Source organism: Telluria sp. ZB2R32 (assembly GCF_059685715.1).
Map to the genome: position 1 here is coordinate 1 of NZ_JCASIG010000005.1, position 461,373 is coordinate 461,373.

391 protein-coding genes, 4 tRNA genes and 2 pseudogenes (1 of these 397 only partly in view) are annotated in these 461,373 nt (G+C 66.4%); 213 read left to right on the forward strand and 184 right to left on the reverse strand.

Features of this window, described 5'->3' with window-relative positions; all coding sequences use genetic code 11:
* Positions 1–609 precede the first annotated feature (609 nt).
* Together AC56LG_RS15205 and AC56LG_RS15210 are read left to right on the forward strand one after the other, a co-directional pair.
* Positions 610–1,866: an MFS transporter gene (locus AC56LG_RS15205; RefSeq protein WP_497166907.1), complete on the forward strand. Its 1,257-nt coding sequence runs from the start codon at positions 610–612 to the stop codon at positions 1,864–1,866.
* A 98-nt stretch (positions 1,867–1,964) separates the two neighbouring features.
* Positions 1,965–2,270: a MafI2 family immunity protein gene (locus AC56LG_RS15210; RefSeq protein ID WP_497166908.1), complete on the forward strand. Its 306-nt coding sequence runs from the start codon at positions 1,965–1,967 to the stop codon at positions 2,268–2,270.
* 415 nt (positions 2,271–2,685) lie between these two features.
* On the opposite strand, the gene ilvD is transcribed toward AC56LG_RS15210, so the two are convergent.
* From ilvD to AC56LG_RS15240, 6 genes are all read right to left on the reverse strand, one after another.
* The gene (gene ilvD, locus AC56LG_RS15215; protein ID WP_497166909.1) at positions 2,686–4,551 is read right to left on the reverse strand and encodes a dihydroxy-acid dehydratase; all 1,866 of its coding nucleotides are present in this window, start codon (positions 4,549–4,551) and stop codon (positions 2,686–2,688) included.
* Between the two features lie 304 nt (positions 4,552–4,855).
* Positions 4,856–5,776 (reverse strand): diguanylate cyclase, encoded by a 921-nt coding sequence (locus AC56LG_RS15220; protein ID WP_497166910.1) that lies wholly within the window; start codon positions 5,774–5,776, stop codon positions 4,856–4,858.
* Positions 5,773–9,843 carry a PAS domain-containing protein gene (locus AC56LG_RS15225; protein ID WP_497166911.1) on the reverse strand — a complete coding sequence of 1,357 codons (4,071 nt, stop codon included), beginning with the start codon at positions 9,841–9,843 and terminating at the stop codon, positions 5,773–5,775. Before AC56LG_RS15225 ends, AC56LG_RS15220 begins: the two co-directional genes overlap by 4 nt.
* Positions 9,844–9,975: 132 nt before the next feature.
* Complete coding sequence (locus tag AC56LG_RS15230; RefSeq protein ID WP_497166912.1) at positions 9,976–11,193, reverse strand: acyl-CoA dehydrogenase family protein; 1,218 nt, start codon at positions 11,191–11,193, stop codon at positions 9,976–9,978.
* 33 nt (positions 11,194–11,226) lie between these two features.
* The gene (locus AC56LG_RS15235) at positions 11,227–12,276 is read right to left on the reverse strand and encodes a phosphotransferase (protein WP_497167373.1); all 1,050 of its coding nucleotides are present in this window, start codon (positions 12,274–12,276) and stop codon (positions 11,227–11,229) included.
* Between the two features lie 104 nt (positions 12,277–12,380).
* Positions 12,381–13,085 carry a histidine phosphatase family protein gene (locus AC56LG_RS15240; protein WP_497166913.1) on the reverse strand — a complete coding sequence of 235 codons (705 nt, stop codon included), beginning with the start codon at positions 13,083–13,085 and terminating at the stop codon, positions 12,381–12,383.
* A gap of 290 nt (positions 13,086–13,375) precedes the next feature.
* Here AC56LG_RS15240 and AC56LG_RS15245 point away from each other — a divergent pair, with 290 nt between their 5' ends.
* The 20 genes from AC56LG_RS15245 (at position 13,376) to AC56LG_RS15340 (ending at position 34,071) form a co-directional block, all read left to right on the forward strand.
* Positions 13,376–15,079, forward strand: coding sequence for a GspE/PulE family protein (locus AC56LG_RS15245; RefSeq protein ID WP_497166914.1), 1,704 nt, complete (start codon positions 13,376–13,378; stop codon positions 15,077–15,079).
* Positions 15,079–16,329: a type II secretion system F family protein gene (locus AC56LG_RS15250; RefSeq protein ID WP_497166915.1), complete on the forward strand. Its 1,251-nt coding sequence runs from the start codon at positions 15,079–15,081 to the stop codon at positions 16,327–16,329. The genes AC56LG_RS15245 and AC56LG_RS15250 overlap by 1 nt, the downstream gene beginning before the upstream one ends.
* A complete protein-coding gene (locus AC56LG_RS15255; protein ID WP_497166916.1) occupies positions 16,329–16,934 on the forward strand; it encodes a hypothetical protein in 606 nt (201 codons plus the stop codon). Before AC56LG_RS15250 ends, AC56LG_RS15255 begins: the two co-directional genes overlap by 1 nt.
* A complete protein-coding gene (locus AC56LG_RS15260; protein ID WP_497166917.1) occupies positions 16,934–17,473 on the forward strand; it encodes a type II secretion system protein in 540 nt (179 codons plus the stop codon). The genes AC56LG_RS15255 and AC56LG_RS15260 overlap by 1 nt, the downstream gene beginning before the upstream one ends.
* A 27-nt stretch (positions 17,474–17,500) precedes the next feature.
* A complete protein-coding gene (locus AC56LG_RS15265) occupies positions 17,501–18,076 on the forward strand; it encodes a prepilin-type N-terminal cleavage/methylation domain-containing protein (RefSeq protein WP_497166918.1) in 576 nt (191 codons plus the stop codon).
* A complete protein-coding gene (locus AC56LG_RS15270) occupies positions 18,066–18,653 on the forward strand; it encodes a type II secretion system protein (protein ID WP_497166919.1) in 588 nt (195 codons plus the stop codon). Before AC56LG_RS15265 ends, AC56LG_RS15270 begins: the two co-directional genes overlap by 11 nt.
* Positions 18,650–19,540 (forward strand): prepilin-type N-terminal cleavage/methylation domain-containing protein, encoded by an 891-nt coding sequence (locus AC56LG_RS15275; RefSeq protein WP_497166920.1) that lies wholly within the window; start codon positions 18,650–18,652, stop codon positions 19,538–19,540. Before AC56LG_RS15270 ends, AC56LG_RS15275 begins: the two co-directional genes overlap by 4 nt.
* The gene (locus tag AC56LG_RS15280) at positions 19,537–20,013 is read left to right on the forward strand and encodes an agglutinin biogenesis protein MshP (protein ID WP_497166921.1); all 477 of its coding nucleotides are present in this window, start codon (positions 19,537–19,539) and stop codon (positions 20,011–20,013) included. Before AC56LG_RS15275 ends, AC56LG_RS15280 begins: the two co-directional genes overlap by 4 nt.
* A gap of 29 nt (positions 20,014–20,042) precedes the next feature.
* Positions 20,043–23,102, forward strand: a complete 3,060-nt coding sequence (locus AC56LG_RS15285) for a hypothetical protein (RefSeq protein ID WP_497166922.1) — start codon at positions 20,043–20,045, stop codon at positions 23,100–23,102.
* Positions 23,103–23,240: 138 nt separating this feature from the next.
* A complete protein-coding gene (gene pilM / locus AC56LG_RS15290; protein ID WP_497166923.1) occupies positions 23,241–24,182 on the forward strand; it encodes a type IV pilus biogenesis protein PilM in 942 nt (313 codons plus the stop codon).
* Positions 24,179–24,826: a PilN domain-containing protein gene (locus tag AC56LG_RS15295; protein ID WP_497166924.1), complete on the forward strand. Its 648-nt coding sequence runs from the start codon at positions 24,179–24,181 to the stop codon at positions 24,824–24,826. The genes pilM and AC56LG_RS15295 overlap by 4 nt, the downstream gene beginning before the upstream one ends.
* On the forward strand, positions 24,823–25,515 hold the full coding sequence (locus AC56LG_RS15300) for a type II secretion system protein M (RefSeq protein ID WP_497166925.1): 693 nt from the start codon (positions 24,823–24,825) through the stop codon (positions 25,513–25,515). The genes AC56LG_RS15295 and AC56LG_RS15300 overlap by 4 nt, the downstream gene beginning before the upstream one ends.
* Positions 25,500–25,892: a hypothetical protein gene (locus AC56LG_RS15305; protein WP_497166926.1), complete on the forward strand. Its 393-nt coding sequence runs from the start codon at positions 25,500–25,502 to the stop codon at positions 25,890–25,892. The genes AC56LG_RS15300 and AC56LG_RS15305 overlap by 16 nt, the downstream gene beginning before the upstream one ends.
* Before the next feature lie 14 nt (positions 25,893–25,906).
* Positions 25,907–27,694 (forward strand): pilus (MSHA type) biogenesis protein MshL, encoded by a 1,788-nt coding sequence (mshL, locus tag AC56LG_RS15310; RefSeq protein WP_497166927.1) that lies wholly within the window; start codon positions 25,907–25,909, stop codon positions 27,692–27,694.
* A complete protein-coding gene (locus AC56LG_RS15315; RefSeq protein ID WP_497166928.1) occupies positions 27,694–28,584 on the forward strand; it encodes an ExeA family protein in 891 nt (296 codons plus the stop codon). Before mshL ends, AC56LG_RS15315 begins: the two co-directional genes overlap by 1 nt.
* Positions 28,581–29,930, forward strand: a complete 1,350-nt coding sequence (locus AC56LG_RS15320) for a tetratricopeptide repeat protein (RefSeq protein WP_497166929.1) — start codon at positions 28,581–28,583, stop codon at positions 29,928–29,930. The genes AC56LG_RS15315 and AC56LG_RS15320 overlap by 4 nt, the downstream gene beginning before the upstream one ends.
* Before the next feature lie 350 nt (positions 29,931–30,280).
* Positions 30,281–30,481, forward strand: coding sequence for a hypothetical protein (locus tag AC56LG_RS15325; protein WP_497166930.1), 201 nt, complete (start codon positions 30,281–30,283; stop codon positions 30,479–30,481).
* 85 nt (positions 30,482–30,566) lie between these two features.
* A complete protein-coding gene (locus AC56LG_RS15330) occupies positions 30,567–30,890 on the forward strand; it encodes a hypothetical protein (protein WP_497166931.1) in 324 nt (107 codons plus the stop codon).
* Between the two features lie 9 nt (positions 30,891–30,899).
* Positions 30,900–33,542 (forward strand): caspase family protein, encoded by a 2,643-nt coding sequence (locus AC56LG_RS15335; RefSeq protein ID WP_497166932.1) that lies wholly within the window; start codon positions 30,900–30,902, stop codon positions 33,540–33,542.
* A gap of 130 nt (positions 33,543–33,672) precedes the next feature.
* A complete protein-coding gene (locus tag AC56LG_RS15340) occupies positions 33,673–34,071 on the forward strand; it encodes an H-NS histone family protein (RefSeq protein ID WP_497166933.1) in 399 nt (132 codons plus the stop codon).
* A gap of 63 nt (positions 34,072–34,134) precedes the next feature.
* On the opposite strand, the gene AC56LG_RS15345 is transcribed toward AC56LG_RS15340, so the two are convergent.
* Both AC56LG_RS15345 and AC56LG_RS15350 read right to left on the reverse strand, forming a co-directional pair.
* Positions 34,135–35,292 carry a pyridoxal phosphate-dependent aminotransferase gene (locus AC56LG_RS15345; protein ID WP_497166934.1) on the reverse strand — a complete coding sequence of 386 codons (1,158 nt, stop codon included), beginning with the start codon at positions 35,290–35,292 and terminating at the stop codon, positions 34,135–34,137.
* 25 nt (positions 35,293–35,317) lie between these two features.
* Complete coding sequence (locus tag AC56LG_RS15350) at positions 35,318–35,773, reverse strand: putative toxin-antitoxin system toxin component, PIN family (protein ID WP_497166935.1); 456 nt, start codon at positions 35,771–35,773, stop codon at positions 35,318–35,320.
* A 29-nt stretch (positions 35,774–35,802) separates the two neighbouring features.
* Between AC56LG_RS15350 and yaaA the strand changes: the two genes are divergently transcribed.
* Positions 35,803–36,570 carry a peroxide stress protein YaaA gene (gene yaaA, locus AC56LG_RS15355; RefSeq protein WP_497166936.1) on the forward strand — a complete coding sequence of 256 codons (768 nt, stop codon included), beginning with the start codon at positions 35,803–35,805 and terminating at the stop codon, positions 36,568–36,570.
* 113 nt (positions 36,571–36,683) lie between these two features.
* On the opposite strand, the gene AC56LG_RS15360 is transcribed toward yaaA, so the two are convergent.
* Positions 36,684–37,520 (reverse strand): outer membrane protein assembly factor BamD, encoded by an 837-nt coding sequence (locus AC56LG_RS15360; RefSeq protein WP_497166937.1) that lies wholly within the window; start codon positions 37,518–37,520, stop codon positions 36,684–36,686.
* Between the two features lie 64 nt (positions 37,521–37,584).
* Here AC56LG_RS15360 and AC56LG_RS15365 point away from each other — a divergent pair, with 64 nt between their 5' ends.
* Both AC56LG_RS15365 and pgeF read left to right on the forward strand, forming a co-directional pair.
* Positions 37,585–38,619, forward strand: coding sequence for an RluA family pseudouridine synthase (locus AC56LG_RS15365; protein ID WP_497166938.1), 1,035 nt, complete (start codon positions 37,585–37,587; stop codon positions 38,617–38,619).
* On the forward strand, positions 38,619–39,395 hold the full coding sequence (gene pgeF / locus AC56LG_RS15370; protein ID WP_497166939.1) for a peptidoglycan editing factor PgeF: 777 nt from the start codon (positions 38,619–38,621) through the stop codon (positions 39,393–39,395). Before AC56LG_RS15365 ends, pgeF begins: the two co-directional genes overlap by 1 nt.
* A gap of 15 nt (positions 39,396–39,410) precedes the next feature.
* Here the strand turns inward: pgeF and AC56LG_RS15375 are convergent, their stop codons facing one another.
* A complete protein-coding gene (locus AC56LG_RS15375) occupies positions 39,411–39,686 on the reverse strand; it encodes a hypothetical protein (RefSeq protein ID WP_497166940.1) in 276 nt (91 codons plus the stop codon).
* A 55-nt stretch (positions 39,687–39,741) separates the two neighbouring features.
* On the opposite strand from AC56LG_RS15375, the gene phaC reads away from it, so the two are divergent.
* The 5 genes from phaC to AC56LG_RS15400 all read left to right on the forward strand — a co-directional run bounded on the left by phaC (position 39,742) and on the right by AC56LG_RS15400 (position 45,344).
* Positions 39,742–41,499 (forward strand): class I poly(R)-hydroxyalkanoic acid synthase, encoded by a 1,758-nt coding sequence (gene phaC / locus AC56LG_RS15380; RefSeq protein WP_497166941.1) that lies wholly within the window; start codon positions 39,742–39,744, stop codon positions 41,497–41,499.
* An 82-nt stretch (positions 41,500–41,581) separates the two neighbouring features.
* Positions 41,582–41,737 (forward strand): hypothetical protein, encoded by a 156-nt coding sequence (locus tag AC56LG_RS15385; protein WP_497166942.1) that lies wholly within the window; start codon positions 41,582–41,584, stop codon positions 41,735–41,737.
* Position 41,738: 1 nt separating this feature from the next.
* Complete coding sequence (gene phaR / locus AC56LG_RS15390; protein ID WP_192050422.1) at positions 41,739–42,299, forward strand: polyhydroxyalkanoate synthesis repressor PhaR; 561 nt, start codon at positions 41,739–41,741, stop codon at positions 42,297–42,299.
* Positions 42,300–42,680: 381 nt separating this feature from the next.
* Positions 42,681–44,096 carry a 30S ribosomal protein S12 methylthiotransferase RimO gene (rimO, locus tag AC56LG_RS15395; protein WP_497166943.1) on the forward strand — a complete coding sequence of 472 codons (1,416 nt, stop codon included), beginning with the start codon at positions 42,681–42,683 and terminating at the stop codon, positions 44,094–44,096.
* Between the two features lie 84 nt (positions 44,097–44,180).
* Positions 44,181–45,344 carry a cystathionine beta-lyase gene (locus AC56LG_RS15400; RefSeq protein WP_497166944.1) on the forward strand — a complete coding sequence of 388 codons (1,164 nt, stop codon included), beginning with the start codon at positions 44,181–44,183 and terminating at the stop codon, positions 45,342–45,344.
* 152 nt (positions 45,345–45,496) lie between these two features.
* Here the strand turns inward: AC56LG_RS15400 and AC56LG_RS15405 are convergent, their stop codons facing one another.
* The 3 genes from AC56LG_RS15405 to trxC form a co-directional block, all read right to left on the reverse strand.
* A complete protein-coding gene (locus AC56LG_RS15405; RefSeq protein ID WP_497166945.1) occupies positions 45,497–46,456 on the reverse strand; it encodes a chemotaxis protein in 960 nt (319 codons plus the stop codon).
* Between the two features lie 88 nt (positions 46,457–46,544).
* On the reverse strand, positions 46,545–46,907 hold the full coding sequence (locus AC56LG_RS15410; RefSeq protein WP_497166946.1) for a DUF4870 family protein: 363 nt from the start codon (positions 46,905–46,907) through the stop codon (positions 46,545–46,547).
* Positions 46,908–46,996: 89 nt separating this feature from the next.
* A complete protein-coding gene (trxC, locus tag AC56LG_RS15415; RefSeq protein ID WP_497166947.1) occupies positions 46,997–47,431 on the reverse strand; it encodes a thioredoxin TrxC in 435 nt (144 codons plus the stop codon).
* Positions 47,432–47,580: 149 nt separating this feature from the next.
* On the opposite strand from trxC, the gene AC56LG_RS15420 reads away from it, so the two are divergent.
* Genes AC56LG_RS15420 through AC56LG_RS15430 form a run of 3 tightly spaced genes read left to right on the forward strand, consistent with a single transcriptional unit; the run spans position 47,581 to position 49,494 of the window.
* Positions 47,581–48,333, forward strand: coding sequence for a DUF72 domain-containing protein (locus AC56LG_RS15420; protein WP_497166948.1), 753 nt, complete (start codon positions 47,581–47,583; stop codon positions 48,331–48,333).
* A 10-nt stretch (positions 48,334–48,343) separates the two neighbouring features.
* Positions 48,344–49,084 carry a Mut7-C RNAse domain-containing protein gene (locus tag AC56LG_RS15425; protein WP_497166949.1) on the forward strand — a complete coding sequence of 247 codons (741 nt, stop codon included), beginning with the start codon at positions 48,344–48,346 and terminating at the stop codon, positions 49,082–49,084.
* A complete protein-coding gene (locus AC56LG_RS15430) occupies positions 49,081–49,494 on the forward strand; it encodes a hypothetical protein (RefSeq protein WP_497166950.1) in 414 nt (137 codons plus the stop codon). Before AC56LG_RS15425 ends, AC56LG_RS15430 begins: the two co-directional genes overlap by 4 nt.
* Before the next feature lie 111 nt (positions 49,495–49,605).
* On the opposite strand, the gene AC56LG_RS15435 is transcribed toward AC56LG_RS15430, so the two are convergent.
* From AC56LG_RS15435 to AC56LG_RS15490, 12 genes are all read right to left on the reverse strand, one after another.
* Positions 49,606–50,616: a PEP-CTERM sorting domain-containing protein gene (locus AC56LG_RS15435; protein WP_497166951.1), complete on the reverse strand. Its 1,011-nt coding sequence runs from the start codon at positions 50,614–50,616 to the stop codon at positions 49,606–49,608.
* A 216-nt stretch (positions 50,617–50,832) separates the two neighbouring features.
* Entirely contained in the window at positions 50,833–51,153 is a 321-nt protein-coding gene (locus AC56LG_RS15440) for a hypothetical protein (protein WP_497166952.1), read from the reverse strand.
* A gap of 25 nt (positions 51,154–51,178) precedes the next feature.
* Complete coding sequence (locus AC56LG_RS15445; protein WP_497166953.1) at positions 51,179–52,090, reverse strand: EamA family transporter; 912 nt, start codon at positions 52,088–52,090, stop codon at positions 51,179–51,181.
* A 1-nt stretch (position 52,091) separates the two neighbouring features.
* Complete coding sequence (locus AC56LG_RS15450) at positions 52,092–52,820, reverse strand: ABC transporter ATP-binding protein (protein ID WP_497166954.1); 729 nt, start codon at positions 52,818–52,820, stop codon at positions 52,092–52,094.
* Positions 52,821–52,829: 9 nt separating this feature from the next.
* Positions 52,830–54,782: a branched-chain amino acid ABC transporter ATP-binding protein/permease gene (locus AC56LG_RS15455; RefSeq protein ID WP_497166955.1), complete on the reverse strand. Its 1,953-nt coding sequence runs from the start codon at positions 54,780–54,782 to the stop codon at positions 52,830–52,832.
* A gap of 3 nt (positions 54,783–54,785) precedes the next feature.
* Positions 54,786–55,676: a branched-chain amino acid ABC transporter permease gene (locus AC56LG_RS15460; protein ID WP_497166956.1), complete on the reverse strand. Its 891-nt coding sequence runs from the start codon at positions 55,674–55,676 to the stop codon at positions 54,786–54,788.
* A 116-nt stretch (positions 55,677–55,792) separates the two neighbouring features.
* A complete protein-coding gene (locus tag AC56LG_RS15465) occupies positions 55,793–56,950 on the reverse strand; it encodes an ABC transporter substrate-binding protein (protein ID WP_497166957.1) in 1,158 nt (385 codons plus the stop codon).
* 263 nt (positions 56,951–57,213) lie between these two features.
* Positions 57,214–57,633 carry a hypothetical protein gene (locus tag AC56LG_RS15470; RefSeq protein ID WP_497166958.1) on the reverse strand — a complete coding sequence of 140 codons (420 nt, stop codon included), beginning with the start codon at positions 57,631–57,633 and terminating at the stop codon, positions 57,214–57,216.
* Between the two features lie 100 nt (positions 57,634–57,733).
* Positions 57,734–59,032, reverse strand: coding sequence for an SGNH/GDSL hydrolase family protein (locus AC56LG_RS15475; RefSeq protein WP_497166959.1), 1,299 nt, complete (start codon positions 59,030–59,032; stop codon positions 57,734–57,736).
* Between the two features lie 335 nt (positions 59,033–59,367).
* The gene (serB, locus tag AC56LG_RS15480; RefSeq protein ID WP_497166960.1) at positions 59,368–60,216 is read right to left on the reverse strand and encodes a phosphoserine phosphatase SerB; all 849 of its coding nucleotides are present in this window, start codon (positions 60,214–60,216) and stop codon (positions 59,368–59,370) included.
* Positions 60,217–60,223: 7 nt separating this feature from the next.
* Positions 60,224–63,682 carry a transcription-repair coupling factor gene (gene mfd / locus AC56LG_RS15485; RefSeq protein ID WP_497166961.1) on the reverse strand — a complete coding sequence of 1,153 codons (3,459 nt, stop codon included), beginning with the start codon at positions 63,680–63,682 and terminating at the stop codon, positions 60,224–60,226.
* Between the two features lie 85 nt (positions 63,683–63,767).
* On the reverse strand, positions 63,768–64,634 hold the full coding sequence (locus AC56LG_RS15490) for a DMT family transporter (protein ID WP_497166962.1): 867 nt from the start codon (positions 64,632–64,634) through the stop codon (positions 63,768–63,770).
* Positions 64,635–64,934: 300 nt separating this feature from the next.
* Here AC56LG_RS15490 and AC56LG_RS15495 point away from each other — a divergent pair, with 300 nt between their 5' ends.
* Positions 64,935–65,402 (forward strand): Lrp/AsnC family transcriptional regulator, encoded by a 468-nt coding sequence (locus tag AC56LG_RS15495; protein WP_497166963.1) that lies wholly within the window; start codon positions 64,935–64,937, stop codon positions 65,400–65,402.
* Between the two features lie 98 nt (positions 65,403–65,500).
* Here the strand turns inward: AC56LG_RS15495 and AC56LG_RS15500 are convergent, their stop codons facing one another.
* Positions 65,501–66,232 carry a DNA-binding protein gene (locus AC56LG_RS15500; protein ID WP_497166964.1) on the reverse strand — a complete coding sequence of 244 codons (732 nt, stop codon included), beginning with the start codon at positions 66,230–66,232 and terminating at the stop codon, positions 65,501–65,503.
* Positions 66,233–66,422: 190 nt separating this feature from the next.
* Complete coding sequence (locus tag AC56LG_RS15505; protein WP_497166965.1) at positions 66,423–67,832, reverse strand: PQQ-dependent sugar dehydrogenase; 1,410 nt, start codon at positions 67,830–67,832, stop codon at positions 66,423–66,425.
* Positions 67,833–68,028: 196 nt separating this feature from the next.
* Here AC56LG_RS15505 and AC56LG_RS15510 point away from each other — a divergent pair, with 196 nt between their 5' ends.
* Complete coding sequence (locus AC56LG_RS15510; RefSeq protein ID WP_497166966.1) at positions 68,029–68,415, forward strand: hypothetical protein; 387 nt, start codon at positions 68,029–68,031, stop codon at positions 68,413–68,415.
* 23 nt (positions 68,416–68,438) lie between these two features.
* Here the strand turns inward: AC56LG_RS15510 and AC56LG_RS15515 are convergent, their stop codons facing one another.
* From AC56LG_RS15515 to AC56LG_RS15540, 6 genes are all read right to left on the reverse strand, one after another.
* Positions 68,439–69,488, reverse strand: coding sequence for an HDOD domain-containing protein (locus AC56LG_RS15515; RefSeq protein ID WP_497166967.1), 1,050 nt, complete (start codon positions 69,486–69,488; stop codon positions 68,439–68,441).
* Between the two features lie 137 nt (positions 69,489–69,625).
* Positions 69,626–69,925: a hypothetical protein gene (locus AC56LG_RS15520; protein WP_497166968.1), complete on the reverse strand. Its 300-nt coding sequence runs from the start codon at positions 69,923–69,925 to the stop codon at positions 69,626–69,628.
* A gap of 136 nt (positions 69,926–70,061) precedes the next feature.
* On the reverse strand, positions 70,062–70,319 hold the full coding sequence (locus tag AC56LG_RS15525; protein WP_497166969.1) for a hypothetical protein: 258 nt from the start codon (positions 70,317–70,319) through the stop codon (positions 70,062–70,064).
* Positions 70,320–70,484: 165 nt separating this feature from the next.
* Positions 70,485–72,296 carry a putative bifunctional diguanylate cyclase/phosphodiesterase gene (locus AC56LG_RS15530; protein ID WP_497166970.1) on the reverse strand — a complete coding sequence of 604 codons (1,812 nt, stop codon included), beginning with the start codon at positions 72,294–72,296 and terminating at the stop codon, positions 70,485–70,487.
* Positions 72,259–73,629: a sensor domain-containing diguanylate cyclase gene (locus AC56LG_RS15535; protein WP_497166971.1), complete on the reverse strand. Its 1,371-nt coding sequence runs from the start codon at positions 73,627–73,629 to the stop codon at positions 72,259–72,261. Before AC56LG_RS15535 ends, AC56LG_RS15530 begins: the two co-directional genes overlap by 38 nt.
* Positions 73,626–74,012, reverse strand: coding sequence for a PAS domain-containing protein (locus AC56LG_RS15540; RefSeq protein WP_497166972.1), 387 nt, complete (start codon positions 74,010–74,012; stop codon positions 73,626–73,628). Before AC56LG_RS15540 ends, AC56LG_RS15535 begins: the two co-directional genes overlap by 4 nt.
* A gap of 175 nt (positions 74,013–74,187) precedes the next feature.
* Here AC56LG_RS15540 and AC56LG_RS15545 point away from each other — a divergent pair, with 175 nt between their 5' ends.
* Positions 74,188–75,411 carry an AMP-binding enzyme gene (locus tag AC56LG_RS15545; RefSeq protein ID WP_497166973.1) on the forward strand — a complete coding sequence of 408 codons (1,224 nt, stop codon included), beginning with the start codon at positions 74,188–74,190 and terminating at the stop codon, positions 75,409–75,411.
* A gap of 303 nt (positions 75,412–75,714) precedes the next feature.
* The gene (locus AC56LG_RS15550; protein ID WP_497166974.1) at positions 75,715–76,902 is read left to right on the forward strand and encodes a GGDEF domain-containing protein; all 1,188 of its coding nucleotides are present in this window, start codon (positions 75,715–75,717) and stop codon (positions 76,900–76,902) included.
* Positions 76,903–76,918: 16 nt separating this feature from the next.
* Here AC56LG_RS15550 and AC56LG_RS15555 read toward each other — a convergent pair whose 3' ends face one another.
* Together AC56LG_RS15555 and AC56LG_RS15560 are read right to left on the reverse strand one after the other, a co-directional pair.
* Entirely contained in the window at positions 76,919–77,158 is a 240-nt protein-coding gene (locus AC56LG_RS15555; protein WP_497166975.1) for a hypothetical protein, read from the reverse strand.
* Between the two features lie 35 nt (positions 77,159–77,193).
* Positions 77,194–79,554, reverse strand: a complete 2,361-nt coding sequence (locus AC56LG_RS15560) for a penicillin-binding protein 1A (RefSeq protein WP_497166976.1) — start codon at positions 79,552–79,554, stop codon at positions 77,194–77,196.
* Positions 79,555–79,738: 184 nt separating this feature from the next.
* Between AC56LG_RS15560 and AC56LG_RS15565 the strand changes: the two genes are divergently transcribed.
* Complete coding sequence (locus AC56LG_RS15565) at positions 79,739–82,009, forward strand: OPT family oligopeptide transporter (RefSeq protein WP_497166977.1); 2,271 nt, start codon at positions 79,739–79,741, stop codon at positions 82,007–82,009.
* Positions 82,010–82,850: 841 nt separating this feature from the next.
* Here AC56LG_RS15565 and AC56LG_RS15570 read toward each other — a convergent pair.
* Positions 82,851–84,356 (reverse strand): peptide MFS transporter, encoded by a 1,506-nt coding sequence (locus tag AC56LG_RS15570; RefSeq protein ID WP_497166978.1) that lies wholly within the window; start codon positions 84,354–84,356, stop codon positions 82,851–82,853.
* A 303-nt stretch (positions 84,357–84,659) separates the two neighbouring features.
* Here AC56LG_RS15570 and ppnN point away from each other — a divergent pair, with 303 nt between their 5' ends.
* A complete protein-coding gene (gene ppnN, locus AC56LG_RS15575) occupies positions 84,660–86,030 on the forward strand; it encodes a nucleotide 5'-monophosphate nucleosidase PpnN (protein WP_497166979.1) in 1,371 nt (456 codons plus the stop codon).
* Between the two features lie 137 nt (positions 86,031–86,167).
* Here ppnN and lysS read toward each other — a convergent pair whose 3' ends face one another.
* The 3 genes from lysS to prfB form a co-directional block, all read right to left on the reverse strand.
* Positions 86,168–87,718: a lysine--tRNA ligase gene (lysS, locus tag AC56LG_RS15580; protein WP_497166980.1), complete on the reverse strand. Its 1,551-nt coding sequence runs from the start codon at positions 87,716–87,718 to the stop codon at positions 86,168–86,170.
* Between the two features lie 26 nt (positions 87,719–87,744).
* A complete protein-coding gene (locus tag AC56LG_RS15585) occupies positions 87,745–88,407 on the reverse strand; it encodes an HAD family hydrolase (protein ID WP_497166981.1) in 663 nt (220 codons plus the stop codon).
* A gap of 8 nt (positions 88,408–88,415) precedes the next feature.
* Positions 88,416–89,526 (reverse strand): peptide chain release factor 2 gene (gene prfB, locus AC56LG_RS15590; RefSeq protein ID WP_497166982.1). Its coding sequence is split into 2 segments (ribosomal slippage): positions 88,416–89,444 and positions 89,446–89,526, totalling 1,110 coding nucleotides; the frame shifts between segments, so codons are not numbered across the junction.
* 151 nt (positions 89,527–89,677) lie between these two features.
* On the opposite strand from prfB, the gene AC56LG_RS15595 reads away from it, so the two are divergent.
* Both AC56LG_RS15595 and AC56LG_RS15600 read left to right on the forward strand, forming a co-directional pair.
* Positions 89,678–91,690, forward strand: a complete 2,013-nt coding sequence (locus AC56LG_RS15595) for a bifunctional 2',3'-cyclic-nucleotide 2'-phosphodiesterase/3'-nucleotidase (RefSeq protein ID WP_497166983.1) — start codon at positions 89,678–89,680, stop codon at positions 91,688–91,690.
* Positions 91,687–92,094, forward strand: a complete 408-nt coding sequence (locus tag AC56LG_RS15600; RefSeq protein ID WP_497166984.1) for a tetratricopeptide repeat protein — start codon at positions 91,687–91,689, stop codon at positions 92,092–92,094. The genes AC56LG_RS15595 and AC56LG_RS15600 overlap by 4 nt, the downstream gene beginning before the upstream one ends.
* A 33-nt stretch (positions 92,095–92,127) precedes the next feature.
* Here AC56LG_RS15600 and AC56LG_RS15605 read toward each other — a convergent pair whose 3' ends face one another.
* A complete protein-coding gene (locus AC56LG_RS15605) occupies positions 92,128–92,877 on the reverse strand; it encodes a GAF domain-containing protein (RefSeq protein WP_497166985.1) in 750 nt (249 codons plus the stop codon).
* Between the two features lie 204 nt (positions 92,878–93,081).
* Between AC56LG_RS15605 and AC56LG_RS15610 the strand changes: the two genes are divergently transcribed.
* On the forward strand, positions 93,082–94,704 hold the full coding sequence (locus AC56LG_RS15610; RefSeq protein WP_497166986.1) for a methyl-accepting chemotaxis protein: 1,623 nt from the start codon (positions 93,082–93,084) through the stop codon (positions 94,702–94,704).
* Positions 94,705–94,946: 242 nt separating this feature from the next.
* Here the strand turns inward: AC56LG_RS15610 and AC56LG_RS15615 are convergent, their stop codons facing one another.
* From AC56LG_RS15615 to AC56LG_RS15630, 4 genes are all read right to left on the reverse strand, one after another.
* Entirely contained in the window at positions 94,947–96,551 is a 1,605-nt protein-coding gene (locus AC56LG_RS15615) for a methyl-accepting chemotaxis protein (RefSeq protein WP_497166987.1), read from the reverse strand.
* Between the two features lie 176 nt (positions 96,552–96,727).
* On the reverse strand, positions 96,728–97,048 hold the full coding sequence (locus tag AC56LG_RS15620) for a DUF2288 domain-containing protein (RefSeq protein WP_497166988.1): 321 nt from the start codon (positions 97,046–97,048) through the stop codon (positions 96,728–96,730).
* 9 nt (positions 97,049–97,057) lie between these two features.
* Positions 97,058–97,741 (reverse strand): RES family NAD+ phosphorylase, encoded by a 684-nt coding sequence (locus AC56LG_RS15625; RefSeq protein WP_497166989.1) that lies wholly within the window; start codon positions 97,739–97,741, stop codon positions 97,058–97,060.
* Between the two features lie 2 nt (positions 97,742–97,743).
* On the reverse strand, positions 97,744–98,181 hold the full coding sequence (locus AC56LG_RS15630) for an antitoxin Xre/MbcA/ParS toxin-binding domain-containing protein (protein ID WP_192050335.1): 438 nt from the start codon (positions 98,179–98,181) through the stop codon (positions 97,744–97,746).
* 122 nt (positions 98,182–98,303) lie between these two features.
* Here AC56LG_RS15630 and AC56LG_RS15635 point away from each other — a divergent pair, with 122 nt between their 5' ends.
* Positions 98,304–98,762, forward strand: a complete 459-nt coding sequence (locus tag AC56LG_RS15635; RefSeq protein WP_497166990.1) for a YybH family protein — start codon at positions 98,304–98,306, stop codon at positions 98,760–98,762.
* A gap of 51 nt (positions 98,763–98,813) precedes the next feature.
* On the opposite strand, the gene AC56LG_RS15640 is transcribed toward AC56LG_RS15635, so the two are convergent.
* The 4 genes from AC56LG_RS15640 to AC56LG_RS15655 form a co-directional block, all read right to left on the reverse strand.
* A complete protein-coding gene (locus AC56LG_RS15640) occupies positions 98,814–99,821 on the reverse strand; it encodes a Bug family tripartite tricarboxylate transporter substrate binding protein (protein ID WP_497166991.1) in 1,008 nt (335 codons plus the stop codon).
* A gap of 33 nt (positions 99,822–99,854) precedes the next feature.
* On the reverse strand, positions 99,855–100,586 hold the full coding sequence (locus AC56LG_RS15645; RefSeq protein WP_497166992.1) for an SDR family NAD(P)-dependent oxidoreductase: 732 nt from the start codon (positions 100,584–100,586) through the stop codon (positions 99,855–99,857).
* 276 nt (positions 100,587–100,862) lie between these two features.
* On the reverse strand, positions 100,863–102,557 hold the full coding sequence (recJ, locus tag AC56LG_RS15650) for a single-stranded-DNA-specific exonuclease RecJ (protein WP_497167374.1): 1,695 nt from the start codon (positions 102,555–102,557) through the stop codon (positions 100,863–100,865).
* 13 nt (positions 102,558–102,570) lie between these two features.
* A complete protein-coding gene (locus AC56LG_RS15655; protein WP_497166993.1) occupies positions 102,571–103,608 on the reverse strand; it encodes a hypothetical protein in 1,038 nt (345 codons plus the stop codon).
* A gap of 312 nt (positions 103,609–103,920) precedes the next feature.
* Here AC56LG_RS15655 and AC56LG_RS15660 point away from each other — a divergent pair, with 312 nt between their 5' ends.
* From AC56LG_RS15660 to AC56LG_RS15700, 9 genes are all read left to right on the forward strand, one after another.
* A complete protein-coding gene (locus tag AC56LG_RS15660; RefSeq protein ID WP_497166994.1) occupies positions 103,921–105,186 on the forward strand; it encodes a lipoprotein-releasing ABC transporter permease subunit in 1,266 nt (421 codons plus the stop codon).
* 28 nt (positions 105,187–105,214) lie between these two features.
* A complete protein-coding gene (locus AC56LG_RS15665) occupies positions 105,215–106,483 on the forward strand; it encodes a lipoprotein-releasing ABC transporter permease subunit (protein WP_497166995.1) in 1,269 nt (422 codons plus the stop codon).
* Positions 106,476–107,174: a lipoprotein-releasing ABC transporter ATP-binding protein LolD gene (lolD, locus tag AC56LG_RS15670; RefSeq protein ID WP_497166996.1), complete on the forward strand. Its 699-nt coding sequence runs from the start codon at positions 106,476–106,478 to the stop codon at positions 107,172–107,174. The genes AC56LG_RS15665 and lolD overlap by 8 nt, the downstream gene beginning before the upstream one ends.
* Positions 107,175–107,177: 3 nt before the next feature.
* Entirely contained in the window at positions 107,178–107,978 is an 801-nt protein-coding gene (locus tag AC56LG_RS15675; RefSeq protein WP_497166997.1) for a TatD family hydrolase, read from the forward strand.
* Between the two features lie 174 nt (positions 107,979–108,152).
* Positions 108,153–110,936, forward strand: a complete 2,784-nt coding sequence (locus AC56LG_RS15680; protein WP_497166998.1) for a type VI secretion system Vgr family protein — start codon at positions 108,153–108,155, stop codon at positions 110,934–110,936.
* 19 nt (positions 110,937–110,955) lie between these two features.
* On the forward strand, positions 110,956–112,692 hold the full coding sequence (locus AC56LG_RS15685; protein WP_497166999.1) for an esterase/lipase family protein: 1,737 nt from the start codon (positions 110,956–110,958) through the stop codon (positions 112,690–112,692).
* Complete coding sequence (locus tag AC56LG_RS15690) at positions 112,689–114,419, forward strand: T6SS immunity protein Tli4 family protein (RefSeq protein WP_497167000.1); 1,731 nt, start codon at positions 112,689–112,691, stop codon at positions 114,417–114,419. Before AC56LG_RS15685 ends, AC56LG_RS15690 begins: the two co-directional genes overlap by 4 nt.
* A complete protein-coding gene (locus tag AC56LG_RS15695) occupies positions 114,416–115,570 on the forward strand; it encodes a T6SS immunity protein Tli4 family protein (RefSeq protein ID WP_497167001.1) in 1,155 nt (384 codons plus the stop codon). Before AC56LG_RS15690 ends, AC56LG_RS15695 begins: the two co-directional genes overlap by 4 nt.
* Before the next feature lie 24 nt (positions 115,571–115,594).
* A complete protein-coding gene (locus tag AC56LG_RS15700; protein WP_497167002.1) occupies positions 115,595–117,940 on the forward strand; it encodes a DNA internalization-related competence protein ComEC/Rec2 in 2,346 nt (781 codons plus the stop codon).
* Here AC56LG_RS15700 and AC56LG_RS15705 read toward each other — a convergent pair.
* The gene (locus AC56LG_RS15705) at positions 117,937–119,382 is read right to left on the reverse strand and encodes a sensor histidine kinase (RefSeq protein WP_497167003.1); all 1,446 of its coding nucleotides are present in this window, start codon (positions 119,380–119,382) and stop codon (positions 117,937–117,939) included. The two genes, AC56LG_RS15700 and AC56LG_RS15705, sit on opposite strands and share 4 nt — an antisense overlap.
* 1 nt (position 119,383) lies before the next feature.
* On the reverse strand, positions 119,384–120,073 hold the full coding sequence (locus AC56LG_RS15710; protein WP_497167004.1) for a response regulator: 690 nt from the start codon (positions 120,071–120,073) through the stop codon (positions 119,384–119,386).
* 173 nt (positions 120,074–120,246) lie between these two features.
* Between AC56LG_RS15710 and AC56LG_RS15715 the strand changes: the two genes are divergently transcribed.
* From AC56LG_RS15715 to dcd, 4 genes are all read left to right on the forward strand, one after another.
* A complete protein-coding gene (locus tag AC56LG_RS15715; RefSeq protein ID WP_497167005.1) occupies positions 120,247–120,714 on the forward strand; it encodes a Spy/CpxP family protein refolding chaperone in 468 nt (155 codons plus the stop codon).
* A gap of 13 nt (positions 120,715–120,727) precedes the next feature.
* Complete coding sequence (locus AC56LG_RS15720; RefSeq protein ID WP_497167006.1) at positions 120,728–121,576, forward strand: dioxygenase family protein; 849 nt, start codon at positions 120,728–120,730, stop codon at positions 121,574–121,576.
* A gap of 65 nt (positions 121,577–121,641) precedes the next feature.
* Positions 121,642–122,478: an alpha/beta hydrolase gene (locus AC56LG_RS15725; RefSeq protein WP_497167007.1), complete on the forward strand. Its 837-nt coding sequence runs from the start codon at positions 121,642–121,644 to the stop codon at positions 122,476–122,478.
* A gap of 60 nt (positions 122,479–122,538) precedes the next feature.
* A complete protein-coding gene (gene dcd, locus AC56LG_RS15730) occupies positions 122,539–123,105 on the forward strand; it encodes a dCTP deaminase (protein ID WP_497167008.1) in 567 nt (188 codons plus the stop codon).
* Positions 123,106–123,355: 250 nt separating this feature from the next.
* On the opposite strand, the gene AC56LG_RS15735 is transcribed toward dcd, so the two are convergent.
* The 14 genes from AC56LG_RS15735 to wrbA all read right to left on the reverse strand — a co-directional run bounded on the left by AC56LG_RS15735 (position 123,356) and on the right by wrbA (position 140,340).
* Positions 123,356–125,611: an Orn/Lys/Arg family decarboxylase gene (locus AC56LG_RS15735; protein ID WP_497167009.1), complete on the reverse strand. Its 2,256-nt coding sequence runs from the start codon at positions 125,609–125,611 to the stop codon at positions 123,356–123,358.
* A 180-nt stretch (positions 125,612–125,791) separates the two neighbouring features.
* Positions 125,792–126,427, reverse strand: coding sequence for a DUF4337 domain-containing protein (locus AC56LG_RS15740; protein ID WP_497167010.1), 636 nt, complete (start codon positions 126,425–126,427; stop codon positions 125,792–125,794).
* Complete coding sequence (locus AC56LG_RS15745) at positions 126,424–126,918, reverse strand: dihydrofolate reductase (RefSeq protein WP_497167011.1); 495 nt, start codon at positions 126,916–126,918, stop codon at positions 126,424–126,426. Before AC56LG_RS15745 ends, AC56LG_RS15740 begins: the two co-directional genes overlap by 4 nt.
* 133 nt (positions 126,919–127,051) lie before the next feature.
* Positions 127,052–127,666 carry an MOSC domain-containing protein gene (locus AC56LG_RS15750; protein WP_497167012.1) on the reverse strand — a complete coding sequence of 205 codons (615 nt, stop codon included), beginning with the start codon at positions 127,664–127,666 and terminating at the stop codon, positions 127,052–127,054.
* A 58-nt stretch (positions 127,667–127,724) separates the two neighbouring features.
* The gene (gene thyA / locus AC56LG_RS15755) at positions 127,725–128,519 is read right to left on the reverse strand and encodes a thymidylate synthase (RefSeq protein WP_497167013.1); all 795 of its coding nucleotides are present in this window, start codon (positions 128,517–128,519) and stop codon (positions 127,725–127,727) included.
* Positions 128,520–128,554: 35 nt separating this feature from the next.
* A complete protein-coding gene (locus tag AC56LG_RS15760) occupies positions 128,555–129,637 on the reverse strand; it encodes a threonine aldolase family protein (RefSeq protein ID WP_497167014.1) in 1,083 nt (360 codons plus the stop codon).
* A gap of 195 nt (positions 129,638–129,832) precedes the next feature.
* Complete coding sequence (locus AC56LG_RS15765) at positions 129,833–131,851, reverse strand: methyl-accepting chemotaxis protein (protein ID WP_497167015.1); 2,019 nt, start codon at positions 131,849–131,851, stop codon at positions 129,833–129,835.
* A 107-nt stretch (positions 131,852–131,958) separates the two neighbouring features.
* Positions 131,959–133,821 (reverse strand): ABC transporter transmembrane domain-containing protein, encoded by a 1,863-nt coding sequence (locus AC56LG_RS15770; protein WP_497167016.1) that lies wholly within the window; start codon positions 133,819–133,821, stop codon positions 131,959–131,961.
* Between the two features lie 37 nt (positions 133,822–133,858).
* Positions 133,859–134,935 carry a lipocalin-like domain-containing protein gene (locus AC56LG_RS15775; protein WP_497167017.1) on the reverse strand — a complete coding sequence of 359 codons (1,077 nt, stop codon included), beginning with the start codon at positions 134,933–134,935 and terminating at the stop codon, positions 133,859–133,861.
* Complete coding sequence (locus AC56LG_RS15780; protein WP_497167018.1) at positions 134,935–137,484, reverse strand: FtsX-like permease family protein; 2,550 nt, start codon at positions 137,482–137,484, stop codon at positions 134,935–134,937. Before AC56LG_RS15780 ends, AC56LG_RS15775 begins: the two co-directional genes overlap by 1 nt.
* A complete protein-coding gene (locus tag AC56LG_RS15785) occupies positions 137,472–137,906 on the reverse strand; it encodes a DUF4124 domain-containing protein (RefSeq protein WP_497167019.1) in 435 nt (144 codons plus the stop codon). Before AC56LG_RS15785 ends, AC56LG_RS15780 begins: the two co-directional genes overlap by 13 nt.
* A gap of 13 nt (positions 137,907–137,919) precedes the next feature.
* Positions 137,920–139,329 carry an FAD-binding oxidoreductase gene (locus AC56LG_RS15790; RefSeq protein WP_497167020.1) on the reverse strand — a complete coding sequence of 470 codons (1,410 nt, stop codon included), beginning with the start codon at positions 139,327–139,329 and terminating at the stop codon, positions 137,920–137,922.
* Positions 139,322–139,720, reverse strand: coding sequence for a DUF2069 domain-containing protein (locus AC56LG_RS15795; RefSeq protein WP_497167021.1), 399 nt, complete (start codon positions 139,718–139,720; stop codon positions 139,322–139,324). The genes AC56LG_RS15790 and AC56LG_RS15795 overlap by 8 nt, the downstream gene beginning before the upstream one ends.
* On the reverse strand, positions 139,720–140,340 hold the full coding sequence (gene wrbA, locus AC56LG_RS15800; protein WP_497167022.1) for an NAD(P)H:quinone oxidoreductase: 621 nt from the start codon (positions 140,338–140,340) through the stop codon (positions 139,720–139,722). The genes AC56LG_RS15795 and wrbA overlap by 1 nt, the downstream gene beginning before the upstream one ends.
* 64 nt (positions 140,341–140,404) lie before the next feature.
* Between wrbA and AC56LG_RS15805 the strand changes: the two genes are divergently transcribed.
* Positions 140,405–141,775 (forward strand): YihY family inner membrane protein, encoded by a 1,371-nt coding sequence (locus AC56LG_RS15805; protein WP_497167023.1) that lies wholly within the window; start codon positions 140,405–140,407, stop codon positions 141,773–141,775.
* A gap of 307 nt (positions 141,776–142,082) precedes the next feature.
* Here AC56LG_RS15805 and AC56LG_RS15810 read toward each other — a convergent pair whose 3' ends face one another.
* Genes AC56LG_RS15810 through AC56LG_RS15820 form a run of 3 tightly spaced genes read right to left on the reverse strand, consistent with a single transcriptional unit; the run spans position 142,083 to position 144,507 of the window.
* Positions 142,083–142,373: an Mpo1-like protein gene (locus tag AC56LG_RS15810; RefSeq protein WP_192050268.1), complete on the reverse strand. Its 291-nt coding sequence runs from the start codon at positions 142,371–142,373 to the stop codon at positions 142,083–142,085.
* The gene (locus AC56LG_RS15815; RefSeq protein WP_497167024.1) at positions 142,370–143,194 is read right to left on the reverse strand and encodes an alpha/beta fold hydrolase; all 825 of its coding nucleotides are present in this window, start codon (positions 143,192–143,194) and stop codon (positions 142,370–142,372) included. Before AC56LG_RS15815 ends, AC56LG_RS15810 begins: the two co-directional genes overlap by 4 nt.
* 2 nt (positions 143,195–143,196) lie before the next feature.
* Positions 143,197–144,507, reverse strand: a complete 1,311-nt coding sequence (locus tag AC56LG_RS15820) for an O-acetylhomoserine aminocarboxypropyltransferase (RefSeq protein WP_497167025.1) — start codon at positions 144,505–144,507, stop codon at positions 143,197–143,199.
* Between the two features lie 192 nt (positions 144,508–144,699).
* On the opposite strand from AC56LG_RS15820, the gene AC56LG_RS15825 reads away from it, so the two are divergent.
* Positions 144,700–145,152 (forward strand): CBS domain-containing protein, encoded by a 453-nt coding sequence (locus tag AC56LG_RS15825; RefSeq protein ID WP_497167026.1) that lies wholly within the window; start codon positions 144,700–144,702, stop codon positions 145,150–145,152.
* Between the two features lie 97 nt (positions 145,153–145,249).
* Here the strand turns inward: AC56LG_RS15825 and AC56LG_RS15830 are convergent, their stop codons facing one another.
* Positions 145,250–147,514, reverse strand: a complete 2,265-nt coding sequence (locus AC56LG_RS15830; protein ID WP_497167027.1) for an EAL domain-containing response regulator — start codon at positions 147,512–147,514, stop codon at positions 145,250–145,252.
* Between the two features lie 209 nt (positions 147,515–147,723).
* Here AC56LG_RS15830 and aroC point away from each other — a divergent pair, with 209 nt between their 5' ends.
* Both aroC and AC56LG_RS15840 read left to right on the forward strand, forming a co-directional pair.
* Positions 147,724–148,815 carry a chorismate synthase gene (aroC, locus tag AC56LG_RS15835; protein WP_497167028.1) on the forward strand — a complete coding sequence of 364 codons (1,092 nt, stop codon included), beginning with the start codon at positions 147,724–147,726 and terminating at the stop codon, positions 148,813–148,815.
* A 180-nt stretch (positions 148,816–148,995) separates the two neighbouring features.
* Complete coding sequence (locus tag AC56LG_RS15840; RefSeq protein WP_497167029.1) at positions 148,996–149,271, forward strand: hypothetical protein; 276 nt, start codon at positions 148,996–148,998, stop codon at positions 149,269–149,271.
* 9 nt (positions 149,272–149,280) lie between these two features.
* On the opposite strand, the gene AC56LG_RS15845 is transcribed toward AC56LG_RS15840, so the two are convergent.
* From AC56LG_RS15845 to AC56LG_RS15855, 3 genes are all read right to left on the reverse strand, one after another.
* Positions 149,281–150,351, reverse strand: coding sequence for a GGDEF domain-containing protein (locus AC56LG_RS15845; RefSeq protein WP_497167030.1), 1,071 nt, complete (start codon positions 150,349–150,351; stop codon positions 149,281–149,283).
* A 995-nt stretch (positions 150,352–151,346) separates the two neighbouring features.
* Complete coding sequence (locus AC56LG_RS15850) at positions 151,347–152,852, reverse strand: HDOD domain-containing protein (protein ID WP_497167031.1); 1,506 nt, start codon at positions 152,850–152,852, stop codon at positions 151,347–151,349.
* Positions 152,849–154,606 carry a putative bifunctional diguanylate cyclase/phosphodiesterase gene (locus AC56LG_RS15855; RefSeq protein ID WP_497167032.1) on the reverse strand — a complete coding sequence of 586 codons (1,758 nt, stop codon included), beginning with the start codon at positions 154,604–154,606 and terminating at the stop codon, positions 152,849–152,851. Before AC56LG_RS15855 ends, AC56LG_RS15850 begins: the two co-directional genes overlap by 4 nt.
* A gap of 341 nt (positions 154,607–154,947) precedes the next feature.
* Here AC56LG_RS15855 and AC56LG_RS15860 point away from each other — a divergent pair, with 341 nt between their 5' ends.
* From AC56LG_RS15860 to AC56LG_RS15875, 4 genes are all read left to right on the forward strand, one after another.
* Complete coding sequence (locus AC56LG_RS15860; protein ID WP_497167033.1) at positions 154,948–156,645, forward strand: isovaleryl-CoA dehydrogenase; 1,698 nt, start codon at positions 154,948–154,950, stop codon at positions 156,643–156,645.
* Between the two features lie 96 nt (positions 156,646–156,741).
* A complete protein-coding gene (gene upp, locus AC56LG_RS15865; protein WP_497167375.1) occupies positions 156,742–157,392 on the forward strand; it encodes a uracil phosphoribosyltransferase in 651 nt (216 codons plus the stop codon).
* Positions 157,393–157,397: 5 nt separating this feature from the next.
* A complete protein-coding gene (locus tag AC56LG_RS15870; RefSeq protein WP_497167034.1) occupies positions 157,398–157,778 on the forward strand; it encodes an Hpt domain-containing protein in 381 nt (126 codons plus the stop codon).
* Positions 157,779–158,102: 324 nt separating this feature from the next.
* Positions 158,103–158,306 carry a cold-shock protein gene (locus tag AC56LG_RS15875; protein ID WP_182988379.1) on the forward strand — a complete coding sequence of 68 codons (204 nt, stop codon included), beginning with the start codon at positions 158,103–158,105 and terminating at the stop codon, positions 158,304–158,306.
* Between the two features lie 100 nt (positions 158,307–158,406).
* On the opposite strand, the gene AC56LG_RS15880 is transcribed toward AC56LG_RS15875, so the two are convergent.
* Entirely contained in the window at positions 158,407–159,333 is a 927-nt protein-coding gene (locus tag AC56LG_RS15880; RefSeq protein WP_497167035.1) for a LysR family transcriptional regulator, read from the reverse strand.
* 182 nt (positions 159,334–159,515) lie between these two features.
* Here AC56LG_RS15880 and aceB point away from each other — a divergent pair, with 182 nt between their 5' ends.
* Entirely contained in the window at positions 159,516–161,105 is a 1,590-nt protein-coding gene (gene aceB, locus AC56LG_RS15885) for a malate synthase A (protein WP_497167036.1), read from the forward strand.
* A 253-nt stretch (positions 161,106–161,358) separates the two neighbouring features.
* Here aceB and gloB read toward each other — a convergent pair whose 3' ends face one another.
* Positions 161,359–162,183, reverse strand: a complete 825-nt coding sequence (gloB, locus tag AC56LG_RS15890) for a hydroxyacylglutathione hydrolase (RefSeq protein ID WP_497167037.1) — start codon at positions 162,181–162,183, stop codon at positions 161,359–161,361.
* Positions 162,184–162,194: 11 nt separating this feature from the next.
* On the opposite strand from gloB, the gene AC56LG_RS15895 reads away from it, so the two are divergent.
* The 7 genes from AC56LG_RS15895 (at position 162,195) to AC56LG_RS15925 (ending at position 166,491) form a co-directional block, all read left to right on the forward strand.
* Positions 162,195–162,968: a class I SAM-dependent methyltransferase gene (locus AC56LG_RS15895; protein ID WP_497167038.1), complete on the forward strand. Its 774-nt coding sequence runs from the start codon at positions 162,195–162,197 to the stop codon at positions 162,966–162,968.
* A gap of 36 nt (positions 162,969–163,004) precedes the next feature.
* Positions 163,005–163,445 (forward strand): ribonuclease HI, encoded by a 441-nt coding sequence (rnhA, locus tag AC56LG_RS15900; RefSeq protein WP_192050515.1) that lies wholly within the window; start codon positions 163,005–163,007, stop codon positions 163,443–163,445.
* A gap of 60 nt (positions 163,446–163,505) precedes the next feature.
* Positions 163,506–164,213, forward strand: a complete 708-nt coding sequence (gene dnaQ, locus AC56LG_RS15905) for a DNA polymerase III subunit epsilon (RefSeq protein WP_497167039.1) — start codon at positions 163,506–163,508, stop codon at positions 164,211–164,213.
* Positions 164,214–164,252: 39 nt separating this feature from the next.
* Positions 164,253–164,327 (forward strand) — tRNA-Val (locus tag AC56LG_RS15910).
* 113 nt (positions 164,328–164,440) lie between these two features.
* Positions 164,441–164,842, forward strand: a complete 402-nt coding sequence (locus AC56LG_RS15915) for a hypothetical protein (protein ID WP_497167040.1) — start codon at positions 164,441–164,443, stop codon at positions 164,840–164,842.
* Between the two features lie 40 nt (positions 164,843–164,882).
* Positions 164,883–165,386: an MBL fold metallo-hydrolase gene (locus AC56LG_RS15920; protein ID WP_497167376.1), complete on the forward strand. Its 504-nt coding sequence runs from the start codon at positions 164,883–164,885 to the stop codon at positions 165,384–165,386.
* A gap of 145 nt (positions 165,387–165,531) precedes the next feature.
* Positions 165,532–166,491 (forward strand): LysR family transcriptional regulator, encoded by a 960-nt coding sequence (locus AC56LG_RS15925; protein WP_497167041.1) that lies wholly within the window; start codon positions 165,532–165,534, stop codon positions 166,489–166,491.
* Here the strand turns inward: AC56LG_RS15925 and AC56LG_RS15930 are convergent.
* Positions 166,449–167,315 carry a hypothetical protein gene (locus AC56LG_RS15930; RefSeq protein WP_497167042.1) on the reverse strand — a complete coding sequence of 289 codons (867 nt, stop codon included), beginning with the start codon at positions 167,313–167,315 and terminating at the stop codon, positions 166,449–166,451. The genes AC56LG_RS15925 and AC56LG_RS15930 overlap by 43 nt on opposite strands.
* A 249-nt stretch (positions 167,316–167,564) precedes the next feature.
* Between AC56LG_RS15930 and AC56LG_RS15935 the strand changes: the two genes are divergently transcribed.
* Complete coding sequence (locus AC56LG_RS15935) at positions 167,565–168,836, forward strand: SGNH/GDSL hydrolase family protein (RefSeq protein ID WP_497167043.1); 1,272 nt, start codon at positions 167,565–167,567, stop codon at positions 168,834–168,836.
* Between the two features lie 5 nt (positions 168,837–168,841).
* Here AC56LG_RS15935 and AC56LG_RS15940 read toward each other — a convergent pair whose 3' ends face one another.
* From AC56LG_RS15940 to AC56LG_RS15960, 5 genes are read right to left on the reverse strand one after another with little or no spacing between them, the layout of a single operon-like run.
* A complete protein-coding gene (locus AC56LG_RS15940) occupies positions 168,842–169,840 on the reverse strand; it encodes an alpha/beta fold hydrolase (RefSeq protein ID WP_497167044.1) in 999 nt (332 codons plus the stop codon).
* 7 nt (positions 169,841–169,847) lie between these two features.
* Positions 169,848–171,464, reverse strand: a complete 1,617-nt coding sequence (locus AC56LG_RS15945; RefSeq protein ID WP_497167045.1) for a family 43 glycosylhydrolase — start codon at positions 171,462–171,464, stop codon at positions 169,848–169,850.
* 19 nt (positions 171,465–171,483) lie between these two features.
* Positions 171,484–173,538: a GDSL-type esterase/lipase family protein gene (locus AC56LG_RS15950; protein WP_497167046.1), complete on the reverse strand. Its 2,055-nt coding sequence runs from the start codon at positions 173,536–173,538 to the stop codon at positions 171,484–171,486.
* Entirely contained in the window at positions 173,535–175,178 is a 1,644-nt protein-coding gene (locus AC56LG_RS15955) for a glycoside hydrolase family 43 protein (protein ID WP_497167047.1), read from the reverse strand. The genes AC56LG_RS15950 and AC56LG_RS15955 overlap by 4 nt, the downstream gene beginning before the upstream one ends.
* The gene (locus AC56LG_RS15960; protein WP_497167048.1) at positions 175,175–177,535 is read right to left on the reverse strand and encodes a pectinesterase family protein; all 2,361 of its coding nucleotides are present in this window, start codon (positions 177,533–177,535) and stop codon (positions 175,175–175,177) included. The genes AC56LG_RS15955 and AC56LG_RS15960 overlap by 4 nt, the downstream gene beginning before the upstream one ends.
* 213 nt (positions 177,536–177,748) lie before the next feature.
* On the opposite strand from AC56LG_RS15960, the gene AC56LG_RS15965 reads away from it, so the two are divergent.
* From AC56LG_RS15965 to AC56LG_RS16005, 9 genes are all read left to right on the forward strand, one after another.
* Positions 177,749–178,981 (forward strand): XylR family transcriptional regulator, encoded by a 1,233-nt coding sequence (locus AC56LG_RS15965; protein WP_497167049.1) that lies wholly within the window; start codon positions 177,749–177,751, stop codon positions 178,979–178,981.
* A gap of 2 nt (positions 178,982–178,983) precedes the next feature.
* Positions 178,984–180,057, forward strand: a complete 1,074-nt coding sequence (locus AC56LG_RS15970; RefSeq protein ID WP_497167050.1) for an aldose epimerase family protein — start codon at positions 178,984–178,986, stop codon at positions 180,055–180,057.
* Between the two features lie 126 nt (positions 180,058–180,183).
* On the forward strand, positions 180,184–181,317 hold the full coding sequence (locus tag AC56LG_RS15975; protein ID WP_497167051.1) for a fumarylacetoacetate hydrolase family protein: 1,134 nt from the start codon (positions 180,184–180,186) through the stop codon (positions 181,315–181,317).
* Entirely contained in the window at positions 181,314–182,099 is a 786-nt protein-coding gene (gene xylB, locus AC56LG_RS15980; RefSeq protein WP_497167052.1) for a D-xylose 1-dehydrogenase, read from the forward strand. The genes AC56LG_RS15975 and xylB overlap by 4 nt, the downstream gene beginning before the upstream one ends.
* A complete protein-coding gene (locus AC56LG_RS15985; RefSeq protein WP_497167053.1) occupies positions 182,096–182,977 on the forward strand; it encodes an SMP-30/gluconolactonase/LRE family protein in 882 nt (293 codons plus the stop codon). The genes xylB and AC56LG_RS15985 overlap by 4 nt, the downstream gene beginning before the upstream one ends.
* Entirely contained in the window at positions 182,974–184,758 is a 1,785-nt protein-coding gene (locus tag AC56LG_RS15990) for an IlvD/Edd family dehydratase (protein ID WP_497167054.1), read from the forward strand. Before AC56LG_RS15985 ends, AC56LG_RS15990 begins: the two co-directional genes overlap by 4 nt.
* A gap of 71 nt (positions 184,759–184,829) precedes the next feature.
* Entirely contained in the window at positions 184,830–185,834 is a 1,005-nt protein-coding gene (gene xylF / locus AC56LG_RS15995; RefSeq protein ID WP_497167055.1) for a D-xylose ABC transporter substrate-binding protein, read from the forward strand.
* A gap of 5 nt (positions 185,835–185,839) precedes the next feature.
* The gene (gene xylG, locus AC56LG_RS16000) at positions 185,840–187,390 is read left to right on the forward strand and encodes a D-xylose ABC transporter ATP-binding protein (protein ID WP_497167056.1); all 1,551 of its coding nucleotides are present in this window, start codon (positions 185,840–185,842) and stop codon (positions 187,388–187,390) included.
* Positions 187,387–188,592, forward strand: coding sequence for a sugar ABC transporter permease (locus tag AC56LG_RS16005; protein ID WP_497167057.1), 1,206 nt, complete (start codon positions 187,387–187,389; stop codon positions 188,590–188,592). The genes xylG and AC56LG_RS16005 overlap by 4 nt, the downstream gene beginning before the upstream one ends.
* A 274-nt stretch (positions 188,593–188,866) precedes the next feature.
* On the opposite strand, the gene proX is transcribed toward AC56LG_RS16005, so the two are convergent.
* The 5 genes from proX to AC56LG_RS16030 all read right to left on the reverse strand — a co-directional run bounded on the left by proX (position 188,867) and on the right by AC56LG_RS16030 (position 195,019).
* Positions 188,867–189,925 (reverse strand): glycine betaine/L-proline ABC transporter substrate-binding protein ProX, encoded by a 1,059-nt coding sequence (gene proX / locus AC56LG_RS16010; RefSeq protein WP_497167058.1) that lies wholly within the window; start codon positions 189,923–189,925, stop codon positions 188,867–188,869.
* A gap of 17 nt (positions 189,926–189,942) precedes the next feature.
* Positions 189,943–191,025 (reverse strand): glycine betaine/L-proline ABC transporter permease ProW, encoded by a 1,083-nt coding sequence (gene proW / locus AC56LG_RS16015; RefSeq protein WP_497167059.1) that lies wholly within the window; start codon positions 191,023–191,025, stop codon positions 189,943–189,945.
* The gene (proV, locus tag AC56LG_RS16020) at positions 191,022–192,251 is read right to left on the reverse strand and encodes a glycine betaine/L-proline ABC transporter ATP-binding protein ProV (RefSeq protein WP_497167060.1); all 1,230 of its coding nucleotides are present in this window, start codon (positions 192,249–192,251) and stop codon (positions 191,022–191,024) included. Before proV ends, proW begins: the two co-directional genes overlap by 4 nt.
* A 423-nt stretch (positions 192,252–192,674) precedes the next feature.
* Positions 192,675–193,397 carry a MarC family protein gene (locus tag AC56LG_RS16025; RefSeq protein WP_497167377.1) on the reverse strand — a complete coding sequence of 241 codons (723 nt, stop codon included), beginning with the start codon at positions 193,395–193,397 and terminating at the stop codon, positions 192,675–192,677.
* A 221-nt stretch (positions 193,398–193,618) separates the two neighbouring features.
* Positions 193,619–195,019 carry an aminotransferase-like domain-containing protein gene (locus AC56LG_RS16030; protein ID WP_497167061.1) on the reverse strand — a complete coding sequence of 467 codons (1,401 nt, stop codon included), beginning with the start codon at positions 195,017–195,019 and terminating at the stop codon, positions 193,619–193,621.
* A gap of 152 nt (positions 195,020–195,171) precedes the next feature.
* On the opposite strand from AC56LG_RS16030, the gene AC56LG_RS16035 reads away from it, so the two are divergent.
* Entirely contained in the window at positions 195,172–195,411 is a 240-nt protein-coding gene (locus AC56LG_RS16035) for a hypothetical protein (protein ID WP_497167062.1), read from the forward strand.
* An 83-nt stretch (positions 195,412–195,494) separates the two neighbouring features.
* Here AC56LG_RS16035 and AC56LG_RS16040 read toward each other — a convergent pair whose 3' ends face one another.
* The 9 genes and pseudogenes from AC56LG_RS16040 to AC56LG_RS16080 all read right to left on the reverse strand — a co-directional run bounded on the left by AC56LG_RS16040 (position 195,495) and on the right by AC56LG_RS16080 (position 206,010).
* Positions 195,495–196,091: an NF038129 family PEP-CTERM protein gene (locus AC56LG_RS16040; RefSeq protein WP_497167063.1), complete on the reverse strand. Its 597-nt coding sequence runs from the start codon at positions 196,089–196,091 to the stop codon at positions 195,495–195,497.
* Positions 196,092–196,105: 14 nt separating this feature from the next.
* The gene (locus tag AC56LG_RS16045) at positions 196,106–197,980 is read right to left on the reverse strand and encodes a pectate lyase family protein (protein WP_497167064.1); all 1,875 of its coding nucleotides are present in this window, start codon (positions 197,978–197,980) and stop codon (positions 196,106–196,108) included.
* A 131-nt stretch (positions 197,981–198,111) separates the two neighbouring features.
* Positions 198,112–199,389, reverse strand: coding sequence for a glycerate kinase type-2 family protein (locus AC56LG_RS16050; RefSeq protein ID WP_497167065.1), 1,278 nt, complete (start codon positions 199,387–199,389; stop codon positions 198,112–198,114).
* On the reverse strand, positions 199,386–200,282 hold the full coding sequence (gene glxR / locus AC56LG_RS16055; RefSeq protein WP_497167066.1) for a 2-hydroxy-3-oxopropionate reductase: 897 nt from the start codon (positions 200,280–200,282) through the stop codon (positions 199,386–199,388). Before glxR ends, AC56LG_RS16050 begins: the two co-directional genes overlap by 4 nt.
* A 37-nt stretch (positions 200,283–200,319) precedes the next feature.
* Entirely contained in the window at positions 200,320–201,102 is a 783-nt protein-coding gene (locus tag AC56LG_RS16060) for an aldolase/citrate lyase family protein (protein WP_497167067.1), read from the reverse strand.
* A gap of 307 nt (positions 201,103–201,409) precedes the next feature.
* Positions 201,410–201,679, reverse strand: coding sequence for a fibronectin type III-like domain-contianing protein (locus tag AC56LG_RS16065; protein WP_497167068.1), 270 nt, complete (start codon positions 201,677–201,679; stop codon positions 201,410–201,412).
* Positions 201,639–202,160 (reverse strand): annotated as a pseudogene (locus AC56LG_RS16070) (glycoside hydrolase family 3 N-terminal domain-containing protein); the annotation flags it as partial. The pseudogene AC56LG_RS16070 and the gene AC56LG_RS16065, both read right to left, overlap by 41 nt.
* A 183-nt stretch (positions 202,161–202,343) precedes the next feature.
* Positions 202,344–204,191, reverse strand: a complete 1,848-nt coding sequence (locus AC56LG_RS16075) for a glycoside hydrolase family 28 protein (RefSeq protein WP_497167069.1) — start codon at positions 204,189–204,191, stop codon at positions 202,344–202,346.
* 31 nt (positions 204,192–204,222) lie between these two features.
* The gene (locus AC56LG_RS16080; protein WP_497167070.1) at positions 204,223–206,010 is read right to left on the reverse strand and encodes a glycoside hydrolase family 28 protein; all 1,788 of its coding nucleotides are present in this window, start codon (positions 206,008–206,010) and stop codon (positions 204,223–204,225) included.
* A 251-nt stretch (positions 206,011–206,261) separates the two neighbouring features.
* On the opposite strand from AC56LG_RS16080, the gene pelA reads away from it, so the two are divergent.
* Positions 206,262–207,449, forward strand: coding sequence for a pectate lyase (gene pelA, locus AC56LG_RS16085; protein ID WP_497167071.1), 1,188 nt, complete (start codon positions 206,262–206,264; stop codon positions 207,447–207,449).
* Positions 207,450–207,521: 72 nt separating this feature from the next.
* On the opposite strand, the gene AC56LG_RS16090 is transcribed toward pelA, so the two are convergent.
* Positions 207,522–209,951, reverse strand: a complete 2,430-nt coding sequence (locus AC56LG_RS16090; protein ID WP_497167072.1) for a glycoside hydrolase family 95 protein — start codon at positions 209,949–209,951, stop codon at positions 207,522–207,524.
* Positions 209,952–210,461: 510 nt separating this feature from the next.
* On the opposite strand from AC56LG_RS16090, the gene AC56LG_RS16095 reads away from it, so the two are divergent.
* Positions 210,462–214,196 carry a TonB-dependent receptor plug domain-containing protein gene (locus tag AC56LG_RS16095; protein ID WP_497167073.1) on the forward strand — a complete coding sequence of 1,245 codons (3,735 nt, stop codon included), beginning with the start codon at positions 210,462–210,464 and terminating at the stop codon, positions 214,194–214,196.
* Between the two features lie 6 nt (positions 214,197–214,202).
* On the opposite strand, the gene AC56LG_RS16100 is transcribed toward AC56LG_RS16095, so the two are convergent.
* Entirely contained in the window at positions 214,203–214,817 is a 615-nt protein-coding gene (locus AC56LG_RS16100; protein WP_497167074.1) for a flavin reductase family protein, read from the reverse strand.
* Positions 214,818–214,977: 160 nt separating this feature from the next.
* On the opposite strand from AC56LG_RS16100, the gene AC56LG_RS16105 reads away from it, so the two are divergent.
* The 4 genes from AC56LG_RS16105 to AC56LG_RS16120 all read left to right on the forward strand — a co-directional run bounded on the left by AC56LG_RS16105 (position 214,978) and on the right by AC56LG_RS16120 (position 219,883).
* Positions 214,978–215,955 carry an SDR family NAD(P)-dependent oxidoreductase gene (locus AC56LG_RS16105; protein ID WP_497167075.1) on the forward strand — a complete coding sequence of 326 codons (978 nt, stop codon included), beginning with the start codon at positions 214,978–214,980 and terminating at the stop codon, positions 215,953–215,955.
* An 84-nt stretch (positions 215,956–216,039) separates the two neighbouring features.
* Positions 216,040–217,152 carry an MBL fold metallo-hydrolase gene (locus tag AC56LG_RS16110; RefSeq protein WP_497167076.1) on the forward strand — a complete coding sequence of 371 codons (1,113 nt, stop codon included), beginning with the start codon at positions 216,040–216,042 and terminating at the stop codon, positions 217,150–217,152.
* 39 nt (positions 217,153–217,191) lie between these two features.
* A complete protein-coding gene (gene lhpI, locus AC56LG_RS16115; protein WP_497167077.1) occupies positions 217,192–218,130 on the forward strand; it encodes a bifunctional Delta(1)-pyrroline-2-carboxylate/Delta(1)-piperideine-2-carboxylate reductase in 939 nt (312 codons plus the stop codon).
* A gap of 358 nt (positions 218,131–218,488) precedes the next feature.
* Positions 218,489–219,883: an MFS transporter gene (locus AC56LG_RS16120; RefSeq protein WP_497167078.1), complete on the forward strand. Its 1,395-nt coding sequence runs from the start codon at positions 218,489–218,491 to the stop codon at positions 219,881–219,883.
* 33 nt (positions 219,884–219,916) lie between these two features.
* On the opposite strand, the gene AC56LG_RS16125 is transcribed toward AC56LG_RS16120, so the two are convergent.
* Positions 219,917–222,037 carry a putative bifunctional diguanylate cyclase/phosphodiesterase gene (locus AC56LG_RS16125; protein WP_497167079.1) on the reverse strand — a complete coding sequence of 707 codons (2,121 nt, stop codon included), beginning with the start codon at positions 222,035–222,037 and terminating at the stop codon, positions 219,917–219,919.
* Positions 222,038–222,322: 285 nt separating this feature from the next.
* On the opposite strand from AC56LG_RS16125, the gene AC56LG_RS16130 reads away from it, so the two are divergent.
* The 3 genes from AC56LG_RS16130 to AC56LG_RS16140 all read left to right on the forward strand — a co-directional run bounded on the left by AC56LG_RS16130 (position 222,323) and on the right by AC56LG_RS16140 (position 226,064).
* Positions 222,323–223,060, forward strand: coding sequence for an SDR family NAD(P)-dependent oxidoreductase (locus AC56LG_RS16130; protein ID WP_497167080.1), 738 nt, complete (start codon positions 222,323–222,325; stop codon positions 223,058–223,060).
* Between the two features lie 113 nt (positions 223,061–223,173).
* Positions 223,174–225,849 (forward strand): bifunctional diguanylate cyclase/phosphodiesterase, encoded by a 2,676-nt coding sequence (locus tag AC56LG_RS16135; RefSeq protein ID WP_497167081.1) that lies wholly within the window; start codon positions 223,174–223,176, stop codon positions 225,847–225,849.
* A gap of 50 nt (positions 225,850–225,899) precedes the next feature.
* Positions 225,900–226,064 carry a hypothetical protein gene (locus tag AC56LG_RS16140; RefSeq protein ID WP_497167082.1) on the forward strand — a complete coding sequence of 55 codons (165 nt, stop codon included), beginning with the start codon at positions 225,900–225,902 and terminating at the stop codon, positions 226,062–226,064.
* Here AC56LG_RS16140 and AC56LG_RS16145 read toward each other — a convergent pair.
* Positions 226,061–227,569 (reverse strand): CYTH and CHAD domain-containing protein, encoded by a 1,509-nt coding sequence (locus AC56LG_RS16145; RefSeq protein WP_497167083.1) that lies wholly within the window; start codon positions 227,567–227,569, stop codon positions 226,061–226,063. The two genes, AC56LG_RS16140 and AC56LG_RS16145, sit on opposite strands and share 4 nt — an antisense overlap.
* A 154-nt stretch (positions 227,570–227,723) precedes the next feature.
* On the opposite strand from AC56LG_RS16145, the gene AC56LG_RS16150 reads away from it, so the two are divergent.
* Positions 227,724–229,190, forward strand: a complete 1,467-nt coding sequence (locus AC56LG_RS16150) for a Ppx/GppA phosphatase family protein (RefSeq protein ID WP_497167084.1) — start codon at positions 227,724–227,726, stop codon at positions 229,188–229,190.
* Positions 229,191–229,202: 12 nt separating this feature from the next.
* Here AC56LG_RS16150 and AC56LG_RS16155 read toward each other — a convergent pair whose 3' ends face one another.
* Together AC56LG_RS16155 and ppk1 are read right to left on the reverse strand one after the other, a co-directional pair.
* Positions 229,203–229,673: a SixA phosphatase family protein gene (locus AC56LG_RS16155; RefSeq protein WP_497167085.1), complete on the reverse strand. Its 471-nt coding sequence runs from the start codon at positions 229,671–229,673 to the stop codon at positions 229,203–229,205.
* Positions 229,674–229,675: 2 nt separating this feature from the next.
* Positions 229,676–231,805, reverse strand: a complete 2,130-nt coding sequence (gene ppk1, locus AC56LG_RS16160; RefSeq protein ID WP_497167378.1) for a polyphosphate kinase 1 — start codon at positions 231,803–231,805, stop codon at positions 229,676–229,678.
* 172 nt (positions 231,806–231,977) lie between these two features.
* Between ppk1 and AC56LG_RS16165 the strand changes: the two genes are divergently transcribed.
* The gene (locus AC56LG_RS16165; RefSeq protein ID WP_497167086.1) at positions 231,978–233,153 is read left to right on the forward strand and encodes a DUF3616 domain-containing protein; all 1,176 of its coding nucleotides are present in this window, start codon (positions 231,978–231,980) and stop codon (positions 233,151–233,153) included.
* 12 nt (positions 233,154–233,165) lie between these two features.
* Here AC56LG_RS16165 and AC56LG_RS16170 read toward each other — a convergent pair whose 3' ends face one another.
* Together AC56LG_RS16170 and AC56LG_RS16175 are read right to left on the reverse strand one after the other, a co-directional pair.
* On the reverse strand, positions 233,166–234,326 hold the full coding sequence (locus tag AC56LG_RS16170; RefSeq protein ID WP_497167087.1) for a glycerophosphodiester phosphodiesterase family protein: 1,161 nt from the start codon (positions 234,324–234,326) through the stop codon (positions 233,166–233,168).
* Positions 234,326–236,731 carry a TonB-dependent receptor gene (locus AC56LG_RS16175; RefSeq protein ID WP_497167088.1) on the reverse strand — a complete coding sequence of 802 codons (2,406 nt, stop codon included), beginning with the start codon at positions 236,729–236,731 and terminating at the stop codon, positions 234,326–234,328. Before AC56LG_RS16175 ends, AC56LG_RS16170 begins: the two co-directional genes overlap by 1 nt.
* A 240-nt stretch (positions 236,732–236,971) precedes the next feature.
* Here AC56LG_RS16175 and AC56LG_RS16180 point away from each other — a divergent pair, with 240 nt between their 5' ends.
* Both AC56LG_RS16180 and AC56LG_RS16185 read left to right on the forward strand, forming a co-directional pair.
* Entirely contained in the window at positions 236,972–237,184 is a 213-nt protein-coding gene (locus tag AC56LG_RS16180) for a hypothetical protein (protein WP_497167089.1), read from the forward strand.
* Between the two features lie 73 nt (positions 237,185–237,257).
* Positions 237,258–238,922 (forward strand): alkaline phosphatase family protein, encoded by a 1,665-nt coding sequence (locus tag AC56LG_RS16185; RefSeq protein ID WP_497167090.1) that lies wholly within the window; start codon positions 237,258–237,260, stop codon positions 238,920–238,922.
* A gap of 9 nt (positions 238,923–238,931) precedes the next feature.
* Here AC56LG_RS16185 and AC56LG_RS16190 read toward each other — a convergent pair whose 3' ends face one another.
* The 7 genes from AC56LG_RS16190 to AC56LG_RS16220 all read right to left on the reverse strand — a co-directional run bounded on the left by AC56LG_RS16190 (position 238,932) and on the right by AC56LG_RS16220 (position 245,937).
* Positions 238,932–239,633 (reverse strand): ABC transporter ATP-binding protein, encoded by a 702-nt coding sequence (locus tag AC56LG_RS16190; RefSeq protein WP_497167091.1) that lies wholly within the window; start codon positions 239,631–239,633, stop codon positions 238,932–238,934.
* A gap of 23 nt (positions 239,634–239,656) precedes the next feature.
* On the reverse strand, positions 239,657–240,406 hold the full coding sequence (locus tag AC56LG_RS16195) for an ABC transporter ATP-binding protein (protein WP_497167092.1): 750 nt from the start codon (positions 240,404–240,406) through the stop codon (positions 239,657–239,659).
* Positions 240,403–241,425: a branched-chain amino acid ABC transporter permease gene (locus AC56LG_RS16200; protein WP_497167093.1), complete on the reverse strand. Its 1,023-nt coding sequence runs from the start codon at positions 241,423–241,425 to the stop codon at positions 240,403–240,405. Before AC56LG_RS16200 ends, AC56LG_RS16195 begins: the two co-directional genes overlap by 4 nt.
* A 2-nt stretch (positions 241,426–241,427) precedes the next feature.
* Positions 241,428–242,300: a branched-chain amino acid ABC transporter permease gene (locus AC56LG_RS16205; protein WP_497167094.1), complete on the reverse strand. Its 873-nt coding sequence runs from the start codon at positions 242,298–242,300 to the stop codon at positions 241,428–241,430.
* Positions 242,301–242,365: 65 nt separating this feature from the next.
* Positions 242,366–243,487 (reverse strand): ABC transporter substrate-binding protein, encoded by a 1,122-nt coding sequence (locus tag AC56LG_RS16210; RefSeq protein ID WP_497167379.1) that lies wholly within the window; start codon positions 243,485–243,487, stop codon positions 242,366–242,368.
* Between the two features lie 70 nt (positions 243,488–243,557).
* Complete coding sequence (locus AC56LG_RS16215; RefSeq protein ID WP_497167095.1) at positions 243,558–244,367, reverse strand: alpha/beta fold hydrolase; 810 nt, start codon at positions 244,365–244,367, stop codon at positions 243,558–243,560.
* Complete coding sequence (locus tag AC56LG_RS16220) at positions 244,357–245,937, reverse strand: benzoate-CoA ligase family protein (protein ID WP_497167096.1); 1,581 nt, start codon at positions 245,935–245,937, stop codon at positions 244,357–244,359. The genes AC56LG_RS16215 and AC56LG_RS16220 overlap by 11 nt, the downstream gene beginning before the upstream one ends.
* 345 nt (positions 245,938–246,282) lie before the next feature.
* Here AC56LG_RS16220 and AC56LG_RS16225 point away from each other — a divergent pair, with 345 nt between their 5' ends.
* The 4 genes from AC56LG_RS16225 to boxA all read left to right on the forward strand — a co-directional run bounded on the left by AC56LG_RS16225 (position 246,283) and on the right by boxA (position 251,854).
* Positions 246,283–247,200 (forward strand): helix-turn-helix transcriptional regulator, encoded by a 918-nt coding sequence (locus tag AC56LG_RS16225; protein ID WP_497167097.1) that lies wholly within the window; start codon positions 246,283–246,285, stop codon positions 247,198–247,200.
* A 263-nt stretch (positions 247,201–247,463) separates the two neighbouring features.
* Complete coding sequence (gene boxC, locus AC56LG_RS16230) at positions 247,464–249,131, forward strand: 2,3-epoxybenzoyl-CoA dihydrolase (RefSeq protein WP_497167098.1); 1,668 nt, start codon at positions 247,464–247,466, stop codon at positions 249,129–249,131.
* Between the two features lie 21 nt (positions 249,132–249,152).
* On the forward strand, positions 249,153–250,580 hold the full coding sequence (gene boxB, locus AC56LG_RS16235) for a benzoyl-CoA 2,3-epoxidase subunit BoxB (protein WP_497167099.1): 1,428 nt from the start codon (positions 249,153–249,155) through the stop codon (positions 250,578–250,580).
* Between the two features lie 14 nt (positions 250,581–250,594).
* Positions 250,595–251,854 (forward strand): benzoyl-CoA 2,3-epoxidase subunit BoxA, encoded by a 1,260-nt coding sequence (gene boxA, locus AC56LG_RS16240; protein WP_497167100.1) that lies wholly within the window; start codon positions 250,595–250,597, stop codon positions 251,852–251,854.
* Between the two features lie 45 nt (positions 251,855–251,899).
* Here the strand turns inward: boxA and AC56LG_RS16245 are convergent, their stop codons facing one another.
* From AC56LG_RS16245 to AC56LG_RS16260, 4 genes are all read right to left on the reverse strand, one after another.
* Complete coding sequence (locus tag AC56LG_RS16245) at positions 251,900–252,256, reverse strand: translation initiation factor Sui1 (protein ID WP_497167101.1); 357 nt, start codon at positions 252,254–252,256, stop codon at positions 251,900–251,902.
* A gap of 221 nt (positions 252,257–252,477) precedes the next feature.
* Positions 252,478–252,951: a hypothetical protein gene (locus AC56LG_RS16250; RefSeq protein ID WP_497167102.1), complete on the reverse strand. Its 474-nt coding sequence runs from the start codon at positions 252,949–252,951 to the stop codon at positions 252,478–252,480.
* Between the two features lie 104 nt (positions 252,952–253,055).
* Entirely contained in the window at positions 253,056–253,922 is an 867-nt protein-coding gene (gene pbpG / locus AC56LG_RS16255; protein WP_497167103.1) for a D-alanyl-D-alanine endopeptidase, read from the reverse strand.
* Positions 253,923–254,083: 161 nt separating this feature from the next.
* Positions 254,084–256,072: a BCCT family transporter gene (locus AC56LG_RS16260; RefSeq protein ID WP_497167104.1), complete on the reverse strand. Its 1,989-nt coding sequence runs from the start codon at positions 256,070–256,072 to the stop codon at positions 254,084–254,086.
* A gap of 277 nt (positions 256,073–256,349) precedes the next feature.
* Between AC56LG_RS16260 and AC56LG_RS16265 the strand changes: the two genes are divergently transcribed.
* Together AC56LG_RS16265 and AC56LG_RS16270 are read left to right on the forward strand one after the other, a co-directional pair.
* Positions 256,350–257,012 (forward strand): response regulator, encoded by a 663-nt coding sequence (locus AC56LG_RS16265; protein ID WP_497167105.1) that lies wholly within the window; start codon positions 256,350–256,352, stop codon positions 257,010–257,012.
* Entirely contained in the window at positions 257,009–258,343 is a 1,335-nt protein-coding gene (locus AC56LG_RS16270; protein WP_497167106.1) for an ATP-binding protein, read from the forward strand. The genes AC56LG_RS16265 and AC56LG_RS16270 overlap by 4 nt, the downstream gene beginning before the upstream one ends.
* A 4-nt stretch (positions 258,344–258,347) precedes the next feature.
* Here AC56LG_RS16270 and chrA read toward each other — a convergent pair whose 3' ends face one another.
* From chrA to AC56LG_RS16300, 6 genes are all read right to left on the reverse strand, one after another.
* Positions 258,348–259,571, reverse strand: a complete 1,224-nt coding sequence (gene chrA, locus AC56LG_RS16275) for a chromate efflux transporter (RefSeq protein ID WP_497167107.1) — start codon at positions 259,569–259,571, stop codon at positions 258,348–258,350.
* Positions 259,568–260,284 (reverse strand): arsenical resistance protein ArsH, encoded by a 717-nt coding sequence (gene arsH / locus AC56LG_RS16280; RefSeq protein WP_497167108.1) that lies wholly within the window; start codon positions 260,282–260,284, stop codon positions 259,568–259,570. The genes chrA and arsH overlap by 4 nt, the downstream gene beginning before the upstream one ends.
* Entirely contained in the window at positions 260,281–260,703 is a 423-nt protein-coding gene (gene arsC, locus AC56LG_RS16285) for an arsenate reductase (glutaredoxin) (protein WP_497167109.1), read from the reverse strand. The genes arsH and arsC overlap by 4 nt, the downstream gene beginning before the upstream one ends.
* A 3-nt stretch (positions 260,704–260,706) precedes the next feature.
* Positions 260,707–261,999, reverse strand: a complete 1,293-nt coding sequence (locus AC56LG_RS16290; RefSeq protein ID WP_497167110.1) for an arsenic transporter — start codon at positions 261,997–261,999, stop codon at positions 260,707–260,709.
* A 55-nt stretch (positions 262,000–262,054) separates the two neighbouring features.
* Complete coding sequence (locus tag AC56LG_RS16295) at positions 262,055–262,381, reverse strand: ArsR/SmtB family transcription factor (protein WP_497167111.1); 327 nt, start codon at positions 262,379–262,381, stop codon at positions 262,055–262,057.
* Between the two features lie 124 nt (positions 262,382–262,505).
* Entirely contained in the window at positions 262,506–263,747 is a 1,242-nt protein-coding gene (locus AC56LG_RS16300) for a DUF2254 domain-containing protein (protein ID WP_497167112.1), read from the reverse strand.
* 194 nt (positions 263,748–263,941) lie between these two features.
* Between AC56LG_RS16300 and AC56LG_RS16305 the strand changes: the two genes are divergently transcribed.
* The 4 genes from AC56LG_RS16305 (at position 263,942) to nhaA (ending at position 266,766) form a co-directional block, all read left to right on the forward strand.
* Positions 263,942–264,331: a DUF1622 domain-containing protein gene (locus tag AC56LG_RS16305; RefSeq protein ID WP_497167113.1), complete on the forward strand. Its 390-nt coding sequence runs from the start codon at positions 263,942–263,944 to the stop codon at positions 264,329–264,331.
* A gap of 4 nt (positions 264,332–264,335) precedes the next feature.
* On the forward strand, positions 264,336–264,854 hold the full coding sequence (locus AC56LG_RS16310; protein ID WP_497167114.1) for an HPP family protein: 519 nt from the start codon (positions 264,336–264,338) through the stop codon (positions 264,852–264,854).
* Positions 264,855–264,869: 15 nt separating this feature from the next.
* Positions 264,870–265,028, forward strand: a complete 159-nt coding sequence (locus tag AC56LG_RS16315) for a hypothetical protein (protein WP_497167115.1) — start codon at positions 264,870–264,872, stop codon at positions 265,026–265,028.
* Positions 265,029–265,551: 523 nt separating this feature from the next.
* Complete coding sequence (gene nhaA, locus AC56LG_RS16320; RefSeq protein WP_497167116.1) at positions 265,552–266,766, forward strand: Na+/H+ antiporter NhaA; 1,215 nt, start codon at positions 265,552–265,554, stop codon at positions 266,764–266,766.
* 15 nt (positions 266,767–266,781) lie between these two features.
* Here the strand turns inward: nhaA and AC56LG_RS16325 are convergent, their stop codons facing one another.
* Together AC56LG_RS16325 and AC56LG_RS16330 are read right to left on the reverse strand one after the other, a co-directional pair.
* Entirely contained in the window at positions 266,782–267,297 is a 516-nt protein-coding gene (locus AC56LG_RS16325; protein ID WP_497167117.1) for a DUF421 domain-containing protein, read from the reverse strand.
* Positions 267,298–267,308: 11 nt separating this feature from the next.
* A pseudogene (locus tag AC56LG_RS16330) lies at positions 267,309–268,683 on the reverse strand (DUF2254 domain-containing protein).
* A 317-nt stretch (positions 268,684–269,000) separates the two neighbouring features.
* Here AC56LG_RS16330 and AC56LG_RS16335 point away from each other — a divergent pair.
* From AC56LG_RS16335 to AC56LG_RS16375, 9 genes are all read left to right on the forward strand, one after another.
* Positions 269,001–269,333 carry a four-helix bundle copper-binding protein gene (locus AC56LG_RS16335; protein WP_497167118.1) on the forward strand — a complete coding sequence of 111 codons (333 nt, stop codon included), beginning with the start codon at positions 269,001–269,003 and terminating at the stop codon, positions 269,331–269,333.
* Positions 269,334–269,588: 255 nt separating this feature from the next.
* Positions 269,589–270,917, forward strand: a complete 1,329-nt coding sequence (locus tag AC56LG_RS16340; protein ID WP_497167119.1) for a TrkH family potassium uptake protein — start codon at positions 269,589–269,591, stop codon at positions 270,915–270,917.
* Positions 270,910–271,608 (forward strand): potassium channel family protein, encoded by a 699-nt coding sequence (locus AC56LG_RS16345; RefSeq protein WP_497167120.1) that lies wholly within the window; start codon positions 270,910–270,912, stop codon positions 271,606–271,608. The genes AC56LG_RS16340 and AC56LG_RS16345 overlap by 8 nt, the downstream gene beginning before the upstream one ends.
* Positions 271,609–271,915: 307 nt before the next feature.
* On the forward strand, positions 271,916–272,440 hold the full coding sequence (locus AC56LG_RS16350; protein ID WP_497167121.1) for a trehalose-6-phosphate synthase: 525 nt from the start codon (positions 271,916–271,918) through the stop codon (positions 272,438–272,440).
* Positions 272,441–272,473: 33 nt separating this feature from the next.
* Positions 272,474–273,538, forward strand: a complete 1,065-nt coding sequence (locus tag AC56LG_RS16355; protein WP_497167122.1) for a mechanosensitive ion channel family protein — start codon at positions 272,474–272,476, stop codon at positions 273,536–273,538.
* A gap of 5 nt (positions 273,539–273,543) precedes the next feature.
* Positions 273,544–275,115, forward strand: a complete 1,572-nt coding sequence (locus AC56LG_RS16360) for a BCCT family transporter (RefSeq protein ID WP_497167123.1) — start codon at positions 273,544–273,546, stop codon at positions 275,113–275,115.
* Positions 275,112–276,344 carry a hypothetical protein gene (locus AC56LG_RS16365; RefSeq protein ID WP_497167124.1) on the forward strand — a complete coding sequence of 411 codons (1,233 nt, stop codon included), beginning with the start codon at positions 275,112–275,114 and terminating at the stop codon, positions 276,342–276,344. The genes AC56LG_RS16360 and AC56LG_RS16365 overlap by 4 nt, the downstream gene beginning before the upstream one ends.
* A gap of 97 nt (positions 276,345–276,441) precedes the next feature.
* Complete coding sequence (locus tag AC56LG_RS16370; RefSeq protein ID WP_497167125.1) at positions 276,442–277,881, forward strand: DUF389 domain-containing protein; 1,440 nt, start codon at positions 276,442–276,444, stop codon at positions 277,879–277,881.
* 94 nt (positions 277,882–277,975) lie between these two features.
* Positions 277,976–279,331 carry a chloride channel protein gene (locus AC56LG_RS16375; RefSeq protein WP_497167126.1) on the forward strand — a complete coding sequence of 452 codons (1,356 nt, stop codon included), beginning with the start codon at positions 277,976–277,978 and terminating at the stop codon, positions 279,329–279,331.
* Positions 279,332–279,356: 25 nt separating this feature from the next.
* Here AC56LG_RS16375 and AC56LG_RS16380 read toward each other — a convergent pair whose 3' ends face one another.
* Together AC56LG_RS16380 and AC56LG_RS16385 are read right to left on the reverse strand one after the other, a co-directional pair.
* Positions 279,357–280,610: a lipopolysaccharide biosynthesis protein gene (locus tag AC56LG_RS16380; protein ID WP_497167127.1), complete on the reverse strand. Its 1,254-nt coding sequence runs from the start codon at positions 280,608–280,610 to the stop codon at positions 279,357–279,359.
* 152 nt (positions 280,611–280,762) lie between these two features.
* Positions 280,763–281,623 (reverse strand): oxygenase MpaB family protein, encoded by an 861-nt coding sequence (locus AC56LG_RS16385; protein ID WP_497167128.1) that lies wholly within the window; start codon positions 281,621–281,623, stop codon positions 280,763–280,765.
* A gap of 166 nt (positions 281,624–281,789) precedes the next feature.
* Between AC56LG_RS16385 and AC56LG_RS16390 the strand changes: the two genes are divergently transcribed.
* The 10 genes from AC56LG_RS16390 (at position 281,790) to AC56LG_RS16435 (ending at position 292,276) form a co-directional block, all read left to right on the forward strand.
* Positions 281,790–283,424, forward strand: coding sequence for an AMP-binding protein (locus AC56LG_RS16390; RefSeq protein ID WP_497167129.1), 1,635 nt, complete (start codon positions 281,790–281,792; stop codon positions 283,422–283,424).
* Positions 283,421–285,826 (forward strand): bifunctional salicylyl-CoA 5-hydroxylase/oxidoreductase, encoded by a 2,406-nt coding sequence (locus tag AC56LG_RS16395; RefSeq protein ID WP_497167130.1) that lies wholly within the window; start codon positions 283,421–283,423, stop codon positions 285,824–285,826. The genes AC56LG_RS16390 and AC56LG_RS16395 overlap by 4 nt, the downstream gene beginning before the upstream one ends.
* Position 285,827: 1 nt before the next feature.
* Entirely contained in the window at positions 285,828–286,355 is a 528-nt protein-coding gene (locus AC56LG_RS16400) for a MarR family winged helix-turn-helix transcriptional regulator (RefSeq protein WP_497167131.1), read from the forward strand.
* Positions 286,356–286,363: 8 nt separating this feature from the next.
* Positions 286,364–287,218 carry an enoyl-CoA hydratase family protein gene (locus AC56LG_RS16405; RefSeq protein ID WP_497167132.1) on the forward strand — a complete coding sequence of 285 codons (855 nt, stop codon included), beginning with the start codon at positions 286,364–286,366 and terminating at the stop codon, positions 287,216–287,218.
* Positions 287,219–287,222: 4 nt separating this feature from the next.
* Complete coding sequence (locus AC56LG_RS16410; RefSeq protein ID WP_497167133.1) at positions 287,223–288,407, forward strand: acyl-CoA dehydrogenase family protein; 1,185 nt, start codon at positions 287,223–287,225, stop codon at positions 288,405–288,407.
* Positions 288,400–288,822, forward strand: coding sequence for an acyl-CoA thioesterase (locus tag AC56LG_RS16415; protein ID WP_497167134.1), 423 nt, complete (start codon positions 288,400–288,402; stop codon positions 288,820–288,822). The genes AC56LG_RS16410 and AC56LG_RS16415 overlap by 8 nt, the downstream gene beginning before the upstream one ends.
* 13 nt (positions 288,823–288,835) lie before the next feature.
* On the forward strand, positions 288,836–289,240 hold the full coding sequence (locus AC56LG_RS16420) for a RidA family protein (protein ID WP_497167135.1): 405 nt from the start codon (positions 288,836–288,838) through the stop codon (positions 289,238–289,240).
* Between the two features lie 140 nt (positions 289,241–289,380).
* Positions 289,381–289,788 carry a hypothetical protein gene (locus tag AC56LG_RS16425; RefSeq protein WP_497167136.1) on the forward strand — a complete coding sequence of 136 codons (408 nt, stop codon included), beginning with the start codon at positions 289,381–289,383 and terminating at the stop codon, positions 289,786–289,788.
* Positions 289,785–291,593 carry a M48 family metalloprotease gene (locus AC56LG_RS16430; protein ID WP_497167137.1) on the forward strand — a complete coding sequence of 603 codons (1,809 nt, stop codon included), beginning with the start codon at positions 289,785–289,787 and terminating at the stop codon, positions 291,591–291,593. The genes AC56LG_RS16425 and AC56LG_RS16430 overlap by 4 nt, the downstream gene beginning before the upstream one ends.
* 32 nt (positions 291,594–291,625) lie before the next feature.
* Positions 291,626–292,276 (forward strand): pYEATS domain-containing protein, encoded by a 651-nt coding sequence (locus AC56LG_RS16435; protein WP_497167138.1) that lies wholly within the window; start codon positions 291,626–291,628, stop codon positions 292,274–292,276.
* A gap of 70 nt (positions 292,277–292,346) precedes the next feature.
* On the opposite strand, the gene AC56LG_RS16440 is transcribed toward AC56LG_RS16435, so the two are convergent.
* A complete protein-coding gene (locus AC56LG_RS16440) occupies positions 292,347–293,969 on the reverse strand; it encodes an MFS transporter (RefSeq protein ID WP_497167139.1) in 1,623 nt (540 codons plus the stop codon).
* 28 nt (positions 293,970–293,997) lie between these two features.
* The gene (locus AC56LG_RS16445; RefSeq protein WP_497167140.1) at positions 293,998–294,900 is read right to left on the reverse strand and encodes a LysR family transcriptional regulator; all 903 of its coding nucleotides are present in this window, start codon (positions 294,898–294,900) and stop codon (positions 293,998–294,000) included.
* 96 nt (positions 294,901–294,996) lie between these two features.
* On the opposite strand from AC56LG_RS16445, the gene AC56LG_RS16450 reads away from it, so the two are divergent.
* From AC56LG_RS16450 to AC56LG_RS16460, 3 genes are read left to right on the forward strand one after another with little or no spacing between them, the layout of a single operon-like run.
* Entirely contained in the window at positions 294,997–296,349 is a 1,353-nt protein-coding gene (locus tag AC56LG_RS16450; RefSeq protein ID WP_497167141.1) for an acyclic terpene utilization AtuA family protein, read from the forward strand.
* Positions 296,336–296,653: an AtuA-related protein gene (locus AC56LG_RS16455; RefSeq protein ID WP_497167142.1), complete on the forward strand. Its 318-nt coding sequence runs from the start codon at positions 296,336–296,338 to the stop codon at positions 296,651–296,653. Before AC56LG_RS16450 ends, AC56LG_RS16455 begins: the two co-directional genes overlap by 14 nt.
* A 27-nt stretch (positions 296,654–296,680) precedes the next feature.
* Positions 296,681–297,652 (forward strand): Bug family tripartite tricarboxylate transporter substrate binding protein, encoded by a 972-nt coding sequence (locus AC56LG_RS16460; protein ID WP_497167143.1) that lies wholly within the window; start codon positions 296,681–296,683, stop codon positions 297,650–297,652.
* A 213-nt stretch (positions 297,653–297,865) separates the two neighbouring features.
* On the opposite strand, the gene AC56LG_RS16465 is transcribed toward AC56LG_RS16460, so the two are convergent.
* From AC56LG_RS16465 to AC56LG_RS16475, 3 genes are all read right to left on the reverse strand, one after another.
* Entirely contained in the window at positions 297,866–298,438 is a 573-nt protein-coding gene (locus AC56LG_RS16465; RefSeq protein ID WP_497167144.1) for a gamma carbonic anhydrase family protein, read from the reverse strand.
* A gap of 221 nt (positions 298,439–298,659) precedes the next feature.
* Entirely contained in the window at positions 298,660–299,280 is a 621-nt protein-coding gene (locus AC56LG_RS16470) for a DVUA0089 family protein (protein ID WP_497167145.1), read from the reverse strand.
* Between the two features lie 75 nt (positions 299,281–299,355).
* On the reverse strand, positions 299,356–301,662 hold the full coding sequence (locus AC56LG_RS16475; RefSeq protein ID WP_497167146.1) for a pectate lyase family protein: 2,307 nt from the start codon (positions 301,660–301,662) through the stop codon (positions 299,356–299,358).
* 365 nt (positions 301,663–302,027) lie between these two features.
* On the opposite strand from AC56LG_RS16475, the gene AC56LG_RS16480 reads away from it, so the two are divergent.
* Positions 302,028–304,940 (forward strand): TonB-dependent receptor domain-containing protein, encoded by a 2,913-nt coding sequence (locus AC56LG_RS16480; RefSeq protein WP_497167147.1) that lies wholly within the window; start codon positions 302,028–302,030, stop codon positions 304,938–304,940.
* Between the two features lie 335 nt (positions 304,941–305,275).
* On the opposite strand, the gene AC56LG_RS16485 is transcribed toward AC56LG_RS16480, so the two are convergent.
* Entirely contained in the window at positions 305,276–305,704 is a 429-nt protein-coding gene (locus tag AC56LG_RS16485) for a hypothetical protein (protein WP_497167148.1), read from the reverse strand.
* A complete protein-coding gene (locus AC56LG_RS16490) occupies positions 305,701–306,279 on the reverse strand; it encodes a hypothetical protein (protein ID WP_497167149.1) in 579 nt (192 codons plus the stop codon). Before AC56LG_RS16490 ends, AC56LG_RS16485 begins: the two co-directional genes overlap by 4 nt.
* A gap of 247 nt (positions 306,280–306,526) precedes the next feature.
* Between AC56LG_RS16490 and AC56LG_RS16495 the strand changes: the two genes are divergently transcribed.
* The 3 genes from AC56LG_RS16495 (at position 306,527) to AC56LG_RS16505 (ending at position 308,370) form a co-directional block, all read left to right on the forward strand.
* On the forward strand, positions 306,527–307,060 hold the full coding sequence (locus tag AC56LG_RS16495; protein ID WP_497167150.1) for an SLATT domain-containing protein: 534 nt from the start codon (positions 306,527–306,529) through the stop codon (positions 307,058–307,060).
* 61 nt (positions 307,061–307,121) lie between these two features.
* Positions 307,122–307,541, forward strand: coding sequence for a WapI family immunity protein (locus tag AC56LG_RS16500; protein ID WP_497167151.1), 420 nt, complete (start codon positions 307,122–307,124; stop codon positions 307,539–307,541).
* Positions 307,542–307,908: 367 nt separating this feature from the next.
* Positions 307,909–308,370 carry a hypothetical protein gene (locus AC56LG_RS16505; protein WP_497167152.1) on the forward strand — a complete coding sequence of 154 codons (462 nt, stop codon included), beginning with the start codon at positions 307,909–307,911 and terminating at the stop codon, positions 308,368–308,370.
* 28 nt (positions 308,371–308,398) lie between these two features.
* On the opposite strand, the gene AC56LG_RS16510 is transcribed toward AC56LG_RS16505, so the two are convergent.
* Genes AC56LG_RS16510 through AC56LG_RS16520 form a run of 3 tightly spaced genes read right to left on the reverse strand, consistent with a single transcriptional unit; the run spans position 308,399 to position 310,280 of the window.
* Entirely contained in the window at positions 308,399–308,977 is a 579-nt protein-coding gene (locus AC56LG_RS16510) for a chromate transporter (protein WP_497167153.1), read from the reverse strand.
* Entirely contained in the window at positions 308,974–309,552 is a 579-nt protein-coding gene (locus AC56LG_RS16515; protein WP_497167154.1) for a chromate transporter, read from the reverse strand. Before AC56LG_RS16515 ends, AC56LG_RS16510 begins: the two co-directional genes overlap by 4 nt.
* On the reverse strand, positions 309,549–310,280 hold the full coding sequence (locus AC56LG_RS16520) for an ABC transporter substrate-binding protein (protein WP_497167155.1): 732 nt from the start codon (positions 310,278–310,280) through the stop codon (positions 309,549–309,551). The genes AC56LG_RS16515 and AC56LG_RS16520 overlap by 4 nt, the downstream gene beginning before the upstream one ends.
* Positions 310,281–310,482: 202 nt before the next feature.
* Between AC56LG_RS16520 and AC56LG_RS16525 the strand changes: the two genes are divergently transcribed.
* From AC56LG_RS16525 to AC56LG_RS16550, 6 genes are all read left to right on the forward strand, one after another.
* Positions 310,483–311,445 (forward strand): MBL fold metallo-hydrolase, encoded by a 963-nt coding sequence (locus AC56LG_RS16525; RefSeq protein ID WP_497167156.1) that lies wholly within the window; start codon positions 310,483–310,485, stop codon positions 311,443–311,445.
* 12 nt (positions 311,446–311,457) lie between these two features.
* Entirely contained in the window at positions 311,458–313,149 is a 1,692-nt protein-coding gene (locus tag AC56LG_RS16530) for an FAD-dependent oxidoreductase (protein ID WP_497167157.1), read from the forward strand.
* The gene (locus AC56LG_RS16535; protein WP_497167158.1) at positions 313,146–313,361 is read left to right on the forward strand and encodes a DUF2783 domain-containing protein; all 216 of its coding nucleotides are present in this window, start codon (positions 313,146–313,148) and stop codon (positions 313,359–313,361) included. Before AC56LG_RS16530 ends, AC56LG_RS16535 begins: the two co-directional genes overlap by 4 nt.
* Positions 313,362–313,815: 454 nt before the next feature.
* Positions 313,816–314,007, forward strand: coding sequence for a hypothetical protein (locus tag AC56LG_RS16540; protein WP_497167159.1), 192 nt, complete (start codon positions 313,816–313,818; stop codon positions 314,005–314,007).
* Positions 314,008–314,188: 181 nt separating this feature from the next.
* Positions 314,189–314,545 carry a CidA/LrgA family protein gene (locus AC56LG_RS16545; protein ID WP_497167160.1) on the forward strand — a complete coding sequence of 119 codons (357 nt, stop codon included), beginning with the start codon at positions 314,189–314,191 and terminating at the stop codon, positions 314,543–314,545.
* On the forward strand, positions 314,538–315,275 hold the full coding sequence (locus AC56LG_RS16550; RefSeq protein ID WP_497167161.1) for an LrgB family protein: 738 nt from the start codon (positions 314,538–314,540) through the stop codon (positions 315,273–315,275). The genes AC56LG_RS16545 and AC56LG_RS16550 overlap by 8 nt, the downstream gene beginning before the upstream one ends.
* A 20-nt stretch (positions 315,276–315,295) precedes the next feature.
* On the opposite strand, the gene AC56LG_RS16555 is transcribed toward AC56LG_RS16550, so the two are convergent.
* Together AC56LG_RS16555 and AC56LG_RS16560 are read right to left on the reverse strand one after the other, a co-directional pair.
* Complete coding sequence (locus AC56LG_RS16555) at positions 315,296–316,189, reverse strand: extracellular catalytic domain type 1 short-chain-length polyhydroxyalkanoate depolymerase (protein ID WP_497167162.1); 894 nt, start codon at positions 316,187–316,189, stop codon at positions 315,296–315,298.
* A 371-nt stretch (positions 316,190–316,560) separates the two neighbouring features.
* Complete coding sequence (locus AC56LG_RS16560; RefSeq protein WP_497167163.1) at positions 316,561–317,727, reverse strand: ABC transporter substrate-binding protein; 1,167 nt, start codon at positions 317,725–317,727, stop codon at positions 316,561–316,563.
* 230 nt (positions 317,728–317,957) lie between these two features.
* Between AC56LG_RS16560 and AC56LG_RS16565 the strand changes: the two genes are divergently transcribed.
* The 4 genes from AC56LG_RS16565 to AC56LG_RS16580 are packed head-to-tail and all read left to right on the forward strand — an operon-like array spanning position 317,958 to position 322,498.
* Complete coding sequence (locus AC56LG_RS16565) at positions 317,958–319,025, forward strand: branched-chain amino acid ABC transporter permease (protein WP_497167164.1); 1,068 nt, start codon at positions 317,958–317,960, stop codon at positions 319,023–319,025.
* Positions 319,022–320,806, forward strand: coding sequence for a branched-chain amino acid ABC transporter ATP-binding protein/permease (locus tag AC56LG_RS16570; protein WP_497167165.1), 1,785 nt, complete (start codon positions 319,022–319,024; stop codon positions 320,804–320,806). The genes AC56LG_RS16565 and AC56LG_RS16570 overlap by 4 nt, the downstream gene beginning before the upstream one ends.
* Positions 320,806–321,552, forward strand: a complete 747-nt coding sequence (locus AC56LG_RS16575) for an ABC transporter ATP-binding protein (RefSeq protein WP_497167166.1) — start codon at positions 320,806–320,808, stop codon at positions 321,550–321,552. Before AC56LG_RS16570 ends, AC56LG_RS16575 begins: the two co-directional genes overlap by 1 nt.
* A 7-nt stretch (positions 321,553–321,559) precedes the next feature.
* Positions 321,560–322,498: a 3-hydroxyacyl-CoA dehydrogenase NAD-binding domain-containing protein gene (locus AC56LG_RS16580; RefSeq protein WP_497167167.1), complete on the forward strand. Its 939-nt coding sequence runs from the start codon at positions 321,560–321,562 to the stop codon at positions 322,496–322,498.
* 432 nt (positions 322,499–322,930) lie between these two features.
* On the opposite strand, the gene AC56LG_RS16585 is transcribed toward AC56LG_RS16580, so the two are convergent.
* Positions 322,931–323,755, reverse strand: coding sequence for a universal stress protein (locus AC56LG_RS16585; protein ID WP_497167168.1), 825 nt, complete (start codon positions 323,753–323,755; stop codon positions 322,931–322,933).
* 241 nt (positions 323,756–323,996) lie between these two features.
* Here AC56LG_RS16585 and AC56LG_RS16590 point away from each other — a divergent pair, with 241 nt between their 5' ends.
* Positions 323,997–324,473: a (R)-mandelonitrile lyase gene (locus tag AC56LG_RS16590; RefSeq protein WP_497167169.1), complete on the forward strand. Its 477-nt coding sequence runs from the start codon at positions 323,997–323,999 to the stop codon at positions 324,471–324,473.
* Between the two features lies 1 nt (position 324,474).
* Here AC56LG_RS16590 and AC56LG_RS16595 read toward each other — a convergent pair whose 3' ends face one another.
* The gene (locus AC56LG_RS16595) at positions 324,475–325,371 is read right to left on the reverse strand and encodes a LysR family transcriptional regulator (protein WP_497167170.1); all 897 of its coding nucleotides are present in this window, start codon (positions 325,369–325,371) and stop codon (positions 324,475–324,477) included.
* 242 nt (positions 325,372–325,613) lie between these two features.
* On the opposite strand from AC56LG_RS16595, the gene AC56LG_RS16600 reads away from it, so the two are divergent.
* Together AC56LG_RS16600 and AC56LG_RS16605 are read left to right on the forward strand one after the other, a co-directional pair.
* Positions 325,614–326,573: a 2-hydroxyacid dehydrogenase gene (locus AC56LG_RS16600; RefSeq protein ID WP_497167171.1), complete on the forward strand. Its 960-nt coding sequence runs from the start codon at positions 325,614–325,616 to the stop codon at positions 326,571–326,573.
* 304 nt (positions 326,574–326,877) lie between these two features.
* On the forward strand, positions 326,878–327,513 hold the full coding sequence (locus tag AC56LG_RS16605; RefSeq protein WP_497167172.1) for a DVUA0089 family protein: 636 nt from the start codon (positions 326,878–326,880) through the stop codon (positions 327,511–327,513).
* An 86-nt stretch (positions 327,514–327,599) separates the two neighbouring features.
* Here AC56LG_RS16605 and AC56LG_RS16610 read toward each other — a convergent pair whose 3' ends face one another.
* The gene (locus AC56LG_RS16610; RefSeq protein WP_497167173.1) at positions 327,600–328,169 is read right to left on the reverse strand and encodes a DUF3617 family protein; all 570 of its coding nucleotides are present in this window, start codon (positions 328,167–328,169) and stop codon (positions 327,600–327,602) included.
* 49 nt (positions 328,170–328,218) lie between these two features.
* Positions 328,219–329,604, reverse strand: a complete 1,386-nt coding sequence (locus AC56LG_RS16615; RefSeq protein WP_497167174.1) for a nucleobase:cation symporter-2 family protein — start codon at positions 329,602–329,604, stop codon at positions 328,219–328,221.
* Positions 329,605–329,864: 260 nt separating this feature from the next.
* Between AC56LG_RS16615 and AC56LG_RS16620 the strand changes: the two genes are divergently transcribed.
* On the forward strand, positions 329,865–331,835 hold the full coding sequence (locus AC56LG_RS16620) for a hypothetical protein (RefSeq protein WP_497167175.1): 1,971 nt from the start codon (positions 329,865–329,867) through the stop codon (positions 331,833–331,835).
* Positions 331,836–331,856: 21 nt separating this feature from the next.
* Here AC56LG_RS16620 and AC56LG_RS16625 read toward each other — a convergent pair whose 3' ends face one another.
* Positions 331,857–334,301 carry a hybrid sensor histidine kinase/response regulator gene (locus tag AC56LG_RS16625; RefSeq protein WP_497167176.1) on the reverse strand — a complete coding sequence of 815 codons (2,445 nt, stop codon included), beginning with the start codon at positions 334,299–334,301 and terminating at the stop codon, positions 331,857–331,859.
* Positions 334,302–334,645: 344 nt separating this feature from the next.
* On the opposite strand from AC56LG_RS16625, the gene paoA reads away from it, so the two are divergent.
* The 4 genes from paoA to AC56LG_RS16645 all read left to right on the forward strand — a co-directional run bounded on the left by paoA (position 334,646) and on the right by AC56LG_RS16645 (position 340,174).
* On the forward strand, positions 334,646–335,329 hold the full coding sequence (paoA, locus tag AC56LG_RS16630) for an aldehyde dehydrogenase iron-sulfur subunit PaoA (RefSeq protein ID WP_497167177.1): 684 nt from the start codon (positions 334,646–334,648) through the stop codon (positions 335,327–335,329).
* The gene (locus AC56LG_RS16635; protein ID WP_497167178.1) at positions 335,326–336,288 is read left to right on the forward strand and encodes an FAD binding domain-containing protein; all 963 of its coding nucleotides are present in this window, start codon (positions 335,326–335,328) and stop codon (positions 336,286–336,288) included. Before paoA ends, AC56LG_RS16635 begins: the two co-directional genes overlap by 4 nt.
* On the forward strand, positions 336,285–338,486 hold the full coding sequence (paoC, locus tag AC56LG_RS16640) for an aldehyde oxidoreductase molybdenum-binding subunit PaoC (RefSeq protein WP_497167179.1): 2,202 nt from the start codon (positions 336,285–336,287) through the stop codon (positions 338,484–338,486). The genes AC56LG_RS16635 and paoC overlap by 4 nt, the downstream gene beginning before the upstream one ends.
* Positions 338,487–338,566: 80 nt before the next feature.
* The gene (locus tag AC56LG_RS16645; protein WP_497167180.1) at positions 338,567–340,174 is read left to right on the forward strand and encodes a TerC family protein; all 1,608 of its coding nucleotides are present in this window, start codon (positions 338,567–338,569) and stop codon (positions 340,172–340,174) included.
* 406 nt (positions 340,175–340,580) lie between these two features.
* Here the strand turns inward: AC56LG_RS16645 and AC56LG_RS16650 are convergent, their stop codons facing one another.
* Both AC56LG_RS16650 and AC56LG_RS16655 read right to left on the reverse strand, forming a co-directional pair.
* Positions 340,581–340,859, reverse strand: coding sequence for a hypothetical protein (locus AC56LG_RS16650; RefSeq protein ID WP_497167181.1), 279 nt, complete (start codon positions 340,857–340,859; stop codon positions 340,581–340,583).
* A gap of 119 nt (positions 340,860–340,978) precedes the next feature.
* A complete protein-coding gene (locus tag AC56LG_RS16655) occupies positions 340,979–342,499 on the reverse strand; it encodes an FAD-dependent monooxygenase (RefSeq protein ID WP_497167182.1) in 1,521 nt (506 codons plus the stop codon).
* Between the two features lie 193 nt (positions 342,500–342,692).
* On the opposite strand from AC56LG_RS16655, the gene AC56LG_RS16660 reads away from it, so the two are divergent.
* The 3 genes from AC56LG_RS16660 (at position 342,693) to cphA (AC56LG_RS16670) (ending at position 348,167) form a co-directional block, all read left to right on the forward strand.
* The gene (locus AC56LG_RS16660; protein ID WP_497167183.1) at positions 342,693–343,850 is read left to right on the forward strand and encodes a 6-phosphofructokinase; all 1,158 of its coding nucleotides are present in this window, start codon (positions 342,693–342,695) and stop codon (positions 343,848–343,850) included.
* 126 nt (positions 343,851–343,976) lie between these two features.
* On the forward strand, positions 343,977–345,434 hold the full coding sequence (locus AC56LG_RS16665) for an iron-containing redox enzyme family protein (protein WP_497167184.1): 1,458 nt from the start codon (positions 343,977–343,979) through the stop codon (positions 345,432–345,434).
* Between the two features lie 99 nt (positions 345,435–345,533).
* Positions 345,534–348,167: a cyanophycin synthetase gene (gene cphA / locus AC56LG_RS16670; RefSeq protein ID WP_497167185.1), complete on the forward strand. Its 2,634-nt coding sequence runs from the start codon at positions 345,534–345,536 to the stop codon at positions 348,165–348,167.
* A 429-nt stretch (positions 348,168–348,596) separates the two neighbouring features.
* On the opposite strand, the gene cphA (AC56LG_RS16675) is transcribed toward cphA (AC56LG_RS16670), so the two are convergent.
* From cphA (AC56LG_RS16675) to AC56LG_RS16690, 4 genes are all read right to left on the reverse strand, one after another.
* Positions 348,597–351,200 carry a cyanophycin synthetase gene (cphA, locus tag AC56LG_RS16675; protein ID WP_497167186.1) on the reverse strand — a complete coding sequence of 868 codons (2,604 nt, stop codon included), beginning with the start codon at positions 351,198–351,200 and terminating at the stop codon, positions 348,597–348,599.
* A complete protein-coding gene (locus AC56LG_RS16680; protein ID WP_497167187.1) occupies positions 351,197–352,078 on the reverse strand; it encodes a cyanophycinase in 882 nt (293 codons plus the stop codon). The genes cphA (AC56LG_RS16675) and AC56LG_RS16680 overlap by 4 nt, the downstream gene beginning before the upstream one ends.
* Before the next feature lies 1 nt (position 352,079).
* A complete protein-coding gene (locus tag AC56LG_RS16685; RefSeq protein ID WP_497167188.1) occupies positions 352,080–352,988 on the reverse strand; it encodes an isoaspartyl peptidase/L-asparaginase in 909 nt (302 codons plus the stop codon).
* A 433-nt stretch (positions 352,989–353,421) separates the two neighbouring features.
* Complete coding sequence (locus tag AC56LG_RS16690; protein ID WP_497167189.1) at positions 353,422–353,877, reverse strand: DUF2244 domain-containing protein; 456 nt, start codon at positions 353,875–353,877, stop codon at positions 353,422–353,424.
* Positions 353,878–354,073: 196 nt separating this feature from the next.
* On the opposite strand from AC56LG_RS16690, the gene AC56LG_RS16695 reads away from it, so the two are divergent.
* The 10 genes from AC56LG_RS16695 (at position 354,074) to AC56LG_RS16740 (ending at position 365,196) form a co-directional block, all read left to right on the forward strand.
* Entirely contained in the window at positions 354,074–355,339 is a 1,266-nt protein-coding gene (locus AC56LG_RS16695) for an Hsp70 family protein (protein WP_497167190.1), read from the forward strand.
* A gap of 9 nt (positions 355,340–355,348) precedes the next feature.
* The gene (locus AC56LG_RS16700) at positions 355,349–355,987 is read left to right on the forward strand and encodes a 3'-5' exonuclease (protein WP_497167191.1); all 639 of its coding nucleotides are present in this window, start codon (positions 355,349–355,351) and stop codon (positions 355,985–355,987) included.
* 30 nt (positions 355,988–356,017) lie between these two features.
* Complete coding sequence (locus tag AC56LG_RS16705; protein WP_497167192.1) at positions 356,018–356,383, forward strand: DUF2946 family protein; 366 nt, start codon at positions 356,018–356,020, stop codon at positions 356,381–356,383.
* Between the two features lie 74 nt (positions 356,384–356,457).
* Positions 356,458–357,858, forward strand: a complete 1,401-nt coding sequence (locus tag AC56LG_RS16710; RefSeq protein WP_497167193.1) for a putative porin — start codon at positions 356,458–356,460, stop codon at positions 357,856–357,858.
* A 10-nt stretch (positions 357,859–357,868) separates the two neighbouring features.
* Positions 357,869–358,798 (forward strand): metal ABC transporter substrate-binding protein, encoded by a 930-nt coding sequence (locus AC56LG_RS16715; RefSeq protein ID WP_497167194.1) that lies wholly within the window; start codon positions 357,869–357,871, stop codon positions 358,796–358,798.
* Positions 358,795–359,562, forward strand: a complete 768-nt coding sequence (locus AC56LG_RS16720) for a metal ABC transporter permease (protein ID WP_497167195.1) — start codon at positions 358,795–358,797, stop codon at positions 359,560–359,562. The genes AC56LG_RS16715 and AC56LG_RS16720 overlap by 4 nt, the downstream gene beginning before the upstream one ends.
* Positions 359,563–359,787: 225 nt before the next feature.
* Positions 359,788–361,179, forward strand: a complete 1,392-nt coding sequence (locus AC56LG_RS16725) for a tetratricopeptide repeat protein (RefSeq protein WP_497167196.1) — start codon at positions 359,788–359,790, stop codon at positions 361,177–361,179.
* 525 nt (positions 361,180–361,704) lie between these two features.
* Entirely contained in the window at positions 361,705–363,843 is a 2,139-nt protein-coding gene (locus tag AC56LG_RS16730) for a prolyl oligopeptidase family serine peptidase (RefSeq protein ID WP_497167197.1), read from the forward strand.
* A 94-nt stretch (positions 363,844–363,937) separates the two neighbouring features.
* Positions 363,938–364,489 (forward strand): sigma-70 family RNA polymerase sigma factor, encoded by a 552-nt coding sequence (locus tag AC56LG_RS16735; protein WP_497167198.1) that lies wholly within the window; start codon positions 363,938–363,940, stop codon positions 364,487–364,489.
* Complete coding sequence (locus tag AC56LG_RS16740) at positions 364,486–365,196, forward strand: anti-sigma factor (protein WP_497167199.1); 711 nt, start codon at positions 364,486–364,488, stop codon at positions 365,194–365,196. The genes AC56LG_RS16735 and AC56LG_RS16740 overlap by 4 nt, the downstream gene beginning before the upstream one ends.
* Positions 365,197–365,461: 265 nt before the next feature.
* Here AC56LG_RS16740 and AC56LG_RS16745 read toward each other — a convergent pair whose 3' ends face one another.
* Entirely contained in the window at positions 365,462–367,108 is a 1,647-nt protein-coding gene (locus tag AC56LG_RS16745; protein WP_497167200.1) for a DUF4394 domain-containing protein, read from the reverse strand.
* Positions 367,109–367,366: 258 nt separating this feature from the next.
* Positions 367,367–367,945: a helix-turn-helix domain-containing protein gene (locus AC56LG_RS16750; RefSeq protein WP_497167201.1), complete on the reverse strand. Its 579-nt coding sequence runs from the start codon at positions 367,943–367,945 to the stop codon at positions 367,367–367,369.
* A gap of 191 nt (positions 367,946–368,136) precedes the next feature.
* Here AC56LG_RS16750 and kbl point away from each other — a divergent pair, with 191 nt between their 5' ends.
* The 6 genes from kbl to moaD all read left to right on the forward strand — a co-directional run bounded on the left by kbl (position 368,137) and on the right by moaD (position 375,049).
* Positions 368,137–369,351, forward strand: coding sequence for a glycine C-acetyltransferase (gene kbl / locus AC56LG_RS16755; protein ID WP_497167202.1), 1,215 nt, complete (start codon positions 368,137–368,139; stop codon positions 369,349–369,351).
* Between the two features lie 29 nt (positions 369,352–369,380).
* Positions 369,381–370,337: an NAD-dependent epimerase/dehydratase family protein gene (locus AC56LG_RS16760; RefSeq protein ID WP_497167203.1), complete on the forward strand. Its 957-nt coding sequence runs from the start codon at positions 369,381–369,383 to the stop codon at positions 370,335–370,337.
* Positions 370,338–370,374: 37 nt separating this feature from the next.
* Positions 370,375–371,760, forward strand: coding sequence for an L-serine ammonia-lyase (locus AC56LG_RS16765; RefSeq protein WP_497167204.1), 1,386 nt, complete (start codon positions 370,375–370,377; stop codon positions 371,758–371,760).
* A 264-nt stretch (positions 371,761–372,024) separates the two neighbouring features.
* Positions 372,025–373,500 carry a threonine synthase gene (gene thrC / locus AC56LG_RS16770; protein WP_497167205.1) on the forward strand — a complete coding sequence of 492 codons (1,476 nt, stop codon included), beginning with the start codon at positions 372,025–372,027 and terminating at the stop codon, positions 373,498–373,500.
* A gap of 2 nt (positions 373,501–373,502) precedes the next feature.
* The gene (locus tag AC56LG_RS16775; protein ID WP_497167206.1) at positions 373,503–374,786 is read left to right on the forward strand and encodes a molybdopterin molybdotransferase MoeA; all 1,284 of its coding nucleotides are present in this window, start codon (positions 373,503–373,505) and stop codon (positions 374,784–374,786) included.
* Positions 374,787–374,791: 5 nt separating this feature from the next.
* Positions 374,792–375,049, forward strand: a complete 258-nt coding sequence (gene moaD / locus AC56LG_RS16780) for a molybdopterin converting factor subunit 1 (protein ID WP_497167207.1) — start codon at positions 374,792–374,794, stop codon at positions 375,047–375,049.
* 14 nt (positions 375,050–375,063) lie between these two features.
* On the opposite strand, the gene dctP is transcribed toward moaD, so the two are convergent.
* The 5 genes from dctP to AC56LG_RS16805 form a co-directional block, all read right to left on the reverse strand.
* Positions 375,064–376,104, reverse strand: a complete 1,041-nt coding sequence (dctP, locus tag AC56LG_RS16785; RefSeq protein WP_497167208.1) for a TRAP transporter substrate-binding protein DctP — start codon at positions 376,102–376,104, stop codon at positions 375,064–375,066.
* A gap of 227 nt (positions 376,105–376,331) precedes the next feature.
* Positions 376,332–376,556: a hypothetical protein gene (locus AC56LG_RS16790; protein WP_497167209.1), complete on the reverse strand. Its 225-nt coding sequence runs from the start codon at positions 376,554–376,556 to the stop codon at positions 376,332–376,334.
* A 10-nt stretch (positions 376,557–376,566) separates the two neighbouring features.
* The gene (locus AC56LG_RS16795) at positions 376,567–377,505 is read right to left on the reverse strand and encodes an alpha/beta fold hydrolase (protein WP_497167210.1); all 939 of its coding nucleotides are present in this window, start codon (positions 377,503–377,505) and stop codon (positions 376,567–376,569) included.
* A complete protein-coding gene (locus AC56LG_RS16800; protein WP_497167211.1) occupies positions 377,502–377,705 on the reverse strand; it encodes a helix-turn-helix transcriptional regulator in 204 nt (67 codons plus the stop codon). Before AC56LG_RS16800 ends, AC56LG_RS16795 begins: the two co-directional genes overlap by 4 nt.
* Entirely contained in the window at positions 377,702–378,088 is a 387-nt protein-coding gene (locus tag AC56LG_RS16805; protein ID WP_497167212.1) for a hypothetical protein, read from the reverse strand. Before AC56LG_RS16805 ends, AC56LG_RS16800 begins: the two co-directional genes overlap by 4 nt.
* A 184-nt stretch (positions 378,089–378,272) precedes the next feature.
* On the opposite strand from AC56LG_RS16805, the gene AC56LG_RS16810 reads away from it, so the two are divergent.
* Positions 378,273–379,493, forward strand: a complete 1,221-nt coding sequence (locus AC56LG_RS16810) for a TIGR03862 family flavoprotein (RefSeq protein ID WP_497167213.1) — start codon at positions 378,273–378,275, stop codon at positions 379,491–379,493.
* A 34-nt stretch (positions 379,494–379,527) separates the two neighbouring features.
* Here the strand turns inward: AC56LG_RS16810 and AC56LG_RS16815 are convergent, their stop codons facing one another.
* The 6 genes from AC56LG_RS16815 to hpnC form a co-directional block, all read right to left on the reverse strand.
* The gene (locus AC56LG_RS16815; protein WP_497167214.1) at positions 379,528–380,331 is read right to left on the reverse strand and encodes a head GIN domain-containing protein; all 804 of its coding nucleotides are present in this window, start codon (positions 380,329–380,331) and stop codon (positions 379,528–379,530) included.
* A 16-nt stretch (positions 380,332–380,347) separates the two neighbouring features.
* Complete coding sequence (locus AC56LG_RS16820) at positions 380,348–381,088, reverse strand: DUF1700 domain-containing protein (protein WP_497167215.1); 741 nt, start codon at positions 381,086–381,088, stop codon at positions 380,348–380,350.
* 15 nt (positions 381,089–381,103) lie between these two features.
* Positions 381,104–381,253 (reverse strand): hypothetical protein, encoded by a 150-nt coding sequence (locus AC56LG_RS16825; protein ID WP_497167216.1) that lies wholly within the window; start codon positions 381,251–381,253, stop codon positions 381,104–381,106.
* A 31-nt stretch (positions 381,254–381,284) separates the two neighbouring features.
* A complete protein-coding gene (hpnE, locus tag AC56LG_RS16830) occupies positions 381,285–382,724 on the reverse strand; it encodes a hydroxysqualene dehydroxylase HpnE (protein WP_497167217.1) in 1,440 nt (479 codons plus the stop codon).
* Entirely contained in the window at positions 382,711–383,544 is an 834-nt protein-coding gene (hpnD, locus tag AC56LG_RS16835; RefSeq protein WP_497167218.1) for a presqualene diphosphate synthase HpnD, read from the reverse strand. Before hpnD ends, hpnE begins: the two co-directional genes overlap by 14 nt.
* Positions 383,545–383,641: 97 nt before the next feature.
* A complete protein-coding gene (gene hpnC, locus AC56LG_RS16840; RefSeq protein WP_497167219.1) occupies positions 383,642–384,451 on the reverse strand; it encodes a squalene synthase HpnC in 810 nt (269 codons plus the stop codon).
* Between the two features lie 132 nt (positions 384,452–384,583).
* On the opposite strand from hpnC, the gene AC56LG_RS16845 reads away from it, so the two are divergent.
* From AC56LG_RS16845 to AC56LG_RS16895, 11 genes are all read left to right on the forward strand, one after another.
* Positions 384,584–385,756, forward strand: a complete 1,173-nt coding sequence (locus AC56LG_RS16845) for an efflux RND transporter periplasmic adaptor subunit (protein ID WP_497167220.1) — start codon at positions 384,584–384,586, stop codon at positions 385,754–385,756.
* A complete protein-coding gene (locus AC56LG_RS16850; RefSeq protein ID WP_497167221.1) occupies positions 385,753–388,839 on the forward strand; it encodes an efflux RND transporter permease subunit in 3,087 nt (1,028 codons plus the stop codon). The genes AC56LG_RS16845 and AC56LG_RS16850 overlap by 4 nt, the downstream gene beginning before the upstream one ends.
* 244 nt (positions 388,840–389,083) lie before the next feature.
* A tRNA-Leu gene (locus tag AC56LG_RS16855) sits at positions 389,084–389,170 on the forward strand.
* A 31-nt stretch (positions 389,171–389,201) separates the two neighbouring features.
* The gene (gene tig / locus AC56LG_RS16860) at positions 389,202–390,542 is read left to right on the forward strand and encodes a trigger factor (RefSeq protein ID WP_497167222.1); all 1,341 of its coding nucleotides are present in this window, start codon (positions 389,202–389,204) and stop codon (positions 390,540–390,542) included.
* A 77-nt stretch (positions 390,543–390,619) separates the two neighbouring features.
* Positions 390,620–391,237 carry an ATP-dependent Clp endopeptidase proteolytic subunit ClpP gene (gene clpP, locus AC56LG_RS16865; RefSeq protein WP_192054182.1) on the forward strand — a complete coding sequence of 206 codons (618 nt, stop codon included), beginning with the start codon at positions 390,620–390,622 and terminating at the stop codon, positions 391,235–391,237.
* Positions 391,238–391,436: 199 nt separating this feature from the next.
* The gene (gene clpX / locus AC56LG_RS16870; RefSeq protein ID WP_193685896.1) at positions 391,437–392,705 is read left to right on the forward strand and encodes an ATP-dependent Clp protease ATP-binding subunit ClpX; all 1,269 of its coding nucleotides are present in this window, start codon (positions 391,437–391,439) and stop codon (positions 392,703–392,705) included.
* 281 nt (positions 392,706–392,986) lie between these two features.
* On the forward strand, positions 392,987–395,395 hold the full coding sequence (gene lon / locus AC56LG_RS16875) for an endopeptidase La (RefSeq protein ID WP_497167223.1): 2,409 nt from the start codon (positions 392,987–392,989) through the stop codon (positions 395,393–395,395).
* Between the two features lie 352 nt (positions 395,396–395,747).
* Positions 395,748–396,020, forward strand: a complete 273-nt coding sequence (locus AC56LG_RS16880; protein WP_435756335.1) for an HU family DNA-binding protein — start codon at positions 395,748–395,750, stop codon at positions 396,018–396,020.
* A gap of 104 nt (positions 396,021–396,124) precedes the next feature.
* Positions 396,125–396,201: transfer RNA gene (locus AC56LG_RS16885), tRNA-Asp, on the forward strand.
* A gap of 14 nt (positions 396,202–396,215) precedes the next feature.
* A tRNA-Asp gene (locus AC56LG_RS16890) sits at positions 396,216–396,292 on the forward strand.
* A 117-nt stretch (positions 396,293–396,409) separates the two neighbouring features.
* Entirely contained in the window at positions 396,410–398,326 is a 1,917-nt protein-coding gene (locus AC56LG_RS16895; RefSeq protein WP_497167224.1) for a SurA N-terminal domain-containing protein, read from the forward strand.
* Positions 398,327–398,512: 186 nt separating this feature from the next.
* On the opposite strand, the gene mnmH is transcribed toward AC56LG_RS16895, so the two are convergent.
* Positions 398,513–399,568, reverse strand: coding sequence for a tRNA 2-selenouridine(34) synthase MnmH (mnmH, locus tag AC56LG_RS16900; RefSeq protein ID WP_497167225.1), 1,056 nt, complete (start codon positions 399,566–399,568; stop codon positions 398,513–398,515).
* Positions 399,565–400,203 carry an arylesterase gene (locus AC56LG_RS16905; protein WP_497167226.1) on the reverse strand — a complete coding sequence of 213 codons (639 nt, stop codon included), beginning with the start codon at positions 400,201–400,203 and terminating at the stop codon, positions 399,565–399,567. Before AC56LG_RS16905 ends, mnmH begins: the two co-directional genes overlap by 4 nt.
* Between AC56LG_RS16905 and AC56LG_RS16910 the strand changes: the two genes are divergently transcribed.
* Entirely contained in the window at positions 400,202–400,924 is a 723-nt protein-coding gene (locus AC56LG_RS16910; RefSeq protein ID WP_497167227.1) for an ABC transporter ATP-binding protein, read from the forward strand. The two genes, AC56LG_RS16905 and AC56LG_RS16910, sit on opposite strands and share 2 nt — an antisense overlap.
* Before the next feature lie 260 nt (positions 400,925–401,184).
* Here AC56LG_RS16910 and AC56LG_RS16915 read toward each other — a convergent pair whose 3' ends face one another.
* On the reverse strand, positions 401,185–402,699 hold the full coding sequence (locus tag AC56LG_RS16915; RefSeq protein WP_497167228.1) for an NAD(P)H-hydrate dehydratase: 1,515 nt from the start codon (positions 402,697–402,699) through the stop codon (positions 401,185–401,187).
* 97 nt (positions 402,700–402,796) lie between these two features.
* Between AC56LG_RS16915 and AC56LG_RS16920 the strand changes: the two genes are divergently transcribed.
* Positions 402,797–406,393, forward strand: a complete 3,597-nt coding sequence (locus AC56LG_RS16920) for a hydantoinase B/oxoprolinase family protein (RefSeq protein ID WP_497167229.1) — start codon at positions 402,797–402,799, stop codon at positions 406,391–406,393.
* Between the two features lie 438 nt (positions 406,394–406,831).
* On the opposite strand, the gene AC56LG_RS16925 is transcribed toward AC56LG_RS16920, so the two are convergent.
* A complete protein-coding gene (locus tag AC56LG_RS16925) occupies positions 406,832–408,472 on the reverse strand; it encodes a response regulator (protein ID WP_497167230.1) in 1,641 nt (546 codons plus the stop codon).
* 170 nt (positions 408,473–408,642) lie between these two features.
* On the opposite strand from AC56LG_RS16925, the gene purL reads away from it, so the two are divergent.
* Entirely contained in the window at positions 408,643–412,668 is a 4,026-nt protein-coding gene (gene purL, locus AC56LG_RS16930) for a phosphoribosylformylglycinamidine synthase (protein WP_497167231.1), read from the forward strand.
* A gap of 229 nt (positions 412,669–412,897) precedes the next feature.
* On the opposite strand, the gene AC56LG_RS16935 is transcribed toward purL, so the two are convergent.
* From AC56LG_RS16935 to AC56LG_RS16960, 6 genes are all read right to left on the reverse strand, one after another.
* Positions 412,898–413,677 (reverse strand): peptidylprolyl isomerase, encoded by a 780-nt coding sequence (locus AC56LG_RS16935; RefSeq protein ID WP_192054202.1) that lies wholly within the window; start codon positions 413,675–413,677, stop codon positions 412,898–412,900.
* Between the two features lie 82 nt (positions 413,678–413,759).
* A complete protein-coding gene (locus tag AC56LG_RS16940) occupies positions 413,760–414,548 on the reverse strand; it encodes a peptidylprolyl isomerase (RefSeq protein WP_497167232.1) in 789 nt (262 codons plus the stop codon).
* 110 nt (positions 414,549–414,658) lie between these two features.
* Positions 414,659–414,955: a BolA family protein gene (locus tag AC56LG_RS16945; RefSeq protein WP_497167233.1), complete on the reverse strand. Its 297-nt coding sequence runs from the start codon at positions 414,953–414,955 to the stop codon at positions 414,659–414,661.
* 8 nt (positions 414,956–414,963) lie between these two features.
* On the reverse strand, positions 414,964–415,602 hold the full coding sequence (locus AC56LG_RS16950; RefSeq protein ID WP_497167234.1) for a septation protein A: 639 nt from the start codon (positions 415,600–415,602) through the stop codon (positions 414,964–414,966).
* A gap of 11 nt (positions 415,603–415,613) precedes the next feature.
* Positions 415,614–416,009, reverse strand: coding sequence for a peptide-methionine (R)-S-oxide reductase MsrB (gene msrB, locus AC56LG_RS16955; RefSeq protein WP_497167235.1), 396 nt, complete (start codon positions 416,007–416,009; stop codon positions 415,614–415,616).
* Between the two features lie 32 nt (positions 416,010–416,041).
* A complete protein-coding gene (locus tag AC56LG_RS16960; protein WP_497167380.1) occupies positions 416,042–417,535 on the reverse strand; it encodes a protein adenylyltransferase SelO in 1,494 nt (497 codons plus the stop codon).
* Between the two features lie 179 nt (positions 417,536–417,714).
* Between AC56LG_RS16960 and AC56LG_RS16965 the strand changes: the two genes are divergently transcribed.
* The gene (locus AC56LG_RS16965; RefSeq protein WP_497167236.1) at positions 417,715–419,364 is read left to right on the forward strand and encodes a 3-(methylthio)propionyl-CoA ligase; all 1,650 of its coding nucleotides are present in this window, start codon (positions 417,715–417,717) and stop codon (positions 419,362–419,364) included.
* A gap of 106 nt (positions 419,365–419,470) precedes the next feature.
* On the opposite strand, the gene AC56LG_RS16970 is transcribed toward AC56LG_RS16965, so the two are convergent.
* On the reverse strand, positions 419,471–420,229 hold the full coding sequence (locus AC56LG_RS16970; RefSeq protein ID WP_497167237.1) for a hypothetical protein: 759 nt from the start codon (positions 420,227–420,229) through the stop codon (positions 419,471–419,473).
* A gap of 70 nt (positions 420,230–420,299) precedes the next feature.
* Positions 420,300–420,839, reverse strand: coding sequence for a Spy/CpxP family protein refolding chaperone (locus AC56LG_RS16975; protein WP_497167238.1), 540 nt, complete (start codon positions 420,837–420,839; stop codon positions 420,300–420,302).
* A gap of 234 nt (positions 420,840–421,073) precedes the next feature.
* Here AC56LG_RS16975 and AC56LG_RS16980 point away from each other — a divergent pair, with 234 nt between their 5' ends.
* The 4 genes from AC56LG_RS16980 to AC56LG_RS16995 all read left to right on the forward strand — a co-directional run bounded on the left by AC56LG_RS16980 (position 421,074) and on the right by AC56LG_RS16995 (position 426,863).
* Positions 421,074–423,173, forward strand: coding sequence for a 3-hydroxyacyl-CoA dehydrogenase NAD-binding domain-containing protein (locus AC56LG_RS16980; protein ID WP_497167239.1), 2,100 nt, complete (start codon positions 421,074–421,076; stop codon positions 423,171–423,173).
* Between the two features lie 188 nt (positions 423,174–423,361).
* Positions 423,362–424,963, forward strand: a complete 1,602-nt coding sequence (locus tag AC56LG_RS16985) for a sensor histidine kinase (RefSeq protein ID WP_497167240.1) — start codon at positions 423,362–423,364, stop codon at positions 424,961–424,963.
* A gap of 44 nt (positions 424,964–425,007) precedes the next feature.
* The gene (locus AC56LG_RS16990; protein WP_497167241.1) at positions 425,008–426,243 is read left to right on the forward strand and encodes an MFS transporter; all 1,236 of its coding nucleotides are present in this window, start codon (positions 425,008–425,010) and stop codon (positions 426,241–426,243) included.
* A complete protein-coding gene (locus AC56LG_RS16995; protein WP_497167242.1) occupies positions 426,240–426,863 on the forward strand; it encodes a helix-turn-helix transcriptional regulator in 624 nt (207 codons plus the stop codon). The genes AC56LG_RS16990 and AC56LG_RS16995 overlap by 4 nt, the downstream gene beginning before the upstream one ends.
* 80 nt (positions 426,864–426,943) lie before the next feature.
* Here the strand turns inward: AC56LG_RS16995 and AC56LG_RS17000 are convergent, their stop codons facing one another.
* Entirely contained in the window at positions 426,944–428,644 is a 1,701-nt protein-coding gene (locus tag AC56LG_RS17000; protein WP_497167243.1) for an MFS transporter, read from the reverse strand.
* Between the two features lie 293 nt (positions 428,645–428,937).
* Between AC56LG_RS17000 and AC56LG_RS17005 the strand changes: the two genes are divergently transcribed.
* The 4 genes from AC56LG_RS17005 to AC56LG_RS17020 are packed head-to-tail and all read left to right on the forward strand — an operon-like array spanning position 428,938 to position 432,193.
* The gene (locus AC56LG_RS17005; RefSeq protein ID WP_497167244.1) at positions 428,938–430,116 is read left to right on the forward strand and encodes an acetyl-CoA C-acyltransferase; all 1,179 of its coding nucleotides are present in this window, start codon (positions 428,938–428,940) and stop codon (positions 430,114–430,116) included.
* 55 nt (positions 430,117–430,171) lie between these two features.
* Positions 430,172–430,474 carry a Dabb family protein gene (locus AC56LG_RS17010; protein WP_497167245.1) on the forward strand — a complete coding sequence of 101 codons (303 nt, stop codon included), beginning with the start codon at positions 430,172–430,174 and terminating at the stop codon, positions 430,472–430,474.
* A 29-nt stretch (positions 430,475–430,503) separates the two neighbouring features.
* The gene (locus AC56LG_RS17015) at positions 430,504–431,286 is read left to right on the forward strand and encodes an SDR family oxidoreductase (RefSeq protein WP_497167246.1); all 783 of its coding nucleotides are present in this window, start codon (positions 430,504–430,506) and stop codon (positions 431,284–431,286) included.
* Between the two features lie 10 nt (positions 431,287–431,296).
* The gene (locus AC56LG_RS17020) at positions 431,297–432,193 is read left to right on the forward strand and encodes an SDR family oxidoreductase (RefSeq protein WP_497167247.1); all 897 of its coding nucleotides are present in this window, start codon (positions 431,297–431,299) and stop codon (positions 432,191–432,193) included.
* 58 nt (positions 432,194–432,251) lie between these two features.
* Here the strand turns inward: AC56LG_RS17020 and AC56LG_RS17025 are convergent, their stop codons facing one another.
* The 4 genes from AC56LG_RS17025 to ygfZ form a co-directional block, all read right to left on the reverse strand.
* Positions 432,252–432,392: a hypothetical protein gene (locus AC56LG_RS17025; protein WP_497167248.1), complete on the reverse strand. Its 141-nt coding sequence runs from the start codon at positions 432,390–432,392 to the stop codon at positions 432,252–432,254.
* A 485-nt stretch (positions 432,393–432,877) separates the two neighbouring features.
* Positions 432,878–433,621, reverse strand: a complete 744-nt coding sequence (locus tag AC56LG_RS17030) for an NRDE family protein (RefSeq protein WP_497167249.1) — start codon at positions 433,619–433,621, stop codon at positions 432,878–432,880.
* Positions 433,612–433,896, reverse strand: coding sequence for a DUF4936 family protein (locus AC56LG_RS17035; RefSeq protein WP_497167250.1), 285 nt, complete (start codon positions 433,894–433,896; stop codon positions 433,612–433,614). The genes AC56LG_RS17030 and AC56LG_RS17035 overlap by 10 nt, the downstream gene beginning before the upstream one ends.
* 1 nt (position 433,897) lies before the next feature.
* Positions 433,898–434,959 carry a CAF17-like 4Fe-4S cluster assembly/insertion protein YgfZ gene (gene ygfZ / locus AC56LG_RS17040; RefSeq protein WP_497167251.1) on the reverse strand — a complete coding sequence of 354 codons (1,062 nt, stop codon included), beginning with the start codon at positions 434,957–434,959 and terminating at the stop codon, positions 433,898–433,900.
* 151 nt (positions 434,960–435,110) lie between these two features.
* Here ygfZ and mltG point away from each other — a divergent pair, with 151 nt between their 5' ends.
* From mltG to lpxO, 11 genes are all read left to right on the forward strand, one after another.
* Positions 435,111–436,112 carry an endolytic transglycosylase MltG gene (mltG, locus tag AC56LG_RS17045; protein WP_497167252.1) on the forward strand — a complete coding sequence of 334 codons (1,002 nt, stop codon included), beginning with the start codon at positions 435,111–435,113 and terminating at the stop codon, positions 436,110–436,112.
* Complete coding sequence (gene tmk / locus AC56LG_RS17050; RefSeq protein ID WP_497167253.1) at positions 436,109–436,723, forward strand: dTMP kinase; 615 nt, start codon at positions 436,109–436,111, stop codon at positions 436,721–436,723. Before mltG ends, tmk begins: the two co-directional genes overlap by 4 nt.
* A 13-nt stretch (positions 436,724–436,736) precedes the next feature.
* Complete coding sequence (locus AC56LG_RS17055; protein WP_497167254.1) at positions 436,737–437,759, forward strand: DNA polymerase III subunit delta'; 1,023 nt, start codon at positions 436,737–436,739, stop codon at positions 437,757–437,759.
* Between the two features lie 16 nt (positions 437,760–437,775).
* On the forward strand, positions 437,776–438,153 hold the full coding sequence (locus AC56LG_RS17060; RefSeq protein WP_497167255.1) for a PilZ domain-containing protein: 378 nt from the start codon (positions 437,776–437,778) through the stop codon (positions 438,151–438,153).
* Positions 438,154–438,184: 31 nt separating this feature from the next.
* Positions 438,185–438,703, forward strand: coding sequence for a GNAT family N-acetyltransferase (locus AC56LG_RS17065; protein WP_497167256.1), 519 nt, complete (start codon positions 438,185–438,187; stop codon positions 438,701–438,703).
* Between the two features lie 210 nt (positions 438,704–438,913).
* Complete coding sequence (locus tag AC56LG_RS17070; protein ID WP_497167257.1) at positions 438,914–439,696, forward strand: TatD family hydrolase; 783 nt, start codon at positions 438,914–438,916, stop codon at positions 439,694–439,696.
* A gap of 1 nt (position 439,697) precedes the next feature.
* The gene (locus AC56LG_RS17075) at positions 439,698–440,375 is read left to right on the forward strand and encodes an ankyrin repeat domain-containing protein (protein WP_497167258.1); all 678 of its coding nucleotides are present in this window, start codon (positions 439,698–439,700) and stop codon (positions 440,373–440,375) included.
* Positions 440,376–440,572: 197 nt separating this feature from the next.
* Positions 440,573–441,511 carry a class I SAM-dependent methyltransferase gene (locus AC56LG_RS17080; protein ID WP_497167259.1) on the forward strand — a complete coding sequence of 313 codons (939 nt, stop codon included), beginning with the start codon at positions 440,573–440,575 and terminating at the stop codon, positions 441,509–441,511.
* A 259-nt stretch (positions 441,512–441,770) separates the two neighbouring features.
* On the forward strand, positions 441,771–441,971 hold the full coding sequence (locus AC56LG_RS17085; protein WP_497167260.1) for a hypothetical protein: 201 nt from the start codon (positions 441,771–441,773) through the stop codon (positions 441,969–441,971).
* Between the two features lie 123 nt (positions 441,972–442,094).
* On the forward strand, positions 442,095–442,319 hold the full coding sequence (locus AC56LG_RS17090; protein ID WP_192054263.1) for a DUF6139 family protein: 225 nt from the start codon (positions 442,095–442,097) through the stop codon (positions 442,317–442,319).
* 178 nt (positions 442,320–442,497) lie between these two features.
* A complete protein-coding gene (gene lpxO, locus AC56LG_RS17095; protein WP_497167261.1) occupies positions 442,498–443,397 on the forward strand; it encodes a lipid A hydroxylase LpxO in 900 nt (299 codons plus the stop codon).
* A gap of 38 nt (positions 443,398–443,435) precedes the next feature.
* Here the strand turns inward: lpxO and AC56LG_RS17100 are convergent, their stop codons facing one another.
* From AC56LG_RS17100 to AC56LG_RS17110, 3 genes are all read right to left on the reverse strand, one after another.
* Positions 443,436–443,873, reverse strand: a complete 438-nt coding sequence (locus AC56LG_RS17100) for a universal stress protein (protein WP_497167262.1) — start codon at positions 443,871–443,873, stop codon at positions 443,436–443,438.
* Between the two features lie 130 nt (positions 443,874–444,003).
* Complete coding sequence (locus AC56LG_RS17105) at positions 444,004–444,603, reverse strand: outer membrane beta-barrel protein (RefSeq protein WP_497167263.1); 600 nt, start codon at positions 444,601–444,603, stop codon at positions 444,004–444,006.
* Between the two features lie 162 nt (positions 444,604–444,765).
* Complete coding sequence (locus tag AC56LG_RS17110) at positions 444,766–445,863, reverse strand: branched-chain amino acid aminotransferase (protein ID WP_497167264.1); 1,098 nt, start codon at positions 445,861–445,863, stop codon at positions 444,766–444,768.
* Between the two features lie 139 nt (positions 445,864–446,002).
* On the opposite strand from AC56LG_RS17110, the gene AC56LG_RS17115 reads away from it, so the two are divergent.
* The 3 genes from AC56LG_RS17115 (at position 446,003) to AC56LG_RS17125 (ending at position 448,425) form a co-directional block, all read left to right on the forward strand.
* Positions 446,003–446,878: a MaoC/PaaZ C-terminal domain-containing protein gene (locus AC56LG_RS17115; RefSeq protein ID WP_497167265.1), complete on the forward strand. Its 876-nt coding sequence runs from the start codon at positions 446,003–446,005 to the stop codon at positions 446,876–446,878.
* Positions 446,879–446,968: 90 nt separating this feature from the next.
* Positions 446,969–447,445 (forward strand): acyl-CoA thioesterase, encoded by a 477-nt coding sequence (locus AC56LG_RS17120; RefSeq protein WP_497167266.1) that lies wholly within the window; start codon positions 446,969–446,971, stop codon positions 447,443–447,445.
* 173 nt (positions 447,446–447,618) lie between these two features.
* Positions 447,619–448,425 (forward strand): DODA-type extradiol aromatic ring-opening family dioxygenase, encoded by an 807-nt coding sequence (locus AC56LG_RS17125; RefSeq protein ID WP_497167267.1) that lies wholly within the window; start codon positions 447,619–447,621, stop codon positions 448,423–448,425.
* Position 448,426: 1 nt separating this feature from the next.
* Here the strand turns inward: AC56LG_RS17125 and AC56LG_RS17130 are convergent, their stop codons facing one another.
* Complete coding sequence (locus AC56LG_RS17130; RefSeq protein WP_497167381.1) at positions 448,427–449,158, reverse strand: siderophore-interacting protein; 732 nt, start codon at positions 449,156–449,158, stop codon at positions 448,427–448,429.
* Between the two features lie 36 nt (positions 449,159–449,194).
* On the opposite strand from AC56LG_RS17130, the gene AC56LG_RS17135 reads away from it, so the two are divergent.
* From AC56LG_RS17135 to AC56LG_RS17150, 4 genes are all read left to right on the forward strand, one after another.
* Positions 449,195–449,677, forward strand: a complete 483-nt coding sequence (locus AC56LG_RS17135) for a MarR family winged helix-turn-helix transcriptional regulator (RefSeq protein WP_497167268.1) — start codon at positions 449,195–449,197, stop codon at positions 449,675–449,677.
* A 60-nt stretch (positions 449,678–449,737) separates the two neighbouring features.
* The gene (locus tag AC56LG_RS17140; protein WP_497167269.1) at positions 449,738–450,136 is read left to right on the forward strand and encodes a DUF2946 domain-containing protein; all 399 of its coding nucleotides are present in this window, start codon (positions 449,738–449,740) and stop codon (positions 450,134–450,136) included.
* 104 nt (positions 450,137–450,240) lie between these two features.
* Entirely contained in the window at positions 450,241–452,367 is a 2,127-nt protein-coding gene (locus AC56LG_RS17145) for a TonB-dependent receptor (RefSeq protein ID WP_497167270.1), read from the forward strand.
* Between the two features lie 14 nt (positions 452,368–452,381).
* Positions 452,382–453,932: a PepSY domain-containing protein gene (locus AC56LG_RS17150; protein WP_497167271.1), complete on the forward strand. Its 1,551-nt coding sequence runs from the start codon at positions 452,382–452,384 to the stop codon at positions 453,930–453,932.
* Here the strand turns inward: AC56LG_RS17150 and AC56LG_RS17155 are convergent.
* From AC56LG_RS17155 to AC56LG_RS17170, 4 genes are all read right to left on the reverse strand, one after another.
* Complete coding sequence (locus AC56LG_RS17155; RefSeq protein WP_497167272.1) at positions 453,872–454,300, reverse strand: c-type cytochrome; 429 nt, start codon at positions 454,298–454,300, stop codon at positions 453,872–453,874. The genes AC56LG_RS17150 and AC56LG_RS17155 overlap by 61 nt on opposite strands.
* An 8-nt stretch (positions 454,301–454,308) precedes the next feature.
* The gene (locus AC56LG_RS17160) at positions 454,309–454,818 is read right to left on the reverse strand and encodes a hypothetical protein (RefSeq protein ID WP_497167273.1); all 510 of its coding nucleotides are present in this window, start codon (positions 454,816–454,818) and stop codon (positions 454,309–454,311) included.
* 48 nt (positions 454,819–454,866) lie between these two features.
* A complete protein-coding gene (gene leuA, locus AC56LG_RS17165; protein WP_497167274.1) occupies positions 454,867–456,555 on the reverse strand; it encodes a 2-isopropylmalate synthase in 1,689 nt (562 codons plus the stop codon).
* 496 nt (positions 456,556–457,051) lie between these two features.
* Positions 457,052–457,402 (reverse strand): hypothetical protein, encoded by a 351-nt coding sequence (locus AC56LG_RS17170; RefSeq protein ID WP_497167275.1) that lies wholly within the window; start codon positions 457,400–457,402, stop codon positions 457,052–457,054.
* Positions 457,403–457,760: 358 nt separating this feature from the next.
* Between AC56LG_RS17170 and AC56LG_RS17175 the strand changes: the two genes are divergently transcribed.
* Complete coding sequence (locus AC56LG_RS17175; protein WP_497167276.1) at positions 457,761–458,915, forward strand: branched-chain amino acid ABC transporter substrate-binding protein; 1,155 nt, start codon at positions 457,761–457,763, stop codon at positions 458,913–458,915.
* On the opposite strand, the gene AC56LG_RS17180 is transcribed toward AC56LG_RS17175, so the two are convergent.
* Positions 458,916–459,881: a serine hydrolase domain-containing protein gene (locus tag AC56LG_RS17180; RefSeq protein ID WP_497167277.1), complete on the reverse strand. Its 966-nt coding sequence runs from the start codon at positions 459,879–459,881 to the stop codon at positions 458,916–458,918. It abuts the gene before it with no gap.
* Between the two features lie 351 nt (positions 459,882–460,232).
* Here AC56LG_RS17180 and AC56LG_RS17185 point away from each other — a divergent pair, with 351 nt between their 5' ends.
* Positions 460,233–461,373: the 5' portion of a putative bifunctional diguanylate cyclase/phosphodiesterase gene (locus tag AC56LG_RS17185; protein ID WP_497167278.1), read on the forward strand. It continues 962 nt past the right edge of the window; only the first 1,141 of its 2,103 coding nucleotides appear in the window; it begins with the start codon at positions 460,233–460,235; the stop codon falls past the right edge of the window.

Here is a 461,373-nt window from a genome sequence, read left to right on the forward strand (position 1 = left end):
GCATTCCGGGAATGCTGGCGGCAATCAAGGCGTGCGCCCATTTTCCGACACTGCGAGGGCTGCTTGAAGCGTTTTCATTGCTAGCCTTGCCGAAAATGCCTAAACAGCGTTACAAGCCCTGGAATACTCGTTTATGTTCCAGAATTTGCCTTGGCCGTCCAATCTAGCTCTGAGCTTCTCGTTTTGAGTTTTTACACAGCCTGGGTCGTAAGCGGACGCGACAATACGTATGCTATCGCCCAAAGCGGTCGTTAGGGTATGTCAGCGCAGAACTTGGTGGGCGGGCAGCTGTCGGGCGCAGCTCTTTCGATTGTCCGCTTAGCGTCGATTACATCCTGAGTATAAAGGCGCGACTTTTCGTTCCTCACCCGCTATGCTGAGCTTAATGGACAAGATTGGCCACAAGCCAGTCGTGGACGATCGCACCGGGCACCTGTTGACTGCCGCGTTTGCATCACCAATTCGGCGCAGATGCCGCTTTCATGAGGCGGGACGTGAGTCTTTATGTCCGCACGGTACAAGAGCAAATTAGCGGAAGGCCGAATTTCAATATATTGCGGCATAGATCCCGTGTCGCAACACGGGGCGTCAACGTCAACCAGGAACTTCATGCCAGCTCTCGATAAGAAAACCGATCAATCTGTCACCGTGCCTTTTACCGGCTACCAGAAATTCGTGGCCGGCCTCCTTGCCTTTCTGCAGTTCGCGGTCATCCTTGACTTCATGGTGATGTCACCGCTCGGCGCCGTGATCATGCCGTCACTTGGCATTTCGCCGGCGCGCTTCGGTATCGTCGTGTCGGCATATGCGTTCAGTGCTGGCCTGTCCGGCTTGCTGGCAGCAGGCTTTGCCGACCGCTTCGACCGCAAGAAATTGCTGTTGTTCTTCTATACTGGTTTTATCTGCGGCACGCTATGGTGTGGCCTGGCGCGCTCATTCGAAGCAATGCTGGCAGCGCGCATCGTCACCGGCATCTTCGGCGGAGTGATCGGCTCTGTGCTGCTGGCCATTGCCACCGACCTGTTCGCGCCAAATTTGCGTGGCCGCGTGATGGGCATCATCCAGACCGCGTTCGCCGCCAGCCAGGTGATGGGCATCCCGGTGGCGCTGTACTTGTCAAACCACTTCAACTGGCATGCTCCGTTCTTCCTCATCGTCGGCATCGGCGCCATCGGCGGTGTGGTGCTGGCCTGGCGCCTGCAGCCGGTCGACGCGCACCTGAAACTGCAGGTCCGCTCGAACGCATTACAACACCTGATCGCCACCGTGACCGATCGGCGCCACCTGCCTGCGCTGGCAACTACGTGTTTGCTGGCGACCGGCGGCTTTATGTTGATGCCATTCAGTAGTGTTTTTACCGTCAACAACCTTGGCATTGGCCTCGAACATCTGCCGACGATTTATTTAATAACGGGATTGTGTACGATTTTTGTGGGGCCGTTGATCGGGAAGCTGGCCGATAGATTCGGCAAGATGCCGGTGTTCTATTTCGGCACCGTGGTCACAATCTTCATGGTACTGACATACACGCACCTTCCAGTGGTGTCGTTGCCGGTCATCATCGTCGTTAACGTCATCATGTTCCTCGGTATCTTCTCCCGCATGATTCCTTACCAGGCGCTGGCGGCCTCGGTCCCGGAGCAGCACATGCGAGGTTCGTTCAATGCAATCAGCTCGTCGCTGCAACAATTATCTGGCGGCCTCGCCGCAATCGTCGCCGGTCACCTCGTCAGCACCAGCGCAGATGGCAAGCTGCAAGGCTTTCCCCATGTCGGCTATGTGGTCGTCGGTACCACGATCGTGGCCGCGTTCCTGGTTACCCAAGTGAACAAGGAACTGCAGGGGCGACCAGCTGCGGCGGCTTGAGCTTTTTGCGCCAGTGGGCGTCGTCGTATAAGCCCGGTATCGGCCAACAGCGGACTTCCACGACCTGAGCAATCGCAGCACCTGGTAAGGAACATTCGATGACATCCACCGATATGCGGGTCCGCGTACTGCTCAGTTTGCAGCGCGCACTTCCTGGGCACATCGGGACCGGGGTACGCGCAATCGCGTGCCGGTGGACTAAGGATGAAATCCATGTTCGCACTGTCTTCCACGGCGAGATCAATGACGACGATGCCGAGGCGATGTCCGAGGCAGAAACGGAAGTAATCGCCGATTTCCCATCTCAGGTGGCAGTCTGTTTCAAGCTTGAACGCCGTGATTATCCGGCCTTGATCAAGCATGAAATTGACGAGGTAGCGGTGTTCCGACGAATGGAAAAGTGAATGCGACGAAGGTCCGCTTGGGTCGATAGCGGACGTGCGCTGGCTCAGTCCGGTCGCCAGCATGGCGTCGATGTTCGTCATTTGCTAGTGAATCAGCGCCGGCTTCCATTCATAATCCAGATCTCGGGCGCGCAGGTACGCGACTCGCGTTGACACGTCCCGCTGGTAGACCCCATCCCGGCAGTGAAAGGATCGATGGGCCATGCCCGCAAACGGCCAGGTAAGCTGCATGCCGACCAAGCGTACGCTTCGGGAACGCATCAGGCTTGGCTACACCGCCCGGGCGTCGCAGCCCGATCAGGCTGGTCAACAATGACGCATGATCGGCGCGGCTGCCGTCGTCGGGCGCGGCAAGGTGCCGGTGGTCTTGCGGCGTATGGCCGCTACAAGACCCGAATCCCCGGCGCCCGGCGCCTCATTTGCGCCGCAGTTGCGCCAGGTCGCGCACCGCGCCGCGGTCGGCCGAAGTGGTCAGTGCCGCATACGCCTGCAGCGCCTGCGACACGTAACGTTCGCGCCCCAGCGGCTGCCAGGCGTCGGGGCCGCGCGCTTCCATTGCGGCGCGGCGCGCGGCCAGGTCGGCGGGCGACACACGCAGGTCGATCGTGCGCGCCGGGATGTCGATGTCGATGACGTCGCCTTCTTCGACCAGGCCGATGGCGCCGCCTTCGGCCGCTTCCGGCGAGGCGTGGCCGATCACCAGGCCCGAGGAGCCGCCCGAGAAACGGCCGTCGGTGAACAGGGCGCAGGTCTTGCCGAGTCCCTTCGACTTGATGTACGAGGTCGGGTACAGCATTTCCTGCATGCCGGGGCCGCCTTTCGGGCCTTCGTAGCGGATGATGACGACGTCGCCGGCAGCTACCTGGTCGCCAAGGATCGCTTCCACCGCCGCGTCCTGGCTTTCGAACACGCGCGCCTTGCCGGAAAATTTCAGGATGCTTTCGTCGACGCCGGCCGTTTTGACGATGCAGCCCTTCTCGGCGATGTTCCCGTACAGGACCGCCAGCCCGCCATCCTGCGAATAGGCGTGGGCGCGGTCGCGGATGCAGCCGAGGCTGCGGTCGATGTCGTTCGTGGCGAAGCGTTCTGACTGCGAGAACGCGACCTGGGTCGGCACGCCGCCGGGCGCGGCGCGAAACAGCTGGTGTACCGAACGGTCGTCGCTGACGCGGATGTCGTACTTGGCGATGGCGTCGCCCAGCGTCGGGCTGTGTACCGTGGGGAGCGAAGTATCGAGCAGGCCGGCGCGCGCCAGTTCGCCCAAAATGGAGACGATGCCGCCGGCGCGGTGCACGTCTTCGATGTGGTATTTGTCGGTCATCGGCGCCACCTTGCACAGGCAGGGCACCTGGCGCGAGATGCGGTCGATGTCGGCCATCGTGAATGGAACCTCGGCTTCGTGGGCGGCGGCCAAGAGGTGCAGCACGGTGTTGGTCGAGCCGCCCATCGAGACGTCGAGCGCCATCGCGTTCTCGAAGGCCGCCTTGGTGGCGATCGAGCGCGGCAGCACGCTGTAATCGTCGCCTTCGTAGTGACGGCGGGCGATGTCGACGATCAGGCGGCCGGCGTTCAGGAACAGCTCCTTGCGGTCGCTGTGGGTGGCGACGATGGTGCCGTTGCCGGGCAGGGACAGGCCGAGCGCCTCGGTCAGGCAGTTCATCGAATTGGCCGTGAACATGCCCGAACAGGAGCCGCAGGTCGGGCAGGCCGAGCGCTCGATCTCGGCCACGTCGGCGTCGGACACCGTCGAATCGCCGGCCTTGATCATGGCGTCGACCAGGTCGAGCTTGATCACCTTGCGTTCGTTGTTGACGACTTTCACCACCTTGCCCGCTTCCATCGGGCCGCCGGAGACGAATACGGTCGGGATGTTCAGGCGCATCGCCGCCATCAGCATGCCGGGCGTGATCTTGTCGCAGTTCGAGATGCAGACCATGGCGTCGGCGCAGTGGGCGTTGACCATGTATTCGACCGAGTCGGCGATCAGGTCGCGCGAGGGCAGCGAATACAGCATGCCGCCGTGGCCCATGGCGATGCCGTCGTCGACCGCGATGGTGTTGAATTCCTTGGCGACGCCGCCGGAGGCCTCGATCTCGCGCGCGACGAGCTGGCCCAGGTCCTTCAGGTGCACGTGGCCGGGCACGAACTGGGTGAAGGAATTGACGACGGCGATGATCGGCTTGTCGAAGTCGCCGTCCTTCATGCCGGTGGCGCGCCAGAGCGCGCGCGCGCCGGCCATGTTGCGGCCCTGGGTGGTGGTGTGGGAGCGGTAAGTCGGCATGGCGGGTTCTGGCGCGGCGAGTGAGTCGAAGCGACAGCATGCTCGTCAGGCAACGATATGTCCAATATATGATTTGGTTTTCTGTGATATTTTTCACGAATCACAGGATGCAGACCCGTAAGGTGGGCGGCTCGACCTGTTCAGTGTGCAGGTTAAAAGCACTTGCGCCGCCCACGCGTTCAACCGGCCGGAGATTCGTCGCGAAGTTTCAGAGTGCGGTTGGACGCGTGGGCGGCATCCCGGCAGCGGGAAAACAAGCGCTAGGGTAGAGCCGCCCACCTCACGAGTCTGCGCTTTCCTTCTCTCATCCCGCCGCCATGCAATAGCGGTTACGCCCATCCGCCTTGGCCTGGTACAGCGCCGCATCGGCCGCGCGGATCAGGGCGGCGCCCGTGTCGAGGCGGTCCGGGACCAGTGCGGCGATGCCCATGCTGGCGGTGAGCAGCGCGCCGGTCGGCGAGACGGCATGGGCGATGCCGAGCGCGGCCAGTTCGTCGAGCACGCGCTGGGCCACGCAGGCGGCGCCGGCGGCGTCGGTCTCGGGCAGCAGGATCGCGAATTCCTCGCCGCCGTAGCGCGCCACCAGGTCCTGGGCGCGGTTGGCGGCGCGGCACATGGCGCGCGCCACCTCGGCGAGGGCGGCGTCGCCGTCCTGGTGGCCGTAGTGGTCGTTGTACATCTTGAAATGGTCGACGTCGGCCAGGATCAGCGACAGCGGCAGCCCGGCGCGCCCCGTGCGGCGCCATTCGTTGGCGATGCGCTCGCTGAAGGCGCGCCGGTTGGCCACGCCGGTCAGGCTGTCGGTGAGCGTCAGCGCGCGCAGCGCGTCGGCCTGGCGTTTCACCGTCAACTGGGTGCGCACGCGCGCCCGCACCACCGCGGCGTTCACCGGCTTGCTGATGAAGTCGGCGGCGCCGGCGTCGAGCGCGCGGGTTTCGTCTTCGGGCGAGGACAGGGCGGTAACGAAAATGACCGGGGTGTCGGCCGTTTCCGGCAGGGCGCGCAGGGCTTGCAGGACGGCGTAGCCATCCATGCCGGGCATGACGGCGTCGAGCAGGATCAGGTCGGGGCGCTGGCCCTGCGCGAGCGCGAGCGCTTTCGCGCCGTCGAGGGCGAACAGCAGTTCGTGCTCGTCCTGCAGCGCGCCGTGCAGGATCTGGATGTTTTCCATGGCGTCGTCGACGACCAGGATGCGCCCGTTCAGCGCCAGCTCGGTCCAGCTCATGCGTTTCCTTTTTGTTCGAGTAATGCGCCGACGATGGCTGCCGCCGCGTCGAAGCGCAGCGTGCCGACGGCCTCGGCCAGTTGCGCCGCGCGCTCCGGACCGGCCAGCGCGGCCAGGCCAGGCGCCAGTGTCGCATGGAGCGCCAATGCCTTCATATTGTTATTCTGGAGTAATTCGAAGAGTTGTGCCAACGCCTCCGCACCGATGGGCGCGGCCTCCACGGCCGCGGCAGGCGGATGGTAGCCGTCCACCCCCGCTTGCAGCGTCGCGAACGATGTCTCGATCATCGCCATCTGCGCCGCGGCGTGCGGGTCGTCGCCCGCGCGCAAGGCGGTTTCCAGCGCGAGGGTGTTCGCTGCCAGGCAGGCGGCGCCCAGGTTGGCGGCGACGCCGCGCAACCGGTGCGCCTCGGCCAGCGCGCCCGCGCGGTCGCCGCTCTCCAGTTGGCCGCGCAGCGTCGCCAGCGTGGCGCCGGCGCCGCCGACGAAACGCGCGAGGACGGCGTGCACGGCATCGAGGTCGCCACGGAAGCGCGGCAGCACGGCGGCCAGGTCGATGCCGGGCAGTTGCGCGTGCGAAGGCACCGGAGCGACGACGGCGGGTGCGGGCAGGGCGCGCCCGGTCAGCCGCGCCAGTGTCGCCACCAGCGCGTCGACGTCGACCGGCTTGGGCAGGTGCTCGTCCATGCCGGCATCGAATGCGCGGCGGCGGTCTTCCTGCTGCGTGTTGGCGCTCATCGCGACGATCGGCAAGTCCGCCAGGCCGAGCGCGCGGATGGCCCTGGCGGCCTCGTAGCCGTCCATCACCGGCATCTGCAAGTCCATCAGGACAGCGTCGAAGGCGGCATCGGGCGCGCCCAGCATGGCGAGCGCGGCGCGGCCGTCGGCGGCGACCGCCACGCGCGCGCCCGAATGCGCCAGCACGTGGGTCGCCACTTCCTGGTTGATGGCGTTGTCTTCGACCACCAGCACGTGCAGGCCGGCCAGGCTGGCGGCCAGAGCAGCGCGCGCCGGCGCGGGCAGGGCGGGTCCATCCGCTTCGCCGAAGTCGGCTTCGAAGGTGAAGGTCGATCCCGCACCCGGCCGGCTCTCGACCGCCAGCGTGCCGCCCATCAGCGCGACCAGGCGCCGTGCGATCGACAGGCCCAGGCCGATGCCGCCGGCCTTGCCGCCATCGGCGCCGTCGCCCTGCGCGAAGGGCTCGAACAGGCGCGCCTGGTCGGCGGCGGCGATGCCGATGCCGCTGTCGCGCACGGCAAAGCGCAGCCGCACCTCTCCCGACTCGGGCCACGACTGGCGCGCGGCGACGTCGACCGACAGCACGACCTCGCCCGCTTCCGTGAACTTGACGGCATTCCCCACCAGGTTCAGCAGCACCTGTTCGAGCCGGGTCGGGTCGCCGCGCAGGCTGCGCGGCACGCCGGGGGCGACGGCGAACACCGTCTCCAGGCCCTTGGCGCGCGCGCCGGGCGCGCTCAGCAGGGCGATGCTGCGCAAGCTCGCGTCGAGCTCGAACGGGCGCTGTTCCAGCACCAGCTGGCCTGCGTCGGCGCGCGCATAGTCGAGCAGGCCGCTGAGGATGCCCAGCAGCGAGGCCGAGGCGTTGCGGATGTGGGCCGCGTGGGCGCGCTCGCGCGCCGGCAGCGGCGCGTCTTCGAGCAGGCGCGCCAGGCCCATGATGGCGTTCATCGGCGTGCGGATTTCATGGCTCATGTTGCCGAGGAATTCGCTTTTCGCGCGGCTGGCCTGCTCGGCCTCGCGCAGGGCCTCGACCAGGCGGCTCTCGGTCAGCTTGAGTGCCGAGACGTCGGCATGCAGCCCGTAGAAGCCGCGCACCCGGCCGGCCTTGTCGAGGTCGGGCAGGTAGCTGCCCCAGACGTGCACCGGCGCGCCCGCGCGGTCGTGCAGCGCCGTCTCGAAGCTTTGCGGCCGCCCCGCCAGCACGGCGCGCCCATACGGTTCCAGCTGCGCCAGCGTCGCGGCCGGGATCAGGTCGGCGGCGCGGCGTCCGAGCACGCCGGCTTCGTCGGCGGCGCCGAGCCAGTCGAGCAGCGGCCGGTTGGCGAAGCGCAGGCGCTCGTCGGCATCCCAGTAGGCGACCAGCGCCGGCAGGTTGTCGGTGACGGTGCGGATGAAACGTTCGCGCCTGCGCAACTGGGCTTCGCTGGCACGCAGCGCGGCGTCGGCCGCCACCCGTTCGGTGATGTCGCGGATCGTCGTCTGCATCATGCCGCGCCCGCCGACGTCGACGCGGGTCAGGCGGATGTCGGCATGGAAGTTGGTGCCGTCGCGGCGCTGGTGCACCCACTCGAACTGGACGTCGCCCTCGTCGAGCGCGCGGCGCATCAGTTCGGTGGCCATCTCGTCCGAGCGGCGCCCGTTGGGCTGGAATTCCGGCGAGGCGTTGGCGGGACTGAGCATCAGCACGTCTTCGACGCTGGCGCAGCCGAACATGCGCGCCGCCGCCGGGTTGGCGCTGACAAAACTGGCGTTGTAGGCGAGCAGGGCCTGGGCGTCGCCGGACGCTTCGAACAGCGCGCGGAACATCTCTTCGTTGTCGCGGTTCTGCTGTTCGAGCAGCTTGCGCTCGGTGATGTCGATCACGACCGCGTTAATGCCGACCAGTTCGCCCTCCGCGCCGAACACCGGGTAGTAGCTCGACAGCCAGTGGCGCATCACGCCGGGATCGGCCGGCACCGCGCCTTCCATTTCGAGGTCGCGCAGCGCGCGCCGCGTTTCGCGCACGCGCCGGTAGGGTTCCTCGATGGCGACGCCGGCCTCGCCCAGCAGTTCGGGCAGGGTACGCCCGAGGTGGCCGAGCGCGGGCACCGCGTTGATCGCCGCCAGGTAGTCGTTGATCATCACGAAGCGCAGGTGCTGGTCGACGAAGCACAAGCCTACCGGCGCGGTGGCGTACACGGTTTCCAGGCGCACGTTCAAGCGTTCGAGTTCGGCGGTGCGGTCGGCCACGCGCGCCTCGAGATCGCTGCGGTAGCGCAGCAGTTCGGTATCGAGGTCGGCCAGCGTCGCCGCCACCAGCGCCGTCTCGCGGAGCGCGCCGGGCGCCGCGGGAAAGGCTTCGCCGCGGCCGAGCGCGGCGGCCGGCGCCACCAGGCCGCGTACCGAGCGGCCGATGGTGCCGCCGATGGTCCAGGCCAGCAGCAGGCCGAGGGCAAGCAGGCTGGCCGAGGCGGCCACGGTGCCGGGCAGCGCGCCGCCCAGCAGTTCGCGCGCGGCGTCGTCGGGATAGCTGACGGTGACCAGCCAACCGTGTTTGTCCGAGCGCGTCCAGGCAGCATGGCGCGGCTCGTCGCCGGGCGCGGCCGGCAGGTCGGCCAGGCCTTCCGGGCGCGAGGCGGCATCCGAGGCCAGCACGCCGTTCACCGGCGCGCCGACGTACAGCGCGGCGTCGACGCTGCGCGCGGCGATCACACCGCGCCGGTCGACGATTTCGGCAACCCAGCCCGGCCGCAACTGCTGTGCGTGCAGCAGGCCGGCAATGCGCGCCAGGCGCACCTGGCTCGAGAGTACATAGGCCACCTTGCCGCCGCGCCAGACCGGCACGTCGGCGGAAAACACGAAGGGCTGCCCGGGGGCGGGCCGGTACAGGCTGGAGATGCTGGCGTCGCCCCGTTGCAGGACGGCCTCGACCGACTGCGCGTTGGGCCGCTCCGGCAGCGCACTGCCGAAGGCACGGCGGGTGTCGAGCAGCGCATTGCCGTCGGTGCCATAGAGGACGAAGCCGAATGCGGCGAAATCGGGGCGCAGCAGGGCGCGCGTCTGGCGGTGGAATTCGTCCAGCGAGCCCGGGTCCAGCGTCGGCCAGGCGGCGGCCACGCGGGCGGCGGTTTCCAGGCTGTCGAGGTCGCGGTCGAGGGCGGCCGACAGCGCGCGCGTGACGGTGGCGGCGTCGCGCGCCACGTGCAGCGCTTCGCGGCGGCCGGCATCGACCAGGAACGCGATGTACGCGAGCAGCAGCGGCAGCACGCTGGCAAGGATCAGGGTGAGCAGCTTCGAGCGGATCGAAGGGAGGGCGTCGCGGCGGAATAAGGACAGAGACGGTGGCAAGAGCGGTCCAGGTCGGCGCGGCGCGGATGCGCCGCCAGCGCCCATGGTACGCGAGTGACCGGGCCGGGCCTAGACCCGGCTGTCCGGCGCCCCGCTATCTGTAGATTGAGAGCAACAAGTAATGCTGATTAATTAAGAATACTTGGCCAGCTCGACCTTGGCGATGGCGTTGCGGTGCACCTCGTCCGGGCCGTCGGCCAGGCGCAGGGTGCGGTTGCCGGCCCATTGCGAAGCCAGCGGGAAGTCGTCCGACACGCCGCCGGCGCCGTGGGCCTGGATCGCCCAGTCGAGTACCTGCTGCGCCACGTTCGGCGCCAGCACCTTGATCATCGCGATCTCGGCCGCCGCGACCTTGTTGCCGACGGTGTCCATCATCCATGCCGCCTTCAAGGTCAGCAGGCGCGCGGTGTCGATGCGGATGCGCGACTCCGCGATGCGCTCGCGCCAGACGCCTTGCTCGCTGATCTTCCTGCCGAAGGCGACGCGCGAGTCGAGGCGCTTGACCATCAGTTCCAGCGCCCGTTCGGCCACGCCGATCGCACGCATGCAGTGGTGGATGCGGCCCGGCCCCAGGCGGCCCTGGGCGATCTCGAAGCCGCGCCCTTCGCCCAGCAGCATGTTCGCCGCCGGCACACGCACGTTCTCGAACACGATCTCGCAGTGGCCGTGCGGCGCGTCGTCGTAGCCGAACACCGGCAGCGGGCGCTTCACCGTGATGCCCGGCGTGTCGGCCGGCACCAGGATCATCGATTGCTGCTGGTGGCGCGCGGCGGTCGGGTCGGTCTTGCCCATCACGATATAGATCTGGCAGCGCGGGTCGCCGGCGCCGGAGATCCACCATTTGTGGCCGTTGATGACGTACTCGTCGCCATCGCGTTCGATCCTTGTCGCGATATTCGTCGCATCCGACGAGGCCACGTCCGGCTCGGTCATGGCAAAGGCGGAGCGGATCTCGCCGCGCAGCAGCGGTTCGAGCCAGCGCTGTTTGTGCTCTTCGGCGGCGTAGCGTTCCAGCGTTTCCATGTTGCCGGTGTCCGGCGCCGAACAGTTGAACACTTCCGGCGCCCAGCCGACGCGGCCCATGATTTCGCACAGCGGCGCGTAGTCGAGGTTCGACAGGCCCTCCGGCGCCCGCGTCGACTTCGGCAGGAACAGGTTCCACAGGCCCTGTTCGCGCGCCAGCGGTTTCAGGCGCTCGATCAGTTCGGTCGGCACCCAGCGGTTGCCGAGCATGCCGTTGGCGTCGATTTCCTGTTTATAGGCTTTTTCGTTCGGGTAGATGTGCTCGTCCATGAAGGCGAGCAGGCGCGTGCGCAGTTCCTTGCAGCGGTCGGAGTAATCGAAATCCATGGTCTCTCTCTTTCTCTCTGTTTAGCTTTCACTTCAGCGTAAGCGGGTCGCGAATTGCCAGGCCATCTCGGCCATCGGGCGCGCGGCCTTGCCGTTTTCCAGCGCCTGCGCGCTCGAGGCGGTGCCGTCGACATAGCGTTTCATGATGCCTTGCATGATGCCGGCCAGCCGGAACATGTTATAGGCAAGATAGAAATTGAAATCCTCCATCCGCACCGTCTTGCCGGTGCGCTCGCAATAGCGCGCGACATAGGTGTCCAGGTCGGGAATGCCGAGCGCGGCCAGGTCGAGGCCGCCGATGCCGCGGAACTTGCCGGGCGGGATGTACCAGCTCATGCAGTGGTAACTGAAGTCGGCGAGCGGATGGCCCAGGGTCGACAGCTCCCAGTCGAGCACGGCGAGGATGCGCGGCTCGGTCGGATGGAAGATGATGTTATCGAGGCGGAAGTCGCCATGCACGATGGCCGTGTCTTCGCCGGGCGGAATGTTTTGCGGCAGCCATTCGATCAGGCGGTCCATCGCCTCGATCGGTTCGGTCGCGGAGGCCTGGTACTGCCTGGTCCAGCGCTCGATCTGGCGCGCGAAGTAATTGCCGGGCTTGCCGTAATCCTGCAGGCCGATGGCGGCGTAGTCGACCGTGTGCAGCTGGGCGATGACGCGGTTCAGTTCGTCGTAGATGGCGCCGCGCTCGCTCGGGGCCATGCCGGGCAGCGACTGTTCCCACAGCACGCGGCCCTCGACGAAATCCATCAGGAAAAAGGCGCGGCCGATGACGGCTTCGTCGGTGCACAGCGCGATCTGGCGCGGCACCGGAAAGCCGGCGCCGTGCAGGGCGTTCATCACGCGAAATTCGCGGTCGATGGCGTGCGCCGAAGGCAGCAGTTTCGCCGCCGGGCCCGGTTTGGTGCGCAGGACATATTGCTTGTCGCCTGCGCGCAGTTTGAAGGTCGGGTTCGATTGCCCGCCCTTGAATTGTTCGACCTCCAGGGGGCCGGCCGGGAAGTCCGGCACGTTCGCCCGCAGCCAGCGCGCCAGCGCCTCGACATCGAATTTCTGGCGCTCGGATACCGGCTTGGTTCCCATCATCTCTTCGTACACTGGCGTCTCCTCCTGTGTTTGTTGTCAAATCTGATTGCAGTCGATTCTAGCCGATGAAATGAACGGTCGTACTATTTATTTTGCTGGCGTTAGCTGGCCCGGCGGTACTGGTTGAACAGCTGTTCCATGGTCGTCGTACGGGCATCGGGCTGCAGCGGGGAGGGCGGCACGTGGTTCACGAAGCGCACCACCCAGTCGAGCGGATCGCTTCCCACGTCGAGCGCATTGATGCAGCCGGCCTCCTGCGCCAGGCCGCCGAGGAACAGGCGCTGGCCGGTGAGGGCCAGCGACAGGATCGCGCAGTTGACGCCGCCGTGCAGGACCAGCAAGGCCGTATCCCAGCCCGGGTCGGCGCGCAGGCGCTCGAGCGCCGGATGCACCCGGTCCATCATCTCGCCCACCGATTCGCCGCCAAGGAAGCGCTGTTCGGGCGCGACCAGGCCTTCGAAGACGCCGGTAAAGGCGCGCTTGAGTTCGTCCTGGGGAATGCTGGAGAGGCGGCCGCCGCGGATTTCGTGCAGTTCGGGCCAGGTTTCCGGCTCAATCTCCTGCCGTGTAACGGCCAGCACGCGCGCGGCGGTTTCCACGGTGCGCGGCAGGCCGGAGACGATCACGCGGTCGAAGGTAATGCCGGCGGCGGCAAAGGCGCTGCCGGCGGCATCGGCCTGGGCGCGGCCTGTTTCGTTGAGGGGGACCTGCTCGGGCAGGACGGGGCGGCCGGCGGCGTCGAAGTAGGTGACGCTGCCGTGGCGCATCAGGAAAATGCGGCGTCGGGCGCTGGGTTGGTCGTGCATGGTGGTCCTCTAACGTGGATCGGAGGGACGTAGGGTGGGCCGGGCCGCGCAGGACCCTGTGCCCACGCGTGAAGCCGGCACCGTGTTGGCGGGGTCTTTTATAAAACGAAGCCAACACATTGCGACATTTACGCGTGGGCACGGGGCGCCCACCCTACGGATCTTGCCTATATTACACGCCTTCAACTGCTGAGCGCGGTGTTTCCACCACAAAACTAATTCCATTGGTAAATATTCCCCCGTTCTGCCTTAAAATGATTTCCCATTTTGTAGGCAAGCGAAGGGGTGGTATGGCAAGGCCAGAAAAAGTCAGGCTCGGGGAAATCCTGGTGCAGCAAAAGCTGTTGTCCGAGGAACAGCTGAACCAGGCATTGAGCGACCAGAAACGGACCGGCCGCAAACTGGGGCGGGTCTTCGTCGAGAATGGCTTCGTCACCGAGGAGCAGATCTCGGGTGCGCTGGCGCGCCAGCTGAACATTCCCTACATCAACCTCAAGTTCTACAACATCAGCGATGCCCTGGTGCGCCTGTTGCCGGAAACGGCGGCGCGGCGCTTCCGCGCGCTGGTGCTGGAACAGCGGGCTGACACCTTGCTGGTGGGCGTGTCCGATCCGACCGACCTGTTCGCCTATGACGAGATCGCGCGCCTGCTGAAGAAAAACGTCGAGCTGGCCGTGGTCAACGAGACCGAGGTGCTGCACGCGATCGACCGCATCTACCGCCGCACCGGCGAGATCACCGATTTCGCCAAGGAAGTCGAGGCCGACATCGGCGACGCCTTCGTCGACTTCGGCGCCATGACCGCCAACCCGGGCCTGGAAGAAGCGCCGGTGGTGAAACTGCTGCAGTCGGTGTTCGACGATGCGGCCCAGGTGCGTGCCTCGGACATCCACATCGAGCCGCAGGAAGGGCGCCTGCAGATCCGCTTCCGCATCGACGGCGTGCTGCACCTGCAGACCGAAGCCGACATCAAGATCGCCACGCCTCTCGCCCTGCGCCTGAAGCTGATGGCCGACCTGGATATTTCGGAAAAGCGCCTGCCGCAGGATGGCCGCTTCGCCATGAAGGTGAAGAACCAGCGCATCGACGTGCGTATCTCGACCATGCCGACCCAGTTCGGCGAATCGGTCGTCATGCGACTCCTGAACCAGGCCGGCAACACGCTGCGCCTGGAATCGATCGGCATGCCGCGCAAGATGCTGGAACGCTTCCGCGCGATCGTCGGGCGCCCGAACGGCCTGGTGCTGGTGACCGGACCCACGGGTAGCGGCAAGACCACCACGCTCTACAGCGCGCTGGCCGAACTGAACTCGGTGGAAAAGAAGCTGATCACGGTGGAAGACCCGGTCGAATACCGCCTGCAGGGCATCAACCAGGTGCAGGTGAACGACAAGATCGAGCTGTCGTTCGCGCGCGTGCTGCGCTCGGCGCTGCGCCAGGACCCGGACATCGTGCTGGTCGGCGAGATGCGCGACCAGGAAACCGCGCAGATCGGCCTGCGCGCCGCGATGACGGGCCACCTGGTGCTCTCGACCCTGCACACCAACGATGCCGCCAGTACGCCCCTGCGCCTGATGGACATGGGCGTGCCGCGCTACATGGTGGGCGGCTCGCTGCAGGCGGTGCTGGCCCAGCGCCTGGTGCGCGTGATCTGCGAAAGCTGCACCACCCCGTACCGGCCGACGCCGCCGGAACAGACCTGGCTGCGCGCGGAACTCGGCAATTTCGTCGAGCAGGCCCAGTTCTTCCACGGCAAAGGCTGCTCGCACTGCAACGGCACCGGCTACCGCGGCCGCACCGGCGTCTACGAGCTGCTGGAAATGACGCGCGCCGTCACCGACGCCGCCAACCACCCCGACCCGGCGCACTTTTTGAAAGTCGCGCAGGGCGAGATGGGCGGCGAAACGCTGCGCCGCCACGGCGTGCAGCTGGCGGTGCAGGGCCGCACCACGATCGGCGAAGCCATGCGCATCAGTAACCAGGTGGACGACTGATGCCATTCTTCGCCTATAAAGGCCGCAACGCGCGCGGCGAACTGATGCAGGGCGTGCTGGAAGGGCCGGATGCAGGCGCCGTTGCCGACCAGCTGTTCGGCACGGGTGTAACACCGGTCGATATCGTCGCCACCCGCCGCGGGACTACCAGCACCGGCGCCGCCGGCAGCGCCGGCCTGGGCGAAACCTGGCGCCGCCTGAGAGAGAAAAAAATCACGTCGATGGACGTGCAGCTGTTTTCGCGCCAGATGCATACGCTGCTGAAATCCGGCGTGCCGATCATGCGCGGCCTGGCCGGCCTGCAGGAATCGAGCACCAGTCCCGCCTTTGCGCGTGTGATCAAGGACTTGCGCGAGTCGCTCGACGCCGGGCGCGAACTGTCCGCCGCCATGCGCCGTCATCCGCACTGCTTCTCGAATTTCTACCTGTCGATGGTGCGCGTGGGCGAAATGACGGGCCGCCTGGAAGAAGTCTTCCTGCGCCTGTTCGACCACCTCGAATTCGACCGCGACATGCGCGAGCGCGTCAAAACCGCGCTGCGCTACCCGACCTTCGTGATCGTCGCCATGGTGATCGCCATGGTGGTGGTCAACCTGTTCGTGATCCCGCAGTTCGCCAAGGTGTTCGAGAGTTTTCACGCCACGCTGCCGCTGATGACGCGCATCCTGATGGCGACCTCGCGCTTCACGGTCGATTACTGGACGCTGCTGGCAGGCGTCGCGGTGCTTGCCGTCGTCGGCTTTCGCTCCTGGCTCGGCACCGCGGCCGGGCGCTATAGCTGGGATCGGCGCAAGCTGCGCTTCCCGATCGCCGGCAAGATCCTGCTGAAGGGGACGATGGCGCGCTTTGCCCGCAGCTTCGCGCTGTCGATGAGGAGCGGCGTGCCGGTCGTGCAGGCCCTGACCGTGGTCGCGCAGACCGCCGACAACGCCTACCTGGCGGCGCGCATCGAGCAGATGCGCGACGGCGTCGAGCGCGGCGAAAGCATTTTGCGCACCTCGACCGCGGCCAACGTGTTCACCCCGATCGTGCTGCAGATGATCGCCGTCGGCGAGGAAACCGGATCGCTCGACGACCTGATGGACGAGATCGCGCTGATGTACGAGCGCGAAGTCGACTACGAACTGAAAACCCTGTCGGCCCAGATCGAGCCGATCCTGATCACCTTCCTCGGCGTGATGGTGCTGGTGATGGCGCTCGGTATCTTCCTGCCGATCTGGGACCTGGGCAAGGCGGCTCTGCATCGCTGATGACGCGCATATCGACACCATTATCGACCTTGGCAGCGCGTCGGCAGCGTGGGGCAACCCGCCTGGAACTGGCGCTGGGTGCGATTCTCGCCGCCGTGCTCGCCGGTTTGTTGTTGAATAGCATCATCAGCTACCGCGGTGAAAGCGAGCAAGTCGCGGCAAAACAACTCATCGGTTCGCTGCGCACAGCGCTGGCGGTACGCTCGGCCAAGGTCATTTCGACAAGGGGCGAGGCCGGTTTGTTGGAACTTTCTCATCAAAATCCGATGACATGGTTGCAACAACAGCCCAAAAACTACCTCGGAGAATATTATTCTCCCAACAAAGACGACCTTCCGAAGGGAAATTGGTACTTCGACCGCGCTGCAAAAACCATCGTTTATTTGACTGCCGCAGAGAAATCTTTTTCCGCAGAGACACAAAAAATGATGACCTTCAAGGTAAAATTGCTTCGCGTGCCCGGTCCGGCCGATGCAAGTGGACATTACAAGGGCACTACTGGCCTGGTCATTGAACAAATGAGCGACCAAGTCAACAACCAGGCAGTTGCCTTCAACAACAGTGCGGAATCCCTTCCGCGCCCTACATTTTCGGAGAAAAAGTAATGAACAAGAGCATCAAAGCGTCGCAAGGCGGTTTCACCCTGATCGAACTGATCGTGGTGATCGTCATCCTGGGCATCCTGGCCGCGACCGCGCTGCCGAAGTTCGCCAGCCTGAGCGGCGAAGCGCGCCTGGCCAGCCTGAACGCTGCCAAGGGTTCGCTGGCCGCGACCTCGGCCATGACGCGCGGTAAATTCCTGGTGACCCCGGGCGCGCCTTCGGCCACCATCAACGTCGAAGGCACCTCGGTGACGATGAACACCACCTCGGGCTACCCGGCCGTGACCAACCAGACCCAGTCGGAAGCCCTGGCCGCCGCCGCCGGCCTGGCCACCACCGACTACGTCGTGCTGACCTCGTCCAGCACCGACACCAAGCCAACCCTGGCCGCCAACCAGTTCGCCATCGTTCCAGCCAGCCTGAACAAGACGGAAAAGGCCGCCAAGTGCTACGTGCTCTACACCGGCGCCACCACCGCCAACAGTTCGCCGACGATCACGGTGGGCGCCAGCGCCACGCCGCCGGTCAGCGACTGCGAGTAATCGTTAGCGTCAGCGCCTGACAAGTCCGTGGCTGGCCCGCAATTCCGACCTTTGCGTCCCTCATTGCTTTCCACAGCCGGCCGCGGCTTTCACCGTGGGTTCACCATGGTGGAACTCATCGTCGTCATCATCCTCATCGGCATCCTCGGCACCGTCGCCGTCGGCCGCTTCATGGAACGCTCCACCTTCGACACCGCCGCCTGGACCGAACAGGTCCGGGCGACGCTGCGCCAGGCGCAGAAGGTGGCGATCGCCCAGAACCATCCGGTCTACGTCCACATCACCACGCAGCGCGTCGCCGTCTGCCTCGATGCCGATGCCGGCTGCGCGCGCCTCGATGCGCGCCTGCCGGCAGCGGCCGGCGTGAAGAGTGCATCCGCCGCCACCCGCAGCGCCTGCGGCGACGGCAACTGGATGTGCGAAGCCCGTCCGGAGGGCATCACCATGGGAAGCCCGGGCATCGCCACGCCGATCGGCGGCGTCGCCTTCGACGGCCTCGGCCGCGCCACGATGACCGGCAATTTCGACGGCAAGATCACGATCAAGGGCGGCGACATCGGCACCGTCATCACGGTCGATCCGGAGTCCGGCTATGTGGATTAAGCCGGTACGTGCACGCCAGGCGGGCCTCACCATCGTCGAACTGATCATGTTCATGGTGATCGTCGGGATCGCGCTGGCCGGCATCCTGCAGGTGATGCGCTTCACCACCGCCAACTCGGCCGATCCGCTGCGCCGCAAGCAGGCGCTGATGATTGCCGAAGCGCTGCTGGAAGAGGTGCGCCAGTCCGGGTTCACCTATTGCGATCCGGGTTCGCCGGACGCCGCCGAGGCCACGTCGACGGCCGCCTGCACGATCAAGGAAAACTGGGGTAATGAAGCGCCGTCGCCGCGCCCTTACGACAACGTCAACGATTACGTCGGCGCGGCCGGCGCCGCCACCGCCGCCTTCAACGGCGCCACGGGCGGACTGGCCGACGTGCTGGGCCGGCCGCTGAACCTGGCGGGCTACGGCGCCACCGTCGCCATCACGCCCGACCGCCTGGGCGACATCGTTGCCGGCGCCGGCGCCGACAGCGAGGCGCTGCGCATCCGCATCGTCGTCACTTATGGCGGCGGCGATCCGGTCGTGCTGGACGGCTACCGCGCGCGCTATGCGCCGCTGCAGGGCGTCCAATGATGACGCATCCGCATCGGCATCCAGCTCAGCGCGGCTTCACCCTGGTCGAGGCGATCGTCGCGATCGCCATCCTCGGCATCATCGGCGCCATCGTCGCCGTCTTCATCAAGGCGCCGGTCCAGGGTTATGCAGACAGCGTGGCGCGCGCCGAGGCAAGCGACGAAGCCGACCTGGCGCTGCGCCGCATGGCGCGCGAGATCCGCCTGGCGCTGCCGAACAGCGTGCGCGTGAACGGCGACGGCAGCGCCATCGAATTCCTGCTCACCAGGACGGGCGGGCGCTACCTGGCCGTCGAAGATGGCGCAACAAACGGCAAGCCGCTCGACTTCGTCGACGCGTCCAGACGCGATTTCACCGTCGTCGGCGGCCTGCAGGCGCCGGTCGCGGCCGGCGACTACGTCGTCGTCTACAACCTCGGTCCCGGCATGGCGCCGGCCGACGCCTACGGCTTTGGCAGCGCGGACCGCAACATCGCCCGCGTGACGGACGCCGCCGCCGCCGGCGCCGGCGAACTGAAACTCGCCGACAACCCGTTCGCGCGCGACGATGCGATGCCCTCGCCGGGCAGCCGCTTCCACGTGGTCGGCACCCCTGTCACCTTCCGCTGCGAAGCCAAGGGCGGCCGGCTGGTGCTGACGCGCTACGCCGGCTACGCCATCCGCGCCAGTATCGACGACGCCATGACCGGCACCCCGGGCACGGCCGTGCTGGCGCGCCGCCTGGCCAGTTGCGCCAACCTGTTCAACTATGGGGTCGGCGACGAGGTCGAGCTGCGCCGCAGCGCGCTGGTGCTGCTGGCGCTCGAATTGCAGTTGCCCGGCGCGGCCGGCGCCACCGATGGCCGGGTGCGTCTCGTCCACCAGGTTCACGTCGACAATACGCCATGAAACGAATCGCGCATTTTAACGCCACCATCGTCGCACGACGCCGCCGCAGCCGCGGCGTCGGCATCGTCACCGCCATCTTCCTGCTGGTGGTGCTGGCCGGCCTGGGCGTCGCGCTGGTGACCATTTTCACCAGCCAGAGCCAGGCCATCCTGCTCGACGAGCAGGGCGTGCGCGCGCACCAGGCGGCGCGCGCCGGCATCGAATGGGGGCTGTTCCAACGGCTACGGCCGGGCAACAGCGGCTGCCAGGACGGCAGCACCACCGCCGTGGCGCTGGGCGGCGACGTGTTCGACAAGTTCACGGTGAGCGTGCGCTGCCGCAAGATCGCCGGCCCGGCGGTGGAAGAGGGCGCGCCCTCGCTCGACCGCTGGGTGATCAGCGCCACCGCCTGCGCGCCCGCCCGGGACGGCGCCTGCCCGGACAGCTGGAACAATCCCGACTATGTACGGCGCGTGATCGAGGTGCAGATATGAGGTGGCTATATCTTGTGGCGTTGGCCGCGGTGGCATTCCTGGCCATGGCGGCGCCCGCCCGCGCCGACACGCCGCTCGCCTTGTGGAAGAGCTTCGACGGCAACATCAATTTCACCGGCACCCAGGCCTCGCTGCGCACGGGTTCGAATACCAGCGGCAGCCCGTGCGCGGTGCTGGCGCCCAGCACGGTGCGCAGCGCCAACCTGGTGCTGCCGGCCAATGCCGTCGTCGTGTCGGCGCAGCTGTACTGGGCCGGTTCCGGCACCCCGGACAGCACCGTCACGTTCCAGAATACCGAAATCACCGCCACCCGCCGGTTCACCTCGGCCACCATCGGCAACGGCTTCGATTACTTCGGCGCCGCCGCCGACGTCACCAGCCTCGTCAAGACCGGCGGCACCTATAATTTTTCGGGGCTGACGGTGGCCAGCGGCGCGCCCTGGTGCGGCTCGCAGGGCGTGGTCGGCGGCTTTTCGCTGCTGGTCGTCTACAAGCTGGCGACCGAGCCGCTGCGTGTGCTGAATATCTACGAGGGCTTCCAGGCCCTGCGCAACACCCAGACGGCCGTCACCGCGAACAATTTCCGGTGGAGCAGTTCATGGTTGCCGACCAACGACAAGGCGCGCGTCGGCCACATCGTCTGGGAGGGCGACCCGAGTTTGCAGAGCGGCGAGAGCGTGACGCTGGACGGCAACGTTCTGTCCAACGATAACAATCCGGCTGACAATCAGTTCAACTCGTTCAGCAACGTCAACAACGACAAGAACGCGTTCGGCATCGACTTCGATGTCTACGACACGACCGTCACCATGTCGGCGCTGAAGGATCCGGTCGTCACCAACGGCTACGGCAGCGGGGCCGACCTGGTGCTGCTGAACACAGCGGTCGTGCTGCTGCCGACCATGCAGGTCTCCGATCTCGCGATCAAGATCTCGCGCGCCGGCGCCCTCAAGATCAATACCGACGTCGAGTACACCGTCACCGTCACCAACAACGGGCCGGTCACCGAAACCGGTGCGATCACTGTCACCAACACGCTGCCTCCCGGCATGTACTACGTGTCGGGGGTCGTGACCGGCTGGTCGTGCACGGCGACCCAGGTCGCCGGCACCTGCATCTACCGCGGCACCCTGGCGCCGGGCGCCAGCGCGCCGGTGCTGACGGTCAAGGCGCGCGTCAGCACCCTGGGCGACAAGACCAACACCGTGGTCGTCAAGGGCACCACGACCGACGACAACCAGGCCAACAACTCGGCGTCGGACAGCGGCGTGGCCACCAATGCCGATGGCTCGACCGGCGCACCGCCGGCCACGCCGCCGTCGTACATCTTTACCGATAGTGTCTGCAAGGCCGACATCGCCATCGGCGCCGCCGGCCAGACCTGCAAGGCGTACACGGCCGCCACCACTGGCGGCAATGCAGCCCCGATCTGGCTGACCGCCACCAACAACAAGGGCGTGCCGACGGCGGCCAGCAGCAAGGACGAGACGACGGGATCGTTCCAGTTCATGCTCGAATGTAATAACCCGGCCAGCGGCACCGTCCGCGCGACCTATGCCGACGCCACGATTCCGGTCTGCGCGCCGCAGGGCACGCTGGCCACCTGGTCGGACACCGTCAAGATCAAGTTCCCGGCCAAGACGGTGTCGGTCAAACAGACGCTCGTGTACAACGACGTCGGCAAGATCAGGCTCAACCTCAAGGAGAGCGGCGCGACCGCCTCGACCGAGGTGTTCGTCAGCGCGCCGCTGCGCATCGATTTCAAGCGCATCGCGAATGGCGCGTATGCCAATCCCGGCAACATCACCAACGGCGGGGCGGGCTTTGCCCAAGCGGGCGCTCCGCTGACGGTCGAGGTCGGCGCGGTGTTGGCCGGCAGCGCAGGCTATGCGCCGAATTTCGGCAACGAGCGCCTGACCCCGCTCATCGTGCTGGGCCAGTCGGCTGCCGTGTCGACCCTGGCCAGCCAGGGCGAGGTCGTGGAAAACGACGAGCGCCGCAAGTGGTCCAAGGGCATCCTGACGACCGAGGCCTCGTGGAGCGAGGTCGGCGCCGTCAATTTCACGGTGCGCGCGGACGATCCCGAGATGACCGGCAAGGCCAGCAACCGCTACCTCGGTGTCGAGATCGGCAGCGGCACCGCGGCGGTGGGCCGCTTCTATCCGGCGTATTTCACGACCGACGCCACCGGCCCCTTCAACTGCCCGAAAATCCTGCCGGCGGCCATCGCCTGTCCGCGCGACATCGATGGCACCATCAACGGCGCGGTGTATTCGCAGCAGCCGTTCAACGTGACGGTCGATGCGTACAGCGCCCTCGGCGCGAAACTGCAGAATTTTCCCGGCGCCTGGTTCCAGCCGATCACCTTGTCGGCCGCGGGCAGCGCCGGCGGAGACGCGCTGGCGACGAAGCTGACGGCGTCCGGCGGCACTACCCGGACCACGATCGAGACGGCGGCGCAGATGCCCCGGCAGACCTCGTACAAGCTGGCCAGCGGCTACGACGACGAGGCTAATCCACGGGCCTCAGTCACCGCGCCGACGGTCATCTTCGTGCGCGCCGAGGCGGCCGAAACGACACTCGCCGGCAACGTCGTCATCACCTCGCGCCGGGTTGGCGAGGTCTCCGACGAAGGCGACATCCTGGTCCTGAACGGCCGCATGAAACTGGCGAACGCGCTCGGCAGCGACCTGTTGCGCACGCCGCTTGGCCTGCGCGCCGAATACTGGGGCGGGACGGCCGCCGGCTGGCTGCTCAATGCGCGCTATGAAGACAGCCGCGCGCTTGCCGACGTGGCCTTCAAGGAATGCAAGTTCGATTTCGTTGGCAGCGGCATCAGCGGTTGCAACGATGCCATTCTCGGCCTGGCCGCGACGCCGGGTACGCTTGCCTTCGCAAAAGGGCAGGGCATCCTGTGGCTCAAGGCGCCCGGCAAGCGCGCCGGCGGCGCGGCGCGGCGCGGCGGCTTCAAGGTGCGCTATCCGGGGACGGCGGCCAGCGGCGTGCTCTGGCTGCCGGGCACCACCGGACGGGTCAGCTTCGGCAGCCACCGCAGCCCGGTGATCTACGTGCGCGAGATGTATTTCTGATGCCGGCCGTGCATGGCGCTGCGTGTTGCAGCCGCCCCGCCGGTTGCCGAAATATGTCGGTGTTTCATACGTTCTTGAATATAATCAAGCTTTTACGGCCGGAAGATTTGGCCTCGCTTCACCTCGACAATGGTCCGCATGCGTTTTTTTAGAAAAGCAAAGAAAAGAGAAGGGTGGCTCGCCATCGCGCTGCAGCGCGACGGCCTTGCCGCCGTCAGCATGCAGACCGCGCCCGACATCCGTCCGCAAGTGCGCCAGGCGGTCTTTTATCCGGGCAAGGACCACGCCGCGCTGCTCGAAAAAGCCGGGCGCGAACTGCACGCCCACGCCTACCGTTCGATCACCGTGCTGACCAGCGGCGAATACCAGATCCTTTCGGTCGACGCGCCGAACGTCGCGCCCGACGAACTGAAGACGGCGGTGCGCTGGCGCCTGAAAGACATGCTCGACTTCCACGTCGACGACGCCACCATCGACGTGCTCGACCTGCCGGTCGACCCGAACGCGGCCGTGCGCGCCCAGCATTCGATGTTCGCGATCGCCGCGCGCAACAGCGTGATCGAAGCGCGCCAGAAACTGTTCACCTCGGCCAAGGTCGAGCTGGCCGTGATCGACATCCCCGAGATGGCACAACGTAATATCTCGGCCCTGGTCGAACCGGCCGGGCGCGGCGTCGCCATGCTTTCCTTCGGCAGCGAAGGCGGCTTGCTGACCGTGTCCTACCGGGGCGAGTTGTACCTGACGCGGCGCATCGACCTGCCGCTGGAACAGCTGCTCGACGAGGACATCGAGCGCCGCAACGCCAGCTTCGACCGCGTCACCCTCGAGCTGCAGCGCTCGCTCGACAATTTCGAGCGCCAGTATTCCTTCATCAGCGTGGCCAAGCTGGTGCTGGCGCCCTCGAACGTGCGCGGACTCGAGGATTACCTCGCCAGCAACCTCTACATGCCGGTCGATACGCTCGACCTGGCGGCGCTGTTCGACATCGAACGCGCGCCCGACCTCGCCGACACCCTGCAGCAGCAGCGCTTCATGGTGCCGCTCGGCGCCGCCCTGCGCCACGAGGAGACGGTGCTGTGAGCCAGCAGATCAACCTGTTCAACCCGGTCTTCCTGCAGCAAAAGAAGATTTTTTCGGCGCGCACGATGGCCATCGCGCTGCTGGTGCTGTTCGCCGGCGTCGCCGCGATCAAGCTGTATGGCGACGCGCGTTTGAAGAGCCTGCAGGCGCAGGCCGACGCCGGCGCCGCCCAGCTGACGCAAAAGCAGGCGCGCCTGGCGAGCGTCACGCTTGAGTTCGCGCCGCGCCAGCGGAGCGCCGCGGTCGACGCCGAACTGGCCGAGGCCGAGCGCCAGCTGGCCGCCCTGCGCGACGTCTCCGGCGTGCTCGCACGCGGCGAACTGGGCAACACGCAAGGCTATGCCGAATACTTCCGCGCGCTGGCGCGCCAGCATGCCGATGGCCTCTGGCTCACCGGCGTGAGCATCACCGGCGCCGGCCTCGACATCGCCGTGCGCGGCCGCGCGCTCGACCCGCAGCGCGTGCCCGGCTACCTGAACCGCCTGACCACAGAACCCATCATGCGCGGCAAGGCTTTCGGCAGCCTGCAGATCGGCCAGGGGACGGCTTCGAATGGCGCGCCGAACGCCGCAGCGGCCGCACCGGTCGCTGCGCCTTACGTTGAGTTCAGCTTGCAGACGACGCCGGAAGGAGCCAAGCCATGAAGGAGCAACTGACCCGGCTCGCCCTGCGCATCGACGCGCTGACCCTGCGCGAGCGCGTCATGCTGTTCGCCGCGGTCGCCGCCAGTGTCGTCTTCCTGATGCATTTCTTCGGCCTGGGGCCGATGTACGCCAGGCAGGAGCAGCTGCGCAACCAGATCGTCCAGCAGCAGAACAACCTCGAGGGCATCGACAACGAGATCCGCGACAAGGTACTGGCCGCCCAGGTCGACCCCGATGCGCCGGCGCGCGCACGCACGCTCGAAATACGCGGCCAGATCGACAGCATGGCAGCCAGCCTGCGCGCCATGCAGAACGGCCTGGTACCGCCCGAGCGCATGGCGCCGCTGGTCGATTCCATCCTGCGCGCCAACGGCCGCCTGCAGATGGTGTCGATGCGCACGCTCGCGGCCGAGCCGCTGATGGGGACGGCGGGTTCTGCCGCAGCCGCAGCCCCCCAACCGGCAAGCGTTTCAGCGCCGGCCGCCACGCCCTTGCTCTACCGGCACGGCGTCGAAGTCACCGTGCGCGGCAACTACCTCGACATGATCGGCTACATGGCCGCGCTCGAATCGATGCCGACCCAGCTGTTCTGGGGCCGCGCCCAACTGGAAACCGAAACCTGGCCCAGCTCGCGCCTGACGCTGACCCTGTACACCCTGAGCCTGGATGCGAAATGGATGAAGCTGTGAAGCGCGCATTTGCCGTGCTGTTATTGGCCTGTGCGGGCGGTGCCGGCGCCCAGGCGCTGCAGGACCCGACCCGTCCGCCGGCCGCGCTGCTGCCGGGACAGGGCGCCGCCGGTTCTGCCGGTACCGCCGCGCCGGCGGCCGCGAACCGTGCGCCGCAACTGCAGTCGGTACTGATCGGGCGCCAGCCGGGCGGGCGCCACGTCGCCGTCATCGATGGCGAAACGCTGCGCCTGGGCGACACCTACAAGGGCGCGCGCGTCGTGCGCATCGAACAGAACGAAGTGGAACTGCGGAGCGGCGACGCCCGCCAGGTCCTGAAACTACACGCGGCCGCAGCACCCCATGCCGGCGCCATCGAGCGGATACGAGATCAATGAAGGACAGGACACCCATGCGACACATCTCCCTGCCGGCGCTCGCCGTGGCCGGCACGCTGCTGGCCGGCTGCGCCGCCACGCCGCCGCACCAGACCTACGACACCATCAAACGTGACATGGCAAGCGCGGCCAGTGCCGCCGCACCCGGTGCGCGCGCCGCCGTGGGCGAAGATGCCGTCGCCAACGCCCTGCTGCCGCCGGCCGCCGCCCTGGCGCGCGAGCTGCCGAAAGCGCGTCCGGCGCTGGAAGAGCGCTTCAACGTCGCCTTCAACAATGTGCCGGCCCAGCAGTTCTTCCGTTCGATCGTCGCCGGCACCCGCTACAACATGCTGGTTCACCCCGAGGTGGCCGGCAACATCAGCGCCAACCTGAAGGACGTGACGCTGGCCGAAACGCTCGAAGCCGTGCGCGAGATGTACGGCTACGACTACAAGATCGACGGCACCCGCATCACGATCCGCCCGCTGACGATGCAGACCCGGATGTTCCATGTGAACTACCTGGTCGGCAGCCGGCGCGGTTCGTCGAACCTGCGCGTGACCTCGACCTCGGTGTCGAACGTGGCCAACAACAACGGGGGCAATAACCAGGGATTGCAGAACCAGCAGGGCAACCAGAACCAGAATCAGAACGGCAACAACCAGAACGGCTTCGGCGGGAATGCGACCCAGGTCGCCAGCACCGACGTCAACATGCTCTCCGAGAGCGACTTCTGGGGCGACCTGAAGTCGGCCATCGAAGCCATCGTCGGCTCGCGCGAAGGCGGGCGCAGCGTCGTCGTCAGCCCGCAGTCGGGCGTGCTGGTGATCCGCGCCATGCCGGAAGAATTGCGCAACGTCGACGCCTACCTGAAGGCGACCCAATTGTCGGTCGACCGCCAGGTGATCCTCGAAGCGAAGATCCTCGAAGTCGAACTCAACGAACAATTCCAGAGCGGCGTCAACTGGGCCAGCTTCTCCTCGATCGGCAACTCGCGCAGCAACCGCGCCGCCACCGGCATCATCGCGCCGGGCGCCGGCCTGGCGCCGCTGCCGTTCAACGGCGGCCAGCCGCCGGTCATCGGCAACGGCCAGGGCCTGGCCGCCAGCACCGGCTTTTCGCTGTCGAACGCGGCCAATGCCGCTGGCTCGCTGTTCGGCTTCGCCTTCCAGACCAACAGCTTCGCCGCGCTGATCTCGCTGCTCGAACAGCAGGGCACGGTGCACGTGCTCTCCAGTCCGCGCGTGGCGGCGGTCAACAACCAGAAAGCGGTGCTGAAGATCGGTACCGACGAATTCTTCGTCACCGGCGTGACCACCACCACCAACACCAGCACCACCGGCAACACGGTGACGCCGAGCGTGACCCTGCAGCCGTTCTTCTCGGGCGTCGTGCTCGACGTGACGCCGCAGATCGACGAAAAGGGCAACATCCTGCTGCACGTGCACCCGTCGGTGAGCCAGGTGACCACCATCACCAAGGGCATCGACCTCGGTTCCGCCGGTTCGCTGACGCTGCCGCTGGCGGCCTCCTCGACCTCGGAACTGGACAGTATTGTCCGCGGCCAGGACGGGCAGGTGGTGGCCGTGGGCGGCCTGATGCGCCAGGCGGCGACCGACGACACCAGCGGGTTGCCGGGCGCCGGCCGGGTGCCGGTGCTGGGCGCGCTGTTCCGCAACAAGAACAAGGTGGCGCAAAAGCGCGAGCTGGTGGTGCTGATCAAGCCGACCATCGTCGACAGCGCCAGCAACTGGAGCCAGGACCTGCTCGACACCACGCGGCGCATCGAGGCGCTCGATCCGCGCACCCTGGAGCGCAAGTAATGTACGCAGCGTATTTCGGCTTGCGCGAACTGCCGTTCGGGATCACCCCGGACACGAGCTTCTTTTTCGGCAGTCCGCGCTCGCAGGAAGCGCTCAACACCCTGCTGGTGGCCGCGAAGAGCGGCGAAGGCTTCATCAAGATCACCGGCGAGGTCGGCACCGGCAAGACGCTCCTGTGCCGCAAGTTCATGGCCACGCTGGGCGAGGATTTCGTCACCGCCTACATCCCGAATCCGTTCCTCGAGCCGCGCACGCTGATGCTGGCGCTGGCCGACGAACTGGAAGTGCCGTTCGAGCGCGACGTCGACCAGCACCGCATGCTCAAGTCGATCATGCAGCGCCTGCTCGATCTCGCGCGCCAGGGCAAGCGCGTGCTGCTGTGCCTCGACGAGGCGCAGGCGATTCCGGTCGACAGTCTGGAAGCGCTGCGATTGCTCACGAACCTGGAGACGGAAAAGCGCAAGCTGCTGCAGATCGTCATGTTCGGCCAGCCGGAGCTGAACCGCAAGCTCGAACTCGAATCGATCCGCCAACTGGCGCAGCGCATCACCTTCCATTACCACCTCGGGCCGCTGTCGCGCGACGACCTCGATTTTTACGTGGCGCACCGCCTGCGCGTGGCAGGCTACACTGGCGCGCGCCTGTTTTCGCCAAGCGCGGTTAACCGCCTGTACCGCGCCAGCGGCGGCATCCCGCGCCTGGTCAACATCATGGCGCACAAGGCGCTGATGCTGTGCTACGGCGAGGGCAAGCAGACGGTGGCGGCGTCCCACGTCGACGGCGCTGCGCGCGATACGGTGGCCGTGAAACGCTCGCTGTGGCCCTACGTTGCCGGCGCCGGCGCCCTGGCCGCGACCTTGGCCGGACTTGCCTGGACCTTTGCACGATGAGCCTGATTAACAAAATGCTGCAAGACCTCGACGCGCGCGGCACCACCCGTGCCGACGGGGTACCGCCGGAAATCAAGACCGTCGCGACCGGCACGCGCCGCCCGGCGCCCCTGCGCATCGCCGCCATCGCCGCCGTCGTGCTGGTACTGGCCGCCGGTGCGACCGCCTGGTTCGTGCTGCCGCTGAAAGGGTACACCTACCAGCCGGTGCAGCCGCAGCCGGCCGCACCGGCCCCGGCGCCCGCCGCGCCGCCGGCAACCGTGGCTGAAGTCCCGCCTGCGCCGGTTGTCGAGGCGCCGGTGCAGGCGCCCGTTGCCGACACGGCGCCGCCGGTCGCCGCCGACACCGTGGAAGCGCCGCCGCCGCCCGTCAAGAAAAATGTCGCCGAGCCGGCTCGCAACACCCCGGCCGAGCGCCCGCGCCAGGCGGCGCCAGTGGCCGCCGCGCCGCAAGCCGGCGGCTCGACCACCTCGTGGGCGGTCGCCAGCGAACGCGCGCGCGCCGAGCGGGCGCGCCTGAACGCACGCTGGCAAGCCGAGCGCGAGCGTCTTGCCGCCTTGCCCGAGGATCAGCGGCGCGCGGGCGAGCGCAAACTGCGCGAGGAGCAGGCGCGCGCCGCGGAGCGGGCGAAGATCGAAACGGCCTGGCTGGCATCGCTTGCGCGCCGCGAGGCCGGCGGCGGCGCCATCGACGTGCCCGCCGCGCCGGCCGCACCCAGGGCCACCGAGCCGGCGCTTGCCGCTACGCCGGCGGCACGTGCGCAGGGCCGGGTCGAAACCAGCAGCCAGGGCGCGGAGAATGCGTACCGGCGCGCGCTCGCCAGTCTGCAGGATGGCCGCGTCGGCGAAGCCATCGCCGGCCTGCAGCAGACCCTGCGCGCCAACCCGCGCCACGAGGCGGCGCGCCAGACCCTGGTCAGCCTGCTGATCGAAAACAACCGTGGCGACGAAGCCATGACCCAGCTCCAGCAAGCCCTGACGCTCGACCCGCGCCAGCCGGCGCTGGCCATGCTGCTGGCGCGCCTGCAGATCGAGCGCGGCAAGAGCGGCATCGAGACCCTGCAGCGCACCCTGCCTTACGCCACCGGCAACGGCGATTATCACGCCTTCCTCGGCGGCGCCCTGCAACGCCAGGGCCGCCTGCGCGAGGCCGCCGAACAGTACGAAACCGCCTTGCGCACGGCGCCCAACAATGCGGTCTGGTGGATGGGCCTGGGCATCGCCCTGCAGGGCGAGAAGCGCAACGGCGAAGCTGCCGATGCCTTCCGCCAGGCGAAGTCGCTGGGGACGCTGTCGCCGGATCTGCAAGCCTTTGTCGAGCGCCGCATCGCGCAACTGGGGCGCTAAGTACTCGCTTAAAAATGGATGTGTTTATAGCTGCCATAACCGGCGGGCAGGGAGGGCAGCGGCGCGGCCACGCACGCGCTCGTACGGCACCGCATTTCCGGGGGCCTTCCCTGCTCATCGGCCGACTCCATCGACTTTCCTCGGCGACGGATTCCGCAACAGCGCGGCCGCCGCTATCTCTGCTGGAAAACCGCAAAAGCGTTGCGCCAAATTGAATTTGTCAGGTGACGACGCGTCGACCACCACTTACGAACAGGTCCTGTGTAGAATCGGAACGCGGGGCGCGCAAGCCGTGCACCGTGCAGCAGGTCGTCACGAAGCTTGACTTATCAACTCGACAGGAGATTGCCATGAAAAACATTCTGGCAGGCGGCTCGCTTTTCTTCCTTTTGGCAAGTGGAGTTGCAAGTGCCGATTGCATGAGTAACTGTAAAGATACGTACAAAAAAGACATAACCTATTGCAACACAATAGGCGATCCAAACGCACGCGGTAACTGCATTACCAGGGCGAACGAAACGTACGAGTCCTGCCGCGGCGGCTGCAAATAAATCCAGTTGCGCTGGGCGGCTGCGCCGGAAAACTCGATGCCACCCATCCGCTCATCACCATCAACTTCTTCCGAAAGATGTGCCGATGACGCTTACGACGATGGGTCAGGTTTTCCTGGCGGGACTGGGAGGTGGCATACTACTTGAATTTCTTCATTGGTACGGACTACGCCGCGATGCCAGGTTGCCCGAGTACGCGGGAAAGCCCCAGTACTGGGTGCTGTCGTCAGTCATGGCGCTGGTTGGGGGAGTGCTGGCGGTCCTCTATTTTGGCAATCGCGCCAACGCCATCATTGCCGTACATGTCGGCATTTCCGCGCCCATCATTTTGCAAAAGCTCATGACCACCGTCGTGGAACCTACTGGTGGCAAGGGGCGGGCCGAATTCTGGTCGTTCCTGCACTGGTAGAGGGATATCATGCGGCATGCATCGCTTTGCGTCGGCATCGTCGAGTACGAGGCGAGTCATTACCGCGACAGCACGATGCGGCTTCGCTTCGCAGCGTCCGACGCGACAGCATTCCATCGCTACCTCGAACAAGGGCCTGCGCCCGAGGACAATGCCAGGCGCATCCTCCTTACCGATGCGCAGGCCACCAGCGCCGGTGTCGCGGCGGCGTTCGCCGAGTTGGCGCGCGGTGGCCGTGTCGATCTCTTGATTGTGTATCTGAGCGGGCACGGCGAGCAGGGCGACGGTGACGGGGGGTGGTTTTGCCTGGCCGACGCCAGGCCGGGCCACTGTTCACTGGGCGGCGCGCAACTCGATTCGCTGCTACTCGGTGTCGATGCCGTGCAGACGCTGGTCGTGATCGATTGTTGCTACGCGGAGGCGATATTTCGCCATTCCCGGTATTTCGTACAACTCGCCAACGCCAGTACCAGGTTGCTCATTGCTTCCGCGCGCTCCGATCAGCGTGCGTGGGAAGTGGCGGCATTGAACCGCTCGGTTTTTTCCGATGTGCTGTTAAAGGGATGCGCGAATCAGTTGCATCTGCAGGACACTGACGGCCTGATTGACGTCGAACGCAGCCTTTTTCCTTACGTTCGCGAGCAAGTCGTGCTGGTGGCAGCGGCGAACAAGGGTGGTTCGGTCCAGGAACCGGTGACCGGCGGCCTCGCCGCGATACCGTTGCGCGTGCACAGCGTCAGCGGCAGCGCATTCGGCCGACCCGTCTCGCTGGCGGACACCTTGCGTGCGCGGCTTCGCCAGATCTTGATCGGCGGCGTCTGCACGCTGCTGGTCTTGTTCATGCTGGTGCACGTCATCACTTACCATCTCGTTGCGGACAGTGCCGGGAATATCCAGGCGCGCACCGGGCTCGTGTCCACCGCCGGCTTGCTGCCCGCCGCATTGGTCAGCCAGGTCGATACCGGATATTCCATCACGCAGCTGGACGCGTCCCGGCAAGCATTCGTGTCCAGTCTCGCGCGCGGCGAAATACGCGGCATTGCAAGCCATGTGGACGACCTCGGACTATCGGCATGGGCAGCGACTCTCGTCCCCAATCTGAAGCAAAGCACCCGTGCCAGCTACGACATGCTCGTGCGCGGCGAGCCGGTCCAATTCGATGCAACATGGTCCGCCCCGCCACTCGACGAGGCGCAGTTTTTGCTGAGCAAAAGCCCGGCCTTGCCGGCCGAGAAGCTGCACCAACTTTATCCACGCGGTCATATCGATCCGCCTGGCTGTATGTCCAACACGGCTAACAGGGTCGATCTTTCGTCGTTGAACCCTTCCCCAAAAGCCGCCAGCGAGGAGATGATCTGGTCGGCAGTACGTGCCGGGCGCCGCCCCGATGAACAGCTGGCAGCCTTCGACGATGCGATCGCCAGCGCTGCTTACCGTAGCACGCGCCCTAAGAACAGTGCCGGCACCCCATATGAAGCGACCTACCTGGCGTTGGCAACCCAGATCCTGGCCTCGCAGGCGACGGCGGCCACGGTGGCACGGATGCAGCAGCGCGCCCTGTCGATGCTCGATACCCATTGCCGCCTGCACGCGGCGCTTGTGCTCGGCGTGATCGCGCCTGACGCGAACAAGGGGCCAGGCGAGCAGGGCGAGGCTGTTCTTGCGCATGCCATAGGCAGCTACGATCGCGAATCGCAGGGGAGTGCTGGGAATGATTATCAGGAACTGGCAGTGACCGGGCTGATGTTGCTCGCGCAGCACCGACCCCTCAATGAAGCGACGCTTGGCATGATCACGAAGCTGCTGATCGATGACCCGGGCGATATCGGCGGTGGCAGCTTCGCACAGGGGATATTGCTTTCGCTCGCCGAGCACCAGGCGCTGCCCGGCCCGATCCTGCAATTACTCGACGCGCGTGCCGCGCGTGCAACCAACGATCCAGGCAGCTTCGAACAACTGGGTATCGCCCGCGTCCAGAGCCGCAACGCGCGCTTCCTCCCGGCCGAGCGCAAACGCGCGCTCAAGCGCTTGCTGACACGCATGGCTGCGACCGAGAAGACCATGTCCGACTATCACGACGCACTGGGATTCGCAGGCTTGTCCGGGCCGGACCCTGCGACCAGCATGGCAATCATCAGCGCCCGGCTGTCACCGGCAACCCTGTTCGCCGTTCCGGCGACGACCTACCGCGGCGACACCCTCATTTCTTCTACGGGCGACGCCGCCGCGATCGCGTTGGGCCGCCTTGCCCAGGAACTGAAGCTCGACGCGCCGATGGAGGCACGTCTCACACGCCTGGCGGCGGCGCGAACCGACTTGCCGGACCGGCAAGCGCTCATCGCCGGCTTGGCCTTCCAGCGGTATGGGAACGGGGAATTGAGCGCCGATACGATCTATCGCCACGTGGCCGATGCAAGCGACAGCGCACGGGCGCGCGCGCTCGAAGTCGAGGTCGCGTGTACGGCATTGGTCCGACGCCGCGGGCCAACCCGGGATACGGTCGTCAGGCAGCTGTTGTCGCAATGGGAGCAGGAATCGGCACCCGAGCTGCGGCAGGCACTGGCCAGCACCATTGGTCGAGTTCGCTATCCGACAATCGGGCAGCTAAGCTTGTGTGGACAGTTGCCCGGGATTGTGTCCGGCGAAACGTAGCCGACCCGCCCTCCCTGTCCGTGTCGACCCCGTCGCAAAGCGTGAGCCGCCCACCGCAGGGATCCAGGATGCTTCGTGAAAAAGCGCGCTAAGGAAATAAGACAGTGCTGGGAGCATACCGTTAGCTCCCATGACTTCTCTGGTGAACGGCCTTCGTGTCGTCGAACATGATAGGGTCGGGCCTTCTCTTACAACAAATGCCAATGTAGAAATGCACGACCTAACCAAATACTCCATCGCACAACTTCGGGCGCTCGAAGTACAAGTCATCGAGGAGTTGAAAACCCAGCATTTCCTCAGCATCAGTAAAGCACGCGAACAAATCCTGCACATCGCCCGCAGCGCCGGAATGTCCGAAAAAGAACTGCGTGCCATCAAGGCTCCGAAGGCGCCCAAAGAAGGCGCCGTCGCGGACAAATACCGTCATCCGGACGAGTCCAGCCAGCAATGGACGGGTCGGGGACGTCAGCCGGCATGGGTCAAAGCATGGCTTGCATCCGGTAAGTCGCTCGAGGACATCAAAGCGTAAGCGGATTCGTGGCCGCCAACGACAGACCGGTTGGCGGAATGCACAACGGTATCGCCGGGCGCGCTAGACCGCCCGCAGCCGTTCCAGCGCCAGCTGCAAGGTCGCGTCTTCCTTGGCAAAACAGAAGCGCACGATCCCCGATTCCTTCGCGCTGGTATAAAACGCCGACACCGGAATCGCCGCCACTTTCAATTCGCTCGTGAGCCACTGCGCGAACTGCGCCTCCGGCATGCTCGAGACGGCGCGGTAATCGACGCATTGGAAATAGGTGCCGTCGGCCGGCAGCAGGCGCAGCCGCGTCTGTGCCAGGCCGGTGCGGAACAGGTCGCGCTTGCGCTGGTAAAAATCCGGCAAGCCCAAATACGGCTGCGGATCGGCCATGTAGGCGGCCAGGCCGTGCTGCATCGGCGTGTTCACCGTGAACACGTTGTACTGGTGGACCTTGCGAAATTCGGCCATCAGGGCCGCCGGCGCCGCGACGTAGCCGACCTTCCAGCCGGTCACGTGGTAGGTCTTGCCGAAGCTCGAGACGACGAAGGCGCGCTCGGCCAGTTGCGGGTGGCCGGCGACCGAGGCGTGGCGCCCGCCGTCGTAGACCATGTGTTCGTACACTTCGTCCGACAGGATCAGGATGCCGGTGCCGGCGACGAGCGCCGCCAGCTGATCGAGGTCGGCCTGGCGCAGGATGGAGCCGGTCGGGTTGTGCGGCGAGTTGATGACGATGAGGCGCGTGCGCGCCGTGACGGCGGCGGCGAGGCGCTGCCATGGCACCGCATAGCCGTTCTCCCCAACTTCCATCTCCAGCGGCACCGGCACGCCGCCGGCCAGCGCGATCGCCGGCGCATAGCTGTCGTAGGCCGGCTCGACGACGATGGCCTCGTCGCCCGGATGGATGCAGCACAGGATTGCGGTGGTGAGGGCCTGGGTGGCGCCGGCGGTGACCGTGATCTCGCTCGCGGCGTCATAGCTGTGGCCGTACAGTGCGCCGATCTTGGCGGCGATCGCTTCGCGCAGCGCCGGCACGCCGGTCATCAAGGGATACTGGTTGTGGCCGGCGCGCATGGCCTCGGTCACGGCGTCGAGCAGGCGCGGGTCGCAGCCGAAGTCGGGGAAGCCCTGGCCCAGGTTGACGGCGCCGTGCTGGCTGGCCAGCGCCGACATGGTGGAAAACACGGTGGTGCCGACCTTCGGCAGGCGCGATTGCAGGGCAGGGGCGGTCATGGGATTGGAAGCAGGTTGCGGTCGCTTATTCTAGCGCGGGCGCGCTGTGCAGTTTGACCCAGGCCTCGGGCAGCATGATCCGGAACATGCCGGCCTGCGTCGTCTTGCGGTTCAGCTTGAGCAGGGCCTTGTCCTTGGTGACCAGGATGGCGGCGCCGGCGTCGCGCGCGAGTTCGAGGAACTTCTGGTCGTCGCGGTCGCTGCAGACGGGGAGGCGCACCGGCTTGCTGTCGGGCGCGACCACGGTGACCAGCTGGTCGAAGCGGGCGGCGGCGGCGGCGCGCGAGTCGTCGTCGAGCGGCAGGTGCGGGTAGTGCAGCACGATGCGGTATTCGTCGCGGCAATCGGCGCGCGTCACGGCGGTCAGCGCGCCGCGTTCGAGCGCGTCCAGCAGCGGCGCCCAGCGCGGGTCGTGGAAGACGAACAGGTCGAGGCAGACATTGGTGTCGAGGACAATGGGTTGCGTGGAAGCGAGTATCATGTTGGAAATTTTTTTAGCTTTGAGTTTTTATGCTGATTGTATTATCGCCCGCCAAATCGCTCGACCTCGACACGCCCAGTCCCACCCAGGAACATACGCTCCCCGCATTCACCCAGCAGGCTGCCCGGCTCATCGGCGTCTTGCGCGACCTGTCGCCCGGCCAGGTCGGCGACCTGATGCACATCTCGGATCAGCTATCGACGCTGAACGTCGCGCGCTACGCCACCTGGACGCTTGAGCACGCCGACGGCTACCAGGCGATGATGGCCTTCAACGGCGACGTCTACGCCGGCCTCGATGCGCGCAGCCTGGACGCGGCCGCGCTGCAGTTCGCCCAGCGCCACCTGCGCATCCTGTCGGGGCTGTATGGCTTGCTGCGCCCGCTCGACCTGATCCATCCGTATCGCCTGGAAATGGGCACGAAGCTGGCGACGCCCGCCGGCAAGGACTTGTATGCGTTCTGGGGCGAAACGATTACCGCGGCCCTGAACGCGCAACTGGCCGCCACGCAATCGTCGGCGCTGGTCAACCTGGCGTCCGAAGAATACTTCAAGTCGGTCAAGCCGAAGCTGCTGGCGACGCCGGTGATCACGCCGGTGTTCGAGGACTGGAAGAACGGCAAGTACAAGATTATTTCGTTCTACGCCAAGCGCGCACGCGGGATGATGGCGCGGTTTGCGATCGAGCGGGGGATCACGGACGCGGAGGAATTAAAAGCGTTCGATGTCGATGGCTATGCATTCGTGCCGGGCGAGTCGACCGAGAAGAGCTGGCTGTTCCGGCGAAAGCTAGCCTAAATGTCGGGTGGGGCAATGAAGGCCACTGCCTTCATTGCCCCACCCTACGGTGCACGACCGCCAACGATTGTTTTCACGCGCATCAGGTGCGGCAACCGCACCCGCCACGTCTATTACATCGCATCCTTCGGCGCCGGCTTCGGTCCCGACTTCGCCCAGAACTGCCACCAGGCCGCATCGCCCTTGGCGTTCGGGTTGAGGAAACGGCTGTTCGGGTAGTTCAGGGTCAGCACGCGCTGGGCGTCGTCGCGCAGCGGCAGCATGCCGAGCTTGTCGTAGCTGCGCACCATGATGAACAGCGCTTCCTCGCGCGCCGGGGCGCCGCCGTATTCGGCGACGGCGCTCTGGGCGCGGTTGACGGCGGCAATGTAGGCGCCGCGGCGATAATAATAATTCGCCACGTGCACTTCGTACGACGCCATCGCGTTGATCAGGTAGTTCATGCGCGCGATCGCATCCGGCGCATATTTACTGTTCGGGAAGCGGTCGACCAGGGCCTTGAAGGCGGCGAAGGCTTCGCGCGTCGCTTTCGGATCGCGCTCGGTCGGATCCTGCGAATAGATCACGCTCAGGAAGCCGATCTGGTCGTTGAAGTTGATCAGGCCGCGCAGGTAGTACATGTAGTCGACTTGCGGGTGGTTCGGGTGCAGCTTGATGAAGCGCTCGACCGACGCCAGGGCTTCGGCCTGGTCCTGTGCCTTGTACTGCGCATAGGCGATTTCCATTTGCGCCTGGGTGGCGTAGGTGCCGAACGGATAATTCGCTTCGAGGCGCTGGAACAACTTGATCGCGGCCTCATAATGGGCGCCGGCCATCTCTTCGCGTGCCTCAGCGTATAATTTCTCCGCTGACCATTTTGCGGTCTCGTCGGTCTTTTCAGGCAAGAGCCCGCAGCCCGACAGACCTAGCAGGACACTAGTAGCAACTACCACCAACAGTTTTTTTTGCATAGCTTTTTGCAGAAAAGTTTTACCGAGATTCAACAGACGGCTGATTATAGCCGATGGAACTAACGTGATATTAACTCCTGCGCCGATTTCGGCCGATTTGCCCCCCGATCCGGATTTCGACGATGACATCGAGACGGAGTTCCTTCCTCCGAGCGGCATCGACCTCTCCCCGATCACCCTGCACCTCGACGAGTCCGCCTGCGGCCAGCGTCTCGACAAGGTGGTTGCCGGCCTCGTGCCCCAATTCTCGCGCAGCCGCCTGCAACTCTGGTTCGACGGCGGCCACGTGCTGGTCGACGGCAAGCCGGCCAAGGGCAAGGCCACGGCCTATGGCGACGAAACGATCGAAGTGCTGCCGCAGCCGGCGCCCGAAGACACTGCCTTTGCACCCGAAGAAATCGCGCTGAACATCGTCTTCGAGGACGAGCACATCCTCGTCATCAACAAGCCGGCCGGCCTGGTCGTGCATCCAGGCGCCGGCAACTGGTCGGGCACGCTGCTCAATGGCTTGCTGCACCATGCGCCGCAGCTGGGCTCGGTGCCGCGCGCCGGCATCGTGCACCGCCTCGACAAGGACACCAGCGGCCTGATGGTGGTCGGCAAGACGCTGGCGGCGCAGACCGACCTGGTGCGCCAGCTGCAGGCACGCACCGTCAAGCGCGAATACTTCGCGCTGGTCTGGGGCACGCCGCAACTGTCGGGCACGATCGACGCGCCGATGGGGCGCCACCCGAAAGACCGCGTCAAGATGGCGGTCTCGACCAGCCTGGGCGCCAAGCCGGCGATCACCCACTACACGCGCGTGGCCGAAGGCATGCTCGACCGCCGTCCGGTCAGCCTGGTGCAGTGTCGCCTGGAAACCGGGCGCACCCACCAGATCCGCGTGCACATGCTCTCGATCGGCTTCGGCCTGGTGGGCGATTCGGTCTACGGCAAGACGCACCTGAGCCCGGTGTTCCACCGCCAGGCGCTGCAGGCGCGCCGCCTCGGCCTGGTGCACCCGCACACGGGCGAGCAATGCGAATGGGTCGTGCCGCTGGCCGCCGACTTCGCCGAGCTGATCGCCAAGGCCGGTATTCCCGAGCCGGAAGCCGCGTAATGGAGGGGTTGGACCTGGTCATTCCCGACTGGCCGGATGCGCCTGCCAACATCGGCGCGCTGGCGACGACGCGCCGTGGCGGCGTCTCGACCGGACCCTACGGCGACGGGCTTGGCGGCGGCGGGCTGAACCTCGGCCTGCATGTGAACGATGACCCGGCTGCCGTTGCCGCCAACCGCGCGCGCCTGCAGGCACTGCTGCCTGGCCGTCCGGCCTGGATATCCCAGGTGCATGGCGCCGCCGTGGTCGACGCGGCCACGGTCGGGGTCGACCAGCCGGTGCGCGTCGGCGACGCCAGCATCGCTACTTCGTCCGGCGTAGTCTGCGCCATCCTCACCGCCGACTGCCTGCCGGTGCTGTTCGCCGACCGGGCGGGCAGGGTTGTGGGCGCGGCCCACGCCGGCTGGCGCGGGCTGGCCGGCGGCGTGCTGGGGCAGACGGTGGCCGCCATGCGCGCGGCGGGCGCCGGCGAGATCACGGCGTGGATGGGGCCGGCCATCGGCGCGCAAGCCTTCGAGGTCGGGCAGGACGTGTTCGACAGTTTCGCCGCCGCACTGCCGGGCGTCGACGTCGGCTTTGCCTTCGTGCCGCGTTCGGATAGTCCAGGCAAGTACCTGGCCGACATGTTCGCGCTGGCGCGCCTGATGCTGGCGCGGGATGGCGTCAACAGCGTCGCCGGCGGCGCGTATTGCACCCATACCGAAGCCGACCGTTTCTATTCCTACCGCCGCGACGGCGTGACGGGACGCCAGGTGAGTTTGATCTGGCTCAAGTAGCAGACTTCGGCTTCATCAAGACTTCCTGGCTTCCGCCTCGTCGCTGGCGGCCTGTGCATTTTCTGCAACAACTGTTCCATCCACGGCGTTCGCTTCTGCCGCCTGCCGCGCCACGGTCGCGGCGCGCAGCGCGCGGTGCGCCTGACGCCGCTTTCCTCCGGTGATGTAAAAAAGTATAGACAGGGGTATCATGCAGTACATAAGAAACGTCATCAGTCCCGCGATGAACGACGTTTCGGTCGCTGCCATCAGGATGACGACATAGCTCCAGCCGATTGCAACGATCCACATGCTGTCTCTCCACATCCAAAGCTTCATCTTAAAGCCAATCTGAACGGACGCCGACATGAATATGCCCGACCCTCAAGCTTTCGCCGCCAACTGGATGAACCAGCTGGCCAACCCGTCAGCCTGGCAGGACTGGACAACAATGCCCGCCATGGGCGGCCTCGGCACGGCCATGCCGTCCAATCCGCTGGCCGGCGTGTTCAAGGATTTCAACGTCACCATCGCGCCCGCGCGCATGGACGCGCTGCGCCAGGATTACCTGCAGAAGGCGGGGCAGTTGTGGCAGGACTTCATGTCCGGCAAGACGCCGGCCCTGCACGACAAGCGCTTTTCCGGTTCCGAGTGGACTGCAACGCCGTTCGCGGCGTTCACCGCCGCTTCCTACCTGCTCAACGGCGAATTCATGATGGCCCTGGCCGAGGCCGTCGAAGGCGGCGCGCGCGAGCGCCAGAAGATCCGTTTCGCGGTGCAGCAGATGGTCGACGCCATGTCGCCGGCCAATTTCCTGGCGACGAATCCGGAAGCGCAGGCCAAGCTCATCGAAACCAAGGGCGAAAGCCTGACCAAGGGCTTGCAGAACATGCTGGAAGACATGCGCAAAGGCCGCATTTCCCAGACTGACGAGTCGGCGTTTGAAGTCGGCAAGAACGTCGGCACCACGCCGGGCGAGGTGGTCTACGAAAACGACCTGTTCCAGCTGATCCAGTACAGCCCGACCACGCCGACGGTGCGCGCCGTGCCGCTGCTGATGATTCCGCCCTGCATCAACAAGTTCTATATCCTCGACCTGCAGCCGGAAAACTCGGTGGTGCGCTATACGGTCGAGCAGGGCAATACCGTGTTCATGGTGTCGTGGCGCAATCCTGACCAGTCGATGGACAAGCTGTCCTGGGACGATTACGTCGAGCGCGGCGCCATCGAGGCGCTGAAGGTGACGCGCGAGATCAGCGGCCAGGACAAGGTGCACGTGTTCGGCTTCTGCGTCGGCGGCACGATCGCCGCCACCGCGCTGGCGGTGCTGGCCGCGCGCGGGCAGCAGCCGGCGGCCAGCCTGTCGCTGCTGACGACGCTGCTCGATTTTTCCGATACCGGCGTGCTCGAAGTCTTCATCGACGAAACCCAGGTGGCGCAGCGCGAAGCCAAGCTGGGCAAGGGTGGCATCATGCCCGGTGGCGACCTGGCAACGACCTTTTCGGCGCTGCGCCCGAACGACCTGGTATGGAACTACGTCCAGCAAAATTACCTGAAGGGCAAGACGCCGCCGGCCTTCGATTTGCTGTACTGGAATGCCGACAGCACCAACCTGCCGGGACCGATGTTCTGCTGGTACCTGCGCAATACCTATCTCGAAGACAAGCTGAAAGTGCCGGGCGCACTGACGGTCTGCGGCGTCAAGGTCGACCTCGGCACTATCGATGCCCCGGTCTTCATCTACGGTTCGAAGGAAGACCACATCGTGCCGTGGCCGGCCGCGTTCGCATCGAACCGGCTGCTGAACCCGAAGAAGCCGCAGGCAAACCGTTTCGTGCTGGGCGCTTCGGGCCACATCGCCGGCGTCATCAATCCTGCCTCGAAGGGCAAGCGCAGCTATTGGGTGAACGACGGCATCAACGAAAAGAAAGGCCGCAAGGGCGCACCGACGCCCGAGGAATGGTTTGCCGGCGCGACTGAAAACAAGGGCAGCTGGTGGCCCGAATGGGCGCGCTTCCTGAAAGAACATGGCGGCGACGAGGTGCCGGCACCGACTCAGGCCGGCAATGCGCAGTACCAGCCGACCGAACCGGCGCCGGGCCGTTACGTGAAAGCGCGCGCCTAGCAATGGCGGAGGGACGGGTGCTATTGCGATGTCTTGCTTTATGCATCTTGCTTTGAAATAAATTCAGTAGCAAAAGCGATAATTGCTGCACCTGCGCATCGAACGTGGTATTTTTATTCGGTTTGTCCCGTCCGGCAACATCCGGACGGGACAGGAACTCGCCGCCGGCGATCCGGAGAATTTTTCTACAATCTTTGCAGCGTTCTGCCCACAAGGCGGGCGCATCAATGGAACTTGAGATGAGTAGTGCAAAAAACAGTACTGAACGCCTGATCAAGAAATACCCGAACCGTCGCCTTTACGACACCCAGACCAGTTCCTACATCACCCTGACGGACGTGAAGCAGCTGGTCCTCGACGCCGACGAGTTCACGGTGGTCGACGCCAAGACGAACGAAGACCTGACCCGGGCGATCCTGCTGCAGATCATCCTGGAAGAGGAAGCGAACGGCGCGCCGATGTTTTCGAGTGCGGTGCTGTCCCAGATCATCCGCTACTACGGCCATGCGATGCAGGGCATGATGGGCTCCTACCTGGAAAAGAATGTTCAGGCGTTTACCGACATCCAGAACAAGTTCACCAGCAACGCCGCCGGCGCCCTCGAAGGCAAGCCCTTCAGCCCGGAAATGTGGACCCAGTTCATGAACGTCCAGGGCCCGATGATGCAGGGCATGATGAACAACTACATCGACCAGAGCAAGAACCTGTTCATGCAGATGCAGGAGCAGATGCAGAACCAGAGCAAGGTGCTGTTCAGCGCGTTTCCGTTCCCGCCGACGACGCCGACGGACAAGAAGTAATTTTGAATTCGTTGCACAAAATGCCCGGCCGTGTGCCGGGCATTTGTTTTTTGGGCTGTGCAAGGGCTGGTTGAACGCGTGGGCGGGGGACCCGCCCACCTTACGGGTATGCTCTTCGCCCCCGAATCCTGTCGATACCAATGATCAGGGACGTAAGGTGGGCGGGTCTCCCGCCCACGCGGTGATCGGCGACACTCGCCTGACCACCGCAGATGCTGGCGGCCATGGAATTGCCAACCCAACAAATCCATGCGTTTTCAAGTTGCCAACGCCGTTGCACGCGCACCCACCCCCCCTCGCAAAACCACCCCCACGGTTCTCCTGAAACCGCGCTTCCTGTACAATCGCGGATTGCCCAGAATTTTTCCCAGCCTCCTGCCCATGCTCGAACTCCGCCGCAATCCCGTCCCCGCCACCAATCCTGAAGTCGCTGTAGCCGCGCCTGCGGCCGCACCCAAGGTCGGTTTCGTCTCGCTCGGCTGCCCCAAGGCGCTGGTCGACTCGGAACAGATCCTGACCCAGCTGCGCGCCGAGGGCTACCAGACCGCCAAGTCGTATGCCGGCGCGGACCTGGTGATCGTCAACACCTGCGGCTTCATCGACGCCGCGGTGCAGGAGTCGCTCGACGCCATCGGCGAAGCCCTGGCCGAAAACGGTAAAGTGATCGTCACCGGCTGCCTGGGCGCGAAGAAGGATGCGGCCGGACAGGACATCATCACCCAGGTGCACCCGAAGGTGCTGGCCGTGACCGGTCCGCATGCGATGGCCGAGGTGATGGAATCGGTGCACCTGCACCTGCCGAAACCGCACGACCCATTCGTCGACCTGATGCCCGACCACGGCGTCAAGCTCACGCCGAAGCACTACGCCTACCTGAAGATTTCCGAGGGCTGCAACCACCGCTGCAGCTTCTGCATCATCCCGTCGATGCGCGGCGACCTGGTCTCGCGCCCGATCCACGAAGTGCTGATCGAAGCCGAAAACCTGTTCAAGGCCGGCGTCAAGGAACTGCTGGTGATCTCGCAGGATACGAGTGCCTACGGCGTCGATGTGAAATTCCGCACCGGTTTCTGGAACGGCCGTCCGATCAAGACCCACATGACGCAACTGACCGAGGCGCTCGGCCAGCTGGCGCGCCAGTACGACGCCTGGGTGCGCCTGCACTACGTCTACCCGTACCCGCACGTCGACCAGGTCATCCCACTGATGGGCGACGGCCACGTGCTGCCTTACCTCGACATCCCGATGCAGCACGCGCATCCGGACGTGTTGAAGCGCATGAAGCGTCCGGCCAGCGGCGAAAAGAACCTGGACCGCATCCTGGCCTGGCGCAAGATGAACCCGGACCTCACGATCCGCTCGACCTTCATCGCCGGCTTCCCGGGTGAGACCGAGGAAGAGTTCGAATACCTGCTCGACTTCCTGCGCGAAGCGCAGATCGACCGCCTGGGCTGCTTCGCCTATTCGCCGGTCGAAGGCGCCACCGCCAACGAACTGGCCAACCCGGTGCCGCAAGAGGTGCGCGAAGAACGCCGCGCGCGCGTCATGCTGCTGCAGGAGGAAATCTCGATGAAGCGCCTGCAGGCCAAAGTCGGCAAGACCATCCGCGTGCTGGTCGACGAGGTTGGCGCGCGCGAAGCCATCGGCCGCTCGAGCGCCGATGCGCCGGAAATCGACGGCGTCGTCCACATCAAGCGTCCGCTGATGGGCGCCAAGTCGAAGCTGGCCGTGGGCCAGTTCGTCGACGTGGTCGTGACCAAGGCCGACGCCCACGACCTGTGGGCCACCTTGGCGTAATCCGCTTCTGTAGGGTGGGCACTTGTGCCCACGCGGTCTATGGCCGTCGATATTCTGCACGAAATTTTTATCCGAAAGGGCGCCATGACGAAGAAGTCCCTCCAGACACAGCTCATCCACACGGATTACGTCGCCCCGGAAGGCTTCGACGCCTTCCCACCCGCCATCCACCACGCCTCCACCGTCCTGTTCAAGAACGTCGCGGCGATGCGCTCGGGCGAGTGGAAAGAAAAGAACGCCTATACCTACGGCCTGCACGGCACGCCCACCACCTTCACGCTGGAAGCGCGCCTGGCCGAAATCGAAGGCGGCACGCACTGCCTGCTGGCGCCCTCGGGCCTGGCGGCGATCGCGATGGTCGACTTCGCGCTGCTCAAAAGCGGCGACGACGTCCTCCTGCCCGATAACGTCTACAACCCGAACCGCGAACTGGGCCGCTGGCTGTCGAACGACTTCGGCATCACCGCGCGCTATTACGATCCGCTGATCGGCGCCGGCATCGCGGACCTGATCCAGCCGAACACGAAGCTGATCTGGACCGAGGCGCCGGGTTCGGTGTCGATGGAAGTGCCGGATCTGCCCGCGATCTGCGCCGCCGCCAGGGCGCGCGGCGTGCTGGTCGCGCTGGACAACACATGGTCGGCCGGCCTGGCCCTGCGCGGCTTCGACCTCGGCGTCGACATCATCATGCAGGCGCTGACCAAGTACCAGTCCGGCGGTTCGGACGTGCTGATGGGCGCCGTCATCACGCGCGAGCGCGCCGTGCACGACAAGCTGGCGATGGCGCACATGCGCCTGGGGCAGGGCGTCAGCGCCGACGACGCCTATCTCGTGATGCGCGGCCTGCCGAGCATGAAGCTGCGCTTCGAGGCCCACGACGCCGCGGCGCGCACCGTCGCCGCCTGGCTCAAGGCGCGTCCGGAAATCACGCGCGTGCTGCACCCGGCCTTCGCCGATTGCCCCGGCCACGAAACCTGGAAGCGTGATTTTTCCGGTGCCGGCGGGCTGTTCTCGGTGATTTTCGACGAGCGCTATACGGAAGAGCAGGTCGATCGCTTCGTCGATTCGCTGAGCCTGTTCGGGCTCGGCTACAGCTGGGGCGGGGCGAACAGCCTGGTGATGCCGTACCGGATGAGCACCATCCGCCGCGACTGGCAGGGCAAGGGCTTGCTGGTGCGTTTCAATATCGGGCTGGAAGATACGGCCGATCTGATTGCAGATATCGAGCAGGGGTTGGGCAAGCTGTAAGAGCGGCGGGCATGCCCGCCCTACGTTACGCGAGGTTCACCGTAGGCCGGGCATGCCCGCCGTACGTGCCGGCCTGGATTCGGTGACGCCAACATACCGCCCAAAAAAAACGCCGCGACATCATCGCGGCGTTTTTGCATGCACGTCCACCCTTACTGCTTCAACACCCGCCGCAAGGTCGTCGACAAATCCTCCGCCGAAAACTTCGCCACATACGCATCCGCCCCGACATTCTTGACGTGCTCCTCGTTCGTCGTCCCCGACAGCGAGGAATGAATCACCACCGGCAAATTCGCAAAGCGCGGATGCTTCTTGACGTTGCGGGTCAGCGTAAAGCCATCCATCTCCGGCATTTCAAGGTCGGTCAGCACCAGCGCCACGCGGTCGTAGACGCTCTTGCCTTCGGTCTCGGCCGCGTTGGCGATCGTGTTCAGCTGGTCCCAGCATTCCTTGCCGCTCTTGGTCATGATGAAGGGCAGGCCCATCGCGTCCAGGCCTTGCTCGATCAGGGCGCGCGCGACCACCGAATCGTCGGCGGCGAGGATCACCGAACCCGGCTTGATCTGGATTTTCGCGCCGACCGTCTGTCGGCTGATCTCGGGCGCGGCGTCCGGATTCATGTTGCGCAGGATGGTTTCGACGTCGAGCACCTGGGCCAGGCGGCCGGGTGCGCCGTTCTCGCCCTCGAGGCGGGCGATGCTGGTCACCATGCCGCTGCCGGCGCTCTTCTCGGCCGACATCACCTGGCTCCAGTCCAGGCGCACGATCTCTTCGACGCTTTCGACGGCGAAGGCTTGCGTGGTGCGCGCGAACTCGGTCACCAGCATGATGTTCAGGCCGGTCTTGGGCTTGACGCCGGCGATCGCCGGCAAGTCCAGCACCTGGATGATCTGGCCGCGCAGGTTGACCACGCCCAGCACGTGCGGCGGCGAACCGGCCACCGCCGTAATCTGCGGCATCGCCACGATTTCGCGGATCTTGAAGACGTTGATGCCGAACAGTTCGCTGCGCTCGCCGTGCTCGTCGCCGCCGAGGCGGAACAGCAGCAGCTCGAATTTGTTGGTGCCCGCCAGGTTGCTGCGCTCGTCGACTTCCTGCTGTACCGATTTCATATCTTGTCCTGATTAGTTGTGGCGCCAGCGATGGTGCCGTCAGGAAAGTATTCTAGCCGCGAATATGCCGAAAAGCGTCAAACAATCGTCAGACTGGCATCGGTTTGTTGCTGTTCAGATCCAAAAAACCACGAATTAGACGATAGGCCTTCCACAGCCACGCAAGCGTCCAGATCAGCCAGGCTAGCGGGATGCCGATCAGGGTAATGAACAGGATGCCGCCGACGACCATCCAGATCGCGTAGAACCAGAACGAGCGGATCATCCAGCTGTGGTGGCTGTAGACCAGGGTGCCGCTCGTTTCCGGGCGCTTGATGTAGTTGACGATCAGCGGCAGGAAGGACAGCATGCCCAGCGAAAAGAAGAAGGTGGCGGCGTGGACCAGGTACAGGATGCGCGCCATCTGCTTGGCGTCTTCGGTACCGCTGTCCAGAACGAGTTGTTGCGACATGAATGGGCTCCTTGCGGGACGATCCCGCTTTCGCCCCGATTGTAGCAGCCATTCGTGGCGATTTCGCTAACGTTGCCTGATGTGTCTGCTCACAGCTTCGACTGCACCCAGGCGACGATGCTGCCCGCATCCATCGCCCCGGCCTGGCGCGCCACTTCGCGTCCGCCGCGGAACAGCGCCAGCGTCGGAATGCTGCGGATGCCAAACTGCGCCGACAACTCCTGCGCACGCTCGGTATCGACCTTCAGCAGCCGCACACGCGGCTCGAGCCGGGTCGCCGCCTGCAGGTAGGCCGGCGCCATCATCTTGCACGGGCCGCACCATTCGGCCCAGAAGTCGACCAGCACCGGGATGTCGTTGCGGCCGATGTGCTTGTTGAAGCGCGCCGGATCGACGTCGAGCGGCCGGCCATTGAAGAGCGGGGCGGCGCACTTGCCGCAGACGGGCTGGTCAGCAAGGCGGGCCTGGTTCAGGCGGTTGACGGCGTCGCAGGCGGGGCAGACGATGTGGAGCGAGTCGGTCATGGAAAATCCCTTCGAGGTAAACGGTATCGATATTGTAAGACGGGCGCACTATGCGCGTGGCGCGCGCTTCGCTCGCCCAAAAGCTCAACCATGCGCCCCGGCGCACAGCGCAGGCGTACAATCGGAGAACTTTACTTGCAATACAGTCAATGAAAAAACAGAGCAATGCCGCCGCCCCGCTGATCGGTTGCGCCGGCTGGAACATTCCCAAGGAAGCGGCCGCCGCCTTCCCGGAAGCGGGCAGCCACCTTGAGCGCTATGCCGCCGTGTTTCCGGTGGTGGAGATCAACTCGTCCTTTTACAAGCCGCACCGGCCGCAGACCTATGCGCGCTGGGCCGAGAGCGTGCCCGAAGGTTTCCGCTTTTCGGTGAAGGTGCCGCGTGCGATCACGCATGACGCGGCGATGCGCGACATCGACGATTTATTGAAGCGCTTCGCCGGCGAGGTCGGCGAACTGAAGGAAAAGCTGGGCTGCCTGCTGGTGCAGTATCCGCCCAAGCTCGGCTTTCACGACGAGACCGCGCGCGAATTCTTCATGAAGCTCGAAGACACCTTCGGCTGCATGGTCGCCTGCGAAGGGCGCCATCCGAGCTGGTTCAGCGACATCGCCACCGAGGTATTGCGTGAACGGAAAGTCACGCGCGTGATCGCCGACCCGGCCGCCGGCCAGCCGGGGCCGCACGTGCCGACGACAGACGACATCTACCTGCGCCTGCACGGCGCGCCGCGCATCTATTACTCGTCCTATACGCAGGACTACCTCGATGCGCTGGTGCGCGACCTGGGCGTACACAGCGCCGCCGGGCGCCAGGTCTGGTGCATCTTCGATAACACGGCGGCCGGCGAAGCGGTGCCGAATGCGCTCGAGGTGTTGCATGCCTGCGGCGGCGTGACCGTATAAGTCGTCCCCGATGGTCACGGCCACCTTCCGCTTTTACGACGAATTGAACAGCTTCCTGCCGCGCGAACGGCGCGAGCAGGCCTTCGCGACGGATTGCGCACGTGCCGCCACGACCAAGCACATGATCGAGGCGCTGGGCGTGCCGCATACCGAGGTCGGGCGCCTGCTGGTGAATGGCGAAGCGGGCAGTTTCGAGCGCTTGCTGGAAGAGGGCGACACGGTCGCGGCCCATCCGCAGCGCGCCGACACCCTGGGCCCGCGCTGTTTTGTCGCCGACGCCCATCTCGGCGCCCTGGCGCGGCTGCTGCGCATGGCCGGCTTCGATACGCTCTACGACAACGGTTACCGCAACGAAGAAATCGTCGAGATCGCCGGCCGCGAGGGCCGCACCGTCCTCACGCGCGACCGCGAACTGCTCAAGCGGCGCGAGGTCGACCACGGCTGCTACCTGCACACGATCGCGCCGCAGGCGCAGTTGCGCGAACTGTCGGCGCGGCTCGCGCTGGCGCCGCTGGCGCGCCCATTCACGCGCTGCCTGCATTGCAACCTGCCGCTGCGGCCGGTCGCCAAGGCCGAGGTGTTCGAGCGCCTGCCGGAATCCGTGCGTCTGATCCACGACGAGTTCACTACCTGCGACGCCTGCGCGCGCGTGTTCTGGAAAGGGTCGCACCACACGCGGATGCTGGCGATGCTGGACGGCGCGATTGGGCTAGAATCGTCGCTAACTCCTTCTGCGAGCGAGAACGCGTGAACGCTTCCTTGCCCCTGCTGTCGTTTCCCGTCCGTGCCGAGTGTCCGCCCGGCGCCTGCGTCTGCGGGCGCGAGCGCCTGATCCTCGATCCGGACGGCGACGTGCGCCCGCTGGCGATCGACAGCAAGCAGGAGCAGCGGCTCATCGAACGCATCGAACGGATCGACAGCTACGCCGACCTGCGCCACGTGCAGGAACTGATCCGCAAGAACATCGGCGCCGAGCTGCGCATCGAACCCGGACCGAAGGAAGTGCGCACGCTGCGCGGCATCATCATCGTGCTCGAGGAAAAGCCGGGCCTGTGCAAGAAGGTGCGCCAGTCGGTGCCGGCGGCAGTGCGCAAACGGCTGCAGGAAAAGCCGGAAATCGCATACGCGATTCTCGATGCCGGCAACCTGTTCGGCGTTTAGTAGGTGGGCACTCGTACCCACGCGGTGCGGCGTATGCTGGTCGAAAATGCATTTCGATTGATAATCCTGTAGCCCGCGCAGGCACAAGTGCCTTTCGCGGCCCGGCCCACCCTACAGATCCTGGGCCCGGCGGCGTAGCCGCAGCATCACTGCCAACGCAATCGCCGCCAGCCATGGGGTCGCCGGCTCGGGCACGTCGGCCGGCGGCGGCAGGTCCAGCGGTGGATTGGGCGGCGGCACTGGCTGGATCGGGTCCGGTTGCGGGACCAGATCGGGCGGCACGTCCACCCAGCCCGACAGCGGCGGCGGCGACGCAAACGTGATCACCGGCGTCTCCGGCGTCTCCGGCGTCTCGGTGAATTGCGGCGGCACGCCCGGCCAGCCGAACGAGGGCCGGGGCATGCCCGGCGGACGCTCGAAGGCGAGCGGCGGCCTGCTGCGATCCGGGGTGTGCGGGACGGGATTGTCGCTGTCCGGCCACACCGGCCGGAACGACTGCCCCGGCAGGTCGACTTCCGGCGCGGGCGCGTCGACGAAGGCAATCTCGCCTTCGGTGTCGATGCCATGGTCGTCGACCACTTCCTCGAGCGATTCCGGGGTCGGGCCATGCGGCTCGACCGGAAAGCGCGGCACGTCCGAGATGCGGTTGGCGCAGCGGGCGCGCATCTCGTTGCGGCCATCGGTGAGCAGGGTTTCGCCCGCTTTCAGCGTGGTCTTCTTTGCCGTCCAGTACACCGTGTCGCCCTTGCGGTAAGACACGTGGACGGCGCGCGGCTGCGTCACCGTGACCGCACGCGCGTGCTGCACGTCGAAGCCGGCATAGTGGGCCGCAACGACGCGGTCGCCGCGCACGGCATCCGCCAGTTCGGCGCCGTTCGCCGCGCCGCCGGGCACGATCGAATAGCGGTACACGCGCCGCGCCGATGGGCTGTCCGAACGCGTGGCCGCGGCATTATTCTGCAGCGCCTGCGCGAGTGCCGCCGGGGCTACCGGTGCGCGCTCCGGGACCACCGCGAACGCCAGCGCGCATGCCGCGAGGACGGCGAATGCGCCGCCCGCCAGCCGTCGGCGCAGACGTTTGCGTTGCTCGATGCGAAGGGCAGATGGGTAAGAACGGTCCATGTGCAATGGGGTGTAGGAACGGTCCTACAGGGTAAGGCACAGGAAACAGTTAATCCATCACCAATCGTTAAATTCGGCATTTCTTGTCGTTTCGTTACGCAAATTCGTGGGCAAAACGCGACGAAAATGCGTTAAATTGACGATGGGAAATGTAAAATGATGACAGGAAAGTTGACGCAAGGCACCAAGTTGTGGCTAGCCGCATGCGTATGCCGCTTACATTTTCATCAGGTATTTCAGCACGAAACCGGCGATCAGCAGCCCCGCCATTGCCAGCGACAGCGCGCCGTGCAAGGCATCCGAGCCGACCGACACCTCGCGCGTCATCTCGGCCTTGCTGATCCTGGCCACGCGCGTCAGCACGACCGGGCGCAGCAAGCCCTGGATGCCGAGCGTGATCAGGCCGAGGCCGATCAGCGTCTCGCCGACCAGGCCCTGTGTCAGTCCGCTCCAGACGCCCGCACTGCCGAGGATGACGCCAAACAGGAACCAGAAAAGCCGGGAGCCGGGGTAGCGCGAGAATTTGGAAGTGTCCATGAGATAAGCTGCGGTGAAAGACGCATTATAGCTGCGCAGCGGCAGCGCTTCGCGGTTTCAGGATGACCAGCGCCAGTGACGCCACCACCAGCACGATACCGGCCCACTGCCATGGCGTAACGGCCTCGTCCAGCCCCAGCATCCCGGCCGCGATGCCCACCGGCGGCACCGCGAGCGAAAACGGCGCGACCCGGTTGGCCGGATGGCGTTTCAACAGGCCGGTCCACATCGCATAGCCGAGGATGGTGGCGAACCAGCCGAGATAGGCCATCGATGTCCAGGCGGTGCCCGAGACCGCGCGCCAGTCCCAGCGGGTCGACGGCGGATCGAAGGCGAGCGAGAGCAGCACGAAGGGCAGGATCGGCACCATGCTGCTCCAGACCATGAAGGGCAACACGTCGAACTGCGGGGTGCCGCGCTGGGCGATGCGCACGACGATGTTCGAGGCGGCCCACATCGCGGCCGACGCCACGCTCAGCAGGAATCCCGTGAGCGTGACCGCCGAGCCGCGGCCGAGCGCATCGACGCACAGGCAGGCCAGGCCGAGGGCGGCGATGCCCATGGCGGCCTGCAGCCGGCCACCAACCGGTTCCTTCAGGAGGAACCACGCGAACAGCGCCGTGAAAAACACCTGCATCTGCAGCATCACCGGCGCCAGCGAGGCGGACATGCCCGCGCGCAGTGCCAGGAACAGCAGGCCGAACTGGCCGACGCCCTGGAACAGGCCGTACAGGATGACCCAGCGTGGCGCCAATTTCGGCGGGCGCACGAAGAGGACCAGCGGCAGCAGCGCGAACAGGTAGCGCCCGGCGCCGAGCTGGAAGGGCGTCACTTCGCGCAGGCCCAGCTTCATGGCCACGAAGTTGGTGCCCCAGACGACGACCACGCACAGCGCCGCCGCGTAGTCGCGCCCCTGCAAGGCACCCGATTCGCTCATCTCAGTGCGCGTGCCCGCCACCCAGGTAAGCCGCCACGACCTTCGGATCGTTCTTCAAACTATCGGCCGCGCCATGCACCGAGATCCGGCCATTTTCCAGCACGTAGCCGTAATCGGCCACGTTCAGGGCGGCAGCCGCGAACTGCTCGACCAGCAGCATGGTCACGCCTTCGCTTTTCAAACGGGTGATGATGCGGAACACCTCTTCGACCAGGATCGGCGCCAGGCCCATCGACGGTTCGTCGAGCAGCACCACGTCCGGGTTGAGCATCACCGCGCGTGCCATCGCCAGCATCTGCTGCTCGCCGCCGGAGAGCGTGCCCGCCAGCTGGTTGCGCCGTTCCTTCAGGCGCGGGAACAGGTCCATCGCCTTGTCGAGGTCGCGCTGGACGTCGCCTTTCGGCCGGGCGCGCGTAAAGCGCGGAAAGGCGCCGAGCAGCAAATTGTCGGTCACACTCATGGTGGCGAACACGCGCCGCCCTTCCGGCGAGTGGGCGAGACCGGCGCGCGCGATGCGGTGCGAGTCGAGGCCGGTGATGTCCTTGTCGCCGAGCGTGATGCTGCCGGCCTTCGGCTTGATCATGCCCGAGATGGCGCGCATGGTGGTGGTCTTGCCGGCGCCGTTGGAACCGATCAGGGTGACCAGCTTGCCTTGCGGGACCTCGAGCGAGATGCCGTGCAAGACCTGCACCTTGCCATAGGCCGCTTCCAGGTTCTGGATCTTTAACATGGTCTCTCCTTAATGTGCGGCTGCGGTCGATGTGGGCGCTTCGCTGGCGCCGCCCAGGTAGGCTTCGATCACTTTCGGGTCGGCCTGCACGGCGGCGGGCAGCCCCTCGGCGATCTTCTGGCCGAAGTCGAGCACGGTGACCGTGTCCGAGATCGACATCACAACGTCCATGTGGTGTTCGATCAGGATGATGGTGATGCCGTGGTCGCGGATCTTGCGGATGATCGCCATCAGTTCGCGGATGTCGGGCGCGGTCAGGCCGGCGGCCGGTTCGTCGAGCAGCAGCAGTTGCGGGTTCAGGCCGAGCGCGCGGCCGATTTCCAGCAGGCGCTGCTTGCCGTAGGGAAGGTTGCGCGCTTCCTCGTCGGCCAGGTCGGACAACCCCACGAATTCCAGGATCGCCGCCGCGCGCCTTCTTGCCGCCGCTTCCTCGCGGCGCTGGCGCGGCGACGCCACCATGGCGTCGAACACGGTCGAACGGAAGGTATGGTGCAGGCCGACCAGCACGTTTTCGGTGGCGGTCATCTCGCCGAACAGTTGTACGTTCTGGAAGGTGCGCGCAATGCCGCCCAGCGCGATCTGCGACGGCGTGCGTCCGCTGATCGGCTGGCCGGCGAAGACGACGCCGCCCGCGGTCGGCTTGTAGATGCCGGTCAGGACGTTCATCATCGTGCTCTTGCCCGAGCCGTTCGGCCCGATCAGGCCATGCACCGACCCGCGCGCCACGTGCAGGTCGACCTGGTTCAGGGCTTTCAGGCCGCCGAACTGCATCAGGATCTGCTCGGCGCGCAGCAGGTCGCCGCCTGCCGTGCCCTTGGCCACGCCTTCGAAGGCATCGGTGGCGGCGTCGCGGCCGACCGCGCGCACGTGTTCCTTGCGCCGGCCCAGCAGCTGGCGGAAGAAGCCGACGATCCCGTCCTGCAGGTAGTAGACGACGAACAGCGTCATCAGGCCGAAGATGGTCAGGCGCCAGTCGACCATGTTCTCGATCCGGTACGACCAGAACGCGAGACCGATGGTGGCCACCACCGGCACCAGCACCTTGCGCGGCGTCGAGCGGCCTTTCGCCAGCGCCAGCGCCGCGCCGATCACGCCCAGCACGGCGGCGGCCACCGCGATCCGGCGGAACAGCGCGATGTCGGACAGCAGGCTGGGCAGCATGACGACGATGATCGCGCCGAGGATGACGCCGGTGCGGGTCTTGCGCCCGCCCATGATCACCGCCAGCAGGAACAGGATGGTCAGTTCGAAGTTGTAGGTGTTCGGCGAAATGTACTGCTCCGAATACGCGTACAGGCTGCCCGCCAGGCCGGCGAAACCGGCGCTGATCACGAACGCGTACACTTTATAGCGGTACACCGACACGCCCATGCAGTCGGACGCGATCGGGCTGTCGCGCAGCGCCTCGAAGGCGCGCCCGATGTTCGATTTCAGCAGCCGGTGCACCACCACCAGCGACAGCACCATGAACACGGCGACCATGTAGTAGTACTCGGTCTCGGTCAGTTCCTTGCCCAGCAGGTGCGGCTTCGGTACCGTGATGCCCATCGGCCCTTCGGTGAGGAAGGTCATCTCGTTGATCAGGATTTGCACGATGGTGCCGAAGGCGAGCGTGACCATGGCCAGGTAGGGGCCGGTCACGCGCAGCGCCGGCAGCGCCAGCACCGCGCCGAACAGGGCGGCGATGCCGATACTGGCGGGTATCGCCAGGAACCAGGGCGCGCCCAGCTTCATCACCAGCACGCCGGTGACGTAGGAGCCGACGCCGAACAGGCCGGCGTGGCCGAGCGAGACCTGGCCGGTGTAGCCGACCACGATGTCGAGGCCAAACAGCAGGATCGCGTAGATCAGGATGGTTTCGGCCAGGTGGATGTAATACGGGTTGGTGAACACGTGCGGGAACGCGGCCAGCACGACCAGGCCCAGTACGCTGGCGATCAGGAGCGGTTTCGATTTGGTCATGGGTCAGACTTTCTTGATCGCGGCTTTGCCGAACAGGCCTGACGGCTTGATGGCGAGAACCAGCAGCAGCAGGATCAGGCCCGGCACTTCCTTGTAGCCGGTCGAGATGTAGTAACCGGTGGCGACTTCGGCGATACCCAGGATCAGGCCGCCGACGATCGCGCCCAGGCCGCTGGTCAGTCCGCCGATGATGGCCACCGCAAAGGCTTTCAGGCCGAGCGAGGCGCCCATGGTGGCGCTGGTAAGCGTCAGCGGCGCGATCAGGGCGCCGGCAAAGGCCGCCGTGGCCGAGGACAGCGCGTACGAGAAGGTGATCACGCGGCCCGTGTTAATGCCCATCAGGCCGGCCGCGTCGCGGTCGTTCGAGGTGGCCACCACCGCCTTGCCGTAGATCGACTTGCGGTTGAAGATCTCGACCGCCAGCATGATGGCGAGCGCGCCGATGATGACCGCTACCTGCATCGGCTGCACGTTGGCGCCCATGAACTGGAACGGGGTCGAGGACAGCGGCGAGGGGAAGGGCAGCACGTCCTTGCCCCAGATGTTCTCGGCCACGTTCTTGAAGATGATCGCCAGCGCGATGGTCGACATGATCCAGCCGAATTCGGACTTGATCCTGATGGCCGGGCGCACGCCGATCCATTCGACGAACATGCCCTGCAGCGCGCCGAACATGATCACCAGCGGGATCATGATCCAGTAGCTCATGTAGGGGCCGCCGTGGATGCCGCCGACGAACGACAGGCCGACCAGGGCGCCCAGCATGAGCGCTTCGCCCTGGCCGAAATTGAGGGTGCCGGAAGTGGCGAAGGTAAGTTGATAGCCGAACGCGACGACGGCATAGATCATGCCGAGCGCGATTCCGCTGAAGACGAGCTGCAGAAGGATATCCATAGTTTCACCTTGAGGACGTGCGCAGGTCCGGGATGATCCCGGCGCATCCGGTCAACAAGAAAATGGCCAGCCCGGATCAACCCGACTGGCCACGAACAGCGTGCTGTCGCGCTGCCTTACTTGGCGTGGACCACGCGGCCGCCGCGCACTTCGCCGAACACGGTGTTGTTGAAGTTGATCGCTTCGTGGTCGGTCTTGGTGTACGGCTTGTCGTAGGTGGTGACGACGCCTTCGACCTTGGTATTCAGGTTTTCCAGCGCGGCGACGATCTTCGGTCCTTCGGTGGAATTGGCCTGCTTCATGGCCGCGGCCAGCAGGTAGATCGAATCGTAGCCCTGGGCGGCGGAGACGGCCGACGGCATGCGTCCGCCCGGCGGGTTGTAGGCTTTTACGTAGGCGTCGATGAAGGCCTTGCGCTTGGGCGTGTTCGGCTCCTGGATAAAGGTTTGCGGCATGCGCGTGCCTTCGCCGTTCTTGCCGGCGTTGTCGACGAAGTTCGCCATCGACAGCGTCCAGCTGCCGATCATCGGCACTTTCCAGCCCAGCTTTTCCATGCCGTTGGCGATCTGCGCCAGCTCGGGGCCGATGCCGTAGGTGAGCACCGCTTCGGCGCCGGCCTGCTTGGCTTTCAAGAGCTGCGAGGTCATGTCGACGTCTTGCAGGTTGTATTTTTCGATGGCGACCGGCTTGATGCCTTTTTTCTCGAGCGCCTTTTCCAGGTCGGCGCGCCCGAGCTGGCCGTAGTTGGTCGAGTCGGCCAGGATCGCGACCTTCTTGAAGCCGCGGCGGGTGATGGCTTCCTCGACGATCATCTGCGACTGGATCTGGTCGCTGGCCGAATTGCGGAACACGAAGTTCACCGGCTGGGTGGCGAATTGCTGGGTGATGATCGAACCGGTGGCGACGTTGTTCATCACCGGGATCTGCGCCTGCTGGTAGAAGCGCTGCGAGGCCTGGGCGACGCCGGTGTTGATGTAGCCGACGGTGGCGACGACGCGTTCCTTGTTGATCAGCTCCTGGGCGATCTGCACGCCGCGTTCGTTCTTCGCTTCGTCGTCGCGCTCGATCAGCTGGATCTTGCGCCCGAGGACGCCGCCGGCGGCATTGATCTCGTTCACGGCCAGCTTGACGCCGTCACGCATCGACACGCCCATCGGCGCCGAGCCGCCGGTGAAGGGGCCGGACACGCCGATCTTGATCGGCTCCTGCGCCATGCCGGACATCGAAAAACCCAGTGCTACTCCTGCAACCAATGCCTTCAACTTGAAATTCATTGCCGTCTCCGTAGTATGTTTTTTGGTCGTGCCGGGACCAGAACCAGGTCATTCAGGTACCATCGACCAACTCATTGTAGGTTAGCAATTGACCAACAGCAAACGATTGCTATGACGCATTGCACAATGCTGCAAACATAAGACTACGTAAGAAACGAGTAAGAAAACCGGCGTATAAAGCCGCAAAAAAAGGCCGCACAGTCTGTGCGGCCTTCCTTTTTGGTTACAACTTTGCCGCAGCGCGGTGCTGCCGGCAACCGGCATTAACGACGACGGTAGCCGCCATGGTGCCTGCCGCCACCGCGGTGGCGATGGCCCCAGCTCTGGCCGAAACTGAAACCCAGGCCGATCGAGACCGGCGGATAATAGTAGGGCTCGTACACCGGGGCGCCGTAGACCGGGACGCCATACACGGGCGTACCGTAGGCGGGCGCGCCGTACACCGGACGGCCGGCGATGACGGGCGCCGGGTTGGTGACGACGGTCGAGCTGGTGACGACGCCGGCATCGCCCGCGCGCTCACCGGTACCGAGCGGCACCGGCGTGACGGAGACGACTTGCCAGCCGTTCGGATCGGCCTGCTGGACGGCGGCACGGGTGCCGTAGTTGGCCGGGCCCGGACCCGGGGTGGCACAGCCGGCCAGGGCGGCCAGCGAAGCAAAGGCAAGAATGAGTTTTTTCATGACGGTCCTCCTGATAACGCCATGATAGTGTCGGAGCGTCCATTTTGGCGCGGAATTACTGTTTGTTACACCTGCGTTCGTTTCGATACGAGGCATGACGCTAGCTCAGCCGCTCGGCGCTGAAGTTGGCGCCCGCGATGAAGGGCGCCAGCGGCATCGCATTCGCAATCGCCTGGTAGCCGGCGTCGCTCGGGTGCAGGTGGTCGCCGCTGTCGTAGGCGGGCAGGACGCGCCCCGGCCGCGCCGGGTCGCGCAGGGCCGCCTCGACGTCGAGCAGGGCATCAAATTCGCCGCTCGCGCGCATCCAGTCGTTGACGGCGCGGCGCACTCGTTCGCGCGCGGCCGTGTAATACACGAAGCCTTCGAAGGGCGGCAGGGTGGCGCCGATGATGGTGATGTCGCGCGCGCCGGCGCGCGAGATCAGCTGGCGGTAGCCGGCGATCAGGTCGCCCGCCGGGATCGGGTTCGAGCCGGAGCTGTAGCAGATGTCGTTGATGCCGATGAACGCCACCAGGAAGCGCGCGCCGCTGGTGGCGAGCACGTCGCGGTCAAAGCGTTCGAGCGCGGCATAGCCGGCCAGCAGCGCGTTGGGATAGTCGGTGAGCAGGGAATTGCCGCTGATCCCGCGGTTGACGATGCCGATGCGCCCCGCCGCGCCCAGCGACGATTGCAGGCGCCGCGCCAGGTAATCGGGCCAGCGCCGGTTGGCGTTCGTGGTGCTGCCCTGGCCGTCGGTGATCGAGTCGCCCAGGGCCACCAGGCAGGGCGCGGCGACGTTGACGTCGACCGCCGTCAGGAAGGGCCAGGACGAGAGCGTGCGCGACACCGGCATCGATACCGTGGAGGTGTAGTCGCCGCCAGTCGAGACGTAGCTGCTCTGCAGCGCCGCGTTGTGCAGCGTGGTGCCCTGCGCGCTGCCGGACAGGTACAGGCTGATGGCGAGGTCTGCCTGCGCCGGCACGACCAGGTCGAGCGCATCGGAAATGGCCGGCGCCCGCGCCGGAATCGTGACCGAACTCGCGCCGCCGAAGCGCAGCTCGCGCAGGGTGCCCTGGTTCACCGCCGCGCCGCTCGTGCGCAGGGCGATGCTGGCGCGGCCGATGCGCAAGGGCGCCGATCCCATTTCATTCGACACGCGGATACGCACCCGGTTGCCGCCGATGCTGGCGCGCACGACCAGGCGCAGGGTCTGGTTCGAATAGGTCACGATGCTGCCTGCCGGCGGCGGCCCGGCCGGCGCCGCGCCCCAGGTGCCGCACCAGCGCACGCCGCTGCCGCTCTGGGCGTGCGCCGGCAAGGCCGGCACGGCAAGCGAAGCCGCCAGCAGGGGGCCGCTTGCCAGGAAGGCGCGCCGGCGTGCGCCGGTGGCAGGGGACGCGGGGGGTGAAACCTTGTTCATGGTATTGCTCCGACAGGCAAGTTGGCGAAACCGGGAGCGCCATGCAGGTGGAATGGCGCAGGGACCAATCTAGCGCCGGGGAGGTCGGCGGTTCAAGGGATGCACGGCACAGGATTTGCGCTAGCGCAGAAATGGATGAGAATCAGACGAGAAGCGCCTTGGGGTTTAGCAATTGTTTGTTTGGTTCAATGCTTTGGAGCAGGCGTAATGCCGCTGTTGTAGGCGGGCATGCCCGCCCTACGTTACGCCGCGGTCCCATGAGCTTGCTACCGGCGGTGGTGCAGTGTAGGGCGGGCATGCCCGCCGAAACCGAAGCGCAGTGTTGGCGCCCGACCTTAAGCCAGCACCGCCAGCACCCCATCCAACCCACTGAAATTGAGGGCCACGTCCGCCTGCGCGCGCACCACCGGCTTGGCCCGAAACGCCACCGACAGCCCGCTCACCGACATCATCCTGAGGTCGTTGGCGCCATCGCCCATCACGATCGCGCGCGAGGTCGGCACGCCCAGTTCGGCGCACACGCGTTGCACGGTGCGCATCTTTTCCTCGGCGTCGACGATGCCGCCCACCACGCGCCCGGTCAGGCGGCCATCCTCGACCTCGAGCAGGTTGGCATGCGCGTAGTCCAGGCCCAGGCGCGTCTTGAGGCGGTCGGTGAAGAAGGTAAAACCACCCGACACCAGCAGCGTCCTGAGGCCGGCCGCCTGTATCGCGGCCAGCATGGTTTCGGCCCCCGACGACAGGCGCAAGCGCTCTTCGTATACGCGTTCGAGCGCCGCCGCTTCCAGCCCGGCCAGCAGGGCCACGCGCCGTGTCAGGCTGGCGGCGAAATCGAGTTCGCCGCGCATCGCCGCTTCCGTGATTTCCGAGACTTGCGCTTTCAGGCCCTGCATGTCGGCGATCTCGTCGATGCATTCGATCGTGATCAGGGTCGAGTCCATGTCCATCGCCACCAGCGCAAAGTCCGCAAGGGTGCGCCCGGCTTCGATGAAGGTCGCGTCGACCTGCGCCGCCAGCGCTGCCGCCTGCACGGCCGCGACCACGCTCGGGGTGCAGGTCACGTCTTCGCAGCGCAAGGCCGTCGCCGACAGTGCCGTCACCCGCATCGGGGCGCAGAGCGCGGCAACAGCATGTAAATCGTCCGCCGCCGCCTGCGGGCCTTGCAATACCAGGTTCTTCGCCATTGTTTTCTTATGCCAGCAGTTGTTTGATCGTTTGCTTCACCTGCAGCACGCGCGCCGCCAGATCGGGCATGGCGGCGGTGATGCGCAGCTTGTCCTGGCCGGCCAGCTTGATGTGGCGGTTCTTCTGGATCAGCGTGATGATGCGGACCGGGTCGATCGGCGGCTGTTCCATGAATTGAAGACTTGCCGCTTCGCTGTGCGCATCGATCTTGACGATACCGACGGTTTTCGCCGCGATGCGCAGGCGGTGCGTTTCGATCAGCGCCTTCACCTGCTCGGGGAGTTTACCGAAGCGGTCGATCAACTCTTCCTGCATGTCGTCGATCTTGCCCTGGCTTTCGCAGTTGGCCAGGCGCTTGTAGATCGACAGGCGCTCGTGCACGTCGCCGCAGAAGTCGGCCGGCAGCAGGGCCGGCACGTGCAGGTTGATCTCGGTGGTGGCCGACAGGGGGGCCGTCAAATCCGGCTCCTTGCCCGCTTTCAGCGAACGCACGGCTTCGTTGAGCATGTCCGAATACAGCTGGAAGCCGATTTCCAGCATCTCGCCCGACTGGTTCTCGCCCAGCACCTCGCCGGCGCCGCGGATTTCGAGGTCGTGCATGGCCAGATAAAAGCCGCTGCCCAGTTCTTCCATCGCCTGGATCGCATCGAGCCGGCGCTGCGCCTGCTTGGTCAGGTTCTGCACGTCGTTCACCAGTAAATACGCATAGGCCTGGTGGTGCGAGCGGCCGACCCGGCCGCGCAGCTGGTGCAGCTGGGCCAGGCCGAATTTATCCGCGCGGTGCATGATGATCGTGTTCGCGGTCGGCACGTCGATGCCGGTCTCGATGATGGTCGTGCACAGCAGGATGTTGAAGCGCTGCGCCACGAAATCGCGCATCACCTTTTCCAGGTCGCGCTCGTGCATCTGGCCGTGCGCCACCGCGATGCGCGCTTCCGGGAGCAGTTCGCGCAGCATCGAGTAGCGGTTCTCGATGGTCTCGACTTCGTTGTGCAGGAAGTAGATCTGGCCGCCGCGCTTCAGTTCGCGCAGGCAGGCCTCCCTGATGACGGAGCCGTCTTCGCTGCGCACGAACGTCTTGATCGCCAGGCGTTTTTGCGGCGCGGTGGCGATGATCGAAAAATCGCGCAAGCCTTCCAGCGCCATGCCCAGCGTGCGCGGGATCGGCGTCGCCGTCAGCGTCAGCACGTCGACTTCCGCGCGCAGGGCTTTCAGCGCTTCCTTCTGGCGCACGCCGAAACGGTGTTCCTCGTCGATGATCACCAGCCCCAGGCGCGTGAACTTCACGTCCGGCGACAAGAGTTTATGGGTGCCGATCACGATGTCGAGCGTGCCGTCGGCCATGCCCTTGATCGCGTTGTTGATTTCCTTGCCGGTCCGGAAGCGCGAGAGTTCGGCGATCTTCACCGGCCAGTCGGCGAAGCGGTCGGCGAAGGTCTGCGCATGCTGCTCGGCCAGCAGCGTGGTCGGCGCCAGGATCGCGACCTGCTTGCCGCCCATGACGGCGATGAAGGCCGCGCGCAAGGCGACCTCGGTCTTGCCGAAGCCGACGTCGCCGCAGACCAGCCGGTCCATCGGCCGGCCCGAGGTCATGTCCTTGATGACGTTGGAGATCGCCTCGGCCTGGTCCGGCGTCTCGTCGAAGCCGAAACTCTGGGCGAAGTTCTCGTAGTCGATGCTCGAGTATTCGAAGGAGTGGCCGGTGCGGGCGGCACGGCGCGCATAGAGATTAAGGAGTTCGGCCGCGGTGTCACGCACCTGTTCGGCCGCCTTGCGCTTGGCCTTGTCCCACTGGCCGGAACCGAGCGAATGCAGCGGCGCGTCTTCGGGCGAGGTGCCGGAGTAGCGCGAAATGACGTGCAACTGCGACACGGGGACGTAGAGTTTCGTGTCCTTGGCGTATTCGAGGTGCAGGAACTCGGTTTCGCCTTCGCCCAGGTCCATCGAGATCAGGCCCATGTAGCGGCCGATGCCGTGGTTGATGTGCACCACCGGGTCGCCGATCTTGAGCTCCGACAGGTCGCGCACCATCGATTCGACCTGGCTGGTCGCTTCCTGCTTCTTCTTGCCGGCGCGCCGGCCCGAACCGGCATACAGCTCGGTCTCGGTGACGAAGGCGATGCAGCCGCTCGATTCTTCCAGCAGTTCGAAGCCCGCCTGCAGCGGCGCCACGCCCAGCGCCAGTTTGGCATCGCTGGCACGCATGCCTTCGAAGCCCTCGACCGGGGTGACGTCGAAGTGGTATTCGTTGAAGTACTGCTGCAGGGTTTCGCGGCGGCCGTTCGATTCGGCGCAGATCATCACGCGGCAGCCTGTGCGCGCGATAAAGGCACGCAAATTCGCGAGCGGGTCTTCCAGGCGGCGATTCACCGCGATGTCGGGGATCGGCGCCGACAGCTCCGATGCCGGTGCGTTGGGCTCATTGCCTGTCGGGCGTGCGATGTTCCAGCGTCCGTGCGGCTTCGCAAGGGTGAAGAACTGTTCGTTTGATAAGAACAGTTCGCGCGGCTCGAGCAGCGGCCGTTCGCGGTCGCTCTTCAGGAAGCGGTAGCGCGATTCGGTGTCCGTCCAGAAGCGCGCGATCGCCGCGTCGATGTCGCCCACCAGGGCCAGCGGGCTGTCTTCCGGCAGGTAGTCGAACAGCGTTGCCGTCTCCTCGAAGAACAGCGGCAGGTAGTATTCGATGCCGGCCGAGGCGATGCCGCTGCCGATGTCCTTGTACACCGGCGAGCGCGACGGATCGCCTTCGAATCTTTCGCGCCAGCGGCTGCGGAAGGCCGTGCGCGCCGCTTCGTCCATCGGGAATTCGCGGCCCGGCAGCAGGCGCACTTCGCGCACCGGATACAGCGAGCGCTGGGTGTCGGCGTCAAACGTGCGGATGGTTTCGATCTCGTCGCCGAACAGGTCCAAGCGGTAGGGCAGGGCCGAACCCATCGGGAACAGGTCGATCAGGCCGCCGCGCACCGAGTATTCGCCGGGCGACATCACCTGCGACACGTGCGAGTAGCCGGCCAGGGTCAGCTGGGCTTTCAGTTTCGCTTCGTCGAGCTTTTCGTTCTGGCGGAAGAAGAAGGTGTAGGCGGCCAGGAAGGAGGGCGGGGCCAGGCGCACCAGGGCGGTGGTGGCCGGCACCACCAGCACGTCGCACTGGCCGTTGCAGATTTCGTGCAGCGTCGCCAGGCGTTCGGACACCAGGTCCTGGTGCGGCGAAAAGGCGTCGTAGGGCAGCGTTTCCCAGTCCGGCAGCAGGTGGCAGGACAGTTTGCCGTCGGCGAACCAGGCAATCTCGTCGAGCAGGCGCTGGCCGTCGCTGGCATTGGCGACGATGACGGTCAGGATCCGTTTTTCAGCTTTGAAGGCGAGGCCGGCGACGGCCAGCGCATAGGCATCGGACGAACCGGCCAGGGCGGGCAGGACGAAACGTTGTCCGGGTTTCGGGAGGTGCTTGTTAAGGTCGAAAGGCATGCAGACGTGCGCTTTGTGGATCTGGCCGATGGGTCCTCGATTATAGACGAAGCCACCACGCCATGCCCCGCACGCGACGCCGGTCCTATCGCCGCTTGCCGGCCGCCACCAGCACGCCGCCGAGAATGATGCCGAAGCCGGCCGCATGGTACAGGCGCGGCGCTTCGCCCAGCAGCGGCCAGGCGGCCAGCGTGGCGAACAGCGGGATCAGGTAGACCGAGAGACTGGCGCGCGCCGGACCGGCGATCGCCACCAGGCGGTCGAAGCAGAAATAGGCGCCCAGGCTCGGCACGACGGCGAGGAACGCCAGCGCCATGTACAGGCGCGGATCGCTGAAATTGGCGACGTTGCCGAGCGAGGCTTCGAGCACCGCGAACGGCGCCAGCACGAGCGCGCCGCCGCCGATCAGGGCAGCCAGCTTGACCGTGTTGGGCAGCTTGGGCAGCGGCAGGCGCTTGCCCAGCACCGTGTACAGCGCCCAGCCGCAAGCGGCTACCACTACCCACAGGTCGCCAGTGCCGAAGGCGAAACCGCCCAGCGTGGCGATATCGCCGCGGGTCAGCACCACCAGCACGCCGAGCATGGCGAGCAGCATGCCGCCGGCCTGGCGGCGCGCCAGCGGCGCCTTCCACACCAGGGTTTCGAGCAGCATCACCAGCGCCGGGCAGGCGGCAAAGATGATGGCGATGTTGGCCGCGCTGGTCTGGCGCGCGCCGATGTACTGCGGACCGACGGCCATGCCCATGCCCAGGCCCGCCAGCAGGATCAGGCGCGGGAAGTTGGCCATGATGACGTGGCGCAGCGCCCACAGGCGCGGGCCGGCGATCGGCAGCAGGATCGCAAAGGCCAGCGCCCAGCGGCCAAAGGCGAGGAACAGCGGCGGTAAGCCGGCGCTCTCGGCCCAGCGCGCGACCAGCAGGTTGGCGGCGAACAGGGCCGGGGTGACGAACATGAGCGGCAACTCCGCGTTGGCGGAACCAATAGCTAAATTTCCTGCTCCTGCACGCGAGACTGCTTCTGACACGAAAACTCCGAAATTCGAATGCTGCAATGCGGGTTCGGCGGCGGCCCCAATGTGCGGATCCGGCCGATCTCCCTATTGGAATGGCGAGCCGAAATTTTACTGCAGCGCACAAAAAATATTCTTTCGTATGCAGGGTGGATTGGCGGAATCTTCGGATGGTTCTTCTATGAATCGTATAAAATATAGAAGAAGTATCTATTTTAACTTGTATAGCCAGGAGGGCGGCGCATGAAAGAGGGTGTACTCGACGAGATCGACAGGAATATCCTGCGCACGCTCAGCCGCGACGGGCGTATCAGCAACCAGAAGCTGGCCGAGACGGTGAACTTGTCGCCCACGCCCTGCTGGCACCGCGTGCGCGCACTGGAAGAGGCTGGCCACATCAGTGGCTATGCCGCCGTGCTCGACCAGCGCGCGCTCGGCGTGCCGGATACGGTGATCATCGAAGTGACGGTCGACCGCCATGACGACGAAATCCTGCAGGCGTTCTCGGACGCGCTCGCCGACCTGCCGGAGGTGATGGAGGCGTATTTGCTCTCGGGCGAATACGATTACCTGATCAAGGTGGCGGTGGCGGGCACCGAGGGCTACGAGCGCTTCCTGCGCCAGAAGCTGTACAAACTGCCGGGCGTGAAGCACACGCGCTCGACGTTTACCTTGCGCTGCCTGAAACGGACGGTGTCGGTGATGCCGTAGGGCGGGCATGCCCGCCGATGTCAATGCGAACCGGTGGGCATGCCTTTCGTGGCCCGGCCCACCCTACAAGCGTGCAGCATCGATGCTTGCGACGCGCGCTACTTCGCCTTTTTGCGCAGCGCGTCGAGCTCCATGCGCAGCGCACCGCGGTCGCTCTTCGCCGCCGCCAGCTGCGCCTGCAAGTCCTTGACTTCCAACGCCAGGCTGTCGCGTGCGGTGGTGGCGCCGACCAGTTCCATCTCGGCGGCCAGGCGGGCGTCGGATTGCGCGTTCGAGGCCGTCGCGCTGCGCTCGAGCTGGCCGCGCAGCTCGAGCAGCTGGGCATCCTTGCCGTCGATCGCCAACTGGTCCTTGGCCTTGCCGACCAGGGCGTCCATCGCGACCTGGCGTGCGTTGCGCAGTTCAGCCATCAGGCGTTCGATCTCTTCGCCGCGTTCGTCGACGGCGGCCTGTGCGGCGTCGCGCGCGCTCGTTGCGCTGCCGATCTCGTCCTCCAGGCGCCCGGCCTCGGCCAGCGCCGCGTCGAGGTCGTCCTGCAACTGCGCCATGGCCGCGCGCGGACCGGCGCCGGCCTGTTCTGCATGCTGCTGCGCCCACGCCGCCAGGTCGGCGGCGAGCGCGGCCGGCAGCGTGGGCGGCGCCGGCGCGGGCAGGCGTTCGTGCTCGGCGCGCCAGGCACGCAGCTGGCGTGCCAGCGCGCCCGGCGAAGCGTCGGGAAACGCTGCGCGCAGCGCGTCGAAGGTGACCGGCGTCCCGGCATCCTGCAAACCGCCAGCGGCTGCGGCAACATCGTCAAAGGAAATTTCGCGGCTTGGTGAATCCGTGGTCATGGGGCAGAAAAGAATGCGTTGTGGGTAGCCTCCATGATACGCGAGCCTCCCTGCCGCATCGGGCATGTATGGCCAGACAGGCATCGCCACAGGTGGTTGCCTGTGGCGTTATTGCATCAAAGTAAGAGTCAGATGAACAACATGGCATGACCATGCGCTACCGGGGCGGCCGCGCCCCCTTCGTGCAGACTCAGCGCCGCCCGGGAACCAGCTTCAGCACCACGCCCGTATTGCCGAGCAGCGAACCGGTGTCGTTCGCCAGCACGTACAGTTCGCCGCGCGCATCCTGGCCGAAGCCGAGCAGGGCCAGGTCGAAGGGATTGCGGTTGACGGGAACGAGCTGTTCGACGCGGTTGTACCTGCCCAGCACGAACAGCTGGCCTTGCGGCGAGGGCTGGCCCTGGCTCGAGTAGTCGCCGAACACATAGCGCCCGCGCAGCTGGCGCAGCGTCTCGCCTTCGTAGACATGGCCGCCGATGACGGCGGAGCGGGTGACTGCCCCGCCGGCACTGTCGACCCGGTCGTACTGGGCGATCGGATCGACCAGCCCCGCCGGCAGGCCCGGGCTGTCGGCATACGCGAAGCCAAAAGCGTCGGGTCCGGCGGCGTCGAACAGGAAGCTGCCTTCCTTGATGCGCCAGCCGTAATTGCCGCCGGCCGTCACCAGGTTGATCTCCTCGACCGCATTCTGGCCGACGTCGCCCACGAGCACGCGGCCGTCGCGCGCGATCGACATCCGGAACGGGTTGCGAAAGCCATAGGCGAAGATTTCGTCGGCGCCTTCCTTGCCGATGAAGGGATTGTCGGGCGGGATGCCGTACCTGCCGTTCGCGGCATTGCGTCCGAGCGGGTCGATGCGCAGGATTTTGCCGAGCACGTTGCCCGGCGCCAGGCTCTGCGCATTGCCTTCGGGCGCCTGGCCCGGGCCCTGGTCGTCGGAACTATTGCCGTCGCCGAGCGAGATGTACAGCATGTGATCGGGGCCAAATACCAGCGCGCCGCCGTTGTGGATCGGCGCCGGCTTGTCGATGCGCAGCAGTTCGCGCGCGCTTGCGAGGTCGACCGGGCTGTGGCGCCGGCCGGGGCGTTTGACGCGCCACTCGGTGACGACGCTCTGGCAGTTCGGCGCCGCGCCCGGCGGCATGGTGCTGAAGTCGGGGTTGGCGCGCACCGGCTGCGACGTGAAGGTGTAGAACAGGCCGTTGTAGGCGAAGTTCGGGTGGAAGGCGAGTCCCACCAGGCCGCGTTCGTCGAAACGTCTTTCGCCGAGACCGAGCGGCGAGACCAGCAGGGCGCTCACGTCGAGAAACAGTTCGGGCGGACGCGGAGTGCCCGTACCGAGGTGGAGGCGCCAGACCTGGCCGGGCTGGTCCGCCACGTACAGGTGGCGCCGGTCGCCCGGCGGGGCCGAGGCGGCTACCGGCGACACGAGACCGGACGCGACCGTCTCGAGGGCAACGGTGGCGCGGCTTTGCGGGATCGGGGCGGGAATCGGGTCGGGCAGCGGAACGTTCTGTTGCGCGCCTGCGCTGGAATACGCGCCCGCCGCAATGGCGGCCAGCGCGGGGACGAGCATGCGGGTAATCGTGCGCATCTTCATGATGTGCTTTCTAGGCCGGACGGCCAACAAGGGGAAAGGGAAGCGACTTTTGGTTAGGCGCGTCTGCCTCGGCGAGGTTCTGCGCCTCTCTCGTCGGAATTGATCTGTATCAGAGACCCAGCACCTGCGTCGAACATGGAAATATGCGCGTTGAAATGTGCAACGCTACAATGGCAAAAAATTTCTGGGTGTGAATATGGAAAAGATCGACTTGGCCGGATTGACGCGCCTGGCGCAGGCATCGGCGGCGCTGGACGCGCCATGCGCTTGCACGCGCGTGCCCCTGGCGGCCTGGACCGCGCTGCCGCTGACCCTGGAGCGGCGCTGGCTGGAGGAAACCGGCACCTTGATCGACGATCCGTACGAAGATGCCACGTTCGCGGAATTCCATCCCGCCGGCACGCGTTACGACAGCGCCGACGCACCCATCGCTCCGCGCTTCTACCCCTACAACCGCTGCACCGTGGCGCGCTGCACCCTGTGCGGGCGCCATTACCTGCTGTATAACGAAGCGGGCGGCTACTTCACCGAATGGCGCATCCGCGCCTTGCAGCCCGCGCTGCTGGTGGACGCCCGGCCCTGACGTCTTCGCCCCCCCAAGCGCGTTCAGGTTTCCTGTGGCAGTAAAAGATCGAAACAGGGGCGCAGGCGCGGCGTGACGATGGCGTCCACGAGCGGGTCGCCTGCTGCCAGTGCGCCGGCGTCCACCAGCAGGCGCAGTTTGGCGAGGGCGTCGGCTGTTGCCAGCACGGCGCCGGGCGCGCGCGCATCCGGCAGGCCGGCGTCGGCGATGGCGCCCGCGACTGCCGGCGGGAAGGCCCACGCGAGCGCAATGGCGTGCGCCAGGCGCCGCGCCTGCTCGAGCAGGGCGGCGCGGAAAGCGTCCGAGCGCGGCAGCACGTTTTCGCGCAGTACATCTTCGCCATGGACCTGGTCGACCAGGCGGAAGGCGACCACCAGGCCGACGTTCTGGACCAGTCCGGCCAGATAGGCTTCGAAGGGATCGACGCCGGCATGGGGCGCAAGCGTTGACGCGGCGAGCGCGCAGCGTTCGGACTGCCTCCAGACGCGCGGGGCCACGTGTTTCGCGAAGCGTCCGCTTCCCATGCCGATGACAGGACGGAACGCCACCCGCGCCAGCAGCATGCGCAAGCCGTTCTGGCCCAGCAGCATGACGGCGCCCTCGATGTTCCTGATCGGCGTCGGCGGCCGGTACCAGGGGCTGTTTGCTTCGCGCACGACTTCGGCGACCAGCACCACGTCCTGTGCCACCATGCGCGACAGTTCGGCGGTCGACACGCTGTCGTCGCGCAGGCTGCGCAGCAGTGCGGGAATCACGGCCGGCACGCGCGGCACCAGCCCGGCCGCGCGCGCCGGGTCATCCGCCAGGCGCCCCAGTTCGTCCAGGATCAGGCGTTCGGTTGCTTCGGGCGCCGGGCTTGCCGCGCCGGCGGCGTCCGCCAGCCAGCCGTAAAACGCAGCATCGAGCGCGGCGTTGGCGCCGGGCGCCTCTGTGGCCGCAAGGGGCGGGGAGGGCGAAGAAGACCTTGGCGCGGTGGCCGGCGGCGCCGGCCGGGCGCGCGTGTCGGGCGTCGTGGCGGGCCGTATGTCAGGTCGTGTAGCACCGCCGAACCAGCGCGCGAACCAGTTTTTCATGATCGGGAAGCCTCGGCCTTGGAGAAAGTCCGATTCTACCCGACAGGCGCGACGGGGAAGAGAGACGCGGAGGACCGGCCGCGCGGCCGGCCCGGACAGCACGCCGGGCGTACCGTGCGGCGCAGGGGCGCAGCCGGTCAGCGCCCAGTGCCGGTGCCCGTGGTAGTGCCCGTCGTGCCGGTGCCGCTGGTACCGGTCGTGCCGGTCATGCCCGCGTTTCCAGCGGACGAACTGGTGGTCGGCGTGCTGCCGGTAACGCCGGTGGTCGGGCTGCCGCGTTCGGTCATGCCGGCTCCGCTCATCGACGAGCCGGTCGTGCCGGAGGCGCTGGTGCCTGACGTGCTATTCATGCCGTCGGTGCTGCCGGTCGACTGGCAGGCAGCCAGGCCCATGCCCATGGTAGCGGCGAAGATCACGCTCAAAGTGGTGCGTTTCATGTTTTCTACCCTCCGTGTATGTTCGAGAACTTCATCATGCGAGCGCTTCGGTGCGACTGCTATAGGAAGAGAACGGCAGCGCATGTAGGAAATGCCACACAGTCAATGTCGGAAGACGACCGCATGTCAATGTCGCTCAGCGCCGTTCGGGTGCGTTGGCCGGGGTGGCGCCGGTGGCGCTGGTCGAACCGCGCACGTCGGCATTCGCCGCATCCACGCCGCCGGTGGTGCCCGAGGTGCTGGTCGCGCCCGCGCTGCCGGTGCTGCCGCTGGTCATCGAACCGCTGTTGCTGCCCGAGACGCTGGAATCCATCGCATTGGTGGTGCCGGTGCTGCTGCAGCCGGCCAGGGCCAGCCCGGCGGCGAACAGCATGGCGGTGGTGAGGTGCTTCATGGTTGTTCTCCCGTAGTGAATGCAGGTTCCATGATGCGGCGAGAGGCAGGGGTGCGCCATAGGAAACGTACTGCGCTGCGTGTAGGACAGGCCGGACAGTCGTGTGTGGCGGGCATGCCCGCCCTACGGTGTACAGCCGCTAAAGACAGGAGCGACGGTCGTTGATTAACCCGACTGCTGCGTGCGCACCCAGTCGACCAGCGCATCCGACACCAGCGGCCGGCTGAACAGGTAGCCCTGGCCCTTGGCGCAGGACTGGGCGCGCACGGCGTCGAGCTGGGCGGCGGTTTCGATGCCTTCGGCGACCGTGTTCATGCCCAGGCTTTGCGCCACTTTCACGGTGGCCTCGATCAGCACCCGGTGGTGGTGGCTGGTGTCGGCCTTGCAGACGAAGCTGCGGTCGATCTTGACCGTGTCCACCGGCAGCAAATGCAGGCTCGACAGCGAGGAGTAGCCGGTGCCGAAGTCGTCCAGCGCCAGCTTGATGCCGAGCGCCTTCAGTTCGTGCAGGCGCACCTGGATCTGTTCGTCCTGGGCAGCCAGGCTTTCGGTCACTTCCAGCTGCAGGCCGGCCGCCGGCATGCCGGTGCGCGCCAGGATCTGCGCCACCTTGGCCGCCCAGTCGGGCTGGGCCAGCTGGGCGCGCGACAGGTTCACCGCCATCAGGCGCGGCGCCCCGTCTCCCAGTTCGGCGCGCCAGCGCATGAAGTCGCGGCAGGAACGCTCGAGCACGAAGTCGCCGATCTGGTCGATCAGGCCGCATTCCTCGGCGATGCCGATGAAGTCGAAGGGCGGCACCAGGCCGCGCGTCGGGTGCTGCCAGCGCACCAGCGCCTCGACGCCGGCCGCATGGTCGATGCCGCCATCGGGCTTCAGGCCGACCACCGGCTGGTAGACCACGAACAGCTGTTCTTCCAGCAGCGCCGTGCGCAGCTGGGCTTCGACGTCGGCGCGGCGCGCGGCGCGTTCGCGCATGGCCGGCTCGAACACGACGTGGCGCGCGCCGCCGGCGCGCTTGGCCTCGATCATGGCGATGCTGGCGTCGCGCATGGCTTCGTTGGCGTCGCCGCCCTGGCCGTCGTCCCAGAACACGCCGACGCTGGCGCGGCACGCCACCTCGTGGCCGTCGATATGGTGCGGCCGCGCCAGCGTGTCGAGCAGGCGCAGGGCCAGGCGCTCGGCTTCGTCGGGGTGATGCAAGCCGTCGAGCAGCACCGCGAATTCGTCGCCGCCGATGCGCGCCACCAGGCCGGCGCCGCCCGCGGCCGGGTCGACCCGGCTATTGGCCGGCAGGCCGCCGGCGCGCATGCGGTCGGCCAGCGCCGCCAGCAGGCTGTCGCCGACCGCCACCAGCAGGCGGTCGCCGGCGCTCTGGCCGATGGTGTCGTTGATGCGGCGGAAGCGGTCGCAGTTGAGCACCAGCAGTGCAAAGCGGGCTTCGCCGCTCTGGTGCGCCACGCGCAGGTCGAGCAGGCCTTGCAGCTGCTCGACCGCCGCGGCGCGGTTCGGCAGGCGGGTGAGGGTGTCGGTGCGCGCGGCGCTGCGCAAGCGCCGGCGCAGGTTTTCCTGCTCGCGCTGGATATCGAGCGTGGCGTCGGTGATTGCCGCCATCCAGCGTTCGGCGTCGAGCTTCATCAGGCTGATCGACAGCACCTGCGGCGAGCCCGGCGCGCTGCGGCCGGCGCCGAGCGGCACGCGCAGCGCATCGCAGACTACGCCGGAAGGCGCGGCGAACGCGTCCGCCTGCGCCTTGACCTGGGGCGCGACGTCTTCCAGCACGGCGAACAGGTTATCGAGCCCGCCGTCGCGCGCGAGCGGCATCAGGAGGTTCGACGCCATCGGATTGAGCATCTCGACGGCGCCGTCCAGGCTCGTTTGCACCAGGCCGATCGGGGCGCGGTAGAGGAACTGGACGAGCGCCTCGTAGGCGTCGATCTGTTCAACCTGCATTGCGGCTTCGCTGTGGAGGTTCTTCATGGGTACTCAGGTCCGGGGTCCATGGGGCGACGCGGTTGCGTCCCTGTGCCTTGGCAGCGTACAGCGCCTGGTCGGCGCGCTTAATCAGGGCATCGATGCCGAGTGCATCGCCCGCATCGAGCACCGCGACGCCGGCGCTGACCGTGTAGGCGATTTCCACACCGTCGACCGCCACCAGGCGCGTCGCCACCCCCATGCGCAGGCGTTCGGCAATGGCCAGCGCCTGCTCGATACCGGTCGAGGGCAGCAGCACGGCGAATTCCTCGCCGCCCAGGCGCGCCACCGTGTCCACGGCGCGGAAAGTGTCGCGCAGCGCGTTGGCGAGGTCGCACAGCACGCGGTCGCCGGCCGGATGACCGTGGCGGTCGTTGACCCCCTTGAAGTGGTCGGCGTCGAACACGATCAGGGCCAGCTGGCGCGGCGTGTGGGCGGCGCGCTCGATTTCGAGTTCGGCCGCTTCGAAGAAGGCGCGCCGGTTGGCCAGCGCCGTCAAGTGGTCGCAGAACGCCGCCTGGCGCCGCTTCTCGGTGGCGGCGCGCTTGTCGCTGATGTCGCGCAGGATCAGGCAGTAAGCCGGCGCGTCCGGGTCGTCGCCGAAGGCTTCGCGGTCCGGTAGCGGCGCGATCAGGGCGCTGCCCCAGAACTGGCTGCCGTCGGCGCGCAGGCGCAGGCCTTCGTCCATGCTCCAGCCGTTATGCTCGGCTTCGCGCAGGCGGTCGAGCAGGTGCTCGGCGGTCATCGCATCGGGCGGATAGAAAATGGAATAGGGCGAGCCGACGATGTGCTCGCCGAAACCGGTGACGCGCGCGATGCTCTCGTTCCAGTCGCACAAGCGCCCGTCGCGGTCGAGCGCGACCAGCGCATAGTCGCTGATGCGCGTGAGGATGGCGTTGAGCCAGGCATCGCTCTGGCGCAGCTGGCGTTCGCGCCGCACTTCGGCCGTCACGTCCTGGATCACGGCCATCACGCGCGCCCCGTCGAGTTTCAGGAGGGTGAGCGAGAGGATCTGCGGCGTGCCGCGGGTGCGGCCCTCGGCGCGCAGGTGGATGTGCAGGCCTTCGAAGACCATGCCGTTACTGCGCGGGTACTGCTCGCACTGGAGGCGCAGGTCGGGCGCCACGCTTTCCAGCGCGGTGAACAGGTTGGTCAGGCAGCCGTCCGCCGACAGCGGCATCAGGAGCTGGGCCGAGATCGGGTTGATCATCACGATTTCGCCGTCGATGCCCGCCTGCACCAGCCCGACCGGCGCCAGGTACAGGAACTGCATCAGAGCTTCGTGCTCGGCGCGCAGGCTTTCCACGCTGTCGTCGAACGGGTTTGCCAACGAGCTCACCGGCGCTGGACCAGCACGTAGCGGGTGGCGCCGGCGGCGCTTGCCAGCAGGCGCAGCTTGACCTTGACCGGACGCATGCGCAGGGTCAGCACGTAGTCGATCGTGTCGTCGAGTTCGCTGCCGTCGGCGAGCGCGTCTTCGAAACGCTGGGCCACCATGAAGTTGTTCAGGCAGGGCGCCACGTTGGTGAACAGCGGCTCGCCGATCACGCGCTGCGGCGACAGGCCGGCGGCCTGCGACTCGAAGGCGTTGTAGCGCTGCACCTTGGCGTCGGCATCGAAGCCGATCACGCCGTAGTCGAGCTTGTCCAGTTGTTCCTGGTTGCTGGCATCGAGGAGGTCGCCCAGGCCACGGGTGTCGAAAGTCATGGTGTCGTTGGTCATTCGGGGTTCTCCGCCTTGTCGGTCGTCATATAATTGGTTTACGGAAACAAATGTTGGCATGCGCCAGCGCAAGTGTCAATCGTGTAGATGACCGATGGTCACAAAGTCGCACATTGTTGACAGAATAAAGCGCCGGCCGCACCATCGCCAGCCTTTATTTAGCGAAATGGAAACCATGGATCAGCTCAAGCCTGTGCAATGGTGGCAACACGCCCCCGCCCTCGAACGCGTGGTGCGCGACCTGGTGGCCGCCGAACTGGCGACGGCGCGCCCCGGCCGCCACCTGCCGCCGGCGGCTTCCTGGTCGCCCGGCATCGATCTCGCCGCCGACCTCGGCGCCGATTCGCTCGACTTGATGGGCGCCGCCACCAGCCTGGCCGATCTCCTCGGCTTCGCCCGCGCCGGCATGGACGACGCGCTGCTGGCCCGGACCCGCCTCGCCGACTGGATCGCGGCGGCGCACGCCAGCCTGGACCTGGAGGCCGGCGCGCTGACCTTCCGCACCTCGGGCAGTTCGGGCGCGCCGAAACGCTGTATCCATGCCCTGGACTCCCTGTGGCGCGAAGTCGACGCGCTGGCCCAACTGACGCCAGGGCGGCGGCGCGTCTGGTCCGCCGTGCCGGCACATCATATCTACGGCTTCCTGTTCACGGTGCTGTTGCCGCAGGCAGGCGGCGTGCCGCTGACGGTGACCGACCTGCGCGGCGCCTCGCCGGCCGCGCTGGCCTCCTCCCTGGCGCCGGGCGACCTGGTAGTGGCGCATCCCGATTTCTGGGGCCAGGTGGCCGCGCTGGCGCCGGCTTTCCCGGTGGACGTGACCGGCGTCAGCTCGGGCGCGCCATGCCCGGACGCCACCGCGCTGGCGCTGGCGGCCGGCGGCCTGCGCCTGCTGCAGGTCTACGGCAGTTCGGAGACGGCCGGCGTCGGCTGGCGCGACGCGGCCGGGGAACCGTACCGGCTGCTGCCGTACTGGCGCCGCGCCGGCGCCGAAAATACGATCGAACGCATGGCCGCGAACGGCATCGAACGCCATGCGCTGCAGGACCGGCTCGACTGGCTCGACGAAAGGCGCTTCCTGCCCAACGGGCGCATCGACCAGGCGGTGCAGGTGGGCGGCACCAACGTCTATCCCGCTTATGTGGCCGAGGTGCTGGCCATGCACCCGGGCGTGCGCGATTGCGTGGTGCGCCCGATGCGGCCGGACGAGGGCACGCGCCTGAAAGCCTTCGTGGTCGCCGCCGAAGGTGCGGCGCCCGCAGCGCTGCGCGCCGAACTGGCCGGCTGGATCGCCGAGCGCCTGGGTCCGGCCGAACGGCCGGCGGCGTTTTCCTTTGGCCCGGCGCTGCCGCGCCAGCCGAACGGCAAGCCGGCGGACTGGATCATCGATGCCTGGGAGTAGGGTGGACTCCGTCCACGCGCGATACGTACCGGCTCCGCTTCCGTGCACGATGATCTTGCGGCCACGTTTCACCGCGTCCACCCGACAACGCATCCATACGAAAATAATAATTTCAGAATGACAATTTGAACAGCAGCTTGCGTTAAAATGGCAGCCGATCTGTCGGTACAGCCCAGGCGTTTTCCGATCATCCCTGCGCGGATGATCCCGGTTGTTCCGATACTGTTTCCGGTCGTGGACGGGTGTGATTCCTGCAACTGGCGCGGCCCGCCTGATCGAGTCCAACTGTTGAAGGTTGCCGTCTTGTCCCAACACCTCTCCACGCGTTGCCTGGCGATCCACCCCTACTGCGCTGAATTTGCGGACCGCGAATTCGAAAGCCGCTTCGTCCGCCACTTTCTGCCGGAACGCAATGCCCAGCTGCGGGCCAGCCTGCTGGTGTCGGCACTCTTTTACGTCCTGTTCGGCCTCACCGACATCGCCACGCTCGGTTCCACCGCCACCGCCTGGACCATGGTCGGCCTGCGCATCCTCGTGGCGCTCGCCGCCTTGTGCGCCTTTGCCGCCATTGCGCGCCATCCAACGTCGGTACCGGTGTCGATCCGCGCCACCTGTGTCGTGCTGGGAGTGGGACTCGCGGTTTTTCCCGTGCTGTGCTGGTACCAGCCCGCCGCCATGGCCTGGAACCTGATGTCGTTCGCGCTGATCCTGATGGCGGTGTATGTCATCTTCCCGAACCGCTTCGTGTATGCGGTCGCCATCGGCGTCGGCGCCAGCATCGTTTTCGGGGCGATGCTGCTGGTCCAGGGATCACTGCGCTTCGACGACGTGGTGGCCCTGGTCCTGATGCTCATCCTCGGCAACGCCCTCGGCACGATTGCGGCGCGCCGCTTCCACCTGGCCCAGCGCAGGCAATTCCGCGCCGCCGTGCTGCTGCAGGAGCTGGCCGAGCGCGATCCGCTGACCGGCTGCCACAACCGCCGCGTGTTGCAGGACGGCCTGTGCGAGGCCGAACTGGCGCGCACGCGCCGCTACGGCAGCGCCTTGTCCGTGATCCTGTGCGACATCGACCATTTCAAGCGCATCAACGACACCCATGGCCACGCCGCCGGCGACCAGGTGCTGGGCGCATTCGCCGGCCTGTTGCAATCGATGGTGCGCGAGGGCGTCGACAGCGTGATCCGCTACGGCGGCGAGGAATTCCTCATCGTCCTGCCGCAGACCGACCTGGCCGGCGCAGTGGCGCTGGCCGAACGGATCCGCGCAGCCTTTGCCAACGCAGCGACCTCGCTCGGCAGCGACACCACAGTCGCGGCGACGGCCAGCTTCGGCGTGGCCTGCGTGCCCGCGCGCGATCCCAATCCGCCGGGAAGCTTCGACGCGCTGATCATCGCCGCCGACGAGGAGATGTACGCCGTCAAGCGCGGCGGCCGGAATGGCGTGCGCGGGACCGTGCTGGTGGCGCCCGAGCTGCAGCGCGCATGCGCGTAGACCGGCAAGCGTGGCCTCAGGCGCGGTAGGTCGCGTTGACGAAGGCCAGCGCCAGCGGGATGGCGGCGATGGCGATCAGGATCGGCATCAGCGCCAGCAGGCGCGCGCCGCCGCCGAGGCCGGGCACGCGCGCCCGTTTGCGCTGGTACGACTTCCAGCCGCAGTAGATCGACAGCGGGCCGAGGATGAGAATGGATACTCCGGTCCAGGCGGTCAGGAATAGCAGCAGGGAACACAACAGGGACAAGGCGGCCATGGGCAGGATTCAGCTCATTGGACAGGCAGCAAGCCTCACTGCGCCGGCACGAACACCGGCGCACCGGCAGGCTGCGGCAGCGTCGCCGCCCCATCCGCACGCGGATGGACCTCGCCGCTGTCCTCGTCGTCGGTCAGATAAGGCTCCGGCGCAGCCAGCGCAGACGGTTCGACGTCGATCCCCCGGAACTGCGGCATCTCGGCGAATTCCGCATAGATCCAGTCGTCGTTCTCGCGCAGCACGCCTTCCGGCTCGGGACGTTCGACCACGGGCCGCTTGGCCAGCGCGACCTGCATGTAGTCGATCCAGATCGGCAGCGCCAGGGTGGAGCCGAATTCGCGGCCGCCGAGCGAGCGCGGTTCGTCGTAGCCCATCCACGCCACCGCCACCACGTTGCCGCCGTAGCCGGCGAACCAGCCGTCGAAGGCGTCGCTGGTGGTGCCGGTCTTGCCGGCGATGTCGGTACGCGCCAGGCGCTTGGTGGCGGCGGCGCCGGTGCCGTAGCGGGTGACGTCGCGCAGCATGCTGTCGGTGACCCAGGCGTTGCGCGGGTCGAGCACGCGCGCGGCTTCCTGGCGCGGCTCCGGCGCCTTGTTCTCGATGAGGACGGTGCCGTCGCCGTCTTCGACGCGTGCGATCAGGTAGGGCTTGACGCCGTAGCCGCCGTTGGCAAAAACGGCGTAGGCGCCGGCCATCTGCAGCGGCGTGACGGCGCCGGTGCCCAGCGCCAGGGTCAGGTTCTTCGGGTGGCGCGCCAGATCAAAACCGAACTTGCCGAGGAAGTCGTGGGTGTAGGGCACTTCGAGTGCGCGCAGCAGGCGCACGGTCGGCACGTTCTTCGAGTGCGCCAGCGAATAGCGCATCGTGATCGGACCGTCGAAGACGTTGTCGTCGTTCTGCGGCTTCCAGTCGGCGCCGGCGTTCTCGCCTGGCATGACCAGTTCCTGGTCGAGGATCAGTGTGCCCGGGTTGTAGCCTTTTTCGAGCGCGGCCGAATACACGAATGGCTTGATGGCGGAACCCGGCTGGCGCCAGGCTTGCGTCACGTGGTTGAACTTTTGCAGGTTGTAGTCGAAGCCGCCGACCAGGGCCTGATAGGCGCCGCTGTCGGCATCGAGCGCGACAAAGGCGGCCGCCACCAGCGGCACCTGGGTGATGCCCCAGCCGTCCTTGAGTTTACTGATGCGGACCACGGCGCCCGGTTCGATGCGCTGCGCGTCCTTCGCCTTGCCCGACAAGCCGGCCGCTGCGAATTTCAAACCGGCGCCGGTGATCGTGATGGTGTCGCCGTCGATGGTCTCGACCTTCACCGACTTGCTCGACGCGGCCAGCACCACTGCCGGCTCGAGGCCGTCGCTGGACGGACGCTTCTGCAGCGCCTCGACGATCGCTTCCTCGCGTTCCTCGTCCGTTGCCGGCAGCTCGATGCGCGCCTCGGGGCCGCGGTAGCCATGGCGGCTGTCGTAGGCCAGCACGTTGCGCCGCACCGAGTCGTAGGCCGCTTCCTGGGCTTTCGAATCGATGGTGGTATAGACCTTGATGCCGCGCGTATACGACTCCTCGGCGTACTGGGCGAACACCACCTGGCGCGCCAGCTCGGCCACGTACTGGGCGTGGGTGCCGAATTCCTGCGGCTTCGAATGCACGCGCAGCGGTTCGGCCACGGCTTTCGCATACTGCGCTTCGTCGATGTCGCCGAGGTCGCGCAGGCGCCGCAGCACCTGCTCCTGGCGCAGCTTGGCGCGCTTCGGGTTGACCGCCGGGTTGTGGCGCGCCGGGTTTTGCGGCAGGCCGGCCAGCATCGCGGTCTCCGCAATGGTGAGCTGGTCGAGCTTCTTGCCGAAATAGCTGCGCGCGGCGCTGGCGAAGCCGTAGGAACGCTGGCCGAGATAGATCTGGTTCATGTACAGCTCGAGGATCTGGTCCTTGGTCAGCGCATCCTCGATCTTGTAGGCCAATACGATTTCGTTGAGCTTGCGCGACAGGACCTTTTCGCGCGACAGGAAGAAGTTGCGCGCCACCTGCATGGTGATGGTCGAGGCGCCACCCGAACCGAAGCCGCCGGTGACGTTGGCTTTCAGCGCGCGCGCCGCGCCCATCCAGTCGATGCCCTTGTGTTCGTAGAAGCGCGCATCCTCGATCGCCAGCACCGCCTTTTTCATCATCGGCGGCACCTGCTCGATCGGCACGAAGTCGCGGTGCTCCTCGCCGAATTCGCCGATCAGGACCTTGTCGGCGGTGTAGATGCGCAGCGGGATCTTCGGCTTGTAGTCGGTGACGGCGCCGATCGAGGGCACGTTCGGCACGATCGACATCAGGAACCAGACGGCGACGGCGGCGATCGCGAAGACGATGGCGGCGAGGATGAAAAAGATAAAGCCGCGCTGTTTGTTCAAGCTGCGGCGGGGAAGCCGATGGCTTCGAGGCGACGTGGTCAAGACAGTATTCTCCTGCTGTGGACCGCGCAAAAGGCAGGCCCGGCGGGCGCATTATAATCCGCTTTCTTTCGGGCACCGCATATGCCATAGTCACGCCTTCAGGCCGGCTTAAGACCGGCCACGAACGAAATTCAGGAACACCATGCCCTACGATCCCGCTCCCGCGCCCGTCAAGCCCTACATCCCGGCCACGGCCAACCTTCCCGAATTCACCATCCGCGCCCTGGTCATGGGCGTCGTGCTGGGCATGATCTTCGGCGCCTCCTCGCTCTACCTGGTGCTGAAGGTCGGCCTGACGGTCAGCGCCTCGATCCCGGTGGCGGTGATCGCCATCACGTTGTTCGGCATGTTCAAGAAGATGGGCGGGCGCGAGTCGACCATCCTGGAAAACAGCATCACGCAAACGGCCGGCTCCGCCGGCGAGTCGCTTGCCTTTGGCCTGGGCGTGACCATGCCGGCGATTATGATCCTCGGCTTCGACCTCGAGATTTCGCGCGTGATGCTGGTCGGCGTGCTCGGCGGCCTGCTCGGCATCCTGATGATGATCCCGATGCGCCGCACCATGATCGTCGAAGGCCACCGCGAACTGAAATACCCGGAAGGCACGGCCTGCGCCGAAGTGCTGAAGGCCGCCGCCACCGAAACCTCGCGCGAAGCCGCCGGCGAAGTGCGACTGGAAGGGTCGGATGCCGCGCGTGACGCCAAGCGCCGCGCCGCGATCATCTTCGGGGGCTTCGGGCTGGGACTGTTGTACAAGGTGGCGAACGTTTCGCTCAAGGGCTGGAAGGACGTCGCCAACTTCGAATTCGGCGCGCCGCTGAAGGCGGGTTCGGCCGGCGCCGAGATCTCGCCGGAACTGGTCGGCGTCGGCTACATCATCGGCCCGCGCATCGCGTTCACGATGGCGGCCGGCGGCGTGCTCTCCTACCTGATGCTGATCCCGATGATCAAGTTCTTCGGCGAACTGCTGACCGTGCCGGTGTCGCCGGGCACGATGCTTATTAAAGACATGACGCCGGACGATATCCGCGACGCCTATGTGCTCTACATCGGCGCCGGCGCCGTGGCCGCGGGCGGCCTGATTTCGCTGGTGCGTTCGCTGCCGTCGATCTGGAACGGGCTGAAGGGCGGCCTGGCCGGCATGGGCAAGAACAAGGGCGCTGCACCCGCGTCGACCCTGCGCACCGACCAGGACATCCCGGTCAAATGGGTGGCGATCGGCTGCCTGGCGATCATCGCCGTCATCAGCTTCGCCACGCCGCTGCACATGAATTTCCTCGGCGCGCTGCTGATCCTGGTGTTCGGCTTCCTGTTCGCCACCGTGTCCTCGCGCCTGACCGGCGAAGTCGGCTCGTCCTCGAACCCGATCTCGGGCATGGCGGTGGCGACGCTGCTGTTCACATGTTTGATCTTTCTGGTCATGGGCTGGACCGGCGGGCGCTATTACGTGACCGCCTTGTCGGTCGGCGCCATCGTCTGCATCGCCGCCAGCAATGCCGGCACCACCTCGCAGGACTTGAAGACCGGCTTCCTGGTCGGCTCGACGCCGCGCCTGCAGCAGTACGCGATCCTGTGCGGGGCCTTTGCCTCGGCGCTGATCTTGGGGCCGATTTTGCTGAAGCTGAACGACGCCGGCACCGTGTACGTGCCGGCGGCCCAGGTCGCGCCCGGCATCACGGTCGATGCCTCGAAGCTGCTTGAGACGGCGCAGCTGCAGGGGCCGCAGGCCGAGACGGATAACAAGACCTATAAAGTCTGGCGCAAGGTCGGCACCGCCGGCGGGCCGGAAGGCAAGTACCTGGTCGGCGACGACGGCAAGCTCGCCTATCTGGTCGACCCGGGCATCAACGGCCACCACCACACGCGTCCGGACGGCACCGAAGTCAAGAAATACGATGCGCCGAAAGCGGTGCTGATGTCCTACATCATCAAGGGCATCCTCGACCAGCAACTGCCGTGGACGCTGGTGCTGTTCGGTGTGATGATCTCGGTGGTGCTGGAAATGGCCGGCATCCAGGCGCTGGCGTTCTCGGTCGGCGTCTACCTGCCGCTGGTGTCGACGCTGCCGATCGCCATCGGCGGCGCCGTGCGCTGGGCCGCCGACCGCCGCAACAACAAGCTGCCGCAGTATGCCGAACTGAATGCCGAGGAACGCGTCGCCGCCGGCGACCGCAGCTCGGGCACCTTGCTGGCCTCGGGCTACATCGCCGGCGGCGCGCTGGCGGGCATCATCATCGCCATTACGGCGGGGGTGATGACCAACTTCGACAGCATGATGGCGAAGTGGGCGGAAGGGTCGAATCCGTTCTTCGCGGGGCCGCAGTCGGACCTGCTGTCCTTGATACCGTATGCGGCGATCGTGCTGCTGCTGTATTGGGTGGCGCGCGAGAAGAGCCGTAAGGTGGGCGGCTGAACCGGTCTGTCCGCGTCTACGCGACGAACGCGCCGCCCACGCGTTCAAAGGAGGCGGATCGCCGCGGTTGATCATCCTGCGCCATGACGAGCCGGGTGCTGGACACGGTCACGCTGTTCTAGCGCGGCGGTCCGCCTGTGTTGAACGCGTGGGCGGCGCAGGTGCCGCGTAGATGCAAATGAACGGGTGTAGCCGCCCACCCTACGGGTCTCGCGGCACATGTAGGGTTGGCGGCTGAACCGGTCTGCCTGCGTCTACGCGACCAGCGCGCCGCCCACGCGTTCAAAGGAGGCGGACCGCCGCGCTTGATCATCCTGCGCCATGACGAGCCGGGTGCTGGACACAGTCGCGTTGTTCGACCGCGGCGGTCCGCCTCCTTTGAACGCGTGGGCGGCGCAGGTGCCGCGTAATTGCACATGAACGGGTACAGCCGCCCACCCTACGGGTATCGCGGCACATGTAGGGTGGGCGGCTGAACCCACCTGTCTGCGTCTGTGCGACGCGCGCGCCGCCCACGCGTTCAAAGGAGGCGGAGCGCCGCGGCTGATCATCCCGCGCCATGACTATCCGGATGCGGGACACGGTCACGCTGTTCGAGCGCGGCGGTCCGCCTGTGTTGAACGCGTGGACGGCGCAAAAGTCGCGTGAATGCGGATGAACGGGTGGAGCCGCCCACCCTACGGGTCGGTGGCATCGTAGGGCGGGCATGCCCGCGTTCGCACCGTCGAATACACGCACCGTGGGCCATGACCCGTCGCCGCATGCCGGCGGATACCGTTTGCGGCGACGAAAAAAAACGGCAGCCCGCAGGCTGCCGTTTTTATTGAAGCGAAGACGCCGATTACTTCACGCCGTGCATCAGCTTCTGGATCAGCGGTGCGACCAGGAACAGCAGCACGCCGCCGCCCACCAGCGACCAGAAGCCGAAGGTGTAGCCGTCCAGCGCCGAGGCGATCGACATGCCCGATTCGCCCGAGACGTGCGAGGCGAAGATGCCCGACAGGTTGTTGCCGATACCGGTCGACAGGAACCAGCCGCCCATGCCCAGGCCGACCAGGCGCACCGGCGCCAGCTTGGTGACCATCGACAGGCCGATCGGGGACAGGCACAGTTCGCCGACCGACTGGATGAAGTAGACGGTGAACAGGGTCCAGAACGGGATCTTGCCGTTGTCGTCGACCAGGGTCGAGAGCGCGTACATCAAGAGGCCGAATGCCAGGCCGTTGAAGATCAGGCCGAGGCCGAACTTGCGTGGGATCGATGGATTGGCGTTGCGGCGGCCCAGCATCACCCAGATGGCGGCGATGATCGGTGCAAAGGCGATGATGGCGACCGAGTTCACGCTCTGGAACCAGGCGACCGGGAAGATCCAGCCCGACAGGTCACGGTCGACGATCTGGTCGGCCAGGAAGGTGAACGAGCTGCCGGCCTGTTCGAAGAACATCCAGAACAGGATGTTGAAGGCGAAGATGATCATCATGGCGATGGTCTTGTCGCGCGCGACCTTGCCGTTGCGGATACCCTCGATCATCAGCATCAGTGCGAGACCGATGAACAGCACGGTCAGGATCACCTGCAGGGTGCCGGCGCCGAGCTTGAGCAGGAAGTACACGCCCGGAATGACGATGATGCTGCCGACGATGACGGCCAGCGGACGGCCGATGCCCTGCGCCTGCGGCTCGGGTGCGCCGATGCCGGCAAGCGTCTTGCGGCCGATGTAGAACCACACCAGGCTGACCAGCATGCCCAGGCCCGAGACCATGAACACGACCTTGTAGGCCGGGGTGGTGCCGTCGCCCATGTTCTGCGCCAGGATCTGGGTCAGGATCGGGGCGATGAAGGCGCCCGCGTTGATGCCCATGTAGAAGATGGTGAAGCCGGAATCGCGGCGGGTGTCGCCCAGGCTGTAGAGTTTGCCGACCATGGTCGAGATGTTCGGCTTGAACATGCCGTTACCGACGATGATGGTGGCCAGGCCGAGCTTGAACACGTCTTCGTTGGGGAAGCTGATCATGAACAGGCCGGCCGCCATGAAGATGGCGCCGATCAGGATCGAACGCTGGTAGCCGATGACGCGGTCGGCGATCAGGCCGCCGAAGACGGCGCCCGCATACACGAGCGCGAGGTAGGAACCATAGGTCAGGTTGGCGCTGGCCTGGCCGACGGCGGCACCGTCGTAGAACTGGGCGACGATGTAGAGCACGAGGGCCCAACGGATGCCGTAGAAAGCGAAGCGCTCCCAGAATTCGGTCATGAACAGCATCCACAGCGGCGCCGGGTGGCCCATGATCTGTTTGAACTCTGGAATGGCAACGTCCTTGCCGGGTGTAGCAGCTGCACCGCTCATGCGGGTCCTCCCCAAGATAGTGATTCGCGAATGTTTATTGTGTTGGAACGCCGGATGAGCCGGAATTCCAGTTGGGACGCATTTTAGAGGAAATTGCTTACCACAAGAAAAATTTTTGTCATTGTGGTAAACACGCGCGCAGGTGGTGCCTCAGTGGTCGATTATGTTGCCGGAGTGCACCACTCACGCACCACTTCGGCACACGTGCGCAGGCGTCCCGGGGCCAGTTGTCGTATATTGGTGAAACAGTCAGAATTGTTTCCGGAGGCCTTTGTTTCCGGCGTATTTGAAAGGAAGACCTGCATGAACCACGAAGTCGTCGATGTCCTGATTTCTCCCGAAGGTCGCCTTGAAGTCCTCTCGAAGGCCGAGGTGGCCAAGCTGCTCGATACCAGCCAGGGCGGCCTCTACAACATATTTCGCAAGTGCGCGCTCGCGGTCCTGAACTGCGGCAGTTCGATCGACGATGGCAAGGAGCTCCTCGAGCGCTACAGCAGCTTCGAGATCAGCGTCATCCAGCGTGAGCGCGGCATCAAGCTCGACATCCGCGGTGCTCCCTCGATCGCTTTCGTCGACGGCAAGATGATCAAGGGCATTCACGAGCACTTGTTTGCCGTGCTGCGCGACATCGTCTACGTCCACTTCGAGATCACCGAAAACCCGAAATTTAATCTCAGCAAGCCGGAAGGCATCACCGACGCGGTGTTTCACATCCTGCGCAATGCCAACGTGCTGCAGCCGCAGCGCAACCCGAACCTGGTCGTGTGCTGGGGCGGCCACTCGATCAACCGCGTCGAATACAACTACACGAAAGAGGTCGGCTACGCGCTCGGCCTGCGCGAACTCGACATCTGCACCGGCTGCGGTCCGGGCGCGATGAAGGGCCCGATGAAGGGCGCCGCGATCGGCCACTCGAAGCAGCGCCTGCACGGCGGACGCTACCTCGGCATCTCGGAGCCCGGCATCATCGCCGCCGAGTCGCCGAACCCGATCGTCAACGACCTGGTCATCATGCCGGACATCGAAAAGCGCCTGGAAGCCTTCGTGCGCACCGGCCACGGCATCGTCGTGTTCCCGGGCGGCGCCGGCACCGCCGAAGAGATCCTGTACATCCTCGGCATCCTGCTCCATCCCGACAACGCCGAGATGCCGTTCCCGCTGGTCTTCACCGGCCCGGCCACCGCGCGCGAATACTTCGAGCAGATCGACGGCTTCATCGCCCGGACGCTGGGAGCGCGCGCCCAGGCCCGCTACAAGATCATCATCGACGACCCGGACGCGGTCGCGCGCGAGATGGCCGCCGGGATCAAGGGGGTGCGCGAATTCCGCAAGGCGAGGAGCGACGCCTACTACTTCAACTGGCTCCTGAAAATCGACCATGAATTCCAGAAGCCGTTCAAGCCGACCCACGAGAACATGCGCAACCTGAAGCTGCACAAGAACCAGGAAACGCACCTGCTCGCCGCCAACCTGCGCCGCGCGTTCTCGGGCGTGGTGGCCGGCAACGTGAAGGAAGAGGGCATCCGCGAGATCGAGAAGCACGGCAAGTACGAGATCCATGGCGACAGCGAGATCATGGGGCCGATGGATGCGCTGCTGTCCTCGTTCGTCGAGCAGAGCCGGATGAAATTGCCGGGCAAGGCATACGTGCCTTGTTATACGATCGTGCAGTAAGGTTTTCGTAGGGTGGGCATTCATGCCCACGCGGTACGGCGTGTGAATTGTGTTTCGATATGCGAATGCCGTACCGCGTGCGCACCCTACAAAAAAACGGGACGCCTTGGCGTCCCGTTTTTCATTCGATCAAACGATCAGTCCTCTTTGCGCAGGTGCGGGAACAGCAGCACGTCGCGAATGTTCGGCGAGTCGGTCAGGATCATGATCAGGCGATCGATGCCGATGCCGCAGCCGCCGGCCGGCGGCATGCCGTATTCCAGCGCGCGGATGTAGTCGGCGTCGTAGTACATCGCTTCGTCGTCGCCGGCTTCCTTGGCTTCGACCTGCGACAGGAAGCGCGCGGCCTGGTCTTCCGGATCGTTCAGCTCCGAGAAGCCGTTGGCGATCTCGCGGCCGACCATGAACAATTCGAAGCGCTCGGTGATGCCGGCGCGGGTGTCCGAGGCGCGTGCCAGCGGCGAGACTTCGACCGGGTAGTCGATGATGTACGTCGGCTCCCACAGCTGCGCTTCGGCGGTCTCTTCGAACAGCGACAGTTGCAGCGCGCCCAGGCCGGCGGTGGCGAAGGGCTTGACGCCGAATTTCTTCAGTTCCGCCTTGATGAAATCGGCGTCGTCGAGCTGCTCGGCCGTGTAGCCGGGCGCGTACTTGTTGATGGCCTGGACAATGGTCAGGCGCTGGAACGGCTTCGACAGGTCCAGCTCGCGCCCGCCGTACGACAGCACGGCCGTGCCCTGGGCATCGACCGCGGCCTGGCGGATGATCGCTTCGGTGAAGTCCATCAGCCAGGTGTAGTCGGTGTAGGCCGCGTAGAACTCCATCATCGTGAACTCGGGGTTGTGACGGATCGACACGCCCTCGTTGCGGAAATTGCGGTTCACCTCGAACACGCGGTCGAAGCCGCCCACTACCAGGCGCTTCAGGTACAGCTCCGGCGCGATACGCAGGAACATCTGCATGTCGAGCGCATTGTGGTGGGTGATGAAGGGCTTGGCCGCGGCGCCGCCCGGGATCGGGTGCAGCATCGGGGTCTCGACTTCCATGAAGTCGTTCTTTTCCATGAAGCGGCGCATCGACGACAGCGCGGCGGTACGCGCCTTGAAGGTGCGGCGCGTCTCTTCGTTCATGATCAGGTCGACGTAGCGCTGGCGGTACCTGGTTTCCTGGTCGGCCAGGCCGTGGAACTTGTCCGGCAGCGGACGCAGCGCCTTGGTCACCAGGCGCAGCTTATTCACCTTGATCGTCAGTTCGTCGACCTTGGTCTTGAACAGCGTGCCTTCGACACCGAGGATGTCGCCGAGGTCGTAGGTGCGGAAAGCTTCCATCGCCGCTTCGCCGGTCGCGTCCAGGGTCACGTAGATCTGGATGCGGCCGTCGGCGCGCGGGCCGGAGGCGTCCTGCAGCGTGGCGAACGCCGCCTTCTTGCCGGCTTCGCGCTTGAGCATCATGCGGCCGGCCAGCACCACGGGAATCGCTTTTTCTTCCAGCTCTTCGCGGGAGGTGTGGCTGTACTTCTCGTGCAACGCAGCCGCCTTATCCTGGGGTTTGAAGTCGTTCGGAAAGGCGACGCCCTGTTCGCGGATCGCGGCCAGCTTGGCGCGGCGCTCGGTCATGATCTTGTTGTCGTCCGCGGTCGCGGCCGATTCCGCCGGCACTGGCGTGTTCTCTTGGTTTTCCGTAGTCATGGTGGGTTCAACTCTTGTGTGTTTATTCAGGCGAACAGCGTCTCGAGCGAGAGCGACGAGAAATCGTCGACGATCGCGATCACGTTGTCGAATTCGGAAAAGGCATCGGCGCGCAGGGTGGTGGTGATCACCACCACGCGCATGCCGGCGCGGCGCGCAGCTTCGACGCCCAGCGGCGCGTCTTCGAAGACGATGCAGTCGGCGGGTGCGGCGCCGCAGCGGCGCGCCGCTTCCAGGAACACGTCCGGATGCGGTTTGCCGCGCGCCACGTCGGCGGCGCCGACGACGGTCTCGAAATGGCGGCGCAGGTCGAGGCCGTCGAGCGTGAACTCGACGTTGGCCGGCGGCGCGGCCGTGCCGACCGCCAGCAGGATGCCTTGCGAGCGCGCATCGGCGATCAGGTCTTCGAAGCCGGCGACGCTTTTCAGGTGCGGCGCGTACAGCTCGCGGTAGACGGCTTCCTTCTCGTGGTTCAGGACAGCGATTTCATCGTCGGCCAGGTCCGCGCCCAGGTAGGAGCGGATGATTTCCTGGCCCTGGCGGCCGGCCGTCGTGCGGAAGAATTCGTCCGCATCGATGGCGCGTCCGCGGCGCTCGAAGAAGGCGATCCACGACTGGGTGTGGAAGGCCATGTTGTCGACGATGGTGCCGTCCATGTCGAAGATCAGCGCACGCTTATCGACTGTCATGCGTGCGCTCATGCGCCGACGCCCTGCTTGAGCGAGGCCGAGATGAAGTCGTCCAGGTCGCCGTCGAGCACGTTCTTGGTGTTGCCGGTCTCGAAGCCGGTGCGCAAATCCTTGATGCGCGACTGGTCGAGCACGTAGGAACGGATCTGGTGGCCCCAGCCGACGTCGGTCTTCGAGTCTTCCAGTTTCTGCTGCTCGGCCATGCGCTTGCGCATTTCGAGTTCGAACAGTTTGGCGCGCAGCATGTCGAAGGCTTCGGCCTTGTTGCGGTGCTGCGAACGGTCGTTCTGGCACTGCACGACGATGCCCGACGGCGCGTGCGTCAGGCGCACCGCGGAGTCGGTCTTGTTGATGTGCTGGCCGCCCGCGCCGGATGCGCGGTAGGTGTCGATGCGCACGTCGGCCGGGTTGATCTCGATCTCGAACGACTCGTCGACTTCCGGATACACGAACAGCGAAGTGAACGAGGTGTGGCGGCCGTTGGCCGAGTCGAACGGCGACTTGCGCACCAGGCGGTGCACGCCGGTTTCGGTGCGCAGGTGGCCATAGGCGTACTCACCCTCGACCTTGATGGTCGCGGTCTTGATGCCGGCGACTTCACCGTCGGACTGTTCCAGGATCTCGGCCTTGAAGCCCTTGCGTTCGCAATAGCGCAGGTACTGGCGCAGCAGCATCGAGGCCCAGTCCTGGGCTTCGGTACCGCCGGCGCCGGCCTGGATGTCGATGAAGCAGCTCGCGTGGTCCATCGGGTTGCTGAACATGCGACGGAATTCCATCTGCTCGATGACCGCCTTGACCGCTTCCAGGTCGGCGCCCACGGCTTCCATGGTATCGTCGTCGCCTTCTTCGCGGCCCATCTCGAACAGGTCGGCGGCGTCGGCGAGGTCGGCCTTGGCTTTTTCCAGCGTCAGCACGACGCCTTCCAGGGCCTTTTTCTCTTTACCGAGATCGAGCGCCCGCTTCTGGTCGTTCCAGACGGTCGGATCTTCGAGTTCTTCGTTGACCTGCTCTAGTTTCTCCGACTTCCGATCGAAGTCAAAGATACCTCCGAAGTTCGGCCTCGCGACCGGTCAGGTCGTTCAGCAGGGCGGAGATGGCGTTGATGCGTTCAGCTTCCATGATCTTGGCGTCTAAATGAGTTGAATCGAACCTTCGATTATACCCCAGTGGCTGCGCGTGCCGGTGACGCGGGCGCCACGATGGCCTGCCAACTTGCCCCGGCTTGCGTAGCTGCCGTATCATCGGCCCCGTTCCCAACCGACGAATTCCCATGCGCCTCTCCATTCCTTGTCAAATCGGCATTGCGCTTTTGCCTGCCACGTTCAGCCTTCCGACCCTCGCCGCGCCGGCCGCGCCCAAAGGCGCCAGCGCCACCCTCGCCGTGCTGGAAACCACCGACCTGCACTCGAACGTGGTCGGCTACGATTACTTCAAGCTGGCCGAGGAACCGTCGATCGGCCTCGACCGCACCGCGCGCCTGATCGCGCAGGCGCGTGAGGAGTTTGCCAACACGGTCCTGTTCGACAACGGCGACACCATCCAGGGCAATGCGCTGGCCGACTACCAGGCGCTCGTCAAGCCGCTGCGCTGCGACCAGACGCTGGGTATCTACAAGGTGATGAACGCGCTGAAGTACGACGGCGCCTCGATCGGCAACCATGAGTTCAACTATGGCCTCGGCTTCCTGTCGCAGGTGACGGGCAAGCGCTTCCAGGTTGTCGGCGTGGAGCAGCCCAAGCGCTGCGCCGGCCCGGCCTTTCCGCAGGTGCTGGCCAACGTCTACAGCGTGAAGACGAAGAAGCCGCTGTTCGAGCCCTACCGCATCATCGAGAAAAAGGTGCGTGCGCAGGATGCGAGCGGCCGCGCGATCTCGGCGATCGTCAAAGTCGGGATCATCGGCTTCACGCCGCCGACCATCATGTCCTGGGACAAGCGCTGGCTCGACGGCAAGGTCTATACCACCGGCGTGCGCGAGGCGGCGCTGCAATACATCCCCGAGATGCGCAGGAAGGGCGCCGACATCGTCGTCGCCATCGCCCACGGCGGCCTGGACGCCAATCCGTACACGCCGCAGATGGAAAACGCCGGCTGGTACCTGGCGCAGGTGCCGGGCGTGGACGCGATGCTGCTCGGGCATTCGCACCAGCTGTTCCCGAACGCCGCCAGCACGGCGCCGCAATTCAACCTGCCGGGCGTGGACAAGGCCAAGGGGCTGGTACACGGCGTGCCGACCGTGATGGCGAATTTGTGGGGCAAGCACCTGGGCGTGATCGCGCTGCAGTTGCGCGCCGACGGCAAGGGCTGGACGATCGAGAAGGACAAGACCGTGGTCGAAGCGCGCAGCGCCCAGAATGCCGACAAGAGTTTTGTTGCCGCCGATCCGGCGGTGCTGGCGCTGATCCGCGAGGAGCATGAGGCGACCATCGGCTACGTCAAGACGCCGGTCGGCAGCACCGACTTTCGCATGACGACGTATTTCGCCGACGTCGGCGACACCTCGGCGATCGCGGTGGTGAATGCGGCGCAGACGCAGTACGTGAAGAACTACGTGGCGGCCAACCTGCCGCAGTATGCGAAGCTGCCAGTGCTGTCGATGTCGGCGCCGTTCAAGAGCGGCCTGGCCGGCGCCTTCGATTTCACCGACGTCCCGGCCGGGAACCTGGCGCTGAACAATGCGGCCGACCTCTACCTGTATCCGAACGCGCTGTATGCGGTGAAGATCGACGGCGCTGGCCTGAAAGCCTGGCTCGAGACTTCGGCGCGCCGCTTCAACACCATCGACCCGAACAAGACCGATGCGCAGGAGCTGGTCAACCCGACTGTCCCAAGCTACAACTTCGACACGCCGACCTCGCCCGAGATCAGCTACGAGATCGACGTGACGCAGCCTGCCGGCGCGCGCATCCGCAAGCTCGCCTTGCGCGGCGTGCCGGTCGCGCCGGAACAGGAATTCATCGTCGCCACGAATAACTACCGCGCCAGCGGCGGCGGCAACTTCCCCGGCCTGGACGGCAGCAAGACCATCCTCGCCTCGCCCGACACCAGCCGCGACGTCTTGATCGCCTACATTCGCGACGTCGGGAAGCTGACCCGCGCCAGCCACGGCGCCGCGCGCAGCTGGCGCTTCACGCCGGTGAAGACGGCCGGACCGGTAGTATTCCATTCGGCGCCGGGCATGCTGGAACTGGCGCAGGCGGCCGGGCTGGACAACGTCAGCCAGCTGCGCGCCGACGATGGACTGGGCAAAGGGTTTGCGCTGTACAGGCTGGATCTGGCGAAATGAAGATGCTGGTGCTGGTGCTGGTGCTGGCACTGGCGGGTGTCGGCGCGGTGCAGGCCACGCCGGCACAGGTGCAGTCGACGGCCGCGGTGCAGGCGCAGGATACCTACAAGCTGGGGCTGATGTACCGAAACGGTACAGGCGTGGCGGTCGATGCCGGCCTGGCGGCGCACTGGATCGGCATCGCCGCGCGCGGCGGACTGCCCGAGGCGATGTTCACCCTGGCGAACATGCTGGCGGCAGGAGAGGGCATGCCGGCCGACGCCGGCGCCGCACGGCGCTGGCTGGAAGAAGCGGCCGCGCTGGGCTATCCGGCGGCCTTGCAGGAGCTGGCCATGCGCGAGCCCGATCCGCGCCAGGCGGAACTGCTGATGCGCCAGGCGGCGCACGCATTGCAGCACCCGTAGGGCGGGCATGCCCGCCCTACGTGCAGGGCAAACTCAGTCCTTGACCGACGCCTCGATCTCGCCCGCGGCAATCGCGGCCAGGTCGACCAGTGCCTGCAGCTCCGACGCGCGCAGCTTGCGCGGTTCGCGGTCGATCACGCACAGGGTGCCCATTGCCAGGCCGGCGCGGTCGCGCAGCGGGACGCCGGCGTAGAAGCGGATGTGCGGATCGGCCAGCACCAGCGGGTTGCCGGAGAAGCGCGCGTCGCTCATCGCATCTTCGATCACGAACGGACCGTCCTGCAGGATCGCGTGCGTACAGAAGGCCCACTCGCGTGGCGACTGCTGTGCCGGCAGGCCGACGCGTGCCTTGAACCACTGGCGGCGCGCGGTCAGGAGCGAAATCAGGGCGATCGGCGATCCGGTCACTTTCGAGGCCAGGCGCACGATGCGCTCGAAACGCTCTTCGGACAGGCTGTCGACCAGGTCGATCGCGGCCAGCGCGGCCAGGCGCTGTGCTTCGTCGTCTGGCACCGGGAAGGCCGGATCGGGATGCGGCAGGAAATCGGGGTCGGTCGGCGTCGGCGGCTGGCGCCGTTCATGCGGCACGTGCTGGCCCGCTACCTTGCTCATCAGGGCGCGGATATGGCTTTCGCGCGTGCGGCGGTGGCCGCCTGGCGTTTTCCACGAATCGATCGCGCCACTTTCCATCCAGAGCTGGACGGTACTGGTAGCTACGCCCAGCAGGCGGGCGGCGGCACTGGTTGTGAGGATCGGATCCTCTTCCATTGTATTACTGTTCATAAATATTCCTGCTGGTTTCGGTGAGTATACCCGATTTGATGAATTTCGCCGCGTGTAACGCTTATGTCCCGCCAAATGAGGAATAAAACGACAAAAAAAGCAAATTTGGTTGCAATTTAGAAATTGATCATGCACAATAATCATGATTTTCGTCATTATTTCTCGGTCGTGCCCTGGCCACCCCCAATCTTTCTGGAGAAGCATGTGAAGCTGTCCACACTCAGCCTCGCGACACGGCTGTATGCCGCGTTCGCGCTCGTCCTGCTCGTCACAATCACGCTCGCCGGCTTCGCGATCGTGCGCGTCAACAGTATCGAGGCCAGCCTCGAGAACGCAGAAAGCTTCCGCGCGACCCGCCTCGAGCCGCTCTACCAGGCGCGCGAGGCGCTCGACCAGACCGGCATCGCGGCGCGCAACGCCTTCATCTTCCAGGACCCGGCGGCAGCCGCGCGCGAACTCGACATCGTCGACGCCAGGAAGGCCGAGTACCTGGCCGCGCTGGCCAAACTCGATCCAGTACTGGCGGACGATCCAGCCTGGCGCAAGGTGCGCGCGGGGCTGACGGCGATGGCGCGCGAACTGGCGCGTCCGCGCGCGTTCGTGACGGCCGGCCAGCGCGAGGCCTTCGGCACCTTCCTGGTCGAGGAGTGCAGCCCGCTGCGGCGCCAGATCGTGGCCGACATCGACGTCCTCCTCGAGCAGCTGCAAGCCAATACCGTCGCCGCCGGCGCCGCTTCTGCAGCCGAAGCCTCGGGCGCGCGCTACTGGATCACGGCCCTGAGCGTGCTGTGCGCGCTGCTGTGCGCCGGCATCGGCCTGGCGATCACGCGCAGCCTGATCGGCCAGCTGGGCGGCGAACCGGCGTATGCCACCGCCGTCGCGCGCGAGATTGCGGCGGGCCAGCTGCAGCACCAGGTCGATACCGAACGCGCGCGGCCGGCGAGCCTGCTGTATGCGATGAGCGCCATGCGCGACAGCCTGTCCGGCATCGTCGCCCGCGTGCGCGGCGGCACCGACGCCATCGCCTCGGCCTCGGCCGAAATCGCCAGCGGCAACCTCGACCTCTCGACACGCACCGAAACGCAAGCCGCCGCGCTGGCGCAGATCGCCGGCTCGATGAAGCAGCTGATCGGCTCGGTGCAGCAGAACGCCGACTACGCGGCCCAGGCCAGCAAGCTCGCCGGCGACGCTTCGAACATCTCGCTCGAAGGCGACGCCGCGGTCGAGGGCGTGGTCGCGACCATGCGCTTGATCGAACAGTCCTCGCGCCGCATCGAGGACATCATTTCCGTCATCGACGGCATCGCCTTCCAGACCAACATCCTCGCGCTCAACGCGGCGGTGGAGGCGGCGCGTGCGGGCGAGCAGGGCCGCGGTTTCGCGGTGGTGGCCAGCGAAGTGCGCAACCTGGCGCAGCGCTCGGCCTCGGCCGCCAAGGAGATCAAGGCGCTGATCGAGGATTCGGTCGGCAAGGTCGGCGCCGGTACGGTGCTGGTCGGCCAGGCCGGCGACACCATGCGCAAGGTGGTGACAGGCGTGCAGCGCGTGACCGCCATCATGGGCCAGATCTCGGATGCGACGCGCGCCCAGAGCGCCGACATCGACCAGGTCGACCAGGCCATCGTGCGCCTCGACGAAATGACGCTGCAAAACGCGGCCCTGGTCGAGGAAGCCTCGGCCGCGGCGCAGTCGCTGAGCATGCAGGCCGACGAACTGGCCGGCGTCGTCAATACCTTCCAGCTGGCGCCGCAGGGCATCGCGCCGGCGCGCCGCGCCTGTCACGCACACCCGGCGCATGCGGCGCAGGGGCGCCTCGCCGCCGCCTGATCCCCGGTCGGAGCAGACAGGGCCCGGCATGAGCGATCCCTCTGGCAGGGCGCGCCGATCGGTGCATTCTCGGTTGCGAGGAGGGCGCTGGCGCTGAATGGGAGTTGCGGGGTGCAGCTATGCGTCGACAACGACGCGATGCCGATCGAGGACGCCTCGGTGCCCTGGCCGGAGGACCGGATCGCGGCCGCGCGCGGCGTTCAGCCGCTGCCCGATCCACGGGCCGGCGGCGACCGGGAAAGTCAAGCCGCCAGCGCCAGTGGCGCCGGCGCGCCCGCACGCGCCGGTGCTGCCGGCGCCGCAGCGGTATCGTCGAGCTTGAAGGTGCTGACCACTTGCGCCAGGCTTGCGGCCTGGTCCTGCATCGATTCGGCGGCCGCCGCCGCTTCCTCGACCAGGGCTGCGTTCTGCTGCGTGACCCGGTCCATGTCGACGATCGCGCTGTTCACCTGCTCGATGCCGGCGCTCTGTTCTTCGCTGGCGTTGGCGATGTCGGCGATGATGGTGGTCACGTGCTCGATGCTGCGCACGATCTCTCCCATGGTGGCGCCGGCGCGGTCGACCTGGCCGGTGCCGGCCGCGACCTTGTTCACCGAATCGTCGATGAGCAGCTTGATCTCTTTCGCCGCGCCCGCCGAACGCTGCGCCAGGTTGCGCACTTCGCCGGCCACGACCGCGAAGCCGCGGCCCTGTTCGCCGGCGCGGGCCGCTTCCACCGCGGCATTCAGCGCCAGGATATTGGTCTGGAAGGCGATGCCGTCGATGACGCTGATGATGTCGACGATCTTGCGCGAGGATGCGTTGATCGACCCCATGGTGGCGACCACTTCGGCCACCACGGCGCCGCCTTCGCCGGCGATGCTGGCCGCTTTTCGCGCCAGCAGGTTCGCTTCGCGGGCGTTGTCGGCGTTCTGGCGCACGGTCGAGGTCAGCTCTTCCATCGAAGAGGCGGTTTCCTCCAGCGAGCCGGCTTGCTGCTCGGTGCGGCTCGACAGGTCGGCGTTGCCGCTGGCGATTTCGTGGGAGGCGGTGGCGATCGCGCCGGTGCCGCTCCTGACGTGGCCGACGATGCCGGCCAGCGCCGCCGACATGCTGGCCAGGGCGCGCAGCAGGTCGCCGGTTTCGTCGCGCTGGGTGGCCGCGGCGCGGCTGGTCAGGTCGCCGCGCGCCACGCGCTGGGCGAAGCCGACGGCATGGCCGAGCGGGACCGTGATCGACCGCGTGATCAGCCAGGCGCAGGCGGCGCCCAGCAGCAGGGCGGCCAGGCCGAGGGCGATCAGGATGATGCGGGTGTGCTCGTAGGAGGCAAGGATGGTGGCGGCGACGCCGTCGGCGGCCTCGATCTGCATCGCGGCCAGTTTATCGGTTGCGGCCAGGAAGGCGGTGCTGACCGGCGTGAGCCGCTCGGTGTAGATCTTGTCGGCGCCTTCGACATCGCCGGCGCGCTTGGCCGTGAACAGGTCTGCGCGGGCGGCGAGATAAGGGTCGCGCAGGCCCTTGACGATGGCGAATTGCTTGCGCACGGCTTCATTGCGCAGCGAGGCTTCGATCAGGTTCTGCAGTTCGGTGGAGCGCGCCGAGGCCGCCTTCATCTGGGCCTCGGCCTGGTCAATGACGGCCGTGTCCTCGCTCACGTAGGCGGTGTGCAGCCTTGCGCTGTTGAGCTCGATGAGCTTGCCCCATTCGGCGACGTTGCGCTGGTTCTTGATGCTGGTATGCACCAGCCGGCTCGTCATGTCGCCGGCTTCCTGCATGCGCAGCAAGGCGGTTACGGTCACCGCCAGCAGCAAGGCGAGGACGATGGCAAATCCCGCGCCCAGGCGGACGCCGATCTTGAGGTTTTTCACGTTGGATTCCTGATGAATTGGCGGCGGCAGCCGCTGTCGATTCGTCGATGGCCGCCGGAGAGGCGGTCGCGGCGCAATGGCCGCATTCGATCTGTTCAGGACGAGTATAGCAGCGCAGCAGCAGGAAATGATGCTGTGCGGCAAATTTGCAACATCGCGCGATGGCGATGTTGCAATTAGTGCAGCTGCTTTTTCTCCGGCTGCACCAGGATGAACGGATGCACCACGGCCGCCCACAGGAAGGCCTCGGCCGCGCTCCAGGTTTGCGCCTGCAGGTCGGACACCTTGGCCACCTGGCCGTCGGCCATCCAGCGCGCGATGCTGTCCTTGTCGTCGTGCGAGATGCGCATGGCGACGTCGATCAGGTCGAGCGCTTCGCTGACGTAGATGACGTTGCCCTGGGCGAAGTGGCGCTCCAGCTCGCTCCAGCCGATGCGGCCGGTTTCGCGGTTGATCTTGTCGTGCAGTTCGGTGTCGTTCTCGGGTTTCGTTTTCATGATTCTGATTCAAATAATCTCGACCGCCGGCGTCGGCGAACCCGCCCATGTTAACCGATAGGCCTGGCCCTTGCGCACATTGCCGACCAGGGCGGGGCGGAAGCACGCCAGGTTGATGCCGCCGGGATGGCGCACGCTCGGGTAGATGATGCCCATCGAGCCGAGGTCGAGCAGGGTCGCGGCCAGGTCCTGCGAGGCGACGTAGCTGCGCGGATCGAGGTATTTGTTGAAGCCGCGCGCACCGCGGATGTCGTGGAAGGTGGCGTTGAAATCGGCCAGCATCGCCTGGTAGGTGAGGCTGTCGTCGAAGCGGCCGATTTCCTGGTACTCGACCGTCTTGTGGAAGCTGACCTCGGCCAAGGCAGTCTCGAGCGAGAATGCGCAGTACCAGGCGCCGCGCTCGCCGTCGTTGAAGCGGCTGCCTTCGGGCCGGGCATAGGTATAGGCCGCATTGATGATGCGGAAATTCGGTACGCCGAACACCAGCTCGTCCATGCCGATGCCGGGCAACAGGCCGGCCTCGTAGCGCAGGCGCTCGTTGGTGGCGTTGTCGAGGTCGAACAGGTCGCGCAGGGTGGCGTCGTTGTCCGACAGCGGCGCCAGCACCGAATCCTCGAGGTCGGCGAAGCGCGAGGGCAGCAGGCGGCAGGTGTCGAACTGGCGCAGGCCCGTCAGTTTGGGCAGCGCGGGCAAGATCAGAGGCCTCCGCGGCGCGCGTCGAGCAGCTTGCGCACCGTTTGCATGGCCAGCAGGCCGCCGCCCATCATCAGGGCCAGCGGCGTGCGTCCGCCGAAAATCAGGTTGCTGTTGGGGAGCATCACCCATTCGTCGGCGAGCTTGTCGCCGTACAGGATGTGCAGCGCCTTGTAGATGCCGAGCAGGTAGGAGATGCGGGTGATGCGGTCCACTTCGAGCACCCGGTCGGGGTTCTTCTTCCAGTCGTAGAAGCTCGACGCCGACAGGCCGCCGAGCAGCTCGCGCGCATCTTCGTCGCGCAACTGCCAGGCGCCGGCCAGCTTGAAGAAGCCGACCAGGGCCGACTTCGACAGGCGCTCGCGCTCGGCGCGCGAATTGAGGTCGACCAGCACCGCCGGCTCGAAGCGGCTCTTCGGGTAGGAGTAGGCAAGGTTCATGGGTTTCTCCGATTTTGGAGTATTTATACTCCGATTCCGTAACCGTTGCAACTGACAGTTGTCAAGCCGTGTGCGCCGTGACAGAATTGGCGCCGACTTGTCAAAAGGAAAAGGTTATTCCAATGCGATGGCGATCGGCGGGAATCCTGTTTGCGGTGGTGGCCTGCATTGCGCTCACGGCCATCGGCATCGCGCGCGGCGCACGCGTGGCGCCGGGCGACGCGCGCCAGCAAGTGTTCAAGGCGGAACGCGAGTTCGCCGCCACCATGGCGCGGCGCGACTTCGAGGCGTTTGCGAATCATCTGTCGCGCGAGGCGGTCTTCATGGGGCCCGGCGGCGCGCGGCGCGGCAAGGAGGCCGTGGCCGCAGCCTGGCGCACTTATTTCGACAGGCCGGAGGCGCCGTTCTCGTGGGCGCCGGACGAGGTCGAGGTGCTGGCGTCGGGGACGCTGGCCTACAGCAGCGGGCCGGTGCGGGATGCGGCGGGGAAGCAGATCGGCAGGTTCAATTCGGTGTGGCGGCTGGAAGGGCCGGGGACGTGGCGCGTGGTATTTGACCGGGGATGCGATTGCCCGCGGTAGGGTGGGCACTTGTGCCCACGCCGTATCACACGATGCGCATGCGCGAACCGATCAATCCGCCGTCGCGCCCGACGCCTTGACCGTCTGCCCCCATTTCGCCGTCTCGCTGCGAATGAACTCGGCAAACTGTTCCGGCTTCTCGCCATGCGGCTCGGCGCCCTGTTCGGCGAACTTCTTCTTCACTTCCGGATCGGCCAGCGCCTTTAAAATCGACGCGTTCAGCTTCGCCACCACCGGCGCCGGCGTGGCGGCGGGCGCCAGCAGGCCGAACCAGGAAGTGGCGCTGTAGCCGGGTACGCCCGATTCGGCGATCGTCGGCACGTCGGGCAGGGCGCGCGAGCGTTGCGGCGTGGTGACGGCGATCGGACGCAGCTTGCCGGCGCGGACGTGGCCGATCACCGACGGCATGTTGTCGAACATGATCGCGGTCTGGCCGCCGAGCAGGTCGTTCAGCGCCGGCGCGCTGCCTTTATACGGGATGTGCTGCATGTCGACGCCGGCCATCTGGTTGAACATCTCGGCCGACAGGTGGATCGAGGTACCGCTGCCCGAGGACGCGAAGTTGACCTTGCCCGGATTGGCCTTGGCGTAGGCGATCAGTTCCTTCACCGTCTTGTACGGCTGCGACGGGTGCGCGACCAGCAGGTTCGGCACCAGCGCCACGCGCGTGAGTGGCTGGAAGTCCTTGATCGGATCGAAGGGCATCTTCTTGTACAGGCTCTGGTTGATGGCGTGGGTGCCGACGGTGCCCATCAGCAGCGTGTAGCCATCCGGCGCGGCGCGCGCCACCATCTGCGCGCCGATGTTGCCGCCGGCGCCGGGACGGTTGTCGATGATGACCGGCTGGCCCAGGTCCTTGGACAGGTACTGGCCGACCACGCGCGCCAGGATGTCGGTGGTGCCGCCGGCCGAGAACGGCACGACGATGGTCAGCGCGCGCGCCGGGAACGCGGCTTGCGCCTGGGCGACGAAAGGCACGGAGGCGAGGATGCCGGCGGCGAGCGCGGCGACGGTGAGCGCGCGCCGCTTGGGGGCGATGACGACACGGGAACGGGTCATGAGGGTCTCCTTTTTAATTGTGATGGGGTGTTTCTAGACAGGGGCAACGCCGAGCGTGGTGCCGCCGCAGACGTACAGCACCTGGCCGGTGACGAAGCCATTTTCCGGCGCCAGGAAGAACAGCGCCGCGCGCGTCACGTCCTCGGGCGTGCCGAGGCGCTTGACGACGATGCTCTCCAAGATGCGCCGGGTTTGCGGCGCGCCTTCCGGATTGCTGTTCCTGAACAGCTCGGTGGCGATCGGGCCGGGCGCGACCGCGTTGACGGTGACGCCGTCGCCGCCGAGTTCCTGCGCCAGCGTGCGCGTCAGGCCGATCAGCCCGGCCTTGGTGGCCGAATACACGATGCGTTCGGGCTTGCCGAGCGCGGCGCGCGAGGCGATGTTGACGATGCGCCCGCGGCCTGAAGCGCGCAGGGCCGGCAGGCAAGCCTGCAGCAGCAGGATCGGCGCGCGCAGGTGCAGGCCGACGACGTCGTCGAGGTCGGCCATGGTGGCGGCGTCGATGCTGCCGGGGCGGGTGGCGCCGGCGTTGTTGACGATCGCGGTGACGGTATACTGCGCTGCGATCTGGCCGGCGGCGGACGCGATCTCGTCTTGCTTCGTCAGGTCGGCCTGCAGCGACACGAGCTTGTCGTGGCCCCAGTCCGGGGTTTTATAGTCGAGATTGACGACGCTGCGGCCCTGCGCCAGCAGCGCTTCGCAGATGGCCCGGCCAATGCCGGAACTGCCGCCCGTTACCAAGGTCACTTCCTGTGCTTCGCTCATGCCTGCCGCTCCTGGAACCTGTCGGGTCCACGCGACCCGGCGTGCGTGATATTAGCATGGCGGCGGGGGCGGATGAGCATGGGCGCGGAGTTCAAACCGCTGTGCTGATGCGGAGCTGTACAACCGCGTGGGCACAAGTGCCCACCCTACGTAACGCAACCGTTTCATGAACTTGCTATGCGCGGTGGTGCACCGTAGGGTGGGCTCTCGAGCCCACGCGGTCGTGCGTTCGCATGCCGCACCGTTCAAAACAACCGGATCGCTGGCAAACCGCCCTCACGCCGGCTCCGCGTGCTCCACCAACAACTGCACCTTGGTCACACCGTTGTATTCGTTCGCATCGAGCCGGAACGCCACCCGCGCGCGGTCGCCCAAGCCATCGGTGCGCCCGAACCAGATCGCATCGTAGCGCCGCCCGTTCCGTTCCAGCAGCAGCTTGAGGTGCTTCTCTTTCAGGATGCGCTGGCTCAGCACGCGGAATTCGTCGCAGAACACCGGCGGCGCGAAGCCTTGTCCCCACACCTGGCCATCCATCAGTTCGATGAACGAGGTACAGTAAAACTCGTCTTCGAGCGGCCCGTCGGTCTCGACCACGCGCTCGAGCTGGGCCTGGGTCAGCCAGGCGCGCCCGACTGCTTCGAAGGCCTGCTGGAAGGCCTCGAAGGATTCGGCCTTCATCGTCAAACCGGCCGCCATTGCGTGGCCGCCGAACTTGTCGATCAGGCCCGGCACTTTTTTCGAGACCAGGTCGAGCGCGTCGCGCATGTGAAAGCCCGGAATCGAGCGACCCGAACCCTTGATCAGGCCAGTGCCGCCGGGCGCGAAGGTGATCGTCGGGCGGAAGAATTTTTCCTTCAGGCGCGAGGCGACGATGCCGATCACGCCCTGGTGCCAGCTGTCGTCGAACACGGTGATGGTGCTGCTGTCGCTTGGTTCGAACGCGTCCAGGTGCAGCAGGGCCGCGTCCTGCATGTCGGCCTCGATCTCGCGCCGCTTCAGGTTGATCTCGTTGAGCTGCTGGGCGATGGCCCAGGCGCGGCCTTCGTCGTCCGTGGTGAGGCATTCGATCCCGAGCGCCATGTCCTGCAAACGCCCGGCCGCGTTCAGGCGCGGGCCGACGGCAAAGCCGAGGTCGAACGGAGACGCGCAGCGCGCCTCGCGTCCCGCCACCCGGAACAGCGCCGCCACGCCGGCGTGCATGCGGCCGGCGCGCATGCGCTTGAGGCCCTGCGCGACCAGTATGCGGTTGTTGGCGTCGAGTTTGACCACGTCGGCGACCGTGCCCAGCGCCACCAGGTCGAGCAGGTTGTCGAGCTTGGGCTGGTTCTGCGCATCGAACACGCCGCGCCGGCGCAGTTCCGCGCGCAGGGCCAGCAGCACGTAGAACACCACGCCGACGCCGGCCAGGTTCTTGCTGGGGAAGCCGCACTCGGGCTGGTTCGGGTTGACGATGACGCGCGCCGGCGGCAGATGATCGCCCGGCAGGTGGTGGTCGGTGACGACGACGTCGATGCCGCGCCGGTTCGCTTCCTCGACGCCGTCGACGCTGGCGATGCCGTTGTCGACGGTGACGATGATGTCGGGCGATTTCTCGTTCGCGGTGAGTGCGACGATCTCGGGTGTCAGGCCATAGCCGTGCACCACGCGGTCGGGCACGATGTAGTCGACCTGCGCCCCCATCGCGCGCAAGCCGCGCAGGGCGGTGGCGCAGGCGGTGGCGCCGTCGCAGTCGTAGTCGGCGACGATGGTCATCTTCTTGCCGGCGGCGATGGCATCGGCCAGGAATACGGCGGCGGCGTCGATGTGTTTCAGGCCGCCAGGCGGCACCAGGGCGTTCAGTTCGCACGACAGTTCGCGCGCATCGAACAGGCCGCGCGCGGCGTAGATACGGGCCAGCACAGGATGCACGCCACCCTGGCGCAGCATTTCGGACTGGCGGAACGGGCAGGGGCGGGTGGTAATGCGTGTAATCACAGCGGGGTGCTCAAAGTAGTCGGTCCAGGGTCGGGCGGCGCCAGAAAGTGCGTTGCGCCAGGGCGGTGGTGGCGAATTCGGCATGCGCGTCGCGGCGGCTCAGCACCAGCGCTACTGTCCGCACGCGGCCCTTCTTCAAGGCCTCCAAGATGGGTGCGAACAGCGCGGCTTCAAGCTGCTGCAGCTGGGCGACCCAGCCGCCCCAGTCGGCGCCGACCGCATACGGGGCGGCGCTGGCGCAATACAGGATGGTGTCGCCGCTGGCTTTGGCGATAAAGTCGGCCAGGTCGGTCACGCGGGTGTCGCTGAGGATGGCAATGGCGCCGTGCGCATCGAAGGTGGCAAGCTTCGGCGCTGCCGGTGCCTTGCGCCGCGTCGCGTCGGCCGCGCCCCAGATCCAGAAGGCGTTGACGGGCGCCTGGCGCCGCGCCTCGCGCGCCGCATTCACCGGGTGCGTATGCCACAGGATCTGCACTTCGTTCTGCAGGCGCCGGAAGGCGGCCGCGGGCTCGCCGATCGGCATCCAGTCGGTCAGGTCCATGCCCAGTGTGGCGTCGGGCGTGGCTGTGTCGAGGCCGTTCCACTCGTCCGCGCGCAGGAACCAGGTGTGCGCATCGCCATACAGCAGCGTGTGGCCGGCTTCCTCGACATACGGCAGCGCGGCCTCGAACAGGGCGCGGCTGTCGGCATCGGGCAGGCGCAGGCTGGCCGGGTCGCCCATCATCAGGTGGGTGCGCGCGATTTCGATATGCACCGGGTTGACGATGAACCAGGTGCCCGCCTCGGGTTGCAGGCCGCAGGCGCGCATGGCTTCTGCCGCAAAGGCGGGGCGGCCGGCGTCCAGCAGGCCGAGGGCGCGCGCCAGCCATTGCTCGTGCGGCAAGGCGCGGATCGAATCGTCGACCGGCACGCGCGCATGGCTGCGCGTGCGCGACAGCAGCGCGGCCAGGGCCGGCGCATGGCTTGGCGTACTGAGGGCGCGCACCAGGTCGGGTGCGAATTCGGGAATGGGAAGGGCGAAGGGCAGGACGAGCGTGATCTGGGACATCCCGTGATTGTAGGCGAAATGGGGCCGGCGCGAGCGGGCGGCGCCGGTTTGGGGGGCGGGAACCGTGCCCATGGCGCCACACCGGTCCGCTTGCCGGAAGAGCGGGCCGGGCAGGTAAAACAGGGGTGCCTCGAACGCGTGCCGCAGCATGCCGCCTCCATCGCGCGCGAGTCCTCGTGCGGACTCACCCGTTCGACCTGCATCCGCCGCGCGAAGTTCCAGCAAGCGCAGCCCGCCTTTCGTGGCGTGGCGCACTGTCATGGATGAGCTTTGTGTGGCAAACTGCGGGTCGGTTGTCAAATACTTAAACACATGAGCATCATCTACAAGCTGCCGTACGAAGCGCTGGTCGGGCTGCGCTATACGCGCGCCGGCAAGCGTAGCGGCCGCAACCGCTTCATTTCCTTCATCTCGATGATCTCGGTGGCCGGCATCGCGCTCGGCGTCGCGGCCCTGATCGTGGTGCTGTCGGTGATGAACGGTTTCCAGAAGGAAGTCACCGACCGCATGCTGTCGGTGCTGGCCCACATCGAAGTCTACGACGTGCGCGGCGCCATGCCGGACTGGCGCGCGGTCGGCCGCGACGCTGCGCGTAATCCGAACGTGCTTGCCGCCGCACCGTTCGCCGACGTGCAGGGCATGCTGCTGCGCGACGGCGTCATGAAGCCGGTCCTGCTGCGCGGCATCCTGCCGGTCGAGGAGGGCAAGGTATCCGAAGTGGCGCGGCAGATGCGCCAGGGCAGCCTCGACAAACTCACGGCCGGTTCGATGAACGTGGTGCTCGGCAGCGCGCTGGCCAAGTCGCTGGAAGTGACAGTGGGCGAACGGGTGACGATGCTGCTAGGGAGTGCAGGCGGTAGCGCAGCCCCGGCCGCGCCGCGCACCCAGACCTTCACCGTCGCCGGCATCTTCGAAGCCGGCCACTACGAATTCGATTCCACGCTCGCTTTTGCCCACATCGACGACGCCGTGACGGCCGGCCGCATCGATGGTCCCGCCGGCGTGCGCCTGCGCCTGCGCGACATGCACGCGGCGCCGCAGGTGGCGGCGGAACTGCGCCGCAGCCTGGGCGAGGACGTGGTGCTGCGCGACTGGTCGCAGGTGAACACGATCTGGTTCGCGGCCGTGCAGTCGCAAAAGCGCATGATGTTCATCATCCTGGCGATGATCATCGCGGTGGCCGCCTTCAACCTGGTGTCGACGCTGGTCATGACGGTCAAGGACAAGCAGTCCGACATCGCGATCCTGCGCACGCTGGGCGCTTCGCCGCGTTCGATCATGAAGATCTTCATCGTGCAGGGCACGCTGGTCGGCCTGCTCGGCAGCGCCCTCGGCGTGCTGCTGGGGGTGACGGTGGCGCTCAACGTCGACGTCATCGTGCCGGCGATCGAACGCGTGCTCGGCATCCAGTTCCTGTCGAAGGAGATCTACCTGATCAGCGAGATCCCCTCGGAACTGCGCTGGCCCGACGTGACCAGCATCGGCGGCCTGGCCGTGCTGCTCGCCTTTCTGGCGACGCTCTACCCGAGCTGGAAGGCGGCGCGCATCAATCCGGCGCAAGCCCTGCGCTATGAATGACGTTCGAGATTATGAAAAGCAGCGCACCATGAGCATCCTCCACAAGTTGCCGTTCGAATGGCTGGTCGGCCTGCGCTATACGCGCGCCGGCAAGGGCAGCGACAACAGCGGCTTCATCTCCTTCATTTCGCTGATCTCGGTGGCCGGCATCGCGCTCGGCGTGGCGGCGCTGATCATCGTGCTGTCGGTGATGAACGGCTTCCAGAAACAGGTGACCGACCGCATGCTGTCGGTGCTGGCGCACATCGAGGTGTTCGACGCGCGTGGCGACATGCCGCAGTGGCGCGATGCGGCGCAAGAAGCGCTGCGCAACCCGGCCGTGCTGGGTGCTGCGCCCTTCGTGCAAAGCGAAGCCTTGCTGCAGCAGCAGGGCGGGGCGATGCGCCCGGCCGTCATCCGCGGCATCCTGCCGGGAGCGGAACGGGATGTCTCTGAGATGGCCAATACCATGCGCCAGGGCCGGCTCGATTCGCTCACGCCCGGCAGCTTCAACATCGTGCTCGGTTACGCGCTGGCCGGTGCGCTGAACCTGCAGGTCGGCGACAAGGTCACCATGCTGCTGGCGCAGGCCCAGGCCACGCCCGCCGGCCTGCTGCCGCGCATGCGCACCTTCACCGTGTCGGGCATCTTCGAAGCCGGCCACGCCGAATTCGATTCAGGCATGGCCTTCATCAGCCTGGAAGACGCGCAAAAGATGGAGCGCCTGGCCGCACCCGCCGGCCTGCGCCTGCGCATCCGCGACATGCACCAGGCGCCGCAGGTGGCGCAGGAGCTGAAGAAATCGATGTCGGGCGACCTGGTCATGCGCGACTGGTCGCAGCTGAACGCGGTCTGGTTCGGCGCCGTACAGACCGAGAAGAAGATGATGTTCATCATCCTGACCCTGATCGTGACGGTGGCCGCCTTCAACCTCGTGTCGACGCTGGTGATGACGGTGACCGACAAGCAGGCCGACATCGCGATCCTGCGCACGCTGGGCGCTTCGCCGCGCTCGATCATGAAGATCTTCATCGTCCAGGGCGCGGTCGCCGGCCTGCTCGGCACCGCGCTCGGCGTGGGCGGCGGCGTGCTGGTGGCGCTGAACATCGACGTCATCGTTCCATTCATTGAACAGTTATTGGGAGTGCAGTTCTTGTCCAAGGATATTTACCAATTCACGGCCGTGCCATCCGATTTGCGCTGGCCGGACGTGGCGCGCATCGGCGTCGTCGCCGTGATCCTCGCGTTCGCCGCCACCCTGTATCCGAGCTGGTCGGCCTCGCGCGTGAAACCGGCGGAGGCGCTGCGTTATGAGTGATGTTTCGAATGCGCCGGTCCTGGCCTGCCGCGGCCTGAGTAAAACCTTCAAGCAGGGCGACTACCAGGTGCAGGTGCTCGACAAGATCGACTTCGCGATCGGGCGCGGCGAACGCGTGGCGATTGTCGGCGCCTCGGGTTCGGGCAAGTCGACCCTGCTGCACCTGCTGGGCGGGCTCGATACGCCGAGCGCCGGCGCGGTGACGCTGCTCGGCGAAGACTTCGCCACCCTGTCCGAGACCCGCCGCGGCGAACTGCGCAATTCCTCGCTCGGCTTCGTCTACCAGTTCCACCACCTGCTGCCGGAATTCTCGGCGCTCGACAACGTCGCCATGCCGCTGCGCATCCGCCGCATACCGCACGCAAAGGCAATGGAGCAGGCGCAGGCGATCCTGGCGCGCGTCGGCCTGGCCAAGCGGGTCGTGCACCGGCCCGGCGAACTGTCGGGCGGCGAGCGCCAGCGCGTGGCCCTGGCGCGCGCCCTGGTCACGCAGCCGGCCTGCGTGCTGGCCGACGAGCCGACCGGTAACCTCGACCACACGACGGCGCTGGTGATTTTCGACCTGATGCTGGAACTCTCGCGCACCCTCGGCACCGCCTTCGTCATCGTCACCCACGACATGGAACTGGCGCGCCGCTGCGACCGCGCGCTGCGCCTGACCGAGCACGGGCTGGTGCCGCTGGAGGGATAAACCATGTGGATCGACACCCACTGCCACCTCGATGCGCACGAATTCGGCAACGAGGCGCTCGACGTGGCGGCGCGCGCCCAGGCAGCAGGGGTATCGATGATCGTGATCCCGGCCGTCGAACGCGGCAATTTCGAGACCGTAGCAAAGCTCGCGCAAGCAGCGCCGAACGCCAGCTATGCGCTCGGCATCCACCCGATCTACGTGCCGCGGGCGCGCGACGAAGACCTGGTCGCACTGCGCATTGCAGTGGAGGGCGCGATGGACGATCCGCGCTTCGTCGCCATCGGCGAGATCGGGCTCGACTTCTTCATTCCGCTGCTGTGCGAACCGGCCATGCGCGAGAAGCAGGAACGTTTTTTTCGCGAACAGCTGCGCATCGCGCGCGACTTCGGTATGCCGGTACTGACCCACGTGCGCCGCTCGCAGGACCAGGTGCTGAAGCACCTGCGCCAGGTAACGCCGCCCGGCGGCATCGCCCACGCCTTCAACGGCAGCGAGCAGCAGGCGAATGCCTTCATCAAGCTCGGCATGCATCTCGGGTTCGGCGGCGCCATGACTTTTACGCGCGCACTGCAGATCCGGCGCCTGGCAACGGGCTTGCCGCTCGAGCGCATCGTGCTCGAGACCGACGCGCCCGACATTTCCCCGAGCTGGATCCACCCGGCCCGCAACAGCCCGGAGCAACTGCCGGCGATCGGCGCCGCCCTGGCCGGACTGCGCGGCATCGATCCGGCCGAAGCCGCCGCCGCGGCCTGGGGCAGTTCGCTGGCGGCGATCCCGCGGCTGCAGGGGTTGCTGGCATAAAAAGGCAGCGTTGTGCGGAACTAATCGCGTTCGCCGAACTCTGCTGTTCAGGCAACCAAATGACTGTCGAGACAGTGCGAAGTTCGCCACAATCGGCCCGGGCGCGCTGATGCTGCGCAACCGGGTATTGTCGGGTTCGTGTGACCATTGCGTCTTTCGGTATGGGAGACGACATTGGACAGCGCGAGCGCCTTCCTGCGCGTACTGCGGCATGAACAGTCGCTGAGCACCGCGCACCGCGCGCTGCGCCTGCGCCTGGCGCATGCCGAAGGGCTCGAAGGCGAGGTCCTGCTGCCGCAACAGGTCACCGGCACCGAATCGATCTGCGGCGGCATCGAGTACCGCGTCGCCTGCGTCTCGAGCGACCCGGCGCTGCCGCTCAAGCGGTTCATCGCGCTGCCGGCCGAGCTCCAGATCGTCACCGACCGCGGCGCCTTGCGCAGCGTCTGCGGCATCGTCGTCGAGGCGCGTTCCGGCGACAGCGATGGCGGCCTCACGACTTACCAGCTGGTGCTGCGCGACGCGCTGGCGATCATGGAAAGGCGCGTCAACAGCCGCATCTTCCGCAACCAGAACGAACTCGCGATCGTGCAGGTGCTGTTCGACGAATGGCGCCATGCGAACGCGGTGCTGGCCGGCGCCTTCGAATACGAACTCGATACACTGCTCGACCTGTCGCAGTACCCTGCGCGCGAGCAGACGATGCAGTACAACGAATCCGACGCTGCCTTCGTGCGGCGCCTGCTGCGCCGGCGCGGCATCTCCTGGTGCGTGCGCGCCGGCCGCAGCCGCGCCAGCAACGTCGACCCGCTGCACGACCGCATCCCCGCGCACACGCTGGTGCTGTTCGCCGACGCCGCCCGCCTGCCGACGAACGCGGCCGGCACCGTGCGCTACCACCGCGACGACGCCACCGACACCCGCGACACCATCACCGCCTGGAGCGCGGCGCGCAGCCTGCAAGCTGGCGCCGCCTCGCGCCACAGCTGGGACTACAAGCAGCCGGCCGGCAGCGCCTTCATGGCGAGCGGGGCGCGCGCCGACTTCGACCAGGGCGGCCACGGCAACGCGCTCGCCGCCAGCCTCGACGACTACCTGGTCGAGGCGCCCCACGCCGGCAACGACGTCGAGGACAGCCTGCGTCTCGGCCAGCTGCGCATGGCGCGCCACGGCTTCGAGGCGAAATGCTTCCATGGCGAAGGCACGGTGCGCGACTTTTGCGCCGGCCAGTACTTCACGCTCGCCGGGCACCCCGAGATCGATACCCATCCCGAGAGCGAACGCATTTTCCTGCTCACCGAGCTGCAGGCGAGCGTGCGCAACAACCTGCCGGGCGACATGTCCGAACGTATCGAGCGCCTGCTTGCCAGGAGTGGCTGGAGCACGCCGCGCGGCGGCGCCCCGGTGCAGGTGCGCTTTACGGCGGTGCGCCGCGGCGTGCCCGTGGTGCCGGCGTTCGATGCGCGCGTCGACCTGCCGCATCCGCAGCTGCAAAGCGCGATCGTCGTCGGCCCCGCCAACGAGGAAGTCCATTGCGACAGCCTGGGCCGCGTGAAGATCCGCTTTCCCGGCATGCGCACGGCCGACCACGAACATGCCCACGGCGCCGGCGCCTCGGGCTCGCCGCTCGATTCGGCCTGGGTACGCGTCGCCTCGAACTGGTCGGGCAATGGTGCGCCCGCCGACCAGCCGCTCGGCGCATTGACCGTGCCGCGCGTCGGCAGCGAGGTGCTGGTGGCCTTCCTCGGCGGCGACCCCGACAAGCCGATCGTGCTGGCCCAGCTGTTCAACGGCCGCGCCATGCCGCCAGCCCTGAGCGCACAGGGCGCGCTGCCGGGCAACCGCTACCTGGCCGGCCTGCGCAGCCGCGAAATCCGCGGCCGGCGCGGCAGCCAGCTGCGCTTCGACGACACCAGCGGCCAGATCAGCGCACAACTGGCGAGCGACCATGCGGCTTCGGAACTGAACCTCGGCTGGCTGACGCGCCCGCGCGCCAACGGCCAAGGCGCGCCGCGCGGCGAGGGCGCCGAACTGCGCAGCGAGCAGGCGGTGGCCATCCGCGGCCGCAAGGGTGTGCTGGTGAGTGCCGAATCCGACGACAACGACGCCGGCCGGCAAATGGCGCGCAGCGGCCTGATCGGGCTGACCGAAGTGATGCAAAGCGTGGTCGACGAACTGGCCAGGCTCGCCGAGCAGCATGCCGGCGATGAGCACAGCAGCGGCAGGCTGGCCGAACTGGCCGAGAAACTCAAGCACTGGGAAGACGGTACCAATACGGCACCAAACGCCGCACCAGGCGCCGACGGCACCACCGAAGCCGCGCCGATCGTCGCCGTCACCGCGCCGGCCGGGATGGTGCTGGCCAGCCAGGACAACGTGGCGCTCGGGTCGGAAAAGAAGGTCGATGTGGTCAGCGGCGCCGACGCCGCCGTCACGGCCGGCCGCAACGTGTTCGTGCGCGCCGGGCGCGGCATCCGCGCCTTCGCGCATGCGCTCGGCATCAAGCTCGTCGCGGCGCGCGGCAACGTCACCCTCGAGGCGCACGAAGGCGGCATCGACATCATGTCGTCCAGGCGCATCAGCCTGGTCTCCTCGGAAGCCATCTACATCGAGGCGCCGCTGGTGCGCATCGTCTCGAAGGGCGCGCAAACGGAATGGGCCGATGGCGCAATCGCCCAGCAAAGCAGCGGCAAGCACGTCGTCAAAGCCGCGTCGGTCGTGCACGGCGGGCCGGGCGGCGGCGCCCCGGCAACGCTCGATTTCGCCTCGTCGAAGATCCGCGCCGACGAGCGCGTCGTCCTGCGCCACCGGCAAACCCTCGACCCGATCGCGCACCAGCGCTACATCGCCCACCTCGAGGACGGCAGCACCGTCAGCGGCGTCAGCGACGAGGCCGGCCGCACGCAACTGGTCACCACCGCCGCCCTCGGCCCGGTGCGTTTCGAACTGCTTCCCTGAACCCACCCGGATTGTCCCCATGAGCGAACCGACAAGGCCGTTACCGCCTCCATCCCCCTTGCCCGGCGGCGGCTGGGCGGTCGATTCTTTCACTTCATCGACCGATTACAAAATCATGGGGCTTGCCCTGGTGCCGACGGACCGGGTGGTGCCGGTGATCGTCGTGCCGGGCATCATGGGGACGAATTTGCGGGCGAAGCGCAAGCCGCGGACGGACGGTGGGGTTAATGAGAAGAATACGAAGGTGGCGCCGGGTACGCCGGTGTGGCGTCCGCCAAATGGCCCGAAGGAAGGTTTGAAGGCATCAACCGAATGGAGCCGCGTTTCGCCGGAAGACCGCCAGAGACTGTTCGACGGCCCGACGCTGGAAGTCGACGATCGCGGCGCCGTCATGTTGGAGAACGCCGCCTACGGCTATGTCCTGACGGCGGCGGAAGCGCGCGCGCGCGGCTGGGGCGAAGTCCATGCCGACTCCTACGGCGCCCTGCTCGACGCGCTGGAGATACGCCTGAACCATACCTTCGAGCCGGGGTACAACGGCAAGGGTAGCGTCCCGCGCCGGCACTGGCAGGAGGTAATGGCCTGCGCACCGGCCAAGTGGGGAGTGCGCGAATTCGAGCCGCTGACGCTGGCCCATCTCAAAAAACATGCGCAGTACAATTATCCGGTGTATGCCGTCGGCTATAACTGGCTCGAGGATTGCGGACAGTCGTCGCGCCGGCTGGAGCAGCGCATTCTCGAGATCATCGCCTTTTGGACCAAGTCGAAACGGCGCTGCGACCAGGTGATCCTGGTCACGCATTCGATGGGCGGCCTGGTTGCGCGCGCCTGCGCCAAGCGCATTCCCGACAAGATCGCCGGCGTCATCCACGGCGTCATGCCGGCGCTCGGCGCACCGGCCGCCTACCGCCGCCTTGCCTGCGGTACCGAAAGCGAGAGTCCGGACAATGGCCCGGGCGACAACCTGGCCGCCTCCAGGCTGGCGCTGATCCTGGGCGAGACCACCGAGAAAACCACACCCGTGCTGGCAACCTCGCCCGGTGCGCTTGAACTGCTGCCGAACCACCTGTATCCGGGACCCTGGCTGCACGTGCGTGTCATGACGGGCGTTGCAACGCCGCCCGCAAGCAGCGGTGGGCACACCAACGTCGCAGGCCACGGCCCGGCAACGCGCGATTGCCTGCATCTTCCGGGCGGCCGGTCGCTGAATCCCTACGATCTGTACCGCGACATGAACTCCTGGTATCGGCTGATCAATCCAGCGTTGGCTGATCCGGCGGGGAGATATCTCGAGGAAAAGGACGGCGTGAAAAACGCGATTTTAGATGCAATCGACACTGCCGAACGATTTCACCGCTCCCTGAAAGACTATTACCACCCAAATACCTATGCGTTCTATGGCGACGATCAGCACAAACGCGCGTACGGTCAGGTGCGCTGGGTAGCGTGGCAGCAGGCGGGAGCGGCGACGGCCGTCACGGCGGCAAATGTCGGTGCAGCAAGCTTCCTCGGCCATACGGCGCTGGGTCAGCGGCGCGTTCGTCTGGAAGGCAAGGCGGACCTGGTGTTTGCGCTGGAGCAGCAAGACGCACGCGGCGATGGCACGGTGCCGCAGCAATCGGGCACGGCGCCGCGAGGCAAGGTCAGGCAGGTGTTCGCGACGCAAGGCTACGACCACCAGGGATCGTACAAGCACCCCGACATGCTCATGCTGACGCTGCGCCTCGTGGTAAAGATCGTCCAGGAGATGCCGTGAAGCCCTGGGGGCGGCGAGGGCCGGCGCTGCTGCTGGTCGTCATCCTCGTTGCCGGACTGACGGCCGCCTTGGCCGCCGGCGAAGTGAAACAGCGCGCTGCGGCGCAAGGGCACAAGGAAAAGGTGGCGCGCATGACCCAGAACATGAAGGTTGTATGCATCGGCAGGTTTCTAATCGACATGCCGCAAGAGACACGCCTCGAGCTTCGGGGGACACGCATCCATGGGCTTGACATCTCGTCATTCGATGAACCTGAAGCCGATTTTCAAGTTCGGCTTGCCCAGCGCGAGGCGCAATTACGAGCGATGCCGGACCGGTTAGGCGGAAATAAGAATCTCGAATCGGTCAGGGATGTGAAGACGGAGAACGGCGTCGTCGGCAAGATATTCTTCCACAGCCGAAAGGTCAGGGAAGGGACTCAAGCGAACGGCCTGGAACTGGAACGTTACCGCTATGAAGGTATCGCGATTGAAGCCGTAGTGCATGGTCAGGGAGTAAGCTTCGCCCTGGTGGCCAATAATTACAATCCTGACAACATCGAAAACTTGCCCAGGCTGGTCGCTAAGCTAGTGCCGAACTCCCACAACCAGATTCCGACGGAGCCAGGCTTTTGCATCGACCGTGCCTGGTTCCGCGATCCGCTGACGGCCAGCCAGCGCGAAGAAATCATGATGTCCGCTCAGTTGCCGAGCCACCCTGACTTCGAGTTCCTGACTATTCTGGCCGCCGGAAACAAGCCCTCTCGTCAAAGCTTGCTCGAAAGGAGCGCAGACACGGATGCAAGGTTGACACTGGCGGAACGGTGGCGCATATCCACTCTGCGCTCAGCACCGCGACAAATTGCCGGCATCACCGGCGATGAACTGGTCACACGTTACGCCGAGATAAATGACACTGTCGGTTATTCATTCTGGTGGGAGGTCGCCGGAACGGACGACAACGTTTTCGTTCCGCACTTTGTTTTCAAAATGACCACCGGCGAGGGCGACAACGGGCCGGTTTCCACTTCCCTGTCACAAGACGCCGCCATGGCGCTCTGGGACAAGATATCGTCCAGCATTCGATTGCGCCCCACGCAGGAACGCAAGCCTGTCGCAGCCGTCGTGCCGCCAACCCCGCTCGGCACCTACGCCTGGGCCGGCGACCGCTGCCCCGAAAGCGGCTGGTGGTCGTGCAGCGCCGGTGGCAACGGCGTCGGCGTGCTCGGTGGCCAGCGCCAGTACATCAAGAAAGGCGAGCGCATGCCGCAAGCCTTGCTGTTGCCGCCACAGACCTTGTGGGAAAAGCTGCGCGGCATGCAGCCGAGTTACGAATCGAAGACGCAAACCTCGTGGAAGCTGGTCGACAAGCGCAACCGCAAGCGCGTGCCATCGCCACTGCCGCTGGCCCAGGCCACGCCGGCGGCGCCCGCCAGCATCACGACGGCTGGGCTTGGCCCTAGCGTCATGGAACAGCAGGGCGTCGCGGTCGGCAGTTTTGCCGCTACTGGAATTCCATGCCCGGCCAGCGGCTGGTGGCATTGCGAAGACCCACGCGCGCTGGATGGAACGCGCTGGTTCGCGCGCGGCAGTCTGCTGCCCTCGGCGACCTTCGCCGTGTCGCCCGCCGCCTTCGGTCGTTCGGCCAACGCCGCAAGGTCGATCGAACGCCGCGGTGCGTGGCGCTTGGTGCGGTTGGCCCAGTCGCCCAATCAAGTAGGCGGCAGCAACACCGGAGAAACAGCATGAGGCGCGCGCTCCGTAGCAGGTTCGCCAAACTGCTTGCCGCCGTCGTCATCGGGAGTGGGGCGGCAGCATTTGCGGTTGGACAGGTACGGGACGCCGAGGTGACGCGGCGGGATCAAGCCGACGTTGCGCGCATGACGAAGAACATGAAGACGGTATGCATCGGCAGGTTCCTTATCGACCTGCCCGAAGAGACGCGCCTTGAGCTGCACGGGCCGCGCATTGACGGCCTTAACATCTCGTCCGTCGATGAGTCAAAGGCCGATTTTCAAGTCCGCCTTGTACAGCGCGAAGCCGAGTTGCGGGCGACGCCGGATCAGTTTGGAGGAAACAATAACCTCGAATCGGTCAGGGAGGTAAAGATGGACAAGGGCGTCTTCGGCAAGATTTTTTTCCATAGCCGAAAGGTGACAGAAGGCACTCAAGCGAATGGCTTGGAACTGGAACGCTACCGCGACGAAAGTATTGCCATTGAAGCAATTGTGCATGGTCAGGGAATGCGTTTCGATCTGGCAGCGAACGGTTATAACCCCGACAACATCGAAAATTTGCCCAGGCTGGTCGCCAAACTGGTGCCGAACCCCCTGAACAAGATTCCGACGGAGCCCGGCTTCTGCATCGACCGCGCATGGTTCCGCGATCCGCTGACGGCCGATCAGGGCGAGGAAATCATGATGTCCGCTCTACTGCCGAGCCACCCGGACATCCAGTTTCTGACCATTCTGGCCGCCGGCAACAAGCCTGCTGCCCAAAGCTTGCTAGAAAGGAGCGCGAACACGGAGGCACGGTTCTCGCTCGCCCAAAAATTTCGCGTATCGCGACTGCGCGCTGATCCTCGCACAATCGGTGGAATTACCGGAGATGAACTCATTAGACGGGTCAATGAGATAAATGACGCTGTCGTTTATACGTTCTGGTGGGAAGTCGCCGGGACGGAAACCAACGTTTTTATTCCTCACTTCGTATTCAAGATGTATGTCGGTAAAACCCAAAACGGTCCAGTTCCATCGTCCCTGTCGCAAGACGCCGCCATAACGCTCTGGGCTAAGATATCGTCGAGCATCCGCTTTCACCATACCGGCCCGGACAAAGGCCGCGCCCCGTCTTCACACACGAGCAAGTCTGCCACGGCATCGCGCCCGCCCGGGGCCTGACACCGTCCAGCCATTCAGCGCACGATGCGCTCCCTCATCCTCGGCTTCGTCGCCGGCGCCGCCTTACTGCAGACGCGCGCCGCGCTGCCCGCCGGCTGGCAGATCGGCGCCTGCCTGCTGGCGGCCGTCGCCCTGCTGCTGGCCCTGCGCGGCCCGCTGCGCGCCGCACTCGCCGGCGCCCTGGCCGGCTTCGCCTGGGCCGCCTTCATCGCCCAGCTGGCGCTCGCGCCTGAACTCGCCAAAGCCGACGAAGGCCGCGACATCGAGGTCGTCGGCACGGTCGCCAAGCTGCCGCACGACTTCGGCCAGGGCGTGCGCTTCCAGTTCGCGGTCGAGCAGGTACTGACCGATGCGGCCACCGTGCCGCCGACGCTGGCCCTGTCCTGGTACCGCGCCGAGGGCGACCGCCTGCGTTTGCGTCCCGGCGAGCGCTGGCGCCTGCTACTCCGCCTGCAGCGCCCGCACGGCAACGCCAACCCGCACGGGTTCGATTACGAAGCCTGGCTGCTGGGGCAGGGCATCCGCGCCACCGGCTACGTGCGCGCAGCAAGCAGCAATCGCCGCCTCGACGAGTTCGTCGTCACGCCCGGCCACCTGGTCGAACGCAGCCGCGACGTCCTGCGCACGCGCATCCTGCAGGCGCTCGCCGGTGAACCCTATGCCGGCGTGATCGTGGCGCTGGTGGTCGGCGACCAGCGCGGCATCGAGCAGCCGGACTGGGACGTGTTCAACCGCACCGGCGTGAGCCACCTGGTCGCCATCTCCGGCCTGCACATCACGATGGTGGCAGGTCTCGCGGCGCTGGCGCTGTCCTGGCTGTGGCGCCGCTCCTTTTTCACCGGCGCCCAGTTGCCCTTGTTCCTGCCCGCGCAAAAGGTGGCCGCGCTCGGCGGCGCGCTGGCGGCGCTGCTGTACGTGCTGCTGGCCGGCTTCGGCGTGCCGGCCCAGCGCACCTTGTACATGCTGGCGGTGGTCGCGGCCGCGCTGTGGCTGGGGCGGCTCACCAGCGTGTCGCACATCCTGTGCCTGGCGCTCGGGCTGGTGGTGCTGCTCGACCCCTGGGCGGTGTTGTGGCCGGGCTTCTGGCTGTCGTTCGGGGCGGTGGGCGTGATCCTGTATGCGGGCCTGGGCCGCAGCGGCGCCGTGGGGAGCGGATGGCGCGCCACGTTGGCGCTCGCCGCGCGCACGCAGTACGCGGTGACGCTCGGGCTGGTGCCATTGACGCTGCTGCTGTTTTCCCAGGTCTCGCTGGTCGGTCCGCTGGCGAATGCGGTGGCGATTCCGGTGGTGAGTTTCGTCGTCACGCCGCTGGCGCTGGTCGGCAGCCTGCTGCCGGCGCCGCTGGCCGCGCCGGTGCTGTGGTGCGCGCACCTCGCGCTCGAATGGCTGGCGCTCGCGCTTGGGTGGCTGGCGGCGCTGCCGCTCGCCGTCTGGAGCGCGCCTGCGCCGCCGCCCCCGCTGTTCGCGCTGGCGCTGCTCGGCACGGCCTGGATGCTGGCGCCGCGCGGCTGGCCGCAGCGCTGGAGCGGCGCGGCGGCCTGGTTGCCGCTGTTCCTGCTGCAGCCGGCGTCGCCGGCGCCGGGCCGCTTCACCGTCACCGCCTTCGACGTCGGGCAGGGCATGGCGCTGCTGGTCGAAACGGCGCGGCATCGCCTGCTCTACGACGCCGGCCCGCAGTATGCGCCGGGCCAGGACGCCGGCAGCCGCGTGCTCCTGCCCTACCTGCGCGCACGCGGCATCCGCGGCCTCGACACCCTGGTCGTCTCGCACAGCGACCTCGATCACGTGGGCGGCGCGCCGACCCTGCTCGACGCGCTGGCCATCGACAGCGTGAGGAGTTCACTGGGACCGGGGCACCGCGTAGTGGCCGCGGCCAAAGCACATCGCCAGTGCGTGGCCGGCCAGCGCTGGGCGTGGGATGGCGTCGTGTTCGAGATGCTGCAGCCGACCGCGGCCAGCTACGAAGACAGCGGCCTGAAGGCCAACGCGCGCAGCTGTACCCTGCGCATTTCGGCGCAGGGCAGGGCGATCCTGCTGGCGGCCGACATCGAAGCGGCGCAGGAAGCGGCACTGGTCGCCAGCGACCCGGCCCTGCTGCGCGCCGACGTGCTGCTGGCGCCGCATCACGGCAGCGGCACCTCGTCCACGCCGGCTTTCCTGGCGGCGGTGAAGCCGTCGATCGGCGTGTTCCAGGTCGGGCACAGGAATCGTTACAAGCACCCAAAAAAGGAGGTATTCGAGCGCTATGGCGAGCTCGCCATCGAACGCCTGCGTACCGACGAATCGGGCGCGATCACCTTCGAATTCGGCGCCGGCATCGCCACCGGCAAATACCGGCGCGACCATCCGCGCTACTGGTACGACCGCTAGCTGGCCAACGGCAGCACGATCGCCACCTGCAGCCCGCCACCTTCGCGGTTCATGGCCCTGATCGTGCCGCCATGTGCATGCACCACGCGCTCGGCAATCGCCAGGCCGAGGCCATGGCCATCGACATTGTTGGTCGACGGGTTGGCGCGGAAGAAAGGCTGGAAGATCGTCGGCAAGTCGGCGGGCGCGATGCCGGGGCCGCGGTCGAGCACATCGACATGGACGAAGCGCGCATCGGCGCGCAGCGCGATGGTAACCACGCCACCGGCGCCGCCATGCTTGACGGCGTTCCTCACCACGTTCTCGATCGCGCTCCAGAGCAGGTCGGGCGCGCCATGCACTTGCAACTCTCCTGCGCCCTCGACCTCGATCGCGGGGCCATCGGGACCGGCCTCGAAGCGCACGTCGGAGGCGATGGCGTCGACCAGTTCGGGCAGGTCGACCGGCTCGCGCTTGGGCAGTTCGGGATTGGCTTCCAGCCGCGACAGGGTCAGCAGTTCGCCGACCAGTTTATCCATGCGCACGCTCTCGCGCTCGATGCGTTCGAGCGAGGCGGCGATCTTGTCGGGCTGCTGGTGCGCCAGGCCGATCGCCGCCTGCAGGCGCGCCAGCGGCGAGCGCAACTCGTGCGAGACGTCGTGCAGCAGGCGGCGCTGGCCATCCATCAGGGCGCGCAGGCGGCCGCTCATGCGGTCGAAGTCGCGTCCAAGGTCGTTCAGTTCGTCGCCCCCGGAGCTTTTGCTGTCGGCGAAACGCGGCGCCAGGTCGCCGGCGGCGGCGGCCTCGAAGGCATTGCGCAGGGCGCGGATCGGGCGCGAAAAATACCAGGCCAGCAGCAGGGCGAACAGCAGGCTGACGATGACGCTGGCCAGCAGCGGAATCGGTTTGCTCAGCGGCAGGCCGGGACCGAAGGGACCACGCGGGCCGTCGCCGCGTGCAAACTCCGGACCGCCGGGTGGGTCGCCAGGCGTCGACGCTGGTCCGGGATGGGCCGCAATGTGCGCCGCTGCGCCTGCACGCGGCGGACGCTGCACGAAGGCGAGCAGGCGCCGGCCATCGGGCGCGGTGAGTTCGCGCACCGGCCGGAACGGCCGGTCGGCCCCGAGTTCGCGCCGCGCCTGCGCCAGCACCGCCGGCGGCACGGCGCGTCCGAGCAGTTCGCGCCCGCTGGAATCAACGATGTAAACCGTATGCCGGGTCATCTGCTTGATCATTTCGCGCAGCGCCGGCATGCCGCCGTATTTCAGGGCGACCGCGCTCGCATCGAGCAGGAAGCCGGCCGGCGGCCCGGTCTCGATGCTGGCGACGCTGTGCGACAGGCGCGCCTGTTCGCGCAGCCAGAAGTAGCTGCCGATGCCGACAGCGGCCGCCACCTGCGCCAGCAGGATCGACAGGAAAAACTTCCAGAACAGGCGTCCCGCCGGGCGTGCGCGCGTGTTCATGTCAGGTGCGCAGCAGCTGGTAGCCGAGCCGGTAGACGGTCTGCAGCGGCGAACGCCCGTCGTCGAGCAGGCCGAGTTTATGACGCAGGCTGCTGAGGTGGACGTCGATGTTGCGGTCGAAGCGCGCCAGCGGCCGGCCCAGGCCCTGTTCCGACAGTTCGTTCTTGCTGACCGGGCGGCCGGCATGGCGCGCCAGCACTTCCAGCAGGTTGAATTCGGTGCTGGTCAGCTCCAGGTTGGCGCCATCCCAGGTGGCGCGCCGCTGTTCGGGCAGCACGGTCAGTTTGCCCACGCCGAGCACGGCGCCGGCGTTGGCGTCCGGCCGGGTGTCGTGGGTGCGGCGCAGGATGGCGCGCACGCGCGCGGTCAGTTCGCGCGGCGTGCAGGGCTTGGTGACGTAGTCGTCGGCGCCCAGCTCCAGGCCCAGGATGCGGTCGGCGTCGTCGCCGCGCCCGGTCAGCATCAAGACCGGGATTTTGCTGGTCGCGCGGATGCGGCGCAGCGTCTCGATGCCGTTCAGGGCCGGCATCATCACGTCGAGAACGGCGATCGCATGGCGTCCGCTCAGGGCTTCGCGCACACCGGTGGCGCCGTCGTGGGCGCAGGCGACCGTGAAGCCTTCGCCTTCGAGGTATTCGGTCAACATGGCGACGAGCTCGGTGTCGTCGTCGATCAGCAGGACGGTATTCATCCAGGGATGATAGCAAAGGCGCGCATGACGAGGCACGGCCGCGGAACGATTTTACCCAGCTTTACACGGGCTGCGGGCTGGTCGGACTTACCTCGATTTACGTCGGATTAACGGCGTTTTACAAGTCGTCCCGCCAGAATGAGGTCTTTCGAGATCCCATCAGGAGCAACAAGATGAAACCGTTCCGCAGCACCGCCATCTTCCTCGCCGCCGCCATGCTTGCCGCCGCGCCGGCCGCATTTGCCGAGGCCTCGCCGCCGGGGCATGGCATCGATCGCGGTGCGCAGAACGGTCCAGACGCCGGACCGGGCCCGGGCGAACGCCGCGGCCCGGGCGGCCACGGTCTGCCGTTCTTGCGCGGCGTCGAACTCACCGAGGCCCAGCAAGACCGCCTGTTCGCCATCCTGCAGGCCGAGGCGCCGCAGCTGCGCGAGCAGGACAAGATCGAAGACAAGGCGCACGAAGCACTGCGCGCCATGGCCGAGGCAGGCGACTACAGCGAAGCCAGGGCGGCGGGCCACGCCAGGGCCTTGGGCCAGGCGATCGCCGCGCGCGAACTGCTGCGCGTGCGCACCGGCGCGCAGGTCATGGCCCTGCTCACGGCCGAACAACGCGCCCAGGTCCAGCGCGCGCCACGTTGACAGGAGAGAGAACATGAGCACCGCACACCACCACCACGGCGACCTCCAGTCCGACCTCGACAAGCTGCTCGCCGCCAGCGCCAGCCGGCGCCAGAGCCTGCGCTGGCTGTTCGCCGGCGCCACCGCCGTGCCGCTCTACGGCTGCGGCGGCGGCAGCGGGGCCAGCGCTACTACCGCAGCCACCTCGGCAACCACGACCGGTGCGGCTACGACCGCCTGCACGGTCATTCCCGAGGAGACCGGCGGCCCATACCCGGCCGACGGCACCAACTCCGTCAACGGCAAGGTGGCCAATGCGCTGACCTTGTCCGGCATCGTACGGCCCGACATCCGCTGGAGCGTGGCCGGCGCCTCGGGCGTGGCGATGGGCGTGCCGCTGACGATCAAACTCAGGATCGTCAACGTGGCGAACAGTTGCGCCAACGCTGCCGGCGCCACCGTCTACCTGTGGCACTGCGACCGCGACGGCAACTACTCGATGTATGCGAGCGCGCTCAGCGCCGAGAACTACCTGCGCGGCGTGCAGGAAGCCGATGCCGACGGCATCGTCACCTTCACCACCATCTTCCCCGGCTGTTACGACGGGCGCATGCCGCACGTGCACTTCGAGGTGTATCCGAGCCTGGCCAAGGCCACGAGCGCCGTCAACCGCGTGACGACCTCGCAGTTCACCTTCCCGCTGGCGACCTGCAACGAGGTGTACACGGCGACCGGCTATGCCGCCTCGGTGCGCAACCTGGCGCGCATCAGCTATGCGAGCGACAACGTGTTCAGCGACGGCACCGCGCTGCAGATGGCCGCCATGAGCGGCGACATGGTCAACGGCTACGTGGCGACGCTGACCGTAGGTGTTTCCCTCTAAAGGAGTTCGCGGGCGAGCGGGGCACATTACAATCGGGGCTTCCTGTCGAGAGTCCCCGCGTTTCCATGACCAACCCGTCCAAGCCCCTGCTGCATTTCTGCCACGGTAACAGCTTCCCCTCCGGTACCTACCGCCAGCTGCTCGATGGCCTGGGTCGCCATTACGACGTCCGCTTCACCGACATGGTCGGCCACGATCCGCGCTTCCTGGTGGGCGATGGCTGGAGCGGCCTGGTGGACGAACTGATCGCGCAGCTCGAAGCCCACGGCCGTCCTGCGATCCTGGTCGGCCATTCGCTCGGCGGCATGTTGAGCACGATGGCGGCCGCGCGCCGCCCCGACTTGGCGCGCTGCGTGGTGATGCTCGATTCGCCCGTGGTCGCCGGCTGGCGCGCGCTGGCATGGCGCCTGGTGAAACTGCTGGGTAAAGGCTCGCGCTTTTCGCCGGCGCGCTTTTCCGAGCGGCGCCGCAACGTCTGGCCCGACCGCGCCGCCGCCTGGGAGCACTTCATCGCGAAGGACATCTTCAAGGCCTGGGCGCCGGGCGTGCTCGACGACTATCTCGACGTCGGCCTGAAACCGCATCCGGATGGCGTACAGCTGCGTTTCGACCGCGCCGTCGAGACCGCGATCTACAACGCGCTGCCGCACCACATGGGCGAGGTGATCCGGCGCGACTTTCCGGTGCCGGTCGGCTTCATCGGCGCGAACCATTCGGAAGAGCTGCGCCAGGCCGGCGTCGCTTCGACGCGCAAACTCGTCGGCGCGAATTTCGTGATGACCGAAGGTTCGCATCTGTACCCGCTCGAGCACCCGCTGCGCACGGCCCAGCTCACGCACCAGATGATCGGGCGCCTGCTCGGTACGCGGCTGGAAAGAAAGGCAATGCTGGCGGAAGGTTAATCCGGTGGCTGCTTTTCGCGTAAAATCGCCGGATTCCAAGTAATCCTGAAAGAAGCGAGCATGGCAATCAAGAGCGATAAATGGATCCGCCGCATGGCGGAAGAAACCGGCATGATCGAGCCCTTTTCTCCCAACCAGGTCCGCGAGGAAGAGGGCCGCCGCATCATCTCCTGGGGCACCTCGTCGTACGGCTACGATATCCGCTGCGCCGACGAGTTCAAGGTCTTCACCAACATCAACAGCACCATCGTCGACCCGAAGAACTTCGATTCGAACTCGTTCGTCGACATCAAGAGCGACGTCTGCATCATCCCGCCGAATTCGTTCGCGCTGGCGCGCACCATCGAATACTTCCGCATCCCGCGCAACGTGCTGACCGTCTGCCTCGGTAAATCGACCTACGCGCGCTGCGGCATCATCGTCAACGTGACGCCGTTCGAACCCGAGTGGGAAGGTTATGTGACCCTCGAGTTCTCGAACACGACCCCGCTGCCGGCCAAGATCTATGCCGGCGAAGGCTGCGCCCAGGTGCTGTTCTTCGAATCGGACGAAGTCTGCGAGACTTCGTACAAGGACCGCGGCGGCAAGTACCAGGGCCAGCATGGCGTGACGCTGCCGAAGACCTGATACGGTTTTTCGATACAGGTTCTTGAATCTGTATCATGTCTGGCTTTGAAATATAGCCCGCACCGTATCCGGCATACCCGTAAGGTGGGCGGGTCTTCCCGCCCACGCGTTCAACGGTCGCGTGAACAATCATGGCGCTACATTGCCAGCACGGATTGAACGCGTGGACGGGAGACCCGTCCACCCTACAATTTGCAAGAAAAAAAAGAGGAGCCAGCGGCTCCTCTTTTCATATCCGATCAAACAGCAATCAGTCCTGCTTCACGCAATCCACGAAGTAATCGCGCTTGCCATCCACCTCGCGCTTGACCAGCCCGTGCACGTCGGTCTCGAAGCCGGGGAAACGCTCGTTGAAGTCGCGCGCGAAGCGCAGGTAGTCGACGATGATCTTGTTGAAGCGCTCACCCGGGATCAGCAGCGGAATGCCCGGCGGGTACGGCGTCAGCAGGATCGCGGTGGTGCGGCCTTCGAGGTCTTCGATGGCGACGCGCTCGATGTCGCGGCGCGCCATCTTGGCGAATGCGTCCGACGGCTTCATCGCCGGCACCATGTCCGACAAATACATCTCGGTCGTCAGGCGCGCCACGTCGTACTGCTTGTAGAAGCTGTGGATCTGCGTGCACAGGTCGCGCAGGCCGCGCGACTCGTAGCGCGGGTTGGCGGCGGCGAACTGCGGCATCACGCGCCACATCGGCTGGTTGCGGTCGTAGTCGTCCTTGAACTGCTGCAGCGCCGTGACCAGCGTGTTCCAGCGTCCCTTGGTGATCCCGATCGTGAACATGATGAAGAACGAGTACAGCCCGCACTTCTCGATGATCACGCCGTGTTCGGCCAGGTACTTGGTCACGATCGAGGCCGGGATGCCGGTCTCGCCGAACTTGCCGTCCAGGGACAGGCCCGGCGTGACGACGGTCGACTTGATCGGGTCGAGCATGTTGAAGCCTTCGGCCAGGTTGCCGAAGCCGTGCCAGTCGTCCTCGGCGCGGATCATCCAGTCCTTCTGCTCGCCGATGCCTTCCTCGCCTTCGACGTCCGGGCCCCAGACCTTGAACCACCAGTCTTCGCCGTATTCGGCGTCGACCTTCTTCATGGCGCGGCGGAAGTCGAGCGCTTCCAGGATCGATTCCTCGACCAGGGCGGTGCCGCCCGGCGCTTCCATCATGGCGGCGGCGACGTCGCAGGAAGCGATGATCGAGTACTGCGGCGAGGTCGAGGTGTGCATCAGGAAGGCTTCGTTGAAGGCGTCCTGGTCGAGCTTGACCGATTCCGATTCGCGCACCAGCACCTGCGAGGCCTGCGACAGGCCGGCCAGCAGCTTGTGGGTCGACTGGGTCGAGAAGATCATCGATTCCTTGGCGCGCGGGCGGTCGCGGCCGATCGCGTGCATGTTCTTGTAGAAGTCGTGGAAGGTCGCGTGCGGCAGCCAGGCTTCGTCGAAGTGCAGGGTCTCGATCTTCCCGTCCAACATTTCGCGCAGGGTCTCGACGTTGTAGACCACGCCGTCGTAGGTCGACTGGGTGATGGTCAGGATGCGCGGCTTCTTGTCCTTCGCTTCGCGCGCGAACGGATTGGCCTCGATCTTGCGGGCGATCGACTCTTCGGTGAACTCTTCCAGCGGGATCGGGCCGATGATGCCGAGGTTGTTCCGGGTCGGCATCAGGAACACGGGGATCGCGCCGCACATGATGATCGAGTGCAGGATCGACTTGTGGCAGTTGCGGTCGACGACGACGATGTCGCCCGGCGCGACGGTAGAGTGCCAGACCATCTTGTTCGAGGTCGAGGTGCCGTTGGTGACGAAGTAGCAGTGGTCGGCGCCGTAGATGCGCGCGGCGTTGCGTTCGGACTTGGCGACCGGACCGGTGTGGTCGAGCAGCTGGCCGAGTTCCTCGACCGCGTTGCAGACGTCGGCGCGCAGCATGTTCTCGCCGAAGAACTGGTGGAACATCTGGCCGACCGGCGACTTCAGGAAGGCGACGCCGCCCGAGTGGCCCGGGCAGTGCCAAGAGTAGGAGCCGTCGTAGGCGTAGTTCACCAGCGCGCGGAAGAAAGGCGGCGCCAGCGAGTCGAGATAGGCTTTCGCTTCGCGGATGATGTGGCGCGCGACGAATTCCGGCGTGTCCTCGAACATGTGGATGAAGCCGTGCAGCTCCTTCAGGATGTCGTTCGGGATGTGGCGGCTGGTGCGGGTCTCGCCGTAGATATAGATCGGGATGTTCGAATTCTTGTGGCGGATCTCCTGCACGAAGGCGCGCAGGCGGGTCAGCGCGGTATCGGTTTCCTCGACCGAGCCGCCGCCGAATTCCTCATCGTCGATCGACAGCACGAAGGCCGAGGCGCGCGACTGCTGCTGGGCGAACTGCGACAGGTCGCCGTAGCTGGTCAGGCCCAGCACTTCCATGCCTTCCTTTTCCATCGCGGCGGCAAGGGCGCGGATGCCCAGGCCGGACGTGTTCTCGGACCGGAAGTCCTCGTCGATGATGATGATGGGGAAACGAAATTTCATTGACTGCTCCAATGCGAAGCGCCGTGGGAACAAGCGACGCCTTTCACAGGCGGCTTGCCGACACGGCACCGAAAAATAAGAAGCGGATTTTCGCAGAAAATCCGCCGTCCGGTGGGGATTTTTTCACTAGGGTACCGGGATGCGTCCCGGTACGGCGCACATCAGTGCCGCGCCCGCGGGTCAGCCCGGATCCCGCCGTGGCGCGCGCGGTGACAGGCGCCCGACCAGCGCCGCCAGCAGCACCGCGCCCGCCGCCGCGCCGAAGGGCATCAGCATGGTCGGCATCGGATCGGCGCGCAGGGCGGCGAACACGCCCAGCGTCAGGCCGAAGGTGGCCACGCCGCAGGTCGCGGCGAGCAGCCAGGTGCGCCGCGCCAGCAGCGCGACCGCGGCCAGCGAGATGGCGATCTGCTGGGCCACCGAGGCCAGCGTCCACTGGCGATGGCGGTGCAGCGCCTGGTCGGACTTCTGGTTCCAGGCGTTCGACGACGCTTCCCAGCGCTCGGCTTCCTTGCGGATCTCTTCCTTCTCGAGCCGGTAGCGGTCGACCTCGCGCCGGTAGCGCGCCGCATCCACGCCGGGAATGCCGGTCGCCAGTTCCGCCAGGTTCTGGCGGTTCGACTTGGCCTGGTAGTGGTTCCAGGCGTTGGCGGCGCTGGTCTTGTCGATCGCCGCATTGCTCTTGTAGAGCGAAGCTTCGTTGTGCGTGCTGCTGCCGAGGAAACCGAACAGCGTGCCGATCGTGGCCAGCACCGCGATCAGCACCGCCACCTTGCCGGCGAAGCCGTCGCCGCCACGTGAAGCGAACCTGCTCACGCTGCGCTTCCCTGGCGCGCGTAGGTCACGAAGGCGTAGTCGTAGCCATTCGCCTCGGAGCGATGGGTCTCGCGCGCGGTCTCGGCCCACACGCCGCGGTCGATCGGCGGGAAGAAGGTATCGCAATTGAAGCTGTGGTCGATCTCGGTGACGATCATGCGGTCGGCGATGTCCATCGACGCTGCGAACACCTGGGCGCCGCCGATGATGCTGGCCGGCGCCTCGCCCACCAGCGCGACGGCCGCCTCCAGCGAGGCGACGGCATCGACGCCATCGTGGCGCCAGCCGGCATTGCGGGTGACGACGATGTTGCGCCGGCCAGGGAGCGGACGACCGATCGAATCGAAGGTCTTGCGGCCCATGATGATCGGCTGGCCCAGGGTGACGCGCTTGAAGTGCGCCAGGTCTTCGGGCAGGTGCCAGGGAAGCTTGTTGTCGATACCGATACCGCGCTGCGCGTCGATCGCCACGACCAGGGTCAGGCGGGTCATCGGGCGTGTCCTGGGTGGCGGTTGGAGGCGGGGACGGGCATGAAGGGAGTCCTGTGAAGGTGAAAATGGCGGAGGGCAGATGGTGTCGCGAGTGGGGCGGTGTGTCAAGTTTCTTTGCACCGGTGCGGTCCACTTAATACAGATCGAACAAGCCTGCGCCTTCCCAGCGCGGCAGCGCCACCGCCGACTGCGCCGACACCGCCTTCGACGCATAGCCATCTCCCAGTTTCGCCACCAGCCGCGGAAAGGCGCGGCAATAGCTCGACTGGATGCCGGCCAGGCGCGCGAGGTGGCGGTATTCGACCACGGCGCCGTGCGGCACGCCATCGAGCACGCGCCGCACGCGCTCGCGCCAGTCGTCGGGCCAGGGCTGTTCGAGGACGCCGAGGTCGCGGATGCGGTCGCCATGGCGGACCGTGCCGCCGGCCAGCACCCGCGCCAGAACGCCGCGCCGGGTGCCGATGCGCGCCGCCAGCCGTGGCTGGATCGCGTCGAGCTGGCCGCAGGCTTCGCACTGGAACATCACGCGCAGGCGCGCCTCGTCGCCGATCTGCAGCACGGTGCCGGAAGCGAGACGGGAGGTGTCGAGGTCGAGCAGGAAGTTTTCGCGCAGCGCCTGCGCGGGCAAGTGCAAGTCGGCGTAGGTCGACGCGCTTGCCAGCAGCAGCTGGCGCGGCGAGAGGGCGTCGGCGTGGAGGTCGCCTGCAATGCCCACGCCGGCCAGCAGGCGCAGGCTGTCGGCGCCCACGGGCTTGCCTCTGGCCGGGCGCCAGGAAAGTCCTTCGAGACAGCCGGCGTGCACGCGCTTACACCGCCACCGGCGCCTTGATGCCCGGATGCGACTGGTAATCGACGACCTCGAAGTCCTCGAAGCGGTAGTCGAACAGCGAATCCGGCTTGCGCTTGATGACCAGTTTCGGCAGCGGGAACGGTTCGCGCGACAGCTGCAGGTCGGCCTGTTCCAGGTGGTTCGAATACAGGTGGCAATCGCCGCCGGTCCAGACGAAGTCGCCCACGTCCAGGCCGGCCTGCTGCGCCATCATGTGGGTCAGCAGCGCGTAGGACGCGATGTTGAAGGGTACGCCGAGGAAGATGTCGGCGCTGCGCTGGTAGAGCTGGCAGGACAGCTTGCCGTCGGCGACGTAGAACTGGAAGAAGGCATGGCAGGGCGGCAGCTTCATCTGCGGGATGTCGGCCACGTTCCAGGCGGAGACGATCATGCGGCGCGAGTCCGGGGTGGTCCTGATCTGTTCGAGTACTTGCGAGATCTGGTCGATGTGCGCGCCCGACGGCGTCGGCCAGTTGCGCCATTGATGGCCGTAGATGGGACCGAGGTCGCCATTGGCGTCGGCCCATTCGTCCCAGATCGAGACGCCGTTGTCCTTCAGGTAGGCGATGTTGGTCGACCCCTGCAGGAACCAGATCAGTTCATGGATGATCGACTTGAGGTGCACCTTCTTGGTGGTCACCAGCGGAAAGCCTGCGGCCAGGTCGAAGCGCATCTGGTGGCCGAACACGGACAGGGTGCCGGTACCGGTGCGGTCGGTCTTGAGCGCGCCGTGCTCTTTCACATGGCGCATGAAGTCGAGGTATTGGCGCATTGCTGTCCTTCAGACGGTTCTTTAAATGAGACCGGCTATTCTAACTGATCTGCGAAGATGGCCAGTGCCTCGCGCAGGCGCGCTTCCGGAATGCCCAGCAGGTTGTCGCCGACGTACAGCTCGAAAAAGCTGGTGTCCGGCAGCACGCCGTTCGCGATGCGGTTGAACAGCCAGATGCCGTGGCGTTCGGCCAGTTCGGTGCGGATCGCCAGCGCGCGCTCGCGGCTCACGGGCAAATGCAGGTGCAGCATGTTGGCGGCCGGCTTGCCTGGGTTGACGCGGATCGGGGGGTGCGCGCGCAGCAGAGCGTAGAGCAGCTCGGTACGGCGGAAGTAGCCGGGCATGGCGGCCAGGCGCGCATCGAACTGCATCGCCGCCGATACGACATAAGGCGAGCGGTGGATGACGTTGCCGCCCTGGCGCCGGAACCATTCGGCGGCGCGGTCGACGAATTCACGCGTGCCGAGCAGCAGCGCGCCACCGAGGCCGCCGATGCCCTTGTAGAGCGAGAGGTAGACCGAATCGAAGCCGGCCGCGATCTCGGCCGCGCTCTTGCCATAGCCGGCTTGCGCTTCCCACAGGCGCGCGCCATCCATGTGCAGGTGGGCGCCGCGCGCCCTGCAATGCGCCTTGATGGCGTCGAGTTCCTCCCACGCCGAGACCTGGCCGCCGATCTCGCGCATCGGGATTTCGAGGCCGACGGCGCCCAACCGGTCGGGCACGGCGTCCAGGTCGGCGACCGTCCACGGGCGGTTGCGGTCGCCGACCTGGAGCGCGTCGAAGTGGCCCAGCATCTGGTAGTTCGAGCGTTCGTGCACGAAGATATGCGAAGTCGGGTGCAGGGCGGCGGGCGCATTGCCGCGCTCGGCGCAGGCCAGGCGCAGGGCGGTGACCTGCGCCATGGTGCCGCTGATGCAGAACACCGCGGCCTCGAATCCCAACAGGGCGGCGACCTTCTTCTCGAAGCCTTCGATCAGGGCGCCGGCGCCGTAGACGTCGTGTTCGACGCCGTGCTGTTCGCACCAGGCGGCCATGGCGGCGTACATGTCGGCGGGCGTGCGGGCGCGGTGGCCGGGGAAGACGGTGTCGCAGCGGCGGATGAGTTCAGCGTCGGTCAAGGTGGGCTCCTGGGTGGGGAGGCCACTTTACACGGAAATCAAACGGAGGGCGTAGGGTGGGCACTTGTGCCCACGCGGTCGTACGGGTGCGTGCCGCAATGCGTCCGAAGCAAACCGCCGTGTGACCATCGGTTTTCGGTCGCAACCCGGCAGGCACGGATCGAAGGGTGATTTGGCGGGCATGCCCACCCTACGTTAAACCGCCGTCAACGCCAGGCGCTGCACCGGCGCTTCCGGCGCCCCCACACCCTCACCCAGCCTGAACAACCTTACCGCGCGCGCCAGTTCCGCCGCCTGGTCCTGCATCGCCTGCGCCGCCGCGCTGGCTTGTTCGACCAGCGCCGCGTTGTGCTGCGTCGTGTCGTCCATCTCGCCGATCGCGCGGTTGACCTGTTCGATGCCGCTGCTTTGTTCGAGGCTGGCGGCGGTGATGTCGGCCATGATGTCGGTCACGCGGCCGACGCTGGCGAGCACCTCGTGCATCGTGGCGCCGGCTTGCGACACCAGGTCGCGCCCAAGGTCGACCTCGGCGCTCGATGCCGCGATCAGGGTCTTGATCTCCTTCGCGGCGGCGGCGCTGCGCTGGGCCAGGTTGCGCACTTCGCCGGCGACGACGGCAAAGCCGCGTCCCTGTTCGCCGGCGCGCGCCGCTTCCACGGCGGCGTTCAGCGCCAGGATGTTGGTCTGGAAGGCGATGCCGTCGATGACGCCGGTGATGTCGGCGATGCGGCGCGAAGACTGGTTGATCGATTCCATGGTCTCGACCACCTGCGCGACCATGGTCCCGCCTTTCTGGGCGATGCTCGAGGCGGAGACGGCCAGGGTGTTGGCCTGGCGCGCATGCTCGGCGTTCTGGCGCACGGTGTCGGTCAGTTCGCCCATCGACGAGGACGTGGTGGCCAGGCTGCCGGCCTGCTGCTCGGTGCGCGCGCACAGGTCGAGGTTGCCGGTCGAGATCTCGTTCGAGGCGTTGGCGATCTGCTCGGCGCCGTCGCGCACCTTGCCGACGACTGCCGAGAGCTGGCGGCTGATGTTGTTCATGGCGTCCTGCAGCAGGCCGATCTCGTCGGCGTGGCGGCGTTCGACCTGCACCGTCAGGTCGCCGCCGGCGATGCGCACGGCGGCGTCGCGCGCCGTGGCCAGCGGACGGGTGATGGTGGCGCGGACAAAAGCGTACAGGATGGCGGCGAAGACCGAGAGGGCGACCAGGCCGAACACGATGTACTGGTTGCGCAGCGTGGTCGCGTGCGCCGTGATTTCGTCGCGGTAGGTGCCTCCGACGATGACCCAGTTCCAGTCCTTGAAAAACGCGAACGCGACGATCTTTTCGCGCGTTGCCGTCTCGCCCGGGTTCTGCCAGTCGTAGACCAGCGTGCCGGTCTTCCTGTCGAGGATCTCCCGCACAAAAGCGCGGCCGTTCGATGCGCGCTCGCCGAGGATGTTCTGGCCCTCGCGCGTCGGGTGCACCAGCAGGTCGCCCTCGGCCTTGCCGGGCGCGGCGTTCAGTACGTAGAAATAGCCGGTATCACCGACCTTGATGGCGCGGATGCGCTCCTTGAGGGCCGCTGCTTCCGCGCTGATGTCGACGCCGACGTAGAGCGCACCGACCACCTTGCCGCCGGCGTCGCGCACCGGCGCGTACTGGGTGATGAACTGCTTGCCGAAGAGGGTTGCCAGGCCGACGTAGACCTTGCCCTCCTTGAGGGCGGCATACGCCGGGCTGGCGCGGTCGAGCAGGGTACCGACGGCGCGCTCGCCGTTTTCCTTTTTCACCGAGGTGCTCACGCGCACGAAGTCGTCGCCGTCGGCGACGAAGATGGTGGCGTTGCCGCCGGTCTCGCCGCTGAAGCGGTCCGGGGCGCTGAAGTCGAGGTTCAGGACCTTGCCGTCATGCTTCAGCGCCGGCACCTGCCGGCCGCCGATGTCGACCGGCGCTGCGGAATCCGCCTCGAAACTGCCGCCGAATTCGGCGCCGAAGATGCGCCCGAAGCTGACCGCTTCGGCCGACACCGTGCGGTTGAACATGTCGATCGTGTTGACCACGCCATGCAGTTCGTCCTGCATGCCTTCGCTGGCGCGTTCTTCCAGCAGGGTGGCGGTGGAGACCGAGATCGCCAGGATGAGGGCGGCGATGAGGAGGCCGACCAGCGCGAAGCTGAAGGCGCTGATCTTGGTGCCAACGTTCCAGTTGGCGGGGTGGTATTTGTTGGACATGGCGATGAAAACAAAGGAGGGTGTTGCGGATCCTACCAGTAAGTTTCCTCGCATCAACTAAAAAATGTCGAAACGATCAGGTTTTCCGTATCACCCGCGACACATCTTTAATGTTCGACATGCACATTATGAAACTGCAGCGCCGCCAGGTTGGCGTAGATGCCCTTCATTGCCACCAGCGAGGCGTGGGTGCCGGTTTCCACCACGCGGCCGTCTTCCATGACCACGATGCGGTCGGCCCGCTGCACGGTCGCCAGGCGGTGCGCGATGATGACGGTGGTGCGGCCGACCATCGCCGCTTCGAGCGCGCCCTGCACCAGGCGCTCGGATTCGGCGTCGAGCGCGCTGGTCGCCTCGTCGAGCAGCAGCAGCGGCGGATTCTTCAGCAGGGCGCGCGCGATGGCGATGCGCTGGCGCTGGCCGCCCGACAGGCGCACGCCGCGCTCGCCGAGGAAGGAGCGGTAACCCTGCGGCAGGCGCTCGATGAACTCGTGCGCGGCCGCCAACTTGGCGGCGGCGATGACTTCCTCGTCCGAGGCATCGGGCCGGCCGTAGCGGATGTTTTCCATTGCGTCGGCCGAGAAGATCACCGTGTCCTGCGGAACGATGCCGATCGCGCCGCGCAAGGTATGCAGGTCGAGGTCGCGGATGTCGACGCCGTCGAGCGTGATCGAACCGGATTGCGGATCGTAATAGCGCAGCAGCAGCTGGAACAGCGTCGTCTTGCCGGCGCCCGAGGGGCCGACCACGGCCACGGTCTCGCCGGGGCGGATCGCCAGCGACACGTGCGACAGCGCCGCCGTGTCCTGGCGCGACGGGTAGGCGAAGGTCAGGTCGTTCAGGGCCAGCGCGGCGCCGTTCGAGGAACGCGCCGGCAAGGCGCGCGGATGCGCCGGGTTGCGGATGTCCGAACGTGCTGCCAGCAGTTCGAGCAGGCGTTCGGTGGCGCCGGCGGCGCGCTGCGCTTCGCCCATCACCTCGGCCAGGGCGCCGATCGAACCGGCCACGATCGAGGCGTACAGGATGAACTGGCCGAGGTCGCCGCCAGTCATGGTCCCTTGCAGCACCGCGTGCGCGCCCAGCCACAGCACGAACACGATGGTGCCGAACACCAGCACGATGGCCAGCATGGTCAGCAACGAGCGCGCGCGGATGCGCTGCATGGCGGCGCTGAACGCTCCCTCGACGCTGGTGCCGAAACGTTCGGCCTCGATCTTTTCGTGGGTGTAGGCCTGCACGGTCGGCATGGCGTTCAGGATCTCGCCGGCCAGCGCCGAGGCGTCGGCGATGCGGTCCTGCGAATCGCGCGACAACTTGCGCACGCGCCGCCCGAACAGGACGATCGGCAGGATCACGGCCACCAGTAAAGCCAGGATGATGGCGGTGAGCTTGGCGCTGGTCACGAACAGCATCACCAGCCCGCCGGTGAAGAGCAGGGTATTGCGCAAGGCAAGCGAGATGCTGGTGCCGACCACGGCCTGGATCAGGGTGGTGTCGGTGGTCAGGCGCGACAACACTTCGCCGGTCTGCGTGGTCTCGAAGAATTCCGGGCTCTGGTGCACCACGTGGCGGTAGACGGCGCTGCGGATGTCGGCGGTGACGCGTTCGCCCAGCCAGGACACCATGTAGAAGCGCGCGGCGGTGGCCACGCCCAATACGGCGGCAACGCCGAACAGGGCGAGGAAGGTGGCGTCGACGTGGCGGATGCTCTGGGCGCCGGCCGAGGCGCCGAAGCCGAGGTCGATCATCTGCTTGAAGGCGGCGGGAATGGCCAGCGTGGCGCCGGCCGCGAACAGCAGGGCGATGCCGGCCAGGATGAACTGGCGCCGATACGGGCGAAGAAACGGCATCAGCCCCTTGAGCGCGGCGAGGCTGCCCTTGCGGGATGCGTTATCAGGAGCGGAGTCGGGTTTGCCGGTGCTGCTGCCGGTGGTCTTGTCGGTACTGGTGCTGGGTGAGCGCTGGGTCATCGTGTCGCTTGTTGTTCTGCTTGTTTTATCTGGTGGTTCAAAGTTTCATCTGGCGCACATAGCCCGTCATCTCGAGGTAGCCGCGTCCCGCCGGCACGCCATCGCGCGCAACCGTCACTGCGCCTTCCCAGTAGACGGCGCCGGTCGAGCGGCGCGAATCGAGTTCCTGGTCGGGCTGCAGCGGTGCGATCTGCCAGCGCGTGCCGCCGGTCGCGATCGTGGTGGCGACCGGGTAGTCGGCATTGGTACGCGGCGACTTCCACCGCGTCTGCGGAGTAAACGTCACCTCGCCCGGCGCGTAACGGGTCACTTTGCCGTCGCGCCCGCGCACGGTGGCGTGCGCCCATAGTTTACCACCGTCCTTGGCGCGGATCTGGAAAGCCATCAGCGCCGAACCGTCGTCGAGGTTGGCGCCGATCCAGTCCCAGCCCTGCGCTTCCGGCTGCAGCGCTTCGCTCGACCATTCGTGGTCGAACCAGGCGCTGCCCGTGACCGGCCCGGCAGCGCCGGCGCGCCCGGCCACGCCGGTCACCTTCAACTGCGGCAGGCTGTAGTAGTAACTGGCGTGCCGGGCGGCCGGCCCCTTGCGCGAATAGCCGCCTTCGCCCTGCACCAGCGGCGGCTGGGTCGGCGCCAGCGTGAGATCGAAAGTCATCGCGGCGGATTTCAGCGTCACGCGGTAATTGCCGTCCGCCCCGCGCACCATGCGCCAGTCGTCGAGCTTGACGTCGAGGTCGCCCGGCTTGGCCCAGGCCAGGCCGAAGCCGGCGCGGCTGCTGCGCTCGTCGTGCACGAGGCGCCCGACTTCCGGGTCGGACAGGGCCGCATGGCCGATCACCAGCTGGTGCGGCGCAAAGGCGCTCGGGTTGGCCGGATCGTGCTCGGTGCGGCTCCTGAAGAACGTCACCTGGAAACCGAGCGGCTTGCCGGCCGCCGTTTTCAGCCAGCCGGTGACGTACCACCACTCGGTACGGAATTCCGGATGGGCGCCGTAATCGCGCGGAAAGGCCAGCGCCTGGCCCGGCTTCACCGGCGCGAATTGCGGCGGCGCCGCCTGCGCCAGGCCGGCCAGCATCGGCATGAACAAGAGCAGCATAACAAAGATAAAACGCATCACCAATCCTCCCGCACGGCGCGCACCGGCCCGCCCGACAACGCATAGCGTCCCGACACCAGCGCGGTGCCGACCGAAGCCGCCACCAGCACCGCCGCCACCGTCCCCAGCAAACCCCAGGGCAGGTGCAGCCCCATGGTCCAGTGGAAGGATTGCGGATTGACGACGAACACCAGGATCAGGCTGATCACCAGGCCGAGCGCGAAGCCGCACGCCACGCCCAGTGTGGTGAGCAAGCCGCCCTCGACGGCGAGGATGCCGAGCACTTGGCCGCGCGTCACGCCCACGTGGCGCAGCATGCCGAATTCGCGCGCGCGCGCCAGCGTCTGCGCCGAAAAGGTGGCGGCCACACCGGACAGGCCGATGACGATCGCGATCGCTTCCAGCAGGTAGGTCACGGCGAAGCTGCGGTCAAAAATCTGCAGGCTGGCGGCGCGGATCTCGCCGGGACGCGCCAGTTGCAGCGCGCCACCGAAGGGGAGCTGGCGCAGCGCGCGTTCGATGCGGTCGGTATTTGCCTCGCTGCCGGCGTAGATGGCGGCGTCGGTCACTTCCAGGGAGTTGGTCAGCGCACGGTAGTCCGCCAGGCGCACCACGATCGAGCCGGACTGGTTGGCGTAGTCGCGCCAGACGCCGGCAATGAAGAAGGTTGCGGGATGCCCGCCCAGCGGCAGGTTCAGGGTCTGCCCGACCTGGACGCCATACAGGTCGAGCATCGCTTCCGATACCCAGGCCGGACGCGCGCCGGCGGGAACGGGAGCCGATTGCCCGACCAGGAACAGCAGCCGGCCCGGGTCAAGCGCGTCGATGTCGCGCGCGATCAGCACCACGTCGGGCCGGTCGGCGGCCAGCGACAGCGGCCGCGTGCGCAGGAACTGAACCGGATTGCCGCCGGCGGCGCGCGCGATGGCATCCTGTTCAGGCTTGCCGAAAAAGCCCGAACTGCCGCCCGCGCTGCTGCGCACGTACAGGTCGGCCGGCAGGATGTGGCGCATCCAGTCGTCCACCGAGATGCGAAAGCTCGCCACCATGATGCCCATCGCGACCATCAGGCTGAAGCTGGCCAGCACGCCGCCGAGGGCGATCGAGGCCTGGCCGGGTGCATTGGCCAGGCGCGCGAGCGTCAACGCCAGCACCGGCGGCGGGTTCGCTGAGCGTTGCAAGGGCCGGCTGAGCAGGCGGAAGGTTCCGGCCGCCAGGCGCGGCATCAAGCCGATACCGCCGATCAGCAGCAGGGCGATCGCAAAGTAGCCGAACAGCGGCAGTTCGAGCACGGGCGGCGCAAACGAAAACACGCCGGCCAGCGCCAGGCACATCAGCGAGGGCCAGACACGCGACAGGTGCGCCAGCGCCGCTTCGTCGTTGCCGCCCTTCAGCGCCACGGCCGGCTTGGCGCGCGCCGCTTCGAATGCCGGCGCCAGGCAGCCCAGCAGCGCCACGCCCAGACCCAGCGCGAAGAACACGCATGCCGCGACCGGCGTGAATACGACCTGCGGCTTGATGCCGGGGAAGTAGCCGGCGCCGAGGTCGCCGCCGAAAAAGCGCAGCGCCAGCGCCGCCAGCGCATAGCCGGCCGCCACGCCCAGCAGCGCGCCGATCACGCCCAGGCTGGCGCCTTCGATCAGCACCTGGCGCAGCAGCTGGCGCCGTTCGACACCGAACACGCGCAAGAGCGCGAACTGGCTGCGCCGCCGCATCACCGACAGCGCCTGGGTCGAGAACACGAGGAAGGCGCCGGTGAACAATGCCACCAGCGCCAGCACCGTCAGGTTCACGCGATAGGCGCGGCTGAGGTTATTGTTGCGGCTCTGCTGGTCGCTGTCGTTGGGCTGCTGGACGCGGAAGCGCCCCGGGAAGTCGCGCTCGAGATCGGCCGTCAGGCGCGCCTCGAACTCGGCGCGGTTGACGCCGTCGCGCAGTTTCAGGTCGACGCGCGACAGTTTGCCGAGCTGGTCGAAGCGCCACTGCAGGGCGCCGATGTCCATCACGCCAAAGCGCTGGCCGGGCCGCGCGCGCGACACCGGGCCGGCCACGCGCAGCGCGACGTCGCGCGTGCCGGCGCGCACCGTGAGCGCTGCGCCCGTTTGCAGGGTCAGCCAGGCTTGCGCGGCCGGCGACAGGAAAACGCTGTCGTCGGCCAGGACGTCGCTGCCGCGCCCCTCGGCCGGCACGCCCAGCAGGTCGGGCGCGATGTAGCCGGCGCGCAGCGGATCGATCCCGACCAGGCGCAGCGAGCCGCGCGCGGCAGGAATGGCCGCCTGCACTTCGAGCACCGGCGCGGCCAGCGCCACGCCCGCGTATTCGGCCAGGCGCGGATAGATGGCTTCGTCGAACACGGCTTCGCGCCCTGCCACCTGGACATCGGCCTGGCCGGACAGGCTCTTGATGGCGCTGGAGAATTCGTTAAAGGCGGCGGCGTTGATCAGGTGGATGGCGAAGCCCATGGCGACGCCGACCGCGATCGCCGTCACCGCCAGCACGGCGCGCACCGGATGCGCGCGCCATTCGCCGACCAGCAGCCAACGGGACAGGACGTTCAGGCCGGACATTCAACCGCCAATGCCTCCGCCTGCCGCTGCGCCTTCAGGCGCGCGCTTGCCACCGTCGCTTTGTCGGCGCGTGCCGCGTCTTCCCGCGCCCATTTGCCCTGCAGGCGCAGGCGTTCGCATTTCTGGCGGGTGGCCGCTGCGGCGCGCGCCACGCGTTGATTGTCGCGTTCGGCCCGCGCTTCATCGGCGGCCCGTTCCTTTCGCAAGGCGGCCAGGCGCGCCTTGTCGCGTTCCAGCCGTTCACGCGCCGCGTCCGCGTCGGCTGGCGCCGCCGGCACGGCCAGCGTGGTCGCCTTGCCATCCGCGCACGGCTGTTCGCCATAGCTGGTCTTGCCGCCAACCGTGCATTTGTAAATTGTCTGCGCCGTTGCCGGCTGCGCCAGCGCGCACACCATCGCTGCCGCCATCATCGTCCTCGTCATATGCTCTCCCAGGTCACAAAATTTTGCCAGGGTTCATAATGCCGAGCGGGTCGAGGGCGCCTTTGATGGCACGCATCATGTTCAGTTCGACGGGGTCCTTGTAGCGTTGCAGTTCTTCGCGTTTCAGCGCGCCGATGCCGTGTTCGGCCGAAATCGAGCCGTCGAAGGCGGCCACGCTGTCGTGCACGATGCGGTTGATCGCGGCCTGGTTGTCGAGGAAATCGTCGTGCGCCACGCCCGCCATCGGCGCGACGTTGTAGTGCAGGTTGCCGTCGCCCAGGTGGCCGAAGCAGACCACCTGGCAGCCGGGAAAGGCGGCGGCCAGGGCGGCGTCGGTGGCGGCGATGAAGGCGGCGATCCGGGAGATCGGCAGCGAGACGTCGTGCTTGATGTTCTTGCCGGCGCTGGCCTGGGCCAACGGAATGTGTTCGCGCAGCTGCCACAGGCTGTTGCTCTGCGCGATCGAGGTGGCGACGACGGCATCCATGGCCAGGCCGCCCTCGAGGGCCGCTTCGATCCCGCTTTCGAGCAGGCTGACCGCATGCGCTTCCGATTCGCTGCTCGACACTTCCAGCAGGGCATACTGCGCATGGCCGTGCGCGAACGGGCGCGGCAGGTGCGGGAAGTGCTCGCCGACCAGGCGCAGGCAGAAGTCCGACATCAGCTCGTAGGCGGTGAGGCTGGAGCCGCAGCCGTCCTGCATCAGCGACAGCAGTTCCAGCGCGCTTTCCGGCGAATCCATCGCTACCAGGGCCGTGGTCGACGCTTTCGGCTGCGGATACAGCTTGAGGACGGCGGCCGTGATCACGCCGAGCGTGCCTTCGGCGCCGATGAACAGGTCGCGCAGCGCATAGCCGGTATTGTCCTTGCGCAGGCCGCGCAAGCCGTCCCAGACTTCGCCGGCCGGTGTGACGACTTGCAGCCCGAGGCAGAGGTCGCGCGTGTTCCCGTAGCGTAGCACCGCGGTGCCGCCGGCATTCGTCGACAGGTTGCCGCCGATCGTGCAGCTGCCTTCGGCCGCCAGCGACAGCGGGAACAGCAGGCCCGCCTCGGCGGCGGCGTCCTGGATCTGCTGCAGGATGGCGCCGGCTTCGACCGTGATCGTGCGGTTGACGGTATCGATGTCGAGGATGCGGTTCATGCGCCGCAGCGAGAGCACCACGGCCGCGCCGCTGGCATCGGGCACGCTGCCCAGCACCAGGCCGGTGCGTCCGCCTTGCGGCACGATGGGCACGCGCGCGGCGGCGCAGGCGGCCACCAGCTGCGCCACCTGCGCGAGCGTGGCGGGCAGCAGCACGGCGCGCGCGCGTCCGGTGAAACGGCCGCGCCAGTCGGTGAGGTAGGGCGCCATGTCGGACTCGAGCGTCAGCACCATTGGTGCGCCCACGATCGCGCGGCAGCGTTCCAGGAAATCCTCAGTCATGCGGCACTTTCACCTTGTCGAGCAATTCCTTGGCCAGCTTTTGCGCCGCCTTTTTATAGGGGCGCAGGTAGAGCAGGGCGCAGGCGAAATACACGCAGACCAGCGTCACTTCGCCCAGCGCCATCATGCGCGACAGTTCGCGCGTATCGCTCCAGGCGCGCACCACGCCTTCGGCGAAATACAGCAGGATCACCATCGACGACCATTGCAGCGTGTACAGGTCGCGCTTGATGACGCCGCGCAGCGGCAGCAGCAATGGCAGCGCTTTCAGCGCCAGCAGCGAGCCGCCCGGATGCAGCGGGGCGACCCAGATTTCCCAGGCCACCAGCCAGCCGATCAGCCAGATCAGGCTGGCGATGGCGCCACCATGAAACAGCTTTTGGGTTTGCATCAGCGTGGTCCAGGCAATGTGGATTGCAACTTGGCGGCGGCTTCGGCCAGGCGGCGCCCGAGCCCGATCGCCAGGCGTTTCTCGTCTTCGGTAACCGCCTTGTCGCCGTCGATGCCGGCCCAGTGGGTGGCGCCGTAGGGGCTGCCGCCGCTGGAGGTCGTCATCAGTTCCGGATGGGTGTAGGGCAGGCCCATGACGAGCATGCCGTGGTGCAGCAGCGGAATCATCATCGACAGCAGGGTCGCTTCCTGGCCGCCGTGCAGGCTGCCGGTGGAGGCGAACACGACCGCCGGCTTGCCGGACAAGGTGCCGGCCAGCCATTCGGCCGCGGTACCGTCGAGGAAGTATTTCATGGCCGCCGCCATGTTGCCGAAGCGCGTGGGCGAGCCCAGGGCCAGTCCGGCGCACTCGGCCAGGTCGGACAGTTCGACATAGGGGGCGCCGTCCGCCGGGATCGCCGGCGCGGTCGCTTCCGCCACCGTCGACACCGCCGGCACCGTGCGCAGGCGGGCTTCCGCGCCCGGGACGCTTTCGATGCCCTGGGCGATCAGCTCGGCCAGCTTGCGGGTGGCGCCGTGGCGCGAGTAGTACAACACGAGTATGGTCAGGGTCGGGTTCATCGTTGGTATTATAGAATGCTTTGCTGCACCGAATGTCTTCGGGACTATCCAGAATAACAACAACATGCTTTCCAAAACGGTTGATGCAATTGCGCGCTCGAAGAACGAGATCGTCAGCGACTTCGAGCGCGTGCGCGGGCTGACCCTGCCCGAAGTACGCGACCTGATCCGCTTCGCGCGCCGGCGCCTGCGCGAGGAACGGCTGCCGCAGGTGGCAGGCAGCCTCACCTTTACCACGACGCTGGCGCTGGTGCCCTTGCTGACGATCGTACTGGCCATTTTTACCACGTTTCCGATCTTCGGTCAGCTCCGTACGGCCCTGGAAACGTATTTCGCCCAGGCGCTGATCCCGCGCGCGATATCGAACACGATCATCGCCAACCTGACGCAATTTGCCGACAAAGCCAAGGGCTTGTCGGCGCTGGGCGCGGTGGCGCTGTTGTCGACCACGACGGCGATGATGGCGATGATCGAGCGCGTCTTCAACCAGATCTGGCGCGTGCGCCGTCCGCGCCCGCTGATGCAGCGCCTGCTGACCTACTGGGCGCTGATCACGCTCGGACCCTTGCTGTTCGGCCTCTCGATCAGCCTCACGGGCCAGCTGTTCACGGCCACCGGCGGCATGGCGCAAGCGGTACCCCTGCTTGGTTCGATCCTCGGCGCGCTGCTGTCGGCGCTGGCTTCGCTCGCGCTCAGTACCGGCGCCTACACGCTGCTGTACGTGGCGGTGCCGAACCGCCACGTCGGCTGGCGCGACGCGCTGTGGGGTGCATTGGCGGCGGCGATTGCCTTCGAGTTGGCGAAGCGCCTGTTCGCCCTGTTCATCCGCCAGTTCCCGACCTACGCCATCATCTACGGCGCGCTGGCGGCGCTGCCGCTGTTCCTGGTCTGGCTGTACCTGTCGTGGCTGATCACGCTGCTCGGCGCGGTCGTGGCGGCCGCCTTGCCGGTCATTAAATATGAACGCTGGTGGCACGTGCCGGCGCCGGGCGGGGTATTCGTCGACGCCATGGCGGTACTGAAGGTGCTGCACGGCGGGGCGCACGCCACCGGCTCGGCGCTGGTGTCGTCCGGTGCGATCCGCACCCACACCCGCATCGGCTACGACGAAATCAGCCTGCTGCTCGAGCAGATGGTGGCCGCCGGCTGGGTCGGCCGGGTGCAGCCGGATGCGCCGCAGGGCGGCTGGGGCGCCAGCGAGCGTGCCGGCGCCGAGGCCTGGGTCTTGCTGGCCGACCCCGCCGTGCTGCGCGTGGCCGACGTCTACCGGCTGTTCGTCTTCGGCGGCGTGCTGGCGCCGAGTGCGCAGCAGGTGCCGGGGTCAAGCCTGTCGCTGGATGCGGCGGCGCTGGCGCGGGAGGTCGAGGCGGCAGTGGGGCAGGGGCTGGATCAGCCGATCAGTGCGTATTTCGCGGCGCGGGAACGCGTCGGATGAGCGACTGTTGCGACGCTGGACACGTTGCGGCATGCACCCGCACGAACGCGTGGGCACGGGGCGCCCACCCTACAATATGCGGCGGCCAACACCTTGATGAGTCGTAGGGTGGGCGCCCCGAGCCCACGCGGAACGCGGCGCAGCTGTAGGGTGGACTCCTGAGTCCACGCGGTACGGCGCTTGCGGACTCGCGGCATTCCAGGGCGATAGGCAACCTTAACACTGGTTCAGGCGTCTCGACGAATTGGCTTCCCTACCGCGTGGAGTCAGGACTCCACCCTACAACGACGGTACCCCACCGTTTCGACTAAAAACTCAGCTTCCCCGTCAGCATCTGCCAGTACATCACCCAGTCCGCCTTGAACGACAGCCACGGCTGCGCGAACGTCGCCGGCCGGTTGTGCTCGTAGAAGAAATGCCCGATCCAGGCGCCGCCGTAGCCGAACACCAGCGCCACCAGGATCCACCAGGCGTTGCCGGTGACGATTGCCGTGGCGATCGCCAGCAGCGCGCCGGAACTGCCGATGAAATGGGTGCGGCGGCAGCGGCGGTCGGCGTGCTGGGTCAGGTAGAAGGGATAGAATTCGGCGAAGGTCATGCTGTCTCCTCTTGTTCGAGGCGGGCGGCAAATGCCGCCAGCGCATCGAGTACCGCATCGGGCTGCTCGCTCATCAGCGAGTGGCCGGCGTCGACCTGCACCACCTTGCCATGCGCGATGGCGCCGGTCAGCGTTTTGGTCGAGCGCGGCGGCGTCATCATGTCCTTAACGCCGAAAATGAACAGCGTCGGGCAGTGCACCGCGCTTGCCGCGGCTTCGCCGTTGGCATAGGCATTGCAGGCGGCGAAATCGTTATGGAACAGCCGGTCGGGATTGATGGCCGACATGCGCTGCATCAGCCGGCGCGCGCCGCCCAGTACCGAGAAGCCGGGTCCGGGACTCGACGGCTTGTGGGCGATGCTCGAATGCGACCAGATGTTGACCATGTCGATCGCGCTCGCCTCGTCGTCGCGCGACGTTGCGAGCAGGGCGTCCGACACCTTCATCGGGTAAGTCGTGCCGAGCATCGCCAGCGCCCGTACCTTGCCGGGCGCGCGTTGCGATGCTTCCAGCGCGACGAGCGAACCCATGCTGTGGCCGGCGAGGATGGCGCGGGCGACGCCGGCGGCATCGAGCAGCGCCAGCAGCCAGTCCGCCATCGCTTCGACGGTGGATAAGGCCGGGCCGGCGCTGCGGCCGTGGCCGGGCAGGTCGACGGCCAGCACGCCGTAGCCGTGGTGCGCGAACCAGCGCGATTGCAGGCCCCAGACCGAATGGTCGTTCTGGGCGCCGTGAATGAAGACGATCGTCGGCAGCGCCGCGTCGAAGGGCTTGCCGCCGCTGTAGGCATAGGCGGCCTTGCCTGCGATATCAATGTTCATGTTCAAGCCCCTTTCTGCGACGCCTTGAGCGCGCGCGCCAGGTCTTCGATCAGGTCGTCCGCATCTTCCAGGCCGACCGAGAGGCGCATCGTGCCTTCCAGGATGCCGGACGCCGCCAGCTGGTCGGCGGGCACGCGGAAGTGCGTGGTCGAGGCCGGGTGGATGACGAGCGATTTGGCGTCGCCGACGTTGGCCAGGTGCGAGAACACTTTCAGGGCGTCGACGAAACGCCGGCCGGCGGCGCGGTCGCCCTTCAGGTTGAAGGTGAACACGGCGCCGCAGCCCTTCGGCAGCAGCGTCTTGGCCAGCGCATGATCGGGATGGCTCTCCAGTTCCGGATACGAGACCGAGGCCACCGCCGGATTCGACAGCAGGAAGTCAATGATGCGCCGCGTATTGGTCACGTGGCGGTCCATGCGCAGGCCGAGCGTCTCGATCCCCTGCAGGACGGCAAACGCGTTGTGCGGACTCATCACCGCGCCGAAGTCGCGCAATCCCTCGCGGCGGGCGCGCAGGGCAAAGGCGGCGACGGTCGATTCTTCGGCGAAGACCATGTCGTGGAAGCCCTCGTAGGGTTCGCACAGCTCGGCGAAGCGGCCCGTGCGCTCGTAGGCCGCCTGCCAGTCGAAGGTGCCGCCGTCGACCAGCAGTCCGCCGATCGCGGTGCCGTGCCCGCACAGGAACTTGGTGGCCGAGTGGAATACCAGGTCGGCGCCGAGGTCGAAGGGGCGCAGCAGGTAGGGCGTGGTGAAGGTGGCGTCGACCATCAGCGGCAGGTGGTGCTCGTGCGCGAGCGCGCCGATGCGCGGGATGTCGAGCACATCCAGGCCCGGGTTGCCGAGGGTTTCGCCGAACAGCACCTTGGTGTCGGGGCGGATCGCGGCGCGCCAGGCGTCGAGGTCGCGCGGGTCGACGAAGGTGGTCTCGATGCCGAAGCGTTTCAAGGTGTACGCCAGCAGGTTGTGCGAGCCGCCGTAGAGCGCGCGCGAGGCCACGATGTGCGAGCCGGCGCCGGCGATGGTCGACAGGCCCAGGTGCATCGCGGCCTGGCCGCTGGCGGTGGCGATGCCGGCCACGCCGCCCTCCAACGCGGCGATGCGCTCTTCCAGCACGGCGTTGGTCGGGTTCGAAATGCGCGAGTAGACGTGGCCGCTGCGCTCCATGTTGAAGAGCGAGGCGGCGTGGCTTGAATCGCGGAAGGCGAACGAGGAAGTGAAGTGGATCGGCGTGGCGCGCGCGCCGGTGACCGGGTCGGGCGCGGCGCCGGCGTGCAGCGCCAGGGTATCGAAGCCCGGGTAATGTGGACCGCTCATGATCGTCTCGTTTTGTAAGAAGTTCGGTTTTATTATGGACGGCATCGTAGCATTCTTTCATCGCTCTGCCATGCCCCGGGGCTTACTTCCTCGCGTAACTGGATTTTCTGATAGGCTTAGGCTACATTCGTGTTATGCCTTAGACAAAGAAATCAACCAGTGAATATTCCAACAAAAGCCGGGGTGGCTAATATGAAAGTTTCAGAAATCCTGCAGGTGAAGGGCAACATCCTCTACACGGTGACCCCTGAAACGTTGCTCGCCGACGCGGTCAATACGATGTCGGAAAAGGACATCGGTTCCCTGGTCGTCATGGAATACGGCGACCTCGTCGGGATGCTGACTTTCCGCGAAGTGATCAAGGCGCTGCATGCCAACGGCGGCACGCTCGGCGGCGGCACCGTGCGCAAGCACATGGACGAAGCCCCGATCACGGTCACGCCCGAAACCGAAGTCAACGAGGTGCGCCGCATGATGCTCGAGAAGCACGCGCGCTACCTGCCGGTGATGGATGCCAAGACGCTGCTGGGCGTGATTTCGTTCTACGACGTCGCGCGCGCGGTGCTCGAGGCGCAGAGTTTCGAGAACCGCATGCTCAAGGCGTATATCCGGGATTGGCCGGCGGAGCAGGCGGCGGAGGATTGAGTAGACGGCCGGTGATACCTGCCGGCTTCGTTTTCGTGCCGGATGATCTTGCTGGTAATTATCGCCGCGTGGGCGGGAGACCCGCCCACGCTAAGGTTCACGCAGCATCCAGCCGCTGCACCCCGAGCCACGCCAGCAGATCCTGCGGCGACAGCGGCCGCGAGAAGAGGTAGCCCTGCGCCAGCGGGCAGCCGAGCGCCTGCAGGATCCGGGCCTGGCGCTCGTCTTCCACGCCTTCGGCGATCACCGACAGACCGAGGTTGCGCCCGAGCTGGATCACCATCGCGGCGATGCTGCTGCCGCGCGCCGATTCCGTGATTTCGCTCACGAACGAGCGGTCGATCTTGAGGCGGTCGATCTGCAGGCGCTGCAGGTGCGACAGCGACGAAAAGCCGGTGCCGAAGTCGTCGATCGCGATCGAGACGCCGGTGCGCTTGACCTCGGCCAGCATTTCGGCCAGCTGCTGCGGCTCTTCCATCGCCATCGATTCGGTGATTTCCAGTTCGATCCAGGCCGGCGGGGCGCCGCTCTCGTCCAGCGCGCGCCGCAGCACGTCGATGAACTGCGGGTGGCGGAACTGCGCCTGCGAGACGTTCACCGACATCGTGAAATCGAGATAGCCGGCGCCGCGCAGGCGCATCAGTTCGGCGCAGGCTTCGCGCAGCACCCAGGCGCCGATCTCGACGATCAGGCCGGAATGTTCGGCGATCGGAATGAAGCGGTCGGGCGCGATCAGGCTGCCGTCTTCCAGGCGCCAGCGCAGCAGCGCTTCGGCGCCGAACGGGCGTCCGGTGGCGAGGTCGACCTGCGGCTGGTAGGCGAGGAACAGTTCGCCGCGCGCCACGCCGCTGCGCAGCGCATGCATCAGGCGTACGCGTTCGCGCGTCTCGACGCCCATGCTGCGCGTGAAGTAGAAGTGGCCGCCGCGCTGCTGCGCCTTGGCGCGCTTGAGCGCGATGTCGGCATCCTTGAGGACGTCGGCGCCGCTGCCCTCGTGCTCGCGCAGGCATACCAGGCCCAGTGTGGCCGACACCTGCAGCTCCTGGCCGTCGATCGCGAACGGTGCGGCGAACAGCGCGTGGATCGCGGCCGGGGTGGCCAGTTCGCCCGGGCCGAACACCGCGAAGATGTCGCCGCCGATGCGCGCCAGCGTCAGGCGCGCGTCGAGCTGGTGCTGCAGGCGCTGCGCCACCGTGACCAGCAGTTCGTCGCCGAAGCCGTGGCCGAGCGCGTCGTTGGTCTCGGCAAAATGGTCGAGGTCGACCAGGGCCAGGGTGGTGGCTTCAGCGGTACTGCCCGCGGCCACGGCCGCGTCGAGCTGCTCGACCAGGCGGGTGCGGTTCGGCAGGCCGGTCAGGCGGTCGAAGAAGGCCGCCGTGTTGAGGCGTCCGACCAGTTCGACGTTGTCGAGGCCGACGGCGACGACGCTGGCGAACACTTTCAGCAGGCGCGCCGTGCCTTCGCCGACAGGCTGCGCGAGCGGCAGCGCAGCGCAGAAATCGCGGCCCGATTTGCCGGGAAAATAGAGCGTCATGCAAGTCGGGCCGAATTCGCCCTGGCGCTCGGCCAGTGCGCGCGTGGCCGCGGCGGCCAGCGGCCCGCCGTGCTGCTGGTCCAGCAGCTGTCCTTCGAGGGCCAGCGCGGCGCCGGCCGCGCCGAGCACGCGCATGCCGTCGCCCTCGCGCACGCACAGCACGCCTGACGCAAGCCGGCCGGAGACGTCAGGGCCGAGCAGGGCGGCGGCCTGCTGCAGCACCGAGCGGGCGACGTCGCGCGCGCCATGCAGACGCATCAGATCGGTGCCGGCATGGACGATGCGTTCCAGTCCGGCGCGCCCGACGCCGAGCGCATGCAGTTGCTGGTAGCTGCGCACGGCGGCGGCCACCGTCGTGTACAGCTTGGTACGGGTCAGTTCGGACTTGGTGCGGTAATCGTTGATGTCGAGGTCGCGGATCGCTTCCATCTCGGGCGTGTAGCCCGGCTGGCCGGTGCGCAGGATGATGCGCACCTCGACCATGCCGAGCGTCTGGCGGATGTGGCGCACCAGGTGCAGGCCGGCGTCGGGCTGCTCCATGACGACGTCGAGCAGGATCACGGCGATGCTGGCTTCGCGCGCCAGCAGTTCGCGCGCGGCCTGCGCCGAATAGGCGTGCAGGAATTCGAGCGGGCGGTCCTGGATTTCGAGGCCGGCGAGGGCGAAGGTCGTCGTCGAGTGGACGTCCGCATCGTCGTCGACGATCAGGATGCGCCAACCGGGGCCGGCGGCGCGCTGGACAGGGCTGCCGCCAAGCGGCGCCTCATCCAGGAAGACCAGGTCGTCGTGCAGGGGCGCGGCGACGCCGGGTGTACTTGATGCGGACATGATTGTTGCGTCTCCAAGACTATTCTCGGCACTTCATACCCGTGCAGTATAACGGACATTGCCGGAGGTGAAGGTTCAAAATTGTTTCCGCAGCGAAATTTATGTCCACAGAGAAATGAATTGATCTTCCATGATGAGAATTTTCCGAGGCCGGTCGATCCGCGCGCGGGCTGGTAGAATGGCTTTTTTGTACCTTTGCCACTACGCTCATGTCTGGTAATTCCTTCGGTAAGCTGTTCTCTGTCACCACCTTCGGCGAATCGCACGGTCCCGCGATCGGCTGCGTCATCGACGGCTGCCCGCCGGGCATGGCCTTGTCGGAAGCCGACATCCAGCCCGAACTCGACCGCCGCAAGCCCGGTACCTCGCGCCACGTGACCCAGCGCCAGGAAGGCGACCGGGTGCAGATCCTGTCGGGCGTGTACGAGGGCGTCACCACCGGCACCCCGATCGCGCTGTTGATTCAGAACGAAGACCAGCGCAGCAAGGATTACGGCAACATCGCCGAGACCTTCCGTCCCGGCCACGCCGACTATACCTATTGGCACAAGTACGGCGTGCGCGATCCGCGCGGCGGCGGGCGCTCCTCGGCACGGCTGACGGCGCCGGTGGTCGGCGCCGGCGCGGTGGCCAAGAAATGGCTGCGCGAGCGCTACGGCATCGGCTTTGCCGGCTGCATGCGCGAACTCGGCGAGATCGCCGTGCCCTTCGGCGGCTGGGAACACGTGGCCAACAATCCGTTCTTCGCCGCGACAGACGACGCCGTCCTGCTGGCGCGCATGGAAAGCTACATGGACGAGCTGCGCCGCGCCGGCGACTCGATCGGCGCGCGCATCGACGTGGTCGCGACCGGCGTGCCGGTCGGCTTCGGCCAGCCGATCTACGACAAGCTCGACGCCGACATTGCCTACGCCATGATGGGGATTAACGCGGTCAAGGGCGTCGAGATCGGCGCCGGCTTCGCCTCGGTGGCGCAGAAGGGTTCCGAACACGGCGACGAACTGACCCCGGAAGGTTTTGTCGGCAACCATGCGGGCGGGGTGCTGGGCGGGATCTCGACCGGGCAGGACATCCTGGTGTCGCTGGCGATCAAGCCGACCTCCTCGATCCGCGTGCCGCGTCGCTCGATCGACAAGGCGGGTGCGCCGGCGACCGTCGAAACCTTTGGCCGCCACGACCCCTGCGTGGGCATCCGCGCCACGCCGATCGCCGAAGCAATGCTGGCGCTGGTGCTGATCGACCATGCGCTGATGCAGCGCGCCCAGTGCGGCGACGTGCGCGTCGATACACCGCGCATCTGACCTGCTGGTGGCGTGCGTCTGGCGCATCCCGCACAGGGAACGTGCGCCCATCTGCCGGCAATGCGCCTAGAGTAGGGTCACACGGGGTTAATTGGAATGCCGTCTCGTCGCCGCCAGCGCAACGCCGTGCCTGGCTCGCGCGCACATCGTTCGGCGTGATCGACGGAAAGCGTGAATATCATGGACGACATTACTCCGGGGCGGGCGTTCCGCGGGCTTCCTCTCACCAGCGAGCAGGACCAGGAAATCAAGCACTATATCCACACCAAGGGGCGCAGGGGCGAGCCATGGGATACCCCCGAGCTGCAGGCCATGCTCGGCGATATGCTCGACCCGCCGGAAGTCCTGGAGGACAAGATCGAGCCCTGGGATGAAAGCACGGCGGCAGAGTGCACGACCGCTGAAACTGAAGAGTCGACCGACACGGACCGGCATGCTTGCCGCCGTTCATCCTAAGTGTGCGTATTAGTGCAGCCGGCGGCGTTTCAGTGCATACATTCGTTCGTCGGCCACTGTCACGTAATGCAATAAGGTCTGCAGCTTGCTCGGGTCGCATTGCACGGCCCCCGCACTGATCGATAGCGTGTATGGCCGGTCCTCCATCAGATTGAACGCATGCAGGTTGGCACGGATACGTTCCAGGATGACCCCGGGCCGCTCATCGTTCAGCGTATAGGCAACGAATTCGTCGCCGCCAAGACGTGCAACCACGTCGGCGTCGCGAAAGGACTGGTGTAGTACGTGCCCGGTGTCCTGGATCATGCGGTCTCCCGCTGCATGACCGAGCTCGTCATTTACAAGTTTCAGTCCGTCGATGTCGGCGAAGATCACGGCGCTTTTTCCCCGCTGGCGCTGCGCCAGCCTGAATATCTGTTCCGCTTGCAGGAAAAAACCGCGCCGGTTATACAAGCCTGTCAAAACGTCGGTCAGCGACAGGGTGCGCATTTCGGAGGCCGCCTTGTCCCGTTGCGCCAATTGCGCGGTATGGGTGATGGACGTGCGCGCGATTTTTTCGCGCTGCGCATGCACGAGCCGGGCCAAGGTGTCGTGCGTCTCGATCTTGCCCAGCGCCGCTGCCGCCAGCTCCAGGATGACCTCGAGCGCCAGTGCGTATAGATCCAGCCCTTTCGCGGACTGCTCATTTTTCCATGCAACGACGAGGGTCGCGATCGGGGCAGGTGCCGGCAGCGCCACGGCAAGCATGACCCTCCCGGCCAGATATTGGCGGTCGCCAGGGCGGCTGGCGGCACGGATACCCGGCGGCGCGGACAACTGGTGCATGGCGGCGTGATACAGCGCATGATTTGTTCCGGCCGGATGGACGCTGCCATTGCGGTCGAAGCCCACGCTGACGGGCTGGGTGCCACCCGTGAGCAACAGGGCCTCGTCGGGATGAATGACTTCAGCGAGGGTCTGGCCGACCAGTCGCGCAGCGCTTGGCAGGTCGTCGCTTTGGAACATGTCGCGCGAGAAGGCCAGCAGCGCGCGCAACTGGGCCGGGAGCAGTTGCGGCGTGTCGATGACGGGCGTGTTCATCGATCGCCACCCTCTCTTGCAGTCTCATCTGTCGTGCACGGCAGCCCCGGTTCACGCCTCGCGTAGTCAAGGGCGCAGGCGAGCAAGTCGTATCGATACGGCCCGTACAAATAACGGCCGCGCTCGTAGCGGATGCCATGCGCGGCCATGTGCACGCAGTCCTCAGCCGTTGGGCCGGGTAATTGCGCGCACGGAAGTGAAACGGGGTGGGCGCGAAAGCCTGGCCTGGCCCGGTCCAGCTTTGCATAAGCGACTGCATCTGCAAGCCAATCGTAGCTATATTCCCGATAGCGATATTCGCGTCCGCTGGATGAGATGCCGAGAGCGACCGCGGAAGGCGGCAGGGCTGATGTTGCGTCCATGATGTTCCCACTGAAAAGAAAGCAGGGTAATCCCCGGGGCCAGTGTGGTCGGTCCGGCGACGCGATGCAAAAGAAAACAATACTCGCGTGTCGCCACTTCACCTAGCACTTTCGCCTATCACGGAAGGGGGGCATGTCGGCCTGCGCATATTTCCCAGGTCCAATGCCGGAAAATAGTTTTTACAGTTTTTCGCGTGACCATGATTTACAGCGCATCGTGTCGTCTGCTCGCACGATCCTTCTGCGATCCTGCATCCAGGGCGGCATGCTGCCGCTCCTTGCCTGGCTTGCCAGTCTGCGCCATCATCGCCTCATGTGCCGCACGTCGGGCGGCATACACCGAAAAGGGACTCCATGCTTTCATTTTCCCAACCTATCAATCCTCCTGCGCGCGCATTTGGCGCATTTGGATTTCCAGTTGGCTAAGCACGCAACGCAACGAGGATAGTGCCCAGGCGGACACGAACCCGGCAGCCATGGCCTCGGCGGCAAACGCAAGCATGCATGCGCAAGGCCAGGCAGGGCCCGCCTCCGTGGATGCCGACATGCAGGCACCGGCTGCACAGCCAGGTTGGCAGCCAGGCGAGAGAAACACGCGCAAACCAGGATGATCCAACCTGGAATGCCGTCCGCTCAGGCCTTGCCGGCCCCGGCCAGCTCCGCCTGGGTGCGCCGCTCGAGCGCGCCCACCACCAGGGCGCGCAAATCGTTCAGCAGCGCGAACTCGGTCTGGCTCAGGTTGATCGACGCATAGGTGTCGTCCCAGTCGCCGTAGATGAAGCCGACCGGCTGGCCGTTCATGCACATCGGGATCACGACGAAGCAGCGCGCTTCCGACAGCGTGCCGCGCCACCAGCCGGGGAGCTTGGCGGCGAACTTCGGATCGTGCGCATTCTCGATGAAGATCACGCGGTCGCTGGCGAGCGAGGCGTGGAACACGTCGGCGGCGTAGGTGTCGTCGAAACCCAGGTTCGGCATCAAGGCCTTGGTGCCTTCGCCGAAGCCCATGCGCGCGACGTACTTGCCCTCGCGCCGGTTGCGCAGGAAGGCAAAGGCGCGCTTGAACGACAAGCCCTGGTAAATGGTTTCCAGCGCCATCGACATCATCTGGCCCGGGTTGACCGTCACGCCGGCATCGCGCATGTCGGCCGCGCCGCTCATGAGAATGCGGTTGCCGGCTTCGCGCTTGCGGGCCTGTGCCTGGACCTGCGCGTCGGCCTCGGCCTGCTTCGCCGCCGGCCTGGCCAGCGGTGCGATCGTCAGGTCGGCGGCGGCGTCGATTTTCGCACTGTCGATCGCGGCCAGCACCTGCTCCGGCGCCACGCCCAGCATCGGCGCAAAGGCGGCGGCAAGCTCCGCCACTTCGGCGGCGCCGGCTTCGTCATCGTTCCAGAGCGAGTTGGCGCAGCGCGTCGACATGGTGCCGAGCGCGGCCAGCCAGTCGTCGTGGTCGAAACCCTCTTCGCGCGCGCCGGGTTCGAGCGTGCGCATGCCCGCCACCAGGTTGCGCGGCAAGCCCCAGTGCTCGGCCGTGGCGCGGCCCAGCGCCTCCAGCGTCAATCCGAGCACCGCTGGTGCTGCTTCGCCCTCGCAGCCGGCGCCGGCTTGCGCCTGCATCTGGCTCCAGCGCTCGGGCATGTAGAAGGTGACCATCATCCGGCCCAGCGAATGCAGGATCGAGCAGACCACGGCTTCCTCGGGGTCGCGCGTGGCGGCGCGCGCGGCGACCTGCTGCGCCACCATCCCGGCCAGCACCGCCTTTTCCATCTCGACGTGGGCGTTGGCCGAATCGGGGGTGCTCTTCGAGAGTTCCTCGATCAGTTTCAGGCCCAGCGCCAGGTGGCCGATGGCTTCGGTGCCGAGCACCAGCACCGCTTTCGAGACGGTGTTGATGCGCTGGCCAAAGGCCGAGTACATGCCGCTGTTGGCAAGGCGCAGCACCTTTTGCGTCAGGACCGGGTCCGACAGCACGGTCTGCGTCATCGAGAATTCCTGCTCGTCCTCGCCGCGCATCGACGCGAGGATGGCATTGATGGCGCGCGTGAAGCCGGGCATGTCGCCCTGGCGCCGGATGCGTTCCCACAGCAGGGCCAGGGTGGCGTCGGCCCGCGGTGTGCGTTCGATGGTGGATGGCGTCATGATGGTCTTGACCGGAGTTCTGGTGGCAGCAATGCCGTGTAATGGTTGTCCTGCAGGGCGGCCAGGGCGATGTGGGCCGGCATCGGCTTGCCGGTCAGGTAGCCCTGGATATAGCGGCAGTCGCGCTGCTGAAGAAAGCCCAGCTGTTCCTCGGTCTCGACCCCTTCGGCGACCACCGACAGGTCGAGGTGGCGCGCCATGTCGAGCACGGCGCTGCAGATGGCCGCTTCCTTCGGCGCACCCGGCAAGTCCTTCACGAACGCGCGGTCGATCTTCAGGACCGAGATCGGGAAGCGCTTGAGGTAGGCCAGCGATGAGTAACCGGTGCCGAAGTCGTCGATCGCGATGCGCGCCCGGCGCTCCGCCATTTTGGTGAGAATGGTCTCGGCATGCTGCGGGTCGACCATCAGCGTGCCTTCGGTGATCTCGAGCACCAGCTTGTGGCCGGGCATGCCCGACAGGGCCAGCGCTTCGTCGAGCACGCCGAGGAACTTGTCGCTCCTGAACTGGCGCGGGCTGATGTTGACCGAGATGTAGAGTTCGCGCTTGGCCGCTTCCTCGAACTGCAGCAGCTGGGCGCAAGCCGAGCGCAGCGCCCAGGCGCCCAGCATGTTGATCAGGCCGTTGGTCTCGGCGATCGGGATGAAGCGCACCGGCGGCACCATGCCCAGGGTCGGGTGCTTCCAGCGCATCAGCGTCTCGAAACCTTCGATTTCGCGCGTGCGCGCGTCGACGATGGGCTGGTAGTAGAGCAGGAATTCGCCTTCGCGAACGGCCGAGAACATGGCCGCCTCGAGCGAGATGTCGTGCTGCGGCGGCCCCTGTTCGCGCGCGCTCCAGACCAGCGCGCGGCCGCGGCCGGTTTCCTTGGCGCGCATCAGCGCGGCGTCGGCCAGCGACAGCAGGCCATGGTCGTCCTCGGCGTGCTGCGGGTAGAGCGCGACGCCGATCGAGGCGCCCAGGTGGATCGTGTGGCCGTCGGCCTCGAAGGGCGACTGCAGGGTCGCCAGCAGGCGTCCGGTGACCAGCTTGATCTGGGCTTCGCTGGCGGTGCCCGGCAGGATCACGACGAATTCGTCGCCGCCCACGCGCGCCAGCGTATCGCTGTCGCGCATGGCCTTGCGCAGGCGCGTGGCGGCCTGGCGCAGCACGGTGTCGCCGACCGTGTGGCCGAGCGCGTCGTTGACCTTTTTGAAGCCGTCGATGCCGATGGTGGCGACAGCAAAGCCCTGGCCCGAGCGGCGCGCATTGGCCACCACCATGCGGATGCGGTCCGACAGCAGCAGGCGGTTCGGTAGTTCGGTGAGGGCGTCGTGGGTCGCCATGTGGCGCAGGCGCTCTTCGGTCGCGTGCTGCGCGCTCATGTTGCGTCCGACGACGAACAGGTCGCGCTCGCCCTCGGCCGCGCTGTCGCCGATATCGAGCGCCGCAATGCGCAGTTCGAACGGCGTGGCCAGGTCGGCGCAGCGCAGGCGCACGCGCACCAGGGTCGGTTCGGCGGCGGCAAGCGCGTCGACGATGGCGGTACGCAGGACAGCGCCGTCGCCTTCCATGAACAAGGCGGACAGCAGCATTCCCTCGAGCGGCGCCTGCACGCCGGCCAGGCGCGCGGCGCGGCGGCTTGCGCTCCTGATCTCGCCGCTGGCGGCGATCCGGAACGCGCAATCGCCCGCCGCTTCCATCAGGCTGTCCACGCCAGGGGCCAGTGGAGGGCGCGCCTGGTCGAACGGCACAGCGGCGGAAATGGAGTGCATCGTTAAAATATCTGCCTTATTGCTGGCACCCGGGACAGGTGGAACCGTGCGAGTTTAACAAACCACGGGACACTTTATCACTGAAAAATTCCAAGGGGCACTAAAAAAATTGAGGGCCAGAACCTCTTCGCACCTCGTTTGCGCTTTATTTGCGTTAGCGCAGAGGCGCCTTGCTTCGCACACCACTTTGCGCTAGCCTCTTGACGGATCGCCAACATGCATTGTCGACCGGAAGTGGCCATTGTCGCCTAACTGTTGCATCGGGGAAAGCAAAACCGTGCAATTCGATGCTTTCTTGCAACATTATAGACCAGCATGCATTACCTTGCCGGGAGCGCCCCATGAACGGTTTCACGAACCAATTCGATACGCACCAGGTCTTCAACCAGGCGCCGCCCTTCGGCGACGTCAACCTGCTGCGCTGCGACCCGGCACTGCGCGAAGGCCTGGTACGCGAGGGCGCGGCCTGGGCGCAAGAGGAACTCGACGCGCTCGGCGCGCGGCTGGGCCAGGCTGACGTGCTCGACCTGGCGCGCCTGGCCAATGCCCACGGCCCGCGCCTGGTCGCATTCGACCGCGGCGGGCGCCGGGTCGACGAGATCGAGTTCCACCCGGCCTGGCACGCCCTGATGGCGTTGATGATCGGGGCCGGCGCCCATTCGTCGCCCTGGCGCGACCCGCGCCCCGGCGCCCAGGTGGCGCGCGCGGCCGCCTACCTGCTGTTCGGCCAGGTCGAAAACGGCGCCCAGTGCCCGGTGACGATGACCTATGCCAGCGTGCCGGCCTTGCGCCGCGCCGATGCGCCGGGGTGGCTGAGGGTGCGCTGGCTGCCGAAGATCCTCTCGAACGATTACGATCCGCGCTCGCTGCCGGTCGACCAGAAGCGCGGCGCCCTGGTCGGCATGGGCATGACGGAAAAGCAGGGCGGCACCGACGTGCGCGCCAACACCACGCATGCGCGCCCGCTGCTGCCGGCCGATGCGAGGGAACGGTTCGGTGAGGAAGGCGAGGCCGCCTGGCGGATCGTCGGCCACAAGTGGTTCTTTTCGGCGCCGCAGTCGGACGCGCACCTGATCCTGGCGCAGACGGACGAAGGCGGCAGCGCCGGATTGTCGTGTTTCTTCGTGCCGCGCTTCCTGCCCGACGGCAGCCGCAATGCGATCCGTGTGCAGCGCCTGAAGGACAAGCTCGGCAACCGCTCGAACGCCTCGTCCGAGGTCGAGTTCCAGGATGCCGTCGGCTGGCTGGTCGGCGCGGTCGGGCGCGGCATTCCAACCATCCTCGAGATGGGCAGCCATACCCGCCTCGACTGCGTGGTCGGCACCGCCGGCATCATGCGCGCGGCGCTGTGCCACGCGCTGCACCACGCGCGCGGGCGCGCCGTCTTCGGCAAGGCGCTCGCACGCCAACCGCTGATGCAGAACGTGCTGGCCGACCTCGCGCTCGAGTCGGAAGCGGCCACCGCGTTCGCCCTGCGCCTGGCGCGCTGCTTCGACCGCCCGGACGCTCCGCTTGAAAGCGCACTCGGCCGCATCCTGACCCCGGCCGGCAAGTACTGGCTGTGCAAGCGCGGCCCGGCCTTTGGCGCCGAGGCGATGGAAGTCATGGGCGGCAACGGCTACGTCGAGGATGGCCCGCTGGCGCGCCTGTACCGCGAATTTCCCGTCAATTCGATCTGGGAAGGATCGGGCAATGTGATGTGCCTGGACGTGCTGCGCGCGCTCGGCAAGGCGCCCGACGTGGCGCGCGCTGCCCTGGAAGCCGAACTGGCGCCGGCGGCGGCGCTCGACCCGCGCTTCGCACGCTACGTCGACGAACTCGGGCAGGACATGTTGAACACCGGCGAGGCGGGCGCGCGCCGGCTGGCCGAGCGGCTGGTGATCGCGGTGCAGGGCGCGCTGCTGCTGCGCCATGCGCCGCCCTTCGTGGCCGAAGCGTTCGTCGCGTCGCGCATTGCGCAGGACGTGGGCGGCGCCTTCGGGCGGCTGCCGGCCGACGCCGATTTCGAGTCGATTTTGGCGCGCGCGCTGGCCGTCTAGGGTGATATTTCTACAAGCGGGGCGCGACAAAAGCGCTCGTGGCTGGGATAATGCCCGGCTACGAGCCTCAACCACAGAACATCCCATATGTCCACCATGAAACAAGACCCGCGTTTTCCCAGTTTGTACATCCTGAACCACCCGCTGATCCAGCACAAGCTGTCGCACATGCGCGAGCACGACACCTCGACGCGCACCTTCCGCGAGCTGCTCAAGGAAATCACGCTGCTGATGGGCTACGAGATCACGCGCGACCTGCCGCTGACCACGCGTCCGATCCAGACCCCGCTGGTCACCATCGATGCGCCCGTCATCGCGGGCAAGAAGCTGGCCATCGTGCCGATCCTGCGCGCCGGCATCGGCATGAGCGACGGCCTGCTGGAACTGGTGCCGTCGGCACGCGTCGGCCACATCGGCGTCTACCGCGATCCGGACACCCACGAACCGGTCGAATACTTGGTGCGCCTGCCGGATACCGCCGAGCGCACCTTCATCCTGTGCGATCCGATGGTCGCCACCGGCAACTCGGCGGTGCACGCGATCGACGTGCTGAAAAAGCGCGGCGTGCGCGACGACCAGATCATCTTCCTGGCCTTGGTGGCGGCGCCCGAAGGCGTCAAGGTGTTCCACGACGCGCACCCGGACGTCAAGCTGTACGTCGCCTCGCTCGACTCGCACCTGGATGCGCACGCCTACATCGTGCCGGGCCTGGGCGACGCCGGCGACCGCATCTTCGGCACCAAGTAAGCGCAATGAGCCCATCTGTCGATGCGGACTTCTTTGTCCGCTTGACGCAGGCGAACGACGGCTTTCGCGCCGGCCTGCCGGCCACGCTGGGACGCTTGCAGCGCATCGGCGCCGGCTTCGACCCGGCGGCCCCGGCAGCGCCGCTGGCGGGCGAACTGCAGTCGCTGCTGCACGCGCTGGCCGGCGCCGCCGTCACCTTCGGCTATCGCGAGCTGGGCCAGGGCGCGCGTGCGCTCGAGCAGCGCCTGCGCGTGCTGACCGCGTTCGACCGCGTCGGCGCCGACGACTGGCGCGCCTGGCTGGCGGCACTGGACGATTTTGTCCGCGCCGGCCTGGCCGGGCCCGCACCGGCCTATCATCGCGCCGCTTTTTCGTTGTTGCCTTGAGCCAAAAGTCTAGCGTCGAGCCGTTTGATTCATCGCAAACTTGAAGATGTTCGATGACCTATATTGTCCCTGTGCCGATGGCGAAATAAGGAACGGGTTAGTTGGTTTACGGCATCGCTAAATGCGGTGCTCATGCAAGGTTGGTTGCCTTGTGAAACGGCCCGATTATTTATTTTACGAAAAGCGCGTGTGCGCGGTTTTATTCGGTATAATACGGGATCGTTGGGTTCGAGCTAGTAGTGCAGTCTGTCTGTCATTTCTTTCTTGCTACTTCAAACGATCATAAACGGGCGCAAGCCCACTTAACTGAAATAGGAAATTGTAATGGCAACTGGCATCGTTAAATGGTTCAATGACTCCAAGGGTTTCGGCTTCATCACCCCTGACGAAGGCGGCGAAGATCTGTTCGCTCACTTCTCGGCTATCCAGAGCCAAGGCTTCAAGTCCCTGCAAGAGAACCAGCGCGTCTCGTTCGACGTGACCTCGGGTCCTAAGGGCAAACAAGCATCGAACATCCAGCCGATCTAATCGTCTGAATTACCGATGAAAAAATCCTCGGCTTGCCGGGGATTTTTTTCGTCCATCGATTCTGAACGGCGCTGCCATCTGGCGGCCGCCGTCGTGCATCTCAGCTTTCACGTTCTTGTTTGATTTCTGATCGCCAATGATCCGGCTGCGTATAAGCGCGCCGCAGAAAATCGACAAAGGCGCGTATGCGCAGCGGCAAATGCCGGCGCTGGGCGAATACCGCATAAATATCGTTGCCGGGCGCTGCATAATCGTCGAGCACCGTTACCAGCCGTCCCGCCTCGATCTGGGCGGCGACTTCCCACATCGAACGCCAGGCCAGTCCCTTGCCGGCCAACGCCCAGTCGTGCAGGACTTCGCCATCGTTGCACACCATATTGCCGGCCACCTTGAGGGTTACGGTCCGGTTATTTTCGCGAAAGGTCCAGCCGCGCTGGCTGCCTTCGCTGCTGATCGCAAGGCAATTGTGGCGCGCCAGCTCCGCCAGCGTGCGCGGCGTGCCGTGGCGCTTCAGGTAATCCGGGCTCGCCACGACCACGCGCGCATTGTCGGCCAGCTTGACGCCGACCAGGTTCGAGTCGCCCAGGGTGGCGATGCGAATCGCCACGTCCACCCCTTCGCCGACCACGTCGACGACGCGGTCGTTCAGGTTCAGGTTGACCGTCACCTCGCGGTGTTCGGCGAGGAAGGAGGGCAGCAGGGGCGCCACGTGCTGGCGTCCGAAACCCGCCGGCGCCGACACCAGCAGGTGGCCCTTCGCATGCGCACTGCGCTCGGAGACGGCCGTTTCCGCCTCTTCCATCTCGGCCAGGATGCGCTGGCAGTCTTCCAGGAAAGCCGCGCCTTCGTCGGTCAGCGCCAAACGCCGCGTCGTGCGCTGCAGCAGCTTGACGCCGAGCCGGCTCTCCAGTGCATCGAGGCGGCGCCCGATCATTGCCGGCGCGATCCCCTCGGCCCGCGCCGCTGCCGACAAACTGCCGCGCGCCACCACCTCGACAAAAGTCGTGATTTCCCTGAATTTACCCACGCCGCCCCTGGTCCGCTTGGTGACTTCACTTGTGACAAATCCGCACAAGTGAAATGCATAAATGGTTCGTTTCCACTACTTTGTGTTGAATATACTTGATGATATGACAAACGCCAAGCTGGCATATACTCCACCGTATCGGCTTCGTCTTCCCACCATCGCCATTCTTCAAGGAGCACCACATGACCATCGCCACCCCGCAAGGCCTGGAAATCAAGGCTGAGATCAAGCCCGGCTACGAACAGATTCTCACGCCCGAGGCGCTCGAGCTGGTCGCCATGCTGACCCGCACCTTCGAACCGCGCCGCCAGGAATTACTGGCCGCCCGCGTCGAACGCGCCAAGCGGCTCGATGCCGGCGAGCGTCCCGATTTCCTGCCTGAGACGCAACACATCCGCGACGGCGACTGGAAAATCGCGCCGATCCCGCAAGCGCTTGAATGCCGCCGCGTCGAAATCACCGGCCCGGTCGAGCGCAAGATGGTCATCAACGCCCTCAATTCGGGCGCCGACAGCTACATGACCGACTTCGAGGATTCGAACTCGCCGAACTGGGACAACCAGATCACCGGCCAGATCAACATGATCGATGCCGTGCGCCGCACCATCTCGCTCGAACAGAACGGCAAGAGTTACAAGCTGAACGACAAGGTCGCGACCCTGGTCGTGCGCCCGCGCGGCTGGCACCTGGACGAAAAGCACGTGCTGGTCGACGGCAAGCGCGTCTCCGGCGGCATCTTCGACTTCGCCCTGTTCATGTTTCATAACGCCAAGGAGCAACTGGCGCGCGGCGCCGGTCCGTACTTCTACCTGCCGAAGATGGAATCGCACCTGGAAGCGCGCCTGTGGAACGACATCTTCATCGCGACCCAGGAAGCGCTCGGCCTGCCGCGCGGCACGGTCAAGGCGACAGTGCTGATCGAAACCATCCTGGCAGCCTTCGAGATGGACGAGATCCTGTACGAACTGCGCGAACACAGCGCCGGCCTGAATGCCGGCCGCTGGGATTACATCTTCTCGTGCATCAAGAAGTTCAAGCTGGACAAGGACTTCTGCCTGGCCGACCGCCCGAAGGTGACGATGACCTCGCCCTTCATGCGCGCCTACGCCTTGTTGCTGCTTAAGACCTGCCACAAGCGCGGCGCGCCGGCGATCGGCGGCATGGCCGCCCTGATCCCGATCAAGAACGACCCGAAAAAGAACGAGACCGCGATGGCCGGCGTGCGTACCGACAAGGCGCGCGATGCCACCGACGGCTACGACGGCGGCTGGGTTGCCCATCCGGGCCTGGTCGAGCTGGCCATGACCGAATTCACCAAGGTGCTGGGCGACAAGCCGAACCAGATCGACAAGCAGCGCCCCGACGTCGAAGTCACCGCCGAGCAACTGCTCGACTTCAAGCCGGAGGCGCCGATCACCGAAGCAGGGTTGCGCTACAACATCAATGTCGGCATCCACTACCTTGGCGCCTGGCTGGCCGGCAATGGCTGCGTGCCGATCCACAACCTGATGGAAGACGCCGCCACCGCGGAAATCAGCCGCTCGCAGGTGTGGCAGTGGATCCGCTCGCCGAAAGGCGTGCTCGAGGACGGCCGCAAGGTCACTGCCGAGATGGTGCGCGCCATGATCCCGGAAGAACTGGCCAACGCCAAAGCCGCCGCGCCGAACGGCGACAACCCGAGCTATGCCCGCGCCGCGCAAATCTTCGAAGACATGTCGACGTCGGAAGAATTCGCGGAATTCCTGACGCTGCCGTTGTACGAAGAGATCTGAGTCGGGCAGGGCGCTAAGTGATGGCCGGCAGCTCACCACTGCCGGCCATCAATCTTCCAAATTAAGTAACTAACCAACATACCCAGCCTGCCGCCACCGAAGCGGCAGGGCGGCGCCCGCCGGGCAATTGACGGCTGATCAGTCATCCTTCGACAGGGCAATCCCGTAGGGTGGACTCCGTCCACGCGTTACAAACGCTGCTCAGCGCCGCCCTCCAACACACGCCGCTCAGCAAGTTCTGTAACTAACCGACTCAAAACGTATTCTTCCACTCACGCAGCGCCGCAAACGCCTCCACCGACGCCGCGCCTTCCTGCAGGCGGCCAGCAGCGACCAGCGACGCCACGATTTCCGGCTCCCGGTAACGCAGGAACGGATTCGTACGCCGCTCCAGCCCGATGCTCGACGGCACGGTCGGCAAGCCGGCCGCACGCTTGGCGCTCTCGTCGCGCATGCGCAGTGTCAGCGCCTCGTTGCCCGGTTCCACAGCCAGCGCGAAGCGCAGGTTCGACAGCGTGTATTCGTGCGCGCAATAGACTTCGGTATCTTCGGGCAGGGCCGCGAGTTTCTCCAGCGATACCACCATCTGCGCCGGCGTGCCTTCGAACAGGCGTCCGCAGCCGCCGGCGAACATCGTGTCGCCGCAGAACAGCCAGTGCAGGCCTGGCGTCTTGCGCATGTAGGCGATGTGGCCGTGCGTATGGCCCGGTACTTCGAGCACTGCCAGTTCCAGGCCGAGTCCGGGCACGGTGACGGTGTCGCCTTCGCCCAGGGGATCGGTGACGGCCTCGATGCCGTCGTTGCGCGGACCGAACACCGGCACCGGGGTGCGCGCCAGCAGGGCGGCGACGCCGCCAATGTGGTCAGCATGGTGATGGGTGAGTAGAATGGCGGTCAGGGTGAGGCCGTGCTCCTCGAGGCTGGCAAGGATCGGCGCCGGATCGCCGGGATCGACGACGGCGGCGTTGGCGCCGTCATGGATCAACCAAAGATAATTGTCATTGAACGCGGGCACGGTCAAGACACTCAAATCGTTACGGGCGGCGGTGTCGCCTTGGGAATCAGGTGTGGTTTGCATAAGAGGGTGGCATGGATAGCGCTGCGTCCGAAAAATCCATTATAGCGCTCGACGAATGGCTGCTTTCGCCGGCGGGTGCGTACGTGCGCGCTTTTGAACAAGCCTGCCTCGACGAGCTTACGGCCGACATCTTCGGTTACAACGCGGTGCAGATCGGCGTGCCGCAGATCGACGCCCTGGCCGCCAACCGGATGCCGAACAAGTGGCAGGCAGCAACGCGTACCTCGCGCTTCGACGAACTCGCGTTCGCCGCCAGCGGCAAGCAGATCGCCGTTGCCCTCGACTTCGCCGAGCTCCCCTTCGCCTCGCAAAGCCTCGACCTGGTGGTGCTGCCGCACGTGCTCGAGTTCGCGGCCGAGCCGCACCAGGTCTTGCGCGAGGTCGAGCGCGTGCTGATTCCGGAAGGGCAGGTGATCATCTGCGGTTTCAATCCGGCCAGCCTGTGGGGCCTGCGCCAGGGTCTCGGCAAGGTCACGCGCAGCGGCTACCTGCCGGCCGCAGGCGAATTCATCTCTATGCCGCGCATGAAAGACTGGTTAAAATTGTTGAATCTTGGCGTCACGCGCAGCCACTTCGGCTGCTACGCACCGCCGTTTCGCACGGCCCAGTGGATCGACCGCTGCGCGGTGATGGAAGGGGCGGGGCAGAAGTACTGGCCCTACCTCGGCGCCGTCTACATCGTGCACGCGGTCAAGCGCGTCAAGGGCATGCACCTGATCGGGCCGGCGTGGAACAGGAAGTCGAGCCGGTCGCCGCAGGCGGTCCCGGCAACGAATCGGGAATAAACCCGAGCATAAAGAATCAAAGGAAAAGCAGGCAGCATGACGACGAAAGTGGAAATTTTTACCGATGGCGCCTGCAAGGGCAATCCCGGCGCCGGCGGCTGGGGCGCGCTGCTGGTGGCCGACGGCCACGAGAAGGAAATCTTCGGCGGCGAGCCGAACACGACCAACAACCGCATGGAATTGAAAGCCGTGATCGAGGCGCTGGGCGTCCTGAACCGTCCCTGCGAAGTCGTGCTGCACACCGATAGCCAGTACGTGCAGAAGGGCATCTCGGAATGGATCCACGGCTGGAAGGCGCGCGGCTGGAAAACGGCGGCAAAGGAACCGGTGAAAAACGACGACCTGTGGAAGGCGCTTGACCAGGCCCAGCAGCAGCACGCCGTCGAATGGCGCTGGGTACGCGGCCACAATGGGCATCCGGGCAACGAGCGTGCCGACGTGCTGGCCAACCGCGGCGCGGCGACGGTGCGGCGTTAGGAAGAGTCCACTGGAGTCCGCTATACTGCTGGGCTTGCCTTACTTCATCTTTAGCCTGCCATGCGCCAGATTGTCCTCGATACAGAAACCACCGGCCTGAACCCACGAACCGGCGACCGCGTCATCGAAATCGGCTGTGTCGAGCTGGTCAACCGCACGCTGACCGGCAACAACTTCCACGAATACATCAATCCCGAGCGCGAGTCCGACGAGGCCGCGCTCGCAGTGCACGGCCTCACCACGGAATTCCTGAGCGACAAACCGAAATTCCACGAGATCGTCGACAAGCTGCGCGCCTACATCGAAGGCGCCGAAGTCATCATCCACAACGCCCCGTTCGACCTGGGCTTCCTGAACGCCGAATTCCAGCGCCTCGGCCTGCCGAGCTTCACCTCGCACTGCAGCGGCGTGATCGACACGCTGGTCAACGCCAAGGAAATGCACCCAGGTAAGCGCAACTCGCTGGACGCCCTGTGCGACCGCTACGGCGTCTCGAATGCGCACCGCAAGCTGCACGGCGCACTGCTCGACTCGGAACTGCTGGCCGACGTCTACCTGTCGATGACGCGCGGCCAGAACTCGCTGTCGATGGACCATGAAGTCGAGACGTCGAACGACGGCATCGAACTCGACGCGGTGCCGCTGGGCGACATCATCGTCGTCTCGGCCAGCGCGGACGAGCTCGCGCTGCACGAGGATCTGCTGGCCGGACTCGACAAAGGCGTCAAGGGCGAATGCGTGTGGAGAAATTATTCGCCAAAAGTTTGACGGTGGAGAAAGTTTTTGGCATAATACGCCTCGTTGTCAGGGAGGTTAGCTCAGGGGTAGAGCACTGCATTCACACTGCAGGGGTCGCAAGTTCGAAACTTGCACTTCCCACCAGAATTCGTAGCACAGTCTTAGGCTTGCAACTTTATTGTTGCAGGCCTTTTTGCTTTGTTCTGGAGCCAGGCACATCCGTTCCGTGAATTCCTGCCAAGGCAATCGCCGAAGGCATGGCCCTGGACGGAATCTCCGATCTGCTGCCGGCAGCGAAACCCATTATCGACGTTCAGTGCGACTGCCTCACCTGTGGAGACGGCGTGCCCGCCACGGTTCGGGTCGTGGTACGAATCAGGTTGAAAGACACCTTCTTTCGTTTCGTCGATACCGGCGATGGCGGCTGGTCAATCCGTGCCGATCCGGGCATGCTGGTGGCCGATGATGCTGGAGAGTCATCCGACATCGACAGGCCACCGGCCGTGCAGTGCTTCGAGCAGCAGCATTGGCGCCAGGAAGTCCCGGGACTCGCGGATGGACATGCGATCCTCTGTGCAAGGCGCATGGCCAGTGTGGAATCCCTTGGCGATGCGGGCGCTGTCAATGGGCCTGAACATCAGCTTCTCAAATTTTTTTAAGGATCATTCCATGCTCTGCAAAGTGCAGTAAAAATGCACGATTGCCCTTGGAAAAGTTGCCGGTTCATGCGCCTGGATGCGCGACGAGTCGCGCGGCTGGAATTTCCTGGTCGATTGCGGCATGCAGCAGGGCGAGCGCACCGCCGCCGACTGGAATGCATGCGACTGGCCGTTCGGTCCGCGGAAACTCAAGTTTGTGACGCACGCGCACATCGACCACTGCGGCCTGATCCCGATGCTCTACAAAAAAGCTTTCGCGGTCTCGTGTACTGCACCAACGAGACGGCGGCCATTGCACGGATTCTCCTGCGCGACGCTGCTGAACTGTCGGACATCGGCTTCACGGGCGCCGACGTCGACCCCATTCGCTGGCACGAGCTGCTCGGGGGGCACTGTTCGGCCGCTTCCATCCGGTCGACCAGGACCTTTTTGTCCGCTTTTTCCGCTCGGGGCATGTCGTCGGGGCCTTGTCGGTCACCGTTCACTGTGGTGCGCCCCGACCAGGCCAGCGCAGGTTTGCGCCAGGCACAAGCCGCGCCGGTGAGAAAGCGAGGATTTTCAGCCAAGAAAGCACGCGAACCTGGTCAAGCGCTCGGGCGCATCGCTTGACCGAGTAACTCGCAGCGAGCCTCGGTATTTGCAATATCAATAGTAAAATCGTGACTATTCATATTGCGAATGGGCCGCGAATGGAGCTGCGCGAACTCGACCTGAACCTGCTGCTGGTGTTCCGCGAAGTCTTCCGCGAGCGCCAGATCTCGGGCGCGGCCAAACGCTTGCGCCTGACGCAATCGGCCGTCAGCAATGCGCTGGCGCGCCTGCGCCGCGCGGTCGGCGACGAACTGTTCGTGCGCACGGCCGACGGCATGCAGCCCACGCCGTATGCCGAGGGGATGGCCGAGCCGGTCGCCGCGGCGCTGGCCAGCCTGGAACTGGCGCTGCGGCCCGAACAGCCGTTCGACCCGGCCACCAGCCGGCGCCGCTTCACCATTGCCATGACCGACGTCGGCGAAACCTATTTCATGCCGAAGCTGGTCGAGCATTGCGTGGCCCTGGCGCCGCAGGTCACGGTCGCTTCGGTACGTGCCGGCATGGTCGACCTGCGCGCGGCGCTGGAAGCCGGCCGGGTGGACATGGCGATCGGCGCCTTTGGCGATGCGCCCGCGTCGTTTTACCAGCGCCGCCTGTTCCGCCAGGCGTACGTCAGCCTGCTGCGGCGCGGCCATCCGCTGGGCGAAGGCACGCTGACCCTGGAACGCCTGGCCGCGGCGCGGCACCTGGTGGTGACGGCGATGGAAAGCCCCTACGACGCCATCCGCACGGCGCTCGAAGCGGCGGGCATCTCCGCCGCCGCCAGCTTCAGCGTGCCGCATTTCGCCGCCGTCCCCTACATCGTCAGTACCACCGACCTGGTGGCGACGGTGCCGCACAAGCTGGCCGAGCGCGCCGCCGGCCCCTTCGGGCTGCAGTACGCGGCCTCGCCCTTGCCGCTGCCGGAACTGCAGACCAACATGTTCTGGCACCGGCGCTACAACCAGGACGAGGGCAACCGCTGGCTGCGCGCGCTGGTCGCCGGGTCGTTCGCGGAAGTAGACCAGAACGCCGCTCAGGGTCCGGGCAGCGGTGTGGTCCCCGCGACCAGGACATAACCCTTGCCGTTGTAGCGGTAGCGCGCGCTTTCCCTGAGCTGCGCCTGCAGGTGCTCGATCTTGTCCTGTGCCTGGTCATCGCCGTTCGCCGTCACCGTGTAGCGCCTGCCGGTAAAATCGAGCACGAGGTCGCGATAGGGGCCCTCCGCCGGTTCGTCAGCGACGTGCAGCAAGCCGTGCGCATCGGTGCAGACGCCGTCTTCGGGTGCGCAGCCGCGCGCTTCATCCTGCATTTGCGGGATGGCGCCCAGGTGACGCACCCCGCCGGCGAGTTCGAACACGTCGGCATCGCCATTGATGGCGTTCATCTCGATATCGCAGGTTTGCGAGGACACGACGAACCCTTGCTTGCCGGGGCCGAGCGCCACCCATTTGACGTCGCCGGCGGCGCCGAAGGTCCCTGTATCCGCGACCTGCTCATGGCGCGCGACGACCTGCCAGCTGCCGTCCTGCCGGCGCAAGGTGTAGACGTTGACCGTGCTGGAACCGTGCTCGGATTCGTGGTCGCCGTCGGCGCTACAGGGCGCACTGCTGACGACGGCGACCAGCCGTCCATCGTCGAACTGCTTTGTCGACGCCAGCATCATCAAGTGGTATTCACCCTTGCCGCCCGGGTGGACGATGCCGAAGCTGACCTCGTCCTCCACGATGCGCCCGGCGGGGAAGAGCATGCGCAGCAGCGCTTTCGGTTGCGTTTCCAATGACGCCTGCGCCTGTCCGGCGGCGCTACTGTCGGCTACGGGCGCGGCAGGCCCGCTCTTTGGCGAGCAGGCGGCGCTGCATGCTGCCAGCAACGCGAGTGCGGCGATGCGCGATCGTTTCATCGGTGCGGCGTCGGGAATGGAGACGAACACGATGATGCACCAATGACAACGCGTCCGCAACCGCAGCGTCCACATGATGGAAATGAGCACAAAAGCAGCGCGCGCGCCAGCTGGCAGAGTCGTGTTGTTGTTAGGAGAAGCCGCCGCGACAGAGTAAGCATTGCGTAAGGCGCCAGTTCGAGCCTGTGGAGGCAGTCACCCATTCCACACCATGCCCTGCGCAAGAAAGGGCAGACCAGGAGACGAACCATGATGCACGACACCACGCAAAAAGCACTGCCCCAGCCCGGACGCCGGACGGTCGTCAAATCCATGCTCGCAGCCCTTGCGCTGGGCGCCGGGTTGGTCGCATGCGGCAGCGGCGGCGACGAGGAGGTCCGGTACCACGCGTCCTGGACCGGCGCGCTGTCCGATGCCGCCCAGTCGCTGCCCGGATTTCCGCCACCGGCCGTGCAGGTCTTCGACAACCAGACCGTCAGGCAGGTAGTGCGGGTCTCGCTCGGCAGCACCGCGATCCGCATCCGGGTCTCGAACCTGTTCGGCAAAGCGCCGCTCACCATTTCGGCAATCCGCGTTGCCCGCAGCAGCGGCGCATCGAATATCGATGCCGCCAGCGACCGCGCGGTGAGCTTCGGCGGCCAGCGCAGCCTGACGCTGGCTCCGGGCAGCGAGGCGCTGAGCGACGCGATCGACCTGCCGGTGGCGCCGCTGTCGAACATCGCCGTCAGCATGTTTTTCGCCACGCGCACCGAGGTCGCCACGGTCCATGCATTGGGACGGCAGACCGCCTATGTCGGCGCCGGCGACCAGTCGTCCGCGGCGACGATTCCGACGGTGGCGGCCACGCAGCTCGAATCCTATTATGCGTTGACGGCGGTGGAGGCCATCAGCATCGCGCAGGCGAAGGTCGTGGTGGCCTTTGGCGACTCGATCACGGACGGTTTCAATTCCACGGTCAACGCGGCGAAACGCTATCCGAACCAGCTCGACGACCGGCTCAAGGCGGCCGGCTTCGCGCAAACGAGCGTCGTCAACGCCGGCATTTCCGGCAACCGCTGGCTGAACGACTTCGTCGGCCCGAACGGCAATGGCCGCTTCGAGCGCGACGTCGTCAACGTCGCCGGCGTCACCCACACCATCATCCTGTTGGGGATCAACGACATCGGGTTTGCCAGCTTCGTCCCGGCGCAGGCGGTCAGCGCGCAACAGATCACGGCGTCGATGGCCACGGCAGTCGCGAAAGCCAAGGCCAGGGGCATCAAGGTCTACCTGGCCACGCTGCTGCCATTCAAGGGAGCGGGCTATTACTCGCTCGACGGCGAAGCCAAACGCCAGGCCGTGAACGCCTTCATCCGCGGCAACCGCGACATCGACGGCGTGGTCGATTTCGACCGGGCCATGCAAAATCCCGCCGATCCGCTGGTGATGAACCCGGCCTACGACAGCGGCGACCATCTGCATCCAAACGACGCCGGTTACGCCGCGATGGCCGCGGCAATCAATCTGGCGCAGCTGCAGTAAGCCCGCTATCGTAACGCTGGCGGACCGCTGCGCAGGTGCGCGTCAAGGAAGCCGGCGGTGGCCTCCACCGTCGGCGCCAGCCAGGGATCGAACAGCCAGAACGTGTGCGGCGTCTGCGGCAGCAGCACCACGCGCGATGCCACCCCATGCGCCGCCATCCGCGCCACCATCTCATCGCGCCCGCTCTGGAAGCGCGGCTGGGCGCTGCCGATGAACAGCACCGGCGGCATCCCGCGCCGCACGTAGTTAATTGGCGAGGCCGCGTGCCACGCCGCCGACGCTTCGGCATAGCGCCCGCCCAGCCAGAGCGCGGCCGGGGAGGGCGGCTTGTCCGGATCGGTGTCGTGGCGGCGCGATTCCTCGGTGGTGAAATCGACCGTGCCGTCGATGTTGACGACTGCCCCCACCGCGCTCGATACGCTCGCATCCCTGGCATGCGGATCGACCGGATGCAGGTCGGCCGTCAACGCGGCCAGGCTGGCGATCTGCGCGCCGGCCGACCCGCCCGCGAGCGCGATACGTTGCGGATCGATGCCGTAGCGCGCCGCGTGCTTGCGCACCCAGCGCACGGCGGCGCGCACGTCGTCGACCGCGGCCGGATAGCGCGCTTCGCCCGACAGGCGGTAACTGACGGTAGCGGACGCGTAACCGCGCTCGGCCAGGCGCAGCGCCAGCGGCACGAATTCGGAACGGTAGCCGGCGTTCCAGCCGCCGCCATGCACCAGCACAACCACCGGCATGCCTTCGCGTGGGGCTGAGGCGGGCAGGTACAGGTCGAGCTTCAGGCACCGGCTGCCGTAGCGCGCATAGGTCTGGTCGCGCACCACGCGCACGCCGTCCGGCACGTCCGCATTGGCGATGCGGATGAACGGGTAGTTGCGCAGTTGCTTCGGATAGGTGCGCGCGGCGTCGTAGGTATTGTTCGGGTCCGGCGCAGGCTCCACGCAATCGGCTGCCTGCACCGCGAGCGGCGTCGCCAGGGCCAACGCCAGTAGCAGACCCACGCCTCGCTCAAGCATACGCACGGTAGCGGAAGCCGCGGAAGCGCACCTCGCCCTTGCCGGCCGCGTACAGGGCCGGTTTCAGGGACATGAAGCCGCCGCGCACGTTCTGGTGGTAGCCCGAGACTTCGTAGCCGCGCGGTCCGCGTTTCCAGTTCTTGCCGTCGGGCGAAATGTGAATGCTGACGACGTGGCGGCGGTTGCGGATGCGCAGGAACAGGCGGCGGCCGTACGGGTTGGCGAACTGCCCGTGCTCGGTGCCGTAGCGGTGCATCACGAATTGGTCGGCACCGAAGCCGAGGCCGCAGTACAGCTTGTGGTCATAGAACAGCAGCAGGCCGGCCCGTGCCTCCGCATCGATCTCGATCTCGCATTCGAATTCGTAATCCTGGTCGGGTGCGATGAAGACCAAGGGCGAGGAATTCGAGGGCATGTCGCCGCTCGCCTTGAGGTGCAGTACGCCGTCCTTGCGCGCCAGGCGCTGGGCCTCGTCCGGCGCGGGGCTGAAGAAATTCCACTGGATGCCGTATTTGTCGCGCGTGAAATCGTCGGACAGGGCCAATCCATGCACCACCGCCTTGCCGCCGGCCGGCTTGGGGATCGGCTGCGACAGGTCGCCGCCGCCGAACTCGGGCCAGCCGTCGCGCGACCAGGACACGGGCGCCAGCAGCGCCTGGCGGCCGAGGGTCCAGAAGCCGTTTTCGTAGCCGTGGTAGACGCCCCACCAGTCGCCAGCCGGACCCTGCACCAGCGTCGCATGCCCGCGCGACCACCATTTCTCTTCGACCCGGGTGGTGCGCACCAGCGGATTGCGCGGATGGTGTTCCCACGGTCCGTGGATGGATTTGGAGCGCGCCGCGATCACCATGTGCCCGGTCGGCGGCCCCGAGGTGCCGCCGACGGCGAGCACCAGGTAATAGTAGTCGCCATGGCGCAGCACCTTCGGGCCTTCCGGCGAAAACGCCTCGACTTCCCAGTCGTCCGGATAGCGCCAGGGCTGGTACACCTTCTCCGGTGCGCCGACGGTCGACAGGCCATCGTCGGCCAGGCGCACGCGGTCGACGCCGGACAGGAACAACCAGCGCGAACCGTCCTCGCCGACCGCATGGCCCGGATCGATGTGGCGCGGCAGGTTCAGGTCGATCGGCTCCGACCAGGGACCGCGGATATCGTCGGCCCAGATCACCCAGGACGTCGTGCGCGAGCCGGCCACCGCCGTCTTCTTGGTCGGGATGTAGAGATAATAGCGGCCCTTGTGCTGGCACAGTTCCGGCGCCCAGACCGAGCCGATATTGCGCGTCAGGGCCGAGACCAGCGGCTGCCAGTTGACCAGGTCTTGCGAATGCCAGATCGTCAGCCCGGGATAGGCGTCGAAGGTGGAAAAGGTCATGTAGTAATCGTCACCGTCGCGCAGGATCGACGGGTCCGGGTGGTCGCCGGCGAGGATCGGGTTCAGGTAGGTGCCGTTGCCGAGATCCGCCTTGCGCTGGCCTTCGACACCGCGCGCCCAGGTTACGGGCTGGTTGTTCGGCGCCGTAGTTGCCGTGGCGGCGATGGCGCCCGCCTGGGCGCCGGCCAGCAGTGTGCCCAGGCCGGCGGATTTGATGGCATTGCGTCGTGAGACCATGTCGATTACCTATCCAGGTTCAATTGTCGTTTTCGGCTTTGGGCGGCTGTGCCAGCACCCACATGAAGTACAGCGCCTTGGCGGCCCTGGCGCGGGTGACGAGCGCCTGCGGTTCCAGCAGGTTCCCGTTGACCATGCGCCCGCGCGCGATGCCTGCTTCCGAACGGATCAGGCCCAGGTCGTAAGCCGTCTTCACCTTGGCGGCATACGGTGCGGAGATCGAACTGGTATCGGCCAGGCGCTGCCAGCCGACCAGCGGGTAATACATCGCCCCTTGCGCGCCGCTGTCGAGGTTCGGGTCGTAGCCGGGCGCGCCCGGCACCACGGTCTTGCCGTTGTAGTCGGTTATGTACCTGGGCGGGGCGCTGAACGCGCTGGCATAGGCATCGGCGAGGATGGCGCCCATGACTTCGCGCGACAACGGTCCGTCACCGTACCGAGTCAGACTCGACGCCGGCAGCTTCATCACGGCGCGCAGGCCGCCGATGAACTCCGTCGTGCGCATCGTTTCCTGCGGCCTGAAATTGCCCTGCGCGTCCTTGCGCAGGGCGCCCAGTTGCAGCAGTTTCTCGATCTGGTCGCGGTAGTAGGCATTCTCGCCGCCGACGATGTCGCGGGCGATCTCGGGGTGGATGGCCGACCAGTCGCCGCGCGCGATCGCGGCGCGCACGTCGCTGCGCAGCTGCGCCGCGACACCGGCCGCCACCGGGTCGCCCTGTTGGCCGAGGCGCGCCAGTTCGGTGGCGACGATGCGCGCGTACTGCTTCGACATCGATTCCCTGAAATGGGTGCCGTCGATCTTGTTGGCCGGGTGGCCGTTGGCATAGCTGCCGTCGTTGGTTTTACCAGGCGTTTCGCCGGCCTCGATCGCCATCACCATCGCCGTCGTCGCCGCGACGCCGTTCTCGTTGTAGAAGGCGACGCTGCGCGCGTTCAGGTCGACCACGGGCACGCCCTGCGCGGCGCCGAGTTTTTTCATCAGGTCGGGAAAGCGGCGCTTGCTGAACGAATTCACGTAGACCTCGCCCGGCTGAGCGTTGCCCTTCACGCGCGACATCGGCGTCACGAACAGCGGCACCATGCCGCGCGCGCGGATCGCCGGCAAATAAAACTCGGTGATGAAGGTCTCGACCATCGCCTCGGTCGAGCCGCGGCCGTAGCGGCGCGTTTCGTCTTCGCTTTCGTCGTTGTGGCCGAACTGGATCATCACGACGTCGCCCACGTGCCCGGCGAACAGCAGGTCGTTGATACGGCCCTCGGCGTATGCATTCCTGAAGGAGCGCCCGCCCATCGAATAATTCAGCACCCGCACCCTGGCCGGGTCGAACAGCTTGTCGAACACCTGGCCCCAGCCGCTCATCGGCGCTTCGTCGAAGGTGTAGGATTTGACGGTGGAGTCGCCCAGCGTGTAGATCGCCGGCAGCACGCCGGCGGGGCGCGCCTGCGGTGCGATCGGGGTCAGCATGATTTCCTCGACGCCGACCGCCACGTTCGGGTGCTTCGGTTCGATTTCGATGTCGATGAAGTCGCGGCCGTTGACGTAGCGGTAGTTCCACTCCTGGCCTTGCGCGGTCACCAGGGTTTTGTTGGGCAGCAGGCTGGCGGCATCCCAGAAAGTGCCGGGGCCGAGGCGGCTGGTCTGCATGCCGGTGACCGAGACGACCGTGTCCTCGGCCTGCGAGGTGGTGCGCACGCGGATGGCGTAGGCGCCCGGCGCGGCCTTGATGCGGAAGGCCATGCCGTAGTTGTTGTAGTGGTCCTTTTCGAAACCCTTTTCGGCATCGAACTTGGGCTCGGCGATGGTGAAACCGTTACCGTCGCTGCGGATCGTCGCCGTATGCACCGGCCGCGCGGGCAGGGCGCCGGTGCGCTCGACGAAACCGAAACCGGTGGCGACGTCGAACAGCGGCGCACCCTTGGCGCTCCACTTGACGGCGACCGCATCCGGGCGCGGCGCGTCGGTGAAATTGAAGCGCAGCGTGCCGGCGGGCGCCTGCGCTTCGGCCAGCGCGGGCAGGCAGAAGGCCAGGGCCGCTACTGCTGCCAGCGGGGCTGGCCAGATGCGCGCCCTCATTTCGCGCTCACGTGGAAGTAATCGACGTCCAGGCTCGATGCCGGCGCGCTGTTGCCGCTGCCGATGCTGAACAGGCCGACCTGGGCGCCGACCCAGCGTCCCTTGCTGATCTCGAGCGGCTGGGCCACCGGAACAAAGTTCACGTTATCCAGGCTGTACGAGAAACTGGCGAGCGCGCCTGCCGCCATGTTCATGCGCAGATAGAGCGAGGCCGGCGCCGCCGGCAGCAGCACCGTGCTGGTCTCCTTGCAGCGTTCCTTGGCCGGCGTGCAGGTGATGTACACCAGTTCGGTGGCGGCGCCGGTCTTGCGCAGGCCGAGCCAGGCGTATTGCATGGCATTGACGATCAGGCCGGCGCGGTCGCCGTCTACCCCGTTATTCAGCGTGACGTGGGTGTCGACCACGAAGCTGGGCGCCGGCAGTTTTTGTCCCAGCAGCGAGGGCGCGCCGCGCACGTAGTCGGCGAAGCCGGGCGCGGCTTGCGTGTGCAGGCGCAGGAAGCCGGGACGTTCGCTCAGCGAGGCCCAGCGCGGGTCGCTGTTGGCGTTCCACTGCCATTGCAGCCCGAGTTGCGGCGCACTGAATTCGTCGCCGGTGGGCGGCACCTTGATGGCGGAGCCGGCCACCGGCTTGGCATGGGTGAGCACCGGCTGGCCGGTGCCGGCGCGCGGACCGTCTTCGCCGATAACCGGCCAACCGTCAGCCCAGCGCATCGGATTGAGGTGCACCACGCGGCCGTAGGCCTTGCGGTCCTGGAAGTGCAGGAACCAGTCCTTGCCGTCCTGGGCGCGTACCCAGGCGCCCTGGTGCGGCCCGTTGATCGGGGTATTGCCCTGGTCCATGACGATGCGGTCTTCGTAGGGCCCGGCGATGCTGCGCGAACGGAACACCGACTGCCAGCCTTCCTCGACGCCGCCGGCCGGCGCAAACACGTAGTAATAGCCGTTCGCCTTGTAGAACTTCGGTCCCTCCAAAGTGCGGTAGTTCGGCAGCTTGTTACCGTCGATGACGGTCTGGCCCTGGGTGTCGAGCAGGCGGCTGCCGTCGGGCGCCATGCTGCGCAGGGTCAGGATGTTGTTGATGCCGGCGCGGCTCTTGGCCCAGGCGTGCAGCAGGTAGGCCTTGCCGTCGTCGTCCCAAAGCGGGGTCGGGTCGATGATGCCCTTGCCCGGCAGGAGCAGGCGCGGCTCGCTCCACGGGCCGGTGAAATTGGTGGCGGTGGTGACGAAGATGCCGACGTCCGGGTCCGGATAGAAGATCCAGAACTTGCCGTCGTGGTGGCGCAGCGACGGCGCCCACACGCCTTCGCCATGGCGCGCGCTGGCGTAGCGTTCGGCCGGCAGCAGGCGCGGCAGTGCGTGGCCGACCAGCTCCCAGTTGACCATGTCGGTCGAGGTCAGCAGGGGCAGGCCGGGCACCGCGTTGAAGCTCGACGAGGTCATGTAATAGGTGTCGCCGACGCGGATGGCGTCGGGGTCGGAATAGTCGGCATGCAGGACCGGGTTCTGGTAGCGGCCATCGCCGAGGTCGGCGACCCAGGGCGAAGCGGCGCCCGGCGTGGTGGACTGGCAGGCTGCCAGCAGCAGCGGCAACAGGGAGATGCTCGCCAGGTGGAGGGTCGTTGCATGCATTTTTTTCATCGTTGTCTCGTTTTAATGAATTGATTTAATGTTATTGGGTGTTTTGTGGGCATCGGGTTCCAGCCCTTGCCGCCGTCGAAACCGCGGAACACCTGCGCACGGTCCGATAACGCCGCAGCCTGCACCGCATCCAGGGCGCGCCCGCCGGCGCGGCGCGCCAGGTCGAGCGGCGCACCGTCGATGTCCATGCTGCCGTACTCGCTCCAGCCGGCGCCGGCACCGGCGTGCGCATTGCGCGGCAGCGACCAGCCCACCGGCGCGACGTGCACATCGATCCTGCAGTTGATGTAACTGACCTTGTCGAAGCTCTGCGACGTGCCTGGCCGCGCCAGGTAAGTGGTGCCGAGCGGGACGTCGTTGCCCGCCGGCCCCGGCCCGTGCGTCAGGCGGCTGTTCAGGAACACGAAGCCGGGATCGTTCGCGCCGATGGTGCGCGCCTGCACCACGTAGCCGCCGCTGCGCGCGTTGGCGCTGTCGCCCACCGAGCGGATCTCGCTCTCCTCGAACAGCGCGGCGCGGTTGCCGCCCCAGATGAAGTCGACGTTGCCGGCGATGAGCGAGCGGTAAAACCACGAATAACCCTTCACCTGGATCGTGTCCTGTTCGCTGAAGAAGCTGGCATTCGTCGCCACCAGGCGTCCGCGGTCGCTGTTGAAGTTCAGCGCCTCGGCCTGGGCGCCCAGGCTGCGCACGCGCTGCGCCGTGTTGACCAGGGTGAGCGTGTCGAGCGTGAGCAGGTCGGCGTCTTCGACCAGGAACACCGCGCGCCCGCCGGTGGCGCCCGGCGCGAGCGGTCCCTGCCCGCTGCCGGAACCGGGATTGGCGCCGTCGTCGTTGATCGAGCCGATGACGACGCCGTCGCGGCTTTCGCCGCGCAACGTGACGTTGTCCTTGCCATTCAGGTAGAGCAGTTCGTCGTAGCGGCCATTGGCGACGCGGATCGTCACCGGCGTCGCACGCGGCAGGCTGCCCATCGCGTGGTTCAGCGCGCCCTGCACGGTGCGGAAGTCGGCGGGGTCGTCGTCGTCGACCGTGAGCGTGGCGTTCGACGGCGCCGCCGCGCGGGTGCGGAAGGTCCAGCCGCGCTGCCCGCCCAGGCCCGCGAACGGCACGCCGCCCAGGGTGGCGTTCGCGAACACGCCGGGATCGACCTGCACGTAGTAGGCGGTGCCGTAGGCCAGGCTGGCGGAGTGCGGGCGGATGACGGCGCTGTCGCCGTCGACGTTCACCAGCTTGCGCCGCACCACGCGTTTAAAAGCCTGGCGGCGCGTGCCCATCGTATCGCGTTCGTCGCCGACGTTGATCGTGTCGACCAGCGCATTGTCGGCCGCGCGGAAGATGCGCACCGAGCCGCTCGTGCCGAGGGTCGGCGGGCGGTCGAAGCGGATGCGCAGCACGGCGTCGACCTGCACCTCGGCGGTGGCAGGGGTGAAGCGGCCCTGCGCCGGATACGCGCGCTGCGGCGCGCTAAACTTCGTGCCCACATCGACACCGAGCCAGGCGGCGACGTTGGCGTCGGCGCCGTCCTGCACGCCGACCGTGGCGCGGCCGGGCCGCAGCGGCGTCACCACCAGCGCGCCGCCTTCGATGACGGCGCGCGCAACCGACGGGTCGCTCGAGACGGCGGCAAGGGCAGGGCGGCGACCTTGCGTATTCATTTGCGTGCTCACCAGGTAGCGGCGCGGCGCATCGCCCGCCTGCACCGCAACGCGGTTGTTCACGCGCGCCAGCCCGATGCGGCCCGGAGGCATGGCGGCCGAACCGACGCGCACGTCGTCGATCTCGTACGAAGCCCCTTGCGTGAACAAACCGATGCGAGCGCCCGGCGCCGCCGCTTCGCTGGCATTGGTCAGGCGCTCGCCGTTCAGGTACAGGGTCAGTTCTTCGCCATCGAGGGCCAGGCGCACGTTGTAGAAGGCGCCGTCGGGCAGCGACTCCTTGCCCCACTGTTTCAGCCTGGTCAGCTTGCCGTCTTCCATCTTGACGATGACGACGTTGACCTTGGGGCTGCCCGGCGTGGTTTCGACGCCCGCGCCGAGCCAGTTGCGCTCATCCGCATAACGCGCCAGCAGGTACGACTGGCCGGGCCCTGCGTTCGCAACGGCGCGCATGCGCGCTTCGACGAACCAGGCGCCCGATGCCGGCGCGACTGCCTCGCGGCTGGCCAGCGTGGCGCCGTCGGCCAGCCGCAGCAGATGGTTGCCGGAACTGTCCGCCGTGCCCGCGACCGTCGTCCAGCGCGAGGCGCCGTCATCGAAACCATCGCACCACGCGGCGCCTCCCGGACAGGCTGCGGCCGCATGGGCGTGCAACGAAAATGTCGAACAGAGCAGCGTAGCAATCAGCGTCGTCTTCATGGGCGTATGGGTGAGGTCACGGTCGAGTCGAAGCGGAGGTTAGCAGACGCGAAACGATCAGGCCATGGCTGGCGCGCGGAATGGAAAGAATCGCACCGGCGCTTGGTGGATTTCGCAATTGCCGGGCCTCCGGCCGGCATTGCACAATGAGGTGAACTCGGGGACGCATGTTTACAATCGCGTCAACACCGAGCCGGAAGGAGACAAGGACCCATGTTGACGCCAAAGACGCATCGTATTGCGCTGCTGTTCAACGCAAACAAGATATTCGACCGCGAGGTCATCACCGGCATCGCCGGTTTCCTGGCCAGTACCCGCACCTCGTGGGACCTGTTCCTGGAAGAGGACTTTCGCCTGCGCCTGTCCGGCATCGAGAAGTGGCAGGGAGACGGCATCATCGCCGACTTCGACGACCCGGCCGTCGCCGCCGCGCTGGCGCCGAGCCGCATTCCGCTGGTGGCCGTGGGCGGCTCCTACGAGAACGCCGACGACTATCCGGCCGGCGTGCCGTACGTGGCAACCGATAACTTCAAGCTGATCAAGCTCGCCTACGAACACCTGATCGACGCCGGCCTGCGCAACTTCGCGCTCTTCAGCCTGCCCGAGGCGCAGGAAAACCGCTGGGCGCAAGAGCGCGAAAAAGCCTTTAAAACGCTGATGCGCGGCGACCGCATGCAGGCCGAAATCTACCGCGGCCAGTGCACCGCTGCGCCTTCGTGGGACGAGGCGATCGAGCAGCAGGTGGCCTGGCTGCACAGCCTGCCAAAGCCGGTCGGCATCATCGCCGTCACCGACGCCCGCGCGCGCCAGCTGATGCAGGCGTGCGCGCTGGCCGGCATCGTGGTGCCCGAGCAGGTCGCCGTGATCGGCATCGACAACGATCCGCTGGCGCGCATGCTCACGCGCATTCCGATGAGCTCCGTGATGCAAGGCGCGCAGGAGATGGGCCGCACCGCCGCCCACCTGCTGGACCAGATGCTGCATGGCCTGCGCCTGGGCGACACCCGCATCCTGGTGCCGCCGACCGGCATCAACGTGCTGGCCTCGTCGCGCCACGAGGCGGCCAAGCACCCGCACGTGATGCGCGCCCGCCATTTCATCCGCCAGTACGCCTGCCAGGGCATCCGCACCAGCCAGGTGGCCGACTATGTCGGCATCTCGCGCTCTTCGCTGGAAAGCTATTTTCGCCAGGAGCTCGGCTGCAGCGTGCACGACGCCATCCTGCGCTTCCGCTTGGATGCCGCCACCGCGATCCTGGCCTCGGGCGACTGCAACCTGTCCGAGGTCGCGCGCAAGTGCGGCTTCACCTCGAGCCAGTACATGCACTCCGTATTCAAACGTGAACTCGGCTGCTCGCCGCGCGCCTACCAGGAGCGCGTGGCAACCAACAGCGGCCAACCCGGCCAGGCCAGGGCTTGCCCGGTTCCCGACCCGCAAGAAGGATAACGATGACCAGCATATTGACGAACACCCCTGCCGTGACTACTGCGAACTCCGACCCTGGCCGCCTGGCCGCGCCGCGCCTGTTCACGCTGCGTAACGCGCACGGCATGGAGCTGACCATCAGCGAACGCGGTGCGGCCATGGTGTCGTGGTTCGCGCCCGACCGCTATGGCCGCAGCGCCGACGTGCTGCTCGGCTACCGCGACCCCGAGGAATACGCCGGCAACGCCGCCTATTTCGGCGCCATCGTCGGGCGCTGGGCCAACCGCATCGCGCGCGGCCGCTTCGCGCTCGACGGCAAGCCGGTGCAGGCGGCCGTGAACGACCGCGGCAACCACCTGCACGGCGGCCTGCACGGCTTCCATGCGGCGCGCTGGCATGGCGAAGCCACCGAACGGCGTGCCTCGCTGCGCCTCGATTCGCCGGCCGGGCAGGGCGGCTTTCCCGGCAACGTCGAAGTGATGGTCGATTACGAACTCGGTAACGACGGCAGCCTGCGCATCGAATACGAAGCGGTGGCCGACGCCGCCACGCCGCTCAACCTCACCGCGCACCCGTATTTCAACCTCAACGGCGGGCGCGGCGACGTCGGCGACCACATGCTGCAGATCGACGCCGACTATTACATCGAGACCGACGCCACCGGCATCCCGGTCAGCGTGGCGGCGGTCGAGGGCACGCCTTTCGACTTTCGCAGCCCGGCCGCCATCGGCCCGCGGCTGCGCTGGCCCGACCCGCAGGTGCGCCTGGCCGGTGGCTTCGACCACTGCTACTGCGTCGGCAACGAGCCGGGCGGGCGCCACGGCGCGCTGCGCGAAGTGGCCCGGGTGGTCGACCCCGGATCGGGGCGGCGCCTGCAGGTGTCGACCACCGAGGCCGGCCTGCAGTTCTACAGCGGGAACAGCCTGGAAGGCGTGCGTGGGCGCGCGCCGCGGCCCTACGTGCGCCACGCCGGCTTTTGCCTGGAGGCCGGGGCGTACCCCGACCAGGTCAATGGCGAACACGCTGGCGCCGTGATCCTGCGCCCTGGCCAGGTGTACCGCCAGACCACGGTTTACCGGCTGTCCTTGCAGGCGTAAAGACGCTGCAAGAAATGATGAGCCGCCTTGGTGAGTTTCGCAATTGCCGGGCCTTGCCGCGTCGGGCACCATGCGAGCACTGATGCAGCAAGCTGAAAGGGAATGATGAAAGATTCGAGAAATGCCATGTTGCCGCAGGACGCAGAGCGCGCGCTGCTGGTGGGCCGCGTCTGGCGCGGCGGTCCGGAAGGGGGACCCGCGGTGGTCACGCTGCGCGGCGGCGAGCTGGTCGACATCAGCCGGCATGCGCCGACCGTGTCCGACCTGTTCGAACGCGCCGACCTGAACGAGGTCGTGCGCAGCGCGCCGGGCGAGTCGCTCGGCACGCTTGCAGGCCTGGACGAAGGGAGCCTGCTTGCCCCTTGCGACCTGCAGGCGATCAAGGCCTGCGGCGTCACCTTCGCCGTCAGCTTGCTCGAACGGGTGATCGAAGAACAGGCCAAGGGCGACCCGGCCCGCGCCGCCGCCCTGCGCGCCCAGATGCAGGAATGTATCGGCGCCGATCTCTCCGCGATCCGTCCCGGCTCGCCCGCGGCCGCCGCACTGAAGCAGGACCTGGTGGCGCGCGGAATCTGGTCGCCCTACATGGAAGTGGGCATCGGGCCCGACGCCGAAGTGTTCACCAAGGCGCAGCCGATGTCGGCGGTCGGCGCCGGCGCGGCGGTCGGCCTGCATCCGGATTCGCACTGGAACAACCCGGAACCGGAAATCGTCCTGGCGGTGAACGGCAAGGGGGAACCGGTCGGCGCCACGCTCGGCAACGACGTCAACCTGCGCGACATCGAAGGCCGCAGCGCGCTCCTGCTGGGCAAGGCCAAGGACAACAATGCCTCGTGCGCGATCGGACCTTTCATTCGCCTGTTCGACGACGACTTCACGCTCGACACCATCCGCAACGCCGAAGTGAGCCTGCTGGTCGAAGGGGAGAGTGATGGCTTCACCCTGGCCGGCAGCAGCCGCATGCGCGAAATCAGCCGCGACCCGCTGGAACTGGTGGCGCACACCTTCGGCCGCCACCACCAGTATCCGGACGGCTTCATGCTCTTCCTCGGCACCATGTTCTCGCCGATCGAGGACCGCGATGCCGCCGGCGCCGGCTTCACCCATCACCTGGGCGACCGCGTCAGCATCGCGACCCCGGCGCTGGGCACGTTGACCAATCACGTGCAGCGCTCCGACCAGCTGCCTCCCTGGACCTTCGGCGTTCGCGCCTTGTTCGACAACCTGGGCCGACGCGGCCTTTTGAAAAGCACGCAATGAACAGAGCACGCACAATCAAGCCCTACGCCAGCTATCCCGACCTGCCGGGCAAGCGCGTGGTAATCACCGGCGGCGGCAGCGGCATCGGCGCCGAAATGGTCAACGCCTTCTCGCGCCAGGGTGCCAGCGTGGTTTTCCTCGACATCGCGCTCGACGCTTCGCAGGCATTGGAGTCCGAGCTGGCACACCTGCCGCAGCCGCCGCGCTTCATCCACTGCGACCTGACCGACCTCGACGCGCTGCGCCGCGCCTTCGACGCCATCGCCGAAGCCGGATCGGTCGACATCCTGATCAACAACGGCGCCAACGACGACCGCCATGCCGTGGCCGACGTGACGCCCGCCTACTGGGACGAACGGATGGCGGTCAACCTGCGCCACCAGTTCTTTTGCGCCCAGGCCGTGGCGCCCGGCATGCGTGCCCAAGGCGCCGGCGTGATCCTGAACCTGGGCTCGATCTCCTGGCATCTCGCATTGCCGCAACTGAGCCTGTACATGACGGCCAAGGCCGCGATCGAAGGCATGACGCGCGGCCTCGCGCGCGACCTCGGCGCCGACGGTATCCGCGTCAACTGCATCGTGCCGGGCGCGGTGCGCACCGAACGCCAGGAAGCACTCTGGTGCAGCCCGGAAGAGGAAGCCAGGATCCTGGCCTCGCAATGCCTGGGCCAGCGTGTCGAGGTCGAAGACGTGGCGGCGCTGGCGCTGTTCCTGGCGTCCGACAGCGCCGGGCGCTGCAGCGGCCGCGATTACTACGTCGACGCCGGGTGGTACGGCGCATGACGCTTCACCAACCCCAAGTCCTGTGGGACATCGGCGCCGAACTGGGCGAGGGCGCGCTCTGGCATGCGCCGACCCGCTCGGTGGTCTCGGTCGACATCAAGGGCCGGCGCGTGCACCGCTGCGCCTTCGACGGCAGCGACCGGCGCAGCTGGGAGGCGCCGGCCCAGGTGGGCTTTGCGATCCCCTTCGACGACGGCGGCCTGCTGTGCGGGATCCAGGGCGGCCTGGTCCGGCTCGATACCGTATCCGGCGAATTCACGCGCCTGCTGGCGGTCGAACCCGACCGCCCCGGCAACCGCCTCAACGACGGCTACGTCGACGCCGCCGGCGCGCTCTGGTTCGGTTCGATGGACGACGGCGAAAGCGCGCACAGCGGCGCCTTGTACCGGCTGGACGGGCGGGGCCTGGCGCGCATGGACGACGGCTACATCATCACCAACGGCCCCGCCGTCAGTCCCGACGGCAGCACCCTGTACCACACCGACACGCTGGCGCGCCGCACCTACGCCTTCGATCTCGCGCCCGACGGCAGCCTGGCAGGCAAGCGGCTGTTCGCCGAATTCACCGGCAAGGGCCACCCGGACGGGATGGCGGTCGACAGCGAAGGCCACGTCTGGATCGCGCTGTTCGGCGGCGCCCGCATCGAGCGCTACGCGCCGGACGGCAGCCTGGCCGATACGGTCGCTTTCCCGTGCTCGAACATCACAAAAATCGCCTTTGGCGGCGATGACCTGCGCACCGCCTGTGTCACCACGGCGCGCAAGGGCTTGAGCCCTGAGCAGCGCGCGGCGCAGCCGCTGGCTGGCCACCTGTTCACCTTCCGGGTCGACGCGCCGGGGCTGGCGACGCACCAGATTTCGAAAGACGCATTCAAATGAATACGCCACAACAACCGGCACGCCGTTTCCGCTCCCAGGACTGGTTCGACAACCCGGACCACATCGACATGACCGCGCTCTACCTCGAGCGCTTCATGAACTACGGGATCACCGCCGACGAGCTGCGTTCGGGCCGCCCGATCATCGGCATCGCCCAGAGCGGCAGCGACATCAGTCCCTGCAACCGCATCCACCTGGAACTGGCCAAGCGGGTGCGCGACGGCATCCGCGACGCCGGCGGCATCCCGATGGAATTCCCGCTGCACCCGATCTTCGAGAATTGCCGCCGCCCGACCGCGGCGCTCGACCGCAACCTGGCCTACCTCGGCCTGGTCGAGATCCTGCATGGCTACCCGATTGACGCCGTGGTGCTCACCACCGGCTGCGACAAGACCACGCCGGCGCAATTGATGGCGGCGGCCACGGTCGACATCCCGGCCATCGTGCTCTCCGGCGGCCCCATGCTCGACGGCTGGTTCGAAGGCGAACTGGCCGGCTCCGGCACCGCCATCTGGCACGGGCGCCGCAAGCTCGCCGCCGGCGAGATCGACAACGCCAAGTTCCTGCAGATCGCGGCCGCCTCGGCGCCATCGGCGGGGCACTGCAACACGATGGGCACGGCGTCGACCATGAACGCCATGGCCGAAGCGCTCGGCATGTCGCTCACCGGCTGTTCGGCCATTCCGGCTCCCTACCGCGAGCGCGGCCAGATGGCCTACGACACCGGCCGCCGCATCGTCGAGATGGCGCACCTCGACCTGCGTCCATCGACCATCCTCACGCGCGACGCCTTCCTCGACGCCATCGTGGTGAATGCCGCGATCGGCGGCTCCAGCAACGCCCAGCCGCACCTGATGGCGATGGCGCGCCACGCCGGTGTCGAACTGCTGCCGTCGGACTGGATGACCCATGGCCACGCGGTGCCGCTGCTGCTCAACATGCAGCCGGCCGGCAAATACCTGGGCGAGCGCTTCCACCGCGCCGGCGGCGTGCCGGCCGTGATGTGGGAACTGCTGCAGGCCGGCCTGCTGCGCGCCGGGCGGCCGACGGTCACCGGGCAGAGCATGGCCGCCAACCTGGAAGGGCGCGCCAGCGCCGACCGCGCAATGATCGCGCCGTACGCCGCGCCGCTGAAGGAAAACGCCGGCTTCGTGGTCTTGTCGGGCAACCTGTTCGATTTCGCGATCATGAAGACCAGCGTGATCGGCCCCGCTTTCCGCGCGCGCTACCTGAGCCGGCCCGGCCAGGAAAACGTGTTCGAATGCCGCGCCGTCGTGTTCGACGGTTCCGGCGACTACCATGTCCGCATCAACGATCCGGCGCTCGAGATCGACGAATCGTGCATGCTGGTGATGCGCGGCGCCGGCCCGGTGGGCTGGCCCGGTTCGGCCGAAGTGGTCAACATGCAGCCGCCCGATGCGCTGGTCAGGCGCGGCGTGTTCACGCTGCCGACCCTGGGCGACGGACGCCAGTCGGGCACTTCCGACAGCCCGTCGATCCTGAACGCCTCGCCGGAAAGCGCGGCGGGCGGCGGCCTGGCCTGGCTGCGCAGCGGCGACACCATCCGCGTCGACCTGAACACGGGCCGCTGCGACATGCTGGTGCCGGACGACGTGCTGGCGCGGCGCAAGGCCGAACCCGCGCCGCCGGTGCCGGCCAGCCAGACGCCCTGGCAGGAACTCTACCGCGCCACCGTCGGCCAGCTCGAAACCGGCGCCTGCATGGAAATGGCGCTGCCTTACCGCGGCGTGGGCCAGGATATGCCGCGGCATAACCACTGATGTGTAAGATGCGCGTTACCAGATGATGCAGCCCGGCCGTGCGCCGGGATACTAAAACAGACGGAGACAACATGAAAAAGCAACTGAGCGCCGCCATCGCGGCGGCCGTGATGATTCTCGGCTGCGGCCACGCCAGCGCCGATGCCACCAACCCGAAAATCGGCTTCTCGATCGACGACCTGCGCCTCGAACGCTGGGCGCGCGACCGCGATTACTTCACGGCCGCCGCCACCCAGCTCGGCGCCAAGGTCTACGTGCAGTCGGCCGACGCCAGCGAACAAAAGCAGATCGCCCAGATCGAGAACCTGATCGCGCGCGGCGTCGATGCGCTGGTGATCGTGCCCTACAACGCCACCGTGCTGGCCAACGCCATCCGCGAAGCGAAGAAGGCGAAAATCAAGGTGATCTCGTACGACCGCCTGATCCTGAACGCCGACGTCGACGCCTACGTCTCGTTCGACAACAAGGCGGTCGGCCAGATGCAGGCGCAGGCGCTGGTGGCGGCGCGGCCGAAGGGCAGCTACTACCTGCTCGGCGGCGCGCCGACCGACAACAACGCCAAGCTGCTGCGCGAAGGGCAGATGGCGGTGCTGCAGCCGCTGGTCGACAAGGGCGACATCAAGATCGTCGGCAAGCAGTGGGTCAAGGACTGGAGCCCGGCCGAGGCGATGTCGATCGTCGAGAATGCGCTGACCGCGAACAACAACAAGATCGACGCCATCATCGCTTCGAACGACGCCACCGCCGGCGGCGCGATCCAGGCGCTGGCCGCGCAAAAGCTGGCCGGCAAGGTACCGGTATCGGGCCAGGATGCCGACATCGCCGCGGTGCGCCGCGTGATGGCCGGCTCGCAGGCGATGACGGTGTACAAGCCGCTGAAATCGATCGCCGGCGCCGCCGCCAAACTGGCGGTGCAGCTGGTGCGCAACGAAAAGCCGGCCTACAACGCGCAATACAACAATGGCTTCAAGCAGGTGAGCGCCGTGCTGCTGAAACCCATCCCGCTCAACAAGACCAACGTCGACCTGCTGGTGACCGACGGCTTCTATACCCGGGCCCAGCTGGCGGGGAAATAGGCGTCATGGCCGAGTATCTGTTAGAGATGGCGGGCATCGTCAAGGAATTCGACGGTGTGCGCGCACTGGACGGCATCGACATCCGGATCCGCGCCGGCGAATGCGTCGGCCTGTGCGGCGAAAACGGCGCCGGCAAGTCGACCCTGATGAAAGTGCTGTCGGCGGTCTACCCGCACGGCAGCTGGCGCGGCGAGATCCGCTTCGAGGGCCAGCTGCTCCGCGCAGGGTCGATCCGCGAAACCGAAGCCGCCGGCATTGTCATCATCCACCAGGAACTGATGCTGGTGCCCGAACTGTCGGTCACCGAGAACATCTTCCTCGGGAACGAGATCACCCGGCCCGGCGGACGCATGGACTATCCGGCCATGCACCGCCGCGCCGAGGAATTGCTGCGCGAACTGGGCTTGCCGGCCCTGAACGTGGCGCTGCCGGTGAAAAGTTATGGCGGCGGCCACCAGCAGATGATCGAGATCGCCAAGGCCCTGAACAAGAAGGCGCGCTTGCTGATCCTCGACGAACCCTCGGCCTCGCTGACGGCGGCCGAGATCGAAGTGCTGCTGCAGATCATCCGCGGCCTGAAAGCCAAGGGCGTCGCCTGCGTCTACATCTCGCACAAGCTCGACGAGGTGGCGGCGATTTGCGACACCATCTGCGTGATCCGCGACGGCCGCCACATCGCCACCACGCCGATGGCCGAGCTGGATACCGGCCGCATCATTGCGCAGATGGTCGGACGCCCGATGAACCAGCTGTATCCGCGCCAGGAACACGCGATCGGCGAAGTCGTGCTCGAGGTGCGGGGCGTGACCTGCTACGACCCCGATGCGCCGCAGCGCAAGCGCGTCGACGACGTCTCGTTCAGCCTGCGCAAGGGCGAGATCCTCGGCATCGCCGGACTGGTGGGAGCGGGGCGCACCGAACTGGTGTCGACCCTGTTCGGCGCCTATCCGGGACGCTCGCAGGCCGAGGTGCGGTTGAATGGGCAGACCGTGGACACCGGCACGCCGATGCGGGCGATCGCCGCCGGCTTCGCCATGGTGCCCGAAGACCGCAAGCAGCACGGCATCGTGCGCGACCTCGGCGTCGGCCAGAACATCACCCTGTCGGTACTGGGACGCTTCTCGCGCTTCACCCGCATCGACGAGGATGCGGAACTGGTGACCATCAACGAACAGATCGCGCGTCTGGGCCTGAAGACGTCCAGCGCGGCGCTGCCGATTACCGGCCTCTCGGGCGGCAACCAGCAAAAGGCGGTGCTGGCGAAAATGCTGCTGACCCGCCCGCAAGTGCTGATCCTGGACGAGCCCACGCGCGGCGTCGACGTCGGCGCCAAGTATGAGATCTACAAGCTGATGTTCGAACTGGCGGCCCAGGGCGTGGCGATCCTGATGGTGTCGTCCGAACTGCAGGAAGTGCTGGGCATTTCCGACCGCGTGCTGGTGATGGGCGAGGGCCGGCTGCGCGGGAATTTCATCAATGACGGGCTGACCCAGGAGCAGGTCCTGGCGGCGGCCCTGGACCAGAATCAGAATCAACACCAGGAGATGCACGCATGAGTGCAAACGTGAATGCGGCCGTGCCCGCGAGCGGGGCCGGCCCCGCGCGAGAACAGCGATCGGGCAAGATGAACTTCAAGAAGATCTTCACCCAGTACAAGATCCTGGCCCTGCTGTGCGCCATCGCCCTGATCTGGGCCTTCTTTTCCTGGCATACCGAAGGCGGCTTCATCTCGCCGCGCAACCTGTCGAACCTGATGCGCCAGATGGCCATTACCGGCATCCTCGCCTGCGCGATGGTGTTCGTGATCGTCGCCGGCGAGATCGACCTCTCGGTCGGCTCGCTGCTCGGGCTGATGGGGGGCGCCGCCGCCGTGTTCGACGTCAGCCAGGGCTTGCCGCTGCCGGTGACGATCGTCGCCGTGCTGGCCTGCGGCCTGTTCCTCGGCCTGTTCAACGGCTACCTGGTCGCGTATGCGGGCATTCCCTCGTTCATCGTCGGCCTGGGCGGCATGCTGGCCTACCGCGGGGCCGTGCTCGGCATCACCGGCGGCACCACCATCGCCCCGGTCTCGCCGGAGATGGAATACCTGGCGCAGGGCTACCTGCCGCACGCGCCGGGCGTGGCGCTCGGTCTCGTGCTGTTCGCGCTGGCGATCGTGCTGACCTGGCGCGGACGCGCCAATCGCACGCTGCATGGCCTCCCGGTCGGCCCGCTGTGGCAATCGGCCGCGCGCGTGGTCGCCGTCGGTGTGGTGCTGTTCGCCTTTGTGCGCACCTTTAACAGCTACGAAGGCATCCCGCTGCCGGTGCTGCTGCTCCTGCTGCTGCTGGGCGTGTTCAGCTACGTCGCCACCCAGACCGTGTTCGGCCGCCGCATCTACGCGGTCGGCAGCAATGCCGAAGCGACGCGGCTTTCGGGCGTCAACGTGCGCGCCGTGAAACTGTGGATCTTCGGGATCATGGGCACGATGTGCGCGCTCGCCGGCCTGATCAACACCGCGCGCCTGGCGGCCGGTTCGCCCTCGGCCGGCACCTCGGTCGAACTCGACGTGATCGCCGCCTGCTTCATCGGCGGCACCTCGATGCGCGGCGGCTCGGGCACCGTCTACGGCGCGCTGATCGGCGCGCTGGTGATGGCCAGCCTCGACAACGGCATGTCGATGCTGGACGTCGACAGCTACTGGCAGATGATCGTCAAGGGTGCGATCCTGACGCTGGCGGTGTGGGGCGACGTGGTGACGCGGGCCGGGAGGCGTTGAGGAAGAGGCGGGGCGCTTCGTTCCTCGTCCGGCCCGATCAGATCCGTAGGGTGGACTCTTGAGTCCACGCGGTGCTACGTTTGCATGTCGAAATGAATCTCGCAGGCTTGGGCGCATCTGCAACGGACCGTTCCAGGCGCTTCGGTTTGCACAGGTTTGACCGCGTGGACTCGAGAGTCCACCCTACGAACTACTACTGGCAGATGATCGTCAAGGGCGCGATCCTGACGCTGGCCGTGTGGGCGACGTGGTGACGCGGGCAGGGAGGCGTTGATCAGGGTTTTGCCGCCGCCAGCGCCTGCGCGATCCAGCTGTCGAACAGCGCCTGGTGGTACTTGATCCAGCCGGCCGTATGACGCGCGATGTCGGCCTGGGTGTTTTCGCCGCTGCGCATGCGCTCGTTCTGGGCATTGATGTCGGCGATCGGCAACTGCATGACCTCGAATAGTTTGGCGGCCGCCGGATTCTTCGCGGCCCAGGCGCGGTTCACCACGATGCGCGTCGTGTTCACAGCGAAGCCATAGTCGCTGCCGTCGCCGAGGCGGGTATTTGACTTCTGCGGATTGCTCGAGAACGGCACCTGCAGCCAGACGACGTCCTTGCCCGGCACCAGCACGCCGCTGACCCAGTAGGGCGTCCAGGTGTAGTACAGGACCGGTTCGCCGCGCCCGTGGCGGCCGATGGTGTCGGCGATCAGGGCCGCATAGCTGCCCTGCACGTGCGTGACCGTCGCGCGCAATTTGTAGGCGTCGAGGTGATGTTCGATCATCGCTTCGCAGCCCCAGCCCGGATCGCAACCCGTCAGGTCCGCCTTGCCGTCGCCGTCCTGGTCGAACAATTTTGCCAGGTTGGGGTCGCGCAGCTGGTCGATGTTCGTGATCTTGTACTTGTCGGCCGTGGCCTTGTCGATCAGGTAGCCCTGCGCGGCCGGACCGGCATACTGGCCGGTGCGCAGCAGCTTGGCGTCGCCGCCGGCATTCTCGTAATAGTCGCGGTGCAGCGGGTCCCAATGGACCGCGAGGAAGGTCGCGTCGCCATTCGCGACCGCGATGTGCGCGGTCGGATAGGCGACTTCCTTGATCGGCTGCGGCGCGTAGCCGAGCTTTTCCAGCGCGCTGTTCACCAGCATGGTCTGGAAGGTTTCTTCGGCCACCGAGCCTTGCAGTGCCTGCACGGGGCTGCCCTGGCCGGGCAGGCCGCGCAGGTCAACATCGGGCGTTTGCGCCATGGCCAGGCTGGTGCTCAAGGTGAGGGCGGCCAGCACCATGGCCGAGAGCCACTGGAACTTGCGCTTGGCTTTGTACGTGAGTGTGAAGTTTTTAATATGCTGCATCGAGATCCTTTTGTGTATTAGTGTGCAGTGATGGGTGCGGCCGCATCGGCGCGCGGCGCACTGCCGCGTACAAGACGCAGGATGAAACCGGCCGGCCCCGTCTGGTACCAGTGGCGCACGCCGCGGCGCGGCTGGCCCAGCGCCTGGGTCAGGCGGTCGAGCGTGATCGCCAGCAGCACGATGCCGAGGCCGCCCACGGTGGCCAGGCCCATGTCGAGGCGGCCGATGCCGCGCAAGACCATCTGGCCCAGGCCGCCGACCGCGATCATCGAGGCGATCACCACCATCGACAGCGACAGCATCAGCGACTGGTTGATGCCGGCCATGATCGACGGCATTGCCAGCGGCAGCTGCACGCGGGTGAGCAGCTGCCAGGGCGAGGCGCCATACGCGCGCGCCGCTTCGACCAAGTCCGGCCGCACCTGGCGGATGCCGAGGTTGGTCAGGCGCACCAGCGGTGCCAGCGCGAAGATGATCGTCACGATCACACCCGGCGCATTGCCGATCCCGAACAGCATCACCACCGGCACCAGGTAGACGAAGGCGGGCGTGGTCTGCATCGCATCGAGCAGCGGGCGCAGGGTGTTTTGCGCACGCTCGCTGCTGGCCAGCAGTATCCCCAGCGGCAAGCCGATCGCCAGGCAAAAGCCGAGCGAGGTCAGCACCAGCGACAGCGTAATCATCGCTTCCGGCCAGACGCCCAGCACCGACAGCGCCAGCAGCGCCAGCACGGTGCCGGCGGCCAGTGCGCCGCCGGTGAACTGCCAGGCCAGCAAACCGATGATGGCAATCACGACCGGCGCCGGCGCGGCAAGCAGCACGGCGCCGGCGGCGCTCAGCGCCGCGTCGATCGGCGCGCGCACGGCCTGGAACAGTGGACGGAAGTGCTCAACCACCCAGCCCAGGCCGTCATTGATCCAGGCTTGCAGCGGCAGCGCGCCGTCGAGGATGTGCGCCAGGTCGATGCCGCCGGCGTGCGCGGGCGTGGCCGCCGGCCCGGCCGCGTCGAGCCAGGACGTGTCGCCCGGTGGGGTAGGCAGCCATGGGTTGGCCTGGACCGCGTCTGCTGCTTGTGCTGCAATGGTGGTACTCGGATTCATGCTTGTCCTTTCTGCGTTTCGGGAATCGGCGGCGTATCGCGGTCGAGGAATTTCAGCAGGGTGGTCTTGCTGATGGCGCCGCGAAAGCGCCCGTCGTCGCCCACCACCGGCACCGCGTACGGCAACTGCGCCACCTGGCCGAACAGGCCGGCCACGGGCTCGTCCGCACCGATGGTCCGCACCTCCGGCAGGAAGGCATGCGCCAGGCCGAGCGGACCGGTATGGCCGTCGAGCGCGCTGCGCAGCGAATCGGCCGAGACCATGCCGAGGAATTCGCGGCGCGGATTGACGACGTAGGCGTAGGCGCGGTCTTCTTCTTCCAGCATCGACAGCGCCGCGCGCGACCCGCGGGCGGGCGACTCCGACACCACGACCTGGCTCTTGCGCGCGATGTCGCCGGCCTTGAACACGGCCGCCGCATCGACGCCGCGCACGAAATTGCGCACGTAGTCGTTGGCGGGCTGGCGCAGGATGTCTTCCGGCGTGCCGACCTGCACCACGTGCCCGTCCTTCATGATGGCGACGCGGTCGCCGATGCGCATCGCTTCGTCGAGGTCGTGCGAAATGAAGACGATGGTGCGGCGCTTGATCTGCTGCAGGCGCAGCAGTTCCGATTGCATCTCGGTGCGCATGATCGGATCGAGCGCCGAAAACGCCTCGTCCATCAGCAGGATCGACGGGTCGCAAGCGAGTGCGCGCGCCAGTCCCACGCGCTGCTGCATGCCGCCGGAGAGTTCGTCGGGATAGCTGGCGGCATAGGCCGCCAGGCCAACCTGTTCCAGCGCCTGCCGCGCCAGCGCATGGCGTTCGGCCTTCGGGATACCGGCCAGTTCCATGCCGAAGGCCGTGTTGTCGAGCACGGACACGTGCGGCAGCAGCGCGAACGACTGGAACACCATGCTGATGTCCTTGCGGCGCAAGGCGCGCAGCTGCGCGTCGGGCAGGGTGTTGATGTCGTCGCCGTCGACCAGGATACGGCCGGCGGTCGGCTCGACCAGGCGGTTGAGCATGCGCACCAGCGTCGACTTGCCCGAACCGGACAAGCCCATGATGACGAAGATCTCGCCCGCTTCGATGGTGAAGCTGGCGTCGAAGACGCCGATCGTGCAGCCGGTCTGCGCCAGGATGTCCTGCTTGCCGGCGCCCTGGCGGACCAGCGCCAGGGCCTCGTCAGGCTGGTCGCCGTAGACCTTGAAGACGCCGTCGATGATGATTTGTTTGGCCATATTGTTGTTGTCCTCCGATGTGGCGGATGAATGAAACCCCGCCGCCGCGACGGCGCAAAGCCGCGCGGGCGACGCAAAGGGGGCGAGACACGTGTTCGCGACGGGACGATGCCGTTCGTGGGTGTCGTGCGCGTACCGAAAGAGGCTGTGGTTCAGGACTTTCTGGCACGCAGGCGCGCTGCAAGGGCAGGGCACCGGAGCAGTTGACGACAAATGCGTCAAACGCCAACGAGATGCGGGCGCATGGCCCAGGAATAGTTCCCACACATGAAGTGGAAAACAGGTGCGGCAGAGGTGTTACTGAGGGTATTTGTTATAAACAGGTGGCAATTATAGCGAAAAAATATCTGAAAGTCAACTAACGACTTTGGTCTAAATGTGCTAGTAATGTTGGCTCGCGCACAGGCTGCGGCCCGCCGCCATTCAAAGGCGTGCGACGATGGCCTCGATCGCGGCCAGGTGCGTCGGCACGGAAGTGACCTCGCGCAGCAGTTCGCGCACGCCTTCCCAGACGATCTGCACCCCGAGGCAGAGCAGGATGAAGGCGGTGAGGCGCAGGAAAACGGCTGTGCCCGCCTCGCCGATCAGGCGCAGGAAGTGTTCCCCATATTTAAAGGCGAGAAACAGCAGGACGCCGATGACCGCCAGCGCCAGCAAGGCGCCGCCCATGCGCGCCAGCGAGATGACGAGCTCGACGTCGTGCAGGGAGACGCCCACCGTGATGGCGACCGAGATCGAGGCTGGTCCGCAACTGATCGGGAAGGTCAGCGGATAGAACGCCTGCCGGTGCGCATGGTCCGGCGTAAAAGCCTCCGCCAGCGCGGCCCGGCTGTCGGGCGTCGCAGGGGTCGCGCCCAGCAGGCGCCAGGCAACCGACGCGAGGATCAGGCCGCCGCCGACGCGCACGATGGGCAGCGCAATGCCGAAGAAATCGAGTACGTACGAGCCAACCAGCATCGACCCCGTCATCAGCCAGAACATGTTGCGGGCAATGCGGCGCGCCAGCAGGGTGCGCGTCGCGGGCGACGCCCCTTCCGTCATGCTCAGGAAAATCGGCGCGGTGGCGGCCGGATTCAGGATCGGCAGCATCGCCGCCAGCACGAACAGGAAGCTTCTGGCCGCTGCCAGGATCAGTTCGACGGTCATTGCGGGATTCTCGGGCAGGGAGTTGAAATACATGCCTGGCTTGCCAGGGCCGAAAGGTCTCGTGCACCGTTCGAACCTGGCACGGCGACACACGCATTCGCACACCGGAGGAGCGCTTGCGCATGCAGGCAGGCCATGACAGAACCAGACTGTACATGATGCCTCGGCCTGGGGACGACACGCTTGGACGCTTTCGCTTGCGCCGCTGGCGGCATGATCAGCTAGACCACGGCAGCGCCGAACGGCTCGGGCCGCCGCGCAAGCAGCCGGGACAGCCGCTGCAGACCCGCCTGCAGGCGTCCCCGATCCTGGATGCTGCCCAGGGAAATGCGGATCGCATTCACGTAAGCGGCGTCCGTCGCGAACGCCTCGGCCGGCGTGACCGCGATGCCTTCGCTGCCGGCCGCACGCGCAAGCTGGGACGAGGTCCAGTACGCCGGCAACGCGAGCCATACATGCAGCCCGTCTCCGCTGCCGCTATAGCGCCCGGCAAGAATATGGCGCGCCATCCGGTGGCGCAGGCGCGCCTCCCTGCGAACGCCTTCCATCAATCCGCCGGCCGAACCGTCGAGGATCCACTGCGTCGCCAGTGCTGCCGTCAGCGGAGCGGCCATCAGCGCAAATGCCCTGAGCGCCACCAGGAAACGTTCGCGTTCGTCCGGATCGCGTATGAGCACGAAGGCGACACGCAAGCCGGGCGTCAGGCATTTCGACAGGGTCGAGATGTAGACCACCTGTTCCGGCGCGAATGTGGCAATCGGCGGCGGCGGGGCGTCGGCAAGGAGCCAGTAGGGATCGTCTTCGACGATGCGTACACCGCAGCGCTGCGCGATGCCGGCAAGCGCCTTGCGCCGGCGTTCCGGCATGGTGACGGCGGTCGGGTTCTGTAATGTCGGATTGAGGTAGACCAGCGCAGGCTTGTGCCGGCGGCACGCTTCCTCCAGCATCCCGGGCACCATCCCGTCCTTGTCCGCTTCGACAGCAATGATCCGCCGGCCGAACCGGGTCGCTGCGGCACGCACGCCGGGATAACTCATCGGCTCGGACAGGATGGCGTCGCCAGGCTGGGTCAGCGCAAGGATGGATGCGGCGATCGCCGCTTGCGCACCCGGACAGACAAGAACCTGCCCGCAATCGAGATGCCCGAACATCGGTTCGAGCCACCTGGCGCCAGCCTTGCGGTCGACGTGGCTGCCGCCGCCCAGGTGGTACGTCATCAGCAATTCATTGTCTGCCCTCGTCAGTACCTGGGACAGCCCTTGTTTCATCAGGTCGCCGAAGTCCACGCCGTCCGGAGGCGGCGGGGTATTCATGCTCAGGTCGAGGACCGAGGTCAATTCGACTTTCGGCGCCGCGACATAGGTGCCCCGCGCGCCGCGGCCCTCCAGCAAGTTGCGGCGCCTGGCTTCGTCGTAGGCGCGGGTGATCGTCGTCAAGTCGGCGTCCAGTTGCGCCGCCAGCAGGCGCTGCGGTGGCAGGCGGTCGCCCGGTTTCAGCGATCCATCCGCCACCGCCGCCTGCAGGGCATCCGCAATCTGCAGGAAACGCGGCCCTTTGTTCCTGGCCAGGCGCGGCAGCCAGATTGGCGAATCATCGTCTTGTATGGTTTTCAACTGGGACATTTTGTCTCGATGTATGGATATTGCTTTTGCGTAGAATGCCTCAGAACGTGCAGCAATACTATCCATGCACGAAACGACGCTACGGAAGCAGCGTATTAAGCAGTGTTCCTGCCGATAGACAGTGTCAAGTAATAGCCTGGAAAATACTCAAAATGATCGATTGGTTCCCGATAGTCGCGGTGATATTCAAGTTTCTCGTGCTGGGCACGGGCATGTTCTTCGCCATCAAGTGGCATTACGACCAGGGGAAGAAGGGAAGGGAAAAGGAGCGGCGCGAGGTGTTGCGCGGAGCCATCAAGGTGGCCGTCATCTTCGTGCTGGCGCTGCTGGGACTGGGCTTTATGACCTGGCTCCTTGTGAGCAGGCTCAGCCTGGATCTGGGCTTGTCGTGACGGCAAAGGGTATTCCGAGCTGGTAAACGACAACAGCCGCGACGATCGCGGCTGTTTTCCATTCAGACAGGCTCAAGCTGTCATCACGCACGCTTGCGCCGCACCAGCCCCAGCATCCCGAACGCCAACAGCCCCAGCAGCAGCGACGACGGTTCCGGCACTTCGCTGACGTCCGCCAGCCCATTCCCCGGCAACACCTGCACCCCGCCCGCGACGCCGTTCACCTGCGGCAGCAGCGAGAACGCCGCAAAACTGCCCGCCTCCCCGATGTAGCCGCTGAAGTCGGGGTTGTACAGGCTCGCGCTGAACAGCGAGGCGTCGATGTTGTCGGTGGAGGCGAAGTCGCCCTCGAAGCTGAGGTCGAAGCTGAAGCGGCCGCCCAGGTCGACGAACCGCGTCAGGTAGCTGCCGCCATCCTGGTTATTCAGCACGAAGCCGCCGGCCAGGGTGCCGGAGACGCCGGCCGAGCTCTCGAACAGCGCGCCGTAGGCGCCGTGGAAGTTGGTCAACAGCGCCGTCGCCGGCGTCGCCCCGGCATTCGCCAGGAAGGTGAAGTCCATCAAGCCCTGGCCGCTGTAAGCATGGGTGTCGACGTCGACGCGCCAGGTCGGCCCGGCCTGGGCGGCGCCGCTGGCGAACAGCGCCAGGGCGAGGAAGAACGTGGAGAAGAGATTTTTCATGTGGATGTCCCGATTTAGAAAGTGCCGATGAAGACGGCATTCGTGTAGCCGATCGCGGCCCTGCCCGGATTGGTATAGGTCAGCGGCACCGTCACCGAAGCGCCGGCGGCGATGGCATTGCCGGCGACGCTGACGTAGGGCGCGCCATTGTGCGTGCCGCTGGCGTTGTCGAGTGTGACGCCCGCCGTCAGGTTATCAAACACCAGCTCGAACGGACCGGTCAGCGCCGCGCCGCCCGTGTTGGTCAGCGTGATGGTGGCGCTGTACTTGCCGCTGACGCGGTTCAGCGTCAGGCCGGAGCGCAGCAGCGCGAAGCGCGATGTGGCTTCGAGCGGGGCAGGGTTGAAGGTCACCTTGCCCGATCCGGCCAGCGCCAGGTTATGCGCCTTGACGTCCTCGAACGAAGTGAACGGCGTGTAGCCGTAGGTCGGCACCCAGCCCAGGTCGTTGGTGTAGGGGCCGAGCGCGAAGCCGCTCGAGACCGAGGCGTTGCTGGCGCTGGTCCAGTTACGCTCCAGCGCAGCCCTGGCGGCGGCCTCGATCTGGGCTGACGCGGGCACGCCGTTGATCCACGAACCGACGTCCTTGAACTGGTAGCCGTTCAGGTTCGACACCACTTTCGATGCATAGTCGCCCGGTCCCGTGATGTCGAAGGCGTTCGACTCGGACAGGATCTTCGATTCCGCGCCCATGCCGATGAAGTAGCTCAGCTTGTACTCCTGGGCGGCGGTGTCGCCCTGGTAGTAGTTGTTGTACAGGTGGATGCGGCCGAAGCGGGCGCGCGGCGCGCGCTGGGTGGTGTTGGTCCAGATGTTGTTGCTGAAGGTGAGGCGGTTGAAGGCGCGTTCCTTGGCGCCATTCTGGTCGCCCGAGCCGCCGACCATATTGGTTTTGTCGTGGTTCTTGAAGACGTTGTACGAGATCGTCACGAAGTCGGTGCTGTCTTCCATGTCGAGCAGGCCGTCGTGGCGCTGGACGCGGCTGGTGACGCCGTTGATGGTCACGATTTCGGCGGAATCGAAATGGCTGCCGTCGCTGAGCGTGTTGTGGTCGATCCACAGCTGCTTGCCGGTGACGACCGAAATCGCCTTGTAGCGCGCATTCCATTCCTTGCCGTTCCAGTCGGCGGTGAGGTCGAGCGGCGCTTCCAGTTCGAGGTTGCGGATGATGATGTTCTTGCTGGCGTTGATCGAGAAGTAGCCGTCGATCAGTTTGGCCTCGTCGCCCATGCCGACGATCGTCGTGTTGGAGGGGACGATGGCCTGGATCTGCTCCTTCTGGATATTGCGCAGCGTGCTTTTCGCCGAGCTCAGGGCCTGGATGCGCGCCTTGAGCGCGATCGCGTCGGCTTCGCCGGCGGCGACCCTGGCGTTCAGGTCGGCCATGAAGGCCGTGTCCAGGCTTTGCAGGTACAGGTTCCAGTCCCACTTGGCGGCGGTGGCGTTGAGCGATTTATAGTAGGCCTCGTCGGCGCGGCGGCCGTTGCCGATGTCGGTGCCGTAGATGGTGCCGCTGAACTGCACGATCTTCGGTTCGAGTTTCGCCGCGGCGGGACTGGTCTGGTAGGTCGGGCTGTTCACGTTCGCCAGCGCGGCCTTGAGTTCGGCCCAGGTGCGCACCGTGTAGATGTTACTGGCGGGAGCGGCCGCGCCGCCGGTGGTGCCGTCGCCCTGCGATGCCCAGCCGCTGACCAGGTTGGCCTGCGCCTTGGGTGCGGCATCGGCCGGCTGGGCGACGGCGGTCGCCGCCGTTGCCAGCGACGCGCCGGCACCCGTATCGACGGCCGCATCGCCGCCGCAGCCCTGCAGGAACAACGCCGCAACCAGCATGCCCATGCCGCTCCTGCGCGGCCCCATGACAGCCTTGAATCCGTTGACTTGTGTCTCCATTTTTTGCTTCCTCAATGTTATTTTGGTCGGGCCAGTGTAGATCTGGTTGGACCGAAAATAACAGGAGTAACAAAAAACATAACGGCGCCTGGTCAATTTCGAACCGGTTTCGACGCCGTATGGACACAGCTTCAGGAATCGGTGTCGATGTAGATCGCCCTGAAGTCGTTCACGTTGGTCAGGGTCGGGCCGCACACCACCGAATCGCCCAGCGCCCCGAAGAAGCCGTGGCCGTCGTTGTCGGCCAGGCTGGCGCGGGCGCGGATGCCTTGCGCCCAGGCGCGCGCCAGCGTGTCCGGGGCCAGCAGCGCGCCGGCGATCTCTTCCTGGCCGTCGACGCCGTCGGTGTCGCAGGCGATCGCATGGATGCCGGCCAGGCCATCGAGCGCCACGGCGAGCGACAACAGGAATTCGACGTTGCGTCCGCCGCGCCCCTGGCCGCGCAGCGTGACCGTGGTCTCGCCGCCCGACAGCAGGATGCAGGGCGGCGCGAACGGCTGGCTGCGCGTGGCCACCTGGCGGGCGATACCGCCCATGACGATGCCGACGTCGCGCGCTTCGCCCTCGATGCTGTCGCCCAGGATATGGGCCGGCACCCCGGCCGCGCGCGCCACCGCGGCGGCGGCTTCCAGCGCCATCTGCGGCGTGGTGATCAGGCGGATCTCGTGGCCGGCCAGGCGCGGGTCGCCCGGCTTGACCGACTCGCCGCGCCCGCTTTCGAGTACCTCGCGCACGTGCCGCGGCACGTCGATGCGGTGGCGCGCCAGCACCGCCAGCGCGTCGGCGCAGGTGGTGGCGTCGGCGCAGGTTGGCCCGCTGGCGATGTCGACCGGGTCGTCGCCCGGCACGTCCGAGATCAGCAAGGTCAGCACGCGCGCCGGGTGGCAGGCGGCGGCCAGGCGGCCGCCCTTGATGGCGGAGAGGTGACGGCGCACGCAATTCATCTCGCCGATGGTGGCGCCGCTGGCCAGCAGCGCGGCGTTCAGGCGCTGCTTGTCGGCCAGGTCCAGCCCGGGCGCCGGCAGCGGCAGCAAGGAGGAGCCGCCGCCGGAGATCAGGCAGATCACCAGGTCGTCGGCCGTCAAGCCGCCGACCATCTCCAGCATGCGCCGCGCGGCCTCCATGCCGGCGGCGTCCGGCACCGGGTGCGCCGCCTCGACGATCTCGATGCGCTCGCACGGCACCGCATAGCCGTAGCGGGTGACCACCAGGCCGCTCAAGTCGCCGGGCCAGTGCCGTTCCAGCACGCGCGCCATCTCGGCCGAGGCCTTGCCGGCGCCGACGACGAGGGTGCGCCCGCGTGGCAGCGGAGGAAGATGCTGCGGTAGGCACAAGGCCGGCTGGGCGGCCGCGACGGCGGCGTCGAACATCGCGCGCAGGAGGGCGCGCGGAGAAGTGAATTGGCTCATTGCGCTACCGTACCACCGATGTCGAAATTCGCCATGATTTCCAGTGCGCGCACCAGCGCCGAATGGTCCCAGGCCTTGCCGCCATTGGCCGCGCAGGTGGAAAACAGCTGCTGGGTGGTGGCGGTGTTCGGCAACGACAGGCCCAGCTCGCGCGCGCTGGCCAGCGCCAGGTTCAGGTCCTTCTGGTGCAGTTCGATGCGGAAGCCCGGGTCGAAGCTGCGCTTGACCATGCGCTCGCCATGCACTTCCAGCACGCGCGAGGCGGCGAAACCGCCCATCAGCGCCTGGCGCACCTTGCCGGCGTCGGCGCCCATGCGCGAGGCGAACAGCAGCGCTTCGCCGACCGCTTCGATGTTCAGTGCGACGATGATCTGGTTGGCGACCTTGGTGGTCTGGCCGTCGCCATTCGCGCCGACCAGGGTGATGTTCTTGCCCATCAGGTCGAACAGCGGCTTGACGCGGTCGAACGCTTCCTGCGAACCGCCGACCATGATGGTCAGGCTGGCCGCGCGCGCGCCGACCTCGCCGCCCGAGACCGGCGCGTCGAGATAGTCGCAGCCGAGGGCGTCGATGCGCGCGGCGAACTTCTTGGTTTCGAGCGGCGAGATCGAGCTCATGTCGACCACCACCTTGCCGGGCGTGAGGCCCTCGGCCACGCCGCCGGCATCGAACAGTACGGCGGCCACGTGCGGCGTGTCCGGCACCATCACGATGACGATGTCGGCCTGCTGCGCCACCGCGCGGCTTGAGGCGCAAGCCTGCGCACCTTTGCCGGTCAATTCTTCCGGCAGCGGCTTGACGTCGTGCAGAAACAGTTGGTGGCCGGCTGCCAGCAGGTGTCCCGCCATGGGGGTGCCCATGATGCCCAGGCCGATGAATCCGATCTTGCTCATGTTGTCTCCTTTGATGATGGTAACGGTGGATGCGCGCTCAAGCAAGGCTCGGCGCGGCGTCGCGGTATCTGGCGGCCAACTGCTCGGCGCCGCGCGCGAGGATGCCGGTGTCACTGCCGACGGCGACGAAGCTCGCGCCGGCCCCGATCCAGTGGCGCGCCAGGCGCTCGTCGCCGGCCAGGATGCCGGCCGGCTTGCCGCAGGCGCGGATGCGGGCGATGGCGTCGTCGATGGCGGCCACCACGTCCGGGTGCCCGATCTGGCCGATGTGACCCATCGCCGCCGCCAGGTCGCCCGGGCCGATGAAGATGCCGTCGACGCCATCCACCGCGGCGATCGCCTCGATATTCGCCAGCGCGGCCGGGGTCTCGACCTGCACCAGCAGGCACAGTTGTTCTTCGCAGGCGCTCGGATAATCCTTGATGCGGCCGAAGTCCGAGGCCCGCGCCGCGGCGGCATAGCCGCGCACGCCGCGCGGCGGATAGCGGGTGGCCGCCACCGCCTGGCGTGCTTCCCCGGCATCCTGCACGTACGGGATCAGGAGCGTCTGCACCCCGATGTCGAGGTAGCGCTTGATGTTGACCGTATCGTTCCAGACCGGACGCACGATCGGGTGCGCCGTGCCGCGTGCGATCGCCTGCAGCTGGCAATGCACCATCGGCAGCTCATTGGGCGAGTGCTCGGTGTCGAGCAGCAGCCAGTCGAAACCGGCATTCGCCAGCAGTTCGACCGTGACGTGGCTCGACAGCCCGGACCAGAGGCCCAGCTGCATCTCGCCCTTGCGCAGCGCGTTCTTGAAATGGTTACTCGGGACCTGCATGTCTTCCTCCTGATGTGGCCCTCATGGCCGGGTGGGTTGGATCCGACAGCGAACGATGAAACAGGTGTGATCAAAATATGTGGTATGACGTCGTACAACTTATAGCGAAGGTAACACATTTTTGCAGGCCGTCATACCCTTCGTTGTCAATACCCGGCCTGCATGTGGCGAGTTTGCCAAACGTCCTGCCAGGTCCCGCCTCAGTCCATGATTCCAGTCCATTAAGCGGGAATCATCTCTAACGTAGTGTGGACTCGGGAGTCCACCCTACATCACTGACCGGCGCTGGACCGGCCGCGCAATACCGCTATTTCGGCAGCAATTTTTCACCCTCGACCTGGACGCTTGCCGTCACCGTTTTGGCGAAAGCCGGCTGGCCGCCACCCAGGTGCAGCTTGTAGGCGCGGGCGCGCACCTTGCGCACGCCTTGCCGGTCGACCTGCGACAGGGCCCGTGCATCGATGCCGATGGTGACGGCCTGGCTCGCGCCCGGCGCCAGGTGGATGCGGCGGAAACCCGCCAGCACTGCGGATAAAGGCGATGCCCAGCTGCCCGGCCAGGTGCGGGTCTTCGCCATAGGTCTCTTGCCCCCGGCCCCAGCGCGGATCGCGGAAGATGTTGATGTTCGGCGTCCAGTAATTCACGCCGACATAGCGGCTGGTGCCTTTCGCATCGCGTTTCAATGCCGCGTTGTGGTTGGCCCGGCCTTCGAGCGCGATGGTGTCGCCGATCTCGCGCATCAGGTTCGTGTTCCAGGTGGCGGCCAGCCCGATCGCCTGCGGGAAGACGGTGGCATTGCCGGCGCGCGCGACGCCGTGCAGGACTTCGTTCCACCAGCCGTAGCGCTTCAGGCCGAGCCGTTCGATGGCCGGCGCATTATCCTGCATCTGCTCGGCTTTCTCTTGCAGCGTCATGCGCGCCACCAGGTCGCGCGCGCTCTTCGGGTTCCGGGGCGGTGTTGCGAAACGCGGGCGGTGCTTCGGCATGGCTGGCGGCGGCTGCGCACAAGAGGGCGCAGGCGAGGGGAATGGCAAAGGCGAGGGGGCGGAAAGCTGCATGGTTCTCCTGGAGGTTCGATGACTGTTGCAGCCATTCTGTGGGTACTCGCACGGCGCAGCAATTGCGAAAACCGCCAATCGGTCCTGCGTTTTTTTCCGTTTCGAGTGCGTGGGCGCGCCATGAAAAAAGGGCAGCGCCTGGCTGCCCAAAGACCCACTCCCCACGCCGCCCCGGCGCGGGGTTCAGGGAGACATCGTCGCGTTAAAGAGCTTGCCGCCGATTTTCACGTTCTTCAGCACCAGCCCCTTCACGTTGTGCAGGTAGACCGGCTGCGCCGCATTCACCGGCGTACCGAAGTCGCAGTCGCTGATCGTCACGTTGCTGACCGGGAGCACCTGCGGCGTGCCGGCGCCGTTGTAGTTGGCCGCCACCGGTCCCATGATCACGATCGGCTGGTAGCACGAGAAGCGTCCCTGCGGTGTCTGCACGTCGCCCACGGTGACGCGCGAGATGTGCACGTTGGTGACCACGGGCGGGCGCGTGCGCACGGCATCGTTGGCGGCGTCATAGTCGCAGTCGAAGGTGATGATGCCGCCGGCGCCGGTAGCGATCTGCCCGGCCGGCATGCCCGGTCCCGGCTGCGCTTTATAGAAGGCGGGCGTGGTGCGGATGCCGTTCGGGATGCTGATGTCGCGCACGTAGAAGTTGCGCAGGAAGCCGCCGCGGTTCATGTTGGTCTTCAGGCGGATCGCGATGTTCAGCGGATCGGTGCGCCAGTTCAGGTTTTCGAACACCAGCTTCTGGGCGTACACGTTCTGGATCCCGCCCGACATGATGCTGCCCAGCGTCAGCGCGCCATGGCCGCTCTGCATGCGGCAGTGCTGGACCACGACGTTCTGGCACGGGCCGAACTGGGTGTCGGTGCCCTTGCCGGCATCGATCGCGATGCAGTCGTCGCCGGTGTTGAACTGGCAGCCTTCGACCAGCACCCCGTTGCACGACTCCGGATCGAAGCCGTCGTTGTTCGGCCCCAGGCTGTTGGCATGGATGCCTTTCGCATGCAGGTTGCGGCAGTCGACCGGATTGTGCTGCCAGAACGGCGTGTTGACCGTCTGGTAGCCGGCCACCAGCACGTTGGTGCAGCTGATGAACTGCACCATGTTCGGGCGCAGGAAGTGGCCGATGCCGAAGATGCGCTTCGTCGCCGGCACGCGCGCCTCGGACAGCGAGCGCAGGAAGTGCGGGTCGCGCTGCAGCCAGCCTTCCGGGCCCTGCAGCTTTTTCGCCTCCGCCGGCGACAGGTGCGGCGCGATGCCGGCCAGCGTGGGCGGATTGAGCGGGTTGACGGCGCGCTCGCTCTGGCCCAGCGCCGGGTCGTGCGGCACGCCTTCGGCATTCGCCGGCGCGCGGCCCTTCCACGACCACCAGCAATCGGTGCCGCCTTCGAAGGGCACGCCGCCCTGGCCGTCGAGAATGGAAGTCCAGTCTTCGCCGGTCAGCGCGATATTGTCCTGGCCGTGGGCATACACCATCGACGAATAGTTGAGGCAATCGTTGCCCTCCCAGCGCGTCAGCGTCAGCTTGCCGTTCTTGCCGCAATCGTGCTCGCCGTACTTCGCATAATCGAGCGGGTTGTTGCTGAAGTAGACGTGGGCGCCGGCGGCCAGGTGCACGTTGACGTTCGAGCGCAGCACGATCGGACCGGCGCACAGCCAGTTCCCGGCCGGGATCAGCACGCGCCCGCCGCCGGCCCGGTGGCAGGCCGCGATCGCCGCGGCAATCGCCGGGTAGCAGTCGGTCGCGCCGGCGGCCGGGGTGTGCATGTGCGCCCTGGCTTTGAGCGACACCCAGGCATGCACGGGTTTTACTTCGCACGGCCGCGCGCCATAGGCGGTGACCACGAAATCCTCCTTGCGGAACCTCAAAGGCTGCGCGAAGCGGTCGATGATCGCCTGCGCCTGGTCCCACGGATCGGGTGCAGCCGCCAGCAGGCTGGCCGGGTGGATGCCCGCCAGCGCCAGGCTGGAGCCGCCGACGGTTTTCATGAAGCGGCGGCGGCCGGTGGTGACCTCTGTTCGTTTGGCGGGCATGCTGTCTCCTTTGTTGTAATCGGCCGCAGGATCAAGCGGCCAATGTGGTCGTAACGAGCTTGCCGCCGGCACGCACGCGCGTCAATGTCACACGCTGCGCATTGTGGACGGCCCAGGGCATGGCGCTGCGCGGCGTGCCGAAGTCGCAGTCGGTGAGGGTGATGTCGACGATCGGCAGGATCGGCGTGCCGGCGGTGCCGTTAAAACTCGAGGCGACGGGCCCGAGCAGCACCAGCGCCTGGTAGCACGAGAATTCGCCTTCCGGCGTCTTTACGTTCCCGACCCGCAGCCGCGTGATGTGCACGTCGGACACCGCGGGTGGACGCGTGCGCACGCTGTCGTGTTTCACCGCATAGTCGCAGTCGAAGGTGATGACGGCGCCGCCGCCGGCCGACAGCGTATTCGGCGCCACCGGCGAGCCGGGCAGCGGTTTGTAGAAGCCGGGGCGGGTCTGCACGCCGTTCGGGATCGACACGTCGCGCACGTAAAAATGGCGCAGGAAGCCGCCGCGGTTCATGTTGGTTTTCAGGCGGATCGCGGTGCTGAGCGGATCGGTGGCCCAGTGGCTGTTGCGGAACTCGATGTGCTGCGCATACACGTGCTCGATCCCGGCCGCCATCTCGCTGCCGAGGGTGATGCCGCCATGGCCACTGTTCATGACGCAGTGCTCGATCAGCACGTTGCGGGTCGGCCCCTTGCCGGTATCGCGCGCCTTGCCGGCCTTGATCGCGATGCAGTCGTCGCCGGTGTTGAAGGTGCAGCCTTCGACCAGCACGGTGTCGCAGCACTCGGGGTCGAAGCCGTCGCTGTTCGGGCCGAGACTATCCATGTTGACGCGGCTGATGTGGACGTTGCGGCAGTCGAACGGATTGTGCTGCCAGAACGGCGCATCGTTGAGCTGGTAGCCCTGCATCAGCACGTCGGTGCAGCCGATGAACTGGACCATGCACGGGCGCAGCGTGTGGCCGATGCCGAACACGCGCTGCGCGAGCGGCACGCCCGCTTCCGACAGCGTCGGCGGGTAGCGGTGGTCGGCGCGCCAGGTGGCGTCGTCGCCTTCGATCAGCGCACGCTCGGCCGCCGACAGGTGCGGCGCCACGGCCGTCAGCGAGACGGGGTTGGCCGGGTTGATCGCGCCGGCGCTCGGGCCCGGCCGCTTGCTCTTGCCGGCCCAGTCGTGCCAGCAGCGCCCGCCCGCTTCGTAGGGCACGCTGCCCTGGCCGTTCAGGATGCTGGTCCAGTCGGCGCCGGTGAGGGCGATGTTGGACTGGTTGCGCGCATACACCATCGGCGAAAAATTCAGGACGTCGTTGCCTTGCCAGCGCGACTGCACCAGTTTGCCGTACGCGCCGCAGTCGACGTCGCCATACAGCGCGAAATGCGCCGGATTCGGGCTGAAATACAGCTGGGCGCCGGCGGCCAGGTGCACGTGCACGTTCGACAGCAGCACCATCGGTCCGGCGCAATACCAGCTGCCGGCCGGGATCAGCACGCGCCCGCCGCCGGCGCGGTGGCAGGCGGCAATCGCATCGCGCAGCGCCGGGTAGCAGTCGTGCGAGGCGGGTGCGGGCGTCATGCGGGCCGTGTCGCGCGCGACCACCCGGCACGGCTGCGCGCCGTAAGCGGTGATGACGAAATCCTCGTCGCGAAACGCCAGCGGCGTCGCGAAGCGCGCCTTGATCCGGGTGGCGCGCTGCCACGGATCGGCGGCCGCAACCGGCGCCGCCGGCAGGGCGCATCCGGTGCCGGTCAACAGGACGCCGGCGGCGGAGACGCCGCGCAGCACGGCGCGGCGCCGGTGATCGATGATTGTGCTCATGCAGCCTCTGCGAAAAAACAGCCGGGTTCGAAGTGGGAAGATTCTGCATGCGATGGCGGCGCCGGGCAATTGCGAAAATCGCCAAGCGGCGATCCGTTTTCGCGTAGCGGCGGGATGTACGTATTGACGAACGCCTGGCCGTATTTCGAGAATCACCACGCGCGTGTGCGAAAACCACCAGCGGCGCGCCAGGTGCTTTACTTCGGCAACGGGCCTCGCTACGATCGCCTGCAAACAACGAGGAGGCAAGAATGTCGAAGAAGACCTGGATGGCGGCCGTGCTGGCCGTGGCATTCGGTGGACACCATGGCGCGGACGCGTGCGCGGCTGCTGTCGAACAGCGGACCGCGGTAGTGATGCCAGCGTCAGCGTCCGCGCCGCTCTTGCAGCAAGCCGGCAATCCGATCAATGGCGAACTGGCCGGCTACAAGCGCCTGCTCGGCAGGCATGCCGACCGCGCCGCGGCGCTCGCCGCCGACACCGCGCTGGCCGACAACATCGTCTCGTGGCAGATGCCGCACGGCGGCTTCTATAAACTCACCGCCTGGTACGCGGCGCCATGGAACGGCAGCGCGCCACGTTCGGGCTGGTTCGGCAACGGCGTCGAACTGGGCACCATCGACAACAATGCGACGGTCACCGAGATCCTGGTGCTGGCCGACGTGTACGCGCGCAGCGGCAAGACCGCTTACCGCGACAGCGCGCGCAAGGCGCTGGACTTCGTGCTGAACATGCAGCACCCCTCGGGCGGCTTTCCGCAGGTGTATCCGTCGCGCGGACCGAAGAGTTATTCGAACCACGTCACCTTCAACGACGACGCCATGGTGCGCGCCTTGCTGCTGCTCGACCAGGCCGCACGCGAGGAGGCGCCGCTGGGCGGCGATGTGTTCACCGACGCGCAGCGCGCGCGCCTCGATGGTGCGCTCGAGCGCGCGGTCGACTTCATCCTCAAGGCGCAGATCGTGCAGGACGGCGTCAAGACCGTCTGGTGCGCCCAGCACGACGCGGTGACCTATGCGCCGGTCACGGGGCGGTCCTACGAACTGCCGTCCAAGAGCGGCGCGGAATCGGCGCGCATCGTCGAGTTCCTGATGACGCGTCCGCAAACGCCGCAGGTGGCCGCGGCGGTGAAGGCCGCCCTGGCCTGGTACCGCCGCAGCGCGGTGCAGCTGAAGGACACCGCGTTCGACCCGCGCATGACACGCGCAGCCGGCATCTCGCCTTTCGTGCCCAGCCCCGGCACCACGACCTGGTACCGCTTCTACGACCTCGCCACCGACACCGGCTTCTTCAGCGGCCGCCTGCCGACCGATAATCCCCCGGGCGTCGGCAAGCAGTACGACATCATGAAGATCGGGGCGGAAAGCCGCTACACCTACCAGTGGGGCGGGTCGTATGGCACGCCGTTGCTGGCGTATGCGGAGCAGGTCGGCTATTGATTTCGTTGCCTCCGGGCCGCGCTCTGCGTTTCGATACTCATATCGCGCACCGCGTGGGCTCGAGAGCCCACCCTACAGACTGTTGACTGCAAACTGCCCAATGCCATTCAGGGTAACAACCGATAGCTTGCCCCGGTAACGTAACCGAATGCTGGTCCCCGGCTTGCCCTCGATCCGCACGCGCGCCAGCCGGCCGTCGCGCCACTCCAGGTCGAGGCTCAGCGCCCCCCGTGCGCGGATACCCTTGACGCTGCCCGTACCCCAAGCCGCCGGCAGCGCCGGCAGCAGCAGCACTTCGCCGCCCCACGACTGCAGCAGCATCTCCATGATGCCGGCCGCGCCGCCGAAGTTGCCGTCGATCTGGAACGGCGGGTGGGCGTCGAACATGTTCGGGTAGGTGCGCATCGGTCCCGTGAGTCCCTTGAGCACCGAATACGCATGCTCGCCGTCGCCCATGCGCGCCCACAGGCACAGGCGCCAGGCGGTGCCCCAGCCGGTGGCGAAGTCGCCGCGCCGTACCAGCGCGGTGCGCGCCGCGCGCACCAGATCCGGCGTGTCGCGCAGGTTCGCCTGGCTGCTCGGATAGACCGCATACAGGTGCGAGACGTGGCGATGATGCGGGTCGGGCGCGCCCGCGTCCCAGTCTTCCAGCCATTCCTGCAACTGGCCGCCGGCGCCGATCCGGTCCGGCGCCAGCCGCGCCCGCGTGGCGGTGACCTGCTCCAAGAGCACAGGGTCCTGCCCCAGCAGGCGGCCCGCCGTCACGGTGTGGGCGAACAGGTCGCGCACGATCTGGCGGTCCATGGCCGGCCCGGCGGCCAGCGAAGAGCCGAAGCCGTGGCTGTTTTCCGGTGACAGCGAGGGCGAGGTGACCAGGCCGCGTCCCTGCGGGTCCTCGACCAGGGTGCCGAGGAAGAACAGGGCGGCGCCGCGCAGCAGCGGATACAGGCGGCGCAGGGTGGCCTCATCGCGGCTGTAGTCGTAGTGGTCCCACAGGGTGTTGCACAGCCAGGCCCCGCCGCAGGGCCACATGCCGTATCTGGCGCCGTCGATCGGCGCGGCTGCGCGCCACAGGTCGGTGTTGTGGTGGGCCACCCAGCCGCGCGCGCCGTACATCGTGCGCGCGGTGAGCGCGCCGGTCTGCGCCAGTTCCTCGACCATGCGCAGCAGCGGCTCCACGCACTCGCCCAGCCCGGCCGCATCGGCCGGCCAGTAGTTCATTTGCGTGTTGATGTTGATGGTGTACTTGCCGCCCCAGGGCGGATTGGTGCTCTCGTTCCAGATGCCTTGCAGGTTGGCCGGCTGGCTGCCGCGCCGCGACGAGGCGATCAGCAGGTAGCGCCCGTATTGCAGGTAGAGCGCATCGAGCGCCGGGTCGGCCAGCTTGCCGACGGCGGCGATGCGCTCGTCGGTCGGCAGCGCCGCGGCGGCCGTGCTGCCCAGGTCGACCGACATGGTCGAGAACAGGCGCGCATGCTCGCGCACGTGGTCGCGCTTCAGCGCCGCATAGGATTTGGCGGCGGCGCGCGCCGTCTGCGCGCGCACGATCGCCACCGGATCGCCGCTGACGTCGCGGTAATTGACGTAGCTTGTCGACGCGGCGATCAGCAGCGTCGCAGTACTCGATCCTTGCAGGCGCAGGCGGCCGTCCACGATGGCGAGGCGCCCGGCACCGACCACCTGCACGCGCAACGCGTAGCGCAGGCCGGCCTCGATGCCGTGCATGGCTTCGTTGCGGCCGGTGATCAGGAGCGCGTCCGGTCCGTCGGCCACGACCTGCGCATCGGCGGGAATGATGCCGGCTTCCTCGCGCCGCAGCCAGTCGGGCGGTCCGGCTGTCGCCAGGTCGGTGGCCAGGCCAGGGTCGTTCGAGGCCGCGTACTTGACCTTGCGCGGCGCGCGCCAGGCCAGTTCGAACCCGAGTTGACCCGGCGGCGCCCGCAGGTGCAGGACGACCACCTGGTCGGGCGCGGAGACGAAGCATTCGCGCCGGAAGGCGCCCAGCGGCGTGCGGTAGCGCGTCTGCGTGATCGCGCTTGCCAGGTCGAGCGAACGTTCGTACTCGGCGGGCGCCTGCGCGCCATCCATCGTCAGCAGCAGGTCGCCCAGGGTGCCGTAGGACATCTGGCGCACCGGCTTGGCCATCATGTCGGCGTTGGCCAGCGTGGTGGCTTCGGCGTACTTGCCTTGCGCGAGCAGGGCGCGCGCACGCGGCAGGGCGGCCAGCGCATCCGGATTGTCGGGCGTGTAGGGCGCGCCGGCCCAGAGCGTGTCTTCGTTCAGCTGCAGGCGTTCCTGCGCCACGCCGCCGAACACCATCGCGCCGAGCCGGCCATTCCCCAGCGGCAGGGCTTCTTCCCAGCGCGCGGCGCCCTGGCGGTACCACAGCAGGTTGCCAGTGCGGGCTGCGGCGCGGCGGCCGGCGGCGCGGGCAGGGAGCATCGAAAGCGCTGCCAATGCGCCCATGCCGAGCATCAGGCTGCGGCGTGTCATGCCGCTCATTGCGGCCGCCAGCCGTCGGCGGCGACCACGATGATGCGCTCGGCGGCCGCAGCGCTCTGCGCCGGCAGCAGCGCTGCGCCGACCAGGGACGCGAGCATGGAAAGGCCTGCTGGCCAACGTGATGGGACAGGGTTCGACATGGGTCTCCTGGAAGGGCTCTGCGGGAATTCTGCGGGCATTTTGCGTCGATCCGAACCGCGCCGCAATTGCGAAATCCGCCAAGGCGGCGTGCGTTTTTTTCGATTGTGGCGGGCCGCGCACCCTTGTGAAAAATCGGGGTGCGGCTTGGTTATTTTCGTAATTGCAGCGCGACAGTACAAGCACGCACAATCGGTTCCGAGGCTGGCCCGCCTGTCTCGATTCACGTCCTATCCCAGCAGCGGGCGAAGCGGATGCGACTGCGCAAGCGGCGGCATCCGTGCAAGGTAAATGAAAAAACCACGATTGCGTGCGCCCCTGCGGCGCGCGCCAATTCGACGAAAACAGCATTCAAAAAAATTGGAGACGGACATGCGAGATATGGCGGGGGCCCCATTGCGGCCCAATCGTTTGAGTTATGCGGTCGCGCTTGCGCTGGCATCGCTGGTGGCAACCAACATGGCGCTGGCGCAGGAGAGCCCGGCCGCCGGCAAGGAAGCCTCGGCGGAGGAATCCGCGATGCAGACCGTGAAGGTGGTAGCCACGCGCGCGTCGCAGCAATCGGGCATCGACCGCAAGAAGAATGCCGCCACCGCGATGGATTCGATCGTGGCCGAAGACGTCGGCTCGCTGCCGGACCGGAACATCGGCGAGGCGATTTCGCGCATGTCCGGCGTTGCGCTCGACCGCGGCGAATACGGCGAAGGCGTCAGCGTGGCGGTGCGCGGCAACTCCGCCGACCTGACCCGCGTCGAACTCGACGGCCAGGGCGTGCAGTCGGCCGGCGGCGCCGACATGGGCGCCACCAGCGGCGCCAGCGGCCGCGCCAGCGAGTTCCGCCAGCTGTCGGCCGACCTGATCAAGTCCGTGGACGTGGTCAAGGGTTCGACCGCCGACATGACCGAAGGCTCGCTCGGCGGCGGCATCATCATCAAGACCCGTACCGGCCTCGATTTCAAGAAGCCCTATGCCTCGCTGCGTGTCGGCGCCTCGCAGGGTTCGCTCGACAAGAAGTGGAAGCCCGACACCAACCTGATCCTGGCCGACAAGTTCCTCGACGGCCGCCTCGGTTTGATCCTGAACGCGTCGAGCACCACGCTCAGCAACGAGTCGCACTCGGTGCAGACCGCGTTCTCGGCGCTGCAGGGTTATTACCGCACCGCCGATTTCGACCATTCGCCGGAGAAGACCTTCACCTTCATGCCCGGCACGCTGAACATGGGCGATTCGAGCGTGAACACGCCGCTGCTGCAAACGCCCTTGAGCGCCGGCGGCACCTTCAACTTCGCCACCCCGCTGGAGATGCTGACCCGTTCCGCCGCCGCCCGGACCAAGGCCGACTGCTACGCCGCCTTCCCGGCGCTCACGCCCGCCCAGGTCAATGCGATGGACTCGGGCGGCCGCGCCAACGCCTACACCCAACGCGGCAACGAACTGACCACCTGCCTGAACCAGTGGAACGACTACACGCCGTCCGGACCACGCTACTTCGTCAAGCGCGAGCTCGACAAGCGCCAGAACCTCGACCTGCGCGCCGACTTCAAGATCACCAATGACTTCAAGGTGTTCGCCAAGGGCAGCTACAACCGGCGCCGGGTCGACATGCACCAGCTGACCTACGCGCTGGGGAACATCACCACCAACCCGGGCATCGTCATCAGCCCGGGTTACGTCGGCCGCGCCTTCGTCGACAACAACGCGCGGGGCGTGCGCGAGGCGGTGCCCGGTTCCGGCTACTACACCTACGACACGCCGACGGTGCGCAACAGCGGCTACCCGTACCCGGGCACGGCGATCAACATCGATCCGGCCTCGGTGGTGGTCGACGACAACCACCACCTGACCAGGTACACGATCAGCGACGGCGCGGCCACCACCGACCAGCTGCGCGACCGCGGCCAGGTGAGCGCGAAATACCTGCAGCTGGGCGGCACCTTCAAGCGCGACGGCTTCAACGCCGACTTCTTCGTCGCCGATGCCCGTTCCGATTTCCGCCGCGCCCAGCGCCGCATCAGCTTCAGCAACTTCTACGGCCCGGCCACGATGGAGGTGCTGCCGAACGGCCTGTGGGGCTACTCGTTCCCGGGGTCGAGCTTCGACCAGGCCGATCCGGCGCAGTACGCACGGCTGTTCCCGGCGGCCTCGAACAGCAACGCGGTGGCGGCGGGACCGCTCAACACGCGCGCGATTCCGGCCTATACGATCGCCCAGCAGCCCCTGCTCACGCCCGGCACCCCGCGTACCGAGGCATTCTGGAACCCGCAGATCCGCGAAACCTTCGAGCAGACCGCCAAGCTCGATCTGAGCTACGCGATGCCCGAAGCGGTGCCCTTCCTGTCGCGCGTGAAAGCCGGTTTCAACCTGCGCAAGAACGGCCTGGACAACTGGAATCCGGGCGACGGCAACAGCGCCGGCATCATCCGCCAGGCGGCGGTGGGCACCTTTGGCCAGCCCGGCTACCAGGCGCCGATCATCATTCCGACCCCGATCGCGCGCACCCTGGTGCAGGGTTGCGAGAACACCCCGGGTTCCCTCGGGCCGGGCGGCAAGGCCTGCGAATACGGCTATGTGATCAGTCCCGATCCGCGCCTGGCCAACAACGGCACCGTCACGCTCAACGCCCAGCAGTGGCAAAACCTGATCGCGGCAGGGCTGAGCGGGCAGGCCACCGCGACCCGCTTCTTCAACGGCGCCAAGGGCCGTCCCGACGGACTGCTGGAGAACTGGACCCAGCTCGACGTCGACAAGCTGTTCGAACTCGTCAACGCACGCAATACCAATTACGACTGCGTCAAGGAGTGCGTCGGCAACGACGGCAAGCTGTACGCCCAGCCGAAGCAGGAATTGCGCGAGCGCTCCGATGCGTTCTACCTGATGGGCGATTTTTCGGTCGACCGCTTCCCGTTCACCAGCCGCGCGCTGCCCTTCGGCCTGACCATCGACGGCAATGCCGGCGTGCGCTACGTGCGTACCCGGGTCAGCGGCAGCGGCCTGATGACGCTGGTCTCGATCGCCAAGACCGCCGACTTTGATCCGGCTGTTCCAAACGCGGTGGGCGGCACGGTGACCAACACCTTCGTGCAGAACACCGCCGTCAACGCCAGGGCCCACGACTTTTTGCCAAGCCTGAACCTGGCCGCCTGGCTGATGCCCGACCAGCTGGTGCTGCGCTACAGCGGCGCCAAGACGGTGGCGCGCCCGCCGGTGGCGAACCTGCTGCCGTCGGGTACCTGCACCTACGACGAGCGCACCGCGGACGGCGACCAGCCGGGCGCGCAGCGCTGCTCGGGCACGCTCGGCAATCCGGCCCTGCAGGCGCAGAAGAACTTCAACCAGAACCTCAGCGTCGAGTACTACCCGAACCGCGACACCATGCTGACGGCGGCCGTGTTCAAGCAGCGCGGCAAGATCGGGCCGGGCGTCAGCCAGGGCGTGAACAACCTCCCGCTGTTCGCCGGTTCGAGCCTGATCGATCCGGCCACCGGGGTCGACCTGGGCGCGCTGCCGTTCGACTACTCGATGTGGGTGAACGGCGCCGCCACCACCCGCAAGGGCCTGGAACTGGGCGCCAAGACCGCCTTCACCTTCCTGCCATGGCGCCTGCGCTTTACCGGCTTCGACGCAAATGCGACCAAGCTGCGTTCGGTGATGACGACCCAGAACGCGGTCGACCTGCTGACCGGGGTGCCGCTGCCGCCGCAGCGCGAGTCGAAGTATTCGTACAACCTCGCGCTGTGGTACGACGACGGACGCCTGTCGGGACGGGTGGCGGTGCAGGCGGTCGCTTCGTCGTTCAGCTGCATCGCCGGCTGCACCCAGCAGGGGGCGATCCAGAACTACCCGGCCGTGGGCGTGCAGCTGACGCGCTTCCCCTACAACCCGGGCTCGCCGAACTTCCGCGACACCACCCGCTTCATCGACGCCAAGCTGGCCTACAAGCTGATGCCGAACCTGGAAGTCTTCGTCGAGGGCCGCAACCTGGGCAACGCCACCACGACCAACAGCCAGGGCAGCTTCGCGCCCTTCGCCGACGGCACGCCCAACATCCTGGACTATGCCTATTCGGGACGCCGCATCATGGTGGGCATGAACTTGCGCACGATGTAAGGGGGATCAGCGCGGCCGGAACATGCGGAACAGCTGTTCCGGCCCCACCGTGAAGTAATCGGCCGGCCCGCCTGCGCGCAGGATATGGCCGGCGCCGGCGGTGTCGTAGATGCCGTCTTTCAGCGACGCGGCGGCGATGTGGACGCCCATCACCTCGCCCAGCACCAGCCAGGTCTCGACGCTGTCGCCGTTCGTGCGCTGCAGCTGGACCACCTGGGTCACCTTGCACTCGAAGGCGACCGGGCTTTCGGCCACGCGCGGCGTCCCGATCAACCGTGACGGCGCCGTCGTCAAGCCGGCGAGGGCGAATTCATCGACCTCCGGCGCCACGGCCGCGCAGGTCTGGTTCATCGCTTCGGCCAGCGGCCGGGTCGCCAGGTTCCACACGAATTCCCCCGTCTCCTGCACGTTGCGCAGCGTGTCCTTGGCGCCGATGCTGGCAAAGCCGACGATCGGCGGCACGTAGTTGAAAGCGTTGAAAAAACTGTAGGGCGCCAGGTTCAGCGCCCCGGCGGCGCTGCACGAGGAGATCCAGCCGATCGGGCGCGGTCCGACGATGGCGTTGAAAGGATCGTGGGGCAGGCCGTGGCCGTTGCGCGGTTCGTAGAAGTGGATCGACATGGGGCGGTAGCAAGCGGTTGCAGGCGCTGGAGAAACGCTCAGGATAGCAGGATTGGCGGCCGGGGCCGGCCGGCGCCGGTAGCCGTACTCGGTGAAGTACCGAACGGAGGCATCGCGCGGGCACGTATCGTCCGGGTTCCATCCACCCGGGAGCACCGCCATGGCAAGCGACTTCGACCGTACCGACAACCAGCACCGTCCGCCGCTCGGTGCGGCCACGGCCGCGGGTACCAGGCCGCTGATCGTGACGCCTACTTTTGTGAGCCGCGTGGACGACACGGCGCGCGGCGAGCGTCCGCAGGATGCCGGTGCTTCGAAGAGCCGGCACGGCCACGAAGTGCATTTGCCGAACCGGCGCCCGCACGCGCTGGCGCTGGAGGGCAATCCGAACCTCGCATTCGAGCACTGGGACGAATACTGGCGCAAGGTGCATGGGCCGAAGTTCGCCTGCGGCGAACCGGGCAGCTCGTCGGCGGACGTGCTGCGCTACGACCACGTACACCGCATCGCCTCCGGCCCGTCCTCGTCCTTCCCGCCGCCGTACCGCGCGATGGTCGGCGACAATGGGAGGCTGCCGGCCGATCCCGAAAAGCACGTGCCGCCCTGCGCGCGGCCGCGCTGGGACGGCTTCGCCTATATCGCCTATGCGGAACTGAACATGATCGGGCTGAATGCCGTCTCGCAGGTGCACCTGACCAAGCGCCTGCTGCCCGACATGGTGGCGCAGGGCGCCGGCAAGCTGCTGTACACGGCGTCGATTTCGGGCACCATGCCGACGCCCTACGAGTCGGTGTATGGCGCCACCAAAGCCTTCCTGATTTCGTTTGCCGAAGCGGTGAAATCCGAAGTCAAGGACAGCGGCGTGACCATCACCCTGCTGCTGCCTGGCCAGGTCGACACGCCGTTCTGGCACCGCGCCGGCATGGATACCAACAAGCTCGGCCTGGGCGAAAAGGCGGCGCCGAGCAAGGTCGCGCACGAAGGCTACGAGGCCCTGAAAGCCTGCAAGGACCGGGTCGTGGCCGGCATGACGAGCAGTAAACTGATCGGCAATGTCGTCAACAACCTGATGCCGGACACGCTCAAGGCCGACCTGCACGCGGCCGATGCCGAGCCCGGATCGGGCTTGAAGGATTGACGACGTTCAGCCCGGACGCGCTCCGGCGCAGAAAACGGCAGGGACCGTGTAGGATACGCCTGCTGTTTTCACCGTGGAGCTGATTTGAAACCGAATTTAAGACGCGTCCTGTTATCGAGCCTGGCGCTGGCCTGCGTCCTTGGCATCACTGCCTGCGCCTACGTCGTGCCTTCGCTCGGCCAACTGCCCGAACCCGGACGGCTGCAAAACGCGCCGCAGTACCGCGACGGCGCCTTCCGCAACGAGGTCGCCTCGCCGCCACGCCCTGGTGGGATCGGCATGGCGTGGCGCATGCTGCGCGGGCGCTTCGAGCCACGCGACCCGCGTACGGCGCCGGATGTGGCGCTGCCCGCCGTCAAAACGGACCTGGCCGCGCTGCCGCGCGAGCAGGACATCGTGGTCTGGCTCGGGCACTCGTCGTACTTCGTGCAGGTGGGCGGCAAGCGCCTGCTGATTGATCCGGTCTTCAGCGGCTACGCCGCGCCCCTGCCATGGATGGTGCGCGCCTACGAAGGCACCAGCCCTTTCGCGATCGACGACCTGCCCGAGATCGACGCCGTCCTGATCACCCACGACCACTACGACCATCTCGACTACAAGACGATGCGGGCGCTCGAACCGAAGACGCGGCTGGTCATCGCCGGGCTCGGGAATGGCGCCCACCTGCGGCATTGGGGCTACGGCCCGGAGAAGATTCGCGAAATGAGCTGGCACGGCAGCGTCGAGCTCGATCCCGGCCTGCGGGTACACGTGCTGCCGGCCCAGCATTACTCGGGCCGCTTCATGCAGCGCAACCAGAGCCTGTGGGCCAGCTATGCGCTCGAGACGGCCGGGCGGCGCCTGTACTTCAGCGGCGACACCGGTTTCGGCCCGCATTTCGCCGCCATCGGCAAGCGCTTCGAACGCTTCGATTTCGTCGCGATGGACGGCGGCCAGTACAACGCCAAGTGGGCCGACATCCACATGACGCCGGAAGAAGCATCTCGCGCGGCCGAGATCCTGGGCGCGGAAGCACTCCTGAGCGGCCATGCCGGTCGCTTCACCCTGGCGCGCCATGCCTGGGACGAGCCGTTCGAGCGCGCGGTTGCGGCGAGCAAGGGCAAGCCTTACCGGCTGGTGACGCCGCGGATCGGCGAGCCGGTAGTGCTGGGCGATCGACGGCAGCAGTTTACGCAGTGGTGGCGAGGGCTCGAATAAGCGTTTAGTGGAGGACGCATGGACAACCGTAATTCAGTCATGACAGCGCGTCATGCCAGCGATGGCGCGGACATCGTCGTCCACGACCGCGCACGCACCGCCGCGCTGCTCGATTTCGCCGACCTGGTCGACGCGGTCGGCACGGCCGCAACGGAACTCGAGGCCGGCGCCATCCTCAGCCCCGAGCGCCTGGTGCTGCCGCTGGGCGGGGGTGCGGTCATGCTCAGCATGCCCGCGGCGGCGCAGGACATCGCCATCCACAAGCTGGTCAACGTCCACCCCGACAATGCGCGCCATGGCCTGCCGACCATCCACGGCGCCGTCACCGTCTGCGATGCCGCCACCGGCCAGGTCAGGTGCGTGCTCGACGGCCCGGAAGTGACCGGCCGCCGCACCGCTGCCGTGACCCTGCTGGCGATGCGCCATCTGCTGGCGCGTGCGCCGGCGCATATCCTGGTCATCGGCACCGGCACGCAGGCGCGCTATCACGTGCAGGCCTTCCAGGCGCTGTATCCCCAGGCGCAGGTCTGGGTGCAAGGCCGGACGATGGAATCTGCCATGCGCTTTTGCGAGGCCAACCAACCGCTGCACGATCGCCTGCGCCCGCGCGAGGCCACGGCCCCCGGCATGGACGTGGTGGTGACGCTGACGACCAGCACCGACCCGGTCTACGACGAAGCACCGCGCGCCGGACGGCTGGTGGTTGGCGTCGGCGCCTTCAAGCCGGCGATGGCGGAACTGGGCGCGCTGACCCTGGGCGGCAGCGACATCCACGCCGACGATCCTGCCGGCGCCCGCCACGAAGCCGGCGACCTGCTGCGCGCCGGCGTCGACTGGTCGCGCGTGGTTCCTCTGGGCGCGCTGCTGCGCGGGCCGGTCGACCTGGCGCGGCCAAGGGTGTTCAAGAGTGTCGGCACCGCGGCGTGGGATCTGGCAGCCGCGCGGGTGGCACTGCGGCGTCTGGCGCTGGTCAGTTAAGCCGCGCTCCCTTTCGAGACCGATGCACAGACCCGTATGGGGTCGTCAAGGCCAGTGGCCTTGATGACGGGTTCACCGGGCGGCCATACCTGGGCGCGTGATTGACCGCGGCCTGAATGCCGCCCACGCGTTCAACCACACTTTGAAACGTCGCGACGAATCACCGGCTGGTTGAACGCGTGGGCGGCGCAAGTGTCTTCGGCCCGCAGATTGAAGAGGTGGAGCCGCCCACAACCTCTACGGGTCTGAGCAGTCTTTCTCGCTCCCTCGTTCCGTCCAACCCGTCCTTTCGATCCGTATTATGATCGATGGGTAGTGCTCGCATCGCGCGAGCTGATTGAGGACAGGAACAACACGCGTGTCGAACACTTCGAGAGCGGAACCAATACCGCAAGCCCCGGCCGAAGGGCTGTCCATGCCGGCACGGCGCTGGGCCACCCTGGCGATCCTGCTGGGCACCTTTGCCGGCAACCTCGGCGTGTCGATCGCCAACGTGGCCCTGCCGGCCATCGCCGGCGACCTGGATGCGCAGGCGGCACAGGCGATCTGGATCGTCAACGCCTACCAGCTGGCGATGGTGATCGCGGTGCTGCCGCTGGCTTCGCTGGGCGAGAAGCTGGGCTACAAGCGCGTGTTCATGGCCGGCCTGGTCGTCTTCACGCTGGCCTCGCTGCTGTGCGCCTGGGCGCCGTCGCTGGAAACCCTGGTCGCCGCGCGCATTGTGCAGGGGCTGGGCGCGGCTTGCGTCTCGACCATCGTGCCGGCGCTGCTGCGCGCGGTGTACCCGCCGACACTGGTCGGCGCCGGGATCGGTTACCTGGCGCTGACGGTGGCCGTGTCCGCCGCCATCGGCCCCAGCGTCGCCGCCGGCATCCTGTCGCTGGGCAGCTGGCGCTGGCTGTTCGGGATCAACCTGCCGATCGGCCTGCTGGCGATCGTGCTGGCCGCGCGTATTCTGCCGCAAAGCACGCGCAGCGCGCGCAGCTTCGACCTGGGTGGCGCCGTGCTCAACGCCGTGACGCTGACCCTGTTCGTCGTCGGCGGCAGCGAATTGGGCGACGCCGACGCGCGCGGCGCGGCGATCGTCATGCTGGCCCTGGGATGCCTCAGCGCCGTGGTGCTGGTGCGCCACCAACGCAGCCGGGAGGCGCCGCTGCTGCCGCTCGATCTGCTGCGCATCCCGGTGCTGCGCCTGTCGGTGGGCACCTCGATTACTTCCTACACGGCGCAAACCATGGCCCTGCTGGCGCTGCCCTTCCTGCTGGTGTCGGAGATGGGGCGCAGTGCCGCCGCGACCGGCCTCCTGATGACGCCCTGGCCGCTGGTGATCGTGGTGGTCGCGCCCTTGTCCGGCAAGCTGTCCGACCGTTTCAACCCGGAGATTGTCGGCGCGGCCGGCCTGGCGCTGCTCAGCCTCGGACTGGTGCTGCTGGCGCTGCTGCCGGCCTCTCCGTCCGACCTCGACATCGTCTGGCGCGTGGCCTTGTGCGGGATCGGCTTCGGCCTGTTCCAGACCCCGAACAACCGCTTGATGCTGACCTCGGCGCCGCGCGAACGCAGCGGCGCGGCCGGCGGCCTGATGACGATGTCGCGCATGGTCGGCATGACGGCGGGCGCCGCGATCGCCACCGTCATGCTCGACCTGCACGGCACGCGCGGCGCCGGTACCGCGCTCGGCATTGCCGCGGCGGCGGCCGCGATCGGCTTGCCGGCGGCGCTGCTGCGGCTGCGCCGGCCAGGCGAGACCGGCTGACCTTCCATCGTTGATTTGAATGAAGGCGGTCCGTCAGGGGTGGCTGCCCCAGGCGGCGCTGTACTTGTGCTCGAACTCGGCCAGCGGCAGCGGCCGGCCCAGCAGGAAGCCCTGCATCGAGGAACAGCCGCGCCGCGCCAGGAAGCGGCGCTGGGTCTCGTCTTCGACGCCCTCGGCCACGATCTCGAGCTCGAACTTGCGCGCCAGTGCGATGATGGCCTCGACGATCGAACCCGCGCCGTGGTTGCTGCCAATGTCGTGTACGAAGGAGCGGTCGATCTTCAGCGCCGTCAGCGGAAAGCGCCTGAGGTAGGCCAGCGAGGAGTAGCCGGTGCCGAAATCGTCGAGCGAAAAGCAGACGCCGTGCGCGCGGATCTCGTGCATGCGCAGGGTGATCTCCTGCATGTTCTCGGCGAAGACGCTTTCCGTCATCTCCAGGCACAGCCGCTCGGCCGGCGCGCCGGTACCGCGCAGGATGCCGGCGAGGGCGGCCGGAAAGCCGGCGTCGCGCATCTGGTGCACGCTGACGTTGACGGCCAGCTTGACGCAGGCGAGCACCGGGTCGCACTGCCAGTTCGCCAGCGCCCGGCAGCTTTCGTGCAGCACGTGTTCGCCCAGCGGCAGGATCAGGCCCGACTCTTCGGCGAAGCCGATGAAATGGTCGGGGCCGACCAGGTCGTCGTCGGCGCGCTGCCAGCGCACCAGTGCCTCGGCGCCGACCAGCTTTCCATGCACGTCGAACTGCGGCTGGCAGAACAGGCGGAACTGGCCCAGCGAAAGACCGTTGCGCATGGCGGCGTCGAACGCGGCGCGGCGGTCGGCCGCATCCTGCATGCCGGGGTCGAAGAAGCGCACAGTGTTGCCGCCATCGGCCTTGGCCCGGTACATGGCCAGGTCGGACTGCTTGAGCAGGGTCTCGATGCCGGTGCATGCGCTGTCGAACAGGGTGATGCCGATGCTGGCGCTGCTCTTGAACAGCAGCGTGCCGAGCTGGTAGGGCTGGCCCAGGGCCGCCAGGATCTTGCCGGCGACGCGGTCGGCCTCGGTCGCCGCACCCTGCTGCGTCGTGCCCAGGCTTTCCAGCACCACCACGAATTCGTCGCCGCCGAGCCGGGCCAGCTGGTCGCTGTGGCGCACCGTGCCCTGCAGCCGCGCGGCGGCCTGTTCCAGCAGCATGTCGCCCAGGTCGTGGCCCATCGTGTCGTTGAGCAGCTTGAAATTGTCGAGGTCGAGGTAGAGCAGGGCGCCGAACTGGCGCGAACGGCGGCCGCGCGCCAGCACGTGATCGAGTTCGCCGATGAGGAAGCGCCGGTTGGGCAAGCCGGTCAGGTGGTCGAAATAGGCCAGTTCATGGATCTGCCGCTCCGTGCGCTTGCGTTCGGTGAGGTCGGTGTTCACGCCCGAGATGCGCACGGCCTTGCCGTCCTCGTCGCGCAGCACGTAGCCGCGCGCCAGCACCGGCACGTAGTGGCCGTCGCGGTGGCGCAGCCGGAATTCGAGGTTGAAGCCATCGCGCGTGCCCGGCAACAGGTCCGCCAGGTAAGCGGCGATCATGACGGCGTCGTCCGGGTGGAGCAGGCGGCGCCAGGCGCCGGCGTCGTCGAGCCCGTCGCCGCTCGGGTAGCCGAGCATGTTCCACCAGCGCTGCGAATAGTAGACGGCGTCCGTGACCAGGTCCCAGTCCCAGGGAGCATCGGTGGAGCCCTTGAGCACCAGCCGCAGGCGCTGTTCCGACGCCTGCAGGGAATCGCGGGTGTTTTTCAGGTCGGTGCAGTCGGTGAAGCAGACCACGACCTGGCGCACGCAGCCGCTGTCGTCGAATTCGGGATAGGCGTTGCACAGGAGCCAGCTGATCGGACCGGGGCCGACGATGCCGGCGACCAGACCGGACAATTTGCGCCCGGTGCGCAGCACCACGCTCGACGGGAACTCATCGGCAGGCATCGCCGAACCGTCGTCGCGCAGCACGGTCCAGGAGCCGGTGACGGGATCGGCGCCGAGCAGCTCGGCTTCGCTGCGGCCCAGCAGTTCCTGGGCCATGCGGTTGCTGGAAAGGATGCGGCCATCGGCGGCGTGCACCACGACACCCGCCGGCAAGTGGTCGTACAGTGGATCGCGGTAGCCTGGCAGGTCCGCGGAGGGAACGGGTTGCATGGCGGTCGGTGCGGCGCATGATGGCAAGCGATCTGCGCATACTAGCAGGTTCGGGAGCGCTCGCGCACACCGGTTTTGGAACCCGCGCGGACGGCGGGCAAAAAAAAGCCCGCCGTTGCGGGCGGGCTGAATCCAATTCTTTTCTGAGGAGAGTTGGAGGAGACAGGTGCAGTATGCTGCGCTGCGACACGCCTGTCCAATTTCCATTCGGAATGGCCGACATACGTTTGGCGAATCTCTCGCGGTTTGCCGGTATAGTGGTCCTGGTCTGCGCAGGGAGGGGCGATGCGTTATTCCGGAAAAGTCGTGCTCGTCACCGGCGCCGCCAGCGGCATCGGCCTGGCGGCGGCCCTGCGTTTTGCCGACGAGGGCGCCAGCGTGGCGCTGGTCGACCACGATGCGCTCGCCTTGCCTGCGGCAACGGCGGCGTTATGCGGGCATGGGCCGGGGCAATCCCTGGAAGTCGTGTGCGACGTCGGCGCCGAAGGGGAGGTCGCCGCCGCCGTCGGCCAGGTGATGGCGCGCTTCGGCCGGCTCGACGTGGTCGTCAACAATGCCGGGCTGATGGTATTCAAGCCCATCGAGGAACTGACCGGCGCCGACTGGGTAAAGGTGTTGCAGGTCGACCTGCTCGGAGCCTTCTTCTTTATCAAGCAGGCTTTCCTGCACATGGAAGCCGGCGGCGCCATCGTCAACGTGTCGAGCGTCCATGCGCTGGAAACCGAGCCGAACGTGGCGCCGTATGCCGCCGCCAAGGCCGCCTTGCTGTCGCTGACCCGTTCGGCGGCAATCGAGGGAACGCCCAGGGGCATCCGCGTCAATGCCATCCTGCCCGGCGCCATCGATACGCCGATGTTGTGGAACAACCCGCAGGTGAAGTCGGGGGCGGAGCGCCTGGATGCGCACGAGGTCGGCAAGCCGGCCGACGTGGCGGCGGCGATCGCGTTCCTGGCGTCGAGCGAGGCGGCGTTCGTGCAGGGGACCTCGCTGCTGGTGGATGGGGGGCGGCTATGCCGGCTGTAGCGAGCGTGCACATCCTCCATGGGTCTGTACGTCATGGTGGGGTCATATTCCGCCTGTAAGCTGCGGTCTCGCCCGGCCCGCCAACCTTGCGCCTGCCCCGGCGCGTGATGTACATGACGACACCAGTTTCCTCTTCGCTATCCCGTACCAACCGCTTTCTTGCCGTCCTGTGGCCGATCCTGGCCGTGCTGTGCTGTGCCGTCCTGTGGAGCGTCACGGTGGCGCGCGCCCGGGCCGAAGCCGAGCGCGCCGAAGCACTCGTGCTGAAGGAAGCCGATACCTTTGCGCAGGCATACGAGCAGTACGTGACGCGCTCGATCGCGCAGATGGACCAGATCACCATGCAGCTCAAGTATGGCTGGGAACATTCGCGCAGGCCGTCCCTGATCGAGGACATGCGTGCCGACGGCATGTTCACCGATCATGCATTCGTCTCGGTCAGCATCATCGGCGCGGACGGCGCCGTGCGCTCCTCGTCCAGGGGCGCCGCCGTGCCGCCGACGGTTGCCGACACCGCTTTTTTCCTCCAGCACAAGAACAACAATTCCACCGCGCTGCGCGTCGACCTGGCGCCTGCCGGGTTCGGGAGCGATCGCCAGCCGGTGCTGTTCACGCGCCGGCTCGATCGCGCCGACGACGAATTCGACGGCATCGTCGTCATGGCGGTGGCCGGCAGCTATTTCACCTCTTTCGTGGGCGCGTCGACACTCGGCCGCGACGGGCTGCTGGCCCTGGCCGGCAACGGCGGCAAGTTCTGGATCGAGCAGGGTGGGGCTGCGCGCTTGGCGAACGGGCGGGTGTTGAACATTCCCGCGATCGGCATTTTGGACGGTGGACCGCGGCTGGTCGGGGCCGCGGCCTTCCGCGACGGCGTCGCGCGCGCACTGGGCTGGCGCGATTCGCCGGTATATCCGGTGGTGGCCATCGCCGCGCTGTCCCGGCGCGAAGGCAATGCGGCGGCGCAACGCCACTGGGAAGCCGGCCGCGACCGCGCCCTGGCTGCCAGCCTCTGCCTGCTGCTGCTCTCCGGCCTGGCCAGCGTGCTGTCGCTGCGCGCGGCCGCGCGCGAACGCGAGCACGAAGCGGTCCGTTTGGCCTACCGCACCGCGACCGAAAGCGCCAACGACGGTTTCTACATGGCCGCGCCGCTGCGCGACCGCAAGGGCCAGATCGTCGACTTCAGGATCATCGATTGCAACGAGCGCGGCGCCGCCTTCTACGGCATGCGCCGCGCCGACCTGGTCGGACGCACCTTGTCGGGCATCGACCGTGGCATCGCCGGCGCCGAGCTGATTGCCACCTACCGGCAGGCGATGGCCAACGGCTTTTACGAGGAAGACCGGCGCATGCCGCAAGACGACCGGCTGACGATCGCCTGGGGCCGGCGGCGGCTGGTGCGCGTCGGCGACGGCCTGGCCATCACCTTGCAGGACATTAGCGAACGCAAGCGGCACGAGACCGACCTCGAGCGGCTTGCCAACGAAGACGTGCTGACCGGTTTACGCAACCGCAGCTGGCTGCTCAATTGCATGCCGGCGCTGCTGGGCGGCGCGCCGCCGGAAGGCAATGGCCTGGCCTTGCTGTTCATCGACCTGGACGAATTCAAGGGGGTCAACGATTCGCATGGCCACGCCGTCGGCGACCAGCTGCTGGTCGCGGCGGCGCGCCGGCTCGGCACCCTGCTGCGGCCCACCGACCAGGTGGTGCGCTTCGGCGGCGACGAATTCGTCGTACTGCTGCGTCCGGCAACCGACGATGCGCCCATTGGCGAGGACCACATCGCGGCCGTGGCCGAGCGCATCGTGGCCGCCTTCGCTGCGCCGTTCACGCTCGATGGCGGCGTGCAGGCGGCCATCGGCGCTTCGGTCGGCATCAGCCTGTTCCCCCGCGATGGCCACGACGCCGGCACCCTGATCCGCAATGCCGACATCGCGATGTATGCCGCCAAGGACGAAGGCAAGGGACAATATCGCTTCTTCGACCAGTTCCTGTCGGGGCAGACCGCGCGGCGCGCTTTTCTGAAGGGGCAACTGGCGCGCGCAATCGAGGCCGACCAGTTCCTGCTGCACTACCAGCCGCGGGTCGATCCGGTCTCCGGCGCGCTGCTGAGCATGGAAGCGCTGCTGCGCTGGCGCCATCCCGAGTCCGGCATGGTCCCGCCCGGCGACTTCATCCCGCTGGCCGAGTCGAGCGGATTGATCCTGCCGATCGGCGCGCTCGTGATCGACAAGGCCTGCGCCCAGCTGGCCGCCTGGCGCGCAAGCGGCATGGACCCGGTGCCGGTATCGATCAACGTCTCGCCGAAACAGTTCGGGCGCGGCGCCGTGGTGCGCCAGTTCGAGGCGGGGCTGCGGCGCCACGCTTTGCCGGCCGCGCTGGTGGAAGTGGAGATCACCGAGTCCGCCATGATGGGCGAGCAGGCCGACGTCGCGGCGGAACTGGCCGGGTTGCGCGCGCTCGGCATCAAGCTGCACCTGGACGACTTCGGCACCGGCTACTCGTCCCTGTCGCAGCTGCGCACGCTGAAGATGGACGTGCTGAAGGTCGACCGCGCCTTTACCAACGAACTGGAGCAGGGCGAGGGCCGGGTGTTTTTCCAGGCGATCGTCTCGATGGCGCACGCGCTGCGCATGACGGTCGTGGCCGAAGGCGTGGAAACTGCGGCGCAGCTGCGCATCCTGCAGGAACTCGGCTGCGACGAAGTGCAGGGCTTCCATATCGCGCGGCCGCTGCCTGCCGAGGACATCGCGGGCCGTTTCCTTGCCGACCGGCTACGCGTATTTGCCTGAATGCCTGGTTGCTCGCCCATTGACAAAGTCCACCGACTGCCAAGGCTGCCATGATGACCATGATCCTGTTTTCATTCCTCGCGCTTGTTCTCGTCGCCTGGGTGCTCCACGTGAATGCGAGCGACCGCAAGACATTCGAGCGGGAACTCGAAGCGGAGTTATCCGGCGACCCTGAGGACCGCGCCTGGTGGCCCTCGGAAGGTGACCGCCGCTAGCGCGACAGGCGCAGCTTCGCCACCGCCTTCAGGGCTGCCCCCAGCTCGCCGTTGTCGGCCTGCGCCGTCGCGGCGAGATAGCCACGCGCGTAGGCTGCCTGGCGCGCCACCTCGCCATTGCCCTTCTGTAGCTCGGGCAGCAAATGGTCGGCCACGGCGAAATCGTTCAGCAGTCCCAGGCGGTCCTGCAGTTCCGATAGTTGCGCTATGTAGTGCTTGACCTCTTTCTTCGGCAACAGGTCGCGGAAAAATTCGGCGCCGTAGCGGGCTTTCTTGGCTGCGATCCGGATGCGGTGGCGGTGTTCCGGTGCCTTGCCGTCGAAGTCGGCAATGCGGCGGCCCAGGCGTTTTTCCGCCTTGCGCAGCAGGGGCAGGCAGGCTTTCGTCGCCGGCTCGGCAAGGGGCGAGCGCTTCGGCAACTTGCCGTCGGAGCGCCACTGGCGCGCATGCAGCCAGCCATTCACGCTCAGCAGCACTTGCGTAAAGCGCGAGGAATGCAGGGTCTGCAGCAATTCCTTGTGCAGCTTGTCGGCCCTGGCCCTTGCCGCCAGCCGTAATGCGGCCGGATCGATGCCGTGCACCTGTTCAAGCGTCGAGTCCGCCAACACGTCCCAGTCGCGCGTGGCGCCGAGCGAAGTGGCCAGCCAGTCGAGTCCTTCGGCGATCTCGGCCGGCGGCGGCGCCAGGTCTTCGAACATGTCGACCAGCGCGCGCAGGCGCCGCAGTCCGACACGCATCTGGTGCAGGCTTTCGACGTTCTGGTCGAGCACGCCCGGCACGTTGGCCTCCATCTGGCGCAGGCAGTTCAGGCCGATCAGCTGGAAGGTGTCTTCCAGCGTGGCGTGCTTTCCGAGATCGACCGCTTGCGCCTTGACCGGCTGCGTCGGTGGCCGCTCGAGCATCGCGAAGCCGCGCGCGGCCTTGCTGTCGTTCGACATGCGCAGCGGAATGTCGGCGTGCAGGGCCAGCGCCAGCTCGAACAGGTGGGTCGACGAGCCGTGCTTGATTTCCAGTTCGAGTTCGGCGATTTCGGTATTGCTGCCGCCGGACTCGATGCGGCCGGCGTCGAGCGCACATTCGACTTCGTCGCCGTCGGGCCAGCGCAGCGCCCAGGTGGTGCGGCGCGTGAGGTTGCGGAAAATCGGCAGCAACTGCTGGGCCTCGGCATCGGCCAGCGCCTGCGCCAGCGCCGCCCCCTTGATCTGGCGCGCCAGCAGCGCCGGTTGTGGCGTAGCATCGGACAGCGCGCACTCCCATTCGCCGCGTTCGTGCAGCCCGGGCGACGTGGCCGCCGCGGTCTTGACGGTCTGGACCCAGGCGCCGCCGCTCTCGCGCACGCGCAGCGTCAGGCCCTGTTTCCACAGGTCGTGCGTGGCGGTGTCGTAGTAGGTGTCGACCAGCTGGTGCTCCTCGGCGGCGCCGGCGGCAAGTTGGGCCAGCATCGGGTGCTGGCGAATTCGTTCGAGCTGGGCAGGCGGAACCTGCAATTTCAGTTCGGTTTCCATATCGGTCCTCCGACGGTATGTTAGGCAAGGGCGCATGCACACGCGCCCGATGGAATTGACAGCAATGACGGTCGTGCATCCTACCCCATCCGTGTCCCCGCTGTCGCGCTCGCGGCTGTATACTCCGTCAATCAAGTTTACGAAAGAAATTCGCATGTTCGCAGCAGTAGATCTCGGTTCGAACAGCTTTCGCCTGCACGTCGGCGAACCGGTCGATGGTGACGGAAAGGGTGAAATGCGCATCGTGCGCAGCGCGCGCGACCCGGTGCGCCTGGCCGCCGGCCTCGGTCCCGACGGCAACCTGACGGCCGAGGCGATCGCCGCGGCGCTGGACAGCCTGGCCGGCTTTGCCGACATCCTGCGCGAGTTCCGGCTCGACGGCGTACGCGTGGTCGGCACCAATACCCTGCGGGTGGCGCGCAATGCCGCCGAATTCCTGCCGCTGGCCGCAAAGGCGCTCGGTTATCCGATCGAAGTCATCAGTGGCGAAGAAGAGGGCCGGCTGGTGTACATGGGCGTGGCGCGCGCATTGGGCGACCCGGGCGAGCGGCGCCTGGTGATCGACATCGGCGGCGGCTCGACCGAAGTGATCGCCGGCAGCGGCGACACGACCGCGCTGGTCGATTCCTTCAGCATCGGCACCCAGCCCCAGGCTTCGCGCTTCTTTGCCGACGGGCGCATCGAGCACGCCCGTTTCGAGGCGGCCACCACGATGGCGCGGGCGATGTTCGAGGATGGCGCCGGCGCCTACCGCGCGCATGGCTGGAGCGCCGTGTATGGTTCGTCCGGGACCATGCGCGCAATGGCCGAGGCGATCGCCCGCGGCGGCCTGGGCGACGGCACGCTTTCGCTGGCGGGCCTTGGGGCCTTGCGCGCGGCGCTGGTCGCGTGCGGACACGTCGACCGGGTCGACCTGCCGGGCCTCAAGCGCGAACGGGTGGTCGCCGTGCTGGGCGGCGTCAGCATCCTGATGGGCGCAATGCTGGAATTCGGCATCGAGCGCGTTTGCGCGATCAATGCCGGCCTGCGCCTGGGCGCCTTGTCCGACCTCGAACTGCGCTCGCTGCAACACGACCGGCGCGAGCTGGCGATCGTGGCCTGCATGGAGCGCTTCGGCGTTGACGCTGCGCGCGCCGCACGCACCGCCGCCATCGCGCTGCGCCTGTACGGCCAACTGGGCGCGGCCGACGCCAGCTGCCTGCATTACCTGGGCTGGGCCTGCATGCTGCACGAAATCGGCCTGGCGGTGTCGCATACCGGAGCCCACAAGCACGGCGCCTACCTGGTCGAGCACGTCGACCTGCCGGGTTTCACCACGCGCGAACAACGCCTGATGGCGACGCTGGTGCTGGGGCACAAGGGCAACCTGCGCAAGATCCGCGACGCCCTGGGCGAGCCGGCGCTGGCGCGCATGGTGCTGGCCCTGCGCCTGGCGGTGGCCTGCATGCACGCGCGCGTCGACGACGACCTCGACGGCTTCAGGCTGCGCATGAAGAACCGCATCGAGGTCGAGCTGGCGCCGGGCTGGCTGGCGACCCATCCGACCATGCGTTTCTGGCTCGAACAGGAGTGCACCGCCTGGGAAGACGCCGGCCAGACTTTCCAGTTCAGGGAAGCTTGACGCTGTCCGCCCTCAGCGCAGCTTGCCGATCAGTTCCGGACCGACGGCAAGGCGGATGAAGGGGATGCTGTCCTCGGCGTCCGAACCCTTGATCCAGAACACGCCGGCCTTGCGGATCTTCAAGGGCTGCGGCGCGCCCGTCAGGATCAGCGCCGCCAGTTCTCCCAGCAGCGGCTGGTGGCCGATCAGCAGGGCGGGAAAGCGGTGTCCCGGCCAGCCGCAGGCCTCGCGCATGCGTTCGGCCGTCGAATCGGTATTGAGTGCTTCATGAATCGTGTAGCGGCGTCCGAGACCGTCCGCCGTCTGCAGGCAGCGCACGGCGGGACTGACCAGCACCCGGCACTGTTCCGGCAGCTGGTGGTCGAGCCATTCGCCGACGCGCGTCGCATGGCGCTTGCCCTTCGAAGTGAGGGCGCGTTTGGCGTCGGGTGCGCCGGGTTCGCCGTCTTCGGCTTCGGCGTGGCGCCACAGGATCAGGTCCATGTCTAGTTTCCTTTCGCGGTATCGCCGTTGGCGCCCGCGCCGAGCATCTCCATCAGCGTTTCCTGCGCGTTGCAGGCCTTTTGCCCGGAACGCGGCTTGCGGCGCCGGTACTGGCCGTCGCTGCCCAGTTCCCAGGCGCTGGTATTGTCTTTCAGGTAGGGCTGCAAGCCTTCGCGCAGCAAACGCTTCTTCAGCGCCGGCGCGTTGACCGGAAAGGCGACTTCGATGCGGCGCATCAGGTTGCGGTTCATCCAGTCGGCGCTGCTCAGGTACATGTCGTGCTTGAGGTTGTTGCGGAAATAGAAAATGCGGGTGTGTTCCAGGAAGCGCCCGACGATCGAGCGCACCTTGATGTTGGCCGACAGTCCCGGCACGCACGGTCGCAGCGAGCAGGCGCCGCGCACGATCAGGTCGATCTTGACGCCGTCGCCGGATGCTTCGTAGAGCGCGCGGATCACGGTTTCGTCGGTGAGCGAATTCATTTTCGCGATGATGCGCGCCGGTTTGCCCTCGCGCGCGATGGCCGCCTCCTGGCGGATTGCGCGCACCATTTCCTTCTGCAGCGTGAACGGCGCCAGCCACATGCAGCTGAGCTGCTTGGGCTTGGTCATGCTGGTGAGGTGGATGAAGACTTCGTTGACGTCGGCGGTCAGGTCGGGGTCGGCCGTCAGCAGGCCGAAATCGGAGTAGAAACGGGCCGTGGTCGGGTTGTAGTTGCCGGTGCCGAGGTGGGCATAGGGGCGCAGGCCGGCCGCTTCGCGACGCAGCACCAGCGCCATCTTGGCATGGGTCTTGAGGCCGACCACGCCGTACACCACCTGGGCCCCGGCTTCCTCGAGTCGCTCGGCCCAGTTGATGTTCGCTTCCTCGTCGAAGCGCGCCATCAGTTCGACGATGACCGTGACCTCCTTGCCGTTCTGGGCGGCGCTGATCAGCGCCTCCATCAGTTCCGAGTCCATGCCGGCGCGGTAGATGGTCTGCTTGATCGCCACCACCGCCGGGTCGCTCGCCGCGGCCTGGATGAAATCGATCACCGGCTGGAACGACTGGAAGGGATGGTGCAGCAGCACATCCTGGCGCGCCAGGGTGCCGAAGATGTCGAGCGGGTTGAGCTTGGCCGGAAAACCGGGCGCGAAGGGTGCGAACTTCAGTTCCGGCCGGGCGTGGCTGTTGACGATTTCAAGCAGGCGCCCCATGTTGACGGGACCGTCGACCGCGAACACGCGGTTCTCCTCGATACCGAACTGGTCGCGCAGGAAATCCGACAGGTGCGCCGGGCAACCGCGCCCGACCTCGAGCCGCACCGCGAAACCGTACTGCCTGCTGTGCAGCTCGCTTTGCAGCGCCTGGCGCAGGTTCTTGACTTCCTCTTCGTCGACCCACAGGTCGCTGTTGCGCGTGACCCGGAACTGCGAGAAGGCGGTGACGTCGCGCCCCGTAAACAATTCGGGAAGGTGGGCCTGGATCACCGAGGAAAGCAGGCAATAGGAAGCGCCCGGCCGGTCCGACAGTTCGTCGGGCAGGCGGATCACGCGCGGCAGCACGCGTGGCGCCTTCATGATGGCGATCGCGGTGCCGCGCCCGAAGGCGTCCTTTCCCGAGAGCTCGACGATGAAGTTCAGGCTCTTGTTAATCACGCGCGGGAAGGGGTGGGCCGGATCGAGCCCGACCGGCGTGAGCAGGGGCCGCACTTCCTTGTCGAAGTATTGTTTCACCCAGGCGCGCTGGGCCGGATTGCGGTCGCCGCGGCGCAGCATGTGAATGCCGTTCTCGGACAGGCGCGGCAGGATTTCCTGGTTGAGGAGGGCATACTGGCGCGCGATCAGGCGCCGGCATTCCTCGCTGGCGCTGGCCAGCATGGCGGCCAGCGTCTGCGGCATGCCGTCGATGCTGCGTTCCAGCGTGTGCTGGGCCAGCAGGCTGGCGACCCGCACTTCGAAGAACTCGTCGAGATTGGTGCTGACGATGCACAGGAAGCGCAGCCGCTCGAGGAGAGGCACCCGTTCATCGTCGGCCTGGGCCAGGACGCGCCGGTTGAATTCCAGCAGGGATAGTTCACGGTTGAGGAACTGGGTGGCGCGGTCGAGCACGGGCGCCTGGTGCGCCTCGTCGTGTTTCACCTTCTTTTCCATTTTGCGGCGCGAAGTCATGCGAAAGAAGCAGTATGGTTGCCAAATATGACAGGCACGTTACATGGGGGGCGGCGACCCCGGCTGTGGGATAAAGATTATCATCAAGGCATTTCCGGGCGCGCCCAGGTTGGCGATAGCGGTATGCTGGCCGGCGACAACCATGGGAGAGCGCATGCATCCAACGAACATCGTCCTGCTCCAGTTTCAGCCGGAACACGACAACCTGACGCCTGACAAGGAACTGCGCGACGGCCTCTCGGTCGTGCTGCACATGGGCCGCACGCTCTGGCTGGCCAACGACGAGACGGTCAGCCTGGAACGCCTGACGCTGGAAGAGAAGGACAGTACCGGCCGCAGCAGCTTCACGCGCGACCACCGGCAATACCGGCTGCACGATTTCCTGCGCTTGCCGCTGCCGCTGCCGGCGCAAGGCGTAACGGCGGCCGATGGTAGCGAGGCCAGGATCAATGAGGCGGATATCGAAGGTCTTGCCTGCGACGGCAAGTACCTGTGGCTGACGGGTTCGCACAGCCTGCGCCGCAAGCAGCCGCGGCCCGACGACGGCGCCAGAAAGGCCCACAAGCGCCTGTGCTCGGTGGAAGCGGACGGCAACCGTTACCTGCTGGCGCGCATTCCCGTCGTGGAGGATGGCGAACTGCCCGGCGCCTGCACCCTCGTCAAGGAGACCGGCCGCAAGGACAAGCTGCGCACGGCGGCCATGCTGCGCGGCGACGCGCACGGCAACGAACTGACCGCGCTGCTGGCGGACGACCCGCATTTCGGCCCCTTCCTGGCGATCCCGGGCAAGGACAACGGTTTCGATATCGAGGGCATCGCGGTGGCCGGCAAGCACCTGCTGCTGGGATTGCGCGGCCCGGTGCTGCGCGGCTGGGCGGCCATCCTCGAGATCGCGCCGGTCGACGATGCCGAGGCCGGCTGGATGCGCCTGGGGCCGGTCGACGCCGACGGGCAGATGCTGCGCAAGCATTTCCTCGACCTGGGCGGCCTGGGCATCCGCGACCTGTGCAGGCAGGGCGACGACTTGTTGATCCTGGCCGGACCGACCATGGACCTGGATGGCCCGGTGTACGTGGTTCGCTGGGCCGGCGGGGCGCTGGCCGGACGCGACGCGACAGTGCCGGCCGACCGGCTCGAACGGGTGCTGACGCTGCCGTATGGCGAGGGCGTGGACCATCCCGAAGGCATCACCCTGTTCCACGACAAGGTCGGCGCCGGCGACGAGCTGCTGGTGGTCTACGATGCGGCCTCGCCCGGGCGCCAGATCGGCGAGAGCACGGTGCTGGCCGACGTGTTCGCCCTGCCGCAGCCGAAGAAGCGCAAAGGGTAAGCGCGCGCAGCCTCAGCCGCCGATCGCCCTGCGCGCCAGCGCGGTGTCGTCGGAAAAAAGGCCGTCGATCCCGGTCTCGAGGTAGCGCCGCATCTCGGCGACCGAGCCCGCCTCGTTGCGCGCATCCGGGCCGTCGCCGTTGCGGAAGTCGGCGGCCAGGAAGGCGTTCTCGGGCCGGAAGGTCCAGGCCACGACTTGCAGGCCGGCCCGGTGCGCGTCCGCCACCAGCGGCGTCGGCCTGGCCAGGCGCTCGTTGGGCCCGAGCGGGATGACGGCGCGCGTGACCGGCGCCACCACGTCGGCATAGGCCGCCAGCTGGCCCAGGCCGCGCGGGGTCACCATCTCGCCATAGGTCAGGCTTCCGCCTGCAAGCGCCACGTCGGCCGGGCGCAAGGCGTCGTTGCGCCCGCCCGCCACCACCAGCTGGGCCAGGCGCACGTGTGTCGAGCGGCCCAGGGTCTTCCTCAAGGCCTTGAGGTTGGCCGTCTCGAACGATTGCACCGTGACCGGGGCGCGGCGCGTGTAGGCGTGCGCATCCAGGGTCGCTACCAGGCGTTCTTCCAGCGCCAGGCCGGCGCCAGCGAACCAGGTCGAATGCTTCAATTCGGGAATCAGGCCGATCGTGCGGCCGCGCGCCGCCGCCTCGGCCGCGACGAAATCGATGATTTCCTCGAGGCTGACGATCTGGAACTCGCCGTCGTGGCGGCTGCCGCGCATCTTCGGCAGGCGTTCCACGGCGCGCAGCGTCTTCAGTTCGGCCAGGGTAAAGTCGGAGATGAACCAGCCCTCGTGCGCCGCGCCGTCGATTACCTTGCGCGTCTTGCGCCGGGCGAACTCGGCGCGGGTGGCGATGTCGGTGGTGTCGCTGATCGCATTTTCGTGGCGCGCCACCAGCACGCCGTCGCGGGTGCAGACCAGGTCGGGCTCGACGTAGTCGGCGCCGTCCGCGATCGCCCGGGCATACGCAGCGAGCGTGTGCTCGGGGAAGAGGGCGCTTGCGCCGCGGTGGGCGTACAGCGTCGGCATGGCCGCCAGGGCCGGGGCCGGGCGCGTAGCCTGGGCCCGCGCCCGCGCCAGGCCCGGGAATGCCGCCAGCGCCATGGCGCCGCCGAGGCCCTGCAGCAGGCCGCGACGCAGGCGCCGCGCAGGGCTGGCCGGGAGGATGAGCGTCATCAGATATCCGCCTTCAGGGTGAAGAAGCCCATGCGCGGCGGGATCGGATAGGTGGCGTAGCTGCCGCTGGCCTGGCCCACGTTCGGCTGTAGCACGCCCTTGCGGTTGGCCAGGTTGGTGACGTTGACGCTCCAGCGCATGTTCTTGAGCAGGTTCGTCGCCAGCGGCACCTGCCCCGAAACATTCAGGCCGAGCAGGAAGTAGCTGCCCACGTGCAGGTCGTTGGTATAGGTCGCGTAGCGCTTGCCCACGTAGTCGCCCTGCAGCTGGATCTCGATGCCGGCGCCGGGCTTGACGGTGGCGATGAACTTGTTCATCCATTCGGGCGTGTTCGGCACGGTCTTGCCGGCGGTTGGAACGGTGGCGGTGCCGGACTGGTAGTTGTCCTGGTATTCCGAGCGGTTGTACGACACCGCGTCGTAGAACGAGAACGCGCGCCCGAAGTGGAAGGTGCCGCCCAGGTCGACGCCGTCGGTCTTCACGCTGCCCACGTTCGACAGGATGGTGGTGCCGCCGGCGAACGAGGTGATGATCGGGTTCGAACTGATCGCCAGCTGGCGGTCGCGAAAGTCGACATGGTACAGCGCGACCTGGCCGTCGAACCCGGTGAGCGGGCCGAGGGCGAGGGTGCGCGAGTCGCGCAGGCCGAGCTCGTAGGTGACCGAGGTTTCCGGCCTGGCGGTGGCTTTGAAATAATCGAAGGCGGCCTGCGAGGACAGGCTCCAGGGCGAATTGCCGCCGCCGCCGTAGGTGACGAACTGGCGCATGTTCTTCTGGATGTTGGCGAATACCTGGTCGGTGCCGGAGATGTCCCAGCGTGCGCCGACTTGCGGCAGGAACCATTTTTTGGTATTGATCTTTCCTTCAGGCAGGCCCTGCGAGCCGCCGCTCAGGGTGGCCGGCAACTGCTGCACCGGGAAGGTCCCTTCGGCAAACTGCAGGCTCGATTTGAAGCCGCCCTGCAGCGTCAGGTCCGGGCGCAGCTTCCATTCGTCCTGCAGGTGCAACTGCACGACCCGGTTGTCGATGTCGCTGCCATATTGCGTGATGAGCGGGTTCGACGGGCGCTGGTAAGGCGTGCTCGGGTTGTCGACGTCGAGCGGGTACCAGCGGCGGTAGGCGCCCGAGGTGTTATGCTCGAACCAGAGGCCGGCCTGGAGCCGGTGCGCGCCCAGGTCCCAGCGCAGGGTCGAGATCAAACCCTGGCGGTTGATCTTGTATTCGGTGGTGCGGGTCGCGTAGCCGGAATTGCCGAACACGGTCTTCAGGTTCTGGTTCGGGTAGTAGGCGCGGAACAGCGCCGGCAGGCCGGCCTGGTTGATCGGGCCGGCCACCACGCCGACGCCGTCGTTGTGGTGGAAGTAGTACTGGTTGCTCCAGGTGACATCGTCGTTCAGGTAGGCGTCGTACTTCACGTAGGCCAGCTTGTCGGTGCGCTGGGCGTCGCTGTAGTAGTTGCGGAAGTTCGCGCCCACGGCTGCCGGCGGCGCGCCGTTCGCATCCAGGTAGGCCAGCGCGGCGGCGAAATCCGGATACAGGAAGGGGCGCGTGTAGGGCGCGGCCAGGCCGGCCTGGTGCAGGGTCGAGTCCTCGTTCGGCTCGGTCTTGTCGGACCAGTCGGCAAAGATGGTCAGCTTGCCGCTCTCGCCCTGGTGCACGAACTTGGCGTTGACCTGGTCGTTGCTCTGGCGGCCATTGAAATCCCAGGCCTTGGCTTCGTGGTGCAGGCCGGAGATATAGAAGCTGTTGCCGCCGCCAAGGTCGCCCGAATCGAAGCGCACGAAGCTGCGGCTGGCCTTGTGGCTGCCCACGGTCTGCTGCAGGTTGACGTTGCGGCGGCCTTGCGGGTCGATCGAATAGGTTTCGATGGTGCCGCCCAGGTTGCTGGTCGAGGGTGTGCCGAGGTCGCCGGCGCCGGTCGACAGCACGACGCTGCGCACGTTCTCGCTGGTGAGGGCGCGCTGCGGCGCCAGGCCATTGTAGTTGCCGTACTGCTGGTCGCCGAGCGGCACGCCGTCCATCGTGTAGCCGAGCTGCTGGGCATTGAAGCCGTGCACGAACAGCGACAGGTTCTGCTCGTTGTTGCCCCACGGGTCGGCGGTCTGGAAGCTGACGCCGGGCAGGGCTTGCAGGGCTTTCAGCGGGTTCACGCCCGGCATCACCTTCTGGATTTCGGCGCCGGACATGGCAACCGCGGAACGGGTCTTGCGGGTCGAGATCTCGACCGTGGCCACGGCGCCGGCGGGCGTGGTGTCCTGGAGGACCGGCGTCCCGGCTACGGCAACCTCGTCGGCAGGGGCGGCCGGGGCGGCCGGGGCCGCATGCGCCAGCGAGGTGCACAGGGCGCCGGCGGCAATCGCGGTCAGGGAAGGGCGCAGGGACGCGGCACGGTCGAACTTCTTCATCAGCTTCATCGGATGGCTTGGGACGGTTGAAATTGACTGAAGCGTAAGCTTGCAAAGTGACCAACACGTGACAAAGCGATGACGAATCGATGACTTATTGATAATTGGAATCGTGCGCACCGCTTGTCATCAGCCTGTCATATTGCCGGTGCAGGCTGAGGTATGGGACCCGTTCGGGCGCCCGATCCTCGTCCCGGGTATGCGGGACGAGCGCGCTTCATGACCAGTGGAGATTTTCCAATGAATGCACCAGCAATCGAACGACGGTTTTCTTCCCACACCGGCGCCGGCGGCGCCCAGTACGATGCCTGCATCGTCGAGCGTGCGCTCAAGGTGCAACGCAGTTCCAGCACCGTCAGCGCGGTCGAATATTTGAAAAGCCGCGGGGTCGACGCAACGGTGATCTGCCGCGTCCTGACCAGTTGCGGCCGGCGCGGCGTCGGCCAGTGCTGAGCGGCGCTGGCTTGTAACAGCCGCGTCACACAGCGCGGTTACGATGCGTGGCCGATCACTCCTTGTCCCGCCCATGCGCCACCTTTCGCTCCCCTGCCTGCTTGCCTGCCACCTGCTGGTGGCCCTCGGCGCCCCTTCGGCGCACGCCGCCGCCCCTGCGCCCGGGACGCCGCCGAAACTGGTGCTGATACTTGTCGTCGACGGCTTGCCGGCCGAGCAGCTGCAACGCTACCGCCACCAGTTCGCGCAGGGCGGCCTGCGCCGCCTGCTCGATGGCGGCGCCTCGTTCAGCAATGCGCACCAGGCGCATGGGGTCACGGTCACGGCGGTCGGGCATGCCGCCATCCTCTCCGGCGCCTATCCCTACCAGCATGGCGTGATCGGGAACAACTGGATCGACCCGCTGTCGAAGGCATCGGTCTACTGCACCGAGGACACGCGCCATACCTACCTGGGCGAGGAAACCAGGCCGGGCGACGGCACCTCGCCGGCGCGCCTGCGTGTCGATACGCTGGGGGACCAGCTGCGCTACGCCAGCGGCAACCGTGCCAAGGTCGTTGCCGTTTCCGGCAAGGACCGCGGCGCGATCCTGCTGGCCGGTAAGACGGGCACCGCCTACATGTACATGGACAAGACCGGCAATTTCGCGTCGAGCAGCTATTACATGGCGGCCCATCCCCAATGGGTGCAGCGGTACGCGGCGGCCCGGCCGCAAGACCGCTACTATGGCAAGACCTGGCGCCCCTTGCTCCCCGATGCGGCCTATGCCGGCGACGCCAGCGACGACCTGTTCCCGGCGACGACGGCATCGCCGAACCGCTTTCCCTTCAGCCTGTACAGCGACAGCGGCAACGTCGACGCCGACTATTTCAACCGCCTGAAGGCCAGTCCGTTCCTGGACCAGCTGACGCTCGATTTCGCGCGCGCCGCCATCGACGGCGAAGGCCTCGGCAACAATGCCGCCGGCGTGACCGACTTGCTGGGCGTGAGCCTGTCGGCCCATGACTACGTCAACCATGCGTATGGGCCGGAAAGCAAGATGTCGCACGACCACCTCCAGCGCCTGGACCGGATGCTGGCCGATTTCCTGGCGTTCATCGACCGCAAGGTGGGCGCGAACAACTTGCTGGTGGTGCTCACCGCCGACCATGGCTTTCCGAATACGCCGGAATTCGTCAAGGCGGCCAAGGGCGACGCCGGCCGCATCGACCCGGCCGGACTGACCAGCGCCCTGAATGCGGCGCTGGCCGCGAAGTACGGCCATGCCAGGCTGGTCGCCGCCCAGTCGGCGCCGAACTTCCACCTCGATTACGCGGCGATCGACAGCTTGCGCCTGGCGCGTGCCGAGGTCGAAAGCGCCGCCGCCCAGTTCCTGCGCACGCAGGAAGGCGTCGCCGAGGTCTTCACGCGCAGCGCGTTCGAGAGCGGTGCGGCCGGCACGGCGCGCATGGGTACGCTGATGCGGCGCGCCTGGCACCGCGAACTGTCGGGCGACCTGATCGTCGTCACCCGGCCGAACTGGTATTTCAGCGCGTCCAGCAGCGGCACCTCGCACGGCTCGCCGTATGCCTACGATACCAACGTGCCGCTGGTCGTGAACGGCCCGCGCTGGATCAAGCCCGGCGACTATGGCCAGTACGCCGAAACGGTCGACATCGCGCCGACCCTGGCCCACCTGCTGCGCATCCGTCCGCCGGCGGCGGCCGAGGGGCGGGTGCTGAACGAGGCGCTGCGTTGACGATACCGGCTATACACCCAGATAGCGCGCCAGCGTCTCCGGCTGCGCCAGCAACGTTGCCGAACTGCCCCCGGCCACCACCTGCCCCTTTTCCAGCACCAGCGCCGAATCCGTATGCGACAGCACCGCATGATAATTACGGTCGACGATCAGGGTGCTGATGCCGGTCGCGCCGATTTGCGCGATCACGCGCCAGATCTCGGCCACGATCAGTGGCGCCAAACCTTCGGTGGCTTCGTCGAGGATCATCAGGTCGGGATTGGTCATCAGCGCGCGCCCGATCGACAGCATCTGCTGCTCGCCGCCCGATAACTGGTTGCCGCCGTTGCCGAGGCGCTCCGCCAGGCGCGGGAAGGTGGCGAGCACGCGCTCGCAGGTCCAGTCGTTGCGCCCGGACGGCCCGCGCCGTGCGCTCATCACCAGGTTCTCGCGCACCGACAGGTTCGGAAAGATGCCGCGCCCCTCGGGCACGTAGCCGATGCCCAGGCGCGCCATGCGCTCGGGCGTGCTGCCGGTGACGTCGCGGCCCTGCCAGCGGATGCTGCCCGACGCCGCCGGCACGTAGCCCATCAGCGAGCGGATCAGCGTGGTCTTGCCCATGCCGTTGCGGCCGAGCAGGCCAACCGCAGTGCCGGGCGCGATGGTGAGGTCGACGCCTTGCAGGATGTGGCTGTCGCCGTAGTAGGTATTGAGTGCGCTAATCTGCAGCAAGACGGGCCTCTCGTAGTCAGTGTTCATGCATGCGCTTCGCCCAGGTAGGCGCGCTGCACCTCGGGGCTGGAACGCACGGCTTGCGGCGCGTCGCTGGCGATCACGGCGCCGTTGACCATCACCGTGATGCGGTCGGCGACGCGGAACACGGCGTCCATGTCGTGCTCGACCAGCAGGATCGCGTGGTCCGTGCGCAGGCGCTCCAGCATCGACAGCATGCGCTCGCTTTCTTCGGCGCCCATGCCGGCCAGCGGTTCGTCCAGCAGCAGCACCTGCGGCGCGGTGGCCAGGCACATGGCGATTTCCAGCTGGCGCTTTTTACCGTGGCTCATGCTGCCGGCCGCAAGATACAGCGCGTCGCCCAGGCCCGCGGCCTCGAGCGCCGCGACCGCGCGTTCGACGCTGGCGCGGCAGGTGCCGGCCGCCTGCCACAACGTCCACGGTTTCTGGTGCGCGGCCTGCGCCGCCAGGCGGCAGTTTTCCAGCACGGTCAGGGCCGGGAAGATGGTCGTGCGCTGGTAAGTGCGGCCGATGCCGGCGCGGGCGCGCAGCGGTTGCGCCAGCGTGGTGATCGGTTTGCCGTCCAGGCGGATCTCGCCGCCCGACACCGGGATCTCGCCCGACAGCAGGTTGATCAGCGTCGACTTGCCGGCGCCGTTGGTGCCGATGACGGCGTGGATCTGGCCGCGGTGCAGGTCGAGCGAGACGGCGTCCACCGCGACCAGGCCGCCGAAGCGGCGGCTCAGGCTTGCTGCCTGCAGGAGCGGGGTCATGGTCGGCCTCCCGGCAGCGTGAAGCGGCGGCCGAGACCAATCAAGCCCTTCGGCATCAGCGCGACAAAGGCGATCATGGTCAGGCCCAGGGTCAGCTGCCAGCGTCCCGCGATGGAGGGCCCCAGCAAGGCTTCGGACGAATAGAATTCCTTCAGCAGCACGAACGCCGCCGCACCGATCACGGCGCCGCGCAGCGAACCGAGGCCGCCGAGAATGATCATCATCAGCACCGCGCCCGACTCGTGCCAGGACAGCAGCTCGGGATTGACCACGCCATTCTTCGACACGTAGAGGAAGCCCGCCATGCCGGCCAGCGCCCCGGCCAGTACGAAGGCGGCCAGCTTGTAGCGGTAGGTCTGGAAGCCGGCCGCGCGCATGCGCTGCTCGTTGATGCGGATGCCGGCCAGCGCGTGCCCGAAGCGCGAGCGCAGCACCAGCGCCAGCAGGGCGTAGCACAGCACCAGCAGGCCGAGCGCGACGAAATACAGGTGGCGCGGCTGTTCGAAGTCGACCAGCGCCACGCCGCCCATCGACAGCACCGGCCGCATCATCAGGTACATGCCGTCGCTGCCGCCGCCGATCGGCGTGTCGTGGAAAACGAAATAAGCCATCTGGGCAAAGGCGAGCGTCACCATGATGAAATAGACCTCGCGCGTGCGCAGGCTGAGCGCGCCGACCAGCAGCGCGTAGGCCGCGGCCGCCAGCATGGCCAAAACCAGCAGCAACAGGGGCGAACCGGCCTCGTATTCGGGCGCGAACAGCGCCGTGGCATACGCGCCGATGCCGAAAAAGGCGGCGTGCCCGAGGCTGACCAGGCCGGTGGTCCCGGCCAGCAGTTCGAGACTGAGCGCGAAGATCGCGTAGATGACGATCTTCATCACCAGGTCCTGGTAGTAGGTGTCGAGCACCAGCGGCGCAAAGGCGAGCAGCACGGCAACCAGCACCGGCACCAGCCAGCCGCTCGCGCGCCGCGTAGCCGGCGCCGTGGTGCCGACGCGGGGAAGGGTAGAGGTATGCATTTTCAAAATCCTCGGTTTCTCAAACCCTGCGGACGCCAGATCAGGATGACCGCCATCAGCACATAGACGCCGATGCCCGACAGCTGGGCGAAGAACACCTTGCCGAAGGTGTCGACGAAGCCGACCAGCAGCGCCGCGATCAGCGCGCCCGAAATCGAACCGATGCCGCCGATGACGACGACCACGAAGCACATGATCAGGACGCCGCCGCCCATGCCGGGATAGACCGAAGCGGCGGGCGCGGCGATCATGCCGGCCAGGGCGGCGAGCGCCACGCCGCCCGCGAACACGGCGCGGTACAGCAGGCGGATGTCGATGCCGAGGCCGCGCGTCATGTCGCGGTTGCTGGCGCCGGCGCGGATCATCATGCCCAGGCGCGTGCGGTTGACCACCCAGTACAGGGCGGAGGCGACGACCAGGCAGGCGGCGGAGGCAAACAGGTTATACACCGGATAGGTCATCACACCGCCGAGCGAGACGCCGCCCGCCAGCCATTCCGGCGCTTTCACGCCATGCACCTCGTTGCCGACCAGGATGCTGCGCAGCTCCTCGAACACCAGTATCAAGGCGTAGGTCATCAGGACCTGCTGCAGGTGATCGCGCCCGTACAGGAAGCTGAAGAAGACCCATTCGAGGAGGAAGCCGAAGACCGCCGACAGCAGCATCCCGACCAGCAGCATCGAGATGAAATTGTCGCCGAAGTGCGGCGCCAGCGCGTAGGCCAGGTAGGCGCCGATCATGTAGAAGCTGCCGTGCGCCAGGTTGATCACGCCCATGATGCCGAAGATGAGCGTCAGGCCGCTGGCGACCAGGAACAGCAGCAGGCCGTACTGGACCGAATTCAGGCACTGCACCAGGAAAGTCGAGATATCCATCGCGTTCTTCTCTCAAGTGAAAGCGGCGCCGCCGCTCCCTGGCGGCGGCGCAACGACGACGGAACTCAGAAGGGGCGGCAGCCGCGGGCGGGATCGGCCAGCGCCTTGATGGCGACGCCTTTCACCACGTTGTCGCCGCCGGCCACCTGGCGCAGGTAGATGTCCTGCACCGGATTGTTCGCGCTTGATAAGGTGAACCTGCCGCGCGGGCTGTCGATGGTCGCCGTGTGCATGGCTTTCAGCATGGCGTCGCGCTTGCCGCTGAAGTCGCCGCCGACGCTCTTCAAGCCGGTGGCCAGCAGTTGCGCCGCGTCGTAGCCCTGCACCGCGTAGACGTCGGCGTCGACCTTGTAGTTCTTGGTGAACGCGTCTCGGAAGGCGTTGTCGCGCGGCGTGCCCAGCTTGTCGGCGTAGTGCAGGGTGGTGAACAGCCCTTGCGCGGCCGCTCCTTGCGCTTCGAGCGTGCCGTCGGTGAGGAAGCCGGCGCCGTACAGTGGGATGGTCTTGTTCAGCCCCGCCGCCACGTAATCCTTGACGAACTTCACGGCGCCGCCGCCGGCGAAGAAGACGTACACGGCGTCCGGCTTCTCGGAAGCGATCTGGGTCAGCAACGCCTGGAATTCGACGTTCGGGAAAGGCAGCGTCAGGTTGCCGGCGACCTTGCCGCCGCCCCGTTCAAACGCCTCGGTAAAGCCTTTGACCGACTCCTGGCCGGCCGCGTAGTTCCAGGTGACGGTCATCGCCTTTTTATGGCCACGTTCCGCCATCACCTTGCCCATCGCGAAAGCCGGCTGCCAGTTCGAGAACGAAGTGCGGAAGATGTTCGGGCCGCACATCGGGCCGGTGATCATGTCGGCGCCGGCGTTCGGCACGATCAGGATGGTCTTGCTTTCCTTGGCCGCCTTGGCCATCGTCTGCGCCACGCCCGAGTGCACGGTACCGACCAGCACGTCGACCTTGTCGCGCTTGATCAGTTTATTGACGTTGTCGGCCGCCTTGGCCGGATCGGATTCGTCGTCGACCTTGAAGTACTGCACCTCGCGGCCACCGAGCTTGCCGCCCTGTTCGGCCACGTGCAGTTTGAAGCCGTTTTCGATCATGGTGCCGAGGTTGGCATAGGTGCCGGTGGCGGGCAGCATGAAGCCGACCTTGATCGGGGCAGTATTCTGGGCGCCGGCAAGGCCCATGGTGAACAGGGCAACCGCGGCGGCGGTGCTGCGCAAAGTGGCGGGAAGTTGCATGGCGTCGTCTCCTTTTTTAGTTCGACCGGTGCGCGTGGGGCCCGGTCATGAATCGGGCGGCTTCTTCGATGAGCCTCCCGGCCTGGTCACGGTGCGGCGAGTGACCGCAATCGGGCAGCACGAGCAGGCGCGTCTGTGGCGCGAGTCTTGCGATGCCTTCAATCTGTTCAAGTGTGCCATAGCCGTCATCGGCGCCCTGGATTGCCAGCAGCGGCGCCGTGATGGCGGGCAGGTGCGCGCGGATGTCCCAGGCGCGAAAGGCGGGGTCGAGCCAGGCGTCGTTCCAGCCCCGGAAGGCCGAATCGACGTCGTCGTGGAAGCGCGCCAGGCGCTCGCGTAGCCCACCCTGCAGGTAAGCGCTGCGCGCTTCTGCGATCGAGGCCACCGAGACGTCTTCGACCAGGATGTGGGGCGCGACCACCACCAGGCCGGTGACGGCAAAGCGCGCCGCATACAGGAGCGCGATCGAGCCGCCGTCGCTGTGGCCGAACAGCCAGGGCTTTTCGATGCCGAGCTGTGCGAACAGAACCGGCAGCACCTCCCACGCCTGCCTGTGCATGAAGTCGACCGGCCAGCGTTCGTCGTGCCGGCGCGGCGTCGAGCGGCCGTAGCCCTGGCGCGAAAACACCAGGCCGCGCAGGCCGGCGGCGCGGCACAGGCGTTCCGGAAAATCCTTCCACAGCGCGACCGAGCCGAGACCCTCGTGCAGGAACACGACGGCTGGATGCGGCGATTCCGACACGCCGACCCACTCGTATTCGAGCCGCAGCGCGGTGCCGGCGACGTCGAGCGCGGCGAACCCGCACGTCTCCACTTCAGGCCGCATCGCGCAGGCGGAAGCGCTGGATCTTGCCGGTCGCCGTCTTCGGCAGGTCGGGCACGAACACCAGTTCGCGCGGATACTTGTGCGGCGCCAGCCGGCTTTTTACGAAGGCTTTCAATTCGTCGGCCAGCCCGTCCGCCGGCTGCTGTCCGGCGCCCAGCACCACGTAGGCCGCGGTCCTGGTCAGGCCGTCGGCGTCGCGCTTGCCGACCACGGCGCATTCGAGCACGGCCGGGTGCGCGATCAGCGCCGCCTCGACCTCGATCGGCGAGACGTACTGGCCGCTTACCTTCAGCATGTCGTCGCTGCGCCCGGCGTAGGTGAGGTAACCCTGGTCGTCGCGGCTGTACTTGTCGCCGCTTTTCAGCCACTCACCCTGGAAGGTGCTGCGGCTCTTGTCGCGGTTGCACCAGTAGAGCAGCGCCGCGCTGGGCCCGCGCACGTACAGGTCGCCGATCTCGCCATTCGGCACCGGATGGCCGTCCTCGTCGCGCAGTGCGATGTCGTAGCCCGGTACCGGCAAGCCGGAACTGCCGTAGTGGACGTCGCCGGCGCGGTTCGACACGAAGATATGCAGCATCTCGGTCGAACCGAGGCCGTCGAGGATGTCGCAGCCGAAGCGATCGCGGAAGGATTCCCCGACTTCGCGCGGCAGCGCTTCGCCGGCCGAGGCGCAGACGCGCAGCGCCACCGCGTCGCGCGGCGGCAGCTCGGGCGAGGCCAGCATCGCCACGTACAGGGTCGGTACGCCGGCAAAGACTGTGGCCCGCTTCCCGACCAGGCGTGCGAACACGGCCTGCGGCGTCGGCCGCTCGGCCATCAGCACCACGGTCGCGCCCACGCTCAAGGGAAAGGTGAGGGCGTTGCCGAGGCCGTAGGCGAAGAACAGCTTGGCGGCGGAAAAGACGACGTCGTCTTCGCGCATGCCGAGGACCGGTTTGCCGTACAGCTCGGCTGTCCAGAACAGGTTGGCATGCGAATGCACCGCGCCTTTCGGGCGGCCGGTCGAGCCGGAGGAATACAGCCAGAAGGCGAAATCGTCGGCGCCGGTGTCGGCGTGGGCATCGGATGCGAGAGGTTCGGTGTCGAGCATGGCGCGCACGCTCGGCAGCGCCGCGTCCTCATCCGCATTGGGCTCATTCCCGGCGACGATCAGCTCCGGCTGGTTGCGCGACATGGTCAACGCTTCGCGCACGCAGGGCAGCAGCGCGGCGCTGACGACGATGGCGCGCGCGCGGCTGTGGTCGATCATGTAGGCGTAATCGGCGGCCGGCAGCAGGGTGTTGGCCGGCACCGGCACCACGCCGGCGAACATGGCGCCCAGCAGCGCCACCGGCAGGTCGACCGTGTCCTGCATCACCAGCAGCAGGCGCTGCTCGGGCTGGATGCCGCGCGCCAGCAGGGCGGCGGCGAAACTGCGCACGCGGCGGTCGAGTTCTCCGTAGGTGAGGCTGCCGTGGTCGTCGACGTACGCGAGCTTGTCGGGGCGGCCCGCGTTCAGGGCCAGGATATGGCGCGCAAAGTTGAACTGCTGCCCGAATTGCTTCAGATTCGAGGTGCTGTCGTGATCCATCGTGGTCTCCTTCAGCGGGATCACAGTTGCGCGTCCCGTTTTTATATGGGCCGTTCAGTTAGCGGCGGCGGCCGGCGAAACCGGAGCGCGCCCCGCGGTGCACTGCACGATCTGTTGCTGAAAAGCGGAAACGTCCATCGACAACCCCTCGATTTGGCGCAACAAACTGCGTGTTGCAGAAGCGGAGATATAATGCGTTCGAGCTGAGTGTAGGTGTACTATCTTGCATCGGTCAAGTATTGTTTGACTTATATTTCATGTGCGGCCTCGTCACACGGATCTGCATTTGCGATAATTGCGCCCCAGTTCCCAAAGGGGACGATGCACCTTTGATGGAAATCAAGAATGACAGCAGCCCAGCTCAGCACGGAGCACGGATTCGACCCGGAAAAAGAGTCCGACCTGAAAGATCCCTTTTTGCTCGCCCTCGGCGAACGCCTGCGCGCCCTGCGTTCGCGCCGCGGCCTGACGCGCAAGGCGCTGGCCAAGCTGGCCGGCGTCTCCGAGCGCCACCTGGCGAACGTCGAGTCGGGCGTCGGCAATGCCTCGATCCAGCTGCTGCGCCAGATCACCACCGTGCTCGACTGCACGCTGGCCGAGATGATCGGCGACGAGACCGCGACCTCGCCCGAATGGCTGATGATCCGCGAGATCCTGCGCGGCCGCAGCGACGCCGAGCTGGCCCAGGCGCGCGCCGCCCTGGCCGGCATGTTCGATGCGCCGACCAGCGAAGCCGCGCGGCGCCAGCGCGTCGCCCTGATCGGCCTGCGCGGGGCGGGCAAGTCGAGCCTGGGACGCATGCTGGCCGATTACTGGATGGTGCCCTTCGTCGAGCTCGGGCGCGAGGTGGAAACCCTGGCCGGCTGCGGCATCGCCGAAATCCACGCGCTATATGGGCCGAACGCCTACCGCCGCTACGAACGCCGCGCGCTGGAAGACATCCTCAAGCGCTATCCGCGCGCCGTGATCGCCACCCCGGGCGGAATCGTCTCCGATCCGGCCACCTATAACCTGCTGCTGTCGCACTGCTATACGGTGTGGGTCCAGGCCGCGCCCAAGGACCACATGGCGCGCGTGCTGGCGCAGGGCGACACGCGCCCGATGATGGGCAACCGCGAAGCGATGGACGACCTCAAGAGCATCCTCGAAAGCCGCGCCGCGTTTTACTCGAAGGCCGATCTCTCCTTTGATACGAGCGACATGACGCAGGAGGCGGCGTATGTGGGCTTGCTCGAGCAGTTGCGCGAAAGCGTCATGGGGTAGGCGGGAGCGCCGTTATCCGAAGCGCCGGCATTTCGCCGGCGTTTTTTTCGCCTTGTAGGGTGGGCCGGGCCACGAATGGCACTTGTGCCCACGCGGTCGTGCCTCGGCATAATGCACCGTGTGACACATCGATATGCGTACGCTGTACCGCGTGGGCACAAGTGCCCACCCTACAAGTGCGGTTTTGTGCTTGACTCTCAAAATTACCTGCAATATAGTTCATCTACAAATTCAGGGATGCACCATATTTCACAGGGGACGTCATGAGCACCGCACCGCAGGCCACGCAGGTCAACTATGCCACCTCGCCCGAGCGCTACCGGCACTGGACCCTGGCGGTCGACGGCGCGATTGCCACCCTGACCATGAACATCGACGAGGACGCCGGCCTGCGCGACGGCTACAAACTCAAGCTCAATTCCTACGACCTCGGCGTCGACATCGAACTGCACGATGCGGTGCAGCGCATCCGCTTCGAACACCCGACCGTGCGCACCGTCGTCGTCACCAGCGCCAGGGACCGCATCTTCTGCTCGGGCGCCAACATCTTCATGCTCGGTAAATCGAGCCATGCCTGGAAAGTCAACTTCTGCAAGTTCACCAACGAGACGCGCAACGGCCTGGAAGACTCGAGCCGCCACGACGGCCTGAAATTCCTGGCCGCGGTGAACGGCGCCTGCGCCGGCGGCGGCTACGAACTGGCGGCCGCCTGCGACGAAATCATCCTGGTCGACGACCGCTCGTCCTCGGTGAGCCTGCCCGAAGTGCCGCTGCTGGGCGTGTTGCCGGGTACCGGCGGCCTGACCCGCCTGACCGACAAGAGAAAGGTGCGCCACGACCTGGCCGACATCTTCTGCACCACCTCGGAAGGGGTGCGTGGCCAGAAGGCGAAGGACTGGCGCCTGGTCGACCACGTCGCCAGGCCGGCGCAGTTCGCCGACGCCGTGCGCGGGCGCGCGCAGGCGCTCGCCGCCACCAGCATCCGCCCGCTTGAAGCCACTGGCGTGAAGCTGACGCCGCTCGAACGTACGCAGCTTGAGGATGCCATCGACTACGAATTCGTCAGCATCAACATCGACCGCGCGGCGCGCAACGTGACGCTGACGGTACGCGCACCGCAGGCGCCGCAGCCGCTTGATACCGCCGGCATCGAGGCGCTTGGGGTCAAGTGGTGGCCGCTGCAGATGGCGCGCGAACTCGACGACGCCATCCTGCACCTGCGCACCAACGAACTCGACATGGGCACCTGGATCCTGAAAAGCAGCGGCGATCCGCACGCCGTGCTGGCCGTGGACAGGACCCTGGTCGAACACGCGGATCACTGGCTGGTGCGCGAAACGGTCGGCCTGATGCGCCGCACCCTGGCGCGCCTGGACGTGTCCTCGCGCTCGCTGTTCGCCTTTATCGAAGCCGGTTCCTGCTTTGCGGGTTCCTTGCTGGAAGTGGCGCTGGCGGCCGACCGCATCTACATGCTGGCATTGCCGGACGATCCCGACCGGGCGCCGCGGATCGGCGTGAGCGCGATGAATTTCGGCCGCCTGCCGATGATCTCGGCGCAGTCGCGCATTGCCCGCCGCTTCCATGAAGAGGAGGGGCCGGTTGCCGCCGTGCGCGCCACACAGGGCCGCCTGGTCGACGCCGACGAGGCGGAAGGGCTGGGCCTGGTGACCTTCGCCTGCGACGACATCGACTGGCCCGACGAGACCCGCCTGGCGCTGGAAGAGCGCGCCAGCATGTCGCCCGACGCGCTCACCGGGATGGAAGCGAACCTGCGCTTCAACGGCCGCGAGACGATGGAAACCCGGGTCTTCGGGCGCCTGTCCGCCTGGCAGAACTGGATCTTCATCCGCCCGAATGCCATCGGCGAACTGGGCGCACTGAAAGTCTACGGTTCGGGCACCAAGGCCCAATTCGATTTCAACCGCGTGTGAAACCTGTCCAAGGATGCCATCGTGAGCTCGATTAACTACACCGACAAGATCCCGAACAACGTCAACCTGTCGGAAGACAAGACCCTGCAGCGCGCGTTGGAGCACTGGCAGCCGAACTACCTGCAGTGGTGGAACGACATGGGCCCGAACGGCTCGAACCAGATGGACGTTTACCTGCGCACCGCGATCAGCACCACGCCGGACGGCTGGGCCCATTTCGGCCACGTGAAAATGCCGGACTACCGCTGGGGCATCTTCCTGGCCCAGGCCGAGAACGAACGCAAGATCAACTTCGGCGAAGAGAAGGGCCGCGCCGCCTGGCAGGACGTGCCCGGCGAGCACCGCGCCAACCTGCGCCGCATCATCGTCACCCAGGGCGATACCGAGCCGGCTTCGGTCGAGCAGCAGCGCCACCTGGGCCTGACGGCGCCCTCGCAATACGACATGCGCAACCTGTTCCAGATTAACGTGGAAGAGGGCCGCCACCTGTGGGCGATGGTGTACCTGCTGCATAAATACTTTGGCCGCGACGGCCGCGAGGAAGCCGAAGCGCTCCTGCAGCGCAATTCGGGCGACCAGGACAATCCGCGCATCCTGGAGGCCTTCAACGAGGAGACGCCGGACTGGCTCGCCTTCTACATGTTCACCTACTTTACGGACCGCGACGGCAAGTTCCAGCTCAACGCGCTGGCCGAATCGGGCTTCGACCCGCTGTCGCGCACCTGCCGCTTCATGCTGACCGAAGAGGCGCACCACATGTTCGTGGGCGAGTCGGGCGTCTCGCGCGTGATCGCGCGCACCGTCGAGGTGATGCGCCAGCACGGCGTGGAAGACCCGGCGCAGGTGCGCGCGCTCGGCGTGATCGACCTGCAGACCATCCAGCGCTACCTGAACTTCCACTTCAGCGTGACGGTCGACCTGTTCGGCGCCGACCAGTCCTCGAATGCCGCGACCTTCTACAGTTCAGGCCTGAAGGGCCGGTATGAGGAGACCAGGCGCGACGACGACCACCTGCTCAAGGGCCAGCACTACCGTATCCTCGAGGTCGGCGCCGGCAAGCTGCAGGAGCGCGAAGTGCCGATGCTGAACGGGCTGAACGAAGTGCTGCGCGACGATTTCATCCGCGACTCGATCGCTGGCATCGGGCGCTGGAACCGCGTCATCGAAAAGGCCGGGCTGCCGTTCCGCCTCAGCGCGCCGAACAAGGCCTTCAACCGCCACATCGGCGGCTTCGCCGGCCACCGCATCTCGCCCGACGGACGCGTATTGTCGGAAGCCGAATGGGCGGCCAACGAACGCGCCTGGCTGCCGAGCGAGGAAGACCGGGCGTACGTCGCCTCGCTGATGGGCCGCGTGATCGAGCCGGGCAAGATGGCCAACTGGATCGCGCCGCCGCCGATGGGCATCAACAAGCAGCCGCTCGACTTCGAGTACGTGCGCTTCAACTGAATCAGGTTGAAGCCGTGAATGCCACGCTTGCAACTGCGCCGATCGCCCTGATCCGCCAGCACCTGATCGACCCGGAGGTCTGCATTCGCTGCAACACCTGCGAAGAGACTTGTCCGATCGATGCGATCACCCACGACAGCCGCAACTACGTGGTCGACCCCGGCATCTGCAACGGTTGCGGCAACTGCGTCTCGCCCTGCCCGACCGGCGCCATCGACCACTGGCACACCGTGCCGAAAGCGGCCGCGTATCCGCTCGCCGAGCAGTTCGGCTGGGACGAACTGCCGCCGCAGCAGGAGCACGCGGAACCGCTGCTGGAGCAGATGGAGGCGGCCAACGAAGCGGAGGGCGCGACCCTCGACGAAACGGTGCAGGAAAACGCAGCGGTCTCGCCATCGTCGCCGATCCCGCCGTGGTCGGCCGCGCATCCGTACGCGCACCTGTACACGGTGAAGAACCCGGTGGTCGCCACGGTGGCCGGCAACTACCGGCTCACCGCTCTTGATGCGGCCAGCGACGTGCACCATATCGTGCTCGACTTCGGTTCGCAGATGTTCCCGGTCCTCGAAGGCCAGTCGATCGGCATCATCCCGCCGGGGCTCGACGAGCACGGCAAGCCGCACTATATGCGCATGTATTCGGTCGCCAGTCCGCGCGGCGGCGAGCGCGACGGCTACAACAACCTGGCGCTGACGGTGAAGCGCGTGGTCGAGGACCACGACGGCCGGCCGGTGCTGGGCGTCGCCTCGAACTACCTGTGCGACCTGGCGAAAGGCGCGAACGTGCAGGTGGCCGGCCCTTTCGGCGTGAATTACCTGATGCCGAACCACGCCGGCTCGAACATCATGATGATCTGCACCGGCACCGGCTCGGCGCCGATGCGCGCGATGACGGAACACCGGCGGAGGATGTACGCCGCCGGCAAACCGCTCGAGGGCAAGCTGATGCTGTTCTTCGGCGCGCGCAACCCGGCCGAACTGCCATATTTCGGGCCGCTGCTGAAACTGCCGGCCGACTTCATCGACATGCACCTGGCCTTTTCGCGCCTGCCGGACCAGCCGAAAGCCTACGTGCAGGACAAGATCCGTGCCGCCGGCACGGCGGTGGCGCAGCTGCTGCGCGGGGAAACCTATCTGTACATCTGCGGCCTGAAAGGCATGGAGACCGGCGTGCTGGACGCATTGCGCGACGTGTGCGCGCAGGCGGGGATCGACTGGCCCGGCCTGCAGGCGCGGATGGTCGCGGAAGGGCGCTTTCATGTGGAAACGTACTGAATACGCTACCTTATTGATGATCTGGCCGCATGAATCGCGCGCACTTCAGCCGCCTGCGCGCTTCGGGCGATGACCCTGCCTCGTCAGCACCTCCATCACCAGCTCGACATGGTCGCCCTGGATCTCGACCGCGCCATCCTTGACGGTGCCGCCCGAGCCGCAGGCCGTACGCAACTGCTTGCCGAGCGCGGCCAGCGCGGCGGCATCGAGCGCCAGTCCCTTGACCACGGTGACGGCTTTGCCGCCGCGGCCCTTGGTCTGGCGCGACACGCGCACTACGCCATCGCCCTTGGGCGCGGCATTGGCCTTGCACGTACAGCCTGCGAGCGGCTGCCGGCATTGCGGGCACATGCGGCCGCCGTCGGTCGAGTAGACGAGGCCGCCGGTTGAACTGCTTTTCATGGTTTGCGCGCTTGGTAAGATGGGAAACACGCGAGTGTAGCAGCTGCGCCTCCATCGATCGCGAGGGTGGTGCACCGTTGGGTGGGCTCTGCCCACGCGGTCTCCCCTGCGCACAACGACTGCCATTGAAGCAGCCCGCTCCATCGCATTCGCGGTGGACACGAAGCCGACGGTTTTTCGACGCCGTATCCGCGTGGGCAGAGCCCACCCTACAACTTCAGCTAATCGCTTTTAGCTGCCGTCGCCAGCGCCACCACCGCGGCACCCGCCGCAATCACCAGCGCATCTTCGATCAAGCCGCTCCTGGTCTGCCCGATCCGCGCCATCGCCTGCTTGCGCCCGGCCAGCGTCAGGTACGCCAGCGGCACCGCGGTCGCCACCGCCACCGCCGCGCCTGCGCCTTCGCGTCCCTTCGGCGCCAGCGCCGCACCGGCGATCCCGGCGCTCATCACGCGCGCGAGCAGGCCCAGGAAAACAGTGCGGTCCGGCGCGCTCTTCATCTTGTCGCCGAACAGTTCGCCGACGCCCATCGCCAGCGCCCCGTATTTGAAGGTGGGGCGATCGAGGAGGAAGAGTTCGCCGGACGTCTCGCGGTGGGCAAGGCGGGCCGCGGCGATGGTGGCCATCGGCGTCATCGAACGCGCGCTGGCGACGGCGCCGATCAGGGCGGAGGAGAGCAGGCTGGGCTTTTTCATCTTGACGGATTCCTTTGGTAGTTGAGGTTGCCGCTCCAATTGTAGAGATCCCCCACAGTCGTGTCGCCACCGACAGCCGATTCCGGCAGGCGGTTGCCGGCCGCCTACCAGCTGCTGGCCCGCGCCAGCACGCGCGCGCCGAACCTGGCCAGCCACGAGCGCACCCGGTTGGCGTCGGCCGCATGCGAGAATTTGCCCTGCGCGTCGAGGAAGACCATCACGGTGGGGCGCTTCCTGACGATCGCATACAGCACCATGCAGCGGCCGGCTTCCGCAATGTAGCCGGTCTTTTGCATGCGGATGCGCCAGCGCGCGCTCGAGGTAAGGCGGTTGGTGTTCCCGTACACCGTCTGCGCCTTGCCCTGGCGGATGACGAAGCGGTGGTCGGTCGAATAGCGCCGGATCAGCGGCTTCTTCTCGGCGGCGACGACCAGCCGGGCCAGGTCGGCCGGCGTCGACACGTTGTGGCGCGACAGGCCGGTGGGTTCGACGTAGCGGGTGTGCCGCATGCCGAGTGCGCGCGCCTTGCGGTTCATGGCCGCCACGAATGCGCGGGTGCCGCCGGGGTAATGGCGTCCCAGCGCCGACGCGGCGCGATTTTCGGAACTCATCAGGGCCAGGTGCAGCATGTCCGCCCGCGTCAGCCGCGTGCCGACCTGCAGGCGCGACGACGAATGCTTGAGCCGGTCGACGTCGGCGCGCGTTACGGTCAGCACCTGCTTCAGGTCCTGGCGCGCATCGAGCACGACCAGCGCCGTCATCAGCTTGGTCAGCGAGGCGATCGGCATGACGGCGCCGGGATTTTTCTGGTACAGGACCTTGTTCGTTGCCGGGTCGACGATGACGACGGCGCTCGACTGCAGCGTCGCCAGCCGCGCCACGTGTTCGCCGCTGGGGGCGCGCGCCTGGGCGGACGACAGGCAGGCGGCCAGGGCCAGCAGGAACAGGAAAGTGAAGGAAGACGGTCGCATGCGGGTAGTGGGCAGTAGCCGGCCCGGGTGGGCCGGCCTGGTGTGTCGGGCTCGCCCGCATCCGGTCGGATTGGCGAGCTCGGCAATGGTAATTGGCGACACTTAGCCGACACTTAGCGCGCCCGCCCTGGCGTCTCCGTCAAGCCCGCCGTCCGCGCCGCTCAGCTGAGCCGGCGCGCGTGGCGGAAGCGGGCGTAGCGGTTCAGCAGGTCGTTGATCAACTGCTCGCGCGTGTAGCCGCTGACGTCATGCTGCTGGTCGCCTTCGGAACTCGAGGCCATCGCCCGGTAGTGGCGGCTGTCCGGCCCCGGTCCGCTCTTCTCCGCCCAGGCGAAGCTGGGTGAGCGGAAGCTGCGCGCGCGCACCGTGTAGCGGAACACGCCGCGGTCGCCGTGCGGCACGACCAGGTCGAGGCGGTCTTCGCGCTGGAGCGATTCCGGTACCAGTCCGCTCTCGCGCATCTGCGCGGCCACCGCTTCCAGCGCCGGACCCGCCGTCTCGCCGAGGAAGGCCGTGATTTCCGGCTTGTCGTAGAAGTTCGTGATGCTGGCCAGGCGCTGCTGCCAGCTCAGGCCGGCCGTGGCCGGCGGCGCTTCGGCGGCGATCGACAGGTCCATCGACGTGCCTTCGTTTTCCGTTTGCAGGGCGCGCAGCAGCCCGTAACAGATGAACAGCATGATCACGGCGAACGGCAGCGCGCTGGCGATCGCGGCGGTCTGCAGCGCCTGCAGCCCCCCGGCCACCAGCAGCACGGCGGCCACGACGCCGGCGCAGATCGCCCAGAAGATGCGCTGCCAGACCGGCGGGTTCGGCGCCGCGCCCGAGGTGATCATGTCGATCACCAGGGCGCCCGAATCGGCCGAGGTCACGAAGAAGGTAATGACCAGCAGCGTCGCGATCCCGGATGCGATCACGGAAAACGGCAACTGCTGCAATACCTCGAACAGCGCCACCGGCAGGTTGTCGGCGACCGTCTGCACGATCGGCGCGGCGCCGCCCAGGTCGAGGGCGATGGCGGTATTGCCGAATACGGTCATCCACAGGAAGGTGAACAGCACCGGCACCAGCAGTACGCCGGAGATGAACTCGCGGATGGTGCGTCCGCGCGAAATACGTGCGATGAACATGCCGACGAAGGGGGACCAGGAAATCCACCAGCCCCAGTAGAACAGCGTCCAGTCGCCCAGCCAGGCGTTCGGCTCGTAGGCGTACATGCGGAAGGTGCGCGGCACGACGGCGCCGAGGTAGGTACCGATGTTCTGGACGAATGCCTGCAGCAGGAAAACGGTCGATCCCGCGAACAGGACGAAGGCCAATAGCGCGATCGCCAGGATGATGTTGAGCTCGGAGAGGCGCTTCACGCCCTTGTCGAGCCCGGTGCCGGCCGACAGGGTCGCCATGCCGGTGATGGCGGCGATCAGCACGATCTGGACCGTGGTGTTGACCGGCAGGCCGAACAGGTAGGCAGCGCCGGCATTGACCTGCAGCACGCCGAAGCCGAGCGAGGTAGCGACGCCGAACATGGTGCCCAGCACGGCGAAGATGTCGATGGCATGGCCGATCGGGCCATGGATCCGGTTGCCGATCAGCGGAAACAGGCCCGAGCGCAGCGTGAGCGGCAGGCCGCGCCGGAACGCGAAATAGGCCAGCCCCAGCCCGACGACGATGTAGATCGCCCAGGCGTGCAAGCCCCAATGGAAGAAGGTCAGTACCATTGCCTGGCGCGCCGACTCGACCGTGCGTCCTTCGCCCACCGGCGGCAGCGCATAGTGCTGGATCGGCTCGGCCACGCCGAAGAACAGAAGACCGATCCCCATCCCGGCGCTGAACAGCATGGCGAACCAGGAGAGATAGCTGTATTCCGGCTCGCTCTCGTCCGGGCCGAGCTTGACGTCGCCATAGCGGCTCATCATGAGAAAGAGCACGAAGATCAGGAAGAGGGCGACGGCGAGGATGTAGAACCAGCCGAAATCGCGCACGATTTCGGCCTGGACCGTGTCGAAGACGCGGCCGGCCTGTTGCGGGAACAATGCGGTGAGCAGCACGAAGGCAAGGATCAGCGCAGCCGAGGTGAAGAACACCGGTGGGTTGACTTGCATCCGCCGGCGCGCGACTGGCTTGCCGGGGTCCTTCGATTCAGTATCGTTCATTGGTCAGTATTTCCTTGCGCCGTGAGTCATGCGGATCGGCCACGCGGCGATCCGCTTCGGGATGGTTGAACGATGACGGACCGGCGCACCGACAGGCGGCCCAGCCTTGCGCTCCGTCTTCGCAGGGGAAGCGTACCATCTTGACGTCCGGGCAATTAACACAATTGGCCTGCACATCCGCAGCCGGCCCGCGCTAAGGCTGGGCTAAGTATCGGGCGGCAGGCTCTGCGCCGCACCGGCTTTCATGCCGGGACAGGCTTTAGTAAAAGGAAAAAGAATGCGTGTCTTGCTGGTGGAAGACGACTACATGATCGGCCAGGTCGTGCAGCAGGGGCTGCGCGACGCCAGTTATGGCGTCGACTGGGTCGTGGACGGCGAGGCCGCCCTCCATTCGCTCGCCTGCCTGCCTTATGAAATGGTGCTGCTCGACCTTGGCCTGCCGAAGAAGGACGGCATGTCGGTGCTGCGTGCGATACGCGCCAACGGCCAGCGCATTCCGGTGCTGCTCCTGAGCGCGCGCGACGCCACCGAGGACCGCGTCGCGGGACTCGACGGCGGCGCCGACGATTATCTCGTCAAGCCGTTCCAGCTGAGCGAACTGCTGGCGCGCATGCGCGCGGTCACCCGGCGCCAGGGGCCGGCGGTGGGACCTGTGCTGTCGAACGGCGTGTTGACGCTCGACCCGGCCACGCACGAAGCCTGTGCTTCCGGGGAGCCGGTGCGCCTGACCGGGCGCGAGTTCGCGCTGCTGCAGGCGCTGCTGGTGCGACCGGGCGCGATCCTCTCGCGCAGCGAACTCGAAAGCCGTATCTATGGCTGGAACGAGGAAGTCGAAAGCAATGCCGTCGAGTTCCTGATCCATTCGCTGCGCAAGAAACTGGGCAGCGCCGCCATCAAGAATGTGCGCGGCGTCGGCTGGATGGTGGCCAAACCCGCATGAAGACGTCGCTGCAGTACCGGCTGTCGGCCTCGATTTCGCTCGCCGTCGTCGCGGTCGCGGCGATTGCCGCCGCCTTCACCTTCGCCGCATCGTGGCGCGACGCGCACCTGGCGCAGGATAAGCAGCTGCGCCAGACGGGCCATCTCATCGGCCGCGTCCAGACCCGGCCGCTGACCCTGGCGGCGCGCCGGCGCATCGACGGCATCGGCCGCGAGGAGCGCATCGTGGTGCGCTTCCTGGGCGACGCCGGCGCGGACGACCGCGCCGCCCACGACGGACGGCTGGCGATTCCGGAGCGGCTCGGCGACGGCGTCCATACGGTGACAATCGGCGGCCAGTCCTGGCGCGTCTTCGTCATGACCGACGACGATGCCATGCGCATCGCAGTGGCCCAGCAAACCACGGTGCGCGATGGCGTCGCGGTCAGGAGCGCCCTGCGCTCGCTGCTTCCCTTCGCGCTGCTGGCGCCGGTGCTGGTGCTGCTGGTGCGGCTGCTGATCCGGGAACTGTTCCGGCCCATGCGCCGGCTCGCCGTCGAGACGCGCCGACGCAGCGGCGACGACGCCGGCGAACTCGATCCGGCCGGGCTGCCCGACGAAGTTCAGCCCTTCGTGGCGGAAATCAACCGGCTCCTCATGCGCATGCGCCGCGCCATGCAGGCCCAGCGCCGCTTCGTCGCCGATGCCGCCCATGAGCTGCGCTCGCCGCTGACGGCGCTGAGCCTGCAGGCCGAACGCCTGGCGGCGGCCGACATGCCGGCCGAGGCGCGCCTGCGCATGCGTGCGCTGACGGACGGGCTGGAGCGTACCCGCGTCATGCTCGACCAGCTGCTGGCGCTGGCGCGCTCCCAGCAGGGCGGCGAGGGCGCCGCCACGCCTGTCTCGCTGGAACAGGCGATACGCCTGGTGATCGCGGACCTGTATCCGTTGGCGGAGGAACGCGGGATCGACCTCGGCGTCGTCGGCGCCGGCGATGCGCAGGTCGCGGTGCAGCCGCTCGACCTGCACATGCTGATCAAGAATATCGTCGACAACGCGATCCGCTATTCGCCGCGCGGCGGCAGGGTCGACGTCCAGGTGCTGCCGGGAGCGGGAGCGCAAGCGGGCGTCGCCGACGTCGTCGTGGACGACACCGGGCCGGGCATTCCCCACGAGGAGCGCGAGCGCGTGTTCGATCCGTTCTACCGGGTGCTGGGCAACGGCCACGAAGGCGGTTCGGGCCTGGGCCTGGCGATCGTCAGGGCGGTGGCGGAGCGGGCCGGCGCGACGGTGACGTTCGCGCCGGCGCCCGGGCGGCAGGGACTGCGCGTGCGGGTACGCTTCGGCGCCTGACGCGCTAGGGCGTGGCCAGCAATGCGCCGGCCAGCGCGAGCAGCGCCACGACGATCCATGGCGCCGCTTTCCATACCGTGAGCAGGAGGAAGCCGGCCAGCGCCAGCGCGAAGTCGCGCACGTCGAATACCGCCCCGGTCCAGACCGGGTGATACAGTGCGGCGCCAAGCACGCCGACCACCGCCGCATTCGCGCCGCGCATCGCGCACTGGACGCGCGGGTGCGCGCGCCAGCGGCCGTGGAACGGCAGTACGCCGTATGCCAGCAGCAGCCCGGGAAGGAAAATGGCGACGGTGGCGAGCGCGGCGCCGCCGGCGGGACTGGAAGCCAGGCTGCTTGCGGCGCCCAGGTAGGCGGCGAACGTGAACAGCGGACCGGGCACGGCCTGCGCCATCCCGTATCCAGCCAAAAAGGACGCCTCGCCGACCCAGCCCGTCGCCACCGTCTCGGCTTGCAGCAAGGGCAGCACGACATGGCCGCCACCGAAGACGAGGGCGCCGGACCGGTAGAAGGCGTCGAACAGCAGCAGATGGGGGTGGCCTGTCGCCGCGAGCAGGGGCGTGGCGGCGAGCAGCACGGCGAACGCGCCCAGCGCCGCTAGGCCGGCACGCGCGCCGACCGGGAAATGCGGGTGGCCCTGCGCGGCGGGCGCCTGGCTTCGGCGCAGCCATGAGCCCGCGAGCGCGCCGCACAGGATGGCGGCGATCTGTCCCGGCGCGCCGTCGAGCAACAGCACCATCCCGAGGGCGGCGACCGCGATAGCCGCGCGTGGCAGGTCGGGCGCCAGGCTGCGCGCCATTCCCAGCGTCGCGTGGGCCACTACCGCCACTGCCACCAGTTTCAGGCCATGCAGCAGCCCCGCGCCTGCCGGACCGTCGAATGCGGCCGCGCCGGCGGCGAAGGCCAGCAGCACGAGGGCGGACGGCAGGGTAAAACCCAGCCATGCCGCCAGGCCGCCCAGCAAACCGTTGCCGCGCAAGACACCCAGGGCAAAGCCGACCTGGCTCGATGCGGGTCCGGGGATGAACTGGCACAGAGCCACCAGGTCGCCATAGCCGGCCTCGCTCAGCCAGCGCCGGCGGGTCACGAAGGCATGGCGGAAATACGCCAGATGGGCGACCGGTCCCCCGAACGACGTGAGCCCGAGCCGGAGGAAGACCAGGAAGATCGCGCCGGCCGATTCGACCTCGTGCGGCGGCGCCGCCGTTTCGCTGCGCGGCAGCGTCATATCTTGCCGAGCTGCCTGTCGATGGCCTGCTGCGCCCGTTCGTTGCGCTCGCTGTACCGGTCCGTCAGGTAGTCCGCGCGGCCACGCGTGAGGAGCGTGAACTTGACCAGTTCCTCCATCACGTCGACCACGCGCTCGTAGTAGGCCGACGGTTTCATGCGCCCGTCGTCGTCGAATTCCTTGTAGGCCATCGGCACCGACGACTGGTTCGGAATCGTGAACATGCGCATCCAGCGTCCCAGCAGGCGCAGCGTGTTGACCACGTTGAACGACTGCGAGCCGCCGCAGACCTGCATCACGGCCAGGGTGCGTCCCTGGCTGGGGCGGATCGCGCCCATTTCCAGCGGAATCCAGTCGATCTGGTTCTTCATCACCGCGGTCACCGTGCCGTGGCGCTCCGGGCTGCACCAGACCTGGCCCTCGGACCACAGGCACAGTTCGCGCAGTTCGACCACCTTCGGATGCGTTTCCGGCACGCTGCCGGCCATCGGCAATTCCATCGGGTCGAAGATCCGCACCTCGGCGCCGAAGTGTTCGAGGATGCGCGCGGCTTCGTACGTCAGGAAGCGGCTAAAGGAACGTTCGCGCAGCGAACCGTACAGCATCAGGATGCGCGGCGGGTGCTTCATGTCGCCCACGGGTTCGAGTTTTTCCGCGCTCGGGATGTGCAGCAGGTCGCCGCGGACGTTGGGCAAGTCGGGGATCGCCGTCATTTGATGCGCTTTCCATCGGCATCGACGACGGCTTCGCCGTCTTCCTTGGTAAAGGCGCCCCGTTGCGGCGCCGGCAGGATGTCGAGGACCAGCTCGGACGGGCGGCACAGGCGCACGCCGAGCGGGGTTGCGACGAAGGGGCGGTTGATCAGCACCGGGTGGGCCAGCATGGCGTCGACCAGCTGGGCGTCGGTCGTCGCCGGATCGTCCAGGCCCAGCGCGTGAAACGGCGTGCCTTTTTCGCGCACGGCTGCGCGCACCGGCAGGCCGGCGCGCGCGATCAGGTCGAGCAGCGTCGCGCGCTCGGGCGGATGCGCCAGGTACTCGACGACGACCGGTTCGATGCCGGCGTTGCGGATCAGGCCCAGCGTGTTGCGCGAGGTGCCGCAGGCCGGGTTATGGTAGATGGTGACGTCCATGGCTTATAAGCTTTCTTGGCTGAGGCGCAGCGCCAGTGCGCACAGGGTGAGGAACAGGACCGGCAGCGTGAGCACGATCCCGACGCGGAAATAGTAGGCCCAGGAGATGCGGATATCCCTGGCCGCCAGCACGTGCAGCCAGAGCAGGGTGGCCAGGCTGCCGATCGGCGTGATCTTCGGTCCGAGGTCGGCGCCGATGACGTTGGCGTACACCATCGCCTCGCGCACCGCGCCGCTCGTGGCGGTGGCGTCGATCGCCAGCGCGCCCACCAGCACGGTCGGCATGTTGTTCATGATCGAGGACAGGATCGCCGTGATGAAACCGGTGCCGAGGGCCGCGCCCCAGACGCCGTATCGTGCGCACGCGTCCAGCACGGCCGTCAGGTAGTGCGTCAGGCCGGCGTTGCGCAGGCCGTACACGACCAGGTACATGCCGAGCGAGAAGACGACCACTTGCCAGGGCGCGCCGCGCAGCACCGCGCGCGTCGAGATGCGGTGTCCGCGCGCCGCCACCGCCAGCAGCAGCGCCGCGCCCGCCGCCGCGACGGCGCTGATCGGGACGCCCATGTCGTCGAGCCAGAAGAAGCCGGTCAGCAGCAGCGCCAGCACCCACCAGCCGGTGACGAAGGTGGCGCGGTCGTGGATGGCCTCGTCCGGACGTTTGAGCTGCGTGACGTCGTAGTGCGCGGGGATGTCGCCGCGAAAGAACCAGACCAGTGCCGCCAGGGTGGCCGAAACCGACACCAGGTTGACCGGCACCATCACCGACGCATAGCGGGCGAAGCCGATGCCGAAGTAATCGGCCGAGACGATGTTGACCAGGTTCGACACCACCAGCGGCAGGCTGGCGGTATCGGCGATGAAGCCGGCCGCCATCACGAACGCCAGCGTCGCTTGCGGGGAAAAGCGCAGCGCCGCCAGCATGGCGACCACGATGGGCGTCAGGATCAGGGCCGCGCCGTCGTTGGCGAACAGCGCCGCCACCGCGGCGCCGAGCAGGACCAGCAGCACGAACAGGCGCCGGCCATTGCCCTTGCCCCAGCGCGCCACGTGCAGCGCCGCCCATTCGAAGAAACCGGCCTTGTCGAGCAGCAGGCTGATGACGATCACGGCAATGAAGGCGCCGGTCGCGTTCCAGACGATGCCCCAGACTACAGGGATGTCGGCGACGTCGATGACGCCGGCCAGCAGGGCGGTGGCGGCGCCGGCGCCGGCGCTCCAGCCGATGCCCAGTCCGCGCGGCTGCCAGATGACGAGGATGAGGGTGGCGAGAAAGATCAGGAAAGCGATGAGCACGAAAAAGTCCTGTGGGGAGCGGTCAACGAGAGGGCGCAGCGCGCCGATGCCGGCTTCAATCGCCCTTGCACACGGTGCCGCCGAGCGCGTGGCAGGGTACGCCGGCGCAGCAGTTCTCGGTCAGGAAGCCGATCAACCCGTTCATGGTGTCGATGTTCGCCGTATAGATGACGAAGCGGCCGTCCTGGCGCGAGGCGAGCAGTCCTGCATGCGTCAGTTCCTTCAGGTGGAAGGACAGCGACGAAGCGGGGATGTCGAGGTGCTCGGCGATCCTGCTCGCCGCGAGGCCCTGCGGCCCGGTTTGCACGAGGAGGCGGAACACCGCCAGCCGGCTTTCCTGCGCCAGGGCGGCAAGTGCCGCCAGCGTGGCTTTCGTATCCATGGTCGTCTGTTCTCGCAATGTCGGGTGAATCGGAGCATACACGCATTACGTTGATATTTCCAATAATATCGAAATATAGCTGTCGGGGATACCGCCATGCTGTCCACCCGAAGGGGGGGCACCATCAAAACTCGCCATGGCGCATGCGCACCTGCTCCAGGTCCGGCAGGAAATCCAGGGCGCGTTCGGCGCGCGCCAGCGCCAGTGCCGCGTGACGCCGGGCCGCCAGGCGCATCTGCGGATCGGAATGCCGGCCGAGTTCGCCGAGCACGCGCTGCACGCGCATCGCCACCTCGACCAGGCCGGCGCCGTCGCGTGCAATGGGAGGAAAGACGTCGTCGAACATGTCCTCGACCGCCAGCGGCGGTACTTCGATTCTCGGATACGCGGGCGCTTCCGGCGCGGCCGGGCGCGCCCAGTCGTCCAGCAGCCGGTGCAGCGAGCCGAGCACGCCGATCGCCGTGCCGCCGTCGTTGATGCCGGGCGACAGCGCCCGGGAGGCGATCTCGGCCAGTACGACCAGGCCGAAGCGCGGATCGTCGTCGAACTGGCGTACCGGGCCGACGATGAAGGCCTTGCGCAGCGCTGCGGGATCGACCGGCCCGCTGTCGGGCGAGTCGGGCGCCACGTAGCCCAGCGGCCGCGACGGCACGATCAGCGCCCCCGGCTGCACTGCCAGGGTGACGCGCAGTCGCTGCCGGGCGGCGATGCGCTCGAGCGCGGCCATGTCGATGCGCTGCAGGAAGCCGCTGTCGGCGCCGTGGAACGCGAAGCCCAGCGGCGGACCGCTGGCCGCCAGGCCGCCGAGGCAGGGGCGCTGGCGCCGTCGCAGCATGGCCTGTGCGGTTGCCTGCTCGACCTTGGCGATGACGGCGCCGAGGCGTCCCAGGCGGGCGATGCTGTCGACCCAGCGCACGAAGACCAGCACCACGACGACCAGCGTGAGCAAGGTCAGCACGAACAGCGTGAAGCGGCCCGCCTTGCCGAAGTAGTCGTTGGTGGTCGCGCTCAGCGCCACGATGGCGAAAATGAAGGCGCCGACGAAGATCGACAGCGCGTTCTGGGAAACGTCGTCGGCCACCACCAGCGGAAAGGCGCGCGCCGTCGCCGACTGCCCGGTGGAGGCATAGGCGGCCACCATCGACGCGACGGCGAAGGTCGCCACGCCGAGCATGCTCGCCGCGATGATCTTCAGGAGATCGATCACCGAACCCTGGGCGATCTCGGGCACCTTCCAGTCGACCGAGACGTTGTCGGCGAGATGGGCCAGCAGCACGCCGCCCACCGACAGCACGCAGGCAATCAACGGCTTGACCCACAGGCGTTCGTGCAGGCGATTCAACAGGAATTGAAACTGGATTGGCATGATCGGACTGGTGGCGCCGGCCTGGGCGTGCCTGACTTCGAAAGGCACAGTCTGGCATGCCGGCGCGATGGCGTCGGTTCGCTGGAGAACAATGCGCAGCCGGACCATGGCGCGCGCGCCCGGTGCGGCAGTTCAGTTACATTTCCTGCATCGGTGGTGCGCGATGGCGCCGCGCTCAACCTGAAGCCGGGAAGGTGAATTTGTTCGAACACATCGAGGAGCAGGTACGGGCGGGCGTCGAGTGGCTGCGCCTGCTGGTGGAAACGCTGGGCGCGCTGGTGATCGCGGCGGGGGTCGTGATCGTGGTGGCCGGACTGGCGCGGCATCTGCTGTCGCGGCGCAAAGGCAGTTTCATTCCGATCAGGCTTGCCTTTGCCCGCTATCTGACGCTCGCGCTCGAACTCCAGCTTGCCGCCGACATCTTGTCGACCTCGGTGGCGCCGACCTGGGACCGGATCGGCAAGCTGGCCGCCATCGCGGTCATCCGCACCGCATTGAACTATTTCCTGAGCAAGGAAATACGGGAAGAGCGCGCGGACGACGACGGCGCCGGCCGGGCTGTACCGGGTGCGGCGCCGCGCTAGTCCGATGGTCGAGCACCGGGCACCTTATCGCCGCCGCCTGGGCATCCGGCGCGAGCTGCTGCTGGCGCTGGCCCCCACCGCCACGGTCCTGCTAGTACTGGCGCTGGTCGAGGCGATCAGCCGGCAGCGGCTGCTGTTTGCATCGCTCGCATCGAGCGCCTTCCTGATCTACCTCGATCCGGGGCACGTCGTCAACCAGGCGCGCACGCTGGTGTTGTCGCAGCTCGGTTCGGCGCTGATCGGATTGTGCGCCTTCCTGGCCCTCGGTCCGGGTTACCTCTCGGCCGGCAGCGCGATGGTGGTCGCCATCGTCGCCATGGTGGTGTTCGACGTGGTCCATCCTCCCGCGGTCGCGACTGCCCTCAGCTTCGGGCTCAAGGCGGGCGATGCGGACAACATTGTCCTGTTCAGCCTGGCGTTGGCGATCACCGTGGCGCTCCTCGGACTGCAAAAGCTGACGATGTGGCTGGTGTCGCGCTGGCCCGCCGATGGAAGCCGGGCAGGGCGCGACCCGCCTCGCTGATCCGGCGCGAGAGCGGTGGCGCTGGCCCTCTCGCTGCCGGCGGGACCGGAGCGCGCCACCCTGGTCACGATGACTTGTATCGTGGTCGTGTTTTCGATCCTGGTGCAAGGGCTCAGCGTCGAAAAGGTGGTGCGCAGGCTGGTGCCGTGCGGCCCGCGCCGGGGTGCCGATTGATGCCGACGCCATCGGTGGCAGTCCTGCGGCGGGCGCGGCGATATGCCCGCGCGGCGAATCAGGAGCGAAATAGGGTAAAATGTTTGCAGGGTGATCATGCCTTCAGGCATGACAGGATGTGCGATGGTCGGGCCGCCACGCGGTTCGATTGCGACCATACCCATGCTGCCTTTCATTAGTCCTTCACCTGCACGCCGTCCGCGCCGTTCCGGTTCCGGTCCCGGAACCGGTTTGCATTCCTGTCCGCATTTTAGTCCGCATTTTAGTCCGCATTTCAGTCCGCATTTCAGTCCGCATTTCAGTCCGTATCTCATCCGCAACCGCAAGCATGCTCGCCGGACCGTTTGCGCGTGCCGATTCCGCTCGGGCATCGCGTGTCGGGCGCCGGGGGGCGCCAGCGCAGGCATCACGTAAGCAAATCGAACAATCAGCAGGCGCAAGCCTTTGCCCGGACCATCGGGCTTTTTTTATTCAAATGGAAGGCGCCGCGGCGATGCGGCGCCGCATCGAGGGGAGAAATCCAGTGCGTATCGAAAAGCGCTTGTCGCGCAGCTTCAAACAGTTCATGGAATCGGGCAAGGCCGGGGGCATCGTGCTCATCGTGTGCACGCTCGTTTCGCTGGCCATCGCGAATTCCCCCTGGGGCGCGTCCTATCTGCATTTCTGGCATATCCCGCTTGCGGGACTGTCGGTCGAACTGTGGATCAACGACGCGCTGATGGCGGTGTTCTTCCTGCTGATCGGGCTTGAACTCAAGCGCGAACTGTACAACGGAGAATTGTCTGACCTGCGCAATGCGCTGCTGCCGATCGTGGCCGCCATGGGCGGCATCGTCGTGCCGGCGCTGATCCACTTCCTTCTCAACGGCGGCACGCCGACGCAGCCCGGCATGGGCATCCCGATGGCCACCGACATCGCGTTCGCGCTGGGCGTACTGGCGCTCTTGGGCAGCAGGGTCCCGGCCTCGCTCAAGATCTTCCTGACGGCGCTGGCGGTCATGGACGACCTCGGCGCCATCATCGTCATTGCATTGTTCTATACCGCGCAACTCTCGGTCGCCTACCTCGCCGGTGCGCTGGCCGTGTTCGGCCTGCTGCTGGCGCTGAAGCGCTTCGGGCGCGTGCTTGCGCTATGGCCCTACCTGCTGGGCGGCGCCCTGATGTGGTTCCTGATGCTCAAGTCGGGCGTGCACGCCACGATCGCCGGCGTGCTGCTGGCGTTCGCGATTCCGTACTCCGCGCTCGAGGACGACGAGGCCTCGCCTTCGCACCGCCTCGAACACATGCTGCACAAGCCGGTCGCCTTCGGCATCCTGCCGATTTTCGCGTTGGCGAATACGGGCATTCTGATCGGCGCCGGCTGGGCGCAGGAACTGTTGTCGGCCAACAGCCTCGGTATTTTCCTGGGCCTGATGGCCGGCAAACCGGTCGGCATCCTCCTGTTCAGCTTCGCGGCCGTCGCCGTGGGCGTGTGCCGGCTGCCGCTCGACCTGGCCTGGCGCCATGTGCTGGGTGCGGGCCTGCTCGGCGGCATCGGCTTCACGATGTCGATTTTCATTACCAACCTGGCGTTCACCGGCCAGGCCGAGGTGATCAATGCCTCGAAGATGGCGATCCTGCTCGCGTCGTTCAGTGCCGGCGTGATCGGCTTCCTGTGGCTGAAGGTGGCAGGCAAGCCGCTCGACTCCGACCCCGATCCGGACACGATGGATTTCGAGACGGCCGACGCGGTAAAATAGAGGAGGCCGCTGGCGTTACCGGTCCGGCAGCGCCAGCGGGCCGTAGGCGGAGCGGTTTCCCGCCTTGCCCGCGGCGATGACGGACAGGCTGCCGTCGGTTTCCATGACAACCGCGTCGATATCCTCAAGCGCGCCGTGGCCGTGCTGGCGGATGGCGGCCAGCACTTCGTCGCGGGTGATCCGTACCTGGCGCATGGCGTCCGGCTGCAGCCGGCCTTCGAACAGCAGCACGGTGGGCGCGGTCTTGATCGCCTTGCTGACGAACGCCGACCGGACGGCGCTCCAGGTGATCGCGAACTGCAGCACGACCAGCAGCGCCAGCGCAGCCAGGCCGACGGCGAGACTGACGCTGCTGTTGACCAGGATCGTCGACAGGGTCGAGCCGAACGCCACCGTCACCACCAGGTCGAACGAATTCATCTTCGACAGCGTTCGGTTGCCGCTGATGCGCAGCAGGACGACCAGGCCGGCGTAGGCGAGGACGCCGACAGCAAGTACCCGATAGATGTTGTGCCAGTTATCAAAAAACATGTTGGATATCCTTATGGTGTGGTGAGTGGTGCTGGGCGTGCCGGCGGCATCGTCGCCGCAAGGCCGCGGTCCGCGGCCGGTTCGTCCAGCGCCCGGCCCGTGTTGGCCAGTGCCGCAACGATCGCGCCGTTTGCGGCGGCCGACTTGGCGCCGCGCAAGGCGATTTCCTCGATGACCTCGAGCTCGTGGCGCAGCGCGGCGCGCATTGCTTCGGTGGCATGCGTGCGCGCGACGTTGCCGACCGTCGCCAGCACCTTCAGCATGACCACCGTGTTGCCTTCGGCGTTTTCGACGATCTGGCTGAACGCGAGCCGCACGAAGTGCGCGGCATCGCGCGTTCTGGTGATGACCCGCAGCGTCCCGTCCTCCTGCAGATGGCGTGGAGCCAGGTCGCGCCCGGCGCAGTGCTGGAGAATGACGCCGATATTGTCGAGGCAGGTCACTGCCGTGGTCGTGTCGTTAATGCCTGGCGAGAGCGCCTTGAGCGACATGTCGACCAGTTGGCGCAGGCCGAATGCCGGGTCCTGGTCGATGGTGCGGAAGGCATCGATGCCGAAACAGCGATTCAGCTCCTCCACCAGGCGCCGCTCGGGTGGGTGGTTCATGGCCAGCGCCAGCAATGGCGCGTCCGCGCTGGCGAAGTCGCCGGGCTGGCGTTCCATGCGGATCACCGTGCCGTGCCTGACTGCCAGCCTGAGCATCCTGTCGAGTGCGGCCGTCTGGATATAACCCCATTGCAGCGCCGGCACCGGTTGCCAGCAGGCGCCATGCGCAGGCGGGGTGGCAGCGGCGACCGCGTCGGGCTGTTCGGGGAACACATCGTCGATGGCGGCCAGGGTGTCGCCGGTGATGGCTTGCGCCATCTCGGAGGCCTGGATCGTGGCCGAGATATGGTGGACGAAGAAGATGAAGGCGCCGCTGGCCAGCACGGCCATCACCAGGGCCCCGAACACGGCCGCCGTGGGCACGAACGCGTCCGCCTGCCCGCCGACCGTGCGCAGCACAACGAGGCAGTAGATGTAGACACCAAGAAAAATACCGAGCACGACCTGGGTAGCGCGATCGCATGAAGTTGCGCATGACGCGCGATGTGTACTGGTTCGACGCCAATACCAGCGCCACCACGGTGATCGAGAATGCAACGCCCGAGACGGTGGCCATGGCGCTGGCAATGGCCGACAGCATGCTGCGGGCACCCTCTGCCTCGACACCAAAGGTACGCGGCCAGCGCTGGCCCAGCATGTCGCCGGCATGGCGGTCGAATTCGACCAGGCCAAGCGCCAGCAGCACCATCGCCAGCACGACCAGGGTGGGAACGAACCAGAGGCTGGAGTGAATCTGCACAAAGAGCTGGCTGAAGCGGGTGTCCTTGATGGCTGGTTTCATGGGTTGGCGGTGGAAAGATGCAGTCGAGTGCGGCCTTGTGTGGCCGCGTTGTCATGTTGTCAGGATAATGCTGTCGGCGCGCACGGGGCGCAAGCTTGCGGACCCCTGGCTTCGGCAGGCGCCTCCGACCCCGCGCTCTCCCCACGCGGACCCTAAATTCTCTATCGAAACCACATTTGCACAAATTGGTTATTGCGATTCCGTAACGTGTTCATGACCGACGGCGCTTGTGCTAGCCTCGAAACCTGCCGGCGCCGTGCCGGCATTGCGCCCGACTCGCGCAGTGCATGTTCGTTATGGATAACCGGGAGCATTCCATGGAAAACCAGCAATTTGCCTCGTGCATCGAGGCCTGCAACGCTTGCGCGGACGCCTGCGACATGTGCGCCGCCGCCTGTCTCGGCGAGCAGGACGTGAAGATGATGGCGCGCTGCATCGCGCTCGATATCGACTGCGCCCAGCTGTGCCGGTTGGCGGCCGCGGTCATGGCCAGGGGTGGGGAGGCGGCGCGGCAAATTTGCGGCGCCTGTGCCGCCGTGTGCGAGATGTGCGCGCAAGAGTGCGGGAAACACCCGGCGCAGCATTGCCAGGACTGTGCGGCCGCGTGCCGGCGCTGCGCGCAGGAGTGCCGCCAGATGAGTGGCGCCTGATTCCGCGCGTGCGCCGCCATGCGGCGCACGCGCAGCCTGGCCTGCGGGCTCTACGTTATAATCGCGACAGGGTGATCCTGCCGCACAGGCAGGTCAGGATATGCGTTGGTCGGGCCGCCACGCTATCCGGCCACGACCATTGCATATGTTTATCTCCAAGCTCCTTTCCGCGTCATGCGGACATACTGCGCCGCGCTGTCCATGCCGGCAGCCCGGCGCGCGCTGTGCCCTGCGCCGCCAGCTGGGCAGGGGCGCATGAGGGCGGTACTCCATCCGACGCGCGCCGTCGTGCTCGCGTTCCTGTTCGCGATCCTGGCCGGTACGCTGCTGCTGTGGCTGCCCGCGGCGCGCAGCGCGGGCGAACCGGCGCCTTTGCTGGTGGCCTTCTTTACCGCCGTCTCGGCCGTGTGCGTCACGGGAATGTCGGTCGTCGATACCGGCACCTACTGGTCCGGCTTCGGGCAGTCGACCATCATGGTCCTGTTCCAGCTGGGCGGCTTCGGCATGATGACCGCCGCTACCTTGCTCGGCCTGATGGTCAACCGCTCGCCGCGCCTGCGCACCCGCATGATGACGCAGGCGGAAACCCGTTCGCTCGGCCTTGGCGACATCTCGAGCGTGGCGAAAGTCGTGCTGCAGGTGACGGTCGCCGCCCAGGTGCTGCTGACCGCGGCGCTCGTGCTGCGCCTGCACTTCGGCTACGGGATGGATTGGCGCGAGGCCGGCTGGAATGGCCTGTTCCATGCGGTCTCGGCATTCAACAACGCCGGCTTCTCGATCCATCCGGACGGGCTGGTGCGCTACGCCGCCGACGCCCTGATCCTGCTGCCGCTGATGATCGTCATCGTCGTCGGCGGCATCGGCTTTCCCGTCCTGCACGACCTGCGCCACCGGCTGCACGACCCGCGCCACTGGTCGCTGCATACCAAGCTGACCCTGGCAGGGACGGCCGTCCTGCTGGCGGGCGGCTTCCTGGCCGTGCTGCTGCTCGAGTGGAACAACGCCGGCACCATCGGGATGATGAGCATCCCCGGCAAGCTGCTCAACAGCCTGTTCATGTCGGTCGCGGCGCGCACCGCCGGCTTCAACACGGTCGACATCGGCGCGCTCGAACCGGAAACCTGGGCCGTGCACTACCTGCTGATGTTCATCGGCGGTGGCAGCGCCGGCACCGCCGGCGGGGTCAAGGTCGGCACCGTGGTGGTGCTGGCGCTGCTGGTGCTGGCCGAGGCGAAAGGGCACACCGATACGGAAGCCTTCGGCCGCCGCGTGGGAGCACCGGCCCAGCGCCAGGCGGTGACGGTGCTGGTGCTGGGCAGCGTCATCGTCGCGGTCGGCACCGTGCTGCTGCTGCGCATTACCCACCTGCCGACCGACCAGGTGATCTTCGAGGTCATCGCCGCCTTCGGCAGCGCCGGGCTGTCGACCGGCATCACCCCGAACCTGCCGCCCTCGGGCCAGCTCCTGCTGGCCGCACTGATGTTCATCGGCCGCGTCGGCACCATTACCTTCGCCGCCTCGCTGGTGCTGGGCGAGCGCCGCATGCCTTACCGTTTTCCAGAGGAGCATCCAATTGTTGGGTAGGATTTTCACAGAGCAGTTCGCATTTTCATCGGTCGACAGCGTCGTCGTCATCGGGCTCGGGCGCTTCGGCGGCTCGGTCGCCCAGTCGCTGATCCGGCTCGGGCACGACGTCATGGGCATCGACCAGCGCGAAGACCTGGTGCAGTTCTGGGGCGACCGCCTGACCCATGCGGTACAGGCGGACTCGACCAACGAAAGCGTCATGCTGCAGCTGGGCGTGGCCGATTTCTCGCATGCGATCGTCGCCATCGGGTCCGACCTGGCGGCCAGCCTGATGACGCTGATGGTGCTCACCGAGCTGGGCATCAAGGACATCTGGGTCAAGGCGAAGACGGCGGAGCACGGCCAGATCGCGCAGCGCATCGGCGCCCACCATGTGGTGTACCCGGAGATGGACATGGGCGAGCGCGTGGCGCACCTGATCACCGGGCGCATGATGGACTTCATCGAATTCGAGGACGGGTTCGCCATTGCGAAGATTTGTGCGCCGCCCGACACCCATCACCGCACGCTCGCCGAGGCGCACGTGCGTTCGCGCTTCGGCGTCACCGTGGTCGGCATCAAGCGCGCCAACCAGGACTTCGAGCATGCGCTGCCCGAAACGCGCATCCTGCCGGCGGACCTGCTGATCGTCTCCGGGCCGACGAAAAAGATCGAGCGGTTCGCCGGCGGCGACAAGAAGTCCCCGTAAAGCACGCGCTTGCACTGGCGCCGCGGGTGCGCGCCGGCGGTGGCGTCGGCACATGCTTGTAGTTATATAAAAAACATTTACATTTGTCTGAATGTTTTTGCTCTGTTACAATGTCGCCTTCGCTGGGCGGCCATGCCCGATCCAGCCGGCGTAACGAACTCACCGTTCACCTGCTTCTCTCCTGGCAATCGATGGCGCGCCGCGCGCGTCCGATTGTGTTCGCCTCGTGGCGGCCGCGGCCGGCACGCTCACCAGGCCGGCGCCACGGCGCCGGGCACATCGCTCTGAAAGGACGAAGACGATGACCATGGCAATTCCTCCACAATGGGCGCCGCGCCCGCACCCCGATAACTTCGTGCTGGCGACCGATCTCGACGGCACCCTGCTTGCCGGCAGCGTCGCTGCGCGCCGCAGCGTGTGCGAACTGTTCGCCAAACTGCATCCGAACGTGCGCCTGGTCTTTGTGACCGACCGCGCCCTGGAATCGGTGCTGCCCCTGCTGAGCGACCCGACCGTTCCCACGCCCGACTACATCATTGCCGACGTCGGCGCCACCGTCGTCGACGCCAACCTGCGTCCGGTCGAGGTGCTGGCGCTGTCGGAATTCGCCGGCGCCGCGGTCGAGCTGCACGGCGCCTTGCTGACCAATCCCTACGATGCGAATGCGATGACCGCCTCCCTGCACGAAGCGCTGACCATGGGCGCCGACGAGCGTGCCTACCGCACCGCGCGCATGGCGATGATCACCGCCGGGCATGACGTCGCACGCTGGGGGCAGGACTTTATTGCGGCCGTCGATGCGGCCGGGCCGGACCAGGCCATGGCCGCCTGAATTGCTGCCCGGCCCAATTTTCAGCAATAAACCATGCGCTACATTATTTTCGGCAACGACCTCATCGCCTGGACCATCGCACTGGCCATCGCCGCGTGCGTGACGCTGCTGCTGTTCGCGGCCAAACGCCTCGTGGTCCGGCGCCTGCAGGACTTCGCGGCCACCACCGAAACCTATCTCGACGATCTGGCGGACAAGATCCTGTCGGCGACGAATCCCCTGTTCATCCTGTTCATGGGCTTGTATGCCGGCTCGCACTGGCTGCTGTTGCCCGAGAAAACCGTCGTCCTGCTGTCGCGCCTGGCCATTGCTGCATTCCTGCTGCAGGTCGCGCGCTGGGGCGACGTGGGCGTGCATGGCTGGCTGCACCATTACCGGACCCGCCGCAGCGTGCACGACGCGGCCGGCGCCACGTCCACCGCGGCGCTCGGCTTCGTGGCGCGCGTGGCGGTCTGGCTGGTTATCGTCCTGATGATCCTGGATAACTTCGGCGTCAACATCACGACCCTGGTCGCCAGCCTCGGCATCGGCGGTATCGCGGTGGCGCTGGCCTTGCAAAACGTGCTGGGCGACCTGTTCTCGTCGCTCTCGATCGTGCTCGACAAGCCGTTCGTGATCGGCGACTTCATTTCGGTCGACGACATCTCCGGTACCGTCGAATACGTCGGCCTGAAGACCACCCGCATCCGCGGCCTCAGCGGCGAGCAGGTGGTGTTTTCCAACAGCGACCTGCTCGGCAGCAGGATCCGCAACTACAAGCGCATGGAGACGCGGCGCATCGTGTTCGGCATCGGCGTCACCTACGAGATCAGCAAGCAGCAAGTGCTTGCCATCCCCGGCATCCTGCGCGAGGTCGTGGAAGCGCAGCCGCAGGCGCGGTTCGACCGCGCCCATTTCAAGGCGTACGGCGCCTCGTCCCTCGACTTCGAGGTCGTCTACATCGTCAAGACGCCGGAGTATGGCGTGTACATGGATGTTCAGCAGGCCATCAACCTGGCTTTGTTCGAACGCTTCGCCGACGAGGGCATCGACTTTGCCTACCCGACGCAGACGGTGTATTTGGCGCGCACGAAAAAGATTGAAGAAAAGAAGGAGTAGCAGGGATGCAGATGTTGTTTTCCGCAGGGTTCATCCTGCTGGTAGTGCTGTGGGGCATCTTTGCCCCCGAGAGCATGAGCGCCGTGTTCGACACCATGCTCGCTGCGCTGACGCGCAACTTCGGCTGGTTCTACCTGTGGGTGGTGCTCGGACTGGTGGTGTTCGCCGCCTTCGCCGCCTTCAGCCGCTACGGCAACATGAAGCTCGGCGGCGACGACGAAGAACCGGAGTTCGGCGTCGGCAGCTGGTTCGCCATGCTGTTCGCCGCCGGCATGGGGATCGGACTGGTGTTCTGGGGCGTCGCCGAGCCGGTGTCGCATTATGTCACCGCGCCCCCGGGCACGGCGGCGCAGACGCCCGAGGCGGCAAATGCCGCGATGCGCTACGTGTTCTTCCACTGGGGCATCCACCCCTGGGCCGTGTACAGCGTGGTCGCGCTGGCGATCGCGTTCTTCCAGTACCGCCGCGGCGGCAGCCCGCTGATCAGCACCGTCACCGGGTCGCTGCCGTGGAAGCCGGTGCGCGCCATGGGCGGGCTGTTCAACGTGCTGGCCGTGGTCGCCACCGCCTTCGGCGTTGCCGCCTCGCTCGGGGTGGGCGCACTGCAGATCAACAGCGGCCTGCAGGCGGTGTTCGGCGTCGCGGTCAGCGAGACGGCCCAGGTGGCGATCATCGCCGTGACCGCGTTGGTCTACATCGCCTCGGCTGTGACCGGTGTCGACAAGGGCATCCGCTATCTGTCGAATTTCAACATGGGCCTGGCGGCGCTGCTGGCGCTGGCCGTGTTCCTGCTCGGCCCGACGGTAGCCATCATCGACACGCTGACCAACACCCTGGGCAGCTACCTGAGCGAGATCGTCCGCATGAGCCTGCGCGCGACGCCATTCCGCGCCAGCACCTGGGTCGGCAGCTGGACCATCTTCTACTGGGCCTGGTGGATTTCATGGTCGCCTTTCGTGGGGCTGTTCATCGCCCGCGTTTCGCGTGGGCGCACGATCCGCGAGTTCATCCTCGGCACCGTGCTGGCGCCCTCGCTGGCGGCGTTCCTGTGGTTCTCCATCTTCGGCGGCAGCGCCCTGTACATGGAGATCTGGCAGCAGGTGCCGCTGGCGGAGGCGGTCAAGGCCGACGTGGCGACCGCCTTGTTCACCATGTTCGATGCGATGCCGTTCGGCGCCGTGATGTCGGTGGTGGCCACGTTGCTGGTATTCGTCTTCTTCGTCACATCGGGCGACTCGGCCGTGCTGGTGCTCGGCATGATGAGCACGGGGGGCGATCCGAATCCGCGGCGCGGAATCAAGATCATCTGGGGCGTGCTGGTGGCGGGCATCGCCGTCAGCCTGCTGCTGGCGGGCGGGCTCAAGGCGGTGCAGACCGCGACGATCCTGTTTGCCTTGCCGTTCGCCGTCGTTATCCTGCTGATGGTAGTGTCGTTGTGGCGCGCCCTGGCCGAGGATTTGCGCGATGAAACGCGCCGCGAGCGCGACCTGCGGCAGCGCATGCGCGAACTGATGCTGAGGCAGCAGGCCCCGCAATCGGGTGGCATCGCGGCGCCGGGTGTGCGAGCACAGTCATGAAAGCGATCTCTGAAATGAAACACGCATTCCTTGCCATGGCGGCCGCGGCAGCTGTCGTGGCGTGCGGCCAGGCCCGCGCCGAAGAAGAGATCACGTCCCCGCTCAAGGTGGGCGGCGCGATCCGTTTCAATTATGTCCACAAGAGTTGGCAGGACGAGTATTCCAGCGGCTTCTTCGGGCTCGACACGGCGCGCCTGAACGTCGACTACGACGACGGCAGCCTGATCGGATCGGCCGAGTACCGCTACAACAGGTATCCCAAGGGGCAGGGCGGCTACTGGCAGCACCTCCTGCATCACGGCTGGGTAGGAATGCGGTTTGCCGACAAGAGCACGCTGCATGTCGGGCTGGACAAGAACCCCTTCGGCCTGTTGCCGTTCGCGTCGAATAATTTTTATGAATCGATCGCGTTCTATGCCGGTTTCGAAGACAAGTACGACCTCGGCCTGACCTATGCGAGCCGGCCTGGCCCCTTCGAATGGCAACTCGGCTTCTACCCGCGCGACGGCGGTTCGTACGCGGGCAGCGCGAATACCGCCAGGGCATCGAACCGCTATTCGTACAACATCGTGCCGGACGACGACGTCCAGGGATTCGGGACCGGCCAGAACGACCGCGAACGCAATACGGTGGTCGGGCGCATGGCATGGCGCATCGGGGACGACGCGCAGCACGAAATCGGTGTTTCCGGGCTGAGCGGCGAGATAAGGAACGGCGGGAACGGCGGCAACGGCGCCGGCACCGATACCAGGCGCAACGCGCTGGCGGTCCACTTCGCCGGAACCTGGGGGCCGTTCAAGGCGATGCTGGAAGCCTTGCGCTACAACTACCGCACCAGCCACGATGCCGCCCAGACTTATGGCGGGCTCGATCCGAACAGCTTCGTGATCGTGGGCGGTTTCGGCTACCCGTATCCGGTGGCGACGCGCGGGAACATTTATATCGCCAACCTCAGCTACGATATCGCCGGCAAGCTCGGTCCGTTCAGCGGCTTCAAGGTTTACAACGATTTCAGTGTCCTGCGCAAAAGCGTGCGGACGTACAAGAGCTCGGTGCAGAACGTCACCGGCCTGAGTTTTTCATCCGGCAAATGGTTCTTCTACGCCGATCTCATGCTGGGCAAGCACCACCCCTATATTTCGCCGGATCTCGGCGGGCTGGCGGCGACGTCCCCGCAGCACGAGGGGTTCAGCCGGCGCATCAATTTGCAGGCGGGTTATTATTTCTAAGTTCGCAAGGCACAAGAAACATTTGTGCGAATACGGATTCGCGGCGAAAATCTCGGCTTCTCCCTTTCTGTAGGGAATCCTGATCGAAGCCGCAACCATGAACGCACCCGATACACCACCACCGTCGCCCTCGCTGCGGGCGGCGATCGCCCATCGCTTCAGCCTGCTCGACGACAAGGCCGACGACGCCGAGATCGACCGCAGCCTGCGCGCCGGCGTCGAACTGCGCGGCGCCACGCCGTGGATCCTGATGTTCGCAATCGTGATCGCCTCGGTCGGCCTGAACACCAATTCGACCGCGGTGATCATCGGCGCCATGCTGGTATCGCCGCTGATGGGGCCGATCGTCGGGCTCGGCTACGGCGTCGGCATCTTCGATTTCGCGCTGGTGCGCCGCTCGCTGAAGAACCTGGCGATCGCCGCCCTCATCAGCCTGCTGACCTCGACCCTGTATTTCATGCTGACCCCGCTGGACGAGGCGCAGTCGGAGCTGCTGGCGCGCACCACGCCCTCGCTATGGGACGTGCTGATCGCGCTGGCCGGCGGCCTGGCCGGGATCATCGGCCAGACCCGCCGCGAAAAGTCGAACGTCATTCCCGGCGTCGCGATCGCCACCGCCCTGATGCCGCCGCTGTGTACCGCGGGCTACGGGCTGGCCAACGGCGACTGGTCGGTGTTCGGCGGCGCCTTTTACCTGTTCTCGATCAATTGCGTGTTCATCGCATTCGCCGCGGTGGTGGTCATCGAGTTCCTGCGGCTGCCGCACCGCAAGTTCGTCGACCCGCGCCGCGGGCTGCGCGTGAAGGGCGCCGTCTGGTTCATCGTCCTCGTCACCGGCTTGCCCAGCATCTACCTGGCCGCGCGCCTGGTCGACAACGAGGTGTTCAAGAGCCGGGCGCGCGACTTCGTGCGCAAGGAATTCAAGGCGGCGCGGGTGCACGTGCTCGACATGCGCGTCACGCCGGCTTCGAACGAGATCGAGGTGACGCTGATCGGTCCGCGGTTGCCGGCGACGGCGATCGCCGCCATCGAGGGCCGCCTGCCCGCAGCCGGGCTGCAAAAGGCGCGCCTGGCGGTGCACCAGGCCCAGGCCGAAGACAGGAAGGACGAGAAGATCGACATCGGCAGCCTGAAAGCCGATATCCTGGCCGACATCGTGCGCAACAACCAGCAGGCGCTGCAGGAGCGCGACGCCACCATCGCGGCCTTGCGCCAGCAGCTGACGGGCCAGCATGGCTGGGTCGAGCAGGCAACGGCGGTGACGCGCGAATTCGAGGCGCAGTATCCGCAGTGCGGCAATGTGCTGGTGGGCAGGGCGGTGCCGCCCGGCGCGGGCGAGGCCGTGCCGGTGCCCTTCCTGAGTGCCGATTGCCGCCGCCTGCCCAGGGCCGACGAGGTCAGGCGCATCGACGCATGGCTGAAGGTCAGGACCGGACAGGCCGACGCCAGGCTGGTGCTCGCCGCCAAACGCGGCAAGCTGTTCCGCCAGACGGATCTCAAGGAAGCAGAAGCGCCGGCGACGGCGAAACAAGGATAGGAAACACAGTGCAGGCGGACCAGGCAGTGACGAAGGGCGCGGCGATACGGGCAACGGCATGCCCCTCTGGTGCATCTGGCGCGGGGAGCGGCGGATGAAGCATGGCCATGACTGGCGCCAGCGCGCGCGGGTGGAACTGTCGGACCGCACCCTGTGGATGGGCAGGGTCGTCGTCGTCACGCTGGCGCTGGTGGCCGGCCTGTCGGTGGTCGGGTTCACCTGGCTGTGCGAACAGGCCTTTGCCGCATTCGAGCACCTGTACCGGCTTGCCTGGTGGAGCCCGCTCCTGTGGACTCCGGCGTGCACGGCCATGGTGGTCTGGCTGACCCGGCGTTTTGCACCGGGGGCGGCCGGGTCGGGCATTCCGCAAGTGATGGCCGCGCTCGAGCCGGCGCTGGCCCCCGAGAAGCGCGGCCTGTTCGTGTCGCTGCGCCTGAGCATGGCGAAGGTGCTGCTGACGGCGGGCGGCCTGCTGGGCGGCCTGTCGCTGGGACGCGAAGGCCCGTCGGTGCAAATCGCTGCGGGGGTGATGCTGCAGGCGCGGCGCCTGCTGCCGGCGCGCTCGCACGTCACGGTCCATGGCTTGCTGGTCGCCGGCGGCGCGGCCGGTATCGCCGCCGCCTTCAACACGCCGCTGGCGGGCGTCATGTTCGCCATCGAAGAACTGGCGCGCGCGCCGGAACAGCGCAACAGCGGGCTGATCATCACTGCGATCGTGCTGGGCGGCCTGGTCGCCGTGTCGGTGCACGGGAATGCCACCTATTTCGGCGTCATCCATGCCGGCGCAATCGACCTGGAACTGCTGCTGCCGGGACTCGTGGTGGCGCTCTGTTCGGGACTGGCGGGCGGACTCTTTTCGCGCCTGCTGATCGTGTCGCTTGCCGGCCAGGGACGCGACCCGCTGAGCCGGCTGCGCGCCACGCGCCCGGTGCTGTTCGGCGCCGTGTGCGGGCTGGCCGTCGCCGTGATCGGCGTCGTCACCGCCGGCACCGTCTTCGGCTCCGGCTACGGCCCTACGCGCGCCATGGTCGACGGGGTCGCGACGATGCCGATGCTGTATGCGCTGTTCAAGTTCGTGGCGACCTGGCTCAGCGCCTGGTCCGGGGTACCGGCCGGGATTTTCGCACCGTCGCTGGCGATCGGCGCCGCGCTCGGCAACGACGTCGCGCTGCTGTTCTACCAGACGCAGGCGCCCGCGCTGATCGCGCTGGGCATGGTCGGTTTTCTCGCGGCGGCCACGCAGGCGCCGCTGACGGCGTTCATCATTGTGATGGAAATGGTGGGCGGGCACTCGATGGTACTGAGCCTGATGGCATGCGCGCTGGTTGCCAGCATGTTGTCGCGCATCGTCAGTCCGCCGCTGTATCCCGCGCTGGCGCGCATGCAGCTCGCGCGTGCGGCGCCGCAGGACGAGGCGGACGCTGCGGACAAGCCTCCGGCCGGCCGCTAGCCCTCATCGACTGCGCAGGACCGCATCATGCCGACACAGGCTGTGCCTTCCCGGAATAGCGATACGACATGGCCAGGTAGGCCAGGTACAGCAGCGAGCGTCCGATCGCATATCCGAGGAGGCTGTCGTGCAGCGACAGCGGCGCCACGAACACGGCGACCGTCATCATGAACAGCGCCACCTGCCACAGCAGTTCCGTCTTCTGCCTGCCCGCGACGAAGAAGACATAACTGAGCGGGCTGGCCACGAAATTGAGGAAGTAGAGCGGCGCGAGGATGCGCGCGAGTTCGCCGGCGGGGCGCCATTCGGGGCCGAATACCCAGCCGAACAGGGGTGGCGAAAACAGGAACAGGACCAGCGCCGGGCCGCTGCCGAGCAACAGCAAGGTCTTGAACGTCGCGCGGTAGATGGCGCGGCAATGGCCGGCGGCCTGGAATTCGTGCACCGCCTGGCGCTTGAACACGTCGAGGACCGAGGCGGCGATCAGGGCGATGGGCGCGTTCAGTACGCGCTGGGTGAGCGCGAACAGGCCCGCCGCCAGTGCACCGTGGTGAAGGCCGATCATGAACAGGGGCAGCTGGCCGACCAGCGTGTTGAGCAGGCTCGAAGGCAGGGAATAGCGCCAGAACGCGCGGTGCTTGACGAGGTAGCCGCGCTGCGCCCTGTCGAGCGTCAGCCTGACGCGCGCCGCCGGCGGCGACACCAGCAAGCGCGCGGCGCACAGCCCGGCGCCGAGCCCGATCAACTGGCCCGCCAGCAGTGCGGCGCCTGCGAGCCCGGCGTACAGCAGGCCCAGCTGGGTCACGGCGATCGTCGCGGCAGCCAGTACCTTGGCCCTGGCCGCCTTGTCGAACAGCTTGTGCGAGGCCGCGAACGCGAGCGTGGTCTGGGTGGTGGCGGTGAGCCAGGTCGCCAGTCCAATCGTCAGCAGGCCGAACCAGGGCATGGCGTCCAGCGCGCGGACGCCGGCAAGCCGGGCAAGCACCAGGCCGGCCGTGAGCGCCACCGCCAGCAGGCTGGCGCAATAGCCGACGACGCCGAAGCACAGGCGCTGCTGGCGCCTGCTGTGATCGAGCACCATGGCGGCTTCGAAGCGCAAGGTGGCGGCGATCGAGGCGACTGCGACGATGCCGAGCCAGACGCTGAAGGCGCCGATGTCGGCCGGCGTGCACATGCGGGTAAGCAGCGGCGCCGCCAGCAGGGGCAGGGCCTGGGCGCCCGTCGCACCCGCCATGACGGTGGCGACGTTCTTGCGGAATTCGGAGCGTGACATGTTCATGGGGGGCGTCTGCCTGCTTGCGCCGGCCCGCAGGCGCCGGCGTCGATCGGGCCGTGTCGCCGGCCAGTGTCCAGATGGTAGCCAGCCCGCGGTGACCGGCTTTCACCGGTATCGAACCCACCACGTAAATTGATGTAAAGACCGCGTGCGCGCTATTTCCTTTCGGCCGCGCCAGCCAGCCGCCGCGCCGCCTGCCTGGCCGGCGTATCGCCCAGCGGCAGCAGCGCCGCCGCGCGCGCCAGCGCCCGCACCAGTGCTGCCTCACCGATGCGCAAGCCACGCCCGCGCAACTGCGGCAGCGAGCGCACCGGCTCCGGCGCGATGTCCACGGCGGCGCGCACCAGCAGGCGCTGGAGCGGGCGCAACGGGGTGGGCACGAAGGGCGCTTCGGCCATGATGTCCAGAAAGTCGGTCAGGATGGCGGACCCTTCCAGCGTCGGCGCCGTCGCGGCCAGCAGCGCTTCCCATCCGGCCCTTGTTTGCGGCGCGCCGGTCGCGCCATACAGCAGGGCGGACGCCTGGCTTTCCGCGAAAGCCGCATCCATTTCCTGCGCCGACAAGGCTCCCACGTAGCAGTGGTAGGCCTCGGCAAACCCGAACACGGCGCTCGCCTGCACCCAGTCGAGCAGGCGCGGATCGTTGGCGTGAAAAGCCTGTCCAGCCGGCGTTGTGCCTTGCACCTGGCCGTGCATGCGCACCACGCGCGCGATCAAGGCCTCGGCCGCCGAACGCGGACCATACACGGTCATCATGGCGGCAAAGCCGGTGCGCCGCAGGCGCATGAGCGGATCGCGCTGGAAGCCGCCGGCCTGCCACACGCCCGAGCGCACCGACGGCTCGGCCAGTTGCAGCAGGACGGCCGCCACACCGCCGATGAACAGCGGGACCGGATTGGCGAACACGCGCCAGGTGACGCCGTTCCGCGGCGCCAGCGCCGGCTCGCCCGCGGGCTGGCTGAAGTCGAAGGCCAGGCCCGGCGGTGGCTGCATCATCTCGCGTAAGGTCTTCAACATCGCTGTCAATCCTCGCATAGATCGTTTCCGGGCACGGCAACCAGGAATTGGTTCAACAAGCGCTTGCCCGCGCAGATACTTTAGGCTTAAAGTATATCGCGGACCGGCTGTATCGTTGCCCATCCAGCATACCAGCGCCATCTTTCCTGTACTGCCCGGAGACCCCATGAACGGAACCGCGTACCTGGACACCTTTGCGAACGATAACCTGCCGCCGCGCGAGCAGTGGCCCGAGCTGCTGTTCGAGCGCGAGGAGCTGGCCTACCCGGAGCGCATCAACTGCGCGGCCGAGCTGCTCGATGCGATGGTGGCGCGCGGGCATGGCGACGCGATCGCGCTGCGCGGCGCCAGCCTGAGCTGGACCTATGCCGAACTGCTGGCCACCGTCGACCGCATCGCAGGCGTCCTGCGCGACGGGATGAAGCTGGTCACCGGCAACCGCGTGCTGCTGCGCGGCGCCAACAACCCGACGATGGCGGCCTGCGTGCTGGCGGTGTGGAAGGCGGGGCTGGTCGCGGTGCCGACCATGCCGCTGCTGCGCGCGAAAGAGATCGGTACCATTGTCCAGCTGGCGCGGGTGGATGCGGTGCTGTGCGCGGCCGACCTGCGCGCGGAACTCGAGCTGGCGTGCGCAGGGTGCGATGCGCCGCCGCGCGTCGTCTTCTTCAACGACGGCGCGCCGGATTCGCTGGACGCCTTGATGGCCACCATGCCGCCGCGCTTCGCGGCGGTCGACACCTGGGCCCAGGACGTCTGCCTGCTCAGCTTTACCTCCGGCACCACCGGCCGCCCGAAAGGCACCATGCACTTCCACCGCGACGTGCTGGCGATCTGCGACTGCTTCCCGCGCTCGACCCTGGGAGCCACGCCCGGCGACGTCTTCATCGGCACGCCGCCGCTGGCGTTCACCTTCGGCCTGGGCGGCATGCTGCTGTTCCCGCTGCGTTACGGCGCCTCGACCGTGCTGCTGGAAAAACTCACGCCCGAGTCGCTGCTGGCGGCTATCGCCGGATACCGCGCCACCGTCTGCTTCACGGCGCCCACCTTTTACCGGCAAATGGCGCCGCTGGCCGGCAAATACGACCTGTCGAGCCTGACCCGCACCGTCTCGGCCGGCGAGGCGCTGCCGCTGGAAACGCGCCAGGCCTGGCAGCGTGCCACCGGCCTGGCCATGATCGACGGCATCGGCTCGACCGAAATGCTGCACATCTTTATCTCGGCGGCGGGCGACGCGATTCGTCCCGGCGCCACCGGCCGTCCGATTCCCGGCTACCGCGCCTGCATCCTCGACGACGACGGCAACCAGGTTGGCCCCGGCATCACCGGGCGGCTGGCCGTGAAAGGCCCGACCGGCTGCCGCTACCTGGCGGACCCGCGCCAGCTCGACTACGTCTGCAACGGCTGGAACCTGACCGGCGACGCCTACCAGGTCGACGCCGACGGCTATTACTGGTACCAGGCGCGCACCGACGACATGATCATCTCCGCCGGCTACAACATCGCCGGCCCCGAAGTCGAGGACGCGCTGATGCAGCATCCGGCGGTGGCCGAATGCGGCGTGGTCGGCGCGCCCGACCCTGAACGGGGACAGGTGGTGCTGGCCTACGTGGTGCTGCGCGCCGGCGAGGAGGGCAGCCCGGACATGGCGAAGGCGCTGCAGGACCACGTCAAGCGCACCGTCGCCCCTTACAAATACCCGCGCCGGATCGCGTTCCGCGCATCGCTGCCGCGCACCGAAACAGGCAAGCTGCAGCGCTTCAAGCTCAGGCAGGAAGCACGACAGGATATGGAGTCCTCATGAACATCGTCTGCATCGGCGGCGGTCCCGCCGGCCTGTACTTCGGCCTCCTGATGAAGAAGCAAAACCCGAGGCACGAGGTCACGGTCATCGAGCGCAACCGTCCCTACGACACCTTCGGCTGGGGCGTGGTGTTCTCCGACCAGACCCTGGGCAACCTGGTCGCAGCCGACGAAGCGACGGCGCGCACCATCCTGCAATCGTTCAACCATTGGGACGACATCGACGTCCATTTCAAAGGCCGCACCGTCACCTCGGGCGGACACGGCTTTTGCGGCATCGGCCGCAAGCGCCTGCTGAACATCCTGCAGGCGCGCTGCGAGGAACTGGGCGTGCGGCTGGTGTTCGAAACGGAGGTGGCCGACGACCAGGCGCTCGCAAGCCAGTACGGCGCCGACCTGGTGATCGCCTGCGATGGCGCGGGCAGCCGCGTTCGCACCCGCTACGCCGCCACCTACCAGCCCGATATCGATACCCGCAATTGCCGCTTCGTCTGGCTCGGCACGAAGAAGAAATTCGAGGCATTCACCTTCGCTTTCGAGCAGACCGAACACGGCTGGTTCCAGGCCCACTGCTACCAGTACGACGGCGATACCTCGACCTTCATCGTCGAGACGCCGGAAGACGTCTGGCGCAAGTCCGGCCTGGAAGGGATGAGCCAGGAAGAGGGCATCGCCTTTTGCGAGCGGCTGTTCGCGAAGTATCTCGATGGCCATTCGTTGATGAGCAATGCCTCGCATTTGCGCGGCTCGGCCATGTGGATCAAGTTCCCGCGCATCGTCTGCCGCGCGTGGGTGCACTGGAACGACATCGACGGACGCCGCGTGCCGGTCGTGCTGATGGGCGACGCGGCGCACACCGCCCACTTCTCGATCGGCTCCGGCACCAAGCTGGCGCTGGAAGATGCGATCGAGCTGGCGCGCTGTTTTGCAGACTGTCCTGAACGTGATGGCGCCGCGGGCATCGAAAAAGTTTTGGAAAGTTATCAGGAAGTGCGTGCCGTCGAAGTCCTGAAGATCCAGAGCGCCGCCCGCAATTCGATGGAATGGTTCGAGAACGTCAACCGCTATACCGCGATGGAAGCCGAGCAGTTCGCCTATTCGATGCTCACGCGCAGCCAGCGCCTGTCGCACGAAAACCTGCGCCTGCGCGACGCCGACTACATCGGACGTTTCGAAGGCTGGATCGCGCGCCGCGCCTTCGAACAGGCCGGTGTTGCGGTGCCGCCGGACGCGGCCAGCGTGCCGCCGATGTTTACCCCATTCCGCCTGCGCGGCACGCTGCTGAAAAACCGCATCGTGGTCTCGCCGATGGCGCAGTATTCGGCAGTCGACGGCGTCGCCGGCGACTTCCACCTGGTGCACCTGGGCAGCCGCGCGCTCGGCGGCGCCGCGCTGGTGTTCGCCGAGATGACCTGCGTCTCGGCCGACGCCCGCATCACGCCCGGCTGTCCCGGCATGTACACGCCCGAACATACGGCGGCGTGGAAGCGCATCGTCGACTTCGTTCATGCCAACAGCGATGCCAGGATCGCCCTGCAGCTCGGCCACGCCGGCGCCAAGGGCTCGACCAGGCGCGCCTGGGACGGCACCGACCAGCCGCTCGAGGAGGGCAACTGGCCGCTGGTGTCGGCCTCGCCCCAGCAATACCTGGAAGGGGTGTCGCAGTTGGCGCGCGCGGCGACCCGCGACGACCTGGAGCGCATCAAACTGGATTTCGTGCGCGCCACCGGCGAGGCCGTGAAAGCCGGTTTCGACTGGCTGGAACTGCACTGCGCGCACGGCTACTTCCTCTCGAGTTTCATTTCGCCGCTGACCAACCAACGTACGGACGAATACGGCGGCAGCCTGGAAAACCGCTGCCGCTACCCGCTCGAGGTGTTTCGTGCGATGCGCGCCATCTGGCCAGAGGAGCGGCCGATCAGCGTGCGTTTGTCGGCCCATGACTGGACGCCCGGCGGCCTGACCCCGATTGACGCGGTGCAAGTGGCGCGCCTGTTCAAGGATGCCGGCGCCGACATGATCGACGTCTCTTCGGGCCAGGTCAGCAAGAAGGAACAGCCAGTCTACGGCCGCATGTACCAGACCCCGTTCGCCGACCGCATCCGCAACGAAGTCGGCATCCCGACCATCGCCGTGGGCGCGATCTTCGAAGCCGACCACGCCAACAGCATCATCGCTTCCGGTCGCGCCGACCTGTGCGCGATCGCGCGCCCGCACCTGGCCGACCCGGCCTGGACCCTGCACGAAGCGGCGAAACTCGGCTACACCCCGGTGCAGTGGCCGAAACAGTACTACGCCGGCAAGCTGCAGCTCGAACGCAATCTCGAACGCGAACGCGCGCTGGCTGCGGCGAGCACGGGCCTCACACCGCAGCAGGTGGCGGCGAAATTGCTGGAAGGCTGACATGGCGCGCAAACAAACCACCCTTGCCGTCGTGGCCGACGATGTCCCGGTACTCGACGTCGAAAGCCGCCTCACCGACGACAACCATGCCTCGCTCAAGCTGTGGCTGCGCATGCTGTCGTGCACGACGCTGATCGAAACCGAGATCCGCAGCCGCCTGCGCCGCGAATTCGGCATCACGCTGCCGCGCTTCGACCTGATGGCGCAGCTCGACCGCCATCCGGAAGGCTTGCGCATGGGCGACCTGTCGAAGCGCATGATGGTCACGGGCGGTAACGTGACCGGCATCGTCTCGATGCTCGAGCAGGAAGATTTGGTGACGCGTGACGCGGTACCGGGCGATGGCCGCGCCTTCAGCGTGAAATTGACCCCAGCCGGCCGCCGTGCCTTCAAACGCATGGCCACCGCACACGAAGGCTGGATAGAGGAATTGATGGGCGCTTTAACCGGCACCGAACGCACTGCGCTGATGGAACTGCTGTCCACCCTGAAGCGCGGCCTGAACAGCCCCGAACAAGTACAAGACTAGGAGAACGCATGCGCCACCTCACAGGTGAACCGCACCATTTGCCGGGCAACCGCACTGCCTTGGGTGACCATCAGCCGCAGCACTTCCTGTTCAGCGTCGAGGCGGGCGTGGCCACGCTCACGCTGAACCGCCCCGAGCGCAAGAACCCGCTCACCTTCGATTCCTATGCCGAGCTGCGCGACCTGTTCCGCGCGCTGGCGTATGCGGACGACGTCAAGGCGATCGTCGTCACCGGCGCCGGCGAGAACTTCTGTTCCGGCGGCGACGTGCACGACATCATCGGCCCGCTCACGAAACTCGACATGCCGGGCCTGCTCGCGTTCACCCGCATGACCGGCGACCTGGTGAAAGCCATGCGCGCCTGTCCGCAGCCGGTGGTGGCCGCGATCGACGGCGTCTGCGCCGGCGCCGGCGCGATTCTCGCGCTGGCCTCGGACATCCGCTACGGCACCGCGCGCAGCAAGACCGCCTTCCTGTTCACGCGGGTGGGCCTGGCCGGCTGCGACATGGGCGCCTGCGCGCTGCTGCCGCGCGTGATCGGCCAGGGCCGCGCCGCCGAACTGCTCTACACTGGGCGCAGCCTCGGTGGCGAGGAAGCCGAACGCTGGGGCTTCTTCAACCGCCTGTGCGCGCCCGAGCACGTGCTGGCCGATGCGCAAGCCTTTGCCGCCGCGCTGGCCGCCGGCCCCACCTTCGCCCATGGCATGACCAAGAAAATGCTGCAGCAGGAATGGAACATGGGCGTCGACGAAGCCATCGAGGCCGAAGCCCAGGCCCAGGCGATCTGCATGGCCACCAACGATTTTCATCGCGCCTACCACGCCTTCGTGGCGAAGGAAAAACCGCAATTCGAAGGAGACTGAACGCATGGCCGATACCGACTACCTGAACTGGCCCTTCCTCGACGGCCGTCACCGCGAACTGGCGCTGGAGCTGGACGCCTGGGCTGCGCAGAACATCGCGCAGCAACATGACCACGACGTCGACGCCGCCTGCCGCGCCCTGGTCAAACAGCTGGGCGCGGCGGGATGGCTGAAGCACGCGATCGGCGGCCGCGCATATGGCGGCGCCGGCGAGGCCATCGACACGCGCGCGGTCTGCCTGATCCGCGAAACGCTGGCGCGCCATTCCGGCCTGGCCGATTTCGCCTTTGCCATGCAGGGCCTGGGCAGCGGCGCGATCACCCTGTTCGGCAGCGACGAGAACAAGGAGGAGTACCTGACCCGGGTCGGCCGCGGCGAGGCAATTGCCGCCTTTGCCCTGTCCGAGCCGGACGCCGGTTCCGACGTGGCGGCGATGGCCTGCGCGGCGACGCCCGACGGCGACCACTACGTGCTCAATGGCGAGAAGACCTGGATCTCCAACGGCGGCATCGCCGACATGTACGTCGTGTTCGCGCGCAGCGGCGAAGCGCCCGGCGCGCGCGGCATCTCCGCCTTCATCGTCGATGCGGACTCGTCCGGCTTCGAGATCGCCGAACGCATCGACGTCATCGCCCCGCATCCGCTGGCGCGCCTGCGCTTCACCGATTGCCGCGTGCCGGCGTCGAAACGCCTGGGAGAAGGGGGGCAGGGCTTCAAGGTGGCGATGGCGACCCTCGACATCTTCCGCACCTCGGTCGCCGCCGCCGCACTCGGCTTCGCGCGCCGTGCCCTTGACGAAGCGCTGGCGCGCGCGACCGGCCGCAAGATGTTCGGCAAGACCCTGGCCGACTTCCAGCTGACCCAGGCCAAGCTGGCCCAGATGGCGACCGGCATCGACGCCGCCGCGCTGCTGACCTACCGCGCCGCCTGGCAGCGCGACGGGGGCCGGCGCGTGACGAAGGAAGCGGCAATGGCCAAGCTGACCGCCACCGAAACGGCGCAGGGAGTGATCGACGCCGCCGTGCAGATGTTCGGCGGCCTGGGCGTGGTGAGCGAGCAGCCGGTCGAGCGCCTGTACCGCGAGATCCGCTCGCTGCGCATCTATGAAGGCGCGACCGAGGTGCAGCAGTTGATCATCGCGCGCGAACTGTTGGCCGAAGCTGCGGCCGAAGCGGTGCCGCGTGGCTGAGACTTTCGTGCGCAGCGTGCAGGTGCGCTTCGGCGATTGCGACCCGGCCGGCATCGTGTTCTATCCGCGCTACTTCGAGATGTTCAACAACCTGGTCGAAGACTGGTGCGCCGACGCGTTGGGCACCTCGTTCCAGGAGCTGCACGGCGTGCGTGGACTCGGCCTGCCGACCGTGCATGTCGAGACCGACTTCGTCGCCACCAGCAAGCTCGGCGACCGGCTGGAGGCCACGCTGTCGGTCCTGAAGATCGGCGGCGCCTCGGTCAGCGTGGCGATCCGCCTGCGCGGCGGCGATGGCGCCGAGCGCGTGCGCGCCACCCTGGTGCTGGCGCTGATGGACTTGCAGGGCGCGCGCGCAACGCGGATTCCCGAATCGATGCGCGAACGCATGGCCCGGTACGTGATTAACGATTGAGAGGCAAATATCCATGGAATTCCTGCAACCAGAAGGCTGGGCCAAACCGCGCGGCTATGCCAACGGCGTCGCCGCCTCGGGGCGGATGGTATTCGTCAGCGGCATGGTCGGCTGGGACGCGCAAGGCGTGTTCCACACCGACGACTTCGCCGGCCAGGTGCGCCAGGCACTGGAAAACATCGTCGCCGTGCTGGCCGAGGGTGGCGCCAAACCCGAGCACATCGTGCGCATGACCTGGTATGTGCTCGACAAGAAGGAATATGTCGCCGCCTACCCGGAAATCGGCGTGGCTTACCGCGACCTGATCGGGCGCCATTTTCCGACCATGAGCGCGGTGCAGGTGGCGGGGCTGGTGGAGGACCGGGCGCGGGTCGAGATCGAAGTCACGGCCGTGGTGCCGGAACAGGAAACCGGCTGATACTGCGTTGTAGCCCTGCGCGTACTGCCGGATTTTTGAAGTGGCGCAGCGTATTTTTATTGTAATTTTGGTATAGACTTGTCCGGAAAGCCGAGCGACATCCAATACGATTCAAGCGTGCCCTCCAGAAAGGTCGTCGAATGATATCGCAAGAGGAATACCTGGCGCTTGTCCACGAAATGGTCAAGGTCGCAATTCCCGAAGAACTGATGGCGTTTGAATTATCCGGGACGTACATTTCGGGGCAACTCTTTGAAAACGGTACAACAGAGGGTGGCGGTTCCGGTGGCGTGACCGAATTTCAGTTTCTCGATGGGGCAACCGAATTACTCAATTTCGTCGGCCTGATGATCGGGACCTTCGAAGGGATCTGGAAGGTCATCGAACGTATCCGGAAGAAACGCGCCCAGGTCGCGGATGAGGAAATCGTCAAGCAGTGGCGGGATTATCTTCGCGAGCGGGGCGTGGAAAACGCTTTGGCCGACGACGTTGTGGCGCGGTTTCGCAGTGATGTGATCACGCTTGCGCGTCATTCATCGGCGGCATGAACCTCGACGACGACGAGGTCTGGCGCAATGGCATGCGCGATGCCGAAACACGTGGACAACGGGCACGCAATATCCTGCTCCTGTTTGTGCTGGGTCCAACGGTCGTGCGGCTGCTCATGGGGGATATCCTCGCTGCCTTGATCGAACTGGCGATCGTCACCGCCGTCATGGCCTGCCTGTTGCGGCCTCCGTCGACCGCGGCCCTCACCGACCTCGGTGAGGAGCGTCCGCTATTTGTCGAATTACGGCAGGAGATCCACGACATCGGCAAAGCGCTTGGCCTGCACCGCTCGTTGCTGCACCTGAAGCTGAATGCGGCCAATTTCGGCGCCAACCCGCATATCCGTGGTCCGCGCGCGGGGAGATTGCTCGGATTGGCGCGACCGGCGCCGGTCTTCCTCGAGATTCCGCTCGGTTTCCTCAAGTTCTACCAGGAAGACCGCGCGGCGGCACGTGCAATCCTGGCGCACGAGTTGGCCCATATGCGGCACCAGGATTGGGAACTGTGGACTTTTGCGTCGGCTGCGACCGCTTTCATCAAATGGCTCAGCATTCCGGTAGCCATTGTGACCGCGATGACCGGGGTCGCATCCGAACTCGACGTCCATCGCTTTGCCAGTGAACGGCACCTGGCCTCCGTGGACGCCTATCGCCAGCAAAAGTACCTGCGGGATGCCCGTGGCGACACCGGGCGGGCGCTGGAAATCGCCGCGGCGCATGCCGCGCGCGATGCGCAGGAACGGCAATCGAAGATGGATGAATCCGCGCTGGTTCGGGAAGACCGGGCTTCCCGGCTGCTGGCTGCGGCGCTGCCGCTCTCGTTTCGGATCCTGCTCGTTCTGTCGATACTGCGGTTGCGGAAAAAATCCGAAGCGGCCGCCGATCATCTGGCAGCGCTGGTCACCTCTCCGCGCGACCTGATGCGGGCGCTCGCGAGGTTCGGGGAGCCCCGTCCCTGGTGGAAGATCTTGAGTGCGCATCCCAGCCTGCGCGTTCGTCTGCGGGCATTGCAACAGCGATGTCCGGCAAGTACGGAAGAGCTTGCGCCGAAACCGGGGAAAACCGGGCCGCCGGGTTCGATCGTCGCTACCTTGACAGGCCGCACGGGCATCGCGGCCTGGCTCGACAATCCGCAAGCCGGGGTACGCCGTTTTCGCAGGGTTGGCTTGTTCGTGTCGCTGCTGTGTGCCGAACCGCTCGGAAGCCTGGTCCACTGGTGCATCCACTCGACACTGTCGACCTGGATTTCCAGCCCGCTCCCAGTGTCCGCTTCATTGGACGGCCTGGCGTTTGCCTCGATTGTGTTAATCGTCCACCGATTGATCCGACGCGGCATTCTGCCGCAGCTGATCAGCGCACTGCTGGGTGGGACGGTTTTCTACATGATGGCAATCGCTTACCGCTGGAGCATGGCGATGGACCTGGAGATCGGCTGGTACGATTTTTTTTATCGGTTTCCGACGCATTTCGCGGAAGCGTTTGCACTGCTGCTTGCTTTTTCCTGGGCCTTGTCGCGCGGGCGGTCTGAGACGGCGGCGTTCGGCCTGGCTGTCGGATGTTCGTTTGTTATAGGCTGGCTGGCGACGGTTGCCAATCCCGCGCTGTGGAACAGCCCCCTTCGGGAAGAATTCGGACCACGCGTGCGCCTCCTCCTGAGCCTTGACATCGCCAGGCTGATGGTGTTCTGGCTGGTATTTGGCTTGCGGCAGGAATGGGCCAGGTCTCGCTCGGCACGGCTGGGTCGAATCCGGCAACGAAGCAACGGGATCAACGGCGTCGTGGGAAAGCCCGACCGGTCAAGCTGAAACCGTGACAACCTCTGGCAACAGGAGCGCTCGTGAACGACCCTTCCAAAAGCGTGGCATCCGCAGCCGGGAACGGCGGCGAGACCATTTACCCGGCCATCGCGGACATGGTGAACGCCCTGGCCTGGCCATGCGTGCTGCTGCTGGTCCTGTTCGTCATCCGCAAGGAAATTCATGCCCTGTTGCGAAGCTTGAGCGTCCGCCTGCGATCCGGGGCTGCGGTCAAGATGGGAGCGTTCGAGGTCGGGGCGGTCAACGTCGACCACGTCAATCTTGTCGGGCCTGGTGCCGAGGCGCGACTGGACGATGGACGCCGCTCCAATGACCGGCGCGATTATTACAGGAAGTGCAGGCGCCTGTTGCTCGTTCACCGGCTCGCGAAATCGCGGACCGAGGGACAGGAATTCGATATCCTGGTTTACCTGATCCCTGATGAAGGAAAAGGCACCCTGGCCGCTGTCAGCAAGGTGGAATATTACTTTGGCTCGTACTGGGGCGACAGGATCTTCAGCTCGGCCAAACGCCATGCCGGTTTTCCGGTCCGCTTGTCCGCGTATGGGCCCACCTTGTGCACGGCCGAGGTGTTTTTTACGGACGGGGAATCCGTTATTCTTGCCAGATTTCTCGACTTCGAGATGGGCGCAAGTGCGCCGATGATTTCCGATACCGATTCGGGAACATGAAACGGGCATGCTGCTTCGGCGGTGGACGGTTCCGGCTACCTGAACACGATCGCCCGGAACACGCGGCGCTTCATGACGCCACCACCAGATGGCGCCGCACCTCCGGCTCGCCCGCGCCGATATGAAACGCGAACTTGCGTTCGCGTAGCGCCACATCCGCTTCGGTGATCCGGTAAAAGCGCCGCAAATGCGCGGTCCAGTTTTCGTCGGTGATCTGTTCGGTGAACTGTCCCGGGTCGTTCACGTCCTGCAGCAGTTCCCAGCCGAGCGCGCCCAGGGCCAGGCGGCTGCGGCGGCTCTCCTGCATCAGGGCGATGAATTCCTCGCTGCGCGCGGGGTCGATCCGGTAGATCACCGAGACCACGATGCGGCCCTGCGTCGGCGCGATGGCCGCCACCGGTTTCGTCAATGGCGTCGCCGGCGTCAGGTTCTCGATCTGGCCACGGTCCTGCACCAGGCGCAGGACGACGAACATCGTCAGCGCGCCGCTGGCGGCGGCGACGATCAGGCTGTTGCGCACGCTGTCCTGGCTGGCCAGGTGGCCCCAGGCCGCGGCGCCGAGCGCGCTGGCGCCCATCAAGGCCATCTGGTAGATCGCCATGGCGCGCGCACGCACCCAGTCGGGCAGCGCCATCTGGATCGACACGCTGAGGGAATTGGCGGTCGTGATCCAGGCCATCCCCGACAGAGCCATGGCCGCCATGGCGAGGTACAGGTTGCTGCCCAGCGCAATCGTCAGCGTCGTCACGGCCTGCAGCAGCGCGCCATGCCAGACCAGGGTGTCGCGCGTGACCGCGTTGCGGATGCGCGGCAGCAGCAGCACCGCGACGATCGCGCCGCCGCCCATGCAGGCCAGCAGCGCCGTAAAGGCGGCGGCGCCGCCGTCGCTGCCCCCGTGCAGGTTGCGCGCGACCAGCGGCAGCAGGGCCAGCTGGGCGGTCGAATGGAAGAAGAACACGGCGATGCGCGCCAGCACCGCCTTGACGCGCGGCGACTGGCGCACGAAGCTGATCCCGATGCGCATGGCGCTGCGCAGGCGCTCGCGTCCGAGCGGGTCGGGCACGTGTTCGCGGCGCCAGCGCATGATCACGCAGCCGGCGGCGACCGACAGCGCGGCATTCAACAGGAAGACGTACACGGTGCCGATGCTGGCGATGGTCGCGCCGGCGATCAGCGGGCCGGCGATGCGCGAGGCATTCATGGCGATGCCGTTCAGGCCCAGGGCGGCCGGCAGGTGCGCGCGCGGCACCAGTTCCGGCACGATCGCGGCGAACACCGGCCAGCGCATGGCCAGGCCGATCCCGTTCGCAAACGTCAGCGCCAGCAGCAGGCCCGGACTCATGGCGTCGAACAGCACGACGACCGACATCGCCACCGCCACGGCGGCGACCCAGAACTGGGTGAGGATGAAGTAGCGGCGGCGGTCGACGATGTCGGCCAGCGCGCCGCTCGGCAGGCCGAGCAGGAAGACCGGCAGCGTCGAGGCGGTCTGCACCAGCGCCACCCAGACCGGTTCGCGCGTCAGCGAGGTCATCATCCAGGCGGCGGCGACGTCGTTCATCCACATGCACAAATTGGCGGTCAGCCAGACGCCCCAGAGCATGCGGAACGCCGGATGCAGCAGCGGCGCCAGTGACGCGGGCACGTTCGATTCGGTTGCGGCGGATGGCGGCGATGGATCTGGCGAAGACATGTGCGTTGTCGGATGATGATGCCTGATTCTACTCTTCCAGCGGCTTGACATGCCGCTCGATCAGTTCCAGCATCCCCTGCGCCGCGATCGACAGCGTCTCGTCCTTGCGCGTGACGACCAGGATCGGCCGCGTCTGCTCCTGCGGCGCCAGCGGGATGGCGGCCAGGTCCAGCAGGCGGAACTGGAACAGGGTCAGTTGCGGCACCAGGCTCACGCCCAGGCCTTGTTCGACCAGGCCCGCCACCGTCGCCAGGTGTTCGACTTCGAAGCCCGAATGCACGGCCGGCACGTCGCGCAGCAGGATGTCGACGTACTGGCGTACGCTCGACGACTTGGCGAGGTGGACGATGTCGTGGCCGGCCAGGTCGCCTGGCCTGATGCGGCGCTTTTTTGCCAGCGGATGGTCGCGCCGGCAGACCAGGTAGAACGGGTCGCTGCCCAGCACGCGCGCGTCGAACTCATGGAAGTCGGCTCCGGGCGCCGTCAGCACCAGGTCGGCCTTCCGTTGGCGCAGCAGCGCCAGGCACTGGTCGGACAAGGCATCGTGCAGCGACACGGCCACGCCTGGATACAGGCGCCGGTACTCGGCGATCACGGCCGGCAGCGCCCGCGCCGCCAGCGAGGGCAGGGCGGCGATCGCGACGCGGCCGCGGCGGCGGGCGACGTAATCGGCCATGTCGTCGAAGGCGGCTTCGATGTCGGCGATCAGCGTGCGCGCCGCTTCGGAAAACAGTTCGCCTTCGGGCGTGAGCGTGACGTTGCGGGTATCGCGCTCGAACAGGCGCGTACCCGCCGCTTCTTCCAGTTTGCGGATCATCGCGCTGAAGGCGGGCTGCGAGGTATGGCAGCGTTCGGCCGCGCGCGTGAAATGGCGTGTTTCCTCGAGTGCGACGAAGGCGTACAGCAGCCTGGTGGAGATGTTGGTCGTCATCGTGTGATTGATTCGATAAACGGATTAATCCATCTGAAATGACCATTGTACTTAATGGGTGAAGCGCGGGACACTGGCTGCATGGGAGGAGCACACATGAAAACGATCAGGATCGGCGCCGGCGCCGGCTACTCCGGCGACCGCCTGGAGCCGGCGGTGGAACTGGCGCAGAAGGGCGCGCTCGACTATCTCATCTTCGAGTGCCTGGCCGAACGCACGATCGCGCTGGCCCAGCGCGCGCGCATGGCGGACCCCGATGCCGGCTACGATCCACTGCTGGCCGAACGCATGCATGCGGTGCTGCCGCTGTGCCATGCGCAGGGCATCCGCATCCTGACCAACATGGGCGCGGCCAATCCGCTGGCGGCCGCCGCCAGGGTGCGCGAGATCGCACGCTCGCTCGGACTGGATGGGCTGAAGGTGGCCGCTGTCGTCGGCGACGACGTGCTGGCCACGGTGCGCGCCGGCGACTACCTCGACGACAGCGGCCAGCCGGTGAACCGCTTCGGCGAACGCCTGCTGTCGGCCAACGCCTATCTGGGCGCGCAGCCGCTGGTCGATGCGCTGGCGGCCGGGGCCGACGTCGTCGTCACCGGCCGCGCCGCCGATCCGGCGCTGGTGCTGGCGCCGCTGGTCCACGAATTCGGCTGGGCCATGGACGACTGGCACCGGCTGGGGCAGGGCACGCTGGTCGGGCACCTGCTCGAATGCGCGGGGCAGATCACGGGCGGCTACTTCGCCGATCCGGGCTACAAGGATGTGGCCGGGCTGGCGCGCCTTGGTTTCCCGATCGGCGAAGTGGCCGAGGATGGCACGGTCGTCATCACCAAGGTGGCGGGCAGCGGTGGCCAGGTGACGGCGGCCACCTGCAAGGAACAGCTGCTGTACGAGATCCACGACCCGGGCGCCTACCTGACGCCGGACGTCGCCGCCGATTTTTCCGGCGTGCGTATCACCGAGATAGGCCCTGACCGGGTGCGGGTCGAAGGCGCCAGCGGCCATCCGCGGCCGGAGACGCTGAAGGTCTCGATCGGCTACATCGACAGCTATATTGGCGAGGGCCAGATGTCGTATGCCGGCCCCGGTGCGCTGGCGCGTGCCCGGCTGGCGCTGGCCATCGTCGAGGAGCGCCTGCAGCTCACCGGCGTGCAGGCGGACGAGCTGCGCTACGATATCGTCGGCGTGAACGCCATGCACCGCGACGATCTCGCAGCGGCGCACCCGGAGCCTTACGAGGTGCGCATCCGCGTTGCCGGCCGCACCGCCAGCCTGCGCGAGGCAACCCGCATCGGCAACGAAGTCGAGAGCCTGTACACCTGCGGCCCGGCCGGCGGCGGCGGCGCCTTCAAATCGGCGCGCGACGTGGTCGCCGTGGTCTCGACCCTGCTGCCGCGCGAGGCCGTCCATCCAACCGTCCATTTCGGGGAGCTCCAGCATGCTGTTACGTGAAATCGCGCATGCGCGCGCCGGCGACAAGGGGAACATCTCGAACATCTGCGTGATCGCCTACGACCCGCGCGATTATGCGCTGCTGGAACGGCACCTGACCGCCGAGCGGGTGGCGGCGCACTTCGCGGAAATAGCCGGCGGCGAGGTGCGACGTTATGCACTGCCGGCGCTCGGCGCCCTGAACTTCGTGCTGCACGGGGCCTTGAGCGGCGGCGTCACGCGCTCGCTGGCGCTGGACGCGCACGGCAAGACCCTGGGCTCGGCCATCCTCGGCATCGAGATTCCCGACTCAACGCAGCCCTGAATCGAATAACAGACAAGGAGACACCCCATGAGCCTCACAAGACTGCCCGCTGTTGCCATCACAGCCATCTACCTCGCCTTCGCCGGCACGGTATCCGCCGCCACCTTCCCCGAAAAACCGATCCGCTTCGTTGTCCCTTTTGCCGCCGGCACCGCCACCGACCAGCTGGCGCGCGCGCTGGGCCAGGCAATCACGCTCGAGACAAGGCAGCAGGTCATCGTCGACAACCGCCCCGGCGGCAACGGTTTCATCGGCGCCAACGAAGCGGCGCGCGCGGCCCCGGATGGCTACACGGTGCTGATCGCAACCAACACCACTCATGCCGCGGCCGAGCACCTGTACAAGCGGGTTCCTTACGATCCTGTGAAAAGCTTCGCGCCGATCACCGCGCTGGGCAAGGGCGGTCAGATCATGGTCGTGAACGCAACCTCGCCGGTGACGAACGTAGGCGACTTCATCGCGCGCGCAAAAAAGGAGCCGGGCAAGATCACCTTCGGCAGCGGCAGTTCGTCGAGCCGGGTCGCGGGCGAACTGTTCCAGCAAATGGCGGGCGTGCAGCTGCTGCACGTGCCCTATAAAAGCAATACCTATGCGATCACCGACCTGATGGGCGGCCAGATCCAGATGATGATTACCGATACCGCCACCGGCCTGCCGCACATCAAGAGCGGCAAGCTGCGCGCCCTCGGCTATTCGGGCAGCACCCGCTCGGCGCTGGCGCCGACGGTGCCAACGATTGCCGAGGCGGGCGTCAAGGGTTACGACATCGGCTACTGGTTCGCGGCCTATGCGCCGGCAAAAACGCCGGCGCCGGTCGTCGCCCGCCTCAACGAACTGCTGCGCCGCGCCGCCAACAGCCCGACGGCGAACAGCGGCTTCTATGCCATGAGCGGCACCACGGTGTTCCTGACTTCGCCGCAGGAACTGGCGTCGTTCCAGGCGGCCGAATCGACGCGCTGGGGCGAGATCATTCGCAAGGCGGGCATCGAAAAAGAATAGGGCGCGCTGCGCCTGGCCACACTGCCTGCCTTCCGATCATCGTAGCGTGGACTCCCGAGTCCACGCGGTACCGCGTAAGCACTCCGATATGCATGAGAAAGGCCGTGGACGGAGTCCACCCTGCGTATCGCGCGACGCGGATTGTGCAACGGGCTCGGTGTTAGCCGAGAGCCAGGCCACACTGGCCGCGTTTCGGTGATCGCAGGCCTGAGCTCAATCCTCGTGCGGCGCCGTGCCGGTGACGGCCGGCGCAGCCTCCTGCACCAGGTAGTTGTCCTTCAGCCGCACGTAATGCTCGGCCAGGTAGCGGTTGTGGGCGAGTTCTTCCGCGCTGAGCGGCCGCACCTTGCGCGCCGGCCGCCCCACGTACAGGTAGCCGCTCTCGAGCACCTTGCCCGGCGGGACCAGGCTGCCGGCGCCGACGATCACCCTGGCGCCGACCACCACGTCGTCCATCAGGATCGCGCCCATGCCGATCAGGCATTCGTCGCCGATGGTGCAGCCGTGCAGGATCACCGCGTGGCCGACCGTGACGTAGTCGCCGATCAGCAGCGGCGTGCCCTGCGGGTTGTTCTCGTTGCGGTGCGAGACGTGGCCCATCGAAAAATCCTGGATGTTGGTGCAGCGGCCGATGTGGATGTGGTTGACGTCGCCGCGCAGCACGGCGTTGCACCAGACCGAACTGTCGTCGCCGATGCGCACGTCGCCGATGACTTGCGCCGAGTCGTGCAGGAAGACGCGCGCGCCGATGGCGGGGTCGAAATCGAGGTAGCTGGTGACAGGCATTGCATGCTCCCGGTTGAAGTTGCAAAGGATATCGCAGCCTGGCCGGGCAAGCGCAGCCCGCCTATAGGTCCATTCTACGCATATTGGCCGGGTTTTCTGCAAGCAGATCTCTCTGCGCTACCGGCGTCCCATAAAAAAGCCGCGTCCATCGTTCGACGGGCGCGGTTTTCTTGCCACTCTGTGACCTGCAAGCCGGACTCAGGCTGCCTGGATGTCCCTGATCACTTGCGGCGGCGCAGCGCGCCCATGCCCGCCAGCGCCACGCCCATCAGGGCCAGCGAAGCCGGTTCCGGCACGTCGGCCGGCACCACGGCCGCCGGGTTCACGTTCAGGATGTCGAAGGCCCAGCTGCCGTTGCGCCGGATGTCCATTTCGTCGACGAAGCCGTTGCGGAAGTTCTGGTACTGCGCGCCGGCATAGTAGAAGCCGTCGGCCAGGTTGTCGCTGACGCTGTAGTTGTTGTACTGCTGGAGCGAGACGGTGTAGTTGCCGGCGGCCAGTTCGATCTCGAAATTGACGTCCCAGCACTGGCGGCTGACGGCATCGGCCGCGACCCGGCCGCATTCGCCGTCGTCCTGCTGGCCGATCAGCTGGCCGGCGCCGTTGAACAGCGCCATGATCGGGTCGAAGCCGCCGCGCGCGATCGTCTGGCCGGCCGCGTTCACGCCGCCGGCATACGACCAGCTGCGCAGGCCGACGGTCGAGGTTTCGCCGACCGTGAAGTTGATCAGCTGGACGTCGTTATCGTAGGTGAACTGGCCGGTGTACGAAGTATTTGCGGCGCTGGCCGGGGCGACGCTGGCGCACAGGGCGGCGAGGAGGGCGATCAGTTTCAGTTTCATGTTGTTTGTCTCGTCTATCTAGTTGTGGAATGTTGTGGACGCACAGCGCGGAAGCGCCGTGCGTCTTTTTTTCTCTTACTTCAGGCCGCCGCCGACCACCGACAGCTTGCTGAAGGTCGCCGTCTGGGTCGCCGTATTGCTGCCCGAGGACACCGCCATGCCGACGTACAGCGTCGGCGCCGTGACGTTGACGCTGGTTGCTTCGGTCCAGCTCAAGCCGTCGCGCGAGGCCGCCGAGTACAGTGCGTTGCCGCGCCGTTCGATGCGTACCCAGACCGGCAGCGTGCTCGTCAAGAAGCCCGGCAGCACCGACTTGTTGTCGCCGTTGATGGCGCGGCGGATCTCGCCGGTGTTGGCGTAGCGCGCGGTCCAGGCATAGGTGCCGTTGCCCGCGACCGAATCGGTCGCCAGCAGGCCGGCGCGGGCGCCGCTGCTGCTGCCGCCTTGCGCCAGCATCCGCGCCGTCATCACGAAGTTCCCGGTCAGCGGCATGTACTTGAAGTAGTGGTTGTAGCTGGTCGAGGTCGAGATGTTGCCGGCGCCGGTGATGGTGTGCACGCCGTTGAGGGTCGTGCTCGCGCCCGGCGCGGTCACGCCGGCGCTCATGCTGCCTGCGCCGACGCCGGTGTTGCAGGCGAACAGGCCGCTGCAGACGGGTGCATTCGCTGGTGGCGTGACCGGTGGCGTCACCGGCGGAGTCACAGGCGGATTCACCGGCGGGTTCGGATCGATCGGCGGCAGCGGCGGCAGGCTGGTGCCGCTGGCGCAGGTGGCGCCCGTGCCGGGGTTGTTGACGCGGCCGGCGCCGGCATTGTTCTTCACGAACACGCAGGCCTGGTCGGCCGGCAGGGCGGTGTAGGCGTAGGGCGGGGTCCAGTTGGCCAGGCGCGGCAGGCCGGTCGCCGTCATCAGGGCTTCCGAAATGTCGATGGCGCCGCCGACCCAGGGCCTGGTGTCGTCGCCCTTGTCGTTGATGAACAGTTCGCCCGCGGCGCGGTAGCTGATTGCGCTCTTGCCGTCGGAGACCTTGCCGCCGACGTCTTTCGGCTTCAGGTTGGTGAACAGGTAGTAGTTATTCTCGGACAGCACGTCGGACTGGAAGCGCACGTCCAGGCCGCCCTCGAACTTCATGTCCTTGTCGGCCGGCTGGGTATCGGCTTCGAGCAGGTTGTTGAAGGTGTGCAGCTGGCCGAAGCGCACCAGCGGCAGGCGGCTGGCGGTGCCGTGCCAGTACATGCCGGTAAAGGTCACGTGCAGGCGGCCGGCGTCGCTCCAGGCGCGGCCGCTGTCGCCGTTGCCGACCAGGGTGGTCTTGCCGTGCCTGGTGAAGTAGCTGTTCGACATGGTCACATAGTCGGAGCCGCGCACGATGTCGAGCGCGCCGTCATGGCGGGTGTCGCTCGCCAGCTTGTCCGGGGTGTCGCCGTCGCTGACCGTCAGATGGTCGATCCAGACGTTCTGCGAGCGCGAGATGGTGGCGCCGTCGGCATAGGCGTTGCCCGAATCTTCGGGGTTGACGTCCCATGGCGTGTCGAGCGCGATGTTGCGGATGATGACGTTGCGGGTCCAGGTCGGGTACAGGTCGCCGTCCTTGCCGGATGCGACCCAGGCCTTGAAATCGGCTTCCGGATCGCGGCCGGGCGCCGTCGCCAGTTCGCTGCCGACGAGCAGGGTGGTGCCGGTGATGCGCGCCGCGCGCCCTTGTGCGTCGTTGATGCCGACCAGCGTGGTGTTCGACGGGATGTTGATCGAGCCGCCGAATTTCTGGTCGTTGTAGCTCTCGTATTCCTTGAAGACCGTGTTGTTGGCGCTCATGCGCAAGTCGATGTGGCCGACGATGCGGATGATCTTCGGCGCCAGGCCGGCTTCGTGCAGGGCGGCGACCAGCTGCTGGCCGTTATACACCGTGTACACGTGCTGCGGCAGGGCGTTGCGCCCGCCGGTGACGATCACCTTCTGGTGCGTGCCGCCGTTGCGCTTGTAGCTGTGCCAGCCATTGGCCGGCGCCACGTCGCATTCGAAGCTCAGGACGCCACCCGTCGGGTCGCTGGTGGCGAACTGCCAGGCCGGCAGCACCGGGGCAGCGCGGTAGTTGGCCGGTGCGTGCTTGCCGTCGATGAGCACCGGCGGGCCGGGGCGGCGGGTGCCGAAGGTGCCCAGCTGCAGCGGCGTCGAATCTCCGGTCAGGGTTTGCGCGTCGATGCCGTCCAGCGCCAGCGCCGGGCAGGCGGTGGCAGCTGTGGTGACGGCCGTTGCGGCGACGACCTTCGACAGGGTGGTTGCCGACGGCGCGCCGGGCGTCGCCACGTCGCTTGCGCCGCAGGCGCTCAGCAGTACCGCGACCGCTGCCGCAATGCTGGTGCGTTGCAGTTTTCGAATCATTTTTCTCGTCTCCTCGTTATTGTAGTAGTACGGAATTGCTCGGTCCAGTTACCAACTTGGCATACCAAAATCGTTAGGTGGCCCGACCAATTATGTAAATACTATCGAGGGTTTTTACGGCCGTCCATCAATTTCGCTAACAAAATATTATTCAGCACGGGTTGTCATGTTGCATATAAATCACAAACGGTCGTGCGTTTATTGGCTGGCACGAATAGGAAAGCGGTCATACCACGCCGGCGCAAGGTTGGACAGCATAAATATTTCTATGCAAACTGGTCGAACCAATTTAGATTATGGTCTGGCCGAATAAATATAAGTCTGGCAATCGGCCGGTAGTTCAATAATTACAACGAGGAGACCCGATGAAGCATCCACACCGCCCCAACCCGCAACGCGCCGTCATGGCCACCGCCGTCGGCCTGGCCCTGCTGCAAATGAGCGGCTATGCCAGCGCCCAGAGCACAGCCCCGGCCGACCCGCCGATGCAGTCAGTCTCGGTCACGGGTTCGCTGATCAAGCGCGTCGCCAACGAAGGCGCGACCGCGCTGACCGTCCTGAAGGCAACGGAGCTGGAAGCGCGCGGCCACACCGAATTGAAGGACCTGGTGCTGGAGCAGCCGCAGTCGCTGTCGCTCGGCACGAATTCCGGCGCCGCCGGCCCCGTGACCAACCTGCGCGGCCTGGGCCCGATGCGGACGCTGACGCTGCTCAACGGCCGCCGCCTGGCCAACGAGCCGCTGCAGGACCAGTACGTGTCGGTGAACGTCATCCCGCGCATGGCGCTCGACCGGGTCGAGACCCTGAGCAGCGGCGCCGCCTCGATCTACGGCGCCGACGCCATCGGCGGCGTGCAGAACTACTGGACCAAGCGCGGCTACGAGGGCGCCTCGATCAAGGCCGAATACGCGCGCCCGGAAATGAGCGGCGGCGGCACCACCAGGAGCATCGGCGCCATCGTCGGCTACGGTAACCTGAACAAGAATGGCTTCAACGCCTACATCGCCGTCGACCACCAGAAAAAATCGGCGCTGTTCCAGCAGGACCGCCACGAGCAGCACGACCCGGCCATCCTGCGCACGCTCGGCCTGGGCCTGACCCCGGACTCGCGCAACGCCAACCCGTTCGCCAACTTCGGCTTCACGCGCGCGGCCAACTCGAACTACAACACCAGCTTCGCCAGCGGCTGCGGCGCGCCGTATTCGATTCCGGTGCTGGGCAACCAGAGCGCCAATGCGACGCCGGTCTACGCGCCGGGCTGCTTCCGCAACCCGCTGTACTGGAACGCGGTCACCGACGGCAGCGAGATCACGACCGTCGCCGGCCGCGCCAGCTGGAACCTGGCCGGCGGCCACAAGATCGACCTCGACGTCCTGCACAGCGAATTCACGGTGCAGAAATTCCGCGGCATGCAGGCGCCGGGCGCGGTGCAGCCGTTCACCACCTATTCGCTGCCGTCGACCAGCCGCTTCTATCCGGGCAAGGGCATCACGCCGAACGTGCAGGTCGTGGGCAGCAACACCGGCAGCAATACGCCGACGATGTTCATCGATCCGGCCAGGACGCCGGGCACGGTCAGCAACCTGAACCTGAACAACCGTCCGCTCTACTTCCAGTGGGGACCTGCCGAACTGGGTTCGGCCTACCGCAACGACGGCCAGACCAACGACCGCATCGTGCTCGCGGTCGAGGGCGAAGTGGCCGGCTGGGATTACCGCGCCGGCGCCAACTACGGCGTGGCCGAGCGCGATACGCGCGTCGGCGGCGGCTACATCCTGTACTCGAAGGCGCAGGAAGGCTTCAACAACGGCATCCTCAATCCCTTCGGCCTGCAGGACGCCGCCGGCGTCGAATACCTGCGCAGCATCGAGGCGCGCGACTACACCTACCGCCGCAACAAGGCCTACAACCAGAGCGTCGACCTGACCGTGACGAAACGCGTGATGGCGCTGGCGGGCGGCGACCTGACGGTGGCCGTCTCGGGTGAAGTGCGGCGCGATTCGGCGCGCACCTTCAACGCGCCGCTCGACTACGTGCTGAAGAACGCCGCCGGCAACTACGCCATCGATGCCGCCGGCAACGTGACCCAGACCGACCTGGTGGGCGAAACCCCGCAAGGCGTCGCCAAGAAGCTCAAGCGCGACATCCAGTCGCTGGTGCTGGAAGCGGACGTGCCGCTGACCTCGACCTTCCTCCTGAACGGCTCGGTGCGCGCCGACCATTACGACGACCTGAAGCAGACCACGGTCAATCCGAAGCTGGCCGCGCGCTGGGAGCCGATGCCGGAACTGGTGCTGCGCGGTTCGGTATCGAGCGGCTTCCGCGCGCCGTCGATCATGGATATCCAGAACCCGACGCCGGAAGTGCGCACCCTGACGATGGACGACCCGGTGCTGTGCCCGAGCCGGCAGCCGACCGTGGCCGACACCGGCCAGCCGGTCGCAGGCTATACCCGCGACCAGGTCTGCAACGTGCTGACGACGTACTGGACCAAGACGCCCGACAACGACTTCCTGAAACCGGAAAAGTCGCGCGGCTTCTCCTACGGTTTCGCCTATGAGCCGATCAAGAACATGACGCTCACGGTCGACTACTGGGGCCTGAAGCTGAAGGACGTGCTGGGCGCGCTGGCGATCGCCGAAGTGCAGCAGAACCCGGCCAAGTACGACCAGTACATCATCCGCGGCGCCAACGGCATCATCGACCACATCGTCGCCAGCCAGGCCAACCGCGGCCAGACCCGCATCCGCGGCGCCGACATCGCGGCCGGCTACCGCTTCCCGACCACCCGCATCGGCACCTTCGACGCCCGCGTCGACGGCACCTGGTACCACAAGTACGAATTCCAGGGCGAGAAGGACGGCGTCTGGCTGCAGAACGTCGGCGTGATCACCAACGACGGCCGCTTCGGCTCGGCCGGTCCGAATTCGGGCCTGGCCGGCATGCCGCAGATTAACCCGCGCTGGAAGCACACGGCCTCGCTTACCTACACCACCGGACCATGGGGCGCGACCCTGTCGCAACGCTACCAGCGTGGCGTGACCGACCTGACCCCGCGCGCCGGTTCGAGCCTGACCGAAGTCGATTCCTACAGCCAGTTCAACGTGAACGTGCGCTACAAGGGCATCAAAAACACCACGATCAGCCTGGGCGTGAACAACCTCACCGAAGAATGGCCACCGCTGACGTCGAACAGCATCTACAGCGGCGGTTACGTGACCAGCATGGCGGACATGCTGGGCCGGGTGTATCGGTTGTCGGTGGAGTACAAGTTCTAAATCGTAGTAACTGGCGCGGCCCCATCGGGCTGCGCTTCTTCATCGTGACGGCGCCGCAGACTCGCCGCCGTTTTTCGTTGGTAGCGGCGTAACGTAGGGTGGGCTCCGCCCACGCGTTACGTGCGTCCGACGCAGATGCACAGGTGATTAAAACCCGTAAGGTGGGCGGCTTTACCACCTCAGCTTACGAACCCAGGGCGTTTCAGCCGTCTACGCGTTCAACCAGCCGATGATACGTCGCGACGTTTCAGCGTGTGGTTGAACGCGTGGGCGGCATCCAGGCAAGGGGCCGGCACGCGCCGAGGCATAGCCGCCCACCTTACGAGTTTAGGGCATCAAGCCAGGATCAGGAACTCGACCCCGCCCGCCTGCTGGCTCAACTCTTCGCGCGCGTAATGCGGATCTTCCGGTGCGCGCCAGCGCACGCACTCGGGCAGCGCCTGCCGCGCCACCGTAAAGCGCGCGCGCAGCGTCACGACGATGCTCCCTGCATGCGGCCAGCCCCCGCTGCCGATACCGGCAATCCGGTTCCCGCCGCGTAGTTCGGCCACGAGAACGCTACGCAGCGCGTCGGGCAGGCGCCGCGCCAGGGCGAGCCAGCCCGGCGCGTCCGATGCGTCCGGTGCGTCAAGTGCCGCAGTGATGGCGGCCTGCTCCTGCGCGATGCGTGCGTCGCTCCATCCGGCGGGCGGGAAAAAATCGTATTGCAGGATGCCGTCACCGCCGTTGTCGGCCCAGGCCGGATCGTCGCGTACCGGATTCAATGCGCAGGCGCCCACTGCGACAGCGGCGCGATGGCGGCCGGCCGCAGCTTGTCCACGTCCGCCGGCGACACGTAATACTGGGTCGCGCCGCCGCTGCCGAACTGCGGATTGGCACTGGCGGTCCCGCTCGCCGCGCACAGCGGCGCGGTCACCTGGAAGGCGCGCACCTTGTCGCGCAGCGTGCGCGGCATGCCGTTCGCATCGCGGCCCGGATCGGACGTCACCTGCACCAGCGCGTAGTAGCGCTCCTGGCTGCCGCCGGCGTCGCGCAAGGTCTGTTCCAGCACCGCGAAGCCGGGCGGCGCTCCCGGCGTCAGCGAATACAGCAGCGTGCCTTCGGCGACGATGACGTTGGTGTAGGCATCCTTGCCGGTATACGGACTGGATGGATTGGCCGGCGATACGCCCTGGGTCGCCGCCGCTTCGGCCGCGGGATTCTTGTCGCAGCAGGGGCCGCAGGCCTGCGCCGTGGCGGCCACCGGCGCAGGAGGCATGGCTGGTGGCGTAGCACAGGCGGAGAGCAGCAGCGAGAGCAGTCCGGCGCGCCAGGCGCTGCGCATTGTCGTTGTCGTCATCGGTTGCCCCGAATTGTTATTGGAGCATGTAGCTTACTGGTAACCGGATAAGGAAAACAAGCGCTTACAGCGTTTGACGAAATCTATTGCTTGTTCCCATCCCAATGGCTCCGTAGACTGAGTCACCTCGCTTGGCCTCTGTCGGCCAAATGCGGTTATTTCCGCTGCTGCGAAAAACTCGATGAAATTGTGCTGACGATTCCGTTAAGATAGCAAGCAGATTCGCACCCAATGAGGAGGCGTGAAAATGTCCGGGATTTCCGATGACGTCGCAACACTCCTTAAGATGGAGGCAAGACGAATTATGCGGCAGAGCTTGCTAGCCGCTGAGCGACACTACGCAGCCGAAACGCCGTGGTATCACATGAACTATTGGTTGGGTGTTCCTTCCGCTCTACTTGCTGCGCTAGCCGGAGCGGCCGCAGTCCCAAAACTTGAGGCCCCCGATTGGCTACCCGTCGCGGCTGGGCTACTTGCCGCCTCCCTAACGTCATTGCTGACGTTTCTTGATCCTCATAAACGAGCGGGTTCCCACCACTCTTCAGGGAGGAATTTTGAAGCTCTGTATCACGCTGCTGGCTTCTTCGAGCGATTTGAACTTGTCGTTGAAGGCTCAGATACCAATTCTCTGAAAACCAAACTATTAAAACTGAACACGGATTTCGACGAACTTCTGAGATCGAGCCCTGCTATTCCAGCGCGTGCCTATACTATCGCCAAAAAAAACCTCAAGAAATCTGACGGCGAAGTCTTGCGTGTCGAAGAAAACCTGAGCTGTTAATTACGATCACATCAGGGTTATCCCGACAAACGCGACCATTTTGGACCTATCGGATACTGAATTGAACCATCACTTGAGCGAGCTGGGCGAACCACATCTTCACCTCGCTGGTCTTACGCTCTGGGTGCACGGATACCAGTATCGGGACGTCGACGATTACTGGGATGGAAATTGGCTGAACGCTACGGCGGTTTGTTCGGCGGACGGTGCGACCGTGCTGTTACGAGGAGCCTTTATACGTACCAACGAAATTCAGGACTGGCAGCATGCCGTGGACAAGCTGCTCGCGGACTTGGAGGGTGAAGCGAAACTCGAATGCATGGAACCCGAGATTGCGGTAACGTTAAGAGCGAAGTCTATTGGCGCAGTCGAAATGGCAGTGCAAATCACGCCAGACCAGTTGACTCAAGAACACCGATTTATTTTTTCCATTGACCAAAGCTATTTGGGACGTTTTCATCGCAGTGCGTTCGGTTGTTAAACGCCTTTCCAATACGCGGCTTTTGAAGGTCAGCTTCGTGTCGACTCCGGTCCTTGCTGCCAGGCTGCTTTCGGCCCAGGGCCGTGTAATAACGCTTGCCGACGCGAGTTTGCTGGCAGATGCGGCTGCCCAAGAATTTACCATGGTGTTTTCGAAGAGGCGGCAATGGTAATGCGATCGTCGGCAGTGTCACGATGACGCGTTTTACACAGTTTGGGCATAGGAGCACGCCCACCCGCTATGAGAAAAAAACCAAGCGACAGCAACGAAAAAATACTATGTTGACAACGTCAATTTAATAGGGGTATTGATGCGATCTATTAGTCTAATAGCAGTTGTTATACTCTCACTGCTCAGTACGGGTGCCTTGGCCCAGAAGACAATCCTGCTCGGCGCAATCGACAAGCTGGAATTCGTCAAGGAGGGCACGGAGCATTGTCCGGTCACTTGTCCGACTCCCGCGACGACGGAGAATGGCGTTACGCGAATCTGCTTGTCGCGCCACGGGGACTGTCAATTGGTGAGCCTCCAGGTGGTCGAGGTACTGGCGGGCGCCGACCCCGGCGCTACCGTCGTCGGCAAATCGAAGCTGGGCGAATTCAACCGGCCGACGATACCGCTGGAAACGCGGCTGTTGGTCGCCGAAATCGACCAACAGGGATTTGCCCGCTATGTCGGTGCCACCTATTCGAACGATGGGGTCGTGCTGCTGCCGAAGTCCTGGGCCAGGGTCGACGGGATCGATCTGGTGCCAATGAAAAACGAACGCGGGGTCGTGCCGCTGGAACTGCTGCGCCAGCGCTTGCGCGACGGACACTATGGCCAATAGGTAGGCCGACAGGTCCTGTCGCGCGTTCTCAGACGACGCCGAAGGCTCCCAGCAGCGCCCCGGCGCCCAACAACCACAGCAAGTGAATTCGCGTCCGCCAGATCAGCAGGCAGCTCGCAATCGAGACTGCCCACAGCCGCCATGTGCCGCCACCGTCGCCGCCCGTGCCCAGCAGCCAGGCGGTCGACAGCAGCATCCCGATCACCAGCGGCGCCATGCCGGTTTTAAAGGCGCGCACGGCGCGCAGTTCGCGGTTGCGGTGGCCCCACTGCGCCACCTGGTAAGTAAATACCGTCGAGGGCAGCATGATGCCGACCATCGAGATCGCCACGCCCAGCAAGGCCATTGTGGTGCTGCCGGCGTTCAGGCCGACGTGCCAGCCCATCAGGGCGACGAACAGCACGTTCGGTCCCGGCGCGGCCTGGGCCAGCGCGATCGCTTCGTTGAATTGGGCATGGGTGAGCCAGCCCTGCTGCTCGACCAGGTAGCGGTGCATCTCGGCGCTGGTCGAAATCGCGCCGCCGAGCGACATCATCGACAGCATCAGGAAGTGCCAGAACAGGTCGAGCCAATCCTGCCACTGCAGGACAATCTGGTGCGCGCTCATGCCTTCAACCTGCGCCAGGCCAGCACGCACCCGAGGCCGCCGAGCAGCAGCAAGACCCATCCGAGCGGCGCGCGCACCCAGGCCAGCAAGGCAAAGCTGGCCAGCACGATGGCGGCGCACCAGGCGGCCGGCAGCGGGCTGCGCGCCAGCGCCGCCGCCATGCGCAGCCCGGTGGCGGCGATCAGGCCGGCCGACACCGCCGCCATGCCGCGCAGCGCGCCGGCCACCGCCGGGTGGTCGGCGAACTGGCCGTGCAGCAGCACCAGCAGCAAGATCAAGACCAGCGGCAGCGCCAGCATGCCGGCCACCGCCGTCAGGGCGCCGGCCAGGCCGAAGTAGCGGGTGCCGATCATCATGCACAGGTTGACCGCGTTCGGCCCCGGCATGATTTGGGCCACGGCCCAGTCCTCGATGAATTCCTCGTTGGTCAGCCAGCGCTTGCGCTCGACCAGTTCGCGCTGGATCACCGCCAGCACGCCGCCGAAGCCCTGCAGCGCGAGCAGGGTAAAGGAGAAGAACAGGTCGGTCAGCGATGTCGGACGCGGCCGTTCGGCAGAAGTCGACGGCGCCGTCATGCCGCCGGCGCCACCGATGCGCCCGCGATGCCGTGCCGCCCCAGGGCGGCGGCGACGAAGCCGCTCGCCTTCATCTCTTCGACGAATGCGGCCAGGAAGGCGGCCGCCTCCGGGCCGCGGCTTTTCGGCGTGCCCATCGCCTGGCGGATCACCATGAAGCGCTCGCCCAGCAGGCGCAGGCCGCCCAGTCGTTGTGCATCGGCTTCCAGCTGCTGCTTGACGCCGGCCGCGACGTCGGCGCCGGTCTCGAGGAAGGTATCGACCACCGTGGGCGAGGTCGGCGAACGCAGGATTTGCGCGTGCTGCAGCGTGCGCGTCAGGTACAGGTCGTAGGCGCTGCCCTTGCCGACCACGACGCGGTTGGCGGCGGCGTCGACCTCGTCGTTGCCGCGCAGCGGCGAATCCTGTTTCACCAGGTAGCAGCCCTCGATCAGGACATAGGCGTCGGTGAAGGCGATGTGTTCGCCGCGCAGCGGGTCGATGGCGAAGAAGCCGATGTCGGCGTTCTCGGCCACCACGACCTCGACCGACTTGCCGGCCGCGTCGACGACGACGGGTTCGAGTTCGACACCCAGGCGTTTGGCGAATTCCGTCGCCAGGTCGACCGAGACGCCGGCGGCATTGCCGCCCGCATCGCGGCAGGCCAGGATCGGGTTGCCCAGGTTGATGGCAGCGCGCAGGGTGCCAGTGGGGAAGAAGGCGGAACGGAGTGCGGAAGTCTCGATCATGGTGGGTATTACTGTTTCACGAAACAGTAGGATAGCAGGCCGCTCGCGCTTGGGTATTTCATGACGCCGCGTACCGCCTGCGCCAGGGCGCACGGTGCGGCAGCGGCGGCCCCGATTTACAGACCATCCGGAAAGTCGTATCGTCTGTGTATCGTCCGAGCAGCGCCATGGCGTCCAAGAAAACCAACGAGGAGACCGCATCATGACCGAAAAGACCTTTGCATCGCAGGCCGACATCCAGGAAAAGAAGACCAGCTTCGTCAAGCTCTCGGACAACGCCTATGCCTACACGGCCGAGGGCGACCCGAACTCGGGCGTCATCATCGGCGACGACAGCGTGATGGTGATCGACACCACCGCCACGCCGCTGATGGCGCAGTCGCTCATCAAGCATATCCGTAGCGTGACGGACCTGCCGATCAAGTACGTGGTGCTGTCGCACTACCACGCGGTGCGCGTGCTGGGCGCCTCGGCCTATTTCGCCGAGGGCGCCGAGCAGATCATCGCCTCGAAAGGCACCCATGAGCTGATCGTCGAGCGCGGCGCGCAGGACATGCAGTCCGAGATCGAGCGCTTTCCGCGCCTGTTCGCCGGCGTCGAATCGGTGCCGGGCCTGTCCTGGCCGACCATGGTGTTCGAGAACGAGATGACCATCTTCATGGGCAAACTCGAAGTCAGGCTGGCGCACATCGGCATGGGCCACACGAAAGGCGACACCATCGCCTGGATCCCGTCGCAAAAGATCTGCTTCTCGGGCGACCTGGTCGAATACGGCGCCGCGGCCTATACCGGCGACGCCCAGCTGGAGGAATGGCCGGCCACGCTGGACGCGCTGCGCGCGTTCGGCTTCGACAAGCTGGTGCCGGGCCGCGGCGAAGCCTTGACCACCCCGCAGCAGGTGGACGAGGGCATCGACTATACGAAGGACTTCGTCACCACGCTGTTCGACAGCGCGAAGGAAGCGGTGGCCGCGCAGATGACGCTGGCCGAGACGATGACGCACGTGCGCAAGCAGATGGACCCGAAATTCGGCCACGTCTTCATCTACGAGCACTGCCTGCCTTTCGACGTCACCCGCGCCTACGACGAAGCGAAGGGGATCAAGCATCCGCGCATCTGGACCGCGGAGCGCGACAAGGAGATGTGGCACGCGCTGCAGAATTGAGCGGGGCGCGCCATGGATACTGATTACCAGCGTCGCGTGTTCGACTACGCGCCGGGCACGGCGCGCGGTGGCCGCCATCCGGTCGTGGTGGTCGGCGCCGGCCCGGTCGGCCTGGCGACCGCCGTCGACCTCGCGCAGAACGGCGTGCCGACCGTGCTGCTCGACGACGACGACCGGCTCGCGCACGGCTCGCGCGCGATCTGCTTTTCCAAGCGCACGCTCGAGATCTTCGACCGCCTCGGCTGCGGCGAACGCATGGCGGCCAAGGGCGTGCGCTGGCACGTCGGCCGGGTGTTCCACCGCGACCGGGAGGTGTACAGCTTCGACCTGCTGCCCGAAACCGGGCACGCGCGGCCCGCCTTCGTCAACCTGCAGCAGTACTATGTCGAGGGTTACCTGTACGAACGCGCGCGGGAACTGCCGCGGCTCGACCTGCGCTGGCGCAGCAAAGTGATAAACCTGGTCCAACATGCCGGCCACGTCGCCCTGACGGTGTCCACGCCCGAGGGCGAGTATGTGCTCGACGCCGCCTACGTGGTCGCGGCCGACGGCGGCAAAAGTACGCTGCGCGCCCTGATGGGACTGGAAAGCCATGGCCGCACCTTCCGCGACCGCTTCCTGATCGCGGACGTGAAGATGAGCGCCGATTTTCCCGCCGAACGCTGGTTCTGGTTCGATCCGCCGTTCCACCCCGGACAATCGGTGCTGCTGCACCGCCAGCCCGACAATCTCTGGCGCATCGACTTCCAGCTCGGCTGGGACGCGGACCCGGTGCTGGAAAAAAGCCCGGAACGCGTCATCCCGCGCATCCAGGCGCTGCTCGGGCCGGACGCGCGCTTCGAACTCGAATGGGTCAGCGTCTACACCTTTTGCTGCCTGCGCATGGACGCCTTCCGCCATGGCCGCGTGCTGTTCGCCGGCGACGCCGCGCATGGCGTTTCGCCCTTCGGTGCGCGCGGCGCCAACAGCGGCGTGCAGGATGCCGACAACCTGGCCTGGAAGCTGCGCCTGGTGGTCGAGGGCAAGGCGCCCGACAGCCTGCTCGACACCTATGCGCGCGAGCGCGAGGGGGCCGCCGACGAGAACATCCTGCATTCGACCCGCGCCACCGACTTCATCACCCCGAAGAGCGCCGCCAGCCGGCTGTTTCGCGACGCCGTGCTGCAACTGGCACGGGACCAGCCCTTCGCGCGCCGGCTGGTCAACAGCGGGCGGCTGTCGACGCCGTCGACCTACACTGCTTCGGTGTTGAACACGCCCGATGGCGAGCACTTCGGCGGCACGGTGCAGCCGGGCGCGCCGGCTGCCGATGCGCCGCTGATGCAGTATGGCCGGCCGGACTGGCTGCTGCGCCAGACCGGCGACGGTTTCACCGGGCTGTATTTTGCCGGCAGCGCGCATGACGCCGACGTCTTCGCCGCGATGGCGGCACTGGCGGGCGATGCGATCCCGCTGCGGATCGTGGTCGTGGCGCCGGCGGGGCAGGGTGGGCCAGGGGCGTTCGAAGACAGCGCCGGCCTGTTCGCCGCCCGCTACGACGCCACGCCCGGCAGCTTCTTCCTGCTGCGTCCCGATCAGCATTTATGCGCGCGTTGGCGCGCTTTCGATGGTCAGGCCGTACGAACAGCCGTCGCCCGCGCCTGTGGCAACGCCATCGTACTGGACGGCGCAAGCCACCCCGCACATCGCATGGAGCAAGCATGAACGCCCGATTGAACCTCGAATCGAACATGGTCGACCCGGACGCGTTCTACGCGCTGCTGGTGGACGCGCACCAGGACCTGGACGAGGCGGCGAGCAGCATGCTCAACGCGCAACTGATCCTGCTGCTGTCGAATCACATCGGCGACCTGGGCGTCCTGCGCGAAGCGCTTGCGATCGCGCGCGGGAATGCGCAAGGTGCGGTCCAGGCCTGATGTTTGTCAGGTGCGCTAAACTTTTTAGGAGAGGACGCACAGACCCGTAAGGTGGGCGGCTATACCCGGGCGCATGCCTGACTACTAACTGAATGCCGCCCACGCGTTCAACCGCACGCTGAAACTTGGCGGCGAATCCCCGGTTGGTTGAACGCGTGGACTCGAGAGTCCATCCTACATGATTAAAACGGCGATCTTCGCGGGTGCAACCATGCTGTTGTCTCGTGGCAACGGTATGTCAAGCGGTTGTGAGCGTGGCGTTTGTGAAGGCAGGACGGCCTTTTTTCCTAGCCAGCAAGGATCTCTCATAGGAGCGGTCACCTGTTATTTCCTGAAAGCATATCTGATATGGCTAGTGATATACGATTCATGAATGGAGATCATCATGGATCTCAATTTGATTTCTATCTGAATGGGTCCATACTGGATACATAAGCCAACCAGTGAGGACATCATGACGATCGAAACCGCAAACCTGTTCAACAGTGCATCCCAGTTCGTGAAGAAGCTGTTCGCGTCGGAAGCGGACACGCAGGCTGGCAGCGGCGACCTCTGGCAGCTGTACCGCATGTCCCGTGGCGTCGACTCGGTCGGCTCGGGCGTCTCGCGCAAGCTCGACCGGATGGCGAACCGCAGCGACCAGTAATCGTACTGCAGCACGCACCGCAGCAAGACAGAGAAGAAGCCTCGCGCATGCGGGGTTTTTTTTCGTCCAAAGAGAACGGGAACGCCTTCCGTATCGATCGCGCGCGCCGGGTCCCTCGAATCGGCTATGCTCGGACCGACGAGGCGCGATCCTGTCCATATGCGCAACCTGAGGCCAGCCCATGCTCCACACCCTCGCCATCCTGCTGCTGTTCCAGTGCCTGGGCGAGGGCGTGGCCTTCGTGTTCAGGTTGCCGGTGCCTGGCCCCGTGATCGGCATGCTGCTGCTGTTCGCGACGCTGCTGCTGAAGCCGCGCCTGCACGCGCTGTTGGAGCCGGGCGCCACCGAACTGCTGCGCCACCTGTCGCTATTGTTCGTGCCGGCCGGCGCCGGTGTGGTCGCGGTGGGGGCGAGCATCGGCGGCCAGTGGCCGGCGCTGCTGGGCGCCCTGGCCGGCGGCACACTGGTGACGCTGGCCGTCACCGCAGCGGTGCTGCGCGCCCTGACACGCTCGCGCGGAAAGGCGCCCGATGCCTGAATTTCCGCAGCTTGGCGCCCTGTGGGTCTACCTGGCGGCGTCGCCGCTGCTTGGCCTGACGCTGACCCTGTGCGCCTATCTCGCCGCCCAGTGGATTCACCTGCGCTGCCGCGCCTCGCCGCTGGCCAATCCGGTGGCCATCGCGATCGCCATCGTGGTGGCGGTCTTGACGCTGTCCGGGATGTCGTACCAGCGCTACTTCGAAGGCGCCCAGTTCGTGCATTTCCTGCTCGGCCCGGCCACGGTGGCGCTGGCGATTCCCCTGGCGCGCCAGATGCCGACCCTGCGCCGCACCTTCCTTCCGCTGACGGCCGCGCTGTGCGCCGGTTCGGCCGGCGCCATCGTCTCGAGCGCGCTGCTGGTGCTGATGCTGGGCGGCTCGGCCACGCTGGCGGCCACCGCCGCACCGAAGTCGGCGACCACGCCGATCGCGATGGCGGTGGCCGAGCGGCTGGGCGGCGTGCCGGCGCTGACCGCGATCATGGTGATCGGCACCGGCATTTTCGGCGCCGTGTGCGCACGCTTCCTGTTCGAGCGCATGGGAGTGCATTCGCACCAGGTGCGCGGCTTCGCGCTCGGCGTCGCCTCGCACGGCATCGGCACCGCACGCGCTTTCCAGGTCAGTCCCGAGATGGGCGCGTTTGCCGGACTGGCGATGGGCCTGAACGGCGTGCTGACTGCTTTACTGGCGCCGTGGCTGGTGCCGCTGGTGCTGCGCCTGGCCGCCTGATTTCTCTTGCTGTTCCGAGCTCATTGCTGCATAAAAAACCGCAGCATCTCGCGGCTGGCATCCGGTCCGCGCGTATCGGCATAGCTGCCCCGCAGCGTGCCGCCCGACCAGGCGTGGCCGCTGCCGTGGATGGTCCAGTGTTCGGCGACCACGTCGCCGGTCTTGCCGCGGTGGGTCCGGCGCGTGAAGCTGCGCCCGCTGGCTTCGCCGGTTTCCTCGAGCACGGCCAGGTCGCCCACGTTCGCTGCCTGCGCCATGTAGCATTCGACGCTCTGCCGCACCACGTCGGCGCTGTTCTTGCGGTGGACGGTGCCGTCGCTGTCGCCGTGGAAGACGATGATCGGCACGCTCGCCGGCGGCATCGGTTGTTTTGCCGCGCTCAGGTCGCAACCGTCGCGCATGGCTGACAAGGCGCTCGCGCTGCTGGTGGCGCTGCGGTGCGGCAGGCCCGAATGGCAGCCGACCGCCCTGAACAGGTCGGGGTAGGTGCGCCCGAGGATGACCGCCATCGCGCCGCCCGAGGACAGGCCGGCGATCGCGATGCAGGCGCGGTCGACGGCGTAGTCGCCGGCGATGGCTTGCGTGAGACCCGCGATCAGCGCGGGTTCGCCTTCGTCGCGTTCGTGATGGGCCTGGTCGTACCAGTTCCAGCAGCGGTTCCAGCTCACCTGCGAGGATTGTTCGGGATACAGCACCAGGCATTGCGCCGCCTCGGCGGCCTCGTTCATGCCGGTGCCGAGCGCGAAATCGTCGGCATCCTGGCCGCAGCCATGCAGCATGACCACCAGCGGCAGCGGCGCACCGCGGTAGCCGCTCGGCACGTACAGTTTGTAGCGCAGCGGCCGTGCGCCGCCGTCGAAGGTCCCCGCGACGAATTTGCCCTGACGCGGGTCGCAGGGCGCTGGGGCCAGCATGTTGGTCCATGGGTTAAGGCCGAAAAAAGGCCAGGTTCCGCTTGCTAGGTTCATATTCTTACCTCATGGTGGCTTGTCGAATGTTTCTTCGCCTGCTTGCCAGTATAGGGAAATGCTGCGGTGCAGCATGTCATCCATGGTCGACAGTCGGTGTAGGACAATCACCGGGAGGTAGGATGTCGGCGCCGCGCCTGCATGGTTCAGGTTCGGCGACGGCGGCGATGGGCGGGTTGCGATGACGGGGCGGAGCAGCAGGGGCGCGCGTTGAAAGGCCGTGGGCGGAGCCCACCGTACAAGAACGCTATGGACTGGCGCCACCCGAGTAATCAGCGTGGCCGGTGCAGCACCGGCCACCCATCAGGCTTGGCGTCTTACGGCACGTACTTCCACGCACCCTTTTCGATCTTGACCATCACCTGCGAGCGCTGGTCCAAGCCCTGGTGGTTGGTCGGGCTCATGTTGAAGACGCCGTGCGAGGCCGGTACGTTCTTCAAGCCTTCGAGCGAATCGCGCAGGGCCGCGCGGAATTCCTTCGTGCCCGGCTTCGCCTTCGGCACCGCGGTTTTCGCCGCTTCGCCCAGCAGGATGGCCGCATCCCAGGCGTGGCCGCCGAAGGTCGAGACGCTGTCCTTGCCGTGCGCCGCCGTGTACTTGTTCACGTAGGTCAGCGCCGTCTTCTTGATCGGGTTCGCGTCCGGCAGCTGGTTCGCCACCAGCATCGGGCCGACCGGAACGAAGGTGCCTTCGCAATCGGCGCCGCAGACGCGCAGGAAGTCGCTGTTGGCGACGCCGTGGGTCTGGTAGATCTTGCCCTTGTAGCCGCGCTCGCGCAGCGCCTTTTGCGGCAGCGCGGCCGGGGTGCCGGAGCCGGCGATCAGGATCGCGTCGGGATTCGCCGACATGAGTTTGAGGATCTGGCCGGTGACCGAGGTGTCGGTGCGCGCGTAGCGCTCGTTGGCCACCAGCTTGATCTTGCGTGCCGGCGCATATTTGGCCGCTTCCGCGTACCAGCCTTCGCCATAGGCATCGGCAAAGCCGATGAAGCCCATGGTTTTCACGCCGGCGTTCGACATGTGCTGGGTGATGGCGGCCGCCATCTGGCCGTCGTGCTGGGTGGTCTTGAACACCCAGCGCCGCTTGGCGTCCATCGGTTCGACGATGCGGGCGGCGCCGGCGATGGTGATCATCGGCGTTTCCGTTTCGGCCGCCACTTCCAGCATCGCCAGCGAGGTCGGCGTGACCGAGGAGCCGATCAGCAGGTCGACCTTGTCTTCGGAAACTAGCTTGCGCGCATTCTTGACGGCCTGGGTGGCGTCGGATGCGTCGTCGAGGACGATGTACTGCACCTTCTGGCCGGCGATCTCGTTCGGTAGCAGGGCAAACGTATTCTTTTCCGGAATGCCGAGCGAGGCGGCCGGCCCGGTGGTCGAGATCGATACGCCGACCTTGATCTGCGCGTGTGCGCTGAAGGCGGCGCCCAGGGCGGCGACCAGGATGAGGCTCTTCGGCAGGAAGTTGAAGCGGGTGGTACGGGTCATGCTGTCTCCTCGGTTTGTTATAGACCTGAACGATAGTATAGGCTGGCATGGAGGAAAAAATGTCGGTTCCTTAACTGTTTTCGCATATCATTTAAGCATGGCGGATGGAAAAGATCGGCCGGCCACGACCAACAATCAGAAAAAGGAGGGCCACGCGGGCAGTGCCGGCAGGGGCGCGAGGAGGAGACACGGCGCGCCTGCAGTCAAAGCGGCATGCTCCGGGCAGCGGTATGGATTTAACGATTTTCGCCATCCTGACCCAGGACGGCATCGCCAGCGGGGCGGTCTACGTGCTGCTGGCGCTGGCGCTGGTGCTGGTGTTCTCGATCACCCGCGTGATCTTCATTCCCCTCGGCGAATTCCTCGCCTTTGGCGCGCTCACCATGGCTGCCCTCCAGGCGGGCAAGATGCCGCACAGCGCCGCGCTGCTGCTGATCCTGGGCGCGGCCGCCTTCCTGCAGGAGCTGGCCGCCACCATGCGTAGTCCGATGGGGCAGATCAACCGCACGCGCGCGGTCGGCATCGGGCTGTTCAAGTTCATCATCTATCCGATGGTCGTCTTCCTGGCCGCAAAATCGGCGGAGGGCGCGGTTGATGAGAAGTCATGGCCGATGCTGGCGCAGCTGCTGCTCACCTTCGCCATCGTCGCGCCGATGGGACCGATGATCTATCGCCTCGCCTTCCAGCCGCTGGCCGAAAGCTCCGTGCTGGTGCTGCTGATCGTCTCGGTCGCGGTGCACCTGGCCTTGCTCGGGGTCGGGCTGGTCCTGTTCGGCGCCGAGGGTTCGCGTACGGCGCCATTCTCGGATGCGGTATTCAACGTCGGCACGCTGACGATTTCCGGCCAGAGCATCGTCGTGATCGCCACCGCGCTGGTGCTGATCGGCGCCCTCTACCTGTACTTCGACCGCACGTTGTCGGGCAAAGCGTTACGCGCCACCGCGGTGAACCGGCGCGGCGCGCGCCTGGTCGGCATCGGCACCGCGCAAGCGGGGCGCCTGGCCTTCCTGCTGGCTTCGACCATCGGCACCCTGTGCGGCGTGCTGATCGCGCCGCTCACCACCATCTATTACGACAGCGGCTTCCTGATGGGCCTGAAAGGCTTCGTCGGCGCCATCATCGGCGGCCTGGCCAGCTACCCGCTGGCCGCGGGCGGCGCCCTGCTGGTCGGACTGCTGGAAGCGTATTCGTCGTTCTATGCCAGCGCCCTGAAGGAGGTCATCGTCTTTACCCTGATTATTCCGGTGCTCCTGTGGCGCTCGATCGTTCATCCGCAGGTCGAGGAGGGCGACGAATGAAACCGCATCCTCTCCTCATTCTGGGCAGCGCCGCCCTGGTCTTCGGCCTGCTGCCGCTGCCCGCTTACTGGATCACGCTGGCCAACTACATCGGCCTGTATGCGATCGTCGCCCTCGGGCTGGTGCTGCTGACCGGCGTCGGCGGACTGACCTCGTTCGGGCAGGCGGCGTTCGTCGGCCTCGGCGCCTACGCCACGGCCTACCTGTCGACCGCGCACGGCCTCTCGCCCTGGCTCGGCCTGGTGGCGGGCCTGGCGGTGACGGCGGCATCGAGCCTGTTCATCGGCGCCATCATGCTGCGCCTGTCGGGCCACTACCTGCCGCTCGGGACCATCGCCTGGGGCCTGTCGCTGTACTTCCTGTTCGGGAACCTGGAATTCCTCGGCAAGTACGACGGCATCGGCGGCATTCCGCCATTGAGCCTGTTCGGCATCAGCCTCGGTTCGGGCCAGAGCATGTTCTTCCTGATCTGGCTGATTTTGCTGGTGTCCGTCGCGCTGCTGCGCAACCTGCTCAATTCGCGTTCGGGCCGGGCGATCCGCGCACTCAAGGGCGGCGGGCTGATGGCCGAGGCGATGGGCGTGAACACGGCGGCCATGAAGATCCGCATCTTCGTGATCGCCGCCCTGCTGGCCTGCGTCTCGGGCTGGCTGTATGCGCACCTGCAGCGGGCGGTGAATCCGTCGCCGTTCGGCCTGAACTCGGGCATCGAATACCTGTTCATGGCGGTGATCGGCGGCGCCGGCTACCTGTGGGGCGCGATCCTGGGCGCGGCCGTGCTGACCATCCTGAAGGACCAGCTGCAAAGTTATTTGCCGGCCCTGGTCGGGTCGAACGGCAATTTCGAGATCATCGTCTTCGGCATCCTGATGGTGATCCTGCTGCAGCATGCGAGGAACGGCATCTGGCCCTTCATCGCGCGCTGGCTGCCGCAGCGGCCGGATGCCGTCGCGCCCGCTATGGAGACCAATTCGGCGCCGGCGTTGCCGCAACGCACGCGGCCGGCGCTCGGCCAGCCGCTGCTGGTGATCGACAAGGCGCGCAAGCAGTTCGGCGGGCTGGTCGCCGTCAACGACATGAGTTTTACGGTGAACAGCGGCGAGATCGTCGGCCTGATCGGGCCGAACGGCGCGGGTAAATCGACCATGTTCAACCTGGTGACCGGGGTGCTGCCGGTGACGAGCGGCGAGATCCGCTTCGGCGGCGGTGATGGCCTGGAGCGCATCGATGCGCTGCCATCGCGCGCGATCGTCAGGCGCGGCATCGGCCGCACCTTCCAGCACGTGCACCTGCTGCCCGAGATGACGGTGCTGGAAAACGTGGCGATCGGCGCGCACCTGCGTGCGCATCGTGGCGTCGTGACGAGCGCGCTCGCCCTGGACCGCGGCGAGGAGCGCGCGCTGCTGTTCGAAGCGCGGCGCCAGCTCGAACGCGTCGGCCTGGGCGGCCTGCTGTACGAGCAGGCCGGCAACCTGGCGCTCGGCCAGCAGCGCATCCTCGAGATCGCGCGTGCGCTCTGCTGCGACCCGGCGCTGCTGCTGCTCGACGAACCCGCGGCCGGCCTGCGCTACAAGGAAAAGGGGGCGCTGGCCGAGCTGCTGAACAAACTGAAAGGCGAGGGCATGAGCATCTTGCTGGTGGAGCACGACATGGACTTCGTCATGAACCTGACCGATCGGTTGATCGTCATGGAATTCGGCACAAAAATCGCCGAGGGCAATCCGGCCCAGGTCCAGCAGGACCCGGCCGTGCTGGAAGCCTACCTGGGAGGGATTGACTGATGGCGCTTCCCATCCTCGAAGTAAAGGACCTGCATGTTGCCTACGGCAAGGTCGAGGCGGTGCACGGGCTGAATATCAAGGTCGGTGCCGGCCAGATCGTGACCGTGATCGGCCCGAACGGCGCCGGCAAATCGACCATGCTCAACGCCATCGCGGGCGCGCTGGTAGCGAATGCCTCGACCACGGGCGCGGTGCAGCTGCGCGGCGTCGACGTCAGCGCCTGGCCGGTCGAAAGCCGCGTCGCCCAGGGCATGAGCCTGGTGCCGGAAAGCCGCGACCTGTTCACGACCATGAGCGTCGAAGACAACCTGCTGCTGGGCAGCTATACGCGTCATAAGCGCCGCGAGAAAGAGTATGCCGACCAGCTGGACGTCGTGTACGACCTGTTCCCGCGCCTGCGCGAACGGCGCACGCAGGCGGCCGGCACCATGTCCGGCGGCGAACGGCAGATGGTGGCCCTGGGCCGCGCGCTGATGGCGAAACCGACGCTCCTGATGCTGGACGAACCGAGCCTGGGCCTGGCCCCGCTGATCGTCAAGGAGATCTTCCGCGTCATCGTGCGCCTGAAGGAGACCGGGGTCGGTATCCTGCTGGTCGAACAGAATGCGCGCGCCGCTTTGCAGGCGGCCGATTACGGCTATGTGCTGGAAACCGGCGACGTCGTGATGGAAGGGCCGGCGGCGCAACTGGCCAGCGATCCGAAGGTGATCGATACCTATCTGGGACTGAACAAGAAGCACGCATGAGGACAGCATGAAAGAGGTCTCCTGTATCGGCGTCGTCGGCACCGGCGTCATCGGCGCCAGCTGGGCTGCGTATTTCCTGGCGCGTGGCTTCGACGTTTCGGCGAGCGACCCGATGCCGGGCGCAGAAGCGAAGCTGCGCGAAGCGGTGCGCGCGCACTGGCCGATCCTGACGCGGATGGGGCTGTCCGAGGGCGCCTCGCCCGAGCGGCTGCGCTTTGCGGTGGACCTCGCCGAGGCGTTGCGGGGCGTTGATTTCGTGCAGGAGAGCGGACCCGAACGCGAAGACCTGAAGCTGTCGCTGTTCCGCGAGATGGATGCGCTGCTGCCTGCGGACGTCATCCTGGCCTCGAGCTCCTCGGGACTGTTGATGAGCCGCGTGCAGGATGCCTGCCGTCATCCGGGCCGCGTGGTGCTCGGCCATCCGTTCAATCCGCCGCACATGATCCCGCTGGTCGAAGTCATCGGCGGCGCGCAGACCTCGAACGAGACCGTCGAACGCGCAATGAACTTTTACGCCGCCATCGGCAAGCGTCCGATCCACGTGCGCAAGGAAGTCCCGGGCCACATCGCCAACCGCCTGCAGGCGGCGCTGTGGCGCGAAGCCTTCCACCTGGTGCAGGAAGGCGTGGCCACCGTGGCCGACGTCGATACCGCGATCGCCTACGGCCCTGGCCTGCGCTGGGCGCTGATGGGACCGTTCATGAACCTGCACCTGTCGGGCGGCGAGGGCGGCATCCGCCACATGCTCGACCACCTCGGCGCGCCGATCGAGAGCTGGTGGGCCGATCTCGGCACGCCGATGATCACCGAAGAGCTGAAGCAGCAGCTGGCGGCCGGCGTGCAGGACGCCCTGGCCGGCCGCGACGGTGCGCAGCTGGCGCCGGCGCGCGATGCCTTGCTGGCGGGGCTGATCGAGGCCAAGGCGGGGACGGACAAGCTGCCGTGATGTGACGGTCTCCGGAATCCCGTTGTTCGCAAGGCGGGATCCGTAGGGTGGGCTCCGCCCACGCGGTAGGACGCCGGCATGTACGCAGCCCATGGCACGTCGCGGTCGACGGCCTAGCGGAGACGGTATGCCATGGGACGAGCACGTACGCGTGGGCGGAACCCACCCTACGAGGTTGTGAAAAAATCGCCATGGCTGCGTTGCCTCGTCTCGCCGTACACTCGTACTGTCTTCGAGTCGGCGCCGGGCGGCCGTATCCCTTGCCCTGACGATTTTTTCACAACCTCTGCGTTACGCGGCAGCCGGTGATTGTCGTTGCAGGCGTGGCGCACGGCCGTGACGAAGCGTCCGCGATCGTGGCGTAACGTAGGGCGGACATGTCCGCCGCTACAGCGCTGGCATGGCCGCGGCCCATGGCCACGTCCTGCACCCCTAATGCGCCACCAGCACCGGCACCGTACTGCGCTCCAGCAGCACCCGCGTCACGCCGCCCATCACCAGCTCGCGGTAGCGGCTATGTCCGAACGCCCCCGTCACCAGCAGTCCGGCCTTGTAGCGCCCCGCGATGCCGAGCAACGCCTCGCCGGCCGGCCCCGTGGTCTGCTCGAGCACGACGTCGACCCGCACCCCATGCCGCGCCAGGTACAGGGCGATGTCGGCGCCGGGTTCGTCGCCGTGCAGGCCGGACTCGCGCGCGGCGTTCACCAGCGCCAGGCGCACGCTGGCGGCACCAGTCAGCAGCGGCAGCGCGGCGGCGATGGCGCGTACCGCCTGCAGGCTGCCGTCCCAGCCGACCACGATTTCCTCGTTCATCGGCGCGCCCGCATAACTCGGGGGCACCGCCAGCACCGGGCGCGCGCCGTGCAGCGCCACGTACTGCGGCAGCCCGCGTACGCTGTCGCGGGCGCCCGTGTCCTGGCTGGTGACGACCAGGTCGGCATAGCGCGACTGCAGCAGCAGGGCATGGCGGTGTTCGTCCTCGACCAGGCGTTCCTCGACCGATTCGACGCCGAGCCGGCGCGCCGCTTCCGCAAAATCGCGCAGGCTGGCGCGCGCACTGACGCAGATCGCATCGAATTCGTCGATCGGCGTCACCGCCATCGAGCCGGTGAGCAGGGCGTAGGACGGCCACGACAGCCCGGTGGCGGCGCTGCCGACCAGATGCGCTCCGTGCAGGTTGGCGAGCTGCGCCGCGGCCTGCAACCGCGACGCCATGGCGCTGCTGTCGTCGACGTGCACGACGATGGTCTTGTACATGTCTCCTCCGTTCAGACGAAAAGCGCGGGGCGCAACAAGACTTTACGCCGCGTGGCGCGCCGTGTCAGGCGCACGAATGAGGCAGCGCAAACGAGGCTGCATTTTTTGCAGGCCAGGCTCAAGCGTATGCGCCATCCGCTTATTCATGAGAGCTCTTCATAGGTGTATGCAATGAATGTGCACTTAGCATGGATGCGCCGCCGGATTACAGTCCGATTTTCACGAACTCCCGAGGAACCGCATGAAGCGTTCGATCATTTCCGCCTTCGTACTCGCCACCGCAGCCGCCGCGCAAGCGCAGACCGCTGCCCCAACCGGCGAGATCAGTATCGCCCGCAACCGCACCCAGGCCTCCAGCAAGGGACCGTCCGTCAATTTCACCGGCGCCGTGCGCGTTGACCCTCTGTTCCAGCCGAAGGGATCGTCGCGCAGTGCTGCCGCCTACGTGACTTTCGAACCGGGCGCGCGTTCGGCCTGGCACAGCCATCCGCTCGGCCAGACGCTGATCGTCACCGCCGGCGTCGGCCGCGTGCAGCGCTGGGGCGGCAAGGTCGAGGAGATCCGGCCGGGCGACGTGGTCTGGACGCCGCCCGGCGTGAAGCACTGGCACGGCGCCGCGCCCACGGTCGCGATGACCCATATCGCCACCCAGGAAGCCGAGGACGGCAAGGGGGTGCAGTGGATGGAAAAGGTCGGCGACGAACAGTACGGCCGGTAGTTCAGCCACCCTGGCAGCGGATCGCGTCGATCACCAGCCCCAGCGCGCGCGAGGAATGGCGCCGGCTCGGATAGAACGCATACAGGCCCGGCCACAGCGGGCACCAGTCCTCCATCAGGCTGAGCAGGCGCCCGGCACGGATGTGTTCGCCGGCCAGTTCGTCGGGCAGGAAGGCGATGCCGGCGCCGTCGAGCGCCGCGCGCAGGATGTGGCCGGCGTTGGTGAACACGGCCTGGCCGCGCACGCGCGCCTCGATGTGCTTACCCGCGTGCTGGAGTTCCCAGGCATAGATGCCGCCGCTGCCGGCCAGGCGCAGGTTGATGCAGTTGTGGGTCAGCAGATCGGCCAGTGTGGCGGGGGCTGGACGTGTGGCGAAACAGCCGGGCGTGGCGACGATGCGCATGCGTACGTCGGGCGTCAGGCGCACCGCGATCATGTCCTTGTCGACCTGGTCGCCGTGGCGCACGCCGATGTCGTAGCGTTCGGCGGCGATGTCGACGATGCGGTAGTCGGCGCTGAATTCGACGTGCAGGTCGGGATACTGCGGCAGCAGCGGCGCGATGCGCGGCCATAGCACGTGGTCGATCACATGGTCGATTGCCGTGATGCGGATCGTGCCCGCCGGCTTGCCGCCGAGGTCGCTGATGGCGGCGATCTCCGCTTCGATCTCCTCGATGCGCGGCGCTACATTCTGCAACAGCCGTTCGCCCGCTTCGGTCGGCGAGACGCTGCGCGTGGTGCGCGTCAGCAGGCGCACGCCGAGGCGCGCCTCGAGCGAACGCACGATGTGGCTGAGGGCCGACTGCGTCATGCCGAGTTTGGCGGCGGCGCGGGTGAAGCTGCGCTCCCTGGCGACAGCGAAGAAGACCAGGATGTCGTTGATGTTGTCGCGGGCCATGAGGATGTGCGCGCAGGGCGTTCATGAAGTAATTCACTCATTCTAGCAGCCGATTCATAAGCAGCATTCATAAGCCCAAGCAAACTTTGCGCACGTGCCTAGCAACCGAAGCGCTAACCATGCCGCCATCGGCGAGACGCTCAGCTCGAAACAGCCGCACGCGACCTCGCGCCGGTGGCGCTGCCTCCATGAAGCCAGCCTGCCATATACTTCACCTGTCAAAACAAGGATAGGAGAAGCGCGTGCGTCCAGAATTACTGCTGTTGGGTTCCGGCTGGGTCCCTGAAGTCGACCAGTTGCTCGAAGAGCGTTTTGTTTGCCATCGCCTGGCGCCGGTTGCGCCCGCGGACCGCGATGCCTTCATCGAACGCGTCGGCGCGACCGTGCGCGGCGTGTTCACCACCGGGATGACCGGCATCGACGCGGCGCTGGCGGTGCGCCTGCCGCGCCTGGAAATCGTGGCCGTGCATGGTGTCGGCGTTGACGCGGTCGACTTCGATGCGCTCGTGCCGCGCGGCATCCACGTCACCAACACGCCCGACGTCCTCACCGACGACGTCGCCGACCTTGCCGTCGCCCTGGTGCTGGCCGCCAGCCGGCGCCTGCCGCAGCTGGACCGCCACGTGCGCGCCGGCGCCTGGGAGGCGAAGCTGCCGCTGGCGCCGGGGAGCAGCCTGCGCGGCAAGGTGGCCGGCATCGTCGGCCTGGGCCGCATCGGGCGTGCGGTCGCGACCCGCCTGGTGAGCTTCGGCATGACCATCCGCTACTTCCAGCGCAGCACGGCCGACAGCCCGTATGCGCGCAGCGAGTCCTTGCTGGCGCTGGCGGCGGAAAGCGATTACCTGGTCGTCTGCGCACCGGGCGGCGCCGCCACGCGCGCGATGATCGGCCGGCCCGTGGTCGATGCGCTCGGGCCCGAGGGTACGCTGGTCAACATCGCGCGCGGGTCGCTGGTCGACGAAGCGGCGCTGGTCGCGGCCCTGCAGGACGGGCGCCTGGGCGCGGCCGCGCTCGACGTGTTCGCCGACGAACCGCGCGTGCCGGCTGCGCTGCGCGAACGCGACAACGTGGTCCTGACCCCGCACGTGGGCAGTTTTACGGTGGAGACGCGCTCGGCGATGGGGCGGCTGGCGGTGAGTAATCTCGTTGCGCATTTCGAGGGGCAAGCGCTGCCGACGGCAATCGTTCCGACGCTGCGCTAGCCATGGGACTCAGGCCGGACCGCGCGCTATGAATGGTCCGGCGCACGTAAATGCGTGAGTTTTAACGCGATGGAGATAAGACTTTTTCCGCCTGATATCATCGAAAATGATCTTGGTAAATAAAATATGATAAATGGAAAAGAAGGCAAATAAATTTGTCGACTGTCTTTACACTGCAATGCGCAGATAAATAGTCGGTTACAAGATTCCTATAAAAATCAGTTATTTAAATTGCTGGCACGGTTAATGCTAATCGACGAGTGCAACATTACCGTCCCTTTAACTTTTATAGGAGTCAAATAACATGGCCTTGAAAAAGATCGCTGCGCTTGTCGCCCTGTGTGCAGCCGCCTGTAGCGCGAACGCTGCGGATTATTCGTTTACCGGTAACTTCCAGTACGATAATGACGTCCAGCTGTTCCAGTTCACCGTCGGCGCCACCTCGGAAATCGGCCTGCGCAGCTGGTCGTATGCGGGCGGTGTGAATGCGGCCGGCCAGACGATCGCCCAGGGCGGCTTTGATCCGATCCTGGCGTTGTTCGACGCTGACGGTATCCGGATCGGCCAGCAGGATGACGGCGGTTGTTCCAGGGTGGCCGCCGACAGCGTCACCGGCGAATGCTGGGATACCTACTTTACCGTCACGCTGGAAGCCGGCACCTATTTTGCCAGCGTCCAGCAATACAACAATTTCGCCAACGGCAGCCTGGCGGCAGGCTTTGCCTATGACGGTGCGCAGTACCAGCAATTCCGCAATGGTTTCGTGGATGCCGCCGGCGATACGCGTAATTCGCAGTGGGCGTTCGACATCCTGAACGTCAACGCCGCCGAACTGCCGCCGGAGCCGCCAATCGGAGAAGTACCCGAGCCTGCTTCGCTGGCCCTGCTGGGCGTGGCGCTGGCGGGCATGACCGCGGCGCGCCGCCGCAAGCAAGGCTAAGCTGTCACGTCGAAGAAACCGGGCAACGCCGGCATCGGGCCGGGCGCCCGGTGTTCACATTGGCGCTGCCCCAGCCGGGGCATGCGCTATCCGTTTTGTGCGCCGGGCTTGACCTTGCCGCAATCGCTGCCCAGCCATTTGCCCGAACCGCTGCTTTTCTGGGCCATCGGCTTGCCGTCGGGGCCTGCCACCGTGGCGACCGATTCGAAGGTGTAGGCTTTATCTCCCTGGAACTTCACACTGCCTTCGACCGCCATCTGCGGACGCGTGCACGTCATGCTGAGCTTGGCCCCGCCGGCCGTCGGCGAGGAGGTGCGCGTGCAGGAATCCGGCGCCTTCTTGCCCAGCAAGTCGTAGCGCGCGATGTCGTCCTTGGTGATGCACTGGCGCATGCGCACGCCGTTGTCGGTGACTTCCGTCCCGCTGGCGTCGAGATCGGCCAGCGATTTCTCGAGCGCCTTGCGCTGTTCGGGCGGCATCGACGCCATCTGGGCGCGCATCTGCGCCATCATCCCGGCCATCTGGCCTTTCGCCTGGCCGGGCATGGCGACGTCGACCTGCCACAGTCCAGGCTTGAGGTTCGGCTGTTGCGCGCAGGCGTTGCCTGCAACGAGGGCGGCAAGGGACAAGAGGGTTGCGATCGAGGTCTTTCTCATGGCGGCTCCGGAAGAATGGGCCACTAGTGTAGCCGACCTCTTGTGAAGTTTATAAACTGCGCGCCGGCTCGTGTGTCGCCGGCAGGAACCAGTTCATCAGCACCGCGCAGATGCCGCCGGTCGCCACGCCCGATTCGAGCACGTTGCGCAGCGCGTGCGGCATGTGCGCCAGGAACTCGGGCACCTGCGACACGCCCAGCCCCAGCGCCAGCGACACGGCGATGATCAACAAGGCGCGGCGGTCGAGCGTGACGCTGGCCAGGATGTTGATGCCGGCCGCGGCCACCGCGCCGAACATCACCATCGCCGCGCCGCCCAGCACCGGCTCCGGCACCGCCTGGATCACACCGGCCACGGCCGGGAACAGCCCCAGCACGATCAGGAACAGCGCGATATAGATGCCGATATGGCGGCTGGCGATGCCGGTCAACTGGATCACGCCATTGTTCTGCGCAAAGATCGAGCTCGGGAAGGTATTGAAGACGCCGGCCAGCAGCGAGTTCGCGCCATTCAGGAGCACGCCGCCCTTGATGCGGCGCATCCACAGCGGTCCCTCGACCGGTTCGCGCGAAATCTTGCTGGTCGCCGTGACGTCGCCGATGGCTTCCAGCGACGTCACCAGGTAGATCACGATCATCGGGATGAACAGCGACCACGAAAAATCGAGCCCGAAGTGCAGCGGACGCGGCACCTGGAACAGCGGCGCCTCGTGCATGCCGGTGAAGTCGAGGCGGCCCATCGAGGCAGCCAGCGCATAGCCGACCGCCAGGGCGATGACGATCGCGCAGCTGCGGATCCACACGATCGGCACCCGGTTGAGGCCGACGATCAGCGCCAGCACCACGCCCGACAACAACAGATTTTCGCCGTTGGCGAAGCTGCCGTTCTGCATGGCGGAAAAGCCGCCGCCCATGCTGATCAGGCCGACCTTGATCAGGGTCAGGCCGATCATCAGCACCACGATCCCAGTCACCAGCGGCGTGATCATCCGTTTCACGTAGGGCAGGACGCGCGAGACGCCCATCTCCACGAAGGAGCCGGCCACGACCACGCCGAAGATGGCGGCCATCACCGCTTCCACCGGCGTGCCGCTTTTCACCATCAGGCTGCCGCCCGCGATCAGCGGACCGACGAAATTAAAGCTGGTGCCTTGCACGATCAGGAGGCCCGCGCCGAGCGGCCCGAAGCGGCGGCACTGCACGAAGGTGGCGATGCCGGAAATGACCAGCGACATCGAGACGATCAGGTTGGTGTCGCGCGCCGAGACGCCCAGCGCCTGGCAGATCAGCAAGCCCGGGGTGACGATCGGCACGATGATCGCCAGCAAGTGCTGCAGGGCAGCAAGCATACCGATCAGGGGACGGGGACGGTCTTCCAGGCCGAGGATCAATTCCGAAGCGGGCGGGGTGGCGGGCAGGGGCACTTGTGTGGTCATGGCAGGGGCGCGGGGCAAAAGACGGATTTTACAGTGGTACGGCGGCGTGACACGCGATTGCGCCAGTCAACTTGATCCACAGCACGGCGCCGAATGCAAGAGCGTACGTTTGAGCGGCCTCAGACGGACCCGCTATCGGCGCTTCTAGAGTGGGTACTGGACCCGATGTGCATAGCCTCGAGGGCGTCGCTTTCGTCAGCGCATCGGTCTTCCAGCCTGGCACCGGCGTCAATTCGCAACACTCATCAACAAGGGAAACAATGAACACGCAATCGATCGGCAAACTGGCCCTGCGCAAGCGGCTCCTGGTAACCCTTTGCACCTCTCTCTGTGCTTCACTCTCCGTCGCGCACGGCAACGCCGGCGCCGCCGACGCCAAGCCGGCTGCGGCGCCATGCGCCTGCAACGGCACCGTCTACAGCGTCGTCAACCTCGACCCGGAAGGCGGCGCGGCGGCCCTTCTCAACGAGCGGGGGCAGGCGGCGGTCGGCTCCTTCGTGTTCGGCACCAACGGCTATTTCGACGGCGAGCGCGTCACGCCGCTGGGCTCGCTTGGCGGCGGCTTCACCGTCATCAAGGGCCTCAACAACCGCGGCGTGGTGCTGGCCGAGTCGGTCGACACCAACGGGCCGGCCGGCGATTATTATCCGGTCACCTGGACCTTGGGGCGCGGCATGCGCGCCCTGCCCAATTCGCTCGCGGGCCAGGCCTGGGGCATCAACGACCGCGGCCAGGTCGTCGGCGGGGTGCCGGCGCCCGGCATCAGCGCGCGCGCCGTGCGCTGGGATCCGAACGGTGCGCGTGTGGCGCTGGGACCGCTGCCGTTCTCGCTGTCCGAGGGCAGGGCGCTCAACGGCAGCGCCTTTGCCGGCGGTTATGCCGACCACGCCGACGGCACCATCCACGCTACGCTCTACAACGCCGCCGGCGTGGTCACCGACCTGGGCAATATGGGCGGGAGCGGCGCCTACGCCCTGCTCGTGAACGAGCGCGGCGACGCGGCCGGCGTGTTCGCCGACGCCGGCGGCAACGAACTCGGATTCTTCCGCAGCCCCGGCCGCGGCGCCGTGCCGATCGGTTCGCAAAATGGCGCGATACGCCTGGTCGCCGGCCTGAACGACCGCGGCGAAGTGGTCGGCATCACCGAAACACCAGGCGGGCTGGCGGCCTACCAGTGGTCGCGCGCGCGCGGCCTGGTGCAGCTGCCGCGCGCCGGCGCGCTCGAGTCCGACGTGTTCGACATCAACAACCGCAGCGAGAGCGTGGGCCGGCTCTGGCGTCCGGAAGGCTCGCGCGCCGTGCTTTGGCGCGGGCTGTCGGCGCCGGTGGACCTGAACAGCCGGCTGCACCGCGCACCGCCCGGGCTCGTGCTGGAAGCGGGCGCGGCGATCAACGAAGCGGGCACCATCCTCGCGTATTCGAACGCCGGCCTGGTGATGCTACGCCCCGGCAAACAGGGCACCGACGCGCCGGTACTGGGACCGTTGCTGGGCCTGCCCGACATCGCCAGCGTCGGCCAGGAGGTGACGGCCAAGATTGGCTTCATCGACAGTTCGGCGCGCCAGACCCATTCCGTCAGCGCCGACTGGACCGACAGCTGCCCGTCGCCGCATCCGCGGGTGGTCGAGGCCAACGGCAGCGGCCAGGCCAGCCTGCAGCACCGCTTCTGCGCGCCGGGTTTCCAGAATGTGACCGTGCGCGTCACCGATTCGGGCGGGCGCAGCACCGAGACGCAGAAACAGGTGCTGGTCAACGAGCCGGGCGTCGCCGCGCTCAGCGGGCGCGGCACCCTGGCCGGCGCGACCGGCGCGGCCGCCGGTGCAAGGGGTGGCGCAACCCGCGCGCTGCCGCTGCGCTTTGCGTGGTGGGCGCCGCTGGCGAAGATGGAAATGGCCAAGGCGGGCGCCAGGGCGCAAGTCATGTTGACCGGACCGTTCGGCTTCCGCAGCGAGCAGGTGAGCACGGTGTCGCGCGAGGGTGCGCAGGTACGGCTGGAAGGCACAGGGCGCTACAACGGCCGGCCCGGTTACCGCGTCGTGGTCGACGGCAGCGACGGCGGCAGCGCCCGCGGCGCCGACCGCATGCGCGTGCGCGTCAGCCACCGCGACGCCGCCGGCGCCGAGGTCGTCGATTACGACAGCGCGCGCCCGGCGCCGCTGGCCAGGGCGGCGCTGGCCGCCAGGTCGGACGGCATGGCGGCGGTGGATGGCCAGCTGGTGATCAGTAACTAGCGCAGCAATGAGTGACCTTGGCTAAGCCGCAGGCGGCCCGGGCGCATCGCGCAGGATGCGCTCGAGCTGGTCGAGGTCGGCCGGCTTGACCAGGTGATGGTCGAAGCCGGCCGCTTTCGAGAGCGTGAAGTCGTGCGCCTGGCCGTAGCCCGTCAGCGCCACCAGCAGCGCGCCGGGATGCGGTCCGTCCTGGCGCAGGCAACGCGCCAGCTGGTAGCCGTCGATGTCGGGCAGGCCGATGTCGAGGATGTAGGCGTCGACCGGGCCCAGTTCCTGCGCGTCGAGCAGCGACTGGGCATCGTCGAACAGGGCGATGCCATGCCCGCGCGCTTCCAGCGCGGCGGCGAGCGAGGCGCCGGCGTCGCGGTTGTCGTCGACGATGACGATGCGGCGCGGGGCTGCGAGCGCTGCCTGGACGCTGGCGTCGGCCATGTCGAGCATGCCATGCGCGGCCGGCGCAGCCATCGTCGGCAGCATGATCGTGAAGCAGCTGCCTTGTCCCTGGCCGCCGCTGCCGGCCTGCACGCTGCCCCCATGGTGGACAGCGATGCTTTTCACCAGGGTCAGGCCAAGTCCGAGGCCGCCCTGGGCGCGGTCGGGCGTGCGTTCGCCCTGGGTGAACAGGTCGAACACGTGCGGCAGCAGGCCGGGTGCGATGCCGCTGCCGTTGTCGCGCACCGACAGGGTGGCCTGGCCATCGCTGACCGCGAGGCCGACCTCGATGCGGCCATGCTGCTGGGTGTACTTGGCGGCGTTGTTGAGGAGGTTCGATACCGCCTGCGTCAGGCGGGTGCGGTCGCCCCCGACCCAGGCCGGTTCGCCCGTCACGTGGACGTCGAGCGCATGGTGGCGCGCTTCGATCAGGGGCCGCGCCTGCTCCAGGGCGCCGTTGACGACGAGCTTCAGGTCGACCGGGGCGCGTTCCATCTGCACCAGGCCGCGCGTCACCCGCGAGACGTCGAGCAGGTCGTCCACCAGGTCGGTCATGTGCCGTACCTGGCGCCCGATGATGTCGCTGGCGCGCTTGACGTACTCGGCGTCGGCGTAGCGCAGGCGCATCACCTGGGCGGCGGTGCTGATCGGCGCCAGCGGGTTGCGCAGTTCGTGGGCCAGCATGGCGAGGAATTCGTCCTTGCGCTGGTTGGCCAGGCGCAGTTCGTTCTCGGCCAGCTTCTGGTCGTGGATGTCGGTGCAGGTGCCCATCCAGCGGATGATACGGCCCGCGTCGTCGCGCACCGGCAGCGCGCGCCCGAGCACCCAGCGGTAGCCGCCCGCGTGGTGGCGCAGGCGGTACTGTACCTCGTAGGTGTCGCCGCTGGCCAGGCTGTGCGACCAGCGCGCCCAGGCTTCGTCGCGGTCGTCGGGATGGAACACGTTGGCCCAGCCGGCGCCGTCGGTCTCGCCCGGCACCACGCCGGTGAAGTCGTACCAGCGCGCATTGTAGTAGTCGTGAAAGCCGTCGGGCAGGGTCGACCACACCATTTGCGGCATGGCGTTGGCGATGGTGCGGAATTTCGCTTCGCTGGCGGCCAGCGCAATCTGGGTGTACAGGCGCTCGCTGGCGGTGCGGGTGCGCTCGGCCACTTCGCGCACCAGGGCGATGTCGTCCGCCGTCCAGCTGCGCGCCTGCGCGCTGTTGACGTAGACCAGCGCCACCAGGCGGCCGTCTTCCAGCACCGGCAAGTCGACGAAAGCGGCCGAATCGAGCGCCGCCAGCGCCGCGGCGGCATGCGCCGTGCGCGGGTCGCGCGCCACGTCCTCGATGGCGACCGGCGTGCCCGCTTTCAGGTCGTCGATGAAGTCGCCGAACTGGCGCAGGTCGATCGTGTCGGGCAGGACCGCCGCGCCCGGCACCTGCCAGTTGCCGTTCAGGTGCACCGTGTCCGCAGGCCCGGCCACGGCGAAGCCGACCCGGCTCGCGCCCAGCGTCTCGCCCAGGATGCGGCAGGCGCCGGCCACGATGGCGCCGGCGTCCGGCGTGTCGCGCACCAGGTCGGTAAGGCGGATCAGCGCATCGCGCCGGATTTCATTGCACACGCGGTCGGTCACGTCCGAGCCGAGCAGGAAAATGCCGTGGATCGCGCCGGCGCGGTCGCGCACCGGCTGCAGCACGAAGTCGATGTAGCGGTCGATCACCGGCCCGCCCGGCAGCGCCTGCACCGCGTATTTGGCGCCGGTGGCGGTAATCGGCTCGCCGGTGCGGTAGACCTGGTCGCACATGGCCACATAGCCCTGCGCCACGGCATCCTCGAGCTCGTCGGCGAGGCGGCGGCCGATGACGTCGCGGTGCCCGATCAGGCGCCGGTAGCCCGGATTGACGAATTCCACGTGATGCTGCGGCCCGTGCAGCAGGGCCATGAACATGGGCGCTTCCTCGAACAGGGCGGCGAACGCGCGCCGGCGTTCGTATTCCTGCTGAAAATTCGCCGGCTGATTGTCCGGGTCCTGCGAGGCCGATGGGTTCATGTGGTTCCGGGAGGGAGAGTAGGGCGCGTTCCGGTACGGGGAAGCTCGACAGTACCGGCGAAGGCGAAATGATACCCCATCGCCACGCGAACGCGGCGGCATGGCCGCCCAGCGCCATGGAGCGCGCCCACACACCGTGCGCCTGCCCCGTGGCGGTGCATCCGCTGCACCGCGATCGGGCACGCCGGCCGTAAAAAAAGCCAGCGGTCAACCGTGCCGCCCGCTCTGCCAAATGTCTTTATCATAAGGCGACTTTCCGGACGTCCGCCTGCGCGTCCCGTCCCGAAACCCATTCACGCGCGCCGCCCCCCGGCGGGCGCCACACCAGAAAGCTGAGAACGACTATGGACGACCTGAGCGACTTGAAACTGTCGCGGCGCGACTTGCTCAAAACGGGGGCCGCGGCCGCCACCGCCGCCGCCATTCCCACCGTGGCCACGGCCCAGGCCGGGGCACCAGGGACGCCGCCCGCGCCCGCCAATCCACCGCCGAGCAGCGTCAAGACCACGCTCAAGGTCAACGGCCAGCGGCGCGAACTGACCGTCGACACGCGCACCACGCTGCTCGACGCCCTGCGCGAAAACCTGAAACTGACCGGCACCAAGAAGGGTTGCGACCAGGGCCAGTGCGGCGCCTGCACCGTCATCGTCAACGGCCGCCGCATCAACTCCTGCCTGTCGCTGGCGGTCATGCACGACGGCGACGAGGTCACCACCATCGAAGGCCTGGGCACGCCCGGCAAGCTGCATCCGATGCAGGCCGCCTTCGTGAAGCACGACGGCTACCAGTGCGGCTACTGCACCCCCGGACAGATCTGTTCGGCCGTGTCCGTGCTCGACGAAATCCGCCAGGGCCTGCCGAGCCACGTCACGGCCGACCTCAACGCCAGGCCGCTGCTGAGCGTGAATGAACTGCGCGAACGCATGAGCGGCAACCTCTGCCGCTGCGGGGCCTATTCGAACATCATGGATGCGATCGCCGAAGTGGCGGGGGCACCGGTGGCGGGCATGCCGGGAGGGAAAGCATGAAAGCATTCACCTACGAACGCGCGCGCACCCCGGTCGAAGCCGCGGCCGCCGCCGAACGCCATCCGGGTTCGCGCTTCATCGCCGGCGGCACCAACCTGCTCGACCTGATGAAGCTCGAGATCGAGGCGCCGCCACACCTGATCGACGTCAACGACCTGAAACTCGACAAGATCGAAGCGACCCAGGACGGCGGACTGCGCATCGGCGCGCTGGTCCTGAACGTCGACCTGGCCAGCGACGCGCGCGTGCGGCGCGACTACGGGGTGCTGTCGCGCGCCTTGCTGGCGGGCGCATCGGCGCAATTGCGCAACAAGGCAACCACCGCCGGCAACCTGCTGCAGCGCACCCGCTGCCCCTATTTCTACGACACCAACCTGCCGTGCAACAAGCGGGTGCCGGGCAGCGGCTGCTCGGCCATCGGCGGCTATACGCGCAACCACGCGATCGTCGGCCAGAGCGAGGCCTGCATCGCCACCCATCCGAGCGACATGGCGGTGGCCATGCAACTGCTCGACGCGGGCGTCGAGACGGTGCGCGCCAACGGCGCCACGCGCGTGATCCCGATCGCCGATTTCTACCGGCTGCCGGGCAATACGCCGCACATCGAAAACAGCCTGCAATCGGGCGAACTGATCACCGGCGTGGTGCTGCCGCGTCCGCTCGGCGGCGTGCACAGCTACAGCAAGGTGCGCGACCGCGCCTCTTACGCGTTCGCGCTGGTCTCGGTGGCGGCCGTCATCCAGAAGGATGGCAGCGGCCGCGTCGCGCTCGGCGGCGTCGCCCATAAACCCTGGCGTGTGCCCGCGGCCGACGCCGCCTTGCCGCGCGGCGCGCGCGCCACCGTCGACACGCTGCTGGCCGGCGCCCGCACGACAAACGAAAACGCCTACAAGATCCCCCTGGTCCAGCGCACGCTGGAAGCGGTGCTGGTCGACGCCAAGAAAGGGCAGACGGCATGAAATTCACCACTCCCGCCACCACTAACCCGATCGACCAGCTGAAGGTCATCGGCAAGCCGACGGACCGCATCGACGGTCCCCTGAAAACCAGCGGCACCGCCCCGTATGCCTACGAGCAGCACGCGGCCGCTCCCAACGCGGCCTATGGCTACGTGATCGGCGCCGCCGTCGCCAAGGGCAGGATCGCCTCGATCGATACCGCGGCGGCCAAACGCGCGCCCGGCGTGCTGGCCATCGTCACCTACGAGAATGCCGGCAAGGTCAACAAGGGCGACTTCAACACGGCGCGCCTGCTGGCCGGCCCCGAAGTCCAGCATTACCACCAGGCCGTGGCCGTGGTGGTCGCCGAGACGTTCGAGCAGGCACGCGCCGCATCGAGCCTGGTAAAGGTCGAGTACGTCAAGGCCAAGGGCGAATACGACCTGAAACAGGCGAAAAACAGCGCCAAACTGCCCAAGAAAGAGGACAAGCCGGAAACGAAAACGGGCGAGTTCGCCAGCGCATTCGCCAACGCCCCGGTGAAACTCGACGCCAACTACAGCACGCCCGACCAGTCGCACGCGATGATGGAGCCGCATGCCTCGATCGCGGTGTGGAACGGCGACAAGCTGACGCTGTGGACCTCGAACCAGATGATCGCCTGGGGCCGCAACGACATGGCCAAGACGCTCGGCATTCCGAAAGAAAACGTGCGCCTGGTCTCGCCCTACATCGGCGGCGGCTTTGGCGGCAAGCTGTTCCTGCGCTCGGAAGCGCTGATGGCCGCGCTCGGCGCGCGTGCCGCCGGCCGTCCGGTGAAAGTGGCGCTGCAACGCGCGCTGATGTTCAACAACACCACGCACCGCCCGGCGACGATCCAGCGTATCCGCATCGGCGCCACCCGCGAAGGGCGCATCACCGCCATTTCGCACGAGAGCGTCTCCGGCGACTTGCCCGACGGCCAGCCGGAAACCGCGGTGCAGCAGACGCGCCTGCTGTACGCCGGCGCCAACCGGTTCACGCAATTGAAGCTGGCCACCCTCGACTTGCCGGAAGCGAACGCGATGCGCGCGCCGGGCGAGGCGCCGGGCATGATGGCGCTCGAGATCGCCATCGACGAGATGGCGGAAAAGCTGAAGATGGACCCGGTCACTTTCCGCATCATCAACGACACGACCGTCGACCCGGAAGAGCGTTCGCGCAAATTTTCCCAGCGCCGCTTCGTGGAAACCATGCGCCAGGGCGCCGAGCGCTTCGGCTGGAAGAACCGCAATCCCGTGCCCGGCAAGGTGCGCGAGGGGCGCTGGCTGATCGGCATGGGTGTGGCCTCGGCCTTCCGCAACAACATGAACATGAAGTCGGCGGCGCGTGTGCGCCTCGAGAAGAACGGCAGCGTCACGGTCGAAACCGACATGACCGACATCGGCACCGGCAGCTACACCATCATCGCCCAGACTGCGGCCGAGATGATGGGCTTGCCGCTCGAGCGCGTCAACGTGCGCCTGGGCGATTCCGATTTCCCGGTCTCCGCCGGTTCGGGCGGCCAGTGGGGCGGCAACTCGTCCACGGCAGGTGTGTACGCCGCCTGCGTCAAGCTGCGCGAGGCGGTGGCCACGAAACTCGGGCTCGATCCGGCCACGGCCGAATTCGCCGACGGCAGCGTGCGCGCGGGCGGCAAGTCGGTGCCGCTGGCACAGGCCGCACGCGATGGCGAAGTCACCGGCGAAGACATCATGGAATACGGCGACCTGGAAAAGAAAACTCAGCAGTCGACCTTCGGCGCCCACTTCGTCGAAGTCGCGGTCGACGCCGCCACCGGCGAAACCCGCGTGCGGCGCATGCTGGCCGTGTGCGCGGCCGGGCGCATCCTGAACCCGAAGGCGGCGCGCAGCCAGGTGATCGGCGCGATGACGATGGGCGTTGGCGCCGCGCTGATGGAGCACCTGGTGGTCGACAAGCGCATCGGCTTCTTCGTGAATCACGACCTGGCCGGTTACGAAGTGCCGGTGCACGGCGACATCCCGCACCAGGAAGTGATCTTCCTCGACGAGACCGACCCGATGACCTCGCCGATGAAAGCCAAGGGCGTGGGCGAACTGGGCATCTGCGGCGTGGCGGCGGCGGTGGCGAACGCCATCTACAACGCCACCGGCGTGCGCGTGCGCGATTACCCGATCACGCTCGACAAGCTGCTGGCGAAACTGCCGGCCTACGTATAAGTCGGTTGGCAGTATCCACGGCCCCGGTGCAGCAATCTGCACCGGGGCTGTACCACTCATAAAAAAAGGCGAACACAGACATGGAATGGTTGTTCGATCCGAACATCTGGATAGGATTCTCGACCCTCGTCGTCCTCGAGATCGTCCTCGGCATCGATAACCTGATCTTCATCGCCATCCTCGCCGAAAAGCTGCCGCCCGAGCAGCGCGACCGTGCGCGCGTGCTGGGCCTGTCGCTGGCCATGCTGATGCGCGTCGGCCTGCTGACCATGATTTCCTGGATCGTCTCGCTGACCGAACCCTTGTTTTCGCTCGGCAGCATGGGGTTTTCCGGGCGCGACCTGATCCTGCTGCTGGGCGGGCTGTTCCTGCTGTTCAAGGCGACGATGGAACTGCACGAGCGCATCGAAGGCAAGACCGCGCACCGTACCGGCACGGTCGAATACGCCGCCTTCGGCATCGTGGTGGCCCAGATCATCGCCCTCGACGCCGTGTTCTCGCTGGACTCGGTGATTACGGCCGTGGGCATGGTTGACGAGCTCGGCGTCATGATGGCGGCGGTGGTGGTGTCGATGGGCGTGATGCTGTTCGCCTCGAAAACGCTGACCCGCTTCGTGAACGCGCACCCGACCGTAGTGGTGCTGTGCCTGAGTTTCCTCCTGATGATCGGCCTGTCGCTGATCGCCGAAGGCTTCGGGTTCCATATTCCAAAAACGTACCTGTACGCGGCGATCGGCTTCTCGGTGCTGATCGAAGCGCTCAACCAGCTGGCCGGGCGCAACGTTGCCAAGGAAGAGGCGCGCATGCCGCTGCGCGAACGCACCGCCGACGCCATCCTGCGCATGTTGGGCGGCAAGAGCGGACAGCCGGAAGATGGCGCCGCGACGGCTCCTGTCGCGCCGGATGCCGAAGCCTTCGAACCGGCCGAGCGCCATATGGTCAGCGGCGTGCTGAGCCTGTCGCAGCGCTCGATCCGCTCGATCATGACCAACCGTTCGGACATATCCTGGATCGACATCGACGCCGGCGCCGACGTCATCCGGGGCCAGATCATGGAAACGCCGCACAGCTTCTTCCCGGTCTGCAAGGGCGAACTCGACGAGATCATCGGCGTCGTGCGCGCGCGCGACCTGATGGCCGATCTGGCCGTCAGCGGGCGCATCGACCCGGCCCACGTGCGCACTCCGATCATCCTGCCCGAGAGCGGCGACGTGCTGAAAGTGATGGACACGCTGAAGCGCTCGCACGGCCAGCTGGTGCTGATTGCCGACGAATACGGCACGCTGCAGGGTCTGGTGACGCCGATCGACATCCTGGAAGCGATCGCCGGCGAATTCCCCGACGAGGACGAACAGCCGGCCGTGGTCCAGCAGGGACCGGGCCGCTGGCGCATCGATGGCGCCGCCGACCTTCACCACGTCGAGCAGGTGCTCGGGCTCGATACCCTGGTGAGCGAGAGCGACGACTACAGCTCGATGGCCGGCTTCATGCTCGAGCGCTTCGGCACGCTGCCCGGCGTGGGCGAGAAGGTCGTGGTCGACGACCTCAGTTTCGAGGTGGCCGAGGTCGAAGACCGGCGCATCGCCTGCGTGCTGGTGACGCGCATCGAAAAGGCGCCGATCCCCAGCCGCACCCGCCGCGCCCCGCGCAATGCCGGCGGCCACGAACTGCCGCGGCCGCGCGGGTGAGTGTCCGGCTTGCATGCACGGATTGGATCGCATCCGGCATACCCGTAGGGTGGGCGGCTCTACCCGGCAATATGCACACTCGCGACACGAATGCCGCCCACGCGTTCAAACGAGGCGGACCGCCGCGGTCGATCATCCCGCGCCATGACTATCCGGGTGCCGGACATGGTCACGCTGTTCGACCGCGGCGGTCCGCCTTTGTTGGACGCGTGGGCGGCGCAGGTGCCGCGTGCATGCAAATGTACGGGTGTAGCCGCCCACCCTACGGGTATTTCTTCCAGGCGAGAACACACGGTGATACGTGGCGTCTCCATCGTCGTGCCGGATGATCTCGCCGCCAACGATCATCGCGTGGGCAGCGCGAACCTTCGGCGATGTTCACGCTGCGGTGGTGGAGCTGCCCACCTTACACCGGAATTACCGAAGTCCCGCCTCCGGCCGCGCCGTAATTCTGCAGGTCGCCGAACGCCAGGCGCCGCTCGTTGAGGGCGGTGAGGATCGCCTGCAATTGTTCCTCGTCGGGCGCGATGTAGACGATGACCTGGTCGAGTTCGTTCTCGAAATAGGGCGTGTAGGGGACGTCGGTCTCGGCCATGACCTTGGCGACGAAGCGCCCGTCGGGCATTTCGGCAAAGACGGTGACGAGGGTGGCGGCAGTGGTGCTGTTGTTGACGGTGAGTTCCATGGTTCTCCGATGAAGTGGTTGCGAAAATGCTCGCCCTGATGATCGCGCCAAATCGGCTGAGGCGGCGCAGCTTTGCCCGAGGTTAATTCGTGGTGCTGGTGGGCAGTGCGATCGCCCGCTCACAGCCGCAGCGCATTCGCCCGGAGGTAGGCGTCGAGCGCCTCGGTCGACGCCTTGGGCGACGCCAGGCCGACATAGGTGTCCGGCCGTAGCAGGTAGACGGCGTCGTGCTCCAGTCCCGCCGCCGCGCACTCGGCATGCCAGTCGAACTGGCGCAGCGGCACGCCGTGCAGGGCGCACCAGGACAGCAGGTCGGGGCGGGCGCTGCCGTACACGTGGGCCTGCCAGCCCGGTTTCGGCAGCGGCGCGAAATTGTCGCCGCGCTCGTAGCGTACCCAGGGCAGGCGGTCGCCGCCGTGCACCTTGCCGGCGTGGCCGCTGTTCAGCGGGCCGTGGCGGTAGTGCAACACCGTCTGCGAAATGGTGCGGAACAGGAATTCGCGTGTGCCCGGCATCTTGCCGATCAGCGGCATCAGGCGCGGGGCGATTCCGGTGCGCACGATCTCGGCGACGGGGCCGTCGGCCGTGAGCAAGCTGAAGGCGCGGTCGGTGGTGTCGACCAGGCGCCGCGCGAAGGGCAGGCGCTCGGCTTCATAGGTATCGAGCAGCCCGTCGGGCGCCTGGCCGTCGAGCACGGCTGCCAGCTTCCAGGCCAGGTTGATGGCGTCGCCGATGCCGGTGTTCATGCCCTGGCCGCCGGCCGGGCTGTGGATGTGGCCGGCGTCGCCGACCAGGAAGGCGCGCCCGTGCCGGAAGTGATCGGCCACGCGGTGGTGCACGCGGTAGGTCGAGAACCAGTTCACCATGTGCACGCTGATCATCAGGTTGTCGATCGCGCGCCCGCTGACGTCGGAAAACGTCAGGGACTCGGCGTGCTCGGCACGGTCGTCCCGCACGGTGCCGACCAGCCGCCCGCGTCCGCGCGGCGCCGTTGCAAACACGGCCAGCAGGTCCGATTCGTCCAGGTCGAGGTTGAGTTCGCCGTTCAGGGCGGGACTGTCGCCCTCGATGTCGGCCACGTAGAACACCTGGCGGTAGGTGCCGCCGGGGAAGCCGATGCCGCTGGCATTCCTCACCGCCGAGCGCGCGCCGTCGCAGCCGACCAGCCAGCGCGCGGCGCAGCGCTCTTCCTGGCCGTTGGCGTCGACCAGGCGCGCCTGCACGTGGTCGGCGTGTTCGTCGAACCCGGTCAGGGTCAGGTTGCGCTCCACCGCCAGGCCGGCGGCGGCCAGGCGCTCGACCAGCAATTGTTCGTGGCGGTCCTGCGGAAAGATATGAAAGAAGGGATAGGGCGTCAAGCCGCTGCCGATGGCGCCCAGCGGAATGCGCCCGCGGTGCTCGCCTTCGGTCCAGATGTTGAAGAACTGGATCGGATGGCCGTTCTCGATCACCGGCTGCGCCAGGTCGAGCTGGCGGTACAGCTCGAGCGTGCGCGCCTGCACCGCCAGCGCGCGCGAGGTGGTGCCGGGGCCGCCGGCGGCATCCACGATGCGCACGTTCACGCCAAAGGCCTTGAGCCACAGGGCCAGCACCAGCCCGCTCGGGCCGGCGCCCACGATCAATACATCGGCTTCCTTCATGGCCATCCCCCTCGCAGGTCTTCCCCTCATACTACGCCTGCGCGCCGATCGCGGTACGCACGGCGCGTGTCGCGCCCTGATTAGCAATCAAACTGCAAAAGCGTCGGCATTGCGCCGCAGGCGTGCGCCGCGGCCCCGGGCTTGCGCTCATCATGGGCAAGCACGAGGCCGGCCGCGCCGGCGGGGAGGGAGGATGACGAGCCACGCATCGCAAGCGCAAGCCGCGCCGATCCGCCGCATTGGCCTGCTCACCGGCGGCGGCGACGCGCCCGGCCTGAACGGCGTGATCCGTTCCGTGGTGCTGGCGGCAACGAAGCGCGGGTGGGAATGCCACGGCATCCGCGACGGCTTCAACGGCCTGCTCGCGCCCGCCACCTGCAGCGGCGAGCCGGTGCAGGCGCTCGGCGAAGCGGACGTGCATGCGATCGGCCATCTCGGCGGTACCATCCTCGGCAGCACCAACCGCGCCAGTCCGCTGCATTACCCGATGCGCGCGGCCGGCGGCGGCGTGGTCGAGCAGGACCGGGCGGCGGAGGTCGTCAGCCTGTGCCGGGCGCGCGGCCTGGACGCGCTGATGATCGTCGGCGGCGACGGTTCCATGGGAATCGCGCAGGCGCTGCACGTCCAGGGCCTGCGCGTGATCGGCGTGCCGAAGACCATCGATAACGACCTCGACCGCACCTTCTTCACCTTCGGTTTCGACAGCGCCGTCGGTTTTGCCACCGAGTGCATCGACCGCCTGCACACGACCGCGCACAGCCAGCACCGGGTGATGGTGGTCGAAGTGATGGGCCGCTACGCCGGCTGGATCGCCCTGCATGCGGGTATTGCCGGCGGTGCGCATGCAATCCTGATCCCGGAAATCCGCTACCGCATCGAGGACCTGGCCGCCGCCATCGCCCGGCGCGACGCTGCCGGCCACCGCCATGCGATCGTGGTGGTGGCCGAGGGCGCGCAAGCGGCCGATGGCGAACGCGTGGTGCAGGCGCAGGCCGGAGACGGACACGCGGAACGCCTGGGTGGCATCGGCGCACGCATCGAGGCGCAGCTGGGGGCGCTCACCGGCAAGGAATGCCGCAGCGTCGTACTTGGCCACCTGCTGCGCGGCGGCAGCCCGTCCGCGCTCGACCGGGTCATCGCCGCCCGCTTCGGCGCGGCCGCCGTGCGTGCCCTGGCAGCCGGCGAGCACGGCGTCATGGTCGCGCTCGGGCCGCAAGCGATCGAGCTGGTACCGCTGGCGGCGGTTGCCGGCCGCACCAGGATGGTTGCACTCGACGGCGATACGATCGCTACCGCGCGCGAACTTGGCATTTCGCTCGGCGACGGTGGCTGCACCCCCGGCGTTGCCTGAACACGTAACAATGTGTTGTTTTTGTAAGCACTGTCTTACATCTACTGGCGATGCGTGCCGATGTGCGTTGCATAGTTCAGCACGGATAATTCCGGTAATTATTCAACAAGATTGTGAACAAAGTCCATGACGCCATCGCTCGTTACCGATGTATCCGATTCAGTCCAGGCCCGCCGCAGCTTACCCGCCGCGTCCGCGCCTGCCCGCGACTTGTATTTTGCCCTGTACGAAGACCCGCTTCACAACGCGCGCGCCGGCGAAGCTTACTTGCGCGAGCAGATCGCGGCCGTGCAGGACATCCCGGCCGATCTGCCGCCAACGCTAGCCCAGTTGCCGGCCTGGATCGAGGCGCGCAGCGAAGCGGTCGGCATCCAGTACCGCGAATACCTGGCTGCACGCAAGGGCGGGGCGCCGCGCCGTTATTTCCATACGCGCGCCCACGCCCTGAACTTCATCAAGTCGGCCGCGCCGACCAAGCTGGTCGACGGCTCCTGGCTGTACGGCATGCTGAAACATTGGGACAGCCCCGATTTCCACCCGCTGATCAAGACCTATCTCGAAGAACTGGGCGAAGGCGCGCCAAGCAAGAACCACGTCACCATCTACCGCAAGCTGATGGCGACCCATGGCATCGACAACTGGGAGCAATTGAGCGACGACCATTTCGTGCAGGGTGCGATCCAGCTCGCGCTCGGCCACAACGCCGAGCGCTTCCTGCCCGAGGTGATCGGCTTTAACCTCGGCTACGAACAGCTGCCGCTGCACCTGTTGATCACGTCCTACGAACTGAACGAATTCGGCATCGATCCGTACTACTTCACGCTGCACGTCACGGTCGACAACGCGGCCACCGGTCACGCGCAAAAGGCGGTGCAGGCGCTGCTCGACCTGATGCCGCGCGTCGGCGACCGCCCCGCGTTCTACCAGCGTGTGCTCGACGGCTACCGTCTCAACGAACTGGGCGCCAGCACCAATTCGGTGATCGCCGATTTCGACCTGCAGGACGAACTGGTGACCATCCTCGCGCAGAAGAGCACGGTCGGCAAGAACATGCACTCGGACTACTGCCGCGTCGCCGGCCGCTCGGTCAACGACTGGCTGGCGGAACCGGGCCAGATCCCGGGCTTCCTCGGCGCGCTGGAAACGGCCGGCTGGATCAAGCGCGGCGAAGAGGTCGAGCACAGCCGCTTCTGGCGCCTGATCGAGGGCGAGCGCGCCGAAATGTTCGGCGTGTTTTCCAGCTACGAGCAGCAGGTGCTGCGCGACTGGATCGTCAGCGTGCCGAACAGCAGCGTCAAGGAAGAGCGCGTGCTGACCCACCGCGCGCGCCAGCGCACCCTCGATAACCTCGGCCAGCATGCCGATCGCAGCGGCAACTACCCCGAGCGCGGCCTGATCCGCCGCCGTGCAGGCCGCGACGGTGGCGGCGACAACGAACTGGCCGCGCTCGAGCAGCGCGTGGCCGCCGCCAGCGGCAAGGGCGAGGCGATGACGCTGCTGCTCGAACTGATGTCACCGGCGCACCACCACAGCGCGGCCGGGCTGATGGCGACGCGCATGTACACCCAACTGCTCGACACTTAACAGATCGATTTGTTTTACCCCGGCCGGCGCGCTTGCTGAGGGCGCGCCGGCCGTGCAGTAACTGATCCACCTACAATTCAAAACAATAGGGACATTTTCGTGTATATCCTCGAACAACGATTCCTGCGCGGGCCCAACGTCCATGCGGATACCCCCTGCCTCCTCAGCGTAGTCGACCTGGAAGACCTGTACGGCATCTCCTCGAAAGACATCCCCGGATTCAACGATGCGCTGCTGGCGGCGCTGCCGCTGCTGAACGGCCACATGCTGCCGCTCGGACAGCCGGGCGGCTTCGCCCAGCGCCTGCGCTCCGGCACCTATCTGGCGCGCGTGATCGAACACGTGACGCTGACGCTGCAATCGATGGCCGGCCCGGCGGTCGGCTACGGCCGCACGCGTCCGGCATCCGGCCGCCCGGGCCAGTACCGCATCGTGGTCCAGTACGCGATCGAAAAGCTGGCCGAGCCGAGCTTCCAGCTGGCGGTCGACCTGGTCACGGCGCTCGCCAACGAAGAGCCGTTCGACCTGGACCCGCGCCTGAAGGAGTTGCGCTCGCTCGGCTCGCGCTATTCGATCGGCACCAGCACCGCGGCGGTGCTGGCCGCTGCCCAGGAGCGCGGCATTCCGTACTCGCGCATCACCGACGAAGCCAACCTGTTCCAGCTCGGCTGGGGCTCGAAGCAGAAGCGCCTGCAAGCGACCACCACCGGCGACACCAGCTATGTCGCCGTGAAGATCGCCAGCGACAAGCAGCTGACCAAGGCGCTGTTGATGGAAGCGGGCGTGCCGGTGCCCGAAGGCGCCACCGTCACCACGGTCGAGGAAGCCCAGCGCATCGCGCGCCGCCTGCGCGTGCCGGTCACCGTCAAGCCGCTCGACGGCAACCAGGGCAAGGGCGTGACCACCAAATGCGCCACGCCCGAGGAAGTCGCGAAAGCCTTCGACTTCGCCCGTGCGTATGGGCGTCGCATCATCGTCGAGCGTTTCGTCGAAGGGCGCGACTACCGCGTACTGGTGGCCGGCGGACGCATCGCCGCCGCCTCCTTCCGCCGCCCGGCCCACGTGCTGGGCGACGGCGTCTCCACCATCACCGAACTGGTCGAGATCGAAAACCAGAACCCGGCGCGCGGCACCGGCCACAGCAACGTGCTCACGCGCCTGGCGCTCGATGCCCATGCCGAGGACATGCTGCGCCGCCAGGGCTATACGCCCGACGCGGTGCCGGCGCCCGGCGTCTGCGTCGAATTGCGCAGCAACGCCAACCTGTCGACCGGCGGCACCGCCGAAGACTGCACCGACCTGCTGCCGGAAACCACGCGCGCCCTGTGCGTGCGCGCCGCCAGCAAGATCGGCCTGGACGTAGCGGGCATCGACATCGTCTGCCAGGACATCACCGTGCCGCTCGACGAGCAGGGCGGGGCGGTCATCGAAGTCAATGCCGCGCCGGGCATCCGCATGCACCAGCATCCGAGCGCGGGCGAGCCGCGCGACGCCGGCGAAGCGATCATCGATGGCCTGATGGGCCAGTCGAACGGCCGTATCCCGGTGGTCGCCGTGACCGGCACCAACGGCAAGACGACGACGGCGCTGATGATCGGCCACGCGGCGCGCGTGGCGGGCCTGGGCACCGGCGTGACCACCACCGAAGGCGTGTTCGTGAACGGCAAGCGCCTGGTGAAGGGCGATTGCACCGGCTACTGGTCGGCGCGCACCGTGCTATCGGCGCCGGACGTCGACTTCGCCGTGCTGGAAACGGCGCGCGGCGGCATCCTGAAACGGGGCCTCGCCTTTGACCAGTGCGACGTCGGCGTGGTGCTCAATATCGCGGCCGACCACCTCGGGCTGGATGGCGTCGAGACGATCGAGGACCTGGCGCAGGTCAAGGCAGTCGTGGCCTCGTCGGCCTCGAAAGCGGTCGTGCTCAACGCCGAGGACCCGCTGTGCGTCGCCATGGTGCGCCGTGCGAAACCCGATGCCGAGATCATCTTCTTTTCGATGGATGCGGAAAACCCGGCCTTCCTGCAGCACCTGGAAGACGGCGGCCGCGGCACCTACCTGCAGGACAATGCGCTGGTGGTCGCCGACGCCAACCTGCACCAGGAATTGATGCGCGTCGAAGCGATGCCGGCCTCGTTCGGCGGGCGCGCACGCTACAACATCGCCAACGCGCTGGCGGCGGCGGGCGCGCTGATGGCCTCGGGCTTTTCCAACCTGCAGATCGCCGACGGCCTCTCGACCTTCGTCTCCGACAGCAAGACCAACCCGCTGCGCACCAACGTCTTCGACGTGCGCGGCGTGACGGTGATCGTCGACTACGCACACAATCCCGCGGCCTACGCCGCGCTGGCAGAAATGGCGCGCGCGCTGCTGCCGGGCCAGCTGGTCGGCATCGTCACCGCGCCGGGCGACCGCCGTGACAGCGACCTGGTGCAGATCGGCGAGACCTGCGGCGAGCGCTTCGACGAGCTGGTGGTCTATGAATCGCAGAGCCGCGGCCGTCCGGTGGGCGGCGCGGTCGACCTGATCATCAAGGGCATCGAAAACGTGATCGGACCGTCGGACACGACGCACCGCGAGATCGAGGTCGGCAACGCGATCCGCCTCGGCCTGTCGCTGTGCCGCGCCGGCGACGTGCTGGTATTCGCGTGCGGGAGCTCGCTCAAGACCTTCATCGATGCGCTGCGCGTGGACGATCCGGAGAGTGCGGACAAGATCTTGGCGCAGACGATGTGAGCGTGCCGGTTTGATGGAACCGACCCCGCCGTGTGCGGGGTTTTTTTGGGCCGTTTGTTTGATGCATACGTCCGTTGTTTGCCGGCTGTGACGGCGGGCATGCCCGCCCTACGTTACAGACGGTGGTGCACCGCAGGGCGGGCATGCCCGCCGATTCGCAGCGACGGCGCACCGGCGCCGCATGCAAAGTACGCCACCGTCGCGGGTTCCATCCAGAATGCAGCGCACGTAGGGCGGGCATGCCCGCCGTTTTGCAGCGACGGCGCACCGGCGCCGCATGCAAAGTGACGCCACGGTCGCGGGTGTCATTCGAGAGTGCAGCCATGTTGGGGCGGGCATGCCCGCGGGTTTACAACGATGGCAGACCGGCGCCGCATGCAAAAAAAAGCGGCCCACGCGGGCCGCTTCGTCATCGGGCTGCCGATAACCTCACACCGCTTCCGCCTCGATCCGCTGCGCAATCTCCGGCCGGGTCGGCCGCAACGCTTCCGTCAATTCCGAAATCGACGAGCCGCAACCGAACACCAGCACGTCGCCCGCCTGGCACAGCGCCAGGCCGCGGCGGATCGCCTTGTGGACGTTCAGTTCGCACGCCAGCCGGTCGGCGGCAATGCGGCCCAGGCGCGCGCCTTGTACCAGCAGGGCGGCGACCTCGCCCTCGGCGCGGCCGCGGTTCTCGGTTTCGTAGACGATCAGTTCGTCGAAGCCGGCGGCGCACACGCGCCCGATGTCGACCAGGTCGGCGTCGCGGCGATCGCCCGGCGCCGCGACCACGCCGACCACGCGGCCCGGGGTCATCGCGCGCGCCGTTTCCGACAGCGCGGCGTAGGCGGCGCAGTTGTGGGCGTAGTCGACGATCACGGTCACGCCGTCGACGTCGAACACATTCGAGCGCAGCGGGTTATGCTTGCTGTCGGAGACGAAGCTGCGCAGGGCAGCTTCGATTTCCGGGTTGCCGAAGCCGCTTGCGACCAGCGCGGCAGCGGCGGCCAGGGCGTTGGCGATGTTGTAGCGCGCGCAGCCGCCGAGCGACACCGGCATCTGGCGCACGTCGAGCAGCGCCTCGTGGCGGCTGCCGGTGGCCAGCACCATCGTGTTGTTTTCCAGGTAGACGCCGCGCCCGCCGCGTTCGAGGTGGCGCAGCAGGACCGGGTTGTCGGCGTCGAGCGCGAAATACAGCACTTCGACCGTTTCCTGCAAATCCCTGGCCATCGCCACGCAGTAGTCGTCCTCGGCATTAAGCACCACCGCGCGCGAGGCGCGCTGCGCCACCACCGCCTTGACCTTGGCCAGCTCCTCGACGGTTTCGATACCGTCCAGCCCGAGGTGATCGCTCGACACGTTCAGCACCACCGAAACGTCGCAGCGGTCGTAGGCCAGGCCGCGTTTCAGGATGCCGCCGCGCGCCGTTTCCAGCACCGCGAAGTCGACGTCGGGCGAAGTGAGCAGGCTGCGCGCCGAATGGTAGCCGGTGCAGTCGCCTGCGCGCACCTTCTGGCCATCGACGTAGACGCCTTCGGTGGTGGTGACGCCGGTGCGCAGGCCGGCCAGGCGTGCGGCGTGGGCCATCAGCAGCGCGGTCGTGGTCTTGCCGTTGGTCCCGGTGACGGCGATGAGCGGGATGCGGCCGTCGTCCTGGCCGAACAGCGCGTCGACGATGGCGGCGCCGGCATCGCGCGGGGTGCCGCGGCTCGGGTACTGGTGCATGCGGATGCCTGGCGCCGCATTGACTTCGATGATGCCGCCGCCCTGTTCGCGCAGGGGTTGCGCGATGTCCTGGCAGATGACGTCGATGCCGGCGACGTCGAGGCCGATGGTGCGCGCAGCGCGGATGCAGATCTCGCGGGTTTCTTCGGGCAGCAAGTCGGTCACGTCCTCGGCGGTGCCGCCGGTCGACAGGTTGGCGTTGCCGCGCAGGTCGACCGTCACGCCCGCCGGCAGGATCGAATCGAAGTCATAGCCCTGTTTCGCCAGCGTGCTTTCCGCCAGCGCGTCCATCGGGATCCTGGTCAGGATGTTGGTATGGCCTTCGCCGCGCGCCGGATTGCGGTTTTCGACCTCGACCAGCGCGCGCACGGTCGATTGTCCATCGCCGGTGACGCAAGGGGGGCGGCGCCACGATGCGGCGGCGATCCTGGTGCCGGTGACCAGCACACGGTAGTCGCGCCCGGCCAGGAATTCCTCGACGATCACGTGGCGGCCATACTTGCGCGCGTGGGCAAAGGCGGCTTCGACTTCTTCCGGCGTGGTGCAGGTGGTGGTGACTCCTTTACCCTGGTTGGCGTCGAGCGGCTTGATGGTGGCCGGGCCGTCCAGGCGGCGCGCCACGCGCTGGGCTTCGGCCAGCGTGGTGACGGTGGCGCCGCCCGGGACCGGCACGCCGGCCTGTTCGAGCAGGGTCTTGGTCAGCTGCTTGTCGCTGGCGATGCCGACCGCGATCGCGTTGGTGGCGCCTGTGATGGTCGCTTGCAGGCGTTTCTGCTTTGAGCCCCAGCCGAGCTGGAACAGGTTCGCTTCGTCGGTGATGCGCAAGGCCGGGATGCCGCGCCGGAGGGCGGCGTTCACCACCGCGCCGGTGCTGGTGCCGATGGCGTAGTCTTCGGCGGTCTCACGGAGATCCGCCAACGCGGCGTCGAGGTCATACGACTCGCCGGCGGCGAGTGCGCGGATCAGGTCGCGTGCGACGTCGAAAGCCTGGCGTGCGACCTGCTCGGTGCGGTAGCCGCAGATGGCGCGGCGCGCGCTTGGCGTGCGCGCGACGGCGAGCGTCTGGCTGAACTCGGCCCCTGCGCCGGCCAGGCGCTGGAGTTCCATGACGACCGGTTCGATGGCGTCGGCGACGCAGGCGAGGCCACCCACGCGTGCCGCCGCTTCGGGCGAGGTGGCGGACAATAAGCCGGGCAGCAGGGCCAGCAGGCGCGCGCCGAAGCCGGTCGCGGGTTGGACGCCGGCGGCGTCGACGACGGCCATCAGGCAGGGCGCGGCGGCATACAGGTTGGGGCCGCGCAGGAAGCGTTGTTCGATGATTCTCATGAGAGCGGATTCCGTTTGGTGACGTTTTCCAGGAAGTCGCGCAGCGAAGGCGACATCGGCCGGGCTGGTTCGCCCTCGGCCGGCAGGTAATAGCGGCTGCCCGCCGGCAGCAGGTGCAGGCGCACGTCGATCAGTTCCGGCGTGTCGCGCTCGGCGATGTCGGCCATGTTGGTGTCCATCGTGCGCCCGTCGACCACTGTCACCGAGCCTTCGCCGACGACTTCGATGCCGCGTCCGCGTTCGATCACGAGCGCCGTGTTTTCGTCGATGCCGATGCCCTGCAAATACGGGTTCTGCGCTACCACCGACAGCAGGCGCGACAGGCGCTGGCGTTCCGAGAAGTGCTGGTCGATGACGACGCGGTGCACGAAGCCCAGGCCCGCCGCCAGGCTGACCGCGCCTTTTTCCGGCAGCAGGTCGGTCTTGCCCTGGGCCAGCATGTGGCCCGACATGGCCGAGGCGCCGGCGCTGGTGCCGCCGATGCAGGCGCCGCGTACTTTCAGGGCAGTGTGCATTTCGGCGTCGAGCGCCGTGCCGCCGATGATCGCCAGCAGCCGTTTCTGGTCGCCGCCGGTCATGAAGATGCCGTCGGCCTCGGCCACCATGCGCACCTTCGCTTCGTCGTTGGCATCCTGGCGGTTTTCCAGGGCCAGGTGCGCGCGCTGGCGCACGCCGAGGTCGCCGAAGGCCTGGTCATACATTTCCCACATTTCGTCGGCGATCTTGCTGGCGGCGGTGATGACGACGATGCGTGCGTTTTCGCCGCCGGCCAGTTCCACGAAGCGGCTCAGGATTTCCTTGGCATGCTGGCGGTCTTCATGGCCGCCGATGATGACGAGATGGCCGTATTTGGCAGTCTGATGCGGTTCGGTTTTCATGTTATTTTTCGATGAGTCCAGTGGGCATATGGGTATTGCTGCAGGAGGCGGCTTCGGTTCTGGTGACTGCGATCAGCCCGGTGTCGACGTCCTTGTCGATCAGGTCGATGCCGCGCCGCAGCGCCTGCTGCAGCGGCATGCCTTGTTCGATATAGCCGTAGACGGTGCGCGCCAGCATGTGGCGCACGATGTGTTCGCCGACACCGGTGGCGGCGACCGCGCCGAGCGGGCCGGCATAGAAGCCGCTGCCCATGATCGCGGTGTCGCCCACGCGTCCCAGCAGCGACGGGGCCGAGCCGCCGGTCGAGCCGGCAACGGCGAAGTGGCCGTCGGGGCCGCGCACGACGGCGCCGACGGTATCGTGGGCGGCATTCGGCGGCAGCTGCAGCGGGGTCTTGTAGTTCCAGAAGCGCTCGAACAGCCGGTTGTCGATGCCGGGCATGACCGGGACCGAGCCGGCCAGCTGCTTCAACAGTTTTTCGTGTTTTTCGCGTTGGGCGGCGCTGATCGGTTTCGCCCGTTCCATGCCCAGCGCACGCGCCAGGCGGTCGGCGCCTTCGCCGGCCAGCAGCACGTGCGGGGTGTCGGCGATGGCGCGCGCCAGCAGGATCGGGTTGCGTACGTCGCGTACGCCGGCGACCGCGCCCAGGCGCCCGCGCGTGTCCATGATCGAGGCATCCATTTCGATGGTGGCGCCGTCGAGGCATAGTACCGCGCCGGTACCGGCATTGAAACGCTCGTCTTCTTCGAGCACCAATACGGCGGCGATCGCCGCTTCGAGCGCGTCGCCGGTTTCGATGATGATCTCGTGTCCGCGCTGCGCGGCACGCTCGCAGCCGTCGGCATAGTCCAGTGGTTCGCCCGCGCCGCCGTGGGTGACGATGGCAAAACCTTGATCCTTGTGACTCACTCGTCTTCCTCTCTTTGTTATTGCCTTTGCGCTTTTGACGCTCGACATATCTGATAGAGGATTATGCGAAATGGAAGCGACGTTACCAATCAGTTGCCCAGCCGCCTGAATGTAAGATGAAACTTACATGGAAGACAACATTCTTGGCGCTGATGCCGTTCGGTTAACGTGTGGCGCTGCTCTGGCTACACTGGCTGAGTTTCAATCATTGTAGGGTGGACCGGGCGGCGAACCGCTCCCGAGTCCACGGCCGTTTCGTTGCACACCTCAACGCCAGGAAAGGCCTGTACGTGCGGGCACCCAGGCTATGTGACGCATCGCGATGCACAGGAAGGGCCGCGGACTCAGGAGTCCACCCTACGTATCGCTCCACCCGGCGTGCGCAACCGGGGTTGGTGTCAGCTGGACGGCACTGCATTCCTGGCGCCGTCCTTTACAGGAGTCTTGTCGGGTGGCTGCGCATGGCGCGCGCCAGCTCTTGCGCCACCTGCTGACGGATCGGCTCGGAGACATAGCTGCCAACCTCGATGCGGGTGCCGGGCGCCTCCAGCAGGATCAGCTTGCGCTTGCGCGGCAGCGGCGGATCGATGCGGGTACGGCCCGGGTCGAGGCGGAACTGGCTGCGGCGTCCGGCCTCGATCCGCTCGACCACCAGGCTGCGCTCGGTGAGGGCGATGCGTTCGACGTCGAGCGCATGGCGCGCGTAATGCAGCAGGGCCCAGCCGACGGCCGCCATCTCGAGCACGGAGAAGGCGAGCACGATCCAGAAGCCCTGCAGCAGGAAGAACAGGGCAATGCCGAAGGAGCCGGTGCACAGCAGGAGGTAGGCGGCGGCCGACTGGCGCGGGGTCAGCGAGCAGTTGCGCTTCAGGATCCAGGTGTGGGCCATGTCGGGTCTCGCGCCAGCGGGGCATGAGTAGGAATTCATTATAGGAGAGGGCGTCGGGACATGCCGCGCGCATCGTCCGCGCAGGGGGTGAGATGAGCGCGTGACAGGCAAACAACGGCCACAGAACGGTTGCAAAAGCGCTTCGCCAAGGAAGCTGATTTCTGTTAAGATCTCGCCCCTTCACAGAAAGGCAGACATGACGAACGCTTGCGGCGTCGACTTCGGTACGTCGAATTCCACGGTTGGCTGGATCAAGCCAGGACAGGCAGCCACAGGCGCACACGCCTTGCTGAGCCTGGAGGATGGCAAGGCCACCTTGCCCTCGGTGGTGTTCTTCAACGCCGACGACGAAGAGGTGCGCTATGGCCGCGCCGCGCTGGCCGATTACCTGGCCGGTTACGAAGGGCGCCTGATGCGCTCGATGAAAAGCCTGCTCGGCACCAGCCTGATGGACGGCCAGACCGAGGTGGCCGGCCGTGCGTTGCCGTTCCGGGTGCTGCTGGCCCAGTTCATCGGCGAGGTCAAGCGCCGCGCCGAACGCCAGGCCGGGCGCGGCTTCGAGCATGCGGTGTTCGGCCGTCCGGTGTTCTTCATCGACGACAATCCGGCCGCCGACAAGCTGGCCGAAGACACGCTGCTGGACGTCGCGCGCGGCGCCGGTTTCCGCGAAGTGGCCTTCCAGTACGAACCGATCGCCGCCGCCTTCGACTACGAGTCGCAGATCGACCGGGAGGAACTGGTGCTGATCGCCGACATCGGCGGCGGTACTTCGGACTTTTCGCTGGTGCGTCTGGGGCCCGGCCGCGCCGGCAAGCCGGAACGGCGCGACGACATCCTCGCCACCGGGGGCGTCCACATCGGCGGCACCGACTTCGACAAGTACCTGAGCCTGGCCTCGGTGATGCCGCTGCTCGGCTACAAGAGTGCGCTGCGCTCGGGTGCAGAGATTCCGTCGAGCTATTACTTCAATCTCGCCACCTGGCACACGATCAACCAGGCCTATACGCGCAAGAGCATTGTCCAGCTCGACGACCTGGTGCGCGATGCGCGCGAGCCGGCCAAGCTGGCGCGCCTGCGGCACCTGATCGAGGAGCGCGCCGGCCACTGGCTGGCGATGCAGGTCGAGGGCGCCAAGATCGGGCTGTCGGATGCGCAGTCGGTCCGGCTCGAACTGGACCGCCTGGCGCCGCCGGAAAGCCTGATCGTCGAACGCGCGACCTTCGAGGCCGCCATCGGCCAGCTGCTCGATGCGATCGATACCACTGTGCTGCGCCTGCTGGCCGACGCCGGCGTCGCGCCGGGTGACGTCGACACGGTGTTCTTCACCGGCGGATCGAGCGGCGTCGGCCTGCTGCGCCAGCGCATCGGCGCCCTGGTGCCGGATGCGCGCAAGGTCGAAGGCGACCTGTTCGGCAGCATCGGCGCCGGACTGGCGCTGGACGCGCAGCGTAAATTCGGCTAAAAGGATTAGATGTCTATATTTGATCGCCCCATCGTGATGCTCGACTTCGAGACCACGGGACTCTCGCCCGCGATGGGCGACCGCATCACCGAGGTAGCCGCCCTGCGCATCGTCGGCGGACAGGTGACCGAGCGCTACGTGTCGCTGGTGAATTGCGGCGCGCGCATCCCGAGCTTCATCACCCAGCTGACCGGCATCACCCAGGAGATGGTCGACGGCGCGCCGCCCGCGCGCCAGGTCGTGCCCGAGCTGCTCGACTTCATCGGCGGCGATACCCTGTCGGCCCACAACGCCAGCTTCGACGAGAAGTTCCTGGTGGCCGAGAGCGAACGCCTCGGGCGCCTGTGCGGCCACGCCGGCCTGGTGTGCTCGCTGAAGCTCTCGCGCCGCGTGTTCCCGGGCATGCCGAGCTACAAACTCGGTACGCTGTCGCGCCAGCTCGGCATCGCCTTTCGCAGCGCCGCCCACCGCGCCGAGGCCGATGCCGAAGTGGCGGCCGAAGTACTGATCCACATCGGGCGCCATATCGGTACCTCGTATGGATTGCAGGGCGTGGCGCCGGACTTGCTGGTGTCGATCAACAAGCTGTCGGCCGCCAAGGTGCCGACCTGGCTCGGTAAATACGCAGCTGAAAAAAACGCCACCTGATTGTCGTGGCGGCATTACAATGCCGCCATCATGATGCGTCGTTCGATCCTGCACGTCCTGCTGTCGCTGCTTCTGCTGGTGTCCCAGCAGATGGCGTTCGCGCACGCGATGTCGCACTGGACCGGCAAGATCGTGCCGGCGCATGCGCTTGCAGCAAGTACCGTGGCCAGCATGCAGCTCGACGCGGAACGCGACCTCTCCAGCTCGGTGGCGCAGGACGGCAGCTGCAGCCAGTGCCTTGCCTTCGCCCAGATGGCCTCCGCCATCGGCAGCACCCCGCGCCAGTTCGTGCCGCTCGACTTCCAGGCCGAACGCGCCGGCGCATTTGCCGCCATCGCGGTAACGCCGCGCACCTTCTGCGCCTTCCACTCGCGCGCACCGCCTTCCTTCGTCTAGAGACCTGTTTGTCCAGTCGGCCTTCCTGCGCTTTGCCGGAAGCCGCTCGTCCTCGATTCGATTGAAAGCACACGATGTTGAAACCCACGATGGTGTCGGTGGCGCTCGCCGCCGCCTTTGCATTGCCCCTGTCCGCAGCAGCGGCCCAGAATCCGGAACTGGCTGCGATCCGCGCCCAGATCGCCGAGATGAAGCAGTCCTACGAAGCGCGCCTGCAGGCGCTGGAACAGCGCTTGCAGGAAGCGCAGGCGGCCGTGGCCGAGGCGCAGAACGCGGCGGCCAGTGCGCAGCAGGCGGCAGCGCCGGCCGTGGCTGCGGCGCCTGTACCTGCGGCGGCGCCGGCACGCCCGGCCCAGGGCGACAACAGCTTCAACCCGAGCATCTCGCTGATCCTGGGCGGCACCTTCAGCAACCTGCAGCGCGATCCCGGCACTTACCGTTTCGGCGGCTTCATGCCGCCGGAAGGCGAGATCGGCCCGGGCAGCCGCAGCTTCAACCTGGGCGAATCCGAACTCACCATGGCGGCCAACATCGACCCGATGTTCGCGGGCCAGCTGACCTTTGCGCTCACCGGCGAGAACGAAGCCGAAGTCGAGGAAGCGTTCGTGCGCACCCGCGAACTGGGCGGCGGCATGAACCTCAAGGCCGGCCGCTTCCTGTCGAGCGTCGGTTACCTCAACGGCCAGCACAGCCACGCCTGGGACTTCGTCGACGCACCGTTGAACTACCAGGCCTTCTTCGGTGGCCAGTACAAGCCGGATGGCCTGCAGGCGCGCTGGCTGGCGCCCCTGAACACCTTCCTCGAAATCGGCGCGGAGCTTGGCAGTGGCCGCAGCTTCCCGGGCAACGACCGCAACAAGAACGGCTTCAACGCAACCAGCGTGTTCGCGCATGCGGGCGACGACATCGGCGACTCGGCCAGCTGGCGCGCCGGCGTGTCTTACCTGCGCACCGGCGCGGCGGGACGGGAATACGAAGACGGCGGCGCGCCGAACGCGTTCGATGGCCGCGCCAGGATGTGGGTCGCCGACGCGGTCTACAAATGGGCGCCGAACGGCAATCCGACCCAGACCAACTTCAAGCTGCAGGGGGAATACATGCGCCGCAAGGAAAGCGGCACGCTGGCTTCCGGCGAACTGGCCGACGCCTATGCCGGCACCCAGTCCGGCTGGTACCTGCAGGGCGTCTACCAGTTCATGCCGAACTGGCGCGCCGGCCTGCGCCACGACCGCCTGTCGTCGGGCAGCCCCTTCATCGGCCTGGTGGACAGCGGCGCACTTGGCATCGAGGCCTTTCCGGCGCTGGCCAGTTATAAACCGAAGCGATCGAGCGTGATGCTCGACTGGAGCCCGTCCGAATTCTCGCGCCTGCGCTTGCAATACGCACGCGACGAGGCGCGTCCCGGCGAGCCGGACAACCAGCTCTTCCTGCAATACATCATGAGCCTGGGCGCGCACGCCGGCCACACCTTCTGAGGACGACACGATGAACGCGATAACTACCAAACTGTTGGGCGGCTGCGCCCTGGCCCTGGCAAGCATCCTCGCGCCGGCCCAGGCGGCGATCAACGTCCTCACCTGCGAACCCGAATGGGCCGCGCTGACCCAGGAACTCGCCGGCGACAAGGTCAGCGTCTCGAGCGCGACAAATGCCCTGCAAGACCCGCACCGTGTCGAGGCGCGCCCAGGCCTGATCGCACGCACGCGCAATGCCGACCTGCTGGTGTGTACCGGCCTCGACCTGGAAGCGGGCTGGCTGCCGCTGCTGGTGCAGCAGTCGGGCAACGCAAAAATCGCGCGCGGCCAGCCGGGCTTTTTCGAGGCCGGCAGTTTCGTGCCGCGCCTGGATATTCCGACCAAGCTCGACCGCGCCGAGGGCGACGTCCACGCCTACGGCAATCCGCACGTGCACCTGAACCCGCACAACATCGCCCTGATCAGCGCGCAACTGGCCAAGCGCCTGGCCGCGATCGACCCGGCCAATGCCGCCTTTTACGGCGCGCGCCAGGCCGACTTCGCCGGGCGCTGGGCGCAGGCGATGCGCAAGTGGGAAGCGCAGGCGGCGCCGTTACGCGGCGTGGCCGTGGTCGAACACCACCGCAACATGGAGTACCTGCTCGGCTGGCTCGGCATGCGCCAGGTCGGCACGCTCGAACCGAAACCCGGCGTCGAGCCGAGCGCGGCCCAGTTGGGCCAGCTGCTGGCGCAATTGCAGAAGCAGCCGGCCAGGCTGGTGCTGCGGGCGGCTTACCAGGATGAGCGGCCCTCGAGTTGGCTGTCGCAGCGGGCGCGCATTCCGGCCGTCGTGATTCCCTACACGGTCGGCGCGGATGCGGGGAGCCGCGACTTGTTCGCGCTGTTCGACACCACTGTTCAGCGCTTGTCCCAAGCCCTCGGCGCGGAAGCGGCCAAGTGAGTTTCGACGCCTTTAACTTCATGATCGTGCTCCCGGCCTTTGTCGCCGGGCTGCTGGTACTGGCTACCCACATCCCGCTCGGCGCCCAGGTGCTGCGGCGCGGGATCGTCTTCATCGACCTGGCCATCGCCCAGATCGCGGCGCTGGGCGTGATCGTCGCCAGTGCGATGGACTTCGACCCGCACGGCTGGACCATCCAGGTCGCCGCCGGCGTCGCCGCCGTGCTCGGCGCCTTGCTGCTGACCTGGACCGAACGGCGCTGGCCTGACGTGCAGGAAGCGCAGATCGGCGTGCTGTTCGTGCTCGCGGCCACGGCCGGCCTGCTGCTGCTGGCGCACAATCCGCATGGCGGCGAGCACCTGCAGGACCTGCTCGCGGGACAGATCCTGTGGGTCAGTTACGACCAGCTGGTCATGCCGGCGCTGGGCGCAGTGCTGATCCTGGTGCTGCTGGCGTTGTTCAGGAACCGCCTCGGCCGGCTCGGCTTTTATCTCGTTTTCGCGCTGGCCGTGACGGCCTCGGTGCAACTGGTCGGCGTCTATCTGGTGTTCGCCAGCCTGATCGTGCCGAGCCTGGCGGTGCGCCATTACCGCGAAGCGCGCAAGCTGCCGGTCGCCTACCTGGTCGGGGTCGGCGGCTATGCGGCCGGGCTGGTGCTGTCGGTGGTGCTCGACCTGCCGTCGGGCGCGCTGATCGTCTGGTGCCTGGCCCTGCTGGCGATGCTGGTGTACGCGCTCGGGCCGAACCGCTCGGCGCTGTCGTGACGTGCGCTGCCGTGACCTGATGTGAGCCTCCAGCCGGGCTCGCTCCAAACCCGCCGCGCTCCCCGCCCGGCGGGTTTTTTCTTTGCCGCGCGCCGGCACGATTGTGCCCGGTCAAACCCGCGATGGGTGGCCCTCGTTAGAATTTTGTTAATACATATGAGGCCGCCTGCGTCACGCAACGGCAACCGAACGCGGCTTTTGGCCATTCGCCACCGGGGATCCAGCATGAACCACCAGAAGCTCCAGAACGAGAGCCACCAGAACTTTCTGTGGTTCCGCGCGGCGGCCGAGCGCGGCAATGCCTACGCCCAGTTCAACCTCGGCCTGATGTACAAGAAGGGCAACGGCGTCGAGCGCGACGACGCCGCCGCCGTGCGCTGGCTGCGCCTGGCCGCGATACAGGGGCTGGCCTTCGCCCAGAACCATCTCGGCGCCATGTATTACCACGGGCGCGGGGTCGAACGCTGCGACCACGAAGCCGCGCGCTGGTTCCGCCGCGCCGCCGAGCAGGGCGACGCCTCGGCCCAGCAAAACCTCGGCCACATGTGCCGCCAGGGCCGCGGCATGGCGATCGACCCGGAACGCGCGCTGTCCTGGTATTACCGCGCGGCCGAGCAGGGGATGGCGGGCGCGCAGAACCAGCTAGGCGAATGCTATCTCCAGGGACTCGGCGCCGCCATCAACTATCCGCTCGCCATGGCCTGGTTCCGCAAGGCGGCCCTGCAGGGCGAGGCGGCGGCCCAGTTGAACCTGGGGCTGATGTACCAGCACGGGCAGGGCGTCGAGGCCAGCGCCAGCCAGGCGCTGTACTGGTTCCGCAAGGCTGCCGCCGCCGGTGACCGCGGCGCCCAGCGCGAACTCGGCATCGCCTACGCCGAGGGCAAGGGCGTGCGCCTCGACCTGCGCCGCGCCGCCGCCTGGCTCCAGCGCGCGGCCGAGCACGGCGACCGCGAAGCCCAGTTCCGCTTCGCCACCATGTGCGTCAACGGCCGCGGCGTCGAGCGCGACGAGGCGCGCGCGCTCGAGTGGTACACGCGCGCCGCCGGCAGCGGCCACATGGCCGCGCAGTACAACCTGGCCAACATGTACGCGCACGGGCGCGGCACCGAGCGCGACCCGGCGCGCGCCTTCGAGTGGTACCGCCGCGCCGCCGAACAGGGCGCTCCCAACGCCCAGTTCAACCTCGGCGTCATCTACGCCAACGGCCAGGGCGTCGAGAAGGACGAGGCGCGCGCCGCCTACTGGTACCGCCTGGCGGCCGACCAGGGCGACGCCAGCGCCCAGAACAACCTGGGCGTGATGTACGCCAGCGGCCAGGGCGTGGCCCAGGACGACGCGCGCGCCGTCTACTGGTACGAGCAGGCCGCCGAGCAGGGCCACGCGCTGGCCCAGTACAACCTGGGCGGCATGGTCGGCAGCGGCCTGGGCGTCGCGCGCGACCCGGTGCGCGCCTACATGTGGATGCTGCTGGCGGCCGAGGGCGGCGACAGCGCCGCCAACGTCAACAAGACCATCGTCGCCCGGCGCCTGAGCCCGGCCGAAATCGGCCGGGCGCTCGACTTGCAGCACAAGTGGCAGATGAGTCATCGCGACGTGGTGGCGCGGCGTCAGGGATAGGACGTAGAGGTTGTGAAAAAATCGTCAGGGCAAGGGATACGGCCGCCCGGCGCGCCGCCGAAGACAGTACGTGGGTACGGCAAGGCGGCGCAACGCCGCCATGGCGATTTTTTCAAAACCTGGTAGGGTGGGCGGCTCCACCCGTTCATGTGCATTCACGCGGCACCTGTGCTGCCCACGCGTTCAACACAGGCGGACCGCCGCGGTCGAACAGCACGACCGTGTCCAGCACCCGAATAATCATGGCGCGGAATGAACGACCGCGGCGGTCCGCCTCCTTTGAACGCGTGAGCGGCGCACACGCTGCAGCGGCGCACCCAGTTCCGTGGAGCCGCCCGGTGAACCTGCCATCGAGGCCATTGGCCTCGATGGCCCTATACGGGTATGCCGGACGCGGCGCGGGTACACGCGTTGCAGTACCCGGCAGCCGGCACCCCCGTATGCCCACAACACGCGTTCCCTTCCTGCCGAGTTTCGCGCTATGATTCCCCTCGGCACATTTCGCCTGCTACCGTTCGAGAACCTATGCACATGAGACATGCAACGCTCGCTTTCGCCCTGATGATGGCGTTTGGCGTCAGCGCCGCGGCCGAACCGGCCACCTGCGCAGCCGGATCCGCAGTGACCTATCCGGTCACCGCCAAGGGAATCCAGACCGATAACTACCACGGCACCGCCATCGCCGATCCCTACCGCTGGCTGGAAGACGCGAACAGCGCCGAGACGAAACAGTGGGTCGACGCCCAGAATGCCGTGACCCAGGCCTACCTCGCCGGCATTCCGCAGCGCGCAGCGATCCAGCAGCGCCTGACCAAACTCTGGAACTACGAGCGCTATTCGGTGCCCTCGAAAGAAGGCGGCCGCTACTTCTACAGCCGCAACGACGGCTTGCAGAACCAGGCGGTGCTGTACACGATGAAGAACCTGGGCGACACGCCGCGCATGCTGCTCGACCCGAACACGCTGGCGGCCGACGGTACCGTCGCCCTGGCCGGCGTCGAAGTCAGCCCCGACGGCAAGCTGATGGCCTACGGCACCGCCGCCTCGGGTTCGGACTGGAACGAGTGGAAGGTGCGCGACATCGAGACCGGCAAGGACCTCGAGGACCATATCAAGTGGGTCAAGTTCTCGCAGACCGCGTGGACCAAGGACGGTAAAGGCTTCTTCTACAGCCGCTACGACGAGCCGGAAGAAGCGGCCAAGCTGGCCGGCATCAACTATTTCCAGAAGCTGTACTTCCACAAGATCGGCACCCCGCAAAGCGACGACGTGCTGGTCTACGACCGTCCGGACGAAAAGGAATGGGGCTTCCGCGCCCAGACCACCGACGACGGCAAGTACCTCCTGATCACGGCGACCAAGGGCACCGCCCACAAGTACCGCGTCTTCATCAAGGACCTGAGTAAACCCGACTCGAAAGTCGTGCCGCTGATCGACAACTTCGAAGCCGCCTACGACTTCATCGACAACGTCGGCTCGACCTTCTATTTCAGCACCGACCGCAAGGCCCCGCGCCAGCGTATCGTCGCCATCGACGTCAACAAGGCGGACGAAGCGAACTGGAAGGAAATCGTCAAGGAATCGCAGGACACGCTGGCAAACGCCCACATCGTCGGCAATCGCTTGATTACCGAATACCTGAAGGATGCGCGCAGCGTCGTGCGCGTGACTGACCTGAACGGCAAGCTGGTGCGCGACATCGCGCTACCGGGCATCGGCTCGGTCTCGGGCTTCACCGGCAAGCGCAGCGACAGCGAAACCTTCTTCTCGTTCACCGGCTTCACCACGCCGACCACGATCTACCGCATGGACATGAAGAGCGGCAAGACCAGCGTGTTCCGCCAGCCGAAGGTCGACTTCGACCCGAACGCCTACGAGACGCGCCAGCAATTCTTCACCAGCCGCGACGGCACCAGGGTGCCGATGTTCATCGTCTCGAAAAAGGGGATCAAGCTCGACGGCAGCAACCCGACCTACCTGTACGGCTACGGCGGCTTCAACATCTCCATGACCCCGGGCTTCTCGCCGGCCAACCTGGCATGGATGGAAATGGGCGGCGTCTACGTCGTCGCCAACCTGCGCGGCGGCGGCGAGTACGGCGAGTCCTGGCACCAGGCCGGCACCAGGCTGCAAAAGCAGAACGTGTTCGACGACTTCATCGGCGCGGCGCAGTGGCTGGTCGATAACAAGGTGACCTCCCCAAGTAAGCTGGCAATCGGCGGCGGCAGCAATGGCGGCCTGCTGGTCGGCGCGGCCATGACCCAGCGTCCGGACCTGTTCGGCGCCGCGATCCCGATGGTCGGCGTGCTCGACATGCTGCGCTTCCACAAGTTCACCATCGGCTGGGCCTGGACTTCGGACTACGGCTCGGCCGACAATCCGGACGAGTTCAAGGCGCTGGTGAAGTACTCGCCGCTGCATAACATCAAGCCAGGTACCGCCTACCCGGCGACGATGATCACCACGGCCGACCACGACGACCGCGTGGTCCCGGCGCACAGCTTCAAGTTCGCCGCCGCCGCCCAGGCCGCGCAAGCGGGCTGCAACCCGATCCTGATCCGCATCGACACCAAGGCCGGCCACGGCGCCGGCAAGCCGACCGCGAAGCAGATCGAGGAAGTGGCGGACCGTTGGGGCTTCCTGGCGAAGGCCCTGAAGATGTAAGCAGTCCATGCCGGCCGCCTTCGGGCAAGTCGGCCTCTCCGCACGGAGGGCCGCCACCGGGCGGCCCTCCGTGCATCACGACGAAAGCGCCTCCATGAATGCGCCGCTTGAATTCGATTACGAAGCCGCCCTGGCGGCCTGCGCACGCGGCGACCAGCGCGCCCTGCGCAGCATCTACGACCGCGAAGGCGCGCGCCTCCTGGGCGTGGCGCTGCGCATCGTGCGCCGGCGCCAGGTGGCCGAAGACGTGCTGCACGACGCCTTCTTGTCCATCTGGACCCGCGCCCGCAGTTTCGACCCGACGCGCGGCGCCGGCCGCGGCTGGATCTACAGCATCGTGCGCCACCAGGCGCTCGACGTCGTGCGCACCGGCGGGCGCGAAGTGCAGGCCGACGAGGACGCGCTCGACGCCCTCGACGGCGCCGCCGACCACAGCCTGGCCGACGCCTTCGAGCGGCGCCAGGACCTGGGACGGCTGCATGATTGCCTGGTTGGACTCGATGCGGCCAAACGCGACAGCATCCTGTATGCCTACGTCGACGGCTGCTCGCACGCCGAAATCGCCGCGCGCATGCAGTCGCCGCTGGGCACCATCAAGGCCTGGATCAAGCGCGGGCTGAGCGCCCTGAAGGAGTGCATGGGATGAACGGCGCCGACGACAATAACAACGATATGAACGACCTGGCCGGCGAATACGTGCTCGGCACCCTGGCGCTGGCCGAACGCTGCCGCGTCGAACAGGCGCTGGCGCACGACGCCGCCTTGCGCGCGGCCGTGCAGGCCTGGGAAGCGCGCCTGTTGCCCCTGAGTGCGCTGGCCGAACCGGCCGCACCTTCGCCGCAACTGTGGGCGCGGGTGGAAGCCTCGCTCGCCGCCACACGCAAGCCAGCGCCCCAGGCGACGCCCTGGCGCTGGTGGGACAGCCTGAATTTCTGGCGTTCGCTGGCCGCCGCCGGTTTCGCCGCCGCCGCGATGGTGACCGTCGTGCCGCGCCTGCAGGCGCCCGCGCCGGCGCCGCGCTACATGGTCGTGCTGGCGGCGCCGGGCAGCATGGCGCCTGGCTGGATCGTGCAGGCCGATGCGCGCGGCGCGATCGCACTGGTCCCGCTGGGCACGACGCAAGTGCCGGCGGACCGCTCGCTGCAATTCTGGACCAAGGCCGACGGCTGGAAGGGGCCGGTTTCGCTGGGCCTGGTGCAGCCGGGCCAGAAGGCCGCCGTCTCGCTGGCCAATCTGCCGCCGCTGCAGCCGAACCAGCTGTTCGAGATCACGCTGGAACCGAAGAGCGGCTCGCCGCTCGGCCGTCCGACCGGGCCGATCCTGTATATCGGCCGCGCCGTGCAGATGCTGTAGATGCTTGTAGGCCAGCTCCGCAAGCGCAACGTAGAGGTTGTGAAAAAATCGTCAGGGCAAGGCGGCGCAACGCCGCCATGGCAATTTTTTCACAACTTCGCAGGGTGGGCACTTGTGCCCACGCGGCAAGCACGCTCGATCTGTCGAACATGCGCGGATAGCCCATCCACCGCGCCCAGTACCGCCAGGCCGCGGATTTGCAGGCGGTATTGCCGCGTGGGCTCGAGAGCCCACCCACGGTGCTCGACGGCCCGGGTTTATCTGCTTACTTGATCTCGATGGCGATGTCGCGCAGCCCCACTTGTCCATTGCCGATCGCCGACGTGCCCGGCGTGGCCGCGCCGTTGAACAGCGTTGCCGCACCCGTCGCCAGGTCCACGCGGTACAGCGACGACGGTCCGACCGCATTCGTGCGCAGCGCGGCGAGTACCAGGCCGTTGGCGCCGCCGGCGATGTCCATGGCGCCGCTGCCGGCCACCGTCACGCCCAGCGGCCCGACGAGGGCCAGGGTGCCGTCGTTCGGCGGGTTCTGGATCGCCAGGCTGCTGCTGGTGCGCTCGATGTCGTACAGCGTGGTCGCCGTGGCGCCGGCGAAGCTGTTGGTGTAGGCGCCGGCGCTCACAACCGGCGCGAAGCCGGCGCGGTTGATGGCGCCGTCGGTGATGGTGGCGCCGGTGTCGACGTTGATGCGCAGGTTCTGGCCGGTGTCGCCGATCACGCGCAGGCGGTCGGCGGCCGGGTTGAAGTCGACCACGAAGGCGGTGCCGATGATGGCGGCGTAGGGCGCCGTGGTGTCGGCAGCGTCGGCCGACAATGTCGCCTTGACCGTGGCCGCGCCGCTGGCCGGATCGATGGTGACGATGCGCGCGTTCGAGGTGATTCCGTACAGCAGGCCGTCTTTCGGGCGGAAGTCGATCCCGAGCAGGGTCTCGCCGGCGGCCATGCCGCCGATCGCCACCGACGCGTCGATCGTGTTCGGGGTGGCCGGCTTGAAGCGCAGCAGGCGCGCGTCGTCGGTGAGGCCGTAGGCGACCGGCGCCTGCACCGCGCGCAGGGCGATGCCGCGGATGTCTTCGCCAATGCCGAGCGCGCCGACGCTGGTTGCGGGCGCGCTGGTGGCCGCCAGGTTGATCGTGTACAGGTTGCGCGCGCCGCCGACGGTCAGTACCGCATAGGCCATGTTGCTGCGGGCGTCGATGTCCATGCCGTTGACCGCGCCCGCGTCCACGCCCAGCGCCACCGGGGCGCTGAGGGTGCCGTTGTTCGGCGGGTTCTGCACGTACAGGGTGTCGTTGGCGGTGTCGAGCGCGTACAGGGTAGTGTTCGCGGTGCCGGCGAAGGAGTTGGTGTACGCCGAGGCGGTAACGGCGGCATTCGCGGCGCCGCCGTTGATGGCGCCGTCCGTCGTCGTCGCGCCGGTATCGACGTTGATGCGCAGGCTCTGGCCGGTATTGCTGACCACGCGCAGCCGGTCGGCCGCGGGATTGAAGTCGACGCCGAAGTCGGTGCCGCTCAATGCGGTGAACGGCAGCGTGGTGTCGGTGGCGTCGGCCGCCAAGGTGGATTTAACGCTGGCCGCGCCGGTGGAGGTATTGATGGTGTAGATGCGGCCGCTGCTGCCGAGCGCATACAACTGGCCGTCGGCCGGGCGCATGTCGATGCCGTGCAGGTTTTCGCCGCCCTGCAGGCCGCTGACGGCGACGTTGGTGCGGATGGTCCCGGGTGCGTCGCGGTTGAACGAAATCAACCTGTTGCTGACGGTGATGGCGAAGACGTCGCCGGCGCTCATCGTGGGCGGGTTCGGCGCCGGCGCCGGCGTGTCGTGGTCGTCGTGGTCGCTGCCGCCGCAGGCGGCGAGGGCGAGGGCGATCGAGGAGGCGAGGATCAGTTGCGGTAAGCGGGTCGTGTTCATGGTCTGCATCCTTGAAAGGTTGGCACATGCTGTGCAGTCGGGGGATCAAGCTTGGGGTGTTGATATCCGTACTACGATGCCGAACCGGATTTGGATGCAGGGGTGTGAAAATATATCTTGAATTTGTTATCGGGCTCCGGGCAGGCGTCTCTCACGCGGCGTAATGGCGGGCATGCCCGCCGATAACGCTGGCGCACCACCCACGCACGAAAATATTTGGTTAATTCGAAAAACAAATGTTGGATCGGAGGCGCATCCTTACCGATGCACCACCACCAACAACGCCTTGGCTTCGGTCTTGCCCGCATTCCTCACCACATGGTCCTGGTCCGCCGGATACCTTGCCGTTCCGCCCGCCTTGACCTTGCGCTTGGACGTCCCGACTTCGACCTCGAGCGTTCCGTTGATCACCGTCATATGCTCCCTGGTCCCCGGATCGTGCGCTTGCGACGCCAGTTCGCCGCCCGGCGCCAGCGTCAACTCGTACCATTCGTACTGCCCGGCCAGTTCCATCGGCCCCAGGATGCGCAGCGTGTAGCCGGCGTGGGTGCCGGGCAGGGTCGGGGTTTCGTGGGCGTCGAGCACGCGGATCGACTCGACGTCGCGCGTTTCCGAGGCCAGCAGTTCGCCGATCTGCACGCCCAGCGCGTTGGCGAGACGCCAGGTGATGGCGATGGTAGGATTCGCCTTTTCGCGCTCGATCTGCGACAGCATCGACTTCGACACGCCGGCGATGCGCGACAGGTCTTCCAGCGTGAGGCCGCGCGCCAGGCGCAGGCGCTGCAGGGTGGCGCCGACTTCGGGCGGGGCATTGTTGGTCGTGACCAGGGTTTTCATCTTCAGGCACTTCTAAGTATTGGGGACCGCCGTACCTTGCCAAGTTCAACAGGTCGGCGTAATATCCATTATATTGAATTTCAGTTCGAGATACCGAAAAAACGTGAAGCTGTCGAATACGTACAGCGACGAAGCACGGTACAGCATAGTCCAATCGCCGGTCAAGCCGGCATCAACGACGAGGTCAACACATGAGCGAGCAAGCAAAGAACGGCTTTTACAGCGGCCTGCAACAGAACCTGTCCACCCTGCGTGAGCAGGGCCTGTTCAAGCCCGAGCGCGTGCTCGCCTCGCGCCAGGGCGCGGTGGTGCAGTCCGAAGACGGCCGCACCCTGATCAACATGTGCGCAAATAACTACCTCGGCCTGTCGGGCGACCTGGAAACGCAAAAAGCCGCGGAAGAGGCGTTGCAGAAGTACGGCTATGGCCTGTCGTCGGTGCGCTTCATCTGCGGCACCCAGACCGTGCACAAGGAACTCGAACGCAAGCTGTCCGAATTCCTCGGCACCGAAGACACCATCCTGTACGCGGCCGCCTTCGACGCCAACGGCGGCGTGTTCGAGCCGCTGTTCGACGAAAACGACGCCATCATCTCGGACGCGCTGAACCACGCCTCGATCATCGACGGCATCCGCCTGTGCAAGGCGGCGCGCTACCGCTATGCCAATAACGACATGGCCGACCTCGAAGCGCAGCTGCAGGCCGCCACCGCCGCCGGCAAGCGCCATAAAGTCATCGTCACCGACGGCGCCTTTTCGATGGACGGCACGATCGCCCAGCTCGACAAGATCTGCGACCTGGCCGACAAGTACGGCGCGCTCACGCTCATCGATGAATCGCACGCCTCCGGCTTCATGGGCGCGACCGGCCGCGGCACGCACGAACACTGCGGCGTGATGGGCCGCATCGACATCATCACCGGCACCCTCGGCAAGGCTTTGGGCGGTGCGATGGGCGGCTTTACCTCGGGCCGCAAGGAAGTCATCGAAACCCTGCGCCAGAAGTCGCGTCCTTACCTGTTCTCGAACACGCTGGCGCCGATGATCGCCGGCGCCTCGCTGTCGGTGCTGGAACGGATCTCGACATCGACCGAACTGCGCGACCGCCTGCACGAGAACACTGCCTTCTTCCGCAAGGAGATCGAGCGCATCGGCTTCACCATCAAGCCGGGCACGCACCCGGTGGTGCCGGTGATGCTGTTCGACGCGCCGGTGGCGCAGAAATTCGCGGCGCGCATGTTCGAACTGGGCGTGCTGCTGTCGGGCTTCTTCTATCCGGTAGTGCCGATGGGGCAGGCGCGCGTGCGCGTCCAGCTGTCGGCGGCGCACACCCGCGAGCAGCTCGAGACCGTACTCAAAGCCTTCGAGCAGGCCGGCCGCGAACTCGGCATCATTAAGAACAATTAATCTGTACGGCTTTTAGTTTAGGAATACTTATGGAACGCATCCTCATCATCGGCGCCAACGGCCAGATCGGCAGCGAGCTGGTTTCGGCCCTGGCCGAACAGCACGGCGCCGCCAATGTCCTCGCCACCGACATCGGCGCCAATAACGTGTACGGCGCGGCGCGCTATGCCCAGCTCGACGTGCTGGACAAGGAGCGCCTGATGGCGCTGGTCGAGGAAGAGGGTGCGACCCAGGTCTACCAGCTGGCCGCGCTGCTGTCGGCCACCGGCGAACAGGCGCCCCTGAAGGCCTGGACCCTGAATATGGATGGCTTGCTGAACATCCTGGAAGTGGCGCGCGAGCGCGGCGAGGCCGGCAAGCCATTGAAGGTGTTCTGGCCATCGTCGATCGCCGCCTTCGGCCCGAATACGCCTGCGGAAAACACCCCGCAGTACACGGTGATGGACCCGACCACGATCTATGGCATCAGCAAACTGGCCGGCGAGCGCCTGTGCGAGTACTACCACACCAAGTATGGCGTCGACGTGCGCAGCATCCGCTACCCGGGCATCATCAGCTTCAAGTCGCCTCCGGGCGGCGGCACCACCGACTACGCGATCGCGATCTTCCACGCGGCGCTCAAGGGCGAGACCTACGAGTGCTTCCTCGGTCCCGAAACCACACTGCCAATGATCTACATGCCGGACGCGATCCGCGCCACGATCGAACTGATGGACGCACCTGCCGAGCAGGTTGCGATCCGCTCGTCGTACAACGTCGCCGGCGTGTCGTTCAACCCGCGCGAACTGGCGGGCGCGATCCGCAAGGCCGTGCCGGCATTCGAGATCGCCTACAAGCCGGACAGCCGCCAGGCGATTGCCGATACCTGGCCACGGAGCCTGGACGACAGCCGCGCGAGTACCGACTGGGGCTGGAAAGCCACCGTCGGTATCGAAGAGATGGTGGCCAGCATGCTCGAGAATATCGACGTCGGCGCCACTGCCTGAATAAATACATAAGAATAATTACGGAGACAATCCAGACATGGACATGAGCGTTTTCGATCTGTTCAAGATCGGCATCGGCCCTTCGAGTTCGCACACCGTCGGTCCGATGGTGGCGGCGCGCCGCTTCCTGCTCGAGTGCGGGCCGCTCGATGAGGCGCTCGGCGTCGAGGCCCATTTGTACGGGTCGCTGGCGCTGACCGGCGTCGGCCACGCCACCGACAAGGCGGTCATCCTCGGCCTGATGGGCGAGACCCCGCAAGACATCGATCCGGACACGGTCGAGGACAAGCTGGCCGAAGCGGAGCTCGACGGCGTGCTGCGCCTGCTGGGAACGAAGGAAGTGCCGTTCTCGATGCGGACAGGTCTGGTCTGGCACAAGCAATCGACCCTGCCCGAGCACCCGAACGGCATGCGCTTCGTGCTGCAGTTGAAGGACGGCAGCGTCATCGAGCGCATCTTCTATTCGGTCGGCGGCGGCTTCATCACGGCCGCCGGCGAATCACAGAAGGCGCCAGAGCCCAGCGCTGTGCAGGTGCCGTTCCCGTTCGGGACGATGGCCGAGCTGCTCGAACACGGCCGCGCACACGCTCTCTCGATCCCGCACATGCTGCGTGCGAACGAACTGGTGCGCATGAGCGAAGCGGAGCTCGACGCCGGCCTCGACCGCATCTGGACCACGATGCGCGACTGTATCGCGCACGGCCTGGTGACGCACGGTCAGCTGCCGGGTGGCTTGAACGTCAAGCGCCGCGCCGCCATGCTGTGGAAGCAGGCGCACTGCGTCGAGGGCAAGCGCGTCAACGAACTGCCGCACGATGCGACCCACCAGGTGACCTTGTACGCGATGGCGGTCAACGAGGAAAACGCCGCCGGCGGACGCGTGGTCACGGCGCCGACCAACGGCGCGGCCGGCATTATTCCGGCGGTGCTGCGCTACTACGCCGAGGATTGCCGCCCAACCGACGCTGTGAAGGGCATCCGCGACTTCCTGCTCACCTCCGCCGCGATCGGCATGCTGTGCAAGAAGAACGCCTCGATCTCGGGCGCCGAAGTCGGCTGCCAGGGCGAAGTCGGCGTCGCCTGCGCGATGGCGGCGGCGGGCCTGGTGGCGGCGCTGGGCGGCTCGAACGAACGCATCGAGAACGCCGCCGAAATCGGCATCGAACATCACCTCGGCATGACCTGCGATCCGATCGGCGGCCTGGTGCAGATTCCCTGCATCGAGCGCAACGGCATGGGCGCGATCAAGGCGATCACGGCCGCCTCGCTGGCGTTGAAGGGCGACGGCACCCACTTCGTCAGCCTCGACAACGTGATCGAGACGATGCGCCAGACCGGGGCGGACATGCAGGTGAAGTACAAGGAGACCTCGCTGGGCGGCTTGGCGATTCATGTGGTGACGGTGAACCACGCGGCTTGTTGAACGGTTTTCCGGCGCCGGCGGTTGTCGTCGGCGCCAGGGGTATCCGACGGCACGAACCGGCGGGCATGCCCGCCCTACGGTGCACCACGATCTCGACAAAAATCGCAGCCGTCGTGTAACGTAGGGCGGGCATGCCCGCCGTACGGGCGTGTCCAAAATTGAATAATGGCGCCCGGACGCCGCCACCAAACCCGTCCGCACACAGGATTCCCCGGCGCGCACTATAATAAAAGATCAACGCGAGCCAACCGGATCATTCAAAACATGCAATACGTGTCTACCCGCGCGACCAGCGCCTCCGCCTCCCGCAATCCCGAGACCTTCGCTTCCATCCTGCTCGGCGGCCTCGCCCCCGACGGCGGCTTGTTCCTGCCAGCCGACTATCCGCAGGTGACGGGCGATGAGCTGAACGCCTGGCGCACGCTGTCGTACGCCGAACTGGCCTATGAAGTCCTGCGCAAATTTGCGACCGATATCCCGGATGCCGACCTGAAGGCGCTCACCGCCAGGACCTACACGCCCGAGGTTTACCGCAATGCCCGCGCCGGCGAATCGGCGCAGGACATCACGCCGCTGCGCACGCTGGAAGACGAGGGTGGCCGCAAGCTGGTGCTGCAAGCCCTGTCGAACGGCCCCACGCTCGCCTTCAAGGACATGGCGATGCAATTGCTGGGCAACCTGTTCGAATACGCGTTGGCGAAGAACGACGATGAACTCAACATCTTCGGCGCCACCTCGGGCGACACCGGCAGCGCCGCCGAATACGCGATGCGCGGCAAGCGCGGCGTACGCGTGTTCATGCTCTCGCCGAGCGGGAAAATGAGCGCCTTCCAGACCGCGCAGATGTTCAGCCTGCAGGACCCGAACATCGTCAACATCGCCGTCGAAGGCGTGTTCGACGACTGCCAGGACATGGTCAAGGCGGTGTCGAACGACCTGTCGTTCAAGGCGCGCCACAAGATCGGCACCGTCAATTCGATCAACTGGGCGCGCGTGGTGGCGCAGGTGGTCTATTACTTCCGCGGCTACCTCGCGGCCACCACCAGTAACGAGCAGAAGGTATCTTTCACCGTCCCGTCGGGGAACTTCGGCAATGTCTGCGCCGGCCATATCGCGCGCATGATGGGCCTGCCGATCGACAAGCTGGTGGTTGCCACCAACGAGAACGACGTGCTCGACGAATTCTTCCGCAGCGGCGTCTACCGCGTGCGCAAGTCCAGCGAAACCTTCCACACCAGCAGCCCGTCGATGGACATTTCCAAGGCCTCGAACTTCGAGCGCTTCGTCTACGACCTGGTCGGGCGCGACAGCGAGCGTACCCACGCGCTGTTCCGCAAGGTCGAGACGCACGGCGGCTTCGATCTCTCCGGCGGCCCGGGCGCCGACGGCGACGAATTCAAGCGCGTCGGCGAGTACGGTTTCGTCTCCGGCAAATCGACGCACGCGGACCGCCTCGCGACGATCCGCATGGTGGCCGACGATTACGGCATCACCATCGATACCCACACCGCCGACGGCATCAAGGTCGCGCGCGAGCATATGACGCCCGGCGTGCCGATGATCGTGCTGGAGACGGCGCTGGCCGCCAAGTTCAACGAGACCATCCTCGAAGCGCTGGGGACCGACGCCGAACGTCCGGCCGGTTTCGAGGACATCGAGTCGCTGCCGCAGAAGTTCGTGCTGATGCGCCCGAACGTCGACGAGATGAAGACCTTCATCGCCGCGCACACGGGGCTGTGATCATGACGACTGTGAACGAAAAACCGGCGCCGCGCCCGTTGCTGTCGGTGCGCGAAGCGCTTGATACGCTGTTGCAGGCCGCGCGTCCGGTGCAGGAGATCGAACAGGTCGCGACTCTGGAAGCCAATGGCCGCGTGCTGGCGCGCGACCAGGCCTCGACCATCGACGTGCCATCGGCCGACAATACCTCGATGGATGGCTACGCCGTGCGCGCGGCCGATTGCGTGAACGGCGGCGCAATCTTGCGCGTGGCCCAGCGCATCCCGGCCGGCCAGGTCGGCGCGGCGCTCGAACCCGGCACGGCGGCGCGCATCTTCACCGGCGCCATGATCCCGGCCGGCGCCGACGCCGTCGTGATGCAGGAGCAATGTGAGTTGGCAGGCGAACTGGTCACCATCCGCCACACGCCGAAAAGCGGCGAATGGATCCGCCGCACCGGCGAGGACATCGCGGCCGGCGCCACCATCCTGGCGGCTGGCACGCGCCTGCGCGGCCAGGAACTCGGCCTGGCGGCCTCGGTGGGGTTGGCTACTTTGCCGGTACGACGGCGCCTGCGCGTGGCCGTGTTCTTCACCGGCGACGAATTGACCATGCCGGGCGAAGCGCCGGGCGGCGTGCTGGCGCCGGGCGCCATCTACAATTCGAACCGGTTTACGCTGCGCGCGCTGCTGGAAAACTTCGGCTGCGTGGTCAACGATTTCGGCATCGTGCCCGATACGCTCGAGGCCACCCGCGCCACCCTGCGCGAAGCGGCGCGCGAGAACGACTTGATCATCACCTCGGGCGGCGTCTCGGTGGGCGAGGAAGACCATATCAAGCCGGCGGTGGAGGCCGAAGGGCGCCTGAACATGTGGCAGATCGCGGTCAAGCCGGGCAAGCCGCTGGCCTTTGGCGAAGTGCGCAAGGGCGACGCGAACACCAGCGAAAGCAGTGCCACTGGCACTGCTTTCTTCCTCGGCCTGCCCGGCAATCCCGTCTCGAGCTTCGTGACTTTCCTGCTGTTCGTGCGCCCCTTCCTGCTGCGCCTGCAGGGTGCGAGCGGACCGGTGGAGCCGCGCGCCTGGATGCTGCGCGCCGACTTCAGCCTGCCCAGGGCCGACCGCCGCAACGAATTCCTGCGTGCGCGCGTGAACGCCGGCGGCGGCCTCGACCTGTTCCCGAACCAGAGTTCCGGCGTGCTCACCTCCACCGTCTGGGGCGACGGCCTGATCGACAACCCGCCGGGACGCATCATCAACGAAGGCGATATCGTGCGCTTCATCCCGTTCGCCGAACTCCAGCACTGACACCCATGCATATCGAACTGCGATTTTTCGCGTCCGTGCGCGAAGCCCTCGGGCTTGCGAGCGAACGTATCGAACTACCCTCCGACGTGACGACCGTGGGCGGCGTACGTGAGTATCTGATTGCACGCGGCGGCGTCTGGGCGACGGCGCTCGGCCAGGACCGTGCGCTGCGCATGGCGTTCAATCACGTCATGTGCGGGCCGGACGCCGAGCTGAAAGAGGGCGGGGAAGTGGCGTTCTTCCCGCCGGTGACCGGCGGGTAGCGGCGCCACCTTTTTTACAACGCCGCGATCGACTTCTCGGCCAGCGCCAGCAGCCGTGCGCAATTCTCGTTGCGCGCAGCAAAACTGGCCCAGGCCGTGGTGCGCGCCATGGCCTGCCACTTGCGCAGCGTCTCGCCATCCATGTCGACCACGCGGGCGCCGGCGCGCGCGTACACGCTCGCCACCGCCGTGTCGTCGTTCTGTGCCATGCGCAACGCGAATTTTTCGAGGTCGGCGCCGACGGCCATGATCGCCGCCTGCTGGTCCTTGTGCAGGCGGTCGAACACGGTCTTCGACATCAGGAGCGGTTCGAGCATGAACCAGTAGCCGCCGCTGCGCGCGGTGGTGAGCGCGCGCGCCACGTCCTGCAGGCGGAAGGTGATCAGCGAGGTCGAGGAGGTGAAGGCGGCGTCCAGCGCGCCGCTCTTCATCGCCGCGTGGATGTCGTTCGACGGCACGTTGACGATGGTGGCGCCGGCTTCCTGCAGGATCAGGTCCATCTCGCGCGAGCCCCCGCGCACTTTCATGCCGCGCGCGTCTTCGGGGGCGACGATCGGTGCACCGCGCGAGGCGACGCCGCCCGCCTGCCAGATCCAGCTGATCACGACCAGGCCCTGGTCGGCCAGGATGCGCGTGAGTTCCTTGCCGACTTCGGCGTTTTTCCAGCCATAGCCCTGGGCGTAGGACGTCACCAGGCCCGGCATCAGGCCGATGTTCGCTTCCGGCGCTTCGCCGGCGGCATACGAGAGCGGCACCAGGGCCAGCTCGAGGCTGCCTTTCCTGAGCGCACCGAATTGCGTGTTCGGCGCCATCAGGCTGGCGTTCGGGTAGATCGAGAATTTCAGGCTGCCGCGCGTGCGTTTTTCGACGTCGGTGGCGAACATGCGGCACAGGCGGTCGCGGAAGTCGCCTTCCATGATGCTGCCGCCGGGGAACTGGTGCGAGATTTTCATCGACTGCGATGCGGCCCAGGCGCTGCTGAGCCACAGGGGGCTGGACGCGAGCGCGCCCAGCAGGGTTCTACGAGCCAGAAGCGGCCCTGTCTTCAACGACATATTCATCCTCCAAGATGAGTAAAACTTCACTACCGGGCAAATCGTGCGAATTTTAAAACCCGCATCGTTCGCTCTATGTACCGTTATGGTGTTTGTAAGAATATTCCTTCGATAAAGCTTGTCAAGCAGTATCTTGTTTTCTTAACAAATACACCGTGAATAAGGTGGGCAGTATCGGGTCCGCCGCGAACGGCGGACTCGGGGTACGTCAAGGAGGATGGAGTGGCTTATTTACGGTCGAGTGCGTCGCAGACGCCGCAGGCCAGGCCGCGCTTCATGTTGCGGTAGCGCGTGCCGATGAAGAGCGCCGAGGCGACTGCCGCCCAGCCCAGGGCCGAGGGCCAGGCACGTTCGAGCGTTTCGCCGCCCAGCAGGTCGACCACCATCAGCAGGGCGAACATCGAGACGACGGCGAACAGGTATTGCAGGATCCAGTGGCGCAGCGGGGGCATGGTTGTCTCCTTACAGGGTTTTCAGGAAGGTGCGCAAGGCGTCGTTCACTGCAGCCGGCTGGTCGAGCATGGCGAAGTGGCGCGCGTTGTCGATTGCCGTGACGTCCAGTTTCGGGGTACCTGTCATCAGCTCCCGATAATACGCCACCTTCTCGAGCCCGGACACCCCCATCGCGGCATTGTCCGGGCCGTATGTGGGCACGATCATCAACAGCGGCGCGCGGATGGCCGGCAGGCCCGGCCGCAGGTCGCGCGCCAGCACCGCGCCCATCCAGGCGGCCACGGCGGCCGGATCGCTGCGCGCGGTCAGGCGGGCCAGGTCGTCGGCCTTGTCCATGTCGATGACGCCGATAGTGCGCATGTATTGCCGCTGCTGGCTCGCAAAGGCTTGCGGGCTCAGGCTGGCCATGCGCTGGCGCATGTTGTCGGCCATGGCGGCGCGCTGGTCCGGCGGCATGCCCTCGGTGCGCGGCATGACCGCCAGGCCGTCGATGGCGACGGCGCCGCCGATGCGATCGCCCAGGTCCTCGGCCAGGGCGATCGCCAGGGTGCCGCCCAGGCTGTGCCCGACGATGACCGGTTTCGCCAGCTTGCGCGTGGCGACCAGTTCCTTCAATGCCGACCTGGCCGCGTCGAACGGGTCGCCCGCCACCGCCGGGCGGCCGTCGAAGCCGGGCAGGGTCACCACATACACGGTGTGGTCTTTCGAGAACGCGCGTACCGTTTCCTGCCATACCCAGCCGCCGGTCGCCAGGCCGGGAACCAGGATCAATGGCCGTCCGCCGCTGCCGTGGCGCTCGACCAGCATGCCGCCCATCTCGAAGCGTTCGGCCGGCGCGATCGATGCGGCGAAGCGGTTCGGTTGCGGCGGGACTTCCTGGGCAAATGCGGGTGCGGCGGCAAGGACAAGTGCGAACAACAGGGTGACGCTTCTACAGGTCGATGTCATGCTGGCTCCTGGTCAGGGTTGAAAATCGCTTCGATCGGTTGCTGGAACAGCCGGGAAATCGCAAAGGCGAGCGGCAGGCTGGGGTCGTAGCGGCCGGTCTCGATGGCGATCACGGTCTGGCGCGACACGTCCAGCAGCTCGGCCAGGTAAGCCTGGCTCCAGCCGTGTTCGGCGCGCAGTTCCTTGATGTGGTTGTTCATCGGTTCAGGACCTTGCGCACGATCTGCACCGCGCCGAACGACAGGCACAGCACGCACCAGACCACGAACATCGATTGCTTCGGGAAGCCGGCAGTCTCGAGGAAGCCGTAGCTGAAGGTCAGGCCGGCGGTAATGGCGGCGGCCAGCGACACGTTTTCCAGCAGGCGCATGCGCACGTATTCGTCGGCACGCCCGATCAACCGCGCGATCGCCCAGACACCGCCGGCGAAGCCGATCATTGGGCTGAGCAGGACGGCGGTACGCAGGGCGCCGGGCGCCATCGGCCGGCCATAGCGGATCGCCGCCGCCAGGATGACGGTGTACAGCGCGATCGCGCCGAACAGTTCGAGATAGTAGAGTCGGGCGATACGCTTTTCGTGCACGGCGGTCTCCTGGTGTAAAGTAAGCTTTACTGTAAAGTATGCTTTACATCGTAGGCGAGTCATTCCGGCATGTCAAGCTCCCTTTACATTTTTCCGTCACGGCGCATTCCGGCTACAATGCGCGTCCCCACGCCCCAAGCTCCAAGCCCCAAGCCCAAGCCCAAGCCCGAATATGTCGAACACAATGCCCTCTCCCCATCGCGTCGCCGTCATCGGCGGCGGCCCCGCCGGCCTGATGGCGGCCGAAGTGCTGGCCTCCGGCGGCGCCCAGGTCGACGTCTTCGACGCCATGCCCTCGGTCGCGCGCAAGTTCCTGCTGGCCGGGAAGGGCGGCATGAACATCACCCATTCCGAGCCCTACGATGCCTTCGTGGCGCGCTACGGCGCGCGCAGCGGCGAAGTGGCGGCCTGGCTGGCGGGGTTCACGCCGGAGGACGTGCGCGCCTGGATCCACGGGCTCGGCATCGACACCTTTGTCGGCACCTCCGGCCGCGTGTTCCCGACAGATATGAAAGCGGCGCCGCTGCTGCGCGCCTGGCTGCACCGCCTGCGCGACGCGGGCGTGCGCTTTCACATGCGCCACCGCTGGCTGGGCTGGGAGGGCGACGCATTGCGTTTCTCCACACCGGATGGCGAAACAATCGCCCGCTTCGATGCCGTCGTGCTGGCGCTGGGCGGCGCCAGCTGGCCGCGCCTTGGTTCGGATGGCGCCTGGGTGCCGCTGCTGGAACAACGCCGGGTCGCCGTCGCGCCGCTGGCGCCCGCCAACTGCGGTTTCGACGTCGACTGGTCGCCGCACTTCAGCGACAAGCACGCCGGCGCGCCGCTGACCACCGTGGCGATCGGCTACGAGGAGCGTGACGGCGGCCGCGCACGGCGCCAGGGCCAGTTCGTGGTGACCGCCACCGGCATCGAGGGCAGCCTGGTGTACGCCTTGTCGAACGTGCTGCGCGACCAGATCGCCGCGCGTGGCGAAACGACCATCTGGCTCGACCTGGCGCCCGACCACGATGCCGCGCGCGTACGCGCCGAAGTGCTGCGTCCGCGCGGCGCGCGTTCGATGTCGAGCCACCTGCAAAGCCGGCTCGGCATCAAGGGCGTCAAGGCGGGCCTGCTGCGCGAATGCCTGGCGCAGTCCGATTACATGGACGAAGAAGTGCTGGCTGGCGCGATCAAGGCGCTGCCGCTGGTGCTGAAACGCCCCCGCCCGATCGACGAGGCCATCAGCAGCGCCGGCGGGGTGTGCTTCGAGGCCATCGACGAACACGGCCAGCTGCGCGCCGTGCCGGGCGTGTTCGTGGCCGGGGAAATGATCGACTGGGAAGCGCCGACCGGTGGCTATCTGCTGACGGCGTGCTTTGCCAGCGGGCGCGCGGCGGCGCGGGGCGTGCTGGCCGTGGCGTAGGGTGGGCTTGCCCATCCTACGGTCCGGGCACCGTTCAGTGATCGAAATGCACGTCCCCGCTCCCCGTACGGCTGATGCTGCGCTGGGCCGGATCGCCATACACGTCGACGTCGCCGCTGCCGCTGACGGCCACCGCCACCGTCGCGCTGGCGTTCACGCTGGCGTCGCCGGAGCCGGTCTGGCGCACGTTGACGCTCTCGGCGCGCAGGCGCTGGGCGTCGAGCGTGCCGGAGCCGTTGGAGGCGCCGTCGAAGCTGCGCGCGGCGCCGGCGAGGGTGATGGTGCCCGAGCCGGTCAGTTCGGCCGCGACGCTGTCGCCGTTGCCGGCGTCGAGCGTCAGTTCGCCGCTGCCGTGCACGACCGCCCGGGCCTGGCGGTAGCGGCCGTTGAAGTCGACGCTGCCCGAGCCGTTCAGTTCGACCTCGATCGCCTCGCCCGAAAAGCCGTTGACGCGGGTGTCGCCGCTGCCGTCGACGCCGACCCGGTCCAGCGCCGGCAGCGTGAGTTCGACTTCGATCGGCTGGCGGTGGCGCAGCACGATGCCGCGCGTGCCGATGTGCAGCACGCGCCCGGTCTGGCTGGTTTCGACGTTGGCCAGCAGGCGCTGTTCGCCGCGCACCACGAGCCGCGGCTGGGCGCCGTAGCGCAGGGTGAGGTCGATCGGTCCGGACAACTCCACCGCGCGCACCTGGCGCGTGACCGGACGGGTTTCTTCGCCGACGATGCGCGCGTCCAGGCGCGCGCTGCCGCCGTGGGCGCGCAACGCGCCGTAGGACAGTCCGATCAGGACCAGGGCGAGGACCAGCAGGCCGAACGCCACCTTCAGTAAAGAACGCATCGCAATCCTTCGACGATCAGCTGCCGCGCAGCAGCGACATGTTCATTTGCGCATAGCGCTTCGCGCCCAGCGCCGCGTAGCGGGTGACGACGATCGACACCAGGAACAGCACGATCCCGCCCAGCACCGCGGACAATCCCAGCGCCGTCTGGGTGGTGCGCGCGTCGCCGTCCAACTCGGTCGCGATGCGGATGCCGTCGCCGGCCGCGCCCGCGTCCTCGGGCGCGCCAGCGGTCCCGGCCCCGGGTTCCCTGTCGCTGGTGACCTCGACACCGTTCTCGTCGATCTTGACGCTGGTACGCACCTGGTCGTTGCCGATGTCGTTGATGATCTCGCGCAGCGGGCCGTCCAGCACCAGCTCGTTGGCGCCGGCCAGGCCGCTGGCGGTGATCGCGATGCCGCCGACGTACAGGGCAAAGGCGCAGGCGTAGAGCGTCGCCAGCAGGGCGCCGAAGACGGCCGCCGGGATCACCATGAACAGGTTGAAGATCAGCAGGCCGACCACCGAGACGAACACGCGCACCAGGTTGGCCGGGTTCTTTTGCGCGGCGAAAGCGTTCATGTGGGTATTCGCGCGCAGGGTCAGGGCGACTTTTTTCGGGTCGTCCAGTTCGCGCGCGATGTCGGTCTCGAGCCGGCCGGCGGCGGCGCCGTCGACGAAGCGCTGCTCGTACCAGGCCAGGGTCCTGGCCTGCAGCTCCGGCGGCAATCCGAGCAGGGCGCGTTTCAGCTCCTCGAGGTAGTCGAGTTTACCCATGGTGCTGCGATCCGGTCAGGCGTGGCCGAGCGCGAGCATCGACAGCAGCGCCGCGCGTGTCGCGTTGCCGCGTGCGCCGAAGAGTTCGGGCGCGACCAGCACCAGGGTGCTGGCGGCGACCAGGGCCAGCAGGAGCAGGGTGCGCAAGCCGAGTTGGGGTGTCATGTGATGTGCCGCTTCCAGTTATCCGATGCTGCTACTGTACGGATTCGGACGGCAAGCCGCCAGCGGCGTGCGACAGGCTGCGGTTTCCCTTGCCTGAAGCGTCTCCTCGCAGGATGATCGACGCCGCCGCCTGGCCGCTGCGCACGGCGGATTCGAGCGTGGCCGGGTAGTCGCCCGTTCGTTCGTCGCCGGCCGTGTAGTCGCCGGCCAGCACCAGGCCGGGCAGGGCGGTGGCGTTGGCGGGGCGCGCCAGGCCCGGCGTGCAGGCAAAGGTGGCGCGCTTTTCGGTGATCACGCGGCTCCAGACCGGCGCTTCCAGCCCCATGCCGGGAAAGGCAGCGCCCAATTGAACGGCGCAGGCGCGCGCCAGCGCATCCTGGTCGAGCGCGGCGGCGGCGCCGGCGGCGCTGATCACCACCGCCAGCAGCCCGGCCTGGTTCGCATCGATCTGGCCGCGGTCGAACACGAACTGGCCGAAGCGTTCCTGGCTGGGGGCGTCGAGCAGTGCGCAGAACGGCAGCGGCAGGCGCAGCGACGTATCGTATTGCAGGTAGCAGGTGGCGATCGGCTCGTACTCGAAACCTTCCAGCTGCGCGGCCAGTTCGGTGGTTTCCACATGCGGCGCAAGCAGGGTCGCAGCGACCGCCGCCGGCGTCGCCAGCACGACGGCATCAAACACGCCGCGCCAGGCGCCGCCGAGGGCCTGGCCGGCCGCGGCCAGTTCCCAGCCGCCCGCCTTGCGCGTGAGCGCGGACACCTTGGCGCCGCCATGCACGGCGCCGCCCTGCGCTGCGATGAAGCGTCCGGCCGCCTGCGGGAACAGCGCGCCCAGGTCGAGGCGGGGAATCAGCATGTCGGATGCCGCACGCCTGGCGCCCAGGCTGTCGCGCAGCACGGCGAGGAAGACGTTGGCCGAGGCGCGCTCGGGGGCGGTGTTCAGGGCCGCCAGGCATAGCGGATGCCACATCAGGCGCACCAGGCGTTCGGTCTGGCCGAAGCGTTCGAGCAGCACGGTGACGGGAACGTCGGTATCGAGCCGCCAGCCCATCCATTTCGCCGCGCTCGAGAACTGCGCCAGCGCCAGCTTGTCCGCGCGTTGCAAGCCCCTGGCGCGCAGCAGGGCGACCAGCACGTGCAGGGGCGCAGGCAGGCGCGGCGCTACAAAATCCATACCGTGGTCGCCCGGCGGATAGCGCATCTGCAGCGGCAGGCGCAGGATCGCCGCAGCCGGGTCGATGCCGACCCGTTTCATCAGTCCCAGGGTTTGCGTGTAGGCGCCGAGCAGGATGTGCTGGCCGTTGTCCAGCCGGCGCCCATCGACTTCGACGGCGCGCGCGCGTCCGCCGAGGGTACGCGCCGCTTCGAACAGGGTCACCTGTGCGCCGCGCCGCGCCAGCTCGACCGCCGCCGCGCAACCGGCCCAGCCGCCGCCGACGACGGCGACCGTGGGCAGGCTTTTAGTTGCGGACATAGGTCTTCCACGCCAGCCACAGCTTGCGCAGCGGCGTGAGCGAGATGCGCTGGTTCAGCACGTGGAAGTTGTCGCGCGCGATTTCGTCGAGCAGGGTGCGGTAGATCGCCGCCATCATCAGGCCCGGGCGCTGGGCGCGCCGGTCTTCTTTCGGCAGCAGGGCCAGGGCTTCGTCGTACATGGCCTGCGCGCGCTCGACCTGTAAGCGCATCAGCGCCTCGAACTTCTCGCTGTGGCGGGAATTGAGCAAGTCGGCCGCGGTGACGCCGAACTGCTGCAGTTCGTTCACCGGCAGGTAGATGCGGCCCTTGCGCGCGTCTTCGCCGACGTCGCGGATGATATTCGTCAGCTGGAACGCCAGGCCCAGCTTCTCGGCGTACTGCAGGGTCTGCGGATTCGCAAAACCGAAGATGCTGGCCGAGAGGATGCCGACCACGCCCGCCACGTGCCAGCAGTACTTGCGCAAGCCGGGATAGTCGAGGTAGCGGCTCTGGTCGAGGTCCATCTCCATGCCGTCGATGATCGCCTGCAGGTGCTGCTCTTCCAGGTGGTAGACGTCGAGGTGTGGCTTCAAGGCCTGCGTCACCGGGTGCGTCGGCGTCCCCTTGACCATCGCCGAGACCTCGGTGCGCCACCAGGCCAGCTTGATGCGCGCCAGCGAGGCGTCGGTGGCGTCGTCGACGGTATCGTCCACCTCGCGGCAGAATGCGTACAGGGCCGTGATCGCACGGCGGCGCTCAGGCGGCAGGAACAGGAAGCTGTAATAGAAGCTGGAACCGCTCTGGACAGTCTTTTGCTGGCAGTATTCGTCAGGAGACATGTAAAAAAGGCAATATCGGGGAGGCGAAGCCGCTATCTTAGCCGATGCGCGTCACGGCCGGGCTGCAAGCGGTGGCTTTTTTGCTCACCCTTACGACTTACATGCGCAGCGCGCGCCATCCCATGACCAGGTAGTCAAGCTTGCCCAGCTGCGGACGGCGGCGGTAGACGTCGTAGCCGGCCGCCTCGATCCGCTCCAGGATGCGCAGCCCGCCCTGGATCACCAGCCGCAATTCCCAGCCGATGCGGCCCGGCAGGCGCGTGGCCAGCGGGGCGCCGGACAGCATCAGGGCGCGCGCGCGTTCGACCTCGAAGGCCATCAGGCTGCGCCAGGCCGGGGTGTCGGCATGGGCGGCGATGTCGGCTTCGCCGACGCCGAAGCGCGCCAGGTCGTCCTGCGGCAGGTAGATGCGTCCCTTGGCGATATCGATGCCGACGTCTTGCCAGAAATTGATCAGTTGCAGGGCGCTGCAGACGGCGTCGGCGTCGCGCAAATTGGTATCGCCGTCGACGCCATAGAGCGCCAGCATCAGGCGCCCGACCGGGTCGGCCGAGCGCCGGCAATAGTCGAGCAGCGCGGGGTAGTCCGGATAGCGCGTGGTGACCACGTCCTGGCGGAAGGCCGAGAGCAGGTCGCGCAGCGGCTGCAGCGACAACGCATGTTGCGCGACGACGACGGCCAGGCGCGCGAACATCGGCCGGGCGGGAGTGCGGCCGGCGCCGATGTCGTCGAGCGCGGCTTCGTACTCGGCCAGGCCGCGCAGGCGCTCGGTCGGCGTGGCGTCGCCTTCATCGGCGACGTCGTCGGCGCCGCGGGCGAAGGCGTAGATGGCTTCGACGGCCGGCACCAGGCGGCGCGGCAGCAGGATGGATGCGACAGGAAAGTTTTCGTAGTGATCGACGGCCATGGAATGCAATGACCGGCTAGTCATTTGCTAAATGTATTTGCAACATTATAATTGCCGCCGGCTGAGGTGCGCGCTGAGTGGCGCGAATTTGGTCCGATAATAATGATGGCGTGTGCCGAGACGACTGGAAGCATGCCTGCTCTGAACGATAAAAGGAAAAACACCGTGTCCACTCCGACCCGACCGCGCCGCACGCCCACCGCGTGCGCCATGCTCCTGTGCGCAAGCTTGCTGACGGCTTGCTCGAAAGACGAACCCAAGGTCGAATCCGTCCGTCCGGTACGCGCCGCCGTGCTGGCGGCCGGCGCCGCCGGGGCCAGCGCCGACTTTTCGGGCGAGGTCCGCCCGCGCTTCGAATCGCGCCTGGGCTTCCGGGTCGCCGGCAAGATCACGGCGCGCGAGGTCGACGTCGGCAGCACCGTGAAACAGGGCCAGACGCTGATGCAGCTCGATCCGCAAGATTTGAAACTGGCCGCCAGCGGCGCCCAGGCCAGCCTGCGCGCGGCCGAAACCAGTCGCGACCTGGCCGATGCCGACTACAAGCGTTACCAGGAATTGCGCGCCAAGAATTTCGTCAGCCAGTCGGTGCTGGACGGCAAGCGCGCCGCCCTGCGCGCGGCCCAGGCCGAAGCGGACGCGGCCCGTGCCGCCTTCCGCGGCCAGTCGAACCAGGCCGGTTATGCCAGCCTGGTCTCGGACGTGGACGGCGTGGTGACCGGCATCGACGCCGAAGTCGGCCAGGTGGTCACGGCCGGCACGCCGGTGGTGCGGGTGGCGCGTACGGACGAGCTCGACGTCGTGATCGGCATCCCCGAAGACCGCGTCGGCGACTTGCGCAAGGCCAGTTCCGTCACGGTGCGCATGTGGGCCCGGCCGGAGGCGGCGATCGCGGGGCGGGTACGGGAAGTGTCGCCGGTGGCCGATCCGGCCACCCGCACCTACACCGCCAAGGTGGCGATCCCGCCCAGCGCGGGCGTGCGCCTGGGCATGACGGCCTCGGTGCAGGTGGCGTCGAAGAATGGCGGCGCCGGCCTGCGCGCGCCCTTGACGGCGCTGCACCACGAAAAAGGGGTGACCGGGGTCTGGCTGGTCGAGAACGGCGCCGTGCGCCGCGTGCCGGTGAAAGTCGTCGGCCAGGCCGGCAACGACGTTTTATTAGGTGAAGGCGTGCAGGCGGGCCAGACCGTGGTTACGGCGGGCGTGAATCTGCTGCGCCCCGGCCAGAAGGTGCGCATCCTGACCGCCGACGTGGCGCGCCGCGACGATACCGAGGCTGCAGCAGCCGGCACCGGGGCGACTAAATGAGGGGTTTCAATCTTTCGCGCTGGGCGCTCGAACACATCCCGCTGACCCGCTATCTGATCGCCGCCCTGCTGATCGGCGGCATCCTCGGCTATAACGTCCTCGGCCAGGACGAAGACCCGCCGTTCACCTTCCGCGTGATGGTGGTGCGCGCCATCTGGCCCGGCGCCACCGCCGTGCAGATGGCCGAACAGGTCACCGACAAGCTCGAACGCAAGCTGCAGGAAACGCCGTACATCGAAAAGATCCGCAGCTTTTCCAAGCCGGGCGAAACCACCATCCTGATCGAATTGCGCGAATCGGCGCCGCCGAAAGAGGTGCCCGGCGCCTGGTACCAGGTGCGCAAGAAGATCGGCGACATGGCCGGCACCCTGCCGCAGGGCGTGATCGGTCCCTTCTTCAACGACGAATTCGGCGATACCTACGGCTCGATCTTCGCGCTCTCGGGCGACGGCTTTACCTATGCCGAAATGAAGGATTACGCCGACTTCGTGCGCCAGCAACTGCTGGGCGTGCCGCTGGTGGCCAAGGTCGAACAGTTCGGCGTGCAGAACGAGAAGGTCAACATCCTGTTCTCGAGCAGCAAGTTCGCCCAGCTGGGCGTGCCTTTCGAGCAGATCGTCAACCAGCTGGCGACACAAAACAACGTCGAGGCCTCGGGCGTGCTGGTCACTCCGACCGACAACCTGCAGGTGCGCGTCACCGGTGCCATCAAGACCACCAAGGAATTGGAAGACCTGCAACTGCGCGCCGGCAGCACTACTTTCCGCCTGGGCGACTTCGCCACCGTGCAGCGCGCCTACCAGGACCCGCCGACCGACAAGATGCGCTTTAATGGCAAGGAAGTGATCGGCCTGGGCGTGTCGATGGAAAAGGGCGGCAACATCATCACCCTGGGCGAATCGCTGGGGGCGACGGTCGAGCGCATCCGCGCCCAGCTGCCGGTCGGCATCGAGCTGGAACGGGTGTCGGACCAGCCGCGTGCGGTGACCAGCTCGGTGAACGAATTCATCCACACGCTGATCGAGGCGGTCATCATCGTGCTGGCGGTCAGTTTCCTGGCGCTGGGCTTGCACACGAAACCGAAGCTGTCGCTCGACGTGCGCCCCGGCCTGGTGGTGGCGTTGACGATCCCGCTGGTGCTGGCGATCACGTTCCTGTTCATGCGGATCTTCGATATTTCGCTGCACAAGGTTTCGCTCGGCGCCCTGATCATTGCGTTGGGGCTGCTGGTGGACGACGCCATCATCGCGGTTGAAATGATGGTGCGCAAGATGGAAGAGGGGATGTCGCGCCTGGAAGCGGCCACCTTCGCCTATACCTCGACGGCGATGCCGATGCTGACCGGCACCCTGATCACGGCCGCCGGCTTCCTGCCGATCGGCCTGGCCAAGTCGGCGGCCGGCGAATACACCTTTTCGATGTTCTCGGTGAATGCGATCGCGCTGCTGGTGTCGTGGGTGGTGGCGGTCACCTTCACGCCCTATATCGGCTTCATCCTGCTGAAGGTAAAACCGCACGGTCAGGGCCACTCGGAACACGACGTGTTCGACACGCCCGGCTTCCGCCGCTTCCGCAAGGTGGTGACCTGGTGCGTTGACTTTCGCAAGACCACGATCGCCGTCACCCTGGTGGTGTTCGCGCTGGGCGTGTTCGGTTTTAAATTTATCGAGAAGCAGTTCTTTCCGGATTCGAGCCGGCCGGAGTTGATGGTCGAGATGTGGCTGCCCGAAGGCACCAGCTTTGCCGCCAACGAAGCACTGGCGAAGAAGTTCGAGGCCTTCGTGCGCAAGCAGGAGGGTGTGGAAAGCATCACCAGCTATGTCGGCACCGGCAGCCCGCGTTTCTATTTACCGCTGGACCAGATCTTCCCGCAATCGAACGTCTCGCAATTCGTGGTGCTGCCCGTCGATGCCGCGCATCGGGAAACCCTCAAAGCAAGGATCGAGGACGTGTTCAGGAACGATTTCCCGGAAGCGCGCGGCCGCGTCAAGCTGCTGCCGAACGGGCCGCCAGTGCCGTATCCGGTGCAGTTCCAGGTGGCCGGTCCCGACATCGGCGTCGTGCGCGGGGTGGCCGACCAGGTCAAGGACGTGCTGCGCGCCAATCCGAATGCCGTCGGCGTGAACGACAACTGGAACGAGCCGGTGAAAGTGCTGCGCCTCGATCTCGACCAGGATAAATTGCGCGCATTGGGCGTGACCTCGCAATCGGTACGGCGTGCCGTGAATACCCTGCTGTCGGGCACCACCATCGGCCAGTTCCGCGAAACCAACGAGCTGATCGATATCGCCGTGCGCCAGCCGATCGAGGAGCGCTCGACGATTACCGTGCTGAAGGACATGAACATCCCGACCGCGTCCGGCCGTTCGGTGACGCTGGGGCAGGTCGCGCGCGTCGATTTCGTGTGGGAGCCGGGGGTGATCTGGCGCGAGGGCCGCGAGTGGGCGATCATGGTCCAGTCCGACGTCGCGCCCGGCATCCAGGGGCCGACCGTCTCCGGCCAGGTCGCCGAGAAGCTGGCCGCGATCCGCGCGCAACTGCCGGCCGGCTACCGCGTCACGCTGGAAGGGGCGGCGGCCGACAGTTCCGAAGCGGAAGCCTCGATCACGGCGAACGTGCCGCTGGTGCTGTTCATCGTCTTTACTTTGCTGATGCTGCAGCTGCACAGTTTCTCGCGCGCGCTGCTGGTGTTCCTGACCGGGCCGCTGGGCGTGGCCGGGGCGGCGATGGCGCTGCTGGTGCTGGACCGGCCTTTCGGTTTCGTCGCCAACCTGGGCGTGATCGCGCTGTTCGGCATGATCATCCGGAATTCGGTGATCCTGGTCGACCAGATCGAGCAGGACATCAAGGCCGGCGCCGCGCCCTGGGACGCCATCGTCGAAGCGGCGGTGCGGCGCTGCCGGCCGATCCTGCTGACGGCGGCCGCGGCGGCGCTGGCCATGATTCCCCTGTCGCGCTCGGTGTTCTGGGGGCCGATGGCGGTGGCGATCATGGGGGGCTTGCTGGTGGCCACCGCCTTGACGCTGCTGTTCCTGCCGGCTTTATATGCGGCGTGGTTCAGGGTCAAGAAGCCGCGCGGGTAATATCGTTGCGACGTTGGGCATGCCCGCCGTCACCATGTGAATAATGACTGCGGCGGACAATCAACGCGCCGTCGATATATGCACCGACACCCAGGCCCCGCACCGAATGAAAATTCACTCCTATAGTGTCAGAAAATCCAGTAAAATACCGGGTTGAAGTTGTAGCCCCTAAACAATGGAGTGCAAGGGCGGCCGGTTTCTACTGTCGGGCGCCCTTTGTTTATGTGGCAATATGCAATCCTGCGCGAGGATGGCGAAATTGGTAGACGCACCAGGTTTAGGTCCTGACGCCAGCAATGGTGTGGGGGTTCGAGTCCCCCTCCTCGCACCACGAATAATTATTTTTTTGGACGATTTTTACGATGGCAACTGCAGTCGAAACCCTGGATAAACTCGAGCGTCGCTTGACGATCACTTTTCCGCTGAGCGACGTCCGTTCGGAAGTTGAAAAACGCCTCAAGAAGCAGGCCAAGACCGCCAAGGCTCCTGGTTTCCGTCCTGGCAAGGTGCCTCTGAAAATGGTCGCAGCCCAGTACGGCTACCAGATCGAGTCCGACGTGCTGAACGATCGCGTCGGCCGCGCCTTCAACGAGGCAGCCAACGAAAACGGCCTGCGCGTTGCCGGTTTCCCGAAAATCGAAGCGAAGGAAGAAGCGGCCGAAGGCATGCTGGCTTTCGACGCCACCTTCGAAGTGTTCCCTGAAGTCGTCATCGGCGACCTGTCGAACGTCGAGATCGAAACCGTCGCCGCCGACGTGTCGGACGCCGAAATCGACAAGACCATCGACATCCTGCGCAAGCAGCGCGTGCACTACCACACCAAGGGTGAGGCAGGCGAGCACGGCGACGGCGGCGAGCCGGTCGCAGCCAATGGCGACCGCGTGACCGTCGACTTCGTCGGCGTGATCGACGGCGTCGAATTCGACGGCGGCAAGGCCGAAGACTACGGTTTCGTGCTCGGCGAAGGCCGGATGCTGCCGGAATTCGAAGCCGCGACCGTCGGCCTGAAAGTCGGCGAGAGCAAGACCTTCCCGCTGGCATTCCCAGAGGATTACCACGGCAAGGATGTCGCCGGCAAGACCGCAGACTTCACCATCACCCTGAAGAACCTGGAATGGGCGCACCTGCCGGCCGTGGACGAAGAGTTCGCCAAGTCGCTGGGCATCGAAGACGGCTCGATCGAAAAGATGCGCGCCGACATCAAGCTGAACCTGGAGCGTGAAGTCAACGCCCGCGTCAAGGCCCGCAACAAGGAAGCCGTGATGGACGCCCTGGTCAAAGTGACCGAGATGGACGTGCCGACCGTCATGATCCAGCAGGATTCCGAGCGTCTGGCCGAGCAGACCCGCCAGGACATGGCCCAGCGCGGCATGGACGTCAAGAACATGCCGTTCCCGACCGAACTGTTCGCCGAAAAAGCCGAGCGCCGCGTGCGCCTGGGTCTGATCCTGTCGCAACTGGTTGCCGACAACCAGCTGCAGGCAACCCAGGAGCAGGTGAAGGCCCAGATCGAAGATTTCGCGCAGAGCTACGAAGACCCGAAAGAAGTCCTCAAGTACTACTACGCCGACCGTCGCCGCCTGGGTGAAGTCGAAGCCCTTGTATTGGAAGAAAACGTCGTCAACTATGTACTTGGCAAGGCGAAGGTCAGCAGCAAGGCCGTCGCTTTCGACGAATTGATGGGAAGCAACCCGCAGGCTTGAGCGAACGCGTAGGCTTCCCGTTCAGGTTGGCGTGGGAGCCTCCGTTTTGAAAGCCTCTTTACAAGGAACGAACAGGTATGAACCGTAATCCGGCATTGGACACCCAAGCACTCGGCCTCGTGCCGATGGTAGTTGAGCAAAGCGGCCGCGGCGAACGCGCGTACGACATTTACTCGCGTCTGCTCAAGGAGCGCGTGATTTTCCTGGTCGGTCCTGTCAATGACCAGATGGCGAACCTGATCGTCGCCCAGATGTTGTTCCTGGAAAGCGAAAATCCGGACAAGGACATTTCGCTCTACATCAACTCGCCTGGCGGCTCGGTTTCGGCCGGCCTGGCCATCTTCGACACGATGAACTTCATCAAGCCCGACGTGTCGACGCTGTGTACCGGCCTGGCTGCCTCGATGGGCGCTTTCCTGCTCGCCGCCGGCGCCAAGGGCAAGCGCTTCTCGCTGCCGAACTCGCGTGTCATGATCCACCAGCCGTCCGGTGGTTCGCAGGGCATGGCCTCGGACATTGAAATCCAGGCCAAGGAAATCCTGTACCTGCGCGAGCGCCTGGCACGCATCATGGCCGACAATACCGGCCAGACCATCGAGCAGATCCACAAGGATACCGACCGCGACCGTTTCATGTCGGCCGAGGAATCGGTGGACTATGGCCTGATCGACAAGGTGCTGACCAATCGCTCCTGAAATGCGCTTGAGCTGACACAAGGTGTTGCTTAATTAACGCCCGGGCGCCAACACGTTCGGGCGTTTGTTTTTTATTTCGGGTAGCATGATGGTGTACGCGTGGTTTGCCGCGTGCCTGCAGTCGCGAGCTATCTGCGTTATATTCGCGTACTGTATTCTTGAGTTATATTCTTAGTTCTTCATACGAGACAAGCCCCCCATGTCTGACAAAAAATCCTCCAGCGGCGAAAAGCTTCTGTACTGCTCGTTCTGCGGCAAGAGTCAGCACGAGGTCAAAAAACTCATCGCGGGACCATCGGTCTTCATCTGCGACGAGTGCATCGACCTGTGCAACGACATCATTCGCGACGAGACATCGAACGTCGAGTCGGTGGCGGGCGCCAAGTCCGACCTGCCGACCCCGCACGAGATCGCCGAACTGCTCGATCAGTACGTGATCGGCCAGCAAACCGCCAAGCGCATCCTGTCGGTGGCGGTGTACAACCACTACAAGCGCCTGAAGCACCTCGGCAAGAAGGATGACGTCGAGCTGGCCAAGAGTAACATCCTGCTCGTCGGCCCGACCGGTTCCGGCAAGACACTGCTGGCGCAAACGCTGGCGCGCATGCTGAACGTGCCGTTCGTGATCGCCGACGCCACCACGCTGACCGAAGCGGGCTACGTGGGCGAAGACGTCGAGAACATCATCCAGAAGCTGCTGCAGAGCTGCAACTACGAAGTCGAAAAGGCCCAGCGCGGCATCGTCTACATCGACGAGATCGACAAGATTTCGCGCAAGTCCGACAATCCGTCGATCACCCGCGACGTTTCGGGCGAAGGCGTACAGCAGGCGCTGCTGAAACTGATCGAAGGCACGATGGCGTCGGTGCCGCCGCAGGGCGGGCGCAAGCACCCGAACCAGGACTTCGTCCAGATCGACACGACCAACATCATGTTCATCTGCGGCGGCGCCTTCGACGGCCTGGCCAAGATCGTCCAGAACCGTTCGGAAAAGGGCGGCATCGGATTCGCAGCCAGCGTCAAGAGCGCCACCCAGCGTTCGAACAGCGAAATCATGATGGAAGCCGAGCCGGAAGACCTGATCAAGTTCGGCCTGATTCCCGAACTCGTTGGCCGTCTGCCCGTCGTCGCAACGCTCAATGAATTGACGGAAGAAGCCCTGATCCAGATCCTGATCGAGCCGAAGAATGCGCTGATCAAGCAATATTCCAAACTGCTCGAAATGGAAGGCGCGGAATTGGAAATTCGTCCAGCCGCATTGCACGCCATTGCGAAAAAGGCATTGGCACGCAAGACCGGTGCACGTGGCCTGCGTTCGATCCTGGAACACGCACTGCTCGACGTGATGTACGAATTGCCGAATCAGCAAAACGTGGTGAAAGTCGTGGTTGATGAAAATACGATCACGAACGGCGCCAAACCTTTGCTTATTTACAGTGAAACCGCGAAAGCGTCCGGAGAAAATTAAAAAATATCCACGCGGAAAGCACAAAAGCACTTGTGCGCCGGAAGCTTGGCGGTACAATTTACCTCAATAAAAGCATCCGGCTTCAATCGAAAAGCCACTCGCGACCCCGGTCGCGTGGTGGCTTTTTTATTTCAAATCCGGATTTTTATTGGAACGTCCAGATTGCGCTTTGCGATTAAAAATTGCGACAAAAAATTTTATTCGCAGAAATTATTCAGGACGGTCTTGAGTTTTAACCGTGTACGCCCAACATCCGTTACACGCTTTTTATAAGGTATACCATGACAACTTCGAAATTAACCGAGCAAACGACGCTGCCCCTGCTGCCGTTGCGCGACGTGGTCGTATTTCCCCATATGGTAATACCCCTGTTCGTTGGCCGTCCCAAATCGATCAAGGCGCTCGAAGCCGCGATGGAGCAGGGCAAGAGCATCATGCTCGCCGCCCAGAAGGCGGCCGCCAAGGACGAACCTTCCGCCGCGGACATCTACGAGATCGGCTGCGTTGCGAACATCCTGCAAATGCTGAAGCTGCCCGACGGCACCGTGAAGGTGCTGGTCGAAGGCGCGCAACGTGCCCGCATCGATCACATCAGCGACGCGCCGACGCATTTCGTGGCCGAACTGACCCCGCTGCGTTCGGAAATCGGCGACGATTCCGAAGTGGAAGCGATGCGCCGCGCGATCGTCCAGCAGTTCGACCAGTACGTCAAACTGAACAAGAAAATCCCGCCCGAGATCCTGGCATCGCTGGCCGGTATCGATGACGCCGGCCGCCTGGCCGATACCGTCGCCGCGCACCTGCCGCTCAAGCTCGAGCAGAAGCAAGTGATCCTGGAAATCTTCAACGTCGCCAAGCGCCTCGAGCACCTGCTCGGCCAGCTGGAAGGCGAACTGGACATCCTGCAAGTCGAGAAGCGCATCCGCGGCCGCGTCAAGCGCCAGATGGAAAAGTCGCAGCGCGAGTACTACCTGAACGAACAGGTCAAGGCCATCCAGAAGGAACTGGGCGAAGGCGAAGACGGCGCCGACATCGACGAGCTCGAGAAGAAAGTCATCGCCGCCAAGATGCCGAAGGAAGCCCTCGACAAGGCCACCGCCGAGATCAAGAAGCTCAAACTGATGTCGCCGATGTCGGCCGAAGCCACTGTCGTGCGCAACTACATCGACACCCTGGTCTCGCTGCCGTGGAAGAAGAAGTCGAAGGTCACCAACGACCTGTCGAACGCCGAACGCGTGCTGGAAGCCGAGCACTATGGCCTCGACAAGATCAAGGAACGCATCCTGGAATATCTCGCGGTCCAGCAACGCGTCGACAAGCTGAAAGCCCCGATCCTGTGCTTCGTGGGCCCTCCAGGCGTGGGTAAGACTTCGCTCGGACAGTCGATCGCCCGTGCCACGAACCGCAAGTTCGTGCGCATGGCCCTGGGCGGCGTGCGCGACGAAGCCGAGATCCGCGGCCACCGCCGTACCTATATCGGCTCGATGCCGGGCAAGGTGCTGCAATCGCTGGCGAAGGTCGGCGTGCGCAACCCGCTGTTCCTGCTCGACGAGATCGACAAGATGGGTGCGGACTTCCGCGGCGACCCATCGTCGGCCCTGCTCGAGGTGCTGGACCCGGAACAGAACCACACGTTCTCGGACCATTACCTGGAAGTCGACTTCGACCTGTCGGACGTGATGTTCGTGGCGACCTCGAACTCGTTCAACATCCCGCCGGCACTGCTGGACCGGATGGAAGTCATTCGCCTCTCGGGTTACACCGAAGACGAAAAGACCAGCATCGCGCAGCGCTACCTGCTGCCGAAGCAGGTCAAGGCCAACGGCCTGCAAGAGGGTGAGATCAAGGTGGAAGAGTCGGCGATCCGCGACATCATCCGCTACTACACCCGCGAAGCCGGCGTGCGTTCGCTCGAGCGTGAAATCTCGAAGATCTGCCGCAAGGTCGTCAAGATGCTGCTGCTGAAGAAGTCGGACAGGGCGGTCATCGTCAACGGCAAGAACCTGGACAAGTTCCTGGGCGTGCGCCGTTACGACTTCGGCGTGGCCGAGAAGGACAACCAGGTCGGCCAGGTGGTCGGTCTGGCCTGGACCGAAGTCGGCGGCGACCTGCTGACGATCGAAGCCGTCAACGTGCCGGGCAAGGGCGGCATCATTCGCACCGGTACCCTGGGCGACGTGATGAAGGAATCGATCGAAGCGGCCCGCACCGTGGTGCGTAGTCGTGCGCAGCGTTTCGGCATCAAGGCCGAAGCGTTCGAAAAGAACGACATCCACATCCACGTGCCGGAAGGCGCGACGCCGAAGGATGGTCCATCCGCCGGTATCGGCATGACGACGGCGCTGGTGTCGGCCTTTACCGGGATTCCGGTGCGCGCCGACGTGGCGATGACGGGCGAGATCACGCTGCGCGGCGAAGTGCTGCCGATCGGCGGCCTGAAGGAAAAGCTGCTGGCAGCCCACCGCGGCGGCATCAAGACGGTCTTGATTCCCGAGCAGAACGTGAAGGACCTGGCCGAGATTCCGGACAACGTCAAGAACAAGCTCGAGATCGTCCCGGTGCGCTGGATCGAAAAGGTGCTGGAAGTTGCACTCGAACGTCAGCCCGAGCCGATCGTCGACGTGCCGGCCGTGACCGCGGTTGCGCCGACGGCGTCGGCCGAAGGGCAGGGCGGGGTGGTGAAACACTGATCGTAGTTCGATCGGATTGAAGAGGCGCCCTGCGGGGCGCCTTTTTTATTTGAAAGGGCGTGTGGCTCGTCCATGAACACCTTTTCGATGACGCGACGGTTCCGTTTCAGGCGGGCATGCCCGCCCTACGGTGCAGGCGGGCATGCCCGCGCGCGCACTGATGCGCGTCGAATCGAACGCGTCGGACACGGCCGTTCGTCAGCCCGCGCCACATGGAAGCGGCGATCTACAAAACCGAAGCATTCATCGGTGAATGTTGCTTGACAGAAGCAATTCCCCCTTGTTTAATACGCGCTTGCACTTTTTGCAGGAAGGCGCAGCGCCGCCGCGTCAGAACGACTAGAGGATACGAGTGAACAAGACTGAACTGATCGAAGAAATCGCGAAATCCGCGGACATCACCAAGGCCTCGGCCACGCGTGCCCTGGATGCGATGATCGAAGCGGTGACGAACACCCTGAAGAAGAACGACAGCGTGACCCTGGTCGGCTTCGGCACCTTCACCGTTGGCGATCGCGCAGCCCGTACCGGCCGCGATCCGCGCACTAAGGAACCGATCAAGATTAAAGCGGCAAAGGTTCCGAAATTTAAGGCTGGTAAAGCGCTAAAAGATGCTGTAAACTAATGCCTTCTCTGCAGCGACATGCAGAGAAATCATCCTCAGGCAGGTGAAGAGCTTAGGCTTCTTGGCCTTTACCGCAGGGGTGGTGTAGTACCGGGTTATTTTGTGGAGCGGTAGTTCAGTTGGTTAGAATACCGGCCTGTCACGCCGGGGGTCGCGGGTTCGAGCCCCGTCCGCTCCGCCACAAAATGCTCATCTGGAGCGGTAGTTCAGTTGGTTAGAATACCGGCCTGTCACGCCGGGGGTCGCGGGTTCGAGCCCCGTCCGCTCCGCCAGATTTCAGTGATACCTGGGATGCTTGAGAAAGAGCATTCCAACGAGAAGAGGCGAACGCGAGTTCGCCTTTTTTTTTAACTGTGCTTTGAAGCCATTTCTACAGCGATTGGTGGACCATGTTTGATTTCGTACGTAACAACAAGCGCTTGCTGCAGGGTGTCCTGCTGCTGCTGATCATCCCTTCGTTCGTGCTGGTTGGCGTCGACAGCTACCAGGACCGTGGTGACAGCGGTACCGGCGTGGCCAGCGTCGACGGCCGCAACATCACCCAGCAGGAGTGGGACGATGCGCAGCGCCGCCAGATCGACCAGGCACGCCAGCAGATGGGTCCGCAGTTCGACCAGAAGATGTTCGACACGCCGCAAGCCAAGCGCGAAGTGCTGGAAAACCTGGTCGCCGAGCGCGCCGTCAATGCCGAAATCGCGAAGAACCACCTGACCGTGAGCGACCAGGCCGTCTTCAAGGCCATCAACGCCATCGAAACCTTCCGCAAACCCGACGGCAGCTTCGACATGGACGGCTACCGCGCCGCCCTGGCCGCCCAGGGCATGACGCCTGAAGCATTCGACGCGCGCATGCGCCGCGACATGGCGATCCAGCAGCTGGCCGGCTCGATCCAGGGCACGGCCTTCGTGCCGCGTTCGATCGCCGCGCGCATCTCGAACATCAACGACCAGGAACGCGAAGTGCAGGAACTGCTCTTCCCGCTCGCCCAATACCTGCCGCAAGTCAAAGTCACCGACGACATGGTCAAGGCTTTCTACGACAAGAACGCCAACCTGTTCCAGATCCCGGAAACCGTCAAGGCCGAGTACATCGTGCTCGACAGCGCCGCCGTGGAAAGCCAGGTCAGCGTGACCGACGCCGAAGTGAGCCAGTTCTACAGCGCCAACCAGAAGCGTTTCACGACGCCTGAGCAGCGCACCGCCAGCCACATCCTGATCACGCGCGCGCAGGGCGCCAAGCCGGCCGAGGATGCTGCAGCCAAGGCGAAAGCCGAAGCCGTGCTGGCCGAAGTACGCAAGAACCCGGCCGACTTTGCCGCGATCGCCAAGGCCCAGTCGCAGGATCCAGGTTCTGCGCAGGCAGGCGGCGACCTCGGCGTCGTCGAGCGCGGCAGCCTGGTCAAGTCGGTCGAAGATGCGATCTATGGCCTCAAGGAAGGCGAAGTCAGCGGCATCGTGCCGTCCGAGTTCGGCTACCACATCATCAAGCTGACCGGTCTCAAGGCGCAGACCCAGAAGTCGCTCGAAGAAGCCAGGGCCGAGATCGCGGCCGAAGTGAAGAAGTCGAAACTGTCGAAAAAATACTCGGAACTGGCCGAACAGTTCAACGACAGCGTCTACGAGCAATCGGACAGCCTGAAGCCGACCGCCGACAAGCTGGGTTTACCCATCCAGACCGCCGAGAACCTGGCGCGCAAGCCGAATCCGGCGCTGGGCGCCGCACCGTTCAACAACGAAAAGTTCCTCACCGCCCTCTACTCGACCGATTCGATCAAGAACAAGCGCAATACCGAAGCCGTCGAAGTGGCGCCAGCCGTCCTGATCGCCGGCCGGGTGGTCGAATTCAAGCCGGCAAGCAAACGTCCGCTGGCCGAAGTCGAAGCCGCCATCCGCCAGCGCGTGACCCAGGAAGAAGCGCTGCGCCTGGCACGCCAGGCCGGCGAAGCGAAACTGGCCGCCGCCAAGGCATCCGGCGACGCCGCAGGATTCGGCGACGTGAAAGTGCTGTCGCGCACCAAGGAACCGGCGATCAACCCGGCCGGCGCGCTGGCCGTGTTCAAGGCCGACGTCACCAAGCTGCCGGCCTACGTCGGCGTCGACCTGCCGGGCCAGGGTTATGCCGTGTACCGCATCGGCAAGGTCGCGCAACCGGCCCAGCTCGACACCGCGCGCCGCGCCCAGGAAGCCGAGCAGATCGGCGGCCTGGTCGGACAGGCCGAGCTGTACAATTTCGTCGAGGCGATCAAGGTCAAGGCCAAGGCGAAAATCAATGCGGCGGCAGGTGCTGCGCCTGCTGCGGCCGAGTAATACGACGGGGCCTGCGGCCCTTGCGGCAACAAAAAACCCGGATGCGCAAGCATCCGGGTTTTTTTACGTCCTATACATTGTTGCCAGTGCCGAGCGCAGGGATGCAGGGTAGGCGGCTCCACCCGGGCGCTCGCACGCACGCTGCATATGCGCCGCCCACCCTACGTCCCTCCGGCCTGCTTCGCGTTACGCGGCGTGTAGCGTCTGCGCCGCCCTCACGAAATCCTGCTCGGCGATATCGCCCAGCTCCAGCACCTGCGCCTGCCCGTACTGCACGAAATTGCGGTCGATCGAGCGCAAATACGCCGGGTCGTAGTGCTCGACCAGCAGCTGGTCGACCAGTTCCGGCATCGCGCCGCTGTTGGCCAGCGCGTGCCAGGCGTCGATCCTGGCGCGGCCATGCAGCTGCACCAGATGGTCCAGCTGGCCGTTGAGGGCGCCGGGATCGCGCGCGAAGTGCTCGTAGTCTTCCATCAGCAGCCGCACCCGGTTCGGGCGCGACAACTGCACGGCGATGCAAGGCGCGGCGCGCATGCGCTCCATGACGGCGCCCGGCACGCGCAGGTTGCCGACTTTTTTACTTTCGGACTCGACGAACACGGGGCGGCTCGGATCGAAGCGGCGCAGCAGGTCCCAGATCCGGGTTTCGAACATCTTTTGCGTCGGCTGCGGTTCGTGCGGCAGGTGTCCAAGCACCGAGCCGCGGTGGGCGGCGAGACGTTCCAGGTCGAGCACCTGGGCGCCGATGCCGTCCAGGGTTTCCAGCAGCCGGCTCTTGCCGCTGCCGGTGGTGCCGCAGATCACGCGCCAGTCGAGCGCGGGCGGCGCCTCCAGGGCGGCGCTGACGTGGGCACGGTAGGCCTTGTAGCCGCCGTCGAGCTGCACCACCGGCCAGCCTATTTTCGCCAGGATATGCGCCAGCGAGCCGCTGCGGTTGCCGCCGCGCCAGCAATACACCAGCGGTTTCCATTCCTTTGGCCTGTCGGCGAACTGCTCCTCGATGTGCCGTGCGATATTCCGGGCCACCAGCGCGGCGCCCAGCTTCTTCGCCTCGAACGAACCGACTTGCTTGTAGAGCGTGCCGACCCGCACCCGCTCCTCGTTGTTCAGCACCGGGCAATTGATTGCGCCAGGTAAATGGTCGAGGGCGAACTCGCCTTCGCTGCGGGCGTCGATGATCGTGTCGAACCCGTCGAGGTCGGGGAGAATGTCGGCAAAGCCGAGGACGGCTGGGTATTTCATGGGGCTTTGATCAGGGAAGAGAAGGTCGGCCAGATGTTGTTCAGGATGATCGGGTGCGCTTGTGCGCTCGGGTGCAGGCGGTCGGACTGGAACAGCGCCGGCTTGTCTGCCACGCCCTCGAGCATGAAGGGCACCAGCGGCGCCTTGAACTCTTTCGACAGTGCGCCGAACATGCCGAAGAAGCGTTCGGTGTACGCGCGGCCATAGTTCGGCGGCATGCGCATGCCGATCAGCATCACCTTGGCGCGCTGCTGCTGCGACAGCGTGATCATCTGGCGCAAGTTCGCCGCCGCCGCGTCGACCGGCAGCCCGCGCAAGCCATCGTTGGCGCCGAGTTCGATCACCACGACGTCCGGCTTGTGGGCCGTGAGCAGGGCCGGCAGGCGCGCGCGGCCGCCGCTGGTGGTCTCGCCGCTGATGCTGGCGTTGACGATGGTGGCGTCGATCTTCTGCGCCTTGAGTTTCTGTTCGAGCAAGGCGACCCAGCCGGCGCCGCGCGCCAGGCCATATTCGGCCGACAGGCTGTCACCCACCACGAGTACGGTTTTTGGTGCAGAATAGGCGCTCGCCGCCGCGAGCCCCAGGCTTGCAGCGACAGTTAACTTGAAGATTGTGTTCTTTAGAAAAGCCAGCATGCGCGATAACCCCGAAGCGTTCAAAACACCATTCACCACCGCAGCGACTGCCGACCTTGCAGCTGCCATACGGGTGGAAGCATTGTCCAAGCGGGTGGCGGACGCCAGCGGCGAACTCACCATCCTGCACAGCATTGATTTTACCGTGCAACCGGCCGAGACGCTCGCGATCGTCGGCGCCTCGGGTTCCGGCAAGTCGACCTTGCTTGGCTTGCTGGCCGGACTCGACACGCCGAGCGGCGGCAAGGTGCTGCTCGATGGCACCGATATCTTCGCCCTCGACGAAGATGGCCGCGCCGCTTTCCGCAAGGCTAAGCTCGGCTTCGTGTTCCAGTCGTTCCAGCTGCTGGCGCATTTGAATGCGGTTGAAAACGTGATGCTGCCTTTGGAGCTGCGCGGCGATGGACAGGCGCGTGACAAGGCGGAGGCCATGCTGGGGCGGGTCGGGCTGTCGAGCCGGCTGCGGCATTATCCAAAGTACTTGTCCGGCGGCGAGCAGCAGCGCGTGGCCCTGGCACGCGCTTTTGTCACGGAGCCGCCGCTGCTGTTTGCCGATGAGCCCACCGGCAGCCTGGATGCGGCGACAGGGGAGGCCGTGATTCAGCTGATGTTCGAGCTCAACCGCGAACGGGGGTCGACGCTGGTGCTCGTGACGCACGATCCGGCGATGGCTGCGCGCTGTGGGCGGACGATCACAATCGCGGCTGGCAAGTTAGTTTAAGCGGGGCGTTTCGACACGATAACGTGCGTTGAACGCGTGGGCAGGGAACCCGCCCGCCCTACGAGGTTGTGAAAAAATCGCCATGGCGGCGTTGCGCCGCCTTGCCGTACCCATGTACTGTCTTCGGCGGCGCGCCGGGCGGCCGTATCCCTTGCCCTGACGATTTTTTCACAACCTCTACGGGTCTGCCCGTCGTCCATACATCCTGTCGATGAGCTTGATCAGGGATGTAGGGTGGGCGGGTTTCCCCGCCCACGCGTTCAACCAGCGTGTGAGCGGCCCGGACGGCTCTTCGACACCAGTTCGTTGAACACCGCCCGCACTGCCGCCGGCAATTCTCCCGCCGTCATCCCCACCGGTCCGACTCCGTGTTCGACCAGTCGGTCCGCCGCCGCCCCATGCATCCACACGGCACCGACGGCCGCTTCCCAGCCCGGCCAGCCCTGCGCCAGCAAGGCGCCGCACACGCCTGCCAGCACGTCGCCGCTGCCGCCCGACGCCAGCCCCGGGTTGCCGGTCGGGTTGATCGCCACTTCGCCATCGGGGCGCGCCACCACCGTGCCGCAGCCCTTGAGCACGACGGTCGCCTGCAGCCGTTTGGACAGGCTGCGCGCCGCGCCCAGGCGGTCGGCCTGGACCTCGAGCGCCGACTTGCCGAGCAGGCGCCCGGCTTCCAGCGGATGCGGCGTGACGATCGTGTCCGCATGGCGGCGCGCGATGCGGTCCTGCAGTTCGAGGCTGGCCGCCACCAGGTTCAGGCCGTCGGCGTCGATCACGATTGGCGCCGCGCTGTCGACGCCGGCGCCGAGCGCGCGCATGGCTTCCATCGCGCCGCCCATGCCGGGGCCGAGCACCAGCACGCGGCCGGCGATCTCGAAGTCGTGCGCGGAGCGGAACATTAATTCCGGCTGCAGCGGGTCGAGCGGCAGCGCCGGTCCGATCATGGCGGCGAACACGCGGCCGGCGCCGGCATACAGCGCGCCGCGAGCGGCCAGTACAGCGGCGCCGGCCATGCCGTGGGCGCCGCCGATCACGGCGACGTCGCCATACTGGCCTTTATGCGAATTGGCGCGCCGCGGCGCCAGCCATGCGCCGAACAGGGCGGGCGACGCCACCCCGGCCTGGGCCGGTTCGAACAGCGCCGCTTCCAGGCCGAGGTCCGCCACCTGCACCTGGCCCGCGTGGTCGCAGCCTTCGGAAGTGTGCAGGCCCGGCTTGTCGCCGATGAAGGTGATGGTGTGGGTCGCGCGCACGGCGACGCCGTTCGGACCGATCACGGCGCCGCTGTCGGCATCCAGGCCGCTCGGCACGTCGAGCGCCAGCACCGGGCAGGCGACCTTGTCGATGCCGAGCACCAGTTCGCGGTAGCGGCCCTCCAGCGGACGCGTGAGGCCAATGCCGAACAGGCCATCGACCACCAGCGCCCAGTCGCGCACGTCGAGCGCGACGTCGGCGAAGTTGGCGCGGCTGCCGCGTGCGCGCGCCAGCGCCTGCGCCGCTTCCGGCGACACCTTGCCGCTGCCGGCCAGGTGCAGGACCACGACGTCGACGCCGGCCTCGCCCAGGTGGGCCGCCAGCTCGAGCGCGTCGCCGCCGTTGTTGCCGGGTCCGGCCAGTACCAGCACCGGCCGCGCGCGCTCGCTTCCGAGCAGCGCCAGCGCCGCGTCGGCGGCGGCGCGGCCGGCCAGGCGCATCAGCGCGCCCGCGCCCAGGCTTTCGGCGGCGGCCGCTTCGGTGGCCCGGATCTGCGCCACGCTGTAAAGTCGATTGTCCATCCATACTCCCAAATTTCTCGATAAGTGCATTTTCGCCAATTTTCGGCGGCAGCGCGCATACAATACGCGATTCCGGCGTATTACATGGAGCATTTACATGGATTGGCAGTTCTGGATCGACCGCGGCGGCACCTTCACCGACATCGTGGCGCGCAGGCCCGACGGGCTTCTCGTCACCCACAAGCTGCTGTCGGAGAACCCGGAGCAGTACCGCGATGCGGCCGTGGCCGGCATCCGCCATTTGCTGGGCGTCGCGCCGGGCGCAGCGCTGCCGGTTAGCCAGATCGGCGCCGTCAAGATGGGGACGACCGTCGCCACCAACGCGCTCCTCGAGCGCAAGGGCGCACCGACGGCGCTGGCGATCACGCGCGGCTTCCGCGACGCCCTGCGCATCGCCTACCAGAACCGCCCCAAGCTGTTCGAGCGCCACATCGTGCTGCCCGAACTGCTGTACGGCCAAGTGGTCGAAGTCGACGAGCGCATCGGCGCCCATGGCGAGGTCGTGCGACCACTCGACCTTGAACGCGCGCGCGCCGATCTGCAGGCCGTGTTCGACAGCGGCACCCGCGCGCTCGCCATCGTCTTCATGCACGGTTACCGCCACTCGGGGCACGAGCTGGAAGTGGCCCGCATCGCACGCGACATCGGCTTCACCCAGGTCTCGGTCTCGCACGAGGTCAGTCCGATGATGAAGCTGGTCGCGCGCGGCGACACCACCGTGGTCGACGCCTACCTGTCGCCGATCCTGCGCCGCTACGTCGACCAGGTCGCCGCCGAACTGCCCGGCGTGCACCTGCAGTTCATGCAGTCGAACGGCGGCCTGACCGACGCGCGCGCCTTCCAGGGCAAGGACAGCATCCTGTCCGGGCCCGCGGGCGGCATCGTCGGCATGGTGCGCGCCAGCCGCCTGGCCGGCTTCGAGCGCGTCATCGGCTTCGACATGGGCGGCACCTCGACCGACGTCTCGCACTATGCCGGCGAGTTCGAGCGCGTGTTCGAAACCCAGGTCGCCGGCGTGCGCATGCGCGCGCCCATGATGAGCATCCATACGGTGGCGGCCGGCGGCGGCTCGATCCTGCACTTCGACGGCAGCCGCTACCGCGTCGGCCCGGACAGCGCCGGCGCCAATCCGGGCCCGGCCAGCTACCGCCGCGGCGGGCCGCTCACCGTCACCGACGCCAACCTGATGCTCGGTAAAATCCAGCCCGACCACTTTCCGCGCCTGTTCGGGCCGAACGGCGACGAAGCGCTCGACCTCGACGTGGTGCGCACGAAGTTCGCCGCACTCGCGCGCGCGATCGAGGCGGCCAGCGGCGACGTCCGCACAGCGGAACAAGTGGCCGAAGGATTCATCCAGATCGCCGTCGGCAACATGGCGAATGCGATCAAGCAGATCTCGGTGCAGCGCGGGCACGACGTCACGGACTATGCGCTGACCAGTTTCGGTGGCGCCGGCGGCCAGCATGCCTGCCTTGTGGCCGACGCGCTCGGCATGAAGACGGTGTTCATCCACAGCCTGGCGGGGGTGCTGTCGGCGTATGGCATGGGCCTGGCCGACCAGAGCGCGATGAGGGAGCAGGCAATTGAAGAGCGCCTCGATGCGGCGAACGCGCTGGCGGATCGGCTCGACCTGCTCGCCGCCGCGGCCGGCGCCGACCTGCGCGCCCAGGGTGTCGCCGACGCGCGCATCGACGTAGTCCGGCGCGTGCACCTGCGTTACGAAGGCACCGACGCGGCGCTGGTCGTGCACTTCGGCGACGCCACCACGATGCAGGCCGCGTTCGAGGCCGCCTATAAACGCCGCTTCTCCTTCCTGATGCCTTCGCGCGCGCTGATCGTCGAAGCGGTATCGGTGGAAGCGCTGGGCCGCTCCGAAGCGCCGCCCGAGACGCCGGTCGTGTCTGAACGACGCGACGGCCCGGCGCCGGCGTTTGCCACGGTGCCGATGTTCGGCGGCGGCGCATGGCGCGCGACGAACATCTACCGCCGCGCCGACATCGCGCCGGGCGACGTCATCCGCGGCCCGGCGATCGTCGCGGAAGACAATGCCACCACCGTCGTCGAGGCGGGCTGGCAGGCCGAGGTCACGCCCTGGAACCACCTGGTGCTGCGCCGGGTGGAAGCGCTGCCCGAACGGCGCGCGATCGGCACCACGGCGGATCCGGTCATGCTCGAGATCTTCAACAACCTGTTCATGTCGGTCGCCGAGCAGATGGGCCTGTGCCTGCAGAACACGGCCTATTCGGTGAACATCAAGGAGCGCCTCGACTTCAGCTGCGCCATCTTCGATGCCGCCGGCAACCTGGTCGCCAACGCGCCGCACATGCCGGTGCACCTGGGCTCGATGGGCGAAAGCATCAAGACCGTGATGCGCGAGAATGCGATGCGCATGGCCGCGGGCGACGTCTACGTGCTGAACGACCCCTACAACGGCGGCACGCACCTGCCCGACGTCACCGTGATCTCGCCGGTGTTCGACGCGGCCGGCGAAGAGATTCTCTTCTACGTCGGCTCGCGCGGCCACCATGCCGACATCGGCGGCACCACGCCCGGCTCGATGCCGCCGGATTCCAGCCACATCGAGCACGAGGGCGTCCTGATCGACAACTTCAAGCTGGTCGACGGCCGCGACGGCGCGCTGCGCGAACCCGAGGCACGCGCGCTGCTGACCGGCGCGCGCTACCCGGCGCGCAATCCGGACCAGAACATGGCCGACCTGCGCGCCCAGGTGGCGGCCAACCAGAAGGGCGTCGAAGAGCTGCACCGCATGGTCGCGCATTTCGGGCTGGACGTGGTGCGCGCCTACATGGGCCACGTGCAGGACAATGCCGAGGAAGCGGTGCGGCGCGTGATCACGGCCTTGAAGGACGGCGCGTACACGGTGGAACTCGACAACGGCGCGCGCATCGCCGTCGCCATCACGGTCGACCAGGCCGCCCGCAGCGCCCGCATCGATTTCACGGGTACGTCAGCGCAGCTGCCGAACAACTTCAACGCACCGTCGGCCGTCTGCATGGCGGCGGTGCTGTACGTGTTCCGCACCCTGGTCGCCGACGAGATCCCGCTCAACGGCGGCTGCCTCAAACCGCTCGAGGTCATCATCCCGCCCGGCTCGATGTTGAATCCACATTATCCGGCCTCGGTCGTCTCGGGCAATGTCGAGACTTCGACCTGCATCACCAACGCCCTGTACGGCGCGCTCGGCGTGATGGCCGCTTCGCAGGGCACGATGAACAACTTTACCTTCGGGAATGCCCGGTACCAGTACTACGAGACGATCTCCGGCGGCAGCGGCGCCGGCGACGGCTTCGACGGCACCGATGTGGTCCAGACCAACATGACCAATTCGCGCCTGACCGACCCCGAAATCCTCGAGTTCCGCTTCCCGGTGCGGCTGGAAAGCTATGCGATCCGCCCCGGCTCCGGCGGCGCCGGGCGCTGGCACGGCGGCAACGGCGGCGTGCGCCGGGTGCGCTTCCTGGAACCGATGACGGCGGCGATCCTGTCGAACAACCGCATCCACGCGCCGTTCGGTATGGCCGGCGGAGAACCGGGCGCGCGTGGCGTCAACACGGTCGTGCGCGCCGATGGGCGGGTGGAGCAGGTCGGACACATCGGCAAGGTCGAGATGGGAGCAGGCGACATGTTCGTCATCGAGACGCCGGGTGGGGGAGGGTACGGCAAGGCGGAATGACGTATCCGGATTCGTCGCGGCCGCACATTCCGCGACGATGCCGAAGGGAGCAGGGTGGACTCCGTCAACGCGGTACGGCGGTCGATCATGGTTGGCGCGGAGCGCAGCCTTTCGACATGCATGCGCCCGACCGCGTGGACGGAGTCCGGTGACCCCGGCATCAAGGCCATTGGCCTTGGTGCCCCCTACGCCAGCCTCGAAGCACGAGTCCGAGCGCGCCGTTCGAAGTAACCCGCGCTTATGATTGACGTCGCCCGCTTCCTCGCGACCGTAGGGTGGACTCCGTCCACGCGTTACGGCGCTCGCTCATGGTTGGCGCCGGATATATTTCGACATGCATGCGCCCGACCGCGTGGACGGAGTCCGGTGACCCCGGCATCAAGGCCATTGGCCTTGATGCCCCCTACGCCTGCCTCGACGTACGAGTCCACAATAAAGTTAACCGGTAATGCCGTATTTGCGCCGCATGGCAGCGTACTCCGCCTCCAGCGGTGCCAGCCTTGGATGCTGCGCATCGATCGCCCGGATCTTCTCCAGCTGCGCCAGGCACAGTTCTCCAAGCGGGTGGTCCCAGCCGAGCTCGTTGATCTGCCGGAGCACGCCGCCGGCCACTGCGATCACGACCTGCAGGTTGGACGGCGCCATGTGCAGCGCTTCGAGCAAGGTCTGCACCGCGCCGCGCACGTCGCCCATGTTGCGCTTCTCGTCGGCGACGCCGAGCAGGATCTGGGCTTGGGCCTTGATCTGCTGCTCGACGCCGTCCACCAGGTCGCGCCGGCCGGCGTCCACGAACAAATTGAGGGCGTCCCGCGCGTTGATGCCGCTCGCCTGGTCGTTCACCACCGCCATCATGACGTCTTGCGCGCCCTTGTCGAAGCGGTGGTCGAGGCAGGCGCGTACCAGGCCCAGTTTCAATCCCGTTGACAGGCCGCTGCTCGCATTGCTGCTGATAAGGACCGCTCCGACGGCAGCGTGCAGGTCGGCCAGCGCCCCGGCGCGGTTGCCGGCGGCGTCATGCACCGCGGCGTGCGCCACGGCCACGCAGGCGTCGAGTTCCGGGCTGGCCTTCATCGAGCGTTCCAGTTCGCGCACCACGCCGGCCGCGCCGAGTACGTCGCCGCGCTTGACCAGCGCCTTGACCAGGCGGACGTGGTCTTCGGGGTCGCGGAACTCGGAATAGCGCGCCTTGGTCACCACCTGCTTGAACGATTTCTCGGCGGCGGCGGCGTCGCCGGCTTCGAGCGCGACTTCGCCGAGTTTGCGCAGGCGCCGCACCATGTGCGGCGAGATGGCCACCGCTTCCTCGAGGATCTTCTGGGCTTGCGCTTGGTTGCCGGCCACCTCGTGGCAGCGCGCCAGCAAGTCGTAGGCGGCCATCAGGCGCGGATTGGCGGCGACCAGCACCTGCAGCGTCTCGCGCGCGTCGTCGACCTGTCCTTGCGCGAACTGCGCGCGCGCCAGCCCCAGCCCGGCCCAGCCGAGCGGCTTGTAGCCCAGCACCTTGCGGTAGATTTCCTCGGCCTCGCCATGCTCGCCGAGGTTCACGTGCAGTTCGGCGCGCAGGCGCGCGAATTCGAGCGCGTGGCGCGGATGGGCGATCTCGGCGGCCGCAGCCGAGCGGATCGCTTCGCGCAGGTTGTTCTGGGCGATCAGCTGGTAAGTCGGCAGGAACAGCGCGCGCCGTTCGAGTGCGCGCGCGATGCGGGCGCCCAGCGTCTCGGCCGTGAACGGTTTCAGGACGTAGTCGGTCGGCGCCAGCTCGGCCGCGCCGATCACCTTGCCGTAGACGGCTTCGGAAGTGAGCATGATGAAGATCGACCAGGGGCTGATCAGGCGGTGGTGGCGCAGGTCTTCCAGCAATTGCTGGCCATCCTGGCCGTCGCCGGCGCCGCCATTCAGGTCGTATTCGCAGAGGACGATGTCGTAAGGGCGGCGCGTCAGCTGGCGGATCGCGGTGCCGGCATTGACCGCATACTCGACCTTGCTGATGCCGGATGCGTTGAGCATGTTCTGCAGGTTGCTGCGCATGCCCGGATTGGGGTCGATCACCAGTACCGACAGGTTGCTGTTTTCTTGCATCGTCTCTCTCGTAGGCGCGCGGTGCGCCGGTTTTAAAGCCTGACCTCAATCGCTACAATAGCGCCGACGGATTCTGCCATCAAGCCGCGGGCATAGATACTATTGTCAAGGCTGTATAATAGCGGGCCATCTTCCACCCGCAGCCACGCTGCATCAACCGACTTCCAGCCATGTTGATTCTGCCGGGTTCCAATGCCCTGTCCGTATTTCGTAGCCAACGCCTCCTGAGCCAACTGCAAGCTGCCGCCCCCGCGATTGCCGCGGTTCAGGCGCGCTTCGTCCACTTCATCGACAGCGCTGCGCCGCTCTCGATCGATGATACCGAGCGTCTCACCGCCATGCTGACCTACGGCGAGCCGGTTCCCGAAACCCTGTACGAAGGCAGCACCGCCGAGTTCTTCGTGATCCCGCGCCTGGGCACGATCTCGCCCTGGGCGTCGAAGGCGACCGATATCGCCCATAACTGCGGCATGACGCACGTGCACCGCATCGAGCGCGGCGTGGCCTACAAGGTGGTGCTGAAAAGCGGCATCCTCGGCAGCAGCATCGGCGCGCCCAAGAAACTGTCCGACGTCGAGCTGGCCAACGTCGCCGCGCTGCTGCACGACCGCATGACGGACACCGTGCTGCGCAATGCCGACGACGCCGCCCAGCTCTTCACCGAACTCGAAGGCAGGCCGCTCGAATCGATCGACGTGCTGGGGCAGGGCCGCGACGCCCTGCTGCGCGCCAATACAGAACTCGGCCTGGCGATGTCGATCGACGAGATCGACTACCTGAACGCCGCCTTTACGAAAGCGCAGCGCAATCCGACCGACGTCGAGCTGATGATGTTCGCCCAGGCCAACAGCGAACACTGCCGCCACAAGATCTTCAACGCCGACTGGATCATCGACGGCGTCAAGCAGGACAAGTCGCTGTTCGGCATGATCAAGAACACCCACCAGCTGCAGCCGAAGGGCACCGTTGTCGCCTACAGCGACAACTCGTCGATCATGGAAGGCGCGACGGTGACGCGCTTCTTCCCGCAGGCCGGCGGCGAGTATGCCCCGATCACCGAGCTGACGCATACGCTGATGAAGGTGGAAACCCACAATCACCCGACCGCGATCTCGCCGTTCCCGGGCGCCTCCACCGGCGCCGGCGGCGAGATCCGCGACGAGGGCGCCACCGGCCGCGGCGCCAAGCCGAAGGCGGGCCTGACCGGCTTCACCGTCTCGAACCTGCTGCTGCCGGATGCGCAGCGGCCGTGGGAAAACGCGGCCGACGTCACCGGCGCTGCCGACAAGGCGTCGGTCCCCGTCTACGGCAAGCCGGAACGCATCGCTTCGCCGCTGCAGATCATGATCGACGGCCCGCTCGGCGGCGCCGCCTTCAGCAACGAATTCGGCCGTCCGGTCCTGGGCGGCTATTTCCGCACCTACGAGCAGAACGCGCAGGCGGCCGGCGGCGTCTACGGCTACCACAAGCCGATCATGATCGCCGGCGGCATCGGCAACATCTCCGACCAGCACACTTTTAAAAACGACATCCCGCCCGGCAGCCTGCTGATCCAGCTCGGCGGCCCCGGCATGCGCATCGGCATGGGCGGCTCGGCCGCCTCGTCGATGGCGACCGGCACGAATACCGCCGACCTCGACTTCGACTCGGTCCAGCGCGGCAATCCGGAAATGGAACGCCGCGCCCAGGAAGTCATCAACGGCTGCTGGCAGCTGGGCGCCGGCAATCCGATCATCTCGATCCACGACGTCGGCGCTGGCGGCCTGTCGAACGCGTTCCCGGAAATCGTCAACGACGCCAAGCGCGGCGCGATTTTTGAGCTGCGCAAGATCCAGCTCGAAGAGTCGGGCATGGCGCCAAAGGAAATTTGGTCTAACGAGTCTCAAGAGAGATATGTGTTGGCGATTGCGCCGGAAAGCCTGCCATTGTTTGCATCGCTGTGCGAGCGCGAGCGCAGCCCGTTCGCCGTCATCGGCGTTGCCACCGAAGAGCGCCAGTTAAAGTTGGTCGACGACCTGGCCGGCAACGATCCGGTCGACATGCCGATGGACGTCCTGCTCGGCAAGCCGCCGAAGATGACGCGCGACGTCGAGCACGTCAAGCGCGACCTGCCGGCCGTCGACCTCACCGGCATCGAACTCGAGGAAGCGGCGCGGCGCGTGCTGCTGCTACCGACCGTGGCCGACAAGTCCTTCCTGATCACGATCGGCGACCGCTCGGTCGGCGCCATGACCGTGCGCGACCAGATGGTCGGCCCGTGGCAGGTGCCGGTGGCCGACTGCGCCGTCACCGCCATGAGCTACGAAGGTGTCAAAGGCGAAGCGATGGCGATGGGCGAGCGCACGCCGCTGGCCGTGATCGACGCCGCCGCTTCCGGCCGCATGGCCGTGGGCGAGGCAATCACCAACATCGCGGCCAGCCCGATCGCTTCGATCGAAGACATCAAATTGTCGGCCAACTGGATGGCCGCCTGCGGCCAGCCGGGCCAGGACGCGGCACTGTTCGATACCGTCAAGGCGGTCGGCATGGAACTGTGCCCGGCGCTGGGCATCAGCATCCCGGTCGGCAAGGATTCGCTGTCGATGCGCACAACCTGGAACGACGACGGCGAAGCCAAATCCGTGATCTCGCCGGTCTCGCTCATCGTCTCCGCCTTTGCCCCGGTGCCGGACGTGCGCCGCTGCCTGACGCCGCAACTGCGTACGGACGTCGGCGACACGGTGCTGGTGCTGATCGACCTCGGCCGCGGCAAGAACCGCATGGGTGCCTCGGCACTCGCGCAGGTCACCCAGCAGTTGGGCGACGCGGTACCGGACGTCGATTCGCCGGACGACCTGAAAGCCTTCTTCGCGGCGGTCCAGCGCTTGAACCTTGACGGCAAGCTGCTGGCCTACCACGACCGTTCCGACGGCGGCCTGTTCGCCACGCTGGTCGAGATGGCCTTTGCCGGCCGCGCCGGCGTCTCGGTGAATCTCGACATCCTCACCATGGAAGGCGAGCACGCCTCCGACTGGGGCGACGCCAAGAACTGGGCGGCGCAGGTCGGCGAGCGCCGCAACGAGATGACCCTGCGCGCGCTGTTCTCGGAAGAACTCGGCGCCGTGGTGCAGGTGAGGGAAAGCGACAAGCGCGACGTGATGAACGTGCTGCGCGAGCTGAACCTGGGCGCCTGCAGCCACATCATCGGCAAGGTCAACACGCGCGGCGCGATCGAATTCTCGCGCGACGCCAAGGTGATCTACAACCAGAAGCGCAGCAGCCTGCACCGCCTGTGGTCCGAAACCAGCTGGCGCATCGCGCGCCTGCGCGACAATCCGGATTGCGCCGACCAGGAATACGAGCGCCTGCTGGACGAAACCGATCCCGGCATCACGCCGAAGCTGACGTTCGACCCGAGCGAGAACATCGCCGCGCCCTTCGTCGCGACGGGTGTCCGTCCGCGCGTGGCGATCCTGCGCGAGCAGGGCGTCAACTCGCACATCGAAACCGCCTGGGCGATGCACCAGGCCGGCTTCGCCGCGGTCGACGTCCACATGAGCGACCTGATCGCCGGCCGCGCCACGCTGGCCGACTTCCACGGCGTGATCGCGGTGGGCGGCTTCTCCTACGGCGACGTGCTCGGCGCCGGCGAGGGCTGGGCCAAGACCATCCTGTTCAATGCCCAGCTGGCCGACCAGTTCGCCACCTTCTTCGCGCGCCAGGATACCTTTGGCCTGGGCGTGTGCAACGGTTGCCAGATGCTGGCCAACCTGAAGCCGATCATCCCCGGCGCCCACGCCTGGCCGAAGTTCACGCGCAACAAGTCGGAGCAGTTCGAGGCGCGCTTCGGCACCGTCGAAGTGCTCGACTCGCCCTCGATCTTCTTCGCCGGCATGGCCGGCACCCAGGCGCCGCTGGCGATCGCCCACGGCGAAGGCTTCGCCGACTTCTCGCTGACCGGCGATCTGTCGGCGGTGGTGCAGTCGCTGCGCTACGTCGACAACCGCGGCCAGGCCACCGAGCAGTACCCGTTCAACCCGAACGGCTCGCCCGGCGGTCTGACCGCCGTGACGACGCCGGACGGCCGCTTCACCGCCATGATGCCGCACGCCGAACGCGTATTCCGCACCGCCGTGCACTCGTGGGCGCCGCCGGACTGGAGCGACGACGCACCGTGGATGCGCATGTTCAGGAATGCGCGCAAGTGGGTTGGTTGATTGCGTAACCGAGAACGCCTCCTTCGGGAGGCGTTTTTTTATGGTGGCGCTGAATGAACGTAGGGTGGGCGCCCCGTGCCCACGCGTAAACGATGCATCATGTTGGCCTGGTCGTTCTCAGGACGAGGCCAACACCATGCGCACGTCACGCGTGGGCACGGGGCGCCCACCCTACAAAAACAAAAAAGGCGCTTCCGTGGAAGCGCCTTTCTCTCGCAGCCGATCGAACTTACTTGATCGTTGCCTTCTTCAACAGCGACTCGCGGTATTCCGCCAGTTTGCGCTGCTGCAGCTGTTCCGCGACCTGCTGCTTGACCTGGTCCAGCGGCGGGATCGTCACTGGGCGGGTTTCTTCCAGCTTGATGACGTGGAAGCCGTACTGGGTCTTGACCGGGGTGTCGGTGATGGCGCCGACTTTCAGTGCGGTCATGGCCTTCGAGAACTCAGGCACGAAACGCGACGGGTCGGTCCAGCCGAGGTCGCCGCCATTGGCTGCCGAGCCAGGGTCCTTGCTCTGCTTGGCCAGTTCGTCGAACTTGGCGCCGCCCTTGAGCTTGGTGATGATGGCTTTCGCGTCGTCCTCTTTCTCGACCAGGATGTGGCGCGCGTGGTATTCCTTGTCGGGTGCGCCGGCTTTCGCCTTGTCGTACTCGGCCTTGATGTCGGCGTCCTTGATCGGGTTCTTCTTGACGTAGTCGGCCAGCATCGCGTTGATGATGATGCTCTGGCGTGCGTTGTCGATCGCCGCCTTGACGTCGGCGCGGGCGCCCACGTTCTGCTTGTCGGCTTCCTGGATCAGCACTTCACGGCCGATCAGGTCTTTCTTGATCATTTCGCGCAGTTGCGGCGAATCCGCTGCACGGCCCTGGGCGACGACCTGCTTGACCATCTGGTCGACCCGCGCCGCCGGGATCGGCTTGCCGTTCACGGTCGCAACGTTTTGGGCGAAGACAGGTGCGGCCACGATGAACGACATGGCGAGCAACAGGCGGGTTGGCTTCAAAATCATTGTTCAGATCCTATAAAAACACGAAAAGTCGCCCACTGGCGACGATGATCCGGCGCCCGCCACGGCGCCGGTGGCAACTATATTACTGCACCTTCGCCTTCTTGACCATTTCCTCTTGGTAAGCCGCCAGCTTGGTCTGCTGCAGGCTTTCCGCGATCTGCGCCTTGATTTCGTCCAGCGCCGGGACCTTCACGGCGCGCACGTCGTCGACCTTGATCACATGGAAACCGGCGCCGGTCTTGACTGGCGCGTCGGTGACCTGGCCCTTGCTCAGCTTGGTGAAGCCGGCCGCGAATTCAGGCGGGAAGGCCGATGGCGCTGCCCAGTCGAGGTCGCCGCCATTGGCAGCCGAACCGGTGTCCTTGCTGGTTTTCGCCAGTTCTTCGAACTTGGCGCCGCCCTTGAGCTTGGTGATGACGGCCTTCGCTTCGTCTTCGGTCGTGGTCAGGATGTGGCGGATGTGGTATTCCTTTTCGCCGGCCTGGGTCTTGGCGAAGCGGTCGTACTCGGCCTTGATCTCGGCGTCGGTGACCGGGTTCTTGGCGATGTAGTCGCGCGCCAGCTGGTTGACGACGATGGCCTGGCGGGCGCTGTCGAGCGCTTGCTTGACGTCGGGCTTCTTGTCGTAGCCTTGCTTGATGGCTTCCTGCATGAGTACTTCGCGGGCGATCAGGTCACGCTTGATGGCGTCGCGCAGTTGCGGCGAATCCTGTCCCTGGCCCTGGGCGACGACCTGCTTGACGATCGCATCGACGCGCGAGGTCGGGATGGCCTTGCCGTTCACAACGGCCAGGTTCTGTGCGAATGCGGGCGCTGCGACGATAGCAGTTGCGATCAAGGCTGACAGCAGGCGTGCTGGCTTAAAAGTCATTATGGAATATCCTGTGGAGGGAGTTGCTGGACGAGATTTAGAGTAGTTCTTTTGCAGAGCAGTTCAATACAGATTGTGCGATATATTCCTTAAGCGGCCCTGAACCGGCCTCAGTCCGTTTCAGAGGGCGCCAGCGCCGTGATCGCAAGCGCATGGATTTCGGCCCGCATCATTTCGGCCACGGCATCATACACCAGTCGATGGCGCATGACGAGTCTCAGTCCATCGAAGCGCTCGGAAACGATTTTCACGCTGTAATGCCCGCCGCCCGAGGCCGCGCCGGCATGGCCGGCGTGCAGGTGCGAGTCATCGGTGACTTCCAGGAAGCTGGGGTCGAAGGCGGCGGCCAGCGCCAGGTGGATGCGCTCGAGGCGCTCGTTGGCGAATTTTTTTACTGGTTCGGTCACGGGTTGGCTCACTTTGATACTTCCTCTTGCGGAATATGCTTCATGAGCAGCATCGACTGGGCGATGGTGAACAGGAAGAAGATGGCGGTCATGCCGAAGACCTTGAAATTGACCCAGGCCGCGGTGTTGTCGCGGAACACCACGAACGCCATCAGCAGGTTCAGCGCTCCCAGCAGGAACAGGAACACGACCCAGGTATAGCCCACGCGCGGCCAGACCGCGTCCGGCAGCGGCAGCGCTTCTTCCATGGCCTTGCGCATCAGGTTCTTGTTGAAGAACACCTGGCTGATCAGGAGCGCGGCGGCGAACACCCAGTAAATGATGGTCGGCTTCCACTTGATAAAGGTTTCGTCGTGCAGGTAGATGGTCATGCCGCCGAAGACGACGATCACGAACAGCGAGACCCACAGCATGCCGTCGACCTTGCGCTTGCGCACCAGTAGGTAACCCACCTGCAGCATGGTGGCGACGATGGCGACGACGGTGGCGAGCATGGTCGGCGCCTGCTCGGCGAGGATCTTGCCGCCCGAAACCATGCCGCCCAAGTATTGCTCGGCAATGGCCAGGGCGGCGGCTTCATTGCCGTTGCCGATCTTGTAGACGACGAAGAACAGGATCAGCGGGAAGAAATCGAACAGGAATTTCATAGGACTCCGACTCAGATTTCTTCGAAACGCAACGCGGCGGAATTGATGCAGTAGCGCAGGCCGGTCGGCGGCGGGCCGTCCGGGAACACGTGGCCGAGGTGGGCGTCGCAGACGGCGCAGATGATCTCGGTGCGCACCATGCCGTGGGTACGGTCGGTCTTTTCGATCACGTTGTCCGGGTCGAGCGCCTTGAAATAGCTGGGCCAGCCGCAGCCGGACTCGAACTTGGCGTCGGACTCGAACAGCGGCGTGTTGCAGCAGACGCAAGTGTAGATACCGTGCTCGTGGTGATCCCAGTACTTGCCGGTAAAGGCGCGTTCGGTGGCGGCGTGGCGCGTGACCTGGTATTCGATCGGGTCCAGCTGGGCACGCCACTCGGCGTCGGTCTTGGTTACTTTATCGGTCATCGTTGTCTTTCTTTTCAAATCAAGGGTCTGGCTCAGGACGAGCAGCTTACTTCGAGATGGGCCGCCCAGTCCGGCGGCAGCGCGGCATAGTGTTCCTTGCCGGGCTGCTCGTCGAAAGGCTGCTCGAGCACGGCCAGCAGCTCGCGCACGACCGAATAATCGCCGTTCTGCGCATGTTCGATTGCCTGCTGGGCCAGATAGTTTCGCAGAACGTACTTGGGGTTGACAAGGTTCATGGCGCGGCGGCGTTCGGCATCGGTCCGGGATTCGCGCCCCAGACGCTCGCGGTAGCGCACGGCCCAGGCGTCGAAAGCGGGACGGTCGATGAACAGGTCGCGCAGCGGCTCGTCGCTCGCCTGCACGCCAACCTGCAGGTCGCCCAGGCGGCGGAACAGCAGGGTGAAGTCGACGTGGCTGGCCTGCATGATACTGAACAGGCCGTCGAACAGGGCGCGGTCGCCTTCTTCGTAGGTCGCCAGGCCCAGCTTCGCATGCAGCAACTCGTCGAGTTTGGCTTCGAATACCGGCATGTAGACCGCCAGCGCCGCTTCCGCTTCCTCGACGGTGCCGATCAGCGGCAGCAGCGCGTTGCCGAGCGCATAGCAATTCCAGTGGCCGACCGCGACCTGGTTCGCATACGAATAGCGCCCGCCCTGGTCGGTATGGTTGCAGATGTGGTTGACGTCGAAGGCTTCCATGAAGCCGAAGGGGCCGTAGTCGATGGTCAAGCCCAGGATCGACATGTTGTCGGTGTTCATCACGCCGTGCATGAAGCCGACCGACTGCCAACCTGCGATCATGCGCGCCGTGCGTCGCGTGACTTCGGCCAGCAGGGCGGCATACGGATTGGCCGCGTCGCGCAGTTCGGGATAGAAGCTGTCGATCACGTAGTCGGCCAGCGTTTTCAGCTCGTCCGGCTTGTCGCGGTAATGCCAGTGTTCGAAGGAACCGAAGCGGACAAAAGAGGGCGCCATGCGCGTGACCACGGCGGCGGTCTCGACGCTTTCGCGCATCACGCGCTGGTTGGAACCGGTGACGACGAGGGCGCGCGTGGTCGGAATGCCGAGCGCGGCCATGGCTTCGGAACAGAGGAATTCGCGGATCGAGGAGCGCAGCACGGCGCGGCCGTCGCCCATGCGCGAATACGGCGTCTTGCCGGCGCCTTTCAGCTGCAGTTCCATGCGGCCCTGCGGGCCGTCGACGTCGCCGAGCAGGATGGCGCGGCCGTCGCCGAGCTGGCCGGCCCAGACGCCGAACTGGTGGCCCGAATACACCGCCGACAGCGGTTCGGAACCGGGCAGCAGCGCATTGCCGGTCAGAGCGGCCACGAAATCGTCCTGGGCCAGCGACTCGGCGTCGAGGCCGACCAGGCTGGCCGCGCGGCTACTGGCCGCGACGAAATAGGGCGCGGGCAGGGGCGTCGGCATCAGTCGCGTATAGAACGCGGGCGGCAGGGCAGCGAAGCCGTTCTTGAGGTGCAGGTCGTCGGACTTGATGGCAGCTCCAGTGAGATAGAGGGGAAACAGCGCGATTCTACCGTACCCGGCGGATTCTATTCGCGCGCGCCCGTTATGCAATGGTGCTTACAAGTAGTAACGAATAGCACGGTCGTGCTGCGCCGCAACATCGAAACGTCTTGACGGGCTGCGCGCGGGCGAATCACACTCGACCGGAGTTAGTATTCCGTCCACAGGAGACCATGCACATGTCCTATCCGAAGAGCCCGCTCATGGGCCAGATGATGAACCAGCCGCTGCTCATCTCGAGCATCATCGAATTCGCCGCGCGCCATTACGGCAACAACGAAATCGTGTCGCGCCGCGTCGAAGGCGACATGCACCGCTACACCTACCGCGACTGCGAGCAACGCGCGCGGCGCATGGCGCACGTGCTGCAGGGACTGGGCGTGCAGATGGGCGACCGCGTCGCGACCCTGGCCTGGAACGGCTACCGCCACCTCGAGCTGTACTACGCGGTCTCGGGTTCGGGCGCGGTCATGCACACGGTAAACCCGCGCCTGCATCCGGAACAGATCGCCTACATCGTCAACCACGCCGAAGACCAGTACCTGTTCTTCGACCTGACCTTCCTGCCGCTGGTCGAAGCCGTCGCCGCCCACTGCAAGACCGTGAAGGGCTTCGTCCTGATGAGCGACCGCGCGCACATGCCGCAAGCGACGAAGATCGCCAACCTGCTGTGCTACGAAGACCTGATGGCGTCGAGCAGCGACGACTACGCCTGGCCGCTGTTCGACGAAAACTCGGCCGCCACCCTGTGCTACACCTCGGGCACGACCGGCAATCCGAAGGGCGCGCTGTACTCGCACCGCTCGACGATCCTGCACGCCTATGCGTCCTCGATGCCGGGGGCGTTGAACGTGTCCTCGCTCGACTCAGTGCTGCCGGTGGTGCCGATGTTCCACGTGAATGCCTGGGGCTTGCCGTATTCGGTGCCGCTGTCGGGCGCGAAAATGGTATTCCCGGGCGCGGCGCTGGACGGCAAGTCGCTGTACGACCTGTTCGAAGCCGAGGGCGTGACCTTCTCGGCCGGCGTGCCGACCGTCTGGCTCGGTTTGATCAACCACGCGATCCAGAACAACCTGCAGTTCTCCACCTTCCGCCGCACCGTGATCGGCGGCTCGGCCTGCCCGCCGGCGATGATGGACACGCTGATCGACAAGCTCAACGTGCACGTCATCCACGGCTGGGGCATGACGGAAATGTCGCCGCTCGGCACCACCGGCGGCCTGCAGGTGAAGCACCTGGCCATGCCGAAGGACGAGCAGCGCAAGATCCTGCAAAAGCAGGGCCATGCCATCTATGGCGTCGACATGAAGATCGTCGACGACGACGGCGCCGAACTGCCCTGGGATGGCATCACCTATGGCCACCTGTACGTGAAGGGGCCGTGGATCGTCTCGGGCTATTTCCGCGGCGAGGGCGGCGACGTGTTGAAGGATGGCTGGTTCCCGACCGGCGACGTCGCCACCATCGACGGCGACGGCTACATGCAGATCACCGACCGCAGCAAGGACGTGATCAAGTCCGGCGGTGAATGGATCGGCAGCATCGACCTGGAAAACATCGCCATGGCGCACCCGGCCGTGCTGCAGGCCGCCTGCATCGGCGTGGCGCACCCGAAATGGGACGAGCGCCCGATGCTGGTGGTGGTCAAGCGCCCCGGCCAGGACGTGTCGCGTGAGGAGTTGCTCGGCTTCTTCGAAGGCAAGATCGCCAAATGGTGGCTGCCGGACGACGTCGTGTTCACCGAGGCGCTGCCGATGGGCGCGACCGGCAAGATCCAGAAGAACCGGCTGCGCGACCAGTATCGGGAGCACAAGCTGCCGACGGCGTGAGCATTAGCGGTGGCGCATCGGGCCACCTGGTCCATGCGCCCGGCCCTAGGGTGGTCGGCTCCACCTCGGCCGAGGCAACCACGCTGCCCATGCGCCGCCCACGCGTTCAGCGTGCGCCGCCGGTCCCGATCAGGTGCCGGAAGGTCGGCTCGATGTTCATCGCGTGCAGGTGGCGCACGATGTCTTCCAGCGTGGCGTCGCGCAGCAGCAGTTCGCCGGAACTCTGTAGCGCGGGTCTCGCCGGCGCCGCCGGCGCAGGTATCTGCGCCTGGACCGGCTGCAATGCGGCCAGCGCCTCCCGCAACTGCTGCAAGCCGATGGTTTCCAATTGCTCCAGGAAGGCCGCCTGCGCCAGCGCCGGCGGCGCCATCTCCAGGCCGGGCTCGTCGACGAACGAGGCGCCCATGCCGGGATGGATAAAGGCGGCCCAGCGGCCGGTCTCCGGGTTGCGGCAGGGCGGCAGCTCGACCGCATGGGTCGCCGCATCCGGGGCGACGGCAAGGTCGGGGAAGGCGGCGTCGCGCAAGCTTTCCAGGAACTGCTGCGCCAGCGCGACCGGTACCGGCGCTTCGAACGACAACCACAGGCGGAATCCCGAGGCGGCGGAAATGCTGACGCCGGGCGCCGGAAAACCGTAATCGACCTGCAGGGCGCGCGCGACCTCGCACAGGCGCGTCCAGTGCTGGCCGTCTTCCTCATGGCGCGCCTTGTCGAAGGGGATGACGAGGGCACGCGTCGTGCCGTCGCCGGAGGCCAGCGCGACCGGGAAGGTGTCCTCGCCGCGCGCCTGGCGGGCCAGCATGTCGGGCGCGACCTGGCCCTGGGGGACGTACAAACGCAGCAATTGCGCGATCAGCTTTTCCATCTGTTTCTCCACATCGACGAGGGGCGCATTCTGACACAGCGGCCAGGGCATCGAGCGCGTTCCGGCCGGCTCAGTAGCCCCGCATCCGGTTATACGAAGTTACCTGGTCCGCTGTGAGGATCCGGGTCATTTCCAGGTGCTTGTGGAGGTGGACCGCACGCAGGCGCCCTTGAACCTGTGCGATTTTCTGGGTCTGGCTGTCCAGGGTGGACGGGGTAATGCGTCGGGATTTGAACAGCGCATCGAGTTCGCGCTCGGCTGCAATCAGGTCTTCGCCAAGCGCTTTGGCTTCCTTTTGCATGGCGCCGAACAGCGCCTGAACCCTGGTCTGTTGTTCCGCAGTCAGTTTGAGCTGCTCGCCGAGTTCCATGGTATGCATGGGTCCGGGATAGCCGTTCAGTTCCGCGGCAAGCGCTTGCGACATTCCACGGCCGGCACGCAAGTCTTCGATTTGCTGGGGCGACAGCGCTTTGATGTCGCGATGTTGCAATCCGGCGTAGGCCATCCGGGCCTGATGGTGGCCGGGTTGATGGCCGCTATGTTGGGCAAGGACGCCCGTAGAGGCGCTGAACAAAACAAGCAGGGTGACCGAGGCGGATGTGAGGTTCATGTCAAGTGGTTTCGGGTCAAGACTTCCTGGGTAGTGGAGAGGGTGGCGAGCGATTTTATCCCACGGAGGGCAGTCGGGCCATGGTCCCTCTGGATGATCGGCTGTCTTGTCGAGGCATCGTGCGCGAAAAATCCTCAACCCGCTTCTCACGAAATAACACGACCGTACTTTTTAACGCTATAGTGGAACGTGCTGGTTCAACTCGCCGCTATAACCAACTACAAAGGAAGAGACATGAGTGCAGACTACGTCGTGCATGGCAGCGTTGCCGTCATCACCCTGAACAATCCGCCGGTCAATGGCCTCGGCATGGTCACCCGCACCGCCGCGGTCGAGGCGCTGCGCCGGGCCGAAGGCGATGAGGCAGTCAAGGCGGTCGTCATCACCGGCGCCGGCAAGGTGTTCTCGGGGGGCGCCGACATCCGCGAATTCAATTCGCCGAAAGCGCTGGCCGAGCCGAATCTGCACACCCTGATCGCCACCGCCGAAGGCCTCAACAAGCCGGTCGTGGCCGCCATCCATGGCGTCTGCATGGGCGGCGGCCTCGAGCTGTCGCTCGGCTGCCATTACCGCGTCGCCACCCGCGGCGCCCAGATCGGCCTGCCGGAAGTCAAGATCGGCCTGGTGCCGGGCGCCGGCGGCACCCAGCGCCTGCCGCGCGTGGTCGGACTCGAACAGGGTTTGAACATGATCGTCTCGGGTAATCCGGTGCTGTCCGAACAGCTGGCCGCATCTGGACCAAATGCGCGCCTGTTCGACCGGGTGTTCGACGAAGGCGCCGACCTGGTCGCGTCCGCCGTCGAGTTCGCGGCCGGCATCGCCGATGCGCGTCCGCTGCCGAGCGTGCGCAATTTGAAAGTCGATTATCCGAACCATGAGGCGTTCCTGCAGTTTTCGCGCAATACCGTGAAAGCCATGGCCGGCCCGTTCCCGGCGCCGCTCGAATGCGTCGAATGCGTCGCCGCCAGCGTCACGATGAAGTTCGAGGATGGCTTGAAGTACGAACGCGAGCGCTTCTTCGCGCTGGCCCAGACCGACGAATCGAAAGCCCTGCGCCACGCCTTCTTCGCCGAACGCGCCGCCAGCAAGGTGCCGGACGTCCCGGCCGACACCCCGACCCGGAAGATTGAACGAGCGGCCGTGATCGGCGCCGGCACCATGGGCGGCGGCATCGCCATGAACTTCGCCAACGCCGGCATCCCGGTGACGATCCTGGAAACGAAACAGGAAGCGCTCGACAAGGGCCTGGCGACGATCCGCAAGAATTACGAGAACACGGTCAAGAAGGGCAAGCTGACGCCGGAAAAGGCGGGCCAGCGCATCGGCCTGATCACGGGCACGCTGTCGTACGACGAGATTGCGCAGGCCGACATCGTGATCGAAGCCGTGTTCGAAGACCTGGCGGTCAAGGAAACCGTGTTCCGCCAGCTGGACGCAACCATGAAGCCGGGCGCGATCCTGGCCTCGAACACGTCGACGCTGGACCTCGACAAGATCGCGGCATTTACCAGTCGCCCGCAAGACGTGATCGGCCTGCATTTCTTCAGCCCGGCCAACGTGATGAAACTGCTGGAAATCGTGCGCGGCAGGGAGACCGCCAAGGACGTGCTGGCGACTGCACTGGCGCTGTCGAAAAAAATTAAAAAGACCGGCGTGGTCTCGGGCGTGTGCGATGGCTTCATCGGCAACCGCATGCTGGAACAGTACCTGCGCCAGGCCTTCTTCCTGCTGGAAGAGGGCGTGCTGCCCGAGCAGGTCGACAAGGCGGTCGAGCGCTTCGGTTTCGCCATGGGACCGTTCCGCATGAGCGACCTGGCCGGCAACGACATCGGCTGGTACATCCGCAAGCGCCGCTACGTCGAGACACCGGACATCGAATACTCGAAGGTGCCAGACCTGCTGTGCGAACAGGGCCGCTTCGGCCAGAAGACCGGCGCCGGCTGGTACGACTACAAGGCGGGCGACCGTACGGCGTACTCGTCGCCGGTGGTGAACGAGATGATCATGGCGCACCTGGAAGCGAGCGGCGGCGCGCGGCGCAAGGTGTCGGACGAGGAAATCGTCCAGCGCCTGGTGTTCGCGCTGGTGAACGAAGGCGCGCGCATCCTGGAAGAGGGCATCGCCCTGCGCGCGTCGGACATCGACATGGTCTACCTGACCGGTTATGGCTTCCCGCTGCACCGCGGCGGTCCGATGCTGTATGCGGACACGGTCGGCCTCAGCAACGTGCTCGCCACCATGCGAAGCTTTGCGCGCGGCCCGCACGGCGACGCCTGGACCCCGGCGCCGCTGCTCGAGCGGCTGGCGGGCGAGGGCAAGGGCTTCAACGGCTAAGCGCCGGACCTTGACGGCAGCCTCCGGTTCGCGTTCGTGGACCGGAGGTTTTTTTTTGCCTGGCTCAGGCCACGTCGCCGCGCCCGTGTGTTTTTGGCATGATTTCCACATAATCTAACGAATTGCCGTGCTAATATCGACTGGTCCCGGCATACCTTGTACCAGGAACCTTTCGCCTGATGCCTTTCATGACCCAGCCCGTCCGAAGTTCATTACAGGAAAGCCTGAGCGGGTTGGCCCTCGCCGCGCGCGGCACCGTGGCGCCGGCCGACCTGGAGGGTGGCGATGGCGGTCTGGCGCTGTACCGCGCGATCGCTGAGCAATTGCCGCGTGGCGCCGTCTTTGTTGTCGACCAGACGCTGCGCTATGTGCTGGCCGCAGGTTCCGGGCTGCAGATCTCGGGCTTCGTTCCCGCCGACTTCGAAGGCCGCACGCTGTGCGAGGCCCTGCCGCCCGAGCTGCTGATGCAGCACACCGAGGATTACCGCACGATCCTGGGCGGCGCCAGCATCGTGCGCGAACACCGGGTGGGCGGCCACTGGTACGCGTCGCACGGCGTGCCGCTCGTTGACGAGCATGGCCACGTGCATGCGGCGCTGGTCGTCTCCTACGACATCACCGAACGCAAGCACGCCGAAACGCGCCTGCGCCTGCTCGACCGTCTTGCCGGCGACATTCGCGCCGCCGCCGGGCCGGACGACATCGCCGCCGCCGCCTGCGGCCTGATCGAGGAGGTGTGTGGCGCCGTGCGCTGCGCCGTCGTCCGCGTCCATGGCGAGCTGGACGCGGTGGAACTCGACGCAGGGGAGTCCCACGGTATCGCGCTGGCCGAATTCGGCGCCGGGACTGCCGCCCGGCTGGCGCGCGGCGAAACGGTGCAGTCCGGCGCCCCGCACATGGCGCCGGCAGCCTCGTACGTGCTCGTGCCGCACATGGCGGCCGGGCGGCCGGCGGGCATCACCGCCATCGTCGGGCGCGCCGGACGGAGCTGGCGCGCCGACGACCTGGCGCTGGCCGGCGAGATCGCCGACCGCGCCTGGGTGCACATGGACCGCCTGTGGCTGATGGACGCCCTGCAGGAGGCGGACCGCTGCAAGGACCAGTTCCTGGCCGCGCTGGCGCAGCAGCTGCGCAGTCCGCTGAGCGTGGTGCGCAACAGCCTGGCGCTGCTGGGACGCCCCGGCAGCGCCGTGATGCCCGAAGCGGTCGTCGCGCTGATGGAACGGCAGTTCGGCCACATGAACCGGCTGATCGAGGACGTGCTCGATACTTCGTATATCTGCTACGGACAGGCGCAGCTGAAGCGCCATCGCCTGGTGCTGCAGGATGCGGTGCTGGCGGCGGTCGACGCCGCGCGCGCCCTGGTCTCGGCCAGAACGCACCAGCTGTCGGTGGCGATGCCGCGCGAACCAATCCTGCTGTCGGCCGACCCGACCCGGCTGGCGCAGGCCTTTAACGGCGTGCTGGCGAACGCGATCAAGTACTCGCGCGCGCCGGCAAGAATCCTGGTCGAAGTCGAACTGCGCGCCGCCCAGGCGCAGGTGCGGGTGACCGACAACGGCATTGGCATGTCGCCGCGCACGCTGGCGCGCCTGTTCGAATTGTTTACGCGCGTCGACGACAAGGGCGCGCCGGTGCCAGGCGGCGGGCTGGGCGTCGGTTTGTGGATCGCGCGCCAGCTGGTCGAAGCCCATGGCGGTCGGATCGCCGCCGACAGCCGCGGTCCGGACCTGGGCAGCACGTTTACGATCACGCTGCCGGTCGAGGCGGGTGCAGGACCGAATAAATAAACAATCTCGTTTACTTATTGGTTTAGCAAGCCGACAATAGGTGCATGAGCCCGCATGCACAGTCGACCCGCAACACCTTGCTGATTGCCAGCGCCTGCCTGCTCGGGCTGCTGTCCACCACCGGCGCCTCGCTGCCGTATCCGATCCTGGCGCCGCTTTTCGGCAACGACAGCGGCAACGGCCTGACCGGTTTCCTCGGGCTACCGGCCAAACTGTTGCTGGGCGTGGCGTTGATGGTCAATCCGGTGGGCCTGCTGATCGGCAGCGCGGTGCTGGGCGCCGTCTCCGACCGCTTCGGGCGGCGCCGCATGCTGCTCGCCACGGCGCTCGGCAGCGCCCTCGGCCACGGGTTGACGGCGGCGGCGCTGGTGGCCGAATCGTATCCGCTGTTCCTGCTGGCCCGCTTCGGCACCGGCCTGCTCGAGGGCAACGGGGCGATCATGCGCGCGATGCTGGCGCAGCAGTTGACAGGGGGATTGCGCAACCATGCGCTGTCCTGGCTGAACGGCGCCTTCCACCTCGGCTGGCTGGTCGGGCCGCTGCTGGCCGGCCTGACGGTCGGCGTCGCGATCACGCTGCCATTCGCGATCGCCGCCGGCGCGCTGGTGCTGGGCGCCGCCCTGGCGGCATTCTCGCTCGAGCGCGAGGTGGCGGCCCCTGGGGGCGGCGAGCGCTGGTGGTCGGTCGCGCGCAAGCGCCACGCGTTTACGCTGCTGCGCCACGCGCCACTGCGCATGCTGTTCTGCGTGCACTTCGGCTATGCCTGCGGCGTGGCCGCCTTTTACGAATTCTTCCCCTTGTGGCTGGTCGACGTCGGCCGCTACGACGTGCGCCAGATCGCCTTCGTCAACATGGGCCTGTGCGCGCTGATGACGTTTGCCGCGCTGTTCGCGGGCCGTGCCAGCCGCGCCGACCCGCGCCGCCGCGCCGCCGGCCAGGCCGGATGCGCCGCGCTCGCCATCCTCGCGGTCGGCTTCGGCAACCTGGGCGTGGGCCTGGCGGCCATCGTCCTGTTCGGCCTGCCGCACGCCTACTACAACGCGACCGTGCAGGGTTGGGCCGCCGACCGGTTCGCGGGCTTCGGCCAGGGCGCCGTTATGGGGCTGTTGTCGACCACTTTTTGCCTGGCGAATATTGTCATGGCGCTGGCCGGCGGCGTCATGGCAATCGTGGACACGCGCCTTGTGCTGGTCGCGGGCGGGGCGCTGGCGCTATGGGCAGCGCTGGCGATGCGCGGCTGGAGTGCGCGCGGAGCGCTGACGGAGATGGAGGCGAAATGAATTCGATGGAACAGGTGTTGCTGCTGCTGAAAACGCGCGGACCGCAGACCGCCCAAGCGTTGTCAAACCTGCTCGGCCTGACCTCGATGGGCGTGCGGCGCCAGCTCGAAGCGGCGGTCGACGACGGCCTGGTGCGCTTCCAGGACAGCGCCGGCAAGGTCGGGCGCCCGGTGCGGCGCTGGATGCTGACTGATAGCGGAAATGCGCGTTTTCCTGACCGCCATGCCGAGCTGACGCTCGACCTCATCCAGGGGGTGCGTACGCTGTTCGGCGAGGCCGGGCTGGAGCAGCTGATTGCACTGCGCGAGGAGGCCGGCGAGCGCGCCTACCGCGCGCGCCTCGCAGGCAAACTGACGCTCGACGAGCGGGTGGCCGCGCTGGCCGAAGCGCGCTCCCTGGAAGGCTACATGGCCGCGACCGAGCCCCGCATCGACGGCAGCGTGCTGCTGCACGAGAACCATTGTCCGATCTGCACGGCGGCCCAGGCCTGCCAGCAGTTCTGCCGCTCCGAGCTCGATGTGTTTCGGCGCGTGCTCGGACCGGCGGCCGTCGTCGTGCGGATCGAGCACCAGCTGGAGGGGGCGCGGCGCTGTACCTACCTGGTGAGTGAGCCCGGCTAGGGCGACCGGACAGGAGGCCGCACAAGTGAAAAAAATGCCGCTGTTTCCAGCGGCATTGTCGTTTCCAGCTTCTACCGCGCTTAGTCGGCGGCGTAGATGTTGTTGTCCTTGGTTTCGCGCACGAAGAGCGCACCGATCACGACGCAGACGAGGGCGATGATGATCGGGTACCAGAGGCCATAATAAATGTTGCCGTTGGCCGCCACCAGGGCGAACGAGATGGTCGGCAGCAGGCCGCCGAACCAGCCGTTACCGATGTGGTAAGGCAGCGACATCGAGCTGTAGCGGATACGGGTCGGGAACATCTCGACAAGCATCGCCGCGATCGGGCCGTAGACCATGGTCACGTACAGCACCAGGATGAACAGCATCAGCACCAGCATCGGCTTGTTGATGCGGGCCGGGTCGGCCTTGTCGGGGTAGCCGGCCGTCTTCAGGGTAGCGACGACTTCCTTGGTCAGCGCCGTTTCGCGCGCCTTGCTGTCGGCGTCGAAGTTCAGGCCGTCCGGGGTCATGGTGGCGTTGAACGACTGGATGACCTTGTCGCCCACCTTGATCTGGGCAACGCTGCCGGCCGGTGCGGCGACGGTGTCGTAGTTCACCGACGCGTTCGTCAGCATGCGCTTGGCGATGTCGCACGAGGCCGGGAATTTCTTGGTGCCGGTCGGGTCGACCTGGAAGTTACAGGTGGCCGGGTCGGCGACGACGGTGACCGGCGCGGTGGCGATGGCCTGCTCCAGGGCGGGGTTGCCGTAGTGGGTGATGGCCTTGAAGATCGGGAAGTAGGTCGCTGCGGCGATGAGGCAGCCGCCGAGGATGATCCACTTGCGGCCGATCTTGTCCGACAGCGTGCCGAACACGAGGAAGAAAGGCGTACCGAGCAGCAGGGCGATGGCGATCAGGATGTTCGCGGTCGAGCCGTCGATCTTCAGGATTTTTTCCAGGAAGAACAGGGCGTAGAACTGGCCGGTGTACCAGACCACGGCCTGGCCCATCGTCAGGCCGACCAGGGCCAGGATGACGATCTTGGCGTTGCGCCAGTTGAGGAAGGCTTCCGACAGCGGCGCCTTCGAGGTCTTGCCTTCGGCCTTCATCTTGGCGAAGGCCGGCGATTCCGCCATCGACAGCCGGATCCAGACCGACACGCCCAGCAGGACCACCGACAGCAGGAACGGAATGCGCCAGCCCCAGGCGGTGAATTCGGCTTCGCCGACGGCGGTGCGGGTGGCCAGGATGACCAGCAGCGACAGGAACAGGCCCATGGTCGCGGTGGTCTGGATCCAGGCGGTGAAGAAGCCGCGCTTGCCTTCGGGCGCGTGTTCGGCGACGTAGGTCGCCGCGCCGCCGTATTCGCCGCCCAGCGCCAGGCCTTGCAGGATGCGCAGGGTGACCAGGATGATCGGCGCCGCGATGCCGATCGAGGCGTAGCCCGGCAGCAGGCCGACGATGAAGGTCGAGCCGCCCATCAGCAGGATGGTGACCAGGAAGGTGTATTTGCGGCCGATCATGTCGCCCAGGCGGCCGAACACGAGCGCGCCGAACGGACGCACGATGAAGCCGGCGGCGAAGGTGAGCAGGGCGAAGATGAAGGAGGTGGTGGGATCACCAAGGAAGAACTGCTTGCCGATGATGGCGGCGAGCGAACCGTAGAGGTAGAAATCGTACCATTCGAAAACGGTGCCAAGCGAGGACGCAAAGATCACCTTGCGTTCTTCCTTGGTCATCCCCTGGGAGGAAGGCACTGCCTTGCCGCCCGCGGTCATGCCGGGTGTGATAGCCATTTGTTGTCTCCGTATTAGTCTGTATGCGTCGGATAGCCGAAACTCTGTCAGCTGCGACGCAGTGTGTACCGCCAAACTTACGTCATGCTTGCTCCAAACTTACCCCAAACTTACAGCTTATTGACGAGCCCGATTGCGGGACACCGATCGGACTCGGCTCTCGGTATTTGGACAGTGGGCAGGGCTGGAAAGATCCGGAACAAAGCGTTGAGGCCGGTCAGAGAATTTGCGAACGGTCGTACTTAATCGTGTTATTCTCGACAGCCATAAACCAACAACCAGGGGAGACCAGCATGCAAGACGCAGTGATCGTATCGACCGCCCGTACCGGGCTGGCCAAGTCGTGGAAGGGCGCCTTCAACATGACCCACGGCGCCACGCTCGGCGGCCACGTGCTGGCGGCGGCGATTGGACGCGCCGGCATCGATCCCGGCGAAGTCGAGGACGTGGTCATGGGCTGCGCCAATCCCGAAGGCGCCACCGGCGCCAACATCGCGCGCCAGATCGCGCTGCGCGCCGGCTGCCCAACCACCGTGCCCGGCATGACGGTCAACCGCTTCTGCTCGTCGGGCCTGCAGACGATCGCGCTGGCGGCCCAGCGCATCATTGCCGGCGAGAGCGACATCATCGCCGCCGGCGGCGTCGAATCGATCTCCTGCGTGCAGCAGGAAATGAATACGCACATGCTCACCGACCCCTGGCTGCGCGCCCACAAGCCGGAAATCTACTGGCCGATGCTGCAGACCGCCGAGACGGTCGCCAAGCGCTACGGCATCGCCCGGGAACGCCAGGATGCCTACGGCGTGCAAAGCCAGCAGCGCGCCGCCGCCGCCCAGGCTGCCGGCCTGTTCGATGACGAGATCGTGCCGATGACGACGATCATGGGCGTGGCCGACAAGGCCTCGGGGCGTCTCCTCACGCGTGAAGTCACGATCGCCGCCGACGAGGGCATCCGCGCCGACACGACCATCGAGGGCGTGGCCAAGATCCGCACCGCGCTGCCCGGCGGCGTGATCACGGCCGGCAATGCCAGCCAGTTTTCGGACGGCGCCTCGGTGTCGATCCTGATGGGGCGCACCATGGCCGAGGCCAAGGGCTTGCAGCCGCTGGGCGTGTTCCGCGGCTTTGCGGTGGCCGGCTGTGAGCCGGATGAGATGGGCATCGGCCCCGTGTTCGCGGTACCGAAACTGTTGCGCAAGGCCGGCCTGAGCGTGGCCGACATCGGCCTGTGGGAACTGAACGAAGCTTTCGCGGTGCAGGTGCTGTACTGCGCCGACAAGCTCGGCATCCCGATGGAGCGCCTCAACGTGAACGGCGGCGCGATCGCCGTCGGCCACCCGTACGGCGTATCCGGCGCACGCCTGGTCGGCCACGCGCTGATCGAAGGCAAGCGCCGCGGCGTAAAATTTGTCGTGGTCACCATGTGTATCGGCGGCGGGCAGGGCGCGGCCGGACTGTTCGAAGTACTGTGATACTCGCTGTGATACATACGACCATTCAAACTTGTTGCTGAGATTCGAGAAAACTATGATCAAACACATCGTCATGTGGAAATTGAAGGACGAGGCCGAAGGCCGCGACCGCCTTGCCAATGCGATCGAGATGAAGCGCCGCCTCGACGAGTGCGCGGACATCGTGCCGGGCATCCTGACCTTCGAAGTCACCCTGGCCCAGCCGGGCCTGGAAGCGACCTGTGACGTCGTCCTGTACTCGGAGTTCGAGAGCAAGGCGGCGCTGGACGCCTACGCCGTGCATCCGACCCACAAGGCGCTGGTGCCCTTCATCGGCGCCATCCGCGAAGGGCGCCAGTGCATGGATTACGCAGTTTAACTATCTACCTATAAAAACAAGGAGACAGCATGCGCACTACCAAGGAGTTATTTTCGCTGGAAGGCAAGACCGCACTGGTGACCGGCGGCTCGCGCGGGCTCGGCCTGCAGATGGCCGAGGCGCTGGGCGAGCAGGGCGCGCGCGTCGTGATTTCGTCGCGCAAGCAGGACGAGCTCGACACGGCCGTGGCCCACCTTGCCGCGCGCGGCATCGACGCGTCCGCCATCGCGGTCGACCTGCAGGACGAGGCCAGCGTGCAGCCCTTCGTCGAGGAAGCGCTGCGCCGCCTCGGCCAGATCGACATCCTGGTCAACAACGCCGGCGCCAGCTGGGGCGCCCCGGCCGAAGAGCATCCGCTCGAAGCCTGGGACAAGGTCATGAACCTGAACGTGCGCAGCATCTTCCTGGTGTCGCAGGCGGTCGGCAAGCTGTCGATGATTCCGCGCGGCTACGGCAAGATCGTCAACATCTCCTCGATCGCCGGCCTGTTCGGCAATGCGCCGGGCACGATGAGCACGATCGCCTACAACACCTCGAAAGGCGCGCTGGTCAACTTCACGCGCGCGCTGGCTGGCGAGTGGGGCCGCCACGGCATCACCGTCAACTCGATTGCGCCAGGCTTTTTCCCGTCTAAAATGACCAAGGGCGTGCTGGCATCGATCGGCGTCGATCGCCTGGCGCAGGGTGCGCCGTTGGGACGCCTCGGCGACGACGAAGACCTGAAGGGCGCGGTGGTGCTGTTCGCCTCCGACGCCAGCAAGCACATCACCGGCCAGATCCTGGCCATCGACGGCGGCGTGTCCGCGGTCTAGGGAGCGTTGCATGAAACATTTCAAGGGTAGGGTGGCCGTGATCACCGGCGCCGCCAGCGGCCTCGGCCGTGAATTCGCCGACCGTGCCGCCGAGCTCGGCATGAAGCTGGTGCTGGCCGACGTCCAGGCCGACGCGCTCGAACGCGCCACCGACGAGCTGCTGGCAGGCGGCGCCGAAGTGCTGGCCATGGTCTGCGACGTCAGCAAGGGCGCGCACGTGCAGGAACTGGCCGACGCGGCGATCGCGCGCTTCCACGGCATCCACCTGGTGTTCAACAACGCCGGCGTCGGTTCGGGCGGCCTGGTCTGGGAAAATACCGAGGCCGACTGGCAATGGGTGCTGGGCGTGAACCTGTGGGGCGTGATCCACGGCGTGCGCGTGTTCATGCACGCGATGCTCGACTGTGCCAAGGGCGACCCGGATTACGAAGGTCATATCGTGAATACCGCCTCGATGGCGGGGCTGCTGAATGCCCCGGCGATGGGCGTCTACAACGTCTCCAAGCATGCCGTGGTGTCGCTCTCGGAAACGCTGTACCACGACCTGCAGCTGGTGCAGGCGCCGATCGGCGCCTCGGTGCTGTGCCCGTACTTCGTGCCGACCGGCATCCACCAGTCGCACCGCAACCGTCCCGAAGAACTGAAGCCGGAGGCTGGCCCGACCGCCAGCCAGCTGGCCTCGCAGGCGCTGACCACGAAGGCGGTCGAGTCGGGCAAGGTGTCGGCGCTCGACGTCTCGCGCATCACCTTCGATGCGATCCGGGAAGGGCAGTTCTACATCTATTCGCACCCGCAGGCGCTCGGCGGCGTGCAGGAGCGCATGGAAGCCATCGTCAGCGGCGCCAATCCGCCCGATCCGTACGCGGCGACGCCGCACGTGCGCGAGATGCTGCGCTCGCGGTTGTAATCCGGACGCACTTGTCGGCGTCGAGCGGAGCCTGCGGGCTCCGTTTTTTTTGCCTGTGTTATTCGCCCTCGGCCAAGCCGGTGCTCACGGCCGTCGGATCGCTGCTGGGCAATTCATCGATCGGACGGCCGCCGGAGACGCTCTGGCAGCCGAGCAGGGCTGCGGCCAGCAGGGCCGGAAACAGGAGTCGTGTGCGCATGGTGTTCTCCGTCCGTGTAAATGAACCGAAAACGCTAGCGCCACAGGGCAGAGCAGATTTGACTTCAATCAAGCGAATCTTGGGAACTAATTTCTCGACAAGCGCTATAGAAATTTGTAACTAACCGACTGATGACAACACCTGGAGCGCGCTACTTCATGCACTACCGAAACTTCAATCTCATGATTTGTAACTAACGAACAAGAAAACACAAACCTACAAAAACCAGCCACCAAGGGTGAGGGCCGCGCCGGGCAGAGTAAGGCAGAAATGATGTCCTCAACCATGCCTGCGACGGAAGCGCACCGCCGAACCGTAGGGTGGACCGGGCCACGAAAGGCTCCGTCCACGCGGTGCCGCATATGAAGGTCGAGACACGAACAGAAGGCCAACGCCATGGCGCACCATATCGCCCCACGCCAGCGCAAACGCTCATGGAGCGCTGCACCGCGTGGACGGAGTCCACCCTACGCGAGGCTGTCGCCTTACGGCCGCACAACCCGCTCGTGCAACTCCGCCGGCGCATTCTCGTACAACTTCACCACCGTCGAGGTGCGTGTTCCGTACCCCGGTGTTTCGATGCACACCGCCGACAGCACCCGTTCGAGGTCGAGCGGCACGCCGGTCGCCGGCAGGCGCAGATCCGGCGCACGGGTGGTGTCGGCCAGCATCTCGAAATAGGCATCTTCCGGCGCACCCTGGCACAGCAGGCTGGCGAACTGGGCTTTCGTGCGCGTGACTTTCGGCCAGGGCGCATCGAGCAGGCCGTTGGAGACGCCATAGATGCGGCCGGGTTCGAGCGGCTGGCCATTGCGCGGGTCGTCGCCGGCGCGGTTCGAATACCAGTACAGGGCAGAGCGGTCGCCCAGCACGAGGTTGAAGCCGTTGTAGACGTCGCCGCGCGCGGCGATCACCTCGATGTACTCGGCCACGGACAGCGAGCCCTTCAGGAAATCGGCCACCAGTTCGCCGCGCGAGGGTGCGTCCGGCCGGCGTTCGCCGGGCGCGCGGATGTTGGTGAGGGCGGCGAAGCGCGGGCCGTCCGGCCCTTCGCGCGTGATGCCCATCCAGCTGCCGCCGTGTTCCAGGTCGCGGCCGGCGATCAGGTTCGGGTGCTCTGGCCAGGGCGCGGCCGGCGCCGCCGGGCGGTCGTAGAATTCGTCGCGGTTGGCCACCGCGATCACCGGCACGCCGGGAATGACGCGCCAGGCAAAGACGATCAGGCACATGGTGGAAACTCCATGAAAACTTCGACGCGGCGCGGGCCTTCGACCAGGCCGTCCAGCCCGGCATCGTCCACGGCCGCTTCGAGCGCAGCGGCAAAGGTTGCGGGCACGCCGGGATAGACTTCCATCCAGGTTTGCAGGCCGTCGCGGCTGCCCGGACGGCGCTGCAGGCGCGCGGCGCCGGGATCGGTCACCCGTGCCTGCAGGGCGCGCACCCGCGGCAGGAGCGCCGCGGCGTGCTCGTCGCGCACCTTGTAATACACATAGAGGTCGACCATGCTACAGGTCGAGCGCATCCAGCGCGTAGGGCATCGGCAGGAAGCGCAGGGCCGCGCCGCCGTTTGAGCCCAGGTGGACTTCTTCCGCGAGCGCGGCCAGCTTCATCTCCACCAGCAGGTCGGCGCCGCCGGCGCCGTTGGGCGCGGCATTGACCACCATGCCGCAGGGCTGGTCGGGGTCGGCGCTGGAGAACACTTCGTCGCCGGCGCGCGCCGCCGGGTTGTCGACGCTGGCCAGCGCGGTGCGCCGCTTGAGCTTGCCGAGATACTGGCTGCGCGCGACGATTTCCTGGCCCGGATAGCAACCCTTCTTGAAGTTGACGCCGCCAAGCAGTTCGAGGTTGATCATCTGCGGCACGAACTGTTCCTGGGTCGCGGCGGTTACCTGCGGTACGCCGGCGTGGATCGCGGCCAGGCGCCAGGCGGCGTTGCCGCCGAGTGCCAACTGCTGCGCCAGCGCGGGCAGGACGGCCCCGGCTTCCTGGCTCGATGTGATCCACAGAAAGCGCGGCGCGCCGAATGCATCCGCCAGGCGGATCACGCTGCCGCGCTCGCCGTGCGTGACCGCAAACGCTGCCTCCGGCACGGCCAGGCCCTGGGCGCGCAGGGCGGCTTCGGCCTGGGCGCCGCCGGCGCCGATGACTGCCGCCACCGCGTCCTCGTCGGTCGCGTCGCGCAGCTTGGCCTTGGCGCGCATGACGAACATCGACAGGCGCTTTTGCAGCGGCGCCTGGATGGCGCGCGGCAGTTGCAGCCAGATGGTGCCGTCGAGGCCGCGCCACATCAGGAAGGTCGCCTGCAGGCGGCCTTTCGGCGTGCAGAAGCCCGCCAGGCGCGCCTCGCCGGTGCCGAGATGTTCGACGTCGTTGGTCAGCTGGCTGTGCAGGAAGCGCGCGGCATCTTCACCGGCGACGGCGATCAGGCCGAGGTCGGTCACCGGGGCGACGAAGCCGGCGCTCAGGTCATCCGTTGTCAGGGTACGGCCGAAGTCTTCGACCTGGGTCGCTTCATCGATATGGAAGCGGGCGCCATGGGAGGCTAGATATTCTGTCCAGTTGCTCATAAATGCAATATGCTTTGCGGTTTAGGCTTTATCATTACGGCCTCATTATAGAGTTGTCGAGCAATTCGCGCCGGAGACGGTACAACGAGGCGCCGTACAGACGACAACTACATACAAGACAAAACGACGAAAACAGAATGACGAAAGCAGAATGGCATTCATAAAAAAAACACTCGTCGCCGGCGTCATCGTGTCCCTGGTGGCCGCCGGTGGTTTCAGCTGGTGGTGGGGGCACGCGCTCACCAGCGGCGGAGCGCCGATCGAATTCACGATCACCCCGGGCAGCGGCGTCGGCGCCGCCGCCCAGCAGATGGCCAAGGCCGGCGTTCCGGTCAACCCGTTGCTGTTTCAGATCCTGGCGCGCATCACGGGCGACGCCGCCCGCATCAAGGCCGGCAGCTATGAACTGAAACCGGACACCTCGCCGCGGCGCCTGCTGACCCAGCTCGTGCGCGGCGAATTCGCCCAGGAAGCGCTCACCATCATCGAAGGCTGGACCTTCCGCCAGATGCGCGAAGCGATCGCCGCCACCAGGACCCTGCGCCAGGAAACGGCGAAGCTGAGCGACGCCGAACTGATGGCCAAGGTGTCGACCGAATACACCCAGCCGGAAGGCATGTTCTTTCCCGACACTTACCTGTTCGCCAAGGGCGCCAGCGACCTGCAGATCTACAAGCAGGCGCACCAGATGCTGCTCACCCGCCTGAACGCGGCCTGGGAAAAGCGCGAGCCGAACCTGCCGTACAAATCGCCCTACGAAGCCCTGATCATGGCCTCGATCGTGGAAAAGGAGACCGGCCAGAAAAGCGAACGCGCGATGATCGCCGGCGTGTTCGTGAATCGCCTGCGCACCGGCATGATGCTGCAGACCGATCCGAGCGTCATCTACGGCATGGGCTTGCGCTACGAAGGCAAGATCGCCAAGAAGGATTTGACGACCGACACCCCGTACAATACCTACACCCGCTACGGCCTGCCGCCGACGCCGATCTCGCTGCCGGGCACCCAGTCGCTCGCCGCCGCGCTGGCGCCGGCCAAGACCGAAGCCCTGTATTTCGTGTCGCGCAACGACGGCACCAGCCAGTTCTCGGAAAACCTGAACGACCATAACCGCGCCGTAAATCAGTATCAACGTGGAGCGACGAAACCATGAGCGCGCGTGGCAAATTCATCACCGTCGAAGGCATTGACGGCGCCGGCAAGTCGACCCATATCGGCTTCGTCACCCAATGGTTGCAGGCGCGCGGCAAGACGGTGGTGTCTTCGCGCGAACCGGGCGGCACGCCGCTCGGCGAAAAGCTGCGCGAGCTGCTGCTGCACGAGAAGATGCACCTGGAAACCGAGGCGCTGCTGATGTTCGCCAGCCGCCGCGAGCACGTCGCGCAAGTGATCGAACCGGCGCTCGCGCGCGGAGAATGGGTACTGTCCGACCGCTTTTCCGACGCCAGCTTTGCCTACCAGAGCGGTGGACGCGGCATGGACCGCGCCAAGATGGAAGCGCTGGAAGCCTGGGTCCATCCGCACCTGCAACCCGACCTGACCCTGCTGTTCGACGTGCCGTTGGAAGTGGCGCGCCAGCGCCTCGACGCGACGCGCACGCTGGATAAATTCGAGAGCGAGCAGGCCGAATTCTTTGCCCGCTGCCGCGCCGAATACCTGCGCCGCGCGGCAGAGTATCCGGACCGTTTCGCGGTGATCGATTCGACGCGCAGCATCGCCGAGACGCAGGCCCGGATCGAAGAGGCGTTGACGGTATTAATGTAATGAGACTGTTTTGATGATTTACCCTTGGCAGCAAAGCGCCTGGACCCAGCTCCAGGCAATGCGCGCGCGCATGCCGCACGCGATCCTGTTCCACGGTCCGGCCGGCATCGGCAAGGCCGGCTTCCTCGAAGCCTTTGCCCAATCGCTGCTGTGCGAAAACGTGCAGCCCGACGGCCAGGCCTGCAACAGCTGCGCCTCCTGCGGCTGGTTCGTCCAGCACAACCACCCGGACTACCGCCGCGTGCGTCCCGAAGCGCTGGAAGACGAACCTGCCGGCGAAGCTGAAGAGAGCGGCGACGGCGACAAGAAATCGAAGTCGACCAAGGCGCCCTCGAAAGAGATCAAGATCGAGCAGATCCGCGCCCTGGCCGACTTCATGAACATCTCGACCCACCGCCAGGGCTTGCGCGTGGTGGTGCTGTATCCGGCCGAAGCGCTCAACATGCCGGCCTCGAACGCGCTGCTGAAAACGCTGGAAGAACCGCCACCGGGCACCGTCTTCCTGCTCGCCTCGAACAGCCTCGACCGCCTGCTGCCGACGATCCTGTCGCGCTGCCGCAAGTTCGGGCTGCCGATGCCGGACCACGCCGCGGCGCTGGCCTGGCTGAAGGAGCAGGGCGTCAACGATGCCGACAGCTGGCTGCGCGAAGAGGGCGGCGCGCCGCTGGCCGCGCTGGACAAGGCCAACGGCGGCAGCCGCGAGGAACTCGACACGCTGCTGGGCTTCCTGGCGCGGCCCAACGTCGAGTCGGCGCTGCGCCAGGCCGACAAGCTGAGCAAGACGCCGCTGGCGGCGCTGGTCGCCTGGCAGCAGCGCTGGCTGTACGATCTGTTGTCGAGCAAGCTGGCCGGCAGCGTGCGTTACTACCCACGCTACCAGAAGGAACTTGCAGCCTTGGCCGGCAACGTGCACACTGCGAATCTGTTACGGGCAATCAAGTCCGCGAACGAACGGCGCGCCGTGGCGGACCATCCGCTGTCCGCCAAGCTGTTTATCGAGGACATGTTGCTGGATTATGCAGCCTGCTGCAGTTGAGCCTGGGAGAAGCGAGATGAGCGGCAATACCACCGACCCGAACGCCACGCTCGTGCCGCGGCCGTCGGTCCTGTCGCTGGCGATCAAGGAAAAGGCGGCGCTGTACGCGGCCTACATGCCCTTCCTGAAGAACGGCGGCATGTTCGTGCCGACCACAAAGCCGTACAAGCTCGGCGACGAAGTCTACCTGATCCTGTCGCTGATGGACGACGCCAATAAATACCCGATCGCCGGCAAGGTCGCCTGGATCACCCCGGCCGGCGCCAACAACAGCAAGGCGCAGGGGATCGGCGTACATTTTCCGGCCGACGACACCGGCCAGCGCGCCAAGGCCCGCATCGAAGAAATCCTGGGCGCGGCGCTACGCTCCTCGCGCGCCACGCATACCCTGTAATGACTCTTTTAGCTCCCGCTTTTTCGTTCACATGTCCTACGTCCACCGTCTTGCCCGCCGCGACGACCTGCCCGTCATCGTCGACATCTACAATTCCACCATTGCCTCGCGCGAAGTCACCGCCGACACCGAACCGGTCAGCGTCGCCTCGCGCGAAGCCTGGTTCAACGACCATACGCCCGAACGGCGCCCGCTGTGGGTGATCCACGACGCCAACGACGTCTCCGATCATCCGGCCGTGATCGGCTGGATGTCGTACTCGAATTTCTACGGCCGCCCGGCCTACTCGGGCACGGCGGAACTGTCGATCTATATCGACGAGGAATGGCGCGGCCGTGGCCTGGGCAAGTATTGCCTGGAGCAGGCGATCGCCTTTGCACCGCAGATCAAGGTGCATACCCTGCTCGGGTTCATCTTCGGGCACAACGCGCCGAGCCTGAACCTGTTCCGCAAGTTCGGCTTCGACACCTGGGCCAATTTCCCGCGTGTGGCGAACCTCGACGGGATCGAGCGTGACCTGATCATCCTGGGTAAACGCGTCGTCGATTGATCTGGCGCTGAGCGCGTGGGCTTGCTTGAAGTGCGCCCACCCTGCGTTACACGACTGCTAACGTCATGTGGACCGATGCCGGCGACGCACCGTAGGGTGGGCTCTCCGAGCCCACGCGTTACAGCGCCAGCGTCACTGCGGCAATGCCATCACCGACGCAACGCGCCGACCCGCGTGACGCGCCGCGCCGCCTGCCCGTACAATACCGGCATGTACATCGATTCCCACTGCCACATCAATTTCCCCGAGCTTGCCGCGCGGATGCCCGAGGTCCTCGCCAGGATGGCGGAAAACCGCGTCACCCATGCGCTGTGCGTATCGGTCGACTTGCCGGACTTTCCCTCGGTGCTCGCCCTGGCCGAGCAATATCCCCACATTTATGCGTCGGTCGGCGTCCATCCGGACTATGAAGACACGCCGGAACCAACCGTCGAGCAGCTGGTCGAACTGGCTGCGCATCCGAAAATCGTCGCCATCGGCGAGACCGGCCTCGACTACTACCGTCTCGAGGGCGACCTCGAATGGCAGCGCGAGCGCTTCCGCACGCATATCCGGGCGTCGCGTCTCACGCGCAAACCGCTGATCATCCATACCCGCGCCGCCAGCGCGGACACGATCCGGATCATGCGCGAGGAGGGCGCCGGCACGGCGGACGGCGGCGTGGCCGGCGTGATGCATTGCTTTACCGAGTCGCTCGAGGTGGCCGAAGCCGCGATCGAGATGGGGTTTTATATCTCGTTTTCCGGTATCGTCACCTTCAAGAGCGCCAAAGACTTGCAGGCGGTGGCGCGCGCGGTGCCGCTCGAGCGCATCCTGATCGAAACCGATTCGCCCTACCTGGCGCCGGTGCCGTTCCGCGGCAGGATGAACGAGCCGGGCTATGTCGCGCACGTGGCCGAATACATCGCCACCTTGAAAGACGTGCCGCTGCGCGACGTGGCCGACCGTACCAGCGAGAACTTCTTCAACCTGTTCCAGCACGCAAAGGCCTGACATGCAGCCAACACGCCGCCTAGTCCTGAGGAGCATCGTACTCACGGCCGGCATGGCCAGCGGCCTCGTTGCCGCCGCGGCCTCGAAGCCGCCGGGCGAAGCCGAGCTGACCACCTTCTTCCGCTCGGTGCAGGTGGACGACGTCAGGACGGTCAAGGCGATGCTCGGCACGGTCGTCAATCCCAACCAGCCCAATCCGATCGGCGGCGAGCCGGGCATGGTGCAGGCGCTGCGCGAAGAGGCGATGAAGGTGTTCCAGATCTTCCTCGACCATCCCGGCACCAACCTCGAAGCGAAGGCGGCGAACGGCAATACGGCGCTGATGATGGCCGCCTTCAAGCGCAACCGTCCGGCGGTCGAAGCGCTGCTGGCCAAGGGCGCCGCCGTCAACCAGCCGGGCTGGACGGCCTTGCACTACGCGGCGGCCAGCGGCGACGAGGACATCGTGCGCCTCCTGATCGCGCGCGGGGCGAAGGTCGACGCCGTCTCGCCGAAAGCCAGCGGCGCCTACACACCGATGATGATGGCGGCGCGCGAAGGCCACGACGGCGCCGCGCTGGTGCTGATCGCCCATGGCGCCGACCGCATGCGCAGGAACGGCGAAGGCTTGACCGCCGTGCAGCTGGCCGAACGGGCCGGCAAGCCGCGCGTGGCCAGGGCGCTGGAGCAGGGCGGCTGAGCGTTTGCACCTCGAACACGAACCGGCCTGCGCGCCGGTTTTTTTTACGACCTTTTATTTCTCCACAGTCATGCGTCGGCCGAACTGGCGGGTATTTCCAGCTTTTCTCTCGTTATCGGGTGTGCGCTCCGGGTCCCATAATCTGGTCATCGAATTAATTGCGGCGCAGCAACAGCGCCACCCACCAAGGATCCTCCATGCTGAACGAACGCGAAATCGAAAGCTGCTACCTCGGGCAATTCATCCCGGTCCACTATCACCACAACATGCTGATGGACCAGAACCGCATGAATGCCTTCCAGGCGGCGATCGCCCACGCGGTGCGTCCCGGCATGAAGGTGCTGGAGCTTGGCGGCGGCACCGGCGTGCTCTCGTATTTCGCGGCCCGGCAGGCCGACAAAGTGTATTGCGTCGAGTTCAATCCGGATCTGGTGAAGGAAGCGCGCCGCTTCCTGGCGATGAACCCGAACGGCCACAAGGTCGAGGTGATCCATGCCGATGCCTTCGACTACCTGCCGCCCGAGCCGGTCGACGTCGTCATCTGCGAAATGATCCACGTCGCCATGCTGCGCGAAAAGCAGGTGGCCGTCATCGAAGCCTTCAAGGAGCGCTACCTGGCCCGCTTCGGCGGCCCGCTGCCGGTCTTCATGCCGGAAGCGGTGGTGATGGCGGTGCAGCCGCTGCAGCAGGACTATGCCTTCCACGGCTACTACGCGCCGATCGTCCAGTTCCAGGACACCGCGGTCGCCTATCCCGGCACGGTCGAGCTGGCCCAGCCGGCCGTGTACAGCGTGCTCGACTTCGCCGAACCGGTCGACAGCCTGATCGCCTGGCGCGGCAGTTTTACGGTCGAGCAGGACGGCACCCTGAACGCCTTGCGCTTCGTGACCAAGAACGTGCTGTCGATCGTGCAGGAACGCGGCGCCACCATCGACTGGCTGAACCACTACATGACGCTGCCGCTGGCGAAGGCGCTGGACGTCATCGCGGGCGATGTCGTCCAGGTGTCGTTCCAGTACCGCGCCGGCGCCTCGATCCCGAGCCTGCAGGCGTCGATCCGCGCGGCGCTGGCGTTCGATGAGGCCGAGGCTGAGGCCATCGCGCCGGTCGCCATGCGCACCGTCGAATTCGCCTGACGTAGGGCGGGCATGCCCGCCGCCTTGCGTGCGGTTGCCCCATGCGCGGTCTCGACCGTCCGCTCGCACCGTACTGCGGGTCATTGCAGCCCCAAGTGAAAGCATGCGCACGTAACGGTGGGCATGCCCACCGTACGGAATACTTGTTCGTCGCGCAATGGCGCAATTTGGCCGCCCCAGGCTGCCATTCGTCGCATTCCACCGGCCGTCCGGCCAGCCGCGCCGTACACTCGCTCCAACCCTTCCACTGGAGCATACGATGTTCGGTTTCCTGCTGTGGCTGTTACTCCTGTTCCTGTGCTGGCCACTCGCTCTGCTGGCGCTCGTGCTGTATCCGCTCGTCTGGCTGGTCTTGCTGCCGCTGCGCCTGTTGGGGATCGGCGTCGAGGCCGTCTTCAGCCTGCTGCGCGCGATCGTGATGCTGCCGGCCCGCGTGCTGGGCCTGTCGCCGGGCCGCTAGGCCATGCGGCGCCCTGTCCGGCAGAGTGTGGGGCAATTAACAGACGCGCGCGGCGTGATCGCCTACTGTGGAGTCGTTCGCTTTCATCCGAAAGCGCGCTTTTTTCACTGTAAGGAAACGATTATGCGCCTGGACATTTACCGCAGAGCCGAAAGCGACGGCAAGTTATCCTACTTGGCCGTGCCGGAAACCCGCAACATCCCTGAAGAAGCCACCAACACCGATTGGGAAGTGGAGGCGAAAGCCTTCGAGATCGACGACGACGCCGATCAGTTGCCCGACTACGAGATCGACAACCTGGCTGGCCAGCTTGCCGAAAAAGGCTACGCAATCACGGCGCTCCATTAATCTTCGGCCGCGCGCGTCCGCCGATTCGCGGCTGCGCGCGGCGTGAGCGTGCAAGCTTCGGCATGCACGCGACAGGCAATGCCGTTTTCACCGGGTCCCCGACGGGTACCTGGTGGATATGCTATTCTTGCGCCCTGTTCAAGTTGACACCGGCTGCAGAGGCCGGGCTGGGGGAAAGATGAAGTGGGCGTTGGTCGGTTTTTATTTCCTCGCGGTTCTTCATATCCACTTCCGCGGCAAGGTGCGCCTGCCATTCGGGCGGCAATTGTTCGACCATTCGTCGTTCATGGCACCGATCAACTTCTTCATGCACCTGTTCTCGCGGGTGCCGAGCACGCCCTACATTCCCGTCCGTGATTTTGCCGAGCTGGCGCCGCTGCAGGCGAACTGGCAAGTCATCCGCGCCGAAGCGGAACACCTGCTGGCCCTGAAAAAGATCAAGGCCGCCGAGCAGAACGACGATGCCGGTTTCAATTCCTTCTTCAAGACCGGCTGGAAGCGCTTCTACCTGAAGTGGTACGACGCCAGCCACCCGTCGGCGGAGCGCCTGTGCCCGCAAACCCATGCGCTGCTGCAAGCGATCCCGACGGTCAAGGCGGCGATGTTCGCCGAACTGCCGCCCGGCGCCAAGCTCAACCCGCACCGCGACCCGTTCGCCGGCTCGATGCGCTATCACCTCGGCCTGGCCACGCCCAACGACGACCGCTGCTTCATCGAAGTCGACGGCCAGCGCCACAGCTGGCGCGACGGCGAAGGCGTGATCTTCGACGAAACCTATATCCACTGGGCGATCAACGGCAGCGACAGCGACCGCATCATCCTGTTTTGCGACATCGAGCGGCCGATGCGTTACCGCTGGATGTCGGCCATCAACCGCTGGCTCGGCCGCACCATGATGACGGCCGCCAGTTCGCCCAACGAAACCGGCGACCAGACCGGTCTCGTCAGCAAGCTGTTCCGCATCTCGCACGTGATGGGCCAGTACCGCCGCCGCTACAAGGCCTGGAACAAGACCGCCTATAAAGTGACCAAGGTGGCGCTGATCGTCGGCCTGGCCGCGTTCGTTTACTGGATCTGAAGCTGACCGCGGCCGGCAGGCGCCGGCTGTAGCAAAGTTCAGCGATACACCAGAACCGGAATCGCGCTGTGCAGCAGCACCTTCTGCGTTTCGCTCCCCAACAGCAATCCGCCCAGGCCGCGCCGGCCGTGCGAAGCCATGACGATCAGGTCGCAGCCGCGTTCGCGCGCGGTGCGCAGGATCGCCTCGTGCGGATCGTCCGAGCGCACCAGCACGGTTGCGCATTCGACGCCGAGCGAGCGCGCGGCGTCGGACACAGTGGCCAGGTATTTGCCGGCACGCGCCTCGCTGGCGGCGAGGTATTGGTCCTCGGTGCTTTCGATCATGTCGGCGTCGGCGGTGAAGGTCTTGAAGTCGGGCAGCGCGGTCACGCCGATGACTTGTGCACCAATCTCTTTGGCAAAACTCACGCCCGCGAGCACGGCGCGCGACGACAGTTCGGATCCGTCGGTCGGTAACAGGATGCGTTTGAACATGGTGGCCTCCGTGACAAGTGGATTGCAGCGCCGGGAGGCGCATGCGGAACCAGTCTGACGGCCGACCCGGGGGCGTGGTTGATCAGGCTCAAACGTGCCGGGATGGCCTCAGAAGCCATCCCTGCTGGCCTCAAAAGTAGAAATTCACCAGCATGCCGATGTGGTCGCCCTTGACGGTCTCGTTGAAGTCCTTCATCTTGAACTCGTCGTTCACGTAGCGCAGCTTGAAACCGAGCCGGGGCGAGTACAGGTATTCGATTTCGGCGACCGGGCTGGTCGTGTCCTTGAAATCGTAGTCGCCGATGTCGGCCACGCCGCTGGTACGCAGCGCGGTGCCGGTGACATAACGCAGGCCGCCGCCGACGCGCACCTTGTCGTTCACGTGGTAGTAGCCGAGCAGCTCGAGCGGCACGCGTTCGAAACGGATGTCGCCGTTGCTGCCGGCGGCGTTGTCGACGTGGTAGCCGACCGTACCCTGGACCGAGAATTGCGGGTTGACGCGGTAATCGACGCCGGCCAGCAGGGCCACGGTGCCGCCGCCGTCGATGTCGACCTTGTCGCCGTCGGCGTACTGCGCCGTGATGATCTTTTCGCCGCCGTAGGTGAGGCCGGCGCCGACCACGAAGCGCAGCGGTTTGGTGGCGAGGTCCTGGACCGGGACCCAGGTCTGGGCCTGGGCGGCGCCCAGCGACGCCAGGGCAAGAGCAAATGCGAGTGCGATGTTGTTCATGTCGGTTATCAATGGAGTAAGTCAGCCATGATAAAGAGGCAATTGCTCATATGCAACTTAACAACAAGGGCGCGTTGTTTGTTTGAAACATATGCTTCGACGCTGCGGGCGCAGCAAGCCACGCCCGCAGTAATGCGGAATACAGCTTGGCGGAACGAAGCTTTAGAACACGCGCTGCAGCCAGCCGTGCTTGTCTTCACCGCGGCCGTTCTGGATGTCGAGCAGCGTGGTTTTCAGGCGCGTGGTGACCGGGCCGGCTTCGCCGGTGCCGATGGTCGCCTCGAAGCCGCTGCCCTTGACCTTGCCGATCGGGGTGACCACGGCCGCCGTACCGCAGGCAAAGGCTTCGGTGAGGCGGCCGCTGGCGGCGTCCGCTTTCCACTGGTCGATCGAATACGGCTCTTCGCGCACGGTGATGCCGGCGTCGCGCGCCAGCACGATCAGCGAATCGCGGGTGATGCCCGGCAGGATGGTGCCGGTCAGCGGCGGGGTCTGGATCGAACCGTCTTCGAACACGAAGAAGATGTTCATGCCGCCCAGTTCCTCGACCCATTTGCGCTCGACGGCGTCCAGGAACACGACCTGGTCGCAGCCTTCGCGCGTGGCCTCGGCTTGCGCGGCCAGGCTGGCGGCGTAGTTGCCCCCGCACTTGGCGTCGCCGGTGCCGCCGGGCGCGGCGCGGATGTAGTTCTCGGACACCCACAGCGTGATGCCGGCGCTGCCGCCCTTGAAGTAGTTACCGGCAGGCGAAGCGAAGATGCAGAACAGGTATTCGCTGGCCGGGCGAACGCCGAGCGCGGCTTCGGTGGCGATCATGAAGGGGCGCAGGTAGAGCGCGGCGCCTTCGGATTGCGGAATCCAGTCGCGGTCTTCGCTGACGATCGCGTGCACGGCTTCCAGGAACAGTTCTTCCGGCAGCGGCGCCATCGCCAGGCGCTGCGCCGACTTCTGAAAGCGGCGTGCGTTGGCTTCCGGACGGAACAGGGCGGCGCCGCCGTCCGGCAGCGGGTAAGCCTTCAGGCCTTCGAAGATTTCCTGGGCGTAGTGCAGCACCATGGTCGACGGATCGAGCGGCAGCATGCCGCGTGCTTCGACCTTGCCGTCGTGCCAGCCACGGCCTTCGGTGTAGCGGATGGTGACCATGTGGTCGCTGAACGCGCGGCCGAAGCCGGGGTTCTCGAGCAGCGCGGTACGCTCGGGGGTAGGAAGGGGCATCAGGCTTTTCTGGATCGACAGGGTCGATGGACCAACTTTGTTCATACAGTCTCCGTAAAACTTGCGCGACAGTGCGGTAGTGCGTCGTCAGGCGGTATTATCGATCAATCACAGCATTTTCGCTGCGAGAACTTCGTCCGGGCGCAGCGAAATTGCGTCCCGGCGCCCACTTCAGGGAGAAAAAGTGCTTCGTTCGCCTGATACCGGCCTGGCGCCGCTGCTGCCGCGCATGGGCGCCGGCTTCATCCTGCGCGTCCTTTCCAAGCGGGCGCGCGCCGTGCCGGCGGGTCCGATCGCGCCGCTGACCTCGCGCTTCACGCTGCCGCGGCTGGATCTCGCGCACGTCGCACGCTACCGCGCGGCGCTGGGGTTTACACTGGACACGGTGCCGCTCACCTGGTGGTACCTGCCGGTCCAGCGCGCCCACATGGCGACGCTGTTGTCGAGCAGCTTTCCCTACCGGCTGGCGGGCATCGTCCACGTCGAGAACGAATTGATCGCCCACCCATCTGCGTCTACCGCGGCGCCGGCCGACACGGCCATTGTGCTTGCGACGCGCATCGACATCCTGCCGCCGACCGCTTCCGGCGCCGTCTACTGCGCGCTCGAGACCGTGGGCAGCGCGGACGGCGAACGCATCTTCACCTGCATTAGCAAGTACCTCGCCGTGCGCGGTGCCCGGTCGGGCAAGTCCAGGGGCGAGCGCGCGCCTATCGCCGCCGGGGCAGTCATCGAGAGCTGGACGCTGGGGCCGTCGAGCGGGCGCGATTACGCGCGCGTCTCCGGCGACTGGAACCCGATCCACCTGACGCGCTGGAGCGCGCGCCTCATGGGACTGCCGGCGCCGATCATCCACGGCATGCACTCGGTGGCCAGGACCTGCGCCGCGCTCGAGGCCAGGGCGGAGCGGCCGGTCACGGCATTGTCGGTGCGTTTCACGGCGCCGGTGCCGCTGGGCGAGGGCGTCGTGTTGAAGGAGGGCGCAGGAGCGGACAGTTATGTCCTGTTCTGCGCCGGCGTGGCCGCCGCCGCGGGTAAGTTCACGCTGGACCGGGGCTGAAAAAGGGGCTTGCCTGTAAAGACGGGCAAAGCCTCGTACAATTGTTGTGCAACGCAGCACCGCCTTGTCCAACCTCGACCCGGAACCAGCATGAACGACCACCACGGAAGACCCGTCCACGAACTCTCGATGACGGTCCTGATGACCCCCGACATGGCCAATTTTTCCGGCAACGTCCACGGCGGCACCATCCTGAAATTCCTCGACAGCGTGGCCTACGCGTGCGCCAGCCGTTACTCGGGCGCGTACGTCGTCACCCTGTCGGTCGACCAGGTGATGTTCCTGCAGCCGATCCACGTCGGCGAACTGGTGACCTTCCTGGCCTCGGTGAACTACACCGGCACCAGCTCGATGGAAATCGGCATCCGCGTCGTCATCGAAAACATCCAGCAGCGCACCCAGCGCCACGCCAACAGCTGCTACTTCACGATGGTGGCCGTGGACGCCAACCGCAAGCCGCAGCCGGTGCCGACCCTGGTGCCCGAGACCGAGGAGCAGAAGCGGCGCTTCGAAAAGGCGGAAGAGCGCAAGCGCTCGCGCCAGGCGCTGCATGGGAAAAAGCGGTAGAGGATTCGCGCACTTCACCGCGGCCGTCGCGTAACGTAGGGTGCGCCGCTCCCCGAGCTGAATACGATCGGCTGATTATCCCATCGACGGCATACTGTTTCCCGGCATGGCAGCTGGCGGAGCGCCGCCTGCGCCGTTAAAGTAGCCATTCGCCCACGCACCGAGGACACAGCATGCCCACCTCCCGATTCCCCGTCTATTTCCTCTCCCACGGCGGCGGCCCCTGGCCGTGGATCGAGCAGATGCGCGGCATGTACGAACGCACGGCGCGCGAATTCGCCGCGCTGCCGGGGCGGCTGCCGGCGAAGCCGACAGCCATCCTGGTCGTGTCCGGCCATTGGGAAGCGAGCGAATTCACGGTGGCGACCGCGGCGCGGCCGCCGATGGAATACGATTATTACGGTTTTCCCGAGCACACCTACCACATCCGCTATCCGGCGCCGGGCGCACCGGAACTGGCGCCGCGCGTGCGCGCATTGCTGGCAAGCGCCGGCGTGGAGCTGGACGAGGACGCGCAGCGCGGCTTCGACCATGGCGTCTTCGTGCCCCTGAGCCTGATGTATCCGGACGCTGACGTCCCCATCATGATGCTGTCGATGAAGTCGACGTACGACCCGGCCGAGCACCTGCGCCTGGGCCAGGCGCTGGCGCCGCTGCGCGACGAAGGCGTGCTGATCGTCGGCAGCGGCCTGACCTACCACAACATGCGCGGTTTCGGCCGTGACGAATCGACGCACGCGGCCGCAGCCTTCGAATCCTGGCTCGGCAGCGCCATCGCCCAGCCGGATGCCGCCGCGCGCAATGCGCTGCTGCTCGATTGGGAGCAGGCGCCCGCCGCACGCCAGGCCCATCCGCGCGAAGACCACCTGGTGCCGCTGATGGTGGTGGCCGGCGCGGCCGGCGCAGACCCGGGGCGGGCGCTGTTCGTCGACCATGTGATGAAGGTGCCGATGGCGTCCTACGAGTTCGGCATGCGCTGATTCAGTCGAGATTCTCGTGGTGGTCGGCGACGCCGCGCTTCCAGTAGGCGGAGACGCGCATCGCTTCCTTGGCAACGCCCTTTTCCTCGGCCAGCACGGCCCGCACGCGCCGCATCGCCTGCGCCTCGCCGGCGGCCCAAACAAAACCTTCGCCGGGCGGCAGGGGCAGGGCGCGCACGGCCTCGACCAGGGCGTCGTCGCCGTCGACCCATTCCACGTTCGCCTGCGCCGTGCCGCCAAAGTGGCTGCGGTCTTCCGGCGCGGCCGCGGCGATCACGAACACGCGCGCATCGGACGGCAACTCTTCCAGGCGCCGGCGCATCGCCGGCAGCGCGCTGGCATCGCCCGCCAGCAGGTGCCAGTCGTAGTCCATCGGGATGATCATCGAGCCGCGCGGGCCGCCGATGACGGCCGTGTCGCCCACTTGCGCGCGGCGCGCCCAGTTGGAGGCGGCACCGTCGCCGTGCAGGGCGAATTCGATCGTCAGTTCGCGTGCTTGTGCGTCGAAGCGGCGCGGCGTATAGTCGCGCCGCACCTGCTCGGCGGCGCCGTCGTCGAACATGAATTTCACGTGGTCGTCGAAGGACAGCGAGAGGAAGCCGGCCAGCGATTCGGCGTGGAAGGTGATCGCGACGAAGTGCGCGCCGAGCGGCGCGATGCGGGTGACGGTCACGTCGCGGCGGTGCAGTTCGTGGCGCACGCGCTCGATGGTCCTGCGCTTGGATTGTTCCATCATGAATCCTGAAAATGGTTGATAATGTCCCCTATTATGAAAAAACACGTTGATAAAGTCAACCAAAATCACTCGGCAGCGGCCTCGGCGCAGGACGTGTTCGAGACCATCCACGCGATCATGCACCTGTACCGGGCGCGCCAGCTGCGCACCCCGGCGGGCGCCGAAGCGGAGCTGACGCACATGGAGGGCAAGGTGCTGGGCTTTTTCGCGCGCAATCCGGGCGCCACGCTGAGCGACCTGGTGGCCCATTCCGGGCGCGACAAGGCCCAGCTGACGCGCCTGATCCGCGCGCTGCGCGACAAGCATTTGCTGGAAGCGCAGCCGGACGAGCTGGATCGCCGCAGCACGCGCCTGCGCCTGAGTCCCGGCGGCGAGGCGATCCATGCCGAATGGCACCGCCACGGCGCCGGCGCGGCCGAGCAGGCACTGGCGGGCCTGCCCGCGGCCGAGCGCGCGCAGTTGCTCGGCCTGCTCGATCGGGTGCGTGCCAACCTTGATGCGAGCCAGCCTGATTGAGCGTGTTCCCCCGCACGACAGGTCAAAAGCCGTTTCACGCGCTTGATCTATAATGGATTCATGTACAAGACGACAACACAGCTGATCGCCGTTGCCTGGCTCGCCATTCTGGCGATCCTGTTCAACGCGCTCATGCCTGCCGTCTCGCACGCGATCAACTTTTCTCCGGCCGCACCTGCCCAGGTGGAAGTCTGTACCGCCATGGGCATGGAAATGATGACGATACCGGCCTCGCCGAACGAGGCGAACGGCGCGCCATCGGACAAGCTGTTCAAAAGCATGTCGCATTGCGCCTATTGCGCGACCCACGCCGGCGCCTTCGGCCTGGCGCCGCCAGCGACAAGCGTGTTCGCCGTCCTCGGCGGCCACGACGATTTTCCTCCGCTCTACTACCAGGCCGCGCGCACGCTGTTCCCGTGGCTGCTGGCGCAATCGCGCGCTCCTCCTTTCCTGGCCTGATCGTCACGCACATGCTTGCCGACACCGCTGTCCCACGCGGACAGCGGCCACTGGTCGCACCTGCCCCCCATGCGGGCGCCCACGTTCACGCCACAGGAAACATCATGAAGAAGAACATCGAATCATTCACGCTGACCACGCTTGCCGCCGCCATGTCCGGCGCATTTGCCCAGGAAGCGCCAACGCCGCAGGGCGAGGTCGTCGTGCCGCAAGTGATCGTCACCGGCAGCGCCGCCAATGGCCGCCTGGGCGACCCTAGCAGCACCGGCTCGAACCTCGGCCTGACGCGCCTGGAAACGCCGGCCAGCGTCGACGTCATCAGCCGCAAGCAACTCGAACAGCGCGGCGACGTCGACCTGGTCGCGGCCATTACCCGCGCCGCCGGCATCAGCAGCCTGCCGCACCCGGGCAACGGCGGCTCCTCGCTTGCTTCGCGCGGCTTCACCGACACGGTCTCGGTGCTGCGCCTGTACGACGGCATGCGCCAGTACGGCGGCGCCGGCCTCACTTTTCCCTTCGATACCTGGGCGGTCGAGCGCATCGAAGTCTTGCGCGGCCCGGCCTCGGTGATCTATGGCGAAGGCGCCATCGGCGGCGTGGTGAACGTGGTGCCCAAGCAGCCGTCGCGCGGGGCGGTACAGAACGAGATGCAGGCGGCGGTCGGCACGCAGGGCACGCGCCGCCTCGCGTTCGGCAGCGGCGGGGCGCTCGACGAGCGCTGGTCCTACCGCGTCGACGCCAGCGGCGAGCGTTCCGACGGCTGGGTCGACATGGGCGACTTCAGCAACCGGGCATTTTCCGGCGCGCTGCGTTTCGACGTCTCGCCCGAACTGAACTTCAAGCTGAGCCTCGCCCACGGACGCCAGGAGCCGATGCGCTATTTCGGCACGCCGCTGGTCGAGGGCCGCCAGCTGGAAGCGCTGCGCGATAAGAACTACAACGTGCAGGACAGCACCATCGACTACAAGGACACCTGGGTCGACCTGCTGGTCAACTGGAAGCCGAACGCGAATACGACCGTGCGCAGCCGCCTGTACCACGTCGACAGCGACCGCCACTGGCGCAATGCCGAAGCCTATCGCTACAACCCGGCCACGCGCCTGGTCGACCGCTCGGACAATACCGAGATTTACCACGACCAGAAGCAGACCGGGAATACCACCGATGCCAGTTTCGAGAGCGAACTGTTCGGCCTGAAGAACCGGGTATCGGCCGGTTTCGACGTGAATGCCAGTTCCTTCACCCACACCAACAACACCTATGTCGGCTCCTCGCCCTCGGTCGATCCGTTCAACCCGGTGCCCGGCTTCTTTGCCAGTGACGAACCGACCGTTCCGCGCTACCGCGCCAGGGCGCGCCAATACGCGCTGTTCGCCGAAAACCGGCTGGAATTAACTGACGAATGGTCGGTCCTGGCCGGGCTGCGCTACGACCACGCGAAGCTCGAGCGGCGTAATCTGGTCGCCGGCGTGCTGGCCTACGATAAAACCTTTACCGACGTCGGCTGGCGCCTGGGCACGGTCTACGACATCGCACCTGGCCTGGCCGTCTATGGCCAGGTGTCGAAAGCGGCCGACCCGATCGGCTCCTTGCTGTTCCTGTCGCCGGCCAACAGCCGCTTCGAAAACGCCACCGGGCGCCAGGTCGAAGTCGGCGTCAAGCACAGCTTCTGGGGCAAGACCGGCGAATGGACCCTGGCCGCCTACGACATCCAGAAGGACAACCTGCTCACGCGCGATACAGCCAATCCGGCGCAGAGCATCCAGGTCGGCCAGCGCTCTTCGCGCGGCGTCGAGGGCACGCTCAACATGGCGCTGGCCGAGGCCTGGACGCTGGAAGCGAACGCCTCGCTCTTGCGTGCGCGCTTCGACGACTTCCTCGAGTCGCAGGGCGGCGCCCTGGTCTCGCGCGCGGGCAATCTGCCGCCGGACGTACCGAAGCGCCTGGCGAACGTCTGGCTCGGCTGGGACGCCACGCCGGCATGGACGCTCGGCGCCGGCCTGCGCTACGTCGGCACCCGTTTCGCCGACAACGCCAACACCTTGCGCATGGCGTCGTACACGACCACCGACCTGTCGCTGCGCTGGAAGGCGGCGCCGCGCACCACGCTCACCCTGCGCGGCTTCAACGTCTTCGACAAGCGCTATTTTGCGACTGCCTATTACACGCCGACCCAGTGGCTGGCCGGGCCCGATCGCCGGGTCGAGCTGGTGCTGGATCACCGGTTCTGAGCGGAGGTACCCGCGTGAACTTCAAGCGCAACATCCTGCTGGTGCACCGCTGGACCGGTGTGCTGATGTGCGTCCTGATGGCGCTCTGGTTCGCCAGCGGCATGGTGATGCTGTTCGTCGGCTATCCCAAGCTGACGCCGTGGGAGCGGCTGGGCAGCCTGCCGGCCTTGTTGCAAGCCAGCTGCTGCGTGAATCCTGAACAGGCGCTGGCGCACAGCCGTTCGCCGGACGAGGTCAAGTCGCTGGTGCTGACCTCGATCCGCAATCGTCCCGTGTACGTCGTCACCCAGGGCGACGGCGCGCTGGTGACGGTCGATGCGACGACGGGTGCGCTACAGGCGCCTGTCGACCGCGCAGCGGCCCTGGCGGGTGCGCGCGCCTTTCTCCCCGGCGCCGGCGCGCGCCATGCCGGCCAGGTGATCGAGGACCGCTGGACCCATTCGCGCTCGCTCGAGCGCCATCGTCCCTTGCACGTGGTCGAAATGGAAGACGCTGCGGCGACCCGCCTGTACCTGTCGTCCGCGACCGGCCAGGTCGTGCTCGACGCGCCGCGCAGCCAGCAATTGTGGAACTACGTCGGCGCCTGGCTGCACTGGCTGTACATGTTCCGCAACCAGCCGGTCGATCCGGTCTGGAGCTGGACCGTGATTGCCCTGTCGGCAGTCGGCGTGCTGTCGTCGCTAACGGGTGTCCTCAACGGCATCTGGCGCTGGCGTTTTTCGGGCAGTTACAAGAGCGGCGCCAAGACGCCGTTCCGCGAGCGTTTCATGCGCTGGCATCACCTGCTCGGGCTGGTGTTCGGCGCCATTCTGTGCGCGTGGATCCTGAGCGGGCTGATGTCGATGAACCCGGTTGGCGTGTTCGACGCCAGGGGGCAGCGGCCCGACCTGGCGGCCTTCGAGGGCGGGCGCCCGGGAACGGTCAGGCTGTCGATCGATGCGGCGCAAGCCTTAGCCCTGCTGAACGGGCAGGGATTCACGGCGAGCGAACTCGAATGGCGCGTGCTCGGCGGCCAGCCGGCGATCCTGGCGCGCGACGCGGGCAACCACACCCGGCTGGTGACGGCATCCGCCGCGGGCTTCGTGGTGCGCGCGCGCTGGACGGATGACGAGCTGCTGGCCGCGGCGCGGCGCCTGCTGCCCGCGGCCATCGTGCAGTCGCAGGTATTGAATGGCTACGACACCTATTACTACAAGCGCGCGCTGCAATCGATGTACGGCGCCGACGAGCGCCGCCTGCCGGCGCTGCGGCTAATTTATGCCGACGCGGGCGCCACCTGGGTCCACCTCGATCCGCACACCGGCGCAATCGCGTCGAGCATGGACCGCTCGCAGCGCGCCGGCAGGTGGCTCTTCAATTTCCTGCACAGCTGGGATTTGCCCGTGATGCTGGCCGCCGGGTGGCTGCGCGACGCGGTGTTGATCCTGCTCGGCGCCGGCGGCCTGGCGCTGTGCGCCACGGCGACCGTGCTCGGCCTGCGCCGGCTGCGCAGCTGGTGGAAGGCTCAGCGCACGGCGGAAGCCGGGGTTGCAGCCGAACCTGCAGCGGGGATGCTGCGCAGGTAGGCCAGCAGGTCGCCGACCTGCTTCGCGTTGCTCATGCCCCAGAAGCGCATTTTGGTGCCAGGGACCACGTCGTCCGGCGCATCGATAAAGGCGGTCAGCGTTTTGTCGTTCCAGACGATGCCGGATTTCGCCATCGCCGGAGAGTAGCGAAAGTCGGGCGTGGCGCCGGCGCGGCGGCCGAAGACGGCGTTCAGTTGCGGGCCGAAGCCGGCGCGCGCCGACGGGCCGACGCTGTGGCAGGAGCCGCAGCGCGACGCGAACAGGCGCTGGCCGTTGGCGAGATCGGCCCCGACCGCGCAGGGCGCCGCCGCCAGCAATACAAACGAAACCGGCAAAACCAGCGGCGCAAGGTGAAACAGCTTGCCCATCGCACCACTCATTCGACGCGCCGCACCTTGGCCGAGTGGTTGCTGCCTGCCACGCTCAGGAACATGGTGCCGAAGCGGTTGCGTTCGATGCGCACCTTCTGGTTGCGCGCGGGCGCCAGGTCGGCCGCGCTGCCGTCGACGATGCGCCAGACCTGGCCATTGGCCAGCTTGAAGCGCGTGTTCGGACCCCAGCCGGCGAAGTCGCCCTCGACCGTGCTGTCGATCGCCGTGATCTCGGCCTCGGCCTTGCGGGCGATGGTCTCGCGGCCGAAACCGGCTTGCGCCTGCGCGGCCGCGGCGGCAGGCGTGGCGGGAGCGGACACTGCGGCGGCGGCCGGCGCGGCCGCGGTGCGTCCCTGGCCGAGCGGCATAGCGTCGTAACAGGCCAGGCGGCTGGCCGCATCGGGCAGGGTGCGGCATTGACGGACGGCTGCGTCGTCGGCCAGGGCGGCGTTCGCGGCAAGCAGGAGCACGGTCAGGGTCAGGGTGTTCTTCATCGGCGCTTTCGAAAAGAGCATGCCGCGCGGCTGCGCAGCTGCCGTGATTATATCCAGCCGCGCCGGCGCTCAGGCGGCCAGCGCCGGAGCGCTCTCCGGCACGCCGGCCGCATGCCGGTTCACCGCCGACAGCACCGCCTTGAACGAAGCGGTGACGATATTGCTGTCGATGCCGGCGCCGAACAGGGTCGGCCCATTCCCCACGCGCAGCTCGACATAGCAGGCCGCGCGCGCATTCGCGCCCGAGCCGATCGCATGCTCGTGGTAATCCATCAGGCGGATGTCGATGCCGAGCGCATTGACGAAGGCATCGATCGGACCGTTCCCGGCGCCTTTGAGCGCGCGCTGGACCTGGCGTTCAACGGCGGTCACCTCGACCTGCACGGGTTCGCCGGCCGCGGCTGTGTTTTCATTCATCTTGTGCGCCACGTAGCGGTATGGCGTTTCCTGCTCCAGGTATTCGCGCACGAACAAGGCGTGGATGTCGCTGGCGGCGATTTCGCGCCCGCTGCTGTCGGCCAGCTGCTGCACCACGCGCGAGAATTCGATCTGCAGGCGGCGCGGCAATTCGAGGCCGTATTCCTGTTCCAGCAAATAGGCCATGCCGCCCTTGCCGGACTGGCTGTTCACGCGGATGACGGCGTCGTAGCTGCGGCCGAGGTCGGCCGGGTCGATCGGCAAATACGGCACTTCCCACAGCGCGTCCGGCGCCTGGCGCGCGAAGCCCTTCTTGATGGCGTCCTGGTGCGATCCCGAGAACGCCGTGAACACCAGGTCGCCCGCATACGGGTGGCGCGGGTGCACCGGCAGCTGGTTGCACTCCTCGACCAGCTGGCGCACGCTGTCGATGTCGGAAAAATCCAGGCCCGGATGCACGCCTTGCGTGTACAGGTTCAGCGCCAGTGTCACCAGGTCGACGTTGCCGGTGCGCTCGCCGTTGCCGAACAGGCAGCCTTCGACCCGGTCGGCGCCGGCCAGCACCGCCAGTTCCGCCGCCGCCACCGCCGTGCCGCGGTCGTTGTGCGGATGCACGCTGATGACGAGCGACTCGCGCCGCTCGAGGTGGCGGCACATCCATTCGATCTGGTCGGCGTAGACGTTGGGCGTGCTCGCTTCCACGGTGGAGGGCAGGTTGACGATCAGCGGGTTGGCCGGGGTCGGCTGCCATTCGGCGCTGACGGCATCGACGATGCGCTTGGAGAAATCGAGTTCCGTGGTCGAGAACGATTCGGGCGAGTATTCCAGGCCCCATTGCGTCTGCGGGTGCGCGGCCACGAGTTCCTTGATCAGGCGCGTGCCGCTGACGGCGATGTTGACGATCTCGTCCTGGGTCATGCCGAACACGACGCGGCGGAACACGGGCGCCACCGAATTGTAGATGTGGACGATGGCGCGCTTGGCGCCGGCCGCCGATTCCACGGTGCGCCGGATCAGTTCTTCGCGCGCCTGGGTCAGGACGATGATGGTGACGTCGTCGGGAATGCGGTTTTCCTCGACCAGCATGCGCACGAAATCGAAATCGGTCTGCGAGGCCGAGGGGAAGCCGACTTCGATTTCCTTGACGCCGACCTTTACCAGCATCTCGAAGAAGCGCAGCTTTTTCTCGGGACTCATCGGCTCGATCAGCGCCTGGTTACCGTCGCGCAGGTCGGTGCTCATCCAGACCGGCGGCTTGGTGATGGTGTTGTTCGGCCACTGGCGGTCGGCGATATCGACGGCTGGGAATGGACGGTACTTGGCGGATGGGTGGGTGATCATTGTTCGTACTCCTGCAAGGTTTTCAATGCCGGGATCGGCGCGGGAGTGGCGAAGGCTGCCGGGCGGGCCACGAGTCGCTAGGCCCGGCAACCGATCGGTAGTTTTAGCGCGCCCGACAATGCCCTCATGGCGGCGTTGCATTCGTCTCGCCGTACTAGCGTACTGTCTTCGACGATGCGCCTTGCCCTGAGGGCATTGTCGGACGCGCTGCGCAGCAGACGAACAAAGGCGCGCGCAGACGATGAGACGAGATGCGGCAGGGTGAAAATCTGGGTGGAATTCCGGGAAGCGAACATCGGTGCAACTCCTTCTTCTACTTACTTGAAACCGGCAGGGCCGGACGCGGGAAATCAGGCGCGTAGTAGTAGCGCCAGCGATAGGACGCCGGCGTTGTGCAGAAGGGTCGACAGATGCAGTTGGGTAGTCATTGACTTGACTCTAAGCGCGATGCCGGGAGCCTGTCAAGCGAAAATTGTGCGCCGCAACGCAGACGCCATCACGGCTGCTGCGGCTGGGTCAGGAAGATCCAGGCCACCGTGATGACGACCGTGCCGGTGGCCGTGACGCAGCTCCAGGTGAAGAACCAGGCCGAGAGCAGGGTGGCCTGCAGCGCGCGCTCGACCAGGCAGCCGAGGGCGAAATCGAGCAGCGTGAGGAAGGACCAGCGGCGCAGGTAGACCGGCAGGTATTTGCTCATGCGCCGGTTGTGCTGCGTGGCCGCATGGCGCTCGACCGGCGTGCGCGCGCCGCCGGCGTCCACGAACAGCCAGTCGAAAAAGATGAAGCGGTAGAGCAGGGTGCGAAAGCGCAGCTGCGCACCTTCGCCTGCCTGGTGCTCGGTGGTCATGCGGACTCCTGCGCCGTGCGGTTCGGCCAGTATGCCGCAAGCTGGTCGGGTCGCGGCGCGCGTCTTTGTGTCAGCATCTGTGGTGGGGCTGTTGCCGATGCCGGAATTGGTCTGTCGAATTTTCGGTGGGCATGCCCACCCTACGGACACGACCCGGGCGAGTGATACGAAACCCGAAACAAGTTGCGATAACGCCTTCGTAGGGTGGGCATGCCCACCGGGACCATGGAGACCGACATTGCCCCACGCAACGGCGCCACCGACTTCCCCAACGTAAAGCAAGCCCGTTCCATCCTTGCTATGATTCCGCCTTTCGCCGCCATGTTCAGTAGCGGCAACACCGATAAAAGAGGAATGCATGAAGAAGTCCGCAGTCGCCGCCACCCTGCTCGGCGCCATCGTCAGCCAGGCAAATGCGCAGGCAAATGCGCAGGCAAACGCCCAGGAAACCGTCAGGATCGGCCACTCGGCCGCCGTCACCGGCCCCGTCGCCTACTTCGGCAAGGACACCGAAAACGGCGCGCGCATGGCGATCGAAGCGCTGAACGCGCGCGGCGTGAGCGTCGCGGGCAAGAAGGTGCGTTTCGAACTGGTGGCCGAGGACGATGGCGGCGATCCGAAGCAGGCAACCAACGTCGCCCAGAAACTGGTCGACGCCCGCGTCAACGGCGTGGTCGGCCACGAAACCTCGGGCACGACGATTCCCGCTTCGAAGATCTACCACCAGGCCGGCATTCCACAGATTTCGCCGTCGAGCACCAGCCCGAAATACACCCAGCAAGGCTTCAATACCGCCTTCCGCGTGGTCGCCAACGACGTCCAGCTGGGCCAGGCGCTGGGCCACTACGCGGTCAAGAACATGGGCGCCAAGCGCGTGGCCGTGATCGACGACCGCACCGCCTACGGCCAGGGCCTGGCGACCGAATTCGCCAAGGGCCTCAAGGACCAGGGCGCGCAGGTCGTGGCCAAGGAATTCACGCACGACAAGGCAACCGATTTCAACGCCATCCTTACCAAGATCCGCGCGGCCAAGCCGGACCTGGTCTTCTTCGGCGGCATGAGCGCCGTGGCCGGCCCGATGCTGCGCCAGATGAAGCAGCTCGGCTTCAACGCCAGGATGATGGGTGGCGACGGCATCTGCTCGGACGAGATCCACAAGCTTGCCGGCGGCGCCATGGCGGACGGCCAGGTGTTCTGCGCGGAGGCGGGCGGGGTCGACGCCGCCGGCCGCGCCGGCATGGACAAGTTCCGCGCCGATTACAGGAAGCGCTTCGGCATCGACGTCCAGATCAATGCGCCGTACGCCTACGACGCCGTGATGACGATGGCCGACGCCATGGTCAAGGCCGGCTCGACCGCGCCGGCGAAATACCTGCCGGTGCTGGCCAGGACCCAGTACAAGGGCGTGACCGGCCCGATCGCCTTCGATGCGCGCGGCGACATCCGCGACGGCACCATCACCCTCTACACCTTCAAGGGCGGCAAGCGTACGGTGCTGGCGGTCACCAAGTAATCAGCGGTCCATGGCATCCAGCAGGGCCAGGCCGATCCTGGCCTGCTCGGATTGCGCCATGTCGGTGTTGTTCAGCAGGACCACCGCGCGGCCATCCGCCGGCGCATAGGCGAGCAGCGTCTTGTGGCCACCGCTGACACCCGTTTCCCAGGCCAGCAGGCGGGCGCCCGCGCGCTTGATGCGCCCGCCCAGCGCGTAGTCTTCCGGCGCATGCTGGACGGTCAACAGCGCCTGGCGCGACGCCGCGCTCAGCAGATCCGGACCGTAGACGGCGTCGGCAATCTTGACCAGGTCGCTCGCCGTGCTGTAGAGCGTACCGCTGGCGGCCACCATCGGCGGCGCCGGCATCATCTTGCGCGTTGCCCCGGCCGCATCGTAAGCGATCGCCATGCGCGCCATCGCGGCCGTCTGCGCATCGGCGAAGCCGGTGTCGCGCGCGCCCGCCGGTTCCAGCACCAGCCGGGTCACCGTACGGGTGAACGCTTCGCCGGTCACGCGCTCGACGATGCCGGCGACGATCAGCCAGTTGGTCACCGAATAATCGAACTTGCTGCCCGGCGCGAAGTTCAGGGGTCCGCTGCCGAAGCGCAGCGCGGCCTCCAGCGGCGCGATCGTCAGGCGCTCCGGGCTGCGGTCGCGCTTGATCGCCAGCGCCAGGCCATTCTCGATGCCGCTCGTGTTCGACAACAGCGTGCGCAGCGTGACGGCGCCGCTGGCGGCGGGCAGTTCCGGCAGCCAGGCCGTGATCGGCGCATCCAGGTCGAGCCGGCCCTGTTCGACCAGGCGCAGCACGGTCACCGCCGTGATCCATTTCGACACCGAGCCGATCATGAAGCGCGTGTCCGCCGTCAGTGCGACAGGGGTCTCGAACTGCGCCTTGCCGTAGGCTTGTACCCGCGCCGTCGCGGCGCGGCTGGCGCGGACCAGTACGACGCCGTTGTAGCCGGGACCCAGGCGTGCTTCCATCTCCGCTGGGGGAAGCGCTGCCGGCGTAGTGACGGCGCAAGCGCACAGAGCGGACGAGGCCGCCAGCCAGAGCAGCGACAGGCAGCGCCTGCGAAGTGGAACGAGAGGCATCGGCTTCCTCGATTTATCTGTAACGCAATAGATTATCGTGAATACATTGGCGTTGTCACCACGCTGTCACCATATTCTTGCGGTTGTGGCTGGTTTGCATCTTTTACCACGGACGCGCGCCGGATGTGCCGAAAGTGGCGCCAACGGCGCTACACTGGCGAATTCGCATGCCGCCCGGGCGGGCCGGCAAGCGGCCTGTTCCATAGAAACCATGCGCACACGCCAGGGAGGCAAGGCAGGATGAACACAGGGCAGAAAGGCGCTCCGCTGGAGGCCGATCCAGGCGCCGCCGACGGTCCGGACCCGGTCCAGCTGCGGCGCCTGTGGACGCTCGTCGACAACCTGGACGTCTGCTTCTACGTGAAGGACCTGGACGGGCGCTACCTGTTCGCCAACAAGGCGCTGGGCGCGGTATTCGGAGCCGATCCCGCGCACATTCTCCACCAGAACGACGCCCCCTTCGTCGACCTGGCCGCGTCCGGCATTGGCGCCACCGACCAGCAAGTCCTGGCGAAGGGGGAAAAGATCGCCGCCGACGAACAGGTCTGCCTGGCCAACGGCGAGTGCCGCATGTTCCGCAGCGTCAAACTGCCCCTGTTCGACGCTGCGCACCGTGTCGTCGGCCTGTGCGGCATCTCGACCGACATCACCGAGCAGCGCCGCGCCGTCGACGAACTCATCGAGCGTAACGACCTGCTCAACACCATTCTCTCCAACGTCGACGCAGCCATCTACGTGAAGGATGCGCAGGGACGGTATCTGTATGCCAACGGCCCGGTGCTGGCGCTGTATGCACGCGAGCTCCCCGACCTGATCGGCCGCACCGACCGCGAGCTGATGCCCGTCGATGCCGCCGCGCGCGTGGCCGAATACGATGCCGAGGTGCTGGCCGGCGCGGGCGACGAGGTGCGCGAGGAAACCATCGTCGGCGCCGACGGCGGCAAGCACCATTTCCGCTCGCGCAAGGTCAAGCTGCGCCTGCCCGGCCAGCCCACCTGCCTGATCGGCTTTTCGACCGAGATCACCGAGCTGCGCGGCCTGCGCACCCGGCTCGAACAGGAACGCGTCACCGATTCGCTCACGGGCCTGGCGAACCGCCTGATGTTCGAGTCGGCGCTCGAGGAGCAGCTGGTCATGGCGGCGCTGGGCGGGGTCCGGCTGGCGGTGGTGATCATCGACCTCGACCAGTTCAAGTACATCAACAACAACTTCGGCCAGGCCATCGGCGACCAGCTGATCCAGCTGGTCGGCCAGCGCCTGCAGAAGTGCAACGTGACCCTGGGCAGCCTGGCGCGGCTGTCGGGCGACGAGTTCGCGTTCACGCTGCCGCAGGCGGCCACGGTGGAGGAGGTGGCGCACCGGGTCGAGCAGATCCGCGCCT

Bases quoted from the DNA above. Each gene is read 5' to 3' on its own strand.
- AC56LG_RS15205 (WP_497166907.1), top strand. From the start codon at position 610: ATGCCAGCTCTCGATAAGAAAACCGATCAATCTGTCACCGTGCCTTTT.
- AC56LG_RS15210 (WP_497166908.1), top strand. From the start codon at position 1,965: ATGACATCCACCGATATGCGGGTCCGCGTACTGCTCAGTTTGCAGCGC.
- ilvD (WP_497166909.1), bottom strand. From the start codon at position 4,551: ATGCCGACTTACCGCTCCCACACCACCACCCAGGGCCGCAACATGGCC.
- AC56LG_RS15220 (WP_497166910.1), bottom strand. From the start codon at position 5,776: ATGAGCTGGACCGAGCTGGCGCTGAACGGGCGCATCCTGGTCGTCGAC.
- AC56LG_RS15230 (WP_497166912.1), bottom strand. From the start codon at position 11,193: ATGGATTTCGATTACTCCGACCGCTGCAAGGAACTGCGCACGCGCCTG.
- AC56LG_RS15235 (WP_497167373.1), bottom strand. From the start codon at position 12,276: ATGGGAACCAAGCCGGTATCCGAGCGCCAGAAATTCGATGTCGAGGCG.
- AC56LG_RS15240 (WP_497166913.1), bottom strand. From the start codon at position 13,085: ATGCACGACCAACCCAGCGCCCGACGCCGCATTTTCCTGATGCGCCAC.
- AC56LG_RS15245 (WP_497166914.1), top strand. From the start codon at position 13,376: ATGGCAAGGCCAGAAAAAGTCAGGCTCGGGGAAATCCTGGTGCAGCAA.
- AC56LG_RS15250 (WP_497166915.1), top strand. From the start codon at position 15,079: ATGCCATTCTTCGCCTATAAAGGCCGCAACGCGCGCGGCGAACTGATG.
- AC56LG_RS15255 (WP_497166916.1), top strand. From the start codon at position 16,329: ATGACGCGCATATCGACACCATTATCGACCTTGGCAGCGCGTCGGCAG.
- AC56LG_RS15260 (WP_497166917.1), top strand. From the start codon at position 16,934: ATGAACAAGAGCATCAAAGCGTCGCAAGGCGGTTTCACCCTGATCGAA.
- AC56LG_RS15270 (WP_497166919.1), top strand. From the start codon at position 18,066: ATGTGGATTAAGCCGGTACGTGCACGCCAGGCGGGCCTCACCATCGTC.
- AC56LG_RS15275 (WP_497166920.1), top strand. From the start codon at position 18,650: ATGATGACGCATCCGCATCGGCATCCAGCTCAGCGCGGCTTCACCCTG.
- AC56LG_RS15280 (WP_497166921.1), top strand. From the start codon at position 19,537: ATGAAACGAATCGCGCATTTTAACGCCACCATCGTCGCACGACGCCGC.
- pilM (WP_497166923.1), top strand. From the start codon at position 23,241: ATGCGTTTTTTTAGAAAAGCAAAGAAAAGAGAAGGGTGGCTCGCCATC.
- AC56LG_RS15300 (WP_497166925.1), top strand. From the start codon at position 24,823: ATGAAGGAGCAACTGACCCGGCTCGCCCTGCGCATCGACGCGCTGACC.
- AC56LG_RS15305 (WP_497166926.1), top strand. From the start codon at position 25,500: ATGGATGAAGCTGTGAAGCGCGCATTTGCCGTGCTGTTATTGGCCTGT.
- mshL (WP_497166927.1), top strand. From the start codon at position 25,907: ATGCGACACATCTCCCTGCCGGCGCTCGCCGTGGCCGGCACGCTGCTG.
- AC56LG_RS15315 (WP_497166928.1), top strand. From the start codon at position 27,694: ATGTACGCAGCGTATTTCGGCTTGCGCGAACTGCCGTTCGGGATCACC.
- AC56LG_RS15320 (WP_497166929.1), top strand. From the start codon at position 28,581: ATGAGCCTGATTAACAAAATGCTGCAAGACCTCGACGCGCGCGGCACC.
- AC56LG_RS15325 (WP_497166930.1), top strand. From the start codon at position 30,281: ATGAAAAACATTCTGGCAGGCGGCTCGCTTTTCTTCCTTTTGGCAAGT.
- AC56LG_RS15330 (WP_497166931.1), top strand. From the start codon at position 30,567: ATGACGCTTACGACGATGGGTCAGGTTTTCCTGGCGGGACTGGGAGGT.
- AC56LG_RS15335 (WP_497166932.1), top strand. From the start codon at position 30,900: ATGCGGCATGCATCGCTTTGCGTCGGCATCGTCGAGTACGAGGCGAGT.
- AC56LG_RS15340 (WP_497166933.1), top strand. From the start codon at position 33,673: ATGACTTCTCTGGTGAACGGCCTTCGTGTCGTCGAACATGATAGGGTC.
- AC56LG_RS15345 (WP_497166934.1), bottom strand. From the start codon at position 35,292: ATGACCGCCCCTGCCCTGCAATCGCGCCTGCCGAAGGTCGGCACCACC.
- AC56LG_RS15350 (WP_497166935.1), bottom strand. From the start codon at position 35,773: ATGATACTCGCTTCCACGCAACCCATTGTCCTCGACACCAATGTCTGC.
- yaaA (WP_497166936.1), top strand. From the start codon at position 35,803: ATGCTGATTGTATTATCGCCCGCCAAATCGCTCGACCTCGACACGCCC.
- AC56LG_RS15360 (WP_497166937.1), bottom strand. From the start codon at position 37,520: ATGCAAAAAAAACTGTTGGTGGTAGTTGCTACTAGTGTCCTGCTAGGT.
- pgeF (WP_497166939.1), top strand. From the start codon at position 38,619: ATGGAGGGGTTGGACCTGGTCATTCCCGACTGGCCGGATGCGCCTGCC.
- AC56LG_RS15375 (WP_497166940.1), bottom strand. From the start codon at position 39,686: ATGTGGATCGTTGCAATCGGCTGGAGCTATGTCGTCATCCTGATGGCA.
- phaC (WP_497166941.1), top strand. From the start codon at position 39,742: ATGAATATGCCCGACCCTCAAGCTTTCGCCGCCAACTGGATGAACCAG.
- phaR (WP_192050422.1), top strand. From the start codon at position 41,739: ATGAGTAGTGCAAAAAACAGTACTGAACGCCTGATCAAGAAATACCCG.
- rimO (WP_497166943.1), top strand. From the start codon at position 42,681: ATGCTCGAACTCCGCCGCAATCCCGTCCCCGCCACCAATCCTGAAGTC.
- AC56LG_RS15400 (WP_497166944.1), top strand. From the start codon at position 44,181: ATGACGAAGAAGTCCCTCCAGACACAGCTCATCCACACGGATTACGTC.
- AC56LG_RS15405 (WP_497166945.1), bottom strand. From the start codon at position 46,456: ATGAAATCGGTACAGCAGGAAGTCGACGAGCGCAGCAACCTGGCGGGC.
- AC56LG_RS15410 (WP_497166946.1), bottom strand. From the start codon at position 46,907: ATGTCGCAACAACTCGTTCTGGACAGCGGTACCGAAGACGCCAAGCAG.
- trxC (WP_497166947.1), bottom strand. From the start codon at position 47,431: ATGACCGACTCGCTCCACATCGTCTGCCCCGCCTGCGACGCCGTCAAC.
- AC56LG_RS15420 (WP_497166948.1), top strand. From the start codon at position 47,581: ATGAAAAAACAGAGCAATGCCGCCGCCCCGCTGATCGGTTGCGCCGGC.
- AC56LG_RS15425 (WP_497166949.1), top strand. From the start codon at position 48,344: ATGGTCACGGCCACCTTCCGCTTTTACGACGAATTGAACAGCTTCCTG.
- AC56LG_RS15435 (WP_497166951.1), bottom strand. From the start codon at position 50,616: ATGGACCGTTCTTACCCATCTGCCCTTCGCATCGAGCAACGCAAACGT.
- AC56LG_RS15440 (WP_497166952.1), bottom strand. From the start codon at position 51,153: ATGGACACTTCCAAATTCTCGCGCTACCCCGGCTCCCGGCTTTTCTGG.
- AC56LG_RS15445 (WP_497166953.1), bottom strand. From the start codon at position 52,090: ATGAGCGAATCGGGTGCCTTGCAGGGGCGCGACTACGCGGCGGCGCTG.
- AC56LG_RS15450 (WP_497166954.1), bottom strand. From the start codon at position 52,820: ATGTTAAAGATCCAGAACCTGGAAGCGGCCTATGGCAAGGTGCAGGTC.
- AC56LG_RS15455 (WP_497166955.1), bottom strand. From the start codon at position 54,782: ATGACCAAATCGAAACCGCTCCTGATCGCCAGCGTACTGGGCCTGGTC.
- AC56LG_RS15460 (WP_497166956.1), bottom strand. From the start codon at position 55,676: ATGGATATCCTTCTGCAGCTCGTCTTCAGCGGAATCGCGCTCGGCATG.
- AC56LG_RS15465 (WP_497166957.1), bottom strand. From the start codon at position 56,950: ATGAATTTCAAGTTGAAGGCATTGGTTGCAGGAGTAGCACTGGGTTTT.
- AC56LG_RS15470 (WP_497166958.1), bottom strand. From the start codon at position 57,633: ATGAAAAAACTCATTCTTGCCTTTGCTTCGCTGGCCGCCCTGGCCGGC.
- AC56LG_RS15475 (WP_497166959.1), bottom strand. From the start codon at position 59,032: ATGAACAAGGTTTCACCCCCCGCGTCCCCTGCCACCGGCGCACGCCGG.
- serB (WP_497166960.1), bottom strand. From the start codon at position 60,216: ATGGCGAAGAACCTGGTATTGCAAGGCCCGCAGGCGGCGGCGGACGAT.
- mfd (WP_497166961.1), bottom strand. From the start codon at position 63,682: ATGCCTTTCGACCTTAACAAGCACCTCCCGAAACCCGGACAACGTTTC.
- AC56LG_RS15490 (WP_497166962.1), bottom strand. From the start codon at position 64,634: ATGTTCGTCACCCCGGCCCTGTTCGCCGCCAACCTGCTGGTCGCGCGC.
- AC56LG_RS15495 (WP_497166963.1), top strand. From the start codon at position 64,935: ATGAAAGAGGGTGTACTCGACGAGATCGACAGGAATATCCTGCGCACG.
- AC56LG_RS15500 (WP_497166964.1), bottom strand. From the start codon at position 66,232: ATGACCACGGATTCACCAAGCCGCGAAATTTCCTTTGACGATGTTGCC.
- AC56LG_RS15505 (WP_497166965.1), bottom strand. From the start codon at position 67,832: ATGAAGATGCGCACGATTACCCGCATGCTCGTCCCCGCGCTGGCCGCC.
- AC56LG_RS15510 (WP_497166966.1), top strand. From the start codon at position 68,029: ATGGAAAAGATCGACTTGGCCGGATTGACGCGCCTGGCGCAGGCATCG.
- AC56LG_RS15515 (WP_497166967.1), bottom strand. From the start codon at position 69,488: ATGAAAAACTGGTTCGCGCGCTGGTTCGGCGGTGCTACACGACCTGAC.
- AC56LG_RS15520 (WP_497166968.1), bottom strand. From the start codon at position 69,925: ATGAAACGCACCACTTTGAGCGTGATCTTCGCCGCTACCATGGGCATG.
- AC56LG_RS15525 (WP_497166969.1), bottom strand. From the start codon at position 70,319: ATGAAGCACCTCACCACCGCCATGCTGTTCGCCGCCGGGCTGGCCCTG.
- AC56LG_RS15530 (WP_497166970.1), bottom strand. From the start codon at position 72,296: ATGAAGAACCTCCACAGCGAAGCCGCAATGCAGGTTGAACAGATCGAC.
- AC56LG_RS15540 (WP_497166972.1), bottom strand. From the start codon at position 74,012: ATGACCAACGACACCATGACTTTCGACACCCGTGGCCTGGGCGACCTC.
- AC56LG_RS15545 (WP_497166973.1), top strand. From the start codon at position 74,188: ATGGATCAGCTCAAGCCTGTGCAATGGTGGCAACACGCCCCCGCCCTC.
- AC56LG_RS15555 (WP_497166975.1), bottom strand. From the start codon at position 77,158: ATGGCCGCCTTGTCCCTGTTGTGTTCCCTGCTGCTATTCCTGACCGCC.
- AC56LG_RS15565 (WP_497166977.1), top strand. From the start codon at position 79,739: ATGCCCTACGATCCCGCTCCCGCGCCCGTCAAGCCCTACATCCCGGCC.
- AC56LG_RS15570 (WP_497166978.1), bottom strand. From the start codon at position 84,356: ATGAGCGGTGCAGCTGCTACACCCGGCAAGGACGTTGCCATTCCAGAG.
- ppnN (WP_497166979.1), top strand. From the start codon at position 84,660: ATGAACCACGAAGTCGTCGATGTCCTGATTTCTCCCGAAGGTCGCCTT.
- lysS (WP_497166980.1), bottom strand. From the start codon at position 87,718: ATGACTACGGAAAACCAAGAGAACACGCCAGTGCCGGCGGAATCGGCC.
- AC56LG_RS15585 (WP_497166981.1), bottom strand. From the start codon at position 88,407: ATGACAGTCGATAAGCGTGCGCTGATCTTCGACATGGACGGCACCATC.
- AC56LG_RS15595 (WP_497166983.1), top strand. From the start codon at position 89,678: ATGCGCCTCTCCATTCCTTGTCAAATCGGCATTGCGCTTTTGCCTGCC.
- AC56LG_RS15600 (WP_497166984.1), top strand. From the start codon at position 91,687: ATGAAGATGCTGGTGCTGGTGCTGGTGCTGGCACTGGCGGGTGTCGGC.
- AC56LG_RS15605 (WP_497166985.1), bottom strand. From the start codon at position 92,877: ATGAACAGTAATACAATGGAAGAGGATCCGATCCTCACAACCAGTGCC.
- AC56LG_RS15620 (WP_497166988.1), bottom strand. From the start codon at position 97,048: ATGAAAACGAAACCCGAGAACGACACCGAACTGCACGACAAGATCAAC.
- AC56LG_RS15630 (WP_192050335.1), bottom strand. From the start codon at position 98,181: ATGAACCTTGCCTACTCCTACCCGAAGAGCCGCTTCGAGCCGGCGGTG.
- AC56LG_RS15635 (WP_497166990.1), top strand. From the start codon at position 98,304: ATGCGATGGCGATCGGCGGGAATCCTGTTTGCGGTGGTGGCCTGCATT.
- AC56LG_RS15640 (WP_497166991.1), bottom strand. From the start codon at position 99,821: ATGACCCGTTCCCGTGTCGTCATCGCCCCCAAGCGGCGCGCGCTCACC.
- AC56LG_RS15645 (WP_497166992.1), bottom strand. From the start codon at position 100,586: ATGAGCGAAGCACAGGAAGTGACCTTGGTAACGGGCGGCAGTTCCGGC.
- AC56LG_RS15655 (WP_497166993.1), bottom strand. From the start codon at position 103,608: ATGTCCCAGATCACGCTCGTCCTGCCCTTCGCCCTTCCCATTCCCGAA.
- AC56LG_RS15660 (WP_497166994.1), top strand. From the start codon at position 103,921: ATGAGCATCATCTACAAGCTGCCGTACGAAGCGCTGGTCGGGCTGCGC.
- AC56LG_RS15665 (WP_497166995.1), top strand. From the start codon at position 105,215: ATGAGCATCCTCCACAAGTTGCCGTTCGAATGGCTGGTCGGCCTGCGC.
- lolD (WP_497166996.1), top strand. From the start codon at position 106,476: ATGAGTGATGTTTCGAATGCGCCGGTCCTGGCCTGCCGCGGCCTGAGT.
- AC56LG_RS15675 (WP_497166997.1), top strand. From the start codon at position 107,178: ATGTGGATCGACACCCACTGCCACCTCGATGCGCACGAATTCGGCAAC.
- AC56LG_RS15685 (WP_497166999.1), top strand. From the start codon at position 110,956: ATGAGCGAACCGACAAGGCCGTTACCGCCTCCATCCCCCTTGCCCGGC.
- AC56LG_RS15695 (WP_497167001.1), top strand. From the start codon at position 114,416: ATGAGGCGCGCGCTCCGTAGCAGGTTCGCCAAACTGCTTGCCGCCGTC.
- AC56LG_RS15700 (WP_497167002.1), top strand. From the start codon at position 115,595: ATGCGCTCCCTCATCCTCGGCTTCGTCGCCGGCGCCGCCTTACTGCAG.
- AC56LG_RS15705 (WP_497167003.1), bottom strand. From the start codon at position 119,382: ATGAACACGCGCGCACGCCCGGCGGGACGCCTGTTCTGGAAGTTTTTC.
- AC56LG_RS15710 (WP_497167004.1), bottom strand. From the start codon at position 120,073: ATGAATACCGTCCTGCTGATCGACGACGACACCGAGCTCGTCGCCATG.
- AC56LG_RS15715 (WP_497167005.1), top strand. From the start codon at position 120,247: ATGAAACCGTTCCGCAGCACCGCCATCTTCCTCGCCGCCGCCATGCTT.
- AC56LG_RS15720 (WP_497167006.1), top strand. From the start codon at position 120,728: ATGAGCACCGCACACCACCACCACGGCGACCTCCAGTCCGACCTCGAC.
- AC56LG_RS15725 (WP_497167007.1), top strand. From the start codon at position 121,642: ATGACCAACCCGTCCAAGCCCCTGCTGCATTTCTGCCACGGTAACAGC.
- dcd (WP_497167008.1), top strand. From the start codon at position 122,539: ATGGCAATCAAGAGCGATAAATGGATCCGCCGCATGGCGGAAGAAACC.
- AC56LG_RS15735 (WP_497167009.1), bottom strand. From the start codon at position 125,611: ATGAAATTTCGTTTCCCCATCATCATCATCGACGAGGACTTCCGGTCC.
- AC56LG_RS15745 (WP_497167011.1), bottom strand. From the start codon at position 126,918: ATGACCCGCCTGACCCTGGTCGTGGCGATCGACGCGCAGCGCGGTATC.
- thyA (WP_497167013.1), bottom strand. From the start codon at position 128,519: ATGCGCCAATACCTCGACTTCATGCGCCATGTGAAAGAGCACGGCGCG.
- AC56LG_RS15765 (WP_497167015.1), bottom strand. From the start codon at position 131,851: ATGTCCAACAAATACCACCCCGCCAACTGGAACGTTGGCACCAAGATC.
- AC56LG_RS15770 (WP_497167016.1), bottom strand. From the start codon at position 133,821: ATGACCCAGCGCTCACCCAGCACCAGTACCGACAAGACCACCGGCAGC.
- AC56LG_RS15775 (WP_497167017.1), bottom strand. From the start codon at position 134,935: ATGCGTTTTATCTTTGTTATGCTGCTCTTGTTCATGCCGATGCTGGCC.
- AC56LG_RS15780 (WP_497167018.1), bottom strand. From the start codon at position 137,484: ATGTCCGGCCTGAACGTCCTGTCCCGTTGGCTGCTGGTCGGCGAATGG.
- AC56LG_RS15785 (WP_497167019.1), bottom strand. From the start codon at position 137,906: ATGACGAGGACGATGATGGCGGCAGCGATGGTGTGCGCGCTGGCGCAG.
- AC56LG_RS15790 (WP_497167020.1), bottom strand. From the start codon at position 139,329: ATGACTGAGGATTTCCTGGAACGCTGCCGCGCGATCGTGGGCGCACCA.
- AC56LG_RS15795 (WP_497167021.1), bottom strand. From the start codon at position 139,720: ATGCAAACCCAAAAGCTGTTTCATGGTGGCGCCATCGCCAGCCTGATC.
- wrbA (WP_497167022.1), bottom strand. From the start codon at position 140,340: ATGAACCCGACCCTGACCATACTCGTGTTGTACTACTCGCGCCACGGC.
- AC56LG_RS15805 (WP_497167023.1), top strand. From the start codon at position 140,405: ATGCTTTCCAAAACGGTTGATGCAATTGCGCGCTCGAAGAACGAGATC.
- AC56LG_RS15810 (WP_192050268.1), bottom strand. From the start codon at position 142,373: ATGACCTTCGCCGAATTCTATCCCTTCTACCTGACCCAGCACGCCGAC.
- AC56LG_RS15815 (WP_497167024.1), bottom strand. From the start codon at position 143,194: ATGAACATTGATATCGCAGGCAAGGCCGCCTATGCCTACAGCGGCGGC.
- AC56LG_RS15820 (WP_497167025.1), bottom strand. From the start codon at position 144,507: ATGAGCGGTCCACATTACCCGGGCTTCGATACCCTGGCGCTGCACGCC.
- AC56LG_RS15825 (WP_497167026.1), top strand. From the start codon at position 144,700: ATGAAAGTTTCAGAAATCCTGCAGGTGAAGGGCAACATCCTCTACACG.
- AC56LG_RS15830 (WP_497167027.1), bottom strand. From the start codon at position 147,514: ATGTCCGCATCAAGTACACCCGGCGTCGCCGCGCCCCTGCACGACGAC.
- aroC (WP_497167028.1), top strand. From the start codon at position 147,724: ATGTCTGGTAATTCCTTCGGTAAGCTGTTCTCTGTCACCACCTTCGGC.
- AC56LG_RS15840 (WP_497167029.1), top strand. From the start codon at position 148,996: ATGGACGACATTACTCCGGGGCGGGCGTTCCGCGGGCTTCCTCTCACC.
- AC56LG_RS15845 (WP_497167030.1), bottom strand. From the start codon at position 150,351: ATGAACACGCCCGTCATCGACACGCCGCAACTGCTCCCGGCCCAGTTG.
- AC56LG_RS15850 (WP_497167031.1), bottom strand. From the start codon at position 152,852: ATGACGCCATCCACCATCGAACGCACACCGCGGGCCGACGCCACCCTG.
- AC56LG_RS15855 (WP_497167032.1), bottom strand. From the start codon at position 154,606: ATGCACTCCATTTCCGCCGCTGTGCCGTTCGACCAGGCGCGCCCTCCA.
- AC56LG_RS15860 (WP_497167033.1), top strand. From the start codon at position 154,948: ATGAACGGTTTCACGAACCAATTCGATACGCACCAGGTCTTCAACCAG.
- upp (WP_497167375.1), top strand. From the start codon at position 156,742: ATGAAACAAGACCCGCGTTTTCCCAGTTTGTACATCCTGAACCACCCG.
- AC56LG_RS15870 (WP_497167034.1), top strand. From the start codon at position 157,398: ATGAGCCCATCTGTCGATGCGGACTTCTTTGTCCGCTTGACGCAGGCG.
- AC56LG_RS15875 (WP_182988379.1), top strand. From the start codon at position 158,103: ATGGCAACTGGCATCGTTAAATGGTTCAATGACTCCAAGGGTTTCGGC.
- aceB (WP_497167036.1), top strand. From the start codon at position 159,516: ATGACCATCGCCACCCCGCAAGGCCTGGAAATCAAGGCTGAGATCAAG.
- gloB (WP_497167037.1), bottom strand. From the start codon at position 162,183: ATGCAAACCACACCTGATTCCCAAGGCGACACCGCCGCCCGTAACGAT.
- AC56LG_RS15895 (WP_497167038.1), top strand. From the start codon at position 162,195: ATGGATAGCGCTGCGTCCGAAAAATCCATTATAGCGCTCGACGAATGG.
- rnhA (WP_192050515.1), top strand. From the start codon at position 163,005: ATGACGACGAAAGTGGAAATTTTTACCGATGGCGCCTGCAAGGGCAAT.
- dnaQ (WP_497167039.1), top strand. From the start codon at position 163,506: ATGCGCCAGATTGTCCTCGATACAGAAACCACCGGCCTGAACCCACGA.
- AC56LG_RS15915 (WP_497167040.1), top strand. From the start codon at position 164,441: ATGGCCCTGGACGGAATCTCCGATCTGCTGCCGGCAGCGAAACCCATT.
- AC56LG_RS15925 (WP_497167041.1), top strand. From the start codon at position 165,532: ATGGAGCTGCGCGAACTCGACCTGAACCTGCTGCTGGTGTTCCGCGAA.
- AC56LG_RS15930 (WP_497167042.1), bottom strand. From the start codon at position 167,315: ATGAAACGATCGCGCATCGCCGCACTCGCGTTGCTGGCAGCATGCAGC.
- AC56LG_RS15935 (WP_497167043.1), top strand. From the start codon at position 167,565: ATGATGCACGACACCACGCAAAAAGCACTGCCCCAGCCCGGACGCCGG.
- AC56LG_RS15945 (WP_497167045.1), bottom strand. From the start codon at position 171,464: ATGGTCTCACGACGCAATGCCATCAAATCCGCCGGCCTGGGCACACTG.
- AC56LG_RS15950 (WP_497167046.1), bottom strand. From the start codon at position 173,538: ATGAGGGCGCGCATCTGGCCAGCCCCGCTGGCAGCAGTAGCGGCCCTG.
- AC56LG_RS15955 (WP_497167047.1), bottom strand. From the start codon at position 175,178: ATGAAAAAAATGCATGCAACGACCCTCCACCTGGCGAGCATCTCCCTG.
- AC56LG_RS15960 (WP_497167048.1), bottom strand. From the start codon at position 177,535: ATGAAGACGACGCTGATTGCTACGCTGCTCTGTTCGACATTTTCGTTG.
- AC56LG_RS15965 (WP_497167049.1), top strand. From the start codon at position 177,749: ATGTTGACGCCAAAGACGCATCGTATTGCGCTGCTGTTCAACGCAAAC.
- AC56LG_RS15970 (WP_497167050.1), top strand. From the start codon at position 178,984: ATGACCAGCATATTGACGAACACCCCTGCCGTGACTACTGCGAACTCC.
- AC56LG_RS15975 (WP_497167051.1), top strand. From the start codon at position 180,184: ATGTTGCCGCAGGACGCAGAGCGCGCGCTGCTGGTGGGCCGCGTCTGG.
- xylB (WP_497167052.1), top strand. From the start codon at position 181,314: ATGAACAGAGCACGCACAATCAAGCCCTACGCCAGCTATCCCGACCTG.
- AC56LG_RS15985 (WP_497167053.1), top strand. From the start codon at position 182,096: ATGACGCTTCACCAACCCCAAGTCCTGTGGGACATCGGCGCCGAACTG.
- AC56LG_RS15990 (WP_497167054.1), top strand. From the start codon at position 182,974: ATGAATACGCCACAACAACCGGCACGCCGTTTCCGCTCCCAGGACTGG.
- xylF (WP_497167055.1), top strand. From the start codon at position 184,830: ATGAAAAAGCAACTGAGCGCCGCCATCGCGGCGGCCGTGATGATTCTC.
- xylG (WP_497167056.1), top strand. From the start codon at position 185,840: ATGGCCGAGTATCTGTTAGAGATGGCGGGCATCGTCAAGGAATTCGAC.
- AC56LG_RS16005 (WP_497167057.1), top strand. From the start codon at position 187,387: ATGAGTGCAAACGTGAATGCGGCCGTGCCCGCGAGCGGGGCCGGCCCC.
- proX (WP_497167058.1), bottom strand. From the start codon at position 189,925: ATGCAGCATATTAAAAACTTCACACTCACGTACAAAGCCAAGCGCAAG.
- proW (WP_497167059.1), bottom strand. From the start codon at position 191,025: ATGAATCCGAGTACCACCATTGCAGCACAAGCAGCAGACGCGGTCCAG.
- proV (WP_497167060.1), bottom strand. From the start codon at position 192,251: ATGGCCAAACAAATCATCATCGACGGCGTCTTCAAGGTCTACGGCGAC.
- AC56LG_RS16025 (WP_497167377.1), bottom strand. From the start codon at position 193,397: ATGACCGTCGAACTGATCCTGGCAGCGGCCAGAAGCTTCCTGTTCGTG.
- AC56LG_RS16030 (WP_497167061.1), bottom strand. From the start codon at position 195,019: ATGTCCCAGTTGAAAACCATACAAGACGATGATTCGCCAATCTGGCTG.
- AC56LG_RS16035 (WP_497167062.1), top strand. From the start codon at position 195,172: ATGATCGATTGGTTCCCGATAGTCGCGGTGATATTCAAGTTTCTCGTG.
- AC56LG_RS16040 (WP_497167063.1), bottom strand. From the start codon at position 196,091: ATGAAAAATCTCTTCTCCACGTTCTTCCTCGCCCTGGCGCTGTTCGCC.
- AC56LG_RS16045 (WP_497167064.1), bottom strand. From the start codon at position 197,980: ATGGAGACACAAGTCAACGGATTCAAGGCTGTCATGGGGCCGCGCAGG.
- AC56LG_RS16050 (WP_497167065.1), bottom strand. From the start codon at position 199,389: ATGAGCCAATTCACTTCTCCGCGCGCCCTCCTGCGCGCGATGTTCGAC.
- glxR (WP_497167066.1), bottom strand. From the start codon at position 200,282: ATGAGCAAGATCGGATTCATCGGCCTGGGCATCATGGGCACCCCCATG.
- AC56LG_RS16060 (WP_497167067.1), bottom strand. From the start codon at position 201,102: ATGCAGGTCCCGAGTAACCATTTCAAGAACGCGCTGCGCAAGGGCGAG.
- AC56LG_RS16065 (WP_497167068.1), bottom strand. From the start codon at position 201,679: ATGGCGAAGACCCGCACCTGGCCGGGCAGCTGGGCATCGCCTTTATCC.
- AC56LG_RS16075 (WP_497167069.1), bottom strand. From the start codon at position 204,191: ATGCCCGCCAAACGAACAGAGGTCACCACCGGCCGCCGCCGCTTCATG.
- AC56LG_RS16080 (WP_497167070.1), bottom strand. From the start codon at position 206,010: ATGAGCACAATCATCGATCACCGGCGCCGCGCCGTGCTGCGCGGCGTC.
- pelA (WP_497167071.1), top strand. From the start codon at position 206,262: ATGTCGAAGAAGACCTGGATGGCGGCCGTGCTGGCCGTGGCATTCGGT.
- AC56LG_RS16090 (WP_497167072.1), bottom strand. From the start codon at position 209,951: ATGAGCGGCATGACACGCCGCAGCCTGATGCTCGGCATGGGCGCATTG.
- AC56LG_RS16095 (WP_497167073.1), top strand. From the start codon at position 210,462: ATGCGAGATATGGCGGGGGCCCCATTGCGGCCCAATCGTTTGAGTTAT.
- AC56LG_RS16100 (WP_497167074.1), bottom strand. From the start codon at position 214,817: ATGTCGATCCACTTCTACGAACCGCGCAACGGCCACGGCCTGCCCCAC.
- AC56LG_RS16105 (WP_497167075.1), top strand. From the start codon at position 214,978: ATGGCAAGCGACTTCGACCGTACCGACAACCAGCACCGTCCGCCGCTC.
- lhpI (WP_497167077.1), top strand. From the start codon at position 217,192: ATGACAGCGCGTCATGCCAGCGATGGCGCGGACATCGTCGTCCACGAC.
- AC56LG_RS16125 (WP_497167079.1), bottom strand. From the start codon at position 222,037: ATGCAACCCGTTCCCTCCGCGGACCTGCCAGGCTACCGCGATCCACTG.
- AC56LG_RS16130 (WP_497167080.1), top strand. From the start codon at position 222,323: ATGCGTTATTCCGGAAAAGTCGTGCTCGTCACCGGCGCCGCCAGCGGC.
- AC56LG_RS16135 (WP_497167081.1), top strand. From the start codon at position 223,174: ATGACGACACCAGTTTCCTCTTCGCTATCCCGTACCAACCGCTTTCTT.
- AC56LG_RS16140 (WP_497167082.1), top strand. From the start codon at position 225,900: ATGATGACCATGATCCTGTTTTCATTCCTCGCGCTTGTTCTCGTCGCC.
- AC56LG_RS16145 (WP_497167083.1), bottom strand. From the start codon at position 227,569: ATGGAAACCGAACTGAAATTGCAGGTTCCGCCTGCCCAGCTCGAACGA.
- AC56LG_RS16150 (WP_497167084.1), top strand. From the start codon at position 227,724: ATGTTCGCAGCAGTAGATCTCGGTTCGAACAGCTTTCGCCTGCACGTC.
- AC56LG_RS16155 (WP_497167085.1), bottom strand. From the start codon at position 229,673: ATGGACCTGATCCTGTGGCGCCACGCCGAAGCCGAAGACGGCGAACCC.
- ppk1 (WP_497167378.1), bottom strand. From the start codon at position 231,805: ATGGAAAAGAAGGTGAAACACGACGAGGCGCACCAGGCGCCCGTGCTC.
- AC56LG_RS16165 (WP_497167086.1), top strand. From the start codon at position 231,978: ATGCATCCAACGAACATCGTCCTGCTCCAGTTTCAGCCGGAACACGAC.
- AC56LG_RS16170 (WP_497167087.1), bottom strand. From the start codon at position 234,326: ATGACGCTCATCCTCCCGGCCAGCCCTGCGCGGCGCCTGCGTCGCGGC.
- AC56LG_RS16175 (WP_497167088.1), bottom strand. From the start codon at position 236,731: ATGAAGAAGTTCGACCGTGCCGCGTCCCTGCGCCCTTCCCTGACCGCG.
- AC56LG_RS16180 (WP_497167089.1), top strand. From the start codon at position 236,972: ATGAATGCACCAGCAATCGAACGACGGTTTTCTTCCCACACCGGCGCC.
- AC56LG_RS16185 (WP_497167090.1), top strand. From the start codon at position 237,258: ATGCGCCACCTTTCGCTCCCCTGCCTGCTTGCCTGCCACCTGCTGGTG.
- AC56LG_RS16195 (WP_497167092.1), bottom strand. From the start codon at position 240,406: ATGACCCCGCTCCTGCAGGCAGCAAGCCTGAGCCGCCGCTTCGGCGGC.
- AC56LG_RS16200 (WP_497167093.1), bottom strand. From the start codon at position 241,425: ATGCATACCTCTACCCTTCCCCGCGTCGGCACCACGGCGCCGGCTACG.
- AC56LG_RS16205 (WP_497167094.1), bottom strand. From the start codon at position 242,300: ATGGATATCTCGACTTTCCTGGTGCAGTGCCTGAATTCGGTCCAGTAC.
- AC56LG_RS16210 (WP_497167379.1), bottom strand. From the start codon at position 243,487: ATGGGCCTTGCCGGCGCCCAGAATACTGCCCCGATCAAGGTCGGCTTC.
- AC56LG_RS16215 (WP_497167095.1), bottom strand. From the start codon at position 244,367: ATGCGGCCTGAAGTGGAGACGTGCGGGTTCGCCGCGCTCGACGTCGCC.
- AC56LG_RS16220 (WP_497167096.1), bottom strand. From the start codon at position 245,937: ATGGATCACGACAGCACCTCGAATCTGAAGCAATTCGGGCAGCAGTTC.
- AC56LG_RS16225 (WP_497167097.1), top strand. From the start codon at position 246,283: ATGACAGCAGCCCAGCTCAGCACGGAGCACGGATTCGACCCGGAAAAA.
- boxC (WP_497167098.1), top strand. From the start codon at position 247,464: ATGAGCACCGCACCGCAGGCCACGCAGGTCAACTATGCCACCTCGCCC.
- AC56LG_RS16245 (WP_497167101.1), bottom strand. From the start codon at position 252,256: ATGAAAAGCAGTTCAACCGGCGGCCTCGTCTACTCGACCGACGGCGGC.
- AC56LG_RS16250 (WP_497167102.1), bottom strand. From the start codon at position 252,951: ATGAAAAAGCCCAGCCTGCTCTCCTCCGCCCTGATCGGCGCCGTCGCC.
- pbpG (WP_497167103.1), bottom strand. From the start codon at position 253,922: ATGCGACCGTCTTCCTTCACTTTCCTGTTCCTGCTGGCCCTGGCCGCC.
- AC56LG_RS16260 (WP_497167104.1), bottom strand. From the start codon at position 256,072: ATGAACGATACTGAATCGAAGGACCCCGGCAAGCCAGTCGCGCGCCGG.
- AC56LG_RS16265 (WP_497167105.1), top strand. From the start codon at position 256,350: ATGCGTGTCTTGCTGGTGGAAGACGACTACATGATCGGCCAGGTCGTG.
- AC56LG_RS16270 (WP_497167106.1), top strand. From the start codon at position 257,009: ATGAAGACGTCGCTGCAGTACCGGCTGTCGGCCTCGATTTCGCTCGCC.
- chrA (WP_497167107.1), bottom strand. From the start codon at position 259,571: ATGACGCTGCCGCGCAGCGAAACGGCGGCGCCGCCGCACGAGGTCGAA.
- arsH (WP_497167108.1), bottom strand. From the start codon at position 260,284: ATGACGGCGATCCCCGACTTGCCCAACGTCCGCGGCGACCTGCTGCAC.
- arsC (WP_497167109.1), bottom strand. From the start codon at position 260,703: ATGGACGTCACCATCTACCATAACCCGGCCTGCGGCACCTCGCGCAAC.
- AC56LG_RS16295 (WP_497167111.1), bottom strand. From the start codon at position 262,381: ATGGATACGAAAGCCACGCTGGCGGCACTTGCCGCCCTGGCGCAGGAA.
- AC56LG_RS16300 (WP_497167112.1), bottom strand. From the start codon at position 263,747: ATGCCAATCCAGTTTCAATTCCTGTTGAATCGCCTGCACGAACGCCTG.
- AC56LG_RS16310 (WP_497167114.1), top strand. From the start codon at position 264,336: ATGGTCGAGCACCGGGCACCTTATCGCCGCCGCCTGGGCATCCGGCGC.
- AC56LG_RS16325 (WP_497167117.1), bottom strand. From the start codon at position 267,297: ATGTTTTTTGATAACTGGCACAACATCTATCGGGTACTTGCTGTCGGC.
- AC56LG_RS16335 (WP_497167118.1), top strand. From the start codon at position 269,001: ATGGAAAACCAGCAATTTGCCTCGTGCATCGAGGCCTGCAACGCTTGC.
- AC56LG_RS16340 (WP_497167119.1), top strand. From the start codon at position 269,589: ATGAGGGCGGTACTCCATCCGACGCGCGCCGTCGTGCTCGCGTTCCTG.
- AC56LG_RS16350 (WP_497167121.1), top strand. From the start codon at position 271,916: ATGGCAATTCCTCCACAATGGGCGCCGCGCCCGCACCCCGATAACTTC.
- AC56LG_RS16355 (WP_497167122.1), top strand. From the start codon at position 272,474: ATGCGCTACATTATTTTCGGCAACGACCTCATCGCCTGGACCATCGCA.
- AC56LG_RS16360 (WP_497167123.1), top strand. From the start codon at position 273,544: ATGCAGATGTTGTTTTCCGCAGGGTTCATCCTGCTGGTAGTGCTGTGG.
- AC56LG_RS16365 (WP_497167124.1), top strand. From the start codon at position 275,112: ATGAAAGCGATCTCTGAAATGAAACACGCATTCCTTGCCATGGCGGCC.
- AC56LG_RS16370 (WP_497167125.1), top strand. From the start codon at position 276,442: ATGAACGCACCCGATACACCACCACCGTCGCCCTCGCTGCGGGCGGCG.
- AC56LG_RS16375 (WP_497167126.1), top strand. From the start codon at position 277,976: ATGAAGCATGGCCATGACTGGCGCCAGCGCGCGCGGGTGGAACTGTCG.
- AC56LG_RS16380 (WP_497167127.1), bottom strand. From the start codon at position 280,610: ATGAACATGTCACGCTCCGAATTCCGCAAGAACGTCGCCACCGTCATG.
- AC56LG_RS16385 (WP_497167128.1), bottom strand. From the start codon at position 281,623: ATGTTGAAGACCTTACGCGAGATGATGCAGCCACCGCCGGGCCTGGCC.
- AC56LG_RS16390 (WP_497167129.1), top strand. From the start codon at position 281,790: ATGAACGGAACCGCGTACCTGGACACCTTTGCGAACGATAACCTGCCG.
- AC56LG_RS16395 (WP_497167130.1), top strand. From the start codon at position 283,421: ATGAACATCGTCTGCATCGGCGGCGGTCCCGCCGGCCTGTACTTCGGC.
- AC56LG_RS16400 (WP_497167131.1), top strand. From the start codon at position 285,828: ATGGCGCGCAAACAAACCACCCTTGCCGTCGTGGCCGACGATGTCCCG.
- AC56LG_RS16405 (WP_497167132.1), top strand. From the start codon at position 286,364: ATGCGCCACCTCACAGGTGAACCGCACCATTTGCCGGGCAACCGCACT.
- AC56LG_RS16410 (WP_497167133.1), top strand. From the start codon at position 287,223: ATGGCCGATACCGACTACCTGAACTGGCCCTTCCTCGACGGCCGTCAC.
- AC56LG_RS16420 (WP_497167135.1), top strand. From the start codon at position 288,836: ATGGAATTCCTGCAACCAGAAGGCTGGGCCAAACCGCGCGGCTATGCC.
- AC56LG_RS16425 (WP_497167136.1), top strand. From the start codon at position 289,381: ATGATATCGCAAGAGGAATACCTGGCGCTTGTCCACGAAATGGTCAAG.
- AC56LG_RS16430 (WP_497167137.1), top strand. From the start codon at position 289,785: ATGAACCTCGACGACGACGAGGTCTGGCGCAATGGCATGCGCGATGCC.
- AC56LG_RS16440 (WP_497167139.1), bottom strand. From the start codon at position 293,969: ATGTCTTCGCCAGATCCATCGCCGCCATCCGCCGCAACCGAATCGAAC.
- AC56LG_RS16445 (WP_497167140.1), bottom strand. From the start codon at position 294,900: ATGACGACCAACATCTCCACCAGGCTGCTGTACGCCTTCGTCGCACTC.
- AC56LG_RS16450 (WP_497167141.1), top strand. From the start codon at position 294,997: ATGAAAACGATCAGGATCGGCGCCGGCGCCGGCTACTCCGGCGACCGC.
- AC56LG_RS16455 (WP_497167142.1), top strand. From the start codon at position 296,336: ATGCTGTTACGTGAAATCGCGCATGCGCGCGCCGGCGACAAGGGGAAC.
- AC56LG_RS16460 (WP_497167143.1), top strand. From the start codon at position 296,681: ATGAGCCTCACAAGACTGCCCGCTGTTGCCATCACAGCCATCTACCTC.
- AC56LG_RS16465 (WP_497167144.1), bottom strand. From the start codon at position 298,438: ATGCCTGTCACCAGCTACCTCGATTTCGACCCCGCCATCGGCGCGCGC.
- AC56LG_RS16470 (WP_497167145.1), bottom strand. From the start codon at position 299,280: ATGAAACTGAAACTGATCGCCCTCCTCGCCGCCCTGTGCGCCAGCGTC.
- AC56LG_RS16475 (WP_497167146.1), bottom strand. From the start codon at position 301,662: ATGATTCGAAAACTGCAACGCACCAGCATTGCGGCAGCGGTCGCGGTA.
- AC56LG_RS16480 (WP_497167147.1), top strand. From the start codon at position 302,028: ATGAAGCATCCACACCGCCCCAACCCGCAACGCGCCGTCATGGCCACC.
- AC56LG_RS16490 (WP_497167149.1), bottom strand. From the start codon at position 306,279: ATGACGACAACGACAATGCGCAGCGCCTGGCGCGCCGGACTGCTCTCG.
- AC56LG_RS16495 (WP_497167150.1), top strand. From the start codon at position 306,527: ATGTCCGGGATTTCCGATGACGTCGCAACACTCCTTAAGATGGAGGCA.
- AC56LG_RS16510 (WP_497167153.1), bottom strand. From the start codon at position 308,977: ATGAGCGCGCACCAGATTGTCCTGCAGTGGCAGGATTGGCTCGACCTG.
- AC56LG_RS16515 (WP_497167154.1), bottom strand. From the start codon at position 309,552: ATGACGGCGCCGTCGACTTCTGCCGAACGGCCGCGTCCGACATCGCTG.
- AC56LG_RS16520 (WP_497167155.1), bottom strand. From the start codon at position 310,280: ATGATCGAGACTTCCGCACTCCGTTCCGCCTTCTTCCCCACTGGCACC.
- AC56LG_RS16525 (WP_497167156.1), top strand. From the start codon at position 310,483: ATGACCGAAAAGACCTTTGCATCGCAGGCCGACATCCAGGAAAAGAAG.
- AC56LG_RS16530 (WP_497167157.1), top strand. From the start codon at position 311,458: ATGGATACTGATTACCAGCGTCGCGTGTTCGACTACGCGCCGGGCACG.
- AC56LG_RS16535 (WP_497167158.1), top strand. From the start codon at position 313,146: ATGAACGCCCGATTGAACCTCGAATCGAACATGGTCGACCCGGACGCG.
- AC56LG_RS16540 (WP_497167159.1), top strand. From the start codon at position 313,816: ATGACGATCGAAACCGCAAACCTGTTCAACAGTGCATCCCAGTTCGTG.
- AC56LG_RS16545 (WP_497167160.1), top strand. From the start codon at position 314,189: ATGCTCCACACCCTCGCCATCCTGCTGCTGTTCCAGTGCCTGGGCGAG.
- AC56LG_RS16550 (WP_497167161.1), top strand. From the start codon at position 314,538: ATGCCTGAATTTCCGCAGCTTGGCGCCCTGTGGGTCTACCTGGCGGCG.
- AC56LG_RS16555 (WP_497167162.1), bottom strand. From the start codon at position 316,189: ATGCTGGCCCCAGCGCCCTGCGACCCGCGTCAGGGCAAATTCGTCGCG.
- AC56LG_RS16560 (WP_497167163.1), bottom strand. From the start codon at position 317,727: ATGACCCGTACCACCCGCTTCAACTTCCTGCCGAAGAGCCTCATCCTG.
- AC56LG_RS16565 (WP_497167164.1), top strand. From the start codon at position 317,958: ATGGATTTAACGATTTTCGCCATCCTGACCCAGGACGGCATCGCCAGC.
- AC56LG_RS16570 (WP_497167165.1), top strand. From the start codon at position 319,022: ATGAAACCGCATCCTCTCCTCATTCTGGGCAGCGCCGCCCTGGTCTTC.
- AC56LG_RS16575 (WP_497167166.1), top strand. From the start codon at position 320,806: ATGGCGCTTCCCATCCTCGAAGTAAAGGACCTGCATGTTGCCTACGGC.
- AC56LG_RS16580 (WP_497167167.1), top strand. From the start codon at position 321,560: ATGAAAGAGGTCTCCTGTATCGGCGTCGTCGGCACCGGCGTCATCGGC.
- AC56LG_RS16585 (WP_497167168.1), bottom strand. From the start codon at position 323,755: ATGTACAAGACCATCGTCGTGCACGTCGACGACAGCAGCGCCATGGCG.
- AC56LG_RS16590 (WP_497167169.1), top strand. From the start codon at position 323,997: ATGAAGCGTTCGATCATTTCCGCCTTCGTACTCGCCACCGCAGCCGCC.
- AC56LG_RS16595 (WP_497167170.1), bottom strand. From the start codon at position 325,371: ATGGCCCGCGACAACATCAACGACATCCTGGTCTTCTTCGCTGTCGCC.
- AC56LG_RS16605 (WP_497167172.1), top strand. From the start codon at position 326,878: ATGGCCTTGAAAAAGATCGCTGCGCTTGTCGCCCTGTGTGCAGCCGCC.
- AC56LG_RS16610 (WP_497167173.1), bottom strand. From the start codon at position 328,169: ATGAGAAAGACCTCGATCGCAACCCTCTTGTCCCTTGCCGCCCTCGTT.
- AC56LG_RS16615 (WP_497167174.1), bottom strand. From the start codon at position 329,604: ATGACCACACAAGTGCCCCTGCCCGCCACCCCGCCCGCTTCGGAATTG.
- AC56LG_RS16620 (WP_497167175.1), top strand. From the start codon at position 329,865: ATGAACACGCAATCGATCGGCAAACTGGCCCTGCGCAAGCGGCTCCTG.
- AC56LG_RS16625 (WP_497167176.1), bottom strand. From the start codon at position 334,301: ATGAACCCATCGGCCTCGCAGGACCCGGACAATCAGCCGGCGAATTTT.
- paoA (WP_497167177.1), top strand. From the start codon at position 334,646: ATGGACGACCTGAGCGACTTGAAACTGTCGCGGCGCGACTTGCTCAAA.
- AC56LG_RS16635 (WP_497167178.1), top strand. From the start codon at position 335,326: ATGAAAGCATTCACCTACGAACGCGCGCGCACCCCGGTCGAAGCCGCG.
- paoC (WP_497167179.1), top strand. From the start codon at position 336,285: ATGAAATTCACCACTCCCGCCACCACTAACCCGATCGACCAGCTGAAG.
- AC56LG_RS16645 (WP_497167180.1), top strand. From the start codon at position 338,567: ATGGAATGGTTGTTCGATCCGAACATCTGGATAGGATTCTCGACCCTC.
- AC56LG_RS16650 (WP_497167181.1), bottom strand. From the start codon at position 340,859: ATGGAACTCACCGTCAACAACAGCACCACTGCCGCCACCCTCGTCACC.
- AC56LG_RS16655 (WP_497167182.1), bottom strand. From the start codon at position 342,499: ATGAAGGAAGCCGATGTATTGATCGTGGGCGCCGGCCCGAGCGGGCTG.
- AC56LG_RS16660 (WP_497167183.1), top strand. From the start codon at position 342,693: ATGACGAGCCACGCATCGCAAGCGCAAGCCGCGCCGATCCGCCGCATT.
- AC56LG_RS16665 (WP_497167184.1), top strand. From the start codon at position 343,977: ATGACGCCATCGCTCGTTACCGATGTATCCGATTCAGTCCAGGCCCGC.
- cphA (WP_497167186.1), bottom strand. From the start codon at position 351,200: ATGAGAATCATCGAACAACGCTTCCTGCGCGGCCCCAACCTGTATGCC.
- AC56LG_RS16680 (WP_497167187.1), bottom strand. From the start codon at position 352,078: ATGAAAACCGAACCGCATCAGACTGCCAAATACGGCCATCTCGTCATC.
- AC56LG_RS16690 (WP_497167189.1), bottom strand. From the start codon at position 353,877: ATGGCCCACACCTGGATCCTGAAGCGCAACTGCTCGCTGACCCCGCGC.
- AC56LG_RS16695 (WP_497167190.1), top strand. From the start codon at position 354,074: ATGACGAACGCTTGCGGCGTCGACTTCGGTACGTCGAATTCCACGGTT.
- AC56LG_RS16700 (WP_497167191.1), top strand. From the start codon at position 355,349: ATGTCTATATTTGATCGCCCCATCGTGATGCTCGACTTCGAGACCACG.
- AC56LG_RS16705 (WP_497167192.1), top strand. From the start codon at position 356,018: ATGATGCGTCGTTCGATCCTGCACGTCCTGCTGTCGCTGCTTCTGCTG.
- AC56LG_RS16710 (WP_497167193.1), top strand. From the start codon at position 356,458: ATGTTGAAACCCACGATGGTGTCGGTGGCGCTCGCCGCCGCCTTTGCA.
- AC56LG_RS16715 (WP_497167194.1), top strand. From the start codon at position 357,869: ATGAACGCGATAACTACCAAACTGTTGGGCGGCTGCGCCCTGGCCCTG.
- AC56LG_RS16725 (WP_497167196.1), top strand. From the start codon at position 359,788: ATGAACCACCAGAAGCTCCAGAACGAGAGCCACCAGAACTTTCTGTGG.
- AC56LG_RS16730 (WP_497167197.1), top strand. From the start codon at position 361,705: ATGCACATGAGACATGCAACGCTCGCTTTCGCCCTGATGATGGCGTTT.
- AC56LG_RS16735 (WP_497167198.1), top strand. From the start codon at position 363,938: ATGAATGCGCCGCTTGAATTCGATTACGAAGCCGCCCTGGCGGCCTGC.
- AC56LG_RS16740 (WP_497167199.1), top strand. From the start codon at position 364,486: ATGAACGGCGCCGACGACAATAACAACGATATGAACGACCTGGCCGGC.
- AC56LG_RS16745 (WP_497167200.1), bottom strand. From the start codon at position 367,108: ATGAACACGACCCGCTTACCGCAACTGATCCTCGCCTCCTCGATCGCC.
- AC56LG_RS16750 (WP_497167201.1), bottom strand. From the start codon at position 367,945: ATGAAAACCCTGGTCACGACCAACAATGCCCCGCCCGAAGTCGGCGCC.
- kbl (WP_497167202.1), top strand. From the start codon at position 368,137: ATGAGCGAGCAAGCAAAGAACGGCTTTTACAGCGGCCTGCAACAGAAC.
- AC56LG_RS16760 (WP_497167203.1), top strand. From the start codon at position 369,381: ATGGAACGCATCCTCATCATCGGCGCCAACGGCCAGATCGGCAGCGAG.
- AC56LG_RS16765 (WP_497167204.1), top strand. From the start codon at position 370,375: ATGGACATGAGCGTTTTCGATCTGTTCAAGATCGGCATCGGCCCTTCG.
- thrC (WP_497167205.1), top strand. From the start codon at position 372,025: ATGCAATACGTGTCTACCCGCGCGACCAGCGCCTCCGCCTCCCGCAAT.
- AC56LG_RS16775 (WP_497167206.1), top strand. From the start codon at position 373,503: ATGACGACTGTGAACGAAAAACCGGCGCCGCGCCCGTTGCTGTCGGTG.
- moaD (WP_497167207.1), top strand. From the start codon at position 374,792: ATGCATATCGAACTGCGATTTTTCGCGTCCGTGCGCGAAGCCCTCGGG.
- dctP (WP_497167208.1), bottom strand. From the start codon at position 376,104: ATGTCGTTGAAGACAGGGCCGCTTCTGGCTCGTAGAACCCTGCTGGGC.
- AC56LG_RS16790 (WP_497167209.1), bottom strand. From the start codon at position 376,556: ATGCCCCCGCTGCGCCACTGGATCCTGCAATACCTGTTCGCCGTCGTC.
- AC56LG_RS16795 (WP_497167210.1), bottom strand. From the start codon at position 377,505: ATGACATCGACCTGTAGAAGCGTCACCCTGTTGTTCGCACTTGTCCTT.
- AC56LG_RS16800 (WP_497167211.1), bottom strand. From the start codon at position 377,705: ATGAACAACCACATCAAGGAACTGCGCGCCGAACACGGCTGGAGCCAG.
- AC56LG_RS16810 (WP_497167213.1), top strand. From the start codon at position 378,273: ATGCCCTCTCCCCATCGCGTCGCCGTCATCGGCGGCGGCCCCGCCGGC.
- AC56LG_RS16815 (WP_497167214.1), bottom strand. From the start codon at position 380,331: ATGCGTTCTTTACTGAAGGTGGCGTTCGGCCTGCTGGTCCTCGCCCTG.
- AC56LG_RS16820 (WP_497167215.1), bottom strand. From the start codon at position 381,088: ATGGGTAAACTCGACTACCTCGAGGAGCTGAAACGCGCCCTGCTCGGA.
- AC56LG_RS16825 (WP_497167216.1), bottom strand. From the start codon at position 381,253: ATGACACCCCAACTCGGCTTGCGCACCCTGCTCCTGCTGGCCCTGGTC.
- hpnE (WP_497167217.1), bottom strand. From the start codon at position 382,724: ATGTCCGCAACTAAAAGCCTGCCCACGGTCGCCGTCGTCGGCGGCGGC.
- hpnD (WP_497167218.1), bottom strand. From the start codon at position 383,544: ATGTCTCCTGACGAATACTGCCAGCAAAAGACTGTCCAGAGCGGTTCC.
- hpnC (WP_497167219.1), bottom strand. From the start codon at position 384,451: ATGGCCGTCGATCACTACGAAAACTTTCCTGTCGCATCCATCCTGCTG.
- AC56LG_RS16845 (WP_497167220.1), top strand. From the start codon at position 384,584: ATGCCTGCTCTGAACGATAAAAGGAAAAACACCGTGTCCACTCCGACC.
- AC56LG_RS16850 (WP_497167221.1), top strand. From the start codon at position 385,753: ATGAGGGGTTTCAATCTTTCGCGCTGGGCGCTCGAACACATCCCGCTG.
- tig (WP_497167222.1), top strand. From the start codon at position 389,202: ATGGCAACTGCAGTCGAAACCCTGGATAAACTCGAGCGTCGCTTGACG.
- clpP (WP_192054182.1), top strand. From the start codon at position 390,620: ATGAACCGTAATCCGGCATTGGACACCCAAGCACTCGGCCTCGTGCCG.
- clpX (WP_193685896.1), top strand. From the start codon at position 391,437: ATGTCTGACAAAAAATCCTCCAGCGGCGAAAAGCTTCTGTACTGCTCG.
- lon (WP_497167223.1), top strand. From the start codon at position 392,987: ATGACAACTTCGAAATTAACCGAGCAAACGACGCTGCCCCTGCTGCCG.
- AC56LG_RS16895 (WP_497167224.1), top strand. From the start codon at position 396,410: ATGTTTGATTTCGTACGTAACAACAAGCGCTTGCTGCAGGGTGTCCTG.
- mnmH (WP_497167225.1), bottom strand. From the start codon at position 399,568: ATGAAATACCCAGCCGTCCTCGGCTTTGCCGACATTCTCCCCGACCTC.
- AC56LG_RS16910 (WP_497167227.1), top strand. From the start codon at position 400,202: ATGCGCGATAACCCCGAAGCGTTCAAAACACCATTCACCACCGCAGCG.
- AC56LG_RS16905 (WP_497167226.1), bottom strand. From the start codon at position 400,203: ATGCTGGCTTTTCTAAAGAACACAATCTTCAAGTTAACTGTCGCTGCA.
- AC56LG_RS16915 (WP_497167228.1), bottom strand. From the start codon at position 402,699: ATGGACAATCGACTTTACAGCGTGGCGCAGATCCGGGCCACCGAAGCG.
- AC56LG_RS16920 (WP_497167229.1), top strand. From the start codon at position 402,797: ATGGATTGGCAGTTCTGGATCGACCGCGGCGGCACCTTCACCGACATC.
- AC56LG_RS16925 (WP_497167230.1), bottom strand. From the start codon at position 408,472: ATGCAAGAAAACAGCAACCTGTCGGTACTGGTGATCGACCCCAATCCG.
- purL (WP_497167231.1), top strand. From the start codon at position 408,643: ATGTTGATTCTGCCGGGTTCCAATGCCCTGTCCGTATTTCGTAGCCAA.
- AC56LG_RS16935 (WP_192054202.1), bottom strand. From the start codon at position 413,677: ATGATTTTGAAGCCAACCCGCCTGTTGCTCGCCATGTCGTTCATCGTG.
- AC56LG_RS16940 (WP_497167232.1), bottom strand. From the start codon at position 414,548: ATGACTTTTAAGCCAGCACGCCTGCTGTCAGCCTTGATCGCAACTGCT.
- AC56LG_RS16950 (WP_497167234.1), bottom strand. From the start codon at position 415,602: ATGAAATTCCTGTTCGATTTCTTCCCGCTGATCCTGTTCTTCGTCGTC.
- msrB (WP_497167235.1), bottom strand. From the start codon at position 416,009: ATGACCGATAAAGTAACCAAGACCGACGCCGAGTGGCGTGCCCAGCTG.
- AC56LG_RS16965 (WP_497167236.1), top strand. From the start codon at position 417,715: ATGTCCTATCCGAAGAGCCCGCTCATGGGCCAGATGATGAACCAGCCG.
- AC56LG_RS16970 (WP_497167237.1), bottom strand. From the start codon at position 420,229: ATGGAAAAGCTGATCGCGCAATTGCTGCGTTTGTACGTCCCCCAGGGC.
- AC56LG_RS16975 (WP_497167238.1), bottom strand. From the start codon at position 420,839: ATGAACCTCACATCCGCCTCGGTCACCCTGCTTGTTTTGTTCAGCGCC.
- AC56LG_RS16980 (WP_497167239.1), top strand. From the start codon at position 421,074: ATGAGTGCAGACTACGTCGTGCATGGCAGCGTTGCCGTCATCACCCTG.
- AC56LG_RS16985 (WP_497167240.1), top strand. From the start codon at position 423,362: ATGACCCAGCCCGTCCGAAGTTCATTACAGGAAAGCCTGAGCGGGTTG.
- AC56LG_RS16990 (WP_497167241.1), top strand. From the start codon at position 425,008: ATGAGCCCGCATGCACAGTCGACCCGCAACACCTTGCTGATTGCCAGC.
- AC56LG_RS16995 (WP_497167242.1), top strand. From the start codon at position 426,240: ATGAATTCGATGGAACAGGTGTTGCTGCTGCTGAAAACGCGCGGACCG.
- AC56LG_RS17000 (WP_497167243.1), bottom strand. From the start codon at position 428,644: ATGGCTATCACACCCGGCATGACCGCGGGCGGCAAGGCAGTGCCTTCC.
- AC56LG_RS17005 (WP_497167244.1), top strand. From the start codon at position 428,938: ATGCAAGACGCAGTGATCGTATCGACCGCCCGTACCGGGCTGGCCAAG.
- AC56LG_RS17010 (WP_497167245.1), top strand. From the start codon at position 430,172: ATGATCAAACACATCGTCATGTGGAAATTGAAGGACGAGGCCGAAGGC.
- AC56LG_RS17015 (WP_497167246.1), top strand. From the start codon at position 430,504: ATGCGCACTACCAAGGAGTTATTTTCGCTGGAAGGCAAGACCGCACTG.
- AC56LG_RS17020 (WP_497167247.1), top strand. From the start codon at position 431,297: ATGAAACATTTCAAGGGTAGGGTGGCCGTGATCACCGGCGCCGCCAGC.
- AC56LG_RS17025 (WP_497167248.1), bottom strand. From the start codon at position 432,392: ATGCGCACACGACTCCTGTTTCCGGCCCTGCTGGCCGCAGCCCTGCTC.
- AC56LG_RS17030 (WP_497167249.1), bottom strand. From the start codon at position 433,621: ATGTGCCTGATCGTCTTTGCCTGGCGCGTCATTCCCGGCGTGCCGGTG.
- AC56LG_RS17035 (WP_497167250.1), bottom strand. From the start codon at position 433,896: ATGGTCGACCTCTATGTGTATTACAAGGTGCGCGACGAGCACGCCGCG.
- ygfZ (WP_497167251.1), bottom strand. From the start codon at position 434,959: ATGAGCAACTGGACAGAATATCTAGCCTCCCATGGCGCCCGCTTCCAT.
- mltG (WP_497167252.1), top strand. From the start codon at position 435,111: ATGGCATTCATAAAAAAAACACTCGTCGCCGGCGTCATCGTGTCCCTG.
- tmk (WP_497167253.1), top strand. From the start codon at position 436,109: ATGAGCGCGCGTGGCAAATTCATCACCGTCGAAGGCATTGACGGCGCC.
- AC56LG_RS17055 (WP_497167254.1), top strand. From the start codon at position 436,737: ATGATTTACCCTTGGCAGCAAAGCGCCTGGACCCAGCTCCAGGCAATG.
- AC56LG_RS17060 (WP_497167255.1), top strand. From the start codon at position 437,776: ATGAGCGGCAATACCACCGACCCGAACGCCACGCTCGTGCCGCGGCCG.
- AC56LG_RS17065 (WP_497167256.1), top strand. From the start codon at position 438,185: ATGTCCTACGTCCACCGTCTTGCCCGCCGCGACGACCTGCCCGTCATC.
- AC56LG_RS17070 (WP_497167257.1), top strand. From the start codon at position 438,914: ATGTACATCGATTCCCACTGCCACATCAATTTCCCCGAGCTTGCCGCG.
- AC56LG_RS17075 (WP_497167258.1), top strand. From the start codon at position 439,698: ATGCAGCCAACACGCCGCCTAGTCCTGAGGAGCATCGTACTCACGGCC.
- AC56LG_RS17080 (WP_497167259.1), top strand. From the start codon at position 440,573: ATGCTGAACGAACGCGAAATCGAAAGCTGCTACCTCGGGCAATTCATC.
- AC56LG_RS17085 (WP_497167260.1), top strand. From the start codon at position 441,771: ATGTTCGGTTTCCTGCTGTGGCTGTTACTCCTGTTCCTGTGCTGGCCA.
- AC56LG_RS17090 (WP_192054263.1), top strand. From the start codon at position 442,095: ATGCGCCTGGACATTTACCGCAGAGCCGAAAGCGACGGCAAGTTATCC.
- lpxO (WP_497167261.1), top strand. From the start codon at position 442,498: ATGAAGTGGGCGTTGGTCGGTTTTTATTTCCTCGCGGTTCTTCATATC.
- AC56LG_RS17100 (WP_497167262.1), bottom strand. From the start codon at position 443,873: ATGTTCAAACGCATCCTGTTACCGACCGACGGATCCGAACTGTCGTCG.
- AC56LG_RS17105 (WP_497167263.1), bottom strand. From the start codon at position 444,603: ATGAACAACATCGCACTCGCATTTGCTCTTGCCCTGGCGTCGCTGGGC.
- AC56LG_RS17110 (WP_497167264.1), bottom strand. From the start codon at position 445,863: ATGAACAAAGTTGGTCCATCGACCCTGTCGATCCAGAAAAGCCTGATG.
- AC56LG_RS17120 (WP_497167266.1), top strand. From the start codon at position 446,969: ATGAACGACCACCACGGAAGACCCGTCCACGAACTCTCGATGACGGTC.
- AC56LG_RS17125 (WP_497167267.1), top strand. From the start codon at position 447,619: ATGCCCACCTCCCGATTCCCCGTCTATTTCCTCTCCCACGGCGGCGGC.
- AC56LG_RS17130 (WP_497167381.1), bottom strand. From the start codon at position 449,158: ATGGAACAATCCAAGCGCAGGACCATCGAGCGCGTGCGCCACGAACTG.
- AC56LG_RS17135 (WP_497167268.1), top strand. From the start codon at position 449,195: ATGAAAAAACACGTTGATAAAGTCAACCAAAATCACTCGGCAGCGGCC.
- AC56LG_RS17140 (WP_497167269.1), top strand. From the start codon at position 449,738: ATGTACAAGACGACAACACAGCTGATCGCCGTTGCCTGGCTCGCCATT.
- AC56LG_RS17145 (WP_497167270.1), top strand. From the start codon at position 450,241: ATGAAGAAGAACATCGAATCATTCACGCTGACCACGCTTGCCGCCGCC.
- AC56LG_RS17155 (WP_497167272.1), bottom strand. From the start codon at position 454,300: ATGGGCAAGCTGTTTCACCTTGCGCCGCTGGTTTTGCCGGTTTCGTTT.
- AC56LG_RS17160 (WP_497167273.1), bottom strand. From the start codon at position 454,818: ATGCTCTTTTCGAAAGCGCCGATGAAGAACACCCTGACCCTGACCGTG.
- leuA (WP_497167274.1), bottom strand. From the start codon at position 456,555: ATGATCACCCACCCATCCGCCAAGTACCGTCCATTCCCAGCCGTCGAT.
- AC56LG_RS17170 (WP_497167275.1), bottom strand. From the start codon at position 457,402: ATGACCACCGAGCACCAGGCAGGCGAAGGTGCGCAGCTGCGCTTTCGC.
- AC56LG_RS17175 (WP_497167276.1), top strand. From the start codon at position 457,761: ATGAAGAAGTCCGCAGTCGCCGCCACCCTGCTCGGCGCCATCGTCAGC.
- AC56LG_RS17180 (WP_497167277.1), bottom strand. From the start codon at position 459,881: ATGGAAGCACGCCTGGGTCCCGGCTACAACGGCGTCGTACTGGTCCGC.